General features: G+C 57.8%; 431 protein-coding genes, 9 tRNA genes and 3 pseudogenes (2 of these 443 running past the window's edge). 232 read left to right on the forward strand and 211 right to left on the reverse strand.

Annotation, left to right across the window (positions count from 1 at the left end):
• Positions 1 to 3,019, forward strand: the 3' portion of a protein-coding gene (locus ACOTTU_RS02800) for a vitamin B12-dependent ribonucleotide reductase (RefSeq protein WP_425656453.1). Its footprint begins 635 nt before the window's first position; the window shows 3,019 of its 3,654 coding nt (coding positions 636-3,654); its start codon lies off the left edge, out of view; its stop codon occupies positions 3,017 to 3,019.
• 267 nt (positions 3,020 to 3,286) lie between these two features.
• Here the strand turns inward: ACOTTU_RS02800 and ACOTTU_RS02805 are convergent, their stop codons facing one another.
• Positions 3,287 to 3,790 carry an RNA polymerase sigma factor gene (locus tag ACOTTU_RS02805; RefSeq protein WP_298912593.1) on the reverse strand — a complete coding sequence of 168 codons (504 nt, stop codon included), beginning with the start codon at positions 3,788 to 3,790 and terminating at the stop codon, positions 3,287 to 3,289.
• A gap of 31 nt (positions 3,791 to 3,821) precedes the next feature.
• On the opposite strand from ACOTTU_RS02805, the gene ACOTTU_RS02810 reads away from it, so the two are divergent.
• Positions 3,822 to 3,989 (forward strand): hypothetical protein, encoded by a 168-nt coding sequence (locus tag ACOTTU_RS02810; RefSeq protein WP_425655989.1) that lies wholly within the window; start codon positions 3,822 to 3,824, stop codon positions 3,987 to 3,989.
• Between the two features lie 64 nt (positions 3,990 to 4,053).
• The gene (locus ACOTTU_RS02815) at positions 4,054 to 4,290 is read left to right on the forward strand and encodes a hypothetical protein (protein WP_298912589.1); all 237 of its coding nucleotides are present in this window, start codon (positions 4,054 to 4,056) and stop codon (positions 4,288 to 4,290) included.
• Between the two features lie 110 nt (positions 4,291 to 4,400).
• Here the strand turns inward: ACOTTU_RS02815 and ACOTTU_RS02820 are convergent, their stop codons facing one another.
• Complete coding sequence (locus tag ACOTTU_RS02820; RefSeq protein WP_425655990.1) at positions 4,401 to 5,939, reverse strand: trimethylamine methyltransferase family protein; 1,539 nt, start codon at positions 5,937 to 5,939, stop codon at positions 4,401 to 4,403.
• A gap of 22 nt (positions 5,940 to 5,961) precedes the next feature.
• Between ACOTTU_RS02820 and ACOTTU_RS02825 the strand changes: the two genes are divergently transcribed.
• Together ACOTTU_RS02825 and ACOTTU_RS02830 are read left to right on the forward strand one after the other, a co-directional pair.
• Positions 5,962 to 6,225: a hypothetical protein gene (locus tag ACOTTU_RS02825; protein ID WP_425655991.1), complete on the forward strand. Its 264-nt coding sequence runs from the start codon at positions 5,962 to 5,964 to the stop codon at positions 6,223 to 6,225.
• Positions 6,226 to 6,346: 121 nt separating this feature from the next.
• On the forward strand, positions 6,347 to 6,958 hold the full coding sequence (locus tag ACOTTU_RS02830) for an outer membrane protein (protein ID WP_425655992.1): 612 nt from the start codon (positions 6,347 to 6,349) through the stop codon (positions 6,956 to 6,958).
• A 48-nt stretch (positions 6,959 to 7,006) separates the two neighbouring features.
• Here ACOTTU_RS02830 and ACOTTU_RS02835 read toward each other — a convergent pair whose 3' ends face one another.
• Positions 7,007 to 8,179 carry a pyridoxal phosphate-dependent aminotransferase gene (locus ACOTTU_RS02835; protein WP_425655993.1) on the reverse strand — a complete coding sequence of 391 codons (1,173 nt, stop codon included), beginning with the start codon at positions 8,177 to 8,179 and terminating at the stop codon, positions 7,007 to 7,009.
• 221 nt (positions 8,180 to 8,400) lie between these two features.
• On the opposite strand from ACOTTU_RS02835, the gene cysS reads away from it, so the two are divergent.
• Genes cysS through ACOTTU_RS02860 form a run of 5 tightly spaced genes read left to right on the forward strand, consistent with a single transcriptional unit; the run spans position 8,401 to position 13,213 of the window.
• Positions 8,401 to 9,846 carry a cysteine--tRNA ligase gene (gene cysS / locus ACOTTU_RS02840; RefSeq protein WP_425655994.1) on the forward strand — a complete coding sequence of 482 codons (1,446 nt, stop codon included), beginning with the start codon at positions 8,401 to 8,403 and terminating at the stop codon, positions 9,844 to 9,846.
• Positions 9,843 to 10,088, forward strand: coding sequence for a hypothetical protein (locus ACOTTU_RS02845; protein WP_425655995.1), 246 nt, complete (start codon positions 9,843 to 9,845; stop codon positions 10,086 to 10,088). The genes cysS and ACOTTU_RS02845 overlap by 4 nt, the downstream gene beginning before the upstream one ends.
• Complete coding sequence (cimA, locus tag ACOTTU_RS02850; RefSeq protein ID WP_425655996.1) at positions 10,085 to 11,707, forward strand: citramalate synthase; 1,623 nt, start codon at positions 10,085 to 10,087, stop codon at positions 11,705 to 11,707. The genes ACOTTU_RS02845 and cimA overlap by 4 nt, the downstream gene beginning before the upstream one ends.
• Positions 11,704 to 12,432 carry a class I SAM-dependent methyltransferase gene (locus ACOTTU_RS02855; protein ID WP_425655997.1) on the forward strand — a complete coding sequence of 243 codons (729 nt, stop codon included), beginning with the start codon at positions 11,704 to 11,706 and terminating at the stop codon, positions 12,430 to 12,432. The genes cimA and ACOTTU_RS02855 overlap by 4 nt, the downstream gene beginning before the upstream one ends.
• The gene (locus ACOTTU_RS02860) at positions 12,422 to 13,213 is read left to right on the forward strand and encodes a squalene/phytoene synthase family protein (protein WP_425655998.1); all 792 of its coding nucleotides are present in this window, start codon (positions 12,422 to 12,424) and stop codon (positions 13,211 to 13,213) included. Before ACOTTU_RS02855 ends, ACOTTU_RS02860 begins: the two co-directional genes overlap by 11 nt.
• A 19-nt stretch (positions 13,214 to 13,232) precedes the next feature.
• On the opposite strand, the gene ACOTTU_RS02865 is transcribed toward ACOTTU_RS02860, so the two are convergent.
• Positions 13,233 to 14,456 (reverse strand): MFS transporter, encoded by a 1,224-nt coding sequence (locus tag ACOTTU_RS02865; protein WP_425655999.1) that lies wholly within the window; start codon positions 14,454 to 14,456, stop codon positions 13,233 to 13,235.
• Between the two features lie 102 nt (positions 14,457 to 14,558).
• Between ACOTTU_RS02865 and ACOTTU_RS02870 the strand changes: the two genes are divergently transcribed.
• The 5 genes from ACOTTU_RS02870 to ACOTTU_RS02890 all read left to right on the forward strand — a co-directional run bounded on the left by ACOTTU_RS02870 (position 14,559) and on the right by ACOTTU_RS02890 (position 18,092).
• On the forward strand, positions 14,559 to 15,275 hold the full coding sequence (locus tag ACOTTU_RS02870) for a precorrin-6A/cobalt-precorrin-6A reductase (protein WP_425656000.1): 717 nt from the start codon (positions 14,559 to 14,561) through the stop codon (positions 15,273 to 15,275).
• Complete coding sequence (locus tag ACOTTU_RS02875; protein ID WP_425656001.1) at positions 15,272 to 15,904, forward strand: DNA-3-methyladenine glycosylase family protein; 633 nt, start codon at positions 15,272 to 15,274, stop codon at positions 15,902 to 15,904. The genes ACOTTU_RS02870 and ACOTTU_RS02875 overlap by 4 nt, the downstream gene beginning before the upstream one ends.
• A complete protein-coding gene (locus tag ACOTTU_RS02880; RefSeq protein WP_298912554.1) occupies positions 15,901 to 16,566 on the forward strand; it encodes an alpha/beta hydrolase in 666 nt (221 codons plus the stop codon). Before ACOTTU_RS02875 ends, ACOTTU_RS02880 begins: the two co-directional genes overlap by 4 nt.
• A gap of 184 nt (positions 16,567 to 16,750) precedes the next feature.
• The gene (locus ACOTTU_RS02885) at positions 16,751 to 17,251 is read left to right on the forward strand and encodes a DUF995 domain-containing protein (RefSeq protein WP_425656002.1); all 501 of its coding nucleotides are present in this window, start codon (positions 16,751 to 16,753) and stop codon (positions 17,249 to 17,251) included.
• Between the two features lie 256 nt (positions 17,252 to 17,507).
• Positions 17,508 to 18,092 (forward strand): HNH endonuclease, encoded by a 585-nt coding sequence (locus ACOTTU_RS02890; RefSeq protein WP_298912549.1) that lies wholly within the window; start codon positions 17,508 to 17,510, stop codon positions 18,090 to 18,092.
• 18 nt (positions 18,093 to 18,110) lie between these two features.
• Here ACOTTU_RS02890 and ACOTTU_RS02895 read toward each other — a convergent pair whose 3' ends face one another.
• The 3 genes from ACOTTU_RS02895 to xth form a co-directional block, all read right to left on the reverse strand.
• Positions 18,111 to 18,512: a hypothetical protein gene (locus tag ACOTTU_RS02895; protein WP_425656003.1), complete on the reverse strand. Its 402-nt coding sequence runs from the start codon at positions 18,510 to 18,512 to the stop codon at positions 18,111 to 18,113.
• A 6-nt stretch (positions 18,513 to 18,518) separates the two neighbouring features.
• Positions 18,519 to 19,412 (reverse strand): hypothetical protein, encoded by an 894-nt coding sequence (locus tag ACOTTU_RS02900; RefSeq protein WP_425656004.1) that lies wholly within the window; start codon positions 19,410 to 19,412, stop codon positions 18,519 to 18,521.
• Between the two features lie 90 nt (positions 19,413 to 19,502).
• On the reverse strand, positions 19,503 to 20,285 hold the full coding sequence (gene xth / locus ACOTTU_RS02905) for an exodeoxyribonuclease III (protein WP_425656005.1): 783 nt from the start codon (positions 20,283 to 20,285) through the stop codon (positions 19,503 to 19,505).
• A gap of 355 nt (positions 20,286 to 20,640) precedes the next feature.
• On the opposite strand from xth, the gene ACOTTU_RS02910 reads away from it, so the two are divergent.
• Entirely contained in the window at positions 20,641 to 20,922 is a 282-nt protein-coding gene (locus ACOTTU_RS02910; protein ID WP_298912539.1) for a DUF6749 domain-containing protein, read from the forward strand.
• Between the two features lie 93 nt (positions 20,923 to 21,015).
• Positions 21,016 to 22,065, forward strand: coding sequence for a DUF6902 family protein (locus tag ACOTTU_RS02915; RefSeq protein ID WP_425656006.1), 1,050 nt, complete (start codon positions 21,016 to 21,018; stop codon positions 22,063 to 22,065).
• 31 nt (positions 22,066 to 22,096) lie between these two features.
• On the opposite strand, the gene ACOTTU_RS02920 is transcribed toward ACOTTU_RS02915, so the two are convergent.
• Positions 22,097 to 22,420, reverse strand: coding sequence for a HesB/IscA family protein (locus ACOTTU_RS02920; protein WP_298912532.1), 324 nt, complete (start codon positions 22,418 to 22,420; stop codon positions 22,097 to 22,099).
• A gap of 83 nt (positions 22,421 to 22,503) precedes the next feature.
• On the opposite strand from ACOTTU_RS02920, the gene ACOTTU_RS02925 reads away from it, so the two are divergent.
• From ACOTTU_RS02925 to ACOTTU_RS02955, 7 genes are all read left to right on the forward strand, one after another.
• On the forward strand, positions 22,504 to 23,667 hold the full coding sequence (locus ACOTTU_RS02925) for a deoxyguanosinetriphosphate triphosphohydrolase (protein ID WP_425656007.1): 1,164 nt from the start codon (positions 22,504 to 22,506) through the stop codon (positions 23,665 to 23,667).
• A 111-nt stretch (positions 23,668 to 23,778) separates the two neighbouring features.
• Positions 23,779 to 25,524 (forward strand): arginine--tRNA ligase, encoded by a 1,746-nt coding sequence (gene argS, locus ACOTTU_RS02930; protein ID WP_425656008.1) that lies wholly within the window; start codon positions 23,779 to 23,781, stop codon positions 25,522 to 25,524.
• 78 nt (positions 25,525 to 25,602) lie between these two features.
• Complete coding sequence (locus tag ACOTTU_RS02935; RefSeq protein WP_425656009.1) at positions 25,603 to 26,604, forward strand: SPOR domain-containing protein; 1,002 nt, start codon at positions 25,603 to 25,605, stop codon at positions 26,602 to 26,604.
• Positions 26,601 to 27,599, forward strand: coding sequence for a beta-N-acetylhexosaminidase (gene nagZ / locus ACOTTU_RS02940; RefSeq protein WP_425656010.1), 999 nt, complete (start codon positions 26,601 to 26,603; stop codon positions 27,597 to 27,599). Before ACOTTU_RS02935 ends, nagZ begins: the two co-directional genes overlap by 4 nt.
• A gap of 13 nt (positions 27,600 to 27,612) precedes the next feature.
• The gene (locus ACOTTU_RS02945; RefSeq protein WP_298912517.1) at positions 27,613 to 28,404 is read left to right on the forward strand and encodes a segregation and condensation protein A; all 792 of its coding nucleotides are present in this window, start codon (positions 27,613 to 27,615) and stop codon (positions 28,402 to 28,404) included.
• Between the two features lie 50 nt (positions 28,405 to 28,454).
• The gene (gene scpB / locus ACOTTU_RS02950) at positions 28,455 to 29,060 is read left to right on the forward strand and encodes an SMC-Scp complex subunit ScpB (protein WP_298913538.1); all 606 of its coding nucleotides are present in this window, start codon (positions 28,455 to 28,457) and stop codon (positions 29,058 to 29,060) included.
• A gap of 72 nt (positions 29,061 to 29,132) precedes the next feature.
• Positions 29,133 to 29,330: a hypothetical protein gene (locus tag ACOTTU_RS02955; RefSeq protein ID WP_425656011.1), complete on the forward strand. Its 198-nt coding sequence runs from the start codon at positions 29,133 to 29,135 to the stop codon at positions 29,328 to 29,330.
• Between the two features lie 3 nt (positions 29,331 to 29,333).
• On the opposite strand, the gene ACOTTU_RS02960 is transcribed toward ACOTTU_RS02955, so the two are convergent.
• The 8 genes from ACOTTU_RS02960 to ACOTTU_RS02995 form a co-directional block, all read right to left on the reverse strand.
• Positions 29,334 to 30,410, reverse strand: coding sequence for a 2'-deoxycytidine 5'-triphosphate deaminase (locus ACOTTU_RS02960; RefSeq protein WP_425656012.1), 1,077 nt, complete (start codon positions 30,408 to 30,410; stop codon positions 29,334 to 29,336).
• A 66-nt stretch (positions 30,411 to 30,476) separates the two neighbouring features.
• Positions 30,477 to 30,553: transfer RNA gene (locus ACOTTU_RS02965), tRNA-Pro, on the reverse strand.
• 57 nt (positions 30,554 to 30,610) lie between these two features.
• On the reverse strand, positions 30,611 to 31,816 hold the full coding sequence (locus tag ACOTTU_RS02970; protein WP_425656013.1) for a MerR family transcriptional regulator: 1,206 nt from the start codon (positions 31,814 to 31,816) through the stop codon (positions 30,611 to 30,613).
• 4 nt (positions 31,817 to 31,820) lie between these two features.
• Positions 31,821 to 32,123, reverse strand: a complete 303-nt coding sequence (gene ihfA, locus ACOTTU_RS02975; protein WP_159979738.1) for an integration host factor subunit alpha — start codon at positions 32,121 to 32,123, stop codon at positions 31,821 to 31,823.
• Between the two features lie 95 nt (positions 32,124 to 32,218).
• Positions 32,219 to 33,190, reverse strand: a complete 972-nt coding sequence (locus tag ACOTTU_RS02980; RefSeq protein ID WP_425656014.1) for a beta-ketoacyl-ACP synthase III — start codon at positions 33,188 to 33,190, stop codon at positions 32,219 to 32,221.
• Positions 33,187 to 34,260 carry a phosphate acyltransferase PlsX gene (gene plsX / locus ACOTTU_RS02985; protein ID WP_298912504.1) on the reverse strand — a complete coding sequence of 358 codons (1,074 nt, stop codon included), beginning with the start codon at positions 34,258 to 34,260 and terminating at the stop codon, positions 33,187 to 33,189. The genes ACOTTU_RS02980 and plsX overlap by 4 nt, the downstream gene beginning before the upstream one ends.
• A gap of 46 nt (positions 34,261 to 34,306) precedes the next feature.
• Positions 34,307 to 34,513: a 50S ribosomal protein L32 gene (gene rpmF, locus ACOTTU_RS02990; protein WP_195820411.1), complete on the reverse strand. Its 207-nt coding sequence runs from the start codon at positions 34,511 to 34,513 to the stop codon at positions 34,307 to 34,309.
• 185 nt (positions 34,514 to 34,698) lie between these two features.
• Positions 34,699 to 35,262, reverse strand: a complete 564-nt coding sequence (locus ACOTTU_RS02995; RefSeq protein ID WP_425656015.1) for a YceD family protein — start codon at positions 35,260 to 35,262, stop codon at positions 34,699 to 34,701.
• A gap of 87 nt (positions 35,263 to 35,349) precedes the next feature.
• Here ACOTTU_RS02995 and ACOTTU_RS03000 point away from each other — a divergent pair, with 87 nt between their 5' ends.
• The 3 genes from ACOTTU_RS03000 to ACOTTU_RS03010 all read left to right on the forward strand — a co-directional run bounded on the left by ACOTTU_RS03000 (position 35,350) and on the right by ACOTTU_RS03010 (position 38,520).
• Positions 35,350 to 35,832, forward strand: a complete 483-nt coding sequence (locus ACOTTU_RS03000) for an outer membrane protein assembly factor BamE (protein ID WP_298912490.1) — start codon at positions 35,350 to 35,352, stop codon at positions 35,830 to 35,832.
• A 71-nt stretch (positions 35,833 to 35,903) separates the two neighbouring features.
• Positions 35,904 to 36,629 carry a GNAT family N-acetyltransferase gene (locus ACOTTU_RS03005; RefSeq protein WP_425656016.1) on the forward strand — a complete coding sequence of 242 codons (726 nt, stop codon included), beginning with the start codon at positions 35,904 to 35,906 and terminating at the stop codon, positions 36,627 to 36,629.
• Positions 36,630 to 36,711: 82 nt separating this feature from the next.
• Positions 36,712 to 38,520, forward strand: coding sequence for an ABC-F family ATP-binding cassette domain-containing protein (locus ACOTTU_RS03010; protein ID WP_425656017.1), 1,809 nt, complete (start codon positions 36,712 to 36,714; stop codon positions 38,518 to 38,520).
• A gap of 2 nt (positions 38,521 to 38,522) precedes the next feature.
• Here ACOTTU_RS03010 and ACOTTU_RS03015 read toward each other — a convergent pair whose 3' ends face one another.
• Positions 38,523 to 39,278: an SDR family NAD(P)-dependent oxidoreductase gene (locus tag ACOTTU_RS03015; RefSeq protein ID WP_425656018.1), complete on the reverse strand. Its 756-nt coding sequence runs from the start codon at positions 39,276 to 39,278 to the stop codon at positions 38,523 to 38,525.
• A 55-nt stretch (positions 39,279 to 39,333) separates the two neighbouring features.
• Positions 39,334 to 40,227, reverse strand: coding sequence for a GNAT family N-acetyltransferase (locus ACOTTU_RS03020; protein ID WP_425656019.1), 894 nt, complete (start codon positions 40,225 to 40,227; stop codon positions 39,334 to 39,336).
• A 37-nt stretch (positions 40,228 to 40,264) separates the two neighbouring features.
• Between ACOTTU_RS03020 and ACOTTU_RS03025 the strand changes: the two genes are divergently transcribed.
• The gene (locus tag ACOTTU_RS03025) at positions 40,265 to 40,396 is read left to right on the forward strand and encodes a hypothetical protein (protein ID WP_425656020.1); all 132 of its coding nucleotides are present in this window, start codon (positions 40,265 to 40,267) and stop codon (positions 40,394 to 40,396) included.
• Here the strand turns inward: ACOTTU_RS03025 and tyrS are convergent.
• Positions 40,393 to 41,643, reverse strand: a complete 1,251-nt coding sequence (tyrS, locus tag ACOTTU_RS03030) for a tyrosine--tRNA ligase (RefSeq protein ID WP_425656021.1) — start codon at positions 41,641 to 41,643, stop codon at positions 40,393 to 40,395. The two genes, ACOTTU_RS03025 and tyrS, sit on opposite strands and share 4 nt — an antisense overlap.
• Positions 41,644 to 41,707: 64 nt before the next feature.
• On the opposite strand from tyrS, the gene ACOTTU_RS03035 reads away from it, so the two are divergent.
• Positions 41,708 to 42,832: an anhydro-N-acetylmuramic acid kinase gene (locus ACOTTU_RS03035; RefSeq protein WP_425656022.1), complete on the forward strand. Its 1,125-nt coding sequence runs from the start codon at positions 41,708 to 41,710 to the stop codon at positions 42,830 to 42,832.
• Positions 42,833 to 42,841: 9 nt separating this feature from the next.
• On the opposite strand, the pseudogene ACOTTU_RS03040 reads toward ACOTTU_RS03035, so the two are convergent.
• A pseudogene (locus tag ACOTTU_RS03040) lies at positions 42,842 to 43,265 on the reverse strand (cupin domain-containing protein).
• 46 nt (positions 43,266 to 43,311) lie between these two features.
• Between ACOTTU_RS03040 and ACOTTU_RS03045 the strand changes: the two are divergent.
• On the forward strand, positions 43,312 to 44,391 hold the full coding sequence (locus ACOTTU_RS03045; protein WP_425656023.1) for an NAD(P)/FAD-dependent oxidoreductase: 1,080 nt from the start codon (positions 43,312 to 43,314) through the stop codon (positions 44,389 to 44,391).
• On the opposite strand, the gene ACOTTU_RS03050 is transcribed toward ACOTTU_RS03045, so the two are convergent.
• From ACOTTU_RS03050 to ACOTTU_RS03070, 5 genes are all read right to left on the reverse strand, one after another.
• On the reverse strand, positions 44,381 to 44,893 hold the full coding sequence (locus ACOTTU_RS03050) for a GNAT family N-acetyltransferase (RefSeq protein WP_425656024.1): 513 nt from the start codon (positions 44,891 to 44,893) through the stop codon (positions 44,381 to 44,383). The two genes, ACOTTU_RS03045 and ACOTTU_RS03050, sit on opposite strands and share 11 nt — an antisense overlap.
• A complete protein-coding gene (eno, locus tag ACOTTU_RS03055; protein ID WP_425656025.1) occupies positions 44,893 to 46,167 on the reverse strand; it encodes a phosphopyruvate hydratase in 1,275 nt (424 codons plus the stop codon). The genes ACOTTU_RS03050 and eno overlap by 1 nt, the downstream gene beginning before the upstream one ends.
• A gap of 61 nt (positions 46,168 to 46,228) precedes the next feature.
• Positions 46,229 to 47,101, reverse strand: coding sequence for a DMT family transporter (locus ACOTTU_RS03060; protein ID WP_425656026.1), 873 nt, complete (start codon positions 47,099 to 47,101; stop codon positions 46,229 to 46,231).
• Between the two features lie 61 nt (positions 47,102 to 47,162).
• Entirely contained in the window at positions 47,163 to 47,720 is a 558-nt protein-coding gene (locus tag ACOTTU_RS03065; protein WP_425656027.1) for a chloramphenicol phosphotransferase CPT family protein, read from the reverse strand.
• 2 nt (positions 47,721 to 47,722) lie between these two features.
• Positions 47,723 to 48,136, reverse strand: a complete 414-nt coding sequence (locus ACOTTU_RS03070) for a Fur family transcriptional regulator (RefSeq protein ID WP_298912455.1) — start codon at positions 48,134 to 48,136, stop codon at positions 47,723 to 47,725.
• A gap of 343 nt (positions 48,137 to 48,479) precedes the next feature.
• Between ACOTTU_RS03070 and ACOTTU_RS03075 the strand changes: the two genes are divergently transcribed.
• Complete coding sequence (locus ACOTTU_RS03075) at positions 48,480 to 49,793, forward strand: DEAD/DEAH box helicase (RefSeq protein WP_425656028.1); 1,314 nt, start codon at positions 48,480 to 48,482, stop codon at positions 49,791 to 49,793.
• A 48-nt stretch (positions 49,794 to 49,841) separates the two neighbouring features.
• On the opposite strand, the gene ACOTTU_RS03080 is transcribed toward ACOTTU_RS03075, so the two are convergent.
• Complete coding sequence (locus ACOTTU_RS03080; RefSeq protein WP_425656029.1) at positions 49,842 to 50,663, reverse strand: tellurite resistance TerB family protein; 822 nt, start codon at positions 50,661 to 50,663, stop codon at positions 49,842 to 49,844.
• 160 nt (positions 50,664 to 50,823) lie between these two features.
• On the opposite strand from ACOTTU_RS03080, the gene ACOTTU_RS03085 reads away from it, so the two are divergent.
• Positions 50,824 to 51,711, forward strand: coding sequence for a DMT family transporter (locus ACOTTU_RS03085; protein ID WP_425656030.1), 888 nt, complete (start codon positions 50,824 to 50,826; stop codon positions 51,709 to 51,711).
• A 3-nt stretch (positions 51,712 to 51,714) separates the two neighbouring features.
• Here the strand turns inward: ACOTTU_RS03085 and ACOTTU_RS03090 are convergent, their stop codons facing one another.
• From ACOTTU_RS03090 to mazG, 4 genes are all read right to left on the reverse strand, one after another.
• Positions 51,715 to 53,127: a protein adenylyltransferase SelO gene (locus ACOTTU_RS03090; protein WP_425656031.1), complete on the reverse strand. Its 1,413-nt coding sequence runs from the start codon at positions 53,125 to 53,127 to the stop codon at positions 51,715 to 51,717.
• A 76-nt stretch (positions 53,128 to 53,203) separates the two neighbouring features.
• Positions 53,204 to 53,653, reverse strand: coding sequence for a GNAT family N-acetyltransferase (locus ACOTTU_RS03095; RefSeq protein ID WP_298912437.1), 450 nt, complete (start codon positions 53,651 to 53,653; stop codon positions 53,204 to 53,206).
• Complete coding sequence (locus ACOTTU_RS03100) at positions 53,650 to 54,591, reverse strand: nucleoside hydrolase (protein WP_425656032.1); 942 nt, start codon at positions 54,589 to 54,591, stop codon at positions 53,650 to 53,652. The genes ACOTTU_RS03095 and ACOTTU_RS03100 overlap by 4 nt, the downstream gene beginning before the upstream one ends.
• 240 nt (positions 54,592 to 54,831) lie before the next feature.
• Positions 54,832 to 55,647 carry a nucleoside triphosphate pyrophosphohydrolase gene (gene mazG, locus ACOTTU_RS03105; protein ID WP_425656033.1) on the reverse strand — a complete coding sequence of 272 codons (816 nt, stop codon included), beginning with the start codon at positions 55,645 to 55,647 and terminating at the stop codon, positions 54,832 to 54,834.
• Between the two features lie 63 nt (positions 55,648 to 55,710).
• Between mazG and ACOTTU_RS03110 the strand changes: the two genes are divergently transcribed.
• From ACOTTU_RS03110 to ACOTTU_RS03125, 4 genes are read left to right on the forward strand one after another with little or no spacing between them, the layout of a single operon-like run.
• On the forward strand, positions 55,711 to 56,880 hold the full coding sequence (locus ACOTTU_RS03110; RefSeq protein ID WP_425656034.1) for a M20 aminoacylase family protein: 1,170 nt from the start codon (positions 55,711 to 55,713) through the stop codon (positions 56,878 to 56,880).
• 3 nt (positions 56,881 to 56,883) lie between these two features.
• Positions 56,884 to 57,852, forward strand: coding sequence for an agmatinase (gene speB, locus ACOTTU_RS03115; protein ID WP_425656035.1), 969 nt, complete (start codon positions 56,884 to 56,886; stop codon positions 57,850 to 57,852).
• Between the two features lie 2 nt (positions 57,853 to 57,854).
• Positions 57,855 to 58,805: an agmatinase gene (gene speB / locus ACOTTU_RS03120; RefSeq protein ID WP_425656036.1), complete on the forward strand. Its 951-nt coding sequence runs from the start codon at positions 57,855 to 57,857 to the stop codon at positions 58,803 to 58,805.
• 48 nt (positions 58,806 to 58,853) lie between these two features.
• A complete protein-coding gene (locus ACOTTU_RS03125; protein ID WP_425656037.1) occupies positions 58,854 to 59,255 on the forward strand; it encodes a DUF1499 domain-containing protein in 402 nt (133 codons plus the stop codon).
• Here ACOTTU_RS03125 and ACOTTU_RS03130 read toward each other — a convergent pair.
• On the reverse strand, positions 59,199 to 59,486 hold the full coding sequence (locus tag ACOTTU_RS03130; RefSeq protein WP_425656038.1) for a hypothetical protein: 288 nt from the start codon (positions 59,484 to 59,486) through the stop codon (positions 59,199 to 59,201). The two genes, ACOTTU_RS03125 and ACOTTU_RS03130, sit on opposite strands and share 57 nt — an antisense overlap.
• Before the next feature lie 62 nt (positions 59,487 to 59,548).
• Here ACOTTU_RS03130 and prfA point away from each other — a divergent pair, with 62 nt between their 5' ends.
• The 3 genes from prfA (at position 59,549) to ACOTTU_RS03145 (ending at position 62,232) form a co-directional block, all read left to right on the forward strand.
• Positions 59,549 to 60,604, forward strand: a complete 1,056-nt coding sequence (gene prfA, locus ACOTTU_RS03135; RefSeq protein WP_425656039.1) for a peptide chain release factor 1 — start codon at positions 59,549 to 59,551, stop codon at positions 60,602 to 60,604.
• A gap of 14 nt (positions 60,605 to 60,618) precedes the next feature.
• Positions 60,619 to 61,434, forward strand: a complete 816-nt coding sequence (gene prmC, locus ACOTTU_RS03140; protein ID WP_425656455.1) for a peptide chain release factor N(5)-glutamine methyltransferase — start codon at positions 60,619 to 60,621, stop codon at positions 61,432 to 61,434.
• 222 nt (positions 61,435 to 61,656) lie between these two features.
• Positions 61,657 to 62,232, forward strand: coding sequence for a DUF4167 domain-containing protein (locus ACOTTU_RS03145; RefSeq protein ID WP_425656040.1), 576 nt, complete (start codon positions 61,657 to 61,659; stop codon positions 62,230 to 62,232).
• 20 nt (positions 62,233 to 62,252) lie between these two features.
• Here the strand turns inward: ACOTTU_RS03145 and rsmA are convergent, their stop codons facing one another.
• From rsmA to lptF, 6 genes are read right to left on the reverse strand one after another with little or no spacing between them, the layout of a single operon-like run.
• Complete coding sequence (gene rsmA, locus ACOTTU_RS03150; protein ID WP_298912405.1) at positions 62,253 to 63,095, reverse strand: 16S rRNA (adenine(1518)-N(6)/adenine(1519)-N(6))-dimethyltransferase RsmA; 843 nt, start codon at positions 63,093 to 63,095, stop codon at positions 62,253 to 62,255.
• Positions 63,096 to 63,099: 4 nt separating this feature from the next.
• Positions 63,100 to 64,074, reverse strand: coding sequence for a 4-hydroxythreonine-4-phosphate dehydrogenase PdxA (gene pdxA, locus ACOTTU_RS03155; RefSeq protein ID WP_425656041.1), 975 nt, complete (start codon positions 64,072 to 64,074; stop codon positions 63,100 to 63,102).
• Positions 64,071 to 65,300, reverse strand: coding sequence for a peptidylprolyl isomerase (locus ACOTTU_RS03160; protein ID WP_425656042.1), 1,230 nt, complete (start codon positions 65,298 to 65,300; stop codon positions 64,071 to 64,073). Before ACOTTU_RS03160 ends, pdxA begins: the two co-directional genes overlap by 4 nt.
• Complete coding sequence (locus ACOTTU_RS03165) at positions 65,297 to 67,417, reverse strand: LPS-assembly protein LptD (RefSeq protein ID WP_298912396.1); 2,121 nt, start codon at positions 67,415 to 67,417, stop codon at positions 65,297 to 65,299. Before ACOTTU_RS03165 ends, ACOTTU_RS03160 begins: the two co-directional genes overlap by 4 nt.
• 3 nt (positions 67,418 to 67,420) lie before the next feature.
• Positions 67,421 to 68,518: an LPS export ABC transporter permease LptG gene (lptG, locus tag ACOTTU_RS03170; protein ID WP_425656043.1), complete on the reverse strand. Its 1,098-nt coding sequence runs from the start codon at positions 68,516 to 68,518 to the stop codon at positions 67,421 to 67,423.
• Positions 68,515 to 69,651 (reverse strand): LPS export ABC transporter permease LptF, encoded by a 1,137-nt coding sequence (lptF, locus tag ACOTTU_RS03175; RefSeq protein WP_425656044.1) that lies wholly within the window; start codon positions 69,649 to 69,651, stop codon positions 68,515 to 68,517. The genes lptG and lptF overlap by 4 nt, the downstream gene beginning before the upstream one ends.
• A gap of 138 nt (positions 69,652 to 69,789) precedes the next feature.
• Here lptF and ACOTTU_RS03180 point away from each other — a divergent pair, with 138 nt between their 5' ends.
• Positions 69,790 to 70,248, forward strand: coding sequence for a DNA polymerase III subunit chi (locus ACOTTU_RS03180; protein ID WP_425656045.1), 459 nt, complete (start codon positions 69,790 to 69,792; stop codon positions 70,246 to 70,248).
• 21 nt (positions 70,249 to 70,269) lie between these two features.
• On the opposite strand, the gene ACOTTU_RS03185 is transcribed toward ACOTTU_RS03180, so the two are convergent.
• The 3 genes from ACOTTU_RS03185 to ACOTTU_RS03195 all read right to left on the reverse strand — a co-directional run bounded on the left by ACOTTU_RS03185 (position 70,270) and on the right by ACOTTU_RS03195 (position 73,440).
• Positions 70,270 to 70,851 carry a retropepsin-like aspartic protease family protein gene (locus ACOTTU_RS03185; protein WP_425656046.1) on the reverse strand — a complete coding sequence of 194 codons (582 nt, stop codon included), beginning with the start codon at positions 70,849 to 70,851 and terminating at the stop codon, positions 70,270 to 70,272.
• A gap of 50 nt (positions 70,852 to 70,901) precedes the next feature.
• Positions 70,902 to 71,489 carry a MarC family protein gene (locus ACOTTU_RS03190; protein WP_425656047.1) on the reverse strand — a complete coding sequence of 196 codons (588 nt, stop codon included), beginning with the start codon at positions 71,487 to 71,489 and terminating at the stop codon, positions 70,902 to 70,904.
• Between the two features lie 88 nt (positions 71,490 to 71,577).
• On the reverse strand, positions 71,578 to 73,440 hold the full coding sequence (locus ACOTTU_RS03195) for an ABC-F family ATP-binding cassette domain-containing protein (RefSeq protein ID WP_425656048.1): 1,863 nt from the start codon (positions 73,438 to 73,440) through the stop codon (positions 71,578 to 71,580).
• Between the two features lie 220 nt (positions 73,441 to 73,660).
• Here ACOTTU_RS03195 and ndk point away from each other — a divergent pair, with 220 nt between their 5' ends.
• Entirely contained in the window at positions 73,661 to 74,083 is a 423-nt protein-coding gene (gene ndk / locus ACOTTU_RS03200) for a nucleoside-diphosphate kinase (RefSeq protein WP_298912378.1), read from the forward strand.
• A gap of 60 nt (positions 74,084 to 74,143) precedes the next feature.
• On the opposite strand, the gene ACOTTU_RS03205 is transcribed toward ndk, so the two are convergent.
• From ACOTTU_RS03205 to ACOTTU_RS03215, 3 genes are all read right to left on the reverse strand, one after another.
• Positions 74,144 to 74,473: a TfoX/Sxy family protein gene (locus ACOTTU_RS03205; RefSeq protein WP_425656049.1), complete on the reverse strand. Its 330-nt coding sequence runs from the start codon at positions 74,471 to 74,473 to the stop codon at positions 74,144 to 74,146.
• A gap of 252 nt (positions 74,474 to 74,725) precedes the next feature.
• The gene (locus ACOTTU_RS03210) at positions 74,726 to 75,679 is read right to left on the reverse strand and encodes an aldose epimerase family protein (RefSeq protein WP_425656050.1); all 954 of its coding nucleotides are present in this window, start codon (positions 75,677 to 75,679) and stop codon (positions 74,726 to 74,728) included.
• Between the two features lie 76 nt (positions 75,680 to 75,755).
• Positions 75,756 to 76,433 carry a hypothetical protein gene (locus ACOTTU_RS03215; protein WP_425656051.1) on the reverse strand — a complete coding sequence of 226 codons (678 nt, stop codon included), beginning with the start codon at positions 76,431 to 76,433 and terminating at the stop codon, positions 75,756 to 75,758.
• Positions 76,434 to 76,669: 236 nt separating this feature from the next.
• On the opposite strand from ACOTTU_RS03215, the gene ACOTTU_RS03220 reads away from it, so the two are divergent.
• From ACOTTU_RS03220 to choV, 4 genes are all read left to right on the forward strand, one after another.
• Positions 76,670 to 79,915, forward strand: coding sequence for a chemotaxis protein CheB (locus ACOTTU_RS03220; RefSeq protein ID WP_425656052.1), 3,246 nt, complete (start codon positions 76,670 to 76,672; stop codon positions 79,913 to 79,915).
• Positions 79,916 to 80,030: 115 nt separating this feature from the next.
• Positions 80,031 to 80,957 carry a choline ABC transporter substrate-binding protein gene (locus ACOTTU_RS03225; protein ID WP_425656053.1) on the forward strand — a complete coding sequence of 309 codons (927 nt, stop codon included), beginning with the start codon at positions 80,031 to 80,033 and terminating at the stop codon, positions 80,955 to 80,957.
• 65 nt (positions 80,958 to 81,022) lie between these two features.
• Positions 81,023 to 81,856 (forward strand): choline ABC transporter permease subunit, encoded by an 834-nt coding sequence (gene choW / locus ACOTTU_RS03230; RefSeq protein ID WP_298913526.1) that lies wholly within the window; start codon positions 81,023 to 81,025, stop codon positions 81,854 to 81,856.
• Entirely contained in the window at positions 81,853 to 82,884 is a 1,032-nt protein-coding gene (gene choV, locus ACOTTU_RS03235) for a choline ABC transporter ATP-binding protein (protein ID WP_425656054.1), read from the forward strand. The genes choW and choV overlap by 4 nt, the downstream gene beginning before the upstream one ends.
• A gap of 8 nt (positions 82,885 to 82,892) precedes the next feature.
• On the opposite strand, the gene ACOTTU_RS03240 is transcribed toward choV, so the two are convergent.
• Entirely contained in the window at positions 82,893 to 83,282 is a 390-nt protein-coding gene (locus tag ACOTTU_RS03240) for a c-type cytochrome (RefSeq protein ID WP_298912358.1), read from the reverse strand.
• 591 nt (positions 83,283 to 83,873) lie between these two features.
• Between ACOTTU_RS03240 and ACOTTU_RS03245 the strand changes: the two genes are divergently transcribed.
• Together ACOTTU_RS03245 and ACOTTU_RS03250 are read left to right on the forward strand one after the other, a co-directional pair.
• A complete protein-coding gene (locus ACOTTU_RS03245) occupies positions 83,874 to 84,614 on the forward strand; it encodes a choice-of-anchor K domain-containing protein (RefSeq protein WP_425656055.1) in 741 nt (246 codons plus the stop codon).
• A 209-nt stretch (positions 84,615 to 84,823) separates the two neighbouring features.
• Positions 84,824 to 85,252 carry a hypothetical protein gene (locus ACOTTU_RS03250; protein ID WP_298912353.1) on the forward strand — a complete coding sequence of 143 codons (429 nt, stop codon included), beginning with the start codon at positions 84,824 to 84,826 and terminating at the stop codon, positions 85,250 to 85,252.
• 152 nt (positions 85,253 to 85,404) lie between these two features.
• On the opposite strand, the gene ACOTTU_RS03255 is transcribed toward ACOTTU_RS03250, so the two are convergent.
• On the reverse strand, positions 85,405 to 85,983 hold the full coding sequence (locus tag ACOTTU_RS03255; protein ID WP_425656056.1) for a transglutaminase-like cysteine peptidase: 579 nt from the start codon (positions 85,981 to 85,983) through the stop codon (positions 85,405 to 85,407).
• 509 nt (positions 85,984 to 86,492) lie between these two features.
• On the opposite strand from ACOTTU_RS03255, the gene ACOTTU_RS03260 reads away from it, so the two are divergent.
• Positions 86,493 to 86,939 (forward strand): cupin domain-containing protein, encoded by a 447-nt coding sequence (locus ACOTTU_RS03260; RefSeq protein WP_298912348.1) that lies wholly within the window; start codon positions 86,493 to 86,495, stop codon positions 86,937 to 86,939.
• Between the two features lie 38 nt (positions 86,940 to 86,977).
• On the opposite strand, the gene ACOTTU_RS03265 is transcribed toward ACOTTU_RS03260, so the two are convergent.
• Genes ACOTTU_RS03265 through ACOTTU_RS03300 form a run of 8 tightly spaced genes read right to left on the reverse strand, consistent with a single transcriptional unit; the run spans position 86,978 to position 93,927 of the window.
• A complete protein-coding gene (locus ACOTTU_RS03265; RefSeq protein ID WP_298912346.1) occupies positions 86,978 to 87,916 on the reverse strand; it encodes an acetamidase/formamidase family protein in 939 nt (312 codons plus the stop codon).
• A 13-nt stretch (positions 87,917 to 87,929) separates the two neighbouring features.
• The gene (locus tag ACOTTU_RS03270) at positions 87,930 to 88,958 is read right to left on the reverse strand and encodes a branched-chain amino acid ABC transporter permease (RefSeq protein ID WP_298912344.1); all 1,029 of its coding nucleotides are present in this window, start codon (positions 88,956 to 88,958) and stop codon (positions 87,930 to 87,932) included.
• Entirely contained in the window at positions 88,955 to 89,851 is an 897-nt protein-coding gene (locus ACOTTU_RS03275; protein ID WP_298912339.1) for a branched-chain amino acid ABC transporter permease, read from the reverse strand. The genes ACOTTU_RS03270 and ACOTTU_RS03275 overlap by 4 nt, the downstream gene beginning before the upstream one ends.
• Positions 89,852 to 89,854: 3 nt before the next feature.
• Positions 89,855 to 90,559 carry an ABC transporter ATP-binding protein gene (locus ACOTTU_RS03280; RefSeq protein ID WP_425656057.1) on the reverse strand — a complete coding sequence of 235 codons (705 nt, stop codon included), beginning with the start codon at positions 90,557 to 90,559 and terminating at the stop codon, positions 89,855 to 89,857.
• A gap of 57 nt (positions 90,560 to 90,616) precedes the next feature.
• Positions 90,617 to 91,768: an ABC transporter substrate-binding protein gene (locus tag ACOTTU_RS03285; RefSeq protein ID WP_298912333.1), complete on the reverse strand. Its 1,152-nt coding sequence runs from the start codon at positions 91,766 to 91,768 to the stop codon at positions 90,617 to 90,619.
• Positions 91,769 to 91,794: 26 nt separating this feature from the next.
• A complete protein-coding gene (locus tag ACOTTU_RS03290) occupies positions 91,795 to 92,520 on the reverse strand; it encodes an ABC transporter ATP-binding protein (protein ID WP_425656058.1) in 726 nt (241 codons plus the stop codon).
• Positions 92,513 to 93,163, reverse strand: coding sequence for an isochorismatase family cysteine hydrolase (locus ACOTTU_RS03295; protein ID WP_425656059.1), 651 nt, complete (start codon positions 93,161 to 93,163; stop codon positions 92,513 to 92,515). Before ACOTTU_RS03295 ends, ACOTTU_RS03290 begins: the two co-directional genes overlap by 8 nt.
• Positions 93,163 to 93,927: an N-formylglutamate amidohydrolase gene (locus ACOTTU_RS03300; RefSeq protein ID WP_425656060.1), complete on the reverse strand. Its 765-nt coding sequence runs from the start codon at positions 93,925 to 93,927 to the stop codon at positions 93,163 to 93,165. Before ACOTTU_RS03300 ends, ACOTTU_RS03295 begins: the two co-directional genes overlap by 1 nt.
• 123 nt (positions 93,928 to 94,050) lie before the next feature.
• Here ACOTTU_RS03300 and ACOTTU_RS03305 point away from each other — a divergent pair, with 123 nt between their 5' ends.
• The 4 genes from ACOTTU_RS03305 to ACOTTU_RS03320 all read left to right on the forward strand — a co-directional run bounded on the left by ACOTTU_RS03305 (position 94,051) and on the right by ACOTTU_RS03320 (position 98,824).
• Positions 94,051 to 94,899 carry a MurR/RpiR family transcriptional regulator gene (locus ACOTTU_RS03305; protein WP_298912326.1) on the forward strand — a complete coding sequence of 283 codons (849 nt, stop codon included), beginning with the start codon at positions 94,051 to 94,053 and terminating at the stop codon, positions 94,897 to 94,899.
• Positions 94,896 to 96,206, forward strand: a complete 1,311-nt coding sequence (locus ACOTTU_RS03310) for a glutamine synthetase (RefSeq protein WP_425656061.1) — start codon at positions 94,896 to 94,898, stop codon at positions 96,204 to 96,206. Before ACOTTU_RS03305 ends, ACOTTU_RS03310 begins: the two co-directional genes overlap by 4 nt.
• Positions 96,207 to 96,779: 573 nt before the next feature.
• Positions 96,780 to 98,504, forward strand: coding sequence for an adenosylcobalamin-dependent ribonucleoside-diphosphate reductase (locus ACOTTU_RS03315; protein ID WP_425656062.1), 1,725 nt, complete (start codon positions 96,780 to 96,782; stop codon positions 98,502 to 98,504).
• A gap of 23 nt (positions 98,505 to 98,527) precedes the next feature.
• Entirely contained in the window at positions 98,528 to 98,824 is a 297-nt protein-coding gene (locus ACOTTU_RS03320) for a DUF1653 domain-containing protein (RefSeq protein WP_425656063.1), read from the forward strand.
• Between the two features lie 25 nt (positions 98,825 to 98,849).
• On the opposite strand, the gene ACOTTU_RS03325 is transcribed toward ACOTTU_RS03320, so the two are convergent.
• The 3 genes from ACOTTU_RS03325 to tmpA form a co-directional block, all read right to left on the reverse strand.
• Positions 98,850 to 100,400: an acetolactate synthase large subunit gene (locus tag ACOTTU_RS03325; protein ID WP_425656064.1), complete on the reverse strand. Its 1,551-nt coding sequence runs from the start codon at positions 100,398 to 100,400 to the stop codon at positions 98,850 to 98,852.
• A 102-nt stretch (positions 100,401 to 100,502) separates the two neighbouring features.
• On the reverse strand, positions 100,503 to 101,099 hold the full coding sequence (tmpB, locus tag ACOTTU_RS03330) for a (R)-1-hydroxy-2-trimethylaminoethylphosphonate oxygenase (protein ID WP_425656065.1): 597 nt from the start codon (positions 101,097 to 101,099) through the stop codon (positions 100,503 to 100,505).
• Positions 101,096 to 102,238, reverse strand: coding sequence for a 2-trimethylaminoethylphosphonate dioxygenase (gene tmpA, locus ACOTTU_RS03335; RefSeq protein ID WP_425656066.1), 1,143 nt, complete (start codon positions 102,236 to 102,238; stop codon positions 101,096 to 101,098). Before tmpA ends, tmpB begins: the two co-directional genes overlap by 4 nt.
• 102 nt (positions 102,239 to 102,340) lie before the next feature.
• Here tmpA and ACOTTU_RS03340 point away from each other — a divergent pair, with 102 nt between their 5' ends.
• On the forward strand, positions 102,341 to 103,213 hold the full coding sequence (locus tag ACOTTU_RS03340; RefSeq protein WP_425656067.1) for a LysR family transcriptional regulator: 873 nt from the start codon (positions 102,341 to 102,343) through the stop codon (positions 103,211 to 103,213).
• A gap of 56 nt (positions 103,214 to 103,269) precedes the next feature.
• Here the strand turns inward: ACOTTU_RS03340 and ACOTTU_RS03345 are convergent, their stop codons facing one another.
• The 5 genes from ACOTTU_RS03345 to ACOTTU_RS03365 form a co-directional block, all read right to left on the reverse strand.
• Positions 103,270 to 103,869, reverse strand: coding sequence for a hypothetical protein (locus tag ACOTTU_RS03345; protein WP_425656068.1), 600 nt, complete (start codon positions 103,867 to 103,869; stop codon positions 103,270 to 103,272).
• Positions 103,856 to 105,685, reverse strand: a complete 1,830-nt coding sequence (locus tag ACOTTU_RS03350) for a glycerophosphodiester phosphodiesterase family protein (protein ID WP_425656069.1) — start codon at positions 105,683 to 105,685, stop codon at positions 103,856 to 103,858. Before ACOTTU_RS03350 ends, ACOTTU_RS03345 begins: the two co-directional genes overlap by 14 nt.
• A 101-nt stretch (positions 105,686 to 105,786) precedes the next feature.
• Complete coding sequence (locus ACOTTU_RS03355; protein ID WP_425656070.1) at positions 105,787 to 106,488, reverse strand: sulfite exporter TauE/SafE family protein; 702 nt, start codon at positions 106,486 to 106,488, stop codon at positions 105,787 to 105,789.
• A gap of 154 nt (positions 106,489 to 106,642) precedes the next feature.
• Positions 106,643 to 107,329 carry a fumarylacetoacetate hydrolase family protein gene (locus ACOTTU_RS03360; protein WP_425656071.1) on the reverse strand — a complete coding sequence of 229 codons (687 nt, stop codon included), beginning with the start codon at positions 107,327 to 107,329 and terminating at the stop codon, positions 106,643 to 106,645.
• A gap of 50 nt (positions 107,330 to 107,379) precedes the next feature.
• Positions 107,380 to 107,619 carry a hypothetical protein gene (locus tag ACOTTU_RS03365; protein WP_425656072.1) on the reverse strand — a complete coding sequence of 80 codons (240 nt, stop codon included), beginning with the start codon at positions 107,617 to 107,619 and terminating at the stop codon, positions 107,380 to 107,382.
• 93 nt (positions 107,620 to 107,712) lie between these two features.
• Between ACOTTU_RS03365 and ACOTTU_RS03370 the strand changes: the two genes are divergently transcribed.
• Together ACOTTU_RS03370 and ACOTTU_RS03375 are read left to right on the forward strand one after the other, a co-directional pair.
• Positions 107,713 to 109,242 (forward strand): acyl--CoA ligase, encoded by a 1,530-nt coding sequence (locus ACOTTU_RS03370; protein ID WP_425656073.1) that lies wholly within the window; start codon positions 107,713 to 107,715, stop codon positions 109,240 to 109,242.
• A gap of 1 nt (position 109,243) precedes the next feature.
• Positions 109,244 to 110,221, forward strand: a complete 978-nt coding sequence (locus ACOTTU_RS03375) for a 2-dehydropantoate 2-reductase (RefSeq protein WP_425656074.1) — start codon at positions 109,244 to 109,246, stop codon at positions 110,219 to 110,221.
• Between the two features lie 37 nt (positions 110,222 to 110,258).
• Here the strand turns inward: ACOTTU_RS03375 and ACOTTU_RS03380 are convergent, their stop codons facing one another.
• From ACOTTU_RS03380 to ACOTTU_RS03390, 3 genes are all read right to left on the reverse strand, one after another.
• Positions 110,259 to 110,885, reverse strand: a complete 627-nt coding sequence (locus ACOTTU_RS03380) for an HD domain-containing protein (RefSeq protein WP_425656075.1) — start codon at positions 110,883 to 110,885, stop codon at positions 110,259 to 110,261.
• A gap of 131 nt (positions 110,886 to 111,016) precedes the next feature.
• Positions 111,017 to 111,997 carry a pyridoxamine 5'-phosphate oxidase family protein gene (locus ACOTTU_RS03385; protein ID WP_425656076.1) on the reverse strand — a complete coding sequence of 327 codons (981 nt, stop codon included), beginning with the start codon at positions 111,995 to 111,997 and terminating at the stop codon, positions 111,017 to 111,019.
• A 55-nt stretch (positions 111,998 to 112,052) separates the two neighbouring features.
• Complete coding sequence (locus ACOTTU_RS03390) at positions 112,053 to 112,673, reverse strand: glutathione S-transferase family protein (RefSeq protein WP_425656077.1); 621 nt, start codon at positions 112,671 to 112,673, stop codon at positions 112,053 to 112,055.
• A 144-nt stretch (positions 112,674 to 112,817) separates the two neighbouring features.
• Between ACOTTU_RS03390 and ACOTTU_RS03395 the strand changes: the two genes are divergently transcribed.
• The 8 genes from ACOTTU_RS03395 (at position 112,818) to ACOTTU_RS03430 (ending at position 123,265) form a co-directional block, all read left to right on the forward strand.
• Positions 112,818 to 113,708 carry a LysR family transcriptional regulator gene (locus ACOTTU_RS03395; protein WP_425656078.1) on the forward strand — a complete coding sequence of 297 codons (891 nt, stop codon included), beginning with the start codon at positions 112,818 to 112,820 and terminating at the stop codon, positions 113,706 to 113,708.
• Positions 113,709 to 113,805: 97 nt separating this feature from the next.
• Positions 113,806 to 114,486 carry an ABC transporter ATP-binding protein gene (locus ACOTTU_RS03400; RefSeq protein WP_425656079.1) on the forward strand — a complete coding sequence of 227 codons (681 nt, stop codon included), beginning with the start codon at positions 113,806 to 113,808 and terminating at the stop codon, positions 114,484 to 114,486.
• Entirely contained in the window at positions 114,483 to 116,843 is a 2,361-nt protein-coding gene (locus ACOTTU_RS03405) for an FtsX-like permease family protein (RefSeq protein WP_425656080.1), read from the forward strand. The genes ACOTTU_RS03400 and ACOTTU_RS03405 overlap by 4 nt, the downstream gene beginning before the upstream one ends.
• Positions 116,833 to 117,882, forward strand: a complete 1,050-nt coding sequence (locus tag ACOTTU_RS03410; RefSeq protein ID WP_425656081.1) for a lipocalin-like domain-containing protein — start codon at positions 116,833 to 116,835, stop codon at positions 117,880 to 117,882. The genes ACOTTU_RS03405 and ACOTTU_RS03410 overlap by 11 nt, the downstream gene beginning before the upstream one ends.
• A 103-nt stretch (positions 117,883 to 117,985) precedes the next feature.
• Entirely contained in the window at positions 117,986 to 120,226 is a 2,241-nt protein-coding gene (locus ACOTTU_RS03415) for a molybdopterin cofactor-binding domain-containing protein (protein WP_425656082.1), read from the forward strand.
• Between the two features lie 94 nt (positions 120,227 to 120,320).
• Entirely contained in the window at positions 120,321 to 121,469 is a 1,149-nt protein-coding gene (locus tag ACOTTU_RS03420; protein WP_425656083.1) for an acyl-CoA dehydrogenase family protein, read from the forward strand.
• Positions 121,470 to 121,595: 126 nt separating this feature from the next.
• The gene (cheB, locus tag ACOTTU_RS03425; protein WP_298912257.1) at positions 121,596 to 122,747 is read left to right on the forward strand and encodes a chemotaxis-specific protein-glutamate methyltransferase CheB; all 1,152 of its coding nucleotides are present in this window, start codon (positions 121,596 to 121,598) and stop codon (positions 122,745 to 122,747) included.
• A 131-nt stretch (positions 122,748 to 122,878) separates the two neighbouring features.
• Complete coding sequence (locus ACOTTU_RS03430; RefSeq protein ID WP_425656084.1) at positions 122,879 to 123,265, forward strand: chemotaxis protein CheD; 387 nt, start codon at positions 122,879 to 122,881, stop codon at positions 123,263 to 123,265.
• Between the two features lie 65 nt (positions 123,266 to 123,330).
• On the opposite strand, the gene ACOTTU_RS03435 is transcribed toward ACOTTU_RS03430, so the two are convergent.
• The 11 genes from ACOTTU_RS03435 to ACOTTU_RS03485 form a co-directional block, all read right to left on the reverse strand.
• A complete protein-coding gene (locus ACOTTU_RS03435; protein WP_425656085.1) occupies positions 123,331 to 123,546 on the reverse strand; it encodes a hypothetical protein in 216 nt (71 codons plus the stop codon).
• A 667-nt stretch (positions 123,547 to 124,213) separates the two neighbouring features.
• On the reverse strand, positions 124,214 to 124,588 hold the full coding sequence (locus ACOTTU_RS03440) for a hypothetical protein (RefSeq protein ID WP_425656086.1): 375 nt from the start codon (positions 124,586 to 124,588) through the stop codon (positions 124,214 to 124,216).
• Positions 124,589 to 124,975 (reverse strand): response regulator, encoded by a 387-nt coding sequence (locus ACOTTU_RS03445; protein ID WP_298912249.1) that lies wholly within the window; start codon positions 124,973 to 124,975, stop codon positions 124,589 to 124,591.
• 4 nt (positions 124,976 to 124,979) lie between these two features.
• A complete protein-coding gene (locus ACOTTU_RS03450) occupies positions 124,980 to 125,858 on the reverse strand; it encodes a CheR family methyltransferase (protein ID WP_425656087.1) in 879 nt (292 codons plus the stop codon).
• Positions 125,858 to 126,316 (reverse strand): chemotaxis protein CheW, encoded by a 459-nt coding sequence (locus ACOTTU_RS03455; protein WP_298912244.1) that lies wholly within the window; start codon positions 126,314 to 126,316, stop codon positions 125,858 to 125,860. The genes ACOTTU_RS03450 and ACOTTU_RS03455 overlap by 1 nt, the downstream gene beginning before the upstream one ends.
• On the reverse strand, positions 126,313 to 128,583 hold the full coding sequence (locus tag ACOTTU_RS03460; protein ID WP_425656088.1) for a chemotaxis protein CheA: 2,271 nt from the start codon (positions 128,581 to 128,583) through the stop codon (positions 126,313 to 126,315). Before ACOTTU_RS03460 ends, ACOTTU_RS03455 begins: the two co-directional genes overlap by 4 nt.
• A 9-nt stretch (positions 128,584 to 128,592) precedes the next feature.
• Positions 128,593 to 128,958 carry a response regulator gene (locus ACOTTU_RS03465; protein ID WP_298912239.1) on the reverse strand — a complete coding sequence of 122 codons (366 nt, stop codon included), beginning with the start codon at positions 128,956 to 128,958 and terminating at the stop codon, positions 128,593 to 128,595.
• Entirely contained in the window at positions 128,955 to 129,230 is a 276-nt protein-coding gene (locus ACOTTU_RS03470; RefSeq protein ID WP_298912236.1) for an STAS domain-containing protein, read from the reverse strand. Before ACOTTU_RS03470 ends, ACOTTU_RS03465 begins: the two co-directional genes overlap by 4 nt.
• 234 nt (positions 129,231 to 129,464) lie before the next feature.
• A complete protein-coding gene (locus ACOTTU_RS03475) occupies positions 129,465 to 130,547 on the reverse strand; it encodes a methyltetrahydrofolate cobalamin methyltransferase (protein ID WP_298912233.1) in 1,083 nt (360 codons plus the stop codon).
• A gap of 15 nt (positions 130,548 to 130,562) precedes the next feature.
• Positions 130,563 to 131,489 (reverse strand): methylenetetrahydrofolate reductase, encoded by a 927-nt coding sequence (locus ACOTTU_RS03480; RefSeq protein ID WP_425656089.1) that lies wholly within the window; start codon positions 131,487 to 131,489, stop codon positions 130,563 to 130,565.
• A 47-nt stretch (positions 131,490 to 131,536) separates the two neighbouring features.
• Positions 131,537 to 131,833, reverse strand: a complete 297-nt coding sequence (locus ACOTTU_RS03485) for a virulence factor (RefSeq protein WP_425656090.1) — start codon at positions 131,831 to 131,833, stop codon at positions 131,537 to 131,539.
• A 320-nt stretch (positions 131,834 to 132,153) separates the two neighbouring features.
• Here ACOTTU_RS03485 and ACOTTU_RS03490 point away from each other — a divergent pair, with 320 nt between their 5' ends.
• The 3 genes from ACOTTU_RS03490 to ACOTTU_RS03500 all read left to right on the forward strand — a co-directional run bounded on the left by ACOTTU_RS03490 (position 132,154) and on the right by ACOTTU_RS03500 (position 134,667).
• Positions 132,154 to 133,269: a Ppx/GppA phosphatase family protein gene (locus tag ACOTTU_RS03490; protein WP_298912224.1), complete on the forward strand. Its 1,116-nt coding sequence runs from the start codon at positions 132,154 to 132,156 to the stop codon at positions 133,267 to 133,269.
• On the forward strand, positions 133,269 to 133,991 hold the full coding sequence (locus tag ACOTTU_RS03495) for an RlmE family RNA methyltransferase (protein ID WP_298912222.1): 723 nt from the start codon (positions 133,269 to 133,271) through the stop codon (positions 133,989 to 133,991). The genes ACOTTU_RS03490 and ACOTTU_RS03495 overlap by 1 nt, the downstream gene beginning before the upstream one ends.
• A 103-nt stretch (positions 133,992 to 134,094) precedes the next feature.
• The gene (locus ACOTTU_RS03500) at positions 134,095 to 134,667 is read left to right on the forward strand and encodes a hypothetical protein (protein ID WP_425656091.1); all 573 of its coding nucleotides are present in this window, start codon (positions 134,095 to 134,097) and stop codon (positions 134,665 to 134,667) included.
• A gap of 20 nt (positions 134,668 to 134,687) precedes the next feature.
• Here the strand turns inward: ACOTTU_RS03500 and ACOTTU_RS03505 are convergent, their stop codons facing one another.
• The gene (locus ACOTTU_RS03505; protein WP_425656092.1) at positions 134,688 to 134,870 is read right to left on the reverse strand and encodes a hypothetical protein; all 183 of its coding nucleotides are present in this window, start codon (positions 134,868 to 134,870) and stop codon (positions 134,688 to 134,690) included.
• 289 nt (positions 134,871 to 135,159) lie between these two features.
• On the opposite strand from ACOTTU_RS03505, the gene ACOTTU_RS03510 reads away from it, so the two are divergent.
• The 3 genes from ACOTTU_RS03510 (at position 135,160) to ACOTTU_RS03520 (ending at position 142,215) form a co-directional block, all read left to right on the forward strand.
• The gene (locus ACOTTU_RS03510) at positions 135,160 to 138,186 is read left to right on the forward strand and encodes an ABC transporter transmembrane domain-containing protein (RefSeq protein ID WP_425656093.1); all 3,027 of its coding nucleotides are present in this window, start codon (positions 135,160 to 135,162) and stop codon (positions 138,184 to 138,186) included.
• Between the two features lie 210 nt (positions 138,187 to 138,396).
• Positions 138,397 to 139,629: an ABC transporter substrate-binding protein gene (locus ACOTTU_RS03515; protein WP_425656094.1), complete on the forward strand. Its 1,233-nt coding sequence runs from the start codon at positions 138,397 to 138,399 to the stop codon at positions 139,627 to 139,629.
• Positions 139,630 to 142,215 carry a putative bifunctional diguanylate cyclase/phosphodiesterase gene (locus ACOTTU_RS03520; RefSeq protein ID WP_425656095.1) on the forward strand — a complete coding sequence of 862 codons (2,586 nt, stop codon included), beginning with the start codon at positions 139,630 to 139,632 and terminating at the stop codon, positions 142,213 to 142,215.
• Positions 142,216 to 142,291: 76 nt separating this feature from the next.
• On the opposite strand, the gene ACOTTU_RS03525 is transcribed toward ACOTTU_RS03520, so the two are convergent.
• A complete protein-coding gene (locus tag ACOTTU_RS03525) occupies positions 142,292 to 143,833 on the reverse strand; it encodes an alanine/glycine:cation symporter family protein (protein WP_425656458.1) in 1,542 nt (513 codons plus the stop codon).
• Between the two features lie 23 nt (positions 143,834 to 143,856).
• Positions 143,857 to 144,294, reverse strand: a complete 438-nt coding sequence (locus ACOTTU_RS03530; RefSeq protein ID WP_298912200.1) for a universal stress protein — start codon at positions 144,292 to 144,294, stop codon at positions 143,857 to 143,859.
• A 637-nt stretch (positions 144,295 to 144,931) separates the two neighbouring features.
• Between ACOTTU_RS03530 and ACOTTU_RS03535 the strand changes: the two genes are divergently transcribed.
• The 3 genes from ACOTTU_RS03535 (at position 144,932) to ACOTTU_RS03545 (ending at position 146,577) form a co-directional block, all read left to right on the forward strand.
• A tRNA-Ser gene (locus tag ACOTTU_RS03535) sits at positions 144,932 to 145,021 on the forward strand.
• Positions 145,022 to 145,188: 167 nt separating this feature from the next.
• On the forward strand, positions 145,189 to 145,761 hold the full coding sequence (locus tag ACOTTU_RS03540) for a DUF4956 domain-containing protein (protein WP_298912198.1): 573 nt from the start codon (positions 145,189 to 145,191) through the stop codon (positions 145,759 to 145,761).
• A 42-nt stretch (positions 145,762 to 145,803) separates the two neighbouring features.
• Positions 145,804 to 146,577, forward strand: a complete 774-nt coding sequence (locus tag ACOTTU_RS03545) for a polyphosphate polymerase domain-containing protein (RefSeq protein WP_298912196.1) — start codon at positions 145,804 to 145,806, stop codon at positions 146,575 to 146,577.
• Positions 146,578 to 146,755: 178 nt separating this feature from the next.
• Here ACOTTU_RS03545 and ACOTTU_RS03550 read toward each other — a convergent pair whose 3' ends face one another.
• The 4 genes from ACOTTU_RS03550 to ACOTTU_RS03565 form a co-directional block, all read right to left on the reverse strand.
• On the reverse strand, positions 146,756 to 148,087 hold the full coding sequence (locus ACOTTU_RS03550) for an MATE family efflux transporter (RefSeq protein WP_298912194.1): 1,332 nt from the start codon (positions 148,085 to 148,087) through the stop codon (positions 146,756 to 146,758).
• Between the two features lie 436 nt (positions 148,088 to 148,523).
• Positions 148,524 to 149,273, reverse strand: coding sequence for an ATP-dependent Clp protease proteolytic subunit (locus ACOTTU_RS03555; protein WP_425656096.1), 750 nt, complete (start codon positions 149,271 to 149,273; stop codon positions 148,524 to 148,526).
• A complete protein-coding gene (locus ACOTTU_RS03560; RefSeq protein WP_298912188.1) occupies positions 149,270 to 150,544 on the reverse strand; it encodes a hypothetical protein in 1,275 nt (424 codons plus the stop codon). The genes ACOTTU_RS03555 and ACOTTU_RS03560 overlap by 4 nt, the downstream gene beginning before the upstream one ends.
• 119 nt (positions 150,545 to 150,663) lie before the next feature.
• A complete protein-coding gene (locus ACOTTU_RS03565) occupies positions 150,664 to 152,241 on the reverse strand; it encodes a sensor histidine kinase (protein ID WP_425656097.1) in 1,578 nt (525 codons plus the stop codon).
• Positions 152,242 to 152,559: 318 nt separating this feature from the next.
• Here ACOTTU_RS03565 and ACOTTU_RS03570 point away from each other — a divergent pair, with 318 nt between their 5' ends.
• Both ACOTTU_RS03570 and ACOTTU_RS03575 read left to right on the forward strand, forming a co-directional pair.
• Complete coding sequence (locus ACOTTU_RS03570; RefSeq protein WP_425656098.1) at positions 152,560 to 153,624, forward strand: hypothetical protein; 1,065 nt, start codon at positions 152,560 to 152,562, stop codon at positions 153,622 to 153,624.
• Positions 153,621 to 155,210: an ABC transporter transmembrane domain-containing protein gene (locus tag ACOTTU_RS03575; RefSeq protein ID WP_425656099.1), complete on the forward strand. Its 1,590-nt coding sequence runs from the start codon at positions 153,621 to 153,623 to the stop codon at positions 155,208 to 155,210. The genes ACOTTU_RS03570 and ACOTTU_RS03575 overlap by 4 nt, the downstream gene beginning before the upstream one ends.
• Positions 155,211 to 155,439: 229 nt before the next feature.
• Here ACOTTU_RS03575 and ACOTTU_RS03580 read toward each other — a convergent pair.
• Positions 155,440 to 155,515, reverse strand: a tRNA-Thr gene (locus tag ACOTTU_RS03580).
• Between the two features lie 176 nt (positions 155,516 to 155,691).
• On the opposite strand from ACOTTU_RS03580, the gene ACOTTU_RS03585 reads away from it, so the two are divergent.
• Positions 155,692 to 156,516 carry a hypothetical protein gene (locus ACOTTU_RS03585; RefSeq protein ID WP_425656100.1) on the forward strand — a complete coding sequence of 275 codons (825 nt, stop codon included), beginning with the start codon at positions 155,692 to 155,694 and terminating at the stop codon, positions 156,514 to 156,516.
• 5 nt (positions 156,517 to 156,521) lie between these two features.
• Here the strand turns inward: ACOTTU_RS03585 and ACOTTU_RS03590 are convergent, their stop codons facing one another.
• The 3 genes from ACOTTU_RS03590 to ACOTTU_RS03600 form a co-directional block, all read right to left on the reverse strand.
• Positions 156,522 to 157,310, reverse strand: coding sequence for a HalD/BesD family halogenase (locus ACOTTU_RS03590; protein ID WP_425656101.1), 789 nt, complete (start codon positions 157,308 to 157,310; stop codon positions 156,522 to 156,524).
• An 88-nt stretch (positions 157,311 to 157,398) separates the two neighbouring features.
• Positions 157,399 to 158,493 (reverse strand): Gfo/Idh/MocA family protein, encoded by a 1,095-nt coding sequence (locus tag ACOTTU_RS03595; protein WP_425656102.1) that lies wholly within the window; start codon positions 158,491 to 158,493, stop codon positions 157,399 to 157,401.
• A 10-nt stretch (positions 158,494 to 158,503) separates the two neighbouring features.
• Entirely contained in the window at positions 158,504 to 159,211 is a 708-nt protein-coding gene (locus ACOTTU_RS03600; protein ID WP_425656103.1) for a GntR family transcriptional regulator, read from the reverse strand.
• 101 nt (positions 159,212 to 159,312) lie between these two features.
• Between ACOTTU_RS03600 and ACOTTU_RS03605 the strand changes: the two genes are divergently transcribed.
• The 6 genes from ACOTTU_RS03605 to dctP all read left to right on the forward strand — a co-directional run bounded on the left by ACOTTU_RS03605 (position 159,313) and on the right by dctP (position 164,920).
• The gene (locus ACOTTU_RS03605; protein ID WP_425656104.1) at positions 159,313 to 160,467 is read left to right on the forward strand and encodes an LLM class flavin-dependent oxidoreductase; all 1,155 of its coding nucleotides are present in this window, start codon (positions 159,313 to 159,315) and stop codon (positions 160,465 to 160,467) included.
• Complete coding sequence (locus ACOTTU_RS03610) at positions 160,467 to 161,357, forward strand: aldo/keto reductase (RefSeq protein WP_425656105.1); 891 nt, start codon at positions 160,467 to 160,469, stop codon at positions 161,355 to 161,357. The genes ACOTTU_RS03605 and ACOTTU_RS03610 overlap by 1 nt, the downstream gene beginning before the upstream one ends.
• A gap of 20 nt (positions 161,358 to 161,377) precedes the next feature.
• A complete protein-coding gene (locus ACOTTU_RS03615; protein ID WP_425656460.1) occupies positions 161,378 to 161,881 on the forward strand; it encodes a flavin reductase family protein in 504 nt (167 codons plus the stop codon).
• A gap of 75 nt (positions 161,882 to 161,956) precedes the next feature.
• On the forward strand, positions 161,957 to 162,547 hold the full coding sequence (locus tag ACOTTU_RS03620) for a TRAP transporter small permease (protein WP_425656106.1): 591 nt from the start codon (positions 161,957 to 161,959) through the stop codon (positions 162,545 to 162,547).
• Positions 162,547 to 163,836 carry a TRAP transporter large permease gene (locus tag ACOTTU_RS03625; RefSeq protein WP_298912146.1) on the forward strand — a complete coding sequence of 430 codons (1,290 nt, stop codon included), beginning with the start codon at positions 162,547 to 162,549 and terminating at the stop codon, positions 163,834 to 163,836. Before ACOTTU_RS03620 ends, ACOTTU_RS03625 begins: the two co-directional genes overlap by 1 nt.
• 25 nt (positions 163,837 to 163,861) lie before the next feature.
• Positions 163,862 to 164,920 (forward strand): TRAP transporter substrate-binding protein DctP, encoded by a 1,059-nt coding sequence (gene dctP, locus ACOTTU_RS03630; protein WP_425656107.1) that lies wholly within the window; start codon positions 163,862 to 163,864, stop codon positions 164,918 to 164,920.
• A gap of 37 nt (positions 164,921 to 164,957) precedes the next feature.
• Here dctP and ACOTTU_RS03635 read toward each other — a convergent pair whose 3' ends face one another.
• Positions 164,958 to 165,428 (reverse strand): tetratricopeptide repeat protein, encoded by a 471-nt coding sequence (locus tag ACOTTU_RS03635; RefSeq protein ID WP_425656108.1) that lies wholly within the window; start codon positions 165,426 to 165,428, stop codon positions 164,958 to 164,960.
• An 18-nt stretch (positions 165,429 to 165,446) separates the two neighbouring features.
• Here ACOTTU_RS03635 and ACOTTU_RS03640 point away from each other — a divergent pair, with 18 nt between their 5' ends.
• Positions 165,447 to 166,715 carry a cytochrome-c peroxidase gene (locus tag ACOTTU_RS03640; RefSeq protein WP_425656109.1) on the forward strand — a complete coding sequence of 423 codons (1,269 nt, stop codon included), beginning with the start codon at positions 165,447 to 165,449 and terminating at the stop codon, positions 166,713 to 166,715.
• Here ACOTTU_RS03640 and ACOTTU_RS03645 read toward each other — a convergent pair.
• Entirely contained in the window at positions 166,712 to 168,025 is a 1,314-nt protein-coding gene (locus ACOTTU_RS03645; RefSeq protein WP_425656110.1) for a GH1 family beta-glucosidase, read from the reverse strand. The genes ACOTTU_RS03640 and ACOTTU_RS03645 overlap by 4 nt on opposite strands.
• 10 nt (positions 168,026 to 168,035) lie before the next feature.
• Positions 168,036 to 169,058 carry a substrate-binding domain-containing protein gene (locus tag ACOTTU_RS03650; RefSeq protein WP_425656111.1) on the reverse strand — a complete coding sequence of 341 codons (1,023 nt, stop codon included), beginning with the start codon at positions 169,056 to 169,058 and terminating at the stop codon, positions 168,036 to 168,038.
• A gap of 254 nt (positions 169,059 to 169,312) precedes the next feature.
• On the opposite strand from ACOTTU_RS03650, the gene ACOTTU_RS03655 reads away from it, so the two are divergent.
• From ACOTTU_RS03655 to ACOTTU_RS03695, 9 genes are all read left to right on the forward strand, one after another.
• Complete coding sequence (locus ACOTTU_RS03655) at positions 169,313 to 170,668, forward strand: ABC transporter substrate-binding protein (protein ID WP_298912128.1); 1,356 nt, start codon at positions 169,313 to 169,315, stop codon at positions 170,666 to 170,668.
• Between the two features lie 75 nt (positions 170,669 to 170,743).
• Complete coding sequence (locus tag ACOTTU_RS03660; protein WP_298912125.1) at positions 170,744 to 171,724, forward strand: carbohydrate ABC transporter permease; 981 nt, start codon at positions 170,744 to 170,746, stop codon at positions 171,722 to 171,724.
• A complete protein-coding gene (locus tag ACOTTU_RS03665; protein ID WP_425656112.1) occupies positions 171,724 to 172,848 on the forward strand; it encodes a carbohydrate ABC transporter permease in 1,125 nt (374 codons plus the stop codon). The genes ACOTTU_RS03660 and ACOTTU_RS03665 overlap by 1 nt, the downstream gene beginning before the upstream one ends.
• 24 nt (positions 172,849 to 172,872) lie before the next feature.
• Positions 172,873 to 174,525, forward strand: coding sequence for an alpha-amylase family glycosyl hydrolase (locus ACOTTU_RS03670; RefSeq protein ID WP_425656462.1), 1,653 nt, complete (start codon positions 172,873 to 172,875; stop codon positions 174,523 to 174,525).
• Between the two features lie 24 nt (positions 174,526 to 174,549).
• Positions 174,550 to 175,659: an ABC transporter ATP-binding protein gene (locus tag ACOTTU_RS03675; protein ID WP_298912119.1), complete on the forward strand. Its 1,110-nt coding sequence runs from the start codon at positions 174,550 to 174,552 to the stop codon at positions 175,657 to 175,659.
• A 170-nt stretch (positions 175,660 to 175,829) separates the two neighbouring features.
• Positions 175,830 to 176,225: a DUF3307 domain-containing protein gene (locus ACOTTU_RS03680; RefSeq protein WP_298912116.1), complete on the forward strand. Its 396-nt coding sequence runs from the start codon at positions 175,830 to 175,832 to the stop codon at positions 176,223 to 176,225.
• A 202-nt stretch (positions 176,226 to 176,427) separates the two neighbouring features.
• Complete coding sequence (locus ACOTTU_RS03685) at positions 176,428 to 177,801, forward strand: TolC family protein (protein ID WP_425656113.1); 1,374 nt, start codon at positions 176,428 to 176,430, stop codon at positions 177,799 to 177,801.
• Positions 177,798 to 180,002 carry a type I secretion system permease/ATPase gene (locus ACOTTU_RS03690; protein WP_425656114.1) on the forward strand — a complete coding sequence of 735 codons (2,205 nt, stop codon included), beginning with the start codon at positions 177,798 to 177,800 and terminating at the stop codon, positions 180,000 to 180,002. Before ACOTTU_RS03685 ends, ACOTTU_RS03690 begins: the two co-directional genes overlap by 4 nt.
• Positions 180,003 to 180,005: 3 nt before the next feature.
• Entirely contained in the window at positions 180,006 to 181,328 is a 1,323-nt protein-coding gene (locus tag ACOTTU_RS03695) for an HlyD family type I secretion periplasmic adaptor subunit (RefSeq protein ID WP_425656115.1), read from the forward strand.
• Here the strand turns inward: ACOTTU_RS03695 and ACOTTU_RS03700 are convergent, their stop codons facing one another.
• Complete coding sequence (locus ACOTTU_RS03700) at positions 181,329 to 183,593, reverse strand: CHASE2 domain-containing protein (RefSeq protein WP_425656116.1); 2,265 nt, start codon at positions 183,591 to 183,593, stop codon at positions 181,329 to 181,331.
• A gap of 278 nt (positions 183,594 to 183,871) precedes the next feature.
• On the opposite strand from ACOTTU_RS03700, the gene ACOTTU_RS03705 reads away from it, so the two are divergent.
• The 3 genes from ACOTTU_RS03705 (at position 183,872) to ACOTTU_RS03715 (ending at position 193,367) form a co-directional block, all read left to right on the forward strand.
• Entirely contained in the window at positions 183,872 to 187,687 is a 3,816-nt protein-coding gene (locus ACOTTU_RS03705) for a tandem-95 repeat protein (RefSeq protein WP_425656117.1), read from the forward strand.
• 242 nt (positions 187,688 to 187,929) lie between these two features.
• Complete coding sequence (locus ACOTTU_RS03710; RefSeq protein WP_425656118.1) at positions 187,930 to 189,744, forward strand: autotransporter assembly complex protein TamA; 1,815 nt, start codon at positions 187,930 to 187,932, stop codon at positions 189,742 to 189,744.
• Entirely contained in the window at positions 189,744 to 193,367 is a 3,624-nt protein-coding gene (locus tag ACOTTU_RS03715; protein ID WP_425656119.1) for a translocation/assembly module TamB domain-containing protein, read from the forward strand. The genes ACOTTU_RS03710 and ACOTTU_RS03715 overlap by 1 nt, the downstream gene beginning before the upstream one ends.
• A 45-nt stretch (positions 193,368 to 193,412) precedes the next feature.
• On the opposite strand, the gene ACOTTU_RS03720 is transcribed toward ACOTTU_RS03715, so the two are convergent.
• Both ACOTTU_RS03720 and acs read right to left on the reverse strand, forming a co-directional pair.
• Positions 193,413 to 193,925: a flavin reductase family protein gene (locus ACOTTU_RS03720; protein WP_425656120.1), complete on the reverse strand. Its 513-nt coding sequence runs from the start codon at positions 193,923 to 193,925 to the stop codon at positions 193,413 to 193,415.
• A 175-nt stretch (positions 193,926 to 194,100) separates the two neighbouring features.
• A complete protein-coding gene (gene acs, locus ACOTTU_RS03725; protein WP_425656121.1) occupies positions 194,101 to 196,065 on the reverse strand; it encodes an acetate--CoA ligase in 1,965 nt (654 codons plus the stop codon).
• A gap of 461 nt (positions 196,066 to 196,526) precedes the next feature.
• On the opposite strand from acs, the gene ACOTTU_RS03730 reads away from it, so the two are divergent.
• The 3 genes from ACOTTU_RS03730 (at position 196,527) to ACOTTU_RS03740 (ending at position 199,637) form a co-directional block, all read left to right on the forward strand.
• Entirely contained in the window at positions 196,527 to 197,543 is a 1,017-nt protein-coding gene (locus ACOTTU_RS03730; protein ID WP_298912086.1) for a C4-dicarboxylate TRAP transporter substrate-binding protein, read from the forward strand.
• 64 nt (positions 197,544 to 197,607) lie between these two features.
• A complete protein-coding gene (locus ACOTTU_RS03735) occupies positions 197,608 to 198,237 on the forward strand; it encodes a TRAP transporter small permease subunit (protein WP_425656122.1) in 630 nt (209 codons plus the stop codon).
• Entirely contained in the window at positions 198,237 to 199,637 is a 1,401-nt protein-coding gene (locus ACOTTU_RS03740; protein WP_298912079.1) for a TRAP transporter large permease, read from the forward strand. The genes ACOTTU_RS03735 and ACOTTU_RS03740 overlap by 1 nt, the downstream gene beginning before the upstream one ends.
• A 51-nt stretch (positions 199,638 to 199,688) precedes the next feature.
• Here ACOTTU_RS03740 and ACOTTU_RS03745 read toward each other — a convergent pair whose 3' ends face one another.
• From ACOTTU_RS03745 to ACOTTU_RS03755, 3 genes are all read right to left on the reverse strand, one after another.
• Positions 199,689 to 201,734: a putative bifunctional diguanylate cyclase/phosphodiesterase gene (locus tag ACOTTU_RS03745; RefSeq protein ID WP_425656123.1), complete on the reverse strand. Its 2,046-nt coding sequence runs from the start codon at positions 201,732 to 201,734 to the stop codon at positions 199,689 to 199,691.
• Positions 201,735 to 201,877: 143 nt separating this feature from the next.
• Positions 201,878 to 202,228: an antibiotic biosynthesis monooxygenase family protein gene (locus ACOTTU_RS03750; RefSeq protein ID WP_425656124.1), complete on the reverse strand. Its 351-nt coding sequence runs from the start codon at positions 202,226 to 202,228 to the stop codon at positions 201,878 to 201,880.
• On the reverse strand, positions 202,225 to 202,548 hold the full coding sequence (locus ACOTTU_RS03755) for an NIPSNAP family protein (protein ID WP_425656125.1): 324 nt from the start codon (positions 202,546 to 202,548) through the stop codon (positions 202,225 to 202,227). Before ACOTTU_RS03755 ends, ACOTTU_RS03750 begins: the two co-directional genes overlap by 4 nt.
• A gap of 72 nt (positions 202,549 to 202,620) precedes the next feature.
• Here ACOTTU_RS03755 and ACOTTU_RS03760 point away from each other — a divergent pair, with 72 nt between their 5' ends.
• The 5 genes from ACOTTU_RS03760 (at position 202,621) to ACOTTU_RS03780 (ending at position 206,969) form a co-directional block, all read left to right on the forward strand.
• A complete protein-coding gene (locus ACOTTU_RS03760) occupies positions 202,621 to 203,310 on the forward strand; it encodes an ArsR/SmtB family transcription factor (RefSeq protein WP_425656126.1) in 690 nt (229 codons plus the stop codon).
• Between the two features lie 120 nt (positions 203,311 to 203,430).
• Positions 203,431 to 204,420: a tRNA dihydrouridine(20/20a) synthase DusA gene (gene dusA, locus ACOTTU_RS03765; RefSeq protein ID WP_425656127.1), complete on the forward strand. Its 990-nt coding sequence runs from the start codon at positions 203,431 to 203,433 to the stop codon at positions 204,418 to 204,420.
• A gap of 25 nt (positions 204,421 to 204,445) precedes the next feature.
• Positions 204,446 to 205,270 carry a sulfite exporter TauE/SafE family protein gene (locus tag ACOTTU_RS03770; RefSeq protein WP_425656128.1) on the forward strand — a complete coding sequence of 275 codons (825 nt, stop codon included), beginning with the start codon at positions 204,446 to 204,448 and terminating at the stop codon, positions 205,268 to 205,270.
• A complete protein-coding gene (locus ACOTTU_RS03775) occupies positions 205,267 to 206,052 on the forward strand; it encodes a hypothetical protein (protein WP_425656129.1) in 786 nt (261 codons plus the stop codon). The genes ACOTTU_RS03770 and ACOTTU_RS03775 overlap by 4 nt, the downstream gene beginning before the upstream one ends.
• A gap of 131 nt (positions 206,053 to 206,183) precedes the next feature.
• On the forward strand, positions 206,184 to 206,969 hold the full coding sequence (locus tag ACOTTU_RS03780) for an inositol monophosphatase family protein (protein WP_298912061.1): 786 nt from the start codon (positions 206,184 to 206,186) through the stop codon (positions 206,967 to 206,969).
• A gap of 13 nt (positions 206,970 to 206,982) precedes the next feature.
• Here ACOTTU_RS03780 and ACOTTU_RS03785 read toward each other — a convergent pair whose 3' ends face one another.
• Together ACOTTU_RS03785 and putA are read right to left on the reverse strand one after the other, a co-directional pair.
• Positions 206,983 to 207,744, reverse strand: a complete 762-nt coding sequence (locus ACOTTU_RS03785) for a rhomboid family intramembrane serine protease (RefSeq protein WP_425656130.1) — start codon at positions 207,742 to 207,744, stop codon at positions 206,983 to 206,985.
• 71 nt (positions 207,745 to 207,815) lie between these two features.
• Entirely contained in the window at positions 207,816 to 211,241 is a 3,426-nt protein-coding gene (gene putA / locus ACOTTU_RS03790; protein WP_425656131.1) for a bifunctional proline dehydrogenase/L-glutamate gamma-semialdehyde dehydrogenase PutA, read from the reverse strand.
• A gap of 85 nt (positions 211,242 to 211,326) precedes the next feature.
• On the opposite strand from putA, the gene ACOTTU_RS03795 reads away from it, so the two are divergent.
• The 4 genes from ACOTTU_RS03795 (at position 211,327) to tig (ending at position 214,165) form a co-directional block, all read left to right on the forward strand.
• Complete coding sequence (locus ACOTTU_RS03795) at positions 211,327 to 211,827, forward strand: Lrp/AsnC ligand binding domain-containing protein (RefSeq protein ID WP_298912052.1); 501 nt, start codon at positions 211,327 to 211,329, stop codon at positions 211,825 to 211,827.
• Positions 211,828 to 211,858: 31 nt separating this feature from the next.
• Positions 211,859 to 212,413, forward strand: a complete 555-nt coding sequence (locus ACOTTU_RS03800; protein ID WP_425656132.1) for a tetratricopeptide repeat protein — start codon at positions 211,859 to 211,861, stop codon at positions 212,411 to 212,413.
• A 185-nt stretch (positions 212,414 to 212,598) separates the two neighbouring features.
• Positions 212,599 to 212,684 (forward strand) — tRNA-Leu (locus tag ACOTTU_RS03805).
• 149 nt (positions 212,685 to 212,833) lie between these two features.
• Positions 212,834 to 214,165: a trigger factor gene (tig, locus tag ACOTTU_RS03810; RefSeq protein ID WP_425656133.1), complete on the forward strand. Its 1,332-nt coding sequence runs from the start codon at positions 212,834 to 212,836 to the stop codon at positions 214,163 to 214,165.
• A gap of 68 nt (positions 214,166 to 214,233) precedes the next feature.
• On the opposite strand, the gene ACOTTU_RS03815 is transcribed toward tig, so the two are convergent.
• From ACOTTU_RS03815 to rpsF, 6 genes are all read right to left on the reverse strand, one after another.
• Positions 214,234 to 216,192, reverse strand: coding sequence for a bifunctional 2',3'-cyclic-nucleotide 2'-phosphodiesterase/3'-nucleotidase (locus ACOTTU_RS03815; protein ID WP_425656134.1), 1,959 nt, complete (start codon positions 216,190 to 216,192; stop codon positions 214,234 to 214,236).
• Between the two features lie 126 nt (positions 216,193 to 216,318).
• A complete protein-coding gene (locus ACOTTU_RS03820) occupies positions 216,319 to 216,786 on the reverse strand; it encodes a transglycosylase SLT domain-containing protein (protein WP_425656135.1) in 468 nt (155 codons plus the stop codon).
• A gap of 112 nt (positions 216,787 to 216,898) precedes the next feature.
• Positions 216,899 to 217,426 carry an AAA family ATPase gene (locus ACOTTU_RS03825; protein WP_425656136.1) on the reverse strand — a complete coding sequence of 176 codons (528 nt, stop codon included), beginning with the start codon at positions 217,424 to 217,426 and terminating at the stop codon, positions 216,899 to 216,901.
• A 108-nt stretch (positions 217,427 to 217,534) separates the two neighbouring features.
• On the reverse strand, positions 217,535 to 218,164 hold the full coding sequence (gene rplI / locus ACOTTU_RS03830; protein ID WP_298912035.1) for a 50S ribosomal protein L9: 630 nt from the start codon (positions 218,162 to 218,164) through the stop codon (positions 217,535 to 217,537).
• A 10-nt stretch (positions 218,165 to 218,174) separates the two neighbouring features.
• Complete coding sequence (gene rpsR, locus ACOTTU_RS03835) at positions 218,175 to 218,402, reverse strand: 30S ribosomal protein S18 (RefSeq protein ID WP_005982441.1); 228 nt, start codon at positions 218,400 to 218,402, stop codon at positions 218,175 to 218,177.
• A gap of 26 nt (positions 218,403 to 218,428) precedes the next feature.
• Entirely contained in the window at positions 218,429 to 218,782 is a 354-nt protein-coding gene (gene rpsF / locus ACOTTU_RS03840) for a 30S ribosomal protein S6 (protein ID WP_195822514.1), read from the reverse strand.
• 271 nt (positions 218,783 to 219,053) lie between these two features.
• On the opposite strand from rpsF, the gene ACOTTU_RS03845 reads away from it, so the two are divergent.
• Positions 219,054 to 219,542 carry a hypothetical protein gene (locus tag ACOTTU_RS03845; RefSeq protein WP_425656137.1) on the forward strand — a complete coding sequence of 163 codons (489 nt, stop codon included), beginning with the start codon at positions 219,054 to 219,056 and terminating at the stop codon, positions 219,540 to 219,542.
• Between the two features lie 129 nt (positions 219,543 to 219,671).
• Entirely contained in the window at positions 219,672 to 220,244 is a 573-nt protein-coding gene (locus tag ACOTTU_RS03850) for a YceI family protein (RefSeq protein ID WP_425656138.1), read from the forward strand.
• A gap of 69 nt (positions 220,245 to 220,313) precedes the next feature.
• Here ACOTTU_RS03850 and ACOTTU_RS03855 read toward each other — a convergent pair whose 3' ends face one another.
• Complete coding sequence (locus ACOTTU_RS03855) at positions 220,314 to 221,513, reverse strand: cytochrome b/b6 domain-containing protein (RefSeq protein ID WP_425656139.1); 1,200 nt, start codon at positions 221,511 to 221,513, stop codon at positions 220,314 to 220,316.
• A 225-nt stretch (positions 221,514 to 221,738) separates the two neighbouring features.
• On the opposite strand from ACOTTU_RS03855, the gene fabD reads away from it, so the two are divergent.
• The 23 genes from fabD to cysE all read left to right on the forward strand — a co-directional run bounded on the left by fabD (position 221,739) and on the right by cysE (position 242,576).
• Positions 221,739 to 222,674: an ACP S-malonyltransferase gene (gene fabD / locus ACOTTU_RS03860; protein ID WP_425656140.1), complete on the forward strand. Its 936-nt coding sequence runs from the start codon at positions 221,739 to 221,741 to the stop codon at positions 222,672 to 222,674.
• A gap of 88 nt (positions 222,675 to 222,762) precedes the next feature.
• Complete coding sequence (gene fabG / locus ACOTTU_RS03865) at positions 222,763 to 223,500, forward strand: 3-oxoacyl-[acyl-carrier-protein] reductase (RefSeq protein WP_298912014.1); 738 nt, start codon at positions 222,763 to 222,765, stop codon at positions 223,498 to 223,500.
• 252 nt (positions 223,501 to 223,752) lie between these two features.
• On the forward strand, positions 223,753 to 223,986 hold the full coding sequence (locus ACOTTU_RS03870) for an acyl carrier protein (RefSeq protein ID WP_298912012.1): 234 nt from the start codon (positions 223,753 to 223,755) through the stop codon (positions 223,984 to 223,986).
• Between the two features lie 165 nt (positions 223,987 to 224,151).
• Entirely contained in the window at positions 224,152 to 224,685 is a 534-nt protein-coding gene (locus ACOTTU_RS03875) for a GNAT family N-acetyltransferase (RefSeq protein ID WP_298912011.1), read from the forward strand.
• Positions 224,686 to 224,774: 89 nt separating this feature from the next.
• Positions 224,775 to 226,034, forward strand: coding sequence for a beta-ketoacyl-ACP synthase II (fabF, locus tag ACOTTU_RS03880; RefSeq protein WP_298912008.1), 1,260 nt, complete (start codon positions 224,775 to 224,777; stop codon positions 226,032 to 226,034).
• The gene (gene mltG / locus ACOTTU_RS03885) at positions 226,034 to 227,188 is read left to right on the forward strand and encodes an endolytic transglycosylase MltG (RefSeq protein ID WP_425656141.1); all 1,155 of its coding nucleotides are present in this window, start codon (positions 226,034 to 226,036) and stop codon (positions 227,186 to 227,188) included. The genes fabF and mltG overlap by 1 nt, the downstream gene beginning before the upstream one ends.
• 675 nt (positions 227,189 to 227,863) lie before the next feature.
• Positions 227,864 to 229,090 (forward strand): DNA-packaging protein, encoded by a 1,227-nt coding sequence (locus ACOTTU_RS03890; protein ID WP_425656464.1) that lies wholly within the window; start codon positions 227,864 to 227,866, stop codon positions 229,088 to 229,090.
• A 176-nt stretch (positions 229,091 to 229,266) separates the two neighbouring features.
• On the forward strand, positions 229,267 to 230,445 hold the full coding sequence (locus ACOTTU_RS03895; RefSeq protein WP_425656142.1) for a phage portal protein: 1,179 nt from the start codon (positions 229,267 to 229,269) through the stop codon (positions 230,443 to 230,445).
• A complete protein-coding gene (locus ACOTTU_RS03900) occupies positions 230,438 to 230,659 on the forward strand; it encodes a GTA head formation protein, RCAP_rcc01685 family (protein ID WP_298911999.1) in 222 nt (73 codons plus the stop codon). Before ACOTTU_RS03895 ends, ACOTTU_RS03900 begins: the two co-directional genes overlap by 8 nt.
• Positions 230,660 to 230,697: 38 nt before the next feature.
• The gene (locus ACOTTU_RS03905; RefSeq protein WP_425656143.1) at positions 230,698 to 231,249 is read left to right on the forward strand and encodes an HK97 family phage prohead protease; all 552 of its coding nucleotides are present in this window, start codon (positions 230,698 to 230,700) and stop codon (positions 231,247 to 231,249) included.
• 82 nt (positions 231,250 to 231,331) lie between these two features.
• Positions 231,332 to 232,510 (forward strand): phage major capsid protein, encoded by a 1,179-nt coding sequence (locus tag ACOTTU_RS03910; RefSeq protein ID WP_298911993.1) that lies wholly within the window; start codon positions 231,332 to 231,334, stop codon positions 232,508 to 232,510.
• Positions 232,511 to 232,671: 161 nt separating this feature from the next.
• Positions 232,672 to 233,271 (forward strand): head-tail connector protein, encoded by a 600-nt coding sequence (locus tag ACOTTU_RS03915; RefSeq protein ID WP_425656144.1) that lies wholly within the window; start codon positions 232,672 to 232,674, stop codon positions 233,269 to 233,271.
• Positions 233,268 to 233,606 carry a phage head closure protein gene (locus tag ACOTTU_RS03920; RefSeq protein WP_425656145.1) on the forward strand — a complete coding sequence of 113 codons (339 nt, stop codon included), beginning with the start codon at positions 233,268 to 233,270 and terminating at the stop codon, positions 233,604 to 233,606. The genes ACOTTU_RS03915 and ACOTTU_RS03920 overlap by 4 nt, the downstream gene beginning before the upstream one ends.
• The gene (locus ACOTTU_RS03925; RefSeq protein WP_425656146.1) at positions 233,603 to 234,013 is read left to right on the forward strand and encodes a DUF3168 domain-containing protein; all 411 of its coding nucleotides are present in this window, start codon (positions 233,603 to 233,605) and stop codon (positions 234,011 to 234,013) included. The genes ACOTTU_RS03920 and ACOTTU_RS03925 overlap by 4 nt, the downstream gene beginning before the upstream one ends.
• A gap of 27 nt (positions 234,014 to 234,040) precedes the next feature.
• Complete coding sequence (locus tag ACOTTU_RS03930; RefSeq protein ID WP_298911981.1) at positions 234,041 to 234,454, forward strand: phage major tail protein, TP901-1 family; 414 nt, start codon at positions 234,041 to 234,043, stop codon at positions 234,452 to 234,454.
• A 2-nt stretch (positions 234,455 to 234,456) separates the two neighbouring features.
• On the forward strand, positions 234,457 to 234,774 hold the full coding sequence (locus ACOTTU_RS03935) for a gene transfer agent family protein (RefSeq protein WP_425656147.1): 318 nt from the start codon (positions 234,457 to 234,459) through the stop codon (positions 234,772 to 234,774).
• Entirely contained in the window at positions 234,771 to 234,977 is a 207-nt protein-coding gene (locus tag ACOTTU_RS03940) for a rcc01693 family protein (RefSeq protein ID WP_298911976.1), read from the forward strand. The genes ACOTTU_RS03935 and ACOTTU_RS03940 overlap by 4 nt, the downstream gene beginning before the upstream one ends.
• The gene (locus ACOTTU_RS03945; protein WP_298911973.1) at positions 234,970 to 235,629 is read left to right on the forward strand and encodes a phage tail tape measure protein; all 660 of its coding nucleotides are present in this window, start codon (positions 234,970 to 234,972) and stop codon (positions 235,627 to 235,629) included. The genes ACOTTU_RS03940 and ACOTTU_RS03945 overlap by 8 nt, the downstream gene beginning before the upstream one ends.
• An 18-nt stretch (positions 235,630 to 235,647) precedes the next feature.
• The gene (locus tag ACOTTU_RS03950; protein WP_425656148.1) at positions 235,648 to 236,280 is read left to right on the forward strand and encodes a phage distal tail protein, Rcc01695 family; all 633 of its coding nucleotides are present in this window, start codon (positions 235,648 to 235,650) and stop codon (positions 236,278 to 236,280) included.
• Positions 236,280 to 237,167 carry a DUF2163 domain-containing protein gene (locus tag ACOTTU_RS03955; RefSeq protein ID WP_425656149.1) on the forward strand — a complete coding sequence of 296 codons (888 nt, stop codon included), beginning with the start codon at positions 236,280 to 236,282 and terminating at the stop codon, positions 237,165 to 237,167. The genes ACOTTU_RS03950 and ACOTTU_RS03955 overlap by 1 nt, the downstream gene beginning before the upstream one ends.
• The gene (locus ACOTTU_RS03960) at positions 237,164 to 237,610 is read left to right on the forward strand and encodes a peptidase (RefSeq protein WP_298911963.1); all 447 of its coding nucleotides are present in this window, start codon (positions 237,164 to 237,166) and stop codon (positions 237,608 to 237,610) included. Before ACOTTU_RS03955 ends, ACOTTU_RS03960 begins: the two co-directional genes overlap by 4 nt.
• A complete protein-coding gene (locus tag ACOTTU_RS03965; protein ID WP_425656150.1) occupies positions 237,610 to 241,545 on the forward strand; it encodes a baseplate multidomain protein megatron in 3,936 nt (1,311 codons plus the stop codon). The genes ACOTTU_RS03960 and ACOTTU_RS03965 overlap by 1 nt, the downstream gene beginning before the upstream one ends.
• A 221-nt stretch (positions 241,546 to 241,766) precedes the next feature.
• Complete coding sequence (cysE, locus tag ACOTTU_RS03970) at positions 241,767 to 242,576, forward strand: serine O-acetyltransferase (protein WP_298911958.1); 810 nt, start codon at positions 241,767 to 241,769, stop codon at positions 242,574 to 242,576.
• Between the two features lie 69 nt (positions 242,577 to 242,645).
• Here cysE and ACOTTU_RS03975 read toward each other — a convergent pair whose 3' ends face one another.
• From ACOTTU_RS03975 to ACOTTU_RS03995, 5 genes are all read right to left on the reverse strand, one after another.
• A complete protein-coding gene (locus ACOTTU_RS03975; RefSeq protein WP_425656151.1) occupies positions 242,646 to 243,956 on the reverse strand; it encodes a pyruvate dehydrogenase complex dihydrolipoamide acetyltransferase in 1,311 nt (436 codons plus the stop codon).
• A 12-nt stretch (positions 243,957 to 243,968) separates the two neighbouring features.
• Entirely contained in the window at positions 243,969 to 245,354 is a 1,386-nt protein-coding gene (locus tag ACOTTU_RS03980) for a pyruvate dehydrogenase complex E1 component subunit beta (protein WP_425656152.1), read from the reverse strand.
• Between the two features lie 3 nt (positions 245,355 to 245,357).
• Positions 245,358 to 246,362 (reverse strand): pyruvate dehydrogenase (acetyl-transferring) E1 component subunit alpha, encoded by a 1,005-nt coding sequence (gene pdhA, locus ACOTTU_RS03985; RefSeq protein ID WP_298911951.1) that lies wholly within the window; start codon positions 246,360 to 246,362, stop codon positions 245,358 to 245,360.
• A gap of 146 nt (positions 246,363 to 246,508) precedes the next feature.
• On the reverse strand, positions 246,509 to 246,808 hold the full coding sequence (locus ACOTTU_RS03990; RefSeq protein WP_425656153.1) for an FtsB family cell division protein: 300 nt from the start codon (positions 246,806 to 246,808) through the stop codon (positions 246,509 to 246,511).
• 127 nt (positions 246,809 to 246,935) lie between these two features.
• Complete coding sequence (locus tag ACOTTU_RS03995) at positions 246,936 to 248,123, reverse strand: phosphoglycerate kinase (protein ID WP_425656154.1); 1,188 nt, start codon at positions 248,121 to 248,123, stop codon at positions 246,936 to 246,938.
• Between the two features lie 128 nt (positions 248,124 to 248,251).
• Here ACOTTU_RS03995 and ACOTTU_RS04000 point away from each other — a divergent pair, with 128 nt between their 5' ends.
• Together ACOTTU_RS04000 and ACOTTU_RS04005 are read left to right on the forward strand one after the other, a co-directional pair.
• The gene (locus ACOTTU_RS04000) at positions 248,252 to 248,758 is read left to right on the forward strand and encodes a peptidylprolyl isomerase (protein ID WP_298911942.1); all 507 of its coding nucleotides are present in this window, start codon (positions 248,252 to 248,254) and stop codon (positions 248,756 to 248,758) included.
• Positions 248,751 to 249,296: a peptidylprolyl isomerase gene (locus tag ACOTTU_RS04005; RefSeq protein WP_425656155.1), complete on the forward strand. Its 546-nt coding sequence runs from the start codon at positions 248,751 to 248,753 to the stop codon at positions 249,294 to 249,296. Before ACOTTU_RS04000 ends, ACOTTU_RS04005 begins: the two co-directional genes overlap by 8 nt.
• 104 nt (positions 249,297 to 249,400) lie before the next feature.
• Here the strand turns inward: ACOTTU_RS04005 and aac(6') are convergent, their stop codons facing one another.
• The 8 genes and pseudogenes from aac(6') to ACOTTU_RS04045 all read right to left on the reverse strand — a co-directional run bounded on the left by aac(6') (position 249,401) and on the right by ACOTTU_RS04045 (position 255,239).
• The gene (gene aac(6') / locus ACOTTU_RS04010) at positions 249,401 to 249,847 is read right to left on the reverse strand and encodes an aminoglycoside 6'-N-acetyltransferase (RefSeq protein ID WP_425656156.1); all 447 of its coding nucleotides are present in this window, start codon (positions 249,845 to 249,847) and stop codon (positions 249,401 to 249,403) included.
• A 294-nt stretch (positions 249,848 to 250,141) separates the two neighbouring features.
• Positions 250,142 to 250,825 carry an aquaporin Z gene (gene aqpZ / locus ACOTTU_RS04015; protein ID WP_425656157.1) on the reverse strand — a complete coding sequence of 228 codons (684 nt, stop codon included), beginning with the start codon at positions 250,823 to 250,825 and terminating at the stop codon, positions 250,142 to 250,144.
• A 327-nt stretch (positions 250,826 to 251,152) separates the two neighbouring features.
• Positions 251,153 to 251,419 (reverse strand): annotated as a pseudogene (locus ACOTTU_RS04020) (transposase); the annotation flags it as partial.
• A 124-nt stretch (positions 251,420 to 251,543) separates the two neighbouring features.
• Positions 251,544 to 251,711 carry a hypothetical protein gene (locus tag ACOTTU_RS04025; protein WP_425656158.1) on the reverse strand — a complete coding sequence of 56 codons (168 nt, stop codon included), beginning with the start codon at positions 251,709 to 251,711 and terminating at the stop codon, positions 251,544 to 251,546.
• Positions 251,712 to 251,966: 255 nt separating this feature from the next.
• Positions 251,967 to 252,464, reverse strand: a complete 498-nt coding sequence (locus tag ACOTTU_RS04030; protein ID WP_298911922.1) for a bactofilin family protein — start codon at positions 252,462 to 252,464, stop codon at positions 251,967 to 251,969.
• Complete coding sequence (locus tag ACOTTU_RS04035; RefSeq protein WP_298911920.1) at positions 252,454 to 253,785, reverse strand: M23 family metallopeptidase; 1,332 nt, start codon at positions 253,783 to 253,785, stop codon at positions 252,454 to 252,456. The genes ACOTTU_RS04030 and ACOTTU_RS04035 overlap by 11 nt, the downstream gene beginning before the upstream one ends.
• 186 nt (positions 253,786 to 253,971) lie before the next feature.
• Complete coding sequence (locus ACOTTU_RS04040) at positions 253,972 to 254,781, reverse strand: ferritin-like domain-containing protein (protein ID WP_425656159.1); 810 nt, start codon at positions 254,779 to 254,781, stop codon at positions 253,972 to 253,974.
• The gene (locus ACOTTU_RS04045) at positions 254,778 to 255,239 is read right to left on the reverse strand and encodes a peroxiredoxin (protein ID WP_425656160.1); all 462 of its coding nucleotides are present in this window, start codon (positions 255,237 to 255,239) and stop codon (positions 254,778 to 254,780) included. The genes ACOTTU_RS04040 and ACOTTU_RS04045 overlap by 4 nt, the downstream gene beginning before the upstream one ends.
• A 125-nt stretch (positions 255,240 to 255,364) precedes the next feature.
• Here ACOTTU_RS04045 and ACOTTU_RS04050 point away from each other — a divergent pair, with 125 nt between their 5' ends.
• The 7 genes from ACOTTU_RS04050 to uvrA all read left to right on the forward strand — a co-directional run bounded on the left by ACOTTU_RS04050 (position 255,365) and on the right by uvrA (position 267,496).
• Positions 255,365 to 258,712, forward strand: a complete 3,348-nt coding sequence (locus ACOTTU_RS04050) for a DUF3971 domain-containing protein (RefSeq protein ID WP_425656161.1) — start codon at positions 255,365 to 255,367, stop codon at positions 258,710 to 258,712.
• Between the two features lie 10 nt (positions 258,713 to 258,722).
• Entirely contained in the window at positions 258,723 to 259,772 is a 1,050-nt protein-coding gene (gene queA, locus ACOTTU_RS04055) for a tRNA preQ1(34) S-adenosylmethionine ribosyltransferase-isomerase QueA (protein WP_425656162.1), read from the forward strand.
• Between the two features lie 110 nt (positions 259,773 to 259,882).
• A complete protein-coding gene (locus ACOTTU_RS04060) occupies positions 259,883 to 261,148 on the forward strand; it encodes an MFS transporter (protein WP_298911911.1) in 1,266 nt (421 codons plus the stop codon).
• A gap of 91 nt (positions 261,149 to 261,239) precedes the next feature.
• Positions 261,240 to 261,824, forward strand: coding sequence for a DUF924 family protein (locus ACOTTU_RS04065; RefSeq protein WP_425656163.1), 585 nt, complete (start codon positions 261,240 to 261,242; stop codon positions 261,822 to 261,824).
• Between the two features lie 123 nt (positions 261,825 to 261,947).
• Positions 261,948 to 263,342 carry a dihydrolipoyl dehydrogenase gene (lpdA, locus tag ACOTTU_RS04070; protein ID WP_425656164.1) on the forward strand — a complete coding sequence of 465 codons (1,395 nt, stop codon included), beginning with the start codon at positions 261,948 to 261,950 and terminating at the stop codon, positions 263,340 to 263,342.
• Between the two features lie 36 nt (positions 263,343 to 263,378).
• Positions 263,379 to 264,554, forward strand: a complete 1,176-nt coding sequence (locus ACOTTU_RS04075) for an MFS transporter (protein ID WP_425656165.1) — start codon at positions 263,379 to 263,381, stop codon at positions 264,552 to 264,554.
• Positions 264,555 to 264,634: 80 nt separating this feature from the next.
• Positions 264,635 to 267,496: an excinuclease ABC subunit UvrA gene (gene uvrA / locus ACOTTU_RS04080; protein WP_425656166.1), complete on the forward strand. Its 2,862-nt coding sequence runs from the start codon at positions 264,635 to 264,637 to the stop codon at positions 267,494 to 267,496.
• A 76-nt stretch (positions 267,497 to 267,572) separates the two neighbouring features.
• Here the strand turns inward: uvrA and ACOTTU_RS04085 are convergent, their stop codons facing one another.
• From ACOTTU_RS04085 to ACOTTU_RS04095, 3 genes and pseudogenes are all read right to left on the reverse strand, one after another.
• The gene (locus ACOTTU_RS04085; protein ID WP_425656167.1) at positions 267,573 to 268,928 is read right to left on the reverse strand and encodes an MmgE/PrpD family protein; all 1,356 of its coding nucleotides are present in this window, start codon (positions 268,926 to 268,928) and stop codon (positions 267,573 to 267,575) included.
• Between the two features lie 66 nt (positions 268,929 to 268,994).
• Positions 268,995 to 269,879, reverse strand: a complete 885-nt coding sequence (gene mmsB / locus ACOTTU_RS04090; RefSeq protein WP_425656466.1) for a 3-hydroxyisobutyrate dehydrogenase — start codon at positions 269,877 to 269,879, stop codon at positions 268,995 to 268,997.
• Positions 269,880 to 269,906: 27 nt separating this feature from the next.
• Positions 269,907 to 270,932: pseudogene (locus ACOTTU_RS04095) on the reverse strand (enoyl-CoA hydratase/isomerase family protein); the annotation flags it as partial.
• 258 nt (positions 270,933 to 271,190) lie between these two features.
• Here ACOTTU_RS04095 and ACOTTU_RS04100 point away from each other — a divergent pair.
• On the forward strand, positions 271,191 to 272,015 hold the full coding sequence (locus ACOTTU_RS04100; protein ID WP_425656168.1) for a VPLPA-CTERM sorting domain-containing protein: 825 nt from the start codon (positions 271,191 to 271,193) through the stop codon (positions 272,013 to 272,015).
• Between the two features lie 92 nt (positions 272,016 to 272,107).
• Here the strand turns inward: ACOTTU_RS04100 and ACOTTU_RS04105 are convergent, their stop codons facing one another.
• Positions 272,108 to 273,607 carry a CoA-acylating methylmalonate-semialdehyde dehydrogenase gene (locus ACOTTU_RS04105; protein WP_298911891.1) on the reverse strand — a complete coding sequence of 500 codons (1,500 nt, stop codon included), beginning with the start codon at positions 273,605 to 273,607 and terminating at the stop codon, positions 272,108 to 272,110.
• Positions 273,608 to 273,808: 201 nt separating this feature from the next.
• On the opposite strand from ACOTTU_RS04105, the gene ACOTTU_RS04110 reads away from it, so the two are divergent.
• From ACOTTU_RS04110 to coaD, 3 genes are all read left to right on the forward strand, one after another.
• A complete protein-coding gene (locus tag ACOTTU_RS04110) occupies positions 273,809 to 274,705 on the forward strand; it encodes a LysR family transcriptional regulator (RefSeq protein WP_425656169.1) in 897 nt (298 codons plus the stop codon).
• A gap of 60 nt (positions 274,706 to 274,765) precedes the next feature.
• Complete coding sequence (locus tag ACOTTU_RS04115) at positions 274,766 to 275,200, forward strand: CBS domain-containing protein (protein WP_298911886.1); 435 nt, start codon at positions 274,766 to 274,768, stop codon at positions 275,198 to 275,200.
• Positions 275,201 to 275,293: 93 nt separating this feature from the next.
• Positions 275,294 to 275,791, forward strand: a complete 498-nt coding sequence (gene coaD, locus ACOTTU_RS04120; RefSeq protein WP_425656170.1) for a pantetheine-phosphate adenylyltransferase — start codon at positions 275,294 to 275,296, stop codon at positions 275,789 to 275,791.
• A 3-nt stretch (positions 275,792 to 275,794) separates the two neighbouring features.
• Here coaD and gap (ACOTTU_RS04125) read toward each other — a convergent pair whose 3' ends face one another.
• From gap (ACOTTU_RS04125) to gap (ACOTTU_RS04135), 3 genes are all read right to left on the reverse strand, one after another.
• Positions 275,795 to 276,796, reverse strand: a complete 1,002-nt coding sequence (gene gap, locus ACOTTU_RS04125) for a type I glyceraldehyde-3-phosphate dehydrogenase (RefSeq protein ID WP_425656171.1) — start codon at positions 276,794 to 276,796, stop codon at positions 275,795 to 275,797.
• Positions 276,797 to 276,840: 44 nt separating this feature from the next.
• Positions 276,841 to 276,984 carry a hypothetical protein gene (locus ACOTTU_RS04130; protein ID WP_298911875.1) on the reverse strand — a complete coding sequence of 48 codons (144 nt, stop codon included), beginning with the start codon at positions 276,982 to 276,984 and terminating at the stop codon, positions 276,841 to 276,843.
• 118 nt (positions 276,985 to 277,102) lie between these two features.
• The gene (gap, locus tag ACOTTU_RS04135) at positions 277,103 to 278,104 is read right to left on the reverse strand and encodes a type I glyceraldehyde-3-phosphate dehydrogenase (protein WP_425656172.1); all 1,002 of its coding nucleotides are present in this window, start codon (positions 278,102 to 278,104) and stop codon (positions 277,103 to 277,105) included.
• A 215-nt stretch (positions 278,105 to 278,319) separates the two neighbouring features.
• Here gap (ACOTTU_RS04135) and ACOTTU_RS04140 point away from each other — a divergent pair, with 215 nt between their 5' ends.
• Entirely contained in the window at positions 278,320 to 279,297 is a 978-nt protein-coding gene (locus tag ACOTTU_RS04140) for a DUF808 domain-containing protein (protein WP_425656173.1), read from the forward strand.
• Between the two features lie 34 nt (positions 279,298 to 279,331).
• Here ACOTTU_RS04140 and ACOTTU_RS04145 read toward each other — a convergent pair whose 3' ends face one another.
• Entirely contained in the window at positions 279,332 to 279,550 is a 219-nt protein-coding gene (locus ACOTTU_RS04145) for a hypothetical protein (RefSeq protein WP_425656174.1), read from the reverse strand.
• A gap of 253 nt (positions 279,551 to 279,803) precedes the next feature.
• On the reverse strand, positions 279,804 to 281,822 hold the full coding sequence (tkt, locus tag ACOTTU_RS04150; RefSeq protein WP_425656468.1) for a transketolase: 2,019 nt from the start codon (positions 281,820 to 281,822) through the stop codon (positions 279,804 to 279,806).
• Between the two features lie 281 nt (positions 281,823 to 282,103).
• Between tkt and ACOTTU_RS04155 the strand changes: the two genes are divergently transcribed.
• Genes ACOTTU_RS04155 through ACOTTU_RS04165 form a run of 3 tightly spaced genes read left to right on the forward strand, consistent with a single transcriptional unit; the run spans position 282,104 to position 283,313 of the window.
• Positions 282,104 to 282,589, forward strand: coding sequence for a hypothetical protein (locus ACOTTU_RS04155; RefSeq protein WP_425656175.1), 486 nt, complete (start codon positions 282,104 to 282,106; stop codon positions 282,587 to 282,589).
• Positions 282,589 to 282,981 (forward strand): cell division protein ZapA, encoded by a 393-nt coding sequence (locus ACOTTU_RS04160; RefSeq protein ID WP_298911856.1) that lies wholly within the window; start codon positions 282,589 to 282,591, stop codon positions 282,979 to 282,981. Before ACOTTU_RS04155 ends, ACOTTU_RS04160 begins: the two co-directional genes overlap by 1 nt.
• A gap of 32 nt (positions 282,982 to 283,013) precedes the next feature.
• Positions 283,014 to 283,313: an MliC family protein gene (locus tag ACOTTU_RS04165; RefSeq protein WP_425656176.1), complete on the forward strand. Its 300-nt coding sequence runs from the start codon at positions 283,014 to 283,016 to the stop codon at positions 283,311 to 283,313.
• A 10-nt stretch (positions 283,314 to 283,323) separates the two neighbouring features.
• Here the strand turns inward: ACOTTU_RS04165 and grxD are convergent, their stop codons facing one another.
• Both grxD and ACOTTU_RS04175 read right to left on the reverse strand, forming a co-directional pair.
• A complete protein-coding gene (gene grxD / locus ACOTTU_RS04170; RefSeq protein ID WP_425656177.1) occupies positions 283,324 to 283,686 on the reverse strand; it encodes a Grx4 family monothiol glutaredoxin in 363 nt (120 codons plus the stop codon).
• Between the two features lie 60 nt (positions 283,687 to 283,746).
• Entirely contained in the window at positions 283,747 to 283,983 is a 237-nt protein-coding gene (locus ACOTTU_RS04175) for a BolA/IbaG family iron-sulfur metabolism protein (RefSeq protein WP_298911847.1), read from the reverse strand.
• Between the two features lie 164 nt (positions 283,984 to 284,147).
• Between ACOTTU_RS04175 and ACOTTU_RS04180 the strand changes: the two genes are divergently transcribed.
• The 5 genes from ACOTTU_RS04180 to ACOTTU_RS04200 all read left to right on the forward strand — a co-directional run bounded on the left by ACOTTU_RS04180 (position 284,148) and on the right by ACOTTU_RS04200 (position 290,052).
• Entirely contained in the window at positions 284,148 to 285,116 is a 969-nt protein-coding gene (locus ACOTTU_RS04180) for an XdhC family protein (RefSeq protein ID WP_425656178.1), read from the forward strand.
• On the forward strand, positions 285,113 to 286,129 hold the full coding sequence (locus tag ACOTTU_RS04185) for a molybdopterin-binding protein (RefSeq protein ID WP_425656179.1): 1,017 nt from the start codon (positions 285,113 to 285,115) through the stop codon (positions 286,127 to 286,129). Before ACOTTU_RS04180 ends, ACOTTU_RS04185 begins: the two co-directional genes overlap by 4 nt.
• A 99-nt stretch (positions 286,130 to 286,228) precedes the next feature.
• Positions 286,229 to 286,714 (forward strand): (2Fe-2S)-binding protein, encoded by a 486-nt coding sequence (locus ACOTTU_RS04190; RefSeq protein WP_298911837.1) that lies wholly within the window; start codon positions 286,229 to 286,231, stop codon positions 286,712 to 286,714.
• 92 nt (positions 286,715 to 286,806) lie between these two features.
• Positions 286,807 to 289,167: a xanthine dehydrogenase family protein molybdopterin-binding subunit gene (locus ACOTTU_RS04195; protein ID WP_425656180.1), complete on the forward strand. Its 2,361-nt coding sequence runs from the start codon at positions 286,807 to 286,809 to the stop codon at positions 289,165 to 289,167.
• 93 nt (positions 289,168 to 289,260) lie between these two features.
• Positions 289,261 to 290,052 (forward strand): FAD binding domain-containing protein, encoded by a 792-nt coding sequence (locus ACOTTU_RS04200; RefSeq protein WP_425656181.1) that lies wholly within the window; start codon positions 289,261 to 289,263, stop codon positions 290,050 to 290,052.
• 104 nt (positions 290,053 to 290,156) lie between these two features.
• Here ACOTTU_RS04200 and ACOTTU_RS04205 read toward each other — a convergent pair whose 3' ends face one another.
• Positions 290,157 to 290,528 (reverse strand): cupin domain-containing protein, encoded by a 372-nt coding sequence (locus ACOTTU_RS04205; RefSeq protein WP_425656182.1) that lies wholly within the window; start codon positions 290,526 to 290,528, stop codon positions 290,157 to 290,159.
• A gap of 14 nt (positions 290,529 to 290,542) precedes the next feature.
• On the reverse strand, positions 290,543 to 291,712 hold the full coding sequence (locus ACOTTU_RS04210; protein WP_425656183.1) for a M24 family metallopeptidase: 1,170 nt from the start codon (positions 291,710 to 291,712) through the stop codon (positions 290,543 to 290,545).
• A 457-nt stretch (positions 291,713 to 292,169) separates the two neighbouring features.
• On the opposite strand from ACOTTU_RS04210, the gene ACOTTU_RS04215 reads away from it, so the two are divergent.
• Positions 292,170 to 292,967, forward strand: a complete 798-nt coding sequence (locus tag ACOTTU_RS04215; protein ID WP_425656184.1) for a maleate cis-trans isomerase family protein — start codon at positions 292,170 to 292,172, stop codon at positions 292,965 to 292,967.
• Positions 292,968 to 293,229: 262 nt separating this feature from the next.
• On the opposite strand, the gene infC is transcribed toward ACOTTU_RS04215, so the two are convergent.
• Positions 293,230 to 293,778, reverse strand: a complete 549-nt coding sequence (gene infC, locus ACOTTU_RS04220; RefSeq protein WP_425656470.1) for a translation initiation factor IF-3 — start codon at positions 293,776 to 293,778, stop codon at positions 293,230 to 293,232.
• A 202-nt stretch (positions 293,779 to 293,980) separates the two neighbouring features.
• Here infC and ACOTTU_RS04225 point away from each other — a divergent pair, with 202 nt between their 5' ends.
• A complete protein-coding gene (locus ACOTTU_RS04225; RefSeq protein ID WP_425656185.1) occupies positions 293,981 to 294,718 on the forward strand; it encodes a translation initiation factor 3 in 738 nt (245 codons plus the stop codon).
• A gap of 62 nt (positions 294,719 to 294,780) precedes the next feature.
• Here the strand turns inward: ACOTTU_RS04225 and ACOTTU_RS04230 are convergent, their stop codons facing one another.
• From ACOTTU_RS04230 to cysG, 6 genes are all read right to left on the reverse strand, one after another.
• Positions 294,781 to 295,629, reverse strand: coding sequence for a ferredoxin--NADP reductase (locus tag ACOTTU_RS04230; protein WP_425656186.1), 849 nt, complete (start codon positions 295,627 to 295,629; stop codon positions 294,781 to 294,783).
• Positions 295,630 to 295,701: 72 nt separating this feature from the next.
• Positions 295,702 to 296,103, reverse strand: coding sequence for a DUF934 domain-containing protein (locus tag ACOTTU_RS04235; protein ID WP_425656187.1), 402 nt, complete (start codon positions 296,101 to 296,103; stop codon positions 295,702 to 295,704).
• The gene (locus ACOTTU_RS04240) at positions 296,100 to 296,849 is read right to left on the reverse strand and encodes a phosphoadenylyl-sulfate reductase (RefSeq protein WP_425656188.1); all 750 of its coding nucleotides are present in this window, start codon (positions 296,847 to 296,849) and stop codon (positions 296,100 to 296,102) included. The genes ACOTTU_RS04235 and ACOTTU_RS04240 overlap by 4 nt, the downstream gene beginning before the upstream one ends.
• On the reverse strand, positions 296,839 to 298,503 hold the full coding sequence (locus tag ACOTTU_RS04245) for a nitrite/sulfite reductase (protein ID WP_425656189.1): 1,665 nt from the start codon (positions 298,501 to 298,503) through the stop codon (positions 296,839 to 296,841). The genes ACOTTU_RS04240 and ACOTTU_RS04245 overlap by 11 nt, the downstream gene beginning before the upstream one ends.
• Complete coding sequence (locus tag ACOTTU_RS04250) at positions 298,496 to 298,801, reverse strand: DUF2849 domain-containing protein (RefSeq protein ID WP_298911805.1); 306 nt, start codon at positions 298,799 to 298,801, stop codon at positions 298,496 to 298,498. Before ACOTTU_RS04250 ends, ACOTTU_RS04245 begins: the two co-directional genes overlap by 8 nt.
• A complete protein-coding gene (gene cysG / locus ACOTTU_RS04255) occupies positions 298,801 to 300,231 on the reverse strand; it encodes a siroheme synthase CysG (protein ID WP_425656190.1) in 1,431 nt (476 codons plus the stop codon). The genes ACOTTU_RS04250 and cysG overlap by 1 nt, the downstream gene beginning before the upstream one ends.
• 140 nt (positions 300,232 to 300,371) lie before the next feature.
• Between cysG and ACOTTU_RS04260 the strand changes: the two genes are divergently transcribed.
• Complete coding sequence (locus tag ACOTTU_RS04260; protein WP_298911798.1) at positions 300,372 to 300,833, forward strand: Lrp/AsnC family transcriptional regulator; 462 nt, start codon at positions 300,372 to 300,374, stop codon at positions 300,831 to 300,833.
• Positions 300,834 to 300,907: 74 nt separating this feature from the next.
• Here ACOTTU_RS04260 and ACOTTU_RS04265 read toward each other — a convergent pair whose 3' ends face one another.
• Positions 300,908 to 302,089 carry a cytochrome P450 gene (locus ACOTTU_RS04265; protein WP_425656191.1) on the reverse strand — a complete coding sequence of 394 codons (1,182 nt, stop codon included), beginning with the start codon at positions 302,087 to 302,089 and terminating at the stop codon, positions 300,908 to 300,910.
• Between the two features lie 59 nt (positions 302,090 to 302,148).
• Between ACOTTU_RS04265 and ACOTTU_RS04270 the strand changes: the two genes are divergently transcribed.
• The 5 genes from ACOTTU_RS04270 to ACOTTU_RS04290 all read left to right on the forward strand — a co-directional run bounded on the left by ACOTTU_RS04270 (position 302,149) and on the right by ACOTTU_RS04290 (position 308,512).
• Positions 302,149 to 303,897 (forward strand): sensor histidine kinase, encoded by a 1,749-nt coding sequence (locus ACOTTU_RS04270; protein WP_425656192.1) that lies wholly within the window; start codon positions 302,149 to 302,151, stop codon positions 303,895 to 303,897.
• Entirely contained in the window at positions 303,894 to 305,126 is a 1,233-nt protein-coding gene (locus tag ACOTTU_RS04275) for a sigma-54-dependent transcriptional regulator (protein WP_425656193.1), read from the forward strand. The genes ACOTTU_RS04270 and ACOTTU_RS04275 overlap by 4 nt, the downstream gene beginning before the upstream one ends.
• 249 nt (positions 305,127 to 305,375) lie before the next feature.
• Positions 305,376 to 306,377 carry a DctP family TRAP transporter solute-binding subunit gene (locus tag ACOTTU_RS04280; RefSeq protein WP_425656194.1) on the forward strand — a complete coding sequence of 334 codons (1,002 nt, stop codon included), beginning with the start codon at positions 305,376 to 305,378 and terminating at the stop codon, positions 306,375 to 306,377.
• Positions 306,378 to 306,448: 71 nt separating this feature from the next.
• On the forward strand, positions 306,449 to 307,129 hold the full coding sequence (locus ACOTTU_RS04285; RefSeq protein ID WP_425656195.1) for a TRAP transporter small permease: 681 nt from the start codon (positions 306,449 to 306,451) through the stop codon (positions 307,127 to 307,129).
• A 3-nt stretch (positions 307,130 to 307,132) separates the two neighbouring features.
• A complete protein-coding gene (locus ACOTTU_RS04290) occupies positions 307,133 to 308,512 on the forward strand; it encodes a TRAP transporter large permease (RefSeq protein ID WP_298911783.1) in 1,380 nt (459 codons plus the stop codon).
• 41 nt (positions 308,513 to 308,553) lie between these two features.
• On the opposite strand, the gene tpiA is transcribed toward ACOTTU_RS04290, so the two are convergent.
• From tpiA to ACOTTU_RS04325, 7 genes are all read right to left on the reverse strand, one after another.
• Complete coding sequence (tpiA, locus tag ACOTTU_RS04295) at positions 308,554 to 309,300, reverse strand: triose-phosphate isomerase (RefSeq protein ID WP_425656196.1); 747 nt, start codon at positions 309,298 to 309,300, stop codon at positions 308,554 to 308,556.
• A 108-nt stretch (positions 309,301 to 309,408) separates the two neighbouring features.
• A complete protein-coding gene (locus ACOTTU_RS04300; protein ID WP_298911779.1) occupies positions 309,409 to 309,753 on the reverse strand; it encodes a HesB/IscA family protein in 345 nt (114 codons plus the stop codon).
• A gap of 68 nt (positions 309,754 to 309,821) precedes the next feature.
• Positions 309,822 to 310,184, reverse strand: a complete 363-nt coding sequence (locus tag ACOTTU_RS04305; RefSeq protein ID WP_298911773.1) for an SUF system Fe-S cluster assembly protein — start codon at positions 310,182 to 310,184, stop codon at positions 309,822 to 309,824.
• Between the two features lie 142 nt (positions 310,185 to 310,326).
• Positions 310,327 to 311,244, reverse strand: a complete 918-nt coding sequence (locus ACOTTU_RS04310) for a YeeE/YedE thiosulfate transporter family protein (RefSeq protein ID WP_425656197.1) — start codon at positions 311,242 to 311,244, stop codon at positions 310,327 to 310,329.
• Positions 311,245 to 311,338: 94 nt separating this feature from the next.
• Positions 311,339 to 312,718: a 30S ribosomal protein S6--L-glutamate ligase gene (gene rimK / locus ACOTTU_RS04315; RefSeq protein ID WP_425656198.1), complete on the reverse strand. Its 1,380-nt coding sequence runs from the start codon at positions 312,716 to 312,718 to the stop codon at positions 311,339 to 311,341.
• Between the two features lie 92 nt (positions 312,719 to 312,810).
• Positions 312,811 to 313,086: an NfeD family protein gene (locus ACOTTU_RS04320; protein ID WP_425656199.1), complete on the reverse strand. Its 276-nt coding sequence runs from the start codon at positions 313,084 to 313,086 to the stop codon at positions 312,811 to 312,813.
• Complete coding sequence (locus tag ACOTTU_RS04325; protein WP_298911763.1) at positions 313,083 to 313,979, reverse strand: SPFH domain-containing protein; 897 nt, start codon at positions 313,977 to 313,979, stop codon at positions 313,083 to 313,085. The genes ACOTTU_RS04320 and ACOTTU_RS04325 overlap by 4 nt, the downstream gene beginning before the upstream one ends.
• Positions 313,980 to 314,091: 112 nt before the next feature.
• Here ACOTTU_RS04325 and tgt point away from each other — a divergent pair, with 112 nt between their 5' ends.
• The 5 genes from tgt to ACOTTU_RS04350 all read left to right on the forward strand — a co-directional run bounded on the left by tgt (position 314,092) and on the right by ACOTTU_RS04350 (position 319,432).
• A complete protein-coding gene (gene tgt, locus ACOTTU_RS04330) occupies positions 314,092 to 315,219 on the forward strand; it encodes a tRNA guanosine(34) transglycosylase Tgt (protein WP_425656200.1) in 1,128 nt (375 codons plus the stop codon).
• A 101-nt stretch (positions 315,220 to 315,320) separates the two neighbouring features.
• Positions 315,321 to 316,007 (forward strand): methyl-accepting chemotaxis protein, encoded by a 687-nt coding sequence (locus tag ACOTTU_RS04335; RefSeq protein WP_425656201.1) that lies wholly within the window; start codon positions 315,321 to 315,323, stop codon positions 316,005 to 316,007.
• Positions 316,008 to 316,206: 199 nt separating this feature from the next.
• Positions 316,207 to 318,615 (forward strand): endopeptidase La, encoded by a 2,409-nt coding sequence (gene lon, locus ACOTTU_RS04340; protein WP_298911756.1) that lies wholly within the window; start codon positions 316,207 to 316,209, stop codon positions 318,613 to 318,615.
• A gap of 263 nt (positions 318,616 to 318,878) precedes the next feature.
• Positions 318,879 to 319,304 (forward strand): HU family DNA-binding protein, encoded by a 426-nt coding sequence (locus ACOTTU_RS04345; RefSeq protein WP_425656202.1) that lies wholly within the window; start codon positions 318,879 to 318,881, stop codon positions 319,302 to 319,304.
• 53 nt (positions 319,305 to 319,357) lie between these two features.
• A tRNA-Val gene (locus ACOTTU_RS04350) sits at positions 319,358 to 319,432 on the forward strand.
• Positions 319,433 to 319,527: 95 nt separating this feature from the next.
• Here the strand turns inward: ACOTTU_RS04350 and ACOTTU_RS04355 are convergent.
• Together ACOTTU_RS04355 and ACOTTU_RS04360 are read right to left on the reverse strand one after the other, a co-directional pair.
• The gene (locus ACOTTU_RS04355) at positions 319,528 to 321,705 is read right to left on the reverse strand and encodes a molybdopterin cofactor-binding domain-containing protein (RefSeq protein WP_425656203.1); all 2,178 of its coding nucleotides are present in this window, start codon (positions 321,703 to 321,705) and stop codon (positions 319,528 to 319,530) included.
• Positions 321,706 to 321,708: 3 nt separating this feature from the next.
• A complete protein-coding gene (locus ACOTTU_RS04360) occupies positions 321,709 to 322,170 on the reverse strand; it encodes a (2Fe-2S)-binding protein (protein ID WP_425656204.1) in 462 nt (153 codons plus the stop codon).
• A 219-nt stretch (positions 322,171 to 322,389) separates the two neighbouring features.
• Between ACOTTU_RS04360 and ACOTTU_RS04365 the strand changes: the two genes are divergently transcribed.
• From ACOTTU_RS04365 to ACOTTU_RS04395, 7 genes are all read left to right on the forward strand, one after another.
• Positions 322,390 to 322,968 carry a histidine phosphatase family protein gene (locus ACOTTU_RS04365; protein WP_425656205.1) on the forward strand — a complete coding sequence of 193 codons (579 nt, stop codon included), beginning with the start codon at positions 322,390 to 322,392 and terminating at the stop codon, positions 322,966 to 322,968.
• A gap of 35 nt (positions 322,969 to 323,003) precedes the next feature.
• Positions 323,004 to 323,079: transfer RNA gene (locus tag ACOTTU_RS04370), tRNA-Val, on the forward strand.
• A gap of 163 nt (positions 323,080 to 323,242) precedes the next feature.
• Positions 323,243 to 323,542, forward strand: a complete 300-nt coding sequence (locus tag ACOTTU_RS04375) for a hypothetical protein (protein ID WP_425656206.1) — start codon at positions 323,243 to 323,245, stop codon at positions 323,540 to 323,542.
• A 285-nt stretch (positions 323,543 to 323,827) separates the two neighbouring features.
• Positions 323,828 to 324,103: a hypothetical protein gene (locus ACOTTU_RS04380; RefSeq protein ID WP_298917881.1), complete on the forward strand. Its 276-nt coding sequence runs from the start codon at positions 323,828 to 323,830 to the stop codon at positions 324,101 to 324,103.
• Positions 324,104 to 324,172: 69 nt separating this feature from the next.
• On the forward strand, positions 324,173 to 325,111 hold the full coding sequence (locus ACOTTU_RS04385) for a pirin family protein (protein WP_425656207.1): 939 nt from the start codon (positions 324,173 to 324,175) through the stop codon (positions 325,109 to 325,111).
• On the forward strand, positions 325,108 to 325,845 hold the full coding sequence (locus ACOTTU_RS04390) for an SGNH/GDSL hydrolase family protein (protein ID WP_425656208.1): 738 nt from the start codon (positions 325,108 to 325,110) through the stop codon (positions 325,843 to 325,845). The genes ACOTTU_RS04385 and ACOTTU_RS04390 overlap by 4 nt, the downstream gene beginning before the upstream one ends.
• 126 nt (positions 325,846 to 325,971) lie before the next feature.
• Positions 325,972 to 326,048 (forward strand) — tRNA-Asp (locus tag ACOTTU_RS04395).
• Between the two features lie 52 nt (positions 326,049 to 326,100).
• On the opposite strand, the gene ACOTTU_RS04400 is transcribed toward ACOTTU_RS04395, so the two are convergent.
• Positions 326,101 to 326,337 carry a hypothetical protein gene (locus tag ACOTTU_RS04400; protein ID WP_425656209.1) on the reverse strand — a complete coding sequence of 79 codons (237 nt, stop codon included), beginning with the start codon at positions 326,335 to 326,337 and terminating at the stop codon, positions 326,101 to 326,103.
• A 223-nt stretch (positions 326,338 to 326,560) separates the two neighbouring features.
• Between ACOTTU_RS04400 and ACOTTU_RS04405 the strand changes: the two genes are divergently transcribed.
• Positions 326,561 to 326,637: transfer RNA gene (locus ACOTTU_RS04405), tRNA-Asp, on the forward strand.
• Between the two features lie 37 nt (positions 326,638 to 326,674).
• Here the strand turns inward: ACOTTU_RS04405 and ACOTTU_RS04410 are convergent.
• The 3 genes from ACOTTU_RS04410 to ACOTTU_RS04420 are packed head-to-tail and all read right to left on the reverse strand — an operon-like array spanning position 326,675 to position 328,986.
• Positions 326,675 to 327,190: an alpha/beta fold hydrolase gene (locus ACOTTU_RS04410; protein ID WP_425656210.1), complete on the reverse strand. Its 516-nt coding sequence runs from the start codon at positions 327,188 to 327,190 to the stop codon at positions 326,675 to 326,677.
• A complete protein-coding gene (locus ACOTTU_RS04415; protein ID WP_425656211.1) occupies positions 327,159 to 327,557 on the reverse strand; it encodes an alpha/beta fold hydrolase in 399 nt (132 codons plus the stop codon). The genes ACOTTU_RS04410 and ACOTTU_RS04415 overlap by 32 nt, the downstream gene beginning before the upstream one ends.
• 58 nt (positions 327,558 to 327,615) lie before the next feature.
• Positions 327,616 to 328,986, reverse strand: a complete 1,371-nt coding sequence (locus ACOTTU_RS04420) for a M20/M25/M40 family metallo-hydrolase (RefSeq protein ID WP_425656212.1) — start codon at positions 328,984 to 328,986, stop codon at positions 327,616 to 327,618.
• Between the two features lie 242 nt (positions 328,987 to 329,228).
• Between ACOTTU_RS04420 and hemA the strand changes: the two genes are divergently transcribed.
• The 3 genes from hemA (at position 329,229) to ispG (ending at position 333,036) form a co-directional block, all read left to right on the forward strand.
• Positions 329,229 to 330,452 carry a 5-aminolevulinate synthase gene (gene hemA, locus ACOTTU_RS04425; RefSeq protein WP_298917896.1) on the forward strand — a complete coding sequence of 408 codons (1,224 nt, stop codon included), beginning with the start codon at positions 329,229 to 329,231 and terminating at the stop codon, positions 330,450 to 330,452.
• A gap of 133 nt (positions 330,453 to 330,585) precedes the next feature.
• A complete protein-coding gene (locus tag ACOTTU_RS04430; RefSeq protein ID WP_425656213.1) occupies positions 330,586 to 331,818 on the forward strand; it encodes a helix-turn-helix domain-containing protein in 1,233 nt (410 codons plus the stop codon).
• A gap of 87 nt (positions 331,819 to 331,905) precedes the next feature.
• Positions 331,906 to 333,036 (forward strand): flavodoxin-dependent (E)-4-hydroxy-3-methylbut-2-enyl-diphosphate synthase, encoded by a 1,131-nt coding sequence (ispG, locus tag ACOTTU_RS04435; RefSeq protein ID WP_425656214.1) that lies wholly within the window; start codon positions 331,906 to 331,908, stop codon positions 333,034 to 333,036.
• Positions 333,037 to 333,057: 21 nt separating this feature from the next.
• On the opposite strand, the gene ACOTTU_RS04440 is transcribed toward ispG, so the two are convergent.
• Together ACOTTU_RS04440 and ACOTTU_RS04445 are read right to left on the reverse strand one after the other, a co-directional pair.
• Positions 333,058 to 333,810: a DsbA family protein gene (locus ACOTTU_RS04440; protein ID WP_425656215.1), complete on the reverse strand. Its 753-nt coding sequence runs from the start codon at positions 333,808 to 333,810 to the stop codon at positions 333,058 to 333,060.
• A 4-nt stretch (positions 333,811 to 333,814) separates the two neighbouring features.
• Positions 333,815 to 335,146, reverse strand: a complete 1,332-nt coding sequence (locus ACOTTU_RS04445; protein ID WP_425656216.1) for a M48 family metalloprotease — start codon at positions 335,144 to 335,146, stop codon at positions 333,815 to 333,817.
• 23 nt (positions 335,147 to 335,169) lie between these two features.
• Here ACOTTU_RS04445 and ACOTTU_RS04450 point away from each other — a divergent pair, with 23 nt between their 5' ends.
• The 6 genes from ACOTTU_RS04450 (at position 335,170) to ACOTTU_RS04475 (ending at position 343,758) form a co-directional block, all read left to right on the forward strand.
• Positions 335,170 to 336,312 carry a pyridoxal phosphate-dependent aminotransferase gene (locus ACOTTU_RS04450; RefSeq protein ID WP_425656217.1) on the forward strand — a complete coding sequence of 381 codons (1,143 nt, stop codon included), beginning with the start codon at positions 335,170 to 335,172 and terminating at the stop codon, positions 336,310 to 336,312.
• Positions 336,313 to 336,374: 62 nt separating this feature from the next.
• Positions 336,375 to 337,592, forward strand: a complete 1,218-nt coding sequence (locus ACOTTU_RS04455; protein WP_425656218.1) for an N-acetylmuramoyl-L-alanine amidase — start codon at positions 336,375 to 336,377, stop codon at positions 337,590 to 337,592.
• Positions 337,593 to 337,709: 117 nt separating this feature from the next.
• Positions 337,710 to 340,265 (forward strand): penicillin-binding protein 1A, encoded by a 2,556-nt coding sequence (locus ACOTTU_RS04460; RefSeq protein WP_425656219.1) that lies wholly within the window; start codon positions 337,710 to 337,712, stop codon positions 340,263 to 340,265.
• An 83-nt stretch (positions 340,266 to 340,348) separates the two neighbouring features.
• Positions 340,349 to 341,473 carry a peptide chain release factor 2 gene (prfB, locus tag ACOTTU_RS04465; RefSeq protein ID WP_298917916.1) on the forward strand — a complete coding sequence of 375 codons (1,125 nt, stop codon included), beginning with the start codon at positions 340,349 to 340,351 and terminating at the stop codon, positions 341,471 to 341,473.
• Positions 341,474 to 341,532: 59 nt separating this feature from the next.
• Entirely contained in the window at positions 341,533 to 342,942 is a 1,410-nt protein-coding gene (locus ACOTTU_RS04470; protein WP_425656220.1) for an amidase, read from the forward strand.
• A 30-nt stretch (positions 342,943 to 342,972) separates the two neighbouring features.
• On the forward strand, positions 342,973 to 343,758 hold the full coding sequence (locus ACOTTU_RS04475; RefSeq protein ID WP_425656221.1) for a DUF2189 domain-containing protein: 786 nt from the start codon (positions 342,973 to 342,975) through the stop codon (positions 343,756 to 343,758).
• Here the strand turns inward: ACOTTU_RS04475 and ACOTTU_RS04480 are convergent.
• The 3 genes from ACOTTU_RS04480 to ACOTTU_RS04490 all read right to left on the reverse strand — a co-directional run bounded on the left by ACOTTU_RS04480 (position 343,755) and on the right by ACOTTU_RS04490 (position 345,999).
• Complete coding sequence (locus ACOTTU_RS04480; protein WP_425656222.1) at positions 343,755 to 343,973, reverse strand: hypothetical protein; 219 nt, start codon at positions 343,971 to 343,973, stop codon at positions 343,755 to 343,757. The two genes, ACOTTU_RS04475 and ACOTTU_RS04480, sit on opposite strands and share 4 nt — an antisense overlap.
• Positions 343,970 to 345,130, reverse strand: a complete 1,161-nt coding sequence (locus ACOTTU_RS04485; RefSeq protein WP_425656223.1) for an aromatic ring-hydroxylating oxygenase subunit alpha — start codon at positions 345,128 to 345,130, stop codon at positions 343,970 to 343,972. Before ACOTTU_RS04485 ends, ACOTTU_RS04480 begins: the two co-directional genes overlap by 4 nt.
• 110 nt (positions 345,131 to 345,240) lie before the next feature.
• A complete protein-coding gene (locus tag ACOTTU_RS04490) occupies positions 345,241 to 345,999 on the reverse strand; it encodes a helix-turn-helix domain-containing protein (RefSeq protein ID WP_425656224.1) in 759 nt (252 codons plus the stop codon).
• A gap of 275 nt (positions 346,000 to 346,274) precedes the next feature.
• Here ACOTTU_RS04490 and ACOTTU_RS04495 point away from each other — a divergent pair, with 275 nt between their 5' ends.
• Positions 346,275 to 346,619, forward strand: a complete 345-nt coding sequence (locus ACOTTU_RS04495) for a hypothetical protein (protein ID WP_298917926.1) — start codon at positions 346,275 to 346,277, stop codon at positions 346,617 to 346,619.
• A 3-nt stretch (positions 346,620 to 346,622) separates the two neighbouring features.
• Here the strand turns inward: ACOTTU_RS04495 and ilvN are convergent, their stop codons facing one another.
• From ilvN to ACOTTU_RS04525, 6 genes are all read right to left on the reverse strand, one after another.
• Entirely contained in the window at positions 346,623 to 347,183 is a 561-nt protein-coding gene (gene ilvN, locus ACOTTU_RS04500; RefSeq protein ID WP_425656225.1) for an acetolactate synthase small subunit, read from the reverse strand.
• A 30-nt stretch (positions 347,184 to 347,213) separates the two neighbouring features.
• Positions 347,214 to 347,807 (reverse strand): hypothetical protein, encoded by a 594-nt coding sequence (locus tag ACOTTU_RS04505; RefSeq protein ID WP_425656226.1) that lies wholly within the window; start codon positions 347,805 to 347,807, stop codon positions 347,214 to 347,216.
• A 62-nt stretch (positions 347,808 to 347,869) separates the two neighbouring features.
• A complete protein-coding gene (locus ACOTTU_RS04510) occupies positions 347,870 to 349,621 on the reverse strand; it encodes an acetolactate synthase 3 large subunit (RefSeq protein ID WP_425656227.1) in 1,752 nt (583 codons plus the stop codon).
• 328 nt (positions 349,622 to 349,949) lie between these two features.
• Positions 349,950 to 350,672 carry a methyl-accepting chemotaxis protein gene (locus ACOTTU_RS04515; protein ID WP_425656228.1) on the reverse strand — a complete coding sequence of 241 codons (723 nt, stop codon included), beginning with the start codon at positions 350,670 to 350,672 and terminating at the stop codon, positions 349,950 to 349,952.
• Positions 350,673 to 350,796: 124 nt separating this feature from the next.
• Positions 350,797 to 351,444 (reverse strand): response regulator transcription factor, encoded by a 648-nt coding sequence (locus ACOTTU_RS04520; RefSeq protein WP_298917937.1) that lies wholly within the window; start codon positions 351,442 to 351,444, stop codon positions 350,797 to 350,799.
• On the reverse strand, positions 351,441 to 352,868 hold the full coding sequence (locus ACOTTU_RS04525) for a cache domain-containing protein (RefSeq protein ID WP_425656229.1): 1,428 nt from the start codon (positions 352,866 to 352,868) through the stop codon (positions 351,441 to 351,443). Before ACOTTU_RS04525 ends, ACOTTU_RS04520 begins: the two co-directional genes overlap by 4 nt.
• 251 nt (positions 352,869 to 353,119) lie before the next feature.
• On the opposite strand from ACOTTU_RS04525, the gene ACOTTU_RS04530 reads away from it, so the two are divergent.
• The 3 genes from ACOTTU_RS04530 (at position 353,120) to ACOTTU_RS04540 (ending at position 357,653) form a co-directional block, all read left to right on the forward strand.
• Positions 353,120 to 354,208: a TRAP transporter substrate-binding protein gene (locus ACOTTU_RS04530; RefSeq protein WP_298917941.1), complete on the forward strand. Its 1,089-nt coding sequence runs from the start codon at positions 353,120 to 353,122 to the stop codon at positions 354,206 to 354,208.
• A gap of 122 nt (positions 354,209 to 354,330) precedes the next feature.
• The gene (locus tag ACOTTU_RS04535) at positions 354,331 to 355,263 is read left to right on the forward strand and encodes a TRAP transporter small permease subunit (protein WP_425656230.1); all 933 of its coding nucleotides are present in this window, start codon (positions 354,331 to 354,333) and stop codon (positions 355,261 to 355,263) included.
• Between the two features lie 35 nt (positions 355,264 to 355,298).
• Positions 355,299 to 357,653, forward strand: coding sequence for a TRAP transporter large permease (locus ACOTTU_RS04540; protein WP_425656231.1), 2,355 nt, complete (start codon positions 355,299 to 355,301; stop codon positions 357,651 to 357,653).
• Between the two features lie 119 nt (positions 357,654 to 357,772).
• On the opposite strand, the gene ACOTTU_RS04545 is transcribed toward ACOTTU_RS04540, so the two are convergent.
• The 3 genes from ACOTTU_RS04545 to ACOTTU_RS04555 form a co-directional block, all read right to left on the reverse strand.
• Positions 357,773 to 358,591, reverse strand: coding sequence for an arginyltransferase (locus ACOTTU_RS04545; RefSeq protein WP_425656232.1), 819 nt, complete (start codon positions 358,589 to 358,591; stop codon positions 357,773 to 357,775).
• A gap of 71 nt (positions 358,592 to 358,662) precedes the next feature.
• Positions 358,663 to 359,103, reverse strand: coding sequence for an RDD family protein (locus tag ACOTTU_RS04550; RefSeq protein ID WP_298917950.1), 441 nt, complete (start codon positions 359,101 to 359,103; stop codon positions 358,663 to 358,665).
• A gap of 56 nt (positions 359,104 to 359,159) precedes the next feature.
• A complete protein-coding gene (locus tag ACOTTU_RS04555) occupies positions 359,160 to 359,576 on the reverse strand; it encodes a DUF2852 domain-containing protein (RefSeq protein WP_425656233.1) in 417 nt (138 codons plus the stop codon).
• Between the two features lie 276 nt (positions 359,577 to 359,852).
• On the opposite strand from ACOTTU_RS04555, the gene ACOTTU_RS04560 reads away from it, so the two are divergent.
• The 5 genes from ACOTTU_RS04560 (at position 359,853) to ACOTTU_RS04580 (ending at position 365,510) form a co-directional block, all read left to right on the forward strand.
• Positions 359,853 to 362,636, forward strand: a complete 2,784-nt coding sequence (locus ACOTTU_RS04560; protein ID WP_425656234.1) for a glutamine-synthetase adenylyltransferase — start codon at positions 359,853 to 359,855, stop codon at positions 362,634 to 362,636.
• The gene (locus tag ACOTTU_RS04565) at positions 362,633 to 362,905 is read left to right on the forward strand and encodes a hypothetical protein (RefSeq protein ID WP_298917956.1); all 273 of its coding nucleotides are present in this window, start codon (positions 362,633 to 362,635) and stop codon (positions 362,903 to 362,905) included. Before ACOTTU_RS04560 ends, ACOTTU_RS04565 begins: the two co-directional genes overlap by 4 nt.
• A 124-nt stretch (positions 362,906 to 363,029) precedes the next feature.
• A complete protein-coding gene (locus tag ACOTTU_RS04570; protein ID WP_425656235.1) occupies positions 363,030 to 363,704 on the forward strand; it encodes a DUF6778 family protein in 675 nt (224 codons plus the stop codon).
• 39 nt (positions 363,705 to 363,743) lie between these two features.
• The gene (locus ACOTTU_RS04575) at positions 363,744 to 364,967 is read left to right on the forward strand and encodes an RSP_2647 family RNA methyltransferase (protein ID WP_425656236.1); all 1,224 of its coding nucleotides are present in this window, start codon (positions 363,744 to 363,746) and stop codon (positions 364,965 to 364,967) included.
• A 3-nt stretch (positions 364,968 to 364,970) separates the two neighbouring features.
• On the forward strand, positions 364,971 to 365,510 hold the full coding sequence (locus ACOTTU_RS04580) for an RSP_2648 family PIN domain-containing protein (RefSeq protein WP_425656237.1): 540 nt from the start codon (positions 364,971 to 364,973) through the stop codon (positions 365,508 to 365,510).
• A 15-nt stretch (positions 365,511 to 365,525) separates the two neighbouring features.
• Here ACOTTU_RS04580 and ACOTTU_RS04585 read toward each other — a convergent pair whose 3' ends face one another.
• The 6 genes from ACOTTU_RS04585 to ACOTTU_RS04610 form a co-directional block, all read right to left on the reverse strand.
• Positions 365,526 to 366,215: a M48 family metalloprotease gene (locus ACOTTU_RS04585; RefSeq protein WP_298918452.1), complete on the reverse strand. Its 690-nt coding sequence runs from the start codon at positions 366,213 to 366,215 to the stop codon at positions 365,526 to 365,528.
• Positions 366,216 to 366,303: 88 nt separating this feature from the next.
• The gene (locus ACOTTU_RS04590; RefSeq protein ID WP_425656238.1) at positions 366,304 to 367,491 is read right to left on the reverse strand and encodes a vWA domain-containing protein; all 1,188 of its coding nucleotides are present in this window, start codon (positions 367,489 to 367,491) and stop codon (positions 366,304 to 366,306) included.
• A gap of 9 nt (positions 367,492 to 367,500) precedes the next feature.
• Positions 367,501 to 367,668 (reverse strand): apolipoprotein acyltransferase, encoded by a 168-nt coding sequence (locus ACOTTU_RS04595; protein ID WP_425656239.1) that lies wholly within the window; start codon positions 367,666 to 367,668, stop codon positions 367,501 to 367,503.
• Between the two features lie 52 nt (positions 367,669 to 367,720).
• On the reverse strand, positions 367,721 to 369,085 hold the full coding sequence (locus ACOTTU_RS04600) for a DUF2927 domain-containing protein (protein WP_425656240.1): 1,365 nt from the start codon (positions 369,083 to 369,085) through the stop codon (positions 367,721 to 367,723).
• The gene (locus ACOTTU_RS04605; protein WP_425656241.1) at positions 369,082 to 369,537 is read right to left on the reverse strand and encodes a GNAT family N-acetyltransferase; all 456 of its coding nucleotides are present in this window, start codon (positions 369,535 to 369,537) and stop codon (positions 369,082 to 369,084) included. The genes ACOTTU_RS04600 and ACOTTU_RS04605 overlap by 4 nt, the downstream gene beginning before the upstream one ends.
• Before the next feature lie 116 nt (positions 369,538 to 369,653).
• The gene (locus tag ACOTTU_RS04610) at positions 369,654 to 370,493 is read right to left on the reverse strand and encodes an AAA family ATPase (RefSeq protein ID WP_425656242.1); all 840 of its coding nucleotides are present in this window, start codon (positions 370,491 to 370,493) and stop codon (positions 369,654 to 369,656) included.
• 135 nt (positions 370,494 to 370,628) lie between these two features.
• Here ACOTTU_RS04610 and dksA point away from each other — a divergent pair, with 135 nt between their 5' ends.
• Positions 370,629 to 371,084, forward strand: a complete 456-nt coding sequence (gene dksA / locus ACOTTU_RS04615; RefSeq protein WP_298917973.1) for an RNA polymerase-binding protein DksA — start codon at positions 370,629 to 370,631, stop codon at positions 371,082 to 371,084.
• Between the two features lie 76 nt (positions 371,085 to 371,160).
• Entirely contained in the window at positions 371,161 to 372,309 is a 1,149-nt protein-coding gene (locus tag ACOTTU_RS04620; protein ID WP_425656243.1) for an FAD-dependent monooxygenase, read from the forward strand.
• A gap of 85 nt (positions 372,310 to 372,394) precedes the next feature.
• Here the strand turns inward: ACOTTU_RS04620 and ACOTTU_RS04625 are convergent, their stop codons facing one another.
• Together ACOTTU_RS04625 and rocF are read right to left on the reverse strand one after the other, a co-directional pair.
• Entirely contained in the window at positions 372,395 to 373,450 is a 1,056-nt protein-coding gene (locus ACOTTU_RS04625; RefSeq protein ID WP_425656244.1) for an ornithine cyclodeaminase, read from the reverse strand.
• A gap of 1 nt (position 373,451) precedes the next feature.
• Positions 373,452 to 374,372, reverse strand: a complete 921-nt coding sequence (rocF, locus tag ACOTTU_RS04630; RefSeq protein ID WP_425656245.1) for an arginase — start codon at positions 374,370 to 374,372, stop codon at positions 373,452 to 373,454.
• 111 nt (positions 374,373 to 374,483) lie between these two features.
• Here rocF and ACOTTU_RS04635 point away from each other — a divergent pair, with 111 nt between their 5' ends.
• Positions 374,484 to 374,909, forward strand: a complete 426-nt coding sequence (locus ACOTTU_RS04635) for an Lrp/AsnC family transcriptional regulator (RefSeq protein ID WP_298917981.1) — start codon at positions 374,484 to 374,486, stop codon at positions 374,907 to 374,909.
• Here ACOTTU_RS04635 and ACOTTU_RS04640 read toward each other — a convergent pair.
• The gene (locus tag ACOTTU_RS04640; protein ID WP_425656246.1) at positions 374,906 to 375,364 is read right to left on the reverse strand and encodes a disulfide bond formation protein B; all 459 of its coding nucleotides are present in this window, start codon (positions 375,362 to 375,364) and stop codon (positions 374,906 to 374,908) included. The genes ACOTTU_RS04635 and ACOTTU_RS04640 overlap by 4 nt on opposite strands.
• Positions 375,361 to 375,939, reverse strand: a complete 579-nt coding sequence (locus ACOTTU_RS04645) for a YqaA family protein (RefSeq protein ID WP_425656247.1) — start codon at positions 375,937 to 375,939, stop codon at positions 375,361 to 375,363. Before ACOTTU_RS04645 ends, ACOTTU_RS04640 begins: the two co-directional genes overlap by 4 nt.
• Before the next feature lie 128 nt (positions 375,940 to 376,067).
• On the opposite strand from ACOTTU_RS04645, the gene ACOTTU_RS04650 reads away from it, so the two are divergent.
• Positions 376,068 to 376,151: transfer RNA gene (locus ACOTTU_RS04650), tRNA-Leu, on the forward strand.
• 40 nt (positions 376,152 to 376,191) lie between these two features.
• Here the strand turns inward: ACOTTU_RS04650 and ACOTTU_RS04655 are convergent.
• Positions 376,192 to 376,812 (reverse strand): nucleotidyltransferase family protein, encoded by a 621-nt coding sequence (locus ACOTTU_RS04655; RefSeq protein WP_425656248.1) that lies wholly within the window; start codon positions 376,810 to 376,812, stop codon positions 376,192 to 376,194.
• 52 nt (positions 376,813 to 376,864) lie between these two features.
• A complete protein-coding gene (locus ACOTTU_RS04660) occupies positions 376,865 to 379,282 on the reverse strand; it encodes a GcvT family protein (RefSeq protein WP_425656249.1) in 2,418 nt (805 codons plus the stop codon).
• Between the two features lie 247 nt (positions 379,283 to 379,529).
• On the opposite strand from ACOTTU_RS04660, the gene ACOTTU_RS04665 reads away from it, so the two are divergent.
• A complete protein-coding gene (locus tag ACOTTU_RS04665) occupies positions 379,530 to 381,950 on the forward strand; it encodes a GcvT family protein (RefSeq protein WP_425656250.1) in 2,421 nt (806 codons plus the stop codon).
• On the opposite strand, the gene ACOTTU_RS04670 is transcribed toward ACOTTU_RS04665, so the two are convergent.
• Positions 381,939 to 383,519: an ATP-binding protein gene (locus tag ACOTTU_RS04670; RefSeq protein ID WP_425656251.1), complete on the reverse strand. Its 1,581-nt coding sequence runs from the start codon at positions 383,517 to 383,519 to the stop codon at positions 381,939 to 381,941. The genes ACOTTU_RS04665 and ACOTTU_RS04670 overlap by 12 nt on opposite strands.
• A gap of 130 nt (positions 383,520 to 383,649) precedes the next feature.
• The gene (locus ACOTTU_RS04675) at positions 383,650 to 384,957 is read right to left on the reverse strand and encodes an HlyC/CorC family transporter (protein WP_298917994.1); all 1,308 of its coding nucleotides are present in this window, start codon (positions 384,955 to 384,957) and stop codon (positions 383,650 to 383,652) included.
• Between the two features lie 74 nt (positions 384,958 to 385,031).
• On the opposite strand from ACOTTU_RS04675, the gene ACOTTU_RS04680 reads away from it, so the two are divergent.
• Complete coding sequence (locus ACOTTU_RS04680) at positions 385,032 to 385,847, forward strand: metallophosphoesterase family protein (RefSeq protein WP_425656252.1); 816 nt, start codon at positions 385,032 to 385,034, stop codon at positions 385,845 to 385,847.
• Here the strand turns inward: ACOTTU_RS04680 and ACOTTU_RS04685 are convergent.
• The 3 genes from ACOTTU_RS04685 to ACOTTU_RS04695 are packed head-to-tail and all read right to left on the reverse strand — an operon-like array spanning position 385,784 to position 388,435.
• The gene (locus ACOTTU_RS04685) at positions 385,784 to 386,755 is read right to left on the reverse strand and encodes a site-specific tyrosine recombinase XerD (RefSeq protein WP_425656253.1); all 972 of its coding nucleotides are present in this window, start codon (positions 386,753 to 386,755) and stop codon (positions 385,784 to 385,786) included. The genes ACOTTU_RS04680 and ACOTTU_RS04685 overlap by 64 nt on opposite strands.
• The gene (locus ACOTTU_RS04690) at positions 386,752 to 388,296 is read right to left on the reverse strand and encodes a hypothetical protein (protein ID WP_425656254.1); all 1,545 of its coding nucleotides are present in this window, start codon (positions 388,294 to 388,296) and stop codon (positions 386,752 to 386,754) included. Before ACOTTU_RS04690 ends, ACOTTU_RS04685 begins: the two co-directional genes overlap by 4 nt.
• Positions 388,286 to 388,435, reverse strand: coding sequence for a hypothetical protein (locus ACOTTU_RS04695; RefSeq protein ID WP_298918001.1), 150 nt, complete (start codon positions 388,433 to 388,435; stop codon positions 388,286 to 388,288). The genes ACOTTU_RS04690 and ACOTTU_RS04695 overlap by 11 nt, the downstream gene beginning before the upstream one ends.
• A gap of 83 nt (positions 388,436 to 388,518) precedes the next feature.
• Between ACOTTU_RS04695 and ACOTTU_RS04700 the strand changes: the two genes are divergently transcribed.
• Positions 388,519 to 389,112, forward strand: coding sequence for a shikimate kinase (locus ACOTTU_RS04700; protein ID WP_298918003.1), 594 nt, complete (start codon positions 388,519 to 388,521; stop codon positions 389,110 to 389,112).
• On the forward strand, positions 389,105 to 390,220 hold the full coding sequence (gene aroB / locus ACOTTU_RS04705) for a 3-dehydroquinate synthase (protein ID WP_425656255.1): 1,116 nt from the start codon (positions 389,105 to 389,107) through the stop codon (positions 390,218 to 390,220). The genes ACOTTU_RS04700 and aroB overlap by 8 nt, the downstream gene beginning before the upstream one ends.
• Here the strand turns inward: aroB and ACOTTU_RS04710 are convergent.
• Entirely contained in the window at positions 390,217 to 390,735 is a 519-nt protein-coding gene (locus ACOTTU_RS04710) for a GNAT family N-acetyltransferase (RefSeq protein ID WP_425656472.1), read from the reverse strand. The genes aroB and ACOTTU_RS04710 overlap by 4 nt on opposite strands.
• On the reverse strand, positions 390,644 to 391,138 hold the full coding sequence (gene ssb, locus ACOTTU_RS04715) for a single-stranded DNA-binding protein (protein ID WP_425656256.1): 495 nt from the start codon (positions 391,136 to 391,138) through the stop codon (positions 390,644 to 390,646). The genes ACOTTU_RS04710 and ssb overlap by 92 nt, the downstream gene beginning before the upstream one ends.
• Positions 391,139 to 391,385: 247 nt before the next feature.
• Between ssb and ACOTTU_RS04720 the strand changes: the two genes are divergently transcribed.
• The 3 genes from ACOTTU_RS04720 (at position 391,386) to ACOTTU_RS04730 (ending at position 393,240) form a co-directional block, all read left to right on the forward strand.
• A complete protein-coding gene (locus ACOTTU_RS04720) occupies positions 391,386 to 391,937 on the forward strand; it encodes a lytic transglycosylase domain-containing protein (RefSeq protein WP_425656474.1) in 552 nt (183 codons plus the stop codon).
• A 144-nt stretch (positions 391,938 to 392,081) separates the two neighbouring features.
• Positions 392,082 to 392,495, forward strand: a complete 414-nt coding sequence (locus ACOTTU_RS04725) for a hypothetical protein (RefSeq protein ID WP_298918012.1) — start codon at positions 392,082 to 392,084, stop codon at positions 392,493 to 392,495.
• Positions 392,496 to 392,754: 259 nt separating this feature from the next.
• On the forward strand, positions 392,755 to 393,240 hold the full coding sequence (locus ACOTTU_RS04730; protein ID WP_298918014.1) for a hypothetical protein: 486 nt from the start codon (positions 392,755 to 392,757) through the stop codon (positions 393,238 to 393,240).
• A gap of 95 nt (positions 393,241 to 393,335) precedes the next feature.
• Here the strand turns inward: ACOTTU_RS04730 and ACOTTU_RS04735 are convergent, their stop codons facing one another.
• From ACOTTU_RS04735 to miaA, 5 genes are all read right to left on the reverse strand, one after another.
• Complete coding sequence (locus tag ACOTTU_RS04735; protein ID WP_425656257.1) at positions 393,336 to 395,426, reverse strand: dipeptide ABC transporter ATP-binding protein; 2,091 nt, start codon at positions 395,424 to 395,426, stop codon at positions 393,336 to 393,338.
• Positions 395,427 to 395,522: 96 nt separating this feature from the next.
• Entirely contained in the window at positions 395,523 to 396,740 is a 1,218-nt protein-coding gene (locus ACOTTU_RS04740; RefSeq protein WP_298918020.1) for an ABC transporter permease, read from the reverse strand.
• A gap of 12 nt (positions 396,741 to 396,752) precedes the next feature.
• Positions 396,753 to 397,793, reverse strand: a complete 1,041-nt coding sequence (locus ACOTTU_RS04745; protein ID WP_298918022.1) for an ABC transporter permease — start codon at positions 397,791 to 397,793, stop codon at positions 396,753 to 396,755.
• Positions 397,794 to 397,998: 205 nt separating this feature from the next.
• Positions 397,999 to 398,805, reverse strand: a complete 807-nt coding sequence (locus tag ACOTTU_RS04750; protein WP_425656258.1) for a helix-turn-helix domain-containing protein — start codon at positions 398,803 to 398,805, stop codon at positions 397,999 to 398,001.
• Positions 398,806 to 398,893: 88 nt separating this feature from the next.
• Complete coding sequence (gene miaA, locus ACOTTU_RS04755) at positions 398,894 to 399,793, reverse strand: tRNA (adenosine(37)-N6)-dimethylallyltransferase MiaA (RefSeq protein ID WP_425656259.1); 900 nt, start codon at positions 399,791 to 399,793, stop codon at positions 398,894 to 398,896.
• 107 nt (positions 399,794 to 399,900) lie between these two features.
• On the opposite strand from miaA, the gene pyrH reads away from it, so the two are divergent.
• The 13 genes from pyrH (at position 399,901) to lpxB (ending at position 412,140) form a co-directional block, all read left to right on the forward strand.
• Positions 399,901 to 400,629 (forward strand): UMP kinase, encoded by a 729-nt coding sequence (gene pyrH / locus ACOTTU_RS04760; protein ID WP_298918031.1) that lies wholly within the window; start codon positions 399,901 to 399,903, stop codon positions 400,627 to 400,629.
• A gap of 126 nt (positions 400,630 to 400,755) precedes the next feature.
• Entirely contained in the window at positions 400,756 to 401,319 is a 564-nt protein-coding gene (gene frr, locus ACOTTU_RS04765) for a ribosome recycling factor (protein WP_298918034.1), read from the forward strand.
• A gap of 165 nt (positions 401,320 to 401,484) precedes the next feature.
• A complete protein-coding gene (locus ACOTTU_RS04770; RefSeq protein WP_298918037.1) occupies positions 401,485 to 402,225 on the forward strand; it encodes an isoprenyl transferase in 741 nt (246 codons plus the stop codon).
• 7 nt (positions 402,226 to 402,232) lie between these two features.
• Positions 402,233 to 403,027 (forward strand): phosphatidate cytidylyltransferase, encoded by a 795-nt coding sequence (locus ACOTTU_RS04775; RefSeq protein ID WP_298918040.1) that lies wholly within the window; start codon positions 402,233 to 402,235, stop codon positions 403,025 to 403,027.
• A 3-nt stretch (positions 403,028 to 403,030) separates the two neighbouring features.
• Positions 403,031 to 404,203 carry a 1-deoxy-D-xylulose-5-phosphate reductoisomerase gene (gene dxr, locus ACOTTU_RS04780; RefSeq protein ID WP_425656260.1) on the forward strand — a complete coding sequence of 391 codons (1,173 nt, stop codon included), beginning with the start codon at positions 403,031 to 403,033 and terminating at the stop codon, positions 404,201 to 404,203.
• 2 nt (positions 404,204 to 404,205) lie between these two features.
• Positions 404,206 to 405,558, forward strand: a complete 1,353-nt coding sequence (gene rseP, locus ACOTTU_RS04785) for an RIP metalloprotease RseP (protein ID WP_425656476.1) — start codon at positions 404,206 to 404,208, stop codon at positions 405,556 to 405,558.
• Between the two features lie 106 nt (positions 405,559 to 405,664).
• On the forward strand, positions 405,665 to 405,796 hold the full coding sequence (locus ACOTTU_RS04790; RefSeq protein WP_298918049.1) for a hypothetical protein: 132 nt from the start codon (positions 405,665 to 405,667) through the stop codon (positions 405,794 to 405,796).
• A gap of 154 nt (positions 405,797 to 405,950) precedes the next feature.
• Complete coding sequence (bamA, locus tag ACOTTU_RS04795) at positions 405,951 to 408,308, forward strand: outer membrane protein assembly factor BamA (RefSeq protein ID WP_298918050.1); 2,358 nt, start codon at positions 405,951 to 405,953, stop codon at positions 408,306 to 408,308.
• Positions 408,309 to 408,313: 5 nt separating this feature from the next.
• Entirely contained in the window at positions 408,314 to 408,874 is a 561-nt protein-coding gene (locus ACOTTU_RS04800; RefSeq protein WP_425656261.1) for an OmpH family outer membrane protein, read from the forward strand.
• 76 nt (positions 408,875 to 408,950) lie between these two features.
• Positions 408,951 to 409,409, forward strand: a complete 459-nt coding sequence (gene fabZ / locus ACOTTU_RS04805) for a 3-hydroxyacyl-ACP dehydratase FabZ (protein ID WP_298918054.1) — start codon at positions 408,951 to 408,953, stop codon at positions 409,407 to 409,409.
• A gap of 6 nt (positions 409,410 to 409,415) precedes the next feature.
• Positions 409,416 to 410,198, forward strand: coding sequence for an acyl-ACP--UDP-N-acetylglucosamine O-acyltransferase (gene lpxA / locus ACOTTU_RS04810; RefSeq protein ID WP_425656262.1), 783 nt, complete (start codon positions 409,416 to 409,418; stop codon positions 410,196 to 410,198).
• Positions 410,198 to 410,989 (forward strand): LpxI family protein, encoded by a 792-nt coding sequence (locus tag ACOTTU_RS04815; RefSeq protein WP_425656263.1) that lies wholly within the window; start codon positions 410,198 to 410,200, stop codon positions 410,987 to 410,989. Before lpxA ends, ACOTTU_RS04815 begins: the two co-directional genes overlap by 1 nt.
• Positions 410,989 to 412,140, forward strand: a complete 1,152-nt coding sequence (gene lpxB, locus ACOTTU_RS04820) for a lipid-A-disaccharide synthase (protein WP_425656264.1) — start codon at positions 410,989 to 410,991, stop codon at positions 412,138 to 412,140. The genes ACOTTU_RS04815 and lpxB overlap by 1 nt, the downstream gene beginning before the upstream one ends.
• Positions 412,141 to 412,227: 87 nt before the next feature.
• Here the strand turns inward: lpxB and mnmA are convergent, their stop codons facing one another.
• A complete protein-coding gene (gene mnmA / locus ACOTTU_RS04825) occupies positions 412,228 to 413,370 on the reverse strand; it encodes a tRNA 2-thiouridine(34) synthase MnmA (RefSeq protein ID WP_425656265.1) in 1,143 nt (380 codons plus the stop codon).
• 124 nt (positions 413,371 to 413,494) lie between these two features.
• Between mnmA and ACOTTU_RS04830 the strand changes: the two genes are divergently transcribed.
• The 5 genes from ACOTTU_RS04830 (at position 413,495) to ACOTTU_RS04850 (ending at position 419,146) form a co-directional block, all read left to right on the forward strand.
• Positions 413,495 to 413,773 (forward strand): DUF1153 domain-containing protein, encoded by a 279-nt coding sequence (locus ACOTTU_RS04830; RefSeq protein WP_298918068.1) that lies wholly within the window; start codon positions 413,495 to 413,497, stop codon positions 413,771 to 413,773.
• Positions 413,774 to 413,871: 98 nt separating this feature from the next.
• Positions 413,872 to 414,591, forward strand: a complete 720-nt coding sequence (gene ctrA, locus ACOTTU_RS04835; protein ID WP_298918071.1) for a response regulator transcription factor CtrA — start codon at positions 413,872 to 413,874, stop codon at positions 414,589 to 414,591.
• A gap of 122 nt (positions 414,592 to 414,713) precedes the next feature.
• Positions 414,714 to 416,834, forward strand: a complete 2,121-nt coding sequence (gene ligA / locus ACOTTU_RS04840; RefSeq protein WP_425656266.1) for an NAD-dependent DNA ligase LigA — start codon at positions 414,714 to 414,716, stop codon at positions 416,832 to 416,834.
• A complete protein-coding gene (recG, locus tag ACOTTU_RS04845) occupies positions 416,831 to 418,921 on the forward strand; it encodes an ATP-dependent DNA helicase RecG (RefSeq protein ID WP_425656267.1) in 2,091 nt (696 codons plus the stop codon). Before ligA ends, recG begins: the two co-directional genes overlap by 4 nt.
• A gap of 96 nt (positions 418,922 to 419,017) precedes the next feature.
• Positions 419,018 to 419,146 carry a hypothetical protein gene (locus ACOTTU_RS04850; RefSeq protein WP_298918484.1) on the forward strand — a complete coding sequence of 43 codons (129 nt, stop codon included), beginning with the start codon at positions 419,018 to 419,020 and terminating at the stop codon, positions 419,144 to 419,146.
• Between the two features lie 210 nt (positions 419,147 to 419,356).
• On the opposite strand, the gene ACOTTU_RS04855 is transcribed toward ACOTTU_RS04850, so the two are convergent.
• Together ACOTTU_RS04855 and ACOTTU_RS04860 are read right to left on the reverse strand one after the other, a co-directional pair.
• Entirely contained in the window at positions 419,357 to 420,751 is a 1,395-nt protein-coding gene (locus ACOTTU_RS04855; protein ID WP_425656268.1) for a methyl-accepting chemotaxis protein, read from the reverse strand.
• 70 nt (positions 420,752 to 420,821) lie between these two features.
• On the reverse strand, positions 420,822 to 421,274 hold the full coding sequence (locus tag ACOTTU_RS04860) for an iron-sulfur cluster assembly scaffold protein (RefSeq protein WP_425656269.1): 453 nt from the start codon (positions 421,272 to 421,274) through the stop codon (positions 420,822 to 420,824).
• 77 nt (positions 421,275 to 421,351) lie between these two features.
• Between ACOTTU_RS04860 and hisI the strand changes: the two genes are divergently transcribed.
• Positions 421,352 to 421,723: a phosphoribosyl-AMP cyclohydrolase gene (hisI, locus tag ACOTTU_RS04865; RefSeq protein ID WP_425656270.1), complete on the forward strand. Its 372-nt coding sequence runs from the start codon at positions 421,352 to 421,354 to the stop codon at positions 421,721 to 421,723.
• An 11-nt stretch (positions 421,724 to 421,734) separates the two neighbouring features.
• Here the strand turns inward: hisI and gluQRS are convergent, their stop codons facing one another.
• Genes gluQRS through trmFO form a run of 3 tightly spaced genes read right to left on the reverse strand, consistent with a single transcriptional unit; the run spans position 421,735 to position 424,638 of the window.
• Positions 421,735 to 422,649, reverse strand: a complete 915-nt coding sequence (gene gluQRS / locus ACOTTU_RS04870) for a tRNA glutamyl-Q(34) synthetase GluQRS (protein ID WP_425656271.1) — start codon at positions 422,647 to 422,649, stop codon at positions 421,735 to 421,737.
• A complete protein-coding gene (locus tag ACOTTU_RS04875; protein WP_425656478.1) occupies positions 422,646 to 423,260 on the reverse strand; it encodes a class I SAM-dependent DNA methyltransferase in 615 nt (204 codons plus the stop codon). Before ACOTTU_RS04875 ends, gluQRS begins: the two co-directional genes overlap by 4 nt.
• A gap of 22 nt (positions 423,261 to 423,282) precedes the next feature.
• Entirely contained in the window at positions 423,283 to 424,638 is a 1,356-nt protein-coding gene (trmFO, locus tag ACOTTU_RS04880) for a methylenetetrahydrofolate--tRNA-(uracil(54)-C(5))-methyltransferase (FADH(2)-oxidizing) TrmFO (protein ID WP_425656272.1), read from the reverse strand.
• A gap of 362 nt (positions 424,639 to 425,000) precedes the next feature.
• Between trmFO and ACOTTU_RS04885 the strand changes: the two genes are divergently transcribed.
• Entirely contained in the window at positions 425,001 to 425,426 is a 426-nt protein-coding gene (locus ACOTTU_RS04885) for a PaaI family thioesterase (RefSeq protein WP_425656273.1), read from the forward strand.
• Positions 425,427 to 425,447: 21 nt separating this feature from the next.
• On the opposite strand, the gene ACOTTU_RS04890 is transcribed toward ACOTTU_RS04885, so the two are convergent.
• Positions 425,448 to 425,765, reverse strand: coding sequence for a muconolactone Delta-isomerase family protein (locus ACOTTU_RS04890; RefSeq protein ID WP_425656274.1), 318 nt, complete (start codon positions 425,763 to 425,765; stop codon positions 425,448 to 425,450).
• 3 nt (positions 425,766 to 425,768) lie between these two features.
• A complete protein-coding gene (locus tag ACOTTU_RS04895; protein WP_425656275.1) occupies positions 425,769 to 426,845 on the reverse strand; it encodes an L-dopachrome tautomerase-related protein in 1,077 nt (358 codons plus the stop codon).
• Between the two features lie 103 nt (positions 426,846 to 426,948).
• Between ACOTTU_RS04895 and ACOTTU_RS04900 the strand changes: the two genes are divergently transcribed.
• Entirely contained in the window at positions 426,949 to 427,809 is an 861-nt protein-coding gene (locus tag ACOTTU_RS04900) for a LysR family transcriptional regulator (protein ID WP_425656276.1), read from the forward strand.
• Between the two features lie 86 nt (positions 427,810 to 427,895).
• On the opposite strand, the gene ACOTTU_RS04905 is transcribed toward ACOTTU_RS04900, so the two are convergent.
• Positions 427,896 to 428,129, reverse strand: a complete 234-nt coding sequence (locus tag ACOTTU_RS04905) for a DUF1127 domain-containing protein (protein WP_298918111.1) — start codon at positions 428,127 to 428,129, stop codon at positions 427,896 to 427,898.
• A gap of 93 nt (positions 428,130 to 428,222) precedes the next feature.
• Here ACOTTU_RS04905 and ACOTTU_RS04910 point away from each other — a divergent pair, with 93 nt between their 5' ends.
• From ACOTTU_RS04910 to ACOTTU_RS04925, 4 genes are all read left to right on the forward strand, one after another.
• The gene (locus tag ACOTTU_RS04910) at positions 428,223 to 429,638 is read left to right on the forward strand and encodes a PLP-dependent aminotransferase family protein (protein ID WP_298918114.1); all 1,416 of its coding nucleotides are present in this window, start codon (positions 428,223 to 428,225) and stop codon (positions 429,636 to 429,638) included.
• 223 nt (positions 429,639 to 429,861) lie between these two features.
• Entirely contained in the window at positions 429,862 to 430,323 is a 462-nt protein-coding gene (rplM, locus tag ACOTTU_RS04915; protein ID WP_298918117.1) for a 50S ribosomal protein L13, read from the forward strand.
• 2 nt (positions 430,324 to 430,325) lie between these two features.
• Positions 430,326 to 430,814 (forward strand): 30S ribosomal protein S9, encoded by a 489-nt coding sequence (gene rpsI / locus ACOTTU_RS04920; protein WP_298918119.1) that lies wholly within the window; start codon positions 430,326 to 430,328, stop codon positions 430,812 to 430,814.
• 227 nt (positions 430,815 to 431,041) lie between these two features.
• Positions 431,042 to 432,076 (forward strand): Hint domain-containing protein, encoded by a 1,035-nt coding sequence (locus ACOTTU_RS04925; RefSeq protein WP_298918122.1) that lies wholly within the window; start codon positions 431,042 to 431,044, stop codon positions 432,074 to 432,076.
• Positions 432,077 to 432,086: 10 nt separating this feature from the next.
• Here the strand turns inward: ACOTTU_RS04925 and ACOTTU_RS04930 are convergent, their stop codons facing one another.
• The 9 genes from ACOTTU_RS04930 to guaA all read right to left on the reverse strand — a co-directional run bounded on the left by ACOTTU_RS04930 (position 432,087) and on the right by guaA (position 441,258).
• The gene (locus ACOTTU_RS04930; RefSeq protein ID WP_425656277.1) at positions 432,087 to 432,704 is read right to left on the reverse strand and encodes a TetR/AcrR family transcriptional regulator; all 618 of its coding nucleotides are present in this window, start codon (positions 432,702 to 432,704) and stop codon (positions 432,087 to 432,089) included.
• Positions 432,697 to 433,566: a polyphosphate kinase 2 gene (ppk2, locus tag ACOTTU_RS04935; protein ID WP_425656278.1), complete on the reverse strand. Its 870-nt coding sequence runs from the start codon at positions 433,564 to 433,566 to the stop codon at positions 432,697 to 432,699. Before ppk2 ends, ACOTTU_RS04930 begins: the two co-directional genes overlap by 8 nt.
• Positions 433,567 to 433,616: 50 nt before the next feature.
• The gene (locus ACOTTU_RS04940) at positions 433,617 to 434,579 is read right to left on the reverse strand and encodes an alpha/beta fold hydrolase (protein WP_425656279.1); all 963 of its coding nucleotides are present in this window, start codon (positions 434,577 to 434,579) and stop codon (positions 433,617 to 433,619) included.
• 4 nt (positions 434,580 to 434,583) lie between these two features.
• Positions 434,584 to 435,501 (reverse strand): homoserine O-acetyltransferase MetA, encoded by a 918-nt coding sequence (metA, locus tag ACOTTU_RS04945; RefSeq protein ID WP_425656280.1) that lies wholly within the window; start codon positions 435,499 to 435,501, stop codon positions 434,584 to 434,586.
• A gap of 90 nt (positions 435,502 to 435,591) precedes the next feature.
• Positions 435,592 to 436,440, reverse strand: coding sequence for an ATPase (locus ACOTTU_RS04950; RefSeq protein ID WP_425656281.1), 849 nt, complete (start codon positions 436,438 to 436,440; stop codon positions 435,592 to 435,594).
• Between the two features lie 66 nt (positions 436,441 to 436,506).
• Positions 436,507 to 437,433, reverse strand: a complete 927-nt coding sequence (locus ACOTTU_RS04955) for a DMT family transporter (RefSeq protein ID WP_425656282.1) — start codon at positions 437,431 to 437,433, stop codon at positions 436,507 to 436,509.
• Positions 437,434 to 437,533: 100 nt separating this feature from the next.
• Positions 437,534 to 438,652: an OmpP1/FadL family transporter gene (locus ACOTTU_RS04960; protein WP_298918143.1), complete on the reverse strand. Its 1,119-nt coding sequence runs from the start codon at positions 438,650 to 438,652 to the stop codon at positions 437,534 to 437,536.
• 133 nt (positions 438,653 to 438,785) lie between these two features.
• Complete coding sequence (locus ACOTTU_RS04965; RefSeq protein ID WP_425656283.1) at positions 438,786 to 439,649, reverse strand: DMT family transporter; 864 nt, start codon at positions 439,647 to 439,649, stop codon at positions 438,786 to 438,788.
• A 46-nt stretch (positions 439,650 to 439,695) separates the two neighbouring features.
• Positions 439,696 to 441,258 carry a glutamine-hydrolyzing GMP synthase gene (gene guaA / locus ACOTTU_RS04970; RefSeq protein WP_425656284.1) on the reverse strand — a complete coding sequence of 521 codons (1,563 nt, stop codon included), beginning with the start codon at positions 441,256 to 441,258 and terminating at the stop codon, positions 439,696 to 439,698.
• A gap of 185 nt (positions 441,259 to 441,443) precedes the next feature.
• Between guaA and ACOTTU_RS04975 the strand changes: the two genes are divergently transcribed.
• Positions 441,444 to 442,985: a trimethylamine methyltransferase family protein gene (locus ACOTTU_RS04975; RefSeq protein ID WP_425656285.1), complete on the forward strand. Its 1,542-nt coding sequence runs from the start codon at positions 441,444 to 441,446 to the stop codon at positions 442,983 to 442,985.
• 8 nt (positions 442,986 to 442,993) lie between these two features.
• Here the strand turns inward: ACOTTU_RS04975 and ACOTTU_RS04980 are convergent, their stop codons facing one another.
• Positions 442,994 to 443,284: a DUF6477 family protein gene (locus ACOTTU_RS04980; protein ID WP_298918155.1), complete on the reverse strand. Its 291-nt coding sequence runs from the start codon at positions 443,282 to 443,284 to the stop codon at positions 442,994 to 442,996.
• 332 nt (positions 443,285 to 443,616) lie between these two features.
• Here ACOTTU_RS04980 and ACOTTU_RS04985 point away from each other — a divergent pair, with 332 nt between their 5' ends.
• The 3 genes from ACOTTU_RS04985 to ACOTTU_RS04995 all read left to right on the forward strand — a co-directional run bounded on the left by ACOTTU_RS04985 (position 443,617) and on the right by ACOTTU_RS04995 (position 446,277).
• Entirely contained in the window at positions 443,617 to 444,816 is a 1,200-nt protein-coding gene (locus ACOTTU_RS04985; RefSeq protein WP_425656286.1) for a DUF6456 domain-containing protein, read from the forward strand.
• A 205-nt stretch (positions 444,817 to 445,021) separates the two neighbouring features.
• Entirely contained in the window at positions 445,022 to 445,981 is a 960-nt protein-coding gene (gene lipA, locus ACOTTU_RS04990) for a lipoyl synthase (RefSeq protein WP_425656287.1), read from the forward strand.
• Between the two features lie 110 nt (positions 445,982 to 446,091).
• Positions 446,092 to 446,277: a hypothetical protein gene (locus tag ACOTTU_RS04995; protein ID WP_298918161.1), complete on the forward strand. Its 186-nt coding sequence runs from the start codon at positions 446,092 to 446,094 to the stop codon at positions 446,275 to 446,277.
• Positions 446,278 to 446,293: 16 nt separating this feature from the next.
• Here the strand turns inward: ACOTTU_RS04995 and ACOTTU_RS05000 are convergent, their stop codons facing one another.
• From ACOTTU_RS05000 to hpt, 3 genes are all read right to left on the reverse strand, one after another.
• On the reverse strand, positions 446,294 to 447,184 hold the full coding sequence (locus ACOTTU_RS05000) for a c-type cytochrome (protein WP_425656288.1): 891 nt from the start codon (positions 447,182 to 447,184) through the stop codon (positions 446,294 to 446,296).
• 9 nt (positions 447,185 to 447,193) lie between these two features.
• Positions 447,194 to 447,676 carry a c-type cytochrome gene (locus ACOTTU_RS05005; RefSeq protein WP_425656289.1) on the reverse strand — a complete coding sequence of 161 codons (483 nt, stop codon included), beginning with the start codon at positions 447,674 to 447,676 and terminating at the stop codon, positions 447,194 to 447,196.
• A 157-nt stretch (positions 447,677 to 447,833) separates the two neighbouring features.
• Positions 447,834 to 448,009, reverse strand: the final stretch of a protein-coding gene (gene hpt / locus ACOTTU_RS05010) for a hypoxanthine phosphoribosyltransferase (protein ID WP_425656290.1). 370 nt of this gene lie beyond the right edge of the window; only the last 176 of its 546 coding nucleotides appear in the window; the start codon falls outside the window, past its right edge; it ends in the stop codon at positions 447,834 to 447,836.

A 448,009-nucleotide genomic window follows, 5' to 3' on the forward strand; every position in this document is an offset into this window, starting at 1 on the left:
GGAAGCGCGTCTGTTCAAATACGGCTCCGGCACCGGCACCAACTTCTCCAGCCTGCGGGCTGCGGGGGAGAGCCTGTCGGGTGGTGGCAAGTCGTCCGGACTGATGGGCTTCCTGAAAATCGGTGACCGTGCGGCGGGGGCCATCAAATCGGGTGGCACCACGCGCCGGGCCGCCAAGATGGTGATTGTAGACGCGGATCACCCCGACATCGAGGATTTCATCAACTGGAAGGTCATTGAAGAGCAAAAAGTGGCGAGCATCGTCGCGGGCTCCAAGATGCACGAGCAGAAGCTGAATGGTCTCTTCGAAGCGATCAAGACGTGGGATGGCGCAGAAGCAGACGCCTATGACCCTGCCAAGAACGACGCGTTGAAACAGGCAATCCGAGAAGCGAAAAAGGTTTCGATCCCAGAGACTTACGTCAAGCGCGTGCTGGATTATGCCAAGCAGGGCCACACCTCGATCGAATTCCCCACATATGATACCGACTGGGATTCCGAGGCATATAATTCCGTCTCCGGCCAGAACTCCAACAACTCGATCCGCGTCACAAACGCCTTCCTGACGGCCGTGGAAAAGGACGCCGACTGGGAGCTGATCAACCGTGTTGACGGCAAGGTCACCAAGACCGTGAAGGCGCGAGATCTCTGGGAGCAGATCGGCCACGCCGCCTGGGCCTGTGCGGATCCCGGCATCCAGTACCACGACACCGTGAACGACTGGCACACCTGTCCCGAAGATGGCGCCATCCGCGGCTCCAACCCGTGCTCGGAATACATGTTCCTCGACGACACCGCCTGCAACCTGGCCTCGATGAACCTGCTGACCTTCCTCAAGGACGGCACCTTCCAGGTCGAAGACTACATGCATGCGGCCCGGCTCTGGACCGTGACGTTGGAAATTTCGGTGATGATGGCGCAGTTCCCCTCCAAGGAAATCGCGCAGCGCTCCTATGATTTCCGCACGCTGGGTCTGGGCTATGCAAACATCGGCGGTCTGCTGATGAACATGGGGTATAGCTACGACAGCACGGAAGGTCGCGCCCTCTGCGGAGCCCTGACCGCGATCATGACCGGCGTGTCCTACGCCACCTCCGCCGAAATGGCGGGTGAGTTGGGACCGTTCCCGGGTTATGCGAACAACGCCGACCACATGCTGCGTGTCATCCGCAACCACCGTGCCGCAGCACAGGGAAAAACCGAAGGTTATGAAGCCCTTGCGGTGAAACCGGTGGCCCTCGACCACAAAGGTTGCCCGGATGCCAAACTGATCGAAGTTGCCACCTCCGCCTGGGATGAGGCACTCGCACTCGGTGAAAAGCACGGCTACCGCAACGCGCAGGTTTCCGTCATCGCCCCCACCGGCACCATCGGTCTGGTGATGGACTGCGACACCACCGGGATCGAGCCAGACTTCGCGCTGGTCAAGTTCAAGAAACTCGCCGGGGGTGGGTATTTCAAGATCATCAACCAGTCGGTGCCGGCCGCCCTTGAAAAACTCGGCTACGGCTCCGCGCAGATCGAAGAGATCGTCTCCTACGCCGTCGGTCACGGCACCATCGGCAATGCGCCGGGGATCAACCACACCTCGCTTGCGGGCCATGGCTTTGGCGCCAACGAGTTGGCGAAAGTGGATGCGGCATTGGCCTCGGCCTTTGACATTCGGTTCGTGTTCAACCAGTGGACACTGGGGGAAGAGTTCTGCACGCAAGTACTTGGTATTCCTGCTGAAAAGCTGAACGATCCGACCTTCGATCTCTTGAAGCACCTTGGGTTTTCGAAAAAGGACATCGACGCGGCTAACGATCACGTTTGCGGGACCATGACACTGGAAGGGGCGCCGTTCCTCAAGGACGAGCACCTGCCCATCTTCGACTGCGCCAATCCCTGCGGCAAGAAGGGCAAGCGCTACCTGTCGGTCAACAGTCACATTCACATGATGGCCGCGGCGCAAAGCTTCATCTCGGGCGCGATTTCCAAGACGATCAACATGCCCAATGACGCCACCATCGAGGACTGCCAGAAGGCCTATGAACTCAGCTGGTCGCTGGGGGTTAAAGCCAACGCGCTCTACCGTGATGGCTCAAAGCTTTCGCAACCACTAGCAGCCGCTTTGGTTGAAGATGATGAGGATGCGCAGGAGACGCTCGAAAGCGGTAATGCCCACGAAAAAGCCGCCGTGCTGGCCGAGAAAGTGGTCGAAAAGGTGATCGTCAAGGAGATCGTTAAATCGCACCGCGAAAAGATGCCGCAACGGCGCAAGGGCTATACGCAAAAGGCCATCGTCGGCGGTCACAAGGTCTACCTGCGCACCGGTGAGTATGAGGACGGCAATCTCGGCGAGATCTTCATCGACATGCACAAGGAGGGTGCAGGCTTCCGGGCGATGATGAACAACTTCGCCATCGCCGTGTCGGTCGGTCTGCAATACGGGGTGCCGCTAGAGGAATTTGTCGACGCCTTCACTTTCACCAAATTCGAGCCTGCAGGCATGGTGCAAGGCAATGAGACCATCAAGAACGCCACCTCGATCCTCGACTACGTCTTCCGTGAACTCGCAGTCAGCTACCTTGATCGCACTGATCTGGCGCATGTCGCTCCAGAAGGTCATACCTTCGACGCGCTGGGCCGGGGCGAAGAGGAAGGGGTAAGCAATGTTTCGGAACTTTCCGAGAGTGCTGCAACCAAGTCCCTGGAAGTGCTGAAACAAATCAGCTCGACAGGCTATCTGCGCAACAGAATGCCGCAAGAGCTGGTGGTATTGCAGGGCGGGCAACAAGGCTTTGCCGACACTGCGGTCGCCTTCGACGGTCTTGCACCGGTTGCGGACGGAAGTGTGGCCGTTGCAATGGCCACGACCGCCATTGCCAGCGGTTCGGCCTCCATTGACGCGCGCACCAAGGCCAAAATGCAGGGCTACGAAGGCGAAGCCTGCGGCGAATGCGGAAACTACACGCTGGTGCGCAACGGCACCTGCATGAAATGCAACACCTGTGGCGGGACGTCCGGGTGTAGCTGAGCCAAACGCGTCCCTGGGGGACGTGTAGGGGTCGCGGTGCTGGCGCCACCAGCCAGCCCGCACCCCGACGAATAGGGTGGGAACGGTACTTTGTTCCTTCCCACCTTTACACGGGGCGGGTGCGCTCGCCCCCGACGACGTTCAGGCCGCAGGCAGAAAAATACCGAGCGGTTAACATAGAGAGCCTGAACGGCGAAACTCAACGGAGGGCACATGCCCTCCGTTTTTTATTTTATTCAGGTGGTTGCCGGGCGTTGTTCATTTCCTTCAGAACAGGTCGGACACGGGCGCTTTTTGCGTGATCCCCATCTCCGCGCGCAGTTTCGAACGGGCGCGCGCAAGGCGGGACATCACAGTCCCGACCGGCAGACCCGTCCGCTCCGCCAAAGCCGCGGGGCTGGTTTCTCCTCCGGCAATCATGTGGATCAGCGCGGCTTGTGTATCGGGCAGCCTTTCGACAGCGGCGGCAAGTTCCGAACAGGCGATGCGCGCCGGGGCGACGGGGGGCACCGCAGCACTTTCCTCTTCCAGCGGATCGGTGGGCCTGTCGGAGCGCCATCGCTGACGGGCCTGATTGCGCAACACGGTCATCGCGTAGCGGTCAAGGTCTTCGATTTCCGTGCCCTTTCGCAAGCTTTGCCAGAGTTTTAGGGCGGTTTCCTGAACCAGGTCGTCCGCGTCACTGGGACTGTCGGCCAACCTGCGGGCGCGTGCCAGCAATCTGGGTAAAACGGCATTCAGAGCGGGTGGGATATCGTGCAGATGTTCCATTTGAGGCTCCTTTGTGAGGCATGCATTCAACATGGCATGTCTTTCCCGCAGCACCAGATGGGGGCTTTTTGCCGATCAGGCGGAAGAGGCCTTTTTCGGCAACGGGTTGCCACCGCAGGATGGTCCGATCGGCGAGGATCGGCGCGTCGTGGACAACCCGACCGATCAGGCGGATGGAATGGCCGTTTGGTGCATCTGACAAAGTGAGGCGCAGAGCAGCGCCTTGAACACGTATGTTCAAACTTAAAAACGGGAGTACCCAAATGACACTGTTCAAAAAATCCGCCATCACGTTGATCGCAGCACTTTCAGCATCCGTTGCTGTTGCTGAACTGGCTGCGGACGCCAACGGAGACGGCGTTCTGACGATTGATGAAGTACAGGCTGTCTTTCCTGACGTCACCGCAGAGGCCTTCAGCACCATGGACCTGAATGCCGACGGCGCGCTGGACGAGGCCGAAGTGCAGTCCGCGCAAGAAGCCGGCCTGATGCCAGCCTAATCAGCCAGCAGGCCAGACAACGCCCGGGCCACGCATTAGGCTTGAGGGGCGTTGCGGCTTACGTACCCGGTTTCACCCCCAGAAACCGGGTACATCTGTTTCTACCGCCGTCAGACGGGCAGGTGGATGTTGAAACGCGCTCGCAGTTCCGCATCCAGCAAGGGATCAAACCGCGCAGCGGAGGGCCGTGACAGGATTTCCTCCTTGCGGGCGGTCGCTTTTGCAATCAGGTCGGGTTTGCCCAGTTCATCCCATTCCTTTGGCGACGTCCGGTCACCGTAGGTTGGGTAGACGTGATCCGCTTCCATGCGCCCAAGGGTCTGCTCGGTGCCCAGATAGTGCCCGGGGCCGCCAAGACAGACCTCACGCATCTGATCGAGGGCCAGGGTCTCATCGGTCACCTCGATGCCACGGACGCAGCGTAGCGCCTGCCCGATGAGATCATCGCCGAGGATCAGGGATTCGTGACAGAACCCCAGCAGCGAGGCATGCATGCCCGCAGCCTCATAGACCATGTTAAGGCCGGACAGACCGGCCATGACATTAGAACACATCTGTTCCCAACCCGCCTGCATGTCGGGCAGTTTGGAATCGGCGATACCGGCGGCGGCCCCGCCGGGCAGGCCGTAGAACTTGTGCATCTGGGCGCAGCCTGACGTCAGCAAGGCTTGCTCGCCTGAACCTCCGGTCATCGCCCCGGTGCGCAGGTCGAGGCCAAAGGGCCAAGTGCCGAAAACAGCCGGATGCCCGGGTTGAACCGCGTTGACATAGACAAGCCCCGCCAGACATTCGGCCACCGCCTGTACAATGGCGCCTGCAACCGTCGAGGGGGCGGTCGCCCCGGCCATGCCCGCAGAAAGCAGGAGGATGGGAATGCCCGCCTTGATGCAGGCCTCCATCACCTCACAGGATTCGGTGGCAAATTTCATCGGCGGCACGACGAAGCAATTGGTATTGCTGATGAAAGGCCGTTCGCGCCATTTGTCTTCACCGCCCGCGATCATATGCAGCATTTCGACGGCATGGGGCACAAACCCCGGCTCGGTGAACGATACGCCGATGTGTTTTTTCGTTCCCGAACAACAGGCGTAGATCGAGTTGAGATCCATCTCAAGGTTGTCGGTAATTTCGCGGCAGACCATGGGGCGTTGCAGGAAGTGAATGTTTTCCAGCACATCGGCGATGCGCGCGGCATCGTGCAGATCCTGCACGCCACATTCACGGTAGTTTCTGCCATCCGCTTCGACCAGATGCACGGCAGCGCCCGCGGTGCCATAGTGGACGCGGTGGCCGGTGAGTTCCAGATCATGCGCCGGGTCGCGCCCCATCAGCGTCACGGAACGGTTGGCTTTGGCCACGGTTTCCTCGACAAGCGCGCGCGGGAAGCGAATGCGCCCGTCTTCGCCCAGCGTCGCGCCCGCTTTGGTGAGGTAGGCGATGCCCGTGGGCGGCGCATCCGCCAGGCCGATATGTTCCAGCGCATCAAGCGCCGCCGTGTGAATGCGGTTCATGTCGGCTTCGGTCAACGGTTTGTAGCGTCCGCCTTCCATGCCGGGCCGGATCGGGCGCAGATGTGATGCAAGCGGTGCCGCACGGGCAGCACGGCGGGCGGAGCGTCCACCGCTGCGGGTTTGGGTTTTTGTTGTCATGGGGTCGTCCTGAGAAGAAAGGGTGTCGAAGGGAAAACGGCTACCGCTTCTGCGGACGTCCACGCGCGGCACGACCCCGCTCGGCACCGATCGTGCGGACCACGATATTGATCTTGCTCAGATCACCCTGCATGTCGGCTCCTTCATTTCCGCTTCAGCCTGCGGCGAAGCAACGGAAACGGTCAAGCTTGTTTGCGACCTTGTGTCGTTTTCCAACCTTTCCAGTGCGACATGGGAACGCAGCAGGTATTCGCTCAGGAATTCCGCATCTTTCGGGAGTTTTTAGCCCCTTTCCGCCGATCTCCGCCAACCGCGGGTGCCGACCATTGAAACAATCGTCCGGGCGATCAGTTTACATCCTGTGGGTGCTGGAAGTGGCGCTCGATAAATGAGGTAAGGATATGAAAATGAAAAATATTCTGAGTGTAGCAGCACTGACGGCAACCGCCCTGGCAACGGTCCCTGCGTTTGCCGGGTCGCTGGAGGAGCCGGTTGCGGCGCCCGTTCCGGCAGCACCACCGCCAGCCCCTGTTTACACAGGTGGCGACTGGACCGGTTTCTATGCCGGTGCGCAGCTTGGCAATCTGGACGTTGATGGTCAGGGCGGGTTGGCCGGGGTCGGGGGCGATGACACGACCTATGGTGTGCACGCCGGGTACAACTATGACTTTGGCAGCTGGGTCCTGGGCGGCGAGCTGGACTATGACGATGCCAGTGTTGATCTTGAGAACGCCGGTGGCCCGATAGGCGCATCCGTAGATTCTGTCTGGCGGGCAAAGCTGCGCGGTGGCTATGATTTTGGCAACACGCTGCTGTATGCCACGGCGGGTCTCGCGGATGTTGACACCTCCATCGGCAGCGACACCGGAGATTTTTACGGCATCGGCCTGTCCTACAAGGCGACGCAGCAGATCATCATAAGCGGTGAATATCTGAAACACAGCTTCAGCGACATCGGTGCGCCGGGTACAGATGCGGATGCGGACACCTTCACCATCCGCGCTTCCTGGCAGTTCTGATCAACCGCCAGCTTGCACGACCCCGGTGGCCTGCGCCGCCGGGGTTTTTCATGCGGCAAGCTTCTCCGCATGGGCGCAGAGTGTTTGCAATGCCGCTTCAAATGCGGTGTCTTCGATTGTCATCGCAACCCGGATGTGACCTGCAGCGGACTTGCCGAAGCTCTCGCCCGGCATGACCGCGATATGGTGAGCGTCAAGCAGGTCATAAGCAAAAGCCTCGCCCGACAGGCCCGTCGCCCGGACATCGAGCATCAGATACATCGCTCCCTGCGCCGGGACCAGGCCAACCGTGTTCTGGCGCGCCAATACCTGGCTTGCCAGCGCGCGCCTGCGTCTGAACGGCTCGGCGATTTTTGCTTCGAAATCCCGGCCCTGGTTCAGGGCGAAAGTGCTGGCGTCTTGAATGAAGCCGGGCACCCCGTAGGTCGTATGCGTTGCAAGCGTGATCAGGTCGGCCACTGCGTCTTCAGGGCCGATGATCCAGCCACAGCGGGACCCGGTCATCGCGTGGGATTTCGACATGGAGCCCACGACCAGCGTGCGTTCGGCCATCCCCGGCAAGGCACGCGGTGACAGGTGTCGGCCTTCCCAGACCTGCGTGTCATAGACTTCATCGGAAATCAGCCACAGGTCATCCTCGCAGCAGACAGATGCGATCATTTCGAGCGTCCGGTCAGAATAGACCACGCCCGTCGGGTTATTGGGGGAATTGACCAGCAGCGACCGGGCGGCACCGGAATGCGCCTTCAGGGCCTCCGCGCGCGGCTGAAACGCATCCTCAGCCCGTGTCGAAATGGCCTGCGGGATTGTACCCGCACCGCGCAGCGTGCCGGGATAGGTGGCGTAATAGGGATCAATATAAAGCGCCGTATCACCGGGATCACAGGCGGCCATATGCGCGGCAAAAAGGGCGGCCTGACCGCCCGGGGTGATCATCACATTATCGCGCGTTGTCGGCACGCCGGAGCGTTCCTGAACACGTGCGGCCACGGTTTGGCGCAACGTCTCGGTGCCGGGAACGGCGGCATAACCGGTGTGCCCGCCCAATGCCGAGGCATGCATGTCCTGCAAAATGGGGGCTGCGGTGCGAATGTCATGTTCGCCGATGGTCAGTTCGGTCACAGGGGTGCCTGTGGCGATCATCCGGCGCGCTTTCAAGAAGACATCCCACCCGTCCGAGCCGCCGCCCGTCAGGCCTGTGATGCGTGAAGATAACTGCATGACCCACTCCTTCGCTGTCTGCCGCGCAGGGGCGCAGAGGCCGCACGATTCGTCAATCTGTCTTGACCGCCGCCGGCTGGTCGCGCTAGGGAGGGGCATGACCAAGATGACGCTCATTTGCTGTATTATCTGCTGAACGCACCCTGCGGGCGGATTTAGGTCGTTTTCATCCTGAACTCAGATTGCTATGCCCGCGCTATTCTCGCGCAAGGACGCCTGTCATGACGACACTCAAGCTCTACAACACAAAAACCCGGACCAAAGAGGATTTCGCGCCCATCGATCCTGAAAACGTGCGGATGTATGTCTGTGGGCCAACCGTCTATGACCGTGCACATCTGGGCAATGCGCGGCCGGTGATCGTCTTTGATGTGCTCTACCGTCTGCTGCGGCATGTCTACGGGGCCGAACAGGTGACCTATGTGCGCAATTTCACGGATGTGGACGACCGGATCAACCAGACGGCGCAAGATCGCAAAGCCGCAGGCGAGGCCGGAACGCTCGAAGAGTTGATCCGCGCGCGCTCGGAGGAGACCATCTCCTGGTATCACGCCGATATGGACGCGCTTGGCGCACTGCGACCGGATCATGAGCCCCGCGCGACCGAGTTCATCGACCAGATGGTGGTGATGATCGAAGACCTCATTGAAAAAGGCCATGCCTACGCGGCTGAGGGTCACGTGCTTTTCGCCGTCGAGAGCTATGCGGCGTATGGAGCGCTGTCGGGCCGTTCGACAGATGACATGATCGCAGGCGCGCGGGTCGAAGTCGCCCCCTACAAGCGCAATCCGATGGATTTTGTGCTCTGGAAACCCTCAACCGACGACCTGCCCGGTTGGGACAGCCCCTGGGGGCGCGGGCGGCCCGGTTGGCACATTGAATGCTCCGCCATGGCGCATGACATTCTGGGCGCGCACTTCGACATTCACGGCGGCGGCAATGATCTGCAATTCCCGCATCATGAAAACGAGATCGCCCAGTCGACCTGCGCAGGACATGATTTCGCGAATGTCTGGATGCACAACGAAATGCTTCAGGTCGAGGGCAAGAAGATGTCCAAATCGCTGGGCAATTTCTTCACCGTGCGCGACCTGCTCGGTCAGGGCGTGCCCGGCGAGGTGATCCGCTTCGTGATGCTCAGCACCCACTACCGCAAGCCGATGGACTGGACGGAAGAGAAAAGAAAGGACGCGTCGAACACTCTTCAAGAGTGGTTCAACATTTGCAAGGGCGAGAAACCAGACCCTTACTCACTCGCGCTGCTCACTTCTTACTTGTCCGATGACTTGAACTTTCCGGAGGCCATTCCTTACCTGCATCAACTGGCAAACGATGGCTTGGGAGGCCAACTCAAGGCTTCATTGGATTTCATGGGCTTACATCCCTCGAGTGATTGGTGGGAAAAGCGGGACATGGATGGTTCACTTGGTGATCAATCCATCGGAATATCCTATTCTGGAACGGTAAATCCGAAACTGGAAGCAACTCTCTTGGAACTCGCCAGACGATGGGCAGAATTGCGAACAGCTCGAGATTATGACTCCGCTGATGAATTGCGTAGGCTCGCTTCTGAGTGTGGCGTCCAACTGCGGGCTACTAAAGATCGCGCGGTCCATGCTGCCGCGAAACTTGATGTGTCGGTTGCATCCTTGGAGGCCCTGAAATGACTCCCTTCAAATCTGAGACCAGCGCCCGGGCCGCGCGGGAAGGGCGTGAAGCGCCCGCCCCGTGGGGGGGCGCGGCGCGCGCCTTGCGCGCGCTCCGGGCTGACGTTCCCGCGAAGGTCGAAGCCTCGGCAACACGCCACGCGACGGATAGTTTCCGGCGGGTGCTGCGAGCGGTGCACAGGTGGTGCACAGGTTGTGCACGCATGTCATACGGCGATTTTGCCGGGGAGATCGCCCCATGACCCGCGAGCGCCTCTACCTCTACGACACCACTCTGCGCGACGGGCAGCAGACGCAGGGCGTGCAGTTTTCGACCGAAGAAAAGCGTCTGATCTCCGAAGCGCTGGATCAGCTTGGTGTCGATTACATCGAAGGCGGCTGGCCGGGGGCCAACCCGACGGACAGCGCGTTTTTCGACGCAGCCCCGCAGACCAGCGCATGCATGACCGCCTTCGGCATGACCAAACGCTCCGGCATGTCGGCGGAAAATGACGATGTGCTGGCGGCGGTCATGAATGCTGGCACCAAGGCCATCTGCCTTGTGGGCAAAACCCATGATTTCCATGTCGAGGCAGCACTTGGCATCCCGCTTGACGAGAACATCGACAACATCGCTCGGTCCATGGCGCATGTCACATCCGCCGGGCGCGAGGCGCTCTTTGATGCGGAGCATTTCTTTGACGGCTACCGGGCCAATCCGGATCACGCGCTGGCCGCGATCCGGGCCGCTTATGACGCAGGTGCCCGCTGGATCGTGCTCTGTGACACCAATGGCGGCACGCTGCCCGAGGAGGTCGGACGCGTCACGGCGGAGGTCATCAAGGCGGGCATTCCGGGGGATCATCTGGGCATTCACACCCACAATGACACCGAAAACGCCGTGGCCTGCACGCTGGCGGCGGTAGATGCGGGTGCCCGTCAGATACAGGGCACGCTGAATGGTCTGGGCGAACGTTGCGGCAACGCCAATCTCACAGCACTCATCCCCATTCTGCTGCTCAAGGAGCCCTACGCCGGCCAATATGAAATCGGCGTGACGCGCGCGGCGCTGAAGGGGCTGACACGGACAAGCCGCATGCTTGACGAAATCCTCAATCGCGTGCCGTTCCGGCAGGCGGCCTTCGTGGGCTCTTCGGCCTTTGCCCATAAGGCCGGGCTGCATGCTTCCGCGATCCTCAAGGACCCCAGCACCTATGAACATATCGACCCCGGTGATGTGGGCAATGCGCGGATTATCCCGATGTCAAATCAGGCGGGCCAGTCCAATCTGCGCGAGCGTCTGACGGCGGCGGGCATCACGGTGGCCAAAGGCGATCCGGCATTGGGGTTGATCCTGGACCGGATCAAATCGCGCGAGGCGGATGGCTATTCCTACGACACGGCGCAGGCGAGTTTCGAACTGCTGGCGCGGGACGCCCTGGGCCAGATGCCCACGTTCTTTGAGGTCAAACGCTACCGTGTGACGGTCGAGCGGCGCAAAAACAAATACAACAAGATGATCAGCCTGTCCGAGGCGGTTGTGGTCGTGAAAGTCGATGGTCATAAAAAGCTTTCCGTCAGCGAATCCATGGATGAAACGGGCTCGGACCGGGGGCCCGTAAACGCGCTCTCCAAGGCGCTGGCCAAGGATCTGGGGCCGTATCAGGAGATCATCGACGACATGCGGCTGGTGGATTTCAAGGTGCGCATCACCCAGGGCGGCACCGAGGCCGTGACCCGCGTGATCATCGACAGTGAAGACGGGCAGGGGGAACGCTGGTCCACTGTCGGCGTCTCGGCCAACATCGTCGATGCCTCTTTCGAGGCATTGCTGGACGCCATCCGCTGGAAGCTACTGCGCGACATCAAGAGGGCGTCATGAGCGAGGCCTATTGGGATGCGTTTTTCACCCTGCACCGCGACTTGCCGCGTGAAGGGCCGGGGCAAGCGCAGGACGTTGAATGGGCCGCTGGCATCGCAGGGCTGCCCGCTGACGCACGTATTTGCGATGCAGCCTGCGGGCCGGGAGCGGATATTCCGGCCTTGCTGAAGGCCGCCCCGCAGGGACATGTGACCGCAATGGACAAGGCGCCGCAATTTGTGGCGCAGGCGCGCAGCGTTTTCGGGGATCACCCGCAGGTGTCCCTGTCGGTCTCCGACATGGAAGACATCACCGGCCCCTTTGACATGATCTGGTGCGCCGGTGCGCTTTATTTCATGGGCATTCAGGAGGGGCTGACCACATGGCGCAAGGCACTGGCACCGGGCGGGGTGATTGTCTTTTCAGAGGTTTGCTGGTTTACCGATGCCCGTCCAAAAGCCGCCGTTGATTTTTGGCAAGAGTACCCGGCGATGACGGATGTGGCGGGCATCGCGCGCCATGTGGAGGCGGCAGGCTACAGGACGCTGGCAACCCGCAAACTGTCGGACAAGGCCTGGGAAGACTACTTCATCCCGCTGGATCGGCGCATCGCCAACCTGCGAACGGATGCCACGGCGGATATGGCGCAGGTTCTGGATGAAGCGGAAACCGAAGCTGCCTGCTGGCGCGCGCACCGCGATGCTTTCGGGTATCTGCTGAGCGTGGTGCGCCCGGATGAGCTTTGACGCGGACCTCACCGCCTGTGCCGCCCTTGTCGAAAAAGGCGATCCGGACCGCTTTGCCGCAGCCATGGCCAGCCCGGTGGCCGCGCGCCGCGTGCTCTTTCCGCTTTATGCCTTCAACGTTGAAGTGGCCCGCGCGCCCTGGGTGACGCAGGAGCCGATGATCGCAGAGATGCGGTTGCAATGGTGGCGCGATGCTTTGGAGGAAATCGCCGCCCGAAACACCATACGCCGTCATGAGGTTGTCACCCCTCTGGCTGCACTTCTGGACCCGGAGGCGGTCGTGCGTCTTGACCGGCTCGTTGCCGCGCGACGATGGGACATTTACAAAGAAGCCTTCGAGGATGAAGCGCATTTCAAGGCATATCTCGATGACACTGCCGCGGGCATCATGCTGGTTGCCGCGCGGGTTCTGGGACAGCGCAGCGATTTGGAGATTGCTCCCGGTGACGCGCTTTGGACTGCGATAGAAAAACTGGGCTATGCCACCGGATTGGCGCGGTTTTTGCAGGCGGTGCCGGCGTTGGAAGCACAGGGCCGCATCCCCCTTGTGGACGGACGCCCCGATGCCATTGCACAGATGGCGCAGGAAGCCCTTGCTGCAATTCGGCCAACCCGAAGCCTCAAAAACACGCTGCCCGCTGCCCTGCAGTCCGCGCTTGCCGAGGCCTTTCTGACCGAAAGGCTGCTGGCCCGTGTTGTGAACAATCCGCGATGCGTGGCGGATGGCACATTGGCTGTGTCACCGCTGCGCCGTTCATTTCAGCTCTGGCGCTGGTCCTGAGACCATCGGTTTATTGGGCTCAAACGGGTTGAGGTTTGGGCCGCATCATCAACCAGATCAACGCCCCCCCCGCCAGCACAAGGAAGGGGATCATTGCGATATTGACGGCGGCCCAGCCTTCTTGCGGTGTGCCACCTGAGCAATTCATCAACCCGCCCGAGGAGAGGGAGGCTAGGGTGACGCCGCCAAAAACCAGCAAGTCGTTCAAACCCTGCATACGCCCGCGTTCATGCGGCTCATGTGCGCCTGCAAGCATGGTCGTGGCACCGATGAAACCGAAATTCCATCCCAGACCCAGCAGGATCAGGGCAATGTAGAAATGACCGAGCTCCACCCCCGAGAGCGCGACCGCTCCGGCACCTCCCAGAATCAACAACCCCAGCCCCATGATCCGCTCAACGCCGAACCGCACGATGAGGTGGCCGGTGAAAAAGGAGGGTGCGAACATGGCCAACACGTGACCTGTGACCACATTTGATGCATCGGCCACTGCAAAACCGCAACCGACAACGGCAAGCGGTGTCGAGGTCATCACCAGATTCATCAACGCATATGATACCATCGCGCAAATGACCGCGACCGCGATGCGCGGGGTTTTCAAGAGCTCTGAAAGAGATCGCCCGCGCGGGGCGTCTGCGGTGCGCTTTATTGGTTTAGGAATGTCCAGAAACACGAAAAAGAACATGCCGATGAGATTGAGGGCGACCGCGGCCAGATAGACCGGAAAAAACCGCATGACCGTTGCATCCGGGCTGGTGCCGGTCAGAAACGCCACCAATTGTGGTCCGATGATGGCCGACGCCAGACCGCCCGCCATGACATAGGAAATCGCTTTGGGCCGAAAGGCATCAGAGGCTGTATCCGCCGCCGCAAATCGGAAAAAACCCTGCGAGGACATGTAGATGCCCATCAGGTAACTGCCTGCAAGGAAAATCCAGAAGTTGGAAATGGTCAGCGCATAGGCGCAGATTCCAGCTCCAACCATGCCGCCCGCGGCACCTGCGACAAATCCCGCACGCCTGCCAAACCGTTGCATCAGCCCTGACAGCCACGGTGCCGTCGTCATGGACCCGAACACAATCATCGAGATCGGCAGCGTCGCGAGGCAGACGTTGGTGGCCATTTGTTGACCGGCAAGGCCAGCCACGACGAACATCATCGGTAACTGACTGCCCAGGAACGCCTGGGCCATGACCAGAACGGCTACATTTCGAACGGCGCGGCTGTCGTCGGAGGCTTGCATGAGCCTTGCGTATTCCTGTTGCGGGAAAGGGGCAAGCCCTCTTGCCTATGACGTGATCTGAATTACAATCATCCCATGGTAAAGGGTGGCAAAGTTCTTGTGATGTCGGGTGCACGAGAAGCACATGGTGTGATCACCAGACTTGTATCCCGAGGCCGGGATGTCATTGCCAGCCTGCCGGAACCGGAGCGGTTTTTTGATGTTTTGCCGGTGCCGACGCGCATCGGGCCTTTTCACGACACCGACGCGCTGGAAGATTGGTTTACGGCGAATGAGGTCGCCTGCGTTATTGATGCAAGCCACGCTTTTGACGCAAATATTTCGCAACGTGCTGCTGTCGTCTGTGCAAAGCTCAGCCTCAGTTATCTGCGGGTCTTGCGCCCGGCGTGGCGCGCGACCGGTCAGGACCGCTGGACCAATTGCAGCTCCGTCAAGAAAGCCTCCGATGCGGTGCCGCCGGGTGCGCGTGTTTTCAGCAATACCGGTTGGGCATCGCTTCCCGAGTTCGCGGATTTCCAGGGTCAGGTGCTGTATCTGAGACAAACACATTCAGGATCTGCGCCACCGCCGTTTCCCTTTGTGAAATACAGTTTCGGCGTGCCGCCGTTCTCGCAGCGCAATGAAGAAACCCTGTTCCGCGAGCTGAGAATAAACCGGCTGATTTGTCGTAACGTCGGCGGTGCTGCGAGCATGTCCAAACTGTTGGCGGCGCGGCGCTTGGGCATTCGCGTTATGATGATCGAACGGCAGCCCCCTCCGGCTGCGATGCCGGTTGTAGAGACCGTCGCCGAAGCACTGGCCTGGGAAGCAAACGCGTGAATGCGGGCCGGATCATTGAGACCGACGCGGATGTCGCAGAAGGGACCGCCTGGCTGGCGGGCAGGGAGGCCTGCCTAGCAGAGGCGCTGCGTCTGACCGAACCCTTGCCCCTGCGTCGCAAACCGGATGGTTTTGCCCAAGTGTTGAGCGCGATCGTCAGCCAGCAGGTTTCAACCGCGTCTGCCGCGGCGTTGTGGGCCCGATTGCGCGACGCAGGCGCCGTTTCCGCTGATGCGGTGCGCGCCCTTACCGAGCAGGAATTGCGTGATCTTGGATTGAGTCGGCAAAAAGCGCGTTACGCCCATGCCTTGGCAGCCGCAAACATCGACTATGCAGCCTTGCGATCCGCATCGGACGACGAGGTCATCAAGACGCTGACCGCCGTCACAGGCATCGGCGTGTGGACAGCAGAGATATACGCGATGTTCAGTCTGGGCCGAGCGGATGTTTTTGCGCCCGGTGATCTGGCCCTTCAGGAAGCCGCGCGGCTTCTCTATGGCCTGCCCGAAAGACCAAAAGAACGCGAGTTGCGAAAAATGGCGGAAAACTGGTCTCCCTGGCGGTCGGTTGCGGCGCGACTGCTCTTTGCCTACTACAGACATGTCAAACAACGGGACGGGATCAGATGACAAGGGTTTTGAATGCAGAGCGCCGCGCGCCAGTGTCGGGTGAGACGCGTTCCGTTGTGGTTTTCCTGCATGGCTATGGCGCCAATGGCGCCGATCTTCTGGGGCTGGCTGATCCCCTGGGCGAGCACTTGCCCGATACTTTGTTTGTGGCACCCGATGCGCCGGAAGCCTGCGCAGGGGCTCCGATGGGCTATCAGTGGTTTCCGATCCCCTGGATTGATGGGTCTTCCGAAGAGGAATCCATGCGCGGCATGATGCAGGCAGTGGATGACCTGAATGCCTTTCTGGATGCGCTGATGGTCGATGAAGATGTGTTGCCGGAGCAGGTCGTGTTATTCGGGTTTTCACAAGGAACCATGATGTCGCTGCATGTTGCGCCCCGGCGCGAAGATCAGATTGCGGGGATTGTCGCGTTTTCCGGTCGCTTGCTGAGCCCCGAGACACTGACCGACGAAGTGGTCGTGCGCCCGCCTGTCCTGCTGGTCCATGGCGATCAGGACGATGTTGTCCCACCACAATCGCTGCCACAAGCCGCCGAAGCCCTGCAGGAGGCAGGGTGGCAGGATGTCTACGCTCATGTCATGAAGGGTACCGGCCATGGCATCGCGCCGGATGGGCTCTCCGTTGCCCTGGCTTTTATGCGCGATAAGCTCAGCCTGTAGGACCGGACGCCTTTGCGGCATTAGTATTGCCAAACTGCAATTGCTCCGAGGGCTTGCTCTCCAAAATCTGACTATCAGCATGCGACAGGGATGCGTCTGGGCGATGAGTTTGTCGCATAGTCCATATGGATCATGACGCCTGCTTGCCAGCGCGTTCAAATAGTGGCGCTATTCGCAAATTTTTTTGGAGATAAAAATGATTTTAAAACATATGCGTTACACTCTGGTCGCCGGTGCTTGCGCCATGCTCATGACTGCCGGCACCGCGGCGCTGGCCGAGAAAAAACCACGCGGGGCGACACCCGCAGACCCGCAGCAAATCATCGCGAAATACCTTGGCAACACGTGGAACTGGTCGCGAGGTGGCTCGTATTGGGGCAGTGGTGGTAAATTTCAGGCGGTCTGGACCAATGAAGAAAACCAGAGCAAATCCTACGCTGACGGCAAATGGTATGTCACCAACAAAGGCACGCTTTGCTACGAAGCTGTTTGGGAATGGAAAGAAAAGAACGAGCCCGATGAGGTCAGGAAAAACTGCTGGCGGCATGTTGTCGACAAGCAAGGTCGGCTTTGGCAGCGCCACCACGAAAAGGAAGACTGGTATCGGCCAAGCCCCGAGAAGTTATCGAGCGGCAATGCCATCAAGGCGACATATGATGCGCACCGTCGCATTGTAGGACAATAGACGCCAAACAGGCGAAAACAGGCCCGAGATAACCGGCTGATCAAAGAGGCGCCTCTTCTGGCGCCTCTTTTTTGAACTTTACCGATTGGAGACATTTTTGTGTTACAATAGAGCGTCAAAAGGAGCCGCGACATCTTGTGGAATTGCAGGGCTTGCGCGGTGGAAACCACGATATATAGTCCAGCTTAGGACTCGTGCGCTGGTGGCGCGGTTGGCGTGAGGCTCTGTGGATAATCGGTAGAGGGCAAGCCCAGACATGGACGGCGATTTCAGGACGGATTTTACGCGCAACCCGGCAGCCTTGAGGCACAGGCCGGCTCTGGTGTTGAATGCCGACTACAGACCGCTCAGCTATTATCCGCTATCCCTCTGGCCCTGGCAGGAGGCGGTGAAAGCGGCCTGGCTCGACAGGGTGGATATCGTGGCGGAATACGATGACATTGTCCGAAGCCCCAGTACCCAGATCAGGATCCCATCGGTCGTTGTTCTGAAAGACTATGTAAAACCTCAAAAGCGCGTGGCCTTCACGCGCTTTAATTTATTTCTGCGAGATGAATTCCGGTGCCAATACTGCGGCGCGCGTGGAGACCTGACATTTGATCACGTTGTCCCCCGCGCCTCGGGCGGGGTGACCAGCTGGCAGAACGTTGTGGCGGCCTGTAGCCCATGCAACCTGAAGAAGGGATCAAAACCGCTTCACCGCACGGGTCTTAACCTGCGTAAACCGCCCCGCCAGCCGGGCGCTGAAGAACTGCGCAATATGGGTCGCAAATTCCCTCCCAACCACCTGCACGAAAGCTGGATGGATTTTCTCTACTGGGATGCCGAACTCGAAGCCTGAATCGGGGGGCTGATGCTGTCAGAGATGTGCCTGATAGGCTGGTTCTGTCAGCTGTATCGCGGTGATCACAAAATCCTTGATCTCCTGGGTCGGCCCGGTCGACTGGCTGCCGTAGACCATTTGAAACACCTCTTCAGTCCCGTTGCGGCGCAGGATGATGCTTAGTCCCATACGGTCGCCCGTGGCGTCGGGATCGTTGTAGTGTCCGGCAGTTTCGCGAAAATCATCCGGGATAGCCTCGAAGAGACGGCGGGTAGCGTCTGGTTTAAGATGACCTTTGACCAGCACGCCGTCTGAAGTCCGCAAATCCCTGGCCCCCAAGCGTTGGAAGGCCCCGTCTTGCAGCACCTGCACAAAGAGGACCTGGGCCTCCTGGCGCATCATCTCAATCTGCACCTGTTGATCGTTTCGCGTATTCATCTGGGTCTACCCACCAAAGCAACATTTGAACAAATTTGTGAACCAATTGCCGTTTGAGCGGCCCGTTGGGGCTTCGATTCCGAGTTCGGCAAGTGTTTTCTGGTCCTCTTCGCTCAATTCGATGCCGCGCGATTCAAGCTGTTGCGGAGACAGAGGCACCGCATTCGGCACATCGTCTGACGCGTTGAAGTCATAAAATTCGGTCTTGGCGAAAAGTGTCTCGTTGTGCAGCATGTGGCTCAGTTCCCAAACCGAAATCGCCGCATTACCCTTGCTGAACCCCAGTGGCGGGTCGACATCACTCATCGCGCTCCAAAGTTCCGCCGATGTGCCCGGCATGTCCTTGAAAACCGGAACGGCGAGCTGCGCCGCCCGGGTCTCGTCTTCGTCCAACATGGGCGGGTGATTGCGCGCGTGGTCGATCTGATCCTGCGTAAATCCCGCGAGGTTTTGTTTGATTGTCAGGGATTGTTCCATGGCTTTCTTGATGCCGCCTGTGAAGATCCCCTGTATCTGCCCGCTTTGGCGTTGGCTGGCCAGCCCTTTGACAAACGCGCCGGGGCCTTCGGCGTTAACTTCGGTGCGGAACTTGTCAAGATTGCCCTTTGAACTGCTTGACTTGCCGAATGCATCTTCGCCGTATTTGTCATTCTCCAGATCGGTGAAACCCAATCCGATATTCTTTTCACGCTGTATCGGGGGACCACCGGCTGCAAGACGGGAGCGGTGGCTGTCAGCCTTGCGTTGGAGCAGCTGCAAGTGACCTACGATCTGACTTTCATCCGCCTGCCGTTGCAGCGCATCAATGCCGCTATTCGGCGCGGTTTTCTGTCGCTGTTGTCCAGATCGTGCAGATGCTGGAACGGGGATCGGGTTCGGCGGAGTATGTGATCGTATCATGCAACCTCTTGGGCGCGAGGTTAGCAGGATGCGTCCTTATGCCAAGAAAATTCTATCACCGGTTGAGGTTTGTGGGGGTCGCGAGGTTAGTCAGGCGGCAAGCTCTACCCAGACGGGAACGTGATCCGAAGGCTTGTCACGCCCGCGCACTTCTTTGTCGATCTGGCAGTCCTGCAGCATGTCGGCCACCTGCGGGCACAGCAGGAAATGATCGATGCGAATGCCGTTATTTCGGTTCCACGCGCCGGCTTGATAGTCCCAGAAACTATAGTGCCCGGGTCCGGCGGTGCGCGCCCGGAAGGCTTCTGTCAGACCGAGATTGAGCAATCTTCGAAATGCCGCACGGCTTTCCAGCCGAAATAATGCGTCCTCGCGCCAGCTATCTGGTTTTGCCGCATCCTCCACTTGCGGGATGATGTTGTAATCCCCGGCCATCAGGAACGGCGTTTCACTGGCCAGCATCGATTGCGCATGATCTAGCAGACGCGCCATCCAGGATAGTTTGTAATCGTACTTCGGGCCAGGTGCGGGATTGCCATTGGGTAGATAGAGACCACAAATACGAACAGGATGCGTATCTCCCATGACCGTGGCTTCGATCCAGCGGGCCTGTTCGTCGCTGTCATCCCCCGGCAGGCCCCGCGTGACATCCTCCAGCGGATGCTTGGATAATATGGCGACGCCATTGAAGCTCTTCTGCCCGTGGGTGGCGACATTATAGCCCCGTTCCTCGAATATCTCGGAAGGAAATCCTTCATCCACGGACTTGATTTCCTGCAAGATAGCGACGTCTGGCTGGGCTTCGTCGAGCCATGCAGGAAGCGCATCAATCCGGGCTTTGATGCCGTTGATGTTGAATGTGGCGATCTTCATGGGGGCGCTCCTTGTCACGGACCTGTTCAGCTATTGCCCAACCGCGCTGCCAAAGCAAGGGCCAAGCAGTCCTCCACGCCGGCTGAAAAGCTGAAACGGGCGAAGGTGATTCTTGTTAATGGTTAACGAAAATCGGGCTTAAAAGGTTAATATCCACAGAGTTATCCTCTGTGGATAAAAAAAAATTAACCAAGATTACTGCGTCGAACTTTCCAAAAATGTCTGGCGCTAACACGGAATGTTCGTGTGGATAAGTAATGGTTAACACATTGTTAACGCGAATAATTCTTGGAAACTCTCCTTAAACGGGCAAGCGTGAAAGAGCGAACAAAACTTCATTTGAAAGGGATATGATATGAAGACGAACGCACTTGCCGCAGCTATGGTTTCTGAAGATATCTTCGGGTCTGAAAATGACCTGCACAGTGGCGCTGGAACCGCTCTTTTCACAACAAGTATGGCACCTTCTGGTACCGATATGATGAGCGGTCATGGCACTGAGCTTTTTACCACATCAATGGGCCCATCCGCAGATACTCTGACAGGGGCAGAGACCGGTCAATTCACCACCAGTATGGTTGCTGGTAAAGATGCGTTTTCGGGTGATGCAACGGGGCTGTTCACAACCTCCATGTAACCCGACCTGATTGGTCCGGCTCAAGTCCCCAATGGACCTTGGTCCGACCAACAGCCTTGTGCGGCAGATCCTTAGGACAAAGGAAGAACCCCCATGTCTAACGTCGTCTCTTTGGGTCTGCCGCGCAGACCGGCTCTGGCTGACCGCCAGGCCCTTTTGCTACACAATTTTGCTTGTAACCGCCGATCACCCGATGACGTTTTCTGGCTGAAGGAAAACGCCGAAGTTCTCAACGTACTGGCCTCCAGCGGAGCCACTTTGTCGGAGGCGGCATTGGTACCCTATGAGCGGGTGTATCAGGGGCTCGAAGAGAGACTGCGGTTTTTCCCACAGTATTACAGGTTTTTGTTGTCCATTTGCCTTGATCTTGAGGACCTTGGAATCGACGGCGACAAGGGGGCGTCCTTATGCCAATGGGTCGCGGAAATGGGACTTGTCGAAGCAGAATTATCAGACCTTCAACGTGCCGAAGCATATCGCCTGATGGCGCGGCGTGAGGTGAAAGCTGACGAAGAAGCCTTGTGGAACCGGTTGCACGCATTCGTTGATCGGTCTGAAACTTTCGCCCTCCCGAACAAGAAGGCGACATATGAACTTACCCACATCGTGTTCTACCTCTCAGATTACGGGGTAACCAACCCTCATTTGGGGGAGCAGGCGATTGCCAGCCTCGAATATGCAGGCCTTCTGGCCTTTCTCGATCAGGACATTGACCTTCTTGCAGAGATTTGCGTTGCCATGCGGTTCGCAGGGCAGGTGCCCAGTGACATCTGGGAAAACTGGATTGCGCAGGAAATGGGTGGTTTTGTTCTGGCACCCAACGGCAACGGTGCCGGGGATTGTTACCATGAGTACCTTGTCACCAGCTGGTGGGCGCAACTCACCGGTCGATCTTCCTTTCCGGGTATTCCTTCCGCGCAGGGGTTACATGTCCGCCGTCATACGGGCCGTAAGGGACCGTTGCGCGCCATGTCCGAATACATGTTTCATCTCGGCCCCGCCCGCAGCCGCAACTGGGCTCAAATGCGCGACGGCATGGCCGAAGCGGTTGGTTCTGAGGGTGTCGAAATTCTGAGTGGTGCCGAACAATCCTCGGAAAGGTTCAGCGCATTCTTCGAGGATTTCTCGCGAGCAGAGGTCTAGTCCTGGCTAAATACGCGCAGGCGCATCGCGGCTACATCGAAAAAGAGGTCCCACAACCGCAAGAACTTGACGCATTCGGATTGTCGATCACAAATCGCGCACCGATCAATTCTTCGGTGAAATCAATTGTTGCACCACCCAGAAAGGGCAGGGACACGGCGTCAACGACAACTTTTTGACCTGACCCTTCGAGAATCAGGTCGTCTTCGCGCGGTTCATCCAGCGCAATCTCGTACTGAAAACCCGAACAGCCGCCACCCTCAACGGCCACGCGCAGGGCCTTGCCGTCAGTCGCGGCGCCTATTTCGGCCAGCCGATCAAAAGCGCGGGGCGTAACCTTGGGGGGCAGTTGCATGTGCGGGCTCCGTCAAGCGGTTTCATTAATGCTGTAGGTGCAATATAGAAACTCGCAGATCAGGCCACAAGGACAAGCCAGCAATGACGGCTCTTTATGCCTCTGATCCGGCCCGCGCCAGGGGACGGCGCGTGCGGGAGGAGGAAAGCACGTTTCGGTCATGTTTTCAGCGTGACCGGGACCGGATTATTCATGCCAGCGCCTTCCGAAGGCTCAAGCACAAAACCCAGGTCTTCATAGAACATGAAGGCGATTATTACCGTACACGGCTGACCCACTCTATCGAAGTGGCGCAGGTGGCGCGGACAATTGCGGGTGCGCTGGGGCTCAATGCCGAGCTGACAGAAGCCGTGGCTCTTGCCCATGATCTGGGTCATACGCCTTTTGGCCATACCGGGGAGGATGCGCTCTCTGCGCTCATGGCGCCCTATGGTGGTTTTGATCACAACGCCCAGGCCATACGGATCGTCACGCATCTGGAGCGTCACTACGCGGATTTTGACGGGCTGAACCTGACCTGGGAAACGCTCGAAGGATTGGCCAAGCACAATGGGCCGGTCATCGGTGAAATCCCCTGGGCGCTGCAAGTCTACAACGATCGACATGATCTTGAGTTGGGAACGTTCGCCAGTGCCGAAGCACAGGTGGCGGCGATTGCCGATGATGTGGCGTACAATCATCACGATCTTCATGATGGGCTGCGCGCCGAGCTTTTTTCCACCGACGAACTGGCTGCTTTGCCGATCCTCAACGCATGTTTCAAAGAGGTCGACAGGCTTTATCCGGGGCTGAACTACTACCGCCGCCGCCATGAGGCGTTGCGGCGTTTCTTTGGTGTTCTGGTCGAGGACGTGATCAATTTTGCGCAGGAAAGGCTCATGGAACTGGCCCCGCAATCTGTGGATGACATTCGCGGTGCAGGGCGCACCATTATCCGTTTTTCCGATGATGTGTTTACCGATCTGAAAGTCATCCGGTCTTTTCTTTTCGACCGTATGTACCGCGCGCCCAGTGTGGTGGAAATGCGGGCACAGGTTACGCAGGTTGTCGAAGAGCTGTTCCCCTACTTCATGTCCCACCCGGATCAACTGCCAAAACAATGGCGCAAGGATGTGGAGGAGGCGCGCGGGGAAACGGCGCTGGCGCGTATCGTGTCCGATTATATCTCCGGGATGACCGACAGGTTTGCCCTGCAAGAACATGAACGTTTGATCGCTGAGGGACAAACGGCGGGTTTTAGCCTCTAGGGGCACGGCGGCGTGTCTTTTCGATTTCGGGCGGACTATCTGCAGGCATGTGCGGTTGACCCGGCCCCGGGGCGTGATAAACCGCCCGAAGTTTCTGTTAGGACCAAGAAGATGAACCTATTCGCCGATATCCGCGCGCTTGTAGTCGACTGTTTGCAGGACATGGTGGCCGCCGGGCAATTGCCCGAGGGCCTGACCATGGACAATGTGACGGTGGAGCCGCCGCGCGATGCCGCGCATGGCGATATGGCAACCAATGCTGCCATGGTCCTTGCAAAACCGTCGGGTCAGAAACCGCGCGATATTGCCGGAAACCTTGCCGCACATCTGATCAAGGATGATCGGATCAGCAAAGCGGAGGTTGCCGGCCCGGGATTTTTGAACCTGCGGCTTGCGCCCGATGTCTGGCAGGGTGTTGTGTCGGGCATTTTGGCGGCAGGCACAGATTTTGGTCGTGCGAGCCTGGGGCATGGCAAGAAGGTCAACGTTGAATACGTCTCTGCAAACCCAACAGGTCCGCTGCATGTGGGCCATACGCGGGGGGCCGTCTTTGGGGATGCGCTGGCGTCCCTGCTGGATTTTGCCGGGTTCGATGTAACGCGCGAATACTACATTAATGACGGTGGTGCGCAGGTCGATGTGCTCGCGCGGTCGGTTTATCTGCGGTATCTGGAAGCGCATGGGCAGGAAGTGGCCTTTCCCGACGGCACGTATCCCGGCGACTACCTGATCGCCGTGGGCGAAGCGCTGAAAGACAAGGTGGGGGAGGCCTATCTCGACAAAGGCGAACAGTTCTGGCTGGAGGACGTGCGGGAGTTCGCGACTGAGGCGATGATGGGCCTGATCCGAGCCGACCTCAAGGCGCTTGGCGTTGAAATGGACGTCTTCTATTCGGAAAAATCGCTTTATGGAACGGGCCGGATCGAAGCGGCGATTGATGATCTGCGCGGCAAGGGTCTGATCTATGAAGGCGTGCTGGAGCCGCCAAAGGGCAAAAAACCGGAAGATTGGGAGCCCCGCGAACAGACACTTTTCGCCTCGACCGAGCACGGTGATGACGTAGACCGCCCGGTAAAGAAATCCGACGGCTCCTGGACCTATTTCGCGCCGGACATCGCGTATCATTACGATAAGGTGAGCCGGGGTTTTGACGCGCTGATCGACGTTTTTGGGGCCGATCATGGCGGCTACGTCAAACGGATGAAAGCGGCGGTGTCGGCACTGTCCGGCGGTCAGGTGCCGCTGGATATCAAGCTGACGCAGTTGGTGAAGCTCTATAAAAACGGAGAGCCGTTCAAAATGTCCAAACGGGCAGGGACATTTGTCACCCTGCGCGATGTGGTGGATCAGGTGGGTCCGGATGTGACGCGTTTCGTCATGCTGACCCGCAAGAACGACGCGACGCTCGATTTCGATTTCGACAAGGTCATGGAGCAATCGCGCGAAAACCCTGTTTTTTATGTGCAATATGCCCATGCGCGGATCGCGTCGATCCTGACAAAGGCCACAGAGGCGGGCATCGCCGTCGATGACGCGACGCTGGCTGCTGCGGATCTGGGGCAACTGGCACATGCAGCCGAGCTTTCGATGGCGGCGAAACTGGCCGAATGGCCGCGGCTGGTCGAGACGGCAGCGCGCAGCAATGAGCCGCACCGCGTGGCATTTTATCTCTATGAGGTGGCGTCGGAATTCCACAGCCTCTACCATCTCGGTCGATCTGACGACAGCCTGCGCGCGGTGCAGGAGGGCAACGTTGCCACAAGCCAGGCAAAAATCGCCCTCGCGCGTGCCACGAGCGTTGTAATTGCAGCCGGTCTTGGTATTCTTGGGGTCACACCGGCGCAGGAGATGCGGTAACAAATCGCGCCCTTCGCCAGAGCAGGCAAGCATGAATGAGACCACCGGGGCACGTATCCTGGCGGCAGTGAGGCGATGATGGCGGATATTGAATTCTCCCATGGTATGGGGGCCTACGGACGTGAATCCGAGGCCCGGGAAGGCGATGATCTCGCCCCCAGTTCCCTGGCAATGATGACAAATGTGGCGGGCGCTGTGGTCTCACTGGCGCTGATCGCGGGCATTGGCGTCTGGGGCTACAAGCTGATGGTGCGCGATGTCAGCGGCATTCCCGTTGTGCGCGCCGCAGCCGGCGAAATGCGCGTACGACCCGAAGATCCTGGCGGACAGGTTGCGCGCCATCAGGGTCTCGCTGTTAACGCCGTGGCTGCCGAAGGGTCCGCAGCCGGGCCGGTTGACCAGGTCGTCCTGGCACCACGGGCCGCTGATCTGGCGCAGGAAGACCAGCCAATTGTGCTTGCCAAGGTCGCACCGGTCGAGCAACCGCAACCTCTTGCGCCGGCCTCGGATTTTTTTGAAACGGCCAGACCGACGGCACCGCAAAGAGAGAATTCACTTGCCGAGAATCTGCAAGATGGTGCCATAGATGCGGTTGTGGCGGAGCTAACCGCTGATTTGCCTCAAGCTTCCGCAGCAAATGAGGACGAGAGTGCTATTGCTTCCGAAACAACGGTGCCAGTAGAGGACGTGGTGCCGGAAACCGACGAAAAACCGACCGGCCAGTTGGTGATGCGCCCCAAGTTGCGCCCGGCCAATGGCCCGACCTTGCAAACGGCTGCTTTCGTAGCGCAGACGCCGTCCTCCGAAGTTGACGCGGCGCAGATACCCACAGGCACCCGTCTTGCGCAGCTTGGGGCTTTTGACAGCGCCGACGTGGCCCGCAGCGAATGGCAGCGTCTGGAAAACCGTTTTGGGGATTATCTGCAAGACAAATCGCGTGTCGTGCAAAAAGCGCAGTCCGGCGGACGGACCTTCTACCGATTGCGCGCCATGGGCTTCGTTGATCTGAGTGATGCAAGGCGCTTTTGCTCAGCCTTCAAGGCCGAAGGGGTTGACTGCATTCCCGTCGCCAGCAAATGACCCGGTTCGGCGCCACCATTCTGGACGCCGACGGCTTCAGCCTATCCAAAGATGAAAAGGCTTTCTTTCGGTCATCCAATCCGTTTGGTTTCATTCTTTTTGCCCGGAATATCGACACGCCGGAACAAGTGCGCAGGCTTTGCGGGGAAATGCGCGAGGCCGTTGGCCGGGATGCGCCAATTACTATTGATCAGGAAGGCGGTCGGGTTCAGCGGTTGCGCGGACCGATCTGGACAGAATGGACACCTCCGCTTGATTTCGTTCAGGCAGCGGGCGCGCATGCGGCACAGGCCATGTACCTTCGCTACCGCCTGATCGCTTCGGAACTTCTGGACTTGGGGATCGACAGCAACTGCGCACCCATGGTTGATCTCGCGGGGCCGCAAACGCACGAATTTTTGCGCAACCGATGCTATGGGTCTGATCCGGCTATTGTTGCGAAGTTGGGCCGCGCCGTTGCCGACGGCCTGCTTGCGGGAGGCGTCTTGCCTGTGATCAAACATATGCCTGGCCATGGGCGCACCACGTTGGACAGCCATCACGACCTGCCCCATGTCGATGCGGAGATTGCAACGTTAGAGACGTCCGATTTTGCACCCTTTGCTGCGTTGAAGGATGTGCCAATGGGCATGACAGCGCATCTGGTTTTCGAGACTCTGGATCGCCAACCGGCGACGCTTTCGCCAAAGATTATGCAGGTCATTCGGCAGGACATTGGTTTTGACAATCTGATCATGACCGATGACATCAGCATGAAGGCCCTGAAAGGCGCGTATCCGGACATCACCAGATCGGCTATCGCGGCCGGGTGTGATGTGGTTCTGTTCTGCAATGCGTCCCTGTCGGACCGCGCTGCCGTCGCAGATGCTGCTGGTCAGATGACGGATGCCGCGCAGCAACGGGCGGAACGCGCGCTGGCGGCGCGTAAACCGGCAGATGATGTTGACATTGATGCCTTACGCGCGCAGCTTGAGACGCTGTTGAGCGGAGCGTAAAACGTAAGAAGGCATGGCTGAAGTCCCGTTTGAAGAAGACACGATATCGGTGGCGGACCGGCTCGCAGCCGAAGCCTTGATTGTGGATGTCGATGGGTTTGAGGGCCCGCTGGACCTGCTGTTGACGCTCAGCCGGACCCAAAAAGTTGACCTGCGAAAAATTTCCGTTCTGGCGCTGGCCAAACAGTACCTGGCCTTCGTGGAGCGCGCAAAAGCGTTGCGGCTGGAATTGGCCGCGGATTATCTTGTGATGGCGGCCTGGCTTGCGTTTCTGAAATCGCGCTTGCTGCTGCCGCCCGATCCAACCGAAGACGGCCCGACCGGGGAAGAACTCGCCGCGCATCTGGCCTTTCAGCTCGAACGCCTTCAGGCGATGCGCGATGCGGCGGCGCGTCTTATGGGCAGGGACCGCCTGGGGCGGGATTTTTTTGCGCGCGGCCAGACGCACGAAGTGACCCGCACGCGCAAAGTGCAATACACCGCAACCCTGCTTGATCTGATGCAGGGATATGCGCGCATTCGCACACGCGATGATTTTCGCCCCTTTGTCATGGATCGTGATGCGGTCTTTACCATGGAGCAGGCGCTCGACCGGATGCGCGGTCTGATCGGATTTGCCGGGGATTGGACGGATATCTCCAGCTATTTGCCCGAAGGCTGGGAGATGGACCCGGTACGGCGGCGCTCTGCAACCGCCTCTACCTTTGCGGCGTCGCTGGAGCTTGTTAAAGAAGGTCACCTGGAAATCCGCCAATCTGGAACATTCGCGCCCCTCCAGCTGCGCAAAAGAGACACGCCACAGTGAACGATGATGCTCCGATAGAGACCGAAGAAAGCCTGTTTGAAGCGCCCCCCATGGGCGAGCAGGAGCGGATGGTTGAGGCGATTCTCTTTGCGACCGCTGAACCCATCAGCCTGCGGGAACTGGCTTCTCGCATGCCGCACGGATCAGACCCCGCCGAAGCACTGCTGCATCTGCGCAAGCGCTACGAAGGACGCGGGGTGAATCTTTGCAAGATCGGTGATGCCTGGGCCATGCGCACGGCTTCCGATCTGGGGTTCCTCATGCAGCGCGAGACCGTTGAAACGCGTAAACTGTCGCGCGCGGCCATCGAGACGCTGGCGATCATCGCGTATCATCAACCGGTCACCCGGGCGGAGATTGAGGAAATTCGCGGCGTTTCCGTCAGCCGTGGCACGGTGGATCAGCTGTTGGAAATGGAGTGGATTCGTTTCGGGCGACGCAAGATGACGCCGGGCCGGCCGGTTACCTTTGTTGTCACACAGGAGTTTCTGGACCACTTTGGACTTGAGAATGCGCGCGATCTTCCGGGGCTCAAAGAGCTTCGGGCCGCGGGGCTGCTTGAAAACCGTCCTCCGCCAAGTGCTCTGATGCCGGGACCACAGGACGACGATGATGAAGAGAGCGGCGAAGGTCAGAGCGAGCTCTTTGAAGATTGATCACACTGCGCCCTGAAAATTGCCGCAATTTGCGCTATGATCTATCAGAGGCAAAGTTCTAAGGGCAGAAACATGGACAGAATTCTCAACATGATCTTGCGCCAGATAACACGGCGGCTGATTAACAAAGGTATCAACGCGGGTATCAAGAAGGCCGCGTCCAACGGGAAAAACCAGCCCCGCGAGGCGTCGCAAGACTTGCAGGCGGAGCAGATGACACGTCAGGCTCGTCAGTCCGCGAAACTGGTCAAAAGATCAACTCGGCTATAGCGGTCAACGGGTTTGGAAATGTTTGGACAGCTTCAGGCCCTGTCCCTGATAATTTGACGCGATCCCTTTGCCGTAGAGCTGCGTGGGCACGTCGCGCATCTTTTCATAAACCAGACGCCCAACGACCTGACCGTGTTCAAGCACAAACGGGGCTTCGTGGCAGCGCACCTCCAGCACGCCGCGCGATCCGGCACCGCCCGCCGAAGCATGACCAAAGCCTGGGTCAAAGAACCCAGCGTAATGCACGCGGAATTCCCCAACCATCGCCAGAAACGGCGCCATTTCGGCGGCATATTCGGGCGGGATCGTTACCGCCTCACGGCTCACGAGGATGTAGAATGCACCGGGGTCCAGAATGATCTGGCCGTTGTCGCTATGCACTTCTTCCCAATAGTCACGTGGCGCATAGTGATTGATCAGGTCGAGATCGATCACCCCGGTGTGCGGTTTGGCGCGGTAACCAACAAGTGACGTATCGGGCAGTCGCAAATCAACTGAAAAGCCAAGACCCTCGTCAATGACGGCGGGCCCGTCAACCAAAGGCGTGTGGTCGTGCAGAGCCCGCAGTTCTGTATCATTCAACACAGCCTGACCGTCGCCGAAACGGATCTGGTTGAGCCGCATGCCCGGGCGTACCAGAACGGAAAAAGAGCGCGGACAGATTTCAGCGTAAAGCGGGCCGCAGTACCCCGGCGCTATTCGGTCAAACTCGGTGCCACCATCAGTGATGGTGCGGGTCAGAAGGTCAAGGCGCCCGGTCGAGCTCTTGGCATTGGCGACGGCCTGGACATTCTCCGGCAGAGCCAGCGATTCCATCAAGGGGACAACATAGACGCAGCCCTTTTCCAGCACCGCCCCATCAGAGAGGTCGACGCGGTGCATTTCGAACTCTTTCAAACGGTCGGAAACGCGTTCCCCGTGACCGGCCAGAAACGACGCGCGCACACGGTAAGCGGTTGTTCCCAAACGCAGATCAAGGCTAGCGGGTTGAATTTGAGCGTCACTGACAGCGCGAGTCGCGGCGATCTCATTATCAGCAATCATCTGGCTGATTTGTTGGTTGGGCAGCACGCCGCTCATTTGATGCTCCTTAAAATGCAAAGGCCCGCGCGGGCTGTGCGCGGGAACTTTGCATATGTCGGATGTTGGTCGGGCTAGCAGGACTCGAACCTGCGACCTTCCGTCCCCCAGACGGACGCGCTACCAGGCTGCGCCATAGCCCGACTTGAGGGGCTACATACCCGATCTGAGGGCTGTGGCAAGAGAGAATTGCCATCGCCTCAGTCTTTGCTGATATCTTTGCGGGGATTGGTCATGCTGGCACGCAGGCGGATCAGCTGAGCCAAGAGAGGTTTGGCGGCGGTCTGCTTTTCCGGTGCCAGGGCCCGTGCCCGTGCCACGGCACTCAGCGCCCGGGGCTGTGCCGGCATATCCGCTTCGACAGGTAGCGGTGGGACGTCTATATTTCGCGGTTTTGGAGCCGCCTCCTGCGGTGCCGGAGTGTCATCTGGTGTTTTGTCTTCATGCGTATCGGGCAGGGGGGCCAGGTCGACATTAGTTGCATCCTCGGTTACGTCGTCCGCCGCAGCGGCCACTGGTTCGGCTTCGTCCTCTGCCTGATCCTCGGCTTCCGGTTCCGGTATGTGATCCGTCAAAGGACGCCTCAGGAAGCTCGGCAGCGTATCGTTTCCGTCCGGCAGCGGGGCATCGCTGCTTTCTTCCGGTTCGTCAGGAGCACTCTCAACGGAGGGGGGCGTTTCGTCGACAGCCTCGACAGAGGCGTCAGATGCAATTGGATGTGCAGCATCGTCTTTGGCGTCGACTGCCTCCGCCGATTCAGCAATCTCCGCAGTATCCTCGGCAACGTCAGTCGCGACATCCGGGGTCATATCTGGAGCGTCGCTTTCGGCCGCAGCGATCTCTTCGATCCGCTCCTCAACGGGCTCCGGTTCCGAAGTTTCGGGTTCGGGAGCCTCTTCGTCCTCCTCCTTCAAAGCGGTGACATCGGCTTGCGTTTCTGGCGTTGGGGCCTCGATCTCCTCCGAATCCTCTTCCGCCACAGCGCCTTCTTGCGGCGCATCAGCAACCGGCGTTGGTTCGGGTTCCGATGGGGGATCATCAACTGCCGCAGCGAGGTCAACGTCCTCGAATGAATCCGGTGCTGACGCCGTTTCAGAAGCCTGCCCCTCGATAACGGCCATGGTCAGATCATCAAGCGCCTGACTGTGATCAGCCACATGGCTAATCCCTTGTTCACGAAGTATTTTTTGAACACCTTTGATGGTTAGCCCATCGTCATGCAACAGCTTCTTGATACCCCCCAGCAGCAGCATATCCGCCGGGCGGTAATACCGTCGACCGCCAGCGCGTTTGATCGGTTTGACTTGGCTGAATTTGCTCTCCCAGAAGCGCAAAACATGCGCTTGCACGCCCAGCCAGTCTGCGACTTCCGAGATCGTGCGAAAAGCATCGGGCGATTTTGCCATCAGATCAGGACTTGTTCCCGTCGGCCACGCGATCTTTCATCAGGTGTGAGGGGCGGAAAGTCAGCACCCTGCGCGGATTGATGGGAACTTCCTCACCTGTCTTGGGGTTGCGACCAATACGGGCGGATTTATCACGCACCGAGAAAGTCCCGAAAGACGAAATCTTGACCTGCTCGCCACGCACCAGCGCGTCAGAGAGATGTTCCAAAACGGATTCGACCAGCTGCGCGCTTTCGTTGCGGGAAAGGCCAACCTCCCGGAACACCGCCTCGCTCAGATCCATTCGTGTCAAAGTCTTTTCGGCCATGTTGTCCCCCTGAGTTTTCAGCAACCATAGGGGAGAGGGATTTTCAGAGTCAATATCAATGACTTGGGGCTTGCGGTTTGAGCAGTTTTTCCGCGTTACCAGCGCAACACAACCGCGCCCCAGGCCAGACCACCACCAATAGCCTCGGTCACGATCAGATCGCCATCCTTGATTTGCCCCCGCGCGCGCCCCACGGAAAGCGCCAGAGGAATCGATGCAGCCGAGGTATTGCCATGATCCTGAACGGTCACCACGACATTTTCCATGGGCAGCCCCAGTTTTTTGGCCGTGCCCTGAATGATGCGGATATTGGCCTGATGCGGGACAATCCAGTCGACGTCCCCAGGGGTGATCCCTGCGCGTTCCATGGCCTTTGTCGCTGTCGAAGCAAGTTTTTCCACGGCGTGGCGGAACACCTGATTGCCCTGCATGCGCAGATAGCCGGTTGTGCCGGTGGACACGCCTCCGTCCACGTACAGCAGTTCCTTGTGGCGACCGTCGGAATTCAGGTCAGTGGCCAGGATACCGCGATCCTGCGCCGTGCCATCCTGTTCGCTGGCTTCCATCACAAGCGCTCCGGCGCCATCACCAAAGAGCACGCAGGTTGAACGATCCGTCCAATCCATGATTCGGCTGAAGGTTTCCGCGCCGATCACGAGAACGCGTTTGGCCTGTCCCGATAGGATCAGCGCATTGGCGTTGCTCAGCGCATAGATGAAACCGGCGCAGACCGCCTGAACGTCGAAGGCAAACCCATTTTCCATGCCCAGCTCGGCCTGAACCATTGTGGCGGCGGATGGGAAGGTAAGATCAGCCGTAGAGGTTGCAAGCACGATTGCGTCGATGTCCGATGGCTCCAACCCCGCATCTTTCAGCGCGGCGCGGGCTGCCGCACTCGCCATGGAAGAGGTTGTTTCGCCCTCTGCTGCAAAATGCCGACGTTCTATCCCGGAGCGGGCTTTGATCCATTCGTCATTGGTGTCGAGTGTGGCCTCGAATTCCGTATTGGGCACAACACGTTCGGGTAAATAGTGACCAACACCTTTGACAACTGCACGCAGGGTCATGTTTCGCTCTCCTCAGCGGGCAGGGCGGCCACACGGGCGGCCAACTTATCCGTAAACTTAATATCTGCCAGCTGCGCTGCAAGCTTGATCGCGGCAGAAACGCCTGTGGCGTCTGCAGATCCATGGGATTTGACGACGGTACCGTTCAATCCCAAAAACACGCCACCATTGACGCGGCGCGGGTCGATCTTCTTTTTCAAACGGTTCAGCGAGGTATAGGCCAGCAACGAGGCCAGGCGCGACAGCGGCGAGAACTTGAAGGCTTCGCGCAGGCGGTCGCCGATCAGGCTCGCGGTGCCTTCGCCGGTCTTGATGGCCACATTGCCGGTGAAACCATCGGTGACAATCACATCACAGATATCGCCGGTAATATCGCCACCTTCGACGAAGCCCGCGAATTCAAAACCTGCGACCTCCTGTTGATCCCGAATCAACTCGTAGGCTTCCTTGAGCTCGGTCCGGCCCTTGTGCTCTTCGGTACCCACATTCAGAAGGCCCACGCGGGGCCGGGGAAGATCAAGACCGTTGCGGGCATAAGACATCCCCATCAAGGCATAGCGCAGCAGGTCATCCGCATCGGCGCGCACGTCCGCGCCCACATCCAGCATGACATTGAAGCCTTGTGGGTTCGACGAGGGGTAAAGCACTGCAATTGCAGGTCTGTTGACACCTGGCAGTTTGCGCAGCCGGATCATGGACAACGCCATCAATGCACCCGTATTGCCGCAGGAAACGGCGACGGTGGCCGATCCGTCGCGGACCGCCTCGATGGCGGACCACATGGAGGTTTCCTTGCCATTGCGCACGATGTGGCTGGGTTTGTCATCCATCGTGACAACGCCTGCGGCATCGCGAATCTCGACCCGACCGGTGAGCGCGCGTTTGCGGTCAACAAGGCTGGAGAGTTCAGCTTCCGGCCCATGCAGGATGAATTGGATGTCGGGGTTCTTGCGTGCAGAAACATCACAGCCTGCAACCACAGCGGCGGGGCCTTCATCCCCGCCCATCGCATCTACCGAAATAATGATGCGTCTGGCCTTCGCGTTTACCTGATCGGTCTGCGCCGTCATAGTGCGACTGCCCCCAAACTCTGCCCTTATTGTTTAAGGGACAGGTTTAGGCCGCGTCGTCTTCCAGATCAATCTCTTCTGTGAGAGCAACGACTTCTTTGTCGTCATAATGGCCACAGGCAGCACAGACGTGATGGGGGCGTTTCAGCTCACCACAGTTGGTGCATTCGTTGGGGTTTGCCGCAACCAGAGAATCATGCGCACGGCGATTGTTGCGGCGCGATTTGGAGACTTTGTTCTGTTGAACAGCCATTGTCTTGGGCCTTTGTCGTTCGGGGCCAGGCACAATTGCGTGCGGGGCCGAGTTTCTATTCTTTTCCCACAGATCGGGTGTGACGTGCGTTTAGGCGCTGCATGCGCCCTTGTCCAACCCTAATTGGGTGAGCGGCGCAAAATACTGTTAAAATTACCTGTTGCAAGCAGTTTTTCGACTTCGGGTTACGTGTCGCTTTTGTCCGTATCATCAAGCTGCTCGCGCAGGGCGGCCAAACCGGCGAAGGGACGGGCATCCTCGTCGCGCATCGGCGTCAGCCCGGGTTTTGTGTAGACCAATTCCCCTGCGTCAGCACCGTCGCTGCGTGGATAAAGTGGCAGTGCAAGCACCAGAGCCTCCCTCATGATCTGATCGGGGTCAATCCAATGCCCCAAGGGTTCGATCGTGTCATCCTGAGACATTTCTACCTCGGGCGCGTCGTCTTCAACGTAATCCTTGATGAATATGCGTTCGACGGGCACGTCAATTCGGGTCGTGACGGGTTCGAGCGTCACACTACACGGCTGGATAACCGTGGCCCCCAAAACACCGTTCAGGCGCCAGTCGACGCTGCCCTGAGCCACCACCTCCCCGGAAAAGGAAAGTTTGCGCAATCCCAGCAGGTCCAACTCGCCCGCAAGCTTCTTTAATTCGGCGGAATCCGGGCGCATTGCAAAGCCTGTAGCGCTGTTCTGCTTCAGCTCGGCTACGCGAAGGGCGCTTGGGGAGGGTGGAATTTGCTTTGACATCTTACGCTTTCGTTTCTTGAACCGAGGCCCTTCCTTGGTGTAAGCGAGATAAAAGCCAAGATGCACAAGGGCAAGAGGGCAGTTTGTATGCACATCACCAACGCGGGTTTCAGCCCGACGCAGAAGACCGCGCGATGGGGTGTCGTTGTTCTGGTTTGTCTTGCCCTTTCGGCATGTAGCGGGCGTTTCAGGGATCACGGGTATGTTCCGCCGCCTGAGGACCTTGAGCAGATCGTGGTCGGGATCGACACGCGTGCAAGCGTCGAGGAAACATTGGGGTCCGCGGCGTCCGGTTCGGTGATCAATGACAGCAGCATGTATTTCGTGCGCAGTCGCGTCCGCACCTTTGCGATGCTGGAGCCGGAAGTTGTTGAGCGCAAAGTCGTTGCCATCACCTTCGATGATGGCGGCGTGGTCAGCAACATCGAAACATTCGGGTTAGAACGTGGTCAGGTTGTTCCGCTTGCGCGGCGCGTCACCGATTCCGGTGTGCGCGACAAGACCTTCCTGCGGCAACTCATCGGCAACATCGGACGTTTTACGCCCGGTGGCGGCGATTTGGGCCTTTAAGACTGTCACAAGGCGTTTAAGAATTGTGCGATATGAGACGGTCAGCAAAAGCTGAACCGGCGGAGGTCGCTATGATCGCTTTGACAAAGGGCCGCTATAAGGCGCGGGTCGCATCAACGCCAGAAGAACTGGCCAGGGCGCAGGCGTTTCGCGCAACCTGCTTTGGGCTGCAGGTGTCACGGGATGTTGATGCCTTTGACGGCAGGTGCGCCCATTTTTTGGTGGTTGATACAAAAGATGATGCTTTGGTCTGTACCTTTCGGATGCTGGATCTGTCCGGGGCCAAGGTATCCGGCAGCTATTCAGCCCAGTATTATGAACTCTCTGCGCTGGAGGCCTTTGAGGGGCGCATGGTGGAGATGGGGAGGTTCTGTATTCACCCGAATTACCGCGACCCGGATATCTTGCGGATCGCCTGGGCCGCGGTGACCACATATGTTGATGAAAACGATGTGCAGCTGCTCTTTGGTTGCTCCTCGTTCCCGGGGACGGAGACCGCAGAGTATCTGGATGCCTTCGCGATGCTGAAAGCCCGTCATCTGGCGCCGAAACGCTGGCTCCCGCGGGTCAAGGCGCCGGATGTCTTCCGATTTGCCGCCCGGCTGCGGCGCAAACCTGACTTCAGAAAAGCGATGGCGCATATGCCACCTTTGCTGCGGACTTACCTGATGATGGGCGGCTGGGTGAGTGACCATGCGGTTGTGGACCGGCAGATGAACACGCTGCATGTCTTCACAGGGGTTGAAATCGGGGCAATTCCAGCGACCCGAAAACGCCTGTTGCGCGCGATCGCGTAGATCGCAGTTTCTTTCGCCCGATTTGCACGCTTGGGATGTTTGATGCGTTGACCTTCCTCGCCCTGCGGCATAGCTGGCAGGCATGGCCCGTGTTCCTCTTTTGCAACTGAACGAAATATCCCTGACCTTTGGCGGCGATCCTGTCTTTGAGGACCTCAGCCTTGTGGTGCAGCCCGGTGACCGTGTGGCGCTGGTTGGTCGCAACGGCTCAGGCAAATCCACCTTGATGAAGGTGATGGCCGGGCTGGTTGAACCGGACAACGGTGACGTGATCGCCGGGCCGGGCATTTCCGTGGGCTATATGGAGCAGGACCCTGATCTATCCGGCTTCGCGACATTGGGCGAATTTGCGGCGCACGGTCTGGAAGCCTCCGAGATGTATCTGGTTGAGCGGGCGGGTGAGGGTCTTAAATTCGACCCCGTGCGCCCGGTTGAAACCGCCAGCGGTGGCGAACGACGGCGGGCCGCTCTGGCGCGGTTGATGGCGGGCAGCCCTGATCTGATGTTGCTGGATGAGCCCACAAACCATCTGGACATCGAAGCCATCGCCTGGCTTGAAAACGAACTGCGGCATAGCCGAAAGGGCTATATTCTCATCAGTCACGACCGGGCGTTTTTGCGCGCCCTGACGCGGGCAACGCTCTGGGTGGATCGCGGTGCCGTGCGGCGGCAGGAAAAGGGGTTCGCCGATTTCGAGGCATGGCGGGATCAAGTCTGGGAAGAGGAAGATACGCAGCGGCACAAGCTAAATCGCAAAATCAAGGCTGAAGCCCGCTGGGCCGTGGAAGGGATTTCCGCCAGACGCAAGCGCAATCAGGGCCGGGTGCGCGCCTTGCAGGACCTGCGTGCCGAACGCGCCGCGCAGATCAGGCGGCAAGGCACTGCGGCGATGGCGCTGGATGCAGGGCCGAAATCAGGCCGCAAGGTGATTGAAGCGACGGCCATCACCAAGGCATTTGCGCAAAACACGATCCTGAAACCGTTCTCCCTGACCGTTCAGCGCGGCGACCGCATTGCGCTGGTTGGTCCGAATGGCGTGGGGAAAACGACCCTGCTGAACATGCTGATCGGGCGGGAAACTCCGGACAGCGGTACCGTCAAGCTGGGCACAAATCTCGACATTGCGCTGTTTGATCAGGCCCGCGCGCAGATCGATCCGGACATGAGCCTTTGGGACAGTCTGACGGGTGATCCGGACATGCGCGTCTCCGGCAAGGCGGATCAGATCATGGTGCGGGGCGCGCCCAAACATGTGGTCGGATATCTCAAGGAGTTTCTCTTTGATGAGGCGCAGGCCCGCGCGCCGGTACGTGCCCTGTCTGGGGGTGAAAAAGCGCGGCTGCTGCTGGCCAAGATCATGGCGCGGCCCAGCAACCTGCTGGTGCTGGACGAGCCGACAAATGATCTTGACGTGGAAACGCTTGACCTGATGCAGGAGCTTTTGGGGACCTATGACGGGACCGTCCTGCTGGTCAGCCACGACCGCGATTTTCTGGACAGAGTGGCCGCGACAACCATCGCGATGGAGGGCGACGGCAAGGCGACGGTCTACGCAGGCGGCTGGAGCGACTATATCGACCAGCGCGGTCAGGATGATTTTGCGCAAAGCGTGGTGAAATCCAGACAGACGCAAGCGCAAGACAAACCCAAAGCGGCGGCCAAATCCGGGCTGAGCTTTACCGAAAAGCACCGTCTCGAAGCCCTGCCTGCGGAACTGGAACGGCTTGAGGCTGAAATTGCAAAACTGGAAATGCTTTTGAGCGACCCGAACCTCTTTTCCGAAAATCCGGTGAAGTTTCAGAAAGCGACGGATGCATTGGTCGAAAGACAAGCGAAATTGTCGGCGGCAGAAGAGGAATGGTTGCTGTTGGAAGAAAAAGCTTCCGCCTGATCTCAGCGCATCCTGAGCGCGCCGTCGATGCGGATGACCTCGCCGTTCAGGTATCCCGCCTGAACGATGAACCCCGCCAAAGCGGCATATTCAGACGGATTGCCCAAGCGCGGCGGGCAGGGCACATCTGCGGCCAGTTGCGCCTGTATGTCTTCACCCAGGCCCGCCAGCATCGGCGTCATGAAAATGCCCGGCGCGATGGTCATCACCCGGATGCCCAGTTTCGCCAGATCGCGCGCCATGGGCAGGCACAACCCGACGACGCCCCCCTTGGAGGCCGCATAAGCCGCCTGACCTTTTTGCCCGTCAAAGGCCGCGATGGAGGCGGTGTTTATGATCACGCCGCGTGCGCCATCGGGTTCCGGTGTATTCTGCTGCATGGCGTCGGCGGCCAGACGGGCGACGTTAAATGTGCCGACCAGATTGATGTCGATTGTGCGCTGGAAGGCGCTGAGCGGATGCGGCCCGTCCCGCCCCACGGTCTTGATGGCATCCGCGATACCGGCGCAATTCACGGCGGCAGTGATCCGGCCCATCTTTTCTTGAGCCAGTTCAATGGCCGCCTTGACGGACGCTTCATCCGTGACATCGGTTTCGGCGAAATGCCCGCCAATTTCTGCGGCGACCGATGTGCCGCGCTCCACGTCCCGATCCAGAAGCGTTACCTGAGCGCCGAGCGCTGAGAAATGGCGCGCGGTCGCCTCACCTAGACCGGAAGCGCCGCCGGTGACAATGGCCGCAGTGTTTGCAAGTTGCATGGAAACTCTCCCGATCTGAACGCTTGTTCAGATAATCACGGGACGGCGCGCCTGTCTAGCCATTCTCCATCAGTGCACGGTCCAGACGGGCAAGAGGTCGGAGCAGGCGCGTTATCGGCGGCCACCAGAGCCATGTGCCGCCCAGACGGTCAATCTGCGCCCCGGTGCCCAGCTTGAAACGCGCGAGCCCCTGTCCGTCCTCGGTGTCGATCAACCCCAGATCAAGCTGCGCAAGGCCTTTTGACTTCGCCCAGGAGATCGCCGCCCACAGCAGCAGCGTGTGCGCAGAGGCGAGCCGCCCGGCTGGTTTGCTGTGGCCCATATGATAATGTGCGGAATTTCCGTGCCGAAGGATCAGTATGGCCGCCACGGGTTCTTTCCCCCAAAAGGCAGTGAAAAGCTTGGCGTGACTGCGGTTCTCGCGCCCGTAGGCCAGGGTCAGCGCCAGCGGCCAATTGCGATACCGGCGCTTGAGTTGTTGGCGCGCCTCTGCCTGGAAAAACCAGTGATTGGGATCATCGGGCATGTTTTGACGCGTCACACGCAAGCGCTGTTTTCCCCCATGCTTCAAACGGTTACGCCATTTCTGATGCAGGTTCTTGCGTAAATCCTGCAAGTCCGGCGACAGATCAAGCGCAGCTTGGGTCGCGGGGCTCACCAAGGGCAGCGCGCCGATGTGTTGAAGCGGCATCGGTTGATCGGGCGCAATGATGACCGGGCTTTTTGTCCCAATGGCACGGACGGTTTGTCGAATGTCGTCCGGCAAATCCGCGCGCGGGCACGTCATCATATGCACCATTACCCGGCCAAAACTTCTTTGAAGGATGAGCGTTCCGTCTGCCGTGCGCAGATGCGGTGTCCGGGTTGCGGCCAGCGCACGCTCAAACTCCGGGCTCTGTTGCAAGGGGATGTCGGGGGCGATCGGGGCGGCATCAAACATGCCCGACATTAACGCCCTTGAAACCTAATTCGTGGTTAATCGCGTCATGAAAAAAACCGTCCAAGGCCTATCCGCCCCCGCTCCCCGCCTGACCAAGACCGCCGCATTTCTGATCGCCACGGGCATGTCGATCCCGGTATTCGCGGTACTGACGTTGGTTGAGTGGCTCTGGTTCTAGCCCAGTTGCACCAATGCGTGACGTTTTTTGCCTGCGCTCAATTTGATCGGGCTTGAAAGCGCGTCTGCGTCGATCATCAACCCGGCATTGGTCAGCGGCTGGTCATCCAGACGCGCACCATTTTCGGCAATCAGACGCTTGGCCTCCTTGCCGGAGCCCGCAAGCCCTGATTTCACGATCAGTTGCACAACGGATATGCCGTCGCCCAGATCACTTTCCGAAAGCGTCAGCGTGGGCAGGTCATCCCCGACGCCGCCCTTTTCAAAGACTTCGCGCGCCGTGGCCTCCGCCGCTGCCGCGGCTTCCGCACCGTGCAAAAGCGTGGTCACCTCATTGGCGAGCCGCACCTTGGCCTCGTTGATCTCAGCCCCCGCCAGCGCGCCCAGCCTGTCACATTCATCAACCGGCAATTCGGAATAGAGCTTCAGAAACCGCCCCACATCCGCATCGGTGGTATTGCGCCAGAACTGCCAGAACTCATAAGGCGACAGCATGTCACCGTTCAGCCAGACAGCACCCGACTGGGATTTGCCCATTTTCTTGCCATCAGATGTGGTCAGCAGCGGTGAGGTCAGACCGTAGACCTCACCATCAATCACCCGGCGCGTCAGGTCGATCCCGTTGACGATATTGCCCCACTGGTCCGAGCCGCCCATCTGCAGGATGCAGCCGTAGCGTCGATGCAGCTCCATGAAATCGTAGGCCTGCAAGATCATGTAGTTGAATTCCAGAAACGACAGCGATTGTTCGCGATCAAGCCGCGATTTCACACTCTCGAAACTGAGCATCCGGTTGATCGAAAAATGCCGCCCGATGTCGCGCAGGAAATCAAGGTAATTGAGATCATCCAGCCATTCGGCGTTGTTGATCATCATCGCGTCGGAGGGTCCGTCACCGTAGGTCAGATACGCCGAAAACACCCGTTTGATCCCGGCGATATTGTCGTCAATGGCCTGCGCGTCCAGCAAGGGGCGTTCATCGGCGCGAAAGGACGGATCGCCCACTTTGGTGGTGCCCCCGCCCATCAATGTGATCGGTTTGCCGCCTGTTTTCTGCAACCAGCGCAGCATCATGATTTGAATGAGCGATCCCACGTGCAGGGACTTCGCCGTTGCATCAAAACCGATATACCCCGCGCGTCCACCTTTGAGCAGCGCCTCATCCAGCCCTTGATAATCGGTGCAGTCCGCGAGAAAGCCGCGCTCCATCATCACAGCGACAAAATCTGATTTCGGGTGGTAGGTCATCTTGCTTGCTCTCGGCTTGAATTGCGCCCACTCTATAGGCGGTGAGCAGACAAAGGAAAAGGCTTTGAAAAGGGCCATTGAAAAAACCGGCATCGTGACGGCCTTGGGCGCGATGAGCGGCACCTCACTTGACGGGGTGGACGCGGCCATTCTGCGTACCGACGGGGTGGACATAGACGGATTTGGCCCATCGTCTTACCGGCCCTATTCGCCCGCAGAGCAGAACGTTCTGCGTGGGGCTCTGGGGCAATGGTCCGGCGATGCGGTCGACGCGGCAACGGATGTTGTCGAGCAGGCGCATCTGGCACTTTTCGAGCAGTTTGTTGACTATGATCTTGTGGGGTTCCACGGTCAGACCCTTGCCCATGCGCCGCGCACAAAGGGCACATTGCAGGTGGGGGATGGCGCGTGGTTGTCGCAGGCTTTGGGACGCCCGGTTGTCTGGGACTTCCGCAGCAGTGACGTTGAGCTTGGCGGCGAAGGCGCGCCACTGGCACCGTTTTTCCACTTTGCCTGCGCCCGCCATATCGGTGCCACAGACCCCCTGGTTTTTCTTAATCTCGGTGGGGTTGGCAACCTGACGTACGTGAACCCGATGTGCGCGCGTGCTGAGGATGCGGGCGCGCTCCTGGCTTTTGATACAGGCCCGGCCAACGCGCCGCTGAATGATCTGTTGCAAACCCGGCTGGGTATCGCCTTTGACGAGGATGGCCGGATCGCGCGGCGCGGCACAGTTGAACAGGGCGCTTTGGAGCTTTTTCTGGCGGAGCCTTACTTTTCCCGTATTCCGCCCAAGTCACTGGACCGGAATGATTTTTCGGAAATGATCGCCTTGGTTGCCGAGTTGCAGGACCCGGATGCGGCGGCAACTTTGACAGCCATGTGCGCCGCAGGGGTGGCGGAGGGGATTCAGCATTGCCCGAAGCCACCCGAACAGGTTCTGGTCACCGGCGGCGGGCGGCATAATCCGGTATTGATGGAAATGCTGGCCGTGTCACTTGATTGCCCGGTGCGCGCCGTTGAAGCGGTGGGTCTTGATGGCGATATGCTTGAAGCACAGGCTTTTGCCTATCTGGCCGTACGGGTAGCGCGCGGGTTGCCCACATCCTGCCCCGGTACCACTGGTGTCAGAGCAGCCGTTGGCGGGGGCATCGTGAGTTCACCATCAGCCACGGACATCGCCGTATAACCGCACCCGTCACGGGGCACGCGGAATGTCAAAACCGGGCGGTGCGAGTTCAAACCCCTCAAACTGAAACCCGGGCGAAACGGTGCAACTGACCAGCGTATAAACGCCGGTACTGCGCGCCGCTTGCCAATGATGTGCTGGAACGATGATTTGCGGCGCGCCCTTCGTCAGGTCCGGCCCAAGCAAGTGGTCTGTTGCGGGCCCCGCGTCATCCGCACTCATGGAAAGGATGAGCGGCGCGCCCGGCGTGATAGAGCCAGATTTCCGTGGCATCCACCCGATGCCAATGGCTGGTCTCACCCGCGGCGAGCAGGAAATAAATGCATGTCCCGCTTGGGCGTCCGGGCCCTTCGGCACCCCAGGTCTGACGATAGTGACCGCCCTCGGGATGGGGTGAAAGATTAAGGCGGGCGATGATCTCTTGTGCTGTCATGGGGGCAGGTTAATCTGCGTGGTGGGGCGGGCCAAGGGAGACTTGTGTGAAAATCATCGTCATTGGGGCCGGGATCATGGGCGCGCTGATGTCCTACCGGCTGGCGGAGGCAGGAGCCGACGTTACCTTGCTGGAAGCGGGCCAACCTGCATCCGCCGCTTCGGGCGCATCGTTCGGGTGGATCAATGCCAATTTTTTCCTCAACGAAGATCATTTCCGTTTGCGCTTTGCGGGCATTGACGCGCACAGACGGCTCCTGCGCGATCTGGGCACCCGCGCAATTGGCTGGCCCGGTGCGCTGGTCTGGGAAGAGCAGGGCGGTAGATTTGATGCACAATATAACACCCTGAAGGAATTGGGTTATTCTGTGCGGGTGGTCGACGCGGCAGAGTTCGCCACTCTGGAGCCCCATGTCGTCCCACCGGAACGCGCATTACTCTTTGAAGAAGAAGCCGTTGTCGATCTGGTGGCGCTGACCTGGGACGCTTTATGCGCGGCGACCGCCAGCGGTGCAAAACTGATCGCAGGTGTCCGCGCGACCAATCTGGTTGTCGGGAACGGCAAAATCGTCGGTGTCAGGACAGATGCGGGCGACCTGCAGGCAGATCAGGTTGTTGTCTCGGCAGGGGTTGGCACGCAGGCGCTGTTGCAGAACGTGGATGTCCCGGTCCCGATGTTGCACAGGCCCGGTTTGATCCTGCGCTCGGAGGTGTCACCGCCGCTTTTGCATCATGTATTGGCTGCCCCGGATCAGGAATTACGTCAGACGCCGGAGGGATATCTTCTGGCACCAACGGCCGCCAACCATCAGGCAGATGACGCGGACCGCATTGCTGAAACACCCGATGTTCTGGCAGATCGCGCCACGCTCCGTGTGCAAAAGATGCTGGATCGCCCATTCCGTTGGGAGCGCGTGAGTATGGCAGAAAGGCCCATGCCAGAGGATGGATTGCCGGTCATTGGACCCTGCGGACCACAGGGCCTTTATGCGGTGACGATGCATTCCGGTGCCACATTGGCACCGCTGGTAGCAGAACTGGCAACAGCGGAGATTATGGGCGTCGGCCTCTCAGGCGAGCGGACGCGCCTCTTGTCGCCCTACCGACCGCAGCGCTTCACAGAATGAATTCATAGAATACCAAAGACGCCTCTGTACCCGGCGGCAATTCGGAATAAGGACCGCGTTCGACAAATCCCAGTTTCTCATAGAGTTTGCGCGCACCTTCAAATTCTTTGTTTGTATCCAGCAAGATACGCGCATATCCATCGGCGCGGGCCTGGTCTATCAAGGCCTGCGAGACCATTTTCCCGGCACCCGATCCACGGGCTGCATCTGTTACGAAAACGCGCTTTATCTCGGTATCAGAGCCGTTCAGCGGGTGGCTCATGCCACATCCCACCGGCACGCCATCGCGTTCCGCCAGAAAGATAATGCCTTTGGGTCGGGCATGTTTCACGGGCAGGTCGGCCATCAGCGCCCGATAGGCGTCTTCGGGGTAAAAGACGCTCGCCAGTTTGCGCATGTTGGGGTTAAAATTGAGCAGATAGTCGCGGTAGGCCCAACACAAGGATTGCACGGCGGGTAGGTCGCGCGGCATGTCTGCCGCGCGGATCGAAATACCAGCCATTAGCGCAGAATGGTGCGCCCGGCGTATTCAGCCGTTTCGCCCAATGCTTCTTCGATGCGGATCAATTGGTTGTATTTGGCAAGCCGATCTGACCGTGCCAGTGACCCGGTTTTGATTTGCCCGCAGTTTGTTGCAACCGCCAGATCAGCGATGGTGGCATCCTCTGTCTCGCCGGAGCGGTGCGACATGACGTTCGTGAAACCCGCGCGGTGTGCCATATCCACGGCTTTGAGCGTTTCGGTCAAGCTGCCGATTTGATTGACCTTGACCAGCATTGAATTGGCCGATCCGCGTTCAATGCCCATGGCCAGCCGTGCGGGGTTGGTCACAAAAAGATCGTCACCCACAAGCTGTACGCGATCGCCGAGTGCCTGTGTCAGCGCCTTCCAGCCGTCCCAGTCGTCTTCGGACATCCCATCTTCAATGGAAATGATGGGGTAGTCGTTGACCAATGCTGTGAGGTAGTCGACGTTTTCTTCCGACGAAAGCGTTTTGCTCTCGCCCGCCAAAACATATTGGCCGTCTTTATAGTATTCGGTCGCCGCGCAATCCATGGCCAGGTAGATGTCATCGCCCGGTTTATATCCGGCTTTCTCAACGGATTTCAAAATGAAATCAAGCGCATCCCGTGTGGAGTTAATGTTGGGGGCAAAGCCGCCTTCGTCGCCGATCCCGGTGGAAAGACCCGCCGCAGAGAGCTCTTTCTTGAGTGTGTGAAACACTTCGGAGCCCATGCGAACGGCCTCGCGGATATTGTCCGCAGCGACCGGCATGATCATGAATTCCTGAATGTCGATGGGGTTGTCGGCGTGTTCACCCCCGTTGATGATGTTCATCATTGGTACCGGCAAGACCCGCGCCGAGGTGCCACCAACATAACGGTAGAGTGGCTGAGCGCAGAAATCTGCCGCTGCCTTCGCGGCGGCCATGGAAACACCGAGAATGGCGTTGGCCCCCAGTCGTCCCTTGTTGTCGGTGCCGTCGAGTTCGATCATGGTTGTGTCGATATCGACCTGTTCGGTGGCATCGATGCCCACAAGCGCTTCGGCGATCTCGCCATTCACCGCAGCGCAGGCTTCCAACACGCCTTTGCCCATGTATCGGGATTTGTCGCCGTCGCGCCTTTCTACGGCCTCATAGGCCCCTGTCGATGCGCCGGACGGCACCGCAGCGCGGCCCATGGTGCCGTCTTCTAGGATCACATCGACCTCCACCGTCGGGTTTCCCCGGCTGTCAAGGATTTCACGGGCGTGGATGTCGATAATGGTGCTCATGGCAGGCTCCTTTGATCACTGTTGATCGCGTCATAGCGGGATGCGCCGCACATGGAAACCCTTAGGCGCTGTTAGCGGGAACATACCTTTCCCGCCAAAGTGTGTAGAGGCCCGACGCAACGATGACTGACGCACCAAGAAAGGTCATCGTGTCGGGGTTTTCATCAAAGACAAATACACCCACAATGAGGGCGAAAATGATGCGTGAATAGCGAAAAGGCGTGACAAAACTGACCTCGCCGATGCGCATCGCGGCCACGATCCCGTAGTAGGCGATCATGCCGATCAGCAGGGCAATCGTGTAGTAAACCCAATTGGACGGCGACAGCGGCACCACAGTTGTCCCGTTGAACCAGATCAGCAGGGCCGCGGCTGGGATCAGCACAAGAAAAGCCAGGAAACTCAATTGCATCGTGGATGTTTCTTTGGGCACGCGCCGGGTGGCAAGATCGCGGATGCCCAGACCGATGACACCCTGCAGCGCAAAAAGAGACAGCCAGCTAAAACCCTCTGTGCCTGGACGGATGATCAGCAAGACGCCAAGGAACCCGACCAGAATAGCGGACCAGCGTCGCCAGCCGACGGCTTCTTGCAGAAAAAGGGCAGCCCCCAGGGTTACAAAGAGAGGCGTCGCTTGCAAGATGGCCGAAGCTGACGACAGAGGGGTCAGGGCAATGGCGGTCACAAAACCGATGGTGCCGATGAGTTCGCCAATAGCGCGGAGCAGGATCGCGCGCGTCATCATGCTGCGGGTAAAAAGCGGCTGGCCTTGCATGATCAGGATGCCTGCCGCGAGTATCGCACTGCCAACGCCCAACATCCCGATGATCTGACCCACGGGGAGGGCAACGGCCATGAACTTGATCAACATGTCTTCGACTGCGAAGCCGAGCATGGCGAAGACCATCAGGGCCGCGCCGCGTAAATTTTCCATGGGGTTTCCTGCCGTGCCTTTGAAGCGGGTCTAGGGCGCGGGCCGGGCGAAGTCCATGCGCCTACGGGATTTTATCCGGATGGTCGAAAAAGGCCGAGCGTCCCGAGCGTTTGTGCCAGGCTGCAATCAACTGGTTGGCCGACTGCGCGACGGGAGCTGTGGAATCCACGGTGAAATCATAGGTCATTCCGGCGTGCACGGTCTGGAAATCTGCTTTGGCCGAGCCTTTGAAGCGATCTCCGCGGGCGATTTCGCGGGCTTGCAGCACATCAAGCGGGCAGTGGAGGCCGACGAAAAACAGATCTTGGTCCACAAGCGTCTGGCGTAGTTGCGGGACATCGACATGTTGATCGAGAATATGCTCTAGAATCAGATTGTTGCCTTCCGCCATGATGACGCCAACCGAGTGCGCGAAGGCGCTTAGGAAAGCGGGGCGTAAACTTGACCAATTAAATTCGCCGGATTGAATGCGCGCCGAAGGCAGAACGCCTGCGTCTTTGATGTGGTCAATGGAGTAGTGCCAGAAGGGCGCGTCGATTGTGCTTTGCAGCGCGCGGGCCAGGGTGGATTTGCCGCTGCTGGAGGGGCCATGCAGCAAAATGATCTTGCCCGGCGGCACAGTTACTCCTTTTTGAGCGGTACGCCGTAGAGCTCAAGCCGGTGGCCGCGCAGTTCATAACCCAGTTTTTTGGCGATCCGGTCTTGCAGCGCCTCGATTTCGGCGTCGACGAATTCAATGACCTCGCCGGAGTTCATGTCAATGAGGTGGTCATGGTGATCGCGCTCGGCATCCTCGTAGCGCGCACGCCCGTCGCCGAATTCCAGCTTGTCCAGAATGCGGGCTTCCTCAAAGAGTTTTACCGTGCGGTAGACCGTTGCAATAGAGATACCAGCATCAATTGCCGAGGCTCTTGCATAAAGCTCCTCGACATCAGGATGATCCGCGCTGTCTTCGAGCACCTGAGCGATGACGCGCCGTTGCCCGGTCATGCGCAGGCCCTTGTCCTCACAGCGTTTGATGATCGAATTGTTCATGCCAAGACCCTTGAACCGTGGCTTGCAGGTTTAACGGGATTCACCAGGCGCTGCCAGACGCGATTTGCGGTGGCTGTTGACTTCTGGCCCGTAAACCCCCATGTGCCTGTCAAGCGAAGCCTTCTGCCGCGTGAGCAGTCATGAGCGCCCGGGATGATCCCCGTCAGATGCGCCAAATTCAAAGGCCCGCCGATGTTCCCAAAATCACGCGTGGGTCCAAGCGCAGCGGACAAGTGTGGGCATATGGCCTCGCTTGCGATCCGTTCTGTGTGTCCCAAGCGGTGTCCGAGCGGGCATGGCAAAGATTATTTGCGTGCCGGTCCGGTGCGCTGGAAAGAACAAAATGAGCGATTTTGATATGATGGACCTGCCTGCCAAGCTGGTGGCACGTCTGAAAGCGATGGGTCTGAACGACCCGACACCGATCCAGAAACAGGCCATTCCTTATGCGCTGAACGGGCGCGATGTGATGGGTCTGGCGCAGACGGGTACCGGTAAAACGGCGGCCTTTGGCGTGCCGCTGGTGGCACAGATGCTGGAACTGGATGGGCGGCCTGCGCCGAAATCGGTACGCGGTCTCGTGCTGGCGCCGACGCGCGAGCTGGCCACCCAGATCAGCGTGAACCTGCGTGCCTTTGCTGAAAACACGCCGATCAAGGTGGCGATGGTTGTCGGTGGCCAGTCGATTAATAACCAGATCAAGCGACTTGAGCGCGGAGTTGATCTGCTGGTTGCCACACCGGGTCGATTGCTTGACCTGATGGACAGGCGCGCCGTCCGTCTGGATGAGGCGGTGTTTCTGGTGTTGGACGAAGCCGACCAGATGCTCGACATGGGGTTCATCCACGACCTGCGCAAAATCGCGAATGTGATCCCGAAAGAGCGCCAGACGATGCTCTTCTCGGCCACCATGCCCAAACAGATGAACGAATTGGCACAAAGCTATCTGCGCAGCCCCATTCGTGTTGAAGTCTCGCCTCCGGGTAAGGCCGCCGACAAGGTTACGCAGGAAGTACACTTTATCGCGAAATCGGAAAAAGCCGGTCTGCTGATCGAGATGCTGGACAAGCACCGCGAAGAACGCGCGCTCGTCTTTGGGCGGACGAAACACGGCTCCGAAAAGCTGATGAAGACGCTGGTCAAGGCTGGCTATGCGGCCGGATCAATCCACGGCAATAAAAGCCAGGGGCAGCGGGATCGTGCGATTGCTGCCTTCAAATCCGGTGAGATCAAGGTGCTGGTGGCCACGGATGTCGCGGCACGCGGTCTCGATATTCCGGATGTGAAACACGTCTACAACTATGATCTGCCGAACGTCCCGGACAATTATGTGCACCGGATTGGCCGCACCGCACGGGCGGGCAAGGATGGCGCGGCCATTGCTTTCTGCGCGCCCGACGAGATGGGTGAATTGAAGGCCATTCAAAAGACGATGGGCATCAGCATTCCGGTGGGGTCAGGACGCCCATGGGAGGCCGTGGATATCCCCGAAGGAACCAAGCCCAAAGGGCGGGGCCGGGGCCGGGGACGCGGTGGTCGCCCGCAGGGTTCCGGCAACACCAATGCAAGCCAGCCGCCGCAGGGTAAAAAGCCGGGTGGCGGACGACGCCGTCGGCGGGGTGGTGGCAAACCCGGTGGAGGTCAGCGCGCTGCCTGACCTGTGGCAGGCGGTCAAACGGCGGGGTCAGTGCCCCGCCTTCCTGGATCAGGTGTAAAGCGAAGGGACGCCCAGTTGATCGTGGATGCCGTTCACCGATTGGGCATCCAACCCCAGACCCTTGGCCAGTTTGTGCAGGTATTCCGCCTCTGACTGATTGTCGAGGTTGATGCCGAGAACGGAGACCGCATAGACCTGTTGTTCCATTCCGCGCGGAACCTGTGCGACAAGCCCATCCACATCGACGGGCGCGCCGAGTTCTTTTTGCACAAACGCGGCTTCTTCCGCATCGACATCGTCGCCCAACTGCCCCAGCAGTTTCTCGCGTTCCGCGTCATCGAGCTTGCCATCCGACTTGGCCGCCTGGATCATCGCGCGCAACATCAAAGCTGCGGCGGCTTCCTGATCTGCGCTGGGTTCAATCTCCGGTTCGGGGGTTGCGTCAAACGACGAATTCAGCACTTCGCCGAAACTGCCCTTGCTGGTTTGCGGGCGGCGTTGTGCCTGCCCGGCCAATGCGCCGAGCAATCCACCCGCACCGGCGCCACCGGCAAGACCCGACAGCATATCCTGCAGCCCACCGCCTTTGCCACCGGCAAGCCCTTCGAGCAGCCCCCCAAGCCCACCGGGCATGCCGCCAGCGGACCGCGCTCCCGATTTTCCGCCCAGCAAACCGCCCAACATGTCTTGCAGATCGCTGCCGCCGCCATCTGAATGCTGGCCGCCAAAGGAACGTCCGCTGCCCGCACGGCCTGCGGCATCGCGTACCATGCCACCCAGACCGCCACCGCCGCCCTTCATCATGCTTTGCGCGCCTTTCGCAACGGCAACGCCGATGGCTACCTTTGCCAATGTCTTCATCAAACTCATTTCGAAAATCCCCACCTGATCAATTGATAGGGGGCAGTCTGGCATCATTTTGGGGGCGCGTAAGGGGAATTATTTTTCAACGGCACCTTTTTGCTGCGAAGGGCCTGCTGCCAGAAGGCCGCGCAATTGACAATTCCCAAGGGCCGACGCCATCTGAGATATGGAACGAAAATCACACATCGACGCTTTTGGAGCGACCGCATTGATCGCCTTCGCCTTGCATCTGGCGTTCAATCAAGTGGTCATCAAATGGACCAATGGTGGATTTGGGCCGATCTTCGCCGCTGGTCTTCGTTCTGCCGGCGCGGTCGTTATCTTGCTCATCTGGATGAAGATGCGCGGGGTCAGTTTTTCCGTACCGCGCGCGGCCATTCCCGCAGGCATTGTCAGTGGTACGCTCTTTGCGCTTGAATTCATGTGCCTTTTCACAGCGCTGGATTTCACGACCGTTAGCCGGGCATCGGTTATTTTCTATTCCATGCCTGTCTGGCTGGCGCTCATCGGGCATTTCCTGCTGCCGTCAGATCGCATGAGTGGTTTGCGCAGCATCGGGCTTGTGATGGCCATGGGCGGCGTTGCCTTGGCCTTGCTTGACCGCAGCGATGTGACAGCCAGTACAAAAGGAGATGTTCTGGCACTTACCGCCGCAATTTGCTGGGCGGGGATCGCCCTTTGCGTCAAAGCCACGCCACTCAAGGACGTGCCGCCCGCGCAGCAATTGATGTTTCAGGTCGCAATCTCTGCACCCTTGTTGCTGCTTGCATCTTTGTTTGCGGGTGATTTTCTGCGCGATCTGCAACCCGTCCATGTCGCGGGCCTGCTATTTCAGATCATCGCTGTGGCGAGCCTAGGGTTTCTGGCTTGGTTTTGGCTGCTGTCGATTTATCCGGCCTCTTCGGTCGCCTCGTTCAGCTTCCTGTCGCCGGTATTTGCGGTGATTCTGGGCTGGTTGATCCTCGGTGAAGATGTGGGTCCAAAGGTCTGGATTGCCCTGTGTCTGGTCGCCGCGGGTATCTACCTGATCAACCGAAAACCCGGAAACGGCTGAAAATCACGTTCCGCAAAAGGTTGCGGCAACCCTCTGTGCCTTGCTCGGTGCGCGCATCAGGTCGGTGTCGGTTGTGCCATAGGGGTCAGACACGGCCTGCAACAAACGGTGAAAAGGCGCGTAGTCACCGGCCACAGCCGCTGCGATCATTTCCTCAATCCGGTGGTTGCGCGGGATGATCCGGGGGGAGGCGGCCCGCATGGTCTTTTCAGTGTCGATGACACCCTTGAGGCGCGCCCGCCACCGCAGTTGCCACGCATCAAAGGCATCGCGGTCAACAAACTGGTCGCGGGCATTGCCACGCGCAAGCGCATCGAACGTGTTGGTGAAATCCGCGCCGTCCTTTTGCATGAGCGCAAGCAGATCCTCCAGCAGGCCCATGTCCTCAGGCTCAGGTTCTTTAAGCCCGATCTTGGCACCAAACCGCTTGCGCCACGCCTCTTCGATCTGGCCGGGCATGGCGTGCACGATTTCTGTCGCTTCATCGATCATGGTTGATGGATCGTCATATTGTTGCAGGAGCGATGTGGCAAATTGCGCCATGTTCCAGACGACGATACGCGGCTGATTTGAATAGGCGTAGCGCCCCATCTGATCAATCGAGCTGAACACGGTATCGGCATGATATTCATCCAGAAACGCGCAAGGACCATAGTCGATGGTTTCGCCAGAAATCGTGCAGTTATCGGTATTCATGACCCCGTGGATGAAACCAACGGACATCCATGCCGCAATCAGATCAGCCTGTGCTGCGCAAACGGCGCGCAACAACCCCATGGGACCTGTCGCATCGGGGTAGTGCCGATGGATCGCATACTCAGTCAGTTGCCTGAGTTCGGATTTCTGGCCGCGATGGGCAAAGACCTGAAAGGTGCCCACACGCAGGTGGCTGGCGGCAACGCGCGTAAAGATCGCGCCCGGCAGAACCGTCTCGCGGATTACGTCCTCGCCGGTCAGGGTGGCGGCAAGTGCGCGGGTTGTCGGAATGCCCAGAGCATGCATTGCTTCGGACACCACGTATTCGCGCAGGACCGGCCCCAGCCAGGCACGACCATCCCCCATGCGGGAATAGGGCGTCGGGCCGGATCCTTTCAATTGGACATCGCGGCGGAGGCCGTCGGTGCCAACCACTTCTCCCAGCAATATTGCTCGCCCGTCTCCAAGCTGCGGGTTAAAGCTGCCAAACTGATGGCCCGCGTATAATTGCGCCAGCGGTGTGGCACCAGGCGGCACGGTCGCGCCGGAAAAAACGGCGACGCGGTCCTCTTCGGTTGCATCGGTGATGCCAAGTAACCGCCCCAGCTCCTCATTGTAGGCGACCAGTTTGGGTGCGGGCACCTCCGTCGGGTTCAACCGTGTGTAGAAAGCCTCAGGCAGCCGGGCGTAACTGTTGTCAAAGGGCGCAGAGAAGGTCATTCACCCGATATAGGGATTTCAACGGGTGCACGCCAGTGATCGGATTTTCAATTCGAAGCGGCGTGATCCGCAAAGGCTAGAACGCGCGGCTCATCAGCATCGATTTTGGGCGCGCGGAAAAACCGGCCCGACCATAAAGACGCTGTGTTTTTTCCGCATCGCGATCCACTTCCAGATGCAACGCCTTCAGCCCGGCGGCCGCAAGAGCGCGGGGCAAGGTCTGCAAGGTTTCCGATGCGATGCCGCGTCCGCGCACACCGGGGCGGATGTAGAGCTCATCGATAAAACCATCCAGCCCGCCGAATTCAAGCGACCAGCCAAATGTGATCACCACGTAGCCGATGGGCGCGCGCGCAGGACCAATCAGATAGGCCACGCCATGCGGTGAGCCATCCAGCAACGGCGAGATACCGGCGCGACGCGCTTCTGCCCCCAACGCGATGCCGTTTTCCTCATGAAAAGCGGCCACGAGTGCATCAAGACGGTCGAGATGTTCCGGCGTTGCCAGTGTGAGTGCAGCGCTCATAGCCGGGCCAGCCGTTCTGTCAGGAGCGAGAAAAACCCATCCGCGTCAAGGTCTTTGATAAAAAGCGCATTGGGCGGGCGATCCGTGACCCCCCACCAATCTGCGACCGTCATGCCCATCGTGAGCTCCGAGCTGGTTTCGATCTCCACATTGATATGACGCCCGGAAAAGAGGTCTGGCCGTAGCAGATAAGCTGTCACGCAAGGGTCATGCAAAGGTGCCCCATCAGAGCCGTATTTTTCCTTGTCAAACCGTTCAAAGAAATCAGTCATCTGTGCCACAGCCGTACCCACAGGTGTCTTTAGATTTCTGAATGCCTCGTTGCGGTCGGGCGTTACCAGAGCCTTATGCGTAACATCGAGCGGCATCACGACAATATCAGTTCCGGATTTAAACGTAATTTCAGCAGCTTGCGGGTCGACGTAAATGTTGAACTCTGCCGTGGGTGTGATGTTGCCAACTTCGAAATAAGCACCCCCCATCAGGACGATTTCCTGAACACGCTCTGCAATGTCGGGAGCTTTGTTGAACGCGGTCGCGATATTGGTGAGCGGACCAAGCGGGCAAAGTGTCACCGTGCCGGGCGGTTCTGCGCGCAAGGTTTCGATGATGAAATCGACGGCGTGTGTTTCCTGAAGCGGCATCTGCGGGTCTGGCAGGACAGGCCCGTTCAACCCGGTTTTGCCGTGTACATGTTCGGCAGTTACCAGTTCACGCCCAAGAGGCCGGTCGCATCCGGCATAGACCGGCACTGCGGTCTTTCCCGCTAACTCGCAGATAATGCGTGCATTTTTTGACGTAAGTTTGAGAGGAACATTGCCAGCGACACATGTGATCCCGAGCACGTCGATTTCTTCCGGACTGGCCAGCGCAAGCAGGATTGCAACTGCGTCGTCTTGTCCGGGGTCCGTGTCGATGATGATTTTTCGTTGTACCATTTGGCCTGTTTGCCGCCCGCTCCAAAGATTGTCCAGCGCACTTTGTGGAGCGGCGCAGGCTTTGAGGATGTTCCGGTGCGGTCGCGGGCCGGTTCACGCCCGAGGCGCGGGCAATTTGCCTTCTGATATTCAGGAACATTCCATAAGAAATCAATGCTCAGGCCCACCCAAAAGATCCCGGCGGGAACATGAAATGACGCTTCGAAGGCTTGGCGGCATTTCGCCGGGACGTCAGCGCGTTTAAGCAGATTTTTCTTCCGATTTCACGACGTCCCAAAGTGCGTCCATTTCTGCCAGATCACTCTGGGTGGGTGATTTGCCGTTTTCGGCCAGCTTTGCTTCGATCTTTTCAAACCGGCGGGTGAATTTTGCGTTAGCAGCGCGCAGGGCCGCTTCCGGATCGAGCCCAAGGTGACGCCCCAGATTGGCCATGACGAAGAGCAGATCGCCAAACTCTTCTTCGATCTCGGCTTGGGTCAGCTGATCGCGCGCTTCCACCAGCTCGTCCGCTTCTTCCTTGATCTTGTCCAGCACCTCATGGGTCGAGGGCCAGTCAAATCCGACGCGCGCCGCCCGTTTTTGCAATTTCAACGCGCGCAGCAGGGCCGGCAAGCCGATGGCGACACCATCCAACGTGCCCTGTTGCGCCTTGCCCGCCCGTTCTGCCGCTTTGATCGCTTCCCAATCCGCGGTTTGCTGGTCGGCGGATTTATCGCGGGAAGCATCGCCAAAGACATGCGGGTGCCGGGCAACCATCTTGTCTGAAATGGCCCGCACCACGGATTGAAAGGTGAAATGACCTGCTTCTTCACCCATGGCCGTGTGATAGACCGTTTGCAACAGCAAATCCCCTAACTCGCCCTCAAGCTCTGACCAGTCGCGCCGCGCGATGGCATCGGCAACTTCGTAAGCCTCTTCAATGGTATAGGGGGCGATGCTGTCGAAATCCTGTTCAATGTCCCAGGGGCATCCTGTTTGCGGATCGCGCAGGCGGCGCATGATTTCAAGAAGGCGGTCAATTCCGGCGTTTGGGTCGTGGATCAGGTCTTCAGCCATTGCAGCGCGCCTATCTGTCGTGTCACATGCACCTGACAAAGAAACGACCAAGGAGTCCACCCCATGCCTGTCGTAAACCGGATCGCCGATATGAGCACCGAAATGACCGAATGGCGTCAGCATTTGCACACCATTCCCGAGCTTGGGCTGGAGTGCCATCAGACCGCCGCGTTTGTGGCCGAAAGGTTGCGGGAATTCGGGGTTGATGCCGTGCATGAGGGGATCGCCAAAACCGGGATCGTTGCGATCATTGAAGGGCGTGGCGCAGGACCAACCATCGGATTGCGCGCGGATATGGACGCTTTGCCGATGACAGAAGAAACCGGTGTTGAATACGCCTCCAAACATCCCGGAAAGATGCATGCCTGTGGTCACGACGGGCATACGGCGATGCTGCTGGGGGCGGCAAAATACCTGACCGAGACGCGCAATTTTGCCGGTCGGGTGGCGTTGATCTTCCAGCCCGCAGAGGAATTCGGCGGCGGTGGCGAGGTCATGGTGCGCGAAGGGATCATGGAGAAATTTGAGATCAGTCAGGTCTATGCGATCCACAACGCGCCGGGCAAGGATTTCGGTAAGTTCCATACAACGCCCGGGCCGATCATGGCGGCGGCCGATACGTTTCACATCCATGTCACGGGCAAGGGCGGGCATGCCGCACGCCCCTTCGATGCGATTGATCCGGTGGTAGCGGCCTGTTCGATTGTGCAGGCCTTGCAGACCATTGTCAGCCGCAATCACAACACCAAGGACACGCTGGTTGTCTCCACCACGCAGATACACACCGGAACGACCGACAATGTGATCCCCGAAACCGCCTATATCAACGGCACTGTGCGCACCTTTGACAAAGAAGTGCAGGCCATGGTGGTCAAACGTATGGAAGAGATCGTTGCCGGGCAGGCGGCGTCCTTTGGGCTCAAAGCAGAGCTGACGTTTGAATTCGGCTATCCGCCGACGGTCAATGACGCCGAGAAAGCCGCTTTCGCTGCTGAGGTTGCCGCAGATGTGGCGGGGGCTGCCGGTGTGGAGGACAGGGTCACGCCGGTGATGGGGGCGGAAGATTTCTCCTATATGCTGGAGGCACGGCCCGGCGCCTATCTGATGCTGGGGCAGGGGGACACGGCAGGCGTTCACCACCCGAAATATAATTTCAATGATGAGATCGCGCCGATTGGTGCCTCGTTTTTTGCGCGCATCGTCGAACGTGCCCAACCGGTGGCAGGGGCCTAAAAGATGGCTTTGGAAGACGCAAAGACGCAGATCGACCACGCTTTCACCCGCGAGGATATGAAAGGCCCGAGTTTTGAGCTGACATTCGGGGGGGCGCTGTCGTTTTTGCGGCGCAGATACACCAAGGACCTGAGCGGTGTGGACATCGCCGTGACGGGGGTGCCTTTCGATCAGGCCGTGACAAACCGTCCCGGAACCCGCCTTGGCCCGCGCGCCATTCGCGAAGCGTCGAGCCTGCAGGCCCCGGATGCGCCCTACGGCTGGCCTTTTGATGTGCTCAGCGAACGCACGATCATCGACTATGGCGATCTGGCCTTTGACTACGCGGATATTCCTTCCTTTCCGGGCAGGCTCACCGACCACATTCGCGGCATCCTGAACGCAGGCGCAGCCAGCGTTGTGCTGGGCGGCGATCACTATATCAGCTTCCCGATCCTGAAAGCCTACGCCGAAAAATTCGGACCCATCAGCCTGTTGCAGTTCGACGCACATACCGACACCTGGGTCGACGACGATTTTTCGCGCGTGGATCACGGGACGATGTTCTATAAGGCGGTGAAATCCGGCATCGTCGATCCGGCCTCATCGGTACAGGTGGGCATTCGTACGACCAACGCGGACACATTGGGTGTCAACATCATTGACGCGCGCGAGGTCCATGAAACAGGCCCCGGGGCCGCTGTGGCAAAGATCAAATCCATTTTGCAGGATCGCCCCTGCTATCTGACCTTTGACATTGATGCGCTGGACCCGGCCTATGCACCCGGCACCGGCACGCCCGTCTGGGGCGGGCTTACCTCTGCACAGGCTGCCATGATGTTGCGCGATCTGGCGGGGATCAACATCCGTGGTGGGGATATTGTTGAAGTCTCGCCCCCGTTTGATACTACGGGCGCGACGGCGATTGCCGGGGCGCATGTTGCCACCGAATTGCTGTCCCTGCTGGGGCACCGGATGCGCGAAGAGGCGTGAGAATGAAAAAAAAGAACCAGCCGATCAGCGGCAACGAACTTGCGCGCTTTTCGGGGCCGGGCAGCTTCATGCGTTTGCCGTATGTCAATGATCTCAAAGGGCTGGATGTCGCCTTTCTGGGCATACCGATGGATATTGGCACCTCATGGCGCTCCGGCACGCGGTTCGGCCCCAAGGAGGTGCGTGCGCAAAGTGCGATGATCCGGCCCTATCATATGGGCACGGGGGCCGCACCCTTTGACAGTTTGCAATGCGCCGATATCGGTGATCTCGCGATCAATACATTCTCGCTCGCTGACAGCCTCAAAATCGTCGAACAGAGCTATAACGCGATCCTGAACTATGACGCGATGCCCATGGCAATCGGCGGGGATCATTCGATCACCCTGCCGATCCTGCGGGCCATGCACAGGCGTTTCGGTCCCGTGGCGCTGATCCATGTGGACGCCCATGCGGATGTCAATGACGAGATGTTCGGGGAACGCGAAACCCATGGCACGGTTTTCAGGCGTGCCTATGAGGAAGGGCTGATCATCCCCGAAAAAACCTATCAGATCGGGCTGCGCGGGACCGGTTACACCGCCGAGGATTTCACCGAAGCGCAGAAATGGGGTTTCCAACAGTTTCCCGCGCAGGAGCTTTGGCACAGAAGTCTGGCGTCGCTGGGTGGAGAAGTGCGGCGTGACATCGGCGCTGACGTGCCGGTCTACGTGACCTATGATATTGACAGCCTCGACCCGGCTTTTGCCCCTGGAACGGGCACCCCTGAGATCGGCGGGTTGACGACATCACAGGCCATGGAACTCATCCGGGCACTCAAGGGTTTGAATATCGTGGGCTGCGATCTGGTAGAGGTCTCGCCCCCCTATGACACAACCGGCAACACGGCCCTTGTGGGTGCCAACCTGATGTTTGAACTGCTCTGTGTTCTGCCCGGTGTGGCCTATCGTTGAGGCGGCAGGTGCCTTCGACCCCTGAGGAGCCGATGAATGAGGCGCAGAATGATCACAGGTCTCCTTGTGCTGATCTTGGTGGGTGCTGCGCTGATCCTCTATGTTCGCGTGGCGCCGCTGGACGTGGCGCGCTGGCATAGGCCCATTGAGGCGGCATCGGATCAAGACCTGACCGGCGGGGCGATCCGTGTGCTCGATGGGGATGCCGCCTTGTTTGGCCGTCTGGACAAGGCGCTTGGCGCTCTGCCACGCACCGACGTGCTGGCCGGGTCCGTTGCGGAGAACCGGATTACATATGTCACACGCTCGGCGTTTTTCGGATTTCCGGATCTGACAACAATCGAATTGCGTGATGGCCAGATCAGGATGTTTGCCCGGCTGAAGTTCGGCGCGTCAGATATGGGCGTCAATCGCAAACGACTGGAGGGGCTGATCGCTGCTATCCAATGAGGAGGACAAACACCCCTGCTGCACTTCGCGCCACATCGGCACATTCAGTGACATCTGGCACTGAGCCATGAACATTCGTCCATCCACTTGCAGGCAAATGGTCTGACCCAGTTCGACCCGGTCGCCGGATTTGTCAGTGCAGTAGCATTCAACGGTTTTGCCACTTGGGCTTGTCACATCAGCGGTGCCCGGCACCGCAAGGCAGATCAGAAGGAAAGTCAGACGTCTCATAAGCTCAGAATAGCATGGTCGCAGCCCTTGACCAATGGCTTTCAATATTGGACATCATCCGCATGATCCCACGCGACAGACTAGAACAGATTACATCCCGTTTTGAATATCTCGAAGCGGCCATGGCCACTGGCGATGCCGCTGCTGACATTGCGTCTTTGGCAAAAGAATATTCCGATCTGCGCCCGGTCGTGGAACAGATCACCGCATATCAGCAATTGCAAAGCGATCTGGAAGATGCTCAGGAAATGCTCGCTGACCCGGATATGGCGGAACTGGCGCAGGAGGAAATCCCGCGGATCAAGTCGGCTTTGCCGGAGGCGGAGGCGGCATTGCAACTGGCGCTGCTGCCAAAAGACAAGGCCGATGCCAAACCGGCTATGCTGGAAATCAGACCAGGTACGGGGGGCGATGAAGCGGCCCTTTTTGCCGGTGACCTGCTGCGCATGTATCAGCGCTATGCCGAAGCGCAGAAATGGCAGTTCGACATCATCGAATTGCAGGAGACCGAGCTGGGGGGCATCAAGGAAGTTGTCGCCCACGTGAAGGGCCAGGATGTCTTTGCTCGGCTGAAGTTTGAGAGCGGCGTGCACCGTGTGCAGCGGGTACCGAGCACCGAGAGCGGCGGGCGCATCCATACATCGGCAGCCACTGTGGCGGTGCTGCCCGAAGCCGAAGATGTGGACATACAGATTGACGCAAATGATCTGCGCATTGATACGATGCGCTCTTCCGGGGCCGGCGGTCAGCATGTGAACACCACGGACTCGGCCGTTCGGATCACGCATATTCCCACGGGCATCGTCGTGACGAGCTCGGAGAAATCGCAACACCGAAACCGCGAGATCGCGATGCAGGTCCTCAAGGCGCGGCTCTATGACGCCGAACGCAACCGGGTGGACAGCGAACGATCGGCAGATCGCGCGGCGCAAGTGGGGTCGGGGGATCGCTCTGAACGCATTCGCACCTATAATTTTCCGCAAGGGCGGATGACCGACCATCGCATCAACATGACGCTCTACCGTCTGGATGCCGTCATGCAGGGTGATCTGGACGAGATCGTCGATGCGCTGACCGCCGATGCACAGGCCCGCATGATGGCGGAGATGGGGCAGTGACGGCGGCAGAGGCCATGGTGGCCGCGATGGCGCGGTTGCGCGCGGCGGGTGTGCCTGATCCTGCACGCGATGCGCGGGTGCTGTTGGCCCATGCGGCGTCGGTCGATGCGGCGCGGGTCACCCTGATTGCCCCCGAAGACATCGCGCCGGAAATTGCCGAGCGCTATGACAATCTGGTGTCGCTTCGGGCGGTGCGCGTCCCTGTCTCGCAACTGATCGGCGCGCGGGAATTTTACGGACGGGCCTTTGACATCAGCCGCGATGTGCTGGACCCGCGCCCTGAAACCGAAACGCTGGTCGAGGCCGCCTTGTCAGAACCTTTTGACACGGTGCTGGATCTGGGCGTGGGCTCGGGCTGTATTCTGGTGACATTGTTGGCTGAATGCACGGATGCATCAGGGGTTGGTATAGATATATCGGAGGCGGCTTGCCTGCACGCAAGCGCCAATGCGGCGCGACACGATGTGGCCGGGCGCGCGGTGATCCTGCAATCGGACTGGTTTGGCGCGGTGGACGGGCGCTATGATCTGATCGTGTCCAATCCGCCCTATCTCGCCGCTTCCGAGATGCAGGAGGTGCAGCCTGAATTGCGCGATCACGAGCCACGACTGGCGTTGACGGATGAACACGACGGGCTGTCGGCCTATCGGGTGATCGCTGCGGAGGCGCAGGGGTATCTGAACGCGCAGGGTCGCGTGATGGTTGAAATTGGCTGGAAGCAAGGGCCAAGTGTCCGGGATATATTCACTGCGCAAGGCTGGGGGGAGGTTTCGATTCTCCCTGATCTTGGAGGACACGACAGGGTTGTATCTGCCTCAAAACCAGGCTGATTGCGCCTGAAATCGCAGGAAAAATCAGTAAAACTGTGGAAAATTTTGTATTACCTCTTGCAGCGAAACGCATGGCGTGCTTATTCAACCATGTTGCAGCGGTGGATACCCCAACAGGTGATCCCGCGCGGCGTTATGCCCAACATATCGACACCCCGGAAGTCTAGCGGCGCAAAGCGCATCCGGTCTTACGATCCACAGCACGAAGGCTGAGCGAACTTCATGAAATCATCGAGATCCCGTTCCCGTTCCAAGGGCAACCGCAACCGGTCCCAAGGCAATCAAGGCGGCAATGTTGTTAACCGTGTGTTCGACAGTTCCGGCCCGGAAGGCAAGGTGCGTGGCACACCGCAGCAGATCATCGAAAAATACAACCAGCTTGCGCGTGATGCTCAGCTGAGCAACGACCGGGTGGCGGCAGAGAACTTTCAGCAGCACGCGGAGCACTACACCCGTTTGTTGAGTGAAGCGCAGCGCGAGATTGACGCGCGTCGCGAAGAACAGGAACGTCAGAACCGCGAGCGGCAAGCCGAGCGGGATCGTGAACGTGCGGAGCGTCAAGAACGCGAGGCGAGCCAAGCCGCAGAGCAGCATGCGCAGCCGGAGGGTGATGTGGCCCCGCAGGAAGGTGACAGCAATCTTGTTGAAACACCCGAGAGCCAGCCAAAGCCGAAACGGTCGCCGCGTCGAAAACCACGCCCAAAACCCGAGGCACAGAGTGACGCAGCACCTTCTCATGCTGCCCCGGATGGTGATGCGCCGACCGGTGGGGATGACACCCCAAAAGCCGCCGAATAAAATGAGCCTGGACCTAGTTTTCAGGTCTTGGCAATTTCTCGGGCAAGGGCGCAAAACCCTTCCAGCGGTATTTGTTCGGCGCGATCGGTGGGTTTCAAGCCGGCAGCGATAAGCCGGTCTTCGATATCCGGCGCAGTCCCCTTGAGAGCCGCGCGCAACATTTTTCGACGTTGATTGAAGGCTGCGGCAACCACCCGGCTGAGTACCTTTGCGTCGGCCGGGTAACGGGGCGCATCCAGCGCATTCAAATGGACGACGCTGCTCGACACCTTTGGCGGGGGCGTGAAGGCTTCGGGGGGCAGTTGCAAAACGATGCGGGCGTCCGCGCGCCATTGCGCCAGTATGGCAAGGCGCCCATAGGCTTTGCTGCCGGGGCGGGCCACAATGCGTTCGGCCACTTCGCGTTGAAACATCAATGTCAGGCTCTGCCAGAACGGCGGCCAAGCGCTGGGGGTCAGCCAGCGTACCAGCAATTCAGTGCCCACATTGTAAGGAAGATTGGCCGCAACCCTGATGGGCGGCGTCAGATGGGCGAGGGGATCAATCTCAAGCGCGTCGCCTTCGATGACGGTCAGGCGGTCTCCGTAAGCCTGCGCAATCTCGGCAAGAGCGGGCAGGCAGCGCGCGTCCTTCTCTATGGCCAGGACGTGACGCGCGCCTTCAGATAAAAGCCCGCGTGTCAGCCCCCCGGGGCCGGGCCCGATCTCGAGAATATCGCAACCGGTCAGATCACCGGCCTGCCGCGCGATTTTCGCCGTGAGGTTCAGGTCCAGAAGGAAATTCTGACCCATTGATTTGCGCGCGTGCAGATCGTGCGTGCGGATCACCTCGCGCAGCGGGGGAAGGGTGTCGATCTTCGCCATCCCCCTAGGGCATTCCCGCCAGTTTGGCCGCAAGCTTGATGGCCTCGATCATGCTGGTCGCATTGGCGACACCCCGACCGGCAATATCGAAAGCTGTCCCGTGATCCGGTGAGGTCCGCACAAAAGGCAACCCCAGGGTCACATTTACCCCGCGGTCAAAATCCAATGTCTTGATCGGGATCAGCGCCTGATCGTGATACATCGCAATTGCCGCGTCATAGCGGGCCCGTGCGGCGGCATGAAACATTGTGTCGGCAGGCAAAGGGCCCTGCAAATCAAACCCTTCACCCTGCATGTCAGCGACCAGATCCATGATCCAGATCTGTTCCTGACGTCCCATGGCACCGCCTTCACCGGCATGGGGGTTCAGCCCGGCAACCGCAATCCGAGGTTGGTCAATGTTGAATTGGCTACGCAGAGCTTTGGCCGTGATCTCGATGGTTTCGCGCAAGAGTTCAGGGGTCAGCGTGGATGGAACATCCTCCAGAGCAATGTGAATTGTCGCGGGCACCACACGCAATTGGTCGGAGGCCAGCATCATCACAGCCCGTGCGCCGCCCGCCAGTGCGGCCAGATATTCGGTGTGACCGGGGTACTGAAATGCCGCGCCATCAATCAGCGCTTTTTTGTGAATGGGCGCAGTGCAGATCGCCGCCGCATCGCCTGACCCTACCAATCTGACGGCCTTGGCAATCACGTCAATCACGCCTTGAGCATTCGCAGGATCAGGCTTGCCCGGGATTGCCGGTTGCGCAAACTCCTGGGTCAGAACGGGCAGGGCGCTGTGACCGACCTGCTTGGCCTGCGACGGATCATCGATGATCTGATGAGGGAAATGGTCAGGCAGATGTCTTGCGTCGCCCATCCAGACGAGGGGAACCTGCCCCTTCAGCGCAGCCCATGCTTTTGCTGCGATTTCGGGACCTATGCCCGCAGGTTCTCCGCAGGTGATGACAACGGGCGCTGCGGCACCGGTCATGGGTCTACGATACGGGCATCGGCGCGTAGTTGGTCCAGCAGGCTGTCGGCATAGGCATTGAGGCGACTTGAGCGCAGGGCATTGGCCACATCTTCGCGGGCGACTTCCTCATTCACAGCCGATGTCCGACCACAGAGCATCAGAAAAACCAATGTCTCTCCATTGGCCCGTGTCAGCGCCGTGGAGACCTCATTGGGGTCCAGTTTACTGAGTTCAATGGCGATGTCCTGCGGAATCTCGGACGGCGTCTTGGTGCCGCGCTCCAAAACTTCTTCAGGCTGACCCTGCGCGACCCCGTAGAGATCGTCGCAGACATCGACGTCTTCCCGAAGCTTCGCGGCCTTCGATAGTGCTGCGTCCGTCCGACCGCCGGGGATGTAGTAGGCCGCGTATTCAATGGCGGCATATTCGCGTGTCGGTGCGCCCGTTTCCTCGATTGCTCTCAGTTGAAAAAGCGCCACGGCCTCGGGGATGGAAATCGGGTCTGTCACCTCACCCGGTGCAAGCGCCAGGATCAAGGGCCGCAAGACGGGGGGTAGTTTGGAGAGCTCCTGCCAGGGCAGGCGGCCCCCGGCATCGCGCGACGCGGTTGCCGAGTATTCCCTGGCGAATTCGGAAAACTGTCCCTCGGATTCGGAAGCCGCAATCAGTTTTGCGATTTCTTCGACTTCATCGCGGTTTTCCGGGGGGGCCGGGATGATGATTTCTGACACCAAAACGCGAATCCCACTGGTGCCACCGGCTGAGCCAAGGGCATTGTCGATCTCGTCTTCTGATACCTGTACCCGTCCCCCAAAGCGCGCCGCGATCAGATCACGCCAGGCAATGCCCACTTCCACGAAGTCACGAAAACTTTCTTCGGAGACGCCACTGTCTTGCAGAGCGGAGATGAACTCATCCTTGTTCATATTGGCGCGGGCGGCGAATTCCTCAAGCCCGGTCTCGATGCCTTCTGGTGTTAGCTCCAGACCCGAAGCCTCAACGGCCTGCGCCCGCAACCTTTCATCAACGAGACTTTCGATGACGGCTTCGCGGTTGGCGCCGGGGGCGTTGAGCAGACGCAGGAACAGCTCGCGCTGCTCTACTTCGTATTCGGTCACAACGTCATCGTTGACCAGAATCACGGGATCAAACAGACCTTGCGCCAACGCCGGTTTGCCCAACGCCAGACCCATTACAAGGCAAATGGCCGTTCCAAATTTGCTCGATGCGCGCATTGTTCTCATTTCCCGCATGTTCTTTTGTAGCTGTCGGTGCCTTTTTGTGCCGAGAAGCCGCGTAACCCGATGGATAAGCCCAAAGTTGTCGACGGTGCAAGGCTTGACGAATTTGTATAGCGCCGGTCAACCGAAAACGCGACTGATACACATTCGTTATTATATGTGAACCCGATCCCGGCGCTGGCGGCGCGATCAAGCGTCAGATCGTACCGCCAGTCAGCATTGGCGGTCCAATGGCGGTCAACGCGGTAGGACCCATCGAGCGCGATCTCGGCAAGGTTTTCCAAGCGGTCTTCTTCGAGGTCCTGGGTCAGCCAGACATAGCTGCCGCCCAGTCGCGTACGTTGGCCCGAATAGTCGCCCCTGATTTCCGCTTTGGCAAAATTGAAGCTGTCATCGAACAGCGACCGGGCGGTGATGGCCCAGCCTTCCGGAGACTTGAATTGTCCGGCCACCAGAAAGTTCGAGGAGATGCCTTGCAATCCGGATGTCAGTGTAAAATCCTCATCCGCTTCTTCGCGCAAGACCTGACCGAGGGTCAGTGAGGTTTCATAGCCCTGCGGATCAAAGCGTGCCCAATTGACCCCGATTGCAGCCGACCGCCCCCGTTCGCGGCGATCTGTCTCGGGAAAGCGCGAAAGCGACACGAGATTGCCGCCATCAAATTCAACCCGCGTGCTTTCTTCGTTTGGCACGTTGACCCGGTCACCGCCCACCCATGCCAGCTGCACGATTGGCTCCAGAAACTGGGTGACGCCACCGGGATCGTTTCGGGTCATCGGAAAGCGAAATGCAATTGCGCCGTGGGGGCTGAGCTGTGTTTGCGTTTGCCGCACGGTGCTGTCCTGGGTGATGTTGAAAACATCGGCGGTCGCGCCAATGGTGACATCTGCGCGAATGCCTGCGGGCAAGGTCCAGCTGCGCAACCAATCTGCCTCAGCGCTGAGACGGGACACATCTCGTCCAATGATATCGACATCAGAATAGCGATAGTGGCTGTGCGCGTTCGCACCCAAACGCAACTCTCCGCCCAGGGCTTTTGGAAACAGCCGCTTCTGATAGACCGCGTCGCCTACAATCGTTGGCAGATTGGCATTGATGTCGCCATCCCGTAGCGATTTGAAGGCCGTGACCCCGAACCCGATAAATTCATCGCGCCGCGCGCGGGTAACGGATATCGCGCTGTCGAGCCTGTCTTTTCCGGAATACCCGTAGTCCACGAGGTAGGCATTGTCCGTGGTGATTTCGATGTCGAATTGCAGCCTGAAGTCATTTTGCAGATTGAAGGCGCCGCTGCCAAAGACGTAACCACGGGTCTCACCGGATCGGACATCGTCGCGGCTGATGGCTCCGTCGAACTGGATACGCCCGTTCACATAGGCCTGTCGGTAGCGCAGTTCCAGCGTGCGCGTACGTGTCGATATATAGGGCGTGACCGTGATGTCGCGATCATCTGCAAGGCGGATGAAGTAGGGAATCTTGATGCCGGTTCCCAATCGTGAGTTGGTGCGCAATGATGGTATGAGGAACCCGGTTGCGCGGTCCACGGACGGATCAGGCAGGCGCAGTTGCGGGATATAAAGCACCGGTACATCGCGGATCAGAAATTGCGCACCGTCGAAGTATAGCTGCCTTTCTTCCTTGTCATGAATGATGCGCTTTGCCCTGATTTGCCAGAGCGGTGGCCGTCCGTCGTCGCATATTTGGCAAGAGGTCACGGCGGTTTTGTAAAGCTGACTGTAGCGCTCGTTGGTGCGTTGAATCTGCACCGCTGCCAGTTGCAACTGATCATTCAGGATCATCCGGGCCCCGGTTAGCAGTCCGGTCCTGAGATTGGCGTCCAGTTCTGCGGCAGACGCCAGCACGGTGATGTTTTCGCCATCCTGCATGGTGATCGGGCCAGTGATCGTCAGAGCACCTTTGCTGCGATCATATCGAATTTCCGAAGCCGTCAGTCGCGTGGTGCCCTGAAAAGCTTCTACATTTCCGCGCGCAACCAGCACGCGTTCGGCAGTTATGAAAATCTCATTGGCGATAAGAATGGCAGGATCAGCCGGAGGATCCTGCGCCCAGACGACTCCCGGGTGCAGGAAAAGGAGGCAAATCAGGAGGGCGCGTCTCACGTCTCAGCCGTCCTCTGCGTGCAAGAGCAAACCAAGTGCCAGCAGAATTGCCGCCACGGGTGGCATCCAGGCCGCGAGGTATATCGGTATCTGCCCGTTTTCGCCGAGAATCTGCGCAAAGCTGCGAATGAAATACAAACCAAACCCCAATAGCACTGCGGCCAGCACAGCAACGCCGGTCCCCCCAAATCGGGTATGCCGCATGGTAAAGGCGCTCGCAACCAGAACCATGGACATCAAAAACAGCGGGCGCGCCAGTTCGGACTGAAACCAGACGCGATGCAAACGGGATGAAAAGCCCGCCTGGTCAAGTTGTTCGATGAAGGTGGGCAGTTTCCAGATCGAAATCGAACTGGGACGTCCGAAACTCTCGCGAATGCGTTCCAGGGTCAATGTTGTCGGAATGACATATTCATCATGGTATTCTGCGTTGGCCTCTGCGTTCACGCCGGGGCCTAGTGGCCAAAGCTTGGCTTTGCGCAGGAGCCAGCCGCCGGCTTGTAGCGATGCGCTGTTTGCCGAGACCCGCTGGATCGGCCCCTGACCGGGCGCGTAGCTCAGGAACGTGACATCATAGAGCACCGAGGCGTCGGCATTTGATCGCCAGGCGCGGATCACCGATTGCCCGTCATCACCTCCCTGACGCAGCCATAAACCTTCGCCGGAAATCGAAAGTGTGGAAGCGCCGCCAGTCCGGTAGCTCTCTGCCAATTCGCTGTATTTCTTCGAAGTTCCCGCAACGATAGGATTGAGCATCGTGACCGCAAGAATACCGATGGTCATGGCCACCACAACCGGTGCGACGAGCGCCTTCAGGGCTGACCGCCCCGCCGCGCGTGTCGCAACAAGTTCAGACGACCTTGCCAGACTGACGAAAAGCGCAATTGTCGCCAGAATGATGATCAGAGGCAGGATTTCATTTACCGTTTGGGGCGCGTTCAGAAGCGTCAGGCCGACAATCGCGCCGAAGCTGACATCCAAATCCCCAAATGTCCGTGTCTGATCGACAAGATCGACAAGTGCGACAAGCGAAAACAAAACAAGCGTCAGCAGCAGAAAGCTCATGGCGAACCGGCGGGCGAAATAGAAATGCAGGATCACGAAGGGCGCTCCTGCAACTTGCCCGGGGCCCGACGTTGCCATTTGGGGCGCGCGACATACCACAACATACCAACCGCCAGCAGCGTCCCGAAGAGCACCGGTAAATACAGGAGCGGCCAAAGCTCCGGATCATTCCTCACCGGGTTTTGCAGGGTTGACCGTGCGCCGTTGATCAGCAGCAGCAATCCAAAGGCCACGACAACTTCGCGCCAAACGCCAAACCGAGAATATCCCCCGATCAGCAGCGTTGTGAAACCGATCATGGCAGCCACGATGCAAAACATGGGCTCGGCGAAACGGGAATGAAACTCTTCTGCAATTTCACCGGGGCTTTGGTTGGTGAGCCGCGACAGGCGATCGAAAGGCGAGAGAAGCTGTGGTGTGATCATGTTGCGGACTGTCAGGTTATTTGACGCATCATTGCGGATGAGAGAACTGATATCAAAAGAGAAATCCCGGAACTCCGCAGTCGACAGACGGTTGTCATCGGTGGCGAGCCGCTGCGCCGTTCCATCCACCATGATGAGTGTGGTCAGATCCTGTTTGCGAATGAGATAGGCTTCGGAGGCCGTATAGATGACGCCTTCGTCGGCATTGCGCCTATCCGAGAGGAAGACATCATGCAGAACCCCATCCTCGCTGATCTCGCGGGCGTAAAAGGTAACCGATGGGGAAGGGTGCAGGAAGGCCCCTTCGGTCAACAGGCGTGACGTGGCATTCTGCGATATTTCGGCTTCCCGGTCGCTGAGTTGTTCCAGGGCCAGTGGTAACAGAATGTGATTCAGGATCGACGCCAGCAGAAACACGATGACGCCAAATACAAAGAAAGGTCGCGCCAGTCGAAACGGCCCCGATCCGGTCGCCTGCATCACCGTCAATTCGCTCTCGTTGTTGAGGCGGTTGGTGACATAAACCGCAGCGCAAAAGGCGGCGATGGGCAGCACTGTGGTGATCAGTTTGGGCAATCCGAGCGCTGTGAATTCCAGAAAGACCAGCGCTGACTGCCCGTCGCTGATCAGACGGTCAAAGAGCACAACCGCGCGATTGATCCAGAAAACGGCAACGAGCACCAACGAAAAGAATCCAAATAGAATCAGCAGTTGCGACAGGACGTATCTGTCGATTTTGCTCACCTCTGTCCCCTTCAGAATGGTCGTTGCCTGTAGGAGGACGATAGACCAATAAAGGGCGCTCGAAAACTGCTATCTGGTCATTGGCGGAAGCGCGCGTTAGGTCTTTTCCATCGCGAGCCAACGTAGGGAGGTCTGATCGTGGGAAGCGCGCTTTTTTACCATCTGACCCGCCGACCGATGGAAGACACCCTGGCCATGCTTCTGGGCAAGGCAACAGGTGCCGGAATGCGGGTTGTTGTGCGCGGAACCGATCTGGGGCGAATGGGCTGGCTTGACGAAAAACTGTGGCAAGGCGCGGATGACGGGTTCCTGCCGCATGGATTGGCGGGTGAGGCCCATGAAGCCATGCAGCCGGTCTTGCTGACGACCGGAACCGAGGCACCCAATGGGGCGACCTGCCTGATGACGGTCGATGGGGCGGCACTCGTCGATCAGGATTTGGAGAGCATGGATCGGGTATGTGTGCTTTTTGACGGCAATGATCCCGTCGCATTGGACCTGGCACGATCGCAGTGGAAAAACCTCAAGTCATCAGGGGCGTCGGCGCAGTATTGGTCCGAGGAATCGGGTCGTTGGGAGAAAAAGGCCGAAACCTGACACAGGTGACGTCCCGCGTGCTCAGCGCGTTAACACCAGTTCACCATTGCTGATCTCGATGCGTCCCCAGCGCTGAAGGTAGGTCATGCCCAGAAGGCTGTGGGACATCTCGGCTTCATTTACCACGGCTGTCAGGTTTTCGTCGGTAACAGGGCCAAGCGTCACGGTCGCGAGCCGGACGGGTGCTGTACGAACCTCTCCGTTGGCAGTCATTGCGCGGCCAGAGAAATTCAACCTGTCAGGGGTCAGACCGGCGGTCATCGCATCGCGGCGCGTCAGCACCATTTCAGTCGCGCCGGTGTCGAGGACAAATTGAATCGGTGCGCCGTTGACTCGGGCTGCGATGTAGTAATGGCCATCGGGGCTGCGGGGGACGATGATCTTGCCTTGTTCTTCAAAAACCGTCTGCTGAGGCCGCACCGTGTTACTGATGTCCTCCCACAGACCGAAGGCAGCGATGGCCCCGAGAAAAATGAATCCCCAGACCGCCGCGTGCTGCAGGGTCTTGTTCATCGACTGACGTGATTGCGCGAAAAACCAGCCGACCACCATCAGGCCAAGCACGATCAGGTAGATCAATCTGCCAGTGTCAAAGCTGTCCACGCGATACTCCTTCGGGCTTCGCTTTGAATATAGGCACGATGGTGTGTTTTTCAGCCCGAGGCGGGGCCAAATCCGAAAGCGCTCAGCCCATCAAGGACAAATTGCACGGAAAGCGCGGCCAGCAACATGCCCAGAAGCCGCGTCACAACCGTGACACCTGTCTTGCCGAGCGCGCGCTCGATAGGACCGCTGGCGAGGAAAAACCCAACGACGATCACCATCACGATGCCGGTGGCCCCCAATACAACGGCGGCGCCTTCCAGTCCGGGGCGCTGGCCCATCAGCAGAATGATCGAGGCAATGGCACCGGGACCGGCAATCAGCGGGATGGCAAGCGGGAAAACGGAAGGGTCATTGTGCTCCTCCTCGCTCTGATCCTCCCGCCGCTTGGTGCGCCGCTCAAAGAGCATGTCGAGCGCTGTCAGAAAAAGCAAAATACCCCCGGCCACCCGGAAGGCCGCCATTGAGATGCCGACGAATGATAGGATCGCTTCACCAAATGCAGCAAAAGCAAGCAGGATGGAGACGCCTACACCCGTGGCCCGCCATGCAATGCGCCTGCGCGCCGCATCCGTCATGCCTTGGGTCAATGCCACAAAGAGCGGGGCCAGACCGATGGGATCAATCACGACAAACATCGTTACGAAGGCTGTTATGAAAAAGGCGGTATCGATGGTTCAGTCCAATCTTTCTGGGTGGGTTCCCGGCGGGCAATCAATTCAGTGACTAGGGCGCGCTGGCGCGTTCCAGCTTTTCCAGAGCGTTCATCCAAAGTGCCTCAGCGCGGTCCAATGCGTCCATGACTTCAGCATATTTGCGGTTCCAAACTTCCAGCTCACCCACTTTGCCATCTTCGTAGAGGACTGGGTCGGCGAGTTTCTGGGCCAGTTTGTCGCGCATCTCGTTCAGTTTCTCAACACGCGCTTCGGATTTGCGGGCCTCCGATTTCAGGGCCAGCATATCCTCCCGGCTTGCGCGTCGCGGCTTGGGGGCCGCGACCGGTTTCTTGCTCGACTTGCCGGTTGGTTTTTCGGGCGTCAGCAGCATTTTGCGGTAGGCTTCGAGGTCGTCCTCATAGGGTCTGACTGTGCCGTTCGACACCAGCCACAGGCGGTCGGCAACCATGGAGAGCAGATGCATGTCGTGGCTGACCAGGATCACGGCGCCGGAATAGGCGGTGAGCGCCTCGACCAGAGCTTCGCGGCTTTCGATATCGAGGTGGTTTGTCGGCTCGTCGAGGATCAGCAGATGCGGCGCATCCAGCGTGGCCAGCAAAAGCGACAACCGCGCCTTCTGCCCGCCGGACAGCCGGCCCACTTCGGTCTCCGCCTGATCCGGTCCAAGGCCAAAGCCTGCCAGTTGTGCGCGCAGTTTCGAATGCAGCACGCCCGGGCGCGCCGAAATCATATGCTGCAACGGCGTTTCATTGATATGCAGTTCTTCGACCTGGTGCTGGGCGAAAAAGCCGATCCGCAGTTTGTTGGACCGCACGGATTTACCCGCCATCAGCGTCAACCGGTTCGACAGCAGCTTGGACAGGGTTGATTTGCCCTGACCATTCTTGCCCAGAAGAGCGATGCGGTCGTCCTGATCAATGCGCAGGTTCAGCCGGCTCAGCACAGGCGTGTCGGTATACCCCACGGAGCCACCTTCAATGGAGATGATGGGCGGCGACAATTCTTCCGGCTCCGGGAAGGTGAACACCCGTTTGGCTACCTGTTCCGGGCTGGCGATCATATCCATTTTTTCGATCATTTTCAGACGGGACTGGGCCTGTTTGGCTTTCGATGCCTTGGCCTTGAACCGATCCACAAAGGCCTGCATGTGATCGCGGCGCGCCTGCTGTTTTTTGGCCATGGCTGCCTGCACGGCGCGCTGTTCGGCCCGTTGCCGGGCGAATTGGTCATAAGGTCCCTGATAATAGGTCAGGCGACGCTCATCGAGATGCAGGATCGCGCCGACCGCCCGGTTCAGCAACCCGCGGTCGTGGCTGATGATGATCACCGTATGCGGGTACCGTGCGAGATAGGCTTCCAGCCAAAGTGCCCCTTCCAGATCGAGGTAGTTTGTGGGCTCGTCAAGCAGCAGCAGATCAGGCTGCGCAAAGAGCACGGCAGCCAGTGCCACCCGCATCCGCCAGCCGCCCGAGAAATCCGAACAGGGCATCTGCTGCTCGGCGTCATCAAAACCCAGTCCTTTTAGGATGGTCGCTGCGCGCGCCTCCGCCGACCAGGCGTCGATATCGGCCAGCCGCGTCTGAATGTCTGAAATACGCGCCGGATCATCGGCGGTTTCAGCCTCGCGCATCAGCGCGGCGCGTTCCGTGTCCGCTTCGAGCACGGTATCGATCAGCGAAGTTGACGAAGACGGCACCTCCTGTGCCACGCCGCCGATTTTTGCCCGGCTTGGCAATGAGATGGCACCGCCGTCGAGACCCAATTCGCCGCGAATGATTTTGAACAGAGTCGTCTTGCCCGCGCCGTTGCGCCCGACGAGGCCCACCTTGTGCCCGTCCGGAATGACAGCGCTCGCGCCTTCAAAAAGCGGGCGCCCTTCGACCGAATAGCTGATGTCTGAAATGCGTAACATGGCGGCTCCACTGAACCACGTATGAAGACATGTCAATGAGCGCTATGGGATATGTGGCAAAGAACCAGCGCTGGCGGTGCGCCCCGCGTTTTCGACTTCACGCGTCAAACGGTCGAAAAAACAGCATGGGAAGGCCCCGAAGCGCGCTCAACAAAGGCCTTTCCCCCTGCAAAATCCCATGATAGATGCGCCGCAAATTAACCCCTGCAGGAGACCTCTCATGGCCCTTGAACGCACATTTTCGATCATCAAGCCCGATGCAACCCGCCGCAATCTGACCGGCAAAATCAACGCGAAGTTCGAAGACGCGGGCCTGCGGATCGTGGCGCAAAAGCGCATTCACATGACCAAGGCGCAAGCGGGCGTCTTTTATGCAGTGCACGCCGAGCGCCCATTCTATGATGAATTGTGCGAATTCATGGCCTCTGCCCCGGTTGTCGTCCAAGTTCTGGAAGGCGAAAGCGCCATTACCAAGAACCGCGAAGTCATGGGCGCGACAAACCCCGCAGACGCGGCACCAGGAACCATCCGCGCTGAATTCGCCGAAAGCGTTGGCGAAAACTCCGTGCATGGCTCGGATGCACCGGAAACAGCGGCCATTGAAATCGCCTATTTCTTCTCGGGTATGGAGTTGGTCGGTTAATTCAGCGGCCACCAGATAGTACCGCCAAGGGGTCATCTGATGGGTGGCCCCTTTTTTCGTTCAAGGTGCCGCGCGCACGCCGATCCTGTCCATCATTTGCTCAAATGCGCTGAGTTCCTTGTCAAACGACTTGGCCTTGATGGCATCGAAGCGTTTTCGCAGGGCCTTTTTTTCTTCACCCTGGCAGTCGTTCCACGGTCGGTTCTGCAAGGCCATGACGAGGACATAATATCCAATGAAATGGGGTTTCGACCCTGCGCGCAGAAGTCTGGCGTAGGCTTCATCCGCGCCCAGAGCGCGCAATTCTTCGGCTGAATTTATGCCGGCCTCCGCACAGGCGGTCTCATAGGCTGGACCAAGATTGCGAATGGAGGAAACGGGCGTGCTCATAGTGGCGGAGATTGGCACCCCAATGTCGATTTGTCACCACCAAGGTTGCGTTAAAGGCTCGCGTAATCGGTGATGGGTGGTGGCGGCGGCGGCGGCTGTTTGCTGCCCTGCGCCGGGGGGGCGGCGGGCGGTTTTTGGGGCTCTTTTTGCATCGTACCTTCCTTGCGGCGCGCGGTAACCCTGCGCTGACGATGCAAATATGTGCTTGTTTTCTGCCGGTTACGGGGCGTGCCCGTGGCCAGAAAATGTCATTCAAGGTGAATTAGAAGCAAATCGGTAAGTGGTTTCCTGCCGATATCGCGCGCCTTGGGTCAGAATGACCGGTGCAAATGCGCTGCGATTTGGCGCATCTGGCCAGCCTTGGGGTTCAAGTGCGATGCCTGCGTAGGGCTTAATGGTTTGGCCTGGCAAGGCGCTGGGCGCAGAACTTGGCAGGCCGCTGCCGTTGTAGATCTGCAATCCGGGTTCGGTGGTCAGAAGGTTCATCCGGACGCCGGTAGCGCCAACCAGCGTGGCGGCAAGACGCGGCGCTGCAACCCTGTCGTGCGACAAACACAGATTGGCATCAAGGGGGTGTTCAACCGAAAGGCTGCGCGTGTGGCGGAAGTCATACCGCGTGCCCGCCACAGATGCGATCTCGCCTGTTGGCAAGCCGGTATCGTCAACGGGAAGGTAGCTGTCGGCCTGGATTTTCAACCTGTGCCCGGAGATATCGGGGAGATCATCCAGAGACCAATAGGGGTGATGCGCAACATTCACGACGGTTTCCAAGTCGGTGGCGGCCGTGATGACCAATGACAGGCTGCGATCAAGTGTCAGGGAATATCGCGCCGTAAATTCGCGATGGCCGGGCAAGCCGATAGCACCGTCGGGCAGCGATAGAGCCAATGTCACGCTCGAAGGGGTCTGATCTGTGACCTGCCAGTCCCTGGCGTGCAGGCCCTCTTCTCCACTGTGAAGACAGGTGGTGCCCTCGTTCGAGGGCATTTGGTAGACTTTGGATCCAATCCGAACACGACCGCGCGAAATGCGATTGGCAACCGGTCCCACCAAAGCGCCCGCATAGATCGGGCAAGATGAAAAAGAGTCCCTATCCGCGAATCCCAGACACAAACTATGGGTAACGCCCTTGATCCATAACCCAGCGAGCGTCGCGCCGCGTGGCAAGATATGTGCCTCCATTGTATTGGAGGTCAAAATGATCATGCGCTTCAGGCTCCGGTTGCTTTGCCTGAGACTTTTGCCAGTTGACCAGCCTGAGGCCAACCCCCCGACGCAAGACTTAAGAGCTTGGCAGCGTCAGGGGGTGCGGTCGGTACTCCTGCTCGAGATAGACCTGTGTTGGTTCTGCATGGCCGATGCCGGCATTGAAGATAAATCTTTTCAGTAACTCGGTTTGAAATTCAAACTCGCGGGCGCGGTCAGAGATTCCGGCGGGCAGGTGATCTTGCGGTTCAACCTGCGCGTATTCCAACTCGCGGCACATGTTAAGGAGAGGCAGGCAGATATCGGCCAGCACATTCGTCGCCAGCTTCTCAGCATAATTGACATATGGTTCAACGAAACCGACGTCCGGACGAAACGCGACATTCAACGCACCGAGAAATTCCTTGAAGCGGAAAATGGCATTTCGCATGCCGTCCTTCACTTCCATGATCAGCACATGGACACCGTAGAGCGAGAGGCCGGGCAACTCGACCAGAAACTCGGGCACCGACAGGACATGTGCGCCATCTGGAACGGTGGAGAGGCATTTGCGTATGGCATGGGCGAGCTTGTCGACCAAGACTTGGCTGAGATCACATTTGTCCTGAAAGGAAACCCGATTGCGCAAGCCGCGCGCAAGTACTTCGCAAGATCTCACGGAAATCGTATTGTCAGGTTTCAAAATTAGATTGATCGAAAGCGTTCTGTCCGACAAATCCGAAGCCAATTGTATGGCGTCATGTTGATTGGTCATTAATGCCACCCGTGGGTTTAAATGTTTCGCCCACAATGAACGTATTTATGAACACATTCGTAAACGGTGCGTACGGTACCCGTTGCGCAGCCCTTGGAAAGAACTTATTGCCTGCGTAGCCTGTGGTTGAAATTACCTCAAACGCATTAATATTTTGCAACTAGGGGTTGCCAAAGGCAGGTTAAAGGTGGGTATCATTGAGAGAGTGCAATCTGTGATTGCGACTGGAGCGGGGAGTGGCGCTGGTGGACGGGGCTGACAACGAAGAACTCACAATCATTGGGATCGGCTCTTCCGCCGGAGGTCTAGAGGCTATCCGCGAATTGGTTGCAACTCTGCCGACCGACCTGTTGGTGGCTTATGTGGTGGTCCAGCACATGTCGCCGCATCACAAGAGCCTGATGACCGAACTTGTCGCCCGGCAAACCAGTCTCGCCGTCCGTGACGTTGTGGACGGGGCGGTGCCGGAACCCAATGTCATCTACGTCACGCCGCCCAAGACCGACGTCGTCTATGACGAAGGCAAACTATGTCTTGTGGACCCAAGCCATGAAGTCGCCTCTCCGAAGCCGTCGGTGGACCGATTTCTGCTGAGCCTCGCCGACAAGCATGGCGAGAAATCCATGGCGATCATCCTTTCTGGGACAGGTACTGATGGTGCCTACGGGGTGCAGGCCATCCGCGAGGCTGGTGGTATTACCATTGCTCAAGATACCGAAAGCGCCAAATACGATGGTATGCCCATGGCCGCCATGCAGACCGGATGCGTCGATCTGGTCTTGCGGCCGTTCGAGATCGGCACACATCTGCAAAAAATACTGACCTCCCCAAGAGATTTCGACGCCTTTCGGCAGGAAGCGTCGGAAAAAAGCCCGTCGTCCGACCTGCTGCAAATTCTTTTGGCCCGGACACGTGTCGATTTTCGGGAGTACAAGCAAACCACGATCAACCGGCGTATCGAGCGGCGCATGATTGCACTGGGGATCGACAGTCACGAAGACTATACCCAGTTCTGCCGCGTCAACCCGAACGCCGTGGATGCGCTTTTCAAAGACCTTTTGATCTCTGTCACGCGCTTTTTCCGCGACAAGAGCGAATTCGAAGCGCTGAAAGAGCTGCTACCGGCGCTCTTGAAAAACAAAACCAACACACCCTTTCGGGTCTGGATTGCCGGCTGTGCGACGGGCGAGGAAGCCTATTCCATCGCAATTTTGCTCTGCGAGGCGCTGGGCGGCGCCAAGGTGCAGTTGAAGGATCACGTCCAGATCTTTGCGACGGATATCGACAAGGATGCCCTGGAGGTTGCGCGCAAGGGTGTGTACGGAATGGCCGCGCTGAACGATATCCCAAAGGACCTGTCCGACCGGTATTTCATCCAGCAAAATGACGGCATCCGGGTGATCGATTCCCTGCGATCCGCGATACTCTTCTCGGATCACAATGTCTGTCAGGATCCGCCTTTCCAGAAAGTTGACTTGCTCTGCTGTCGTAACCTGCTGATCTACTTTGGAAATGCGTTGCAGCATAAAGTTATGTCGCGGTTCCACTATGCCCTTACTGAAAGCTCGCTGATGTTCCTCGGCACGGCGGAATCTGTGGCGGGCTCGGATGAGCTTTTCATTCAGGACAGCCAGTCCGCCCATATCTATCGCCGCCGATCCATTCGCCGGTCAGAACAGACGCCTTTTTCCAATACCCGCAATCTGCCCAAATCCCGCAGCGTCAAACCAGCGGTCCAGGCGCCGCCAGGCTATTCCACGGATCGGCAGATGTTCGAAGCGCTGGCGCTGGCGCTGGGAAAAAACTCCGTGCTTGTGACGGATGAATACTCAATCGTGCGCATCTACGGCAATGTCAGCTCGTACATCGAGATGAACGAGACCAGCAATCTGAAGATGCATATCGACCTGTTGCGACGCCCGTTCCGAGAAGAAGCGCGGAGTCTTGTCACGCTAGCGCTCAAGAATGGTGAACATCGTTCTGGTGTGCGCCATTTGCTGGCCAAGGATGATGACGAGGAAATCAGGCTCGACGTCTATCCGATCATTGCCCGTGACATCAACGAACGCGCCGCTTTGGTGGTGTTCAGCGAGGTTCAGGTTGATCGCGCCAAGGGGTTCGAAAGTCAGGAGCAGTCGGATGGGGACGCCTTCGAGAGCGACCGCATTCGGCTTTTGGAAGACGAGGTTGCAACCACCCGCGAAGCGCTTCAGCAAACCATCGAAGAGCTGGAAACCTCGAACGAGGAGTTGCAGTCGCTCAACGAAGAGCTGCAATCCACCAACGAAGAGTTGCAGGCGACCAACGAAGAGCTGGAGACCTCGAACGAGGAATTGCAATCCACCAACGAGGAACTGATCACCGTCAACGAAGAGTTGCAGGTCACCGCCGCTGAGCTCAGCGGACGGACGGGTGAACTGATGTCGGTGCTTGAGACGGCGCCTTTGGCGATCATGGTGCTCGACACCGCTTTGCAAATCTCTCAGGCAACGAATGCCGCCGCCGAAATGTTTGGCCTGTCGCGGCCTGTCTCAAATCCCCATATCAGCCAGTGTGTTCTGCCGGAAAACTGCCCGTCACTGGCACCGATATGCAACGAGACGCTGAAACTGGGCGAGCCGATTTCTCGTGAATTCACGTCGCGGGGCGCGCGTTTCAAGCTGACCTGCTCGCCGTTTTTCGACATGCGTGGCCAGATGAAGGGCTCGACCATGGTTGTCTCGGAATTCCCGGGGCTGGCGCAAGAACTGGAACTGATCCTGGATCATGCTGAAATATTCATGCTGAACCGCACGACCGATGGGACCATTCTCCGGATCAGCCAGAAATCTGCGGCTGTTCTGGGAACCACGCGCCAAGAAGCAGAGGGAAAGAACTTCTTCAAACTGGCGAACAAGCAGACCGCCAAGGCCGTGAAAGAACGCGACAACAAGCTGATGGACAGCAAGTCCGGGCGTCTGCACTACGTCAACTCCGTCAGTTCGCAGACAGATGGGTCGACGGCCTGGATGAGCACGGAAAACTTCATTTTCGCGGACCCCTCACAAAGCTCGTCCTCCATTTATTCCGTTGGAACGGACATCACCAATGTCGTTGCGGCCCGGAACGAAGCCGAAGAGGCCGTTTCCCAACTGCACCTGTTGCAGGATCTGGCGAAGATCGGTTTCTGGTCGCTGGACACAAAAACCAAAAAAATCTACTGGTCCTCGGAAGTTTGCCGGATACATGGCGAGGATCCCAAGAACCCGCCACCTGATTTAGACGGTGGATTGGAGTATTATCATCCCGATGATCGTGATCTCGTCCGCGAGCAGGTGGAACGCGTCATGAAAGAGGGGGGGGATTTCAAGTTCCGGCACCGTATTGTGACCCGGGATGGCGAGACCGTCGAGGTTGAATCCATCGATCTGGCACGGGCGGACGGAACCGGTAAAGTCGCCAAGATTATTGGCGTTTTTAGATCTTTGAATGAAGTGACCTGATCTGGCGTTGACGTGTGATCGGCCCCGGGATGCGCGGGAAGTGGCGTTGGTTTCGCCTTGACCGCCCAATTAAACCTGCGCATCTATGGAAAAAAATCCAAACGGGAGATCTCTCATGAAACTCAAGATCACAACAAGTGCGCTGGCATTCATAGCACTGGCGGGTGCGGCAAGCGCTGAATGTACAGAAGTCACATTTTCTGATGTAGGCTGGACCGATATCACTGCCACCACGGCAGCAACCACGGTTGTGCTGGATGCATTGGGCTATGAGACAGATATCAAGGTCCTGTCCGTTCCGGTAACCTATACCTCCATGGCGCAAGGTGACGTGGATGTTTTCCTCGGCAACTGGATGCCGACCATGGAAGGCGATATCGCACCTTACCGCGAAGCAGGCACCGTCGATACCGTTCGTGAGAATCTTGAAGGCGCGAAATACACGCTGGCTGTCAACAAGGCGGCGACCGATCTTGGCATCAAGGATTTCTCTGACATTGCCAAGCATTCGGACGCGCTTGACGGGCAGATTTACGGCATCGAACCCGGCAACGATGGCAATCGTCTGATCCAATCCATGATCGACGCGGACGCCTTTGGCCTGAGCGGGTTCGAGGTAAAAGAAAGCTCCGAGCAGGGCATGTTGGCGCAGGTGGAACGACTGTCCAAGAAAGACGAACCCATCGTCTTTCTCGGTTGGGAACCGCACCCGATGAACGCCAATTTTGAAATGGGCTATCTGACGGGGGGGGACGATTTCTTTGGCCCGGACCTGGGCGGAGCAACCGTCTACACAAACACCCGCGCAGGCTATAGCGCTGAATGCCCGAATGTCGGCAAGCTGCTGGGCAATCTGAAATTCACCCTGGCCATGGAAAACGAAATCATGGGCGCGATCCTGAATGACGGCACCGAACCTTCGGATGCCGCCAAAGCATGGCTCTCGTCCAACCCCGATGCCTTCATGGCTTGGCTCGATGGTGTGACGACCGTCGATGGTGGCGACAGTGTTGCGGCTGTGAAATCCGCACTCGGCCTCTAAGGCCCAAACTCCGCTCGTAACCACGGGCGGAGTAACTGACAATCCGGGGTAGGGGGCATGAATTGCTGGACTGGCTGACCGAAACAAAGATACCTGTTGGCAAAAGTGCGGCGGCGTTCTTTGATTGGCTTCAAACCAATGGTGAGTGGTTCTTTGATGGCCTCGCCGTGGTCATGGAGTGGATGATTGACCAGATCCTCTGGCTGCTGCAGACACCGCATCCCTTTTTGATCATCGCGGTTTTCGTGGGCCTGACCTGGTTTTTGCAAAGAAGCTGGAAGGTCTGCGTCTTCGTCGTGCTGGGGTTCCTGTTCATTCTCAATCAGGACTACTGGGAAGAGATGACGGAGAGCATCACGCTGGTGCTTTCGGCCTGTGTCGTCTGCATGGCCATTGGCGTGCCCATTGGCATTGCAGCGGCGCACCGGCCACGGCTCTTCCAGGCGATGCGACCTGTCCTCGACCTGATGCAGACGCTCCCGACCTTTGTCTATCTGATCCCCGCCATCGTATTTTTCGGTATCGGCATGGTGCCGGGGCTGATTGCCACGGTGATTTTTGTGGTTCCAGCCCCCATTCGGCTGACCCACCTGGGGATCAGCACGACCCCGAAGCCACTGCTGGAGGCTGCGGATGCGTTTGGCGCGACACCCATGCAAAAACTCTGGAAGGTCGAATTGCCCTTTGCCTTGCCCCAAATCATGGCCGGCTTGAACCAGACCATCATGTTGTCGCTGTCGATGGTTGTGATCGCGGCGCTTGTGGGCGCAGATGGATTGGGCGTGCCCGTCGTGCGCGCGCTCAATCAGGTGAACACGGCTCTGGGATTTGAAAGTGGTTTCATCATTGTGGTGGTCGCCATCATGCTCGACCGCATGCTGCGGGTGGATCGCAAATGACAAATGCCGTCGAGTTCGACAATGTGTCGATTGTGTTTGGCGAGACGCCTGAAAAGGCGTTGCCTGATATGGATGCGGGCAAATCCCGCGCCGAAGTCCAACAGGCCACCGATCAGGTGCTGGGCGTTCACAACTGCTCACTCGATGTCCCCTCGGGAGAGATTCTGGTTCTGATGGGCTTGTCTGGATCAGGAAAATCGACCCTGCTCAGGGCGGTCAACGGCTTGAACCCTGTTGTCCGGGGGGCCGTGCGGGTCTTTGATGGCGCATGGTCGTGCGATGTGACCCACAGCTCTGCCGCTGATTTGCGCCGTGTCAGGCGGGAATGCGTGTCGATGGTATTTCAGCAATTCGGGCTGCTGCCATGGCGAACGGTTCGCGAGAACGTAGCACTGGGACTGGAGTTGGCCGACGTTCCCAAACAGGACCGCTATGCCCGGGCAGACAAGCAACTCGACCTTGTTGGCTTGTCCGATTGGGCTCATCGCAAGGTTGGAGAGCTTTCGGGCGGCATGCAGCAACGTGTCGGCCTCGCCCGTGCCTTTGCAACCGATGCGCCCATTCTACTGATGGATGAGCCATTCTCAGCGCTGGACCCGCTGATACGGACACGCCTGCAGGACGAATTGCTGGATTTACAGCGGGACCTTCAGCGCACGATCATATTCGTTAGCCACGATCTGGACGAAGCCTTCAAACTGGGCGACCGGATTGCCATCATGGAAGGCGGGCGTATCGTTCAATGCGGCACCCCGCAGGAGATTTTCTCCAATCCCGTGAATGACTATGTGGCCGATTTTGTTGCTCACATGAATCCCTTGGGGGTTCTGCGTGCCAGCGATGTCATGGAACCAACAGCCGCGAAAACGGCTCAATCCGTTCCCATAGATATGGACGTTGAGACAGTGATGCGCCAGCTGTTGGAGACCGATGGACCGTTGGGGGTTGAGGAGAATGGCGATCTGGTGGGGCAGGTCACCAAGAGCGGTGTCATCGCCCGCATTCTGGACCCTCGCCAATCCTCCTGAACTGCGGCTTACTCCTGAATGCTTTTGAGCCAGTTGACCAGATCGACCACGGGTTGACTGGTCATGATCGGCTGCCCGCTATCTGTTGAAATGGCGACATCGCTGCCTTCAAAGAACCAGCCATAGACGGGCATTTCACTGCCATGGCTGACTAATGGGTCACGCCCGTCGATACGTTTGACCACTCTATATGTCGGAAACGCGCCGCCAGCGGAGGCAGCAAGCTGCGTCAGGTTTGCCGGCTGGACCAGCAATACAGGTGCCATCGGACCATTGCCGACCGCTTCTGCGCCATGGCAGGCGGCGCAATGTAAGTTGTACAGTTTCTTGCCTTCGCGAAGGTCTTGTGCCGTTGCAGAAGTCGCCAAAAGCAGGCCTATGATGAGAAAAATGCGCATGTTTGTACCTCATGATCGGTTTGGTCAAACTGTAGATTTTGCGCACGTGATCTGCGTTGATTTACATCAACTGGGGCCCTCTTTAGCGGGGCAGGCCAGATTTTTCAGAGTATCAACGGCGATCAAACCCTTGTGATTTTGCATGGCATTCAATGTGAAAAGTGAACGGCTTCACGACTTTTGGGAGCATCGCAACAAAATGTGAAAATCGTTAACGCCGGGTCTGCGGGCTGGTTCGCGAGCACCTGGCGAAACGGAGTATTTGCGTGACCGATGCAGAGATACTTACTCTCTATCTGGCGGATTATTGGAAAATAAGTTTATTATTTTCAATAATTTGTGGAGTGTTCCATAACATTGTATACGGTTCTGTGCTTCGCGGATTTTCACCGATCACCGACAGCTTGACGCGCAGTTTCCGTTTCCTCTGAACACTCAATGCAACGGCACGGATCGCATAGGTGACGTAAAGGAAACGACAAACAAGGATAATGGCCGAAATGCGGCACATCCTTGTCTTGATTGTGGAGCGGTGAGTGTGTAATTGATGAAATGAAGACGCGTATTTTAATTAGTTCGAGGTTCACAATGATGAAACATATCGCATTCGCAGGCGCGGTGACAGTAGCGCTTTCAAGTCTGGCACAGGCCAGCACCGTCACAGGAGATTTCGGAGGGACGATTGGAGCACCGACTGGGGCGACCAATATCATTCGCTTCGAAGGTGCCGACACCAACCGTCTGGATTGGGGCGCGCAATCCAGTGGTGGCGTTGTCGTTCCTGAAGATTCCAGTTCCCTGACCATCAACGAAAATCCGTTTTCCTTTGATGCGACCGGGGGTGGTGAATTCCTTTTGGGTACGATCACCTGGAACAACCAATCCAATTTCAGCACCGGTGGCGACTGGTCGAGCACAGTGAGCCTGTCTCTGAGCTTTCTGAACCCGACCGCCATTGATCTGAATGAATCCTTCGAATTCAGCATCTCTAACACTCCTGACGGTCAACCGACCGCAGAACAGGCCGAGTTGCTCGGGACATTCCCGGATGAGATCAGTGGTTTTGTTCTGGGCGCATCGGCGTTCGACGCGCCGGTTGATCTTGGCGGAGACCTCATCCTGGATTCGGTCTATTTCAGCTTGTTTGACGCCGGTGCCGCCAGCGCCTACAATTCTGAAAACGGTTTTTGGACAAACCGCGAAGGTGGGACATCCACTATCGCCGTATATGGTAGTATTTCAGAAGTTCCGTTGCCTGCGGGCGCGTGGCTGCTGATCAGTGGTCTTGGTGGCCTTATTGTTATGCGCCGCCGGGAAAAGCAGGCCGCTTGAATTTCGTGCCATGTTGGCATTCGGTCTCCGGATGTCGAGCATGGCAGGCAAGCACCTGTAAGGCCCGCGCTTCCAATTTCTGGAACGGCGCGGGCGAGTTTCCTGATAAGCCTCAGCAAACTGTTTGCTGACGGTCGCAAGCATCAGGATGTAACGATAGGCCCTATGGCCTTTTGATGTAACGATTTATTTAAACACTAGGAGTTGACATGAAATACTCTGCATCGATCAAAATGACTCTCGCACTGGCAGCTTTTTCTGCCTTTGGTTCAACCCTACCAACTATTTCAGTAGCAAAAGAATTTGACGTATGTCAGTTGGAAACTGTTCCTGAATACATTCGAACGCGGATCACCCGCCGCGCTGACTACGCTGAAATTCTGGAACGGATGTTTGATTCCTGCCCTGATGCGGCATTGGCTTTGGTCGAGGCAGCGACCGCTGCTATTGACGACGACAATGATAACGAAGTTGACCGCGGTGACGACAACGGACCAGGTGGCGGCAACCCTCCCGGCGACGATGGTCCGGGCGATGACGGCCCCGGCGATGACGGGCCGGGCGATGATGGGCCCGGTGATGATGGTCCGGGCGATGACGGCCCCGGCGATGATGGCCCCGGTGATTTTCTCGGATAAACCCGGGACCGTCGGCAACCAATTGTTGCTTCGATGAACCAGCCTTCGAGGCACTCAAAAGGACCTTCCCTTGAAGGTCCTTTTTTGGTTTACGCCTCTCCGTTCTTTTTGCGTGACCGATCTTGCTCGTTGGAACTGATCATTACTCAAGACTAGCGCGAAGCGGTTGGGCGATCCTTGATGACGCCGCCAGCCAGCACTGCCTGCCATTGGTTCAGCGAATTGGGATTTTGGAGTTTCAGGAAAGTGTAGCCGGTTTGTTTCCAGGGTACGATCTTGTTCTTGAGACTGTCCAAAACCAGATCGCCGCTTGCGGTCCGAAGCACCAGTACCGCATGGCTTCTGAGCTTGTGGTCCAGAACTGTTGCTATCAGAAGGTCCTCGGATGGTACCCCGCGTTCCAGCAGCATTTTCTTTTTCAGAAGCACGAGGTCTTCGCAATCGCCACCTCGCGCTGTCGGCAACGTCCAAAGTTCTTCACGACCGTATTGGGCCTGATCGTCTATCTGACGTACCTGACGGTTTACCTGCCGATTGATCGCTTTTGCCAGGCGCAATGTTTCGTTTGCACTCAAATTGCTGCTCGCCGATTGTGCACACACCCAATTGTATTTCGCGCAGATTCCGGTGAAACCCGCTGGCGCATTGATCGACTTTTGCGGAACGAGGAATTTGCTACTGGAAGATGCCTCGGCGTGGCTCGCGGTCAGACCTGTCAGCATGGTCGCCATTGCCAGAGCCAGTATGCCGCTGGCAAATTTACCACCCTTCGCGCCGCTCGGCCAACGTCTAGCTCGGCGATACAGGGTGTAGCCATCCTGCGTCTTGCAGGGTTGGTCCGATTGAACCAAAGGTTCAGTGCGCTTTTCTATGATGGCCACTTGTGAATCTCCGAAGATAGCGTTCCCCCGACAGAGCATCTCAACAGAATCGGGCTTTGAAGTGTCAGCAATGTGGTTATCAACAGAAGATTGTTACGTTTCGGTCAGTTTGGACGAAAGATAAATAGAACCATTCGACGAAACTTTAAATTAACTATTCGGAATTGGAGCGATATTGCGCGTATTCCCGCGCATCCGTCATCAGGACGGATGCATGAAAACCAAGCGTTAAGACGGGCAAGCTGACACAAGGACTGGTGGATTATGACGTATTCGTGCCAAGATACTGATCAGCGCAATCACGACATCAATCTTGCGAAAACGGACGCGCGCATCAATTTGGTTGGGAGAGAAACACGATGGATCTGGAAAAGGGCATTACTGAGAACGGTGTGGGATTTAACGAGACAACCTGGAACATTCTCGGGCAAACCTACTTCCCAAAGGCGGTTTGCGACACAACATTTGCTTTTGAAACCAATTCCAATCCCGGCGATTTTGTGCCGGTCCACATTCATCCAACACAGGATGAATTCATTCTGGTTCAAGAGGGCGAATTGGATTTGAAACTGGATGGTGTCTGGAGCAAGGCAAAGGCGGGCGACATCGTCCGTATGCCACGTGGGGTCCCGCACGGGTATTTCAATAAGTCGGACAAGCCTTGCCGCGCGTTGTTCTGGGTTTCACCCATGGGCAAGTTGAAGGACCTTTTCGAGGCGCTGCATGATCTGTCCGACGTCGAGGAGGTCGTCAAGATTTCCGCCGCTCATGAGGTGGATTTCCTCCCACCCGAAGCCAACGAATGATGTATTTCTAATTCGAATCAGAGCTGTAGGGGCCGAGTTTAATTCAATACGACCTTGGGGAAGTAGAATGAAACCGTCCAGTTCGGCATATCGACGATCTCGCTGATCCTCAGGTCACCGCAAACCGAACACAGCATGTAGGCTTCTGTTGCACCCATACCGGTCTCCTTGGTGAGCCAATCAATCATGCCCGTCACGGCGTCTCGGGCAGCTTGCATGAGGTCTTCGCCGATCCCCGTCGTTGCCTGATATCCCTTGGTATCAAAATGGCGCGTCACCGGGCCATCTGTCTCAAACCGCGGGAAGGCAAATTGTGCATCCTTGATCAGCTCCACCTTGATGGCGACATCCATGGGACTTTCGATCGCGGTGCCACAGATTTCGCCGTCACCTTGCGCGGCATGCGTATCGCCAAGTGACAGGAGCCCACCGTCAACCTCTACGGGAAGATATAGCGTGGTCCCAACCGATGTATCGCGGATGTCGAGGTTCCCCCCAACGCGCCGGGGCGGGACAACAGAATGGTTTCCAGCTTCGGCCAACGCCAGCCCGATTGTCCCGACAAAGGGTTTGAGGGGAACTGCCCCACCGGGCCCATAGAGCGCCGGTGTCAATCTGGACGCGTCATATTTCCAGATATGCAGCGCGGGGTCGGGGAACTGGTCGGTCAAAAGGCCAAACCCGGGGATATTGGCCGTCCAGCCCCAACCCGAGGGGGCAAATTTCCGAAAGGTCACCGCAACGGCATCACCGGGTTCGGCGCCTTCGATGTAGATGGGGCCGGTCACCGGGTTTACCTTGTCGAAGCTCAGCGACATCAGATCATCCATGGTGGAGGCAGGGCCGAGCTGCCCGCCGGAGCTGTCGATGGTTTCGACCTCGATGGTCTGCCCGGGCGTTACCGACAAAACAGGCTCGATGGCATTGTCCCAGCCGAAATGGTGGGCGTGTTTGTGAATGGTGTGGTTGCAAGCCATGGCGTTCTCCCGGTTATCCGCGTTTCAAAAACAGGTCTTCGATTTCTCGGTTCCCCATAATCCCGCCCGGACGCAGGGTCATTGTCAACACGATGACCGATCCCAGGGCAATGCCGGAGAGGCCCAGAACTTCGGGCAGGTCGATCCCAAGGACCTCCGGCCCGGTTTCCAGCCAGCGCACCCATTCCAACCCGAAAGAAATTACGAAGGTGCCTAGGACCGCTCCTGTGACAGACCGCATACCGCCCAAGATCAACATGGCGAGGGTCAGGAAGACATGGTTGAAATAGAAGGGGCGTGCGCTGATTGTACCCAGAAAATACGCATAAGAAATGCCAGCGACCGCCAGAAGTACGCCGCTCAATACCCAAGCGATCAAGCGCAGGCGGTAGATGTTGACACCCATGGCCACGGCACCGACTTCGTCATCGGCACTGGCGCGCAGCTGAATGCCCCAGCGGCTTTCCCGAAACCCGCGTGCGATGAACACGACCAGAACCGATACGATGAGGATGGATGTCAGCGAAAAGATCTGCGGAATACCGAAAAAAGCCTGATTTCCCTTAAAAATGTCGGTTCGGTACAGGAATATCGAGTGCACGATGACTAGGACGGCAAGTGACAGAATGGTGGCACCGATGCCGGTCATCCGCACGATGAAGAGCCCGATCAGGAAGGCGATGATGCCGGTAATAAGCAGGGCGATGAGCGCAGAGGTGATGGGATCAAGGGTAAAGGCGCTCAGGCCCCAGGGTGCATCAGGCAATGATATCGCCTTGATGTTCGTTGGAGTCACACAGATCGCCGCAGCATAGGCACCGATTCCCATGAAGGCGCTGTGGCTGAGGTTGGTGATCCTCGCATTTCCCATGAAGACCTGAAGGCCCAGAACCACCAGCAGGTTCACGTAGGCGCTGTAGACCAGCCGCACCTGATAGCGAGAGCCGAACCATAACGTGGATAATCCAACCGCGATCAGGATCAGGGCCAGTGCTGCGGCCCCCATCAAGCCCCGTTTTTGACTGGAGGACAGGCGCATCATAGCTTGTCTCCTTTTTCGACGGGCGGGCTGAGAATACCGTCGGGACGCCAGATCAACACCATCGCGATCACCCCGAAGACCAACGCATCCTTCATGCCGCCGTATTCCTGGGGCAGAAGCACCAGCATGGCGACTTCGAGCGCGCCGAGAAGGAACCCTCCCAGAACGGCACCGGGCAGGCTGCCGAAACCGCCCACCACGCAGGCCACAAAAGCCTTGAGCACCGGATTGAAACCTAAGTGAGGATCGACCGAGCCACGGCGTGCCAGAATGAAGATGCAGGCAAGACCGGCGAGGACGCCGGAGACCAGAAAGGCCATGGCAAAGACGCGGTTGGCGCGGATGCCCGTCAGGCGCACCATCTCAAAGTCAAGTGACGCCGCCCGCATCGCCAGCCCCAGCGTCGAGCGCCGCAGAAACAGGGTCAGGGCGATGATGACAATCACTGTGGTGGCGGCCTCGAAGAGTTGCAGAGACGACAGACGTAGACCCGCTACCTCGACCGGCCAGTCGAGGAAGTAGAGCGATGTCACGGCGACCGGGCGCGGCGAGACCGCCAGCAGGAAAATGTTCTGCAAGATCATCGACACGCCAAAGGCCGTCAGCAGCCCGGTCGTGGGATCGGCGTAACGCACAGGCCGGAAAGCCACGCGTTCGAGCGTGACGGAGACCAGAGCGGCCGCCAGAATGGCCCCTATTATCACGATCAGCGGATTGCCGATGGCCAGCGCTCCGAAGGCGACCATGGTATATCCACCAACGGCGATCAACTCGCCATGCGCAAAATTTACCAACCCCATGATCGAGAAAACAATCGCGAGGCCCAGGGCAATCAGCGCATATTCGGCCCCAAAACTGAGCGCATTCATGATCTGCTGTGCAACATATTCCATGGCTCAGCCCATCCCTGTCAGTTCGGCCATCAGCGCGCTGTTGGCTCCCAGCGTTTCCGCCGTGCCTTCGGTTGCGATCAGGCCGTTATTCATCAGATAGGCGTAATCGGCGAGGCGTAGGGCCTGGGTCGCGTTTTGTTCAACCAGCAGGATGGTCATGCCCTGCGCCTTCAATTCAGCGATCATCCGAAAAATCTGCGCCACGATCTTGGGAGCCAGGCCAAGGCTGGGTTCATCGAGAAGCAGAATGCGCGGGCGTGCCATGAGCGCGCGTGCGATCGCCAGCATTTGTTGTTCTCCGCCCGAAAGCGTGCCTGCATTCTGCGTGCGCCGTTCGCCCAGAATCGGGAAGGTTTCCAGCCAATGTGCGATATCGCGCATCTTCTCCCCCGGATCGGGTTGCATCGCCCCACCCAGCCGCAGATTTTCCTCCACCGAGAGGTTGGCAAACACGCGGCGTCCTTCGGGCGATACGGAAATGCCTGCGCGAATACGGGCTTCTACTGGCAGGGCGGTGATGTCGAGGTCATCAAAACGCACGATCCCGGATGATTTAGCGACGCCGGTGATGGCAGAAATCGTCGAGGTTTTGCCCGCGCCATTGGGTCCCAGCAACGAGATGCATTTGCCCTGCGGAACGGTGAAGCTGATACCGTGCACCGCTTCGATGGGCCCGTGAAAGACCTTCAGGTTATCTACTGCCAGCATGTTTGCCTCGGAAAGGACAGCGGGGCCATCGGGTGGCCCCACCGTTTGATAGTCAGATCAGTTCCAGTCGGAAGGCACGCCTTCTGGTATCTCGTTGGAGATCAGCACCCGTTTGCCACCCTCGTAGCCGATGACGGGAATCGTCCGTTGCGCATAGGTTTTGGTGTCCTTGAAGGAGATGCTGTCGACGGTCAGAACGGGGATGCTGTCGGCGTTGCGGATGGCTTCCGCAATCGCTTCCGGGTCCGCGCTTCCAGTCTGCTCAACCGCCCAGGCAACGGCTTTCACCGTGTCCGCACCAGTGGCAGGGAAGAGGCCGGGTACGTCAATGCCCAGGGCTTTGCAGTCTGCCATGAACTGCACGACGGCACTATCTGCGTGACTGGGCGCCAAGGTGGCAAAGAATACCTTGTCCAGAAGACTCGGATCGTCACTGCCGATCGAATCCAGCGAGGGGTCATCAAAACCGTCCGATCCCACCACCCAGGCGTCGATACCGGCGCTGCGCAACTGGCGGACCAACACGCCGATGTCGGGCATGATGGAGGAGATATAGACCGCATCGACCGACTCTCCCAGCGCCTTGATTTCGGCAATCTGAGGCGACCAGTCGGATGTGCCGAAGCTGAAGTTCAGCTTGCTCAACACCTTACCGCCACCGGCTTCGATGACGTCACCGAACCACAGAGGAGTGCGCGCCGACCAGGACCCACCTTCGTCAGAGGTGAAAAGAACGACATTCTTAACTCCCTGCGCCAAAGCATGGTTGGCGGCTGCCGTGGCCGTAAACGGATCGGGTGAAACGCCGGTAAAGAAGTTGTCCACGATGCCCGCGTGCATCTCCACTTGCGTCGATTGTGGTTGGAAAATCGAGACACCATAGCCTTGCGCGACCTGTGCCACAGGGATCATCGTATCCGAAAAGGGGATCGTGCCGAGCATCACGGCCCCTTCATCGAGAAATTTCTGCGCAAGGGAAACAGCGGTCTGTGTGTCCGCGCCGCTATCTTGTGTCAGAACTTCGATCTTCTGGCCATTCACACCGCCATCTGCGTTGATCATTTCGGCCATGCAGCGCGCGCCCTGCCATTCGGAATATGGCGCGTAGTCGCCCGTCATCGGAACGCCAAGGCCGATCTTGATGGTGTCTTCTGCAAGGGCTGGTGCTGCCAGTGCCAGACATCCCAGGGCTGCTAATGTATATTTCATTTCAATCTCCTGTTGGGTTCGCTGCGCTATGCAGCATCTTCATGGTCTTCTCCCAGATATGCGTCGATCACCTGGGGGTTTTTGGTAATTTCGTCCGGGCTGCCGTCTGCGATAACGGCACCCATGTTCATCACGGTGACCTCATCGCAGAGCGACATGATGAATTTCAGATCATGATCGATCACCATGATCGCCGTATCGGATTGACCGCGTACCCAGGCGAGAGATTTGCCCAGGGCTTCGGTCTCTTTTTCGTTCATGCCCGCGGCAGGTTCATCCAGCATCAGAAGCTTTGGTCCGGTTGCCAGTGCCCGTACGATCTCCAGCCGCCGCTGGTGTCCGTAAGACAGCGATTGCGCAGGCTCAACCAGGCGCTCGGTCAGATCAAATTCGGAAATTGCAGCCTCAACCAGCGCGCGCGTATCGCGCCCCGCGCGCGCGGCCGTATAGCGACCAACATCAATATTTTGCGCAACAGATAGGTTTGGAAACACCCGCAGATTCTGGAAGGTGCGCGAAATACCCAACCCGGCGCGTTGATCTGCCTTCTTGCCGTCAAGGGACCTGCCGTCCAAAGAAAGGCTGCCAGCATTGTGCGCCAATATCCCGGAAATCAAGTTGATCAAGGTGGTCTTGCCAGCGCCGTTCGGTCCGATCAGGCCTCGTACTTCGCGCGCTGCCATGTGCAGGGTCACGTCCCGTACGGCCTGCACACCGCCAAAGGTTTTGGAGAGCCCCTTTAACTCAAGCATTTGTATTTCCACCGATTTCGGCGAGCAGCTCTGCCGTTGTGACCTGTCGGCAATACCCCTTGATGGTGCGCAAGGAATTGTCATGACGTTCCTGGCTGTAGGTGAGACAGGCATCCGTCACCTCGGTAACAAGATAGCCCAGATCACAGGCATCCCGGACCGCGCTTTCCACACATTGGTCCGTCAGGAGCCCCGACATCACCACCTGTTTCACCCCAAGATTGCGCAGGATGTAGTCAATATGGGTGGAGACAAAAACCGATGAGGAGGATTTTGGCAGGACAATCTCATCTCCCTGCGGGGCGATCTGATCAATAACCTTACCGTCCCAGGAGCCTTTGGGCACATTGAAGCCGGTAATCTTGTAGTCGAGCGAGCGGTCACGCCCGTCGAGTGTCAGGCTTTCGATGGTGGTATAAATCACCTCGATGCCCGCAGTTCGGCATGCGGTCTGAAGCGCCAGCATGTTCGGAATGACACGGGTTTCCAGTTCCGAGAAGAACCACCCGTATTTTGTGTCGAATTCAGCTTTGGAAAGCCCCTTGAATTCAGCGCCCCCCGGATGGGCCGAGAAATTCTGGACATCAATGAAGAGCAGGGCGCTCTGGTCAGCAACAAGGGGGACATCGCGGGTCAGGGTCATCACTGAAGCTCCGGCAGTTTGAGAATGGCGCGGGATAAAATACCGGCCCAATGTGCCACATCCGACGGGGTCGCCAGCAGGTCATTGCGAACTTCGATCAGCGTATGCGCCAGACCCATCGGTTCCGCGTGGGCGGGGATAAACCAATCGGTCTCATCGTCTATCTGGTAAGGTTCATTCACTGCGAGAACCAGTGCCGCATCCTGATCTGCGACCGCCTGCATCAGACGCTGCGCTGTGGTGGTGTCGCGTCGGGACAGAAAACCGCAATGCCACGGTCGTTGCGGCCCACCCACCAAACGCGGCGTAAAGGAATGAACTGAAATGGCCAGCTTTCGGGGCGAGCGGGTCAATCCTTGTTCGATGGCCGTGTCGAATGGGGTGAATATTTCTGTGATGCGGGTGTCGTCGGGCAGGCCCAGGTTGCCCGGAATGACGATACCGTCCTGTTGAGCGGGAACTGCTTCGGATGACTGTGGCGGGCGATTGCAGTCGATCACCAGACGGCTGTAGCGCTGCAATACCAGAGGGGCTTTCAAGTGCTCTGCAATCGCACGTGCCAGCGGTTCTGCTCCGATATCGGTGTACCGGTGGGGTTCCATCGCGGTACCGGTCAGCCCCAGATCTCCCAGATCATGAGGAATGGCCGACCCGGCGTGCTCGCAGACCAGAAAGAGCGGCGAACTGCTGGACGCGTTCACAAAGGTGACCGGTTCCGGGTCCTGATCTCCCAGCAACTTCTTCTGGCGCAATTCTGTTTTCATCACTCGGCAGCGACTCCCCATCCTCAAGTAAAGGGATGAAAATTTTCAAAGTCAACATTCGTATCTTGACTGAAAAATATTTTTCATAAACTCTGAACCCGACTGAGAAAGTGGAATCTGTCATTGCAGGTCAGGAAAAGGATAGAAGCGGCCGCCTCGGATATGACGGCGAGCGAGCGCAAGCTGGCAGCAACGCTCTTGGCGGATTACCCTTTTGCCGGTCTTGCGTCGATCCAGGATCTGGGGCGCAAGGCAGAGGTTTCGGCCCCCTCTATCTCTCGATTCGTGGCCAAGATCGGATTGGGCGGATATCAGGAATTCCAGCGTGACCTGATTGCCGAGCTCAAGGAAGGTCAACAATCTCCGGTCGAAGTGCACCGCGCTGATCGGGCTGTAAACGGGGGGTATCTGAATGATTTCATTGCCCGCGCGGCGGATCAGATGCAGGTTGCCGGAGACGCGATCACGCAAGCGCAATTCGACCGTATCTGCCGCCTTCTGTCAGAACCGAAGCGCAAGATTTTTGTGATCGGCGGGCGCATCAGTGACACCATTGCAAAACACCTCTCCTTTCACCTGCGACAGGCCAGAACCGGCGTTTTTCATATTCCCGACAGCACCGAGGTCTGGCCCGAATATCTGCTCAGAATGAAGCAGGGCGATATTCTGTTCATGGTCGATTTCCGTAGGTATCAGGCCAATCTGGCGGTGTTGGCTGAAACCGCTTCGGCGACGGTGGGCGCGCGCATCATCCTGATGACCGATCGCTGGCTGTCACCCATTGCCAAACACGCCTCCGAAATCCTGCCGGTACCGATCGAAAGTGGGACGCTTTGGGATACCTATTCACCCGCTTTGGCAGTCACGGAGGCCCTGGTGACCCGCATTGCCGAGGACAATTGGGACGAAACCCGCGACCGCATAAAGGCCTGGGATGCTTTGCGTCTCCCACAACAGGACATGATCAAATGATGCCAATGCCGCTTATCTTTGCCGCAACCTGTGATCTGGCCGGAAAGGTGCGCGGCAAAGCCTTTCCGAGCGATCAGCTGGAAAAACGCCTGATCCGCGGCGTGGGATGGACGCCTACCAATGTCCAGATCACCTGCTTTGACACGATCGCCGAAAGCCCGTTCGGCGCTTTGGGGGATTTGCTTTTGATCCCGGATGCTGCCGCCGAGGCCAGGGTTTCATTTGACGAGGGGGTTCAGCAGCATTTCATTCTGGGCGATATCACCGATCTCGATGGCGCCCCATGGGATTTTTGCACGCGATCCTTGTTGAAATCCGCGTTGCAAAGACTGGAGCGGGTGGCGGGTGTCCGGCTCATTGCAGCTTTCGAGCACGAATTCCAACTGAAAGGCGCGGCATCGGTCCCGAACCAGGCCTACGGGCGGGAGGGATTTGAGGTGCAGCGCCAGCTCTGCGAAAAACTGATGGCGGCCCTGGCGGAGGTCGGGCTGTCGCCTGACAGCATCATGAAAGAATATGGGCCTGCGCAATACGAGGTGGTCATCGGGCCTGAAGTGGGGGTGCGTGCGGCAGACGCTGCCGTGATCGTGCGGGAATTGACCCGGTCTGCTGCGCGGTCCTTGGGCGAAGAAGCAACCTTTACGCCGATCCGGGATGTCGCAAGCGTCGGGAACGGCGTTCATGTGCATATGAGTTTTGAAGATGCCGACGGTCAGCCCATGACATATGATCCGGCGGGCCCTTGCGGCATGTCGGAGCTGACAAGTGCATTTGCCGCTGGTGTGTTGAAATACCTGGATCGTATTATCGCGCTGACGGCCCCCTCGGTGATTTCCTATGAACGCCTGACGCCGCACCGCTGGTCGGCAGCCTACAACAACCTTGGGTTTCGAGATCGCGAAGCAAGCCTGCGGGTCTGTCCGGTGACAGCGAAGGATCCGGCATCTATCGCGCGCCAGTTCAATATCGAGTACCGCGCGGCCGATGCTGCTGCCTGTCCGCACCTGGCGCTTGCGGCCATCGTTCATGCCGGTGTGCAGGGGGTCGAGGAGGGGTTGAGCGCCCCGGAACCGACGGAGGAGGATCTGTCGCTATTGTCGCCTGCAGTTCTTGCGGAACGGGGGTTCGTCCGTTTGCCGGAGACGCTGTCAGCAGCACTCGATATCCTGTGTGGAGATAAAACGGTCGCCCGCTGGTTCCCCAAGGCGTTTCTGCCGGTGTACCGCGCGCATAAACAGGCAGAAATCGATTATTTGAGTGAGGACAACATTGCGGCCAAATGTGCGGCATATGAGCAAACCTACTAAAACTCTCTTGTGACGGCCGATCTTGTTTGCAGCCGGATCGCTGAGAAACAAACGCAAGCGGCGCTTTCGATGCTGGCAAAAAGCGGCCTGGATATTTGCCCGTTCACCTGATCAGATTGGCGATTGATCCGTACTGTCGCGTATTGGTTGTGGTAAGTGACGGCGCGGCCTGAATCCTGGGTCCGCTGGTTCCTTCGTGCCTCGAAAAAATATCTCGATCTTCCGGTATTTTGATGCGTCAAACCGTCTGGAGCGCTGAAACCAGGAACCGCGAGGGCGAATTGCAAGTCATTTCGTGGCCACTTTTTCGCCCGATACCCTAAAATTAATTTCTAAACAAAACGGCCGAGTTGATCCTTCGGCTTGTCCGCTACGTACCCTATTTTCTTGAAAAATAGGGCTTCAAGCGATTCAATCATTAGTTGAAAAGTTAACAAAAATTAACCCAAAATACTGAAAAAGTGTTAATTTTCCGTATGTTGGTAACCATACTTCCCGCTTCAGTTTGCCTCATTTTCAACGTCCCATTAATACTAAATTAAGGAAAATTTTTCGTAAAATTCGGGTGAGGTGATGTTTGACTACTCCATAACTGAAATTGCCGATGTGGATTTCGGCCAGCCAATCGCAGAGCAGATTTGGCGGACGAAGTACCAATACAAGACTGCCTCGGGCGATATTGATTTCTCCGTGCATGACACCTGGCGGCGTGTCGCACGCGGTTTGGCAAAGCTTGAAGATTCGGCGCGCCAAGAAGAGGTGGCCCGCGGCTTTTTTGAGGCCATGAAGGAGTTTAAACTCTTGCCTGCGGGGCGCATTCTGTCTGGCTGCGGCACTGCCCGAAACGTGACGCTGTCAAATACCTTTGTCATGCGTACCCTGCCGGATTCTGTTTCGGGGATCATGGACACGGTCAAAGAGGCAGCCTTGACCATGCAGATGGGCGGCGGCATTGGTTTCGATTTCTCGACAATTCGGCCAAAGGGAGCCTTGGTTCGCGGGCTGGATTGTCCGGCAGCGGGACCGTTGGCTGCGATGGATATCTGCGATGCGGTTTGCAAGATGCTCGTGACCGGCATGGGACGTGGCGCCATGATGGCGACATTGCGCTGTGATCACCCGGATATCGAGGCCTTTGTTGAGGCGAAATCAGCGCCTGAGCGACTGCGCAATTTCAACATGTCCGTGATGATCACCGATGACTTCATGAAGGCTGTCGAGACGAATGGCAGCTGGGATCTGATCTGGGACGGTGCCGTCACGCGGCGGCTTTCCGCGCGTGGCCTCTGGCAGGCCATCATGCGGCAGACCTATGCCGCGGCCGAGCCCGGCGTGCTGTTCATTGACAAGATAAACACCGAAAACCCCCTGAATTATGCCGAGGTGCTTTCAGCGACAAATTCCTGCGCCGAACAACCTTTGCCGCCCAATGGGACGTGCCCTCTGGCATCCATCAATCTCGCACGCCTTGTTGAGAACCCCTTTGAGGCTGGCGCCGAACTGAACCTGAATGAATTGCGCCGGCTGGCGGGTGTTGCTGTGCGCATGCTCGACAACGTCATCGATGTGTCACGCTATGCAACACCCGCCCAGCTGTGCGAGGCCCGCGAAAAACGCCGCATCGGGCTGGGGGTGACTGGCGTTGGGGATGCTCTGGTCATGACCGGCGCGCGCTATGGCTCCCAAAAGGCGGTTGAGCTCCTGGACAACTGGATGCGTACGATCCAGAACGCGGCCTATCTGGCTTCCGCCCATCTGGCGAAAGAACGCGGGGCGTTTCCGCTTTACGATGCGACCAAACACCTCAAGCAACCCGCATGTTTGCGGCTTGATGCGGATGTGCAGCATGAAATCGGCAAATATGGCCTGCGCAACGGCGTCCTGACGACCATCGCGCCAACCGGCACCATTTCCATGTTTGCCGGGAATGTTTCCTCAGGCATCGAACCGATGTTTGCGACCTCTTACAAACGTATGGTGACCGGCCCGGACGGCACAAAGTCGCAAGAGGAGGTGGTGGACTACGCGGCCTGGCTCTATCGGCAACTCCATGGACCGGACGCTGCATTGAGCGAGGCCTTTGTCACGGCACTGGAATTGCATCCGAGTGATCACGTGCGCATGCAGGCGGCGGCCCAAAGATGGGTTGACAGTGGGATTTCAAAAACCGTGAATTGCCCGGAAGACATTGCCTTCGAGAAATTCGAGGATGTCTATCTGGAGGCCTATAGATCGGGATGCAAGGGCTGCACGACCTATAGGCCCAACGCGGTTACGGGCTCGATTTTGGCCGCATGATCAAAAGCTGGGGGAGTTCTGGAATGCGGGGAGCGCGCCGTTTGTTGTCGTCTTTCTGGTCGGCTGGATCGGCCATCGGAAAGACGCCCTTAGCCATGGGGCCGGGTGGTGAGCGGGCGGTCTGGGTCGCAACGCATCTGCACCGCAAGGGCGGGCTTTACCGGGTGCTGGCACATGGCATCCTTGAGGCGGACCGCAGTGAGGTCGTCATCTATGATGATGTCGAAGGCACAATCTGGGTGCGTCCCAGATCGGAATTCGAAGATGGCCGGTTTAGCGAACTGGCGGAGCCTTCACCAGAAGCGGTGCGATCAATCTAATGCGCTGACCGCCGCCGTTGGTCCGTCAGGGGCACACCACCTCGATCAGTGAGGGGCCGTCGCTTCCCAGACCTGCTTGCAATGCGCGGATGAACCCCTCCATCTCACAGGTGCGGATGGCGGGAACGCCATGACCTTTGGCAAGGGACACCCAATCCAGCGTTGGATTTTCGACATCAAACATTGCCTGCGCATTCTGGCCATAAGAATCGACACCGACATTGATCAATTCGTCGCGCAGAATCTGATATCCACGGTTCGCAAAGACGATAACGGTCACATCAAGACCTTCGCGCGCCATCGTCCACAAGGATTGCAGCGTATACATGGCCGAGCCGTCCCCCGTAAGAGCGATCACCTTGCGATCGGGGCAGGCAATCGCAGCACCCGTGGCACAGGGCAAACAAAGCCCGATGGCGCCACCGGTGCCACTCAGCACGTCATGGGGTCGCGCGGTCGCCGTGGGCGGCATGACATGAAAGCCAGACGTCACGGATTCGTTGCAGATAATGGTGTTTTCCGGCATCAGCGCCGCAACCGCCTGACCAACTTTCTGCAAAGTCAGCGCACCTGAGGGTTTATCCGGCAAATCGAGCGCGACGGTTTCGGGCTGCGTCCCGGTCGTCACGCCAACCGCATCTGCAAGGGCTTCCAAGGTCGCGGCAATATCCATGACCGGCGTGCAAAGCTCTGTAACGCTGCAACCTGGCGGTTCGGGCACGCTGGGCTTGCCCGGATAGGCGAAAAAGGCCACGGGGCGATCTGTGCCAACGAGAGTAATTGACGTCGTCTCGGTCAGCTGCGCGATTTTCGGATCAACGGGATAGACCAACTGATCAATCCGTGCGGTGCCAGCACCTTTCGATATCCGGGGGATCAATGTATCGACCATCAGCCGGCACCCCGTTCTTGCGGCAATTTTTCCGGCAAGCTGACGCAATTCCCCAAAGAGCGCGCTGCCACCTATCATCAACGCGGCACCCTTGTTTCGCAACTTCGCGGCGGCGGCTTCAATCTCAGCGGCGCCGGGGGCAGGCAGCGGGGCCGGCGCGTGGCTGTCTGCGGTGCCCGAGGCTGCGTTCCACGCCGTATCAGCAGGCAGGATCAGTGTGGCGATCTGCCCGTTACACGCCCGTGCGGCGCGAATGGCATCTGCCCCGTCACCGGCCACGCATGTTGCGTCCATGGAGACCCTTGTCCAATGGCTGACCGCCTGACTGATCCCAACGATGTCGCCCTTAAGTGGGCTCTCAAAGCGCAGGTGATGCGTAGCGTGATCCCCAACGACATTGAGGACACCCGTGCTGGCCTTGCGGGCGTTATGCAGATTGGCGAAAGCATTCCCAAAGCCGGGTGCAAGGTGAAGTAACGTTCCGGCCACATCGCGTTTCATCCGAAAATACCCATCAGCGGCACCGGTGGTGCCCCCCTCAAAGAGGCACAACACGCAGTTCATTTCAGGGTGAGTGTCCAGTGCGGCAACGAAATGCATCTCGGAGGTGCCGGGATTGGCAAAAACCGTGTCCACGCCGTTCTTCAGCAGCGTTTTTACAAGGGAGTTGGCACCGTTCATCATCTCTCCGATCCTGGTGTGCGGGGGCATCGGCGCAGGATGACATTCCGGGGCGTCAGGTACAATGCCGGGTGATGATGGATTGGGTCGGTCTAAGAGCTCCCCTTATCGAGTGGGGCCGCAATGCTGATCCACCACGCGCTGCACCATGGGCGCGAAATGTGCAAAGGCGGGTGTTTCCATATCCGCGTGTTTTCCCGCGTCATCAAGATAGCGCACAGCAATGATCTCCCTCAGATTGGGGTTGGTCTCAAATGCGCTCACTTCCTGCGCTGACATCGGCCCGCCCTGCAGGTTGAGCGAGTGGACGGATGCCGCCGAGAGGCGCGCGAAGTATTCTGATCTGGTCGCACAGAGATAGCGTTTGGCGGCCACGTGAAACCGCACGCAATCGGTTACCAGAGTCGGAAAGAACGCCTGCAACACATCTGCGCCCGCATCTTCGTGGTGGCGATCTTCGGTGTCTTCCATACTGAAAGTGCCAAACTCGCTGGTGAAATGCCCGATGTCATGCAGCAGGGCCGCCACGATGATGATCTCGTCCTGACCGCTGCGCTCCGCCAATGTCGCCCCCTGCAGCATATGCTCAGCCATTGTTACGGGCTCGCCAAGGTATTCCTCGCCGCCACGCCGCTCAAAGATGTCTTCGAGAAAGGCGACGATGTTGGCGGGCGTCAGATTGGTGACCGGATGTTTGCTCATTGCGCGGCCTCCGGATGCTGCGCCCGCAGGACCGCCAGCTTCGACAACAGCGCATCCTTGTCGGCATAACACCCCTGTAACCACCTTGTGCCTGATCCTGAATATCCCTTGCGGGCGTGCAGCACCCGGGTGTTGTCGACCAGAAAACTGTCACCGGGGTTCAGGCGAAAACTCACCTCCATCGCGGGATCGTCAATGATCTCGCCCATGCGCCGATAGGCCTGGTAATAAAGCGCCATCTCATCGAACGGCACATCGGTGATTGCGGCGGCGGAACGGTTGTTGAAGCGTACTGCAATCAGTTCGCCATCGGGGGCCAGTTCGATCATCGGGCGCCGGGATTGCAGCAAAACGTCGTCTGCCCCGGCGTACTCGAACCGGGCACAGTGACGGCTCAGCACATCGAACCAGTCCGGATTTTCCTCCTGCAATCTCCGGGTGACGGCAAACCCGTCCACAACCATGTTCTCACCGCCCGCAGCCGAGCTTTCGAGGCAGTAGAGGAGTTGAAGTGTCGGCACCGGGTCACGGTAGGGATTGTCCGTATGGGCCTGCAATCCCAGACCGGTGAAGGCAAGGTTCGTCGGGTTCACTTCGGTACGCACCTCAAAGTGGCGACCATAGTTGGTTTCCCGCACATGCCCGAACCAATCCACGATGCCCATGAGCGCCTGATCGTGCACGGGCCCACCTGAGAGTTTGGCAAACCCGTAACGCGCAAACCGGGACAGCCATGCCCTGAGGGCAAGGGGGCTGGAGGCCAAATCACCATATTGCGCCGAAGGCACCGCATCCATCAGATGGTGATCCCAGGTCTCGATCCCCTCCGCGACCCAGCCGGCGCGTGCAGGCAGGGGGCGATCATAGGCGTTTTGCACCAGCCAATCGATGTCGTAAGTGATGGTTTTGTCTTCGGGCTGAAACCCTACGGTCAGCGTGTGGTCAGAGAGTGCCACCGCTCCGATACGCGTGTCCTGCGGGATGTCCTGCAGGGTAATCAGCCGTTGGCCATTTTGTGGTGACCGGGTTCCTGCGTCACTGGCGTTGTCCCTCAGCCAGATGGCATGAAACCGCAACTTTCCGGCAGTTGTTTCAACTTCGAGATGCTGGCCATCTTTGCTTACTTTGACGTCATTCATGGCGGTTGCCTTGCATTTTTACCGGTTGTTCTGCTTGCAGTATTTCATGCCTCAGCCATAATGACGATGTGGAAAAACTGACACCAAGGCTACGAAATTCTTATGAGTGAGTTTGCTCTGAACTCAGTACCCTTGGAGTGGATACGCGGTTTTGAAGCAGCCGGTCGTTTGGGCAGTTTCACAGCCGCAGCCTCAGAGCTGAAGGTGACCCAGGCTGCGGTTAGCCAGCGCATCACCAACCTTGAAGGACGCATTGGTCGGCCGTTGTTCTTGCGCGGCGCGCGCGGCATCACGCTGACTGTGGATGGTGAGGCCTGGCTGCCCTATGTCTCGGCGGCCATGCGTAATCTCAACGAGAGCTTCGAAGAGATTTTTGGCAGCCAACGCGAGAAATTGACGATCTCGGCAAGCGCGTCGGTCATCGAACTATGGCTCGCGCCACGATTGCGCAACATACCCGGAGGCGACAGGGTGCAGATCGTTTTTTCCACGCGCGTTTTGCAACCGCAGCCACAGCAGCTCGATGCGATGATCCGGGTTGAATACGGGACCGGCGATTGGGCCGCGGGTCGCAAGGAAAAGCTTTTTGCAGAGCAGCTCAGCCCGGTTGCTGCGCCAAAACTGATTGCGCAAGCCCGTGATTGGCGCAGCCTGCCGCGCATCGCGGTGTCGGGTCCTCGCGCCGGATGGCAGGAATGGGCGCGGTTTTCGGGAGATCCGACAACACCGGTGCCAAGGATGCGGTTTGACAGTTTTGCAGCAGCGCTTGCGGCTGCGCTGGCGGGGAAGGGGGTTTTGTTGGCATCCCTGCCGCTTTGCACCGGGCCGCTGGGCGCTGGAGAGTTGGTGCGCTTGTCCAAGGCGCAGTTGGAGACGCCGGAGACCTATTGGATGATCGCAGATACTGACCAGATCACGCCTTCCGCCTGGCGTCGCATGCATGCGCAGTTCACAGGTGCACCTCCGCCAACCTGAACAGAGCGACGACCTGTGCCAAGGCTTGCAACCGCAAGCCGCCAAGGTGACGTTTGCTAATTCGACGTAGGATTGCCCCGCGCCAGCCCATCAACACCGGTACCGCGCAACACCGAGCAGTTGGGGTAGCCATAGCCCCAACGCCAACTCAAGCCGGAACAGGGGCCGCCGCCCGCGCGCACAGCGTAATACATGGCTTCGGCGATGCTGGTATAGGCCAGCCGCACGGTCTCGGGGCTGCCGTCTTCAAGCTCTTGCTGGGCCTTGACCGCACGTTTGCCCCGCGCCAGAACGCAGGCTTTCAATGCCTTGTCTGCGCGCAATCGGGCTTGGTAGCTCTTCACCGCATTTCGGGCACCGCCTGCGTTATGATAGCGACGATCATGGGTGACACAGCAAGCTTCCCACGGAGGTTTTGATCCGTAGGTATTTGCCAGTTCCGGGAACTGTCGGGAAGCTGCGCGCCAGATGTCCGACATGCCACCGCTGCAGCCATCGGTGGTAAAACCCGTCACTTTCGCCTCGATGCTTTGCGCCACCAGTGCCCTGTGCGCAGGCAGTTCGGTGAACCGGCCGAAGCCGGTCACTTCCTGAGCGTGAACCGGACCGGCGATCAAAAGGATCGCAATGGCAAAAAACGCTTTACGGCCGATCATTTGCCGCCTCGTCTTCATCGAAGGTCAACCCGAAACGGTCCGCGAACAGGATGAACAAGCGCTCGGATGTCGTCAGGTCGGATCTTGCCTCCATCACCTGCCTTGCCAGGGCCGGTTCATCGGTGATGATGCCGTCCACGCCCATCGACATCAGGGCGGACATGGTCAACGGCTCATTCACGGTCCAGACATACAGCTTCTTTCCCTGATTGCGGGCGCTGCGGACCAGATGCGGCCCGGCCATGGAGGTGCTGACGGCGATGAAATCCGCGTCCAGAGCAGCCAGATTTCCAAGCGCCGTCGCGGCCAGAACACCGGCAGACCACTCCGGGCGCAACGCCTTCATTTTTTGCACGGCGGGGTATTTGAGGGACATGGTTGCCACCTGATCCGACATGCCTGCCGCTTCGACAATGGCTGCGGTGCGGGCTTCCAGGTCTTCGTCATGGCCGTAGTACTTCAGCTCGATCAGCAGCTTTGATTTGTCGCGTGTAATCTCCAGCACCTCGGCAAGTGACGGGATGCGCTCGGACGCATAGGTCGGATCAAACCAGCTACCGATATCGAGATCGGCCAGATCCTTTGCAGTGGCCTCCCAGATTTTCAGATCAACCCCGGACAGTTTCATAAAATCGCTGTCGTGCATGACAACGACCTCACCCTCCGCCGTTTCCTGGACATCAATTTCTACCCAATCGGCCCCGTCCTCGACGGCTTTGCGGATCGAGGCGAGCGTGTTTTCAGGGCGCACACCCGCAGCCCCCCGATGGGCGATGATTTCTATGGTTTCCGCACTTTGCACGCGGTTGATGAGCACACCACCGCCCACGATCCCAAACAGCGCGAGGGCGATCGCGCCCAAGAGCATCCACCGCGGTCTCAAAAAACTGGCTGTGGCGGGTACATCGAGTGGTTTGACCGGGTGGTCATCGTCATGAAGCCTGTAGAGCAGTCGGGCCAAAGCACCCAATGCGATGGCGCTCAGGATCATACCACAGACCGTCCAGGCCGCAGCAAGGCACATGGCAAAGGTCAGTTTGGTGCGCAAGGCCGCGCCGAACCCATCTGCCGCATGACGGATCAGCCACCCGAAAACCAATGCCAGAACAAAGGCCAAGACGGTGCGGATGCCCAACCAGATCAACAGGCCGCGCAGAAGACGCCAGCGTTGACCCGCCATGGTCTCGGCACTCCGCGCAAAGCAGTCGCGTGGATGGATATTGTCAAAGAGCACCAGATGAAGCGCCACGGCCCAGAGCAGCAGGCGTTGCAACAGAATCACCAGCATCACGCCCATAAGCACTGCGATCATCGCCAACCCGCTCAAAAATTCCGGCGGTCGGGCGGTCAGATAATAGTTGATGTCGTAATCACCGAAGTAGCGCCCGGCGATAAACGCGGCCGCCAGCGCAAAAGGCGCCGTGATCAGCAAGATGCGCAAAACAAATCGGACGGCAAAATTGGCAAGTAGGTAGAACCGCTCGCCCAGCAGCATCATTGTTGCGTGCAAGGCTTCGAAGCTATTTTGGCTTTGGCTTTGGAATGAAACCGTCATCGCCGCGAGGCCGATGATCGACGCCAGCAGAATGATCGCCGAAATCCCGAGGAAGATGGGAAACCCCATGGGCGAAAAGAAGAAATGGGCGATGGCCTGATCTGTGAGGGCGGCCTGACCCGATATGGAGATTGCCAGGGTGACGATCAGGGTGGTCAGGGGCAGTATCACCGCAATGCTCAGCAGGCGTACAGCGATGAAAATGGGAACGACAATCCCGCGACGGGCCCAGGTGTCTTGATAGGCTTGCAGTACGGTCATGATGTCAGGGGCTGCCCGGTTTGATACGTGTCGTGGCTGGCAAGTTATGGATGCCGTCTGGACCGACCCTAAACGCTGCGCCGATCCGCGTCATGTGTTTTTCAGGGACCCGATGCGAAGAGGCTGCTTGCTCCCCCATAGATCAGACGAAGGGCGAGAACCGTCAGGATGATGCTCAATATCCGTTTGAAAACAACTTCATTGCTGCGCAGCAGTACAAGCCGCCCCGCCATAGCGCCCAGAAACCCGCAGAGGATGAGGAGGGTAATCAGCCCCGCCCATTGAGAAAAGGCAAATCCAAGCAGTCCGAAGGTGAAGGTTTTCAGCAGATGTTGAATGGTCATGAACGTGGCCTGAGTTGCGACATGGCTGACCCGGTTCAATTCCAGTGATTTTACATAGGCGGCCACGAAAGGCCCGGTCGCTCCAAAGAACATTGTCAGAAAGCTGGAGATAACACCGGTGATGCCAGCTGATTTGCGCATCAGCGCAGGGGGCTTGAAGAGAACGGACCAGAGAATAAAGAGACCAACGGCGATTTGCAGAACGCCCGCATCGAGTTGCACGACAAAGAGGCCCCCCAGCACGATCCCGATCAAGGATCCGACAACAAAGGGCATCATCACGGCGGTGTAGATTTCGCGCCGAAAGAGGAAACAGCGCCCGGCGTTGGACCCCACCTGCACCAATCCATGAACGGGTATGACGGCCGCCGCTGGTAGTAGGGAAGCCAGCATTGCCAGCATCAACACGCCCCCGCCGATCCCGAAGCCGGCGGTGATCAACGATGCGAGAAAGCTCATTCCCATCAAAGCTAGGGCGACGGGCCAACCGAGACCTGCGTTTAACACCTCCGCGATCATAGGGCGGTTCGCTGCGGGATGTGGGAGTATTTAGTCATGGCACCGGGCCTATCATTGGATGGGGCGTCGACCGGGGGCGAGGCCCCCGGAGCGGTTAAACAACAGCCACAGAGATGCTGCCCAGACCTTCGATGAAAACCTCCATGGTTTCTCCTTTAACGACAGGGCCGACGCCTGCGGGTGTGCCGGAGAGGATCACATCTCCTGCTGCGAGCTCGAAATATTGTGAGAGATAGGCAATCATTTCGGCGGTCTTCCAGATCATCTGGTTCAGATCACCTTCCTGGCGGGTTTCGCCATTCACGGTCAGGGTGATTGCCCCATGATCCAAATGCCCGGTTTGCGAAACGGGATGCACCTGACCAACGGGGGCGGATCGTTCGAACGCCTTGCCAATCTCCCAGGGACGCCCGGCTTTCTTCATTTCTGCCTGAAGATCACGGCGCGTCATATCCAAGGCGATCGCATACCCGAATACGTGGTCGAGCGCCGACTCTATGGGAATATTGGTGCCGCCGGATGCCAACATGACTGCGAGTTCAGCTTCGTGATGGACGTCGGCTGAGTGAGGCGGGTAAGGAAAAATGCCGCTTGTATCGAGGTTGTCAGGGTTTTTCTGAAAGAAAAACGGTGCTTCACGATCCGGGTCATGCCCCATTTCGATGGCATGTGCGGCATAATTTCGACCGATACAGTAAACTCTGCGCACCGGGAAAAGCGCCTCCGATCCGACCACGGGCAAAGCGACAACCGGTGGCGTTTCAATCACGAAATCTAGCATGTGTCTCCCCGAGGAACTGGCGTTTCGTCAGGACCATAGCGCTTTGCCATTCAACCGCAATGGGTCTGACTTTCCTCAGCGTTGGTGACGCGGTTTGGGGGGTGCAGTCCTTTTGCGAGGGCGGACAAATTGCGTTGCAGTCTGAAAGGCTGATACGCCAAGCTGCTTAAATTGCCTTCAAACAAGAGCTTGTGATCAATTAGTTGATTGACAGCACCGAGCACTTGAGAGTTCATGCCGCCATGCACGACAAATCCAAAACCGGTGCTGCCCGGCAGCTTCTGCCCCACCGGATCAAGCGTTTCGTGGCATCAGCATTCAGATGAACCAGATTGCGGGTTGCACCTGGCTCGGTTGCTGGAAAATTCAAGAGGGGAAGGGTCATGCGCAAGACGGTGCACTCATTGATTTCTGATCACGACAGGACCGGGTTGGCCATCGGGGCGCCGGATCGCGCCTGGATGACCTATGGTTGCCTGCGCGATCTGTCGTCGGAAGTGGCAACATCGCTCAACGGGATGGGGATTGCTAAGGCGGACCGTGTCGCCATCGTGCTGCCCAATGGCCCGGAGATGGCCGCCGCTTTTGTCGCCGTCGCTCAGGTTGCGACAACCGCGCCGTTGAACCCGGCCTACAGAGAAGAAGAGTATGAATTCTATCTCGGTGATCTAGGCGCAAAAGCCATCATCGTAACAGAGGAGTATTCCGGTGCGGCATTGGTTGTTGCACAGAAACTGGGCATGATCATCATCCGCTTGCGGGTACCTGTTGGCGCTCCGGCTGGATACTTCAATCTGAGCTCTGAAAGCGCTGGAATAGCAGAGAAAAAAGAAATCCAGCACGATGATGTGGCGTTGATCTTGCACACGTCTGGGACAACCTCGCGGCCCAAGATCGTGCCGTTGTTGCAAGCCAATGTTGCCGCCTCTGCGGATCATGTCCGGATGTCGCTTAACCTCGCGGCGACGGATCGCTGCCTGAATGTGATGCCCTTGTTCCATATTCATGGACTGATCGCGGCGGTATTGGCCTCGCTTGCGGCGGGCGCCTCGGTCTGGTGCGCACCGGGCTTCGATGCGTTGCGATTTTTCGGTTGGATGAAATCGGCGCAACCAACCTGGTATACCGCCGTGCCCACGATGCATCAGGCAATCCTTGCGCGCGCCGGTCGGAATGAAGACGTGATCAGGCAGACAAGCTTGCGGTTTCTGCGATCCTCGTCAGCCTCCTTGCCGGCACAGGTCATGCTGGCGCTCAATGAAACTTTCAATGCGCCGGTCATCGAAGGCTACGGCATGACAGAAGCCGCCCACCAGATGGCCTCCAACCCGCTGGACCCGGGCGCCCAAAAACCCGGGGCGGTTGGTGTTGAGGCGGGACCTATGGTGCGCATCGCTCATGAGGTGGAAAACCATTTAATCGACGGCACGGGTGAGGTGGTCATTTCCGGCCCCAATGTCACACCCGGTTACGAAGGCAACCCCGAAGCCAATGAAAAGAGCTTCTTTCAAGCTGAAGGACATCGGTGGTTTCGCACTGGCGACCAGGGGGCTTTTGACGAGGATGGATATCTCGTTTTGACCGGTCGCCTGAAGGAGATCATCAATCGGGGCGGTGAAAAGATCAGCCCGCTGGAAGTGGACGGTGTGTTGTTGGATCATCCTGCCATTGCACAGGTGGTCACCTTTGCATTGCCTCACCCGAAACTGGGGGAAGATGTCGCGGCAGCCGTCGTTCTGCACGAAGGACAGACAGCCAGCGAACAGGACATCCGCAATTTTGCGGCAAAACGTATCGCGGATTTCAAGGTTCCCCGAAAGGTGATTGTCATGGAGGAAATTCCAAAAGGGGCGACCGGCAAGATGCAACGTATCGGTCTTGCGGAAAAACTGGGATTGGTGGCGCAGGCGTAAGATGAAAATTTGTATTTTCGGTGCCGGTGCGATTGGCGGCTACATGGGGGTCAAACTGGCGCAGGTCGGTGCCGATGTCAGCCTGGTTGCACGTGGACCACATCTTGAAGCGATGAAAAGCAGAGGTCTGACCCTGCTCGAAGAGAATGGGGTCGAAAGCCGCGTTCAAGTCCAGGCAAGTGCGGATCCTGAGGATCTGGGGCCGCAGGATTACGTGATTGTCACGCTAAAAGCCCATTCAGTGCCGCCGGTAGTGCCAAAAATGCGGCCCCTGATCGGCGAAAACACAACGATTGTCAGCGGTGTGAACGGCGTACCGTGGTGGTATTTTCACAAGATCGGTGGACCTCTTGAGGGCACGCGCTTGCAGTCCGTTGATCCCGGTGATGCGCAGTGGAATGGGTTTGGCCCTGACCGCGTACTGGGCTGTGTGGTCTACCCCGCGGCAGAGGTGATTGAACCCGGCACTGTCCGGCACATCGAAGGCAACCGGTTTTCTCTGGGAGAGCCGGATGGCGCAAAATCTGACCGCGCCGTCGCACTGTCCAAGGCTCTGATGGCCGCCGGTCTGAAGGCGCCTGTACGGCCGCGATTGCGCGATGAAATCTGGGTGAAGCTCTGGGGCAACCTGTCGTTCAATCCGATTTCAGCGCTGACCCATGCGACCCTGGATGTATTGTGCACAGATACCGGCACGCGGAATGTTGCGCGCGGGATGATGGTTGAGGCGCAGACCATCGCCGAAAAGCTGGGTGTCAGGTTCCCGATCGACGTCGAGCGTCGCATCGATGGCGGTGCAGCGGTGGGTGCACATCGCACGTCGATGCTGCAGGATCTGGATGCAGACCGCCCAATGGAAATCGACGCGCTGGTCGGGTCCGTTCAGGAGCTGGGCCGCATCACACAGACACCGACGCCGACCATCGACACGGTTCTGGCGCTGGTACAACTTCGTGCCCGAACTGCCGGACTCTATTGATCTGCAAGTCGCGGAGGGAGGGATCTGCCTTGGCTGGTCAGCTTTTATCAGCCTCGGCTGGGTCGGCGGAGATTTCTCTGAGCAATCCGTCCAGAAACTTTTGAATGACCGCGTGCCGGTCCTTTGCGATGTGGGCACCGGTCTCTGTCTTGAAGGACCCGGCGAGATGCAGCAGCTTGGTGTGGAAGTGATCAATCGCATATGTGCTGTCGTTCAGCGCGCGCCTTGAGGCATCGGGGTCCGCAGGATCATAGATGGACCGGTTGAGCCGTCCCGAAACGTAAAAGCATCGCGCAATGCCAATGTGACCAATCGCGTCAAGGCGATCGGCATCCTGTAGAATTCTGGCCTCCACTGTGGTTGGAATGACATTGGCAGAAAAGCTATGTGCCTCGATGGCATGGGCGACGTTGTTGATAGCGTCCTGATCCCAGCCAAGACCGCTCAGCAATTGAGATGCCCTCTCGGCCGCCATGCGAGAGGCCGAAGATCGCAACGGCGCGTTTTTGGGAACCTCGACGCAATCGTGGAGCAGGGTCGCGGCCGTCAGAATGACCATGTCCCCGCCCTCATGGGCACTCAGGGCTCGAACATTTTGCCATACACGCAAGATATGCGACAGGTCGTGCGATCCGTCATCGGTTGCCTCAGAAACAAATGGCAACAATCGGCTGGCGATATTTTCGTGCGGGGCGAAACGTGACAGGAAATCCATCTCCATCGGCTACCAAATGCACCCCATGACGACAACAGGTACAAATTCGTCTAGTCCCGCGTGATGCACGGTCGTTTATGTCAGGGTTTCGAACCATCATGCCATGACCCGGTATTTTTCAGATTTGGTGCTGCCTCCTGCTCTGTCCAGCTGACCGGCAGGGCCGCGCGCAACCGGTGCATCTTACGCACCTTAAGGCGCCAAAAGCGCTCTGCGTCGTCAAAATCCGCTACTTCGCGAGCATCCCAGACAATGGAGGTTGTGCCACTGATCATCAGCAGATCACCATTGGTGTAGTCGATGAACAGAAGACCCGCGCGTGGGGTTTCGATCATATTTCCAAGCGTGTTGAAGAAATTGTTGCCGGAAAAATCCGGGATGGTGAGAGTGTCGCTCTCAACCTTCACGAAACCGGCGTTGCCCCCTCGGTGCGACATGTCCGCGCCATGGGCAACCGTCTCCGCCGTTTCGGAGAGATTGGCCGTCGCGACAAAGAAGGTTTCCGCACCTGTGATGAGCTTGCGGGCCTCTGCATCCAGGGCGGTCAGCGTCTCGTGCGGGCGTGCCGATGTCGGTTGCTGCACCTCGGAAACGTCACGGGTTTTGATATATTGTGGACAATTGCCAAAGGATTGGTCGACCATCAGATCGAATTCTCCCTCCGCAACACGGCTGACCCGGCCATTGACCCGGTTGCGACGCCGGTTGTTGAGACCCATACCTACAAACCCCATAGCACTGCCGACGCGAAGCGAAGCGGCCAGCGGATCCCCAGCAAAGGGACGCGCCTTGATCGTCAATTTGCGGGTATCCGGCGATCTGATGAACCCTTGCCCGCCATACAAGACCGATGCCCAGGGCCAGCCTGCCGCGTCTACATGACCGGCAAAGATCATCGGAAGGCTTTCGTAAAATGCGCGGTGCTGATCAGGCATGAAATCCCTTACACCGCGACGCCCAATCATCTCTACTCTTTCACGAACGCCAACTATTTCCTGTGCTGCGCGTTCGCCTTTGTGAAACGGTGACGTCGCTTCTTGCCAGCCGGTATTCTGGGTCATTGGGACACTCCCTGGAAGGGGGCACGCGGTGACAGATCGCCGCGCGTGGCGTTTTTCAGGCAACAAGGCCCGCGTTGGTTGCCGGCATCGGAACGAAACCGGGCAGTGCTTCGATGCGGGCCAACAGGGCGCGTACCTTGGGGTAGGGATCAAGAGAGACGTTTCCCTCAGGCGCATGCGCGGTGTAGCTGTAGATTGCGACGTCCGCGATGCTGGGACGGGTGCCGACCAGCCAGTCGCGGCCCTCAAGATGCTGTTCAAGACGCCCCAAAGCAATGCTCGCAATCGTCTGGCAGCGGTCGGCGTCCAAAGGTGCACCAAAGACGGTGATCAACCGCGCCGCGGCAGGACCATTGGCGATCTCACCGGCGGCGAGGGACAAGAACCGCTGCACCTGCGCTTCGTTCAGAGGATCACTGGGCAACCAGTCGGGAGCAAATTTGCGCGCCAGATAGACAAGGATCGCGTTGGAATCCGAAATGACGCTCTGGCCATCCTCGATCACCGGCACCTGCCCGGCGGGGTTCAGTGACAAGAAGGCTTCGGATTTCTGCGCGCCGTTTGCAAGATCAACATCGATCAACTCATGATCAATGCCGATCAGACTGGCAAATAATTCGACACGGTGGCTGTGACCGGATTTTGCAAAGCGATGAATGCGAATGGGAGAAGGCATTAAGCGGGTCCTCGTCATATCTGGTGGTCTGGTGAATTCCTGACCATGACAGGGATTTACGATATGTATTAAATAAATATAATGATCTAAAATATAGAAATTTTATGAACATAATGAGGATAATTATGCGAAGCTGCAAATCCGATGGATAAGATCGAAACGATGCGTGCCTTTGTGGCGGTGGCACGGGAAGGGTCTTTTACCGCCGCGGGAAAGAGACTGGGCGTCAGCACCAAGATTGTCAGCAAATATGTGGCGCAGTTGGAGAACCGGCTGGCGGTGCAGCTCTTTAACCGTACAACGCGAAGCGTGGCATTGACAGCCTCCGGTCGCGCATATCTGGAGCGATGCACCCCTTTGCTGGATCAGTTTGATGAGCTTGAAGCGCTTGTTCAGGATCACCAGACGGCGCTATCCGGTCCCATCCGGCTGACCGCGCCGACCGGATTTGGCAGCACCAAACTCATACCGCCCTTGCAGGAATTCATGGCGCGCCATCCGGATGTAACGCTCGATTTGCGCCTGACAGATACACGTGTGGCACTGGTCGAAGAGGGGCTCGATTTGGGTATTCGCATCGGTGCCTTGCCTGATTCAACGCTGGTGGCACGCAAGCTTTCGGACATGCCGCTCATTGTCTGTGCGGCACCGGAGTATCTGGCTTTGCATGGCAAACCGGATCACCCGGCAGCGCTTTCGACCCATAACTGCCTGATTAACGATGGCCGTGACGCACCGCAAAACTGGCCCTTTTCCAAGAACGGTACCAGCCATTCTGCGCATGTATCCGGCGCTTTTCACGCGAATGCCCCAGCCGCCATTGCCGGGATCGCCATCGCGGGCGGGGGCATCGCCATGAGCCCCTATTACGCCGTTGAAACCGCGCTGAACGAGGGGCGATTGGAACGGCTTTTTGAAGACTACAAGACCGCAGACATGGGACTTTACGCGCTCTACCCGCCAAACCGTCATCTGACCGCCAGAGTGCGGGCGCTGATCGATCACTTGGTCGATTGCTATGCCGGGCGGTGGTAATCGCGATTTCTGCTGCGACAGGTCGGCGCAGACGGACTTGCGCATTCCGGCAAATGCGCCATGTCTTGAGTGAGAGCAAATACAAAGGCGTCCTGGGATGCTGAAGATCGACCATCTGTCGAAACGTTATGTCACCGGTGCCGAACCGGTTGAGGTCTTGACCGATGTTTCATTCGAAATGGCTGCGGGTGAAACGCTTGCGCTGGAGGGTGAATCAGGCAGTGGCAAGAGCACACTTTTGCATCTGGTCGGGGGGCTTGATCAGGTAAGCGGTGGCCGCATCGTTGTGGATGGCACCGACATCACCGACCTGCCTGATCACAAGACGGCTCAATTACGGCGCGAGACCATCGGGCTGATCTTTCAGCAATTCAACCTGATCCCCAGCCTGACTGTCGCAAGTAATATCGCCTTTCATGCGCGGTTGTCGGGGCGGCATGACCCCGAGTGGTCGGCCTATCTCGCTGAAAAGATTGGCTTGCAGGAACATCTGGACAAATACCCGGAAGCCATATCCGGGGGTCAGCAGCAACGTGTCGCGATCGCGCGTTCCCTGGCGGCCCGTCCGCGATTGCTACTGGCGGATGAGCCCACCGGAAATCTGGATGAGGCTACAGCCGATCAGGTTCTGGGGCTCATGCTGGAAAGTGCGACAGAAGCAGGAACCGCCATCCTCATGGTGACCCATTCGACCCGTCAGGCGGCCCGGATGCAGCGCAGGTTGACCCTGTCGCGCGGTCGGGTTCAAGGCGTGCCCGCTCAGGCGGCGGTATCATGACACGACCGGGGCTGATGGCCTTGATGTCGCACTGGCGTCGGAATCCCTGGCAATTGGCGACATTGATTGCCGGGCTCGCATTGGCGACAGCTTTGTGGTGCGGTGTCCAGGCGATCAACGCCGAAGCCCGCGCCAGCTATGATCGCGCATCTGATATTTTGGCGTCTGGCGATCTGGAGCAGATGCGCAAACGCGATGGCACCACGATCAGCACAGACGAATATGTTTCCCTCAGGCGTATGGGCTGGCAGGTCAGTCCGGTGCTGGAGGGCAACTTCACTGCCGGTGGTCAGACTGTGCGGATGATTGGGATTGAGCCCATGACCATGCCGCGCCCCGTCGGTTTCGAGAGCACGGAAACCACAATCGAAGACGCATCGCGCTTGCGGGTGCATCCCGATGACCTCGCGATCTTTGCCAATATTGATGTAGAAGTTCAGGGGGATGCCGGTCGGTCCCGGGGAACGGCGCTTGGGGATATCTCGACCGTTCAGCAGGTTTTAGAAGCGCCCGACCAGATTACGCGTCTGATTGTCGATCCCGTTCAGCCCATCGGACTGCCGCCGCTTCCGGAACAATATGTCGTAGAAGGCAGAACCGGCCAAAATGACGTTGCACGGCTGACCCGGAGTTTTCATCTGAACCTCACGGCATTCGGCCTTTTGTCTTTTGCGGTTGGCCTCTTCATCGTTTACGGCGCGGTGGGCCTCGCGTTTGAACAGCGTCGGGGTGTTTTCAGGACCTTGCGCGCCATGGGCATGCCGCTGCGACATCTGATGATCCTTCTGGCATTGGAGCTTGGCGTGTTTGCGCTCGTCGCGGGCGGGTTGGGTGTGGCGCTGGGCTATTTCATTGCAGCGGCCTTGTTACCGGATGTGGCGGCAACACTGCGCGGTCTTTATGGCGCGGATATTTCCGGACAACTCCGGCTGCGCCCATCCTGGTGGCTCTCAGGTCTGGGAATGGCGTTTGCGGGCACCGGTGTGGCGGCTGTGGCCGCTTTGATCAAGCTTGCACGTATGCCCCTCTTGTCCTTCAACCACCCTCGCGCAATGAGCATGCATGCGCTGGCCTCCGGGCGCTGGCTGGCGGGCGTGGCGATGCTGCTTCTGGCGGCGGGCGTGGTCATGAGCATCTGGGGGCAAGGGTTGATCGCAGGGTTCTCATTGCTCGCTTGCCTGCTTCTGGGGGCTGCCTTTTGCCTGCCGTTGTTTCTGGCACTGGCGCTCGAAGGCGCCGGACGGCTTAGCAAAGGCGTTTTGGCGCAATGGTTCTGGGCCGACAGCAGGCAGCAGTTGCCGGGGCTTTCCATGGCCCTGATGGCACTGCTTCTGGCCATGGCCGCGAATATCGGCGTCTCGACGATGGTGTCGAGTTTCAGATTGACCTTTACCGGCTATCTCGATCAGCGCTTGTCTTCTGAGCTTTATCTCAGGTTGGCGACACCACAGGAGGCCAATGTCATTGTTGCTGATCTTGCGGCGCGAGGGGTCACCGTTTTGCCCATCATGTCGGTTGATGCCCGCATCGCCAGGCTTCCTGCCGAAATCTACGGCTTGCGGGATGATGCGACCTACCGTGAGAATTGGCCTGTCTTGCATTCTGTACCGGATGTCTGGGACAGGCTGGCGGCGGGCGAAGGGGCCCTGATCAACGAGCAACTGGCGCGGCGCAATGATTTGCATCCCGGGGATATGCTTGCAACAGGTGACCGGGTTCTGGGCGTCTACAGTGATTACGGCAACTCCGAGGGGCAGGTGATCATTGCCGAGGCCGCATTTTCGCAACGTTACCCGCAAAAACAGGCAACGCATTTCGGCCTGCGGACCGATGATCCGGTTGGCTTGGCGGCTGATTTGAGGGCTGAATATGATCTGACTGGCGAGGCGTTGATTGATCAGAAACAACTCAAGGCCTTTTCTCTGTCCGTATTCGAACGGACGTTTTCGGTGACTTCCGCGCTCAATCTCTTGACCCTCTCGGTCGCAGGTCTGGCGATCCTGATCAGCCTGCTGACGCTCGCGACACTTCGCCTGCCGCAACTTGCACCGGTTTGGGCCTTGGGGCTCACGCGCCGACATCTGGCTTTTCTTGAGGTGCTGCGCGCATTGTGTCTGGCACTTGTCACTGGGATATTTGCCATACCACTGGGCCTGGCACTAGCCTGGGTGCTTTTAGCGGTCGTCAATGTTGAGGCATTTGGCTGGCGGCTGCCGATGTTCCTGTTTCCGGCAGAATACCTCCAGCTTGGGGCGTTAACGCTTCTCGCGGCCTTGTTGGCGGCAGTCTGGCCCGCCATCCGATTGGCCCGAACGCCACCTGACAAACTGCTTAGGGTGTTTAGCAATGAACGTTAAGCCATTTATATCGTTGTGTTTCGTCAATATTTGGTTGGGTGCGGCGGCAATGGCGCAGGGCTTTGCCGGATTGGGCGGCGATGCCGAGGGATTTGCCTTACCACAGCGCGGGTATGTCTTTGATTTCCCCAACGATCATGGCTCGCACCCGGAATTTCGGATCGAATGGTGGTATCTGACCGCAAATCTCCGCGACGCCGACGGCGTGGCCTACGGGCTGCAATGGACCCTGTTTCGCAGCGCGCTGGAGCCCGTGGAAAGGCCCGGTTGGGACAGTCCGCAGCTTTGGCTGGCGCATGCGGCTGTTACGACGCCGACAGATCATCATGTTGCAGAACGGCGCGCCCGCGGGGGGATTGGGCAAGCAGGTGTAAAGGCCGCACCTTTTGAAGCCTGGATAGATGATTGGCATATGCGGGGGCCGACCCTCGACAAGCTGGCATTGCGCGCCAGCGGGACCGATTTTTCCTACCGGATGCAGCTTGAGGCCAAAGGTCCGCTGGTCCTGCATGGGGACGGTGGGTATTCTCAGAAATCGGCATCCGGACGCGCCAGCTATTACTATTCGCAGCCATTTTTCGATATAGCCGGGACCTTGACCCTACCGCAGGGGGATATTGCCGTCACCGGTCACGCCTGGATGGACAGGGAATGGGCATCACAGCCCCTGGGGGCGTCTCAGGTCAGCTGGGATTGGTTCTCCATGGCCTTTGACGGCGGGGACCGGTTGATGGGTTTCACCCTGCGTGACACGGAAGGCGGCGAGTATACGGCCGCGACCTGGATTGATACGGAAGGGGGCGCCACAGCGTTTGCCGATGGTGCCTTCAGGGCGGAGCCCTTGGCGACCAGCACGGTCGCAGGGCGGCAAATCCCGACCCTTTGGCGGGCGCAGCTGCCGGAAAAAGGCGTGGATGTCACGGTCGAAGCGCTGAACCCTGATGCCTGGATGGCCACGTCGATCCCTTATTGGGAAGGCCCCGTCACCATCCGTGGCAGTCACGCTGGGCGCGGCTATCTGGAAATGACCGGTCACTAACCCTTCAGGTGACGCGAGGTTCTTGTGAGCCGGTGCCTGGGCGGGGTTTTCGCCTCAGGCCCGGCAAGTTAGTCTGAGGCAACCTATGCATGGGAGGAGCCCGATGTCTCAGATTGGCACGCTGACCCGCCGTGGATTGATCATGGGCGCGGTGGCCGTTGCAGGCGGCGTCGCCTTTGGCACCTACCGCGTGATGCGCCCGCATGCGAACCCCCTGACGGCGGGGCTGGGCCCGGGTGACGCCAGTTTCAACTCGTTTGTGCGGGTCACCTCGCGTGGCGTGACCCTGATCCTCCCGCATGTGGATCTGGGGCAGGGGGCGTCATCCCTGCAAGCCATGCTCATTGCCGAAGAGCTTGATCTTGAACCCGGCCAATATGATATCGAACAGGCGCAACCGGATCCTGCGTATTACAATACCGCCATGGCTGATGAGGCGGTTCCGTTTATGTCGACCGACACAAGCTGGGGTGCTGAAACCATACGCGACGCCATGGGTGTGCTGATCAAACTCGCAGGCGTGCAGGTGACAGGGGGCTCCACAACCGTGCCCGACAGCTTCGACAAGCTGCGCATGGCAGGCGCGATTGCCCGCGAGACCCTCAAGGCCGCTGCGGCGACGCAAACCGGTTTTGCCGCAACAGAGCTGAAAACGGCGCGCGGCGTGGTCATTCTGCCGGATGGCGGGGAAATCCCATATTCCGCTTTGGCGTCGGATGCTGCGCAAATACAACCTGTCACGGAGGTGACCCTGCGGCCCCCTGAAGCATGGCGGTTCATCGGGAAACCAATGCAAAGGACCGACATCCTCGCAAAATCGACGGGTGGGCTGCGCTACGGCATTGATTTGCAGGTCGAAGGGATGGTGTTGGCATCCGTGAAATGCAACCCCAACAAGGGCGGAGGGCTGGCGGGTTTTGACGCCAGTGCCGCCGAAACCATGCGCGGGGTGCAGCGCATTCTTCCCGTGAAAGGTGGCGTTGCCGTCGTTGCAGAGAACACCTGGTACGCCATGCAGGCGCTTGATGCCATTGAGTACGAGTGGCAGCCAGCCCCATATCCTGCGGAGCAGGAAGATCACTGGGCCGCTGTGGAGGGGGCTTTTTCGCCCGAGTATCTTGATAAGATCTGGCGCAAAGAGGGTGACGTCGATGCGGTCATCGGCACCGAACCGGATGTGGCGGTTGAATATAGAGCCCCCTATGTCGCGCATCAGCCGCTGGAGCCCCTGAATGCGATTGTCCGCGTCACAGACCAGCGCGCCGATGTCTGGGCCTCTCATCAAATGCCGCGTTTTGTGCAGAAGCGCGTTGCCGACCAAACGGGGCTCAGCCCGGATCAGGTTTTCTTTCATAACCAATTTGCAGGCGGCAGTTTCGGTCATCGACTTGAATTCGATAGCATAGACCGCGCAACCGAAATCGCCCTGCATATCAAAGGCACGCCAGTCAAGCTGACCTTCAGCCGCGAAGAGGATTTCGCACAGGACTATCCGCGTCAGATTGGAATGGCCCGTGCCCGGGGCAAGGTTCACAATGGTCAGGTTGCGGCCCTCGATCTGGAAATTGCGACGCCCTCTGCCGTACGTAGTCAAATGGGCCGCGTCGGAATGCCGGTGCCGGGCCCCGACACGCAAATCGCGGCCGGCGCATGGAATGCCCCCTATGAAATTCCAAATTTTCGGGTTGCGGCCTTCGCGGCACCGGAACTTGCGCCGACAAGCTCCTGGCGATCGGTGGGGGCGTCTACGGCGGGGTTTTTCGCAGAATCGGCCTTTGATGAATTGATTGTGGCAGCAGGGGCCGATCCGATTGCCGAACGCTTGCGGCTGGTCACTGATCCCGTGGCACGGGCCGTGATCGAGGCCGTGGCGGAGATGTCAGACTGGGGAAGGCCAGTCCCTGAAGGCAGCGGTCGGGGCGTTGCCTTTGTGAATTCCTTTGGTGTGCCGGTGGCCGAGGTCATTGATGTCACGCAGACCCCGGAGGGAATCCGAATAAACGAGGTTTTTGTGGCTGCCGATGTCGGGCGTGTGGTGGACCCGGTGAATTTCGAAAACCAGGTTCAGGGGGGCGTGGTCTGGGCTTTGGGCCATGCCATTAATTCTGAGATCACTTTCTCTGAGGGCCGGGTGACACAGGCCAATTATTATGACGCAGAAGGCATGCGATTTCATCAGACCCCGGACATCAAGGTGGTGGGGTTGGAAAATGCGACAAAAATCCGGGGCATCGGCGAACCACCGGTGCCGCCTGCCGCACCGGCGCTCGCCAATGCGATCTTTGCTGCAACGGGCGTGCGTTTGCGTGAAATGCCGTTTTACAGACACATCGACTTCGTTTGAAACCCTGTTGCAGCGCTGCCGTTTGATGGTATCTCAAAACCGACAAACCGATCAGTGCGCCTGGCCGGTGCCATAGCAGGGGAGGGGCGGTCTCTTGGATTTTGCCGCATCAGAGGAACAAACCGCAATTTTTGATATGGCCTTTGCATTTGGGCAAGAGCATATCGCTCCGTTTGCGCGTGAGTGGGAAACCCTGGGCACAATACCCAAGGAGCTTTGGCCACAGGTGGCCCAGCTTGGGCTTGGCGGCATCTACGTGTCGGACGCCTACGGTGGCTCGGGATTGAGCAGGCTGGACGCCACGCTCGTGTTCGAGGCGCTGTCGATGTCTTGCCCGGCCGTGGCCTCTTTTTTGTCGATACACAATATGTGCGGGGGCATGATCGACAAATTTGGCTCGGAAGAAAGCAAGGAAAAATGGCTGCCCGGAATGTGCCGGATGGACACGATCTTTTCCTACTGCCTGACCGAACCGGGCTCCGGGTCCGATGCGGCGGCTTTGAGAACCCGTGCAGCCCGCACCAATGAAGGATACGTGCTCAACGGATCGAAGGCCTTCATCTCGGGCGGTGGATATTCCGATGCTTATCTGAGCATGGTGCGAACCGGAGAGGATGGGCCCAAAGGCATTTCGGCCATCGTCGTTGAAGCCGGCAGTGACGGGTTGTCCTACGGCGGGCTGGAAAGCAAGATGGGCTGGCGCGCGCAACCCACGGCACAGGTTCAGTTCGATGATTGCGCGGTGCCTGCAGAAAACCTTATCGGCGACGAAGGTCGCGGGTTTTCCTATGCAATGGCCGGGCTCGACGGTGGTCGCCTCAATATTGCGGCTTCTGCTTTGGGCGGCGCGCAATCGGCGTTAAATGCGGCCCTTGCATATGCAGCTGAACGCAAGGCCTTTGGCAAATCCATCGATCAGTTTCAGGCGTTGCAGTTCAAACTGGCGGATATGGAGGTCAAATTGCAGGCTGCCCGTATCTTCTTGCGACAAGCGGCCTGGAAGCTCGACAGCCAGGCGGCGGATGCAACGAAATTTTGTGCAATGGCCAAGGTATTTGTGACAGATGTCGCCTTTGACGTCGCCAATGATGCGCTGCAGATACATGGCGGTTACGGTTATCTTGCGGACTATGGCGTCGAAAAAATTGTGCGTGACCTGCGCGTTCACCAAATCCTTGAAGGGACCAATGAAATCATGCGGTTGATCGTGTCGCGCCAGTTGATCGCAGAGCATGCCGCTTAAATCTTTGCTACGCTGCACGATCCAATTGATGGTTGCGTCCTCATCGCGTGAAACTCTTCGCGTATTAATTTTCGCTTCATGAGTCTTTGCCATACCTGAGTTTCAAGCGGGGTGACCCGCTTTTGCTTGGCACAGGATTTTGACGTGACAGGGCTCCACACAGAAACTGCTTTGTTTGGCACGGCAGCGCCGAAAAAAGTACTGATAGTTGACGATTCTCGCGTGATGCGGGCGTGGCTGCGGACGGTGCTCGCGTCTGATGCGAGACTTGAGGTTGTCGCCGAAGCCGCCAATGCCGTCGAAGCGCGCGATTTTTTGCGTTCAAATAGCGCGGACGTCCTGACTTTGGACATAGAAATGCCCGGCATGAGCGGGCTGGAATTCCTGACCAGGCTGATGCGGGCGCGGCCGATGCCGGTTGTCATGATGTCCAGCCTGACCGCAGCCGGAAGTGAGGCCGCTATTCAGGCTCTTTCTCGCGGCGCGATCGATTGCATGGTCAAACCTTCCAAACGTTTTGGCGAAGAATTGACTCAGGACATTTGTGAACGCGTATATCACGCGGCCTGCACGCGGCCAGGGCAGCTATCGAGCCGCGCTTCTTCTGCGCGCACGGCGCAGGATATTGATCAAAAAAACCTTGCGAGAAGTTCAAATCCTCCCTGTAGGCGAGGCGCCATTATTCTTATTGGTGCTTCGACCGGCGGGGTTGCTGCGCTTGAGACCGTATTACCCAACCTGGCTGCAAATGGTCCCCCGGTCGTCGTGGTTCAGCATATGCCCGGTAATTTTCTTCAAAGCTTTTCTGAGCGTTTGAACAGGCATCTTCCGCAGAATGTGTTTCTCGCCCGGGAGAATGTCGCCCTGCAACGCGGGGACATTGTGCTGGCTCCGGGAAACGGTCAGCATACGGAGATACGAAGGGTAAATGGCAGTTGGCATTGCTTTCATGTTCCTAATGATCCGCCAGCGCTACACTGTCCGTCTGTTGACGTTCTGTTTGCTTCCGCTGAAACCGAGGCGAAGCATGTTTCTGCGGCGCTTCTGACGGGGCTCGGTAAAGATGGCGCTGACGGCCTTCTTAAGCTTGCCAAAGCGGGTGCTGTAACATTCGGGCAGGACGAGGACACCTGCGTTGTCTACGGAATGCCGCGTGCCGCCAAAGCAATCGGTGCAGTGCAACAGGAAGTGCCGGTGGACAAAATCGGTCAAGCCATTGCCGAAAGTCATTCCGCCAAGCGGCGGTCGCCCCGACAAAGTCAAAGTACCCTGAGCTAATGTCGCTTCAAAATGTCCACATAACGCAAGGCGAGCAGGCGATAGGAAATAACCCGGATATGGTCATTAGTACATTGTTGGGGTCTTGCGTTTCTTGTTGCCTTTGGGATCCCCAAGCCGGGGTGGGCGGGATGAACCATATGCTCTTGACTTCGAGCACGTCAAAGGCGGGAGTTTGCAACCTCGCGGGCATCAATGCGATGGAACTGTTGATTAACGGGATTTTGAAATACGGCGGTCAACGGGACCGCCTCAGGGCAAAGGCTTTTGGTGGCGCTCGAATGGTTTCGGGATTGAGCGATATAGGTCAACAAAACAGTGAGTTTATTCTTCACTTTCTTGAGCAGGAGAACATCATTTGCGAGGGCCATTCACTGGGTGGGGAGACCGCCCGTCAGTTGAAATTCTGGCCGTCTAGCGGGAAGGTGATGCAAAAAGTTCGTGGAGATGCTGCAATAGAAACTTTGACAACGATTGATGTTGCGCCAGATATCGGCAACGAAATTGAGCTGTTTTAGTAACTTAGACGTCTTTTCTAGTTGCACCCCAAGTCGCTGATTCAAAATGCGTATTTCTGGTTCGTTCAATTTGTCGAAACTGTGAATCCAAAAGCGCGAAACTGACCCGGTGAACGTTTGACGTTTTCATAGATGTCGTGCGCTTTATCTGACCGGAGCCGCTTGCGATATCTGTTGATAACGGCCTGGAGTATGTCGGTAGCAGTTTCCAGAGCTGGGCCGAAAACGCTGGATTCGGGTTGATCTAAGCCCGGTTGAGTGAACCGCAGCAGAGAGCACATGCCGAAACTAAAAGCGAACCGTCTTTACTGAATGGCTTGGGCGGTAATCACTCCAACGGCATCGAGGAGGTCAAGATCACACCACGCGATGGCTCTGGGCTTGCAATAACGAAAGACGAAACAGGAGGATCGATGGCGTGACACCATATAGAAATTGAAAGCAGATTGCGTTTTACTAATGTACCTCCTTAATAACTAAGGGGATTGCCGCGTGGAAGCATTTTGCGTTCTGTACTTCGCGATGCGGCGCCCCGTTGAAGCACTAGTTGAAGCTGTTTTGACCACGACGCACAACGCTTTCTGGGTATATTCGCCGAGCATCGGCGGTATTTTGTATGCGCGTCCGTTGCTCAGCTTGCTGTGAACAAGGTCGATGCTCCAGATGGAGTTAGGGTGTTGCGGTTGCAGCCGGATGATCGAACTGTCCTTCTGGTATCTTCACCCGAATACCATTTCCGGACTATCAATTTCGTCTCGAAAGCCAAATCAACTTTGGCAGAGTGCTAGGGGACTAAGACAGCGTTAACGGAAAGGGTCAATCGAAAGACAGGCTAATCGCGGAGCTTGGATCACAGAAAATTCGCTGCATTGTAGAATGATCCGGCCGGGTCGAATTCTCTACTAGCTTAAGCCACATTCGGTTCTAAAGAATCTGACGACGCAAACGTTAGAATAGATCCAAATCACCCAAAGATTCTTGATCGTGACCGAACTGATTGGGCTCTTGACCATCGAGCAATAGGCGCGTTGTTCGTAGCTTTAGTTTGTCACCAATTGCTCCCAGCATACTCGCCGAAACGCTACATTTGCCGCAATCGCTTAGAAGCAACGTCATCAAGGCGAGATCTTCAAGTGATTGCCTTAGAAAGTCCAACGCCTGTAAATCTGTAATAGCGTTTTTGTTTGAAACCGAATTGTTCGACAGTGTTTGCCCAATTGCTTCTTCAATATCAAATACTTGACCTGCCAATTTATCCAAGTAACTGGAAAGCCTCCCAACGATTAAGCTTATGTGATCCGCTTGGGGTGTTTCGTTATGCATCTACAAGCGACCTACTACGGCTTCAATACAGTTTCGCAAGTTTGATTGCTCGAAAGGTTTTTTTAGATAGTTGTTCATTCCTAGTTTCTTGCCATGATCAACAATCTGCTGCTCTGCTCGGCCAGTAATTAATATGAAACCCACTCCCTTTGTTTTTGGAGAAGATCTAAGCTGATGCAACAATTGCAATCCATCCATTTGAGGCATGTTGTAGTCTGAAATCACAAGATGCACGGGGTGTGTTGCCAACGACTTCAACGCATCGACTCCGTTTTCTGCGGTCGAAACATTTCGAATCCCAAATGCGTCTAGAGCTTGCGTGATTAAACCGCGGCTTGTCGACATATCATCTACAACCATTATTCTTATTTGGTCACGCAGTGACATGATACTAATCCTTTAGACTGTTGGAGGAGCCGGCACCGAGAACGCTGGCGCGATATGTAGTTGGACCATCTGAAGCAAAGCCAAAAGATTCGGGGTTTGAAATCCTCTCGGAATGTCCAAGAAATAGAATTCCGGCAGGTCCGAGAACCTCTTTGAAGCGCGGCCAAAGAAGGTTTTGCGTAGGGACATCAAAGTAGATCACGACGTTTCGGCAGAAAACCACATCTATTCTTTGCGTAATAGGCCAATCTGACAAGAGGTTGAGTTCTCTATATCTAACCAGCTGCAATATTTTTTCGCTCGCCACATAGAAGCTGTCACCTTCACTTTCTGAACGTGTAAAGTATTTCTGCAGCAAGTCTTCCGGTATGTTTTCAACCAGGCGCTTCTGGTAGCTGGCTTTCTTCGCGAATTGGATAACGGACGGATCAATGTCGGTTGCCAGAATTCGCAAATCTAGCTCAGCAACTTCTATGGCAAGCTCTAGGAAAGTCATTGCGATGGAAAGAGCTTCTTGACCATTTGAGCAACCGGCGGACCAAACGCGAACGCGTCCACCTGAACGAAGTCTTGGCAGTAGTTCTGATTGAATGTGCCTTTTTAATATTTCAAAGTGGTGTTTCTCCCTGAAAAAATGCGAAACATTCGTGGTCAAGGCAGAAATCATGTGTCGGCGCTCGGTTTTGCCCTCCTCAGAACAAACGAAAGCGCTATAATTTGCGAAATCTTGCAAACCGAGTGCACTCAAGCGATGGCGCAAGCGCGACTGCAGCATCGAAGTCTTTTCAATAGCCAGTTGCAAACCGCTTTCTCGGTATGCAAGCTCCGCAAGAGCATTGAAACTATCGGTGTCAATTACGGTTTCAGAGGATGGCTTGTGCATTAGGCTGCTGTGCTTTGAACTGACATCACAATCGAACTCAAATCCAAAACCCGGATCATCCTTTCATCGATCAACGTTAGCGCACTTACGACATTTGTACTTCCGCTCGATTGCATCTCGGGGGGAGGTTGGAGATCTTCCGAAGTCAACGCAATGATATCAGAAACGGCGTCTACAAGCAGTCCTGTCATTACATCTTCGTGATTCACAACGATAATCACGTTTCGGTCTGTTTGTTTCTGGGGTTTAAGCCCCAGTCGTTCGGACAGATCCATGACCGGAAGGACAGTCCCGCGCAGGTTGATCACTCCCTTCATGTAACTTGGAGCGTGCGGAAGCGGCGTCGTACGTGTCCACCCTCGGATTTCTCGCACGGACATTATGTCGAGGGAATATTCTTGGTCTGCCAATTGAAAAGTGAGCAGCTCGATTGAATCTGACATATCTTTCTCGCTCATGCTGACGTTCCTGTTAGTGATTGCGCGGGTGGTGATCCGGTGGCGCAAATTGCGTTGGATATGATATCTGAGGCGTCGAGAATAAGGGCGATTTGACCATCGCCGAGGATGGTTGCCGCCGCAATTCCCGGTGCCCGATAGAAACTATCGTCCAACCCTTTGATGACAACTTGCCGTTGATCTTGAATGCTATCAATTATGAGTGCTGCACGTGATCCATCTTCATGCGCAATCAGTAGCACTACAGAACCCTCATAATCTGAGATTGGATCGCGATATCCAAGTTCCTTACCCAGATCGAACAGTGGAACGAACCCGCTGCGAACGCGAACAACGTGCGCGCCGGGGCGAACCATTTCGACATCGTCATTGGCCAGGGTTAAAGTTTCAATAACCACATTCAAGGGGAGTACGAGCGTTTCCTCGGCCACTTGAACCACCATGCCATCCAGTACAGCCAGGGTTAAAGGGAGAGAGATGGAGAAGGTCGTGCCAACGCCTGGTGTCGATGTAATCGTGATGCGCCCGCCCAATGATTGGATCGATGTCCGGACGACGTCCATACCAACCCCGCGGCCCGATAGATCTGAAACAACTGCTGCGGTAGAAAATCCTGGCAAAAATAGAAGGTTGTCAATTTCTGAATCGGACAGATTGGCGTCTTCAGGTATCAGACCCTTATCTATTGCGATTTGCAGCACCTTGGGGCGATTGATGCCCCCACCATCGTCCGAAACTTCAATGACGACGCGGCCTGAGCGATGGGCAGCGCTCAAATTCACACGACCCTGTTCGGATTTGCCTGCGGCCAAGCGATCTTCGGAGCTTTCCAAACCATGATCTACAGCATTTCGGATCATGTGGGTCAATGGGTCAGCAAGTCTTTCGATGACAGTCTTGTCGACTTCCGTTCCTTCGCCTTGAGTATGCAGCCGGACGTCTTTTCCGACCGCCGCTGATGCTTCTCTAACGATGCGAGACATTCGCTGGAAAAGCGATTTGACTGGCTGCGCGCGGATCATCATAACGCTGTCTTGAATGTCGCGGGTCAGACGTTGGAACTCTTCGAGACCATTCATTGCGTCGGAATGCGGCGAGAGACCTGAACTTTCGAGACTTTGTGACAGCATTGCCTGGTTGATTACCAATTCGCCAACAAGATTTACGAGGCGTTCGATGCGATCAAGATCCACTCTGACGACCGATTTTGCTGCTGCAGCAGGTGACGACTGTCTAGTGGTCGACGAGGCGGGTTTGGTATCCGGGAGCGTGGGTTTTTCGACTTCAGCAGTTCGCGGCAAGTCTTCGGTGCTGACTTCTGCTGAAGGGACAGGTTTTAGCGACACTGCGCTCGGTGCGGGCGTTGCATCTGCTTTTGTGCCTTCCAATGCAAGCTCGCCGGGCGTCTCGTCAATTGGCTCGTCACTTTCCAATACGATCGGATTCGTTTCTTCGGCCACTTGAGATATTTCTAAAACGCAAAGGCCCTCAACAAATTCGAAAGCGGCGTCAATTTCTGCTTCCTCAACGTCAGATTCCAACTCGACGGTCCAATAGAGGTAGGATTGCTCAGGAACCAAAACATCAAATTCGACCAGCTTGTCGGTGTGGCAAGTGACAATGCAATCGCCCATTTCATCCAATGAACGCAACATGTGAAACGGTTCATTACCCGTTTCAAAGAGCTCGTTCTCAGGGCGGAAGCTGATCTGATATTTATTGCGAGGTGCCGCAGGTAGATCTTCGAGGGGAGGCAATTCAGGCAGGTCGCTGTCTTCCACATCTCCACCCAGATCAAGATCCAGCGACAAAACGGCCGGTTGGAAGTCAATCTCTTCCTCTTCTGCTTCCTCATCTTCCGGTGCCCCGTCTTCGCCCAAGAGCCCGTTGAGGAGTGTCAGCAAGTTGGCGGTTTCGTCCTCGGGCAGGTCGCCATCATCCCGGCTGATACGTACAAGGTCAGAAAGATGGTCGGCGCATTGGAAAAAAATCTTCAATGCTTCGGCGTCGGGTGTCATGCGACCGGCGCGTACCTCGTCCAGGACGGTCTCGAAGCGGTGCGCAAATCTGACAAGCGCTTCGAGCCCAAATGCACCAGCACCTCCCTTTATCGAGTGGACAGCCCGAAAGACGATGTTGATTGTTTCAGGATCATCGTCGCCGTCATCCAGAGACTGGAGTCCGTCTTGCAAGGCCTCCAGCAGCTCTTCGCATTCAATGAAGAATGAGGCTCGAATCTCGGCCATTGGGTCATTTGGATCGGACATTGCTACCTCTTAACCAGCGACCATTTGCAGAGCTTTGATAAGCTTTGAAGGATCAAAGGGTTTGACGATCCAGCCTGTTGCTCCAGCGCTTCTGGCGCGAGCCTTGAGTTCCGGTGCCGCTTCGGTTGTCAGAACAAGGATGGGTGTAGCGCGGTGTTTGTCCTGACCTCGAACGGCATCAATGAAGCCGAAACCATCCATCCGCGGCATGTTGATATCCGTGATAATTGCATCGGGTTCTATGCCATCCAGAACTTCGATCCCGTGCACGCCATCGTCAGCGGTATGGACGTTAAACCCTGCTGGCAGTAAGGCCAGTCTGATCATATCGCGCATCGTACGGCTGTCATCGACAGCAAGTATTTCTAAGGTCATTGGCGTCCCCGGGTGATAATTTCAGGTGTCATGCCCATGACACGTAATTGATCAACAACGCGGTCGGAGGCGTTGATGAGCGAGACAGAGCGCCCAGCCGCTACAGCCTTGTCAGACGCGGAGATCAAGACTTGCAAACACAAGGCACCAAGATGCTTGACCTCGGAGAGATCCATGACGAGATCGCCATCCGTGTGCTCCTTGAGGGTCGTCATCAGCGCGGATGCAGCGGATAGATCAAGTCGGGCGGGTAGAGTGACGGGAGTGCTCATGACGTCCTCCCCAAGTCGCTAGAAAATTGTGGGTGCATCACTCTCTCCACATCGGCTGCTTTACTGGATGTCAGCGGTTGTAGATGGCAGTGCGTTAAAACTCGGTTACCCGCGAAAATCTTTTCCAAGAAAATCGGGCAACCAGCTTGTCAGGGTGATCCTTAACGACATCAAAAACGAAAAAAGCTCCGATGAATTTTCATCGAAGCTTCCTGTCGTGTGATTTCTGCGATCTTATGCGCGACGGCGCCGACCACCGGTGCGTCCGGCACGCCCTCTGCCTTCCTGGCCGGGTTTGGGCGCTTCTTTGTTGAAGGCAATCCAGGCCCCGCCGTGCGGGTCGTTATTGGTCAGGAAGTTGGCCGCACGAATGGCTTCCATTTCTTTACCCGGGCGTGGTTTGGTGGATCCCAGCCCGGTGAGCTGGCAGAAGAGTTCAAGATCCATGTCGTCAGGGAAAACCACGCCGGCCGCGATCAACTCAAGTTTCTTCGCCTCAATTTTCGCAGCCGGAACGGGCAGGGCAACCGGGTTCATGATCGCAGAGGTCATTCCTGCACCCATGGCCATCGGCAAAAACGCATTGTTGATCCCGTGACGATTCGGCAGACCAAAGGAGATGTTGGACGCCCCGCATGTGGTGTTGACGCCAAGCTCTTCGCGTAAGCGCCGCACCAGCGTGAACACCTGATGACCCGCCGTGGCCATCGCACCGATGGGCATCACCAGCGGATCAACAACGATGTCATGCGCGGGAATGCCGAAATCAGCTGCGCGTTCCACAATTTTCTTGGCGACGGCGAAACGCACATCCGGGTCTTCGGAAATACCGGTGTCGTCGTTGGAGATCGCCACAACCGGTACATTGTATTTCTTCACCAGCGGCAACACCAGTTCCAGGCGTTCTTCTTCACCGGTTACGGAATTGAGGAGCGGGCGGCCTTCGCAGGCTTCAAGCCCCGATTCCAAGGCACCCGGCACCGAACTGTCGATGCAAAGCGGTGCATCCACAATGGCCTGTACGCGCTCTACCAGTTCCTTCATCAGGGGCGGTTCGACGAAGTTGTTGTCCGCATAGCGGGTATCTTCGGCCATTTTATTGGTGAAAACCGCCCCGGAATTGATGTCCAGCACCGTAGCGCCTGCGGCAACCTGCGCGATCGCATCGGCCTCGACGGTTGAGAAATCCCCCGCTTCGAGCTCAAGCGCCAGTTTCTTGCGGCCTGTGGGGTTGATCCGTTCGCCGATCACGCAGAACGGCTGGTCAAAGCCGATGATGGCGGTCTTGCTTTTGGATTCGACAATAGTGCGGGTCATGAAGCTGTCCTTGGATCAGGCGTTTGCAGGGGTGGCAGCATCGCCACCATGTTGGATCGCCCAGGCGGCGTTGGTCTTGATGCCGCCCAAGGGGAAGAAGTGCACATTGGAAATGTTGAAGTCCGGGTGGGCGGCCTTGTGCGCGGCCAGTTCAGCGACCACCTCTGTGGGCTCATAAGGAAGCAACAGTTTGGTCACATCCATCGCGCGTTTTTGCAGCACCTTGAGTGACGGGCCGACACCGCAGGCAATGGCGAATTTGATCAGTGTCTGCAGCTTGGCAGGGCCCGCGATACCGATGTGAACGGGCAGGGTGATGCCCTCTGCCGCGAGATCATCTGCCCATTTGATGATGGGCTTGGCGTCAAAGGCGAACTGCGTGGCCAGCGCCATCTTGGCGTCCGTGCGGCTCTGGAAGTCGTTTTTCCATTTCAGGGCAGCGGTCACATTGGACATGGAGCCATCCGTATCAATGTCACGGTTGCCTTCGGGGTGGCCTGCAACATGCAGCCGCTCAAACCTTGCGGCATCAAAGAGGCCGGTTTCCATCAATTGCATGGAACTGTCAAAGTCGCCGTGCGGGCTGGCAACACCCCCCGCAAGCAGCAGCGCCTGTTTGACATCCGCTTCGCCCTGATACCGGGCGATCCAATCCGCAAGGGTTGCCTTGTCTTTGATGATACGTGCGGGGAAATGCGGCATCACCGGGAAACCATTGGCATTCAGGCGTTTGGCGGTTGCGATCATGTCCTCGATGGGGGTGCCTTCGATGTGGGCGACATAGACGCGTGTCCCTTTCGGCAACAGGTCGCGAAAGTTCTCCACTTTCTCGGCGGTGCGGGGCATCACCTCGATGGAATAGTCCTGCAAGAAGGCTTCGACCTGCGGATTGGCAGCATCGCCAACGGGAGCCTCTTTCTTTTTGAAGTTCAACAATGCCATCAGGCGTTCCTTTCGCGGAAGAAGGGTGTCGAAGATACTGGGCAGGGTCAGGCCCATCCGTCGTTGTTGATCAGCGCTTTGATGCGCTCCTTGTCGTATTCAGCGTCCAGTCTGGCGGCCTCAGCATCTGCCACGGCGTCAGGATCGCCCGCAACTTCGAACGGGGTCGCCTTGCGCCACTCAGCCAGATAAGCATCCGTGTCCTCTGCGCCAACCTTCATGGCCGCCCGGTCAATGGCCTGCTCGAAACGCTCTGGCAGTTGTCGCTTGGACCCGCGACGCCCTTTACCCACAATCACCTGGGCCGGAATATCGCGCCAATAAACAATCGTGACGTCAGGCATTCGCTGATTCCTCTCGAACTCTTTCCGCCTGTCTAATGGTACATAGGTCCGTACCAATGCCGGTTTTCGACAGAACAACCTCTTTCCGCGACGTGACAGGGTCTATCGTAATCCGATGAAAACCGCGAGATCGGCTGATGCTCAAAATCTTGATAATGATGCTGAGGTTCGGTCGTGTTCAAAGTGACACGCTGAATTCGCGCGGGACACGAGAGAACGGTCTGACAGACACTGGAAATGCGCGCGATGTCTCACGACAACTTGCGCGCAAAGACCATAGCCGCTAGCCTGATCCCAACTCGAAATGAAAGGCGCGTAAGATGGCGCCACAGCGTCCCAAAGGTGCGGGCGCGCTCGAACAAAAGACGGCTCTGAGCCCCGCGCCAGTTCCGCCCCGGTCAGGAGAGCTTTATGCCGCCTTGGATCTGGGCACAAATAGCTGCCGCATGTTGATCGCCCAACCGAAGGGCAATGGTTTTCATGTGGTTGATAGCTTCTCCAAATCCGTCCAATTGGGGGCGGGGCTGGAGAAAACCGGGCGTTTGTCGCGCGGTTCCATGACGCGTACCATACAGGCTTTGCGGATTTGCCAGCAGAAACTGCGGCGCAACAAGGTGCGGCGCATGCGGCTGGTAGCGACCGAGGCCTGCAGACGGGCCTTGAACGCTGATGAATTCATCAAGCGCGCGCATCGCGAAACCGGGCTGCGTCTGGATATCATCGAACCGCAGGAAGAAGCGCAACTGGCCGTGATCTCCTGCGCGCCACTTGTGGGGCGTTCTACCGAAAACCTGTTGGTTGTCGATATTGGGGGGGGATCAACAGAACTGGTCTGGATTGACCTGACGGATGTGCCCAGAAATGACCGGCCCCAGTCGATCATGCGTTTGCACAGTGGTTTCAAGCAGGTCGTGTCGGAGTTGCCGGCCGCCCGTGTGGTTGACTGGATCTCAGTCCCGCTTGGGGTGGCCACCCTACGCGACCAGTTCAACGATGTCGAAGACGATGCGGCGCGGTTTGCCCTGATGAGCTGGTTCTTTGAGGAAAATCTTGCGGATTTCACCCCCTATCATGACACCCAGCCACATGAGAAATTCCAGATCGTCGGCACCTCCGGAACGGTCACGACTGTGGCGGCAAGCCATCTGGGCCTCAAGCGCTATGACCGCACCAAGGTCGACGGGCTGCATATGACAACCGAGCAGATTGACCGTGTGATCCGGTCGTATCTGGCGCTGGGTCCTGCCGGGCGGCGTGCTGATCCGCGCATTGGTCAGGACCGACAGGCCCTGATCATGTCGGGGGCTGCGATCCTTCAGGCGCTGATGAGGTGCTGGCCCACGGACAGGCTGTCAGTTGCGGATCGTGGTTTGCGCGAGGGCCTGCTATACGCGCAGATGAGTGCGGATGGCGTGCTGGAAGACGGAGATTTCTGATGGCCAAAACACCCAGTGGCAAAAACACCTCCGGTCGCGGGCAACGTGAGCTTAAGGTCAAGGTGAAATCCGCGCGGGGTCGCAAGCTGAGCTCGACACGGTGGTTACAACGGCAATTGAACGATCCTTATGTCAAACGTGCCAAGGCGGAAGGCTACCGGGGCAGGGCAGCCTTCAAGATCATGGAACTTGACGACAAATATCGCTTTCTGGTGCCGGGCGCGCGCGTGGTCGATCTGGGTGCGGCCCCCGGCGGCTGGTGTCAGGTGGCTGTCAAACGCGTGAATGCGTTGGGGGAGAAATCGGGCAAGGCCGTGGGGACGATTCTGGGCATTGATCTTCAGGAAATGGAACCGATTGCGGGGTGCGATCTTTATCAGCTCGATTTCATGTCTGACGATGCGGACCTACAGGTCAAGGAGTGGCTGGGCGGGCGTGCTGATGTCGTCATGTCGGACATGGCGGCCAGCAGTTCGGGGCACAAACAGACCGACCATTTGCGGATCATCGCCTTGTGCGAGGCCGCCGCCTATTTCGCTTTTGACGTCCTGGATGAAGGCGGCACCTTCGTGGCGAAGGTCCTGGCCGGGGGGGCAGAGGGTGAATTGCAGAAGCTTTTGAAGCAGCGATTCTCCAAGGTTGCCAATATCAAACCGCCGTCCTCCCGTGCGGATAGTTCGGAAAAATTCGTTGTGGCGACAGGCTTTCGGGCCGAAGCGTAAACGCCGCTCTCAATCCTTTACCTGCCGTTAAATGTGTTCTGCTTAGCGTATGGGCATTGGCCGCACCAATGTGGTGAGCCTTCGCTATTAAGGAACCCGAACTATGATCCGCACATTCTTACTTTCAGCGCCGCTGGTCGCAGCGGCTGGCCTGGCATATGCCGTGGACGCCCCGCCGGCGATGAAAGCCTTTGTTGAAACCGACATAATGGACTGGGCGCAATCTGCTCAGGTAACCGATGCGATTGCCGCGCAGAATATCGAAACGAATGGTGCGTCGATCACTCAGATCGAAGAGTGGGACACAGCTTGGCGTGCGCAGGTTGGGCAAGACCAACAACCTCTCATTGACGAAGTCATGGGCCGCGAACTTTCCGTCACTCTGGGGGAGCGTGTTGCCGCCTCCGGTGGGCGCATCACCGAAATTTTCATCATGGATGCCCTGGGATTGAACGTTGCAGCAAGCGGCGTCACCTCGGATTACTGGCAGGGCGATGAGGATAAACATGCAAAAACTTACGGTATGGGTGCTGGTTCCGTCTTTGTGGACGAAGTCGAGTTCGACGAAAGTTCACAGACTTATCAGGGGCAGGTATCCTTCGCGATCACCGATCCCGACAGCGGCGATGTGATCGGCGCGATGACCGTAGGCCTGAATGCAGAAGCCTTCTTTTGAAATACTATTGGCAGGCGCGTTCAGACCCGCGCCTGCAATGACCGCGTGGCCGCTTGCTGAAGCTGGGCGACTTGCTCGGTTGTAATCTCGCTAAAATCAGCTTCCCTCAGACGTGCAACCGCAGTATCAGCCTGATTTTTTTGCCGGATCAGCTCGAATAATTTCATGTGGCGCGGATCACGATCATCGTAGGTTTGGGACATCATTTCATCCAACAGGGTTATTTTGGATCACTTCTAGACGGTGACTGCGGCTGCGATTGGGCGGGATCTGGGCGCTAGGACGTCAAATTGCGATTCCATGAGACGTGCGCCAAAACCCGCTCTGATCTGTAACCCAAGGTAGAGCGCACCCCGTCAGGGCGCTGCCTGAGGCAAATGGGCAGCACCAAAGTACAAGATTTGGTTAAAGTTCGGATTTCCCGATGCATCTTTATTGGGTTATGGTGCCGTAATTTCATAAGGCGCGGACGCAAAGAATCCGCTGGCTCGCATGGGGGTGCGGCACATCGAAAAGTCGATCTTTCAATTTATTTGGAAGCACTCAAAGCGCGACCAATTGATCCTGTTGATCTTTACCTGCGCGTTGTTTCCTTTCTTGTACCTGACGCTGGAATTGCCCAAGCGCATCATCAACGATGCGATCGGTTCGGTGAGCAATCAGATTGAAGTCTTCGGTATCGTCATCAGCCAGGTTGGATTTCTGGCGCTGCTATGTGCCGCATTCCTGGGGTCCGTGCTGATGCATGGGTTGTTGAAAATGCGGATCAACACCATGAAGGGCATCCTGTCCGAACGGTTGTTGCGACGCCTGCGCTATACTTTGATCTCGCGGATGCTGCGGTTTCCCAAACCTTACTTCCGCAGAACTTCGCAAGGTGAACTTGTGGCGATGATCACCGGCGAGACGGAACCGATGGGCGGGCTTATGGGGGACGCGTTGACCCAACCCGTCCTGCAGGCGGGCCAAATGATCACCATCCTTGTCTTCCTGTTTTTGCAAAGCGTCTGGTTCGGGCTTGCCGCCGTTGCCCTGATCCCGCTGCAGGCCTGGCTGATCCCGAAACTGCAGCGCCAGATCAATCTGATGAACAAACAGCGCATCAAGGAGGTCCGGCAACTCGCGGCTCTGATCGGCGAAAGTGCGCAGGGTGCCTCCGATCTGCGCATCCACGGCGGCTGGAGATACCGGCTCGCCCTGATCAGCGAGCGCCTGGGGATCGTTTTCAATATCCGGCTGAAGATCTACAAGAAGAAGTTTTTCATGAAGTTCATCAACAACTTCATCACTCAACTGACGCCTTTCCTCTTTTTCTCAGTTGGCGGCTATCTTGTCATTCAAGGGGCCGTGTCGCTCGGCGCTCTGGTTGCCGCATTGGCAGCCTACAAGGATTTAAGTTCGCCGTGGAAGGAATTGCTGACCTATTACAATCAGTCTCAAGATATGGGTCTGCGCTGGGAAACCGTCACCGAAAAATTTTCGCCAGCCACGGTAGTTGACGAGAAACTGATGCAGGGTGGGCCGGAGGAAATTCCCGGATTGGCAGGAACGATCGAGCTTCGGGATGTGACCGTCACGGATATGGACGGGAACCCGGTGCTTGAACATATCACCGCTGCCTTTGGAAAAGGGACCTTAGTGGCCATAGAGGCACCAAGCGACGAAGACCGTCAGGCGCTGGCAGGTGTTTTGACCAGAGAGGTGCTGCCAGCAACAGGCGAGGTCGTGATGGCGGGGCATGACTTGACGCAATTGCATCAGACCGTCGTTGCCAACCGGATAGGGCATGCCAACACTCGCCCTGTGCTTTTTCGGGGCTCCTTTGGGGACAACACAATGATGTCGCTGAAGCAAGAACCCCAATCGGACAGCATGACCGTGCCCCATGCGACTGCAATGGAAGCGCAGGCGGCGGGTAACAGCGCTGACGCAACGGAGGCGGAATGGCTTGATCCCTCGCTTGCAAATCTCTCGACCCGGGCCGAGGTTCAGAGCTGGTGGCTGACATTGCTGGATACCATGGGCTCAGGCGGGGCGTTTTTCCGGCGTTCACTGGATCAGAAAACCGATCTGTCGGAACATACCGAACTTGCGCGCGGACTTGTCGCAGTCCGTCCGAAGGTCTGGGAGGCGATTGTCGAGGCCGATCTGGCGCGGCATGTGCATCGCTTTGACCCGACGACATACAATCCCGCGCTTCCGGTGATCAACAACCTCCTCTTTGCGACCATGAGGCGACCGGTGACGCAACAGGAGCTTGTCAGCCAGGCCGATCTGCGTGATCTGATGCGGAAACTGGGGCTCGAAGCGGGGCTGGTTGAATTCTCTGCGGATGTTGTCGAGCTGTTGAACCAGATTTTTGGCACGGACGGCACAGAACATCCTCTTTTCCGCAAATTGGGCCTCGATCCGGCTCTGTTTGAAGACTCGGTCCAGTCGTTGCGAAAACGCGCACAGACCCCGAGCGGAGAGATTGATGCCGCCGCAAGGGCCAGGTTGATGTCCGTGCTTGCGCAAATCACGGCGGAGCAGATCGGTCCGGCCTTTTCGGACGCGATGAAAGAGAAGGTTCTCGAACTTCGTGCGGACTACGGGCTGAGCATCCGCGAAGGCCTGGGCGATCTCTATGCCCCTCTCAACGCCGCCACCGTGGCACCCGGTCTTTCCGTTTTGGAGAACGCCATCTTTGGCAAGGTTTCCGACAGCGCCGGTGCGCGCGCCGATGATCTGAGAAAAATTGTGTCGGATGTTTTGCAGGCTGAAGGGTTGAAGGCTGAAGTAATGGCGCTGATGTATGATTTCGAACTGTCTCTTGGCGGCGAAAATCTCCCGACGGCTTTCGTCGAGCCCTTGGCCATCAGCCGCGCTGTTGTCAAACGACCGGATGTGTTGGTGCTCGAACAGGTCTTGTCTGGTTATGATACCAAGCTTCGCGACGAGGTGATTACGAAGCTGCGCACGCTGCTGCCAGACACGACCATCATCCTGCTGGGAGAAGCCTTCGACGATCCGGATCAATACGATGTTTTCCTTGAAATCAAGCAGGGCCGCATGGTGTCTGCGAGCCAGGTTGATGAGGATACGGAGGACGGTGCCGCAGGCGCAGATTTATTGCGTAAGGTCAGGGCCCTGGAGGCTACGACCCTGTTTTCCGGAATGAGTCGCAAGCAGTTGCGATTGCTTGCTTTCGGCGCGAAATGGTACACGGCAGCAGCAGGAGACGTCATCTTCAACAAGGACGACGATCCCCGAGATGGCGCCTACATGATCCTGTCCGGGGCGGCGGAGCTTCTCAACCCTGAAAATGGCGCGCGGGAAACCCATGTCGCCATGGTGGGACCGGGGACGCTTGTGGGAGAGCTGGGTCTGATCCGGAATGTACCACGTGCATTGACGATGCGCGCCGAAACCGACGTTGAAGCCTTGCGTCTCGGGGCAGAAGAATTCCTCGCAGTTGTGGAAAACGATGCCGCGACGTCCTTCAAGCTATTGCAGGTCGTTGCAGGTTACACCGCCTGAACTGCTGTCGTTGTATCTTGACGTACTACGAACGGGCGCTTTTCAACTTGCTGATCCGGACAGAGACACCGAAAAATTGAAGCAAACGATCAGGAGAATTTTGCCATCTCCTTAAAAGTTTCAATCCATGTTTTAACGATTTGATGAGCGTCCCTTGGGTATGCTTCCGAGGGGGTTCGGGATGATCTTTTGAATGCGATGGTTGGTCTTATGCGTGTAATCTGGTTTCTTTTGGTTTGTTGTTTTTCGGGGCAGTCCGTTGCGGGTGAGAAGCTGCGTATCTACATTGATGCCGACTACTCCATGGCACGCCCGGCGGCTGAAGCCATCGAATTGGGGGTCCGGACGGCGATGTCCGAAGTGGCAAACCGGGTTGGCAACTTTGAGATAGAGATTGTTCCAAAAGATCACCGCGCGAATTCAAAGCGATCTTATTCCAATTTGAGGGCCTTTACGCAGGACCCAACCGGGATCGCGGTGATCGGCGGGGTCCATTCACCTCCCTATCTGACGCACCGCCAGGACATCAACGAAAGCGGTATTCCACTTCTATTGCCCTGGTCTGCGGCGGGACCAATCACCAGACCAGACGACGATCAGCTAAACTGGATTTTCCGGTTGTCTGTCGACGACACAAAAGCGGGCCCGTTTCTTGTGGGACATGCGCTTAACAACATCGAGTGTGAGCAAACCGTCTTGCTGTTGGTTGACACCGGATGGGGACGCGCCAACCGCGTTACCATGGGTGACGCATTCCAAGCAGCTGGTGTGCCTGCGCCGGTTGTTTTCATGTTTTCTTCCTCGCTTGGGCCTGCCAGCGCACGGACAATTGCTGAAAAAATCAAAATGACGAATGCGGATTGCGCGATCATGCTATCGAGGGCCCGCGAAGGAGCGCTTCTGGTCAACGAGCTTCATCAGCAATCTGCTGACATCCGGATCATCAGCCACTGGGGGATATTGTCCGGCGATTTCGTAGCGCAGGTGCCCCACAGCGTGCGCTCGGATTTGCAGATCGAAGTTCTGCAAACTTGCGGCCTTGAGGTCGAGGGCAAGGGCCGGGCGGAACTGGTTCAAGCACTCAAAAACGCCAGTACCGAAGTCCGGCCCTTCAAACGCTTGTCGGACGTTCCTGCGGCTACTGGCTTCGTGCATGGTTACGATCTGACAAGACTGCTCATTGCCGCCCTAAACAATGCGATGGAAATGGACGGTTGGGCAGATGGATCAATCGTTGATCGTCGCAATCTGTTTCGCAGCTCTCTGGAAAATCTGTCCGAACCGGTCGAAGGCATACTGAAAACCTACAACAGACCATTTGCGCCCTATAGCGATGCGTCTCAGGATGCACATGAAGCACTGGGACTACAGGATCTTTGCGTGGTGTCATTCTCCGAGTCCGGTCAGCTGGTTTTGTCCGAAACGGTGGAGCCTCATCAATAGATGCGAAAAGCCGTGTCCATAAACAAGGTCTTCTGGATTTTGTTGGCGTGCAGCTTTGCCTTTGCCTTGGCGACGGCTGCGGTTGCTGTCTGGGTCACGGCAAAGCCGTTTTTGGCCGAAACGCACAAGCGCGCTGTGATCAGCCAGGCCAAGCAGGAAGCGTCAAGGATCTATTCTGTTCTCGATCCCAGCGCATCATTGACTGTTTATCTGGCATCCGAACCATCGCTTTTGTCCTTTGTCATCGGCGATGTTACACGCGACGACGCATTTGTTGATCGTCTGCAAGATACCGTCGTCCCCGAAAACGTCTCCGAGTTTTTCGTCTTCGATTTTGAGGGAAGTGCGTTGAGCTTTCACATGGTATCGACAAGGTCACATTCTCTTGAGACAACCTCGGCTGCGGGTGAACTGGCCAGGGAGGTTCTGGAGACACAGACCCTTGCGATCAGAACAGTTGATACCTATCGGGCCGTGAACACCAGCTTTCAGGAGATACTGATTGCGGCACCGATCATGAATCAAGGCTTTGTCGAGGGCGTGCTGACATCTGTCTTGGAAGTGGATTTACGCCAGGATGAAGTCGGCCCCGGGCAAATCGCCATGCAGGCGCGCATTGTGGATGCGGATGATCCTTGGTCAGCTGATCTTGAGCGCCAGGATGCCATTGTCGTCCCGGTCGGGAAAACCGGGATGCAACTGGTATTGAACTCTCAGGGAACTTTATTCGCAACCATCGGTCAGGAATTGGTTCTCAAGGCAATTGTTGCAATATCCGCGGCACTGCTGTTGCCCTTCAGCATCTTTGGCTGGCTGGGGCGTCAAACGATTCTGCGCCCTCATGCGGAAGTCGAAAGGTCGCGCAATAAGCTTCGAGAGCAGCAAAAGGAGTTGAGTGAACTTGCATCAATTGCCCGAAAGGCAGAAGAAGCGATCCTGATCACTGACCTGGAAACGCGGATTATCTGGCATAATCCTGCATTTGAACGAAGATCTGGGTACAAAGCCAAGGATATCATCGGGAAAAAACCGACGAGCTTGTTGCAGGGTCCGGAAACCGATCCGGCAACCCGCGCCGAAATTCGCAAGGCTCTAGACGCGCGCGAACCAATCACGGTTGAACTGCTTAATTATCGGTTTGGAAGCGAAGAATATTGGATCAGACTGAGCATTTCCACTCTGTTTGATGACGAAGGTCAGGCTTATGGGTTTATGGCTATTTCAAGCGATATTACGGACCAAAAGAAATATGAGAAAAACCTGATTTCGACAACATCAGCCATGGAATGGCAGGCCCTGCATGACGAACTGACGGGATTGCCGAACCGAAGGTGTTTCAATGTCACGTTTGAAAAGTTATGCGCCGAAAAATCGGACGAGGCATCGATCGCGATTATTCGGATTGACTTGGATCATTTCAAGAATGTCAACGATACGATGGGGCATGAGGCCGGAGACGAGGTTTTATGCCGTGTCGCTCAGATTCTCAGGGAAGAGATCACGGAACACGACATTCCGGTGCGTATTGGCGGGGATGAGTTTATCGTTTTGTTGGGCAAAGACGGCTCCTTGGTGAATGCGCAAAGACTTGCGAACAACATGCTTTCGAGAATTTCGGAGCCCATGGATTACGAGGGTAAATCACTAAGTGTTGGCGCAAGTTTTGGTGTTGCAACCGAAGAATGCGAGCTCGTTGAAAAAGAGGATCTGGTTCGTGCGGCAGATGCGGCGCTCTATATCGCAAAGGAGCGCGGACGCAGCCAAGTTATCACTTACGGGCCCGCGGAACACGACAAAGTAGTCGAAGTCCGCGACGTCGCAGAGCAGATACGCCTTGGTCTCCAACGCGGTGAATTCGTGCCTTTCTACCAACCACAAATCGACGCTCAGACCCTGGAGGTGGTTGGCGTCGAAGTGCTGGCCCGTTGGGCTCAGCCAAATGGGAACGTTGTCTCTCCGGCCGGGTTTTTGGAAGTCGCCGAACAATTGTCCATGCTGACGACCCTTGATGCCATGGTCATGAACAAGGCACTTGAAGACGTGGCCGAACTGGAGCGGGAGCAGATTGCGCTGCCCAAGGTGTCATTCAATGTCACAGCCAGCAGGCTTTCCGACCCTGAGCTTCTGGTTGCCATAGATGCCCGCGAGTTCAAGGATACAAAAGTGTCTTTTGAAATCCTGGAATCCGTGTTTCTGGATGATCAGCCGGAGTACCTCGATTTCACCCTCGACCTACTTCGGGAAAAGGGGCTTTCGATTGAGATTGACGACTTTGGCTCGGGACATGCATCGATGATCAGCTTGATGCGCGTGCGTCCCGATGTGCTGAAGATCGACCAACGCCTGGTCTACGGTGCGCCACAAACAGAGGTCTGTCAAAACATGGTTCGGTCCATTATCGGGATAGCCGAATCCTTGCAGATTTCCGTTACGGCAGAAGGTGTGGAAACCTATATGCATGCTGAAATGATGCAATCAATGGGTTGTCAGACACTGCAAGGATTTCATTTTGCAGAGCCCATGTCGTTTGAGCATTTGAAAGATTTTCTCTCACCGACCGAAGAGCCTCAGCGAAAGCTCGGGTAGTCTCAAATTCCGAAGACCAGTTCTTTGGGCGAGAGGAGGGTATCCCGGGATGACGCAGGCCATCCCGGGAATTGGTTCAATGCGCGAATTTCCGGATTTCACCGGAGGCCAGCCGGGCTGAGTAAGACCGGAGTTCTTCGCGGACAATCGACATCAGGAAATACAACGCCGTGATGTTGACCACCGCCATTGCGAAGATCGCGGCATCCGAGAAGTCGATTACCGGCCCCAGGCTTGCCGCCGCACCGATCACGATGAAGACGCAGAAAATGATCTTGAATATCAGCTCTGCTGTCTTGCCTTCTCCGAAGAGATAGGTCCAGGCTTTCAGGCCGTAGTAGGACCATGAGATCATCGTCGAGAAGGCGAAGAGTACCACCGCAATCGCCAGCAGATAAGGGAACCAGCTGATCGAGGCGCCAAATGCAGCGGATGTCAGCGCAACACCGCCAACGCCACCTTCCGTTGCAATCGCATTACCTGCTTCGTTCAACACGTATTGGCCGGTTTCTGCATCAAAGATCAGTTGCCCGGAAATAGTGATGACGAGAGCCGTCATTGTGCAGATGACAACCGTGTCAATGAGTGGTTCCAGCAGCGAGACGAACCCTTCGGTGATTGGCTCTTTGGTTCGGACGGCGGAGTGCGCAATGGCTGCGGACCCAACACCCGCTTCGTTGGAGAAGGCGGCGCGCTTGAAACCCTGGATAAGAGCTCCCACAAATCCGCCGGCAACGCCAAGTCCCGTGAAGGCCCCTGCGAAGATTTGACCAAAGGCCCACCCGATCTTGTCGTAGTTCACAATCAGGATGATCAGCGCGGCACCGACGTAAAGAATACCCATGAAAGGCACAACTTTTTCTGTGACATTGGCGATGGATTTGATCCCGCCGACGATCACTGCAAACACAACGGCTGCAAAGACAAGGCCCGTGATCCAACCAGGGTAGTCCCCCACGATGCCCGCAATTTGAGCATGTGCCTGATTGGCCTGGAACATATTACCGCCACCCAGAGCACCTAGGATACAGAAGACCGAGAAGAGGATGGCAAGGGCACCTCCACCTGGCAAACCGCGTTCCTTGAAACCCTTGGAGATGTAGTACATCGGACCGCCTGACACGGTGCCATCGGGATATTCATTGCGATATTTCACGCCCAGCGTACATTCGGTGAACTTCGATGCCATGCCCAGTAATCCGGCAAGGATCATCCAGAAGGTTGCACCCGGCCCACCGATACCAACGGCGACCGCAACACCAGCGATGTTACCCAAACCCACGGTGCCCGAGAGTGCTGTCGCGAGAGCCTGAAAGTGACTGACTTCGCCTGCATCATTGGGATCAGAATAATCTCCTTTGACCAAAGAAATGGAATGGCCAAAATACCGCAGCTGCACAAAGGAAAAGTAGATGGTAAAGACTGATGCCGCGACCACCAACCACAACACGATCCAAGGGAAACTGGTTCCGGGCAGGGGGGCAAAAATCAGACTGACAAAAGGGCCGGTGAATTGCGCGAAAACACTGTTGACCTTTTCATCCAGTGACATCGCTTCCTGTGCATGGGCTGGCAATGCCGCACCCAATGCCGCTGCCGCAAGCAGCGCTCTATTCATAATTTTCATTGTTATTGTCCTTCTCATCCAATGACCGTCACTGGCACCGTCGCGCTCATGACGAGGTTCGCCGTTGAACTTCCAAAAATGCGTTTCGTAATGCCGCCCTCTGAAGATCGGCAAACGATGATCTGATGGCCACCTTCTGTCTCACAAATGTTGTTGAGCGTGTTGGCCACGTCCCCATGGCGCACCACGCCGGATGCTGCGAGGCCTGCCTCCTTGAGCGCGGCAACGGCCGGGCTCACGACCCGCTCCATTGCCGTTGAAATCTCTTCTTCACGGCGCTTGTGCCGCTGTGCATTCTCTTCGGCAGTCTGGAAAGAATACGGTGACCATTCGATCACGTAGGCGACCAATAGCTCGCAGTCGCCAATCCTCTTCGCCAGATCCGTGGCAAATGACAGAGCACGGTCTCCCGACCCTTCTCCGTCTGTGCCAATCACCAGTTTTGTGGTCATTTTTTGTCCCTTTGTTCCCAAGTTGGTTGGTTTGTTTTGTGTAACCCAGTTTCAACGCATACGTGTTGAACGGCAATCCCCAATTACTTAGAGGCAGGTGGTCGCTCGCACGTTACGTGATCTCCCATACTAGGCAATCTGACCGGAATTTGGAGCTTAATTCGCCAGTATTTCGGACGATCGCCCTTATTTGAGGCATTCTACAGGAAATATGACTAGAGCCCGTACAAAGCGGTTGCTGAGCTGAGATAGTAATTTTTGCAATATATTGCGTATGGCGAGCTAGGAATGAGGCACCCGATCCTGGGTTCTATTTCGGGGCAGAACGATCATTGGTTGCGTAAAAGAGCGCCTGGAACGGTCCCATTGGTAGCAACAAACGGGTCGGAATAGGCTGGGTTTCTACCGGTCATTTGTTTGTTGTTTCGAGGCAGCAGCAGTATTCAAATGCGCATATTCCTCGTAAAGTTCTAAAAGTTCATAGCACTGTCGGTATGCTAAACGGAGTGAGTGCTTCGCTTGTGCTTGGCCGGCCTCAGAAATAGCGATCTTTGATCAGATAAAAATGGACGGAGAAGGGTACGGCTGCGCTTTTTTTGGGTTGTTTCCTGTGATTGGTGTCGATAGGACGGTCGACGGAGACGTGGCCGAGTGGTCGAAGGCGCTCCCCTGCTAAGGGAGTAGGCCCGGAAGGGTCTCGAGGGTTCGAATCCCTTCGTCTCCGCCACCAAACACAAGCGTCTTTTCGGGGTAATCAAGTTCCCCGCTGTCATGGATTGTTCATAAAAGTGTTACGAGCGGTTAATTCGCCGATCAGGATGAATTCACAGCATCTCAGCAATCATTGATCCACCGGTTGCCCCTGACGGGCAGTCAATTGTCAAGGATCATACAATGCCCGAACACGTTGTCGCCCCCGAAACCTTCATTCGATTTGCAATTAACATCGGTGCCATGGTTTGCTTGATTTTCGGCCTGTTTTATCGTCGTTACCGCGACAAGGAACTGGTCACGGCGGCCTCGCTATTCAATGTCTTTGCGTTTGGTGTGCTGACGGTGCTGTCCTCGGTGGAGTTCAGTCTGGCTGCGGGCTTTGGCCTCTTTGCGATCCTTGCGCTTTTCACGTTGCGATCCGAGCAGATTTCAAAAGTCGAAATCACCTATTTTTTTGGCTCGATTGCAATTGCCGTGATCTGTTCCATTCAGGGAACCGGTCTTGCCTTTGTGGCCGCTGTCGTATCGCTCGTCCTTTTGGGCGCATGGTTGTTGGATCACCCGCGGATGCTGCAATCCTCTGATGGTGTGAAAATTACATTGGACAAGATCGACGCGCACGCGCTGTCCGATCCCGACGCGATGCGAAAAGACCTGTCTTCGAGACTGGGTGTCGATGTGATGTCCTATCAGATCACCGCGCTTGATTACATAAACGACATGGCGCGCATCAACGTCTTTTACCGCAACTGATCCGCCTGAGATAAACGGATACTCCACTGAGAGGACAATGCGATGGACCGCATAATTGCCCGAACGCTTGCAGGTTTCGACGTTATCAATCTGGACGATCTCAATGGCAAAGCTGCCATGCTGGAACGTCTCGACAACAAGTACATTCTCACGGCCAGCGCCCTGGGGCCTGCCCTGATGCAATTTTCCGAATACTTCGAAGTGTTGGAAATTGAGGGCAAGCGGGCCTTTACCTACGCCACCAGATACTATGACGATCCGGCCAGACGCAGCTATTACGATCACCTTCAAGGTCGCCGCAAACGTTGCAAGGTTCGGATTCGAGAGTATGTGGATGCCGGTTTCAGCTTTCTTGAAGTAAAGCTGAAGGACAAGCGCAAGGTCACGGTGAAGAAGCGCCTGAAGATTGCCAATCGGGCAAATGACCTCAACGAAAGCGCGTTGAGCTTTATCGAAGATCAGTATTTTGGTCTCTATGGAGAGTGTTTCAACAAGACGCTGCACCCCGTCATTGCCATGCAATACGAGCGCATAACACTGGTGGCCAAGGCGGGCGGTGAGCGTATGACCATCGATACCGGTCTGCAATTCGAAGCCAATGGGATATTCCGCAAAGTTCAACCCGAGATGTTCATCGTGGAAACGAAATCCGCGCGCGGGAATGGTCTTGCCGATAAAATCCTGCGCGGGTTTCACCATCATCCGACCAAGCGTTGCTCGAAGTACTGCATTGGGATGGCCTCGACCGGCGCCGTAACGCGCCACAATGGGTTTTTACCCGCGCTTAGAAAGCTGCAGCTGGCAAATTCGCGATAGTATGGAGGGATCAAAGCGCGGATGTCAGGCGACATTTCGGATGGCCCTGAAACGGCCATCCGCTTCAGGGCCATCAGTGGTTGATACATCTGCTCGACCGGTGACCGTGTAAGAGGGTGTTTGCGAAACCGCGCAACGCCTCCAAGCCGGTCCTCTCTTTTGGTTAACTGCAAAAGGTTTAGTCGTCAGTTGTCAGCCACCAGAAACGCCAGGGCAGGGCAATCGCAGCGACCACCAGCCCCAGAGTATACCCTGACCAAAGCCCGACGGCCCCGAAGTCGAATACAAACGCCCACAGATAGCTCGCCGGGAGTGCCAGCGGCCAATAGGCCACGAGTGTGATCACCGTGGGCAAGGTCATATCAGACATGCCTCTCAGCGCGCCGAGTGCTGTGCCCTGTACGCCATCTGCGATCTGAAGGAGTGCTATCAGGATGAACAGCGCGACGGCCAGATCGATCACAGCGGGATCTGTCGACATGGTTTCGGCCATTGCGCGGCCCGCCGCGATAAAGAACACGGCGGCCAGACCCTGCCAGAGCGTGACCATGGCAAGGGAAGCTTTCAGGATGGGGCGAAGCCGGGCTTGGCGACCGGCGCCGACGGCTTGACCGACCCTTATGGAGACAGCGCCCGCCATCCCGAGGGGTATCATGTAGGCCAGCCCTGCCATCGCGTTGACAATCTGGTGCGCTGCAAGAGCTTCGGCCCCCAACCAACCCATCATCAGCCCGACGGCGGCGTAGGCCCCGCCTTCTCCGGCATAGCCAAGGCAAAGCGGTAGAGCTTCCTTCAATTGCGCCCAGACATCACTGCCTGCAACCCTGACTCTCTGGCGGAACATTGCGAGCCCGCTCGATTGCGATAGAACCATCCAGGCCGCGACCAATGAAACGCATTGTGACAGGATGCTGGCCAGTCCCGCCCCGAGAATCCCGAGTTCCAGAATATGGATCAGTGTGTAGTTGGCGGGCACGTTGAAAAGGACGCCCAGATAGGACAAGCCCACCGCAGTCCATGGGCGGTCCACGGCGTCAAAGAGCGCTTTGAGCCCGAAGAAGAGTGTGAAGGGGACAATCCAGATTGCCATTGAAATCCAGTAGGGCAGGAGGATCGACAGCACTTCCTGGGGCTGGCCCAGGGGGCCCAAAAGCGGGTAGAGCGCGATCATCAAGAGGGCTGCACCCACGCCACCAACGAGGCAAAGCAGCAAACCGCTGCGCAAAGCAAATGCAACGCGGGCTGGATCACCAGCACCTTCCGCCTGGCTGATCTGCACTGAAATAACGGTGATGACACCCCAAAGTGCTGAAATCAGAATGATCAGCACCGCCGTTGTCACACCTGCGGCGGCCAGCGGCACCGTCCCAAGAGGGGAGATCATGGCCGTGTCGACGACGCCGATCAACAGGGCGGCTGCCAACCCGACCATGAGTGGGACGGCCAACCGGATAAGGGGCCAGAATTCGGCGCGCGTAGACGCCTGATGGATAAGGGATGAATGTGTCATGGGTCACCTGCCGGGGTGATGCCCGGCGTATAAGTCGCTCGGCGAAGCCTGTGCTTCGATTTATGCTGGGGCACTTAGGCCGGCGACGGGAAATCCATGAGTTCGGTCCTTTGAGGATCAATTGTTCGGGTCGTTTACGGTATTTGACATGCGACGTCCAGATCGTACGACGCATTCTTTCCGGTCGCCCGTAAAATGCGGGCCGTTGCGCATCCGTTTTTGCCGCTGGCATCGCGGTGGTTTTTTTTGGGGCAAGTATTTTGCGGTGTTCGATGAAAGCTTCATGCCAGGGCAAAGGTCTTGCTCCATCCTTCAACAGATAAGGAGGGGGCATCTGAGGGTCGAGATGGCGTTGCGTTGCCTCGTGAGACCCAAAATGTCGAAAACGGCACGAACCGGGGCAGGGCCCTTCAGCGAGGCTATTGCACGTTCCGCCCTAATCCGACGTTACATTCCATGTGACAAGCTCATCCGACGTCAGAATGTAAATCTCATCGGCAGGTGTCGCCATGGCCGGGCCCATGATCCTGAGATCGATGCCCATGGTATCAAGGTGCATTAGGACTTCAGCCTGCCCGCGCTGGATATCCTCCACGGCAAGAAATGCCGGAAGTATCGTGGATTCGCCAAAGGCGTGCTGGTGGACCCCAATGCGTGCGTTTTCCGCGATACTTCGCTTGACGCCGCCAACAAATATGTAGGGGCAGGCCGACAAACAAACTGTATTGTCCAAAAGCCGGGTCTCCGCTCCGATCTCGCGAACAGCACGCCCGATCTCGAGCGCATCCGATACACTTCCGCCCGGGCTATCGAGAAGCAATGTTGCCGGAGCAGTGCTCCGAAGCTCGTCGACAATTCGGCTTGCGTCGCCCGGCGCAATGGCACCGCGTAGTTGTAACGCCGTCGTTCCGTCGATTTCGACCTCTTCCGCGCGTAAACGGCTGGGCATGTCGGGATCAATCCCCGGTCCGGGGTTCGAAGGATCGCGCGTTCTGTACCGCCGCGTCTGATCGCCTGGGCTTGTCCGCAAATCCAGTTCTGGCTGGCTTGACGGTGACAGGAAACGCGGCACGGCGGGTCCGATGTCGATAATGATCAACCCCAGGGCCAGAGCGATTTGCCCGGTCAGCAGCCACCGCAAGGCCCGCTTTGTAGCGTTCGCATCGTGGTCTTGGGCTGCGCTCATTCAGCGGCCTCGCGCGGAGATTTGGTCTCCGGTCGATGTTCTTGAATAAGAGGCGCGCTGACCCCGCTTACTTCCGCGGCCTCGATGTCACGCAGAGCCAGCACGGCGGCCCGCAAATCGGCTACGGTCATTGCATCTTCTGGTGGCGCAGGTTCGCGGCCAGCGCGGATGGCGGACTGGGCAACCGCGAGAATGAGCACAAGGACTGCGGGCAACAAGTCTATCGCGATCGCACCTGCCCAGGAGGGCGCAAAGTTGTGGGCATAGCGGATCACCGCGTCGGCGGTTGAAATAGGTGTGTAGATGACCTCGGCAGCGGGTTCGAGTGCGCGCACTTCGGCTGCCGCCGCCTGAAGTGTTTCGGCCCGTTTGGCGAGAACTTCCAGCAAGGAGGTGATTGTGGCTTGCTGGGCAGCCACCCCGCCTGCATTGCCCGCGTCAAGGCGCGGCAGCACCACCGATTGGGCCAGATCGCGCGCGGCGCGGTCGACAAGCGGGGCGACAGAAAGCTGGCGCAACTCGGTGATGACCCCGGCCAGCCGAACAGATTCCTCCGAAAACTCCACGGCGCGTGCGTCAACCGGTCCCGGTGCTACAATCAGGGCCCGCATTCGGCTGAGGGTTGCGTTGCCCTCGGCGAAAGCGGCCGCAACAGGCGCGTCCTGCGCGGCGATGAGTTCTTCAAGCGCTGCAAGTTCGTCCGACTTTTGGGTCAAGACGCGGAAGACAGCGCCGCGTCCTGCGAGGCCCGACAGTCCGCCCCCCGCTTCTTGCTGGGACAGGTCCTCAAAACCCTGTCGGCTCCGACCAACGTCAAGGCCGAGTGCTTGACCCTGCAGCGTAATCTCATGCGCGCGTTCCAGAGACGACTGGTAATCCTGAACTGTGCGCGCAAGATGCTGTTCGACCGCCGCTGAACCGGCCAAAGCGGCGGCGTTGAGCCAGGAAGACATCGCGATGATCGCGGCCGACCCAATGGCCATCGCGATGACCAGCCACAGCCGCGTCGCCGCCGTTTGCATGGTTGGCAACAACCGCATCAGGTAGGACCAGAAAACAAAAATACCGGTTGATACTGCGGCGCTATATGCGACGGCTGCAAAAAGTGCCAGCGCGCCACCATCATCGAGCAAGCCCCGCACACCAAGATATGTGTATATGCCGGAAGCCACAGCGAGAACGCCAAGAGCTGCGGAACTGAAACTGTTCAGCCAGGTCAGATGGCCTTCAACTTCGCGGGCATGGCGTAAACCACGTGTACTGTCACTCATCACGATACCTCCGCAACTTAGGATGGGCACCGAGAGGTCGGAAAGCAAGGTTTCAAATCCGTGATGTTGCGGGGAACCTCGCCGACGTCACATGCAACTTTGCGATATGCGTCTCGTCTTCAGGCAGATGGATTTTCATGATCCTCGTTCGGATCTTCTGATATTCGGGGCAGGGTCAGTTCGACCGTTGTCCCTTTGGGCTCGCGATCAAAAATTTGCGCAGATCCGCCGTGCGCTTCAGCGATCGACAGCACGATTGGCAGACCCAGACCCAAACCGTCGATGTATTGCCCGGCTGCATTGGAACCACGGAAAAATCGTTCAAAGGCGAGTTCCTTGTCCTCATCCTTCATGCCCGGTCCGTCATCAGCGACGGAAATCTGGATGACGTCGGAACCTGAAACCAAGGCGACCTCAATCGTATTTCCGCCATGGCGCCGCGCGTTTTCCAGCAAGGCCAGGACCGCTTGCTTGATCCGCTTGCCGTCGAGCGAGATTGTTGTCGCATGGGTTGGCAAGGTCAATTTCGCGTCCAGTCCGGACAAAGTGACAGCATCGCGTATCAACCTTGAAGGGTCGACGGTTTCGCGTGAGAGGCGCAGTGAGCCGGATTCCTTGCGAGAAATGAACAGCAAATCACTGATCAGATTGGCCGTGTGATTCGCCGCCAGACGCGCGCGTCCCAACGCCTGTTTATATTCTTCTATTGTTTTGTCTGATCCGCGCAGCGCGACATCGCTCTCTCCCTGGATAATTGTCAGCGGCGTGCGAAGTTCGTGGCTGACATCGGCAAGAAGCAGACGGCGGTTTTCTTCGGATTTTCGGGCCTCGGTCAGCAACTCCTCCAGCTTTTCGGTGCGTTGCTGGACCGCTTGTTCGAGCTCAAGATTTTGCGTGGTCAGGCTTCTTGTCCGTGCAGCAACGACCTCTGACATTTCATCCAGAACCGCTGCAATCTCCGAAAGCTCGCTGCGCCCCCTGAGGTCAATTCTTGTGGAAAAGTCACCCGCTGCGAACTTTCGCACACCATCCAGCAGATGTTTGAACGGATGCGTGAACTCGCGGCGGAAAATCATGAGTGTACTGATCGTGATCAGCAGAAACACTGCGGCCAGCCCGTAGGAAATCAGCCGCACAAGCGCCATCTGCGCGCTGGCCTCGGCTTCGGTCTCGGCGACCTCTTCCTCTTCTTCCTCCAGAGCGACGGAGATTAGCTCACGAAAATCGCTTTTGATGTTGTCATTGAGAACCAGTGAGAGATCGCGCCAATTTGATCTCACATCGCCGATATCTTCGTGTGCCAATGTCCGGTCGAACAGTGACGTCAACTCTTCGATGACAGCCTCAACTTCAATCAGGTGCTCAAGGTCTTCGATCTCTTCGTCCCCAACCAGCTGAATTTCCTTTTCGATTGTCTCCCGGATATTGGAGATGTGAACGCTGAGCCGTTTGGATATCTCGTTTACATCCTGCACACGGTCGGAATCGCCTACCAGGAGCAGATCTCCGAACCTCTTGAAAAGCAGGTAGGTATCTGTCGCCAACTGCAGATGTTGTTCGTAAGAGGTGTGGGCAAGCGAAATCCGATAGTTGTGAAAATCGCTCTGTTTGGCGGCCCAGATTGCAACCGACACGCTGGCCGATGCGACCAGCAGCACGACAAATGCAAATATGCTGACGATGTGAGCAATCTTCATTTTGTTCGCGCTTCCTGTGTGAGGGGTGGAGTGGAATGTCGGTGTGTTAGCAGTTCGGTACAGTCTTGGGGGCAGTAAAACGTACCGCACATGATAACATCCGGGCCGCCTGTCAGACTGATACCCCGATCCATCTGAACACGCCCTGACCGGAAGATGAACAATTGATGAACGAAGGCACGGGCTTTGAAAAGCCGTTACGCGATCTTCAGGATTTGTTCATGTGGGCGTTCTGAGACGTTAATCGGGCTGACAAGCTGAATTTATCAACAAGGGTCAAATTGAGGGAACCGAAACCAAACAATCGAGAGACCTATCATGACCTTCCAATCCAATCCGACTACTCAACTCGTTTCGGCCGCGAAATGGGCCTTCACGACACGCCGTGTCAGCAAAGGGGATGCGGTGGCGCTGACCAAAGATTATGCGCGCGCGGTGGCTGGTGACTTGGTGCTGTGCCAGATTCTGGAAGTCGGGCAGCACAAGAATATTCAGCTGTCTGACCGCCGCAATTCAACGAGCTATCCGGGTGATCTGGTTGTGCTTTGCTTGGGTGATCGCTACGCACCTGATCAATTCTTGTGCCGCGCCGAAATCCATGATGGCCCCATGCAACTCGCCGCAGGCGGCGGGATCGTCGGCATCGTCGAACAATCACACGCGCGTATGCGGCCCCCAACAGCGGTTATGCCTCTGGGATTGCTGACCAACGCCAGCGGTAAGGTCATGAATGTTTCCGACTACGCATTGCCCGCGAAAGCCCCAAATAGAGACGTGACAGTTTTCGGTGTTTTCGGAGCGTCGATGAATTCGGGTAAAACCACTGCCGCCGCGAGCCTGGCACATGGGTTACGACGGGCAGGGTATCGTGTCGCCGGGATCAAAGCGACCGGTACAGGGGCGTTTGGCGATTTCAATGCTTTCGAAGACGCGGGCGTGCCAGTGACAGATTTCACTGATGCAGGCATGGCCACCACTTACAAAATGCCGCTGGAGCGCATCGAGCGTGGCTTTGATACCTTGGTTGCAACCGCAGCGGCGAACGGTGCCAACATGGTCATCGTTGAGATTGCGGATGGGGTTTTCCAGCGGGAAACGCGCGCCATTCTCAACAAGTCCCGAATTCGCGAGCGGCTTGATGGCATCTTGTTCGCAGCCCCCGACGCACTTGGGGCCTTTGGTGGCGTAACCGTTCTTGAACGTTACGGTCTCAGTCCTTTTGCCATCTCAGGCATGGTCAGCTGCTCGCCGCTCGCGACAGCAGAAGCTGCCGAAATCACCGGGCTGCCCATTCTCACAAGAGAGCAGCTTTGGGACCGTTCGATGGTCACACAACTGGTCCGCCCCTATGTGCGTCAGCCAGAACTCTGTGCGGCCTCATGAACAAGCTACCAAAAATCTTGGCAAGCGACCGCATTCTTGATGCGGTCGCCCTCCCGTTACTCAGCGTAGGTCAGGCGGTTTTTCTTGGGATTGGCGTCTTTGCAACCCGCGAAGCATTCGGCGCTCTGCATGAAGGCGTGCAATTGCAAAACACGACGCTCTGCAAGCTTGCGGGCTCAGGCATTCTGGCTGTCGGGCTGGAATTTCTCCGTCGTATTTGCGCCGAACGGCTGGGCCAGAGCTACGCGAGCAGCCTGCGCGTTGGTCTCTATCGGCATCTCGCCGGTATGCAGAAAAGCGAGTTGGACGCGCGAAGACTAGGTGCACTATCCCTCCGCTTTGTCGGGGATCTTTCTGCTGCGCGTAACTGGTTCGGATGGGGTTTACCAAGGGTCGTCTCCGCAGCCATCGTGCTGCCCGGCGCATTACTGGTGTTTTGGCTTCTGGATCCCGGCATCGCGTTGACCAGCAGCGTTGTGCTGGGTCTTGCTCTTTTGTTCATGGCGGCGGTGGCAATCGGGTTTGAAAGGCTCCACCTGAGACTGCGAAGCCGACGTGCCCGCATTGCAATCGCCATGATGGAGCGTATTTCCATAGCGCCGCTCCTTGATCTGATGGGAAGAACCGAACAGGAGTTGAAGGCTCTGGAAGAAAGCGGGCAACAACTCCGCGAGGAGGCAACGGCGCGCGCGCGAAGGGCCGGCGCATTGAGCGCGATCCCGCAGCTGGGGTTGACCACTGCCGGCGCGTTGGCGCTGTGGCAGGCAGCCCAGTCCAGCACGGCGCCGGGCACCGTTGCGGCGATATTGTCAATGTTGGGGGTACTGGCGCTGCCGCTGCGTGATCTGGCAATGTCGTGGGATCAGTATAACGGCTGGCGTATTGCCAAAGGCAAGGCTTTGAGACTTTTCGACAAACCCAGCCGGTTGCGCGAACAAGCTTCTGCCATCGGGCCTGTGGGGGTCACGGTCTCGGGCATTCTTGGCGGCAAGTGCGTTTCGCTTTCGGTTCCCGCAGGCTCAATCGGCCAGTTGCAAGGGGGCAATGCCCGAAGCCGATCGATACTGGCGATGCTGATTGCCGGGTTGGATACCGATGCCGACCTGAAAGTCGACTACGGAACAGGAACTGCGGTATTGCCGCGGATACATTTCATTGGCGATACGCCGGTGGCGTTACAGGGTAGTCTGAGGAGAACGCTGACACTGGGCATTTCCCCACGGCCGGCGGGTAAGAGCATTGCCAGAATCGCGCGCGCGTTCGGCCTTGGTGAGCTGCTGCCGCGGGGTCGCAAATCATTGAGGGGGCGGGTCGCCGAAGCGGCGCGAAATCTCAGCACCGCTGACAGTTTGCGGATTGATCTCGCTCGCATAGCCTTGGCCAAACCTGACCTGGTGATTATTGATACTTCGCGGTTTGCAGCGGACCCGGAATGTGAAAAACTGCTCAAACTTTTGTCGGATCACGTTGAAAGCACGATTGTCGTTGTCGATCGCCGGGGCTCTGATGATCAGTCTTTCAGTTTCCGGGCCAATCCAACGCGTCCCGCCGCAGGCCAAGACCTCAGTTCCGATCAGGCGTTCTGACGGCGAGCCTACTTTAGAGAATATCGACGGCGGATCGAATATCACATATCCGACCTTTTCTCGAAACCGATTGAAACGATCAAGCTGCCGATGGCGGAGGACGCTGTAAAGTCAAACGGGCGCCAAAATCAGATCGATGTGGTGCGATTCCGCACCGAGCTCGAATTGCAGAATATCCGCTTTCGAACGAGCCCAATAATATCTTATCTTATTAATTGCTTGGACTTTATGGTGCCCCCACACGGACTCGAACCGCGGACCTACTGATTACAAATCAGTTGCTCTACCAGCTGAGCTATAGGGGCTCTAGGCGGTCGTTTAGTCAGTTTGATCGCACCGTGCAAGAGGGGAAATCATCTTTGTTTCGGTTTGAATACCACGCTCTCCCAAGCTAGCGTGTCGTGAGGTAATTTCCTGGGCTTGACGCATTATGCAACTGGTTTTCCACACTGGCGCTCATTTTACAGAAGAAGAGCGGCTCATGAAATGCCTGTTGCGCAACAAGGAGGCCTTCAAGGCGCGAGGTGTGGCAGTTCCTGGTCCTGGAAAGTACCGTCGTCTGTTGCGTGAGACCATGAATGCGATGGCAAGCTCTGATGCGTCCGAGAATGCGCGAGAGGTTTTGCTGGACGCTATTCTGGATGACGAAAACGCGGACCGCGTCTTGCTATCGAACGCGCATTTCTTTGGCGCGCCCAGAGCAGCGGTGCGCAGAGGCATGCTTTATCCCAATGCGCCTGAGCGGATGGTCTACATGTCTGAAATTTTTGGCGAGGATCAGATCGAACTGTTCATGGCTCTGCGCAATCCCGCCAGTTTTCTGCCCGCCGCATTTGCAAAGTCACCGCGCGACGGGCTGGGGAGTTTCATGGGCGGCGTAGACCCCCTGGCAGTCAGATGGTCAGACACCTTGCTGCGTATTCGCGAAGCAGCCCCGGAGGTATCCATTACGGTTTGGTGCAACGAGGATGCCCCCCTCATTTGGTCCGGGATCATTCGCGACATGGCCGGGCTCGAACAGGGCGAAGAGGTCATCGGCGGATTCGATCTGCTGACGGAGATCATGGTGCCCGAAGGAATGGTCAGGTTTCGTCATTACCTGGAGACACATGCCGACATGACCGAAACCCAGAAACAGCATGTCGCGGTTGCGTTTCTCGACAAGTTCGCCAGGGAAGATGCGATCGAAGAAGAGCTCGATATGCCCGGCTGGACAGACGAGTTGGTGTCTGAGCTGACCGAGATTTACGACGAGGACGTTCTGGATATTGCGCGAATTTCGGGCGTGAAACTGCTGTCACCCTGACAGGTTCAGGCCTCTCTTCCATAAAAGCCCATGCGTTCCTCTTTGGTGAACATCACCCCGGGCCGGTCGTAATAGGTGAAAACGGTGACAATTCGCGGCACCTGCCCAATGACGGGGGCGACACGATGCGCGGTATTTTTTCCCTTGAAGACATTCAGGGTACCGGCCTCCGCCCTGAATGACTTTACCTCCGGATCGTCGCCGTTCAAAAGTTTTGCGACACCGTCGTAGTTTGGATCGTCATCAGTGCGCAGCTCAGAGCGATAGATGAATTCGCCCCCTTCCAATGGGGCCTGCAGCAGCAATGTGGTGGTGAATTGCGATCTGTCGAAGTGCCAGTTCAACCCCCACCCTTCAGGATACCCCATGACGTTGAAGCGGGCGAGGGGGTCAGGCATGGGATAAAGGGCGTCGTGATCCATGGTGCAGGCGAGAAAGTCAGCCAAAGGTTGCCAGGAATAGATGTCGTCCACTGGCGTGCCTTCGCACTGGTCCGCGCATAGCGTGTAGTTACGGGTTTCAACTTCCTTCAATGCAGGATGCCCCGCAGGCAAATCCGGCATCGGCTTGAAGTAGATGTTATGACGGCGCGCATGTGTAAATGCCTGCCGCGCGTTGAGCCGCGGTGATGTTTCAGCGACGGTTCTGGCGATCGCTTCCGGCAGCATGAAACCTTCGAGGTTGAACATCCCATCACGGGCGAGGTCTGCCTTGCACTGTGCGACCAGCGCCTTGCAGGCAGTACTTTCGGGCAGATGCAGCGGGTAACGATCCAGATCAATGGGCGGCAACATGGCACTTCCTTTTCAAGCTGATGAAAAGGGACCTGAGCCGGCGCGCGCGGTCAACCACCATTTCGCCGCGCGATGTCGTTTTTTTAGACTAAAGCGCCACGGCCTGACCTGTGGCTGCCGATTGCTGAGCGGCCATGCCCATTCTCACCGCCCAGAGCCCGTCCTCAAAAGATACGTCAGGTTGAGAGCGCGCACCGCGCAACAAGGCCAGAAAACCCTGGTGTTGGTAAAAGGTCGATCCGTTATGATCACCGGCTTTGAGCAACGTCGGATCGACAGGGATTTCGCGGATTTCTGGGCGTTTCGGTGCGCGGGGGCTGATTTCAAGAATTGGCGTCGGTGAAGGCCCGAGATCGGCAGGCCAGAACCGGGTGGGGCCGGGAACATGGGCCTCGATCTTTCCGGTGGCACCCACTGCGGAAATGACCTCCTGATAGCGTGCGCCTTCAGCAAACATGCAAAGCTCCAGCAGCGCCCGTGCACCGCCCTCGAAATCGACAATGACGTAGCCGTTGTCCAGAATGTCGGGCACGGCACCGTCATAAGCTTCGTCCAGATGGTTCACATCCTGCCCGGCACTGGCCATGACGCGGATCGGATCGGTGCCGATAATCAGGCGCATGAGATCGAAGAAATGGCAGCATTTCTCGACAAATGTGCCGCCGGTCTGCTGGCTGAACCGGTTCCAGTGGCCAACCTTTGGCAAAAAGGGAAATCGGTGTTCGCGGATCGTCAGCAGTCTGGTGCCGCCGGTCACAGCGTCTGCGTCCTGCAGCAGAGCGGCGATGGGCGGCATGTAACGGTATTCCATCGCCACCCAGATCGGCGCGGGATAGGAGGCTGCAATCTGCGTCAGAGTGGGAATGTCATTGGGATCGGTGAGCAGGGGCTTTTCCACCAGCAAAGGCAGTGGCCGTTTGGCGGCAATTTCGGTGATTTGTGCTGCGTGACAGAAATTCGGGCTGGTGATCACCACACAATCCAGTTCAGCCATGGCCAGCAGATCGCCCAGGCTCTCCACGAATTTCGCATCCGGCGCAAGCTGCGCCGTGATTGCGCGCATCCCGGCATCGGGTTCGAAAATCGCGGTTACAGCGGTGTCCGGCAGCAGGGCGATGTTCTTGATGTGCTCCTGGCCCATCATGCCGCAGCCAATCAGGCCGTATCGCGTGGTCTTGGTCATTGGGGTGTCCTTATTTCAGCCGCTGTACGTAGACGGCTTTGGTGGTGTCAAACCATGTGCGTGAGAATTCGATCGAATGGGGCTGGTCGGACCAGCTGAACCGTTCAATATATCCGCTGGGCTCGCCCAACGCCCCGAAAAGGGACGGGGTCCAGTCGGGCAGGGTGCCAATGCTAACCCGGTCTTCTGCGCGTGTGATCCAGAAATGCAGGCGTTTCAGATAGGTGTGATAGAGAGAATCGGACAGCAGATCCGCGCTCAACTCTCCGACGCTGGCATCCAGCCAGATTTCTTCCACCGCAATTGCTACATCATTGAGGTAGCGCTGCCGCCGGATGCGGGTCGCGCGATTGCTGGTGCCAAAGGGCGGCAGATCGGAGGGTTTGATCTGACTTTCGACTGACAGGATATCGGCTGTGGGCAGGCCGCCGCCAGACAGCAATTCAAGCCGGAACATGGCATAGACACCGGCAGCCTTGGCCGATTTGCGGATGTAGTTGCCCGACCCCTGCACCCGGCGCAGCAGGCCTTTGCTTTCAAGATCTGCCAGCGCCTTGCGTAATGTCCCGATGGAGGTGCCAAGCGCCTGCGCCATCTCGCGCTCTGGCGGCAAACGCTCACCATCCAGCAAGCGACCGGCATCAATGTCCCGGATGAGCAGTTCGCTCAACTGGATATATTTGGGCAGGGCGTTTGTATTTTGCTGGGACAGGGCCATCGAACAGTGCCGTGGAAATTGAGAATTGATACACCATTGATCTACCAGTTTGCGAATGCTATTCAAGAGGAAATCAACGCAATCCGCGCAAAGGGACATTTATGACGATCGTGCCGGTAACCTCAGCTGATCTGGATGCGGCAGAAGTGTCGTGGTTTTCTGCGCTTTGCTCGGATGACTATCAGTTTCTGGGCGTGCCGGATGGTGATTTGCGCTCAAGCTGGGCGCATTGTTCTGACATCGTGAAAACCGCAGAAGCACAGGGGTTCCGCAACATCCTGTGTCCGTCTTCCTATCAGGTGGGGCAGGACACGCTGAGCTTTGTCGCAGGATGCGCGCCGATTACGTCGAAAATCAACCTGCTGGCGGCGGTGCGTTGCGGCGAAATGCAACCCATCATGCTGGCGCGCACCATCGCAACACTCGATCACATGCTTGAAGGGCGTCTGACGGTCAATATCATCAGTTCCGATTTTCCCGGTGAAAAGGCAGACAGCAGTTTCCGGTATCAACGGTCGCGCGAGGTCGTCGAGATTCTCAAACAGGCCTGGACACAGGACGAGATCAACCATCAGGGCGAGGTCTATCAATTCTCCAGCGTGACATCGGACCCGGCAAAACCCTATCAGACCGGAGGGCCGCTGCTCTATTTCGGGGGGTATTCTCCGGCCGCACTCGATCTGTGTGCGGAACATTGTGACGTCTACCTGATGTGGCCCGAGCCCAAGGAACAGATAGCAGGCCGGATGCAGGCGGTGCACGCCCGCACGGCAGAAAAAGGCCGGACGCTGGATTACGGTTTACGCGTGCATATGATCGTACGCGACACCGAAGCCGAGGCCAAGGAATACGCGGATTACATCGTCTCCAAGCTGGATGACGATTACGGTCGCAAAATCCGTGAGCGCGCTCTGGATGCGACTTCTCTGGGTGTGTCGCATCAATCTAAGAACCGCGATATTGCCGATGAATTTGGCTATGTAGAACCGCATCTGTGGACAGGTGTGGGGCGCGCGCGGTCCGGCTGTGGTGCGGCGCTGGTGGGGTCTGCCGATCAGGTCATGTCAGAGATCGAAGCCTATCAGAAAATGGGCATTCGCGCGTTTATCTTTTCCGGCTATCCCCATATTGATGAAGCCGAACATTTTGGTCGTTTGGTGATGCCGCATCTGAAAACCTGTTCACTGCCAGAGGCTTACGGACGTGTGCCGACCGCGGCACCCATGACACCGCTTGCCGCAGGAGATCGCCGCTGATGGACCGTGTAGCCCTTTCCGACACGCTTGAATTCAGCCGCATTGTCTATGGCATGTGGCGGCTTGCCGATGATGAAAACACATCGCCCGAACATGTGCGCGCCAAGATCGAAGCCTGTTTAGCCCAGGGCATCACGACCATGGATCAGGCCGATATCTACGGCGGCTATGTCGCCGAAGAAGTGCTGGGCGCCTGTCTGAAACAAAGCCCGGGGCTGCGCGACAAGCTCGAAATCGTCACCAAATGCGACATCGTCGCGCCGATTGGCAAGTACAGTGACCGGCGGGTGAAATATTACGACACTTCAGCTGCGCATATTCAGGCCTCCGTCGAGGCGTCGCTGAGCTATATGGGGATTGAGCAGATCGACTTGCTGCTCATTCACCGGCCCGACCCGATGATGGATGCCGCCGAGACCGGTGCAGCCCTCGACGCGCTGATCCAAAGCGGCAAGATCCGGGCCGCAGGCGTATCGAATTTTCGCCCCTGGGACTGGGATTTGCTGCAATCGGTGATGAGCAACCCTCTGGTGACCAATCAGATCGAAGTGTCGCTTGCCGCGCGCGACAGTTTCACAAATGGCGATCTGGCGCATCTGCAACAGCATCGGATCAGCCCGATGGCCTGGTCGCCGCTGGGCGGGGGCAGTTTAATGACGGACAGCAGTGATCTGACCGCAAAAATGGACCATGTGGCAGAGGCGCAAGGTGTGGATCGTGCCGCCGTCGCCGTGGCCTGGCTGCTGGCGCATCCGGCGGGCATCTTGCCGGTCATGGGCACCAATACATTGTCGCGGATCGCCAGTTTCAGCGATGCGCTGCGTGTGGAAATGGACCGCCAGACATGGTTCGAGCTTTATGAGGCCGCAAACGGTCAGGAGGTGCCATAATGGCAGATGGTTCACGTCAGATGACGCAATTGCGCCCTTTCATGCCCGCCGCAGCTACCGCGCGCCAGTTTCGTGACGCACTTGGCCAATTCTCAACCGGTGTGACCGTTGTGACGGCGCAGACACCGACGGGTCCGATCGGCATGACGGCAAATTCGTTTTCCAGTATTTCGATGGATCCGCCGCTAGTGATGTGGAGCCCGGCCAAATCATCAAGCCGGTTTCAGCACTTCGAGGCTGCGAAACATTTTGCGATCCACGTCATGGCCTCCGAACACGAAGATATCGCCATGGGCTTTGCCCGTTCCGGTCAGGCTTTCGATGGGTTGGACGTGGAATTGAACGCCCAAGGCGTGCCGTTGCTGGGCGACTGTCTGGCGCGATTTGAATGCAGCACATACCAGATACACGACGCAGGCGATCATGCGATCGTACTGGGGCGTGTCCTGTCAGCTGCTTCCCGGGAGGGGGAGGCGCTGATTTTCTGCCAAGGCCGTTTCAGACGGTTTGACAACCGGCCCTAAACACGGGCCAATAACACGAACGGCGCAGACCGTTTGAAAGCTCGCAAAAGCGGGCAACAGGGAGGAGGCTCCGATATGGGAGCACTGCTGGCGGTGATGACACCGCTCCGGCTGGTGAATGAGGCGTTGCTCACCTTGGGCAGGGCCATTGGCGTGTTCGCTGTGGCGGCCATGGTGGTGGCGATCCTCATTCAGGTGTTTTACCGCTATGCGCTGAACAATGCGCTGCCCTGGCCCGATGAGGCCGCACGGTTTTGTATGTTGTGGATGACGGGCCTGATGGCGCCGACTGCCTTTCGGCGCGGCGGTTTCGTGGCCATCGACACGCTGATCCGCCTTTTGCCGGTGCGGCTGGGTGCGCTGATCAGCCTGTTTCTGCTTTTTGTCAGCCTGGGTGTGCTGATTGTCGCGGTGCAAATCGGTTGGTCGGAAGTCACTGGATTTGCCGGGAAATTCGCAACCGCCTCGCTTTATGTTCCTATGGATTTGAGTTTCGAGACCTGGCTGCGCGTCCCGCGTAGCTGGATGATGGCTTCGCTGCTTTTGGGAATCATCCTGCTGATTTCGGTCAATGTGGAACTGATCCTGCGGGCCATCGTGAAAATGATGGGTGGCGAAGCCCACTTGCCCGCCATATCGCTCGAAGAACAAGTGGGAGCTGAATGATGCTGGTCTGGTTCCTTCCGCTTTTCCTTGTCTTCCTGATGATCGGCTTGCCCGTGTTTTTCGGCCTGCTCGCAGCACCGGGTATTCTGCTTTGGCTGAACGGGCAGGAGCGCGACATCACCCTGCTTTATCGCAACCTTTACAATGGGATGGACAGCTTTCCTCTCATGGCGATCCCCTTCTTTATGCTGGCCGGAGAGTTGATGAACCGGGGCGGGATCACCATGCGGCTGGTGGAATTCTCCCAGGCCATGATGGGGCATTTTCGCGGTGGTCTGGCGCATGTGAATATCCTGTCGTCGATGCTTTTTGCGGGTCTGTCGGGCTCAGCCGTGGCCGATACCTCCGCGCTGGGGTCGATGCTGATCCCCGCCATGGAAAAACAGGGCTATACCCGTAAATTTGCCGCCGCGATCACTGCGGCAAGCTCGGTGATCGGCCCGATCATTCCGCCCTCAGGCATCATGATCATTTATGCCTATGTGATGGGGGAAAGCGTTGCGGCGCTGTTTCTGGCAGGCATCGTGCCCGGCGTTCTGGTGGGCGTCGGACTGATGCTGATGGTCAAATACCAGGCCGACAAATACGATTTCCCGGTGGCCACAAAAAAGCATACATGGGGGGAACGCGGGCAGGCGAGCCTGAAGGCTTTCTTTCCGCTGCTGACGCCGGTGATCATTCTGGGCGGTATCCTTGCGGGTGTCTTTACCCCCACCGAAGCCGCCGCCGTGGCCGTGGCCTACGCGCTTTTCATCGGTATCTTCGTCATGCGGACGTTGAAGATCAGCGATTTGCCGGATGTTCTGAACCGCGCCGGGATCACATCCGCCGTTGTTCTGCTGCTGGTCGGTGCGGCGATGGCGTTCAAAACCGTTGTCAGCCTCAGCCACGCACCCGAGGCCATGGCGGAATTCGTGCTGGGTCTGACCAGCAATCCGCTGATCCTGCTTTTCCTGATCAACCTGCTCTTGTTCGTGGTGGGGATGTTTCTCGATGCCGGTCCGGCGATCATCATCCTTGGCCCCATCCTTGGCCCCATCTTTGTCAGCCTCGGGGTTGACCCGATCCACTTTGCGATCATCATGAGCGTCAACCTGACCGTGGGTCTGGCCACGCCGCCCATGGGGCTGGTGCTTTTTGTCGCCTCATCGGTATCGGGTGAAAGGGTGGAAACGATCTCCAAGGCGATCCTGCCATTTCTGGCAGTTGAAATTCTGGTGATATTCCTGATCACCTATGTGCCGGCAATATCCATGACAATCCCGCGTCTGACGGGCTTTGCGAATTAATGAAAAACCAACGGGAGAAAGCTTAATGCTGAAAAACACTCTGAAATCACTGACTGTGGCGGCCTTGCTGGCCGGGTCGACCATCGCTGCATCCGCAGCCGATTACACGCTGCGGGCCACGGCCAACTCCAACGAAAACGACGAAGACTACGATGGTCTGGTGGTTTTCAAGAACTATGTTGAGGCCGCGTCCAACGGGGCCATCGAGGTGGAGCTTTTCATCGGCACGCAGCTTTGCGGCAATGGGGCGGAATGTCTGCAGGGCGTGGCGGATGGCTCCATCGACGTCTACATCTCCACATCCGGTGGGGCGTCGGGCATTTTCCCTTACGTGCAGGTGCTGGATCTGCCCTATCTGATGGCCGATGACCGGATCGCAGAGGCCGTTCTGACGGGCGATTTCACCCGCAAGCTGCGCAGCATGGCGTTGGAGGATTCCGGCGATTCCATTCGTCTGATGACCATCGGCAACACCGGCGGCTGGCGCAATTTCGCCAATACCAAGCGCCGCGTGGCGGCCCCGGCAGACATGGAAGGGCTGAAAATCCGCACTGTGGTTGCCGATCTGCCGCAGGAGCTTGTCAAGGCACTTGGCGCGGCACCGACACCGATCCCGTGGCCCGAGCTTTTCACCTCCTTCCAGACCGGCGTGGTTGAAGGCTCCAAAAACGGCATCACCGACATCATGGGCATGAAATTCCCCGATGCTGGTCTGAAATACGTGACCCTCGACGGTCACGCCTACATGGGCGCGCTGTGGTGGATGAGCAATGCGCGCTTCATGGAGATGCCCGAAGACATGCGCCGCGTGGTTGTGGATGGTTTTAGCGCCTTGCAACAAGCGACATTCGCCTCACCCAAGCGCAAATCCATTGCCGCCTATGAACAGTTTGTCGCCGAAGGTGGTGATCTTTATGTGCCGACACCTGACGAAAAGGCGGCGTTCAAGGAAGCTGCTGCACCGGTTTATGACTGGTTCAAAGGCAATGTCGGTCGTGGCGAAGAAGTCTTTGACGCGCTGACTTCAGCGGTTGCGGAAGCCGAAGCCGAGGTCAATGCGGCGCGCGCGGCTGACCTGAACTGAACAGGACGTGGGGCGGTCTTATTGGGCCGCCCCATTGTTACCGGAACGGATACATCCAGACCTTGTAATCTGCGACCAGAACATGCGCCTTTTCGATCTCTTCCCGGGTCATCTTCTTGACGATCTCTTCCAGACTGATCGCCGCATCCGGGTCACCGCCGATGGCCGACAACGTGTACCACATATAGGCGCGCACCAGATCGACAGCGGGCAGGCCCCGGCCCACCTCATAGTACCAGCCAACACCAGATTGCGCACCGGGATGACCCTTCATCGCCGAGCGCAGATACCATTCGAACGCGCGGGTATCATCGCGCGGCACACCCAGCCCCATGGCGTACATCACGCCGATCAGTTCCTCCGCATCGGCATTGCCCGACCGTGCCGCAGGCCAGAGCGCGTCATACGCCGCTTCAAAGCGGCCTTCCTCCATCATGTCGCGCGCCTCTTCAATCTCGGCAAAGGCCGGAGTGGCAAGCAGCAGGGTGGCAAGAAGTATGGCGCGCATGGTCTGGTTTTCTCCTGTTTGGCCACCGTTGCCGGGGCAGGGGATCTGCCGCCGCCGCTGACTGCCGCAGATTTTCTGGAATTCGACAAGGCGCAGGCGGCGCTGGGTCACTCCTTGTTCTACGATACCATCCTGTCGGGCAACCGGAATATTGCCTGCGCCCATTGTCACCACCCTGATTTCGGCACCGGCGACGGGCTGTCGCTGGGCATCGGCGAAGGGGGTGTGGGGCTGGGCCCGAAACGCACCACCGGCACAGGGCTGTCGCGGATCGCCAAACGCATCCCCCGGAACGCACCTGGCCTGTGGAACCTGGGCGCGCGCGATCTTGACGTGATGTTTCAGGACGGTCGGCTGAGCCGGTCGGACATCTTTGGCAACGGGTTCAATTCACCGGCTGAGGAATGGCTGCCCAAGGGTCTGAATTCGTTACTGGCGGCACAGGCGGTATTTCCGCTGGTTGCGCAGTTTGAAATGGCGGGTAATCCCGGTGAAAACGAGATTATCGGGGCAGTGCATGACCGGATTGACGCCGCCTGGCCGATCATCTCCAAACGGGTGCGTATTGACGAAAAATACGGCCCCTGGTTTGTCGCGGCCTTTGATCATATCGACGCGTCCGAAGAGGTGAGCATCGTCGAGATTGCTAATGCCCTTGCCGCTTTCATGGCGCAGGAATGGACCAGCATCGACAGCCCCTTTGATCTCTATCTTGCCGGTGACACATCCGCGCTCTCGTCGGATCAGCGGGCGGGCATGGCGCTGTTTTATGGCAAGGCAGAATGTGACAGCTGCCATTCCGGGCCGCTGATGACCGATCAGGCGTTCCATGCCTTGGGTTTGCCAGCCTTCGGGCCGGGGCGCACGCGCGGCTTTGACCCCTACGCGCGCGATGTGGGCCGCATGGGCGAAAGCAATCGCCTTGAGGACGCCTATGCGTTCCGCACGCCCATGCTGCGCAATGTGGCACTGACAGCGCCTTATGGTCATAACGGTGCGCATGCGACGTTGGAGGCCATGGTGCGCCACCATCTGGATCCGGTGGCGGCGCGTGCGATCTGGACGCCAGGGGATGCGCATCTGCCTGACGCCCCCTGGCTTGCCGCTACGGATTTTGTCATTCAGTCCGACCGGCTGGAAATGGTGCGGCAACGCCGTGCGATCACGCAAAAGCCCCGTCATCTGGAGGATGCCGAGATCAAACAGATTGTGGCCTTTCTGGAGAGCCTGACCGGGACGACGGTTGATGATCCGCCTTTTGGTGTGCCCAAGTGGTTTGAGCCTTAACGCGCAAGGGCTTTGGCCAGCGCGTGGTAGGAGGCTTTGGGCGTGCGTTGCAGAGTGTCGAAATCCACGTGGATCAACCCGAACTGTTTTTCATATCCCAGCGCCCATTCGTAGTTGTCCATCAGGGACCAGAAGGTGTAACCCGCCAGCGGCACGCCGTCTTCTATAGCTTTCCGGGCGGCATTTACGTGCTGGTTCAGGTAGTCGATACGTGCCTGATCCGGCACATCGACCGCGTCCGGGTTTGCCATGCCGTTCTCGGTGACGTAAAGCGGCAGGCCTTTGGTGTAGGTTTCATGCACCCAGTTCAAGAAGTGGTGCAGCCCCTCGGGATAGATTTCCCAGCCCATCTGGGTCTTGGGCAGGGGGCCCGGCACTTCTGTGTGCGCGGGCCAGGCACCGTCAACGGGGGCGATGCGTTTGCAGGTGTAGTAGTTCAGCCCGCACCAATCCAGTGGCTGGCCGATCAGGTCGAAATCATCCTGCCAGCCTTTCGGCATATGGGGTGCAAGGCCTTCCATCACGTCCTCGGGATATGCGCCTTTGAACAGACCGCCCAGAAAGAAGCGATTGTAATAGCCGTCATAAAGCCGCGCCGCCTCAGCCGCCTGCGCGCTGTCATCCGCCGGGTGCGCGTATTCGAAATTGCACACGGCGCCGAGATTTTTCACTCCCAGCGCCCGCATGGCCTGAATGGCACGCCCGTGACCGGTCAGCACGTGGTGCATCGCATGAGCGGTCGCGCGAATGTCGCGCAGCCCCGGGGCGTGATGGCCCATGAAATGCGACAGCCACCCCACACACCAGGGTTCATTGATGGGGGCCGCACTGAAAACGCGATCGCCGATGCGTTTCATGATCACCGTGGTGTAATCAGCCAGCCAGTGCGAGATGTCGGGGTTGCGCCAGCCGCCCAAATCCGCAAGTGCTACCGGTAATTCCCAGTGATAAAGCGTGACCATGGGGTTCAGCCCGCGCGCCAATAACCCGTCAACCAGCCGGTCGTAGAAATCCAGACCTTCGGCATTGGGCTGACCCCGCCCGTCCGGCAGCACGCGTGCCCAGCTTGTGGAAAACCGGTAGGCATCCAGCCCAAGCGCCTGCATCAGGTCGAGGTCTTCGTCCATGCGGTGATAGTGATCGCAGGCGACATCCCCGTTTTCGGCGCGCACCACATTGCCGGGTGTCGCGGCGAACGTGTCCCAGTGGGTTTTGCCCGCACCCCCGAACTTGTGGCCTTCGATCTGATAGCTGGAGGTAGCTGCGGCAAACTGGAAGCCTTCGGGAAAATCCGACCTGTTGAACTTCATGATATCCCTCTTACCCTACCGGCCCGGTTGACATGCCAATGACAAGTTCTGCGTCCCAAAGCTCCGTTTTGATTTGAGGCGTGGGGGCCATTATCTGCTCCATCAGCATTTCGGCACAACGCCGCCCCGCATCGCGCACGGAAGAGCGCATGGCGGTAAAGATCGGGGTCTCGGTCCCATTGGGCAGGTAGGAGATTTCATCGTCATAACAGAGCACCGAGACATCGCGCCCTATCTTCAGCCCGCGCTCTTCCAAGGCACGTCTGATGCCCAAAGCCGGCACAATCGACGATGTCACAAAAGCGGTCGGTGGGTCCGCACTGGCCAGCAACTCAAGCGTCGACTGGTAGCCGTGGGGTTCATTCATCTCTCCCGAGCGCATGATGGTTTCATCCGCTGCCAGGCCTGCCGCTCTCAGTGCTGAAAGATAACCGTCTCTGCGCCGTTGGGCGAAATCCATACGCTCCTGACCGTTGATCAGCCCGATCCGGCGATGTCCAAGATCCAGAAGATATTGGGTTCCCGTCTCGATTGCCCGGGTATTGTTCACGTCCATCCATGAATAGGGCAGGGTCACTTCCGAGGCGCGGCCGTGCACCAGAAACGGAATGTCCAGATCCGCCAGAAACGCAATCCGCGGATCATTACGGGCAGGTGAATGCACGATGATCCCGTCCACAGCCCCTTTTTCCGCAACCCCCCGGTAGGCGCTTAATTCGTCCTCATCGCGCACCACGGTCAGGGTCATGTTATAGCCGTGCGTTGAATAGACCTCTCCAGCGCCTGCAATGAAATCCGCGAAAACGATGTTGACCATTTCGCTTTGCTTGGAAAAGGGGATGATATGCCCGATGGACATCGACCGCCCCGTGGCAAGCGTTTGTGCGCGCACATTGGGACGGTAATTGTAGAGCTGCGCGGCTTCCGCGACGCGCTTTCGGGTGGCTTCATTAACTTCCGGATAGCCGTTCAGGGCTCGGCTTACGGTCGTCTGAGACAGGTTCAGCCGCTTTGATAGTTCTCGTAAATTCATGACACCTGATTGTCTCTGAGCGCAATTTATCCGGCTTAGCCTATGCACCGTTGGGCTGTAGGTCAAAGCGGAAACACGCTTAAATCTGCGCAATATCCCTATCGCTTTGAATCCTATTGCGAAACCCAACCTTAAGTTGACAGAATTGTCTGCGTAGGTCACTTTTCCGCTATCCAAAGCGCTTTGAAGTGATTCTTAACGCTCAAATTTTGGGACAATCAGTGGCGGATCAAACGCCACACCGGGAGGAAATGATGAAAGCACGATTTTATGCTGGCGCCGCGGCGCTGGCTCTTTTCGCAGGTACGGCCCACGGCGATGGCCACCAGCCATTTGCGGTTGGTGAGGGCGATTTCAACTGGGACAGCTACAATGCAATCGCGGATGCCTATGACCTGAGCGGTCAAACCGTCGAAATCACCGGACCCTGGACCGGCAATGAGAAAGAGAAAGTCGACAAGGTCTTTTCCTATTTCACAACGGCGACCGGCGCGACCGTCAATTATTCCGGTTCCGACAGCTTCGAACAGGACATCGTGATTTCGACACGATCCGGCTCAGCGCCCAATCTTGCAGTTTTCCCGCAGCCCGGTTTGGCGGCTGATCTTGCAAGCCAGGGATTACTGACCCCATTGCCGGAAGGATCGGCAGACTGGATCAAGGAGAACTATGCGGCTGGCCAGTCCTGGGTTGATTTGGGCACCTATGCGAATGCCGATGGCGAGAATGCCACATACGGGCTTTTCTACCGCGTCGATGTAAAGTCTCTGGTCTGGTATTCCCCGGAAGCTTTTGACGAAGCGGGCTATGACATTCCCGAAACCATGGAAGAGCTCAAGGAGCTGACCGACACGATCGTGGAAGAGGGGGGCACACCATGGTGTATCGGCCTGGGGTCCGGTGCCGCCACGGGATGGCCGGCAACCGATTGGGTTGAAGAAATGATGCTGCGCACGCAGTCACCGGCAGACTACGACGCCTGGGTGTCCAACGACATGAAGTTTGACGATCCCAAAGTGGTCGCGGCGATGGAAGAGTTTGGCTATTTCGCGCGAAACGATGCGTATGTGGATGGGGGCGCCTCTGCGGTAGCGAATACCGATTTCCGCGACAGCCCGGCGGGCCTCTTTTCGATCCCGCCCAAATGCTACATGCATCGGCAGGCGTCTTTCATTCCGGCTTTCTTCCCCGAAGGAACGGTTGTGGGTGAGGATGTCGACTTCTTCTATTTCCCGGCCTATGCGGAAAAAGATTTGGGTAAACCTGTGCTGGGTGCGGGAACGCTCTTTGCCATCACAAATCCATCGGAGGCCACAAACGCCTTCGTTGAATTCCTCAAAACACCCATCGCGCACGAGCTTTGGATGGCGCAGGGCGGCTTCCTGACACCGCATGCCGGTGTCAACACCGCCACCTATGCCGAAGACAGCCTGCGTGCTCAGGGGGACATTCTGCTGAATGCAACGACATTCCGGTTCGATGCCTCCGACCTGATGCCCGGTGAAATCGGGGCCGGGGCCTTCTGGACCGGGATGGTTGATTACACGACAGGTGCCGATGCCGAGGCCGTGGCCAAAGGCATTCAGGAACGCTGGGACGCCATCCAGTAAATCTACAGGCGCAGACCGGTCCGGAGCGGTCGGTCTGCGCGTAACGCCATCTGAAGTATTGGGGGAGGAACGACCATGTCGCCACTGGTTCAAGGCATTGTAACCGTCATCATCGGCGTCGGTGGTTGTGTGGGGTATTTTTTCCTGTCCAACCTGATCCTCGACAAGGTGATCTTTCCGGCCCGTGGGGATAATCCCGGCGTGAACATCAACCGTGCCAATCTGGTACGTCCGTGGCTGTTTCTGCTGCCGGCCATGGGCGCTTTGGGGCTATATCTGGTCTACCCGGTGGTCGGTTCTTTCTGGCGCTCGCTCTACAACCGGGCAGGCGATGAATTCATCGGTTTTGGCAATTATGCGACGATGTTTTCCGATGATGGGTTTCAGACCGCGCTCTTCAACAACTTCCTGTGGGTGCTCGTGGTGCCGGCCTCGGCCACCTTCTTTGGCCTGCTGGTGGCCCAGCTTACGGACCGGCTCAGGTGGGGCAATATCGCCAAATCGCTGATCTTCATGCCCATGGCGATCTCCTTTGTGGGGGCCTCGCTGATCTGGAAATTCGTCTATGCCAATAACGCTGATATCGGCCTGATCAACGCGCTGCGGGATTTTTTTGGCGCGCAGGAGCCACTGGATGTGCTTCAGGTCCGGTTCTGGAACAACTTCTTCTTGATGTTCATTCTGGTCTGGATTCAGACCGGTTTCGCCATGGTCATTCTCTCGGCGGCCTTGCGGGGCATTCCCGAAGAAACCATCGAGGCGGCGATTATTGACGGGGCCAACCCGTTTCAGGTCTTTTTCAAGATCAAGGTGCCGCAGATCATGGGCACAATTGTGGTGGTCTGGACAACGATCACGATCCTGGTCCTGAAGGTTTTCGACATCGTCTACACCATGACCGGGGGTAATTTCGGCACCGAAATCCTGCCCAGTTACATGATGTCCTACATGTTCCGCGATGATGGGCGTGCGACCGCGGTGGCCTTTGTCATCATGATCATCGTGCTGCCGGTGATGATCTGGAATATCCGGCAAGCCAGAGCGGAGATGAGATAATGGACAATATCGCAGGTACAAAATCCTCTCTGAGCTGGGCCGTAAATATCTCGGTTATTCTACTGGTGGTGATCTGGCTGATCCCGACGGTTGGTCTGCTGGTGTCGTCATTCCGCGACCGGGATCAGATATCGGCATCTGGCTGGTGGTTGTCGCCCTTTGCAGTTGAGCAGAATTTTCAGGCGAAAATTCCGGCTGGCGAAGTGAAACAGGATGGTGATTTCTTTGTCATCGAGGGCAATATCTTTTCGGGGGGCGAAGGCGAAGTGATCCGCTTTGGCGGCGCGCGCTCCAACCCGACGGCCAGTGCGGCGGGCGAGACGGCTGAACTGACCCGCGACCGCAGCCTGACCGTTCAGACCAACGGAGATTTCGTCTACCGCTCGCCCAAGGAAATCAAACGCGATCCGAGTGTTTATTATTCCACCGCGACCCCGCCGGAATTTTCCCTGGATAACTATCGCACCATCCTGTTCTCCAACAATATGGACATCGCGTTTATCAATACGCTGACGGTGACCATTCCGGCCACGATCATCCCTATCCTGATCGCGGCGTTTGCGGCTTATGCGCTGGCGTGGATGGATTTCGCGGGCAGGGGGCTGTTGATCGCGATTGTGGTCGGGCTTTTGGTGGTACCGTTGCAACTGGCACTGGTGCCGCTCCTGCAATTCCACAACAAGATCGGGATCGGGCAGAGCTTTCTGGGCATCTGGATGGCGCACACCGGTTTTGGGTTACCGCTCGCGATCTATCTCTTGCGTAACTACATGGTCGGATTGCCGCGCGACATTATCGAAAGTGCCAAGGTGGACGGGGCCACGGATTTCCAGGTCTTCACCAAGATCGTGCTGCCGCTGAGCTTTCCCGCATTGGCCTCTTTTGCGATCTTCCAGTTCCTGTGGACGTGGAATGACCTGCTGGTCGCCAAGGTGTTCCTGCCGTCGAATTCTGAAAGCTGGGTCATGACCGTGAAAATCGCCGATGACCTGCTGGGGTCGCGCGGCGGTGACTGGGGTATTCTGGCCGGGGCGGCCTTTATCTCCATTGCCGTGCCGCTGATCGTTTTCTTCACAATGCAACGTTATCTGGTGCGCGGTCTGTTGGCCGGGTCCGTTAAATAGAGAAAGCTCTGTTCCATGACAAAAATGGACACTATCGACATGCATAATTCCTATGACACCACGGATAAGGACTGGTGGCGTGGCGCTGTCATCTACCAGATCTACCCGCGCAGCTTTCAGGATAGCAACGGGGATGGTATCGGCGATCTGATCGGCATCTCGCAACGCATGAGCTACATCGCCTCGCTGGGCGTGGATGCGATCTGGATTTCGCCGTTCTTCACCTCGCCGATGAAGGATTTCGGCTATGACGTCAGCGACTACTGCGATGTTGATCCGATGTTTGGCACGTTGGCCGATTTCGATGTGGTCGTGGAGGCGGCGCATCAGCACGGGCTGAAAGTGATGATCGATCTGGTGCTCAGCCATACCTCCGATCAGCACCCGTGGTTTCAGGAAAGCAAGAAGGATCGCAGCAATCCGAAATCCGACTGGTATGTCTGGGCGGACCCCAAACCCGATGGCACGCCGCCCAATAACTGGCTGTCGATCTTTGGCGGTCCGGCCTGGCAATGGGATGCGGGCCGCGAGCAATATTACCTGCATAATTTTCTGGTCGAGCAGCCAGATCTCAACTTCCATAATGAGGACGTCCAGGACGCCATTCTCGCCACAACGCGTTTCTGGCTGGACCGGGGCGTGGATGGGTTCCGGCTGGATACGATCAACTTCTACTACGCGGACAAGGAATTGCGCGACAATCCGGCGCTGCCGCCTGAACGGCGCAATGCCAACATCGCACCCTCCGTGAACCCCTATAATCATCAGGAACACCTTTATTCCAAGAACCAGCCCGAAAACATCGGGTTCCTCAAACGGTTCCGGGCGTTGCTGGATGAATATCCCGCCGCGTCCTGCGTCGGTGAAGTGGGCGATGCGCAGCGCGGTCTGGAGCTTTTGGGACAATACACCAGCGGCCCCGAAATGGTGCATATGTGCTATGCCTTTGAGTTTCTGGCGAAAACCAAGCTTGATGCGGCGCGGGTGGCTCAGGTCTTCGAAGAACTTGAGCATGTGGCCAAAGACGGCTGGCCCTGCTGGGCTTTCTCCAATCACGACGTGGAACGCCACGCCTCGCGCTGGAACCTGTCCCCGCAGGCGCAACGTCTTTTTGCCACGATGATCATGTGTTTGCGCGGGTCGGTCTGCCTTTATCAGGGCGAGGAACTGGGCCTGCCGGAAGCTGACGTGGCTTTTGAAGATTTGCAGGATCCCTATGGCATTGCTTTCTGGCCGGAGTTCAAGGGCCGCGACGGGTGCAGAACGCCCATGGTCTGGGAGCCCTCGAACCAGAACGGCGGATTTTCCGAAGGGTTTCCGTGGTTGCCTGTTAGTCATGACCACCTGAACCGGTCAGTCAGCGCGCAGGAGGAAGAGCCGAGCGCCATCCTGCACCATTATCGCCGCGCCATCGCTTTTCGCAAAGAACATCCGGCCTTGATCAAAGGCGATCATGGCGGCGTCACTGCTGACGGGGATGTCTTGCATTTTACGCGCTCGCACGAAGGCCAAACCCTGTACTGCGCCTTCAATCTTTCTGACACACCGTCCTTGCATGACATGCCGTCCGGCAACTGGATGACCATCGGGCATGAACTCGGGGGGGCCACGCCCTCCCCGGATTTCAAGCTGCATCTCGGACCCTGGCAGGCTTGCCTGGCACTGAAACTGACTTAACCCACGTCTTGGGAGGGACACTATATGGCCAATTTGAATCTGACCGATGTGGGTAAAGCCTATGGCGGCAGCGTCGAGGTTCTCAAAAACATCAATCTGGACATCGACACAGGTGAGCTCATCGTCTTTGTGGGTCCGTCGGGTTGCGGAAAATCGACGCTATTGCGAATGATTGCCGGTCTGGAAAAGATCACCAGTGGCGAGTTGCAGATCGATGGGCAGCGGATGAATGATGTGCCGCCTGCGCAACGTGGCATCGCGATGGTGTTTCAGTCCTATGCGCTCTACCCGCATATGACGGTGCGCGACAATATGGCCTTTGCGCTGAAGCTCGCCAAGAAAACGCCCGCTGAAATTGACGAAGCGGTCAGCCGTGCCGCCAAGGTGTTGCAGCTGGACGAATACCTTGATCGTTTGCCCAAGGCGCTTTCCGGTGGGCAGCGTCAGCGGGTGGCCATTGGCCGGTCGATTGTGCGTGATCCCAAGGTCTATCTTTTCGACGAACCGCTCTCCAACCTTGATGCGTCCTTGCGGGTGGCAACCCGGATCGAGATCGCGCAGCTCAAGGAAAGCATGCCCAATTCCACCATGATCTACGTGACCCATGATCAGGTGGAAGCCATGACGCTTGCCAGCCGGATTGTGGTTCTGGCCAACAAGGGCATTGCCCAGGTTGGCACACCGCTGGAGCTTTACGAGCGACCGGAAAACGAGTTCGTGGCCCAATTCATTGGATCCCCTGCCATGAACCTGCTGGCCGGCGAAATCGTCGAGACGGGACAGGTGACGCGCGTCAAGGTGGATGACGGCGCCGGAACCATTGCCGCGAACATTCCCACGAATGAGGATGATAAGGGACGCAAGGTGAACGTGGGTATTCGTCCCGAAGACATGGTTGCCACGGATGGTGAGAACTATGCTTTCTCCGACAAGGTGACGATTGTCGAGGCGTTGGGAGAGGTGACCCAACTCTATTTTGAGGCCCCGAGTTCCGGTCAGCAGACAGATACGGTGATCGCGAAACTAGCGGGCATTCATACGGATATGCGGGGCCAGACGCTTCATCTGACCGCCGATCCGTCCAAAGTGCATCTGTTTGCCGACGGACATTCGCTTTTATATCGCGGCAGTTGATGTATGTTGACCCGCACAACCTGACCGTTAGTGCGTTCGTGATCAGAATTTTCCCCTGCGATGACCGGCGGGAATTTGAGTATGAGGAGTATGAGGGCCAAAACCTGCATTTACAGGCCCATATTTGTAGCATTAATCTTTAACCCACGGTCGGGGTGAAAGGAAAAACCTTGTTTGCGAGTTACAGCACGTTGCTGATCTTATTATGCTTATTGCAATTGAAACATATGCTGGCGGATTACTTCCTGCAAACCGGCATTATGCTGGATGGGCGCCATCAATATCTGCATCTGGGGCGATTTCTGCATGCTGGCGTTCATGCGTTGGGGTCTTTGCTCGCGTTTTTGCTGGTGGGGTCCGCGATTACTTTTATTTTGCCGGTGATATTGGTGGAATGGGTTGTTCATTTTCACATTGACTGGTGGAAAGGGCGACACACAGCAGACCAGCAGCTGACGCCCTCTGATGCCGCGTATTGGCGCGCATCGGGCGTTGATCAGGCCCTGCACCAATTGACTTATGTGGGTATGATCTGGCTCTGGCTCGTTTCGATGAACATGGTCTGATTTGACGGCAAACCAATCTGTCTGGCGGGTCTGTTCAGGAGCGCTTTAGCACCTGAATGACGCGGCAAAGGCGGTCCAGGCGTCGCCCATCTCCTGATCTCTCGGCAGGGGCCGAGACCCCTCACGTTTGATTTTTTGTTAAATTTGGTTAACGTAAGGCCATTGATTTTGAGTATTTTGTGAATGAGTTTCGGGGGAACACTTGAATATATTGCCCAAATTGCCGGTTTATGTGGCGGCCATACTTATGCTCGCCAATACAGCTTTGGCGGAAAGTCTTTCCGAAGCCGTACGTTTTGCCGTTACCACCAACCCGGTGGTGAAATCCTCGCAAGCGGAGATGCGGGCTTCTGCTTTTGAGTTGCTGCAATTGCGTGGAGAGTTCGAACCCGAAGTGACCTTGTCGGGTGAAACAGGTTGGCAAAGGGTCGATGATCCGAACTCACTCTCCGTCGCTGACAACGACAGCACCAAGCCCCGCAATCAGTTGGGGGTGCGTGCGCAACTTGTCCTGTTTGACGGGTATCGACGCTCCAACCTCGTCTATGCCAATGCGGCCCGCGTGGATGGCAGTATCTACCGGTTGCTTGATGCGTCAGAAACCATGGCTCTGAACGCGACGGAGGCCTACATCGACGTCTACCGGCATCGGACTTTGCTGACCGTGGCCAAAAGCAACGTTGAAAAGCACGAAGACATCGGACGCCGGGTGCGCGAGCTTGTGCAGGGCGGAAGGCTGCCCTACAGCGATGAGCTCACCATTGACGATCGCATCAGATCGGCGCGGCTCGCGCAACTCGAGGTCGAGCGGGCTTTGCGTGATGCCAATGCACGCTACGAACGGGTCGTCGGGCGGCCGCCCTCGGGCGGCATGCGCATACCTTTGGCGCCCGCGCCTCAATCGCTGGATGGGTTGATCCAAAACGCGGTGAACAACAGTTACCGCGTTCAGTTCGCCCGTACCCAGATTGACCAGACGCGTTTCCAGTCAGGGGTGACCTTGTCAGACAGATACCCTCAGGTGACGCTGAATGCCGGAGTTGTGCGGGACATCAATCGCAATGGTGTGTCTGGCACGCGCACGGACGAAACCATCGGCCTCGGATTGCGCTGGACCTTGTACCAGGGGGGACGGCAGGCAGAAAGGCGCGCTTTGGCCGAGCAAAACAGCCGCGCTTTGTCACAACAGGCGGTGGCCGTTCGCGAGGTGCGCGAATTGGCAACCCGCACATGGAACACATACCGCACCAATTCTGAAAGATCCGCGCAGCTTAACGATCAACTGCGCATCAATCGCTTGATCGTCGAAGTTTACGGCGATGAATTCGAAGCGGCCAAACGCACGTTGCTGGACTTGCTCGAAGTGGAACGGGCGCGCTTCAACGTGGAATTCGAAGCCGTGGGCGCGCGGGCGGGACTGGCCTTCAGCACCTACCGCTCCTTGGCCGCCCAAAGCCTGCTGGCTGCGCATTTCGGTCTTGCCAAAAGCGATCTCGCGCTGCAACCGCAGTTTCAGGAAAGGGTCAAAGAGAACCCGACTGCGATTTTCAATGTGAACATTGAGCCGCTGAAATGAGCGTGCACGACGGCGCAGCCACTGCGGCCGTGTCATCCATGCTGCCAGCGTCATCAGATCATCACTCCGAGTTCAAAGGGGCGAGATGGGCGGTTATCCGTTGGATGGCCGACCATTTTGGACGTCCCTTTTCGACGGAGGCTGTTTCGGCACGGCTGCCGCAGGATCTGGATCTGTCTCGCCCGGATCACGTGTCGCGCGCGCTGGCTGCGATAGGTCTGAAAACACGGCTTGTGCTGCGTGATCCGGCCGCTGTGGATGCCATCGTCTTGCCCTTTGTGGCTTTTCGAAAGTCCGGCGGGCCACTGATCATTCGCACGCTTGATGAAGCCAGCAAAACGGCGGCCTTGATCGATCCGGACCTGACACCCCATGAGCAGGAAGTGTCTTTGCGCCAGTTGCGCCGGGATATTCGGCCAGAACTGTTGCTGATCACCCGTGCCGATGATCAGGCACATGCGATGCTGGCACCCGAAGTCGTCGCTGCGGATACCCAGATAGGACATTGGTTCTGGGCGCCGGTCCGGGCCAATTGGGGCAACTGGCTGCAAGTGCTCGTGGCGGCTCTGCTTTTGAACCTGATGACGCTTGCGCTGCCGCTCTTTGTCATGAACGTCTACGACAAGGTTATTCCTAATCTCGCCTATGTGACCCTTTGGACGCTGGCGATAGGGGTGGGAATTGCGCTTTTCCTTGATCTGGTTTTGCGGACGATCCGCGCAAATATTCTGGAAAACATTGGCCGCAGGGTGGATGTGAAAGTCGCGGCATCGCTTTTCGGCCAGGCGATGAATGCCCGCTTCTCGAACCGACCGGGCGGGGCTGCGGGCATCGCCAGTACGATCCGGGATTTCGAGGTCGTCCGGGAGTTCTTTGCCTCCGCGTCTTTTGTTGCGGTCATCGATGTCATGTTTATCGGTATTTTTGTGGCGGCGCTGTTCTTCATTGTCGGACCCATTGCCCTAGTACCTCTTGGCGCTGTGCCCGTCGTTTTGCTGATCGCACTCCTGGCCCAATGGCCAATCAGCCGCAGTGCCGGCCGCGCACAGCAGATGGCGACCAAACGCCATGTCGTTCTGATCGAGGCGCTGTCCGGTATTGAGACGATCAAAAGCCTGAACGCAGAACCGGTCATGCAGCGTGAATGGGAAAACGCCGTGGCCGCCTCGTCCCAGATCAACGGCCGCACCAAGTTCTGGTCGAATATGGCGTCCAACGGCACCATGATGGTGCAGCAGGTTGTGTCGGTGCTGATCATCGTCTGGGGTGTTTTTCTGGTCTCTGACGGGGCCATCACCATCGGTGGTCTGATCGCGGCAAACATTCTTGCGGGTCGTGTGCTGGCCCCCTTGGGAACGATTGCTCAGACGATCTTCAGGGCACATTATGCCATGAAGTCGTTGGGCGCGTTGAACCGTTTCATGGATTTGCCAGTCGAACATGCAGCGGCGGTCGGAAGTGATGCGTCGATTGCCCGGGGCGCTGTTCGCGTCGAGGGTGTGACGCTGCACTACACCGAAAGCCCGCAACCCGCGCTTAAAGAACTAAGCTTTGAACTCGCGCCGGGCGAATGCGTCGCGCTGTTGGGCCGCGTTGGGTCGGGCAAAACGACAACCGGCAAGATGCTGGCGGGCCTGCTGACACCAGACAGCGGGACGATCCTGATCGATGGGATTGCGCTTTCGCAATATGAACCGGCCGAGCTGCGGCGCGGCATTGGATACTTGCCGCAGACCCCTGAACTTTTCACCGGAACGCTGCGTGAAAACCTGATGATCGGCAATCAACAGGCATGCGATGCCGAGATTTCCAATGCGCTTTATTTCGCTGCGATGGATACCTTCATGGCCGAGGCGCAGGAAGGTCTGGATATGTTCATCGGGGAACAGGGCAAGCGACTGTCAGGTGGTCAGCGTCAGGGTGTGGCATTGGCGCGCTTGTTGCTGCGGCGCCCCAGATTGCTGTTTCTGGATGAGCCCACAAATGCCATGGATCAACGGATGCAAACGCAGGTTGTCGCGCGATTGGCGGAGCTCAACCAGACGGGTGTCGGCCTCATGGTTTGCACGCACAGGCAGTCTCTGGCGGCGATGGCGACGCGGTTGATCGTGATGGATCAGGGCAGGGTGGTGCTGGATGGCCCGCGCGAAGATGTTCTGACCCAGTTGCGGACCATGGGTGCCGCGCGGGCGCAGGAGTAGGCAATGTTCGGAAACCGCATTGAAGATGAATTTGCCAATAACATCAGCGGGGCGCGACCGGCTGTGCGTGATGCGGGACCCTGGCGGCTCCTGCTGGTGATCGCGCTTGGCCTTGCAGCTTTCGGCGGCTGGGCGGCGACCTACAAGATCGAAGAAACAGCACGCGCAATCGGCCGCGTGATCCCCTCGCAACAGGTACAGATCGTACAAAGCCTTGAGGGCGGGATCGTGCGCAGCATCGCGGTGCAGGAGGGGGATATCGTTGAGCCGGGCGATGCGCTCATGCAGATCGACGACACACGTTTTGATGCGGAACGCGGCGAATTGCTGGAACGCGAAGCTGCCATTCTCGCAGAAGCCGCCCGGCTAGAGGCGGAGGCCCGATTTGCGCAGGAGCTTGTCTATGAAGAAGCGTTGGCGGCACGTGCAGCTCTGGCCGTCGCTGCCGAAAGTGAGGTCTTCTTTTCAAGGCGTGAGCAGCTCAAACGGGAACTTCAGGTTTTGGAAGCGCAGCTATTGCAGCGACGCAGTGAACTTGACGAAGTCAAGGCGCTGCGCGCTCGTACAATGGCGATCATTGCGCCGCTGCGCGAAGAAATTGCGCTGACCCAAGATATGTTTGATCGCGGCCTCGTTCCGCAAATCGAATTGTTGCGCCTGCAATCCAGATTTGCCGAGCTAACAGGGGATATTGCCGTTAGCCGTGCCAGCGAACCACGCTTGCAGGCTGCGATCATCGAAGCCGAAAACCAGATTGATGCGGCCCGCTCTGCCTACGTTCTGACTGCGCGGCAACGGCTGGCGAAACTTCAGCTTGAGTTGGCGGTTGTGCAGGAGACCTTGCGCAGCGCCAATGACCGGGTAACGCGTGCCCAGTTGCGCGCCCCGGTGCGGGGCACGATCAACCGGGTCAATGCCACGACCATCGGCGCGGTCGTGCAGCCGGGCGCGCCACTGGTCGAAATTGTCCCCATCGACGACCGCTTGTTGATCGAGGCGGATCTGGGCCCCAGGGATATCGCTTTTGTTACCACCGGCGAGCGCGCGTCGGTCAAGATATCGGCCTATGACTATGTGATCTATGGGGATTTGGAGGGCGAAGTTATTCGCATCGGCGCGGATACGATCGCCAAGGAAGATGGAACGGAATTTTTCCGCGTCGTGGTGCGTACCGAAAAATCATACCTGGGAGCCGCCGAGAAGCCTTTGCCGATCACACCAGGCATGATCGCATCGGTCGATATTCAGACCGGTGAGAAAACGGTGTTATCGTACTTGGCCAAACCGATTCTGAGGGCCCAGTCGGAAGCGCTGCGCGAGCGGTAACTATTTGCTGGTTGAAGCGAAAACCCCGTCCCAGTCGCCCGGTGGCGGGGCAATGCGCAGATCAGCAATGCGCCCGCTGTACATTTCGACATAATCGGCCATGTTCAGTTTGAGCTTATCCAGCAGCGCTGAGACTTCCGCCAACTGGCTTTCAGCCTGATCCCATTGCCGATCCCGGTAGGCCTGAAGCATGGCAGAGTTGGTTGCGCAAAGGGCTGCGAACAGGGGCGCCCGGGCCAGGGTTTCATCGCCGAAAAGGGCAAATATCGTTTCGGGAACGGCCTTGCCCACCACACGCACAACATCCAGCTCCATGATCGCGAACGTCTCGGCAAGCGCGCGCGCGGTCGCTTCCCCCAAAATGATGGATGCCCCATAGTAGCGCGATTGCCCCTCCAAGCGCGACGCCACGTTCACCGGGTCACCGAGAGCGGTATAGTCAAAACGCATGTCACTGCCCATGTTGCCCACCACGCATTGGCCGGTGTTGATGCCAATGCCCACTTTGATCCGGTGGATTTTGCGCCGTGCTGGTGCGCTTTTCCTTTTCTGACCCGCGCGTGCTTTGCGACGGCGGGCGGCCTCACGCCGTCGTTTGGCATTGAAGGCGTGCACGTCTTCGATCATTTTCAACGCGGCGCGGCAGGCGGCCCGTGCATGATCGGGGTTGTCCAAAGGGGCGTTCCAAAACGCCATGACCGCATCGCCCATGAATTTGTCGATGGTTCCTTTCTGATCCATGATTGCGCGTGACAGGATTGTAAGGAACTCATTCATCAGCATGGTCAATGCCTCGGGATCATCACGAAATTCCTCCGCAATTGCGGTGAAGCCCCGGACATCACTGAACAGTAATGTAAGCTCGCGGGATTCTCCGCCCAGACTCAATGTGCCTCGGTCCTGGGTTAACTGGTCCACCAGATCGGGGGAGACGTATTGCCCGAATGCGCTGCGAATTTCGCGTCTCTGCCGCTCTTCGCGCAGATAATTGACCGTGGAGATCAGGATGATTGCCGTGGCTGTTGCCAGAACCGGGAATGAGGGGTCCAGCAACACCCGCTTGCCAACGAAGAGGTAATAGGAGGTGCCCACATAGCCAGCCAGCAGCACCACAGACAGGGAAATGAGCAATCGCGCCGACAGACTGGGGGCAAAGATGATGACCAGCGTACAAAGAATGAAGGTTGTGACGAGCTCAATCGCGATGGTGTAATTGGGTCGCACCAGCAGAGTTTTGGCCATGATGTTTTCGAGCACCTGCGCGTGCACCTCGACCCCGGCCATGGCGACCCCCAACGGGGTGGCGCGGAAGTCCTCCAGACCAATGGCGGATGTCCCCACAAGCACCAGGTGTCCAGCGAGGCGACCTTGTGGAACCCGGCCTTTGAGCAGATCGGCGGCGGAGACATAGCGACTGCGCGAGGAGGGTGTCAGATAGGGCCAAACCGTGCCGTCATGGGCGGTCGGGATGAGCTGGCGCGCCAAAACAATTCCCTCAAGCCCGGCCTCATTCGTGCGCACGGCAAAAGGATCACCGCCTGTTGCGACACGAAGAAGCTCCGGGGTCAGCCCGAGCCTGATCTGCCCCTGCACGCTCATCACCAGTGGCAGGCGCCGATAGACGCCGTCGGGATCGGGGAGCGCATTGAAAATACCGCGTCCTGCCGCATTCGCTTCCAGGGCCGGAAGATTTTGAACGATGTCGGGAAACGCCAGCAGATACGGCAAGGGGCTGGGACCAATCAGCGCATGCGCGACCTTGGCCATCTCGCGCTTCTCTTCGCGATTGCCAGCAATCGTGCGCACCGTCGTCTGGCCAACGATCACCCGGGATTTGGCAAAGGCGTCGGCGAGTACCTGATCGTTGTCAGGCAGGGCCGTCAATTTGCTCAGCAGCGTGGGGGGGATATCCGGATTGTCTTGCGCGATTTGCGCCGGCGACAGGCGATCAGGTTCGGAAAAGACAATGTCAAAGGCAATGGCCACCGCACCTTGCGCCGTGGCCAGTTGAACCATGTCGGCAACCCGCGTGCGTGGCCAGGGCCATTGCCCGATTTCCTCAATGCTTGTGTCATCGACATCTATGATCGCAACAGGCAACTGGGTCAGTTCGCGCGGCTTGGACTGGTGGTAAAAATCAAAGGAAGCATTGCGCAGCGTTTCAAGCGGTTGCGGATCGCCAATCCGGATGATCAGGCCGAACAAAAGGCCAAAGAATGCGATGACCCGCACCCATCCGATCCACTTGGTAAACCACTGCGCCATTTCGATCTTTGCCCGACTGCCGCCATATCATTGCACGCATGGCACCGCTGCAACCGGAGCTGCCGATTGCAGCTTCCATACTGAACGAATCGTCCTTCAGATCAAGTCACAGCCCGGGTGACTGTTTCCGATCACGGGTCAATCAAGATGAATTTTCAACGTGTGCGGGAATATGGCGTTTCTGTGGCCACATTTCGGCAGAATGTGTCGTCGATCACATACCCGGACTCAATATTTGGTTAATTTTCAGTTAAGTTTCGGTTTTTAGGTAGTCTCAGGTGTCACGGCAAATTTCAGCACATAACGCCCCGCCAGAAGAGCTCATCGACCTTGCCGTGGATGACGCTGGCGTTATCGTCATGCCGGACAGCGCTGCGTTGTTCAATGGGTCATTCCGGCGTGAAGGCCCCGATCTCTATATCGAAAACGACGGAAAGCCGGATTTTCGCATTGCGGACTATTTCACGAACACATCACCAATTGATCTGTTTGATCCCGCAGGTGCCGTTCTGCGGGGCAATATTGTCGAGACGCTGGCAGGACCTTTGGCGCCCGGTCAATATGCGCAGGCAGGCGACATAGCGGCGGGTCCGGGGCCGATCGGGCAGGTGGAAACGGTCGAGGGCACGACAACCGTGCAGCGCGCCGACGGCACCGTGGACACCCTGCAAGTTGGCATGAAGATCTTTCAGAACGATGTGATTGCAACACAGGATGATGGCTCGGTTGCGGTCACTTTTGTAGATGGCACAATCTTCACGCTCGCGGCGGCCTCGCGGATGGTGATCGATGAGCTGATATATGATCCGAATGCGACGGATAACTCCGGCAGTTTCAGCCTCATTCAGGGCAGTTTTGTCTTTATCGCGGGCCAGGTCGCCAAGACCGGAGGGATGGACGTCAACACGCCGTCTTCCACCATGGGGATCAGGGGGACCACGGTGATCGTGCAGGTGGGCACCGTCAACGGTGTGGATACCACCGAAGTGACCCTGACCACAGACCCTGATGGCACCAGAGGCGGTTTCGAGCTTCGTGATCTGGATGATAATCTGATCGCCTATATTGATGAAACCGACACCAAATGGATTGTGCGGGGTGCCAATAACGAAAGCCGCGAGGTCGAGCGCACTTTGCAAGATGACGCCGAAGACAACCTGCTGATTGCAGAGGCTTTCGCGGCGTATCGGGCGGCGGTATCACGGGTCGATGCAGGTGACACCTATGTGTCTCTGTCGGACCCGGCAAATCCTTCCCCGGAGATTGATTTTGGCACCGAGGCCCCGACGGATCTGGATGTAGATGGCATTGATGAGCTCGATGTTATCGAAACGCCACCCGATGTGCCCAACGAGCCCGTCATCGACGACAGCAACAGTTTTGATGAAGGGTTGATCATTGATAACACCCAGGAAACGCCGGTCGTGGTGGTTACCGGGTTCGAGGATGCAACCGAAGAAGACGCCATCATGGGGTCGATCACCGCGGGGCAGAATCTGCCCGATGGTCTGGTCTACGTGCTTCAGGACGGCCCATCGAATGGGATGGTCACGGTCGAGCAGAACGGTGAATTCGACTACGTTCCTGCGCCTGATTTCAACGGCACGGATAATTTCACCTTTCTGGCGACGGATGCGACGGGTCAATCATTCAGCGGGACTGTGGTGGTCGAGGTGTTGCCCGTAAACGATGCCCCCGCAATCCAGGACGCGGCAGTGACCGTGAGCGAAGACAACATCGTTGTCGGGCAGATTGATGCCTCCGACGTTGATGGGGATGAATTGACCTTTACCTTGATCGCGGTGCCGGAGAACGGAGAGGTCGTGCTGTTACAGGACGGCAGCTATGCCTACACGCCTGACGCCGATTTCAACGGAACGGATGATTTCGGTGTCCGCGTTACCGACCCTTCGGGAGAGACCGCGGATGCCACGATAACCGTTACCGTGACAGCATCGAATGATCCTCCCGTGATCACGACGGCTGCCGGAGCAAATACCGGCGAGGTGACAGAAGGGGCAGAGGATGCAGATGCTTCCGGGCAGCTCACGGCATCGGATGCGGATTCCGGTGCTGTGATTACCTGGTCTGGTGTTTCTGCCGCCGCGTTTGGGGCATTTGCCATTACCGCAGGTGGCGCCTGGAGCTATGTGCTGGACAACACCATTGCAGACGGAATTGCCGAAGGTGAAGTGGTCGTCGAAACCTTCACAGCTGTCGCGCGAGATGAGTTCGGGGCCGAAGCCACCCAGGTGGTCGAGGTAACGTTGACCGGTACCAATGATGCGCCCACGGTTGTCCGCAATGCCGTTTTTTCGCTGGATCAGAATGATGCCCTGAACGGCCAGCTGACGGCAACTGACGTGGACAGTTCTGGTGCATTGGCCTTTGCAGTCGGCGCCGATGGCCCGGATAATGGAACCGTTGTGGTCAATAATGACGGCAGCTTTGTTTACACACCCAATGCCGATTTTGCGGGGTTGGATCGCTTTGAATACACGGTGACAGACGGTCAGGGCGGGGTCTCTACCGGTCGCGTGACCGCTGCGGTTGAAGCAGCATCGGGCGGCTCGGGTTCTCAGGCTGTTACGATATCGTTGAACACAACCGCCACGGAGGCTGCTGCCGCGGGTTCCTTGGTGGTGGATGCCCAGGCGGTGACCTCCCAATCGGTGAACCTCGTGATCGCGATGGACAGCTCTGGCAGCATTGGTTTCAGCGATTGGAGCGACCTGCGGGCATCAGTGAATGACGCGGTCAGCCTGCTTGCAGATCAGTTCGCGGGATCGACCACCAGCGTGGATGTCCAGATCATCACCTATTCGGGCGGTGCGTCGAGTGTAGGACCGCTCGATCTACAGGATCCGGCGCTCTCTTCGACCATCCTGAACCTGCCCTATCTGGGTGGTGCGACCCGATGGGATCTTGCCTTCAACGAAGCGGCGGATTTTCTCAACGATCAGCCCAGCAACGAAGCCAATTTTCTGCTGTTTATCACTGATGGCGTTCCTTCGAACGGCATGTGGCGCGACGCTCTGGCAACCCTGACCAACCCGATTGGAAACGACTACACAGTGGATATTCAGGCCTTTGGCATTGGCGATGGATATGATCCCAGCCTGCTTGAGGAATTTGATCCCAGCCCGACGTTTCTGGTGTCCCCAAATGAGCTTGCGGCCGCCCTGACACAAACGCCGGTCTTTGCGCCGACATTGATTGACCTGCAGATCACGCTTGATGCGGATGGTCTGGACAAAGGCATCATTGCGGATGAAACGAGCCCCGCTTTGCAGGCCGATGGCATCGACTTTGCATTACCACTGGCGAGCATTGAGAATATCGCATTGATGCTGGGCGAGGACAATCTGGTCGGTGTGACGGCGCGCTTTGATCTCGATGGGGATGACAGTACCGCCGAGATCAACCTTTTCACCAGCGATGTGATCGGCAAGTCCGACACAGCGCAGACTTTGAGCGGGCTTGACCAAGCTGACCTGTTGTTTGGCAGCGACGCGGCAGATCAGATCAGCGGTGCCGCTGGTGGCGACGTCATTCTGGGCTATGCAGGTGATGACACGATCAGAGGCGGCACCGGGGCAGATACCATCCTGGCAGGCGATGGCGACGATCGGATCATCGTTTCCGAAGCTCCGGACGCGGGAATTGATCTGGTAGATGGCGGCACCGGTCGAGACGTCCTGGAGTTTGATGTCGGCGGGGATTTGAACGATGAATTGCTGCCCACTTTGGATATCCGCGACATCGAGGCCATTGATATGGATAACGCGCTGGGCAATGCGCTGGAATTGAGCCTTGCGGATGTCGTGGACCTGTCCAGCACAAGCGATGATGTTCTGGAAACGCTTCTGGACGAAGCCCTGCCGGAAAGCGCGGTGATCTATGGTGACACGGCGGATACGTTGACGCTGTTGCAGGACGGCGCGGCCGGTTTTCAAAAAATATCCGACACCCCGGTAGATGATGGAAACGGCAACAGTTTGGACATCTATGCCTATATTGATGGCGGCAATGTGCTTGCGACGCTGGGTGTCGATACTGAGGTGGACGTGCTGGGCGCGTTGCCCATGCCGTGAGCCCGGTTTCAAACGGGTTATTCCTACTTTGACGATGTATTTGGCTGCTGAATATTACGGTTTCGCTGACGCGTGATCTGAATTTTGGCCCAGAGCCTTGCAACTCTTCCATGCGCGCTAGCTAGACTGATTGCAGGTAATTGGCGAAATCCGTTACAACGATGGAGATTGGTGAGTCTCGCAAGCTTTGAGCACGTAGTTCAATCGCATTGGGATATCTGTCGCTTGGGGGAGTGTGGGTAATGATGTCGAAGAGTTGGTTGTCAGGGCGAAGTCGAAAAGCGATTGCTGCTGCGTTGGCTATCTTTCTGGCTCAAGCGGCTGTGGCCTTGGATGTCACCATAGAAGGTGCCCTGGACGAAAACCTCCGCACCGAGCTGGAAGGCGGCTCGCTTCTTGTCGAACAATCGCAATCTGAAACCGAGGTCTCGTCGCAGGAACTGGTGTCTATTGCGCAGGCAGATTACAAACGTCTGCTCGCGGTTTTGTACGATTCCGGTTACTATGGTGCGATCATACGCATCGCACTTGATGGGCGCGAAGCGGCCTCCATCAAATCCGTTTCCCCGCCGCGCAGCGTCTCGCGGGCGGTGATTTCGATCACGCCCGGCTCTCAGTTTCGGTTCGGAAAGGCGGAAATCGCGCCGCTGGCCAAAGGTACCAAGGTGCCCGAAGGGTTCCGCCTGGGAGAGACCGCACAGCTCAGCGTCTTGCGCGACGCGGTGAGCGCAGGTGTCGGCGCGTGGCGGGATCAGGGGCATGCCAAGGCCAAACTGCAAAGCCAAAAGGTCACAGCGCGCCACGGCGACAAGACCATCAACGCCACGTTGCGCCTTGATCCTGGCCCGCGACTTCGCTTTGGAGACCTGAAGGTCGCGGGCAACACGGCGGTCAGAACGGAGCGTATTCTCGAGATAGCAGGCCTGCCGGTCGGCACGGTCTATTCACCCAAAGAGCTCGAAGACGCGGCGGCACGATTGCGCCGGACCGGCACTTTCAGTTCCGTTGCGATGATTGAAGCTGATGAGATCGGGCCGGGCGATACATTGGCAGTCACCGCGCGCGTCGCGGAGGACAAACCGCGCCGGTTCGGCTTTGGCGGCGAGATTTCCACCTTCGAGGGTCTTTCACTCAGCGCGTTCTGGATGCATCGAAACCTGTTTGGCGGCGCAGAGCGTCTGCGTGTGGAAGCAGAGATCGAAGGTATCGGTGGTGAAACCGGCGGGACCGACTTCCTGCTGCGGGGGCGCTATCAGCGTCCGTCGACCTTTAACGAAGATACCGACCTCTATGTTCTGGGCGAAATCGAGCAGCTGGACGAGGTGAACTTCTTCTCTCGTCAGGCAACGGTTGGCGCGGGGATCGAAAGGATTGCGTCGGATCAGAGAAGGTATCGCGCAGGCCTCGCATTTCGCCGCGCCAATACCCGCGATGCATTTGGCGAGAACAACTACACGCTGATGCTATTTCCGTTGGGTGCCACCTTCGACTATCGCGACAAGACGCTGGATGCGCGGCGCGGATTTTTTGCCAACGCTGAATTCACCCCCTTTTTGGCGATCGACGGGGCGGACAACGGGCTGCTGACCTCATTGGACGTACGGCACTACAAAACCTTTGGTGATCTGCGCCCCACCACCATTGCGCTGCGCGGGCAATTGGGATCGTTGATTGGCCCCGGATTATCCGTGGCACCTGCGGATTTTCTGTTCTACTCCGGGGGCGGCGACACTGTCCGGGGGCATGAATACCAGTCTCTGGGCGTTGATCTGGGTGGCGGTCAAACCGTGGGCGGACGATCCTTCATTGGTCTTTCTGCGGAAATCCGCATGCGTACAACCGGGAACCTGGGGTATGTGGGCTTTTTCGATGCAGGCTACATCGGCCGAGAAGCATTTCCCGACGGATCGGGAGAATGGCAAACCGGGGCGGGCGTGGGGTTGCGTTATGACACACCCATTGGACCAATCCGGCTTGATGTCGCGGTGCCGACCTCCGGAGATGACGACGACGAGACCTCCTTTCAGGTCTACATCGGGATAGGACAGGCTTTCTGATGCGCAACATTTGGGTCACTCTTCTGCCGGTTGCGGCAATTCTGATCATGCCCTGGGCGGTGGTGGCTCAGGACAAGGAGGAAGAGGACGATGGCGGGTTCCTGACGCGCACCATCGAAGACGCGCTTTCAGGAGCGGGCCGCGAGGTCAACATCGTTGGATTTGCCGGGGCGCTCAGCTCTGAAGCTTCCTTTGAACGGATGACCATTGCCGATGATCAGGGCATTTGGCTTACCCTTGAGGACGTAAAACTGAATTGGAGCAGGTTGGCGCTTTTGCGCGGCAATCTGGAAGTTGATCGTTTGAGCGCTGCCTCCCTAGACTTGCCGCGCTTGCCGGAAGCGGAGGAGACAACCGAAATCCCTTCGGCGGAGGCCACCGAATTCGCGCTACCTGACCTCCCGGTCTCGATTAATATCGAGGCCTTCGAGGTTGCGCGTATTAATCTTGGCGAGCCTATTGTCGGCGTGGCGGCCGAACTCAGCTTGAAAGCAAACGCGCGTCTTGATGATGAAGGCGCTTTTATCGACCTCAATGCAGAGCGTGTTGACGGCACCGAGGGCACCTATCTGATCAAGGGGGGATTTGCCCGCGAAACGGAACAGATCGATGTGCAGATGGAGCTGGACGAGGGGCCTCAAGGTCTGGCCGTCAGATTGATGAACCTGCCGGGGCAACCCTCGATGGATTTGACCGTTGCTGGTTCCGGTCCCCTTGATGACTTTACCGCCGACATTACCCTTGCCACGAACGGGCAGGAGCGTGTGGCCGGTCAGGTGATCCTCAAGGCTTTGCCAGCGGCCACGGAAGGCGCGCTGCCTGACCGTCGCATCCAGGCCAACCTGGGCGGTGATATCACGTCTCTGGTCGCGCCGGAGACCCATGAATTTTTCGGCGACAATGTGGGCCTCAAAGTCGATGTCTTGCGTTCCGCTGACGGTGCCATCGACGTGAGCGATTTTCGACTGAATGCAAAATCAGCGCAACTGGCGGGGGCGGTTCGGCTCAACAGCGATCTGTGGCCCACCTTCGTGGATGTTGATGGCCGGATCGGCACATTGGACGACACCGCCGTGGCGCTGCCGGGCCCCGATTTCAACACAACTGTCAGTTCGGTTGATCTGAGCGTGGATTATGATGCGGAAAACGGGGATGCCTTTGTGGGCGATTTCACCGTGTCCGAGTTGCAGCGGGCGGACCTGCGTTTCTCTGAGGCCAAATTGCTGCTCGACGGCGCCTTGAAAGGCGAAGTCGGATCAGTCGGCAGCTTTCTGGGTGATCTGACATTCAATGCGCGCGGTCTGGAGCTGGTGAATGCGGAGGCGGCCGAAGCATTGGGGCAGCAGGTCCGTGGCAAGGCCAACATCAACTATGTCGAGGATCAACCGATTGAGATCACGGGCCTTGAGCTGAAGGGCGATGACTATGGGCTGGCGGGGGATATCATCATCCAGGGTTTGGAAGGTGGTTTCCCATCGGACCTTAACCTTTCCGTACAAGCAGATGATATTGCACGTTTTGCCGGTGTCGCAGGGCAGCCCATTGCCGGTGCTGCACGGCTGGATGTTGCAGGGATGATCACGCCGCTCAGCAGCATGTTTGATCTCAGGATCAAGGGCACAACACGGGATCTGACCGTGGATGTCCCGCAGGCAGATGCCCTGCTGGAGGGGCTGACTGCATTGACGCTGCAAGCGCGCCGGGACGTGAGCGGTACCTTCATTGATGATCTGGAGCTGACCAATGAATCTCTCAACGTGGCGGGCGATGTGCAGTTGCGCAGCAATGACAGCGCGGTGAACGTGATTGCAAGGTTGAACGATATCGCAAAGGTGCTGCCGCAGTATCAAGGGCCGGTCAATCTGGACGCGCAGGCCACGCAGGATGCTCTGGGGTGGCGCGTCGACCTGCTGACCAATGCCCCATACGACAGCAGGCTTGCCGTCAATGGTCGGGTGACCGGGCCCGAGACGGATGTGAAATTTGACCTCTCGGTGCCCGAAGTCCGACCTCTGGCCCCTTCGGTACAGGGGCCGCTGATGGCCGAGGGGAGGCTTTGGCAATCCGGGCAGGGCTATAGCGTCGATGTGGATGCGAACGGGCCTTACCGATCGCAGGTCTCTGTCGAGGGGCTGGCCACCGGTCCGGATGCTGCGATGAGATTTACTGCCGGATTGCCAGATATTGGCGTTTTTGTACCCAAGATTTCGGGCCCTTTTTCCATAGAGGGCGACGCCAACCGTGATGGCACCGGGTGGCGCATTGATACCATGGCCCAGGGGCCTGCGGGCACCAATGCGGATATCGCCGGTCTGGTGAGCGAGAGCGGTGATCTGGATTTGACCGTGGCCGGTGCGGTGCCGCTTGGCCTGTCGGAGCCATTCCTCACCCCGCGCAGCTTGCAAGGGCAGGCACAGTTTGATCTGGCGATTAAGGGCCCGCCTGCGCTGGAATCTGTATCCGGCCGTATCACCACAAATGATGCAAGCTTTACCGCGCCCAATCTGCGCGCGGCGTTGGTCAACATTGTCAGCGCAATTGATCTGTCTGCGGGTCGTGTGCAACTGGACGTCAAAAGCGATGTTCAGGGGGGCGGCCAGGTTCTTGCGGGCGGCACGATCAACCTGATCAGTCTGATTTCCGATCTGACCGTGGGCTTGCGCAACGTGGTGCTGGTTGATCCGCGCATATTCTCAACAACGGTAAATGGCGACATTTCAGTTGTCGGCGCATTGACCGGAGGCGCGCGTATCGCCGGGAATATCGACGTGGGAGAAACGCTCATTACGGTCCCGTCGTCAGGGCTGACAAGCATCGGCGAAATTCCCGATATCAACCACGTTGGTGCCCCCTCCGCCGTGACCCGAACCCGTGCGCGCGCCGGTGTGATACCTGAACCGGAAGCAAGCAGTGGTGGTGGCTCGGGCAGCGTGTATGGGCTGGGCATCAACGTGAATGCGCCCAGCAGGATTTTTGTCCGGGGACGAGGCATTGACGCCGAACTTGGCGGTGCGCTGGAGATCAGCGGCAACACCGGTCGGGTCATTTCCGCAGGGCAATTCGATCTGGTGCGCGGACGTCTCGATATCCTGGGCAAGCGGTTTGACCTGGATGTGGGGTCCATTCAGTTCCAGGGCGACCTGGTGCCTTACGTGCTTTTTGTGACCACATCCGATACGGAAACCGGAACCGCCAGCATCGTGCTTGAAGGACCGGTGGACCGCCCCGAAGTGTCTTTCCGGTCATCGCCCGACGGGCCGCAAGACGAAGTGCTGTCTCAGCTTCTGTTCGGACGCAACCTGAGCGAAATTTCCGCCTTTCAGGCTGTCCAACTCGCAAACGCGGTTGCGGTTTTGGCCGGGCGCAGCGGTGTCGGTCTCATTGGCAACCTGCGCGAAGGGTTCGGGCTGGATGATTTTGATGTGACCACCACCGACGATGGCGAAGCCGCAGTCCGGGCAGGCAAGTACATTACCGATAACATCTATACCGACGTTCTGACCGGCGGCGGGGAGACGGAATTGTCGATCAACCTCGATATCAACGACTCCCTCACGGCGCGCGGCACGTTGGAAGATGATGGGAACACCGGAATCGGGTTGTTTTTTGAGCGAGACTACTGACGGGTTGGCATAACAATTTGCGCGGCTGGTCAGATGCCGGGCGCGTCATTCCTGCGCGACAAACCGGCCAAAGGCACCACGCTCGAACAGTAATCCGGGTTCGGTCGCGCCGTGTTGCACAACCTGCCGCACTTCACCGATGATGACCGAATGATCTCCGGCCGGATGCACTGCATGCGTGTCGCAATGAAACTCGGCCAAGCAGCCCGACAAGCAGGGTGCTCCGGAGGGGCCGTGCGACCAGTCAAATGCATCAAAATCTTCGCCTTCTGTGGAAAAATGGCGCGCCAGATCAAGTTGATGCGCGCCCAGAACATGCACGCAAAAGCTTTTCGCGGTCGCGAAGGCATCATGACGGCGTGACGAGATGGCCGGTGACCACAAGATCAGGGCTGGATCAAGCGATACCGATGAAAAGGAATTTGCCGTGATGCCCAAAGGCCCGCGCGACGTATTTGTGGTGATCACGGTGACCCCGGTTCCATAGCACCCAAAAGCGCGCCGGAGATCGTTCAAACGGTCCGCTGTGGGAGAGAACTGATATGTCTCAGCAGGCATTGGCCAACCCCGTGAACTTCACATTGTTTTCTCGCGTCACAAGGCTGCCCCGTATTCTTGCGCCTCTAGGTATATCAGCACAGCGGAAGGGCAAGCCTTTTCAGAAATGAGCGGTAAATAGGGGACCGACCGCAAATCTGAGCATCGGTCCCCATAAACGGCGATCAACGCCCGATCAACTCTTGTTCATACGGTTCTCGATCAGATCTTCCACGACAGACGGATCGGCAAGCGTAGATGTGTCCCCCAAGGCCCCAAAATCATCTTCGGCAATCTTGCGCAGGATGCGCCGCATGATCTTGCCGGAGCGGGTCTTGGGCAATCCGGGCGCCCATTGAATCAGATCCGGGCTGGCAATGGGACCGATCTCGGTCCGCACCCAGTTTCGCAACTCCTTGCGCAATTCTTCAGAAGGTTGCTCACCGCTCATCAAGGTAACGTAGCAATAAATGCCCTGACCCTTGATGTTGTGCGGGTAACCGACAACCGCCGCCTCGGCCACTTTGGCGTGAGCGACAAGCGCGCTTTCCACTTCGGCGGTCCCCATTCGGTGCCCGGAGACATTGATGACGTCATCCACGCGCCCGGTGATCCAGTAGTCTCCATCCGCGTCACGTTTGCAGCCGTCACCGGTGAAGTAATAGCCCTTGTAGTCCGCGAAATAGGTTTTCTGGAAGCGTTCGTGGTCGCCCCATACGGTGCGCATCTGGCCTGGCCAGCTGTCGGCAATGCACAATACCCCATCGACATCATTTCCCTCGATCACCTCACCGGATGTGGGTTCCAGCACCAGCGGCTTGATGCCAAAGAAGGGTTTCATCGCTGATCCCGGTTTCATGGCATGGGCGCCGGGCAGGGGGGTCATCAAATGCCCGCCCGTTTCGGTTTGCCACCAGGTGTCGACAATCGGACATCTCCCTTTGCCAACGACGTTGTTGTACCAGTTCCAGGCCTCGGGGTTGATCGGTTCCCCCACGGTACCCAGAATTTTCAGATCGCTCAGATCGCATTTCTCAACGTATTCGTTGCCCTGACCCATAAGCGCCCGAATGGCGGTGGGGGCCGTGTAGAACTGGTTCACCTTGTGCTTTTGGCAGACCTGCCAGAACCGGCTGGCATCAGGGTAGGTTGGCACACCCTCAAACATCAGCGTGGTCGCCCCGTTGGCGAGTGGGCCATATACGATATAGCTGTGACCGGTGACCCAGCCGACATCCGCAGTACACCAGAAAATATCCCCATCCTGATAGTCAAAGGTGATCTGATGGGTCATCGCCGCATAGACGAGGTAGCCACCTGTCGTATGGACGACACCCTTGGGCTGGCCGGTAGATCCTGAAGTATACAGAATGAACAGGGGGTCTTCTGCGCCCATCTCTTCGGGCGGACACTCTGCCGAGGCATCTGCCGCAAGCGCGTTGTAATCATGATCGCGGCCCTCAACCCAGGTGGTCTGACCGCCCGTGCGTTTGACAACAAGGCATTTCACCTTGTCCGAACAATGCAGCAGCGCCTGATCCGCGTTGGACTTCAAAGGTGTCGCTTTGCCGCCGCGCGGTGCCTGATCCGCCGTGATCACGACCTTCGCGTCGCAGCCATTGACCCTTGCAGCCAGTGCATCCGGTGAAAACCCGGCAAAAACAATGGAATGAATGGCGCCGATCCGTGTGCAGGCCAACATGGCGTAGGCCGCCTCGGGAATCATCGGCATATAGATGATCACCCGGTCACCCCTGCCAACACCCATATCCTTGAGCACATTGGCCATCTTGCTGACCGATTGATGCAACTGATTGTAAGTGATGTGCAGTGCGTCTTCATCGGGACTGTCCGGCTCCCAGATGATCGCAGTCTGATCGCCGCGTGTCGCCAGATGCCGGTCGACGCAGTTGGCTGATACATTCAACGTGCCATCGGCAAACCAGTTGATCGAAACATTCCCAAACGAATAATCAACGTTTTTGACTTCCGTAAAGGGTTTGATCCAGTCGACGCGCGCCGCTTCCTTGCGCCAGAATTCTTCTGGATCAGAGATGGACGCCTGATACATGGCATCGTATTTCGCCGCATCCACATGTGCATTGGCGGCCATTTCTGACGAAGGTGGGTATGTTTTTGTGGGCGTGGCAGTATCGGCCATGACGGCGTCTCCCTTTGGTCTTGATATTGCTGAATCGTGGTGCCGTTGCTGGCCTTGCGCCAGATCACCCGATCTTCCTCCGGAGCAGATCATAGCGGGAACTGAAAAGAAGGGAATAACCTACCGAGAACTGTGAGTTTCGCCTCGAATATTTTTCCCGGAAGCTGTGCGCGGCCCTAGACCCGTGAACATTCGGTGACGCCATTGGTCTGGTTTGTGACGACCGGAGGCAATGTCCCGGCACCTGCGTTCGGCTAGTTGTTTGTGGTCGAATGAGCTGGAAGGGCACTTCCCCCGGCAGAGATCGCACTTGATGCCAGTTTGGACCCCTGCATCAGAATAGCGGTTTCAAATCGCCTCTTGCGCAGTGCTTCTGCTTTCGGGCTTGGCACTGCCGGTTTGCTTGAGTAGCTTTGCGCCAAGCGTACCCCGTAAAAGGTGCGTAAAAAGGGAGAATATACATGAAGAAATATCTTTCCGGCGCAGCCGTCGCCGCCATCAGCTTTGCCTTTGTTTCTCAAGCCGCCGCCACCGAGTGGAATGTTTCGGTCTGGGGCAAACGTCGCGCGTTCACTGAGCACGTTGAAAAGCTGGCAGAACTGGTTTCCGAGAAAACCAACGGCGAATTCACCATGAACATCAGCTATGGCGGTTTGTCGAAAAACCGCGAGAACCTTGACGGTATCTCCATTGGTGCTTTCGAGATGGCGCAGTTTTGCGCAGGCTACCATCGCGACAAAAACCGGGTGATCACCGTGCTCGAGCTGCCATTCCTTGGGGTCGAAAACCTTGAGCAGGAAGTTGCAGTGTCTTCCGCGGTCTATGCGCACCCGGCTGCGGCAGAAGAAATGGCGCAATGGAACGCCAGGCTGCTGATGACATCGCCGATGCCGCAGTACAACCTGGTTGGTACGGGCGAGCCCCGCGATGAACTGGCGGACTTCGATGGCATGCGCGTGCGCGCGACCGGCGGTCTGGGCAAAGCCTTTGAAGCTGTTGGCGGCGTGCCCACCTCGGTGACCGCCACAGAAGCCTATCAGGCGATGGAAGGCGGTGTGGTCGACACGGTTGCATTTGCCCAACACGCTCATTTGAGCTTTGGCACGATCAATCAAGCCGATTGGTGGACAGCAAATCTCAACCCCGGGACTGTAAACTGCCCTGTGGTGGTCAACATTGATGCCTACGACTCTCTCAGCGACGCTGAGCGTGAAGCACTCGACAGTTCAGTCTCCGAAGCGCTCGACCACTACCTGGCGAACTACGGTGAACTGCTGCAGCGCTGGGATGCGGTGCTCGAAGAGAAGGGCGTTCAGAAAGTCGAAATCGACGCTGCGGTGATCGACGAGTTCCGGGCGAAAGCGGCCGATCCAATCCGGGATGCATGGATTGCGGATATGGAAGCCCAGGGGCTCCCCGGCCAGGAACTTTATGACCTCGTTGTAGAGACGCTCGCCGACGCCAAGGGCGGCAGCTAAATCAGATCAGGGCCGTCCCTCGCGGGGCGGCCTCACGATAACATACCGGGGGAGGGGCAGTTCGATGGCAGGATCCGCTGCAGTCTTGGAGGATTCCAGTCTGCTCAGCAAACTGGACCGCGCATTATTACCGATTGAACGATTTTGCGCATTGCTCAGCGGGCTGGCAATCTTTTCACTGATGTTTCTGGCCGCTTACTCCGTCACGGGTCGAAAGTTCTTTGCCTCTCCTCTGGCAGGTTATGTCGACTACATAGAAGCGGCCATGCCGATCATTGCGATCATGGGCGTCTCCTATGTCCAACGCGATGGCACCCACGTGCGCATGGATATGTTGGTCAGTGCCCTCAAGGGGCGGCTTTTGTGGTTCTTCGAACTGATCTCAGTTCTCTTGATCCTGCTTTTGATCGCCGCGTTGACCTGGGGCGCCTGGGATCATTTTGACCGGTCCTTCGATTGTGCAAGGCCCCTGTGCAGCCGCGACAGCTCAATCGATATCGGGCTACCGATCTGGCCATCGAAACTGGTGGTTCCCCTGGCCTTCGCGGTGCTGTGCCTGCGGTTGATCCTGCAGGCGTGGGGATATGGTCGCGCGCTTGTCTTGGGGCTGGAAAATCCAGTTGCGGTGCCGCTTAACCTGTCTGTGGCCGAACAGGCCCGGCTTGAGGCTGAAGCGCTGGAAGGGTCGGATTGATGGAACCCATTCAAATTGGCTTGTGGGTCAGTGCCGGCCTGCTTGTGTTCGTCGTGTTGGGCATGCGCGTCGCCTTTGCCGCCGGTCTGGCAGGGTTCGTGGGATTGGTCTGGCTGCGCTGGAACGGGTTCGACTATGATCCGGAACGCTTTTGGAAGGCGTTTCAGATCAGTGTCAAGATCGCCGGTCTGACACCGCATTCAAAGGTTTCCGCACAGGTGCTCAGCCTGATCCCGGTTTTCATCCTGATCGGCTATCTGGCGTATTACGCGAAGCTGACGACAGCGCTTTTCACAGCAGCCAAGCGCTGGATTGCCTGGGTGCCGGGGGGGCTTGCCGTCTCTACCGTCTTTGCAACGGCGGGATTTGCTGCGGTGTCGGGCGCATCCGTCGCAACCGCTGCCGTCTTCGCCCGCATCGCCATTCCAGAGATGTTGAAGATCGGGTACAACAAGCAGTTCGCGGCAGGCGTGGTGGCCGCTGGCGGTACGCTGGCATCGTTGATACCACCATCGGCCATTCTGGTGATTTATGCGATCATCGTGGAGCAGGACGTGGGCAAGCTGCTGCTCGCGGGTTTTCTCCCGGGCGCCTTTTCAGCCGTTGTTTACGCCGCCCTGATCATCGGAATTGCATTGATTTTCAAAACAGTAGGGCCGCCGGTAGGTGGGTTTTCGTGGCGCGAGAGATTTGAGTCCCTTCCGCCTGCGCTGCCAATTCTTGCGGTCGTCGTGATCATCATTTTCTTTGTCTACAATCCCTTCGGCGATGCATGGGGCACGCCGACAGAAGGGGGAGCCATCGGCGCTTTCATCATTTTTCTGATGGCCCTTTATCGGGGCATGCGCTGGTCACAGCTCAAGGACGCGTTGCTGGATACTGCCAAGCTGACGGTGATGATATTTTCGATCATTTGGGGGGTTCTGATCTACGTGCGTTTTCTTGGCTTTGCCGAACTTCCCGAGGCCTTTGCCGATTGGATCACCAGCCTGGAAATGTCACCTATGCTGATCCTCATCTGCATCCTGTTGGCCTATGCGGTTTTGGGGATGTTCATGGATGCCATCGGTATGCTGCTCCTGACGCTTCCCGTGGTCTATCCGGCGGTCATGGCTCTGAATGGCGGCGAGCTTGTCAGTGCGGCCGACAGCGCCTTTGGCATGTCAGGCCCCATGTGCGCGATCTGGTTCGGCATATTGGTGGTGAAAATGGCAGAGTTCTGCCTGATTACACCGCCGATTGGTCTCAACTGTTTCGTGGTGGCGGGTGTCCGGGATGACTTGACGGTTCAGGATGTGTTCAAAGGGGTGACACCCTTTTTCATAGCCGATGGCATTACCATCGCATTGCTGGTGGCGTTTCCGGGCATTGTCCTGTTCTTGCCTTCGCTGGCGGGTTGAACGCAGTTTCGCGCGATTAGCCGCTTGCGTTGAGCAGGCGCATCTCGGGTATCACGAACCGGTTTTTGGAAACGGTTTCTTGAACGTCTGATGCACCTGATCCCGGCTCATTGGCTTGCCAAAATAAAAACCCTGGACGGCGTTGCAGTTTTCGGACCTGAGGAAAGTCAGCTCGTCCTCCATCTCGACCCCTTCGGCGAGAACGGGAATGTCCAAAGCTGCGCCCAACAGAAGCGTTGATCGAACGATCGCGGCGCGTTGTTGGTCTTTGTGCACGTCCTGAATGAAGCTGCGATCGATCTTGATCTTGTCGAAAGGGAAGGTCTGCAAGGTCGCTAGGGATGAGTATCCGGTCCCAAAATCATCCATGGCAATACGAATGCCCATCTTTTTCAGTTTGTGCATCACTGTGAGCGTATGGGCCTGATCATCAATGATGCTCGCCTCCGTGACCTCCAGTTCCAGCCGTTCCGGCGGTAGCCGCGTCTCAATCAGAATGTCTGAGACATGCTCCAGAAAAGAGGGTTGAACCAGTTGCTGGGGCGCCACGTTCACCGCGATGCTATAGGGTTCCGGCCAGGACATGGCCTCCTTGCAGGCGGTTCGCAGCACCCAAAGGCCAATGTCGCGGATCAGGCCGGTTTCTTCTGCAATTGGGATGAACGTGGCCGGTGATACCCCGCCGCGGGTCGGATGGTTCCAGCGCAACAGCACTTCGAAACCCACCGGATCCAGAGTTTGCAGATCATTTTGCAGCTGATAGACGAGCTCAAATTCATCGTTGTCACACGCCTGACGCAGATCGTGAATCATCAGCAGCTTTTCGCGGCTTTGCTGGTCCATCTCCACGTTGAAAAGGCAAATGTGGCGTTCTGGCTCGGCTTTGGCGCGGTACATGGCGAGATCAGAGTTATGCAGCAGGACACGCAACTCGCGGCCATCATCTATGCTGGTCGAAATACCGATGGATGCGCCAACCGATACGGAGACATCTCCGGCGACAATGGGATCAATGATGAGGGCGTGCAGGCGTTCAGCAAATGCCATGACCTGGTCCACCCGGCGAAAATTGCTCTTGAGCGCTACGAATTCGTCTCCGCCCGCGCGGGCAACAAACTCGTGTTTCTCAAGCGAAGCAGACAAGCGGGTGGCAACCGATTGCAACACGATGTCACCCGTCGCATGGCCATAAAGGTCGTTGACCTCCTTGAAGAGATTGAGATCAATCGTCAGAACAGCCACGCGCTCTGTCTCGTCTCTTTCCATCCTCGCGGCCAATTCCGTCATCCGCTGATTGAGATGCATGCGGTTTGGCAGGTTGGTCAGCGGGTCACGCAGGGCTGCGCGGTGCAGCTGGTCGCGCGCCTGATGTTCCAGATTGGTTTCAATGCTGAAAGATGCAAAGCCAACCAAAAGGATCAAAAATGTGACGCTCAGAATTATGACACCAAGGGTCTGATCTGAAATCACCTGTGGTGGCACCTGAACCAAGGGGCTGAATTCGATTGTAAAGGCACTCATGGCTGTGAAATGCATCGAGCAGATGGCTACAACCATAAATATGGCGCCGCCGATCCAGCAATAGCGCGTGACCGGCACAGCAATGCGGTGATGTGCCAGCGCGCCAAGAGCCGCGCCCATCAGCACTGAGGCGTGAACCCGTGCTGGGTCCCATACCAGCTGTCCGGGAAGCAGATACGCCGACATGCCCGTATAGTGCATGGCAGATACCGTCAGGCCGAAAACCGACCCGCTGAGCAGCGCGAAATACCAGTTCTTTGAATAGGCCAGGATCGCGTTGGCGACGATGAGGCCGAAAACGGCGATTGCAAGTGACATGCCAGTCGTGAAGGGTTCATAGCCATGGGCAAAACCGGGTTCATACGCGAGCATTGCAATGAAGTGGGTGGACCAGATAGTGGCACCCGCGATCAGGCTTGTCAGGCACAGCTGCACGAGCTTTCGAGAGCCATGGGATTTGATCAATCGAAGCGACATCAGGGCCGTCAGGGATGATCCGATGATGCAGACCAATGCCGCAACCGCGACCAGACCGTAGTCGTGCTCCTGTGTAAGACATTCGATTACGCGGTACATTGAGAACCCTGCAGATCACCAAAAAAATATGGGTCTGGGTGTCATGAAACCAGTAAAGATTTTGATACAAACGCTCACAATTAGCTGCGGCATTTGAATAGGATTAATCCTAAATTTCGGGCATTTGATATCAGCGGCTGCGGTCACTCAGAGCGGTGTGCCACATTGCTGTCATCGGGGGCCTCGGCGCGCTCGAACATGCCGTAGTCCCGGATCACACTGGTCACGCGCAGCCGGTATCCCGCGAACACACCGCCGCGTCCGGCCTTTTGCGCCCCTCGGTGAGCGCTGAGATTGCGCCATCTCGCCACGGCTTCTTCGTCTTCGAAAAAGGACAACGACAGTATTTTTTTCGGATCCGTGAGGCTTTGGAACCGCTCAACGGAGATGAACCCCTCGACTTCGCTCAGCATGGGGCGCATCTTTGCGGCGATATCGAGATATTCTTCTTTACGTCCCTCGGCAGGCTCAACTTCAAAAATTACGGCAATCATTCAGGGCTCCCATGTGGCGCAGAGGCCAATTTCAAAAAGGTTCGATCTTCGCGCAGCAGGAATTTCTGTGCTTGCGCAAAAGCGTAATTCTCGCGGCCCATTGGATCGCTGGCCAGTTTCTGGCGGTAAGTCTCATAGGCCGCAAGATTGGGAATATTGTAAATCCCATAGGCGAGGGTACTTGATCCTTCATGCGGTGCGAAATACCCGATCAGGTCAGCACCGCAGCGCGGGATCGCCTGTCCCCAGTTACGGGCATATTGCGCAAAGTTCTCCTTTTGGGTCGGGTCAATCTGATAGCGGATAATGCAGGTCAGCATAGTAAACTCCTCGTGTTGCTGTGATCCTTCTACAGGATTGATCGCCGCGGATGCTTCGGCTATGGTCGAAGTATGAAAGAAGGACCGGACATCGCCCGCATTGCTGCTCTGATCGGCGACCCGGCACGCGCCAACATGCTGACCGCGTTGATGACGGGAAAGGCTCTGACCGCGACCGAACTCGCAGCCGAAGCGGGAATCACCGGGCAGACAGCCAGTTCTCACTTGAGCAAGATGGATGACGGCGGCCTCTTGAGGGTGCGCAAGCAGGGGCGCCACAAGTATTTTTCATTGGCCAACGATGACGTCGCAACTGTTCTGGAGGGGCTCATGGGCCTGGCCGCAAAGACGGGACATTTGCGGACACGGACCGGTCCAAAAGATGCGCCTCTGCGCAAGGCCCGGGTTTGTTACAATCACCTTGCCGGTGATATGGGCACAAGGATGTTCGACGCCTTTATCGCGCAGGGGTATCTCCAGACAACAGGCGAGGCGCTGGACCTGACACCTTTGGGGGAAGATTTCATGCGTCGTTTCGGCGTTGACCTGGATGGGTTGCGGCGCGCCAAAGCGCCTTTGTGCAGGGAGTGTCTAGATTGGAGCGCGCGGCGCTCGCATCTGGCGGGCAGCGTCGGGCGGGCCTTGCTGACACGATTGGAGGATCTGGGCTGGGCAAGGCGCACCGCTGGCAGCCGCGTGGTCACTTTCACCAGGCAGGGAGAGCGCCAGTTTCTTACCGAAGTGATCGGTGCCCTGCGATGACACTGATATTACGATGGCCGAGTTGCCTTAGCTACGATAAGAGAGCGCGAATCCATCGCCTGACAAAGGCGACACAGTTGATTTTCAGTCACCGTATGAGCCCCTTGCAAGAAACCACTCGTGAATAGTTTTCCCGCGCATAGGCTCTCCGTCGCCCCGATGATGGATTGGACGGACCGGCACTGTCGGTACCTGCACCGATTGTTGAGCAAACGGACCCTGCTATATACCGAGATGGTCACATCGGCAGCTCTGATCCGGGGAGGGGCATCGCACCTGCTGGAGCATTCTGACGCCGAGTATCCGGTTGCGCTACAATTGGGCGGTTCGGAGCCCGCGGAACTGGCACAGGCCGCGAAACTGGGAGAGGCGGCGGGGTATTGTGAGGTCAACCTGAATGTGGGGTGTCCGTCCGACCGTGTGCAATCGGGTTCATTCGGCGCGATACTGATGGAGCAACCGGCACTGGTGGCAGACTGCGTGTCCGAGATGCAGGCGCATGTCTCCGTTCCCGTGACGGTCAAATGCCGCATCGGTGTGGACGATCAGGACCCCGAAGAAATCTTGCCCGAATTTCTGGCGCGTATTGTGGGCGCAGGATGTGAACGGATTTCGATTCACGCGCGCAAAGCCTGGTTGCAGGGGCTGAGCCCCAAGGAAAACCGTGATATCCCGCCGCTGGATTATGATCTGGTGATGCGGATGAAGGGACTGTTTCCGAACCTGGACATATCCATCAATGGCGGGATCACGTCATTGACGCAGGCGCGGGCGTTTCTGGAAGCGGGGCTTGACGGTGTGATGATCGGGCGCGCGGCATATCATGACCCGGCGGCCATCCTGTGCATGGCCGATCAGGTCATTTTTGGCTGTGAAGGCCAATCTGTCCCGGAAGAGGCGGTGTTGCAGATGCTTCCCTACATCGAAAGCCACCTGAAACAGGGGGGTAAGTTGGGGCAGGTCACCCGGCACATGCTGGGTCTCTTTACGGGGCGCCCGGGCGCGCGCGCGTGGCGACGTGTTCTGTCAGAAGGGGCGCATCGTGCAAATGCCGGGCCGGAACTTGTGGAGCAGGCCTTGACCCATATTCTGCAGCGCGACGCTGCTTGAGTGCCCGTGATGCCGAGTAACCTGCATGTCTGATCCCGTTCTGCTGATGCAAATGTTGGGAGTGCTGCTGGTTATCGGCGCTTTTGCGGGTGTGCTGGCGGGCCTTTTGGGCGTCGGCGGTGGCATCGTTCTGGTGCCTGCGTATTTCTACGCATTTCAAACCCTCGGATTTCACAGCTCTCAGCTCATGCAGATATGCGTGGCCACCTCTCTGGCGACAATCATCGTCACATCCGCGCGATCGGTACACAGTCATCACAAAAAGGGAGCGGTGGACTGGAGCATCCTGCGCAAATGGGCCCCGGGGATCATGCTCGGCGCGTTAGCGGGCATGCTGGTTGTGGCGCAATTGCGAACCGTGATCCTTCAATTTATTTTTGGGGGATTGGCCATGAGCGTGGGGCTTTATATGGCGTTCGGGCGCAGCACATGGCGTCTGGGCGCTGACATGCCCCGCGGCGTAACGCGTGGTATTTTGTCTCCGACAGTGGGTTTTCTGTCCGTTCTGATGGGGGTCGGCGGTGGCAGCTTTGGCGTGCCTTTGATGAGCCTTTTCGGCGTTGCCATTCATCGCGCCGTGGCAACCGCGGCGGGTTTTGGCCTGTTGATCGCGGTGCCTGCGGTGCTGGGTTTCCTGTTTTCGCCTGTCTCGGATGACCTGCGCCCTCCGGCGACGGTGGGATCCGTCAACCTCATTGCCTTCGGGCTGACCATCTCCATGACGCTTTTCACAACGCCCCTGGGCGCGCGTCTGGCGCATGCACTTGACCCCAAACCGCTCAGGCGGGTGTTCGCAGTATTCCTGCTGTTGGTTGCTGGCAACATGATCCGAAAGGCTGCGGGGTGGTGACGCGTTTTTTTGACAGGGGCTGGGGGGTCTTTCCGCCGGAACCCGTGGTCAGGGAATGGGCGCTGCATGCTCTGAAATATGCACGACGCGCCGTTGCGGCACCGGAAAACAGCCATCTTCTGCAATGTGACGGGACATGGTTCGTGGGGCTTGATGCATTGGAAAACGACGCGGTGGGGCGCGTGGGAGATAGCCCGCCGCTCGCGGGGCGCGCCGTGGATTTTGTGACGCGGCATTACGGGGGATGGCCGGCCCTGCACCGGGCGCAGATTTCGGTCACCTATCCCGGGTACCCACGGGCGCGCGAAGGGGAAAGTGCCGCTGCGTTTCGCTACCGTGTTGATCGGGATGCAGCGCATGTCGACGGGATCATCGGTCTGGGCACGCCGAAAAGGCGGTTTGTGAAGGAACCACATGCGTTTGTTCTGGGCTTGCCGCTGTCACAAGCGGATGTTGGAGCCGCGCCGCTGGTTGTCTGGGAAGGCAGCCACAAGATCATTCAGGCGGCCATGCAGCGCGCCTTTGAGGGATACGCAGAGGCCGACCCGTCCGACGTGGACGTGACCGAAATCTACCAGAATGCGCGGCGTGAGGCCTTCGAGCGCTGCGCCCGCGTGCAGGTGCATGGCGAACCCGGCAGTGCCTATCTGATCCACCGCCTGGCGTTACACGGGGTGGCGCCATGGGCCGCAGGGGCGGCGGCCTCCGCAGATGGCCGCATGATCGCCTATTTCCGGCCTGAGCTTGCGGGCGGCGTCGCTCAGTGGGCTCATTTGCCGTAGTTTATCCGAACCTTTGCGCGAAGCGCATCGCTGCCATGCGGCGGCACGGTTGTCTTTGCACATCCTCCCCCTTGGCAAGCCGCTCGCCAGCACTTATACGCGCAGCCTGATCCCTCATCGGAGCCCGGAAAATGGTCGGCAGCGCAAACCTAAATATCATGATCAAAGCTGCACGCCGTGCGGGTCGATCACTCGTCAAGGACTTCCGCGAAGTCGAAAACCTTCAGGTCTCGATGAAAGGGGCGGGCGATTTTGTCAGCCGCGCGGATATCAATGCCGAAAAGATCATCAAGGAAGACCTGATGGCCGCGCGCCCCACCTATGGTTGGCTGGGTGAAGAGGGTGGCGGAGAAGAGGGTCAGGACCCCACGCGGCGCTGGATCGTGGACCCGCTTGATGGGACAACCAACTTCTTGCACGGGTTGCCTCATTGGGCGGTCTCCATTGCGTTGCAACACAAAGGGCAGATTGTAGCAGGGGTGGTTTTTGATCCGGCAAAGGACGAGATGTTCTTTGCAGAAAAAGGCACCGGCGCCTGGATGAACGAAAGCCGTTTGCGCGTTTCGGGTCGGACCAAGATGATCGAAAGTCTGTTTTCGACAGGATTGCCCTTTGGCGGGCGTTCCGACCTGCCGGACACATTGAAGGAAATGGCGCGCGTGGCGCCTGCCTGTTCGGGTATCCGTCGCTGGGGCGCTGCTGCGCTCGACATCGCTTATGTCGCGGCGGGCCGGTATGATGGTTTCTGGGAGCGTCGCCTCAACGCCTGGGATCTGGCCGCGGGATTGATCATCGTGCGCGAAGCCGGTGGGCTGGCGGAACCGATGGACCCGGCGGGAAATATTGTCGACGACGGGACGATCATCTGTGCCAATGAGCCGCTTTTTTCGCCGCTGGCCAAACTGGTGCGCGGCTGAGAAAACCTGACCGTCAGTTCCAGGGCCCACGCCTGCGTCTGGATATCTTCGGGATGCGGCTTGCAGCCAGCTTGTAATGTGCTTCAGGGTGCGGTGGGTGGCCTTCTGTCCGCTGCCAATAGCCGGGGCCACCGCGTTTCAGCCAGACAGGGATCGCCAATATCAGCCCGGCCACAAACCCGCCCGCATGGGCCCAATAGGCCACGCCGCCTGCATCAGGGTCGGAGCCCACACCGCCTGCAAACTGCATCGCGAACCACACCGCCAGGATGATCCAGGCGGGAATGGGAAAGATGCGGAAGAAGACGATAAAGATGATCAGGATGTCGACCTTGGCTTTGGGATAGAGCAGCAGGTAGGCGCCCATCACACCGGCAATGGCACCTGACGCACCAACGGTCGGAACGGTCGAGAGTGGCGCGGAAAGATATTGCGTCCAGCCCGCTGCGACCCCGGCCACAAGATAGAACAGAGCATAGCCCAGCGGTCCCATTTCATCTTCGATATTGTCGCCAAAAATGTACAAAAACAGCATGTTGCCCGCCAGATGCCACCACCCGCCGTGCAGGAACATCGACGACACCAGCGTATAGCTGCCTTGCCCGTCATCGAGCCGGGCAGGGATCAGCGCCCAATCCAGCCAGAACGCATTGATCTGGCGCGCGTCTTCCATGATGCCAAAATAGCTGAGGAAAATCCCGATGTTTGCCGCCATCAGAAAGTAGGTCACATAGGGTGTTCTGCCGGACGGGTTGTGGTCGCGAATAGGAAACATGGCGGCAGGCTGGGCGATTGACCCGGTGGCGTCAAGCCGCCCCGACGCAAGATTTGCCGGGGCGGGCTGTTTTACGTAGCGGCACCCAGCAGGGCTGCATTGCCGCCCGAAGCCGTGGTGTCAACGCAGACGTGGCGCTCAGCCCTGACGCGCGCCGTGTCCGGCAGGCCGGGGATCAGCGGAATGATCGGTCCGCTGCGTTGGGCGAGGGCCTGTTCGACGGCGCGGCCTGTCGCGTCATCCCCCCACCACAGAACGCCGCCGTATCCGGGGCCGTCCGTCAGGGCTGCGGGGTCAATGGTCCCGGTGGCCAGCACGGCGATACCGCCCAGAGCTTCCACCGCGCGGGCCTGCGCTCTTGCGGTCTCGGCACCCGGTCCCATGCACAGCAGGGCAGCCCGTGGCAGGGTGCTGAGACGGTTGGATTCGCCCGTAGGCCCCGGCAGGCTTTGCGTCGACAACGGCTGAGCGGGGGGTGTAGTCACCTGGGGCAGGGCGGTCATTTCAGTGTCCCAACTGCCTTCGCGGATTTTGCGGTCAGCTTCGGCAAAGCGCGGCAGATAATTCGGTCCACCCGCCTTTGGTCCGGTGCCGGACAGCCCTTCGCCGCCAAAAGGCTGGCTGCCCACGATTGCGCCGATCTGGTTGCGGTTGATATAGATGTTCCCGGCCTCGATGCGTTCCGAGATATGCTGTACGCGGTCGTCGATCCGCGTATGCAATCCGAATGTCAGCCCGTAACCTGTTGCATTGATCGCATCGATCACCCGGTCCAGATCGCTGGATTTGAAGCGCGCCAGATGCAGCACCGGTCCGAAAATCTCGCGTTCGAGATCGTGAATGCCGTCGATTTTGATCAGGGTGGGCGCGATGAAGGTGCCCGTCTCCGGCGCTTTCAACTCCGCGATAATCCGACCGTCGGCGCGCGCTCTGGCGATGTGATCCGCAATGCCCTTGCGCGCGGCCTCGTCGATGACGGGGCCCACATCGGTGGCAAGGTGCCAGGGCGCGCCCAGACGCAACGCCTGCATCGCACCGATCAGCATCTTGGTGAAGTCTTCGGCGATGTCTTCCTGCACATAGAGGCAACGCAGGGCAGAACATCTTTGGCCCGCCGACTGGAAGGCACTTTCGATGACCGCCTGAACGGCCTGTTCGGGCAGGGCGGTGCTGTCCACGATCATGGCGTTCAAGCCGCCGGTTTCCGCAATCAGCGGTGTGCCGGGTGAGCAATGCTCGGCCATGGCCGCGCGGATACGCTGCGCCGTTGCGGTGGAGCCGGTGAAGGCCACGCCGCCCACGCGCGCGTCCGATGTCACCAGCGCACCGATGTCACCGCCACCGGGCAGGAGTTGCAGCGCCGTACGTGGCACACCCGCCTCATGCAGGATTGACACGGCCAGAAAGGCTGCCAGCGGCGTCTGTTCGGCCGGTTTTGCCAGAACCGCGTTGCCTGCCGCAAGGGCTGCCGTCACCTGACCGCAAAAGATCGCGAAGGGGAAGTTCCACGGGGAAATACAGGTGAAAATACCGGCTGCGGGCGTGTTTGTGGCCTGAGCCGCATAGTAGCGCAGAAAATCCACCCCTTCGCGCAGTTCCGCGACGCAATCGGGCAGACCTTTGCCGGCCTCCCGCGCCAGCAGCGCAAAAATCTCGCCGTAACGGTCCTCCATCAGATCAGCCGCGCGCAGGAGAACGGTTCGACGTTCGGTCAGGGGTGCAGACCATGGGGCGGCTGCATCAAAGGCTGTCGCGACATCCTTAGCGGTGGCATTTTGCACCGTGCCGGGACTGTCGTCCGGATCTGCGGGGTTGGCCACATCGACCGCACCGCCCGCGTCATCGAGCGGCCCGGCCAACAGTGGTGTCGCGGCCCATGCATGTTTGGCAAAAGGCGCGCGCGCGGCATCAATGGCGTCCAGCGTCTGTGCGTGCGCCAGGTCAAAGCCCTTGGCATTTGCCCGCACCGGCAGGAAAATTTCCGGACCCGTTGGAATGTTTGCACCCGTCGCGGCCCGGAGCGTGTCGAACGGATCGGCGGCAACCACTTCGGGTGGGACGTCCTCATCCACAATCTGGTTGACGAAGCTTGAGTTTGCGCCGTTTTCCAGCAAACGCCGCACCAGATAGGCCAGCAGGTCGCGATGCGCGCCGACGGGGGCGTAAATCCGGCAGCGCGTTTTGTTCTGACCCATGACCAGACCGTGCAACGTCTCGCCCATGCCGTGCAGGCGCTGGAACTCAAAAAGTTCCGGGTCGTTCGCCATATGCAGAATAGCCGCCACGGTGTGGGCGTTATGCGTTGCGAATTGCGGATAAATGCGGTCGGTCATGCCCAACAGGGTCCGAGCATTGCAGATATAGGACACATCGGTCGCGGCCTTTTGCGAGAAAACCGGAAAGCCGTCGATGCCTTCGACTTGGGCGCGTTTGATTTCCGTATCCCAATAAGCGCCCTTGACCAGCCGCACCATGATCTTGCGATCATGCCGCACGGCCATGTCGTAAAGCGTCTGGGTAACGGTGCCCGCGCGCGGGCCGTAAGCCTGAACCACGATGCCAAAGCCGTCCCAGCCCGCAAGCGCAGGTTCGGACATGACGCGGTCGATCACCTCCAGAGACAGGGCCAGCCGGTCCGCTTCTTCGGCATCCACGTTCAGCCCCATCCCTGCGGATTTGGCCAGCAGCGCCAGCGCCCGCAGACGCGGCACCAGATCGGTCATCACCGCCTCTTCCTGTGCGACCTCATAGCGTGGATGTAGCGCCGAAAGTTTGACGGAAATACCGGGGTTGCGCCGAATGTCGTCTGAGATGCTGGCCGTCGCAATAGCCGAAATTGCCCGCGAATAGCTCAGGTGATACCGCTTGGCGTCAGCTTCGGTGCGCGCCGCTTCGCCCAACATGTCATAGGAATATGTATATCCTTTTTTCTCCATGTTTGCAGCGCGTTGCATCGCAGAATTAATGTCTTCTCCGAGGACGAACTGACGCCCCATTTCCTTCATCGCGCGGCTGACGGCGGTTCTGATCACCGGCTCGCCAAGGCGTTTGATGGCGGCGCGCAGATGCCGGACGGGTCCGGGCTGTTCATCATCCAGAACGCGGCCCGTCAGCATCAAGGCCCAAGTCGATGCGTTCACCAGGCTGGAGGTGGAATGGCCTAGATGGCGCCCCCAATCCGACGGCGCAATCTTGTCTTCGATCAGGGCGTCGATGGTGTCGGCATCCGGCACGCGCAGCAGAGCCTCGGCCAGACACATCAAGGCGACACCTTCATCGGTTGACAGGCCGTATTCAGCCAGAAAAACCTCCATCATGCCGGGGGCGGTGGCGCCGCGAATATCCCGCACCAGTTGGGCCGCGTTGTTGCTGATCTCCTGGCGCGCGTCAGCGCTGAGCGCGGCGGAGGCCATCAACTTCTGTAAAACGGTATTTTGATCAGCGTATGTGCCAGAATCGACCTGATGGCGCAGAGAGAGCGAGATATCGCGAGCCATTTCACAAACTCCATTGGAAACTTGTTATAGTCTATATGATGTTTCGAAGTCATAATGACCAAATAGGGGATGTTTGGGAGGCAGAATGATAAAATATTCAAGTAAAGACGAACAGAATGCGCAACTGGATCTGGACCGGTTCGATCGGGCGATTCTATCGGTACTTGCAGAAGACGGGCGCATTAGCATCACCGATCTCGCAAAACGCATTGGTTTGTCCAAATCTCCGACGCAGGCGCGGCTCAGACGGCTGGAACAAACTGGGGTGATCATCGGTTACCGCGCCTTGTTGGACCCGATTCAGCTGGGGTTGGATCACGTTGCTTTTGTCGAGGTGCGCCTGAGTGACACGCGCGAGAAAGCCTTGACCGCGTTCAATGCCGCAGTTGTGCGGGTGCCGGAAATTGAACAGGCCCATATGATCGCGGGCAGTTTTGACTACCTCCTGAAGGTGCGGACGAGTGATATGTCACAATACCGGCAGTTTCTGGGGGACACGATATCGACATTGCCCCATGTTGCCGGCACATCCACCTATGTGGCAATGGAAGCTGTCAAGGAAACGATGTTGGCGGACACGTCTTGACCGCCGCGATTTTGAATCCAGTATAGAGGCTATGAAAAAACTCCTATTCGCAGCCGCTTTTGTTGCCAGTCCTGTTATTGCCGATTGCCCCGCACCCGAGGATCATTCGATGGAATTGGAGGGCTTGTTTGACGCGGCGCGCGCGGCAACCAATGATCGTGCGGGCCGGGAGATATCTGGCAAGATGTGGCAGGTATGGTTGCGTGCGCCGAATGAGGCTGCTCAAGAGGTTTTGAATAACGGCCTGAAACGGCGAGACAGTTACGATTTTGCGGGCGCTCTCAAGGAATTCGACCGGCTTGCAAGCTACTGCCCGACTTATGCGGAAGGGTTCAACCAACGGGCCTACATTCATTTTTTGCGCGAGGACTATGCCAAGGCTCTGGTTGATCTGGATAAAGCGCTGATGTTGTCGCCGACCCATGTGCCCGCCCAGTCCGGACGTGCGCTTACCTTGATGAACCTGGGGCGGATAGACGAGGCGCGGGCGCAATTGCTCGAAGCGCTGAAAAATAATCCCTGGCTTTCGGAGCGTTTCCTGTTGGCTGATGGCGGTCCCTTGGCATTGCCCGGAAAAGATATCTGACCCGTTTACACTGGCAATTGCTGCGCTATGGTGCGCGGCGTGCCGCAAGCGATTTCGGTTGGATGAACGGGTCGGACGACCGCTGATCCAGGGCCAAAGGCTGCTTGCGATACGATGCGTTTTGCCTGACCTGCGTTTCCGCCGGAACATTCGAGAGGTCGAGCCCGATGCATTGGCGCCATGTTGCGGGCGTGATGGAATGGTAGACATACCAGACTTAAAATCTGGAGGCCGTATGGCCGTGTGGGTTCGAGTCCCACCGCCCGCACCAGTAAACCCAAGACGGGTTGATCCTGACGCCACGCCAGAACCGGTCGCTTTGACGTGATCGCCCTCTTGCACCTTGCTCTCTGGCCACTTAGAAGGGCGGAAATTTATGCCCCGCGCCTGTTCGGCGCGCCTTTTTTACATGGAGCACACATGCAGGTCACCGAGACGCTTAACGAAGGTCTGAAACGCGGCTACGCCATCACGGTCACTGCGACTGAACTGGAGGCCAAGGTTAACGAAAAACTGGCCGAAGCCCAGCCGGACGTTGAAATGAAAGGCTTCCGCAAAGGCAAGGTGCCCATGGCTCTGCTGAAAAAGCAGTTTGGTCAGCGCGTGATGGGCGAAGCGATGCAGGAGAGCATCGACGGTGCCATGAGTGATCATTTCGAGAAATCCGGCGACCGCCCGGCGTTGCAGCCGGAAGTCAAAATGACCAATGAAGACTGGAAAGAGGGCGATGACGTCGAAGTGTCGATGTCATATGAGGCGCTGCCGGAAATTCCGGAAATCGACTATGCCAAGATCGAGCTCGAAAAGCTGGTTGTGAAAGCGGAAGATGAGGCCATTGACGAAGCCTTGGCCAACTTGGCCGAAACGGCTCAGGACTTTAAGGCCCGCAAAAAAGGGTCGAAGGCCAAGGACGGCGATCAGGTGGTCATGGACTTTGTCGGAAAAGTGGACGGCGAAGCCTTTGATGGCGGCTCCGCCGAGGATTACCCGCTGGTGCTGGGCTCCAATTCATTCATCCCTGGCTTCGAAGAGCAGCTGGTCGGTGTGAAAGTGGGTGAAGAGAAACTGGTGAATGTTTCGTTCCCTGAAGACTATCAGGCCGAAAACCTGAAGGGGAAGGAAGCGACCTTTGATTGCACGATCAAGGAAGTCAAAGAGCCGGTCGCCGCAGAAATCAACGATGAGCTGGCCACCAAATTCGGTGCCGAAGACCTGGCTGCACTGAAGACGCAGATCGCTGAACGTCTTGAGGCGGAATACGCGGGCGCGGCCCGTGCGGTCATGAAGCGGGGTCTTCTGGACGCGCTGGACGGATTGGTTGATTTTGACCTGCCACCTTCATTGGTCGAAGCCGAAGCCAAACAGATTGCACACCAGTTGTGGCACGAAGAAAACCCCGAAGTTGAAGGCCACGATCATCCGGAAATCGAGACCACGGATGAGCACAGCGCTCTGGCGACACGCCGCGTGCGTCTGGGTTTGTTGCTGGCCGAGATCGGTCAGAAGGCGGAAGTGGAAGTGACGGACGCTGAAATGACACAGGCAATCATGGCGCAGGCGCGACAGTATCCCGGTCAGGAACGTCAGTTCTTTGAATTTGTTCAGCAAAACCAGCAGATGCAGCAACAGATGCGCGCGCCCCTGTTTGAAGACAAGGTTGTCGATCACGTGTTTGAACAAGCGTCTGTCACGGAAAAAGAAATTTCCAAGGACGACCTGCAAAAGGCTGTCGAGGCCCTGGAAGACGAATAAACCTGTCTTCGATCCGTTAAGGGAGGGCCGCGCAACTCTGCTGCGGCCCTTTTTATTTGGGCCGGTTCCTAGAGCTGGATGCGGAACCGTGCAAAACCATCCGCGCCTTCGCCAGCAGGCGCTACGGTCATGCCTTTGACGTCATCCACATAATCCTCCGCCTTGGGGCCGGTGTCGAACAGAACCGACGCACCGTCGAGCGGTTTGAAGGTCCAGTTTGCATCCGCCTTGGGGCTCACGGTGCCGTTTTGCACAATGTAGCGCACGATCACATCCCGGTTGGTGTCTGGTCCTTCAAAGACAATGCTGTCACCCTTGGCACCGGGAAAATCGCCGCCGCCGCCCGCGCGGTAATTATTCGTTGCAATGATGAATTTCTGTTCGAGATCAAGCGGTTCACCGTTGTACTTCAGATCAACGATCCGGTTTGCCTCCGCATTGATCAACACCCCCTTGGGGTCGAATTTCGACGGCTGGCTGAGGTCGATCTGGTAGGTCACCCCGTCCATGACATCGAAATTGTAGGACGGGAAATCCTCATTGATCAGCGGTTGATCCGCCTGGCCGGGCGTGACCCGATTGAAGATACCTGCAGAACGTTCTAGCCAGTCCTTGACCTCGGCACCTGTGACCAGAACGGCGCGGGCGGTATTGGGGTAGAGGTAGAGATCAGAGACATTCTTGATCGCCACATCGCCCTTTGGCACGTCGGTATAGTACTCCGGCCCGCCACGCCCGCCGGCCTTGAACGGGGCGGCGGCTGATAGAACGGGAAGACCTTCATATTCAGTGCCTTGCAGCATTTCCTTGATGTACCATGTCTGCGCGTTGGACACGATCTGCACCGAAGGATCATCGGCGACCAGCGCAAAATAGCTGTGCAGGTTCGCGTCCGTTTTGCCAACCGCCCGGCGCACATAGGCCAGCGTTTCGTCATGCTGTTGCTGGACACTGGCGAGCACGGTTTCATCGCTGTCCACCAGCGCGGTGATGGAGCGGTCTTCGTTACGTTTGGAAATGGGGCGTGCTTCGGAGGCATGACCGGCGATGCGCCAGCCGCTGCCATCGCGTTCCAGCATCAGGTCAATCAGCCCGAGGTGACTGCCCCAGAACCCGCCCATGGTGGCCGGTTTGCCGTGGATCGTACCCGCATCGGCATCTACGGCGGCGTAGTCCTGATAAGTGCCAGAGGGGAAGACCAGATGGCTGTGACCGGTCAGGATCGCGTCGATCCCCGGCACTGCTGCAAGTGGGACAGAAGCATTTTCCATCATCTCGCTTTCGTCAGCGGAGCCGATGCCGGAATGCGATAGCGCGATGATGATGTCCGCGCCTTCTTCCTTCATTTGCGGCACGTAGGCGCGGGCGGCTTGCAGGATGTCGCGGGCCTGCACTTTGCCTTCGAGGTGGCGCCGGTCCCAATTCATGATCTGCGGCGGTACAAACCCGATCAGACCGATCTTAATGGGATGCGTTTCACCAGCGCCATCCGTCAGGCCGCGCTCAATGATCGTATAGGGTTTGATCAGCGTGGTATCGGCGGTGGGCGTGGCCCCCATTTCTTTGACCACATTCGCGGAGACCACCGGGAAGTCTGCGCCAGCCAGAGATTTCATCAGAAAATCAAGACCGTAGTTGAACTCGTGATTGCCCAGGGTCGAGGCGTCAAACCCCACCGCATTCATTGCCGCGATGACCGGATGCATATCGCCGTCTTTCATACCGCGCTCATAGGCGATGTAATCGCCCATCGGATTGCCTTGCAGGAAATCGCCGTTGTCGAGCAACAGCGAATTTGTCGCCTCGGTCCGGATGTCGTTGACGATGGCAGCCGTGCGCGCCAGCCCGACCGTGTCGCGCGGTTTGTCCGCGTAATAGTCGTAAGGGAAGACGTGCACGTGCAGATCGGTGGTTTCCATCAAGCGCAAATGCGCTTGCCCCGCTGCTGCATGCACCGAAAAAGGATGCACGGCCAGAAGACCGGCGCTACCGGCAATAAAAGAACGGCGGGAGAGGCGAAGGGTCATGGTGGGGATCCTTTTGGTTTTGGGTTGGGTAGGGGCATGCCGCAGGCAGATCACAGCATCATGACTGTCAGGATTATCTGCCGTCGGATTTCCGTCAAGCGCAAGTTTCGCGCACAGGTGGTACGCTCAGCCGGGGCGCAGACCTGTTTCGACCAGTAATCCGCGCCGTTTGGCCTCATAGTAATAGCCGCGTGCGTACCACATTATTGCCGTGTCGTGATTGCCATCCGACAACAGCCAGGCCCCGCGCAGATATTTGCCAGCGTATTTCAGATTGGTTTCGGCATCGAGCAGGTCGTCAGGCTGTCCGCGAAACCCCATGGTGCGGGCGGTTTCCGGCAGTATCTGGAGCAATCCGTAATAAGGCCCGTTGCGCGCCCAGGGACGGTGCGTGCTTTCGCGAATGGCCAGTTTGTGCACCAGCGGGCGGGGCAGTTCGTAAAAATCGGCGTATTGATTGATCAGGCGGCGCAATTCGGGCGTTTCATTGGGATAAAGCGGCGGCTCGGAGGGCGCTGGCGGTGATCCGGCGCAGGCCGATAGCAAGGACGCGCCGGACAGGGCGAGAAACAAGCGGCGGGATTGTAATGTCATGACAGCGCTTTCGGCTCATTGAACGATCTGGCGAGTGTGACGCAGGCCAAGGCCAGCGCAAGCAGTTTTCAACGAGATGCGCGGCAGGCCGCTGACATGTGGTACCGGTTTGTCAGGCCAATTGATCCAGAATGAAATCAGCGCGCTCAGCGATGGTCATCTTTGGAACACTCACAACCCGGTATCGCATTTCCGCCAAAACCTTTGAAAGCCGGTCGTGTTCGGCGATGGCGTCTTTCAGGTCATGACGCCTTGCGGCGTCGGTGCGGTAAATTTCCGGCCACGGCGGTACGAGAAAAACGGTGTGGTGGTAAACCTGCGTGGTCAGCAACCTCTGATCAATGGGGCGATTCAGGAAATGTGCCTGTGCTGACACCGCATCAATCACGCCCCGGTCGAAAAAAACCCAATCCGCCGTTTCCTGAAGTGTGGTCAGATCCTGCCAGGCCATCTGCAATGCCTTGTCCAGAAAGGCGGGCATGTCGGCCCAGGGAAAGGCTGAGCCGCCTTGCGCCTCTTCGCTTGCAATCACACGACGACCGGGTTCCGCAACCACCGGGTAACCACGGTCGTGCAATGCGTCAATCAAACTCGATTTGCCGCCGCCGGAACATCCGGAGATCAGGACGCGGTTGTTCATGAGATTCCATGGTGTGCCATGACCGTGGCCTAACACATCAGAGTTGAAAATGAAAAAGCCGGGTCCCTTTGCGGTACCCGGCTTTCTCTTTGGGGCGAAGAACGCGGATCAGGCTTTGCTTGCGTCGTCCTGATCGTCCTCGGAAGGCTCGGCAACCGCTTCGGCCAGATCTTCATCCTCAGACGTGGCGGCTCCGATGTCTTCAAAAAGTTCCGCGATTTCGAATTCAGCCGCGGCTTCTTCTTCGGCAGCCAGTTCCTGAATGGATTTACCGGCAGCTTGAAGCTCGGCTTCTTCAGCGGAGCGTGCCACGTTCAGTTCGATTGTCGCGTCAACCTCGGGGTGCAGAACGATTTGCACCTCGTGCAGACCCAGCTCCTTGATCGGTGCCAGAACAACCTGTTTGCGATCAACTGAGAAACCGGCTTCGGTTGCAGCTTCGGCTGCGTCACGTGTTGTGACGGAACCATAAAGCGCGCCAGCATCGGAGGCGGAGCGAATCACGATGAACTGCTGTCCGTCGAGTTTCTCTGCCAGCGATTCTGCTTCTTTCTTGGTTTCCAGATTGCGGGCCTCAAGCTGCGCTTTTTGCTGCTCGAAGGCCTCGATGTTGGATTTCGACGCGGAAAGTGCCTTGCCCTGCGGCAGCAGGAAGTTGCGCGCATAGCCGGGTTTCACATCGACGACTTCGCCCATCTGACCCAGTTTTGCGACGCGTTCGAGAAGGATAACTTGCATGGTGTTCTCCTTACTTCACAGCGTAGGGCAGCAGCGCGAGGAAGCGGGCGCGTTTGATGGCACGGGCCAGTTCGCGTTGCTTCTTGGCAGAGACTGCGGTGATACGGGACGGCACGATCTTGCCACGCTCAGAGATGTAGCGCTGTAGCAGACGGGTGTCTTTGTAGTCGATTTTGGGTGCGTTGTCGCCCGAGAAGGGGCAGACCTTGCGGCGGCGGAAAAATGGTTTTGCGGCCATGGGTTATGTCCTTGTCCTAAAGTTGATCAACGGCGCTCGCGACGGCCTTCACGCTCGTCACGTTTCTGCATCTGTACCGACGGCAGTTCGGCATGTTCATCGACCTTGATGGTCAGAACGCGCATCACGTCGTCATGCAGGCGCATCAGGCGTTCCATTTCCTGAACGGCCGGTGCCGGAGCGTCCGAGCGCAGGAAGGCGTAGTGGCCCTTGCGGTTCTTGTTGATCTTGTAGGCCATCGTTTTGACGCCCCAGTACTCGTGATCCACGAGTGCGCCGCCGTTGTCGGACAGGACGGCGCCAAAATGTTCGATCAGCCCTTCGGCTTGCGTGTTGGACAGGTCCTGACGCGCGATCATAACATGCTCATATTTAGGCATGTAGCTTCCTCATTTATATCAAGGCGCATTTCAAAGGTGAGGCCGTTACTCCTTTTGCGGCCCCGCCACGAGAGACTGCGCGGTTAAATCGTTTTGCAAAAGGAAGCGTCGATATACACGCTTTGACTGAGCACGCAAGCCTGCATGGCCGGGATGATATTAGCGGCATTCGCGCGATGCTCCACGAAATGGCCCTGACGGTGCCCGAAAGCTGTCTTATTTGCGTCTTGATTGCGCGTTTCTCTGCTCGTTAACCAAGAGAGGAAAGCGCATGTCCAGCACAGTCGATCCAGTCAGCTTTGAGTCCATTGCACCGCAACCGGTGCGAACCACTGACGGTAGCCGGATGCTGATGCGCGGCGCGCAGGGTGTGATCGGTGCTGCGTTGATCCTCACAGCGCTGGGTTTGTGGTTTGCGCCAGGCGCGAGTTGGGATCACGAATTGATGCTTTTCAAACTCTTGGCCTCTGCCGTAGGCGGCATGGCCGGGATAGCATTGTTGCAAGGGTTCGTGCGCCCGGCGGCTCCCAGGGTCGAGGTGGATACAATCCGTCATGAGGTGCGGCTGGTGCGAACACGGGGCAAGGACCGATTCGTCCTGGACAGATGTGCCTTCAAGGATCTGACCAACGTCGAAAACTCCGGCACTTACGTGAAGCTCTGGGGCAAGAACGATGCGTTACTGGCCGAGGTAGCCGCAAGTGACCGCGTGGCGCACCGCAGTCTTGTGACCGCCTTGCGGGTTGCTGGCAAACTCTGATCATCCCTTAAGATCGGCGAAAAAGCGCGCTGTTCGCCAGCGCGCAATTTCTGTTGAGGTCTGCGCAATTGCTTTATGGGCCGACAGTGCCACATAACCCCCATGGATTTATCTTCAGGAGGTTCCCCAATGAAATCACTTATTCTCGCCGCCGCATTGGCCGCAACGGCAGGCATGGCGTCAGCCGCCGCTGAAAAATATGTACTTGATGCCAGCCATAGTCAGGTGCTGTTCAGCTACAATCACCTGGGATTTTCGACCACCTACGGGATGTTCTCCGGGTTTGAAGGCGAGATCATGTTTGATCAGGCCGATCCCGCGGCCTCATCGGTGAGCGTATCGATGCCGGTGATGAGCATGTTCACCGGGTGGGAGAAGCGCGACGGGCATTTCATGTCCGGCGATTTCTTTGGTGCGGAAGAAGGCGACATGATCACCTTTTCATCCACGGCCATTGAGTTGACGGGCGATGATACTGCAAAGATCACCGGCGATCTGACAATGAACGATGTGACAAAATCGGTTGTGCTGGATGCCAAGCTGAACCAGACCGGCGATCACCCCCAAGCGGGCAAGCCTTGGGCGGGGTTTGATGCGTCCACAACTGTCTTGCGATCCGATTTCAATCTCGGGGCCTTCGCGCCTTATGTGAGTGATGAAGTTGAGATCAAAATCTCGATTGAAGCGATGAAGGCGGAATAAGCCTTTTCGTCAAAGCTGTGAACAAGCCGCGCCGATCAGGGCGCGGCTTTTTCTGTTCTGGGGATGGCGTTATTCCGCGCGTGCAGCCGTCAGTGAAATCTGCACGGCGACGGTGAACCCCAGCGACGCTTCATCTTTCTGATTATCTCCAATCCCGTAGTTGCGACGGTCGAGGGTTGTGCTGCCCGACATGGTCGCAATCCCCTCTGTGATTTCGAGCGTGAAGGGCAGGGTGACCGGCATGGCCGCCTCTTTCAGCGTCAATGTGCCCTGGGCCTCGTAGTCCTCCTCCAGTTTTACGATGTCTGCGGCGAACACGGCTGTCGGGAAGGCTTCCGCATTGAAGAAATCCGCCCCCAAAGCCTGGCTCGTCACCGATCCCAGTGTCAGTGATCCGATTGAGATGGTTGTTTCGACCGATCCCGCTTTGCCCTCGGTGACGCTTTCATCAAACGAGATCGCTGACGTCCATTCCGCGAAACTACCCTCAACGTCGGACCCCAGTTGGCGCACGGCGATGGTGATCTCGCCCTCCTGCACCTGCCAGTCCGATTGCACATCTTCCAAGGCGGCAGCCGTGATTGTCGGCCCGTGGGCCGCGTAAAGACCAAGGGTATTTCCGATGGCAAGCGCACCGACCCAGACTGTGACCGCAACCAGCAAGGGGGTGACAAGGCGGTGACCACCACCTGCCTTTGCCACCTCCGGACGACCGGGCAGCATACGCCGCAGAGTGGCGTCTTTGTCGATCAGGTGATGTTTGAGGGCACCCGCGATATGCAAGAAGATCGAAGCGGCCAGCACGCGTTCAAAGACGATGTGAAGTCCTGCGGACACGGAGGCCACGGCCTCGGATTTAGGCACAAGCGGCAGGGATTGACCCAAGGGCCACCAAATCGGTGCAAAGCCATCGGTGGCGGCGTGGTGGATCCAGCCAGAAAGTGGTACCAGCATCAACGATCCATAGAGCAGCCAGTGCACGGTCTCGGCGGCAAGGCTTTCGATCTTACGATCCGGGTGAAGCAGCCCCGGCTTTTCTTGACTGAATGCCCAGCAAATGCGTGCCAGCGCGACGAAAAAAACGGTCACGCCGAGCGTTTTGTGCAGTGAGAACATCCACGCCTTTTGGGCCAGCTGTTCCGAAGTCTCATAAGGCAGGCCATTGGCGTAGATGCCCAAGGGGATCAGCGTGAGGATCAGCAGGGCTGTCAGCCAATGAAAAACCTTGGTGATCGCGCCGTAATGCGTTGCGGTATTGGTAAGGGACATCATAAACCTCAGGGCTTTGCCACGATGGACAACATGTAACGGGTAAGAAGAGGGACGCAATGGTCGCGGCCGCACAAGGCTTGCGCGTCAGCGAGCAATTTGCAAAATCCGCGACGGGCTGATCGCTGAAGCCGACAATCCGGATGCGCGATGGTTCTGCCGTTGCCTCAACCGCTTGTGCAGGCTAAGCCGGTTCCAAGGAACATAGAAAGAGGGGCCGTTTTCATGAGCAACGCATTTGTCTTTCCCGGTCAGGGTGCGCAAACCATCGGCATGGGTAAAGCACTGGCAGAAGCCTATCCGGCAGCGCGGGCGGTTTTTGATGAGGTGGACGAGGCCTTGGGCGAAAAGCTTAGCGCTCTGATCTGGGACGGCGATATTGAGACGCTGACACTGACGGAAAACGCACAGCCGGCGTTGATGGCGACGTCCCTCGCCGCGATGCGCGCGCTTCAAGCCGAAGGTATCGGTTTGGACCAGGCGACCTTTGTTGCCGGCCATTCGCTTGGGGAGTATTCGGCGCTCGCTGCGGCGGGAACCTTCACGATCGCGGACACGGCCCGGTTGCTGCGAACCCGCGGGAAGGCTATGCAACAGGCCGTTCCGGTGGGTGAGGGCGCAATGGCCGCGGTACTGGGGCTTGATTTTGACGCTGCTGTGAAGGTGGCCGAAGAGGCTGCACAGGGCGACGTCTGTCAGGTTGCCAATGAAAATGATCCCGCCCAGAACGTATTGTCGGGCAGCAAGTCGGCGGTTGAACGTGCGATTGATCTGGCGAAAGCGGCGGGTGCCAAGCGGGCCTTGCTGCTGCCGGTCTCCGCCCCTTTCCACTGTTCATTGATGGCACCCGCTGCCGCCGAAATGGCACGCGCACTGGATGACGTTGATATGCAACGTCCTCAGGTACCTCTTGTGTCGAATGTGCTGGCGGCTTCGGTTTCGGACACATCCGCGATCCGTTCTTTGCTGGTGGATCAGGTGACGGGCCAGGTGCGGTGGAAAACATCCGTTGAATGGATGGCCGAGCAGGGGGTGACGGCGTTTTGGGAGATTGGGGCGGGCAAGGCGCTCAGCGGCATGATCCGCCGGATTGCCAAGGAGAGCACGCAGCGCAATATCGGGGCACCTGATGATATCCGGGCCGTGCTGGACGCCGCCTAGGCTTTGGCCTTTCGCTGCCAACGTTCGGTTGAACTTGGTCAGCGGTCGTGGCACTTCGGCGCAAAACTTTGACTTTGGGAGAGCTTGAATGTTCGATTTGACAGGGAAATCCGCGCTGGTAACGGGCGCATCGGGCGGCATTGGCGCGGAGATTGCGCGCACATTGCATGCTGCGGGCGCAACGGTTGGTCTCTCGGGGACGCGGGTTGAACCGTTGGAGGCGCTTGCCGCTGAACTGGCGGAACGCGCCCATGTTCTGCCGTGCAACCTGAGTGATTTCGACGCCGTGGAAGCGTTGCCCAAACAGGCAATCGAGGCGATGGGTGCCGTCGATATCCTGATCAACAACGCGGGCATCACCCGCGATAATCTTTTCATGCGCATGTCTGACGATGAATGGCAGTCCGTATTGAACGTGAACCTCACGGCAACGTTCAAGCTTTGCAAAGGGGTCATGCGCGGCATGATGAAGGCGCGCTGGGGCCGGATCGTGAATATTTCAAGCGTCGTGGGTGCCACCGGCAACCCCGGCCAGGCCAATTACGCCGCGTCCAAGGCGGGCATGGTCGGCATGTCGAAAAGCCTAGCCTATGAAGTCGCGAGCCGCGGAATCACGGTGAACGCTGTGGCCCCCGGATTTATCGAAACGGCGATGACCGACAAGCTGACAGATGATCAAAAAGCGGGAATCATGGGGCAAATTCCCGCCGGACGTATGGGAACACCGGCAGATATCAGCAACGCCGTCCTTTATCTTTCCAGCGAGGAAGGGGGGTATGTGACCGGTACCACCTTGCATGTAAACGGCGGCATGGCCATGTTGTAGGTCAGATTTGCGCCTCGCTCAAAGAGTGTGCACAATGCGTTTGCCATCTGGGCCGCTTGTGCTAAAGGGGGCGCAGTTTTGACCCGGCATGTGACATGAAGCATGTTGATCGAACCGATTGAGGCGGGGCGGACGCTACGCTGAACCGGATAGAGCCGCCCCTTTGGGGCAAACGTTCGACCTGGCCGGAATCACCGGTTTGAGCGGACAACCGAAAGGGGCCAGTATGGCCCGAACGAATGAGGGACTATTATGAGCGACATCGCAGATCGCGTTAAGAAAATCGTTGTTGAGCACCTTGGTGTTGAAGAAGACAAAGTGGCGGAAAATGCCTCTTTCATCGACGATCTTGGTGCAGACAGCCTCGACACTGTTGAGTTGGTGATGGCATTCGAAGAAGAGTTTGGCATCGAAATCCCCGATGACGCCGCCGAAACCATTCAAACATTTGGCGACGCGGTGAAGTTCATTAGCGAAGCCTCCTGATGGCGCGCCGGGGGTGCCCGGCGATGTAATTTAAAAGGGCGTCTTTCCGCGAGGAGGGGCGCCTTTTGCTATGATATTTCGCGGAGGGGTTGAATTTAGGGCGGCTCTTGCGCAAATCTGGCCAAAGAGGGCGCCAAACCCCGCAAACAGAGCAGAGGCTGCGAAATGTCGCGCACGATACCCACAATCAACACGTCGCGGCTGACCTTGCGGGGTATGCGCGCCGAAGACTTCAGCCGCTATGCCGAAATATGGTCGACACCAGAAGTGGTGGAACACATAAATGGGGAACCCTGGTCCCGCAGTAAGGCTTGGGACGGCTTTTTGCGCAATGCCGGGCATTGGCAGATCACCGGATTTGGCCAATGGGCGATCCAGCGGCACCGGGAACCAGAAATTTCCGGACAGGTCGGGTTCTTCTACGCAAAACGTAATCTGGGCGAGGATTTTGATGATTTCCCGGAAGCGGGTTGGGTGTTGTCACCGGAAGCACACGGGCAGGGTTTGGGTATCGAGGCTGTGCGCGCCGCCCATGACTGGTTTGACCGGGTCGTTACCGGACGGCTGGTCTGCATGATCGCCCCGGAGCACAGCGCATCGCTGAAAATTGCCGAGGCATTGGGATATGAAGCCCTTCGCGACGCTGAATATGAAGAAAGTGCCGTTAAGTTACTGGCACGCAAAGGTCCGCCGCAATAGAATCCGGTCAGACCGCAGTGCCGTCTGCGCACTTGCACAAAAACCTCTCCGCACTGTATGGGGGGGACGAAATTGAGAGGGGCATTACGATGCGGAGAGTAGTTGTCACAGGCCTGGGCCTGGTCACACCACTGGCGGATGGCGTTGAGGCAAGTTGGTCTCGTATTCTCGACGGCCAATCCGGGGCGGGGCCGATCACGGGTTTTGATCCCAGTAAACTGGTTACACAATACGCCTGCGAAGTGCCTTTGGGTGATGGGTCGGACGGCACCTTCAATGCCGACACCTACATGGAGCCAAAAGACCAACGCAAAGTGGATACTTTCATCCTGTTTGGATTGGCCGCTGCCCAACAGGCGGTGCAGGACGCAGGTTGGCAGCCGGAAGACCGCGAAAGCCTTGAGCGTACCGGCGTGCTGATCGGGTCAGGCATCGGTGGGCTGAATTCCATCGCCAATACTGCGATCATGATGAATGAGAAAGGCCCGCGTCGCGTCTCCCCGTTCTTTGTGCCGGGTGCGCTGATCAACCTGATCTCGGGTCAGGTTTCGATCAAATACGGGTTTCGCGGCCCGAACCATTCGGTGGTCACGGCCTGCTCCACCGGTGCGCATGCCATTGGCGATGCCAGCCGCCTGATCCAGCACGGGGACGCGGATGTGATGATCGCGGGTGGTGCAGAGGCGGCGATCTGTGAGATCGGTATCGCCGGTTTCAACGCCTGCAAGGCGCTCAGCACTAAGCGCGGGGATGAGCCGCAGAAAGCCAGCCGCCCCTATGACGCGGACCGCGACGGGTTTGTCATGGGCGAAGGCGCGGGCATTGTGGTGCTTGAGGAATACGAGCACGCCAAGGCGCGCGGTGCCAAGATATACGCCGAAGTGCTGGGTTACGGTCTTTCCGGAGATGCCTATCACATTACCGCCCCGGCGGAAGATGGCGACGGTGCAGAGCGGGCCATGCGTGCCGCACTCAACAATGCCGGGCTGGAGCCGAAAGACATCGACTATATCAACGCGCATGGCACATCGACCATGGCGGACACAATCGAGCTGGGTGCCGTCGAGCGGATGCTGGGGGATCACGCGGGTAACGTGACCATGTCCTCGACCAAATCGTCGACCGGCCATCTGCTGGGGGCTGCGGGCGCGATTGAGGCGATTTTCTCCATCCTTGCGATCCGCGATCAGGTGGCACCTCCGACGATCAATCTCGATAACCCTGCCGTAGAAACAAAGCTGGACCTTGCTCCTAATGCCAAGCGTGAACGCAAAGTGGATGTGGCGCTGTCGAATTCCTTTGGCTTCGGTGGCACCAATGCCAGCGTGATCTTTGGGAAAACCAGCTGATGTGGCGACATATCGCGTCTAACGCGGTGACCATGCTGATTGTGCTGCTGTTTCTGATGGGCGGCGTGATCCTCTGGGGTAAGGGGCAGTATGATGCCGCCGGGCCGCTGGATCAGGCGATCTGTCTCCAAGTCGAACGTGGCACCAACATGCGGCGGGTCAGCCGGTCGCTGGAGGATCAGGGCGCGGTGAGTTCCGCGACCATTTTCCGGGTGGGCGCGGACTATGCGGAAAAAACATCGCAACTCAAGGCTGGCAGCTATCTTGTCAGCCCCGGTGCTTCGATGGCCGAAATCGTCGATATCGTGACCCGCGGCGGGGCGAGCACATGCGGCACCGAAGTCGTCTACCGGATTGGTGTAAACCGTCTGGGCGTGCAGGTGCGCGAGCTTGATCCGGAGACGAACCGGTTCGAAGAACGGGTGGCGTTCACGCCCGCTGAAGAAGAAACGCCCGAAATCTACACTGAAAAGAAAGCACAGGCTGACACGCGGTTCCGCGTCGCTCTGGCCGAAGGTGTGACCTCCTGGCAGGTTGTTGAAAGCCTGAAATCAATGGATGTGTTGGAGGGCAGCGTAGCTGAACTGCCGCCAGAAGGGTCATTGGCACCCGACAGCTATGAGCTACGCCCTGGTGATGATCGCAACGACATTATCCAACAGATGCAGGCGGCCCAGGAATTGCGCGTCGCCCAGGCCTGGCAAAACCGCTCGGATGACCTGCCGGTTGAGACGCCTGAAGAACTGTTGGTACTGGCATCCATCGTTGAAAAAGAAACCGGTGTTGCAGAAGAGCGCGGTCAGGTCGCCAGCGTCTTTGTGAACCGACTTAACCGCGGTATGCGACTTCAGACGGACCCGACGGTCATCTACGGCGTGACCAAGGGGCAGGGTGTCCTGGGCAGGGGCTTGCGCCAGAGCGAGTTGCGCGCCGCCACGCCCTGGAACACCTATGTGATCGAAGGTTTGCCGCCCACGCCTATCGCCAATCCCGGTGCCGCAAGTTTACAGGCAGCGGCGCGACCATTGGAGACAGATTTCGTTTTCTTTGTAGCGGATGGCACCGGCGGCCACGCCTTTGCCAAGACGCTTGAGGAGCACAATCGCAATGTTGCCAAGTGGCGTGAGATTGAAGCAGAGCGCGCAAATCAATAGGCCCGGAACCGCTTGAAAGCTGCGGATTTCCCTGAATTATCGGTATTGGCAAGTCAGCCTCGAATACCTCTATGCGTGTGTTGTGTTAAGAAATTTATTAATGGCACCGTACGGTTAGCGGATTACGACAATTTGATTTTCCTTGACTTTGCGAACGGCTACACGTATAATTTGTGACATGCTAGAAGAAGTGGGCAAACGACCCCGGGAGTGATCCCGAAGGGTCGTTTTTTCGTTTCTCTCGTGCGGAGACTACGCGCATGAGAGGTAGAACCTGAATGACTTTAATCACCCCAGAGCTCGTAGAGTCGCAAACCGAAGATCTTCTGAATTCGGTCATCGGATCCATCCAGGATTTGCGCAATGAACTTGAAGACCTGAGAGAACGGGTCCGCGCAACAGATGGAGAGCAGACTGTGCAGGGCAACAAGACAGTGACGCAAGCCGTGTCGCTGCTTGAAACATGCCAGAAAGTGGAGAACCGCCTTGTCGAATGCCGCAGCAAACACGCAGGTATTGCCCGTGGGGGCTACGCCCTCGATCTCGAAAGAGCACGGGCTGAGATTGGGTGCAAGCTGGCTCGGCTCCGCTGCACGCGACCTACAGGAACAATTTCTGAATGAACTGAACGAGGGAGAGCTTCTGGCTCTCCCTTACCTGTTCGAATTTTGGGCCATGGAACACCAATTGCCGCCAGAGGGAGACTGGCGCGCATGGGTGATCATGGGAGGCCGGGGGGCCGGAAAGACGCGGGCAGGTGCCGAATGGGTGCGTGCTCAGGTAGAAGGGCCAAGACCAACAGACGAGGGGCGCGCCAAACGTGTGGCCCTCGTGGGAGAAACGATTGATCAGGTCCGTGAGGTCATGATCTTTGGCGACAGCGGCATTCTGGCCTGTTCGCCGCCTGACAGGCGACCGGATTGGGAGGCCGGTCGCAAGAGACTTGTCTGGCCAAACGGGGCCGTCGCATCAATCCATTCGGCTTTCGATCCCGAAGGGCTGCGTGGACCGCAATTCGATGCGGCCTGGGTGGATGAGATGGCCAAATGGAAAAAGGCCGAAGAGACGTGGGACATGCTGCAATTCGCCTTGCGGCTGGGGGATAAACCCCAGGTCTGTGTGACCACGACCCCGCGCAACGTCGGTGTCTTGAAGGCGTTGCTGAAATCGCCGTCAACGGTGCTGACACAGGCGCCCACCGAGGCAAACGCGGCAAATCTGGCGGCGTCCTTTCTGGAAGAGGTCCGCGCGCGCTACAAAGGCACGCGTCTGGGGCGTCAGGAACTGGATGGCGTTTTGCTGGAAGACGCGGAAGGAGCACTTTGGACCTCGACCGGGATAGAGGCGCACCGCATCCGCAAAACCCCCGATCTGGACCGCATTGTGGTGGCGGTCGATCCCGCGACCACAGGAGGGTCTGCGTCGGATGAATGCGGGATCGTCGTAGCAGGTGTCAAAATGACGGGGCCACCGCAGGATTGGCGCGCCGTGGTTTTGGCGGATTGCACGGTCACAGCGGCATCACCCGCTGCCTGGGCGAAGGCCGCCATTGCCGCGATGGAGCAATTTGGGGCGGATCGGCTGGTAGCCGAAGTCAATCAGGGGGGGCAGATGGTTGCGGAGGTAATCCGTCAGGTCGACCCGCTGGTGCCCTACAAGGGCGTTCACGCGAGCCGAGGCAAGGTGGCACGCGCAGAGCCGGTTGCAGCGCTTTATGAACAGGGCCGGGTGAAGCACATGCCGGGTCTCGACGACCTTGAGGACCAGATGTGCAGAATGACCCTTCAGGGATTTGAGGGCAAGGGATCTCCGGACCGGGTGGATGCGCTCGTCTGGGCCCTGCATGAATTGATGATTGAACCCGCCGCCAAGTGGCGCGCGCCCCGGGTCCGCTCTTTGTAAATCGCTGATTCACCAACAAAATATAGCGGTTTTACCAGACCGAAAGCAGCGCACGGTGCTTTCAGACCTTTGTAAATAAAATTCGACACAAATGAGGCAACAAGATCGGGACCCAGGCACCGTTCAAGAGGTGCGGGCGATTTGGCATGCCAGCGATCACATGAGGAGCAAACGACATGGTTTTTGAGTTTCTAAAGCGCGACGTGCCAACGGAGGCGCCAGAGCAGAAGGCCAGCGCTACCGGGCCGGTTGTGGCATATCAAAGCTCCGGTCGCGTGGCCTGGAGCCCGCGAGACGCGGTGTCTCTGACCCGCACCGGCTTTTCCGGCAACCCGGTCGGGTTTCGGCCGGTAAAATTGATTGCCGAAGCCGCCGCCGCATTACCTTTGGTTCTGCAGGACGCCGAACAGCGTTATCAGACCCATCCGCTGCTGGAGCTGGTGTCGCGCCCCAACCCGATGCAGGGCCGGGCGGAGCTGCTGGAAGCACTTTACGCGCAGCTGCTGCTGACCGGAAACGGCTACGTCGAAGCCGTGGCGGATGATGCCGCAACGCCTGTCGAGCTACATGTCTTGCGATCTGATCGCATGAGCGTTGTGCCGGGTGGCGACGGTTGGCCGATCGCTTATGAATACGCCGTGGGCGGACGCAAGCATCGTTTTGACGCAAGTGGTGCGGTCACGCCGATTTGCCACATCAAGAGTTTCCACCCCCAGGACGATCACTACGGATTCAGCCCAATGCAGGCGGCAGCCATGGCGGTGGATGTTCATAATTCTGCCAGCCGGTGGTCAAAGGCTCTGCTCGACAACGCTGCCCGCCCGTCTGGTGCCATTGTCTACCGCGGGGCCGAAGGCCAGGGAACCATGGCAACGGATCAATATGAGCGCTTGGTGAGCGAAATGGAAAGCCACCATCAGGGCGCGCGTAACGCAGGTCGTCCGATGCTGCTGGAAGGTGGGTTGGATTGGAAACCGATGGGCTTTTCGCCCTCTGACATGGAGTTCCAGAAGACCAAGGAGGCTGCAGCGCGGGAGATTGCGCTCGCCTTTGGTGTCCCGCCAATGCTTCTGGGGATTCAGGGTGACGCCACTTACGCGAACTATCAAGAAGCGCACCGCGCCTTTTATCGGTTGACTGTGCTGCCATTGGCGACCCGGGTGACAGCGGCGCTGGCCAATTGGTTGGAGGGCTATACCGGCGAGCCGCTGGCACTGAAACCCGATCTCGATCAGGTGCCTGCACTGGCCGCTGAACGGGACGCACAATGGAACAGGGTCGCGCAGGCCGATTTCCTCAGTCAGGCGGAAAAACGGGCACTGCTGGGACTACCAGCATTGAGTGCGGATGAGTGAGGCCATTGTGGAACGCTTTGAATGCGCACCGGGTTTGCGATTGCAAGCCCATGAAAAGATTGCCGAAATCCAACACGCCAATCTTATGCGCAGGCTCGACCGCGTCGAAGAGATGATGGAGCGGCTGGAGAAGCGGCTTTGGCTGACGGTCTACGGGATCGTTGCCATGATCCTGGCAGAGGCGTTGCAATCGGTCCTGGTGGCCGTGCCATGAACGAGCAGAACACTATTGAGAGTATGAGGAGAGAAGCCATGGGCATCGATACAGGACCGGAAACCGGGCTGGAACGCAAGTTCGCCCGTTTCGGCGAGGCGCTGGAGGTCGAGGACGGTCATGTGATCAGCGGCTACGCCAGCCTTTTCGGAGATGTGGATCAGGGCAATGATGTGGTCGAGGCCGGAGCCTATGCCAACTCGCTGAAGGCCCTGTCTGCCAAGGGCACCAAGGTCAAGATGCTTTGGCAGCACGATCCGACCCAGCCCATTGGCATTTGGGATGAGGTGCGCGAGGACGCCAAAGGCCTGTGGGTCAAGGGGCGCCTCTTGGACAATGTCGCCAAGGGACGTGAAGCGGCTGTCCTGATCGAAGCGGGCGCGATTGATGGACTGTCAATCGGGTATCGCACAACGAAGGCCACCAAGAATTCAAAGGGCCAACGGCTCTTGAAAGAACTGGAGCTTTGGGAAGTGTCTTTGGTGACGTTTCCAATGTTGCCCAGTGCGCGGGTTGCGGGAAAGTCGGAGGAATCCGACCTGGACCGCTCCTTGCGTGACATGGCCGCCGTCTTTGCAGGCGCGCGCTGATCTGGCGCGCCGCTAACGCGCACCTGTCGTCACAGCTGCATTCCATATGCGGCTTCAACACCACCACATTGAGGAACTGCCCATGAGCAAGACCGAACGCAAGACGGCGGGCGGGGAAGGTTTGTCCCCCGCTGAGGACGTCAGACAGGCCGTGACCGGCTTTGTCACTGATTTCAAAAGCTTCCAAACCGATATTGAATCAAAACTGCAACAAACAGAAGAGCGACTGACCATGCTGGACCGAAAGACACACATCCCACAACGTACCCCGCTTGGCGGAGCCACCGATGCAGGCGCACCGCATCAGAAAGCCTTCAACGCGTATCTGCGTTCGGGCGATGACGATGGGTTGCGTGGGCTGGAACTGGATGCAAAATCCCTTTCCACCGCGGTAAATTCGGATGGTGGGTATCTGGTTGATCCGCAGACGTCTGATTCTGTCAATTCCGTTTTGAACGCAACGGCGTCCATCCGTTCCATTGCAGCCGTGGTCAATGTTGAAGCTACGTCCTTTGATGTGCTTGTTGACCACACCGATGTGGGCGCAGGTTGGGCCACCGAAACGGCATCGACGGTAGAGACTGACACACCTCAGCTTGACCGCATCACCATTCCGCTGCATGAGCTGAGCGCTTTGCCCAAGGCCTCGCAGCGCCTGCTGGATGACAGTGCATTCGATATCGAAAACTGGCTGGCGGGTCGTATTGCCGACAAGTTTGCGCGGGCCGAAGCCTCTGCATTTGTCAACGGTGACGGTACTGACAAGCCACGCGGCTTCTTGAACCACGCCATGGTCGACAATGATGTCTGGGCCTGGGGAAACCTTGGCTATGTGCCAACAGGACAAAACGGCGATGTCACAGCAGATTCGATCATTGACCTGGTCTATGCGCTGGGAGCGGAATACCGCGCCAACGCAACATTTGTGCTGAACTCGAAGACAGCTGGCCTTGTTCGCAAGTTGAAAGACAATGACGGTCGTTTCCTTTGGTCCGACGGCTTGGCCGCTGCTGAACCGGCACGCCTGATGGGTTACCCAGTCCTGATCGCTGAAGACATGCCCGATGCGGCAACCGACGCGACTGCGATTGCCTTTGGTGATTTCGCCACGGGTTATACCATCGCCGAACGTCCTGATCTGCGCGTCCTGCGTGACCCGTTCAGCGCCAAGCCACACGTCCTGTTCTATGCGACCAAGCGCGTGGGCGGTGATGTGAGCGACTTTGCAGCGATCAAACTGCTGAAATTCGGCACTTCCTAAACAGGAGTGACGAAACCGGTGCGAGGGTTCCGCCCTCGCATCGGGGCCGGGTGCGCGCCGGCATCATTTGCGTTGTCTAGCTGCTCCCCTCCGACCGAGCAATGCGGATGGGTGCGCGCCCGGCTCCTGAAAAGACGGGAGCGAGTAATTGGAGACATTCCATGATGTTGATCGAAGAGACGACAGTGCCTGATGCGGCATTACCCGTCGAAGAATTCAAAGCGCATCTGCGGCTGGGCACCAGCTTTGGTCAAGATAGCGCACAGGATGAAGTGTTAAGTGGGTTTTTGCGTGCCGCGATGGCTGCCATCGAAGCGCGCACCGGGAAAGTCTTGATGACACGCCCTTTCAGCTGGTCGTTGACGTTCTGGCGAGATCGCGATGCTCAGGTGCTGCCGGTGGCCCCGGTGTCGGCAATAAGCCATGTCTGGACCGTCGCGAGAGACGGCTCTCAGGAGGAGGTGGATGCCGGTCAATACTGGTTGGAGCGTGATGGCCAGCGCCCGAGATTGAGGTCCACCGGAGCCTGCTTGCCTGTCATCCCGCAAGGGGGGTCCGCTTTGGTTGAATTCGAAGCCGGGTACGGGACCGCTTGGGCGGATATGCCGGCCGATCTGCGTCAGGCTGTCATGCTATTGGCTTCACACTATTACGAATACCGGCATGAAACGTCGCTGAGCGATGGTTGCATGCCCTTCGGCGTGACCAGCCTGATCGAGCGTTACAAAGTGCTGCGACTGGGCCCAGGAGCAATCCGATGAAGACGCCGCGACTGAACCGGAAACTCGTGCTCGAGAGCCCGATGAGGGATTCGGATGGGGCAGGCGGCTACGTTGAAACCTGGCACCCCTTGGGAACCCTCTGGGCGCAGGTCACCGCACGTACTGGAAAAGAGGCAGCCCAATCCGGCGCGCCGATTTCGGCGACGAGTTACCGTATCGTGGTTCGGGGCGCCCCATTTGGAGCACTGGACCGACCGAAACCAGAACAGCGATTTCGGGAAGGTGCACGGTATTATCTCGTTCAGGCGGTCGCAGATGAAGATCCTGACGGGCGCTACATCACCTGCTTTGCCACAGAGGAGGTCGTTGTATGAGCTATGCCATATCGGGCGCACTTCAGGCCGCCATCTACGAGGCTCTCACCACTAATGCCGCGCTGACAGCGCTGGTGGGGAGTGACATCTACGATGCCGTGCCAGGCGGTAATCTGCCTGAAACCTACGTGAGTTTGGGTCGTGAGCAGGTGAAAGATGCCTCCGATCAGACGGGTGATGGCGCTCTGCACACCATCGATATTTCGGTGATCACGACGCAACCGGGTTTTGCTGGGGCAAAACAGGTCGCCACCGCCGTTTCCGATGCATTGCAAAACGCGGATCTGACGTTGACGCGTGGTCGTCTCGTTTACCTGCGTTTCTCGCGCGCTGACGCCAGACGCATTGACAAGAATGCGGGTCGGGAAATCCGGCTGCGTTTCCGCGCAAGGGTCGAAGACCAATAACTTTTGAATTCAAACAGGAGATTACCGATGGGTGCTCAAAACGGAAAAGACCTTCTGATCAAGGTCGATATGGCGGCCGACGGCCAGTTTACCACTTTGGCAGGCTTGCGCGCGACACGCGTCAGTTTCAATGCTGAAACCATTGATGTCACAAGTCTCGAAAGCCAGGGTGGCTGGCGCGAACTGCTTTCTGGTGCCGGCGTACGATCCGTGTCGATCAGCGGTTCCGGTGTCTTCCGCGACGCAGCGACGGACGAGCGCGCGCGCCAGTTGTTTTTCGATGGTGAGGCGCCGAATTTCCAGGTGGTTATCCCTGATTTCGGCATTGTTGAAGGTCCGTTTCAGGTCACCGCAATCGAATACGGCGGCAGCCATAACGGTGAGGCAACCTACGAGTTGTCTTTGGCCAGTGCCGGTTCCCTGAGCTTCACGGCAATCTGATCATGGCAAATCCCTGGAGGGGCGATGTGGCCTTGGAAATCGACGGGCAGACCCATGTCATGCGTTTGACGCTGGGAGCATTGGCCGAGTTGGAGGCCTCATTGGAGGAGCCTTCTCTGATGGCGCTGGTTGAACGCTTTGAAACCAACAAGTTCACCAGCCAGGATGTTCTGGATCTGCTCCAGGCGGGGCTGCGTGGCGGCAAATGCGACATCGAGGATGACGCGCTTTACCACGGCACTATTGCCGGCGGCCCGATTGCCGCTGCAAGAGCAGCTGCCGAATTGCTGGCAAGGGCGTTCACGGTAGCGGGGACATGAGTGGTCTGGACTGGCCCTCCCTGATGCGGGTGGCCTATCGCGGATGCGGATTGTCACCAGAGGCCTTCTGGAATCTGACGCCTGCGGAATTGCAGATCATGGTGGGCGACCCGTCGAAATCCGGGCCCTTGCTGGGCAGTGGTCTGGAAGCCTTGATGGCAGCCTATCCGGACAAAACGAATAAGGATGAGCGCGATGACTGATGATAGCAGTTTCGACGATTTTGAAGACCGCGCGGAAGGGCTGAACGACACGCTCGCCCAGACCAGCGTTCTGGTCACCGGCTTCGACAGTGAGTTACGCCGGATGAAGACCTCTCTAGAGGCAACGGGCAGAGATATCGCCGTGTTAGAGCGTGGTCTGAGCCGCGGGCTAAAGCGCGCCTTTGATGGGGTGATCTTTGACGGTCTGAACCTGTCTGATGCATTGGAGACGCTCGCTGAGAGCATGATCAACACGTCATACAACGCGGCGATCAGTCCGGTGACAAAGCATGTTGGCGGTTTGCTGGCACAGGGCGTTGATGGACTGGTGGGTAGCATTCTGCCTTTTGCAGATGGCGCGCCTTTCAGTCAGGGCCGCGTAATGCCCTTTGCCACCGGCGGAATTGTCAGCGGTGCGACGCCCTTTGGTATGCGTGGCGGCATGGGCATCATGGGTGAAGCCGGGCCCGAAGCAATCATGCCGTTGGCAAGGGGGCCGGACGGGAAGCTCGGCGTCAGAGGTGCTGGCGGGGGCGGTCAGACCGTGGTCATGAACATCACCACGCCAGACGTTCAGGGGTTTCAACGCAGCCAGGGCCAGATCGCCGCACAGATGTCACGCGCTTTGGGGCGCGGACAACGCAATCGGTAACATTGAGGGAAGCAAGTGATGCAGTTTCACGAAGTCAGATTTCCGGCAACGCTGAGTTTTGGATCCGTAGGCGGCCCTGAGCGGCGCACGGATGTGGTTACAATCAGCAACGGTTTCGAAGAGCGCAATTCACCCTGGGCGCATTCCCGCAGACGCTATGATGCAGGCATGGGGATGCGATCTCTTGACGATGTCGAGACCATGATTGCCTTTTTTGAAGCCCGGTACGGCCAACTCTTTGCATTTCGCTGGAAGGACTGGTCCGATTACCGATCCAGCAAGCCCTCCTTGGACGTTACTGCATTTGATCAGGAAATCGGTACGGGAGACGGGGTTCAAACTGAATTTCAGTTGCTCAAGACCTATACTTCTGGGGCCTATAGCTATGTGAGGCCGATCAATAAGCCGGTTGTCGATACCATCCGTATAGGCGTTGCGGGTAGCGAAATGCAGGACACGGTAGATTATACCGCTGACGCGGCAACCGGTGTCATTACATTCAATGTGGCTCCGGTCGCAGGTGCCATTGTCACCGCCGGTTTCGAGTTCGATGTTCCAGTCCGTTTTGATACTGATCGCATCCAGACCAGCATCGCCAGCTTTCAGGCGGGTGAAGTTCCGAATGTGCCAATTGTCGAGGTGCGGATCTGATGGCTGGTATGAACGATGACCTAAAGGCGCATCTTGAAAGCGGACTTACGACCGTCGCGCACGCTTGGGCGATCACGCGAAAAGATGGCGTAGTGATGGGATTTACCGATCATGATCGGGAATTGAGTTTCGATGGGATCACCTTTCGGGCTGATACCGGGTTGAGCGCACTCGCATTGTCACAAAGCACAGGCCTCTCGGTGGATAACACTGAAGCTCTGGGGGCGCTCAGTGATATTTCCATCCGTGAGGATGAAATCGAGCAAGGTCGATTTGATGAAGCGCAAGTCCGTGCCTGGTTGGTCAATTGGACGGATACATCTCAGCGATGGTTGCAGTTCCGCGGCATGATCGGAGAGCTTCGGCGGGCGGATGGTGGGTTTCAGGCCGAGTTGCGAGGGTTGACTGAGGCATTGAATCGACCGTTAGGGCGGGTTTTTCAAAAACCCTGCACGGCGGTTCTGGGAGACAAAAGTTGCGGCGTGGATTTGACTGCGCCCGGGAATTTCATTGACCTGCCCGTGGAGCAGAGCCAGCAATCGCGTATCCTGAGTTGGTCCGATTTCACTGGATTTGATGCAGGGTGGTTTGCCCGAGGGCGGCTGGAGATACTCTCCGGCGATGCTGCTGGATTGTGGGGCATGATCAAACACGACCGTTTCGAAGGTGCCAGGCGGGTCATCGAGTTATGGGAGCCGATACGCGCAGAAATCGTACCAGGTGCGACCGTGAGGTTGATCGCGGGTTGTGACAAGCGCAGCGAAACCTGCCGTCTCAAATTCGCAAACTTTGCCAATTTTCAAGGATTTCCAGATGTTCCGGGCGAAGACTGGATGCTCGCCGTGCCCAAATCAACCGGCGCGAATACCGGTGGCAGTCGAAGATGACCGATTTACAAGATCGAGTGGTTCAAACCGCGCGCTCCTGGATTGGGACACCTTATGTCCATCAGTCTTCGCTACGAGGCGCTGGAAGTGATTGCCTGGGCCTGTTGCGTGGCATTTGGCGCGAACTACACGGGGCGGAACCCGAAGAGGTACCCGCATATTCGTTTGATTGGTCGGAGGTTCAGGGCGATGAACAGCTTTGGCAGGCAGCTTTGCGTCACTTGCACAGGAAGCACTTGGATGATGAGGCGCCGGGCGATGTTTTGCTCTTTCGGATGCGCGCGGGCGCTGTCGCCAAACATCTCGGGGTTGCCGGTCGCGTCGGTGCTCGTGCCAGTTTCATTCATGCGTATTCGGGGCATTGCGTCACCGAGAGCCCGTTAAGTCTGCCTTGGCGGCGGAGAATTGTGGCTCGTTTTAAATTCCCTGAGGAGGTCAGCTGATGGCAACGATAGTTCTTTCGGCGGTTGGTGCCGCAGTTGGTGGTTCCATTGGAGGGTCCGTGGCCGGGCTTTCCACAGCCGTTATTGGTCGCGCGGTTGGGGCAACCCTTGGCAAGGTGATCGACCAAAAGCTGCTCGGGCAGGGGTCTGAAGCGGTGTCAACAGGGCGTGTTGACCGCTTTCGATTGTCCGGCGTTGGCGAGGGGGAAGCAATTTCGCAGGTCTATGGGCGGATGCGGCTTGGCGGGCAGGTGATATGGGCCTCGGATTTTGCCGAAACGGTGACCGTCACAGGCGGTGGTGGCGGCGGCGGGAAAGGGGCCCCGAGCCAGCCACAAACGCGCAGCTATTCCTACTCAGTCAATCTGGCGCTGGCGATTTGCGAAGGTGAGATCACCCGGATTGGCCGAATTTGGGCAAATGGCGAAGAAATCGCGCCTGATGACCTGAATTTGCGCATCTACAAGGGGAATGCTGATCAGCTCCCTGATCCCTTGATGGAGGCAATTGAAGGTGCCGGAATGGTGCCCGCATATCGTGGCACGGCCTACGTGGTGATCGAAAATCTCAATCTTGATCGCTTTGGTAACCGCGTTCCGCAGTTCTCGTTTGAAGTCTCCCGCCCGGAACAGGTGGAAGAGGCTGATGCGGATCAATCGCTCACCTACGGTGTCCGAAGCGTCGCCTTGATCCCCGGCACCGGGGAATATTCTCTCGCAACCACGCCGGTTCACTATACAAACGGGCCAGGAAGCCGGTGGAGTGCGAACGTGAACACCCCGGCAGAAAAACCGGATTTTTGTGTCTCTCTGGATGCGTTGGTTGAAGAGTTGCCAAATTGTCAGGCGGCCTCTTTGGTGGTGTCATGGTTCGGAAATGACCTGCGCTGCGGAAATTGCAGCCTTCAGCCAAAGGTCGAAAAGAAGCAGTTCGAGGGCGAGAATATGCCCTGGTCGGTCGCGGGGCTCAGCCGAGCGACGGCGGGAGCAATGGCGCAAGAGGACGGACGTCCGATTTACGGCGGCACCCCAACAGATCAATCCGTTATTCAGGCTATTCAGGCCATGCATGCCGCTGGCAAGGAAGTGATGTTTTATCCGTTCATCTTGATGGATCAGCTGTCTGACAACACCTTGCAGAACCCGTACGACCCGGAGGCGACACAGCCACGGCTGCCGTGGCGCGGCAGGATCACTCTTTCAATGGCACCCGGCGTTGAGGGTTCACCGGACAGTACGGCAAGCGCTGAAGCCGAAGTGAATGCGTTCTTTGGCTCGGCAGTTGCAGCGCATTACTCAATTGCCGGTGGGCAGGTTAGCTACTCCGGCCCGCAGGAATGGACCTTGTCGCGCTTTGTGTTGCACTACGCGGCGCTATGTAAGCTCGCAGGCGGTGTCGAAGCGTTTTGCATCAGTTCTGAAATGCGGGGCCTTACACAGATCAGAGGGCCTGGAAATACGTTCGTGGCGGTTGAACGGTTGCGGGCACTGGCAGCGCAAGTCCGCAGCATACTGGGACCGGACACGAAGATCAGCTACGCGGCGGACTGGAGCGAGTATTTCGGCTACCAACCGCAAGACGGCTCCAACGACCGGTTTTTTCATCTGGACCCGCTCTGGGCGGATCCCAATATCGATTTCATCGGGATCGACAATTACATGCCGTTGTCGGATTGGCGAGACGGAGAGGACCACCTTGATGCTGATGTAGGCTCGATCTACGACATAGAATATTTGCAAGGAAACGTCGCTGGCGGCGAGGGGTATGACTGGTACTACGCTTCGCAGGAGGATCAGGACAACCAGATCCGCACGCCCATTGAGGACATAGCGCACGGTGAGCCGTGGATTTATCGTTACAAGGACATTCGAAACTGGTGGTCAAACCCCCATCACGAACGGGTTGACGGTCAACGGTCTTTATCCCCGACGGCCTGGGTTCCTGGATCCAAACCAATCTGGTTCACTGAAATGGGCTGTGCTGCCATCGACAAGGGCACCAATGAGCCCAACAAGTTCGTGGACGCCAAATCGTCCGAAAGTAGCTTGCCGAAATATTCCAATGGCGCGCGCGATGACTTCATGCAGGCTCAATACCTGAAAGCGATGGTAACCTACTGGGGTGCCTCTGAGAACAATCCCTCGTCCGGCCTTTATGGGGGGCCAATGATTGATATGGACCGGGCGTTTGTCTGGGCATGGGATGCGCGTCCCTATCCATATTTCCCAAACACATCCTCGTTGTGGAGCGATTCAGAAAACTATGGCCGGGGTCATTGGCTGAACGGGCGAACATCTGCGCGTTCGCTTGCATCTGTGGTCGCCGAGGTTTGCACAAAGGCGGGGTTGACCGATTTTGATGCCAGTAAGCTCTATGGGACTGTTCGCGGATATCTGGTGGACGATGTAAACGATGCACGCGCCTCTCTCCAGCCTTTGATGTTGCGCTACTCATTTGATGCGGTGGAGCGAGATGGAACGCTCACATTTAAGATGCGGGACGGGCGGGGTGCCGTTGCTCTGGATCACAACATGTTGGCGCTGAGCAATGAAATGGACGGTGCCGTCGAACAATCGCGCGCTGCGCAGGCTGAAATGGCCGGTCGTGTCCGACTGAGGTTTGTTCAGGCTGACGCTGAATTTGATGTGTTGGCAGAGGAAGCTGTGCTGGCCGATGAGCAAACCCACTCAGTTTCGACGTCAGAGATGCCTATTGCCCTGACCCGGGTCGAGGGACGTCAAGTCGCAGAGCGGTGGTTGACCGAAGCGCGCATTGCGCGGGACGCCATTCGGTTCGCGCTGCCGCCTTCGTGTTTGACTGTGGGTGCAGGTGATATTGTTGAGTTGGGTGGTGAACAGACCGGCGGAAAAGCACTCTACCGAATTGATCGGGTCGAACAGGGCATGTTGCAGATTGTCGAGGCGGTGCGAATTGAGCCGGATGTCTACACACCCTCAACGATGACGGACGAGGCGCCAAGCGCGCGTCCCGTGGTCCCGCCTGTTCCGGTTGATTCATTGTTCCTGGATTTACCACTTATCACGGGGGATGAAAATCCTTATGCCCCTCATATTGCAGTCACGGCACAACCTTGGCCCGGATCGGTGGCGGTCTATCAGTCGTCCACCGATAGTGATTTCAAGCTGTTGAGTCAGGTGTCCGCACGGTCAATCGTGGGGACGACGCAAACCGAGTTACGCGCAGCGTCGGCGGGACGATTGGACCGTGGGGCGCCATTGGAAGTGACACTGGCCAGCGGGTCGCTCAGTTCGGTCGACCTTCATGCGGCATTGAGTGGGGCAAATCTGGCGGCGATTGGTGACGGACACCCCAACAATTGGGAAGTGTTCCAATTCAGGCATGCCGAATTGATCGGGGAAAAAACCTATCGGCTCAGCGAAAGGTTGAGGGGCCAGTTGGGTACGGATGGCAACATGCCCGAAAGTTGGCCGGCTGGCTCATCATTTGTTCTCTTAAATGGTTTGCCATCGCAAATTGACCTGAGCCGGAATCTGCGACGTGTTGAACAAACCTACCGTATTGGACCTGCACGTAGACCTGTTGATGATGCATCTTTTATCCAAGAAAAACAGAGTTTCGATGGGAATGGGTTGCGCCCTTATGCGCCTGTGCATTTGCATGCGAAACGACAAAGCGATGGCTCACTGTTGGTTGACTGGATTCGCCGAACACGGGTTGACGGGGACAGCTGGGACATCCCCGAAGTCCCGCTTGGGGAAGAAAAAGAGGCCTATCTCGTCCGAGTGATCAAAAATGATCTGGTTGTACGGGAGGAAACAACCGCGCAACCACAGTGGCAATACGCCTTGCAGCAGCAGATCGAGGATGACATCGTAAACCCATTCACGGTGCAGGTCGGGCAGATTTCAGCCGTCTACGGCGTTGGTTCAACACGTGATCTGACCGTTTATTGACGGCTCACTTGTCGGTATCAGGGGCCTTGCTTTGGTTCATACCGTGATGATCTCTTTTCGATGTTGTATGGGAAATCAATCGTGCAAGCCCATCCGATGCGGACAAATGTCCTGAAATCTCAAACCGACAGCCATTTCATTCCTGAATGGAGGTCATCACGGGTTTGCGTTTGTGAATTGGTTCTTACATAGGGTAAGAATCGAAAAAAAGGACATTCGCCATGGCCGAACCAAGACCAAACATCGCGAAATTGGATCCAGTTTGGGATCAAATTTGCACAGAGGCACGGCAAGCTGCGCTGGATGAGCCGTTAATGGGCGGGTTCCTGCACGCCTGTATTCTGCACCATAAGAGCATCGAAAAGGCTTTGTCTTACCGAATTGCCGCAAAATTGGCGTCCAACGAGATGTCGATGGTGGTGGTGCGCGAAATGGTCGAAGAGGCCTACGCCCAAAACCCGTCCCTGGTTCAGGCTGCCCGGGCAGATCTGGCTGCGATTTACGAGCGTGATCCTGCTTGCCACCGTTTATTGCAGCCGATTTTGTACTTTAAAGGGTACCAGGCCATGCAGGCCTACCGTGTAGGCCATCATCTATGGACCAAAGGCCATCGCGATCTGGCCTATTTCGTGCAAATGCGCGTTTCAGAGATTTTTGGCGTTGATATTCACCCGGCCGCTCAAATTGGCCAGGGGATCATGATTGATCATGCGCATTCAATCGTTATCGGTGAAACAGCGGTCGTTGGAGATAACGTCTCGATGTTGCATTCGGTAACGCTTGGCGGGACGGGCAAGGAAGAAGAAGATCGCCATCCCAAGATCGGCAACGGGGTTCTGATCGGTGCCGGCGCGAAAGTGCTTGGAAACATCAAGGTTGGGCATTGCAGCCGAATTGCGGCGGGCTCAGTGGTACTGGAAGAAGTGCCCGAGTGCAAAACCGTGGCTGGGATACCGGCCCGGATCGTTGGTGAAGCCGGATGCGATCAACCTTCGATCTCGATGAACCATATGTTTGGGCCCGAGAGCTAAGTCCAACTTGATATGAATGCAAAGGCCGGGATGATGGTCCCGGCCTTATTGATTCCAACGCCAAGTGTGTCAGGCGAGCATCGTCATTGGATTTTCAAGGTTTTCCTTGATTGCCTGAAGGAGTTGCGCTCCTAGAGCGCCATCGATAACGCGGTGATCCACCGAGAGCGTGGCAGACATAACCGTTGCAATACCCAATTCACCATCTTTGCCAACAACCGGCTTCTTCACCCCGGCACCCACCGCAAGGATCGCACCATGCGGCGGGTTGATGACTGCGTCGAAATTGTCGATGCCGAACATTCCCAGATTTGAGATTGCGAAGCTGCCGCCCTGGTATTCGTGCGGTGCCAGTTTTCGGTCGCGAGCGCGGCTTGCGAGGTCTTTCATCTCTGCTGAAAGGGCCGAGAGTGACTTCATCTCTGCGTCTTTCAGAACTGGCGTGAAGAGCCCGCCCTCGATGGCGACGGCGACGGCTACGTCAGAGGGTTTCAATTTCAGCATGCGGTCACCGGCCCAAACGGCATTGGCATCCGGGACGGATTGCAGCGCCAGCGCGCAGGCCTTGATGATGAAATCATTGACCGACAGTTTCACGCCTCGGGATTCGAGCTGCTTGTTCAACTCGCCTCTGAATTTCAGCAGGGCGTCCAGCTCGATGTCCCGGCGCAGATAGAAGTGCGGGATCGACTGTTTGGCTTCCGTCAGGCGCGCGGCGATGGTTTTGCGCATGCCGTTGAGGCTGATTTCCTCATATTCGCGACCTTCGTACATGGCCATGACAGCGTCGGCAGCGGGGCCAGCGGCGGGAGCTTTAGCGGGGGCAGGTGCTGCGGCGGGAGCCGCGGGCGCCGCTTGAGGTGCGGCAGCGGCACTGAGCCCTTCCACATCTGCCTTGACGATGCGGCCATGCGGGCCTGAACCTTTGATCGTTGCAAGATCGACGCCCTTGTCTGCCGCGATGCGACGGGCGAGAGGCGAGGCAAAGATGCGGTTGCCGTCAGCACCCTTTGGAGCAGCGGGGGCAGGAGCGGCCTTTTCGGGGCTCTCTGCCGGAGCCGCCTCAGCGGCCGCGTCAGCCGCCGGTGCGGCCTCCGGCGCAGGTGCGGATGTGTCTCCGATATCATCCGCGCTCTCACCATCTTCGAGCAGGATCGCAATAGCGGTGTTAACCTTAACACCTTCGGTGCCTTCGGCGATCAGAATCTTGCCGATGGTGCCTTCGTCAACGGCCTCGAATTCCATCGTGGCCTTGTCGGTTTCGATCTCGGCCATGATGTCGCCGGAAGCGACCGTGTCGCCCTCCTTGACGTGCCATTTGGCCAATGTGCCTTCTTCCATGGTCGGGCTCAGGGCGGGCATGAGAATTTCTGTAGGCATCTTGCGCGCTCCTTATTTGTAGGTGACTTGTTTAACGGCGGCGACAACCTCGTCCGTCGTGACCAACGCCAGCTTCTCGAGATTTGCTGCATAGGGCATCGGTACATCCTTGCCGGTACAGTTGATCACCGGCGCGTCGAGGTAATCGAACGCCTCCCGCATGATCACTGACGAGATGTAGTTGCCGACCGAACCTTGTGGCCAGCCTTCCTCAACCGTGACACAGCGGTTGGTCTTCATCACCGATTTGATGATGCTGCCTGTATCCATGGGGCGTAAGGTGCGCAGGTCGATAACCTCGGCGGAAATGCCCTCTTCGGCCAGTTGATCTGCTGCCGCGAGAGCGTAGCTCATGCCAATGCCGAAGCTGACGATGGTCACGTCAGATCCTTCGCGCCAGATACGCGCCTTCCCAAACGGTACCGTATAGTCATCAAGGTCAGGGACATCGAAACTGCGACCGTAAAGAATTTCGTTTTCGAGGAAAATCACCGGATTGGGGTCGCGGATTGCGGTTTTCATCAGGCCTTTGTAATCGGAGGCGGAGTAGGGCATGGCGACCTTGAGCCCCGGCACTTGCATGTACCAGGCGGCGTAGTCCTGTGAGTGTTGCGCACCGACGCGGGCAGCAGCCCCGTTGGGGCCGCGGAAGACCATGGGCGCGCCCATCTGCCCGCCGGACATGTAGAGGGTTTTGGCCGCGGAATTGATGATCTGGTCAATGGCCTGCATGGCGAAATTGAAGGTCATGAATTCCACGATGGGGCGCAGGCCGCCGAAGGCCGCACCGGTAGCGATCCCGGCAAAGCCGTGTTCGGTGATCGGCGTGTCGATCACGCGTTTGGCGCCGAATTCATCCAGCATGCCCTGGGAAATCTTGTAGGCGCCTTGATATTCGGCGACTTCTTCGCCCATCAGAAAAACGCTGTCATCGCGGCGCATTTCCTCTGCCATGCCATCGCGCAATGCTTCGCGCACGGTCTGCTCCTTGAGAGCAGTGCCCTCTGGCCAATCCGGTGAGGTATCGGTTTGAGGCGCTGCCGGGGGGGCGGAGGCGGGCGCCTCGGTGGCCGCAGGGGCCGCCTCGTTGCCCGCGTCGGCAGCGGGCGCTGCCTCCGGCGTCGCGGCTGAGGTATCGATATCGTCGACGCTTTCACCATCTTCCAGCAGGATCGCAATAGCGGTGTTGACCTTGACGCCCTCGGAGCCTTCGGCGATCAGAATCTTGCCGATGGTGCCTTCGTCAACGGCCTCGAATTCCATCGTGGCTTTGTCGGTTTCAATCTCGGCCATGATGTCGCCGGAAGCGACCGTGTCGCCCTCCTTGACCAGCCATTTGGCCAATGTGCCTTCTTCCATGGTCGGGCTCAGCGCGGGCATGAGAATTTCAGTTGCCATGGATCAAGCCTCCTCGACTTCTGCGTAGATATCGGTCCAGAGCTCCTCAAGAGCGGGCTCAGGAGATGTTTTGGCGAACTCGGCGCTTTCGTTCACGATGGTCTTGATTTCCTTGTCGATCGCCTTGAGGTCGTCTTCGGTGGCATGTTTGCCTGTCAGCAGCATTGAGCGCACATTCTCGATCGGGTCGCGCTCGTCACGCATCTTCTGCACTTCTTCGCGGGTCCGGTATTTCGCCGGATCGGACATCGAATGACCGCGATACCGGTAGGTCTTGATTTCGAGAATATAGGGGCCCTTGCCCGCGCGACAGGTTTCAACCGCCTTCTGACCTGCTGCTTTAACAGCCAAGACATCCATGCCGTCGACTTCTTCACCCTTGATGCCGTAGGCCGCCCCGCGCTCCCAGTAGCTTGGAGAGTGGGTGGACCGCTTGGTCGATGTGCCCATGGCGTACTGGTTGTTTTCGATCACAAATACTACCGGAAGATTCCAGATTTCGGCCATGTTATAGGCCTCATAGACCTGACCCTGGTTTGCCGCACCGTCCCCGAAATAGGTGAATGTCACGCGGTCGTTGCCCTTGTATTTATCGGAAAAGGCAAGACCTGCGCCCAGGGGAACCTGTGCTGCGACAATGCCGTGACCCCCATAGAAATGTTTCTCTTTCGAGAACATGTGCATGGAGCCACCCTTGCCCTTGGAATAACCACCCTCGCGTCCGGTCAGTTCGGCCATAACACCGTTGGGGTCCATACCACAGGCCAGCATATGCCCGTGATCTCGATAGGAGGTGATGCGTTTGTCGCCTTCTTCAGCAGCAGCCTCAAGACCGACTACAACTGCCTCCTGACCGATATATAGGTGGCAAAACCCGCCAATAAGACCCATGCCATAGAGCTGGCCCGCTTTTTCCTCGAACCGTCGGATCAATAACATATCGCGGTAATAGGCCTTCAGCTCCTCCGCAGACACATTAGGTTTTTTGGCAGATTTACGCGGTGCCATTCTGGCAATCCTCCCTCATCGGGCCCGGCTTCGGGCAGATAGTTTAGCGTTAAACTATTCTTTATCGGATTCGTTAGGGCAATGCGAGAGGCAATATGACGCGCGGTCAATCGGCAAGCCAGATGGGTTGGTTTCAGGGTTTTGGATCAGCGAATAACGATCTCGTCAGCCCTGATCATTCCCAGAACCGAGCGTGCCTGTTCATCAAGAAGATCGAGGTCTAGGTAGTCGTCAGACAGCCTCTGCGTAAGGTTCTCCATGCGCACAACAGCGCTCTGAACGTCTTCCAGCTGCACCTGCAACGCGTCTGCCTCAGCAACGATCTCGGCGCGCCGAAACAACCCGAAATCCCCCTGAACCGCCGCGAAGGTAAAATAGGTCGCCAATCCCAAAGACAGGGCAAAGAAGATAAATGTTCCCAGAGCGGGGCGTGAACTGCGGGTCATGGTCGTGCCTCTTGGTCGCCTCTTGGCGGGCGTGATCAGACTATGACACACTTGGCGCTATCTGGGAATCCCCTCTGATTGCAAAACACTGAAAAGCGGGCATTTTTGCCAAAGAAAGGCGATATGATCAATGTTCGAGAGCCGCGACCCCGGGAAGTTCCTTGCCTTCCATCCATTCCAGAAAGGCACCCCCAGCCGTCGAGATATAGGTGAAATCATCCGACGCGCCGGCCTGATTGAGGGCCGCGACGGTGTCGCCGCCTCCGGCAACAGAAATCAGACTTCCCGCTTTGGAGAGACCTGCGGCCGCGGCGGCGGCAACATTTGTGGCCCGATCAAAGGGGCTGATTTCAAAAGCACCCAGGGGGCCGTTCCAGATCAGCGTTTTTAGGTCATTGAAGGCATCGGCAACGGCCTGCGCGCTCTCCGGCCCGGCATCCAGCACCATCTGATCGTCCGCGAGGATCGTCTCTGGTCCAAGAGCAATGACGTCATGGTCTGCACCGGATTTGAATTCGCGCGCCACCAACCCATCGACAGGCAGCAGGATGCGGCATCCCTTTTTTTCGGCGCGTGCCATGATTGTTTTGGCCGTGTCGATAAAATCCGGTTCCCGAAGCGATGCGCCAAGCTGCGCGCCCTGGGCGGCGAGAAACGTATTCGCCATTCCGCCACCGATGACCAAAAGGTCCAGCCGCACGACGAGGTTTTCCAGCAGGGCGATCTTGGTTGAAACCTTGGCGCCGCCGACAACGGCACCTACGGGGCGTGTTGGATGAGACAGTGCTGCTTCCAGCGCGGAGAGCTCCGCCTGCATCAACCGCCCCGCGCAAGAGGGCAGGAGTTCTGCAACACCGGTTGTGGAGGCATGGGCCCGGTGAGCGGCGGAAAATGCGTCGTTGCAGAAGATGTCGCCAAGGCTGGCGAGAAACCGCGCCATGCCGGGATCATTGGCTTCCTCACCCGCGGCAAAGCGGGTGTTTTCGACCAGCACGACGCTACCAGCGGGCAGTGCCGCCAGCATGTCCGGATCGGGGCGTTCGACAAAGGTCACGGCCTGACCTAGTGCTGCCTCCAGGGCGGGCAGGGTCACGCGCAACGACATCTCGGGGACATATTGCCCCTTTGGACGCCCGAAATGGGCCAGCAGGATGGGCATACCGCCGCCCTTCAGAATGTCCCTGACCGTGGGCACGATACGGTCGATCCGCGTGGTATCGGTGACGCGGCCATCTTCGACGGGAACATTGATGTCGACACGCACAAGTATACGTTTTCCTGCCAAATCCATGTCATCGAGTGTTTTCCAGCCCATCGCCTTTTCCTTTCAGCTCCCACTGGCCCTGTGTGTTGCGCTTATCTGCTCAGACGTCAATGGACTTGCTTGGCATTCTGCCCGTCACGGCTTAGGTAATCGGCAACCAATTTGTGAAGGAGTGCCAGATGGCTGAAATCAAAGACCCTGAAAACACGATCCTGATGGAACTCAAGGGGGGGACTGTCACCATCGAATTGCTGCCCGATGTTGCCCCGAAACACGTTGAACGCATGAAGGAACTTGCCCGTTCCGGGCAGTATGACAACGTGGCCTTTCATCGTGTGATTGACGGTTTCATGGCGCAAACCGGTGACGTGCAGCACGGCGATATGGAAGACGGTTTCAATCTGTCCATGGCGGGAACCGGTGGTTCTGATCTGCCGAATGTGCCTGCCGAGTTCTCCAAGATCCCGCACGCCCGGGGCTCCATCGGGGCCGCGCGGTCGCAAAACCCCGACAGCGCCAACAGCCAGTTTTTCATCAATTTCAAGGACAATGATTTCCTGAACGGTCAATACACCGTCTACGGACAGGTGACGTCCGGTATGGAACATGTGGATGCCATCACCCGGGGCGAGCCACCAGCGGAACCGGACCGGATGATCTCGGTCAAGGTGGCTGCCGATGCATAAGGCGCTTATTGCATCGCTTATGCTGGCTGGCCCGGCAATGGCCACCGGTATCGAGATCGAAGTCGCGGGCGAGGCCAGCGGCACCATCAAGATCGACCTGCTCGAAGATGTAGCGCCCGGTCACGTGGAACGCATCACGGCGCTGGCTGAAAGTGGGGCCTATGATGGTGTGGTCTTTCACCGCGTGATCGAAGGCTTCATGGCGCAAACGGGTGACGTGCAGTTCGGCAAGCTGGGCGAAGACATGCGGCGCGCGGGCACTGGTGGCTCCGAAGGACCGGACCTTGCGGCGGAGTTCTCTGATGTGCCCTTTGACCGAGGCGTGGTAGGCATGGCGCGTGCGCAGAGCCCCGACAGTGCCAACAGCCAGTTCTTCATCATGTTTCAGGAAGGTTATTTTCTGAACGGCCAATATACGGTTGTCGGACGCGTGACTGAAGGGCTGGAGGTGCTGGATGCGATCAAACTCGGCGCTGGTCCCAATGGTGCGGTGATCGGCGCGCCGGATGTGATGCAAACGGTCACCGTTACCGACTGAAGCATTGACCTGAGCGACCCGTGGCTAACGCCTGTCACGGGTTGCGTTTTCTCTGCTCAGAGCGCCGCGCGAGTCACCAATGCGTGCAGCTTGAAAAACGCGACCTATAGCGGTTTTCGAAAGTAAACGACGCGGCTTGTCTCTTCGAAGCCCAAGGCGCGGTGAAACGCGTGGCTTGCCTCATTGTCGAGATGCGCGTCGGATGCAAGCTCTGAGCAGCCCCGTTCTTGCGCCCATGATTGAACCGACCTCCATAATTGTCTGCCAATGCCTGAACCCTGGTCGTCGGGGTGTACGAAGATACCCTCAAGGAACGCAACCGGCGAAGTCTCACATCCGTTTACATGATCATTTCGCAAGGCCGCTTCCGCGAACGCCCGGATGTCGGCATCATTGACGACATCCAAGAAGGCGATACCTTCTTCAGGCGATTTGGCGAGCATCGCCGCTGCTTCGTTTCTGTGCTGGTCTAGCGAAGTGTCGCGCCAAAGCTGAGCACGCAGTGCAACCCAACCTTCGACATCCGCCGGAGTAGCGATCCGTATCGACATATCTTGATATTGGCGTGTTTCCGGAATGTCCGCAATATTCGCTACGCGGATGTTATCTCTGTGGCTACGACGGGCAGCACGCCCCCGCTGCCACGCCCTGTGAGACCCAAACCGAATCTCTGGTTTTGACTGCGGCCCATCACTTTCAAAATTCAGATGCCTGAAGGAAGCATATTGCGACGGGGCAGCAATATGCTCAAAGTGATAGGCACTCATCGGCCCGAGCGCTATCGGCGGCTCTGAAGAAAGCGCCCGCCAAAAGACAGGCGCTTTCCGGCGCTCCTCGATTGGCGATCAATTGGCAGCGTCGAGCGTGCCGGTCTTGAACAACAATCCTGCTGCGACCGCCCCGATGATCGGGGCAACGATGAACAACCAAAGCTGTGCAATTGCCGTCCCACCAGCGAACAGCGCAGGGCCTATTGACCGCGCTGGATTTACCGAAACGCCCGTGACGTTAATGCCAACCAAATGGATCACCACGAGCGCAAGGCCTATCGCAAGGCCCGCCATCGCCGCTGGCGCGCCTTTGCCCGTTGCTCCCAAGATCACTGTCATGAATAAAAACGTTGCCACGACCTCAAACACAAATGCGGAGACCAGGCTATATTCGCCAAGGTATCCCACGCCCCAACCATTCTGGCCCAGACCGTTTTCCGCCACTGAGTAGTCTGCCTTACCCGACATGATCAACATCAATACAAGTGCGGCAGCAATGGCCCCCGCAACCTGCGCAATTATGTATTTGGTCGCTTCGGCAAGCGTCATTCGGCCCGCGGCCACAGCTCCCAAAGACACGGCCGGGTTGATGTGACAGCCGGATACGGGGCCAATAGCGTAGGCCATCCCGACGAGCGCCAATCCGAAGGCAAAGCTGATCCCCGTAAGGCCAATGTCTGAGCCGGCGATTACCGCCGATCCACAGCCGAATAGTACCAACGTGAATGTACCAATAAATTCCGCAACTTGTTTATTCATGGCCCTGTCCATTTTATAGTTGTGTGACCATCACTAAAGATCAGCCGTATCGGCAAATAAAGGGGAACTTTATAGTCAGCGCATCAGCCGTCAGCGAATTCTGTCAGCCAGACGGCATAAATGCGTATATTGTTTTGCTTTGCCGACGGATGGCAGCCTCGTCTATGTTTTTTGGTTGTTATGAGCGTGAGCTGGAGCGGCGACAAATCTGACAAGGGGGAAGCCGGGCGGCCTTCGGTGCTTGGGGGTTGCGGCTGCGGTGATCGATGTGCAAGGCCAGCGATTGTGTGACGGCAGGCAGTGCAAATGTATAGAAGACCCAGTCGGTTTGCGCAGGGGTGCGAGATCGGCGGCAAAGGTATCCGGGTCTGCAAACCCCGGCAGATTGCTGAAGAAGCGCAGCTTGCCTGTCTTGTGCAATCGCAGCCACCCTTCAAGGACCAAGCGTCTGAACAACCATGACAGCACCTGCACTGGCAGGAAGAACCCCGCGCGGCAGGCGATCCAACATGCCCCATCGGGCGACACCCCTCTCGGCGCGATGACGTGTACCTGGGGATGGCCCATCATCGCCGAGCCCGCCGTCTCGAAGACGCGCCTCCGGCATGCTGATAGCGCATGTGCCGCTTCATTTCCGGGCGTGGGTAGGTCATGGCATAAAAGAAGCCCAACACCGTCAACCGGTTGTTGAGGATCAGCGCACCAACGCCCCGTTCCTTCATATCGAGATGGAACGCCCGTAGCTCGCATCCAGCGAATGCCCCAGGAACCGCCTGAAATCGCGCATCGCCCGCAGATACATTCTCTGTGTCTTCGGTTGCAGCCCCTTGGTCCGCATATCTTCATGCAAACGGCGGCGCAGGGCCGGAACATATTGATCTGACATCAAACCTCCCGTCATGAGATCGAGAAGGTCCCAATCGTCAGGCAGGTTCGTTAGTTCAAAATCCACTCCGCTCGCATCTGAGCATGTCGCCTGCCGCAAGCGCCAATACCGCGAGAACGGTTTCGTCCGTTGTCCGCATACGAAACATCAATAGATGCGGTATTTGGAACAGTATTTCGGGGATTGGGGAGAGGTATGAAAAACAAAAAAAGGCGCCACCTCGTGACGCCTTTTTGTCTGTCAGGTCGCGCTTTTTCAGGACGCCGGGTTTGGCTTCGCCGCAGGTGTCGATTTTGCACCGGGGTTCAGCGGGTCGTCCTGGCGTTGTACCGATCCTTCGAAGTGAGCCCCGGATTCGATGGCGATTGTTTTGTGAATGATGTCGCCCTCAACCCGTGCCGTCGATGTCAGACGCACCTTGAGGCCCCGGACACGACCAACGATGCGACCGTTGACAACCACGTCATCGGCGACGACTTCGCCCTTGATGGTGGCAGTCTCCCCGATGGTCAGCAAATGGGCGCGAATGTCGCCTTCGACTGTACCTTCTACCTGGATATCGCCGGTTGTCTTCATGTTGCCCGTCACGTGCAGATCGGAGGACAAGACAGAGGCAGGAGGCTTCGCTTTTGGCGGTGTGCTGGCCTTGTATTCGGTCTGCTTAGGAGTCGCCGGCGCAGAGGACGCCGATGCTGGTGTGTCAGATTCGGCCTGTTTGGCACCTGGTTCGTTGATTTTGCTCTTAGAAAACATCTTTTGCAGCCTTGATATAGATCATTGGGTTTACAGCTTTCCCACCGACACGCACTTCATAGTGCAGGTGCACGCCGGTCACCCGTCCGGAGGCACCCATATCACCGATGTGATCGCCGCGCGAGACCCTTTGCCCAACTTTGACGCGAATTTTTGACAGATGAGCGAAACGTGTCTCAATCCCGAAGTCATGCTTGATTTTGACAAGACGGCCATAGCCCGATTGCCATCCTGCGTGGATCACGACGCCATCCGCCGTTGCAAAAAGATCGGTGCCGGACGGCGCGGCGAAATCGACCCCTTTATGCATGCGGCGACCGCCGGTTTTGGGGTCACGCCGAAAACCGTAACTGCTGGTGAAACGGAAGGCATTCTTCACTGGCATCGCGAAAGGCGCCTTTTCAGCAGCGATCCGGTAGAGGTTCAGCGTATCCATCTGTTCAAGGATGCGGTTGGCGCGCAGAAAATCCGGTGACAGCTCTTCGCCACGGCTGGAAAAGGAGAGGGGCGTCAAGGGCCCGCCCTGACCGGAATAGCCGCGCCGCACCTGATCAAGGATGCGCTGGGGGGGCATGCCCGCCGCCTTGAACATCTTGTCGAGCGGCTCAACCGATACCGTCATCGCTTCTTCGAGTTGGCGGAAAATCTGGTCGTTGTTCTCTTTCATCAGCGCAATTTCAAGCGCCAGCTCATCGGCATGGTCCAGCGCCTGCTGAGCGTCCGCAACGACCTGATCCCGTTCGGCGGCTGTGCGGGCGAGGGCATCAGCCAGGAAATCAACCGGGGCACCGGCGTCCTTGGCCGCGAAAAGGGTGTCTGCCGGGTCCTGGGTTGCCTCACTTTGCAAAGAGGCAAGTGCCAAACGGGCCGCTTCGCGCTCTTTCATCGTTGATCGCAGTGTGGTCTGGATCACGTCGATACCGGTCTCAAGCTCATGGCGACGGGTCTCGGAGGCCAGAAGCTGCGATTGCATCTGAGAAATCTGATCAAGCGCCGCGTTAAAACGTTCCTGTGCGGCCAGCGCCTCGCTGGCGCGCCTATCGCGCTGCCCCGACAATTCATTGAGACGCGCCTGATAGGTCATCTGATCGCGTTTTGCTTGTTCGCGGAAATTCCCCGCGCCAATGCTGTCCATCAAGAGAATTGCGGTGGCAACAATGGTCCAGGCGACAAGCACGGCGCCACTTGCAAAGGCGATCAGCTGCGTTTCAGGGCGCAGGCGGATAAAGCGCGTATCGGTGTCGGACTTGAGAAAGACCCGGCGTTCAGGGAACTGCTGCTCCAGCAATCCGTGAATTTTGATGGCCAGTCTTGTCCGCACAAAAGTGCCTCTCTGCTCGTTCCGCATGAGAGAGCGCAGGTTGTCGATTGCCTGAATTCCTCTCCCCCCGGAGTGCTTAATGAGGCCGTGTGTGGGGGGCAACCCTGTTTGCTTGTCCCGGTACTACTTCGCGTTGAATTGTTGCAAATCGGCAAAATATCGCTTGTTTCCCAAGGCGAAAGCGGGTCAGAGGGCCTCTGCCAGTGGCCAGTAGAAGTCCGGGGGAATGCCAGCTTCGGCGCGTTTCTCCTCATTGAAGGGCGGTTTCAACGCCCCGTGGAAATACTGACGCACGAGCGCATGGAATCGCACTTTGGGATCTTCGTCGTGACGTCCGCATAAAAAATGGAACCATTTTGACCCATAGGCAACATGAGACACCTCTTCGGCATAAATCGTTTCCAGCGCGGCAACAGCGGAGGCAGCATTCGCCTTGCGAAACACTTCGATCATACCCGGTGTGACATCCAGCCCGCGCGCTTCAAGAACCATCGGAACAACCGCAAGACGCCCCATGAAATCTTCAACGGTATCTTCGGCGGCCCGCCACATTCCGGCATGCGCGGGCAGCGCGCCGTAATGGCTGCCCAGTTCTTCGAGGCAATCGCACATCAGGTTGAAGTGCTTTGATTCCTCATCCGCCGCTTTCACCCAATCGTCGTAAAATCCTAAGGGCATCGGAACATCCGTGAATCGCGCAATGATATCCCAATGCAGGTCCACGGCGTTCAGTTCTATATGGGCCACCGCGTGCAACAGGGCGATGCGTCCGTGCGGTGTCCCCGGTCTGCGGCGAGGAACGTCGCGCGGGCTTAAAAGCTCCGGCGTCTCCGGGCGCGCCGGGTGCAGGGGCGGGTTAGCCGTGCCGACTTCAGGTATTGCACCCTCCTGTCGCGCGGCCTGCCAATCTGCCGCAAACCCACGTGACAGAGCCGTCTTTTCGCGCCCGTCCGCTGTCCGCAACACCGCCTCGGCCATCTCAGCCAGTGGCTTCATAAGGCGCGCACCGCTTCAAGTACCGCATCCACATGGCCCGGGACTTTCACTTTGGGCCAGATCTGAGCGATCGTGCCGTCGGCTGCAATGAGGACGGTTGTGCGTTCAATGCCGAGGAACTTTTTGCCGTACATGTTCTTTTCTTTCCAGACCCCATAGTCTTCGCACACCGACCCATGCTCATCTGACAAAAGCGGGACGGTCAGGTCATGTTTGGCGATGAATTTTTCGTGACTGCTCAGGCTGTCCTTGGAGATTCCGAAAACCATAGCACCCGCCGCCACAAAAGCGTCGCGGTGTTCGGAAAAGCCGATACTTTCCTTTGTGCAGCCGGGTGTGTTGTCTCGCGGGTAGAAAAACAGAACAACGGGATTACCTTTTAAGGCAGACAGTGTCACCTCTGAACCGTCACTGCTGGGAAGGGTGAAATCGGGAGCCGACTTTGAAATCTCTGGCATGATACTCTCTTGGCTTTTATGGTTTGTACTGCAGTGCCATAAGTGAGCAGCGCAGGCCAGAGGGAAGGCTTGCATCCTGAATTGAGCCAACCGAATTCTTCAAGCGTCGGAAGCCGCAGCCCGTTTTGCAAACAGATACATCAGCCCCTGAAAAGCCACGTCGAAAGCGCCGCCGTCTCGCGTGGGGCTTGGTCGCATTCCTGTTGCTAATCGCGGGTGCCCTGACAGCGGGTGCTTTCTGGATCAAGGATCGCACGATCATCGTGCCGGAATGGGCGCGTGAAATAGTGGACACACGGATCGCCGGGGCCATTCCGGACGCCCGGATCACCTATGGCGAAATGCTGCTAATCCTGGATGAGGGGTGGCGGCCCAGAATGCAGGTGAAAGATGTTCGCGCAACGACACTGGATGGCGTCGAAGTCATCAGTTTTTCGCAGATGCGCGCCAGCCTGTCCTTGAATGGTCTGCTGGAGCGAAAGCTGCAACTGACCTCGCTCGATCTGAACGGTGTTTTCCTGACACTCAAACGTAGCGCCGAAGGGCGAATAGCGCTGCAAGGCGGGATCGGTACGGCTTCGGTGGCGCGTGAAGCACCGAACCTTGCGCAATTGGTCTCTGACTTGGATGATTTTCTGCTGCGCCCGTTCATGGAACGTTTGTCGCGCGCCACCTTGCAGGGGTTGACGCTTAGATATGAAGACGCCCGCGCCAGCCGCGGATGGACCATTGACGGTGGAAGAATTTCTTTGGTGCGCGAAGAGGACGATCTTCGCTTTGCAGTTGATCTGGCGGTCTTGGGAGGCGGGGCGCAGGTTGCAACGGTTGCGGCCAACTACGCAGGCCGCATCGGGGAGCAAGCTTCGGAATTCGGCGTGACATTTGCAAATGTGGCTGCCGGAGACATTGCCGCTCAGGGCCCTGCCTTTGCTTGGCTCGGCGTGCTGGACGCGCCAATCTCTGGATCGCTGCGTGGCGGTGTGAATGAGGACAGCAGCATCAATCCGCTGAACGCGACCCTGCAGATCGGCGCTGGTGTGATCCAGCCGACCGCGCAATCTCTGCCAATTCCCATCGACGGTGCGCGCAGCTATTTCAGCTATCAGCCGGCAGAGAGGGTGCTGCGCTTTGACGAGCTTTCGGTTCAGAGCAAATGGGTCAGCGGCCGACTTGAAGGCAGTGCTGCGCTGAATGCGGATGAGACCCAGCGCCTGGAGGATCTGGTGGGCCAATTCAGGCTGACAGATCTCAAGATCGACCCTGCGGATTTCTACAAGGAACCGGTGTCGATTGCCGAGGCAGAGCTGGATTTTCGACTATCCTTGAGGCCATTTTCGCTGAAGGTGGGTCGTTTTGACATCCTTGATCAGGGAAACAGGCTGACGGCCAAAGGGACGTTGGGGGCGGATGCCAACGGTTGGGATATCGCGCTTGATGCGGAAATGAACAGGTTGGACACCGGGCGTCTGATGGAGCTTTGGCCGGAAGCGGTGAAGCCCAAAACCCGAACGTGGTTGTCGGAAAACGTCTTCGCAGGAAAATTGCACGATGCCACTGCCGCTTTGCGGTGGTCTGCCGGTCAGGCACCGGAGACTTACCTCGGTTTTGATTTTGCCGAGGCCGATGTGCGATTTCTGAAAGAAATGCCCCTGATCAAGGGTGGCAAGGGACATGCATCTTTGCTGCGTGATCGTTTCGTGCTGGTCATAGATGACGGCGAGGTAATCGCGCCCGAAGGAGGGCCCGTTACGATCACAGGTTCGTCGTTCATCATCCCGGACGTAAAGGCAAAGGAGGAAACGCCGGCGGTCGTGCGGCTGCTTACGAATTCCACCGTCACGGCCGTTTTGTCGATGCTCGATCAGCCGCCGCTGAATGTCATGCAGAAGGCGGCTTTGCCTGTTGCATTGGCGGAAGGCCGCGCCTTGCTGTCGGGCACTCTTGCTTTGCCGCTTAAAAAGAAAACCAAAGTGGATGAGGTCGAATTCGATGTCTCTGGTCGCATTGAGAGTGTGCGCAGCGATATTCTGGTCAAGAACTATATCTTGAGCGCGCCCGCTCTGGCGCTGACAGCCTCGGAAGCAGAAGTGCAGCTGCAAGGGCAGGGCGATCTCAGCGGCGTGCCGTTTGACGTTGTCTGGGCGCAACCGCTGGGCGCCCCGGGAACACCGGGAAAAGTCACCGGTCAGGTGGAAATAACGCCGCAAGCGCTCGACACATTCAAAATCTCGCTGCCTGACAGGTATGTTACTGGAAAGGGTCGTGCTGACATCAATGTTGCACTTGTCAAAGGCACCCCGCCGGACCTTCAACTGCGCTCCGATCTTCGTGGCATTGGTCTGGCCATCCCGCCGCTTGGGTGGTCCAAGGCCCCCGCAACCCCGGCGACCCTGCTTGTTTCCGCGCAGCTGGGCGATGTGCCGGATGTCGAGGGCATCTCTTTGGAGGCCCCCGGACTTGCCGCCAAAGGCACCGTGCTGCTGGACGAAGATGGCAAGCTTGATCGTGTAAGCCTGACAAAGGTGCAAATTTCGAACTGGCTGGACGCGCCGGTTGATCTGGTCGGGCGCGGCGCCGGGCAGCCGGTGGGCATTGTCGTGCGGGGCGGGCGGGTCGATCTCAGCCGAGCCAATCTGCCCGGCAGCACTAGCAGCGCCACCGCTTCCGCGCCGCTGACTGTGGCGCTGGACACGCTCAAGGTAACAGACAGCATATCAATAAACGATATGCGGGGCGACTTCACGACGGGGGCAGGGCTCGACGGAACATTCCGGGGCCGCGTCAACGGCGGCGCACCCGTGACGGGCCGGGTCATTCCACAAGGCGGGCGCAGCGCCATTCGTCTGACGGCCAATGATGCGGGGGCGGTTTTCGCATCCGCAGGCGTGATGAAACAAGGGCGCGGCGGCAAGCTTGAGCTGGTACTGCTGCCGGTGGGCACAGGCGGCGCCTTTGATGGAACCCTGCGCGTGCTGGACACGAGCGTCTTGGATGCTCCGGCGATGGCCGCGTTGCTGAATGCCGTCAGCATCGTGGGTCTCTTCAACGTGGAGGGGGGTGGCAGCCTATATTTCTCCGAAGTGAACGCCGATTTCCGCCTGTCCCCTTCACGGATTACCCTGCGTGAAGGCAGTGCCGTCGGATCGTCGATGGGGATTTCAATGGACGGCGTGCTGGCCACAGACACGGGGCGGCTACAAATGCAGGGCGTCATCACGCCGGTTTATCTGCTCAACGGTATTGGCAGTATTTTCACCCGAAAGGGCGAGGGGTTGTTTGCGTTCAACTATTCGATCACCGGGACGGCCAAAAATCCCGATGTGTTTGTGAACCCGCTGACCGCCTTGACGCCGGGAGGTATCCGGGACCTGTTCCGGGCACCAAAACCCGACGTGCCTCTGGCTGAGGGGGAAACACGTGCGCCGCCACCCAAACGCCGCGCGCCGCTTGATATCGAGGGGCAGGAGCGCTAGGGGCAGCGCCATGAAACTCAGTGACTTCGATTTCGATCTGCCCGATCATCTGATTGCGACCCGCCCGGCGGTACCGCGCACCTCTGCGCGCCTGCTTGTGGCACGAGGGGACGAGATCACCGATGCCCGCGTGTCAGAGCTTGCGCAATTCCTGCGCCGCGGCGACCGGTTGGTGCTGAATGACACCAAGGTCATTCCGGCGCGACTGACCGGCCAGCGACATCGCACGGGTGCGCAGGGTCAGACCAGTGCGCGGATCGAGGTCACATTGCTGGAACCCCGTGGCGATGGCGTTTGGACCGCTCTGATCAAGCCGTTGAAAAAGCTGAAACGCGGCGAAGACGTCGTGTTCAACGCAGATCTATCCGCAACTTTGCAGGATGTGGTGGAGGGGCAGGGACTCCTGGCCTTCAATCTGACGGGGCACGATTTCGATCTGGCGCTGAATGCCGCGGGTGCGATGCCCCTGCCACCCTACATCGCGGCCAAACGACCGGCAGATGCGCAGGACAAGCAGGATTACCAAACCGTCTTTGCGCGAAAAAAAGGGGCCGTGGCGGCGCCAACCGCCTCGTTGCATTTTGATGCGGCACTGCTGGCGCAGCTGGCTGACATGGGCGTCGATTTCACGCATGTAACGCTGCATGTCGGGGCCGGAACATTTCTGCCCGTGAAGGTGGATGACGTGACCACGCACAAGATGCATTCAGAATGGGGGCAGGTGAGTGATCGCGCGGCCTCTGAGATTGCAGCGACCAAGGCGTCCGGCGGGCGGGTCATCCCGGTTGGTACAACAGCTTTGCGCCTCATTGAGACGGCGGCGCAACGCGGCGAATTCGGGGTGTGGCAGGGGGACACGGATATTTTCATCTACCCCGGCTTTGATTTTCAGGTCGCGGACGGGCTGATGACCAATTTCCATTTGCCCAAATCCACGCTGATGATGCTGGTCTCGGCACTGATGGGCCAGCAGACCGTGCGCGGCATTTACGATCACGCCATCGCTGCGCAGTATCGTTTCTTTTCATATGGAGACGCGTCGCTTCTCTTTCCAAAATAACGCTTCAAGTGCGCAAAGCGACCTGCAAAGTCGCACTTGAGCCGGACCGGGCAATTTGTCTGAGTCTATGTGGGGTTGTCGTCCCTCCCAACGACCGAATGGAGATCCAGATGCTGCAGGTTTTATCAAGCGCTTGGGCGCTCTTGCTGGGCATGTCCCTGCTGATGGTTGGCAATGGCATGCAGGGGACCCTGCTGGGCATTCGCGGTGAAATCGAAGGGTTCTCCACATTGGAGATGTCGATTGTCATGTCCGCCTATTTCGTGGGATTCCTGGGTGGCTCGCGCATGGCACCCGGAATGATCCGGCGCGTGGGGCACGTGCGGGTTTTCGCGGCCCTTGCGTCGTTGATCTCCGCCGTCATGATCATTTACCCGACCCTGACAGAGGTCTGGGTCTGGACCTTGGGTCGCGTGCTGATCGGGTTTTGTTTTTCCGCCGTTTACGTGACTGCCGAAAGCTGGCTGAACAATGCCGCGACAAATGAAAACCGCGGACAGGCCCTGTCGCTTTACATGATCGTTCAGACGGCAGGCATCGTGCTCAGCCAGGCGCTGTTGTTGACGGCGGACCCCTCCGGCTACGTGCTTTTTGTCATCCCATCAGTGCTGGTTTCCATCGCGGTGACGCCGATTTTGCTGTCGATCAGTCCGACACCTGCCTTTGAGGCCACCAAACCCATGAGCCTGAGAGAGCTGGCTGGCTATTCTCCGATGGGATGCGTGGGCATGTTCTTGCTGGGCGGTATCTTTTCCGCCCAGTTCGGCATGGCCTCGGTTTTTGGCGCTAAGGCGGGTCTGAGCGTCGCCCAGATTTCAACTTTCGTGGCGATGTTCTTTGTGGGCGCGGTCCTGTTGCAATACCCGATTGGATGGATATCGGACCGGATGGACAGACGTTTTCTGATCCTGATCGTCTCGGCGGTTGGTGTCGCGGGATCCGTGCTCGGACTGTTGCTGGGCGGCGAGTTCACGTTGCTGCTGGCGTCCGCCTTCGTCGTAGGCGGGATGTCAAATCCGCTTTATTCGCTGCTAATTGCGCATACCAACGACTTCCTGGAGCACGAGGACATGGCTGCCGCTTCGGGCGGGCTGATCTTTATCAATGGTCTCGGGGCGATCCTCGGGCCGATCATCACAGGTTACATGATGGACTTTGTCGGGCCGGGCGGGTTCTACCTCTTCACAGGCGCGCTCTTTGCCTTGCTGGTCGCATACGCGGGATATCGCTCAACGGTGCGGAAATCTATTCCCGTCGACGAGACGGGCGCTTATGTGGCAGTGGCACCGTCCTACACGTCGGTTGCACTGGAATATGCACAGGAATATGCCATCGAAACGGAGCTCAGCGACGAAAACACCTCAACCACAAATTGAATGTGTCGTAATGATGCAAAAAGTGACTAGGAAATTAACGTGAACAGACCTTAACCTATGAATGTGGTTTGTTTATTTGGAGACTGTAGTAATGGTTGATCCGCAAGAAATTTTAAGCTTTTGGCTGGATGAAATAGGCCCCGAAGGTTGGTACAAGCAGTCCGATGCGCTCGATGCAGCGATCCGGACGAAATTTGAAGAGACCTGGCATGGCGCCTGTGAGGGGCGGTTTTCGCTTTGGCTCACATATCCGTCGGGCGCCTTGGCCTACACAATTCTGATGGATCAGTTCTCTCGCAATATGTTCCGTGATACAGGGCAGGCGTTTGCGAGTGACCGCGCCGCTTTGGCGGCGGCGAAATCAGCCATCGACAAGGGTTGGGATATTCGGATTAATGAGCCCGCGCGGCAGTTTTTCTACCTCCCGCTCATGCATTCTGAAAATCTTTGTGATCAGGACCGCTGTGTGCGGCTGATGTGCGAGCGGATGCCTGCGGGTGGTGCTGAGCACCTTCTGCATGCGCAGGCCCATCGCGCTGTTATTCGCCAGTTTGGGCGCTTCCCGACCCGCAATGAAGCGCTGGACCGGCCTCATACGAAAGCCGAGCAGGAATTTCTCGCTCGCGGAGGTTACGGAGAGATGATCCGGAGCCTGCAGGCGGCAAAAGCCGCCTGAAAGAAACGCTGACGTTTCGAGACCACGGCGCGCAAATGTCGCGCCGTGCAGCATGTTGCCGCTGGGTTCAATATAGTTTAACGGTAAACTATATTTTCCTTATCCCTTCTGCGAGGACGTGACATGGCTGCAAAATCCTTCGATCTTATTGTGATTGGTGCGGGCCCGGGGGGCTACGTTGCGGCCATCCGTGGTGCGCAATTGGGGATGTCTGTTGCCATTGTCGAGCGGGAACATCTGGGGGGCATTTGCCTCAACTGGGGATGTATTCCGACCAAGGCGATGCTGCGGTCTTCCGAGGTTTTCCACCTGATGCACCGCGCCAAGGAGTTTGGGCTGAAGGCTGACAATGTCGGCTACGATCTTGATGCGGTTGTAAAACGGTCGCGAAAAGTCGCAGGGCAACTCTCGGGCGGCATCGGTCATCTGATGAAGAAAAACAAAGTCACTGTGTTCATGGGAGAGGCCACGATCCCGGCCAAGGGCAAAGTGACCGTGAAAACCGAAAAAGGCAGTGAAGAACTGACAGCCAAGAACATCGTTCTGGCCACGGGTGCACGGGCGCGCGAACTGCCGGGCCTGGAGGCGGACGGCGATCTGGTCTGGACCTACAAACACGCGCTGGAACCCAAACGCATGCCCAAAAAATTGTTGGTCATTGGCTCCGGTGCCATCGGGATCGAATTTGCCAGTTTCTACAACACGCTTGGCGCGGATACGACAGTGGTTGAGGTCATGGACCGCGTGCTGCCGGTTGAGGATGCCGAAATCTCCGCCTTTGCCAAGAAATCCTTCGAAAAGCAGGGCATGAAGATCATGCAGAAAGCCATGGTCAAGCAGCTTGATCGCGCCAAAGGCAAGGTGACCGCGCATATCGACGTGGGTGGCAAGGTTGAAAAGCACGACTTTGACGCGGTGATCTCGGCAGTGGGCATTGTCGGCAACACCGAAGGGTTGGGACTCGAAGCGCTGGGCGTGAAAGTCGACCGTACCCATGTGGTCACGGATGAATTCTGCCGCACCGGCGTCGATGGTCTTTATGCCATCGGTGACATCGCGGGCGCACCCTGGCTGGCGCATAAGGCGTCCCACGAGGGAGTCATGGTCGCCGATCTAATCGCGGGCAAACACACGCATCCCGTCAAACCCGAAACCATCGCGGGCTGCACCTATTGTCATCCGCAAGTGGCCAGTGTGGGCTTTACCGAAGCCAAGGCCAAGGAGCTTGGCCACGACATCAAGGTCGGGCGTTTCCCCTTTATCGGCAACGGCAAGGCGATTGCACTGGGCGAGCCCGAAGGCATGATCAAGACCATTTTCGATGCCAAGACCGGCGAATTGCTGGGCGCGCATATGGTGGGTGCCGAAGTGACAGAACTGATCCAGGGTTATGTGGTCGGGCGTCAGTTGGAGACAACCGAGGAAGACTTGATGAACACCGTCTTCCCGCACCCGACGCTGTCGGAAATGATGCACGAATCCGTGCTAGACGCCTACGGCCGCGTCATTCATATGTAGCGCGGCGGGGGACCTTCCCCGCGGAGGTCCCCGCAGATGCATCCCACCGAAACCGAACAGAAAACCCCTTGGGGTCTGGTGCTGGCACTGTGGGGTGCGGGGCTGGGCGCGGCGGCGCAATACGGCAAGTTCAGCGCGATTTTCGACCAGTTACCAGAGGTTTACCCGGACGTTGGGGCGTCACTGGGGTTCGTGGTGTCGATTGTCGGCCTTCTGGGCATCTTCTTCGGTGTGGCCGCAGGGTTGATGGTCGCCCGCATCCGGTATCGCCGGGCGCTTTTATGGGCGCTTTGGACGGGCGCGGCCATTTCCGCCTTTCAGGCGCTGCTGCCGCCGCTTCCCTGGATGCTTGCCAGCCGCGCTGTTGAAGGGTTGTCTCATCTGGCCATGGTGGTTGCGGCACCAACCCTGATCGCCCAGCTCTGCGCGCCCAGGGATCGCGGGCTTGCCCTGACGCTTTGGGGGACGTTTTTCGGGGTTTCCTTCACCATTCTGGCCTGGGCCGGGCTGCCGCTTGTTGCGTGGCAGGGCATCCCGGCGCTGCTGATCGCACATGCGGTCTATCTTGCGATTTTTGCACTGTTCCTCGGTGCCAGGTTGCGCGCCCTCAGCATTGATACGCCGGTCCCGCCGCTGTCCCTGTCGAAAATTGTCAAAGACCACGCGACGATCTACCGGTCGCCGTCAATCTCGGCACCTGCCATCGGATGGCTGTTCTACACGTTCTGTTTCGTCTCGATCCTGACCGTGATGCCGCCCTACATCGCGGAAGAGAGCCGCGCCTTTGTCATGGGGGCCATGCCACTGTCGAGCATCGCGTCGTCCATGATCATCGGGGTGGCCCTGCTGCGCATCATGTCAGCCGTCACGGTCATCGGGATTGGCTTTGCCGCAAGTGCGCTGGTCATGATCTGGCTCTGGCAGGTTCCGGGCGATCCCATAGGCTGTTTGCTGTTGGCGGCAGCCATGGGGCTGGTACAGGGCGCAAGCTTTGCCGCCGTGCCGCAACTGAACGGATCGCCCGCCACGCAGGCGCAGGCCAATGGGGCGCTGGCGCAAATGGGCAATGTCGGCAACACGCTGGGAACGCCGGTTATGGCTGTAACAATTGGCGCCATCGGGTACGCTGGCCTGCCGCTTCTTGCCGGATGTGCCTTTGCGCTGGGAGGGTGCGCGCATTTGGCGCTGGCGCGACGGCGAGCCCGCGCTTAAAGTTTACCTTTTGTTCTCATTTTTTCATTGGCTAATTGCCGGAATACGCCTATGTCTATCGGGTTACACGGGGGTGCCTGATGGCCGAGCTAAAACATATCGAAGTACGCGGCGCGCGCGAACATAATCTCAAAAGCATCGACGTGGATATTCCGCGCGACCAACTGGTTGTGATTACAGGGCTTTCGGGATCGGGCAAGTCGTCTCTGGCGTTTGACACGATCTACGCCGAAGGGCAGCGCCGTTACGTGGAATCACTTTCCGCCTACGCCCGGCAGTTCCTCGATATGATGCAGAAACCGGATGTGGATCATATTGCCGGTCTCTCTCCGGCGATTTCCATCGAACAGAAAACCACATCGAAAAATCCACGCTCGACCGTTGGCACGGTGACCGAAATCTACGACTACATGCGGCTGCTTTTTGCGCGGGTGGGCACCCCTTATTCGCCTGCGACCGGCAAGCCCATCGAAGCGCAGCAGGTTCAGGACATGGTTGACCGTGTCATGACCATGGAGGAAGGCACGCGCGCCTACTTGCTGGCCCCGATCATCCGTGATCGGAAAGGCGAATACCGCAAGGAATTTCTGGAACTGCGCAAGCAGGGGTTCCAGCGGGTCAAGGTCGATGGGCAGTTTTATGAGCTGGACGAACCGCCGACGCTCGACAAGAAATTCCGCCATGATATCGACGTTGTGGTCGACCGAATTGTGGTGCGCGAAGGGCTGGAGACGCGGTTGGCAGATTCCTTGCGCACCGCATTGGATCTGGCCGATGGCATCGCCATTCTCGAAACCGCCCCGACCGAAGGCGATCCGGAACGCACGACGTTCTCGGAAAAATTCGCCTGTCCGGTCTCGGGGTTTACGATCCCGGAGATCGAACCGCGGTTGTTTTCCTTCAACGCGCCTTTTGGTGCCTGCCCGGAATGCGACGGGCTAGGGGTCGAGCTTTTCTTTGACGAACGTCTCGTGGTGCCTGACCAGAACCTGAAAATCGCTGATGGCGCGCTGGCTCCGTGGCGCAAGGGGAAATCCCCGTATTTCCTGCAAACCATTGAAGCGATTGCCAAACATTACAAGTTCAAACAGTCGGACAAATGGAAAGACCTGCCCGAAAAGGTCCAGCAGGTGTTTCTCTATGGATCGGGCGAAGAAGAGATTGCCTTCCGCTACGATGAAGGCGGTCGCGTCTATCAGGTGACCCGCGTCTTTGAGGGTGTGATCCCGAATATGGAGCGGCGCTATCGCGAGACCGACAGCAACTGGATTCGCGAGGAGTTCGAGCGCTATCAGAACAATCGCCCCTGTGGATCCTGCGGCGGTTTTCGTCTGCGCGAAGAAGCGCTTGCCGTGAAAATCGCCGGTCTGCATGTGGGCGAAGTCGTACAGATGTCGATCCGCGAGGCTTTTGACTGGTGCGAAACCGTCCCGGATCATTTGACCAAGCAGAAAAACGAAATCGCCCGCGCGATCCTCAAGGAAATCCGCGAAAGGCTTGGCTTTCTCAACAACGTGGGTCTTGAATACCTGACGCTCAGCCGGAATGCAGGCACGCTATCGGGGGGCGAAAGCCAGCGCATCCGGTTGGCCTCGCAAATCGGATCAGGTCTCACGGGCGTGCTTTATGTGCTGGATGAGCCGTCCATAGGTTTGCATCAACGCGACAATGACCGCTTGCTCCTGACCCTGAAAAACCTGCGGGATCAGGGCAATACGGTGATCGTTGTCGAGCATGACGAAGAGGCGATCCGCGAAGCGGATTACGTATTCGATATCGGCCCCGGCGCAGGGGTGCATGGCGGCCAGGTGGTCAGTCACGGCCCGCCTGCGACAATAGCACATGACAAGAATTCGATCACTGGCCAGTACCTAACCGGCGCGCGCGAGATTCCGGTGCCTGCCACGCGACGCAAAGGCAACAAGAAGAAAGTACAGGTTGTCAAAGCCACCGGCAACAATCTGCAAAATGTGACGGTCGACTATCCCCTGGGCAAATTCGTTTGCGTGACCGGTGTGTCGGGTGGGGGCAAATCCACCCTGACTATTGAGACGCTGTTCAAGACCGCCTCGATGCGCCTGAATGGCGCGCGCCAGACGCCCGCGCCCTGCGAGACGATCAAGGGTCTCGAATATCTCGACAAGGTCATCGACATAGACCAGCGCCCGATCGGCCGGACGCCGCGGTCAAACCCCGCGACCTACACAGGCGCTTTTACCCCGATCCGCGACTGGTTTTCCGGGCTGCCCGAAGCAAAGGCGCGTGGCTACAAACCGGGGCGTTTTTCGTTCAACGTCAAGGGCGGGCGGTGCGAGGCTTGTCAGGGCGACGGTGTCATCAAGATCGAGATGCATTTTCTGCCCGATGTCTATGTGGAATGCGAGACCTGCAAGGGTGCGCGCTACAACCGCGAGACACTGGAAATCAAGTTCAAGGGTAAGAGCATTGCCGATGTGCTGAACATGACCGTGGAAGACGCGCAGACGTTTTTCTCGGCCGTTCCGTCCATCCGCGAAAAGATGGACGCGTTGATGCGGGTCGGGCTTGGCTATATTAAGGTCGGCCAGCAAGCCACCACGCTGTCGGGGGGGGAGGCGCAGCGCGTTAAACTCTCCAAGGAACTCAGCAAACGCTCAACGGGTCGTACGCTTTACATTCTGGATGAGCCGACCACGGGCTTGCATTTCGAAGACGTGCGCAAGCTGCTGGAAGTGCTGCATGAACTGGTGGATCAGGGTAACTCGGTGATTGTGATCGAGCATAACTTGGATGTTGTGAAAACCGCGGACCATATCATTGATATCGGACCAGAAGGTGGCGACGGTGGGGGCCGTATCGTGGCAACCGGAACGCCTGAAAAAGTGGCGGAGGTGCCGGAAAGCTACACCGGTAAGTACCTGAAACCGATGTTGCACGCGCGGGGCAAGGTCGCTGCTGAGTAGCTTCGGAGCCCTTTGATGGGCGTGCTGAAATGCGCCTTGATGACGCCTGTTGTAATGTGATCGGCGCGTCCTGCAATCAGACCGCTGGACCGAGATTATAGGTTGGGCTCAGGCAGAGATCGAGAAGCCGTTTGAAATCTGCGGCGGCTAATTTATCGAACTCGCGACAGAGCGCTTCGATCTCGCAGGCGCGGTGGCTGCCCAGAACCGGATCCGCAAACAGGTGGAATTTGTCAGAGATTTCTGCATCACTGAGCGGCAAATCAGCATCGCCCCGAGGGGTACGTGGTGTGGACTCGTATTGCGATCCGTCTGTGAGCGTCAGAGTGACCTGTGCCCATCTCTTGCCTTCGCTGATCTTCGTGAAATGCGGATCATCAATGAGATGCGTGGCCTTGCTAATGCGCAGGATTTCAGCGTCCTGAAGCGTCGAAGGTGCCAGTTCGGGCAGACCGAGCTGCCCGCGCACAATCATGGCGGCAACCGGGAATGCGATGGCGTAGGCAAATTCATCCGGTGTTGCGGGTGCGTGCCCTGCAAGGCGGGTGGCGTTATGGAAGGTTCGAATGTCGACCCGGGCAATCTGCGCATGATGCAGGTGATGCTCCTGCATCAGGTCGTGGGCCGCATCCAGCGCGGGATGCGCCCAGCGGCAACAGGGGTAGGGCTTGTAATGGGTATCTTGCGCGACACGCCAGGATGATCCGAGATCAGCCCAGAATTCGCCAGCGTTTTCACAGGTCAGCGCCGGGGCACCGGTGAATCCCATTTGGGCCAGATAGCCTGCGGTGACGCCGGTTGGCGCGCCCCAGCCGACACCGTCCCGCACCATGGTCGGATGATCAATGCAGCGCATCATCTGGCTCCGGGGACCATGGTATTCGCCAATCCCGGCAGCATGGCGGATTTGATCTGGCGAACATCCAAGGGCACGCGCGGTGGCAATGGCGACGCCAACGGCTGTCCAGGACCCTGAGGTGTGATAGTCCGCGCAGGTTGCGTGCTGAGCCAAACCCGCCCGGTAGCTGGTTTCGTAAGAAAGAGCCAAAAGTGTTGCGAAATCAGCGCCTTTCACATTATTTTTAACGTCGACCATGGCCAGCATAGCGGGAAAAACTGCTGATCCGGCATGCCCTTTGCACGGGGACGAGCCGTCATGGGCGTCTATGCTGTCGACCGTGAAGGCACCGGCCATGGCGGCTCCGGCGGGGCTGGTGATTGTGCCATTCATCAAAATACGCGCGCCACCGGCTGATCCGACCCCATAAAGTGCGACTGCGTTCTGACGCGCGATCCCGGCCATGCCTGTCGATGATGCCGCCGCTGCAACGCCCATCGTGTCGAGAAAAGATCTGCGCAACACGGACAAAACCTCGGGCGGCAGGTCCGTGTAACTCAAATCTGCGGCAAACTCGTGAAAGGCTGGGGGCATCGGAACCTCTTGGTGGCTTGGCATCACCTTAGGGGAGCGTCGTTCCGCAACTTGCCTGTTTGCGACTTACGTTTGCCTTCCGCGCGCTGAAAACCGGGGCAGCATCGCGGAAAAATCCTTGCCCAGACCATCCTCATTCTCGACGAAATGCGCATATAGCTGATGCGCCAATGCGCCTATGGGCGTATCGGCATCCACGGCTTCGGCGGCTTGTTGGGATAACCCGAGGTCCTTGAGCATCAATTCGGCGGCAAACCCGGGTTGATACCCATTGTCGGCAGGGCTGGTGGGGCCAACGCCCGGGGCCGGGCAATAGGCATTCATGCTCCAACTGTATCCGGAGGAGGTGCTGACCACATCAAACATTTTCTGGCGGTCCAATCCGAGTTTGTCGGCCAGTGCGAAGGCTTCGCAGGTCGCGATCATGGTCGCCCCGAGGATCATGTTGTTGCATATTTTGGCGGCCTGTCCGGCACCTGCTTCCCCGCAATGGACGGCTTTTTGTCCCATGATGTCAAAAAGGGGCTGTGCTTTGGCGAAGGCCTCCGCCGTACCTCCGGCCATGAATGTCAGCGTGCCACCCGCCGCCCCGCCGATCCCACCAGAGACGGGTGCATCGACAAAGCCCAAAGCTCTTTCGGTGGCTTGATCGGCAACATCACGGGCCGCTTCTACGTCCACGGTCGAGCAATCGAGCAATAGGGCGCCAGCTTGCATGGCTGGCAGAACCTCAGATGCGACCGCACGTAGAATATCGCCATTGGGGAGCATCGTGATCACCACATCCGCCCCTGCTGCGGCGTCAACTGCGGATTGGGTTGCGGAGACGCCCTCGGGGGGCTGTGCCGCGGTGTCAAAACCCCGCACCTCATGCCCCGCCTTGGCAAGATTAACGGCCATAGGCGCGCCCATATTGCCCAATCCGACAAAGCCGATTTTGAGTTTTGTCATCTGTGCATCTCCCAGCTTCAGTTTGTTTTGACCCAGCGGCATGAGCATCTTGCTGACTTCGGCAGCTGGCACCTGGCCATCGGTAAATCGCCACTTGGGGTTTCGATCCTTGTCGATGATGGTGGCCCTGATACCTTCCAGAAAATCGCCGTGTTCCATAGCCCTGTATGTAAAACGATATTCAAGATCGAGCGCCTTGGCCATGGTGATGGAAGGTCCGCGCAGCCTGTGAATGAGTTCCACACAGCATGCCATTGATAGCGGGCTGTTTCTGTTCAATCTGTCCTGCGCCGCTACCGCAAATTCACGGTTATCGTGCCGCAGCGAACTCAGAATGTCGCCAAGCGTTTCCCCGCCAAAATGCTGATCGATTTCGCCCAGATTTTTCGCCAATTGCCCTTCAGGCGCGGTTTGAGCGGCGTCTGACAGGATATCGGGGCTGGCACCTGCCTCAAGGGCTTCAATCAGGCGCGGCCACTCGGCTTGGGGAATAAAGTGATCGGCAAATCCGGCAAGAATGGCGTCTGCCGCTGACATGCGTGCGCCCGTCGTCCCGAGATATTCGCCGACCCGGCCCGGTGCCAGGGCAAGCAGCAGGGAGCCACCTACGTCAGGGATCAATCCGATGCCGCACTCTGGCATCGCAATCTGGCTGCTCTCTCCGACGATACGGTGCGACCCGTGGCAGCCGATCCCGACACCGCCGCCCATGGTGAACCCCTGAAGGAACGAAATCACCGGTTTGGGATAGTCGAATATCTTGCCATTCAGGCGGTATTCGTCTGCCCAGAATTTCTGGCCAAAGGCATAGTTCGCCTCAATGCCGGTTTCATAGAGTTCAGCGATATCGCCACCGGCGCAAAAGGCCTTGTCGCCGGATGCATCAATCACAATTTGAGTAACATTCGGATCGGTGAGCCAGCGATCAAATGCCGCTTCGATCGCGAGGCACATTTCATAAGTGATCGCGTTCAGGGCGGTGGGCCTGTTCAGGGTGATACGGCCCGTGGGGCCAACGGCGCGAATTGAGATGTCTTTCATACTGGTTTTCATAGGCCAGCAAGGCCCGCACAGCAACCGAATCGGCGGTGATCGAAACGCCGATTTTCAATCCAAAATTCAACCACCGGATAGCTTTTGGAACGTCGCGAAGCAGATCCCAAAAAGCGTTTTCTACCATGCGGTGAATTTTGCGCGGTATTTCGCCTGTATATTTCGCGGATCGGTAGAATACAATCCGTACCTGTAATCACGTATTGTTGATAAGCATATGATAAATAACATTATATATCTGTAAAATTAACCGAAAATTTGCAAATCAGATTGCGGCAAAAATGCGCCCATGGTAGTTTGCGCGTGGTAAGTGGTGGTTCCGAGTTAGGCACCGTAAACCGACAAAGCTTTGTAACGAATATAATGAGGAATATCGGAATGAGTGTTAAATATTTAGCGGCCGGCATGACCGCTGCAGCTCTGACAATTTTCGCAAGTTCAGCATCCGCTGCGACAATGTCCGCGACGTTTGACCTGACAGGCAATGACTCGCTGCGCTACAACAATCTTTCAAATGCGCTGGATCCAATGACCCAGGGTGGTTTGACCGCAACTTTCAAAGCGGGCTCAACCATTGGTAACATCACAGGTGTTTCCAACGGAACGACCGGATTCACCAATATCGGCGTGACTTTGGCCAACGATCCACACATCGGTCGCTACGGCGGCGGTGCAGGTGTTGTCAATTCGACAGGTGACAACGATCACCAAGTCGACGGCAGCGGCTATAGAGACTTCATCGAGGTCGTTTTCTCGCAAGCCGTTCGCTTGACATCGGTTGATTTCAGCTTCTTCGGTGGCAATGACAACATGCGTTGGCTCTATGACGCAAATGAAGATGGCAAGATTGATGATGGTGATTTCATCAGCTTCAGCCAGTCCAGCGATCCCTTCACCAACTTTGGTGGCGTTTCCAGCAAAGTCTGGGGCATTATGGCGTTTGATTCCAATGATGAGTGGAAACTGCGTGCAGTGACCGCAGAATACGACGTACCAGGGGTTCCCTTGCCTGCGGCGGGTTGGATGTTGATCGGTGCACTTGGTGGCATGGGCGCGCTGCGCCGTCGCCAGAAAAAGGCCTGATCGCCTTCTATCGAAACCACTAAAAGCGGCTCTTTTCAGAGCCGCTTTTTTTGTTTGGGCAGGCCTGTCCTACAAGCCAGAGCAATGAGTTTCTATTCCATCACCGGAATGGAAAATTCGCCGCCTTCCTTGATGCCTGACGGCCAGCGGGAGGTAACCGTTTTTGTCCGCGTGTAGAACTTGAACGCATCGGGGCCGTGCTGGTTCAGATCGCCAAACACCGACTTTTTCCATCCGCCGAAGGTGTGGTAGGCCAATGGCACCGGGATTGGCACATTCACACCGACCATGCCGACGTTGACCCGATTGGCGAAATCGCGCGCCGCATCCCCGTCACGCGTAAAAATCGCGGTGCCGTTGCCGTATTCATGATCCATCGCCAGCCCGAGCGCCTCTTCGTAGCTTTGGGCGCGCACGGTCGACAGGACGGGCCCAAAAATCTCGTGCTTGTAGATGTCCATGTCCTTGGTGACATTATCAAAGAGATGCGCGCCGACGAAAAAGCCGTCTTCGTAGCCCTGAAGGCTGAAGTTCCGCCCGTCGACGACCAGTTTTGCGCCCTGATCAATGCCGGTTTGTACCAGCCGTTCGATGTTGGCTTTGGCAGCGGCCGTGACGACGGGGCCGTAATCCACATCCGTGCCAGCCGTGTAGGGGCCGACCTTCAGCTTTTCGATCCGGGGCACCAGCTTTTCGATCAGACGGTCGGCGGTCTCATCCCCCACAGGGACCGCGACGGAGATCGCCATGCAGCGCTCGCCCGCAGCGCCGTAACCCGCCCCGACAAGCGCATCAGCTGCCTGATCCATATCCGCATCCGGCATGACGATCATATGGTTCTTGGCACCGCCAAAACATTGCACGCGCTTGCCGTTCGCGCAGCCCGTAGCATAGATGTATTCGGCAATGGGGGTGGACCCGACAAATCCAATGGACTGGATAACGTCATTGTGCAGGATCGCATCGACGGCAGTTTTGTCGCCGTTGACAACCTGCAAAATACCCTTGGGCAGCCCTGCTTCTTCGATCAGTTCCGCAAGCATCAACGGCACCGAAGGGTCCCGCTCGGACGGCTTGAGGATGAAGGCGTTGCCGCAGGCGATGGCCGGGGCGAACATCCACATTGGGATCATTGCAGGAAAGTTAAAAGGCGTAATACCAGCGGTCACACCCAGCGCCTGACGCATGGAGTACATGTCAATGCCCGGGCCCGCGCTATCGGTGTATTCGCCTTTCAGCAATTGCGGCGCGCCGATGCAATATTCGACAACCTCCAGCCCGCGCTGCACATCGCCCGCGGCGTCTGGCAGGGTCTTGCCATGTTCTCGGCTCAGGGCTTCGGCGAGCTTGTCCATGTCGCGGTTCAGCAGATCGACGAACTTCATCAACACGCGCGCGCGGCGCTGCGGATTGGTTGCAGCCCATGCCGGCTGTGCGGCTTGTGCGAAAGCAACCGCTTGCGCCAGTTCCTCTTCGGAGGCCAGAGGGCATTGCGCCTGGACCTCACCCGTGGCCGGGTTCATCACATCCGCAAATCGGCCTGACGTGCCTTTGACATGCGCGCCGTTGAGGTAGTGGGTAAGTTCTTGCATTTGTTTCTCCGAGTTGGGGGTGGTTCCCGCGGGGCTTGGTCATGCACTTCATGTGCCGATAGCTTGCTTGTCTCGCACCATAGTCTTGCAAAAACAAACGGGAAAGGGGCAAGGTGACAAAGCGGCTTTGCAATTGTGCAAAACGGCCTGCCGGGTTTCTGGTAGCGTTGGACGGTTCCTGAAGACGGCGGAGGGCTCGGGATGCAAACGAATTGGGACGACCTGCGTCTGTTTCTCGCTGTCGCCCGCGAGGAGAGCCTTTCGGGTGCCGGCAAGGTGCTGCGGCTTGATCCGGCGACTCTGGGACGCCGGATGCAGCGGTTGGAGGCATCACTCCAGGCCAGTCTCTTTGTAAAATCACCCCAAGGATACGCGCTGACCGAGGCGGGCACGACCTTGCTGGCGCGTTCTGAGGCGGCTGAACGCGCCATGCGGGGTGCCGTTGCGGATTTGCCGGTTCAATCAGACCAGCTCAGCGGCCAAATCCGTATTGGGGCTCCGGACGGCAGCGCCAACTATCTGCTCCCGCAGGTCTGCGCCGCAATTTCAGATGAAAACCCGGAACTCGACATTCAGATTGTTGCTTTGCCTCGGGTATTCAACCTCTCCCGGCGCGAAGCGGATATGGCCATTGCCGTGAGCGCCCCGACGGCCGGGCGTCTGGTGGTGCAGAAAATAACGGATTACCACCTGCATCTCGCAGCTTCAGAAAGCTATCTCGAAACACAAGGTGACATCAGCGATATTGCCGATCTCGGCAAGCATCGGATCGTTGGCTACATTCCGGACATGATCTTTGATCGGGAACTGGATTATCTCAACGACCTTGGTATATCCCGTGTTTCTTTGGCCTCAAATTCCGTTTCGGTGCAAATCAACTGGATCAGACAGGGTGGCGGCATCGGCATCGCGCATGATTTTTCGGTTCCGGCCATGCCCGGAGTTCGGCGTATATTGACCGATCAGATCAGCCTGACCCGGGCTTTCTACCTGATCCGGCATCTTGATGATCAACGCAATCCGCGTCTCAGCCGCTTTGCAGAAGCCTTGAGTCAGGGGCTGCGCGCAGAAGTTGCAAGACTTGAAGCGCTGGCTTGACTTGAAATCGCTTTGCGGTGACGCTGAGGCAGGTTTCGACACGTTTCAAGGAGGTCCGACATGTTGGTGTCCCAAATTCTAAAAACCAAGGCGTTGCAGGATGTTGTGACGGTTACGCCATCCTTGTCGGTGGCGGAGGCCGCAAAGATGCTGTCTGAAAAACGCATTGGTACGGTTGTTGTCTCGCGAGACGGGAATTCCGCTGATGGGATTTTATCAGAACGTGACATTGTACGTGACATCGGCGCGCGCGGTGCAGGATGCCTGGCCAATCCGGTCGAAACGCTGATGACCACGAAACTGGTGACGTGCAGCCCTGAAGATCCCGCAGATTCGGTTTTGCAAAAAATGACCGATGGACGTTTTCGCCATATGCCAGTGCTGAGCGACGGCGTTCTTGTGGGCGTGATCTCGCTTGGCGATGTGGTGAAAGCCAAACTGATGGAATTGGCGATGGAGAAAGATGCCCTTGAGGGCATGATCATGGGGCACTGAAGGACCCCTGGCGGGCAGAAAGGTCCTTACCCGCTTGCAATTCCGCCCCTGAAGTGGTCGGGTCACAAAAATACTCACGACAGGAGAGACCACATGCGCGTTGGCCTCTATCCCGGCACCTTTGATCCCATCACCCTGGGCCATATCGACATCATCCGCCGTGCTGCTGTGCTGTTGGATCGCCTCGTGATCGGTGTGGCGATCAATAGAGACAAGGGGCCGCTGTTTTCACTGGAAGAACGCGTGGCTCTGATCGAGGCCGAATGTGTTGAACTGGCCGCTCAGACCGGCATTGAAATTATCGTGCATCCTTTTGAAAATCTGCTGATTGATTGTGCACGGGATGTTGGCGCCCAGATTATCGTGCGGGGTCTTCGCGCGGTTGCGGATTTTGAATATGAATATCAAATGGTTGGTATGAACCGGCAGTTGGACAATGGGATAGAGACTGTGTTCCTGATGGCCGAGGCGCAGCATCAGGCGATTGCCAGCAAGCTCGTCAAGGAAATCGCGCGTCTCAACGGCGATGTCAGCAAATTCGTGACCCCCCGTGTCAGAGCAGAGCTGGTGCAACGTTTCGGCGCACGCTGAGGATCAGATCAGCGCGCCCATGCGTGCTGCGGTATCCAACATACGGTTGGAAAAACCCCATTCATTGTCATACCAGGCCAGAACACGCACCAGGGTGCCATCCTGAACACGCGTCTGATCTTCGGCGAAAATGGCGCTGTGCGGGTCCTGTCTGAAATCGGAAGACACGAGTTTTCGCGCGGTGGTGCTGATGATGCCTTTAAAAGCATTTGCTGCCGCATCCTGAAAAAAGCGGTTTATCTCTTCGGGGGTCGTCGCGCTGTGTGTTTCGACCGTCAGGTCAATACAGGAGACATTCGGCGCTGGCACGCGGATGGCTTGCCCGGTGATCCGCCCCGCCAAATCGGGGAGGACCTGACCCAGAGTGAGAGCGGCCCCGGTTGAGGTCGGGATCATCGACAATGCGGCGGCCCGTGCGCGATAGAGGTCCGCGTGCGGTGCGTCATGGGTTGGCTGCGTACTGGTGTAGCTATGCACGGTTGTCATCATGCCGCGTTTGATCCCGAGTGTTTCGTGCAAAACATGCGCGACGGGAACAAGGCAATTGGTTGTGCAGGAGCCATTCGACAAAACAGTATCGTCGGGCGTGATCAGATGATCGTTCACCCCGTAGACGATTGTTTTCAGGTCTCCCTTGGCGGGCGCAGAAAGCAGAACACGCTGCGACCCGTTTTGCAGATGCCGCCCGGCTGCTGAAGCCTCGATAAATTTGCCGCTGCATTCCAGCGCGATATCCACGTCTTGCCAGGGCAGGGCGGCCGGGTCCGTATCAGAAGTCATGTTGATGGGCCGATTGGCCAGCAGAAGACCTGTGTCTGTCGGCTCAACCGCGTGTCTCAACCGACCGTGGATGCTGTCAAATTCAAACAGATGGGCCAGCGCGTCCTTAGGGGCAGGGTCATTGATCGCCACCACCTGCAAATCTGTTCTGCCGCTGTCCAGCAGCGCCCGCAATATCGTGCGTCCGATCCGGCCAAAGCCGTTGATGCCCAATCTGACTGTCATTGTCTGTTCTTTCCGTGGATGCGCGCCGAAGCGTCACAATGGACTCAGCGCCAAAAAGCGAGCCATTCAGTCAGTTCAAACATTTTTTTGCCCAGAAAGACAACATGTTCCGTGCCATAGAAAAAAATGTCGGCAGATATCAGGACCACAATGGTCAGCCCAAGCACAAATGCGATGCCATTGGTCATTTACTGCCTTTCCCAACCGAAAAGCACCACGGTGCAGTTCCGGAAACCCCGCGCTCGAATGATGCGCGGGTCATGCAGGGTATGCCAGCCTCAATGAACGCCCGCAAGCAGCCTTGGTTCAGCCCAGGTGGCCCATGCTGACCGCGACATCGGCCATTCGGGCAGAAAATGCCCATTCATTGTCGTACCAGGCCAGAACGCGCACTGTACGACCGGCAACAACCTTGGTCTGATCCGGCGCGACGATGCAGCTTTGTTCGGTGTGGTTGAAATCTATGGAGACCTTCGCTTCGGCATCATAACCCATGACGCGCGACATGGACCCCATGGCTGCCGCTTGCAATGCCGCATTCACTTCTTCGACGGTCACATCGCGGGGGGCTTCGAAGGTCAGATCAACAGCGGAGACATTGGGCGTGGGCACCCGCATCGCGGTCCCGTCGAGTTTGCCCGCCAGGTTCGGCAAAACCTCACCCAGAGCCTTGGCAGCACCGGTCGATGTCGGAATGATCGCCATGGCGGCAGCGCGCGCGCGGTAAAGGTCATCATGCCGCCGGTCGAGGGTGGGCTGGTCGCCAGTGTAGGAATGGATCGTGGTCATGATCCCACGCTCGATCCCGATCGCCTCGTCCATCACCTTTGCCAGAGGGGCCAGGCAGTTGGTTGTGCAAGATCCGTTCGAAATGACGGTGTCGGAGGGCAACAGATCGCGGTGATTCACGCCGTAGACGATGGTGCGGTCAACCCGCTTTGCGGGGGCTGAAATCAGCACACGTTTTGCGCCGCGTTCGATATGTGTCTTCGCCTTGTCGCCATCGTTGAATTTACCGGTGCATTCCAGCACGACGTCAACGCCGGTCCAATCCAGTTCATTCATGTTGTAGGAAGACATCATGCGGATCGGGCCGCGCCCCAGATCGAGCGAGTTGGCGCCGACCACCACACTCCCGGGAAAGCGCCCGTGTACTGAATCGTATTTGATCAGATGTGCGGAGGTTTCCAAAGGGCCGGTTGCATTGATCGCCACCACATCAATGTCGTTACGACCGGAAGTTGCGATATGGGACAATGTGCATCTGCCGATGCGACCGAAACCGTTGATACCGACTTTGATAGTCATGAATACTCTCCACACGGATCATTTGCGCGCTCTATAACCGCATCCGGCCTTTGGCGGAATGCCAAAAGCGACGTGTTTTCCAAGTGTTAGCGTTAAACTTTGGCAACAGTCTGTTGCCTGCCCGCGAGAGTTGTATTCTGTGTACGCATTGCCAAGACCTCTGCATCGTTCTAGGTCTTTTTGTTAACTATAAATGCTGAACAGAGGATGGCAGGATGAGCGGATTGCTGGCGCTTTTGGACGATGTTGCAAGTATTGCGAAGGTCGCGGCCGCCTCAGTGGATGATGTCATTGGTCAAGCGGCGAAGGCAGGCGCAAAGGCCGCAGGGGCGGTGATTGACGATGCCGCCGTAACCCCCAAATACGTTCAGGGGTTCTCCGCCGACCGTGAACTGCCGATCATCTGGCGTATCGCCAAGGGGTCCATGATCAACAAGCTGGTCTATTTGTTGCCGGTTGGTCTTTTGTTGTCCAATTTTGCGCCCTGGCTGATTACACCGCTGCTGATGCTGGGGGGCTGCTACCTCTGTTTTGAGGGGGCCGAGAAGGTCGCCCATGCCCTCGGATTTGGCGGGCACCATCACGCCGCCCATGTTGAAGGAGACCCGGAACCGCAGGATCCCGCGCATTTGGAAGAGCAAAAAGCCGCCGGGGCCATCAAAACCGATTTCATCCTTTCCGCTGAGATCATGACAATCGCACTTGCAGCTATTCCGCCCAGTAATTTTTGGATGGAAACAGCAACGCTTGCAGCGGTGGCCGTAATGATCACGGTGGCCGTTTACGGATCAGTGGCGCTGATCGTGAAGGCGGATGACGCAGGACTGGCGCTGGCAAAGAACGGACGGCTTGGGATCACGCGATCTCTCGGCCGGGGTCTGGTCAAGGCCATGCCGGGTGTCATGTGGACACTCACAGTGGTTGGCACGGCAGCCATGTTGTGGGTTGGTGGCAGTATCGTCATCCACGGTATGGAAGTGCTTGGTGCAGGCTGGCTTGGACACAGCATTCACGATCTGTCCTACGCCATCGGCCACGCGCTGCCACAGGCATTGGTGGGCTTCGGTGAATGGGTCGCCAAGGCTGTCATGGACGGTGTTTTTGGCGTTTTCCTCGGCCTGCTGCTGATCCCGGTTGGTGAAAAGCTGGTCGCCCCCTTATGGCAAAGAGCGTTCGGCGCAGGTCATCACTGACGCTCTGGCACCACGCGTTCGTCTGGCGAGCGCTTCAGGCAAGTGGCGAATAGGAAACCTTGTTGGCCGCTTTCGGGCGTGATGCAACAACCAGCGATTTGATGGTTTTGAGCCCGACCAGCACCAGACATGCAAGGATGCCGTAAACCCAATAGTTGATGGCGGCCTGCACAAACCCGTCCCCAACTGCCAGGGTGATCAATGCCGCAAACGTCCCTACCGATCCTGCCAAAAGGCTCAAGACGACTGCCATTTGATGTCTCCGGTTGCCTGCTACATTCATCCCGCGGTGCACAAGACCGCGCTTTGATAAGAAATGTATCTGCCAAACAAAGCCATTGATCCAGCAAGGAGTGCCTGCGGGAGATTGATCGGCATGTTTCCACCGAAGGTTGAGTGCTCTCTTTTTTCTGTAGCAGCAAAAATTAGAGCGCGGCTGACAGAAGTACCAAGCCGCGCTCATCATTTCACGATCAACCACCACGTCAGTGTGATCCGTTATTTTCTTACTTGATCAGAGACTTGGCCTTTTCGGCAACAGCTTCGGCGGTAATACCAAACTCCTTGTAAAGCGTGGCCGCTGGCGCCGATGCGCCGAAATCATGCATGCCGATAAAACCGGCTTTTTCCCGCCGACCGCGCTCCCCAAAGAGCCAGCGATCCCACCCAAAGCGGATGCCGGCCTCGACAGCCACGCGAACGGGGCCGCCGGGAAGCACACGTTTGCGGTACGATTCGTCCTGCGCCTCGAAAAGCTCCCAACAGGGCATGGAGACGACACGGGTGCCGATGCCTTCTGCCTGCAGGATGTCACGGGCCGCCATGGCGATCTCGACCTCTGAACCGGTCGCCAGCAGAATAGCCTGACGTTTGCCCTCTGCATCCGCCAGAACATAGGCGCCCTGTGCCGTCAGGTTCTTGGTCTTGTGCTCGGTGCGCACGGTGGGCAAGCCCTGCCGCGTCAGGGACAAGACCGAAGGGGTCTCCTTCGAAGACAGCGCCAATTCCCAGGCCTCGGCGGTCTCAATGGTGTCGGCGGGGCGGAATACATGTGTGTTCGGGGTCGCGCGGCTGATCGCCAGATGCTCAACCGGCTGGTGGGTTGGGCCGTCCTCGCCCAGACCGATACTGTCATGCGTCATCACGAAAACCGTGGGGATTTTCATCAAGGCTGCGAGCCGCATGGAGGGCCGTGCGTAATCGGTGAAACACATGAAGGTGCCGCCGTAAGGACGAATGCCGCCATGCAGCGCCATGCCGTTCATTGCGGCGGCCATGCCATGCTCGCGAATACCCCAGTAGACATAGCGGCCCGCCCGGCTGTCCACGTCGAACACACCAAGATCGCCGGTCTTGGTATTGTTGGAGCCGGTCAAATCCGCCGACCCGCCCACGGTTTCAGGCATCACTGGGTTGACGACTTCGAGCACTTTTTCCGAACTGGCCCGCGTGGCGAGTTTCGGTGCGCTTTCCGACATCTGTTTTTTGAACGCCTTGATGGTTGCGCTCAGTTTCTTGGGTGTCTCAAGCGCATAGGCACGGTTGAAGGTTTCGCGTTTTGAACGGGGCAGGGTGTCAAAACGCTCTTCCCAGGCCCGCCGTGTGTCGGCGCCGCGCGCGCCGATGGCCTCCCAGGCGGCTTTGACATCTGCGGGGATCTCGAACGGTCCGGTTTTCCAGCCATAGGCCTCTTTTGCAGCAGCAAGTTGTTCCGGGTCTGTCAGCGCCCCGTGCCCCTTGGAGGTGTCTTGCGCTGCGTGGCCCAGAGCGATGTGGGTTTTACACGCCACCATTGTGGGTTTGTTGCCCTTTTTGGCTTGCGTCAGGGCGGCGTCGATGGCCTCCGGATCATGGCCGTCTACTTCCAGAACGGCCCAGCCTGCGGATTTGAAACGACCGATCTGGTCCGTCTGATCCGACAGGGAAACCGGCCCGTCGATGGTAATGTTGTTATTGTCCCACAAGACAATCAGCTTGCTGAGTTTGTGACGCCCGGCGAGCGTAATCGCCTCCTGGCTCACACCTTCCATCAGGCAACCGTCCCCGGCGATCACATAGGTATAGTGATCTACGACCTTTTTGCCGTATTGCGCGCGCTGAATTTCTTCGGCCATGGCGAAACCCACGGAATTTGCGATGCCCTGACCCAGCGGGCCTGTCGTGGTCTCAATACCTGTTGCATGGCCATATTCCGGATGGCCCGCGGTGATTGCCCCCCATTGGCGGAAATTCTTGATCTGCTCCAGCGTCATGTCCGCATAGCCCGTCAGGTGCAGCAGGGAATAGAGCAGCATCGAACCATGACCGGCCGACAGGATGAACCGGTCGCGATCCGGCCAATTGGGCTGGGAAGGATCAAAATTCAGGTGTTTCTCAAACAATACCGTGGCCACATCCGCCATACCCATCGGCATGCCTGAATGCCCCGAATTTGCGGCAGCGACCGCATCCAGCGTCAACGTGCGGATGGCAGTGGCTTTCGACCAGTGATCGGGGTTGGCGGCAGCGAGGGCTTTGAGATCCACGGGCAAGGTATCCTTTGTCGGTTTCGAGCGGCCCGAAAGAGGGCTGTGCAGCCTGACGGCTGAACTTGCAGCGCTCAATAACAGCCACCCCGCAAAGATCAAGAGCGGGCGGACGGCTTTGCACGCTCCGAACTTCAATAGCGCCGGTCAAACGCTTGATCGCAAAGCAAGGCGCATTTGTTGCACCTGTTGAATAGAGTTACTTTAAAAGAACGGGGTGGCGATTCGGGTCCAAGGCAGTTGGGCAGCCGATCCCGGTAAATGGGACGCATGAGGTGGGCATGAGTGAAATAGAAGAATTGCACAGTCGCATAATGGCGGCCATGGATCGCGTGGCACAGGGTCTTGATGGCCTTGGGCCGGCGGGAGGTGATGACGTCGACGCGCTGAAACAGGCGCTTGAAGAAGAGAAGACGGTCAATGCGCAACTGACCGAACGGGTGCGTGTGCTTGGTGAGCGGCAAGAGCAGGCCCTCGAAGCTCTTGAAGCGAAGGCCAACGCAACAGCCGAACGTATGGAAAAGCTCGATACCGATCTGCAAAAGCTCAGACGGGCAAATGCGCAGTTGTCGGAGGCCTGTGAGGCTTTGCGCAATGCCAATGCCGAAGGCGTTGGTGAGCCCCATCTGATCAACAAGGCCATGATGGCCGAGCTGGAAGCGTTACGCGCTGCACGTGCGGCAGAAATTGCCGAGGCAGACGAGATCATCGCTGCCCTGACACCGCTGCTCGAAGCGGATGGGGCGCAGCCAGAGGGGGCAAGCTGATGCCGGAAATTACAATCTCGATCGGTGGCCGTAAGTTTGACGTGGCCTGCCAGGCGGGCGAAGAACATTATTTGCAGACCGCTGCCAAAATGCTGGATGACGAAGCGCAGGTGCTATCCGATCAGGTCGGGCGTATGCCAGAGGCACGGATGCTTCTGATGGCGGGTCTGATGCTGGCCGACAAGACCGCCAACATCGAAGACCGCGTCGCAGAGGTTCAGGCGAAGCTGACCGAAAGGGAGGCCGAATTGGCTGGTGTTCGGGACGCAAAGGTCGAACCGGAGCGGGTAGAGGTGCCTGTCGTACCGCAATCGGTCACGGACACACTGGCGGAATTGGCGGCGCGGGCCGAGGCGCTGGCCGCCTCTGTTGACGAAAAGACAAACGGATAGGTTGCGTAAAGGCCAGTATCGGCGTTTGCGCGGTGCTGGCGACGCCTCTGGTGGCGCAGGGAACCGAACAGACCTATCTGTGTGACCGGCAGGTGGAAGTGCCCGTTATCTACGTTGCCGGGCCACCTGCCGCTGTGGTCTTGTCGGTTGAAGGTCGGCTGGTCTACCTCGAATCCACACCCAGCGCCTCCGGTGCCCGATATGCGGGGACCGGGCACAAGAGTTCCTATGTGTGGTGGAGCAAAGGTGATGCGGCGATGCTTGCATGGTTCGACGCCCCCTCCGAAGAAGAGACGCCCCTTTACAAGCAATGCACAACAAACGGCAGATAGCGCGACGGGCTTAGCCGTTGGCTTCGCGAATCTTGTCGGCGGCGTCCTTGTCGAAGGTCACACCATTCTCCTCGAGCAGCGTGTCCAGCTCACCCGAAAGCGTCATTTCCGTAATGATGTCGCATCCGCCGACGAATTCGCCTTTCACATAAAGCTGTGGAATGGTCGGCCAGTTGGAAAAATCCTTGATGCCTTGACGAATGCCTTCATCGGACAAAACATTTACATCCGAAAAATCAACACCCATGTAATTCAACACACCAGCAACCCGGCTGGAAAATCCGCATTGCGGCATTTCCTTGGTGCCTTTCATGAACAAGACAACGTCGTTGCTGGTGATGGTCTCTTTGATCTGTGTGTTTGCGTCGGTCATGTGATTTCCCCTCTGGGTCTATACGTGTCGCGCCACTGAAAGGCGCGGATAAATCTGCGGTCAGTCGGGCGCTTTCGTCGTCAGCGCCAGTGCATGAAGCTCGCCGTTAGAGCCGTCCATCTTTCCTTTGAGGGCCGCATAGACTGCGCGTTGCTGCTGCACTCTGTTCTTGCCGCGAAAACTCTCATCAATGACCATGGCTGCCATGTGGACGCCATCCTCGCCTTCCACCTTGATCTCGGCATCAGGGAAGCTGGCACGCAGGAGGTCTTCGATTTCGCGGGCTTGCATTGGCATATGGAGGCTCCATGTTGGTCTTGAGCTAGATGTAGTGGGCAGCGCCGTCAGGGACAAGGTGTCAATTTGTGCACTGCCGCGCAGGTCCACTACTCCCCTTTGGGGGCGTTTTCGGGCAGACATTTCGCGTAACATGGGAAATAGTCGAGGCGAGGAGAAATGCGATGGATGTTTTCGAAAATGCACCTGAACAGGCGTTGGCCTGGCATGAAGCCGGACAGGGGGCGGTTCTGGCCACGGTGATCGAAACCTGGGGATCCGCGCCGCGCCGTGTGGGGGCGCAGCTGGTGATCGCCGGGACCGGCGACATGCAGGGCTCGGTCTCGGGCGGTTGCGTGGAAGGTGCGGTGGTTCTTGAAGCAACGGATGCGCTTGAGAAGGGCGAACAGCGCGTGTTGGAATACGGTGTCAGTGATGGCGACGCATTCGCCGTTGGACTGGCCTGTGGCGGGACAATTCGCATATTGGTCGAACCGGTCGGATCGGTGTTGCCGGTCGAGTTGTTGCGAGGCTTGATGGAAGCGCGCGCCGCCCGCAAACCCGCTGCCTATGTGGTGGATTTGAGTTCGGGCAAACGCGAACTGGCGTTCGGCGGCTATCCGGATCGTTTTGCTATGGACCGGTCGGGCTTTGAAGAAGACGGCAATATCTTTGTCGCGATTCACAATCCTCCCCTGCGTCTGGCAATTGTGGGTGCTGTACATATCGCGCAGGCGCTGGTGCCGATGGCGCGGGTGGCAGGCTATGATCCCTTCATCATAGACCCCAGGGCGGCCTTCGGATCTGAGGCGCGGTTTCCCGGCGAACGCATTTTGTCCGACTGGCCGGATGACGCACTTGATGAGGTGGGTGTGGACAGCCGAACAGCGGTTGTGCTGCTGACACATGATCCGAAACTGGATGATCCTGCCCTGCATGTGGCCCTGAAATCCGACACTTTCTATATCGGTGCGCTGGGGTCAAAACGGACCCATGCCAAACGTGTAGAGCGTCTTGAAGAAGCAGGGGTGAACCCAACGCAAATTGCCCGGATCAGCGGACCCATCGGGCTTGATATCGGTGCTGCCAGCCCGCCCGAGATTGCCGTATCGATCCTGGCGGAAATGACAAAGATATTGAGACGCGGCGCATGAAATTTGGCGCGGTCGACATCGGGCTGGCAGAGGGGGCGGTGCTCGCGCATTCGGTTTCACTGGGCGGGCGGCGCCGGCTGCGCAAGGGCCGCATACTGGGGGCCAGCGACATTGCCACCCTGGCCGGAGCAGGCGTTGACACGGTGACGGTCGCGCGCCTTGCGGCGGATGATGTATTTGAAAACGACGCGGCGGCGGCGCTTGCGGCGGCCATTGTGCCCCGGCCCGATGCCCAGAATATACAAGTAACCGAGGCCTTCACCGGGCGTGTCAACCTGCTGGCAACGGGCCCGGGCGTTGCGATGCTGGATGTTGCGGCGATCGAGGCCATCAATCGCGTGCATCCGATGATCACGATAGCGACCGTGCCGCCCTATCAACAGATGGCGGAAGGCGGGATGTTGGCCACCATCAAGATCATTTCCTATGCGGTGCCAGAGGCCGCATTGGCCAAAGCCTGCGCTGTCGCATCGGAGGCGATCCATCTCGCAAGACCGGTAATAGACAGTGTCGCTTTGGTGATCACCGAGATTGACGGGGGCGCTGGCAGCAAGGGGCAAAAGGCCATTGCAGACAGGGTTGCCGCCTTTGGTCTGACCTTGTCAGAGCCGGTGGTTGTGCCGCATGAGGAGGCCGCGCTGGCGCAGGCGCTGACCGACAGTCGCCGCGCCTTGACGCTGATCCTGACGGGCTCTGCCACCTCGGACACAGAGGATGTCGCACCGGCGGCATTGCGCCGGGCAGGCGGGCGGGTGGCCCGCTTCGGCATGCCGGTTGATCCCGGGAACCTGCTGTTCATCGGTGATCTGGCGCAGCGACCGGTGATTGGTCTGCCCGGCTGTGCCCGATCTCCGGCCCTGAACGGAGCAGATTGGGTTCTGGCCCGCGTCATCTGCGGCATCGAGGTGACAGACAGTGACATTGCCGCGATGGGCGTGGGCGGGTTGCTGAAAGAGATTCCGACCCGGCCACAGCCCCGGGCGGGCAAGCAAAAGACTGACGGCATAGACTAAAGCACTATTGCCCTTCACCAAGATGTTGAAGTTTTGGGTTCTCAACCGGGAAGGGTCGTGCTTAACTCCCGGCAACAACAAAGCTTAAGGGAGGAAACCATGGCTCAGGTCTCAATGACCGTGAACGGGAAAGCCGCGTCCGGGGATGTGGAGGGGCGGACATTGTTGTCGACGTTCCTGCGGGAAAACCTGGAACTGACCGGTACCCACGTGGGATGCGACACCAGTCAATGCGGCGCCTGCGTGGTGCATGTCAACGGCGAAGCGGTGAAATCCTGCACGATGCTTGCGGCAGAAGCCGAAGGTGCGGACGTCACGACCATCGAAGCGATGGCCAATGCGGATGGCTCTCTGAGTACTATCCAGCAGGCGTTTCAGGATCATCACGGGCTACAGTGCGGCTTTTGCACGCCGGGTATGGTGATGAGCGCGTCTGCTCTGCTGAAAGACAACCCGACCCCGTCGGAGGCGGAAATCCGGGAGTACCTTGAGGGCAATATCTGCCGGTGCACAGGGTATCATAATATCGTCAAGGCGATCATGGCCGCTTCGGGTCAGGACGTCAGCAGCATCGCAGCGGAATAATACCTGGCCCAGGCGGGGCCGGTCTCCAACCGATCTCCCGCGACGCCAGCCGCTCGTACAAGGATTACCCACCGAATTTCAGGGAGGAAAACATGCCAAAAGACGGAGGCATTGGCGCAAGCTCAAAGCGCCGCGAAGACGTCCGGTTTCTCACCGGCGCAGGGAATTACACCGATGATATCAATATCCGGGGGCAGGCGCATGTTTTCTTCCTGCGATCAGACATTGCACATGGGACAATAACATCCATCAACACATCTGCAGCCGAGGCCATGCCCGGTGTGGTCAAGGTGTTCACAGGCACGGATTTTGAGGCGGTTGGTGGCATGCCCTGCGGCTGGCAGGTCACGGACAAGCATGGCCAACCTATGCAGGAGCCGCGCCATCCTATTCTGGCCCATGGCAAGGTGCGCCATGTAGGGGAACCGGTTGCCGCAGTGGTTGCCGAGACGCTGGAGCAGGCGCGTGACGCGGCCGAGGCGATCGAGCTGGACATCGCCGAGTTGCCAGCGGTCGTGGACATGAAAGCCGCCGTGGCAGGTGATGCGCCGAAAGTGCATGATGATCTGACGTCAAACCTTTGTTACGATTGGGGTTTTGTGGAGGAGAACAAGGCTGCGACAGATGAGGCCTTCGCGAATGCGGCCCATGTGACGACCCTTGAGCTTGTCAATAACCGCCTTGTGGCCAACCCCATGGAACCGCGTGTCGCAGTGGGGGATTACGCGCGCGGCACGGGTGATTCCACGCTCTACACGACGTCGCAGAACCCGCATGTGATCCGGCTGTTGATGGGGGCCTTTGTTCTGGGCATTCCCGAACACAAGCTGCGGGTTGTGGCCCCGGATGTGGGCGGTGGTTTTGGGACCAAGATTTTCCACTATCAGGAAGAAGCCTTTTGCACCTTCGCGGCCAAGGCGTGTAACCGCCCGGTCAAATGGACGTCGAGCCGCTCAGAAGCCTTCATGTCCGATGCTCATGGCCGGGATCACGTGACCAAGATCGAATTGGCGCTGGACGGTGACAACAACTTTGCGGCCATTCGTACGGAAACCTTCGCGAATATGGGGGCTTACCTCAGCACCTTCGCACCTTCGGTTCCGACCTGGCTGCATGGCACATTGATGGCGGGCAACTATCGCACACCGCTGATCTATGTGAACGTGAAGGCGGTCTTTACCAACACCGTGCCGGTTGATGCCTATCGCGGGGCCGGTCGTCCGGAAGCCACGTTCCAGCTGGAGCGGGTCATCGACAAGGCCGCACGCGAGTTGGGTGTCGATCCCATTGCCCTGCGGCGGCAGAACTTCATCACCGAATTCCCTTACGCCACCCCGGTGGCCGTGGAATACGACACCGGCAACTATGTCGCCACGATGGATAAGCTGGAGGAAATGGGCGACTTGTCCGGCTTCTCAGAAAGACGCGCGGCATCGGAAGCCAAGGGCAAATGGCGGGGGCTTGGCGTCAACTGCTATATCGAAGCCTGCGGTATTGCGCCCTCAAATCTGGTGGGCCAGCTTGGCGCGCGCGCCGGACTTTATGAAAGCGCCACGGTACGGGTGAATGCGACGGGCGGTCTGGTCGTGATGACCGGCAGCCATAGCCACGGGCAGGGTCATGAAACCTCCTTCGCCCAGGTGGTGGCGGATATGATCGGGATCGACGAAAACATGGTCGAGATAGTGCATGGCGACACTGCCAATACGCCGATGGGTATGGGCACCTATGGGTCGCGCTCACTGGCTGTGGGCGGCTCCGCGATGGTGCGGGCAACTGAGAAGATCATCGCCAAGGCCAAGAAGATCGCCAGTCATCTGTTGGAAGCCTCCGAAAGTGACATCGAGCTCAAGGATGGCGCGTTCAGCGTGGCGGGTACGGATAAATCCGTGGCCTGGGGGGATGTGACGCTCGCCGCCTATGTGCCACACAACTATCCGCTGGAAGAGATCGAACCGGGTCTCGAAGAGACGGCCTTTTATGATCCGAGCAATTTCACCTACCCCTCGGGCGCCTATGCCTGCGAGGTTGAGGTGGATCCGGACACCGGCAAGGTCACCATTGAACGTTTCACGGCGGTGGATGATTTCGGCAATGTGGTGAACCCGATGATCGTGACCGGGCAGGTGCATGGCGGATTGGCTCAGGGCATTGGTCAGGCGCTGCTTGAAAACTGCGCCTATGACGAGAATGGCCAGTTGCTGAGTGCCTCCTACATGGACTATGCGATGCCGCGTGCCGATGATCTGCCCATGTTCAGTGTCGATCATTCCTGCCAGACACCCTGCACGCACAACCCTCTGGGCGTGAAAGGCTGCGGTGAGGCCGGGGCCATCGGTTCGCCACCTTCCGTGGTCAATGCGGTTGTGGATGCTCTGCAATCGGGCGGCAAGGACGTCACCCATATCGACATGCCTCTGTCGCCCGCGCGCGTCTGGGCGGCGATGCAGTGATCTGAACCGGGGGTGCGGCCTGTATCCGACCCTCCGGAGATATTTCTGATCCTGATGAGCATGGCTTTGAGGGATCAAAGGAAAGGATGAACGATGTATAATTTTGATGTGGAAACCCCGGGCACTGTGGCGGATGCCGTCGCGGCACTTGGGCGCGATGAAGCACAGGCTTTGGGCGGCGGTCAGACGCTGATCCCGACACTCAAGCAGCGGCTGGCGAGCCCCTCGGTTCTGGTCAGTCTGACCGGCGTGGCGGAAATGAAAGGCGTTTGTGTGGGGGATGATGGCCAGCTTTGCATAGGCGGTGCCACAACTCATGCCGCCGTTGCCAACGAGGCGCGCGCCCATTACGCTGGCCTTGCTGAGCTGGCGAGCCATATCGGTGATCCGGCGGTGCGCAATCGCGGCACCATTGGCGGATCACTGGCCAATAACGACCCTTCCGCATGCTATCCGGCGGCGGCGCTGGGCTCTGGCGCTACAATCGTCACAAACGCGCGCTCGATTGCGGCGGATGACTATTTCGAGGGCATGTTCAGCACCGCGCTGGACGAAGGCGAGATCATTACCGAAGTGCGCTTCCCGATCCCGCAGGCCGCCAACTATCAAAAGTTCCTGCAACCGGCATCGCGTTTCGCACTGGTAGGTGTATTCGTCGCGAAGTATGCCGAAGGCGTTCGCGTCGCCGTAACGGGGGCGTCGAACGATGGTGTCTTCCGCTGGACCGAGGCAGAGACAGCGCTTACCTCGAATTTCTCGGCAGATGCGGTCAGCGGTCTGGCTCTTTCGGGGGATGACATGATCAGCGATCTTCATGGCACGGGTGACTACCGTGCCCATTTGGTCGGCGTTATGACGAAACGGGCCGTGGCAGCTGCCGCCTGATTTAACTATTTCTGCCAGCGGCTTGATTTCATGATGAAAAGCTGCTGGCAGGTCACGCTTTAAACGTGCGCCAATCGTCGATTAGGAATATAGCGTGTCGCAGATCAATACCCGTCAGGCTTGTATCCAAAGAAAACTTTCGTGATATCCTCGCTCACTTCCCAGGTGACTCTGCTGCCATCTTGCACAAAGAGCGTATCGCCAGGCCCTAGGTCACAGGTTTCGCCATCCTCGTGCCGGATGAGCCGACATCGCCCCGACAGGACAGTCATCAATTCATCGCCCTGTTCGGTGCATTCGAAGGCGCCAACCGTGCACCGCCAGATGCCAACGCGGGTAGGGTGACCGGGGCCACCCTTGTCGATGCGCCCATAGGTTCGTGGTGCGCCTTCAAGGATTCGGTAGTCGCTTGCCGGATTGTCGAAGGGCCAGAATTCCAGCGGGCCGACGTCGTCTCCCGGTACAATTTTATGCATGGTCGCCCCCCTTTTCAGATCACGGTCAGTTCCGAGGGCGCGCGTGTGGTCAGCAAGTGACCGCCCTCGGGCCGCACAACGATGTTTTCTTCATGCACCATCATCAGCCCATGACCGTATGACAAGGAAGGTTCCAACGTTAGCACCATGTTCTCCTTTAGCTCGGTGGTATCGAATTCTGCGTGGGAGGGTTGTTCCGTGAGCTGCATGCCCAGCCCGTGGCCAAGCCGCCCGATGTCTCCGCCGCTGGCGTCCATTTCCGAGATCACCTCTGCCATGGCACGGAAAAGATCCTGACAGGTATTGCCGGGGCGGGCGGCCGCAATCCCGGCCTCGGTTGCGCGCCACAAAACGTCATAGGCGCGGCGCGCCGTATCATCGGCCCGCTCAATCGCCCAGTTCCGGTCGAAGTCGCAGAAATACCCATCCCAGCTGCAGCCCGTGTCGATCATCAAAATGTCGCCTGAGCGCAATGGGCGACGGGACGGTGGCGAGATCACATCGGCATACCCGCCCTGATCCGATCCTCCCACCACGTAAGGCGCGTCATCTGCCCCCTGCGCCAGCGCTTCGCGGCGAAAGCTGCGAAAAACCTCATCGAGCGGCATTCCATTGGCAACAATCTCCGGGACGCGATCAAAGGTCGCTGATCCAATGGCGCAGATGTGCGCCAGCTTTTCGATCTCTGCGGGCGATTTGACCATCCGCAGGCCTTGGATCAGGTCGGTAACATCGGTGATTTTCAAGCCGGGCAAGCGGTTGATCAAACGTTCCCAATCCCCCAAGGGCATCCGCAAGGAGGTCTCATGGCCTTTCATGACGCCAATTTTTGCCCGCTTATCCGCAAACGGGCTCAAGAGATCGGACAGCAGACTGATCCCGTCGTCGTCTGGCGCAGGCGCGGCCCAGGTGTGTATGTCCTCCAGCCATGTCTGCCGCATGAGCGCCGCGCCGATTTCGGGGATGATGGCAATTGGTTTCCCGGTGGCCGGGACAAAAAGGAACCATGGTCGCGTCGGGCTTTGCCAGAACAGCGTGTGAAATCCGCTGAAATACCGAACCTCGGGTTCCGTCATCAAGAGCAATCCCGACAGGTCTCTTTCCGCCATCAGGGCCTGCGCTCTGGCGGTGCGCGCTTCGAATTCAGCAGGCGCAAATCCGCGCTCGGGCGTTGTAGATTTCATCCTGTTACCCTTGGTTGGTGTTGAAATAGGGAAGACCATAATCGGCTGCCTTTTCGCTGATCAATATACCGTTCCGCAGCTATTGGAAAACCGAGCCGACAGGATTGAAGATTGCGGTTCTGTCACAGGATCAGGCGGGCGATTTATGGCCCGGCGGTTTACTGTTGCATGAAGAAGCGGTTGCTGCGGATCGACTTACATCACTGTGCAACAGATATGTCGACTGGGTCGGCACTTGGCCTTTCGCCTTTCCCCTCTGCCTGATTACCAATTCTGCCGCAGCGGCGGTGGCGTCAAGCTTCAACCGCCTTGCCAACTCCGTCAGATATGAAATGGTGCGCATTGAGTTATCCGGTCGCCTTAGGGGGTCATTGTCCGACGTGCCGAAAGACACGTCATTTAATATGCCCGACGAGAAACCGCGAATATCGGCTGAACATTTTTTAGGATGGTACCAATGGAAATGGACGTTCCGCAACGGCAGGCCCGGATTGAACGCCTCAGCTTTTCAACCGATGCAGGTGCCGGAGAGCGGGCGCGCATCGGCCTGCTGGTTTTGGAATCCGATCAGACGATTGAGTGGGAATTCCGGTCGCTGACAGATTTTCCTGGTGTTTCCGTTTACCACGCGCGCCTTGCCAATGATGTTCAGGTCACGCCGGAGACGTTGGCGAATATGGCCCATGAATTGCCTGTGGCAGCCGGATTGTTACCTAGCTATCTGGGCCTCAAGGCTATCGGGTACGGATGCACTTCAGCCTCGACGATCATCGGAGAGGCACGGGTGGCGGATATCATCGGACAGGTGCATCCTGGCGTGCCCTCGACCAACCCTCTGACCGCAGCCAAGGCGGCGCTTGCCACGATGGGGGTCAAACGTCTTGGCCTTGTGACGCCCTATTCACCGGAAGTGACCGAAGCGATGCAGGCGAAATTTGACGAGGCCGGAATCGCCGTAACGGCCGTAGGGTCTTTCTATGAAGAAAGCGACCTTGTTGTCGGCAAGATTGACCATCAGTCAATGTTGCAAGGGGCTCTGTCCATTGGCGGTTCCCACGATGTGGATGGGGTTTTCATATCCTGCACGAACCTGAGGGGTGCCGCAGTTGTGGAGGCCGCCGAGCGCGCTTTGAACAAGCCGGTAACGGCCAGCAATCACGCGCTGGCCTGGCATCTTTTGCGGCTGGCGGGCATTCCGGACACCATGGCGGATCAGGGCAGATTGTTTCGCGCGCAATTGGCCCCCAACGCCTAGGCAACACGGTTTCGGGGCAGAGCCGCACGGCATGCAACTCGCACCCCCGCTCGCGCTTTCGAAAATGCGCTGATGGGGAATAGCGCCGACGCGGGATGGCCAGAAAGATCCCGTCAACAACGCATGATCCCGCGAACCCCGGCGTGTACAGCCGAAGTTACCGCATTTCTACGGGTGGGCACATGAAACAGACGCCGTTGTCGAAAGAAAAACGCCCTGTCCGATCCGACAGGGCGCTTTAGAAACCGTAATTCCGGCTGCCTTACTTTGGAAGCGGGCCAATCAACATGACCATCTGGCGGCCTTCCATCTTGGGGAAGTTCTCGACACGTCCTGCCTCTTTGGTGTCTTCTGCCACACGCTCAAGTAACTCGCGGCCAAGATTCTGGTGAGCCATCTCGCGACCCCGGAAACGCAGGGTAATTTTCACCTTATCCCCGTTTTCAAGGAATTTGAACACGTTGCGCATTTTCACATCGTAATCATTGGTGTCGGTGTTCGGGCGGAACTTGACCTCTTTGATCTCAATGATCTTTTGCTTTTTGCGTGCTTCGCTCTCGCGCTTTTGCTGTTCGTATTTGAACTTGCCGAAATCCATGATCTTGCACACGGGTGGGTTGGCATTGGGCGAAATTTCCACAAGATCGAGGCCGGCTTCGTCAGCCATATCCATGGCGCGGTCGGGAGTAACGACACCGACGTTCTCACCATCTGCGCCAATCAGGCGGATTTCTGGGCTACGGATCTTTTCGTTGACGCGCGGGCCGGTCTCTCTTTGGGGCGGCGCGTTATGGGGTCTGCGAGCGATGATGGTCGTCCTTGAATTGTTGCTAAATCTGGAAGTGCAAAGTAACCGCGTGCCTGCGCCACTTCAAGCCGCAAATTAGGCTGGAATGGGCCGATTGGAACAGTTTTCCCCCTTGAAGGTTTTATCTGTGAGGCGCAACTGCCATCACACGGTCAATATGGCTCGGGACACTGAGTCCCGGGCGGCTATAGAGGGAACATTCGTAATGAAAAATCTGGTTTGGATCTTACTCGCAGCGGTGATCATCGGGGGCGGCTACATGCTTTACTCTGGTCAAACCCCGGGTGACGTAGCGCAGGATGCCACTGAAGCCGTCACGGAAGCGGAACCTCTCGAAACCGCAGAAGAGGCTGCGGATGCAGCGGCGGATACTGCCACTGAGGCGGCCGAGGCGGTAGCAGAAACGGCCAATGAAGCGGCAGAGACCATCGCGGAAAACGCAACGGAAGCTGCCGATGAGACTGCGGAGGCTGTTGAAGAGACCGCTGCTGCGGCAAGTGAAGCGGCCTCCGAGGCCGCGGATGCTGTGAGCGATACGGTCGAGCAGGCAACAGATGCAGCCAGCGGCATTGCTGACGCGGTGGCGGAAACGGCAAGCGATGCAGCGGACGCCGTTACCGAAACAGCGCAAGAGGCTCTGAGCGAAGAGTCTTCTACGGTCGATGTAGGCACGGATGCTGTTGAAGACAGTGTGGACACGGCAACCGCAGCAGCGGAATCAGCAACTGAGGACGCGGCAGAAACGGTCGATGCTGCGAAACAGGCAGACGCTCTGACGGTCGACGGCTTTGACTTCGGCAAGGTCGCGGAAATGATCGAGAATTCGGACCTTGAAACGTCCCAAAAGCTGGTGCTGACAAACGCCGTCAAACAGGCGCAGGACAACCCTGAGCTACTCAAGACGGCACTGACCCAGCTGCGTGACGCGCTTGGCGTTCAATAGAAAAAACAAAAGGCGCCTGATCTGGTGATCGGGCGCCTCTCTACAAATGTGTCGGTTATCCGTTAACCGACAAACGCTTTTTCGACCACATAGTGTTTGGGGTCGGAATTGGCCCCTTCTTCCAGCCCGAAACCTTCCAGAATTTCCTTCAGGTCGGTATTCAGACCCAGCGATCCGCAAACCATGGCGCGATCCGTGTCAGCTGAGATACCATCAATGCCCAAATCCGCAAAAACGGTTCCGTCTTTCAGCAGCGTCGTAATACGGCCCATTTTAGGTGAGGTCTCGCGAGTCGTGGTCGGGTAATAGGTCAGCTTGTTCAGGTTCTCTTCCCCCAGAAGCTCCAGCATCAGTTCATCGGTGCGCAGGTTGTCGATCAGCTGGCGACCGTATTCCAGTTCCGCCACGTCGCGGCAGGTGTGGGTGACGATGACTTGGTCGTAATCCTCATAGGTTTGCGGATCGCGCAGCAGCGAGGCAAAAGGCGCAAACCCGGTGCCGGTCGCAAAGAACCACAGACGTTTGCCCGGCAGTAACGCGTCATGCACCAGCGTGCCGACGGGTTTGGGCCGCAGGATGATCTCGTCACCTGGCTGGATGTGTTGTAGCCTGGAGGTCAGCGGGCCGTCCTGCACCTTGATGGAGTAGAATTCCAACTCTTCATCCCAGGACGGGGAGGCGATGGAATAGGCACGCAAAAGCGGTTTCTGCCGCCCGGTTTTCGGGTCCGGGTCGCCCATCAGTCCGATCATCACAAACTCGCCGGAACGGAAGCGCAGTGAGGCGGGGCGTGTCACGCGGAAGGAAAACAGGCGGTCCGTCCAATGTTGAACGGATGTCACGGTCTGCGCATCGGGCAGCGTGGGCACTTTGACGGCGGATGCTTCGGTCACTGGTGTTTGCTCGGTCATAATTATATCAACGCAGGCTTAGCACCTGCGCGTCCCTTTTAGAAAGAAGAGTGAATGGGGGAAAGGTGTCAATCAGCCGCGCAAGCGGGCCTGATAGTTGTTGTCCTGCCAGTTGGCGCGGAATTTCCATTGATCCTCGGGCTGGCGTTGGGCCAGCTCATCGGAGATTTCCACTTCGTCGAAACCCGATCTGCGCGCCATGGCGTATTGATCCGCCAGCACGTGGCCTTTTGCGCGCAAACGACCGCTGAACCCGCGCAACCGCAGCTGTCTGGCAATCGTGAAGCCGCGACCATCCGCAGAAGACGGGAAATCCACCCGGATCATCCGCAATCCTTCGCAAAGCGGAACGGTCGCGGGGTCAACATCCGAGGGCAGGTCCAGTGCGCTGGCGTCATTCGCCGCGTCCAGAGAGATAAAGGGTTCCTGCCAGTCATCGCTGGCAAAACCGCTGTCGGTAACGAGTGTATTCATGAGAGGGCTCCTGTGCGGACCATTTTTCCATTGACGAAGTGGATGCCACATTCGTCTTTTTCACTGTTGCGCCAGCGGCCCGCGCGGGGGTCCTCGCCAGCGGCGACGGGGGAGGTGCAGGGCGCACATCCGATTGACGGGTAGCCTCGGGCGACCAGCGGGTGACGTGGCAGGCGGTTTTCGGCAATGTATTCTGCCACGTCGCCCGGCTGCCAATAGGCCAGTGGGTTGACCTTGATGCGATCTTCACCGGCCTCAACCTCAAAGAAATCAAGGGTGGCCCGCTGACCGGACTGGAAGCGTTTACGACCGGTGATCCAACCGCTGTGACTGGCAAGGGCTGTTTGCAAAGGCGCGGTCTTGCGGAGCGCACAACAGGCGTCCTGATCTGTCAGATGCAATATGCCCTTCGGATCCCGTTGAGACGTCTCCGGGTTGCGAATGATCCGCAGGTTGCGCAGACCGAGACGCTCTGCCACCTCCTGCTGATAAACCAGCGTTTCGGCAAAGAGCATCTCTGTGTCGATAAAGAGCACAGGCACATCGCGGTCGATCATGGCAACCAGATGCAGAAGCGCCACGGATTCAGCACCGAAACTGGAAACCATCGCGAGGTCAGGCACAGCCTGCAATGCTGCTCTCAACACGTCCGTCGCACTATGGTGGCGCAGTTGAGCATTCAACTGATCCACCTTAGTGCTTAGGGCCGGGTTGATCGCCTGGGGGGCAGAGTGATCAAGCGGCATTCGCCTGTGCCTCGGGGTAGAGGGCTGCCTTGAAAGGCGCGAGGCCCAGACGACGGTAGGTTTGCAGGAAGGTTTCCGCAGGCTCGGCGCGCAGATCGAGATAGGCCAGCACCAGCCGTTCGATGGCCGGAATGATTTCATCCGCCGAAAACCCGGGCCCCGCACGTTCGCCGATGCTTGCCGCTTCGGTGCCATCACCGCCCAGCGTGATCTGGTAATTCTCCACACCCGCCCGGTCGAGACCGAGAATGCCGATATGACCCACATGGTGGTGCCCACAGGCGTTGATGCAGCCGGAAATCTTGATCTTCAGAGGGCCGACATCATGCTCCAGCTTCAATTCGTCAAAACGGGTGGCGATTTCCTGTGCAATCGGGATCGACCGGGCCGTGGCCAGCGCACAGTAATCCATACCGGGGCAGGCAATGATGTCCGAGATCAGGCCAATGTTCGCCGTGCCAAGCCCGGCCGCACGCAAAGCGGAATAGACGGAGGGCAGATCGTTTTTGTGCACATGCGGCAGGATCACATTTTGTTCGTGACTGATGCGCAATTCATCATGCCCATAGCGCTTGGCAAGATCCGCCATCAGACGCATCTGGCCCGATGTCGCATCCCCCGGCGTGGCTCCATGCGCCTTGAGGCTGATGGTGACAATCGCATAATCAGGTTCGCGGTGCTCGGCGAGGTTGGTGTCGGACCAACTGCGGAACGCGGGATAATGCTGGCGCGCTTCGTGGTAGGCGCGCACTTCCTCACGGCGGAATTCCGGCAACGCGAAATCACTCTCGATGGCGGCCAGCATTTGCTGGTCCACACCGGTGAACTGCGGGCGGATCAGCGCGTAACGCTCTTCGACGCGCGCGCGGAAATCGTCGAGCCCGTTTTCATGCACGGTGATCTTGATGCGGGCCTTGTATTTATTGTCCCGGCGTCCCAGCAGGTTGTAGACGCTGACGATGGCCTCAAGATAGGGCAGCAGGTCCTCGCGCGGCAGGAAGTCGCGCAGCACCTTGCCGATCATTGGTGTCCGGCCCAGACCACCACCCACGATGACCTCGAAACCGGCCACGCCGTCGCGTTCGACCATGCGCAACCCGATGTCATGCGCCTTGGTGACCGCGCGGTCATTGGGGGAGCCGGTCACGGCCACCTTGAACTTGCGCGGCAGGAACTGGAATTCCGGGTGATCCGTGGACCATTGCCGAATAAGTTCGGCCACCGGGCGCGGATCGGCGATTTCATCCGCCGCAGCCCCGGCAAAATGGTCTGCCGTCACGTTGCGGATGGTGTTGCCGGAGGTCTGGATCGCATGCATCTGCACTTCGGCCAGCGCGTCCAGCATATCGGGCACATCGCGCAGTTGCGGCCAGTTATACTGGATGTTCTGGCGCGTGGTGAAATGGCCGTAGCCTTTGTCCCACTTATCGGCAATGTCGGCCAGCACATGCATCTGGCGGCTGTTGAGCGTGCCGTAGGGGATCGCCACGCGCAGCATATAAGCGTGCAGTTGCAGATAGAGCCCGTTCATCAGGCGCAAAGGTTTGAATTCATCCTCGGTCAGGGAGCCGTCGATGCGGCGTTCCACCTGTGCGCGAAACTGCGCGTTGCGTTCCTTGATGAAGGCGGTGTCGAAATCGGTGTAATTATACATGGCGCGATGCCTCTTGTTTACCGTGTGCGTAGTTGGAAGGTCCGCGTGCGCGGAAGTCTTCACGAAAATGGGTGGGTTTCGGTGCCGCCTCGGTCGTGTCAACGTCTGCGAGATAAGCGCCCACGACAGCATCTGTCTGTTGGGAGGCTTCAATCAGGCGCAAATCTGCATCAGCTTCATCGGTCAGGACTTCCGCTTCGGATAAGTTACGTGTCCATCCGGATGCTGTCTGATAGATTACATCGCCCTCAAGCAAGGCGTTTGCGGTGACAACTTTTGGCGTAAATGCACGTGCCATCAGAGGGCCTCCTGCGCTGGGATTGGATAGGTGTAAAGGGCGTGTTCGGTATCAGCACGGCGCAACCTGGCTGCGGCGGCTTCGCGGGGTGCCAGACCGTAGAAGGTCAGGGCCGGGCCGCTCATCTCCGCCGCCGCAAGTGCCTGTGGCAGGGCATCCAGTGTCGTTTCCAGTATGCGCTGATCGGGTCGCGACGCATTTTCGATCACCGTGACAGGCGTGTGGCGGTCCGCCCCATGCATGATCAGGCGCCCCTGAATGAACCGCGCCGATTTCTTGCCCATGTAAATGGCCGCAACCTCACCGGGACGGGCAAGGGCGGACCAGTCGTGATCGGCAAAGCCGCGCGTGTCATGGCCGGTCAGGAACCGCACAGAGGAATTGCGCCCGCGTTTTGTGAGGCTCTGGCCGATCTCGGCCACGGCGGCGGAGGCCGAGGTGATGCCCGGTACAATGGACCAGGCGATTTCGTGAGCATCTATCGCGTCAATCTCTTCGTCCAGCCGTCCGAAAACGGTGGCATCGCCGGATTTGAGCCGCACCACCTGAGCACCACCCTTGGCATGCGCGACAATCAGGTCGTTGATCTCTTCCTGCTTCATGGAGGGCCCGAAACCTTCCTTGCCCGCGTCGATCATGATCGCTTCGCGACGGGCCAGTTCCAGAATGGGTTTGCTGATCAGACGATCGTAAATCACAACATCCGCTTCATCGAGAACGCGCCGCGCTTTCATTGTCAAAAGGTCAGGATCACCGGGGCCACCACCGACGAAATGCACATGGCCGGGGCGGGCTTTGCGGGCCAGATGATCTTCCAGCAATGTGTCCAGCGCGCGATTGACCCGACCTTCCCCTGCGGTGATGGCCGAAGGACCGGCCTTGAAGTAGTATTCGCGCCAGAAATCGCGCCGCGCGCGACCGAAGGGGAGAGCTTCGGCCGCCTTGCGGAACCGCTTGCCGATGCGGGCAAGGGGGCCCAGGGCGGCTGGCAGGCGTTCTTCGAGATCGGCTTTGAGGGCGCGCGCCAGAACCGGTGCTGCACCTTCGGTGCCAATGGCGATGGTGACGGGATCGCGGTCTACAATCGCAGGCGTGATGAACTGGCTGTGGTGCAGATTGTCCACCACATTGACCAAAGCGCCGTCCGCGCGCGCGATGGCCGCCGTGCGGGCGTCTTCTGCCGCATCCTCGTCTGCGGCGTAAAAGAGCGCCGCACAGAGCGTGTCACCCGGTTGCATCGCGCGGCGCACCAACGTCAGTTTGCCGTCCTCAGCCCATGCGTCGATTTCTGCGGCGGGTGTTTTCGCAAATACGGTGATGTGCCCTGCGGTCTTCATCAGCAAACGCAGTTTGGCCAGCGCGGCTTCACCGCCGCCAGACAGCACAATGCGGCGACCGTGTACGCGCAAGAAGATCGGGAAATGGTCCATGAGGCATCGCCTTTTGAGAATTCGTGCGCTCAATATAGGAAATTATTCCACATATTCGCTAGGTTTGCGTGTTGAAAAGGACGTTTGTTCTGTTTTAGCTGGTGGCGAGAACAGTGACCCAGTTTGAGAGAAAACGCAGAATGAATGTTCGCATTGACGATACAGATCGGAAAATCCTTGCAGAGCTGCAACGCGACGCCAGCCAGTCACTCGATGAAATTGCCGCCCGCGTGGGCTCCTCAAAGACGCCTGTGTGGAACCGGATTCGCAAATTGCGCGAAGCTCAGGTGATCGGGCAGCAGACCGTCATACTGGATGCGGAAGCCCTGGGGTTTGAGGCCTGCTTTTTTGTGCTCATCCGCACGTCGGAACACGAAGCGGACTGGCAGGCGGCCTTTCTGAAAGCGTTGCGGGACAGGCCGGAAGTGCAGGAAGCGCATCGGTTGGCCGGAGATATCGATTACATTCTTAAAGTTCGTGTAAAGAACGCGCGCGCCTATGATGAGTTTTATCAGGCCCTGATTTCCGAAGTTCGGGTGCACAATGTGACAGCGCTTTTGTCCATGGAGGAGATTAAATCCACAACGATGTTGCCGCTTTGAGCGTGATCCAAAGGCGCGGCTGACGCCGCATTACATTCTTGGGAAGGCTCTGAGGTGAGCCCGGTATTCAGGTCTCAGAGACGCACGAGAAGTTCTGTCAGGCCATGGAAGTGGTAAGTGTTGCCATAGGCAGGCGGGGTGGTCAGCGCCAGTTTGGGCGCGTGGCGAAAGAGTTTTTGCAGCCCGATTTGCAATTCAAGCCGGGCCAAGGGAGCGCCGACGCAGAAATGCAGACCACCACCAAAGGCCACATGGGGCGCGGGCGTGCGGTGCGGATCAAAGACATCCGGCTGGTCGAACCGCGCAGGGTCGCGACCGGCGGACCCCAACATCAAGGCGATCTGCGCGCCGGCTTTGAGAGTATGTTGTCCGATGACGACGTCTTCATAGGCGTAGCGGGTGAACATGTGCAAAGGCGGATCGTAGCGCAGCACTTCCTCTACCGTGGTGGCGATCTGATCATCGCCCAGAAAGTCTGGCGTAAATTCGTTCTGCAGCAGGGCTTTAACCGCATTTCCCATCGTGTGCACAGTCGCCTCGTGTCCGGCGTTCAGCAGCAGGATGCAGGTGCCGATCATTTCGTCGCGGGTCAGTTTTTCGCCATCTTCTTCGGCGGCGATCAGATGGGTGATCAGGTCGTCACGCGGGTCTTGCCGTCGCTTTTCAATGTAGCCCGACAGAAATTCGGCAAATTCACGCGCGGCCTGGTTTGCCGCGTCCTCAGCCGCCCGGTTGCGGCTGGCCTGATACATCGCGACCATGGTATTGGACCATCTGAGCAGCTCGCCTGACATCTCTTCAGGCACGCCCAGAAGCCGCGCGATGATGCGCACGGGCAGGGCGGTGCAATAGGCGGGGATCAGATCAAAGGGCCCGTCCGGAAACGCGTGGAGCAGGTCGTCGCATATGGCATTGATGTCAGGGGTGAGCGCCCTGATCCGTCGCGAGGTGAAGGCACGCAGAACAAGGCCGCGCAACCGCGTATGGGTGGGCGGTTCCATGTCCAGCATTGAATAACGTTCCACCGCATCGAAGGCGCGAAGATGATCCGGAATCGGTTTTTGCTGATCTGCAGGCACGGCGCGCCCCAGCCGGCGGTCGCGCAACAGGGCATGAACCGTCGCGGCATCGAAGGCGGCGACCATATCGTACTCCTGCCAGAATTGCACCGGATCCTCTGCCAGCACCTTGGCGTAAAGGGCATAGGGGTTCTGAACAAAGGCGGGGTCTAGCGGCGACTGGCGGAGCATTTTCATGCAGCCCTTTAACCTTCTGTGCACTGGTCAAGGCAAGGGGTCGTTTGTAGACTTCGGCCATGTCCACATCTGTGATGCAACGCGCAGCGATCATTTTTGTCTTTTTGGGCGCGGTGGCGGCTGCCTCGGCCGGGGTGTGGCGATACGCATATTTGCAGGCCCTTGACCAGTTGGAACGTCAGGGGCGCAGCGATCTGGCTTTGGCCAGTGACAGGCTTGTGGGGCAGCTCAAACGGTTTGGCGAACTGGCGGTTTTTCTGGCCGACCACCCCCTGAGTGCGGAATTGGCGCAAGGAAATGGCGCACAGGCCGCTGAGGCCCTGTTTCTGGATGTTGCGGACAAATCCGATGCACTGGATGTGTTGTTTGTGGACAAAAACGGGCGCGTCGTTGCCGCCGCACGGGGGCCGGCAGGAACTGACCTTAGCCAGACGGATTATGTCAAACGCGCCGGGCAGGGAGCTTTGGGGTGGGGGCATGGGATTGCCAAGCCATTGACGCAACGTGCTTTTTACTACGCAGCACCGTCCTTTGGGGCGGATCGCAAGGTCAATGGGGCCGTTGTGGTCGCTGCGGGTATGGACGGTATTGAGGATGCCTGGCGGGGCGGCTTGCGGACTGTGTTCTTCACCGATGCGCGCGGACAGGTTTTTGTGACCAACCGATCTGAACTGGTGCTATGGCAACGCCCGCCCGAAGGTCCGGGCCTGGTGCCGCCGCAGGGTGCCGCCCCTGCCTTTGACAGCTACGAAACCGGGGGCCATGAAATCTGGCAGTTGGGCTGGGGGCCTTATCTGCCGCAAGATGCGCTGCATCTGGTGCAGGATTTGCCGATCATCGGGTTGACCGGCGAGGTTCTGGTGGACGTGGCTCCGGCACGGCAGCTCGCGCAGCTTCAGGCGACAGTTGTTGCGGCCCTTTGTCTGGCCTTTGGGGCGCTGCTGTTTCTGGCCACCGAAAGGCGTCGCACACTTGCGCGCGCCAATGCGCAGCTTGAAGACCGTGTGGCACGGCGTACGACGGCACTGTCAGAGATCAATGAGGCGTTGCGTCAGGAGGTGACCGACCGGAAAGAGGCCCAGACGGCGTTGGCGCAGGCACAGGCAGAACTGGTCCAGGCCAGTAAATTAAGCGCTCTGGGCAAGATGAGCGCGGGGATCAGCCACGAGCTGAACCAACCTCTGATGGCGATCCGCTCCTTTGCCGAAAATGCGGCACTCTTTCTGGAACGTGGCAAGCCTGATCGCGCAACAGAGAATCTGGGCCGGATCTCGGATATGTCACGCCGTATGGGGCGCATCATCAAGAACCTGCGCGCCTTTTCAACGCAACAATCCGAACCCATATCACGCGTCGATCTGAACGCTGTTCTGGTGAGCGCTGTGGAAATGATTGCGGATCGGGCTGCAAAAATGGGCGCATCAATTGAATTTGACCCTTTGGGCCACCCGGTCTGGGTGCGGGGCGGCGAGGTGCGTCTGGGACAGGTTTTCGTCAATCTCATGACCAATGCGCTGGATGCCATGACCGATGCGCCCACCAGAATTTTGCGCGTGCGGGTTGTCGAAGGGGAGAGCGTCAAGGTCGCGATCGCGGATACCGGCCCGGGCGTGTCTGACCCGGATAAAGTGTTTGACCCGTTCTATTCAACCAAGGAGGTGGGTGCGTCAGAAGGCATGGGGCTTGGCCTGTCGATTTCCTACGGCATCATGCAAAGTTTCGGGGGTGAAATCCGGGTGCGTAACGATCCGACGGGGGCGGTTTTCACAGTTGAAATCCGTCCTTGGGTCGCGCAGGAAGCCGCATGAGCAAAAAGGTTCTTCTGGTTGATGATGACGCTGCGGTGCGTGACGCTTTGGCGCAAACGGTGGAACTGGCGGATCTGGAACCGATCACCGCGAATTCCTTTGTTGCGGCCAAGGACCTGATCACGCCGGAATTTGACGGGGTGATCCTGTCCGATCTTCGCATGCCGGGGCGCGATGGCTTTCATTTGCTCTCCTATGCGCGCGCTCAGGACGCGGATTTGCCGGTCATCCTGTTAACCGGTGAAGGCGATATCCCCGCAGCGATGAAGGCCGTCGGGCAGGGGGCATTTGATTTTCTGGAAAAACCCTGCGCGCCGACGGACCTGCTGGCCGTTCTGGAACGCGCTTTGAAAACCCGCGCGCTGGTGCTGGAAAACCGGCGTCTGAAATCGCTGATTGCCACGGGCGATCCGGCAGCGCGCATGCTTTTTGGTACGTCTCAACTGGCCGACGGGTTGCGTGCAAGGGTCCGGCGCGTGGCTTTGGCTGATACCGAAGTTCTGGTGACCGGCGCGCCCGGAACGGGTATTTCCAAGGTGGCAGAGGTGATCCATCTGTGCTCGCCACGCTCCAAAGCGCCTTTTGTCAAACGTGCGGCCGCCGGGCTGGAGGTGGGGACGTTAAATGAGGCGCTGGACACCGCACGTACAGGCAGTCTCTTTCTCGACGAAATCACCCAGATGCCGGCGCAGGCTCAACTTGTTTTGATGGAAGCGCTGGAGACCGGAACGCAAACGCGCATCATCGCAGGGTCAAACCGCGATCTGGCCGCCTGTGTTGCGGCCGGGCATTTGAATTCCGAACTTTATTACCGGTTGGAAGTGTCGCCGGTACGCATTCCGTCGTTGTCAGAAAGGCCCGAAGATATTCCCACGCTTTTCCAACATTACGTCGCTCAGGCGAGCGAGCAGGCGGGCCTGAGCGCGCCGGAGATTACACCTCAGGTGGTGGCCGGGCTTATGGCCCGTGACTGGCCGGGCAATGCACGTGCCCTGATGTCCGAAGCCATGCGGTTTGCGCTGGGACTGGCCGAAGACACGCCGGAGGATGGCGCTTTGGGTCTGGCCGAACAGATGGCGCAGGTGGAAAAGAGTTTGCTGGAGCAGGCATTGACGCGCGCGGAAGGTCGGGCGGTTGTTGCCGCCGAAGCGCTGAAACTGCCGCGAAAGACCTTTTACGACAAGCTGAGCCGATACGGGATTCGGGCGGAAAAATACCGCACGGAGTAATGTGCGGATTTTCGCACAACCTGGCGCGACAAAGTGTGGGTTTTCGCACACCCGCGTGAGACGGTCCCGTGTGCATGCCGCTTGTAAGCCTTCATAACAGACTGATTCTAAATAACTATACGAGCAAAGCAGTACGGTAATTAATAGCTCTTGCCCTGCGATCAGACAGGCTATTTGATATGGTACAGCGCATCGCTTTGCGGTGCCCGATGTGTAAACCGAAAATAAAAATCTCTGGGAGGAAACCATATGAGAATTTTCACAGCTGCTTTGACAGCTTTGACCCTGTCTGTCAGCGCGTCCGCCGTCGCAGCGGCCTGCGATGATGGCGAAGTTGTCATCAAGTTCAGCCACGTCACAAATACCGACCGTCACCCCAAGGGCATTGCCGCATCCTTGCTGCAAACCCGCGTGAATGAGGAAATGAATGGCAAAGCCTGTATGGAGGTTTTCCCAAATTCCACGCTCTACAACGATGACCAGGTGCTGGAAGCGCTGTTGCAGGGCGATGTTCAACTGGCAGCACCATCACTGTCCAAATTCGAACAGTTCACCAAGGTCTTCCGCATTTTTGACCTGCCGTTCATGTTCAAGAACATCGATGCGGTTGATGCCTTCCAGAACTCCGAAACCGGTCAGGCGATGAAGGAATCGATGACGCGGCGTGGTCTGATTGGACTGGCTTTCTGGCACAATGGCATGAAGCAGATGTCCGCCAACAAGGCGCTCAACAGCCCGTCTGATGCCAGTGGTCTGAAATTCCGGGTGCAGAACTCTGACGTACTCAAGGCGCAGATGGCGGCACTTGGTGGCTCGCCCCAGCCGATGGCGTTTTCCGAAGTTTACGGTGCGCTTCAAACCGGCGTTGTGGACGGACAGGAAAATACCTGGTCCAATATCTACGGCCAGAAGTTCTTTGAAGTGCAGGACGGCATTACTGAGACCAACCACGGCATCATCGACTATATGGTTGTGGCCTCCACCGACTGGTGGGATGCGCTGGACGCGGATGTGCGCGATCAACTGGCAACGATCATCGCTGAGGTGACTGAGACCCGGAACGCCGAATCGACTGCGGTGAACGAGCAGGCCAAGGCCGCGATCATCGAAGCGGGCGGCGTTGTGCGCCAGCTTGACGATGCCACACGCGCCGAATGGGTTGCCACCATGAAGCCCGTTTGGGAGCAGTTCAAAGATGACGTCGGTCAGGACAACATCGACGCGGCACAAGCCATTAACGCAGGCTTCTAAAACCAACACAATCGGACCGTCCGGCCCCGGTTTTGCGGGCCGGACGGAACATTTAGGGGGAGGGGGCGCAGATGTCGCATTCCTACGAGGCCGAAACGATTCTGGGCCGGATCGTCAATGAAATCGAGGAAACGGCCATTGCCCTGATCCTCGGGTTGATGACCATCCTGACCTTCATCAACGTGGTTTTGCGCTACGGGTTCAACACCGGCATCATCTGGGGGCTTGAAGCGGTGACGTTTCTTTTTGCCTGGCTGGTGCTCTTTGGCGTGAGTTACTGCGTTAAGGTCACGGCCCATCTTGGTGTGGACGCGGTGATCAATCTCTTTTCTCCCCCGGTGCGACGCGCTTTGGCACTGGTGGCCGCCGCTGTGTGTCTGATCTATGCAGCACTTGTGTTCAAAGGCGCGTGGGATTACTGGGCACCCTTTGCCGGATTTGATGCCACCAGCGGGCGCTGGTTCCCGACCGGGTTTGAGAACAGTCGCGATCAGGCCTGGTACGAGGTTGTGGACATGCCGATGCCCGAGTGGCTGCGCTGGATAGAACCGATCTTCAACGAAAATGAAGCCTATGAGAAAATCCCGCGGTTCATTCCCTATGCGATGCTGCCCTTTGGCATGGCGCTGCTGCTCTTTCGCTTCATCCAGGCGACGCTTCGGTTGCTGAATGGACAAGCGACCAGCCTCATTGTCAGCCACGAGGCCGAAGACGAGGTTGAAGCCGTCAAACACATGAACGCGGGGGACTAACCCATGGAAGTCGCTATCCTTTTTGCCATGGTCGTTGGCCTGATGCTGATCGGCGTGCCGATCGCGATCAGCCTGGGCATGTCCTCTATCGTGTTTCTGCTGGTGCTGTCGGACACCTCACTTGCCTCCATCGCGCAGACGCTGTTCCAGGCGATGGCGGGCCATTATACCCTGCTGGCCATTCCCTTCTTCATTCTGGCCTCAAGTTTCATGTCGACGGGCGGTGTGGCCAAGCGGATCATCCGCTTTTCCATCGCGCTTGTGGGGCATTTACCGGGCGGTCTGGCGATCGCCGGCGTCTTTGCCTGTATGCTTTTTGCGGCCCTTTCGGGCTCCTCTCCCGCAACCGTTGTGGCCATCGGCTCCATTGTCATCGCGGGCATGCGGCAGGTGGGCTACACCAAGGATTTCGCCGCTGGTGTCATCGCCAATGCGGGCACGCTGGGCATCCTGATCCCGCCGTCCATCGTGATGGTCGTCTATGCCTCGGCCACCGATGTTTCCGTCGGGCGCATGTTTCTGGCGGGGGTCATTCCGGGCCTGATGGCGGGCACCATGTTGATGGTGACGATCTACATCATCGCCAAGATGCGCGACCTGCCCAAGGGCGAGTGGCGTGGCTGGGGAGAGGTCTTTGCCTCCGGTCGAGAAGCCGGATGGGGTCTGTTCCTGATCGTGATCATTCTGGGCGGCATCTACGGGGGCATCTTCACACCGACGGAGGCGGCTGCTGTGGCGGCGGTCTACGCCTTTTTCATTGCCAGTTTTGTCTACCGGGACATGGGGCCGTTGCACGTCAAGGGCGATGATGCCCGCAACCTGAGCCTGATCCAGAAACCGCTCGCTCTGGTGACCGCGTTTTTCCATCGCGACACCAAGAACACACTCTTTGAGGCTGGCAAACTGACCGTCACCCTGATGTTCATCATCGCCAACGCGCTGATCCTGAAACATGTTCTGACGGACGAACAGATCCCGCAGCAGATTGCGGCGGCCATGCTGGACGCAGGTTTTGGCCCCATCGTCTTCTTGGTGATCGTGAACGTGATCCTGCTGATCGGCGGGCAATTCATGGAACCTTCCGGGCTCCTGGTGATCGTGGCGCCGCTTGTGTTTCCGATTGCCATCGAACTTGGCATCGACCCCATTCACCTCGGCATCATCATGGTGGTGAATATGGAGATCGGGATGATCACGCCGCCGGTGGGTCTCAACCTCTTCGTGACCTCGGGCGTGGCCAACATGCCGATGTGGGCTGTGGTCAAGGCGGCACTGCCCTTCACGGCTGTGCTCTTTGTCTTTCTGATCATGGTGACCTACATCCCGATCATCAGCACATGGCTACCAACCCTCGTGATGGGGCCTGAAATCATCGTGAAATAGGTAAGATGGCCGGGGTCTCCTCCGGCCATTTTTCAGTCTGGTCAGCTTGCCGCGAGTGCCGAGATGATGGGAGAGAAATCTTCTACCTTGAGGCTCGCCCCGCCGACCAGCGCACCATCCACATCCGCGGTGGCAAAGATTTCGGCGGCATTGCCCGGTTTGACCGATCCGCCATAGAGCAGGCGAATGGCGTTCCCATCATCGCCAAAGCGTGCAACCAGATCGGCGCGCAGGGCGGCATGCACTTCTGCGATCTCGTCTAATGTGGGGATTTTGCCGGTACCAATGGCCCAGATCGGTTCATAGGCCACAACAAGGTTTGCACCAGTGCTGCCATCGGGAACCGAGTTTTCAAGCTGTGCGCGGATAACCGGCAGGGCGTTACCACTTTCGCGTTGTTGCAGGCTTTCCCCAATGCAGACGATGGCGATCAACCCCTCGGCCTGAGCCGCGGCGGCCTTGTCGCAGACCTGTGCATCCGTCTCGTTGTAGGTTTCGCGCCGTTCCGAGTGGCCGACAATCACGCAGGACGCACCGGCATCCACGATCATATTGGCGGCGATATCGCCGGTGTGGGCACCTTTCGGTTCGGCATGGCAGTCCTGTGCGCCGACGCCGACCGGTCCACCGGCGGCGCGCGTCGCTGCGGGGATCAACAGGGGCGCAGGGACGCAGATGGCAATGTCGCAGGGGCTCTGCGCATGCTCAGTGCCGAGCGCGTCCAGCATTGCAAGGCTCTCCTGTGAGCCGTTCATTTTCCAGTTACCTGCCGCCAGTTTGCGCCGCATGATTGCCTCCCTCATTCGCTTTGGCATGTTGGTAACAGCCCCTGACTGCGGCGGCAATCGCCGAGGGCGGACCGGGTTCAGAATGCAGCAATCAGAGAAACGCCGGGGTCAGCCGAATTTGATGGATTCGCCACAACCACAGGCTTCGGTCACATTGGGATTGCGGAACTTGAACCCGCTCTCCAGCAGAGAGGTTTCATAGTCGATCTCGGTGCCAAAGAGGAACATCTGCGCCATCGGAGCGATCATTACACGGGCCCCATCCTGTTCGACAACCTCGTCGTTGGGATTGGTTTCGGTGACATATTCCATGGTGTATTCCATGCCCGCACAGCCGCCTTTCTTGACGCCGATGCGCAGGCCTGCGTGTCCTGCGCTTTGCATCAACTTGGATACTTGTGCCGCCGCTTTCGGCGTCAATGTGACAGCTTGCTTGCCCGGAATGCCAAACATGAAACCTCTCTTTCGGAGCTAACTTAGGCAGTCCGAGCCTGCCAGACAACTGCTGGCAAATTGTTGGTTTACATAAAGCCTAATTCGAGGCGCGCCTCATCAGACATCATATCCATACCCCAGGGCGGCTCCCAGACCAATTCAACGCTGACTTGTTTGACACCGGCCAGAGGTTCGACTGCATCCGCCACCCATCCGGGCATTTCCCCGGCCACAGGGCAGCCTGGGGCGGTCAGCGACATTTTAATGTCTACTTCGTTTTCCGCATTTATATCAACGGTATAGATGAGGCCAAGCTCGTATATATTGACCGGAATTTCCGGGTCATAAACCGTCCGGCAAGCCTCGACAACCTGCTCATAGAGCGGGTGGTCGGTGGACGAAGGGGCAATAAGCGGCGCCCCCTCAAGCGGTTCTGGTGCGTTGGTCATACGGGCCTCGGGGTTAATCCTGAGTGTTTTATATAGGGATTGTCCGGCGGGGCGTAAAGAGTGTGACGCGCAATCAAAAACAGTGGGACGCGCACAACAGCGGTCGAGGCGGGCCCACAGAATAGGGCCACATGGAAGGCGTTCAGCGGTTCTTGCGATGAAAAAGCAGGATCATCATGGCGACGACGGCAACCATGGTCAGATAGGCGGCAAATCCGTGAAACGCCAGACCGGGCATGACCCACAACAACTGCGTATCATTGCCGCCCGGAACATAAAGCGCACCCAATCCCATCAAGGTGCCGCCTAGAAAACACCATATCGTGGTTCGCAATCCGGCGTGCGACAGGCGAAACCGGCTGTTGAGTGCTGAAGACAGGATGGCCCCGGCAAAAAGTGCCGCAACCGCCAATTCTATCGTCAAGTCCTGTGACACCGGTTGCCCTTGTACGAAGCGACCAATCAAAGCTTCGTAGCTCCAGTCGGGACGGTGGGCAAAAAGCAGCGCTGCGGCGACACCCATGACGCCGAGGGCGATGACGGCCTGTTGCCGACGGCGGTAGATGCGCCAGATGCTCCAAATCACCAAGGCGGTAAAGCTACCAACGATGATCCAGTAAAGCAGCCCTGTATCCGGGGACATGCGCGGCACGGGACGCAGATCCAGCGCCTGGGTCACCGGCGGCCATTGCCCGATCAGCCGCGACAGGGCGAGGCCCAGAAAGGTCGCGATATAGGACAGGTTGCCGCTGCTGATATGGCCAATGGTGCCAATGAAACATCCGCCGTTCATCCAGGCACCGAGCCCCATGACGGCCGAGGCAGCGAACAAGGTGGCGTTCATGGCGTAGCTGTCGGGCCGTGCGGCACTGCCGGGCAGCAGGCTATGCAGAACAAACAGCGTCAGTGCGGACCAGCTGACGGCCACCATGATCCCTAAAAACCAATCGATCCTGCGCTGAAGCACCAGCCGTTTTGTCGCCGCCACGGTGCAGGTGCTGGCGCGAGAAAGTGCAAAGCCCAGAATGAAGGCAAAAAGGATGATGGCACTGCTGAACATGAACACTCCGCGACGTCCTGGCCTCTCATTAGGGGCAAAACATGCAGCCGAACAATGGCCTGCGCGATTTTGTGATGTTCCGGGACCGGACCGGTCAACCTTTGCGTTTGCGCGCGGGTTGCGGTTTCACACGGGCTTCGATCTCGTCGTAGAGCTTGCCGACGATGTCCTTGCCGGTTGCCTTTTCGATGCCCTCAAAACCGGGAGAGGAATTGACTTCAAGGACCTTGGGGCCGGATTCCGACCGCAAAAGATCGACACCCGCCTTGCCCAGCCCAAAGGCGCGCGCCGCGCGTACGGCTGTGTCGCGTTCCTCCCTGGTGATGCGAACAACCTTGGCCGACCCCCCTCGGTGCAGGTTGGATCGAAAATCCCCTTCGGCACCCGTGCGTTTCATTGACGCGACCACCTTGCCCGCAATGACAAGGCATCTGATGTCTTCCCCTGCCGCCTCTTTGACGAAATCCTGAACCAGGAAATTCGCTTTGAGGCCGCGGAAGGCATCAATGACGGATTCGGCCGCCTTTTTCGTTTCCGCAAGCACGACGCCTTTGCCTTGTGTGGATTCCAGCAGCTTCACGATCAGCGGGGCGGTTCCGACAAGCCCCATCAGGTTCGAGGTATCTTTTGGGGAGGCGGCAAAGGCGGTAACGGGCATGCCGATTTTCTTCGACGCCAGAACCTGATGCGCGTGCAGTTTGTCGCGCGACGCCGTGATCCCGGCAGAGCCGTTGACGCAATAGGTGCCGATGGTCTCGAACTGTCTGATCACGGCCGTGCCGTAGGGGGTGATCGAGGCCCCAATACGGGGGATAACCGCATCATATCTGGGCAGGCGTTTGCCGTCATAGTGCACTTCGGGCGCCATGGTATTGATCGCCATGTAACACCGGGTGGTATTGATGACCTCGACGGTGTGCCCCTTGGCTTCACCCAGCTCCACAAGGCGGCGCGTGGAATAATTGTCTTCACGGCTGAGCACGGCAATGCGCAGCGCGCGTTTGGGGGCGCGGCGTTTGAGGGCTGCGGTGTGGTAGACGTCGTAGCTCAGATCGGGTTGCAGGCGCTTCTCGGTTGGCGAGATCGAGATGTGATCGCTAAGGGCCTGCCGCCCCAGCAGCATGCGCGACGACATGGCACCGCGATTGGTCAGGGTGATCTCGATTGGCCAATGCTGATCGCCGACGCTGAGCGTGGAGGAAATCACAAACCGCTGTTCGGTCTCGCCGTTCGATGAGGTGACTTCACGTCGGTCCACAAGTGGCGCAGAACAGGTGATCGCAACATCCTGACGCCCGGCAATCGGGTGGACGTTGAAGCGCACCTTGGGCTTTGCAGCGGGGCCAAACACCTCAATGTCATGGGCGTGCAATGCGGAGGTGCGCGCGCCCGTATCTACCTTGGCTTTGAGCGCGGGCAACCCGAGGTCGGGCAGAGAGACCCATTCTTCCCACCCAAAAGTCAGTTTTTCCATGTCATCCCCCGATTATGCGTTCCAACCGGGGTAACAGGTGCATCCTGTGATCTCAACCATGGCAAAAGACTGGCGCCTGGCGAAGGCCGCGTTCAGTTGTCGTTGATATCGTCGCGCACGATCCGTGCCGCCGTGGATTGCTTCTTGAAGGCCATCCGCAGGCCGATCCAGGCCAGCAGGGAGAGGCCTGCAAAAATAGCCAGCAACGCTGGCGCGCTGAAACCCGGAGAGGCAAGCACAACAGCCACCATGATCAATGCGCCAATCGCGAAACCAAGGAAAATGAACCCCGGGACCAGAACTTCGATCACTGCCAGCGCAAGCGCCGCAGCCATCCACACCCACCACAATTCGAGCAGTCCGGTCATGCACCACGCCCTTTGAGCAGCTTGAATGCGTCGCCGAAGGCTTCAATCGCCTGAGCGGGTACAACGATGGTCTGTTTGCCGTCACCCGCACCAAGCGCGTTGAGCGCATCAACCTGTTTGAGGGCGATCTGATATTGCGCGGCTTCCAGACCATTTTCGTTGATCGCTTTCGCGACAACCTGAGTTGCGTAGGCTTCCGCATCGGCCAGGATGCGGCGGGCCTTTGCCGTTTGCTCAGAGGCGTAGAGTTCGGCGTCCGCCGCCAGTTCAACCGCGCGTTTCGACCCTTCGGCCTCTGTGACCTGGGCGCGGCGGGCGCGTTCTGCGTTGAGCTGCTGCAACATGGCATCCCGCGTGGCCTGATCGAGATTGACGTCGAGGATTTCGGCGCGGGTCACCTCGATGCCCCAATCGTCCACCTGATCCTCGACCAGTGACTTGATGGTTGTAATCAGCTGCGAGCGGTTGGACTGCACTTCATCCAGATCCATCTTGCCGATCTCCGCCCGGACGATGCCCGCGACGGTGGTTGCAATGGCTGCATCGACATCACGAATTCTGTAGACAGTCTTTTCCGGTTCGGTGATGCGATAGAAAACAGATGTTTCAACCTGAACCAGCACGTTGTCCTTGGTGATCGCGTCCTGGCTGGCGTTGGGCAATTGTCGTTCCAAAATGGATATTTCATGTGCCACACGGTCAATGAAAGGCACGATCAGGTTGATGCCCGGCCCCAGTACCGCGCGTAGACGGCCAAAGCGTTCGATCACGTATTTCTCTGACTGCGGAACGATCTTGACGGCCTTGATGACCAATACGATGAACAACGCCGCCAGAAGCAGAAAAACCAGGCTGCTTTCGATCAGCGACACGACTAACTCTTCAATGTTCAAATCACGCGTCCTTATGAGTGTTCCGCAGGATTAAAGTGGCGCTTTGCACCCAATATTGCAAGTTGGCTGCATTCCGTTTATCGCGCGAAAGGTTAGCAAAAAGGAAATATCGATGCAGCGGTTCAGCTTTGCCAGGACAGCCACGGATGGCAAGGCGCGCGCGGGCCTCATCAGCACGCCGCGAGGGGACATTCGTACCCCGGCGTTCATGCCTGTTGGTACCGCCGCCACCGTCAAGGCCATGATGCCCGGTTCGGTGCGAGAAACCGGTGCAGATATCTTGCTGGGAAACACCTATCACCTGATGCTGCGGCCAACGGCGGAACGCATCGACCGGCTGGGAGGGCTGCACAAGTTCATGAATTGGGAGCGGCCGATCCTGACCGATTCAGGTGGTTTTCAGGTCATGAGCCTCGCGGCTTTGCGCAAACTGACCGAAAATGGGGTCACCTTTAAGAGCCATATTGACGGCTCCAAACACGAAATCACGCCCGAGCGGTCCATGGAAATACAGAGGCTTCTGGGGTCTGACATCGTAATGTGTTTCGACGAATGCCCGGCCTTGCCTGCGGAGAAGGCAACGATCGCTCAGAGCATGCAGTTGTCGATGCGGTGGGCGGCCCGGTCGCGCGATGCCTTTGGGGACCGACCGGGGCATGCGCTTTTCGGCATTCAGCAGGGGGGGCTGGAGCCTGATTTGCGGGCGGAGAGTGCAGCGGCGCTGACTGACATCGGCTTTGACGGCTATGCCGTCGGAGGTCTGGCGGTGGGCGAAGGTCAGGAGGCGATGTTTGGCTGTCTTGATTTCGCGCCCGACCAGCTACCTCAGGACAAACCTCGGTATCTTATGGGGGTCGGCAAACCGGATGACATCGTAGGGGCGGTCGCGCGTGGGATCGACATGATGGACTGTGTGCTGCCAAGCCGCTCGGGGCGCACGGGGCAGGTGTTCACCCGTCGCGGGGTCGTCAACATCAAGAACGCACGGCACGCAGATGACCCGCGTCCGTTGGATGAAGCCTGTCGATGTCCGGCCTGCCGGAACTACAGCAGAGCCTATCTGCACCATGTCTTCCGCAGTCAGGAGATTATCTCCTCCATGCTGCTGACCTGGCACAATCTGACCTATTATCAGGACTTGATGGAGGAGATGCGCACCGCCATCGCAGAAGGTGTCTTTGGTGCCTGGCAAGATAATTTTCACAGCGCGCGCGCGGATGGCGACATCGCGCCGATCTGACACGCCCAAGAGGCCAGTTTCATCCGTTTCTAGGGACGGCTTAACGCAAGCTTAACCCGCCGCCGCATAAGTTTGATCCACGTAATTGTGGAGGTGCCGAGATGAGCAGTAAACGCAGACATGCAAGGGATAAGGAAGAACGTTCGCTGGACCGGACGTTGCATGATGTCCTCAGCAAGATCGCTCCAACGCGTGTCGCGGCGCTGCAAGTGCTCATCCATCACATGGAAGCCGATAACGAGGGTGCTCAGAACGTCTCCCCGGCGGAATTCGCCGAGGCCGCATCACGCCTGCGCGACGGATTCGTGGCTGCGCGGGATCTTGAAGGAACATATCTTGCGCCGCATGAGGTTGTGCTGCCGGAAGGTTTGTCCAAATCTCTGGTCGAAATTACGTCAGCTCTGGCCGATTTGGTTGGCATCACAGATCGGTGCTCCGTCAGCGAGGATGCCGTTAAAGGCTTCAGACCATCAGGAAACATGTATGATCTTTGTTGCACGCGCGTTGCCAAAGGTGTCAGCGCCTTCAGCGCGGAACTGGGCGCCTTCTTCCTCGAACTGACGGACAAGGGCAAGGCGGATGAAATGGATCACACCAGTTCCATCGCGATGGAGATCGGTAAAATCGGCCGCGTGATCAATATGGTTGCCACAAATGCATCAATCGAGGCAGCGAGAGCAGGGGATGCCGGCAAGGGGTTTACCGTCATTGCGGATGAGGTGAAGGTTCTGTCTTCGCGTGTCTCGTCTTTATCAGTGTCGCTGACGGACCGGTCAAATGTGAATTAGGTGCATCTTTGTTGGGGATAGATGCGATTTGACGGCTTGTGATTTCCGTGGTCAGTGGTCATTCTGACCGGAGCAAAAAAGAGCGGTAAGGTTGATTTTGGTTGGGGTGCGCCCCACCTTTAGCTTCCAAGCCTGGAGATGGCCAAGCGTTGCTGCATATGCGGGACCAGTGCCGTCTTGCCAAAAACAAGGAAAGAGCATGCAAGAGCCTCTGAACGCCTCATACCCTGTATTGCCGTTGCGCGATATTGTGGTGTTTCCCCATATGATCGTGCCGCTGTTTGTCGGTCGGGACAAATCGGTCCGTGCCCTGGAAGAGGTCATGGCCGATGACAAGCAAATTCTGCTGTCCAGTCAGATCGACCCCGGCGTTGACGATCCCGATAGTGATGGAATTTACAAGGCCGGTGTTCTTGCCAATGTCCTGCAGTTGCTGAAATTGCCCGATGGCACGGTCAAAGTGCTGGTCGAAGGTCAGGCACGTGTGCGCATCACCGAGTATCTTGACAACGACAGTTTCTTTGAGGCCCGCGCCGAATACCTGACCGAGATGCCCGGCGACCTTGCAACAACCGAAGCATTGTTGCGCACGGTGTCGGATGAATTCGAGCGCTACGCAAAGGTCAAGAAAAATGTTCCGGAGGAGGCGCTGGCAGCGGTTGGCGAGTCCACGGAACCAGCCAAGCTGGCCGATCTCGTTGCCGGGCATCTGGGCATCGAAGTGCATCAGAAACAGGATCTTTTGGAAACACTCAGCGTTTCTGAACGTCTGGAAAAAGTATACGGCCTGATGCAGGGCGAAATGTCCGTGCTGCAGGTGGAGAAAAAGATCAAGACACGCGTGAAATCGCAGATGGAGCGGACGCAGCGCGAGTACTACCTGAACGAACAGATGAAGGCGATCCAGCAGGAGCTGGGAGACGGCGAGGACGGCAAGAACGAGGTGGCCGAGCTTGAGGCCAAGATTGCCGACACCAAGCTCAGCAAGGAAGCACGCGAAAAAGCCGATGCGGAGATCAAGAAGCTCAAGAACATGAGCCCGATGTCTGCCGAGGCGACTGTTGTACGCAACTATCTCGACTGGATGCTGTCGATCCCGTGGGGCGTGAAATCCCGCGTCAAAAAGGATCTTGGCCGGGCGCAGAAGGTGCTGGACGACGACCATTACGGTCTCGACAAGGTCAAGGAACGGATCGTCGAGTATCTGGCGGTGCAACAACGCTCAAGCAAACTGAAAGGCCCGATCATGTGCCTCGTCGGTCCTCCGGGCGTGGGCAAAACCAGTCTTGGCAAGTCCGTTGCGCGGGCAACCGGGCGGGAATTCATTCGGATCAGTCTTGGCGGTGTGCGTGACGAGAGCGAAATCCGGGGCCATCGTCGTACCTACATCGGCTCGATGCCGGGCAAGATCATTCAGGCGCTGAAGAAAGCGAAAACCACGAACCCACTGATCTTATTGGATGAAATCGATAAGATGGGGCAAGATTTCCGTGGTGATCCTGCGTCGGCGATGCTTGAGGTGCTTGATCCAGAACAAAACTCGACGTTTGTAGACCACTATCTGGAGGTCGAATACGACCTGTCCAATGTGATGTTCCTGACCACATCGAATAGCTACAATATGCCGGGCCCGTTGCTGGACCGGATGGAGATTATTCCGCTGGCTGGCTACACCGAGGACGAGAAACGCGAGATCGCGAAACAGCATCTGGTGCCTAAGCAAATCAAGAACCATGGTTTGAAATCCAAGGAATTCAGCCTAGAGGATTCCGCGCTGACCGAGATGATCCGGACCTACACGCGCGAAGCGGGTGTGCGGAATCTGGAACGCGAAATCGCAAAGGTTGCTCGGAAATCGCTCACTAAAATCATCAAGAAAGAGGCCGATGCGGTGACCGTCACCGACGAAAACCTGGATGATTTCCTCGGCGTGAAAAAGTTCCGGTACGGTCTGGCTGAGAAAGAGGACCAGATCGGCGTGGTTACAGGGCTGGCATATACATCAGTCGGAGGTGAACTGCTGAGCATCGAAGCGCTGCGTCTGCCGGGCAAAGGTCGGATGAAGACCACGGGCAAGTTGGGCGATGTGATGAAAGAATCGATTGACGCGGCCTCCAGCTATGTGCGGTCAATCAGCCCGAAAATCGGTGTCAAACCCCCGCAATTCGACAAAATCGACATCCACGTGCACGTGCCCGATGGCGCCACGCCTAAAGATGGCCCCAGCGCGGGTCTGGCCATGGTGACTTCGATTGTGTCGGTTCTGACGCAGATTCCGGTTCGCAAGGATATCGCGATGACCGGCGAGGTGTCTTTGCGCGGGAATGCCATGCCCATCGGTGGCCTGAAGGAAAAACTTCTCGCGGCGCTGCGCGGTGGCATCACCAAGGTTCTGATCCCGGAGGAGAACGCCAAGGATTTGCCGGAAATTCCGGACAATGTGAAAGATGGATTGGAGATCATTCCGGTCAGCCACGTATCGGAAGTCCTGAAACACGCACTCGCACACGCGCCAGAAGCGATTGAATGGGATCAGGAGGCAGAGGAGGCCGCGGCTGCCGCGATTTCCTCCAAATCAGATAATTCGGATGCTGCCACGGCGCATTGATCGCAAAATCGAAAGTAGAATGGAAAAGCAGCTCGTAAGGGCTGCTTTTTTCTTGAGCAGACGCGAAGCCGAAAGAGGGCGATAAAATAGATGTCAGTGGCAGGGTGTCCGCTGTGCCTTGGCTCGGTGGCACAGCGCAGCCTTAACAAGCTTACCGGTTTTGGATCGAATGTGTGGATTTTATTCGCCGATATCCTTAGGCTTTGGTCAATAACGCTTTCACGTGACTGATCTCGATAAACCAAAGCGGCCAGAGGGGCATTATGAGCACAGCAAAAGACACGAGCCGTAAAGGTGCACCGCGCGCAAAAGCCCGATCGGGCAAAGCGGCGCCGAAGCCTAAATCGACGACCAAAACACTCAAAGCGCCCGCGACCGACAACATCTCGAAAGTAGCATTGGGAACCGGGAATGCTAACGAGCAGTCCACAACACTGCGCAAGAAAGAACTGATAGAGAGTGTCGTTGCGCGTACGGGGCTCAAAAAGAGAGACGCCAAACCGGTTGTTGAGGCGATGTTGGCTGAATTGGGTGAAAGCCTTGCGGCGGGCCGGTCTTTGAATTTGCCACCCCTCGGTCGGGTGCGCATCAACAGGGAAAAAACGCTTGCCAATGGGCGGGTCATGATCGTCAAGGTGCGCCAGACAAACCCACCGCTAAAGGCAAAGACACCGGCGGATGAGGTGTGAAGCACTTGATTTGCTCTTGTAGCGGCCGATGCATTTGGATAACCGAGTATCGCGGGTGATTAGCTCAGTGGTAGAGCGCTTCGTTCACATCGAAGATGTCAGGAGTTCAAATCTCTTATCACCCACCATTTTTGACTGCGTGAACTAACTCCCCAAGAAAAAACCCGCCACGATCTATGCGCAGCGGATTCCTGTTGATCTGGGCGTCGCTGTGATCCAATCCCTAAACGAATTCAACGCCTTCGTTGATCATCGGCAGCGAAGTGATCCGGGGCCCATCGGCGGCAATCGCGTTTGCAAGCGCCGGTCCGGCAGGGGGCGTTCCCGGCTCGCCAATGCCTGTCGGGGCTTCGGCGGAGGGGATGATGTGCGTCTCAATCGCGGCGATGTCGTGAATGCGCAACGGCTCATAGTCAGGGAAATTGACCTGATCCGCAGCGCCCTCGGTCAGGGTAATTTCGTTGCGCATGGCGTGTCCGATGCCATAGCCGATCCCACCTTCGATCTGGGCCTTGATCACATCAGGATTGATGGCCAATCCGCAATCGACGGCGGCCGTGATCTTCTCGATCTTGATCGCGCCATCCTCGTCTCGTGAAATCTCGGCAACTTCTGCAACAAAGGAGCCAAATGATTTGTGCACGGCAACGCCCTGGCTCCGACCGTCGGCTGCCTTGCCCCAACCGGCTTTTTCCGCGGCACGCTCAAGGACCGCAGCTTTGCGCTGTTGGTCGGGAGTGTCGCCCGCGAGGTATTCAAGCCGGAAGGCCACCGCATCCTTGCCTGCTGCCTTGGCCGCAATATCCATCATGCTTTCCATGACATAAGCGGTATGGCTGTGCCCGACGGATCGCCACCAAAGCAGCGTGGTTGCAGGTTTGTTATCCGTCAGACCAAAATGCATGCCCGGGATCGCGTAAGGCGTATCCGCAGCGCCCTCGACCGATGAGTGATCAATCCCGTCATGCACGATCACGCTCTCAAAGAAGGTACCTTTGAAAATGGATTGACCTGCAATGCGATGATCCCAGCCCACGATTTTCCCATCGCTGTCCAGCCCCACTCGGACCTTGTGAGCGAACGCCGGGCGATAGTAACCGGCAGTGATATCGTCCTCGCGCGACCAGACCAGTTTTACCGGGCGCGTGCGATCCGTCATGGCAAAAGCCAGCGCGATTTCCACCTGATAGTCGGCCGTCGGTGTTGCGCGGCGACCGAAGGAGCCACCGGCCAGGATAGTATTCACCTTCACCTTTTCCATCGGCAATTCGAGAATGCTGGAGAGCACCGAATGGTCATTGGTGGGAAACTGCGCACCGTCGTGAATCACCACACTGCCATCTGCAAGCGGTTCGATTGTGGCTCCTAATGGCTCCATGGGAGCATGCGCCAGCAGTGGGAAGTAAAACGTCTCCTCAACAACCTTCTCGGCACCCTCGATGGCGGCAAGCGTGTCAGACAGTTCAGCCTCCGATGACGCGTCAAATTCCGATGTATCGTCAAGCGCTGCAAAGAGCTCGCGTTTGATATCTTCCGAACTGCGGCTTTCCGCGGACGAGAAATCCCATTCAACTTCAACCGCTTCGCGTGCCTGAAAAGCTGCCCAGGTCTTGTCGGCATAGATCGCGACCCCCGCTCCGTTGGGCAGCGCCAGCGCCTGGATGAAGCCTTTGACGCTCTGCGCGCCCACAGCATCAAACGATGCGACGGTACCCCCCATGCGCGGTGACCTCTTGATCACCACCACCATCTGGTTTTCGAGTTGGATATCCATCGCGTAAACGGCGGTTCCGTTGATTTTGGCGTCCTGATCCTTTCGATGAACCGACGCATCCCCGATGACCCGGAAGGCGGATGGATCTTTGAGCGTGGGCTCTGAGGGCACGTCGAGCGTTGCTGCCTCAGCCACGAACTCTCCGATCATGCCCTCTTTTCCGGCACCTGAAATAACGCCATCGAGCAAGGTCAGATCAGCCGGGTCGGCATTCCAACGCCGCGCGGCGGCTGTGATCAGCATTTCGCGCGCAGCAGCGCCAGCCATCCGGTACTGCATGTATGAATTGGCGATGGCGGTGGAACCCCCTGTGCCCTGGAACGGACCAAACGCCAGGTTGTTATAGACATCGGGGTTTGAAGGCGCGAATTCGAACTCGATCGCATCCAGGCTCATGTTCATTTCTTCTGCGATCAGCGTCGAAAGCCCGGTCGCAGTACCTTGCCCCTTTTCGAAATGTTTGAGGATCGCTGTGACAGTGCCATCAGAGGAGACTGTCACAAATGGGTTCAGCGCATTCCCACCTGCCTTGGCCAGAGCACCCTTGGGGGTCACGCCGATGGCTAGCAGGCCACCGGCTGCGGCGGCGGATGCGAGAAAGCTTCTACGGGTTGTGTTGAGTGTCATGGATCAGGCCTCCATCAGTTCTGAGGCGCGCTGGATGGCGGCTCGAATGCGTTGGTAGGTGGCGCAGCGGCAGGCATTGCCGTTCATGTAGTCGTCGATTTCAGCGACGCTTGGGGATTTGTTTTCAGTCAGCAGGCCGACAGCGGACATGATCTGCCCTGATTGGCAATACCCGCACTGAACCACATCCAGCTCGGCCCAGGCGGTCTGGACGGCTTTTGCGGCGTCTGAACCGAGACCTTCGATCGTGGTAATCTCGGAGCCTTCAACATCTTCGATGTAGGTTTGGCATGATCTGACGGGTTCGCCATCAACATGTACCGTGCAGGCCCCGCAGGCAGCGACACCACATCCGAACTTTGTACCGGTCATCTTGAGGTCATCGCGGATCACCCAAAGCAGCGGTGTTCCCGGTTCTGCATCGACGTGATGCGTCGTCCCGTTGAGTTTCAATTCGATCGTCATCGTCTGGCTCCCTGGTCGTTGTGGTGGCTTTATTCCCGTTAAGATAGTGGGGGTGGAGAGAATTGGTACTTGCGAAATGCGCCAATCTGCATTCCGCTTGCGCCTGCCAGTCGAACCCCCGCTGTTCAAAAACGCCGCATCTACGGAACCCGCTGCTTGCCATCCAGAAGCAACTGCGTCAGGGACAGGTTTGTCGGCCTGATCAAGAGAGCTCAAAAGATGATACCGCCAGTCTACATCCTGCGCCACGGCCAGACTGAATGGAATGCCCAGCACCGGATTCAGGGACGCCTTGATTCCCCGTTGACCGAACAGGGACGCGCGCAGGCCCGCGCCCAACGCCAGATATTGGGAAGCTGCGATCTTACTGGTTTTCAAGCGTTGTGCAGCCCGCAGGGCCGGGCATTTCATACGGCCTCCATCGCATTGGATGGTCTGGTGGCTGCCATCAACACAGATCAATGCTTGTCGGAAATCGCGGTTGGAGAATGGGAAGGCATGCGGCGCGATGAACTGATCATTGATCGCCCCATGGATGAGAGTGAAGAAAGCGCGTTGGACCTATACGAAAGAGCCCCGGGCGGAGAAGGATTTGTCGCTCTTCACGCGCGTTGCCGGGCGTTTCTTGAAAGGCTCTCCCAGCCATCGGTGCTGGTGACACATGGAATCACCTCACGCATGTTGCGCCTGATCATTCTGGAGATGGATATATCCGAAATCGGCCGGTTACCGGGCGGGCAGGGGGTTGTCTACCATCTTGAGAACAAAGAAATGAAACGCTTGTCGATAGGGGCTTGAAGCCATGCGCGACTTTGACTAAACCACGCGTCATCGGGTCGTTAGCTCAGTTGGTAGAGCGCTTCGTTTACACCGAAGATGTCGGGAGTTCGAGCCTCTCACGACCCACCATCTCCCTCTGCTTTGTATCTATTTTATGCAACCGGCATAATTTCGCCGATGCAGCAATTTGATACAAAAGAGTATTTCACTCTTTGAGTGGCACATGCGACCTGTGCCTCTTCTTGAAAGGGCGGGATATAAGTCCGTACGATGAGTAATGAGGGGACGCCAGATGGGCAACTTCAAGGGATCTATGGCGGAGCTGCAAGAGATCGACGCGAGAGCGCGGGAAACTGGCGACGTGCCATTTGCGGATCATTTGGAGAAGTTTCCTGAGCCGGAGCGCGCTGGTCAGGCCCTTCGCCTTGCTGCGCAGCTGGTTGAATTCTCTGCCTATGAGATCGCCGGGAAACACACCGCATCCTACGTTGCCGAGCTGATCAATTGCGCGGCCAAAATCGAGCGGTCGTCGTCAGAGGTTCTGGAGATATTCAGCGGACCTGAAAATCTTCCCTTGCGCCGGGTGCAATAGTCTAAACTGGATCATTTTTACCGCTATGCGTGTTAAAATGTCTCAGGTGAACTACCATAAGTTGACAATTGTCACATTATTGAGAAAAAGTTAATTTGCATAAATATCTATGCAAAAGACGTCTTCTGCTCGAAGTCGAATAGGTAAACAATGGGTTTATAGCAGCGTGGCATGTGCATGCTTTCCGATCGAAAGGTCAGAAAGCGATTGTAGAACCGTCCAGGGCTTGAAGGCTGGTAATTGACCGGTCGAAGACGGACGCATTTGGGTTAAGGCGGACACGGTATGACCGCTCCGACGGACGATGACTTCATCGAGGTTGTGGACCTTTCATCGGCCTTGGCCGCGCTTGACGTGTTGCCTAATGGGGAGCGTGTGCGCAAAGCCATGCAGCTTGCAGCGCAATTCCTTGAATATGCCGCCTACGAGATGGCGCTTGAGCAATCCGCAGGCGATGTGTCGGAGATCATTCATATGGCGGCACGGTTGGATCAGGCGGCCCGACGCATAGACGATACCACGGTGCCCAACCGGCCGGGTCGCGGGCAGCGCAAAATCTAGTCTTTGCTGATTTGACCGGTGTCCGGGTTGCGCTAGGCTCTCTGTGGACAACAGTGGAGGTGCCGCAAGATGAGTTGGAACCCGTCCCTTGATCCCGATTGCCCGGTGGGCGACGCGGTGGACGCAATTGAAACCGTGATTGTGCCCCGCGCCCGCGATCTGGGTGGTTTTGAAGTGCGCCGTGCTTTGCCTGCGCCCAAGCGGCAGATGGTGGGCCCGTTCATATTCTTTGACCAGATGGGTCCTGCGGAATTTCTTACCGGCAAGGGCATCGATGTCCGCCCGCATCCGCATATTGGTCTGGCGACGGTAACCTATCTGTACAAGGGCAAGATCCATCATCGCGACAGCCTCGGAACGGACCAATGGATTGAACCGGGGGCGGTAAACTGGATGGTTGCCGGGCATGGCATTACCCATTCAGAGCGAACGGATGGAGAGATCCGTAAAAAACCACATAATCTGTTTGGATTGCAGACATGGGTTGCCCTGCCGGAAGAGGCAGAGGACGATACGGCGGCCTTTGAGCACGCGCCCAAGGACATGCTGCCGATGTTGGAGGGGGAGGGTAAGCAGCTGCGCCTGATCCTCGGTACGGCCTACGGTGAGACGGCGCCCGTAAAGACGTATTCCGAAACCTTCTATGCCGACGCTCTTTTGGAGGCACATGCACGGTTGCCCTTGCCCGATGACCATGAGGATCGCGGCGTATATCTGATCTCGGGGTCGATTATTGTCGCGGGCGATGTTTTCGATGCGGGGCAAATGCTGGTCTTCCGACCCGGCGATCAGATCTCGGTGCAGGCGGGCGAGGAAGGTGCGCGTCTGATGCTGCTGGGTGGCGCGACGCTGAATGGCCCCAGACATATCTGGTGGAACTTTGTTGCGTCGTCCAAGGATCGCATTGACGCCGCCAAGGAGGCGTGGCGGGCCGGTGATTGGGCGCATGGACGGTTCCAGCTACCTCCCGGTGATGATGCGGAATACATTCCCCTGCCAGACCGTTGAACGCGTTTTGGGGAACCTCCAGCAGGGCGCTGGTTCCGGTGCTGATCGGGCAAGCCATTTATGTTATTTTGCGGACGCCCAGGCTTCCGGAACCACCGGGCGAACGTCAGGGGGGTGCCGGAAGGGGTCCGGCGCTGCGGCTATTGATTGTCGGGGATTCCTCGGCCGCAGGTGTCGGCGTGGACCGGCAGGAAGACGCGCTTTCAGGGCACCTCGTCGGAAGCTTGGCTCGGAACTACACTGTGACATGGCGGCTGATTGCGCAAACCGGTCTGACGACGCGTAAATTGACGAAAGTTCTGGAAACTGCACCCGCAGATGCGTTTGATGTTGCGGTGACGGCATTGGGCGTCAACGATGTGACCCGATTGCGCCCCGCCGAGAAATGGGTCGATGAAACCACGGCGTTGCATGCGATTCTTACCAAGCGATTTTCCGTGCGCCGGATCTATGCCACGTCGGTGCCGCCTCTGGGATCCTTCCCGGCGTTACCCGGCTCTCTGGCCCGCTTTCTGGGACACAAAGCTGAGGTTTTGGCGCGCGCGCTGGAGCAGACAACGCGCACTGGAAGTACGGTTCAGATCGTTCAACCGGATTGGGGGCTCGACCCCGAAACGATGGCGTCTGATGGATTCCATCCCGGTGCGGCGCTATATGCGCGCTGGGGTGCAGAATTGGCGGGTCATATTCGCGCAGATTTGACCGATCAGACAGGTAAAGCCAGCACCCTCTAGCGAGAATTTGCGCGTGAAGGTGATGTGACGTCAAAAAAATCCCTGACAAATGCGCAACCCGCTTGACGTGCTCCGAGCCGCGCCATAAGACGTCCCAACGCGCAACATGGTTTGCACGTGCAGTGGGCGGTTGTAGCTCAGATGGTTAGAGTACCGGCCTGTCACGCCGGGGGTCGCGGGTTCGAGCCCCGTCAACCGCGCCACCGCTGCTTGAAAAGGGACCTTCCGGTCCCTTTTTGCTTTTTCGGGGTTCTCTCAGTTGCGCCAGTTGGCCAGCAGGTCATACCCTTTTGCCGTTGGTGGAGCCACAAGGTGGTCCTGGAAGTTGGCCCAGAGTGCCGCAACAGCGCTGGCGTTGCTGTCTGAAATCTCCTGATTTTCAACGATGGAGATCACACATCCGCTGCCATCTTCATTGATTGTGTTGATGAACTGCTGCAATCCCGGCAGCGCCATAACCTGCTCTTTGAGATCGTTCAGTATTCCGGTCATTGCGGAAACTGATTCAGGTTTCATCTGGTAATGCGTCACACGCACAAACATCTTCTTTCCCCTTCAGGACGTGGCGTCGTAGTTGCGCCTTTGAAAGGTTAACACGATTTAACGGGTGAAGTGGTGAACTATGATCCGCCGGGTTTCGGAGAGAATATGAACGCAATCTGGCCGCCAGCCTATTGACGCCTGAAACCTCTTGGCCTATTCCGCCGGTCATCGCGCGGTTGTAGCTCAGATGGTTAGAGTACCGGCCTGTCACGCCGGGGGTCGCGGGTTCGAGCCCCGTCAACCGCGCCACTTCCTTCAGCTTGAACACCGGGACAGTTTTGATCCGTCAGTGGTTTGAAGCAGATACGCGTCTGAGGAAACTGGAAAGAACCTGAAAACTCGGTTCCGGCGATTGGTCGATGAAGAAATGCCCGCCCGGAACAGCCGCCTGCGCCATATTGTCGAGGCGATCCCGCCAGGTTTGTGGCACATCGAAAGCCCGTGCCATCGCGCCTTCAGCACCATAGAGGACCAACGAAGGGCAGGTGACCCTGCGGTGGAGATCAGCCGCATCGAGGTCGAAATCTATGTGCAGGGCAGCGCGGTAATCGGCACACATCCCGCGGATCGCATCGGGATCGCGCCAGGCATTTCTGTAAGCTTCCAAGGCGTCGGGCGCAAAATCGGATAGTTTGGCCGCCCCCCAGCCCAACAGACAGCTCTCAAAATAGGTGTCTGGGTCTTTTGCGATCATGTTTTCAGGAAACAGCGCGGGTTGGGCCAGAAAAAACCAATGGTAATAAGCGGTTGCGACCTGTCTTGTGAGTTGATCAAGAAGCAGGTGGGTCGGGACGATATCCATGACAGTCAGGCTGAGGGGTCCGCTCCGGCGCGTCAAGCGCCAGCCGATGGGCCACACGCCCCCCCCGATCATGCCCGGCAATATGGAAGGCGGAATGCCCCAGGTGATCCATCAGGGCCAGCTGATCCTGCGCCATGTGCCGAAAGGAATAGTTGTCTGTGCCTTCCGGTTTCGAGCTGGCTCCGTATCCACGCAGGTCAGGGGCAATCACCGTGAAATTTTCGCTCAGGCGCGGTGCGATCTGCTGCCACATCGCATGGGTCTGGGGGAAACCATGCAACAACAGGAGCGCAGGCCCAGATCCACATCTGGCGAAATGGATATGTTGCCCATTGACCTCAGCGGTGTTCTTTTCAAAGCCTTGCATATCAGGGACCCTCCGCTGCCGGTCTCAGTCCGGGTCCGGGACCGGCAACCGATGCATGTCAGGTGAGCGCTTCCAGAATGCGGGCCCAGCTGCGGATGCCTTTGTGAAAGCTTTCCACATCGTATTTTTCGTTCGGAGAATGAATGGCGTCATCATCTTTGCCAAACCCGACGAGCATAGGCGTCGTTCCCAGAATATTCTGGAAAAATCCGGCGATGGGGATCGACCCGCCGCAGCCCACATAAGCGGCAGGCACCTGCCATTCATCGCTGAGCGCTTTGCGGGCTGCGTCAAATGCAGGGTTTTCCGTCTCGGTCATGGAAGCCTTGCTGGCACCGTGACCGCCAAAGCTGACCTCGCAGTCTTCCGGCAACATATCCCGTACCATTTTGCGGAAGTTTTCGCGGATGGCGAGCGGATCCTGATCGCCCACTAGCCTGAAACTGACTTTGGCCTGCGCTTTTGAAGGCAAAACGGTCTTGAAGCCATCGCCGGTATAGCCGCCCCAGATGCCGTTGATCTCGCAGGTTGGGCGCGACCAGATCATCTCAAGCGGTGTGCGGTCCTGCTCGCCTGCGGGCCGCGACAGGCCGACATCCCCCAGAAACGTGTTATGGTCAAAGGCCAGCCCCTGCCATTGGGCTTCCAACTCGTCGGAAAGTTCCGGCACGCCGTCGTAAAACGCCGGGATGGTGATCCGCCCCTCATCGTCATGCAGCGATGCCAGAATGCGCGACATGACCCGAATGGGATTGATGGCGACGCCCCCATACATGCCGGAATGCAAATCCATGTCCGGGCCGGTGATGGTGATTTCCTCACCCAAGAGGCCCCGCAGCATGGTGACAATGGCCGGGGTTTTGCTTTCAAAGAGCCCGGTGTCACAGATCAAGGCGATGTCAGATTTCAACTCCTCGGCGTTTTCTTCCATAAATGGCACAAGCGAAGGCGAGCCACTTTCCTCTTCGCCTTCGAGGAAAAACGTCAATTTGCAGGGCAGGCTGCCATGCACGGCTTTCCAGGCGCGGCAGGCTTCGATGAACGTCATCAACTGGCCCTTGTCATCCGATGATCCGCGTCCCCGGATCACCTGACCTTTGACCGTTTGTTCGATCTGCGGATCAAAAGGATCACGGTCCCACAATTCCAGCGGGTCCACCGGCTGCACATCGTAATGCCCGTAGAAAAGAAGATGCGGCCCGTCGCCGTCCAGATGACCGACGACCATCGGGTGCCCCGGGGTGGTACGCTTCTCCGTTTTGACGCCAAGACCGTTGAGATCGGCTACCAGCCAATCCGCCGCCCTGTCGCAATCCTGCTTGAAGGCCGGATCGGTTGAGATCGATGGAATGCGCAGCAAATCCAAAAGGCGATCCATGGCTTCGGGCAGATCGGAATCAATGCGGGACAGAACGGCATCTAGCGACATCAGGGGGCTCCTTCTTGTTGCGCCAGACCGTAGCAGCGGTTTCGACGGTGTCCAGAGGTGGAACGGGCGTGTTGGGGGTGTTGGTGCCGAGAAAAAAATGCGGATGCCTGACTTGATTCATGTCAAGGCTGCGACATGGTGCGCAGGCTAAGCATATTGATCATAAACGATTGGGCATATATTCAACTTGTTAGAAAGATTCCAAAGGTGCTCTGTACCGGGAACGAATGAGGAGACACCGGGTGACTTACAACGACCAGCTTGATCAGGCGATTGCGCGCCTGCACGAAGAAGGCCGCTATCGAACCTTCATCGATATTGAGCGCCACAACGGTCAGTTTCCTCACGCCACACGGACGCGCGCGGATGGCACGACACAGGATATCACGGTGTGGTGTGGCAATGATTACTTGGGTATGGGCCAGCATCCAGTGGTTTTGGAGGCCATGCATGAAGCCATAGACGCCACAGGCGCGGGCTCTGGTGGTACGCGGAATATTTCCGGAACAACGGTCTATCACAAGCGACTGGAAGCGGAGCTGGCGGATTTACATGGCAAGGAATCGGCACTGCTCTTTACCTCCGCTTATATCGCCAATGATGCGACGCTTTCGACACTGCCAAAGCTTTTCCCGGGGCTGATCATTTATTCTGACGCGCTGAATCATGCGTCAATGATCGAGGGTGTGCGTCGAAATGGCGGTGCGAAACGCATTTTTCGCCATAACGATCTCGCACATTTGCGTGAACTTCTGGAGGCAGATGACCCGGCTGCGCCCAAGCTGATTGCCTTTGAATCGATCTATTCGATGGATGGTGATTTTGGTCCGATCGAAGCGATTTGTGATCTGGCGGATGAGTTCGGCGCGCTGACCTATATCGACGAGGTGCACGCCGTTGGCATGTATGGTCCACGCGGTGCGGGTGTGGCGGAGCAGCAGCGCCTGATGCACCGTCTGGATATTATCAATGGCACCCTCGCCAAAGCCTTTGGCGTCATGGGCGGATATATCGCCGCATCAGACAAAATGTGCGACGCTATAAGGTCTTATGCGCCGGGTTTCATCTTCACCACTTCCCTGCCACCCGCGGTCGCCGCAGGGGCCGCCGCATCTGTGGCTTTTCTAAAACGTGCTCCTGAACTGCGCGAAGCCCACCAGACCCAGGCCAGGATTTTGAAACTGCGACTCAAAGGTCTTGGATTGCCGATCATCGATCATGGCAGCCACATTGTTCCTGTAATGGTCGGCAACCCCGTACATACCAAGCTCCTTAGCGATATGCTGCTGGATGAGCATGGAATTTATGTGCAGCCCATCAATTTCCCGACCGTGCCACGTGGCACCGAGCGCTTGCGCTTTACGCCTTCGCCTGTACACGGCCCGGATGAAATGAATGCCCTTGTGCACGCAATGGACGGATTATGGTCACATTGTGCGCTAAATCGTGCCGAAGATGTAGGTTAGTATACACCTAGATGAAATTAGAGTTGTCTTGTGTTAACCTAACATAAACAAGAGGTCAGCTACGAATCGTGGGGACGATTCTAAGGCCTGACCACGACGCTAGGCAGGCACGGGAAGACGGGGCAGAGGCATTATGATCGGTCGTAAACACTCACAGAGTGTTGAGGAGAAAGTCGAACGCAAGGCGTTCGATGATTTCGAATTGCGACTTGGCGATGTGATGCGCGGCGAACGCGCAACGATGGGTAAATCTCTTCTTGATGTTCAGCGCGAATTGCGCATCAAAGCTGCCTATATTGCTGCCATTGAAAATTGTGATCCCGACGCATTTGACACGCCCGGCTTTATCGCTGGCTACGTGCGATCTTATGCGCGCTACCTCGGCATGGATCCGGATGAAGCTTTCGAGGCTTTTTGCGAAGAGAGCGGCTTTGCTGTTGCCCATGGGATGTCTGCAAAGGCGTCCGTCGTTAAAAAATCAGGTCGGCCAGAGCGTGTTGGACTGCCGGGTGACGGCGACTTGTTCAAACGTCCCAATACGCCATTCATCCCGGCACGAGATGGCTTTTTCTCGGGTATCGAACCCTCGGCGATCGGATCTTCTTTGGTGCTGATCGCGCTGATCTCCGCGATCGGTTTTGGTGGCTATTCGGTGTTGCAGGAAGTCCAGCGCGTGCAGGTGGCACCGGTTGAACAGACGCCGATTGTGCTCTCTGACCTTGATCCGCTGGATGGGGTGCTTGCAGCAGCGCCGGATACAACGTCATCCGAACCAGGCGTTGCAGATGCACCTCGCGCGGCCGCCCTAGAGCGCCTTTATCGGCCTCAAGCGCTTGATGTGCCTGTGCTTGTCGCACGCGATGCACCCATCTCTACAATTGACCCCAGCACCATCGGCAATTTTGCAAGTGTTGTTGACGCACCGTTGACGGCGCCGGTTTCTTTTGCGGGTGCAATTGACTCGACGGTTACCGCCGGTCTGGCGGCAACGCCACAGGTTCCTCAGGTCGTGGTTGCGCCGGGCCCTGCGTTGCGGATGGTCGCGGTGCGCCCCTCTTGGGTGCGCGTCAGCGCAGCCGATGGCACCGTTATCTACGAGACGATCATGGAGCCAGGCGAGACCTGGGATGCCCCGACCAGTGAAGAACCCCCTGTCTTGCGGACGGGCGAAAGCGGCGCAATCTATTTTGCGCTGAATGGGGAATATTACGGGCCCGTCGGAAAGACCGGCGTCGTGACGTCAAATCTGCCGCTTGAGGTTGAAGCTCTGAAGTCGCGTTATACCGTAGCCGATCTGTCAGCGGATGAAGCCCTGGCGACCACGGTTGTGGAATTGCAGCTCCCGCTTGTTCCGGCGACCGAATAGTTCTTTTTCGAATTTCAATGCGGCCATTGCAGGCTGGGGCATGACGCTCTATTTTGACAGGTAACTTTCCTGTGCAAAGGACAGCAGATGTCGCTGAACCACGTACGTCCCTGGCGGAATATTTATCGGCGAACATCACGTCAGATCATGGTTGGCAACGTACCGGTTGGCGGCGATGCCCCGATCACGGTCCAGACAATGACAAACACGCTCACGACGGACATCAAGGCAACCATTGCCCAGGTTCAGGCTGCGGCCGACGCCGGCGCCGATATCGTCAGGATTTCGGTGCCTGATGAGGCGTCCTCAAAAGCGCTGCGTCACATCGTGCCCGAAGTTTCAGTGCCCATCGTTGCGGACATTCATTTTCACTACAAACGCGGCATTGAAGCGGCCGAGGCGGGGGCTGCCTGCTTGCGGATCAATCCCGGCAACATTGGTAACGAATCCAGGGTCAAAGATGTCATCAAGGCGGCGCGGGATCATAATTGTTCGATCAGGATCGGCGTCAATGCCGGGAGCCTGGAGAAACATCTGCTCGACAAATACGGAGAGCCTTGCCCCGATGCGATGGTGGAATCCGGCCTCGATCATATCAAAATTTTGCAAGACAATGACTTTCATGAATTCAAGATCAGCTGCAAAGCCTCCGATGTCTTTATGGCGGCGGCGGCGTATCAGCAATTGGCTGAAGCCACTGATGCGCCGATCCATCTCGGCATAACAGAAGCAGGTGGCCTGACGTCCGGGACCATTAAATCGGCGATTGGCCTTGGCAACCTGCTTTGGATGGGCATCGGTGATACGATCCGGGTCAGTTTGTCCGCTGATCCGGTTGAAGAGGTTAAAGTTGGCTACGAGATTCTCAAATCACTGGGGTTGCGCCACCGCGGGGTGAATATCATCAGCTGCCCCAGTTGCGCACGCCAGGGCTTTGACGTGATCAAGACAGTGGAGAAGCTGGAAAAACGGCTTGAACATATCAAAACGCCGATGAGCCTCAGCATCATTGGTTGTGTGGTGAACGGCCCCGGCGAGGCGCTGATGACGGATGTGGGCTTCACCGGTGGTGGCGCGGGTTCGGGAATGGTCTATCTGGCGGGTAAACAAAGCCACAAGATGGACAATGAAAAGATGATCGACCACATCGTCGAACAGGTTGAAGAGCGCGCAGCGATCCTGGATGCGGAAAACAGCGTGCCCAGTGCCGCGGAGTAGGAAGTCAGCTCGTGGCGCGCTTCAGAGGTCGCGTTTTTCCTCAAGGATTGCACGCATCTGATCAAAGGGCAGATAGCCGCGTAACATCTCATCGTGCATGACGAACGTGGGCGTTCCGGTGATTTGGAGTTTCTGGGCGAGAGCGCGCGTCGCGGCGATCTCCTCCGTGATGGCGTCGTCATTCATGCGGTCTTCAATTGCTGCTGAATCGAGCCCATAGGTTGCGGCAAGCCGATGCAATGTGGGAAGTGTGATATCGCCGTTGAACGCCATCAGAGCGTCATGAAGTGCTTTGTAAGCCTCGTCCCCCGCGAGCTGCTTGGCGGCGATGACATAGCGCGACGCCAGGACGGATTGCTCTCCGAGGATCGGGAATTCTTTGACCACGAACCTGATATTTCCGTCTGCTTCAAGCAGCTTTTCAACCTCACCATAAGCGCGTTTGCAGTAGCCGCAGCGATAATCCATGAATTCCACCAGGGTAATATCGCCATCAGGGTTGCCGCCCACGAAAGAGAACCCGTCGTCAAAAAGCGCATCGGCATTGTCAGAAACCAAAGCCAGATCCGCCTCTTCCTGCGCTTCGGCCTGACGCTGTTCCAATGACCTTACCGCCTCCATGATCACTTCAGGATTTTCCAGAAGATAGGATCGGACCTCTGCTCGAAAAAGGGCGCGCTCCTCGGCTGACATGGTCTCCAGATCAAGCGCTACTGAAGGGCCGGCAAATGCAGTGGCCATCACGATTGCGGCCGGGGCCAGACGTTTGAGCATTGGATTATCTCCTTTTTTCAGCGCGTTCAGATGCAATCAACACATCCTGCGCTCTTTGCCAAGGGCCGGAGCCAGTGGGCAACAAATCTACGGCCCGTTTGGCGTGAATGCCCGCATCTTTCAAGCGGCCCGAAAGCGCATAGCGCTCGGCGGTCACCAATGCCGCCATGCCGGTTTGTCCGGACTTTGCGTAGGCCACGGACAAATCCCGCAACATGGACCCATCCCTGAAATCAATTGAACGCGCTTTTTCAAGCGTTTGCTTGGCTTTCTTGATGTTTCCATTGGCCAGCAAGGCACGGCCATAGCCCGATAGCAACAAGGCGTCATTGGGTGCCAGTTGAACGCCGCGGCCATAGGCAGCTGCGGCTGCGCTAAAATTCCGGGTTTCGATCAGAATTTGCCCGCGCTGGTCGTGATAAAACGGATCACTTGGCCGCGCTGCGATGGCGGCGTCAATCGCGCGCAGGGCCTGTTTTGTGCGGGACTGTCGATGCTCCGCAACGGCTTCGCGCAGCAGACGGACATCCTTGTAGGGGCTCTCTTTCAATCGTCGCAAGGTCCATTTGGGATTGCGGGTATAGGCGCTGAGCTTTCCTTTGACCCGTTCAAACCAATAGCCGGCTGTGGGATCTTCCGCGCCGGTATTGCCATATGCGGCCACAAACCCTTCAACGGCACGCAGACGATCCCGTGAAAGCGGATGGCTGCGCAAATAGGGGTCCTGACGCGATTCAGCCAGAATTTCCTGACCCCGGAACAGGTTCAAAATGTCGGACATGCCCTTGGGGTCAATGCCGGCAGATTTGAGAAACCGAATACCCGCCTGATCGGCAGAGGCTTCTTCAGCGCGGGTATGCTTGAAAAACCGCGCTTGAGCGGAGCTTTGAGTGCCGATGGCCAAACCGCCCGCAGCGCGTCCGTTGCCAGTGGCCGCTGCGACCGCCGATAGAGCCAGACCGAGGCCCGCAGCCGTGCGCGCTGCTTTCAAGTTGGTTAATCGGCGGGTGAGGTGACCGTTCACGATATGTGCGGCCTCATGCGCCAAGACAGCCTGAAGCATGCCGGCCGACTCCATGCGATTGATCAGGCCGTAATGTACGAAAATCGCATCGTTGCTGACGACAAAGGCATTCAAAGAGCTGTCATTCACGACCAGTATCTTTACCCGCGACGGGCTGAGGCCAGCCGCGCTGAGGACGGGGGCCGCAATTTGTTTGAGCCCATATTCGATATCGGCGTCGCGCAACAGGCTCTGGGCCTGCAGCGGTGTGACCACCAGCCACAGCATCATCACCGGGATTGACGTCAACCGAAAGAAGAGGTGAAAGAGCATGACCCTGAGAGTGGAATGAATTCATGCGCAGTTCAAGAAGATCGTCTGTTGATCCCTTCATTGTGATGGATGTGATGGAGGCGGCACGACGTCTGGAAGACACCGGGCGCAGGGTTATTCACATGGAAGTTGGTCAACCTGGGACGGGCGCGCCGCAGGGGGCGTCAAGAGCGCTCAGTCAGGCGATGGAGGCCGCCCCACTTGGCTATACCGTGGCATTGGGCTTGCCTGCGCTGCGTGCCAGGATCGCCAGAATGTACGGTGAATGGTACGGCGTTGATCTTAATCCTGAGAGGGTGGTGATCACGCCGGGATCGTCGGGCGGATTTTTGCTGGCCTTTACCGCGCTTTTTGATACCGGCGATCGGGTCGGCATAGGCGCACCCGGTTATCCCAGCTATCGGCAGATTCTCAGCGCCCTCGACCTCGTTCCAGTTGATTTGCCCACCGCGCTTGAAAACCGTTATCAGCCGGTACCCGATGACTTTGCCCATCTGGATCTGGCGGGCCTTATGGTGGCTTCGCCTGCAAACCCGACCGGAACGATGCTGGATGAACCCGCAATGCGGGCATTGATCGACGCGGCACAAGGGCAGGGTGCCTCCTTCATCTCGGATGAGATTTACCACGGCATTGAGTATGAAGCGAAAGCGGTGACTGCGTTACAGATCACCGATGAAACCTACGTCATCAATTCGTTTTCGAAGTATTTTTCGATGACAGGATGGCGTGTCGGCTGGATGGTCGTGCCCGAGAATCACGTCCGCGTGGTTGAGCGCATTGCGCAAAACATGTTCATTTGTGCGCCGCATGCCAGTCAGATTGCGGCACTCGCGGCGATGGATGAAGAGGGCGAGTTGCAAGCCAATCTCGACGTTTACCGCGCCAACCGCGCCTTGATGCTGGAGGGGCTTCCCGACGCCGGGTTTACCCGCATTGCGCCGCCTGACGGTGCGTTCTACGTCTATGCCGATGTGTCGGATCTGACACAGGACAGCCGGGCATTTGCCGCGGACATTTTGCAGGAGGCTGGCGTTGCCGTGACCCCGGGACTGGATTTCGATCCGCTGCGAGGGCACAGCACTTTGCGGTTCTCATACGCCCGCAGCACGGCGGACATCATCGAAGGCCTGGCCCGCCTCAAGGAATTCATGCATCGGCGTTGATCGGGGATTCCCTCCGGGCCGAGGCTGAGGTACGGTGCGCAAAACAACCGGCAGAGCAGTTGATGACCCGGACAAGAACCTTTCTCGCATGTCTTGCGCTGATTTTGACGCCCCCTGTGGCGTCTCAGGATTTAACCGCGATCGCGCGCGTCGACGTGGATGCAAGCGGCATCGAAGAGGGATGGTTCGGCGGTGCAAAGTTCACATTGCAGCTCAGTCAGGGCGTTCCCTACCGTGTTTTTACGCTGAGTGATCCGCCGCGCCTGGTCATTGATTTCAGAGAGGTCGACTGGACGGGCGTCCGGTCAGGCGATTTCCTGCAGGACGACGGCATGATCAGTGATCTGCGTTTCGGCAGTTTCCAGCCCGGGTGGTCGCGACTGGTGGCGGATATGATTGATCCGCTGCTGCCCGAAAGTATTGGCATGATTATTGATCCTGCCACCGGGCGCGCGACGTTGGAGATTGCGCTGGGTCAGACCTCGCCAGAGGAGTTTTCCGCAAAGTCAGGCGCTCCTCAGGATGCGCTTTGGCCTGCTCCCCCACGGCCGGACATTGTGGCACCGGTCGCGGATGAGCGCTTTGTGGTGGCGATTGATCCGGGGCACGGCGGTGTTGATCCGGGTGCCGAACGCGAAGAGGTCGCCGAGAAAGACCTGATGCTGAAAATCGCATTTGAATTGCGCGAAGAATTGCTGCGGTCCGGTCAGGCAGACGTCGTTCTGACCCGGGAAGCAGACACATTTGTCTCGCTGGAGGGGCGCGTGGCCATCGCACATCGGGCGGGCGCGGATGTGTTTTTATCACTCCACGCCGATGCGCTCAGTCAGGGCGGCGCGCAGGGGGCTACGGTCTACACGTTGTCCGATGAGGCGAGTGACACCGCTACAGCACATCTGGCAGCGCGACATAACCGGGCGGATATCATCGCAGGGACCGATCTGACTGGATCAGATGATCAGATTGCCAGTGTTCTGCTTGATCTGGCGCGTCAGGAAACCGAACCCCGCTCAGCCGCTTTGGCGCACCAACTGGCACAGGGCATGGCGGATGCCGGGGGGCCGATGAACCGCAGACCCCTGCGTAAGGCAGGGTTTTCGGTTCTGAAATCTGCGGATATTCCTTCTGTTCTGGTGGAGGTCGGATTTCTGTCCAGCGAGCGGGATTTGACCAATTTGCTTGATCCGGTTTGGCGCGCGGGGATTGTCGACGGCATGGTTCAGGCGATTTTGACGTGGCGTGACGCAGATGCGGCAAAACGACCGCTGGTTCGACAATAGCATCAAAGCGCCTGAAACAGGCAGTTTCCAGCCGTTTGTGTCAGCTATCGTGTTTTGACCATTGGACCGGCAATCCCTATATGTACGGGGCATCACAAGCACAAAGCGAGTATCCTCTTGTTGCGATTCATCCTGTCCTTTTTTGGCGGCATCTTTACGACGATCACCATGGCCATCGGGATGGTCGCGCTCACCGTGGGCGCGATCTTCTGGATGTATGGCCGGGATTTGCCCAGCCACGAATCGCTGGCGCAATATTCGCCTCCCACGATCAGCAGAATCTATTCCGGTCAGGGGCAGATCATTGATGAATTTGCCAAGGAGCGTCGTCTTTTCGCACCGGCGGACACGATCCCCGATCTGGTCAAACAGGCGTTCATCTCCGCTGAGGACAAGAACTTCTACACCCACGATGGCTATGATCTGCGCGGCATTGGCGCCGCAGCCGTGGATGCGGTGCGGTCGCGTGGCAAAGACGTGCGAGGGGCCTCCACGATCACTCAGCAGGTCATGAAAAACTTCCTGCTGTCGGGGGACAGGCAGGCGGAACGCAAGATCAAGGAGATCATTCTGGCCGCCCGACTGGAGGAAACGCTGAGCAAAGAGCAAATTCTTGAACTTTACCTCAACGAGATTTTCCTCGGACAGAACTCCTACGGCGTGGCCGCAGCGTCGCAAACCTATTTTAATAAGCCCTTGAGCGATCTTGAGCCGCATGAAGCGGCATTTCTGGCCTCTCTGCCCAAGGCACCCAGTGATTACCACCCAGTACGCCAGAAGGATCGGCTGGAGGCGCGGCGGAATTTCGTGCTCAAGGAAATGATGGAGAACGGCTATATCGACACCGCGACCTATGAGGTCGAAGTGGCAAGCCCGGTCAGATCTGTCCAGAACGGCGATTTCGATAGTTTCAAGGCGGAACTGCCGCCACGTGATTACTTTACCGATGAAATCCGTCGCCAGTTGACCGAAGATTTTGGCGAAGGCGAGTTTTTCACTGGCGGTCTGACGGTGCGCGCCACGATTGACCAGGAACTGCAGCCGGTCGCGGCCATGTCCTTGCGGCGGGCGCTGGAAGATTACGACCGGTCGCAGGGCATTTGGCGGGAAGCCCGGATCAAGATTGATCCTGAGCGCTTGCAGGATGAGGAAAGCTGGCGCACAGCGCTCTCTGAGACCAAGATCGCCCGAGATATCGAGCTTGACGGCCCCTGGTATCCGGCAGTGGTTTTATCCGTAGGTGACAATGATGCCCGCATCGGCATTGAAGGCGTGACCGAGGACGAAGACGGCCATTTCATCACGGCCAAAGATGTGGGTTGGGCGCGCAAGAAGCCCATTGAGGGCAAGCTGCGATCCAAAGCGAAGGTTGCAGGGGACTTGCTGGAGGTCGGTGATGTGGTGCATGTGCGCGCCATCACCAAGGACGAGGACGGCACCTTCGTGCGCTGGTCGCTGCGTCAGGTACCGCGCGTTCAGGGCGGCTTTGTCGCTATGGACGTCAATACCGGCCGTGTTCTGGCGATGCAGGGTGGGTTTTCCTACCAGTCCAGCGTGTTCAATCGCGCAACGCAAGCCAAACGCCAGCCGGGTTCCAGCTTCAAACCCTTTGTCTATGCCTCGGCGCTGGACAGCGGTTATTCACCGGCCACGATCGTGGTGGACGCGCCGATCGAGATCAACACGCCGCAAGGGCTCTGGCGGCCACGCAATGCGTCCAATGAATTTTACGGCCCCACGCCCCTGCGCACCGGGATCGAACGCTCGCGGAACCTGATGACCATTCGCCTCGCACAAGAGGTCGGCATGGATGTGGTTGCCGATTATGCGGAGCGTTTTGGTGTTTATGACAACATGGGCACGTTTCTCGCCAATGCATTGGGCTCGGAAGAAACCACGCTTTACCGGATGGTGGCGGCCTATGCGATGTTTGCCAATGGCGGCGAGCGTGTGCAGCCCACACTTGTTGACCGGGTTCAGGACCGCTACGGCAAGACGATCTACCGTCACGACGATCGGCTATGCTATGACTGCGAATTGGCAAGCCTTGATGCGGGCATTCCACCCAATATCATCTCCAACCGCGAACAGGTGATGGACCCGGTGACGGCCTATCAGTTGACCTCGATGATGCGCGGTGTGGTCGAGCGCGGCACCGCAAGCCGGACAGTCAACCTGCCGGTGCCGACAGCGGGCAAGACAGGCACCACCAATGAGGCCAAGGATGTCTGGTTCGTGGGCTTCACCAGCAATATCGTTGCAGGCTGCTACATTGGCTATGACCAGCCGCGCGGTCTCGGGCGCGGCGCATCAGGCGGCGGTATGTGCGGCCCGGTGTTCCAGCGCTTCATGGAGGAGGCCACACAGAAATATGGTGGTGGCCCGTTCGAAGTGCCGCCCGGGGGGCATTTCATCAAGATCGACCGCTATACTGGTGCGCGTCTGCCCGATGACGCCAGCGGTGAGACCGTTGTGTCAGAATATTTCCGGGATGGCGAACAGCCGATCTTCGGACTGCTCTATGATGGCGGATTTGCCATGGGGGCAGATCTGCCGCTGTTCAAAGAGGTGGGCAGTGGCCAGACAACCCAAGTGACCACGTCTACCGGTGAAAAGACAACCGTGGGTCCAAAGGCGAATTTCGGCACCTTGAGCTCGGGGGGGCTTTATTAGCGCAGCGGACCCATTGCCTCCCTTGCCGCTGGCTGGGCGCTGGTCTATCACGGCCCTCAGACGTAACGCCCGAGGCACATTCCATGCGTGCAGACGCTCAAAACACCGCTGATCAGATCGAAAAATCCCTGGAACTTCTGGGGCAGCGGCTGGACGTCGAAACCGCGCCGTTTCGACTTGAGGAATTCAATGCGCGGGTGGAGGATCCGAACCTCTGGGACAACCCGGACGCCGCGCAAAAGCTGATGCGCGACCGTCAGAACCTCGTTGATGCGATGGCGACCTACGACAGTATCAAGCAGGATCTCACCGACAATATCGAGCTTATCGAGCTGGGTGAGATGGAAGAAGACGCGGAGGTCATCGCCGACGCTGAGGCGGCATTGAAAGCTCTGGCCGAAAAAGCGGCGCAAAAAGAGCTTGAAGCGCTGCTTGATGGCGAAGCGGACGGCAATGACACCTTTCTGGAGGTCAATGCAGGGGCCGGGGGCACGGAAAGCTGCGACTGGGCCTCAATGCTGGCGCGCATGTACGTCCGTTGGGCGGAAAAGAAGGGCTACAAGGTTGAGTTGCAATCCGAGAGCGCCGGAGAAGAGGCCGGGATCAAATCGGCAACCTACAAGATCAGCGGGCAAAACGCCTACGGCTGGTTGAAATCAGAATCCGGTGTGCACCGTCTGGTGCGGATCTCCCCCTTTGATTCCGCCGCCAAACGCCACACGTCTTTCACGTCCGTTTGGGTCTACCCGGTGGTGGATGACAATATCGACATAGACGTGAATCCATCAGATATTCGAATTGATACCTATCGGTCCTCCGGGGCGGGCGGGCAGCACGTCAACACCACGGATTCTGCTGTGCGCATCACGCACCATCCGACCGGTATTGTCGTGACCAGCTCGGAAAAATCGCAGCACCAGAACCGTGACATCGCCATGAAAGCGCTGAAGTCACGCCTTTACCAGCTGGAACTCGACCGCCGCAACGCGGCGATCAACGAAGCGCATGAAAACAAGGGCGATGCGGGATGGGGCAATCAGATTCGCTCGTATGTTCTGCAGCCCTATCAGATGGTCAAAGATTTGCGAACGAACTATGAAACCTCCGATACCAAGGGCGTCCTGGATGGCGATCTTGATGGTTTGATGGCCGCGACTCTCGCGCTTGACGTCTCTGGCAAAAGCCGCGCCGAAGCGCAGGGCGGGTAGGCGCTGATCCGGAGTTGACTTCCGTTTTATGGCGTTCATTCTCCGCATAAGGGGGTGCCATGAAACTGTCGAATTCCACTGCCTTGGGCATATCCGCATCCTTGTCTGAACGACAACTCAGCGCCGTTGAGCTAATGCAGGCGACGTTGCAACGCATTGATGCGGTCAATGGTGCCGTGAATGCGATTGTCTCCTTGAGGGAGCGGGACACGCTGTTCGCAGAGGCCGCCCAAGCCGACAATCAACCGCGCAAGGGCTGGCTGCACGGCATCCCGATTGCCATCAAGGATCTGGCAAATGCCGCCGGGTTGCCCACCTCGCATGGTTCACCCATTTTTGCCGGCCAAATCGCTGGCGAAGATGATCTGCTAGTTGCGCGCCTCCGGGCCGCCGGGGCCATTATCATCGGCAAGACCAATACACCGGAATTTGGTTTGGGCAGCCATACATTCAACCCCGTTCATGGGCCAACACGAAACCCATATGATACGACCCGGTCAGCGGGCGGGTCTTCTGGTGGTGCAGCGGTCGCTCTGGCCACGGGCATGCTGAGCATCGCCGACGGGTCTGACATGATGGGCTCCCTGCGCAACCCTGCCGGCTGGAACAACGTGTACGGCATGCGCCCGACCTGGGGCGTTGTGCCTGGTCATCCCGCAGGAGAAGGGTTCTTTGAACAATTTGCAACCGAAGGGCCGATGGCGCGCACCCCGCGTGACCTGGCCGCCCTGCTGGATACGATGGCGGGGCCTGAGCCGTCGGTCCCTCTGGCACTACCTGTCGATCCTGCGTTGCCGGATATCGAGACGCTGCCCTTCGTTCCGCGAATCGGTTGGCTGCGAGATTGGGACGGTGCGCTGCCAATGGCGTCCGGGGTTCTGGAACTGTGTGAGAAAGGGCTGGCTGAAATGCAGGCGCTCGGATGGGCGGTTGAGATTGCTTCAGCGCCGTTTTCCGCTGATGCGATGTGGCGCAGTTGGGTCGATCTGCGATCCTATTCCATCGCCATGAGGCGCCGTTCAGAATACGAAGACCCTGACAAATGCCCGTTGCTCAAACCGGCGATGATCTGGGAAATCGAACGTGGCAGGAAGCTGTCGGGGCATGGTCTCTATGACGCGTTGGAGATCAGAAGCGATTGGTACCGCGCTACGGCAGCTCTTTTCAGGAATATCGATATTCTGGCTTTGCCCTCCGCCCAGCTCTGGCCCTTTGACGGGAAGCTCGAACATCCCAAAGAGATTTCCGCTGTGGCGATGGATACATATCACCGGTGGATGCAAGTGGTCGTGCCTGCAAGCCTGATTGGTCTGCCCGTGGTGAATGTGCCCCTGGGTTTCAGCGACGCCGGGCTGCCGATGGGTCTGCAATTGATCGGGAAACCCGGCAGCGATGCTTACTTGTTGCAAGTTGCACAAAAGTGGCATGAAGCGACGCAATGGCCGCAAGAAGCACCGGCTTTGGTGTAGTTTGATCGTGTAAACGGAAGGGGGAGCACCATGACGACGTCTGCAACTGGGGAAATTGTAATGGGCGCACCAGAGCTGCGCGCTGCGGAATTCGCTGATTTGCGTCAGGCCCTTGTGCGCGGGGCCGCTGATTTCAAGGCAAGGCCGTTCTACGGGCTGACTTTTGCGCTGTTCTACGTGCTGGCGGGGTGGTTCATGGCCGGTGTTACTTTTGTCACCGGGCATAGTTTCTGGCTGATCCTTGCCGCCATTGGCTTCCCCCTTCTCGGACCTTTTGCTGCGGTTGGTCTCTACGAGGTTTCCCGCAGGCTTGACGCCAATCTGGATATATCGGCTGGTGACGTGTTCGGGGTGATCTGGCACCAGAGGCTGCGGCAACTGCCATCGCTTTGCACGATGATGGTGGTCATCTTCCTTTTCTGGTTTTTCCTTGGCCACATGATATTTGCCTTATTCCTTGGTCTGTCGACAATGACTAATATATCAAGCTCCTACGAGGTGTTCCTCACCCTGAATGGCGTAACGATGCTGGCCTTTGGCACGCTTGTGGGCGGCGCATTTGCCATGTTGATCTACGGCATGTCCGTCATTGGGCTGCCGATGCTGCTGGACCGAGAGGTTGATTTCATCACGGCGATGATCACCAGCATTGGCGCAGTTCGTAAATCACCCGTCGTCTTGTTGACCTGGGCCCTGATCATCGCGGCACTGAGTTTTGCTGCATTATTGCCCGGTTTTTTGGGTTTATTGATTGTTCTGCCGTGGTTGGGTCATGCGTCCTGGCATCTTTACAAGCTTCTGCTGAGTGATACCTAATCCGGCGTTTCCCGATTTAATTCAACAAGCTGCTCGCGCAACTTCAGTGCCGAAGATGCCCCCGCTTCTAACGCAAAGACATAAGCTTGCGTCAGGTAAAAACCCTTGGCGTCGATGTCTGCGGCAAGGGCGGCAGCTTCGGAGTAAAGAGCGATCAATGCCTGCCGGTCATCTGCGGCATGTGCCGCGAGCAGGCGGTCGTTGAGTGCGTTCATTCAGCCGCTTGCGCGCTCGCGCGTCGGGCGTTCAGCCGTTCAGCGACCCAATCATGGAACAGGTGGGTCGGCCCGTCCATCGCCGGAGAAAAGCGCCCGCCATCAAATGAGACCGCGTGGCGACCACGTTGCATGCCTTCGACCACAAAGATGTCCTCGACGAAAACCTCTTTCCACTGGGTCGCATTCAGTTTGCGCAGGGTGTCATCAGTATCCGCCACCGGATAGAACAGATGTACGTGTTCGCGGGTCTTTTCGGGTCCGAGCGGCTCCAGAATGATGGCGAACGCATGATCGCGGTGCACGCCCAAGAGCACGTTGGGGAAGGCGGTGATATACTCTGCGGCAGTATCCCACTTGTCGCAAAGCCCGTCGAAATCCGGGAAGACCTGACCTTTGGGGCCGGTGACCTGGCGATAGACAAGCGTGCCTTGGCCAGAATATAGTCCTTTTTCTTCAATGTGGTAGTGATCTTCAAGACGGGAGTAGCTGTTAAGGCCGGGATGCACCCAGGGCAGATGGTAGCTCTCGCAATAGTTTTCGACCGCGAGTTTCCAGTTGCACGCCACGTCCAGCGTGAACGTACTGTCACCGCCGCCATGAAACAGCGGTTTGTCAAATTCCGCCCAGCGTTCCAGCAGCTTGGCATTGGCATCTTCGAACTTGGGCGCATCGCCTGACACATTGATCCAGACAACGCCCATCCAGATGTGACTACGGACCTCGACTAGCCCCAGCAATGCGCGGTCAATACCATCATGTTTGTTCTGGCCTGGCCCCCCCACATGCGGCGTGCTGACAAGCTTGCCATCCGTCGCGTAACACCAGCTGTGGTAGGGACAGCGTATGGCGCCTTCGATCTTGCGTGGCTGATCGACAAGGATCATCCCACGATGTCGGCAAATATTCTGAAAGACGCGCACAGTGTTTTGACGGTCCCGGATCAACAACAGGGGCATGCCGAGAAAACTCAGGGGGATGGCGTCACCGATCTCCGCAACATCCGCAGTCACCGCAAGCCCGGCCCAGCCATCAAAGAGCAATGCGTGTTTTTCTTCTTCAAAGACAGCAGGATCGGTGTAATGCGCATTCGGCAGGCCGTGTGCCTCTGTGATCGGGCGACGGACATTTGACAGATCTGTAGGTGCGCTGGCCATGGCAACTCTCCTGCGGTGCTATGCACAAATCATAAGAGGAGCGGACAAAGCTGCATTTCTCAAAGCGACCCGAGTTTGCTTGGGGCGACACGGCATCAATTGTTGTGCGTTCAGCGAAAAGGATCGTTTGGTTGCAACAATCTTTGATGGAATGGCATCAGATCGGCGAATTCACAGAACCCCGCCTGACGTGCAAAGGGTAGAACCTTTGAAATTGCTGGCCCGAGAAATTCGTAAACCATTCTGGTCATGCGCGTACTGGATGAGGTTTCCCTGACCGTCCGGGCAACGTACCCGACCCAGAAATTGTTCTGAAACGATGTCACGCGGCTGAGATAGTTAAAGGACGCGGTCATGCCGTTGCGTCGGGCGACAGTTGCTGCCACGCCATCTTCGATCCGCATGACGAAACCGCGGTATTCGCGCGCGGGACCGCCGGTTGGAATTCCTTGCATGGCCATGGCGGTTTTCGGCTCGAAGCCCCGCAAATAGGTATTTTCGCCTTCGCGTTTGATCATCACGACACCACGGACAAACTGGTCATCCCGCACGAAGCTGCGACGTGCGAACTGGTAGAAACCGCTGGGTAGATTTTCTTCCGGGACTGTTTGTATTGCGGTGCCCATGAAATCACGAAGATAGGCACTCGATATGGGTCCTGATTCGCGACTGACCTGTCCGACGGGTTCCAGCAGTATCCGGGCGTCGACGCCGAAAAAGTCACATATACGGGCAAGTACGTCGGGGCGCGGGAAGCTTTCGCCGCTCAAATAACGATTGAACTGAGTGCGATTGATCCGCAGGTCCCGTGACAGCGCGGAAATTGAGGGGTGATCGGCGGCTAGCGTACGCAGGTTCGATCCAAACATATTGCGCAGCTGCGCAGGTGTTCTTGCGGAGAAAGGCATGTTGATCCTCGTGCCTAGTCGCTGCCATACAGCATTACGTGCTATGCTGCTTTTGCGCCAATGGTTTAACCTTCAATCACCTATTTGATGCTAAATAGCGTCAACTGTAGATCGTATTTGTGTCAACATTAGAGGAGGGCGACACAAATTCCAAGCGTACGGTGCTGATTTTATCATGTGCCGTTCTGTTAACTTCTTGGTACCTTCAGGTTGCAGGCTAAAGATTGGATTGAACTATGATTGGCGTTGTTCTTTGGAGCGACGCATCGGATCGCAAAGCGGTCATTTGGTGCGAAGATCAAGGTGATTTGGCGTTTTTGAACTCGGCGGGGGAGACACTGCACTCGGGGGCGTTTTTTGACGCTGGAGATGTGGTTCAGTTTGACATGGAAGTGCGCGCTTCGATGCGCCGGGCCCATAACCCGAGGCTGGTTCTGGAGCGTGCAGGCGCGGAATTGCCAGACGCGCTGCTTCGGGGGGCGAGCGAGGAAAGCGCGCATCCGCAGACGGCACAGATCATCCAGTTTTGCCCTCGGGAAAGAAGCGGCGGCCCCGAATTCCCGAGAGTTCACGAAGCGTAACGGTTATTCGCCGCGTGACAACGCCGCGACACCCGTACGCGCGACGTCTGTCAGACCGAGCGGTCGCATCAGTTCGGCAAAGGCGTCGATCTTGTCAGGCGCACCGGTAATCTCAAAAATGAAACTTTCCAGCGTACTGTCGACCACACTGGCGCGAAAGATATCTGCAAGCCTCAAGGCTTCGACCCGCTTTTCGCCTGTGCCAGAGACCTTGAACATGGCCAATTCCCGCTCGACGCTTGCGCCTTCAACAGTCAGATCGTGCACATCGTGAACGGAGACGATCCGGCCAAGCTGGGCCTTTATCTGCTCAATGACCTGAGGTGTGCCGGATGTCACGATGGTGATGCGGCTCAGATGCCCGGTGTGATCCACTTCCGCGACAGTCAGGCTGTCGATGTTGTAGCCCCGCCCGGAAAAGAGCCCGATGACGCGGGCCAGAACCCCCGGTTCGTTCTCGACCAGAACCGCAAGCGTGTGCCGCTCGATCACATCCGAAAAAGTGGGCCGCAGATTATATGCGGAATGGCTGGTGGCGCCTTTTTTGATTTTTAGGGGGGACATCTCACCGCTCCTGAAGTGAAGGTTGGTTTTCTACTGATAAACACCGAAAAGTTCGCATTCGAAATAGCCTTTTCTTTCAAGGAAATACGCAACAGATATGTTTTCTGCTTGATATTCCCTTACGTTGTTTTCGCACTGGACAATCGCATCCCTTACGGCATCTTGAATATTGTCGTAATTGAAAGAAGTCCCAACCCGGCCTGAGACGTTGGTGGAAATAGCTATAAAGTTGCCTGACTGAGTTTTCTCGACTGCATCTTTCACGATGCCCGTGACGGCTTGAGGCAGAGAGTGGCGATTGGCAACCTCTTCAGGGACCAGCGTTGCGTATAGAACACATCTCTTGCCATGCATTCCGTCGCAAAACGCACTGGTTGTTTTTTTTGCATCGTCTTCGGAGATCATTCCAAAATTGGAGGTCCAGCCGCTGCCTCCCGGCGTCACATAAAATGCGGCAAAACCATCATCCAGTCTAGAACGAAACTCTTCAAATCCCTTTCTTTGAGGCGCGGCCAGTTTTTTGTTGGAGTGAACGACGAGCTTTGATCGACCGACAATGTTAAGTTGCGACTTATCAAAAATCTCGTTTGGCACCTCTGTAGAAAATGTAGCGATGTCATTCACAGAGCTTTCATTACACCCAACGGCGGCGGACATTAGAAGCAAGAGCCCTATTCTAGCACGCATCACACCAACACACTCCCCTTGCTGTCGATCACACCCTGAGTGCTGGCTTCGCCCAGCAGCATCTCGTTGTGAGCCTTGCCAGACGGGATCATCGGGAAGCAGTTTTCGTGTTTTTCCACCAGACAGTCGAAGATAACAGGGCCTTCGTGGGTGATCATCTCCATGATCGCATCGTCAAGGTCATCGGGGTCAGAACAGATGATGCCCTTCGCCCCGAAGGCCTCGGCCAGTTTAACGAAATCGGGCAGGGCTTCGGACCAGCTTTGCGAATAACGCTCGCCATGCAGCAGTTCTTGCCACTGGCGCACCATGCCGAGGCGTTCGTTGTTCAGAATGAACTGTTTCACGGGCAGACGGTATTGAACGGCGGTGCCCATTTCCTGCATGTTCATCAGCCAGCTTGCCTCACCCGCCACATTGATGACCAGCGCGTCGGGATGCGCCATCTGCACGCCAATGGAGGCCGGAAAACCATAACCCATTGTGCCCAAGCCCCCGGAGGTCATCCAGCGATTGGGGTCTTCAAACCCCAGATATTGTGCGGCCCACATCTGGTGCTGACCCACTTCGGTGCAGATGTAGCGGTCGTATTTCTTGGTCAGTTCTTCAAGGCGCACCAATGCGTGCTGCGGCTTGATGATCTTGCCCTTCTGGGTGAACTTCAGGCAATCGACCTTTTTCCATTCCTCGATCTGCGCCCACCATTTGGCCAACGCTTCGGAATTGGTTTTACGCCCGCGTGATTTCCAGACTTTGAGAATGTCTTCGAGCACGTGACCAACATCACCCACAATCGGGATATCCGTCTTGATAACCTTGTTGATCGAGGAGGGGTCAATGTCGATATGCGCCTTGGTCGATTTCGGGCTGAAGGCGTCGATGCGCCCGGTGATCCGGTCATCAAAACGCGCGCCGATGTTGATCAGCAGGTCGCAATCGTGCATCGCCATATTGGCCTGATAAAGCCCGTGCATGCCCAGCATGCCCAACCAGTTTTCACCCGACGCAGGATAACAGCCCAGCCCCATCAGCGTGGAGGTGATCGGAAACCCGGTGGATTTCACCAGTTCGCGCAGCAACTGGCTGGCCGCCGGGCCGGAATTGATGACACCGCCGCCCGTATAGAAAACCGGTTTCTTGGCCTTTTCGATCGCGGCAACAAGTTCGGTGATCTCTTCCATGTCGCCTTTGACCTTGGGTTGGTAATGCGACACGGAAGGTTTCGGCGGCGTATAGGTGCCGGTGGCAAACTGAACGTCCTTGGGAATGTCGACCAGCACCGGACCGGGGCGGCCATGCGTGGCGACATGGAACGCCTCGTGCAGAACGCCGGAAAGCGCGTCGGTTTCTTTCACCAACCAATTGTGTTTCGTGCAAGGTCGGGTAATGCCGACCGTATCTGCCTCCTGAAAGGCATCCGAGCCGATCATGAAGGTCGGCACCTGACCGGTCAGAACGATAATCGGGATCGAATCCATCAACGCGTCCGTCAGGCCGGTAACCGCATTTGTCGCGCCTGGGCCGGACGTAACGAGAACGACGCCGGGTTTGCCGGTTGCACGGGCGTAACCTTCGGCGGCATGCACAGCACCCTGTTCGTGACGCACCAGAATATGCCGGATGGCGTTCTGTTGAAACACCTCGTCGTAAATCGGTAGAACGGCGCCACCGGGGTAGCCAAAGACGGTGTCCACACCCTGATCAATCAAGGCTTGGACAATCATTTTTGCACCGGACATTTGCCGTGTCATATCGTTTTACTCCGTATCGGCCGTGTGTTGGCCTGTTCCAACGTTAGCGCATAAAAAAGCCCCCGTTCTTGGCGGGGGCGCATGGGTCAGACTATGGTCTACCGTTACCGGCCCATGCGCGTATTTCCTACGATGACGACTAGAGATGTCATTGCCGTGAGGCTCCTTGATGCTGGCGGGACATTATGACTGTGACTCTGGGGCGTCAAGCACCAAAGACGCAAAATTTATGTCGCTGAATGAAGTTTTTTGGTTCTTTCATTGCGCGACGTGAGTGATTTGCGACATTTTGCGAAACCGCGTGACGATTTCTATGCCGATTCCGGGTTTAATGGGCGTCGAGTTTCTCAATATCTTCGCGGGCAGACAGCGTGAGTTGCTGAACTTCTTCGGCAAGGACCTTGAATTCCTGCGCAATGATGGCCAATCCCTTGCCGGCCTCTCCGGCTCTGGAGGCCTCTACAGAGGCATTGATGGACATGGCGCGAACGTATCTGCCAATGCGCTCCAGTCTGTTGAGACTTTGGTCCAGCCGTGCGGCCGACTGCATTGCGCGCTCTAACTGTTCAGCGCGGCCGCTTTCAATGCCGGTCCAGAAACCCTCGACCAGCGCGCTCACGGCTTCGAAAAATTCCTTTTGGCCAAAGGCAATATAATCAAGAAGTTGTTTTTCCGGGATGCCGGTTTCCGTCGCGCTATCCTCAACCAGTTTTTCGGTGAGGTCAGCCATGCGGGCGATCACCTTCATTTCTGTTTTGTGATTCACGGAGATGGCAGCAAGCCAGACGCTCAACACATCCGGTAGGGTTTCAAATACGGCGACACCTTCGACAACGCGCAGCGTATGACGGATGGTGCGCGCATGGGCCGCGAGTTCTTTGCCAAGAGCGTCACGTTCCTCCGCCGTCTTTTCGCCCGACAGCAGACTGACCGTCAAAGCCACACGCACAACCCGCGCCCGCAGTGTCGCCACGCGGTCAATCGCGTCACGATAGGGCAGGGTGTCGAGCAGTGCTGCGTCTGGCACCGCGATTTGGCTTTGAACATTCATGCAAATGTCTTAGGGCGCGGTATTTAAGAAACCTTCAACAGCGCAGGCCCGGATGCTGAAACTGCGCCCCACAGCACAATTCTTTTGATGCCTGGAAACACGCGCCGCCACAGCTGTTCACGTTTCAGAAACTGACGCCGGTACCTTGTAAAACCCCATGCTCTAAGGCGTATCGCGTCAGGCCTGCCGTGCTTGAGATTCCGAGTTTGCGTTTGATGTTCTTGCGGTGGGTTTCGACCGTCCTGACGGATATATCCAGGGCCATTGCCACCTCCTTGTTGGATTTTCCCTGGGCCAGTTGCAGCAGGATGGTTTGTTCGCGCCCGGTCAGCGCCTCGCGTGCGTCCCCGTCCTTGGGCTCCAGCGATCCCTTTGCCCCGGTGCAAAGATACCGTTGACCGGCCATCACGGCGTCAATCGCGTGTTTGATTTCATCTGTCGGGACGTCCTTGAGCACGTAGCCCATCGCGCCATGGCTGAGGGCGGACGAAATGTATTCAGGGCTATCGTGCATCGACAGCACCAGAATGCGGGTGCTTGGGCGTTTTTCCAGCAGGATCTCGGTGGCCGTAAGCCCGCCCATCTCCGGCATGTTGAGATCCATCAGGATGACATCGGGGTTGAACGCCTCGACCCGGTCGATGGCCTCGCGGGCAGTGTTACAGGTCCCGACGACAGAGATATCGTCATAGCTTTCAAGGATGGATTGAATACCCTCCGCAACCATCGGGTGGTCATCCACGATCAGTACTCTGATGGGTTTTGGGGTCATGCTGGCACCTTCTGCGTAGAGGCTTTTTCGGATTCAGGGGACAGGAGATGGGACAAGGGGACGCTGACTTCAATGATCGTGCCAGTCCCTGCTCTGGGAGAATCGACGCGAAACTCACCTTCGAGCTGCTCAACGCGTTCCTGCATGTTGCGCAGGCCCAACCCCATCATCGGCCCGGAATGGCTATCCGGCAAACCCCGGCCATTGTCCTCTATGCGCAAGGTGGCCCCTTTTTTATGCCCACGCAGATCAATTTTAACATGGCTGGCATTGGCGTGCCTCTCGATATTGGTCAGCGCTTCCTGCGCAATTCTGTAAAGTGCGATCTTGGCCTCGCCATCCAGGCGGTTGCGAAACACGACGGTCTGGAAATCGGTGGTCATGCCGGTACGCAGGCGAAAATCTTCGGTCAACGCTTTCAGGGCAGGGCCAAGACCAAGGTCGTCCAGAACCCCGGGGCGCAGGTCGCGGCTGATCCTGCGGACTTCCGAGATTGCCTCGCCCAGCGTTTCGATGCCTTTGCCAAGCGGATCGGCGGCAGTGGGGTCTTGCCGATCAAGTTTGCGGCGGGCCGTATCAAGTGCGTAACGCACACCGACCAGCAATTGACTGATCCCGTCGTGAAGTTCGCGGGCCACGCGGCCGCGTTCCTCTTCCTGGGCGTCGAGGACCCGCTGCGTTAGCTTCTTGAGTTTGGCATCCGCAAGACGTCTTTCGCGAATATTCAGCGCCATTCCGGTTGTGAAAACGATCAGGAGGGCGGCAAAAGTGATGAGACCGATATAGAGGAACGTTTGCTGTACGCGGGCTTCGACATCGGCACGGGCGGATGCGACCGTGGCCAACACGTCATCAATAAAGACCCCGGTCCCGACCGCCCATCGCCAACTGGGAAAGCTGGTCACATAGGTGATCATCCGCGCCTCTTCCCCGGTCGAGGGCTTGGGCCAGAGATAGCTGTGATATCCGGCCCCTGATCGGGCAATGCGGATAATCTCGTCGACAATTGGCGTGCCTTCGCTATCCCTGAGGCCCGTCCAATTCTGGTTGATCCGATCTGTCTGACGCGGGCTGACAAGGTTGGTGCCGTCATAATCATAGACAAAGAAGAACCCTTCGGAGCCGTAGATCATCGCCGATAGAATCTGGGCAACCTGATCGCGCGCTTCCTGATCATCCGGTGCCGCGTTGCCATAGATAAAGTAGAACCCGTTGCGCGCCTGGGTCACGTAGTTGCGCAACTCGGCCTTCTTGGCTTCGATCAATTGCGTCTCAAGTGCCTTGATCTCCCGCTCTGCAAGAGCACGCGACTGGATTGCCACCAAAACCGCAATGGCAGCGACAGCCGCAATCAGCGGCACGGTCGCCACCAGCGACAGTTTCTGGGCATAGCTGGGCCGGAACAAAGCGCCAAGTCGTCTCATGGCACACTGGTTACGTCGAAATTGAGTCGAATCAAAGCGATCGGATTGCCGATTTCACATCAAAATCACCGGTCAAGCTGGGGAGACGGCGCAAAACTGGCCAAAAAAAATGACCAAAGTGGTCATTTCACCGCCGATCTACGCAGTAGTAGGTATTTTAATTGGCGACCGCCTCGCTAGTGTGGCGACACTCGAAACGACCTGCGCGCGAGATCGGCTGCGTGGGCGTCATAATTGGGAGGAGTATCTAAATGGATCGTCGTTCATTTCTGAAGACATCTGCACTTGGCGGCACCGCTGCCGCAGCCGGCACTCTGGCCGCACCCGCTTACGCTCAAGGTAACCGCTCGCTGACCATGGTTACATCCTGGCCCCGTGGTTTCGCGGTGCTGGACGACGCCGCGACCTATTTCGAAAACATGGTTGGTGCCATGTCAGACGGAACGCTGACCATCGACAAGAAAGCCCCCGGAGAACTGGTAGGCGCATTCGAGGTCTTCGATGCGGTGTCTTCCGGTCAGGCGGATATGTACCACTCGGCGGATTACTATTTCATCGGCCAACACCCGGGGTATGCCTATTTCACCGCCGTGCCCTTCGGCGGCACAGCGCAGGAACTGACAAACTGGTATCACCATGGTGGCGGGCATGATCTGCACAGCGAACTGGGCGAAATCTTCAACTTGAAATCCTTCCTGGCAGGCAACTCCGGATCACAATCCGGCGGCTGGTTCCGCAACGAGATCAACTCGGCGGGCGATTTCAACGGTCTGAAGTTCCGCATGCCCGGTCTGGGCGGCAAGGTGCTGGGCAAGCTGGGCGCCTCCGTGCAGAACATCCCCGGTGGCGAACTTTATCAGGCGCTGTCTTCCGGTGCTCTGGACGGTCTGGAATGGGTTGGTCCCTTCGCGGACGAACGCGCCGGCTTCCAGGAAGTTGCGAAGGTTTACTACACTGCCGGTTTCCACGAGCCGGGTTCCGGTCTTGCCTGTGGCGTCAACCTCGATGTCTACAACGACCTCAGCCCCGCGCATCAGGCGATCATCGCCAATGCGGCGATGGCAACGACGCACATCCAGCTGGCCGAAACACTGGCCAACAATGGTGCGGCCCTTGCGCGTCTTCAGGCGCAGGGCGTGAAAACGCTGCAATTCCCGGATGATGTCTGGGATGCCTTTGGTGCTGCGTCCAAGGAAGTCATGGACGAGAACATGAACGACGAGCTTTTTGCGAAAATCCGCACAAGCTTCGAGGAATCAGTGGCCACAAGCTCTGACTGGCTATTGAAATCCGATGGCTTCTATGTCGAACAGCGTAACCGCGTTCTGGCAAACGGCTGATACCGGCCAATCACCGGCGAGGGGCCATTGGTTGTGGCCCCTCGTTGACCTAAGATCCGATCAAACCAGGATCACGCGACACCTTGAGCCGCATATGCGCGGGCATCAAGGGAGGGGGAACTATGGAAAATGAAGTAGACGCAGCAGGCGGGTCGCTCTCTGTCATCTTTGACGGCGTCCTGTGGTTTTTCACCAACATCGGCCTCGCCGTTTACAACTTTTTCTATGCGATCTCTCATCCGTCGCTCTGGCTGGACTGGACCGACAAACAGGCGATCATGCGGTTTGTCTACTACGGCGGATCGGTCGAGTTTTTCTTTGTTGTCCTGACCGGCTTCCTGATCATGTTCGCCATCGGTTTGTGGCGCAATGACATCATGTGGGGCTATGTCCGGGTGCTGGAAGGGTTCGCCAATACAGTCGGACGCTTCTTTGCCTGGGCGGGACTGTTGATGGTCCTGCAACAGATCATCATCGTTTTCATGCAGCGGATATTCACACGGCCGGATATCTCCGTCGGCTTCGGTATCCCGTTGCAGTTTGACATCAGCTGGTTCGCCGAAGAGTTGAAACTTTACAACGCCTTGGTCGTTTGCCTTTGCATGGCCTACACCTTTGTGCAGGGCGGGCACGTGCGGGTCGATCTGGTTTATTCGGCGGTCAAATTCCGCACCAAGAAGGTCATCGACATGTTTGGTGCAATCTTCTTTATGATGCCGGTCGCCGTCCTGATCTGGATGTATGGCTGGTATTTCATGTGGCGTCATCTGATCGTGCCGAAACCCTCTGCGTCGGATACACTCGACCGGCTGATCAACAAATCGCGCGCGCTGCGCTGGAACGTCGAAACCATCGGCTTCAGTCCCAATGGGTTCAACGGCTATTTCCTCTTCAAGGTGCTGCTCTGTGCCTTCACCGCCATGCTTTTCCTTCAGGCGATGGCGATGTTCTACCGCTCCTATCTGGAGTGGAAAGAAGGCCCGGAGAGCGAAGGCAAGTACCTCGACCGTGACACCCTGGGTGACGGTGAAGAAGCCTACGAAGGCACACACTAAAAAAGATGCTGCGGCACATTAAGGGACACTGACACATGTTTTTCGGTCTAGACGGCGTCGAAGTTGGCCTCATCATCGTTTTCATTTGCCTGTTCGGAGGTATCCTGTCCGGGTTCCCGGTGGCTTTCGCCATTGCCGGGGCAGGGATCATCTCCTTCGGGATCATCGCCGCGCTGGACAGCGCGGGACTGCTGATCCATCAGGCGATTGACACCAGTTCCCAGGTCTACCGCGATCTGGTCAATTCCGGCGTCAAGGCGGATACGATATCGGTTTTCCGATACCCCGAATTACCGCGGATTGAAGAGGCCGTTTTCCCGAAAGGCTGGGAGGTTGCGCTGGACCGTAACGTCTCCTTCGTCGTGAACCGGATGAACGAGCGGGTGCTTGCCGGGCAATCCATCGAAACCCTGCTGGCCGTTTTGATGTTCGTCCTGATGGGCATCACGCTGGAGCGTTCCAAGATCGCCAATGACCTGCTGACCACCATGGCGCGCGTCTTTGGCCCTCTGCCGGGCGGTCTGGCCGTTTCCATCGTGGTTGTGGGCGCGTTTCTGGCGGCCTCCACCGGTATCGTTGGCGCGACCGTGGTGACCATGGGGCTCTTGGCGCTGCCCACGATGTTGCGCAATGGGTATTCGCCGGAGCTTTCCACCGGCGTCATCGCTGCTTCCGGCACGCTGGGGCAGATCATCCCGCCTTCTATTGTGATTGTTCTGCTGGGCACCCTTGCGGGAGATCTCTATTCCGCAGCGCAGGAAAAGCGCGCTGTTGTTGCGGGATGTACGGACGCTTTGACCTATCTGGGTCAACCCGCCGTGCTCTCCGTGGGAACGTTGTTCCAGGCGGCCTTGCTGCCGGGCATCATGCTGGCGCTTCTTTATGCGCTCTACGCCTTTGGTTATGCGCTCTTGAACCCTGACAAGGCACCTGCCGTGCCGATGGGCAGCACCAATGCGGAACCGGTGACGCGCTCGGAGGCCTTCACATGGTTCCTGGGCGCGCCTGTTGCGCTGATCGTTGGTGTGGTGCTTCTGGGCAACCTCGGCATTGTCGGTGATCAATCCACCGATGTGTCGCGGTATTCGGACATTGGCGAAGGCGCGTCCTTGCGCACCAATGTCGGCCCTGACTGTCAGGCGTCGATGATCGAACTGCATGGGCAGGAAGCCTGGGATGCCGCCGTTGCGCAACAGACGGCAATCAACGATGCGGGTGGTGTTCAGCAATCCGAAAGACTGTCCGAAGAAGCGCTCGCCGAGGCACGTGCGAATAAAATCGCCAATGCAGCCCCCATTGGCACCGGTGTTGCGATCATCGTGCTGTTGACGTCGCTCTTTTTGACGACAGCACGGGGTGTTTCACCCTCGAGCCCGGTGCAGCCTTTGCTGATTGGCGGCCTCGGTGCCGTGTTGATGATCCTCGTCGACATCCTGTTTCTATCGCCAGCCTCCTCCTCTGGCGCGCTGGTTGTTATGTTGGCCATACCCTTTGCGGCGCTGATGTACGGGGTCGTTCATGCGACAAAGATATGTGCTCAAAACGAGCTGATCCGCGTGGTTTTCCCGCCGCTGGTTCTTATCGTGGCCGTTCTGGGGTCGATCCTTGGTGGCATTACCAATCCGACGCCGGCTGCGGCCTTGGGTGCCGGTGGCGCGATCATGCTGGCGGCTTACCGGAAATTGAAGGATCAGGACCGGTCGCCCAAACTGATTATCTGGTCAACGCTGGCCATCATCGCCTGTATCCTTGTCGGCATCAATTTCGATCTGCGGATCAACCAGGATGAGGTTGGTTTCCAGAGCTGGTTTGCGTTCTTCGTGGCCTATGTCGCCTATCTCTATGCGCTGTTCGGGCTGCTGTTCTCCTGCTGGATCCTCTACACCTCCGGCGTTCTGAGTCCAGTGGTGCGCGAGACCGCCAAGGTCACCAGCATGGTTTTCACCATTCTGATCGGGTCGCAACTGCTGAACCTTGTGGTGATCTCCTTTGGCGGAGAGCACTATATTCAGCAGTTCCTGAAATCCTTCGACAATGAATTCACTGTCTTTCTGATCGTCATGCTGGTCCTGTTCGTTCTGGGCTTTGTGCTGGATTTCCTCGAAATCATCTACATCGTGATCCCGATCGTCGGGCCTGTTATCTATGGCGGTACGTTTGACCCCAAATGGGTGACGATCATGATCGCGGTGAACCTGCAAACCTCCTTCCTGACGCCGCCTTTCGGGTTTGCGCTGTTCTATCTGCGCGGCGTGGCGCCGAAGGAAGTCACCACGGGTCATATCTACCGCGGGATCATACCGTTCGTGCTGATACAGGTGGCCGGCCTCGCGCTGCTCTGGACCTTCCCGAGCATTGTGACAATCGTGCCTGATCTGATCCCAAATTGATCGCCACGTCAGCGTGATCCAAAGGAGAGGGGGCCACCGGCCCCCTCATGACATTTTTTGATTGGGATGCGGATTTACATGGGCAGGGATATGCCCGGGCCTTGGCAGAGCAGATAGGGTCAGGTCGTGGGACGGGTGTCCGGAAGATGGATGTTGGCCACCTGTTCCGCAATCGGATCCGTTGAAAGCGGATGTGTATCGGCGTTGAAGGTGGACGGATCTTTCATCTTCTGCCACTTGCCGCCGATATAGACCTCAAGCCCTGAAAACTTGGATTTATACCCCATCTTTTGGCTGCCCGGCACCCAATATCCGAGGTAGACATAAGGCAAATCCGCTTCTTGTGCGATCTTGATATGGTCAAGGATCATGTAGGTTCCCATGGACCGCTTGGGGCAATCAGGCGCGTAAAACGAATAGACCATGCTCAAACCATCAGCGAGTACATCCGTCAGGCTCACGCCGACAAGCGCATTGCTGTCACGATTGGTGTATTCGACGACGCGACTGCGGATCGGGGTTTCCTCGATCATCGCCGCAAATTCGAAGACATCCATATCCGCCATACCTCCTTCGGCGTGGCGGCTGTCCAGATAGGTGCGGAACAACTCATATTGTTCCTCTGATGCCCAAGGAGAGGTGGCACGGCGTTCAAGGTCTTCGTTGCGGTTCATGGTCCGGCGTTGGCTGCGAGAGGCCGTAAACGCGCTGACGTCGATTCGAGCGCTCAGGCAGGCTGAGCATTCCGCACAGGAAGGGCGGTAGAGCACGTTCTGGGACCGGCGAAACCCCTGTTGCGACAGGCTATCATTGAGCTTGTCAGCATTGTCGCCCTGCAACGCCGTGAACAGCTTACGTTCCATCCGGCCCTCAAGATAGGGGCACGGCTGCGGCGCAGTCACGTAGAACTGAGGAGCAATGGGCAGTGTGTGGCGCATAAGTTCCCGACGGTTAACTCGCCTTAAGATAGCAAGCCAAGTGCCCGTCGCCAAGGCGAAGTTTCAGGCCATCAGCGGCGTGTCGCGCGTCGGTTGATCATCACCGTGCCAAGCGCGTGGTCGGAAAGCCCCTGGCCACGTGCCGTGGTCGCCATCAGAACCATGGAAATCAGTTGCAGCGGGGCAATGGCCCAGCTGATCGTATAGCCCAATGTATGCGCAAAGGCGGCTCCCAGATCAAACCTTGATCCATCCGCGCGGCGCAATTCGATTGCGAAGAGACGCATGCCCCAGGTGGCCGATCCATTGGCAAGCGTGATTGTTCTGTAGATGAAGCCGACCAGCAAGAACAGAAGCGGGAAAAAGAACAGGCCGGTGAATGCGGTAAATGGCAGGATCACGAGGCAGCCAACAAAGGTCAGAACCGCATCCACCGCCCATGCAAGAAGGCGTTTGAGGGGCACGTCCTTGTAAAAATCTGATTGGGCATATGGATCAGGTGTGGCGGTCATGGGGTGTCTCTAGATGAAGGTGGGGTGCCGGCGCAATGCCCCGGCACATTTTGATATCAGGCCTGGTCAGCGCCGTCGCCGGCCTTGTCCGCGCGTTCGTCCATAAACTGGTCGAATTCAGCTTTGTCCTTTGCATCACGCAGGCGGTCTAGGAAGGCCTCGAACTGCTGTTGCTCGTCTTCGAGCCGGCGCAGGGTGTCAGCTTTGTAGGCATCAAAGGCGCTGTTGCCGCTGGGGCGCATGGCGTGCATGCCACGGCGCATGGAAGAGGATTTTCGGCTGCAGGAAGTGAACATGCGTTTGCTCCAGATCATGTAGAAGAGAAGGGCGAGGCCGATTGGCCAGAAGAAGACAAACCCAAGGACCATCGCGGCGATCCACGCGCCCTTGCCCTTGGAATCAAGCCAGCTTTCAGCGCGGGAGAACCATCCGGGTTGGCTGGTTAACGGGGGAGTTTGGGTCACGGATGTCATCGGGGTGCCTTTCGTTGCGGGTTATGGGTGTCTCGGAGAATTCCGGGATGTGAATGTCTTTCACATTACCAAGATGGGGTTTCGAAATCGGGTTGCAAGACTTTATGTGAATGTTTTTTACATTAGTGTAATTAATGACTTAAAATCAGATAGTAACGATGCGAAAATACTCGAAACACCTGATTCTCGGGTACTATAATTCCCTCTGTAAACGCCGAATTGCCGCTATAAATTCGGCCATTGACGCGCTCGTGCTCTCGCGCGAATGCTGGCATCATGAGTTTTACCAGCCAGATGACCCGGTGCCCGCGCGCCCATGATGCCCAACGCGGTCAGGATGCGGTGCAGCATGTACCGGAACTGGATGCGGCGTTGGCCAGCCTCGTCAAAGGGGCCGCCGGATCAAGCCCCTATCTGGCCGGGCTGGTCGCGAAAGAAGCCGCATGGTTGTCGGCGGCGCTGGACGATCCCCTGAAAGCGGTTCAAATGGAAATCCAAGGGGCATCCGAGGCACCGTCAGAAGGGTTGAACACCGCACTTCGACAAGGAAAGCGGCGCATTGCACTCCTGACGGCACTGGCGGATTTGTCCGGTGCCTGGCCCCTGGCGCAAGTGACCGCCGCCTTGACCGGATTTGCCGATGCAGCGTGCCAGGCGGCTTTGAGGGCGGGTGTTGCACAACAAATCAAGCGCGGGAAGCTGCCGGGAAAGACCGAAGAGGACATCCCGGATGCCGCGGGCATGTGCGTTCTGGCCATGGGCAAGATGGGGGCGGGTGAACTCAACTATTCATCCGACATCGACCTGATCTGTCTGTTTGATGAAACCCGGTTTGATCCGAGCGATTTTCACGATGCGCGGGCTGGCTTTGTTCGGGCCACGCGAAGCATGACGGGAACCCTCAGCGAGATGACGGGGCAGGGATATGTTTTCCGAACCGACCTGCGCTTACGCCCCGATCCTGCGGTGACGCCGGTCTGTATCGCTATGGAAGCGGCGGAGCGCTACTACGAGAGCCTTGGCCGAACCTGGGAACGTGCGGCCTACATCAAAGCGCGTGTGGCTGCGGGCGATTTCGCAGCCGGTCAGCGATTTCTGAAAGACCTCAGCCCCTTTGTCTGGCGCAGGCATCTGGATTTTGCCGCCATTCAGGATGCCCACGACATGCGTTTGGCCATTCGCGAACACAAGGGGTTGGGAGGCGCCATCACATTGCCCGGGCACAACATGAAACTGGGCCGCGGCGGGATTCGGGAGATCGAGTTCTTCACGCAAACCCAGCAGTTGATTGCGGGCGGGCGCGATCCCGACCTGCGTACGCGCGGTACCGTGGAAAGCCTGCGGGGGTTGGCGGAAAAAGGCTGGGTGCCCGATCACATGGCAACCGCGCTCATCGAGCATTATACAGCGCATCGAACCGTTGAGCACCGCTTGCAGATGGTGCAGGACGCACAGACCCACAGTTTGCCGCAAAGTGACGAGGGTTTTGACCGGCTGGCCTGTCTGATGGATGTCGACCGGGCGGAGCTGGAGCAAGAGTTACACCATCGCCTGAGCATTGTGCATGAAATGACGGAGGGCTTTTTTGCGCCCTCGCAGCGCGCGGAGGAAAAACAGACCCTGCTGGATAGTGAGATGCTGACGCGGTGGCTGACCTACCCGGCTTTGCGCAGTGAACGCAGTCGAGAGCTTTTTCGCCGGGTCCGGCCCGATTTGCTGTCACGGCTGGCACAATCATCGAAACCGCAGGAGGCGTTGCTGGCGTTTGACGGATTTCTGGCGCGGTTGCCTGCGGGCGTGCAGCTTTTTTCGCTGCTGGACGCCAATCCCCAGCTGACGGATTTGCTGATCGACATCACCGGCACGTCAACCGAACTGGCGCAATATCTGTCACGCAACGCGGGTGTCTTCGATGCGGTGATCGGCGGTGACTTTTTCACCGATTGGCCGGGGCAGGAAGGGCTTGCCGCGCTATTGATGCAACGTCTGAAGGTGGAGACCGACTACGAGACCCAGCTCGACGCAACCCGGCGGTGGACAAAAGAATGGCATTTCCGCATCGGCGTCCACCATTTGCGCGGGTTGATCACAGCGCAGGACGCTGCCGTGCAATATGCCGATCTGGCGCGCGCCGTGCTCAACGTGATCTGGCCCCTGGTGATCGCGCAATTCTCCAAGCGCCATGGACCGCCTCCCGGCCGGGGGGCGGTGGTATTGGGTATGGGGTCCTTGGGTGCGGGGCGGCTGAATGCTGGCTCGGACCTCGACCTGATCGTTGTCTACGACCCACTGGATGCAGAGGCGTCTGAAGGGAAAAAGCCCCTGTCGACCCGTCCTTACTACGCCCGTTTGACGCAGGCTTTGATCACGGCATTGACCGCGCCTATGGCTCAGGGACGGCTCTACGAAGTGGATATGCGTCTCAGGCCGTCGGGCAACCAGGGTCCGGTGGCGACCAGTTGGGCGTCATTTCAAAGCTATCAGAAACAGGAAGCCTGGGTCTGGGAGCATTTGGCATTGACGCGGGCGCAAGTGATCACCGGTCCTAAAGCCCTGAAAGCGGATGTCTCGAACTTTGTCGCGGAACTATTGGGGCAAGAGCGTGCCTTAGCCGAAATTGCCGCAGAAGTTGCACAGATGCGGGAACGTATCCGCGCGGCAAAAGCACCGACGAGCCTGTGGGAGGCGAAAATCGGGCCGGGACGTTTGCAAGAGATCGAATTGATGGCGCAGGCAGGTAGCCTGTTGGGCGGAAAACAGGAACCGCATGCCGATGATGGCCTGCGGACCGCCGTCGCAGTTGGACTGCTGGACGCCGCATCGGGGAATGAACTGGCTGGATTCCATGCGTTTTACTCAAAACTGCATCTCGCGGCGCGGCTCTTGTCCGATAAACCGCTTGATGCATCCAGTCTGGGGCCTGCCGGGCGGTCGTTTCTGCTGCGCGCAATGGAGGAGAGCTCTATGGAGGCTCTACAAGAACGGTTAACATCCAGCTACACCCGGTCGGACACCCTCATCAGTGATGCCCTGGCGGGATACGAGAAGGCGGCCTCATGATCAAAGGTGACGAAAACGACCCCAAGGGGCTTATCTTTGAGGCTTACCGCATTGATGGCATTACCAAAAGTGAATGTCGGACGATCTTTCTGGATTGGGCGCTGAGCATACCTGTCGAACGCGAAACCGGGCAGGCGCTGACCGCATTATTGAAAACTTATGGCAAGGATCATCCCGATCACCCGATGACCGAGGTCATCACCGAAGGGCTGGCTGGCATGTCTGCGCCGCGCAGACGCGGCGGATGGCGTTCGCGGCCAAGAAACTGAGACTTTTTGCAGCATTGATAAAAGTTTTATCTAAAATTCGTCACAATTCAGCCCCAGTTGCTCAGTAGGTATCCTCGCAAATGATTTGAGGCGTGCAGAAGTCGCCCCCTATGCGGAGAGCAACATGAGACCTTACAAACTAATCGCCGTCCTGACCCTTTCGGTATTTGCTGCCGGGTGCAGCACAACCGATATCGCCAGCCGAAACGCACCGTTTTCAAACCCCGCCCTTGAGGGTGCCGTTGGTCAGAAAAACCTTCTGGATACAACGTTCGAGGCAGCGGTACCAATCTACGACGTTACCGACGTTGTGGTGAATGTGCCCGAAAACCTGATCGTATCGGAGGCAAACAGCTATTATCCCTCAGGCGATATTGTCTGGCGCGGAGACCCCGCGGGCAATCGTCACGAGCAGGTCAAGGCCATCTTTGAGACAGCGATGGCGCGTGGCACGGCGGGTATGACTGAAGGGACACCGGTTATCCTCGATATCGAGGTAAAACGTTTCCATGCGTTGACCGAAAAGACCCGCTATACAATCGGCGGCATTCACGCCATCACCTTCAAGATGTCGGTACGCAGTGCCGAGACCGGGCTTATGCTGAGCGAACCACGTGTCATCAAAGCCAACCTGAAGGGATTTGGTGGTGAACGGGCTATTGCCGCTGAGCGTCAGGGACAAACTCAGAAAGTGCGCATTACCGACCATCTCGCCGGTGTGATTTTCACCGAACTGGGCCAACCGGACGGATATAGCGGTCAACGTGTCAGCGTGCTGGCACCGCAAGACAACATCTAGTCTTTCACCCACCATCAGAACAGACTAGAGGAGGGCGCTATGACAGCGCCCTTTTCCAATTCCGCCCCTGCGACCGGTGATATGCCGGTTGTGCGCCTGAAACCCAAAGCAAACGCCCGTGCTGTCCGGCACGGATTTCCCTGGGTTTATGCCAATGAGCTGGTTACCGACCGTCGCACTAAGGCCATCGTGCCGGGCACCTTGGCGCAATTGCTGGATGACGCGCGCAATCCTATGGGGCTGGTGGCGGTGAACCCCAAATCAAAGATCATTGCGCGGATGATTGATCCCAACCCTGACGCCGTGATTGATGAAGCGTGGTTTGAGGGGCGGCTGACCAAGGCCCTGGCGCTTCGGTCGCGTCTCTTTCCCGATCCTTTCTACCGCCTTGTGCATGCGGAAGCAGATGGCTTGCCCGGCGTGGTGATTGATCGTTTTGACGACATCTTTGTCATTCAGCCCAATGCCGCCTGGGCCGAACACCTGCTGGAGCCCCTGAGTGCAGCACTTCGATCGGTCACCGGGGCCAGGACAATTCTCAAGAACGCCACCGGACGGACCCGCGCGCTTGAAGGGCTGGACGATACCTCCGATGTGTTGCACGGCGCTCTGCCCGATGCGCCGGTTGTCGTTCCGATGAATGGGGCCAGATATCTGGCGGATCTGACCGGGGGGCAGAAAACCGGCCTTTTTTACGATCAACGCCCCAACCACACCTTTGCAGCCAACCTGGCGCGTGATGCGCGGGTGCTGGATGTTTTCTGTCATGTTGGCGGTTTTTCTTTGGCCTGTCTTGCCCATGGCGCGACATCAGCCGTCGGCGTTGACGGATCAGCGCCAGCCTTGGCACTGGCAGAACAGGGCGCTGCCGCGATGGGGGTTGAAGATCGGTTTGCCACGCGAAAGGGCGATGCCTTCGAGGTTCTGGCGGATTTACGAGCCGAAGGGGCAGAGTTTGACCTTGTGATCTGTGATCCGCCTGCCTTCGCACCGGGCAAACCTGCTTTGGAGGCGGGTCTTCGGGCCTATGAGCGCGTTGCCCGGATGGCAGCACCGCTGGTTGCTGAAAACGGGATTCTGGGCCTGTGTTCGTGCTCTCACGCGGCGGATCTTTCCGCCTTCCGCACCGCGTCGGTCCGGGGCATCGGCAGGGCCGGTCGGCGGGCATCGCTCATCTACACGGGCTTTGCCGGGCCCGATCATCCACAGCTGCCGCAACTGGCCGAAAGCGGGTACCTGAAATCCATCTTTTTCCGGCTGTGATCCATGCGGATTGTCGTTGATACCTGCGTTCTTTACCCAACGGTCATGCGGGAAATGGTGCTGGGGGTTGCAGCCCAAGGAGCGTTTGAGCCTGTGTGGTCGGCGCGCATTCTGGAAGAATGGGCGCGGGCTGCAATCAAACTGGGCGCTGCCGGCGAAGCGCAAGCACGTGCGGAGATTGCCTTGCTGCGCGCCAAATGGCCCAAAGCCGAAGCCAAACCCGCGCCGCATCTCGACATGTCGCTGTGGCTGCCGGATGCCGATGACATTCATGTTCTGGCAACAGCGGTTTCAACGTCAAGTGATGCCATCATGACCTTGAATAATAAAGACTTTCCAAAAGGTATCTTGGCCGAGGAAGGGCTGCAAAGGGTGAACCCCGACGGTTTTCTGTATATGGACTGGCAGGCCAACCCCGCGCGGGTTGAGACGGTTGCACAGGCGGTGCTGCGCGAAGCGCGGCGGCTTTCCGGACGTCCATGGGACATGCGGCCTCTGTTGAAAAAGGCAAGGTTACCTCGGCTCGCCAAGGCGCTGCAATAGAACGAAAATTCGACCCTACCGTGGCGCAATCCATTTTGCTTCGAGCGCTTTGAGGGCGGCGATACGATCTTGCGTTTTGGGGTGGCTCAGCAGCCAGGCGGGTGCTGTTCCGGCATTTTGCTGGGTCAGTCGTTCAAGCTTTTCAAAGAGGCTGATTTGCGGCTCAACACCGATGCCAGCCTTTGTCAGCAATGCTGCCGCATAGGCATCGGCCTCATATTCATCTGAACGGGACAGGCGGGCGGCCAGCAGCGTCGTCAGCATCCCGGCAAGCCATACGCCGACCCCCGGAATGAACCGGCCGAGCACCATCGCAAGCGCAGTGCGCAGCGCATTCTGACCCGAGAAATCAATCATCCTGCGGCGCGAATGGCCCAGGGCGACATGCCCCATCTCATGTGCGATGACACTGGCCATCTCCGTGTCCGTCACTTCGCCTGCGCGGAATTTATTGTAGAACCCGCGGGTAATGAAAATGCGCCCGTCCGGGGCGGCCAGCCCGTTCACCGGGTCGACCTCGTAGATATAGACGCGAATACGGGGCAGCTCCAACGCGGCAGCCATCTGGTCCATCAAGATCTTCAGCTTGCCATCTGCCAGTTCCGTCGATTTGGCATCCAGCTCCTTTGCGGTACGCCAGGCGGAAAATCGGTACATCGCCAGCCCGTAGAGAATGGCGAGAAGAATGGGCATGAACTTGATCATGCTCATGATATGGGCGGGCAGGGCGCTTCGGACAAGCGCCAAAGGGCCAGTTTGCAAGGATTTGAGGGTGTCTTAATGCTCGCTCCTGCTAGCGCGTGAGGGTTTTCATACCTCTTGAAAGACCTTCAAGGGTCATGGGCACCATCGCGTCAGGGCCGATGATCTCCTGAATCATTGAAATGGATTGTGTGTAACCCCAGTATTTTTCGGGCACCGGATTGATCCAGAGCGTCGCTGCCCATTGATCGCGCGCGCGCGTCAACCATGTCGCGCCACTTTCCTCGTTCCAATGCTCGGAGGCGCCACCGGGGTAGGCGACCTCATAGGGCGACATCGACGCATCTCCTACGAAGATGCATTTGTAGTCAGGCCCATAGGTGCGCAGAACTTCATGGGTGGGAATTTGTGCGTTCCATCGACGCCGGTTGTCGCGCCAGACCCCTTCGTAAAGGCAATTGTGGAAGTAATAGTATTCCATGTGTTTAAATTCCGCCCGGGCGGCAGAGAAGAGCTCTTCGACCACTTTTACGTGCGGGTCCATGGAGCCGCCAACATCGAGAAAAAGCAGAACCTTGACCGCGTTGCGGCGTTCGGGGCGGGTCTTGACGTCGAGATACCCATGTTCAGCCGTGGCGCGGATGGTCCCGTTGAGGTCCAGCTCGTCATCCGCACCATCACGTGCCCATCGCCGCAGACGTTTCAACGCAACCTTGATGTTGCGGGTGCCAAGCTCGACCGTATCGTCGAGATTCCTGAACTCGCGTTTGTCCCAGACCTTGATGGCGCGCTGATGGCGCGAGCTGTCCTGACCGATGCGGATGCCTTCGGGATTGTATCCGTAGGCCCCAAAAGGTGAGGTGCCTGCGGTGCCGATCCATTTGTTGCCGCCCTGATGCCGGCCCTTTTGCTCTTCAAGACGTTTTTTGAGCGTTTCCATGAGCTTGTCGAAGCCTCCCAGGGCCTCGATCTCTGCTTTCTCCTCGGGCGTCAGGTGCTTTTCAGCCATTTTCTCCAGCCAGTCGCCGGGAATTTCAACGGCTTCCATCACATCCTGCACAGAGATATTTTCCAAACCTGAAAAGGCGGTTGCAAAAGCCCGGTCAAACTTGTCGATGTTGCGCTCGTCTTTGACCAGCGTCACCCGGGCCAGATAGTAAAACGCTTCGACATCATAGGTGGCGAGCCCCGCCTGCATGCCTTCCAGAAAGGCCAAAAATTCGCGCAAGGAAACAGGAACTGCATTTTTGCGCAGGGCGTCGAAGAACGGCAGAAACATCGCTCAGCCCTAGACGATCATCCGGTGTAAGATCACCGTCACAATCATGCCAACCACAACAAAAGCCATCGCATAGCCTGCCGCATATTGGGCGATGTCCTTGCGGTTTCCGTTACGGCGCGCCGCGGTTACGCCGCCGAAGATTGCGCCAAGAATGGCAGCGATAATGACGATCATCTGATCCCTCTTAAGTCGTCGGGCCGGTCTTTGCCCTCGTGGGAAAGTGACGCTAGACCGGTGAGTTTCCAGGGGTCAGAGCGGAGATTTCACGTATCTTTGCCCGTACTGCCCAGTCAGCGCCAAAGCCGTAACGTGCCCATCCCAGACTGTCCAGCCTGACAGCGCTTGCCTCGGTGGTGCGCCCGATCAAATCCAGCGCTTCGGCCCGCAAGAGCTGAAGGGTTGCCAAAAGGGCCGCGTTTTGCGCAGTTCGGGCGGTTTCGATGTTGGGCTCGATGATCCGCAAGGCGCGCACGGCATTGCCATTGGCAATCTCATAGGCGGCCAGTTGCGTGGCGACATAGGCACGGTGTAGCTGGGTTTGCGTCGATTTGGCATAGAACCGGTCGGCAATGACGTATTGCTGACGGGCCGCCACTGGGTCGGACCCTTGCAGCAAGCGCGCCTTCGCGTAATGGGCAAAAGCCCGGCGGTTGTCGGTCCAGTTGCGTTCAGTGGCGATGCGTACGGCTGTCTCGGTTGCAGCACGCCGGGCGGTGCGTCCCGCGCCGGGGCCAAGTGCCGTCTGGATGGCTTCTTTCCATGTCTGTGGGGTTGGGTCCGCCGGTGTTCTTGCGCCGGACTGGCCGCGCGGATTGATCCTTGCGAAGATCGCCGGCAAGCGTCGGGCAACCGCTTCGCGGCTCATGCCGGATTGCAGTTCAGGTGCATAGGTCGCCCGCAGGATCAGCATGTCGAAACTGGTCAGAACGGTGTGCACATTGTCGTCGTTGAAAACCGAATTCGGCAGGCGGTAAAGATCATTGAGCGGCCCCAGAGCTTGTGCGAGCTCCTCATGCAGGCAATCGCGAACCTCCTGAGGGCTGACATCATTGGGAACAAAGATCGCCAGTCTTTCGCGTGTCTTGAGCAGGGTCCAGTTGGTCTGGGCTTTGCGCCGCGCCGCGCGGTATTCACGGATTGACGAGACATTTGGTGCCACAAAACAGGCGGCCTGTGGCAGAACCTTGCGGATTTCTGACCTGGAAACGGACTGCACCGTGATGTTCGCAGTAGCGGAGGTGGTTGTTGTGATCCGGATGCCCGCTTCATTGCGCAACCGGCCCAGCAAGTTGCGCAGATCGCCTGTCAGGGTGGGCGGCGGAGCGCCGGTTAGCCGCAGGGTGATCGGCCCCTCGAAACGTGTCAGCACCGGTAACTTGCGCCCGCTTTCCATTTGGAAAGACAAATCCACGAAATCCTGCACCAGATTGGCGTTGGAAACGGCGGGGCGGCTGATCGCGGCCCGTCCGAAGGTTTTCATCGGTGGCAACGTGCTTTCGGCAATCACCGCGCGGGAAGGGGTTCCACCCTGCGTGACCGGGACGCAGGCGTTTAGCACCATGATGACAGGTAGGATCAGCCGCCGTCTCATGCGCGTGCATACTTGATGAAGGGAGTTTTGACGCCAATCCGATCATAGAGCCTGCGCGCCTCGGCATTGAAATCCTGCGTCAGCCAATAGACAGTGGCGATCCCGGCGGCGTCGGACGCCTCATAGACCGCTTCAATCAGCGCGCGCCCGATGCCTTTCCCCCGAACATCCGGGTTTGCATAGAGATCCTGTAAATAGCAGGTGTTCGCCTCTGACCAGCCATGCCGGTGGAACAGATAGTGGGTGAGCCCGACAAGCTCCCCATTAACTTCAGCGACCAACCCATTGAAATCCTGCGCATCATTGCCCAACAACCTTTCGAAATAGAGGTCGAAGATTTCCGTCGGACGCGATGTTTCGTAGAATGCGAGATATGCTGTCCAGAGGGCAGCCCATTGCTCTTTGTCCGTCCTGCGCAGGGGGCGCACGACGACAGATGCCGTATTTGTCATTTATTAGCCTGCCTTCAGCCTCTGTCCGCAGTCTTGTCGCCGCAGATCGCTTTCAGTTTAGTCGCGAAAAACGCATCAAGGCAAGCTTTTGATATCTGTCGTGTTTTCCCTGTGACTCAACGACCACTACGGGCGAGAAAAGCCAACCGTTCAAACAGATGCACATCCTGCTCGTTCTTCAGCAGCGCCCCGTGCAGTTTCGGCAGGGAATTGGCGCCGGATGACTTGAGGTCTTCGGCACTCATGTCCTCTGCCAGCAGCAGTTTCAGCCAATCAAGAACTTCTGACGTAGACGGCTTCTTCTTCAGACCAGCCTGATCCCTGATCTCATAGAACTGGGTAAGCGCGGTGGTGAGCAGGGCGTCCTTGATGCCCGGAAAATGAACCTCGACGATCTCACGCAGCGTCTCGATTTCGGGAAACCGGATGTAGTGAAAAAAACAGCGGCGCAGAAAGGCATCGGGCAGTTCTTTTTCGTTGTTGGAGGTGATGATGACCACCGGGCGGTGGCGGGCACGTATGGTTTCGCCTGTCTCATAGACGAAGAACTCCATCTTATCGAGTTCCTGCAGCAGGTCGTTGGGAAATTCGATGTCGGCCTTATCGATCTCGTCGATCAGCAACACGACCTTTTGATCGGCCTCGAAGGCCTCCCAAAGCTTGCCTTTGCGGATGTAGTTCTTCACGTCGTGAACGCGCGCCTCCCCCAATTGGCTATCGCGCAACCGGCTCACGGCGTCGTATTCATAAAGACCCTGCTGAGCGCGGGTTGTGGATTTGATGTTCCATTCAATCAGCGAAAGACCCAAGGAAGCAGAGACCTGCCGGGCCAGTTCGGTCTTGCCTGTGCCGGGTTCGCCTTTAACGAGCAGGGGCCTTTCCAGTGTGACAGCCGCGTTCACGGCAATGGTCAGGTCGTCTGTGGCGATGTATTCGGCCGTTCCCTGGAATTTCATTCTTCTGTCAACCCTTTGCACGATGAATTCTTGTTTCGCTTTTAGCCAGAATTCTTCTGCATTGTGTAGTGACAATTGTCAGGACGTGGGATAGATCGTGCCGCATGGGGGCACTTGCCTGAGGACAAGTCGTGTATGAATGACGTAAGCCACGTTAAGGGGAAGCAAATGAAACAGGAAGTGTTTCTGCCGGATGATTATCGCCCGGCTGAAGACGAACCGTTCATGAACGAACGACAGGTGGAGTATTTTCGGCGCAAATTGCTGAACTGGCGGTCAGAGCTGCTTGCAGGCAGCCGGGACACAATCGAGGGATTGCAGGACGGGACACGCAACATACCGGACGTTGCGGACCGCGCCTCGGAGGAGACGGATCGCGCGCTTGAGCTGCGGACCCGGGATCGTCAGCGCAAGCTGGTCAGCAAGATTGACGGGGCGCTGCGCCGTATCGACGAAGGTGAATTTGGCTATTGCTCGGTGACAGGCGAGCCGATCTCTCTGAAGCGGTTGGATGCTCGCCCGATCGCAACCATGAGCCTCGAAGCTCAGGAGCGCCACGAGCGCCGCGAGAAAGTGCACCGCGACGATTGATCAGGCTCCCACCGAGCCGGAAAAAGTTTAGAAGCGTCGGAGCATTTTGCTTCGGCGTTTTTTGTTTGAGGATCCCATGATCAAAAATGCGATTGTTGTCGGAGGTGGTATCGGAGGGTTGGCCTGTGCGACGGCTATGGCCCGCAATGGCGTTGCGGTGACGCTCCTTGAGCAAGCCCCTGAGATCGCGGAAGTTGGCGCGGGCTTGCAGATTAGCCCCAACGGGCTTGCAGTGTTGCGCGCCCTGGGGCTGGAGGATGCGCTGCTGCGGGCAGGGGCGGTAGAGGCGCAAGCCGTGGTGCTGGCCGATTACAAACGTGGCTCGGAAGTGGCGCGGCTGAATCTTCGCCGCCTGAAAGACCAGCGATATCTCTTTGTGCACCGTGCTGATCTGATCAGCCTGCTGATACGTGCGGCGCGACAGGCGAATGTGACCCTCCAGCTTGGCACGCAGATTGAAGATGTCATCCCCGGCGATTTGCCGGAGGTGCGATGTGTCGACGGGTCTTCGGCAAGGGCGGAGGTCGTGGTCTGCGCCGATGGCATCCATTCGGTGGCGCGCGCGCGGGTATCGCCCGGCGAGAAAGCGCAGTTCACCGGTCAGGTCGCCTGGCGCGCTCTGGTTCCCGCCACCAGCGCCGCATCTGAAGCCCGGGTAACCATGGGGCCGGGACGGCATCTGGTGAGTTACCCAATCCGCGGTGGCGCCTTTACCAATATCGTAGCTGTTCAGGAAAGGGACACCTGGGCCGATGAGGGCTGGCATCACGAGGATGATCCGAAAAATCTGCGGGCAGCTTTTGCGGATTTTGGAGGGATCGCGGCGCAGGCGCTGGCAGATGTCCGGGATGTTCGGCTCTGGGGATTGTTCCGACATCCCGTCGCCGAGACATGGATGCGCGGGAATGTTGCCCTTTTGGGCGATGCGGCGCATCCCACTTTGCCGTTTCTCGCCCAGGGTGCCAACCTTGCGTTGGAAGATGCATGGGTTCTGGCGCGATGTCTGAATGAGGGTACGGCCCAAACAGCCTATCAGAGCTTGCGAAAAGCGCGGGTCAGCCGCGTCATCGAAGCGGCCAGCGGAAATGCGTGGAAATATCACCTGAGCGAAGGTATCACGCGCCGTTTTGCGCATCTTGGATTACGGCTGGGCAGTCAGCTGGCTCCGGGCGCGATGATCCGGCAGTTCGACTGGATCTACGGACATGATGTGACCAAGGGATAATTCCTGTTGTCAAGCGGAGCGCGGGCTGTGCCCGCGCGCGCCATTATCGAGTTTTGGGCGTGCCCAAAACCGCGCCTTTCATGCGTCAGCCCTGTGTCGACCTTTGCAACATGCCAAAGAGGTCCCGCGGGTCATCAGGATCGGCCAGCAAATCGAGCGGATGGAAAAGCCGGGTTGTTTCGATCTGGTCGCGCACATAGCGCAAGGCGCTGAAATCCTCGATGGCAAAACCCACCGAATCGAAGAGTGTTATCTGTTTATCCGAAACGCGACCGGCGGCCTGACCGGTCAACACCTGCCAGATTTCGGTCACAGGGTGATCGTCATCCAGTTGTTGAATCTCGCCTTCAATGCGGGTTTGTTCGGGGTATTCGACGAAAATATCTGAGCGATGCAGAATCGCTGGCGCCAATTCGGTCTTGCCCGGGCAATCCCCACCGATTGCGTTGATGTGAACGCCGGCTCCGACCATATTATCTGTCAGAATGGTCGCATATTGCTTGTCGGCGGTGCAGGTCGTGATGATCTGAGCGCCCATCATCGCGTCTTCGGCGGTGGTGCAGGGTGTCACAGTCAAACCAAGACCGGACAGGTTCGCCACGCATTTTTCGGTGGCCTGCGCATCAATGTCATAGAGCCGTATCTCCTGAACACCACAAATGGCCTTCATCGCGAGGCTCTGAAATTCCGACTGCGCGCCATTGCCGATCATCGCCATTGTGGTGGCACGTTTGGGGGCGAGCAGGCGGGCGACGAGGGCAGACGTGGCGGCGGTGCGCATTGCTGTCAGCATTGTCATCTCCGACAACAGCACCGGATAGCCGCTGGCCACATCGGCGAGCAGACCGAATGCGGTGACCGTCTGTAACCCCTCTGCCGTGTTCTTGGGATGCCCGTTGACGTATTTGAATCCGTAGACTTCGCCGTCGGAGGTCGGCATCAATTCGATCACACCCTCGGCAGAATGGCTGGCGACGCGCGGTGTCTTGTCGAACAGCTGCCAGCGCTTGAAATCTGTTTCAATGTAGTTCGCTAGGCCGCGCAGCATTTCCTCTATGCCAATATGATGAATCAACTGCATCATGTGATCCACGGAAACGAAGGGGACAAGTGCTTTGTCGGATGGGGTCAGTGTTGTCATGTCAGTACGCTCGCGTTGGTCGGTCAAAGACACGGCGGCCAAGTGCAGATGCCGCAAGATCGACCATCACCTGCGCAGTTCGGCCGCGTTCGTCCAGAAAGGGATTGAGTTCTACAAGATCAAGTGAGGTCATCAATCCGCTGTCGTGCAGCATTTCCATGACCAGATGCCCTTCGCGAATGGTCGCGCCGCCGGGGACGGTTGTGCCAACGGCGGGAGCGACCGCGGGGTCGAGAAAATCCACGTCCAAAGAGACATGCAACATGCCGTTCACCGCCGCGACACGCTCAAGGAAGGCCGAGAGCGGTTTGGCAATGCCACTCTCGTCTATTTCGCGCATGTCGACGTGCTGTATCGACGTTTGCTGAAGGGCGGCGCGTTCGGCGGAATCGACTGATCGCAGGCCGATGATTGCAATGTTGTCCTGTGGCAGCGGGTTTGCAATTTCGGGAAACCCGTCGAAATCGGACCGGCCTGTCACAAAGCCAAGCGGTGTGCCATGCAGATTGCCGCTGTCCGTGGTTGCGGGTGTATGAAAATCGCTATGGGCATCGAGCCAGAGTACAAAGAGTGGGCGGTTGATGTCATCGGCATGACGCATGGCCCCCAAAACCGTTCCGAGAGACAGCGAGTGATCGCCCCCCAGAAAGATCGGCAGCCCGTCCTTCAAGCTCGCCTGTGCGGCGTCGGCGAGCGCTTTGGTCCATCCGATGGTTTCTTCGAGCGCGTGAATTTTGGTATGCGGCCCGGGTGTGAAAGGGGCAGGTGTGACGTTGCCGCGATCTTCAACCTGATGCCCAAGATCTGCTAAGGCCTCTGCCAGACCCGCCGTGCGATAGGCATCCGGACCCATTAAACAGCCACGCCGACGTTTGCCGCTGTCGACGGGGGCACCAACAAGTATACAGGTGTGATGGGTCATCGCTCTCTCCAAGATATCAGATTTGGGTAAAAGATATCGACCGTTCCGGGATATCGACAAGCGTCCATATTGAGCCTAATGTCGATACATTTATCAATATGGACACTAAAGATGGACGAAATGGATAAGAAGCTGGTGGGCGCGCTCAGACATAATGCCCGGGCATCACTGTCAGAGCTCGCTGCAGTCCTTGGGCTGACCCGTGCGACCGTGCGAACCCGGATGGCCAGGTTACAGGAACGGGGTGATATCCTGGGTTTCTCCGTCGTGATGAAAGAAGATGGACAGACCGATGCCGTCCGCGGATTAATGATGATTGCCATCGAGGGGCGCGGGACTGACCGGATCATTCGGCACCTTGGCGGTTTGCCGGAAATACGGAAGGTCTATTCCACGAATGGACGCTGGGACGTGATCGTTGAGATCGGTGCAGAGACCCTCGAAAAATTCGACAACGTGTTGACATACATCCGACGGCTTGAAGGGGTGACGGCGAGCGAGACGAGCCTGCTGCTCAGCACCCGAAAATCCTCTTAGGCGCGGCGCAGCGCCATCAGCCAGAGGATCACGAGGGCAAAGGAGATCAACGCATTCCATCCGGCCATGCTGATCCCCAGCATCTCCCAGGCGATCTCATCGCAGCGCACAAGCGGCGCGGTGAGAATCTGATCCAGCAGTTCGTCGGCTGTTTTGCCGCCAATTGGCCCGGAACTGCAGGTCGTCGGGCCCTGCCACCATTCTTGTTCCACGCCGACGTGAAAGACACCAACGGCACCGGTGGCAAAGACCGATAGCGCCCCGAGCAGGATCAGAAGGCGGCTCTGCAATTTCAGCGCCACCAGCCCGATCAGCAGCGCGATCACATGAGGATACCGCTGCCAGATGCACATCTTGCAGGGCGCCATGCCACCGACGTGCTGAAACGCAAAAGCGCCCAGAAGAAGGGCTGCGGAACCGGCGGTCGCCAGCATGACGAGGTGCAGTCGGGTCATAGGAATTTCAGGAGGGAGACGCCCCCAACCAGCAAGATAACAAAGAGGGTGAACATCAGGCCAAGGCGCTTTTCGATGAATTCACGGATCGGCGCGCCAAATTTCCACAACAGGAAAGCGACAATGAAAAACCGCAAACCACGCGCCAAAATCGAGGTGGCGACGAAGGTGGTCAGGTTCATGCCTGTAGCCCCGGACATAATGGTGATGACCTTGTAGGGGAACGGGGTCATGCCCGCGATCAGAACAGCCCAGAAGCCCTTGTCATTGAAGCGTTCGTCAAAAATCACCTTCGCTTCGGTTTTGCCAAGGGAGGCCAGAATCGGGTCGCCGATGGTGTCCATCGCAAAAGCACCAATGGCGTATCCCAGCAAACCGCCCAGCACCGAGGCAACAAGTGCCACAGCGGCGATACGCCACGCGCGCGAGGGGCGCGCAATGATCATCGGAATCATCAGAACATCGGGCGGGATAGGGAAAACCGAACTTTCGATGAAACTGACAAAAGCCAGCACCCACAGCGCCTGCGGGTGATCAGCCTTGCTGAGCGTCCAATCGTAGATCTTGCGAAGCATCTGCTGTCGCTCCTGCGCTATTTCGGCTGTGGAAAACATGGCAAAGACGCAGGGTCAAGGCGGCGGATGATGATTTGGTGTAAAATCCTCTTGCCGGACGGGCAGTGACGCGGTAGATCGCTCTCGTTGCCCAAGTGGCGGAATGGTAGACGCAGGGGATTCAAAATCCCCCGCCGCGAGGCGTGCCGGTTCGAGTCCGGCCTTGGGTACCAAACTGTTCTGAACAGTTCTCCGCATCTGGATCGCCCGACGTCAAACGGGCGCTGCGGATCGCCATTTTGCCCATTCTTCGGGCGTATCAAGATCCATTCTGGCGCGGCTTCCCGGCAACGTGACGCGTTCAACCTGATCCTCAAATTCTGACACAACAGCGCGTGCGCCGTCATCTCCGGTCAAGGTGGCGATTTCGGGGAAGAGCTTCGCGGAAAAAACGATGGGGTGGCCGGGTTTTCCATCTTCGGTAGCGCCACGCCAGATCAGATTATCACTATTCAAATCAACGGCCTGAAGAACGAGATTCAAGTCATCTGGTGTCAGCTCGGGAAGGTCGGCCAGAACGAGCATCGCTGCATCGGTTTTTTCAGGAAGCGCGGCAAAGGCGGTTCTGAGACTGGCGTTCATACCTTCCGCTGCGTTCCGTACGGCGACGCGGTTGACGCCCAATCCATCAAGGCATTGGTAGCGCGGATGCGGTGGTGGTGGCAAGGCTACCAGAATCGGGCCGCAAGTAACCATACAGGCCATATTCGCCTGCCGTCGCAGCAGCGGCATACCATCGACTTCTTCCAGAAGCTTGTCGGCACCACGCATACGGCGCGATTGCCCGGCCGCGAGCAGAATTATTGGTAAATCGCTGAGGGCCTGCTCGGTCATGATCTGACGTTACTCTAAACAGCCGTTCAGCAAAAGTGGGGCATTGTCGTGCTTAACTATCTGCACCTGCCGAGCCTGGTTCGAAAAGGGGTCTCGTGATCACCTTTGCGGGGCGCATTTGGCCCAGAATCTCGATCATGACATCCGGCGCCTTCTCGACCTGATCTGCCGGAAGAAATCCGAAGGCGATAGATTTTTCGGCGTGGTGCGAATAGCCGCCGGATGTGCAGAAACCGACGACTGAACCATCGAGCCAAATGGGTTCGTACCCCTGGACATCCGCATCTTCGGCGTCAACCTCGAAACTGACCAATCGGCGCGCGGGGCCTTCAGATTTTTCTTTTTCAGCGGCGGCGCGACCAATGAAATCTTCGTTTTTGCGGAAGCTGATGAACCGGTCCAATCCGGTTTCCGCCGCCGTGTAGTCCGGCGAGAATTCTGCCATCCAGCTGCCAAAGAACCGATCCAGTCGCAGGGACATCATCGCGCGCATGCCAAAAGGCGTGATGCCATGTGGCTGCCCGACCTGCCAAAGCGTGTTCCAGAGGGCGCGCTGATCCATGGGATCGCAGTAAATCTCGTAACCCAGATCGCCTGTATAGCTGACCTGTTGCACGATACAGTTGGTCATTCCCACGACCAGCTGCCTTACGTCGAGAAACCGCATATCGCTGACGTCCGCGCGGGTGGACGCCGCCAGAACGTCGCCTGCGCGGGGCCCGGCAATCTGGAACCCGGTGCGCTTGTCGGAGATATTGTCGATATGCACGCCGTCATCGAGATTTTGCAGGAACCATCGCCAGTGATAGGCTTGGGCCCCGTAGGAGGCCGTGAGCTGGAATTCCGTATCGTGGATGCAGGAGATGGTGAAATCGCCGATGAGTTTGCCCTTGTGCGACAGCATGGGCGTCAGGCTGAGACGCCCGGGGGATGGCACGCGCCCGGCCATGATGCGGTTCAGCCAGTCGCGGGATTTCGGTCCGGTAACGCGGTATTTGCCGAAATTCTGCACTTCATTGATGCCGATACCTGACCGAACGGCTTTGACTTCGCGCGCGGTGGCTGCAAAGGCGTCTGAGCGGCGGAAAGAGGGTGTTTCATAGCGGGGCTCATCTGCTTGTGCAAAATAATTGGCTACTTCCAGCCCGTATTGCTGCCCCCAGACGGCCCCGAGGCCGGTGAAGATATCATACATTGGTGTCGTCCGGTTGGGCCGTGCGGCAGGCAATTCTTCGTTGGGATAAGAGACCGAAAACCGTTTTTGGTAATTCTCGATCACTTTCGGCAAAGTATAGCCCGGCGTGATCCAGTCGCCGAAACGCGCCACATCCATGGCCATGGTGTCGCGTTCGGGTTCACCTTCGATCATCCATTGCGCCAGCATCAGGCCAACCCCGCCGCCCTGGCTGAAGCCCGCCATGACGCCGCAGGCCGACCAGTAATTGCGCATGCCCGGCACCGGACCCACCAGCGGATTGCCATCCGGTGCAAAGGTGAAGGGGCCGTGGATCACGTTCTTGACGCCCGCGCGTTCCAGATCGGGGAAGCGTTTATAGGCAAAATCAATGCTGTCCTCGATCTTGTCGAAATCATTGGGCAGCAGGTCCTGACCAAATTCCCAGCTTGTTCCATCTACGGCCCAGGGGCGGCAGGGCTGCTCATAAAATCCGATGCAAAGGCCGCGGCCTTCCTGACGCAGATAGTTTTCACCAGCGGGGTCCATCACATGGGGGTGCTCGAGACCATCTGCCATCATCTCAACGATGAGCGGGACATCCTCGGTCACCAGATACTGATGCTCCATCGGATGCAGGGGAAAGTAGATGCCCGCCATCGCCCCCACTTCGCGCGCCCAGAGACCCGCCGCATTGACCACATGTTCGGCATGAATACTGCCCTTGTCGGTGACCACATCCCAACTGCCATCGCTGCGCTGGTTGGTTTCGCGCACCATGCAATGGGTTTCGATCGTCGCCCCACCCATACGCGCGGCCTTGGCATAGGCATGTGTCGTTCCGGACGGATCAAGGTGCCCGTCCAGCGGGTCGTAAAGCGCCCCGATGATGCCATCCACATTTGTGACAGGCGCGATCTTTCTGATTTCCCCGGGCCCGACAATCTCCGTTTCCAGCCCCATGAAGCGATGTTTGGCGCGCTCGGCGAGCAACATATCAAACCGGTCGCGATTATCCGCAAGGGTCACACCGCCCACGTGGTGCAGCCCGCAGGACATGCCCGTGATCTCCTCCAGCTCTTTGTAGAGCCGGATGGTATAGCCCTGAAGGGCGGCCATATTGGTGTCGCCATTGAGCGTGTGAAACCCGCCCGCTGCGTGCCAGGTGGAGCCAGAAGTCAGTTCCGAACGTTCCAACAGCATCACATCCGACCACCCCAGCTTTGTGAGGTGATAGAGAACGGAAGCGCCGACAACGCCCCCGCCAATAATGGCAACACGGGTGGTGGTTTGCATATCTGACAGCCTTATCTTGGGTGTTCTGGCCGCAGGTTAGAGCGTCTTTGTACATGAGATATCGTGAAACCGACATTTATTGTCGCTGGCTGTTGCCGCCGCCCGGCCCGACCAAGCGGGCGCCACCACGCGCAATTTCAGAACAGATTTGTACCCGCGCGACCGGATATGTCGTGAAAATGCAATCAACAACGATTTGCAGGGCGCAAGTTCGCCCAAGACACAACACATCTCAAGGACCGCATTCATGCGCACCCATGCTCAGGCCGTTGTCATCGGAGGCGGCGTCATCGGCTGCTCCATTCTTTACCATCTGACCAAATTGGGGTGGCGCGACGTGGTGCTATTGGAGCGCGATGAACTGACCTCTGGCTCCACATGGCATGCGGCGGCGAATATTCACGGGCTGCACGACAGCACCAACATCAGCCGCATCCAGCATTACACCATGAACCTCTACAACGGGCTGGAGGAAGAGACCGGGCAAAGCTGCGGTGTGTTTCAACCGGGGTCGCTCTATCTGGCGCAAACGGTTGAACGCGAGCATCAGTTACGTCTGCAGGCCGCCAAGGCCAAGCTATACAATATGAATTTCCATGAGGTCAGCCGGGATGAAGCCGAACGGCTGCATCCGCTGGTCAATTTCGACGGCATCCGCTGTATCATGTGGGAACCCGATGGCGGAAACGTCGATCCCTCCGGCGTGACCAATGCCTATGCTACCGGCGCACGGCAAAACGGGGCCGAAATCATCCGGTTTTGCCCGGTGACTGGCACAGAGCAGCAGCCTGATGGCACATGGATCGTGCGCACGCCCAAAGGCGATATCGTAACGGAATGGGTGGTCAATGCGGCGGGGCTCTGGGGGCGGGAGGTTGCGGCACTTGCGGGGATTGAACTGCCCCTGCAACCGACAGAACACCAGTATTTCGTGACCGAAACAATTGCGGAAATTGACGCATTGGACCGGCGTTTGCCCTCTGTGGCGGATAGGGACGGCGAATATTATCTGCGACAGGAAGGCAAGGGCCTGCTGGTCGGCGCTTATGAAAAGGACCTGCGGTTCTGGGCCGAGGACGGTACGCCGCAGGGCTTTGGTCACGAGCTTTTCGCCGATGATCTGGAGCGTATCGAAGACAATATGATGCGTGCGATAGACCGCGTTCCGGTTGTTGGTGAGGCCGGGATCAAGCGGGTCATCAACGGGCCGATGATCTGGTCGCCTGACAGCAATGTGCTTTTTGGTCCGGTGCCGGAGCTGTCCAATTACTTCTGCTGCAATGGCATCATTCCGGGGTTTTCCCAATCGGGGGGCATGGGGCTGCTGGCCGCTGACTGGATTGTCACGGGCGAGACCCGTTATGACATGTTTGCCTGGGATATGGCGCGTTTTGGGGACTGGGCCGACAAGGCTTTCACCAAGGCCCGCGTCGGCGACCAATACGCCAACCGCTTCAAGATACACTTCCCGAATGAAGAGCGTGATGCGGGCCGTCCGATGCGCAAGCGTCCCGCCTATGACCGCCAGCAAGAACTGGGGGCAGTTTTTGGTCTGAATTACGGCTGGGAGCATCCCTTGTGGTATGCGGACACACCCGGCATGCGCGATACCGACGGATTCACCCGCCAGAACTGGTGGGAACCGGTCGGGCGTGAATGTCGGATGCTGCGTGACAAGGCAGGCATCATCGACATTTCGAACTTTGCCAAATACCGCTGCAAAGGGCCGGGGGCCGAAGACTGGTTGAATGCGGTCTTCGCCAACAGGATGCCCCGGGTGGTCGGACGTTCATGTCTGACGCCTCTTATTGGGAAACGCGGCGGCATTGCCGGCGATTTCACCGTGACTCGTCTGGATGAAGATGATTTCTGGGTCATCGGATCGGGCATGGCCGAGCGCTATCACAAGCGGTTTTTCAAGGCGGTGCCGCTGCCGGCGGGCACAACATTTGAAAGTCACACAGATGTCATGTGCGGGTTTAACGTCGCCGGTCCGAAGTCGCGTGACATGCTGCAACGCCTGACCAACACCTCGCTTGCGACCGAGGATTTCCCCTTCATGACCTGCCGCTGGATTGACCTCTCCGGGGTTCGCGTGCTGGCCTTGCGCGTATCCTTCACCGGCGATCTTGGCTGGGAGTTGCATTGCGCGGTAGAAGATCAGGCGCGGCTTTTTGATCTGTTGATTGAAGAAGGCAGGCGCTTTGGTGCCGGTCCGGTTGGCTCACGTGCGCTGATGAGCCTGCGTGTGGAAAAAGGCTACGGCTCCTGGAGCCGTGAGTATTCTCCGGAATACTGGCCGCAAGAAGTGGGACTCGACCGGTTGTGCAAGCTGGATAAGGATTTCCTGAACAAGCAGGCTGTTCTGGAAACCCTGGCCAAACCTGCCCGCGAAAACCTGGTGTTGTTGGCGCTCGACGCGGCGGAGACGAAGGCGTCCAACGCAGACGCCACGGGCGGTGAGCCGATCTTCAAGGACGGGCAGGGGATCGGGCGGGTAACGTCCGGTGCCTATGGTTTCAGCGTCGGCATGAGCCTTGCGCTGGCATATGTGAAGGGCGCACACCCCGGCGATGTCGTGGACGTCATGGTGCTGGGTCGACCCCACAAGGCTACCATTCTGCATGAACCACCCTTTGATCCCAAAGGCGCGCGGTTACGTGCCTGAACCGGCCTGTGCATCAATCAACTTGATCATCTTTCCCACCGCGTTTGTCAGCGTTTTGGTGTCGACGGGTTTAACCAGCTGTACGTCATTCTGGTTCACACCATTGCCGTGAATGGCCGCCTCGTTGGGGTAGCCGGACACGTAGATCACCCGCAGACCGTCGATGACAGCGCGTGCCTCTGCGGCCAGTGCGGGGCCCTGTAGGGTGCCGGGCATGACAATATCGGTCAGCAGAATGTCAGGCCGATGTCCGTTTTCGATCATCTTGAAAGCGTCGTCGCCCGATTCTGCCTGCGAAATCCGCAGTCCCATGCCGCGCAATTGGCGCACCAGCACCTTGCGGACATCCGGCTCGTCTTCGACCACCAGAATCTTGATGTCATTGCCGTCATCTTCGAAATCAAAATACTCTGGTTTATCTGCCGGGGGTGTGTCAGGCGCTCCAACGGCGGGAAAATACATCTTTACCGTGGTTCCATGCCCGGGCTCGCTATAGATGCGGATGGCACCCGAGGATTGCTTGATGAACCCGAATACCATCGACAGGCCAAGACCAGATCCCTTGCCAACCGGTTTCGTCGTGAAGAAGGGTTCAAAAACCTGTTCCGCGACATCGCGTGTCATGCCGCTGCCGTTGTCAGAAATGGCCAGCATCACATAGCGCCCTGGCTGAATATCCTCGTGGCGGGCCGAGATATATTCATCCGAAATTCGGACATTGCAGGTCTCAACGGTCAGCGTGGCCCCGTTTTCGGGCATGGAATATTGCGCGTTGTTGACGATGTTGATGATCGCGGTGTCGAGCAGGTGACGGTCGATCTCCACCAGCCAAAGGCCCGCGGCCACAACGGTTTCAATGCTTGTGGTCGAAGGCAGAACGCGCCTGAGCATTGAATCCATCTCGCGGATGGCGCGATTGATATTGGTCAGTTTCGGGTTGAGGTTCGCCTTGCGCCCGTAGGTCAGAAGTTGTTGCGTCAGGGCGGCGCCGCGTTCCACCGCGTTCATGGCGTCGGCGAGAAAAATCTCGCGTTCCTCTGAATCGAAATCCAGCTTAATGAATTCGAGGTTTCCCTGCACGACTGTCAGCAGATTGTTGAAATCATGTGCAACGCCTCCCACAAGGCGACCGATGGCATCTGTGCGCTGGCTTTGAACCAGTTCTGCCTGCGCGCGCTTGGCTTCGGTGTTGTCGAACATGACGGCAAGGGACCGTTCGAAATTCCCCTCAGCATCGTATTCTGCGATCGCGGATAGAAGCACCGGCAACGGAGAGCCGTCTTTTCGCACAAAGACATATTCAACATTGGCCATACTGCCTTTGCGATAGAACTCGGGCAACACCGTTTGCAGCGCATATTTTCTGGACTTTTCTGTCAGAAAATCGGTCGATGGCCTGCCCACCATTTCCTCTGTCTTATAGCCAAGTTTACTGCTCCAGAAGCGGCTCACTTTCAGGAGGATGCCCTTGTCGTCTATAGAGTGCATCAGGATCGGTGCTGCTTCAAAAAGCGGCTCAAATGGATCGTCCCCGGCGTTTTGCCAGAACTGTAAAATATTGTTTGTCATAGCCCCCCGCCGGACGCGACATTGAGCAAATGCTCAAATTGCAGGCAATTAATACCCCAAAAACAGGCTGTTGGCGACAATTTTGCGCATCGCATTCAAACTGCGGCTGTGCCATGCGGTTTTCCGCAGATCAGAGGGGGCGAATTTTCAACTCGGTGATCCGGTTGCCATCTCTTGCAACCACTTCAAATCGAAATCCGTGGAAAGAGAACACCTGTCCCGATGTCGGGATCATCTGAGCCTCATGAATAACCAAGCCGGCAACCGTATTCGCCTCGTCATCGGGCAGGTTCCAGTCGGTGGCGCGGTTGAGGTCGCGAATGGTCATCGCACCATCCACGGCAAATTGCCCGTCATCCCCGCTGGTCACCGATTGCTCCGCATCAGGGTCGAATTCATCGGTAATTTCCCCAACAATTTCTTCAAGGATATCTTCAAGGGTGATCAACCCCTGAAGGGAGCCATATTCATCAACCACCAGGGCAAAATGCGTCCGACGGCGCAGGAACTGGCGCATCTGTTCGTCCAGTGTCGAGGTTTCGGGCACAAAATAGGGCTTCATCGCTACATCGGTGATTTTGAAGCTCTTGAGCTTGGCCGCATCCCCGTCAGGACCGCCAATGAGCTTATACATTGCGCGCAGCAGGTCCTTGGCATGGATGACCCCGATCAGGTTTTCAGGATCGTCCCGAAAAACCGGCAAACGCGTATAGTTGGATTTCAAACACTGATCGAGGATATCCTGCGGGCTGTCATCGGCATTGATCATCTCAATGCCCGAGCGGTGCAGCATGATTTCTTCTACGGTTCGGTCGTTGAGATCCAGCGCACCAAGAATACGGTCACGATCCTCCTTTTCAACCACACCTTCGGAGTGGCCAAGTTGCAGGGCACCGGCAATTTCCTCGCGTACGGCCAGAATGTTGCTGTCGGGATCAGTTGTAATGCCGAAAATCCGTAGGACACCGCGCACCAGCAGGCGCACGGCGGCCACGACCGGCGAAAACACCGTCACCACAAGCGAAATAGGGCGGGAGACCAGAGCGGCGGCGGTTTCTGAGTTGGTAATTGCATATGTCTTGGGCAGGACTTCGGCAAAGATCAAGACCAGCAGGGTCATGACAAGCGTCGCCAATGCCACGCCGCTTTCACCAAAAGCGCGGGTGAATATGGCGGTGGCAAGGGATGCCGCCAGAATGTTTACAAGGTTGTTTCCCAAAAGCACGGAGCCAATCAGCCGCTCATTGTCCTCGGTAATCTTCAAGGCCCGTTCCGCGCCGCGCGACCCTTTGTCGGCCTGCGCTCTCAACTTGCCACGCGATGCGGCGGTCAATGCTGTTTCGGACCCTGAGAAAAACCCCGACAGCACCAGCAGAAACAGGATCACGCCACAGGTGAGCCAGAAAGATTGATCAAGCGTTGCAGTCGCCGTTTCCATTTGGAATGATACCTTTGAAAGAGTTTGCCTATGTATGGGCATCGGACCTGCGTCAATCAAGGGAGGAGCGGCAGATGCACCGTGATCTGGGCATAATCAATGGTCCGGTGTTGCTGTTTGGCGGGCCCTATTCCAATCTGCACGCCTTGCAGGCGCTCATCGCGGATGCTGATCGCTTTCAGATCGGGGGCCATCACATGATCTGTACCGGGGATGTAGTAGCCTATTGCAGCGCGCCTGCGCAAACCGTGGATACCATTCGGCAGATGGGGGCTTCGGTTGTTGCCGGAAACTGCGAAAAACAGCTGGCAGAGAACGCACCTGACTGCGGTTGCGGTTTCGACGCGGGCAGCGCTTGTGATCTATTGAGCCAAGGGTGGTATCCGTTTGCGAATGCACGCGTGGACCCCAAGGCGCGGCGCTGGATGGGGCATTGCCCGGATATTCTGAGTTTTCGGCATCAGGGCGCGCGGTATGCGGTGATCCATGGCGGTTGGACGGAGATCGCCCGTTTTATCTGGCCGAATAGTTCAAATGCCGTATTCGAAATGGAATGGTGCGCCATCGAAAGCAGCATCGGCGCTGTTGACCACGTGATTGCCGGCCATTGCGGGCTGGCCTTCGTGAAAGAGACACCGCAAGGACGTTGGATCAACCCCGGTGTGATCGGAATGCCGCCCAATGACGGGCGCCAACAAACCCGATATGGCATTCTTGACGGCGGCGAGGTGCAAATCCATCGCCTCAGCTACAACGCCGAAGCCGCAGCTGCCGCGATGCGCGCGGCGGGGCTTACAGGCGGCTATGAGGCGGCGCTGCTCAGCGGTTACTGGCCGTCCGAAGATATCCTGCCGGTATCTTTGCGGGGACCGTCCTTGGCCAATGGATGATGGTTGAGGACCAGATCGCTCAGCCGTGCTTCCAGCACATGTGTGTAGATTTCAGTCGTGGCAACATCTGCATGCCCCAAAAGGGTCTGGATTGATCGTAAATCAGCGCCATTGGCCAACAGATGTGTGGCGAAGGCATGGCGCAGCGTATGCGGTGTCACCTTCTCCGGCGAGACACCGGCGGAAACGGCGATCTCCTTGATCAGCAGATAGAACCTGTTACGGGTCAGATGGCCCGCCGCGCTGTGGGACACAAAGAGGTATTTGGAGGCTGGTTTGTTGTCGGAGCGCCGCTCGTCCTCCATCTCGTCTCGGATGCGCAGCCAGTCCCCCAGCGCTTCGCGGGCAGGCGGGGAGAGCGGCACCATGCGTTCTTTGCCCCCCTTGCCGAGGATCAGCAGCATGCGTGGATCGCCGCGCGCAGCACTGGCGGGCAGGCTGACAAGCTCGGAAACGCGCATCCCGGTTGCATAAAGCACTTCCATCAAGCAGGTGTTGCGCGCCCGGTCACGCGGCGAGCGGCCATAGTTGCGTGACGCCTCCAGCAAGCGGTCCACTTCAGCCTCAGAGAGCGTTTTGGGCAACCGCTTGTCGCGCCCCGGTCCCGATATCTGGATGGCCGGATTGTCTTTGCGCCACCCTTCTTCAAAGGCAAAGCGATAGAGCTGTTTAATGGCTGACAAGCGACGCGCCCGCGTTGCCCGGGACAGACCCTGCGCATCACAATCAACCAGATAGTTTTCAACGTCGGCCTTTTCGACACCGTCAAAACCCTGCTCGCGCCGGGTGAGCCACGCGTCAAAGTCCTGCAGATCACGCCCGTAAGCCAGAAGCGTGTTCCTTGCGGCCCCCAATTCTGCGGCCTGGGCTTCCAGAAACGCGGATATCCAGTGATCCTGTGCCATCATCCAAACCGATCCAGCAGCAATATTTGCAATGCCGCTCTGCGCATGGTGTCCTCCAGGCCGAGCGCGCGCAGCGTACCGAGCGCTTCGGTGAGCGCGAGAGGATCGCCTGACGCGCCGTCCTCCAACAGCACCAAAGACCGTAAGATCGCTTCACCCAGCCGGTCAGCACGTGCCATCTGAACAAGATCGGAGCGGGCGGCGCCAACCGCAAACCCGTCGATAACGGCCTGATGGAGGGGATTGCTGGCCTCAAGCCCGGCCGGATCACCAGTCGCCACGTCGCGCAGAAGTTTCGACGGGGATCGATCGGCCAGATCACCATAGTTTGGGGACAACAACATGAGGGTCGTCGCGATGTCTGCACTGCGTCCCGTCAACGGCACCTGTGAAAGCGCCTCGGCAAACAATCCTGCAAAGGCCACTTCAAGTTCCGCCTCCTGCATGGCAGCCCATGCGCGGGGCAGCGTTTTGTTGACAGCGCCAGCTGACCGGGTGCGCAAGGCGGTGTCAAATTGCTGTACGGCTTCGACGCGATCCCAGATGCCGCCCGATGCGGCAGGATCCCGGTCGGAATATAGGCCAAGCAATCGGTTATCGGGTAGGGCGCCGGTTTTGGCGAGCCGTTCTGCCGCTTCCAGCTGCGCTTTCCATCCGGCAAGATCGCGCAGGTCCGCAACCGCAAAGGCGCGGGGCAGCAGGCGGGTTGGCAGGGGTTCGCCAATCGCTTCGTGCAAGCGAAATAACAGGGGTGTTATCCTGCGCGGGGGCTGCAAGGGGGGAAGCCCGTCGAAGAACTCGGGATGCAGGAAGCGATCCAGCGCGGCAACCTCTGGTTTGCTCATGAAGGACAGGGCCTTGCCGGTGTCATAGAGCAGCGTTGCCGTGGTCCAGTCACCCTGTCGGGCGCTGCAAAAAATCTGATAGCTCATACCGGGAGATAGATGTGGTTGGGCGTCCAGCGTTCCGCAGGCTGGACCTTCCTGTCCTGAAAGCAAAGCAAGGTCCATATAGGCGGCAAAATGGGCTGCGTCCCGCGTGACGTCGGCCTGCTCGATCAGGGCCAGGGCCGGATCAAGCGCCCCGAACCGTTGCAATGCGGACACCCGGGCCAATGTGAAGACATCTTCCTGTGCGGCGTCCTGACCGGGACCTTGGGCCTCGGTCAGCAAGGCCGTGAACAGCAGGGCCTGTGCTGCTGGCAGGCGAAGCTCGGGCAAGCTGTTCAATTGTCGGCTCAGTGCTTGGGGATCGCTTCGCCGCCACAGCGTCTGAGGCAACCCGGTCACGCTGGCAGGGACCAGCCCGATGATCCTGACAGCCTCTTCGTCGAGCGGCATCACCGCCACATCCGGCGCCAGCCCGGACCGGGCAATGGGCGCAATACCGCCGTCGGGCATCGCGACCGAGGTAAGTGCGGGCTGATCCGGGTTTTGCTGCACCCAGTCAATGACCGAAAGCGGTTGATCCTGCGCTGCGGCCTGTGTGATCCCAAAGCCGCAGAACATCACCGCGCCCCAATATGCACCGCGTTTAATTGGCATCAAGCGTCACAGGTACGCGGACTTCTGTTTGCGGCGCGGAAAAATCAGCGCCAAAAAAGGGTCCGACATAGGCATATCCCACCAGGCCAATACCACCCAGAATAATGAGAAAGAACAGAAGCTTAAAGATGCGCGACATGGGATTTACTGCCTTGATTGCCTGTCGATTTTTTCCAAACTTATATATGGCCTTTTCAGCAATATCACGTCATTCAGGGAAATATGAGCGAAATTCAGCAATCCGTGGCCGAAGACTCACACAAACAGCGTTACGCCTTGCGAAAAACCGTTGTGATGGTGGGGATGATGGGGGCTGGCAAGACAGCTGTGGGTCGGGCTCTGGCGCAATTGCTGGGAGCGCCCTTTCTCGATTCGGATCAGGAAATCGAGGCGGCTGCCAATATGAGCATCCCCGAGATTTTCGCGCGCGATGGCGAGGCGTTCTTCCGGGCCCGCGAAAGTCAGGTTATTTCGAGGTTGATGCGGGGCAAACCGGGTGTTTTATCGACCGGCGGTGGCGCGTTTCTGTCTGATGTCAATCGCGACACGATCTCCAGGCGGGGGGTGGCGGTCTGGCTCGATGCTGATCTGGAACTCTTGTGGTCGCGGGTGGCGCACCGTGACACGCGACCGCTGCTGCGTACGGCTGACCCCAAGGCCACGCTGGCAGAACTTTTTGCAAAACGTGTACCGGAATACAGCAAGGCGGATCTGCGGGTGCCCTGCGCGCCGCCGGTTTCTATCGAGCTGATGTCAAAACGGGTGGCGGACGTGTTGCTTACAAGGCCCGATGTGCTGGAGCGGGTTGATGCGTGAAACCGTCACCGTTGATCTGCCGGGGCGCGCCTATGAGGTGCGGATCGGGACCGGATTGCTGGCGCAAGCCGGGGTCGAGATTGAACCGCTGCTGTCACGGCCAAAAGTGGCCATTCTGACAGATGAGACGGTCGCGGCCCTGCATCTGGCCACGCTGGAGGCCGGACTGGCGCTTCAGGGGATCGAGGCGGATGCCCTTGCGTTACCGGCAGGCGAGGTGACCAAATCCTGGGGCCCGCTGGAGCGAAGCGTTGGCTGGCTACTGGAACAGAAAGTCGAGCGCGGCGATATCGTTGTGGCCTTGGGCGGCGGTGTGATTGGTGATCTGGCCGGATTTGCCGCCGCGATCCTGCGGCGTGGTGTGCGTTTTGTGCAGATACCCACATCTCTTCTGGCGCAGGTTGACAGTTCCGTTGGCGGCAAGACCGGCATCAACGCGGCACAGGGTAAAAACCTGATCGGCGCCTTTCATCAACCCTCGCTGGTTCTTGCGGATACCGATGTTCTGGACACGCTCGTGCCGCGCGATTTCCTCGCCGGATATGGCGAAGTTGTGAAATATGGCCTTCTGGGGGACGCCAGTTTTTTTGAATGGCTGGAAACACAGGGACCCGCGCTTGCGGCAGGTGACGTGCGTGCGCGGATTGAAGCGGTGCGTCGATCGGTCCAGATGAAAGCCGATATTGTCATGCGGGATGAGACGGAGCAGGGGGATAGGGCGCTTCTGAACCTCGGTCACACCTTTGGCCATGCGCTGGAAGCCGCTACCGGGTATTCGAACCGCCTTTTGCACGGGGAGGGTGTTGCCATCGGTTGCGCGCTTGCTTTCGAGCTTTCGTCGCGAATGGGTCTGTGCTCTCAGGAAGAACCCAGTCGGGTCCGCGCGCATCTAAAGGCCATGGGCATGAAAACGGATATGGCTGACATCCCGGGCGATCTGCCTGATGCGGATGGGCTGCTGGGGCTGATGTCTCAGGACAAAAAGGTCGTACAAGGCACTTTAAGGTTCATTCTTGCGCGCGGGATCGGGCGATCATTCATCACCTCGGATGTGCCGCGCGAGGCGGTGCGGGGTGTCCTGCGGGATGCGCTCGCGAACCGGCTTTAAGAACGGCGCATCACCATGCCGAATTTGTCTTCGCAGCTGAAACCAAGGCTTTCGTAAAACCCGCGCGCGCCGCGTTTTCGTCCGGTCAGCAGCATGATCTTGTAAGCATCCTGCCGCCAGGCCTCATCCACAGCGGCCTGCATCACCTGGCGTCCGAAGCCGCGCATGCGGTGGTCTTGTGTTGTCGCAACGTTTTCGATCAAGGCATAGGGCCGCGCGTCGAAGGTCACATTTGGCAAGATGTGCAAAGTGGCCATGCTGATAATCCCGGCGTTTTCCTCGGCCCCGAAAATGGTGGTCCCGGGATGGGCCATGGCCGCCGCAATCCGGTCTGTCCGGGCCGTTTTCGGCCCGGAAGTCAGCTCATTGTACAAAGCCACCAACGCAGAAGAATCTTCTGGCGTCAGGGCGCGTATCGTGAGCTCAGAACGGGATTTCATCATCCAGATCACGCGATGGCGCCGGGCTGGAACTGCCGCCGCTGCCGCCATAGCTGTCGCCGCCACGGTCATCATAGCCCGCAGACCCGCCACCGCCGCCGCCGAAATTGCCACCGCCGCCGCCATCGCGGCCGTCAAGCATGGTCAGTTCCGAACGGTAGGGGCGCAGAACGACTTCGGTGGAATAGCGGTCCTGCCCAGATTGGTCCTGCCACTTGCGCGTTTCCAACTGGCCTTCGATGTAGACTTTGGAACCCTTGCGCAGATATTGCTCGGCGACACGGGCGAGCGGCTCGGAGAAAATCGCAACGGAATGCCACTCGGTCCGCTCTTTGCGCTCACCGGTGTTGCGGTCTTTCCAGGTCTCGGACGTTGCGATACGCAAGTTGCAGACTTTGCCGCCGTTCTGGAACGAGCGCACTTCGGGATCACGCCCCAGATTGCCGATGAGAATTACCTTGTTTACTGAGCCGGCCATCGCGTCCCCCCGTTGGTTTTTTCCATTTGCTCCGATTCTGCTGATGCCGAATCCAATTGAGCGCAATTTGACTAAACCTATACCGATAGTAGCCGGGTTATAAAATCGTTAAGCGCTCAAAATTGTCATTTGCCCGGGGGCGCTAAAGGCTGGAAAGCAGGTTCAAAATCGGTATAGTCCGCCTCAGATGGGTACGAGAGTTATGATAATGGCCCGGCTGTTGAGCCGAGGCTGTGCATTGGCGGCCATGGTAGCTGTCAGTACACCTGCCATTGGGCAGACTGTTTCCAGCAAGAGCCGTACCAAGCTTTTTGCCTCGCAGACCCGCATTCTGGATTCGCGCGCAGCGGGTCAATACAACAACTCGGTGCGCTTGAAACCGCCAACCGTGGTCACGCCCAGCAAATGGGCGACGCCCGGTTATACAGGTAAATACAAAGGAAAATTCCTCGATCTCGCACGCGATGCCGCACGCAAACACGGGGTGCCTGAGAACCTGTTTTTGCGTCTGGTGCAGCAGGAATCCAATTGGAATCCTGTTGCAAAGTCTCACAAAGGCGCGCTTGGTCTGGCCCAATTGATGCCGGCGACCGCGCGCAAGCTGCGGGTTGATCCCTTGAATCCGGCCGAGAACCTTGAAGGTGGCGCACGTTACCTCAAAGAGCAGTATCGGACATTCGGGTCCTGGCGTCTGGCACTGGCGGCCTATAACGCGGGGCCGGGGGCCGTTAAAAAATACGGTGGGGTGCCGCCGTACCGCGAGACGCAGAACTACGTGAAGATCATTGGTGGCCAGTAACATCGCTACCAAAAATCGCTGCCCTGACCGATGCCCAAAGCGCATGACCCTCTAACGAGTTTCACAAACCCTCCCAATGACGGCCATAGTGCCGCCCGATTTGGATAGGATTTTGGTCACACCAGTAAAGATGGGGATGTTTTGATGGCCACTGCAAATTTTCAAGCGCGTCTTGACCGTATTAACAAAGCACACCGTGGGTTCGCGCCCGCGCGCGACAAACTTCCCATTCGCTCCCTGCGATCCCAACCGATTCCGCGCTCCGTCAAAACGGCGGGCCGCAAGCGCTTTGCGCTTTTCGACCACAGCTTGGCGATGGCGATGGGGTCCATGCTGGGCTGTCTGGCGGCGGTGCTGCTGACCGGATTAACTTCTGAGAATTCACCCTGGGGGCCGGGAACGGAATGGAACGAACTGGTATTTCTGCCAGCCCTTGGTGGCTTGGCGCTGGCACCGGTGCTGATGCTGGCCTCATTGTTTTTGGCCAGCCGCAAGCCGGGTCTGGCGCTCTTTTCGTTGAGTTACCTTACCGGTTTGGTCGTCGCCTTCTCGCTGTGATCCTCATTTCATCTGACAGGGTAGCATGGCACTCGGCGGGAATGCGCCGGGTGCGTAGGTGAGCTATGAACGCTCATAAGCTCTTGTGTTTAAATAACTAAAATAAAATCTGTAAGTGACGATACTCTGCTTACCGCTGGGTTGGGCGCGCGAAACCTCAAAAAAGATCGGAACCGAAAGCGCGCCGCCTCTGTTGGGGCGGCAATGGTGATGCGCAATCTGCACATCGCCGGGTTAGTAAACGAAAGGAGCATGTCACATGTTCAACTCAGTTCGAAAAACCGCCCTTGTTGCTTCCGTCAGCCTGGCCGCCCTTATAGGCGCCCCGGCATATGCCAAAGAAGCTGTGAGCGAAATTGATGTACAGGCCGAGATCGAGGCCCCGCAGGACAGCAATGCGCTTGAGCTATATCCGACAATTGCCGACGATCTGGCGCGTGAAATCCTCGAGAGAGTTAAGACCGACACCGACCCTGCCGGGCCGCTACTGACCGTGAAAATCAAACGCGTGAGCCTTGACGGCGATACCATCCTGCCTGACAGCGCTGAATTCAACGAGCTGGAAGGGTTTGTCAGCTATCAGCGGGGTAGCAAGGAAATCACCGAGGTGATCAAGCTCTCCGCATACTCGGATGAGGCCAGTGTCCCAGAGGGTTTCATTGCCGTCGCCCCAAGCGATGAAGATTTTTACAATGTCCTCATCACATCCTTCGCGGATAAAGTTGTGGACCTGCTGCCGGAATAAATTACCGGTATGTCGAAAGGCGTTCATCGCGACGCCCTTTGACCTGTTAACAAGTGACACAGGCCCCCCGGGGGCCTGTGTTTACATTGTGAAACCTATTCTGCCGCGACGCCGATTTCGATCACCGGTTCCATTTCCGCCAGTTTGTCATCGCTCAGATGACATTTGATCTGGTGATTGCCGCCCAAGGAGCGGACAGGCGGTACTTCGGTTTCGCATAAGCCACCGGGCACCTGTGACTTCCACCTGCACCGGGTCTGGAATGGGCATCCGGATGGTGGGTTCATCGCCGAGGGAATGTCGCCTTCGAGGACAATATGTTTCTTTTTCACGGATGTATCGGCAATCGGAACCGCCGAGAGCAGCGCTTCGGTATAGGGGTGATAGGGCGGTGAAAATACCTGATCGGTTGTCCCTAGTTCAACCACATGACCGAGATACATCACCATCACCCGGTCGCTGAGGTAGCGCACAATTGACAGATCATGGCTGATGAAAAGCAGGGTCGTCTTGTGCTCGCGCTGGATTTCCATCAGCAGATCGGTCACAGCCGCCTGGACAGAGACATCGAGTGCCGAGACCGGTTCATCCGCCACAACGATCCGCGCGTCGCCTGCAAAGGCACGCGCAATCCCGACCCGCTGTTTTTGACCACCGGATAGCTGGCGCGGCATGCGATCCGCAAATTCACGTGGCAGTTTCACCAGATCCAGCAGCCTCAGCATCCGTTGCGTGCGGTCGCGGTCAGAGTCCCCGATCCCGAATATCTCCAGCGCCCGGACAATTTGGCGCCCGACGGTCATTGACGGGTTGAGCGTGTCAAAGGGGTTCTGGAAGACCATTTGCACTTCGGAGACGGTTTTTGTGTCCCGTTCTTCGATGGGCACGTCCTGAATTTCCTTGTTGCCCAGAATGATCTTGCCTTCGGTGGCGGTCTCAAGCCCCATCAAAACCTTGGCAAAAGTGGATTTGCCGCATCCGGATTCACCGACGATGGCGAGCGTCTCGGATTCGCGCGCCTCAAAACTGAGCGTCTCGTTGGCCTTGACGACCCTCTTGTTGCCGCCGCCGAATATCGCGTTTGCTGCAACCTCATAGTATTTCTTGAGGTTATCCATCTTCAAAACAACGTCGCCGACCTCTCCCTTGGTCTTTGTGTCCGCCAGTTCCAGCGGCGCATCCCAGTCGATCTCCTGAAATTTCACACAACGGCTTTCGTGGCGCGCACCTTCGTCGACCTGATGCATCGGGATAAAGCCCTGATCACAACGGCCCTCTTCGAAATAGTCGCATCTGGGGCCGAAGTTGCACCCTTTGGGTCGCTCATGGGGCAGAGGAAAATTACCCGGAATGGCCACCAGCGGGCGGGCGTTCTTATCCGCGCCTGGCAGGGGGATCGATCGGAAAAGCGCCTGCGTATAGGGGTGCTGCATCTTGTCGAACACGTCTTCGATGGAGCCGCGCTCCACCGCTTCTCCGGAATACATCACGCAGATGCGGTCGCAGGTTTCCAGCACCAGCCCGAGGTTGTGGGAAATGAACAGCATCGACGTGCCGTATTTCTTGCCCAGATCCTTCACCAGTTCGACAACGGCTGCCTCGACGGTTACATCGAGCGCGGTTGTGGGTTCATCAAGGATCAGCAGCGAAGGTTCCGACATCAGCGCCATGGCGATCACGATGCGCTGCTGCTGACCGCCAGAGAGCTGGTGTGGATAGGCGCTGAGGATGCGCTTGGGATCGGGCAGTTTTACGTCCGTCACCACCTGCAGCGCACGGTCGTAGGCGTCTTTTTCGCTCATCCCCTGATGGATCATCGGAACTTCCATCAATTGCTTGCCGATCTTCATGGCGGGGTTCAGGGAGGCCATCGGCTCCTGATAGATCATCGCGATCTCGGAGCCGCGAATGTCGCGCAGCTCTTCAGCGCTCATCTCTCCCAGATCGCGGCCTTTGAACTTGATCGACCCGCCGACGACGCGACCGTTCTTGCCCAAATCCTGCATCACGCCCAATGCAACGGTGGACTTGCCGCAACCGGATTCGCCCACAAGCCCCACGGCCTCTCCGGGTTTCACATGAACCGAGAAGTCCATGACGGCAGGTATTTCGCGCAGGCGGGTGAAGAACGAAATCGAGAGCTTGTCGATTTCAAGGATTGGACCATCGTAATCCGTCTTAGGCATTCTGTTCTCCTTCAGGAGGGCCGATCAGTCGCGGAAGCTTCTTTTGGCCAAAAATTCGAAGGAAAGCCCGGAGCAGCGCCCCGGGCTTTCCTGTCATCAGTCGCGCAGTGATTCCTCGCGCAGCCCGTCCGCCAGAAGGTTCAGTCCCAGAACCATTGTCAAAAGAGCGACAGCAGGGACAACAGCCGGATGGACAAAGGCGCGCAAAAGCTGCCTGCCCGAGTTGATCGTTGTTCCCCAGTCCGGACTTTCCGACGCCAGCCCCAATCCGAAGAAACCCAAGGTTCCCAGAAGGATGGTCGTGTAGCCGATGCGCAGGCAGAAATCGACGATCAGCGGACCGCGCGCGTTGGGCAGGATTTCCCACAGCATGATGTACCATGGTCCTTCGCCGCGGGTCTGCGCGGCAGCCACGTAATCCCGTGTCTTGATGTCCAATGCCAACCCGCGCACGATCCGGAACACGGTGGGCGAGTTCACGAAGACCACCGAGACAAAGACCACAAGAATGCCGGGATCAATGTCAAAGAGATCGACAAATCCAGGCAGCCCGTAGATCTTGTAGGTCGGCGTTGCAACAACGGCCCCGTTGGTCGACACCAGTGACAGGTAGAGCCATCCCAATCCGCCCACGACCCCGATCAGCAGCGGTGTGCGCATCTTCGGCTGGGTATGGTAGCGCGAATTCAGCAGGATCGTCGCAAAGACCAGCGGGAAGACAAAGAGAAACAGCGCCATGTAGTTGGGAATGCCGGTCAGGACGATTTCCGGTGTGACGAGCAGATAGAACAGCAAGATCACCGGGAAAGCCAAAATAAGGTTCGCCAGGAACGACAGAAGCGTGTCCAGGCGGCCTCCATAATATCCGGCGGGCAGGCCCAAAGTGATGCCAACCATGAAGGCAAAGAGGGTGGCCAGTGGCGCGATCTGCACGACGATCCATGCGCCTTTTATCACGCGGCTGAAGACATCGCGCGCCAGGTTATCCCCGCCCAGCAGGAAATAGGCATATTGGCCTTCATCGGGGCTGCGCAGCGCGGTTCCGGGAGGTTTGTTCTTCATCCCGGAAATCTGGCTGAGCGGATCATGGGTGACGATCATGTCGAGCGGCCCGCCCAGCACCCCGGCAAAGACCCAGAACATGACAAGCCCAAAGCCGATCATGCCGATGGTGCTGTCAAAGAGCTTGCCGTAAAGCCCCAGTTTGCGTTTGAAGGTGATCGACAGGGTGAAGACGACGATCAATGCGATCCAGACGGGCATCAACTGCATAAAGATGCGGAAGAAGATGGCGCCCCAGGTAAGTGGTTCCATGGTCTTGCTCCTTTACGCGATGCGAATGCGTGGGTTGAGGTAAACGTAGCCGATGTCGGATATCAGCTGTGTCACCAGCACCACGATGACCGAGACGACCGAGACCGCCAGCAGCAGTTCGATGTCATTGTTCCCGGCGGCCTGAACCAGCACCCACCCGAAACCCTTGTAGTTGAAGAGCGTCTCCACGATCACGACGCCGTTCAGCAACCAGGGGAATTGCAGCATGATCACCGTGAAAGGCGCGATCAGCGCATTTCGGAGCGCATGTTTCAGCACGATATTGCTGAAGGACACGCCTTTCAGTCTGGCCGTCCTGATGTACTGCGCGGTCATCACCTCGGTCATGGAGGCCCGCGTCATGCGCGCGATATAGCCCATGCCATAGAGCGCGATGGTCACTACGGGCAGTGTAAAATTCGCGAAAGTTGCGTCGTCCATGGCGGAGGTGGCCGAGCCGTTGAATATTTTCCAACCGGCCGAGGACGCAAAGACCGCGATGAAGATAACGCCAGAGACATATTCCGGTGTTGCCGTCGAGGCGATGGAGAAGGTCGAAAGCGACCTGTCGAGCTTTGAGCCTTCGCGCATGCCCGCCAGAACACCGATCAGCAGCGCCATGGGCACCATCAGCAACATCACAAAGAACATGAGCTTGCCGGTCAGCCCCAATCTTTCGGCGACAATGCCGCCCACCTCGTTCTTGAACACCGTCGAGAACCCCCAGTCGCCTTGCAGCACGCCGCAAAAGCTCGGACGCTCTTCCTGAGGGGTATCAATGGCAAAGCATTTGCCAGTCACAACCCCGTCTTCTTCGAACGTCCAGCCGGGCAAAACCCCCAGCCATTGTCCGAATTTCACCGGCATCGGCTGCAGATACCCGTTTTTGCCCAGATAGCTTTCCACAGCCTCGTCAGACATGCGGAAATTGCCCTGGGTCTTGGCGAGTTTTTCCAGGTTTGGATAGAGGTTCGTCAGCCAGAAGACGACGAACGTCAGGCAAAGCGCCGTCAATATCATGACGCCCAGACGTCTGAGTATGAATAGTCCCATTGGTGCCCCTGTTGTCAGGCTATGGCGCGTTTTTCGCGCCGTTTTCAACGCCCGCTAAGGCGTTCAGGTTATTTTGTGGTCCCATGAGGCATGACTTTGGGGGCCGCGTCAATGTAATCCAGCGCCTAAAAATTGCACGTTTGCGACATCGTGTTGGTCGCAAAACGACCTATGGGTGAAGATGTGGGGATGTCGGCAGAATTGGTCAGGCGACTTGGGATAAACTTGCCGAGGCTTTGCGCAAGGCCGTCGGTGTGGCGTTTGTGTGATGTTGCATGAAACGGGTGAAATAGGCTGCACTGCCAAAGCCGAGGTGGCGGGCGATGTCCTGAGCGGGCACCTTGGTTGTCACCAGCAAACTGCGTGCTTCGTAAAGAATACGCTCGGTCAAGAGATCCGCTGCCGTCTTGCCGGTTGCGGCTTTGCAAGCGCGGGTAAGATGTGTGGCGGTCACTCCCAGAGCCTGGGCATGATCCGCCATGGTCATTGTATCTGCGAAATGCGCCGTGACACGGGCGCAATAGGCGGCGCTTAATCTGGCCGCGGCGTTGCGACGGGCAGGCGCGTGTTCTTCGCGCCCCAACTGCCGCTGCACCCAGACAGAAATCAATGTGCCGTAGGCATCCATGGATCGCGCCACCAGAGCGCGCGCGGCCGATTGTTCGCGACCCGCCGCCTCCAGCAAGGTTGTCAGTTCGTTCATCGCCGCGGCATCGCGTATTCTCAAAAGCCGCGGCATCTCCGGCATGGTCACATCCGTTCCATCAGGAATGACAAGGGCTTGCCCGATCCCTTGTTTGCCCAGATCCAGCGCGAAAAGCTCCCGAGCCGGCACAATAATCGCGTTGTGCGTGCCGATCCCGTGGCGTTTGCCATGCAGCAGCAGGCGTCCCTGGCCTCTGGTGATCCAGATGATCAAATGTTCCGGCCGGTCGTGTGCGAGCGTCAAACGCCATTCCTGACCTTGCGATAACTGTGCCAGAGTCAGAATTTTCAGAGTGTTTTGCACCATGTAACTTCTCCGCGAAGTATCATCGTCAAGCTCGCCTCAGGGTATTTTATTGGGATTTCAGCAAGATGTCAGGGCGCATTAAAGGGTGTCAGCGTGCTTTCGCCGAGGAGAGTTTCTGCCAGTCGCCCATCTTGGACCGAAACCAGGTGCGTTGTCTTTTAGCGAATTGGCGGGTGGCAATCACCGCGCGGTCACGGGCTTCTTCCAGCGTGGTCCGGCCTGCCAGATGGTCGATCAATTCAGGCACGCCGATGGCCCGGTGTGCAGGGCGTGAAGGATCATAGGTGGGCAGCACTTTACTCACTTCTTCTAATGCACCTTCCGCGATCATGAGATCGAACCGTTTCTCGATACGCGCATTCAACCAGTCTTTTGATACATCAAAAACAATCGCCTGGGCCTGATCCAGCGGCAGGGCGGGCGGTTTTGTCGTTGCCTGCCAATCCGCCAGACCCCGACCGGTCGCGCGCAGAACCTCCCAGGCTCTTTGAACCCGCGCGCGATTGGCTGTGTCGATGGTGCCCTTCGTGGCGGCATCGAGATCGGCCAACAGATGTGGGAGGGGCAGGGCATCCGCCTCTGTGCGCACGTGATGCGGAGTTGCGGGAATATCCGCCAACCCGCGCGTCAGAGCAGAGAAATAAAGACCGGTGCCGCCCACGACTATGGGTCGGGTATCGCCTTTGAGCAGCGGTATGATCTCGCGCAGCCAATGCCCGGTGGAATATGACTGTTCCGCATCAATGTGCCCGTAAAGCGCATGCGGGGCCAGGGCCACTTCGGCGGCGGAAGGCCGGGCAGAGATTACACGCCAGCAGCGATAGACCTGGCTGGCATCGGCGTTCACGATCACGCCACCCTGTTGCGCGGCGATTTCCAAGGCCAGCGCCGATTTCCCCGATGCAGTAGGCCCGGCGATCAGTACCGGGCGTTCCGGTGACAGCCCTGCGATCAGCGATTTTGAGGAGGTGATGACAGCTTGCGCCATTTTCTGAATGATCGCCTCTGGGGTGCATTGAACTTTGGATGCTTTTCCGACATTTTGCGCGCAAACAAAACCCGCAAACAAACCCCCGGGTCTCAGGAGCATTCGCCATGACATCAATCGAGCCTCAGGCCACCTTCAAACGGGTCATGCTGAAAATCTCCGGCGAGGCGCTGATGGGCGATCAGGGATTTGGCCTTAACCCGCCCACGGTGGAGCGGATTGCCCGCGAGGTCCAATCGGTTCATGAGCTTGGGGTGGAGATTTGCATGGTGATCGGCGGTGGCAATATTTTCCGTGGATTGCAGGGCTCTGCACAGGGGATGGAACGCACGACGGCGGACTACATGGGGATGCTCGCTACGGTCATGAACGCGCTGGCGATGCAATCCGCGCTGGAAGGGTTGGGCATTCATACCCGGGTTATATCCGCGATCACCATGAACGAAGTGGCTGAACCCTACATCCGCCGCCGCGCCGTGCGCCACCTTGAAAAGAAACGGGTCTGCATTTTTGCCGCCGGTACGGGAAATCCATATTTCACGACCGATACCGCGGCGACCCTGCGTGCCAATGAAATGTCGTGCGAGGCGATCTTCAAAGGCACCAAGGTTGATGGGGTTTATGACAAAGATCCTGCAAAACACGCGGATGCAAAGCGGTACGAAACAGTCAGCTATGACGATGTGCTGGCAAAGCGGCTCGGAGTGATGGATGCCTCCGCCATCGCGCTGGCACGCGACAACAACCTGCCGATCATCGTCTTCTCGCTAGACGAGCCCGGTGGTTTTCGCGGCATTCTGGCGGGCGAGGGCACCTATACGCGGGTGCAGGGTTAGCGCCAAAACGGTTGTTTCGTTGCCAATGCAACTCCTTCTGGCCTTTCGCCGCAAACCTGATTTATACACGACATCAACAACAACGCGCAGAACTCTGCGCCCGTAAACTTGTGGCAGGACGATACTATGTCTGATGATTTTATGCTCGATACCGATGACCTTGAGCGGCGAATGGACGGGGCAATGGCCAATCTGCGGACCGAATTCGCGTCCTTGCGGACGGGCCGGGCGTCGGCGTCGATGCTGGAGCCGGTGATGGTTGATGCCTATGGATCGATGACCCCGATTAATCAGGTCGGTACCGTGAATGTTCCGGAATCGCGGATGGTCACGATCAACGTGTGGGACAAAGGTCTGGTCAGCAAAGTTGAAAAGGCCATTCGAGAAAGTGGGCTGGGGATCAATCCTCAGCTCAACGGCACCATTATCATGTTGCCTATTCCTGAATTGAACGAGGAGCGTCGGCGCGAATTGACCAAGGTGGCCGGGCAATACGCCGAGCACGCCCGTGTTTCCATCCGCAATGTGCGCCGCGATGGTATGGATCAGATCAAGAAAGCCAAGGCTGACGGGATGTCCGAGGACGACCAGAAGCTTTGGGAGAGCGAGGTTCAGGATATTACGGACCGTCATATCAAGTCGATCGACGATTTGCTCGAAACGAAACAAGGCGAGATCATGCAGGTTTGACCCTGTGGATGACCGGATTGCCAGAGATTTGGGCGCTTTGGTCACCCTATGGTAACGGCTCTGCCAATATTGATTGCCCAAGGCGTCAGGACCGGCGCAGGAATTGACCTTTGAAAGCCCGAAATGGCAGAGGCCCGGGCCCGTCATCGGTATAAGGAGAACGATATGGCGGGAGCGCCGCAGCCCCAAATGAACATGGTGCCGGGATGCCCTCGCCACGTGGCCATCATCATGGATGGGAACGGCCGTTGGGCAACGCAAAGAGGCCGACCGCGGCTTTTTGGTCACCATGCCGGGGCGCGGCGCGTGCGCGAAATCGTCGAAAGCTGCCCGGAAATCGGCGTCGATTACCTGACGATTTTCGCATTTTCGACGGAAAACTGGAAACGCACGCAGGTAGAAGTTGCAGGGCTGATGAACCTCTTTCGCAGGTACATCATCAAGGAAACCAAAGTGTTGCGGGAATCAGGTGTGAGGGTGCGTTTCATCGGGGACCGGGTGCGTCTTGATGACAAACTGATCCATCTGATGAACGAGTTGGAAGCGGCCACCGAGCACAACAACCAGGTACACCTGACCATTGCGCTGAATTACGGCGGGCGCGATGAAGTGGCGCGTGCCACCAAGCGATTGGCTGCAGATGTCGCAGCGGGACGGTTGCGTCCCGAAGATGTCGATGAAGAAACGCTGCCGCGATATCTCGATACACATGTTTTGCCGGATCCCGATCTGGTGATCCGCACCAGCGGAGAGGCACGTATTTCGAACTTCCTTTTGTGGCAGTCGGCCTATTCGGAATATGAATTCATCGATACGCTCTGGCCCGATTTTACCCGTGAGGAATTCACCCGGCTTTGCACGGCCTACGGTGGGCGCGAACGTCGGTTTGGCGGCGTTTTGCGGTGACGCGCTCATGAGCATCAACAGCGAAAAATGGTCTGATCTCGCGACCCGGATGGGGTCGGGGGCGGCTATGGTCGTTTTGGGTCTGTGGGGTGTTTGGGTCGGAGGTCATGTTTTCCACGTCATGGTGGCCGCGATTTGCGGCCTGATGGTTTGGGAACTTGCGGCGATGATCCGTGCGCCGCGAAATGTTGCGTTGCAACTGGGCGGGCTGGCTGGCGCGGCGGCACTTTTGGCGATCTACCTGCCACCCGGCTTTGCATTGCCGATTCTGCTGGCATCAGCCTTGGTGGGCTTCGGTCAGCTCAAAGCGTTTCGCACGATCTACATGGTATTCACCGTGATGGTGCTGCTGGCAGGCTACGGCATGATGTCGGTTCGCGATGATATGGGTTTCAACTGGATGCTCTGGCTGGTGTTGGTTGTCGTCGCGACCGACGTGGTTGGATATTTCGCCGGACGTCTGATCGGGGGCCCTAAGTTCTGGCCTCGTGTCAGCCCAAAGAAGACCTGGGCCGGGACGGGATTTGGTTGGATTGGCGCCGCAGCGGTGGGCGCTGCTTTCATGGCCAACACCGGCACCGGCGCGCAACTGATCGGGGTTTCCATTGCCGTCTCCATGGCCAGCCAGATGGGCGATATCGCCGAAAGCGCGATCAAGAGGCGGGTCGGGGTCAAGGACAGCTCCAACCTCATTCCCGGTCACGGCGGATTGCTGGACCGATTTGATGGCATGCTGGGCGCGTCGGTGTTCCTGCTGATCATTGGCGGGCCGATTTTCGGGTCGCCTCTGGCGCTGAGGTAGAGGATGCGCCGGGTCAACATCTTCGGGGCCACGGGGTCGGTCGGCCAGAACACCATTGATCTGATTTCACGCGCCCCTGAGGATTATGATGTGGTGGCGCTGACCGGTGCCAGCAACATCCGTCAGCTTGCAGCGGATGCGAAACACCTCCGGGCCGATGTCGCGATCACCGCCTTGGATCATTTATTGCCCGACCTGCGGGAAGCTTTGCAGGGATCAGACGTGGTCGCGGCTGCGGGTGCGAATGCCATTCAGGAGGCGGCAACACGACCTGTTGATTGGACGATGTCCGCAATCGTTGGTGCCGCGGGATTGGCACCCGGCCTTGCCGCGCTGCAACAGGGCGGTACCCTGGCGCTTGCCAACAAGGAATCGCTGGTTTGTGCAGGTGCACTGATGTTGGAAACCGCGAAGGCGCATCAAGCCCGGTTGCTGCCGGTGGACAGTGAGCATTCGGCGGTTTTTCAGGCGCTTGTGGGCGAAGATATTGCGACTGTCGAGCGCATCATCATTACCGCCAGCGGCGGGGCTTTTCGGGACTGGCCCATTGAAGATTTGCCCATGGCGACGTTGGATCAGGCGTCCAGCCATCCCAATTGGGATATGGGTCAGCGGATCACGATTGATTCGGCATCTATGTTTAACAAAGCGATGGAACTCATTGAAACAAAGGAATACTTTGGTGCTTCATCTGAGCAGATCGAGGTTCTGATCCATCCGGAATCGCTGATTCATGCGATGGTGGGATTCACCGACGGTGCCTTGATGGCCCATGTCGGGCCACCCGATATGCGCCATGCGATCGGCTACGCGTTGCATTGGCCGGAACGGCGTCATCTTCCCGTGGACCGGCTGGATCTTGCCAGAATAGCGCAGCTGAGCTTTCGCGCCCCTTGTGAGACGCGCTGGCCCGCCCTGCGCCTGGCCCGGGAGGTCATGGAAACCGGTAAATTGGCAGGTGCGGTGTTCAATGCGGCCAAGGAGACAGCGCTCGACGCCTTCATTGCGGGGCAGATCGGATTTACCCAGATGGCCGAGGTCGTCGAGGACGTTCTGGACACGATGACGGCGGCCTCTGGTCATATTGATGCCACCATGACCCTTGATAACGTCGCAGAAGTGGACCATGTGGCACGTCAGACGGCCACACGGGCCCTTCAGAAAAGAGCAGGTTGACCTTGGATATATTCGCGTTGATCCCGCAGTTTGGCGGGCTGATCTGGACAATCGCCGCTTTTGTGCTGGCGCTTTCCGTGATTGTCGCGATCCATGAGTATGGCCATTACATTGTCGGGCGCTGGTCCGGCATCCATGCGGATGTGTTTTCGTTGGGGTTTGGTCCGGTTTTGTGGTCGCGCATGGACAAGCGCGGCACACGCTGGCAAGTGGCGGCTTTGCCCTTCGGCGGCTTTGTGAAGTTTGCCGGTGACGCGAACGCGGCGTCTGGCAAAGACGAGGCTGCGATGGCCGAAGCCGAGGCCGATCCGGAGAGATTGCGCGCAACGATGCATGGCGCACCGCTTTGGGCCCGTGCGGCCACCGTCGCTGCGGGGCCAGTGTTCAATTTCGTGCTGTCCATCATTGTGTTCGCCCTCGTTTTGATGTCGAGCGGCGTGTCACGCGATCCACTGACGGTCGGTGAACTGCGGCCTTTGCCGGTAACCGACCGTGGATTGAAGATCGGTGATGAACTGCTGGCCATTGAAGGCGCGCGCATTCCCAGCACCGAAGATTCGGTGGCCTATGCGGATTTCATCGACGCGGTTCCTGAAAAAGCCCGGCTTGATTACACCGTGCGCCGGAATGGCGATGAAAGAACTGTCTCCGGGGTCTATTTGTTGCCACCCTATGTTTCAGCCGTCAGCCCGCAGAGTGCGGCCATGGGGGCCGGGTTGGAAGCAGGCGATGTGATTGTCGCCGTCGACGGCGCGCCGATATTTGCGTTTAATCAGCTAAAAACCGCTGTTGAAGGCGGCGAGGGTGCGACACTGGCTTTGCGTATTTGGCGGGATGGGGAAGAGTTGGACGTTTCGCTGACGCCCAAACGCGTGGATGAACCCAGGCCGGAAGGCGGCTTCGCGACACAATGGCGTATCGGCATTGCCGGTGGGCTTGCTTTTGACGCAGCGACCGAGACCCCGGGCTTCGGAGAAGCGGTTTGGGGAGGCGTGCGCCAGACGGGGCGGATCATTGAAGGGTCGCTGTCCGGACTGGGTCACATGATCACTGGCGCGATCAGCACCTGTAATCTGAGCGGGCCCATCGGGATTGCGCAAACTTCGGGGGCCATGGCAAGTCAGGGCGCGCAATCCTTTATCTGGTTCATCGCTGTTCTGAGCACCGCTGTCGGGCTGCTTAATCTTTTTCCGGTGCCCGCCTTGGATGGGGGCCATCTGGTTTTCTACGCATATGAGGCCGTATCCGGTAAACCGCCGAGCGACAGGGCCTTGCGCGTATTGATGACCGCGGGGTTGGCAATGGTGTTGACCCTGATGGTTTTCGCCCTGGGCAATGATCTCTTTTGCCCCTGAAGCAGGCACACTGCTTCCGCGTGAATTGCCCTGATTGTGACACAATTGGACAAATTGGTGCCTCATTCCCTTTGTAGACGTACCTTTGTAAAGACGGAGAAACGCAATGCAAGCGATACATAACGGATACCGTGGCCTTAGCCTGCTGATGGATCTCAACTGGGATCGCGGGCTCTATTTTGCGACAATTGCTCTGGCGCTTGGTGCTGGTGCTTGGATTGGCACCGTTTACGGCTGATCGGGGCCCCTGATGGCCGGTTTCCCAAACCCCGGCAAAACCCTGGCGTTTGCGCTCATATAGTTGTCTTGCAGATTTGGCACACATGGTTTTGACAACACCTGCCAATATCGGTACTCAGTTAAGCATAATTTTCTGAGGATCGGGGCAGGTGATGAATCGGGGCATTTCGGGCGTTCGCTCGTCAAAGCGCGAGCTTTCCACAATAATCAAAACAGGTCTGCGGGCAGCTGGATTTTGTCTGGTTTTATCAGCGGCTTGGGTCGCGCCGACACATCCGGTCATGGCGCAGCAGTTCACGCTTTCCACGATCAATATCGAGGGCAATGCGCGAGTTGGGGATGCCGCCATTCTGACCCGTGCAGGAATCGCGCGGGGTCAGACCCTCAGCGCGGGTGAGTTGAACGCAGCGTTCCAGCGATTGATTGACTCCGGTTTGTTCGAGACCGTGAATTTCGATCCGCAGGGAAATACGTTGCGGATCACGGTTGTCGAATTTCCGACGATCAACCGGATCAGTTTTGAAGGCAATCAAAGGCTTGATGATGACGCGCTTGCTGCTGCGATCAATTCCAACGAACGCCGTGTCTTTAATCCCGCCGAGGCTGAGCGGGATGCGGGTGCGATTGCCGATGCCTATGCCAACGAAGGTCGTCTGGCGGCCAAGGTCACCCCAACGATCATTCGGCGTTCTGACAACCGTGTCGATCTGGTTTTCGAGATTTTCGAAGGCGACAATATCGAGATCGAACGCATCAGCTTTGTCGGTAACCGCGCTTATTCTGACCGCCGTCTGCGCCGGGTGCTGGAGAGCAAGCAGGCCGGGCTGTTCCGTGCGCTGGTGCGCAGGGACACGCTGGTGGCCGACCGCGTTGAATTCGACAAACAGGTTCTGCGGGATTTTTACCTTTCCCGCGGCTATATCGATTTCCGCACCAATTCGACCAACGCGCAGCTGACCGAAGAACGCGATGGTTATTTTCTGGTTTTCAATGTCCAGGAAGGGCAGCGGTTCAAGTTTGGTGAAATTACGGTGTCCAGTGATGTGCCGGGTGTTGAGGCCGAGCGCTATCAGGAAATTGCGAAGATCAGACCGGGTGTGGTTTATTCGCCGACACTGGTTGAAAACGATATTGCACGGATGGAACGCCAGGCGCTGCGCGATGGCGTCGACTTTCTGCGCGTTGAGCCCCGGGTTACGCGGGACGACCGCAACCTGGCTTTGAACATAGAATACGTGCTGTCCCGGGGGCCGCGGGTCTTCGTGGAACGCATCGACATCGAGGGCAACACAACCACGCTGGATCAGGTGATCCGCAGGCAGTTCACAAGCGTTGAGGGCGATCCGTTCAACCCACGCGAAATCCGGGAATCGGCAGAGCGCATTCGGGCTTTGGGGTATTTTGAAACGGCCGAGGTCAATGCACGTGAAGGCTCGTCGCCCGATCAGGTGGTGATTGACGTGGATGTCGAAGAGGCCCCAACGGGGTCGTTCAGTTTCGGGGCGTCTTTCTCCAACAATGATGGTATCGGTTTTGCGATCCGTTTTGCCGAGGAGAATTTCCTTGGACGGGGGCAACAGCTGGCCCTGAGCGTGCAAACGGCGGAAGAATCGCGTCGCTATGGCATCAATTTCGTGGAACCGGCTTTCCTGGGGCGCGATCTGGCTTTCGGTTTGCGTCTTGATATCGCGCAGACAGATAGTTCGTTCACAACCTACGACACGGATCGCTTCCTGTTGCAGCCCTCGTTGACCTTCCCGGTCGGCGACAATTCCCGGCTGCAAATCCGCTACACGGCTGAGAATTCGGAAATGCAGGCGCGTGAAACGCCCGCCAATGGTGTTGTGATCGGCAATGAGATTGCGGTGGGTGAACAGTTCAGCAGCGCCATCGGATATGAATTCACCTATGACACCCGGTTCAGCGGATTGGACCCCAATTCCGGCATTCTGTTCCAGTTTTCCCAGGATCTCGCGGGGCTGGGCGGGGACAGCGAATATCTCAAGACAACCGCAAGGCTGGCTGGTGAGACAAAGGTCTTCGGCGAAGAAATCACCCTGCGCGCTTCGCTGGAAGGTGGGGCACTGGCCTGGCAGGGCGGTACCAACCGTGCGGTCGACCGGTTCCTTCTGGATACCAATATCATCCGTGGGTTTGAGCCGGGTGGGATCGGGCCGCGTGATCTGTCGGTCAGCAATGAGGACCCGCTTGGGGGTAACCTCTATGTGGCCGCGCGTTTCGAAGCGGAGTTCCCACTGGGATTGCCGGAAGAATACGGCATCACCGGGGGCATCTTCTATGATGTCGGTAACCTCTGGGACCTCAGCGACGTAAATACTGCCGGTGGCACGATTGTCGGCGAAGGCGGGTCATTCCGTCATGTCATCGGATTTGCCATCCTCTGGAACACCCCGGTTGGCCCTTTGCGCTTCAACTTCACCGACGCGATCAAGAAAGAGGAATTTGACCGTGATCAGACCTTTGAATTGACGCTGAGCACGACGTTCTGAAGCTCATGCAGCGCCTTGCCTCTCTCTTGATGGTCCTGGCAGGTGCCTGGATGATACTGGGAGCAGGCCATGCGCAGGCGCAACGAATGGGGCCGGTACAAAGCCCGATCCTCACCATTGATTCTGATCGTCTGTTTACAGAAAGCGACTACGGCAAGAACACGGTGCGGGATTTCGAGGCGCGTGGCGCCGAACTGGCCGCCGAGAACCGACGTATTGAAGAAGAACTGTCCACCGAAGAAAAGGCCTTAACCGATCAGCGCCCGGCCATGGCGCCAGCGGATTTCCGTAAGCTTGCGGATGCCTTTGATGAAAAGGTGCAGACAACCCGGCGGGCACAGGACAGCAAGAACCGCGATCTCAATCAGGCGCTGGAAGAGCGCCGCGTGGTGTTTCTGAATGCAGCGGCTCCGGTGCTTGAACAGTTGATGAGAGAAGCCGGTGCGGCTGTGGTGATGGAGCGCAGGTCCGTTTTTCTCAGTTCGAATGCAATTGATATCACTCAGGAAGCCATTGAGCGGCTCAATGAGGTTCTGGGGAATGGCGCGGATGCCCCGCGCGAGTGAATTTGCGGCGCTTGCCCCTGAGAGGGTGAATTGCTAGGCATGAGGTCAAGCCCTTGAGGACAAAAGGACACCTGACATGACCAGCCCGCAAACCAGCGCCGATATCCAGCTTATCCAACGTATTCTGCCGCATCGGTATCCGTTTCTGCTGGTAGATAAAGTTGTCGACATTGAGGGTACCGCCTCCGCCAGAGGCATCAAGAACGTCACCATGAATGAGCCGCATTTTCAGGGGCATTTCCCAGGTTTGCCAATCATGCCGGGTGTGACGATCATCGAAGCTATGGCGCAGACAGCAGCGGTTATGGTTGGCGTGACCATGGACATGGCTGACAAGGATATGAAGGTCTATTTCATGGCCATCGACAAAGCCAAGTTTCGTCGCAAGGTCGGCCCGGGCGATGTGCTCGAAATGAATATCAGCACCCTGCGCGGCAAACCGGGTGCCAAGGTCTGGCGTTTTGGCGGCGTGGCGTCGGTTGAAGGCGAGATGGCGGCTGAGTGCGAATTCACCGCCATGATGGATCTGGAATAGCCCCGCATGAGCAATGTTCACCCAAGTGCCGTTATAGAGGACGGGGCGCAGATTGATCCCGCTGCAACGGTTGGTCCGTTCTGCGTCGTGGGGCCGCAAGTCTCTTTGGCGGCAGGCGTTCATCTCAAGAGCCATGTCGTTGTGACCGGGCGCACGCAGGTTGGCGAAAACACGGTGATTTTTCCCTTCTCGGTGATCGGGGAAATTCCGCAGGATTTGAAATTCAAGGGCGAAGCGACGCAGCTTGTTATCGGCAAGCGGAACCGCATTCGTGAGCATGTAACGATGAATTCGGGCACCGAAGGCGGGGGTGGTGTGACGCGCATTGGCGATGACGGCCTGTTCATGGCCGGATGCCATATTGCCCATGACGCTGTTATCGGCGACCGTTGCATCATTGTAAATTCGGTCGCCATTGCCGGGCATTGTATTCTGGAGGACGACGTGATCGTCGGGGGCCTGTCGGGCGTGCACCAATTTGTGAGAATTGGTCGGGGCGCGATTATCGGTGCCGTCACCATGGTCACGAATGATGTCATTCCTTACGGGCTGGTGCAGGCGCCGCGGGGCGAATTGGACGGGCTCAATCTGGTGGGCCTGAAGCGGCGCGGTGTCTCGCGCAGCGATATTACGGCCCTCAGGGCGGCCTTTCAGATGCTCGCGCAGGGTGAGGGCACTTTTCATGATCGCGCCCGTCGGTTGCGTGATGAAACCTCCAGTGACTATGTCCGGGAGATTGTCGATTTCATCGTCGCCGACAGCGACCGCCATTTCCTGACGCCGCGCTGATGTTGGCCTTGATCACAGGGCGCGGCGGTTTGCCTGCGCGTGTTGCCGCCTCGCAAGAGATACCACCTTTGGTGTGCGTGATGGATGGGTTTGATCCCGACGATCTTGCAGCGGATTTGCGATTTCGCCTGGAGCAACTGGGGACATTGCTGGCGCAACTCTCCGAACGTGGTGTGAGCGAGGTCTGCTTTTGCGGGGCAATTGAGCGACCACATTTTGACCCGGCTGCATTGGATGCTGCCACAGCACCTTTGGTGCCTGCGTTGGTCGGGGCGATATCCTCTGGCGATGACGGCGCTTTGCGGGCGGTTATGGGGATATTCGAAACCAGCGGCTTCCAGGTTCGGGCGGCCCATGAGTTGGCACCGGATATCCTGATAGATGAAGGCCTGCACAGTGCTGCCGCGCCAGATGAACAGATGCAGTCCGATGCTGATCGGGGGACCAGTGTTCTGGCCGCACTGGCGCCGCTTGATGTGGGGCAAAGTTGCGTCGTGGGTGCTGGGCAGGTTTGGGGAATCGAAACAATCGGTGGCACTGATCACATGCTGCGCGGCCTGCCTGAAAAGGCTGCACACGCGCAGGCGATCATGATCAAGACGCGCAAAGCGGGTCAGGATCAGCGTGTAGACATGCCTACTGTCGGCCCCACGACGATAACCGCCCTTGCCGAAGCCGGACTGGCTGGCCTGGTGGTAGAAGCGGGGGGTGTCATCTTGTTGGAACCCGAAGCCACACGGGCCGCGGCAGATGCCGCTGGCTTGGTGTTTTGGGCCCGCCCGGCGGTCTGATGCGGATTTTCATCATTGCCGGAGAACCCTCCGGCGACAAGTTGGGCGGCGCTTTGATGGCGGGCCTGAAATCGCTTCGGGATGACATTACCTTTGACGGAATTGGCGGGCCGGACATGCGGGCCGAGGGGCTGATCAGCAGGTTTCCCATGTCAGAGTTGAGCGTGATGGGGATTGCCGAGATCTTGCCCAAGTATCGCGCTTTGATGGCGCGGATCAACGAGACCGCCGCCGCCGTGGTCGAGACGCAACCCGATCTTCTTGTCACCATTGATAGTCCGGATTTCTCGTTACGTGTCGCGCGCCGCGTCAAAGCGTCAAGCTCTGTGCGCACCGTGCATTATGTTGCCCCCACCGTCTGGGCCTGGCGACCCCGGCGCGCGGAAAAAATGGCGAAGGTCATTGATCACGTTCTGGCGCTTTTTCCGTTTGAGCCGCCGTTGATGACCGTCGGTGGCATGACCTGTGACTTCGTGGGTCACCCGGTGGTCGCCGAACCGCTGGCCGCAGCAGAGCAAGCGCAGGGTTTTCGAGCGTCGCATGGCATTGGGACTGCTCCGGTTTTACTGGTGTTACCCGGCTCACGGCGCGGCGAAGTGGCACGGCTTGCGGAAATTTTTGGTCAGTCCATTGCGCCTGTGCTGGCCGAGGTCCCGGCGCTCAAGGTGGTTGTGCCGGCAGCGGCCCCTGTGGCGGATTTGGTGCTGGAACAGGTCGCAGGCTGGCCTGTTGTGCCGATCGTGCTTGACCCGCGCGGCATGACCCTTGAGGCTGCCGCGGAGCTGAAGCGCGCCGCGTTCAAAGCCGCTGATGTGGCGCTGGCCGCTTCCGGTACGGTGTCTCTGGAGCTTGCTGCGGCGCGGACGCCGATGGTCATCGCCTATAATATGAACTGGCTGACCTTCCGCTTGATCCGGGCGATGGCGCTTGTCGATACGGTGACCCTGGTCAATCTGGTGTCGGAGACCCGCGTTGTTCCGGAGTTTCTGGGCCCGGATTGCCAACCGCACGCCATTGGTCAGGCGCTGCTGGATGTATTGGCAGCGCCTGCAGCACAGCAGGAGGCGATGGCTTTGACGATGGAACGCCTGGGTGAAGGCGAGGAGGCGCCGGGATTGCGCGCGGCGCGTTCGGTTCTGGCGCGCGTTTAGCGGCGCTGTTGTCAAAAGGACAGGCTGCGCCTGACACGATATTTGAGACCCTTTCGGGTCGATCCCCGCGGGGATTTACGCGCCTGGCTATCCCTTGTGGATCCAGCCGCCGCCGAAAATACGGCTGCTTTGCGGATCATAAAAGACGCAGGCCTGTCCGGGAGAGACGCCTTCCTCGGGTGTGATCAGTTCCACCGTGGCTTCGGTATCGCTCAGAGGTCGAATGATCGCATCGGTTGGCGGACGGGTTGAGCGCACCTTGACCGCGACATGCCATTCGGGTTGGGACATCAGGGGCTCGTGGCCCAGCCAGTTGATCTCGCGCACCGGAACCGTCCGTGTGGCAAGCATTTCTTTCGGACCGACCACCACCGATTTGCTTTCCGGGTCGAGCCTGACCACGTAAAGAGGGTCGGCCAGCCCGCCAATACCGAGACCCCGCCGCTGACCGATGGTGTAGTTGATGACCCCGTCATGACGCCCCAGCACCCGACCATCTGCGTGGACGATGTCGCCGGGGTCTGCAGCTTCCGGGCGCAGTTTGCGGATCACTGACGCGTAGTCCCCATTCGGGACAAAGCAGATATCCTGGCTGTCGGGTTTGTCCGCGACACTCAGCCCGTATTTCGAAGCAAGCGCGCGCGTATCTGCCTTGGAGGCAAGATGGCCAAGCGGAAAGCGCAGGAAATCAAGCTGTTCTTGAGTTGTGGAAAACAGAAAATAGCTTTGATCACGCGCCGCATCCGCCGCCGAATGCAATTCCGGACCGTGTTGCCCAACCATTCGTTGAATATAGTGGCCCGTGGCCATGCAATCTGCTTCAAGATCCTTGGCGGTTTCGAGGAGGTCCTTGAATTTCACACGTTCGTTGCAGCGGATACAGGGAACCGGCGTTGCGCCGCCCAGATAACTGTCTGCGAATTCGTCGATCACCGCGTCTTTGAAGATGTTCTCATAGTCCAGCACGTAATGCGGAAACCCCATCTTTTCCGCGACGCGGCGCGCATCATGGATGTCCAGACCGGCGCAGCATGCGCCTTTTTTCGCCAATGCGGCCCCGTGATCGTAAAGTTGAAGTGTCACCCCCACGACATCGTAACCTTCTTCGGCTAACATTGCCGCAACAACGGAACTATCCACGCCGCCGGACATGGCAACAACAACCCGTGTTTCGCAAGGCGGCTTGGTAAATCCAAGCGAGTTCAGCGGGTGTGTTTGATCAAGTGGCATGGGGCTTCTCCGGGCGTTCTGAGAAAATATAGGAAAATCCTAATTACTCTCAAGAGCGGGCTTCATGGGTCTTTAATGCGATGACGTCAAGATGCCTCCAACTGAGTAAAAACGGGTATGAGTGATGTATCTAAAGAAAGTTGATGGGCCCCGATCGGTGACGTTAGCCGATGGCAGCGTGATGACGCAAGCCGATCTTCCGCCTGCGAATACAAGGCGTTGGGTGGCTTCACGCAAAGCTTCGGTGGTGCGGGGCGTGGCCTATGGGCTTATTTCGCAAAGCGATGCCCTGAAAAGATACCAGATCAGCGAAGATGAATTTCATGAATGGGTCAAGGCGGTGTCTGAGCATGGGGAAGATGCTCTGAAAGCCACAGCGCTACAAAAATATAGACAACCTTAAGTTGTTACGCTAAGTTTCTTGCAGACGGTAACGTGTGGTTAACCTTTTTTGTTCACGGTTAATTCCGAGATAAACGTTCACCCGATGCGGAGAAAATCATGCGCGTACTGCTAGTGGAAGACGACCCCACGACCTCAAAAAGCATCGAACTGATGCTGACCCATGCAAATCTGAATGTCTATGCAACTGATCTGGGCGAGGAAGGTATCGATCTTGCCAAGCTGTACGATTATGATCTCATTCTGCTGGACCTCGATTTACCGGATATGAATGGGCATGAAGTGCTACGGCAGCTGCGGTTGTCGCGGATCGAGACACCTATTCTGATCCTTTCCGGTGCGGACGATACCGAGAACAAAATCAAGGGCTTCGGCTTTGGTGCAGACGATTATCTGACAAAACCTTTCCACCGCGAAGAACTGGTCGCGCGCATCCATGCAATTATCCGCAGATCAAAAGGGCATTCTCAATCGGTCATTGATACAGGTCTGATTTCGGTCAACCTGGATGCCAAGACGGTGAGTGCCGACAATAAAGCCGTTCATTTGACGGGCAAAGAGTATCAGATGCTCGAACTTCTTTCACTGCGCAAAGGCACCACCCTGACCAAGGAGATGTTCCTGAACCACCTCTATGGCGGCATGGACGAGCCTGAGTTGAAGATCATCGACGTATTTATCTGCAAGCTGCGGAAAAAGCTGAGCAATGCAACCGGTGGCGAAAATTATATCGAGACAGTATGGGGTCGGGGTTACGTGTTGCGTGATCCGGAGCCCAATCAAGTGGATGATCCGCAGCGTCTCGCTGTCGGAGCCTGATAGTCACTCGTGGGTCTGGCGCAGGGGCTGCGCTGGACCGCTTCCGCTTAACATCTTTATCATCTGGACCTGGCCTTTCGCTAAGCATATCTAAATGATGTGTGGCATTGAAAGGTCGGGTTTTGACAGTTCTCACAGATGTTGACGGTTTGGATGAGGCGGCGGCCGCGGCAGAATTGGCCGATCTGGCAGCTGCGTTGGGGCAAGCAAATCACGCGTATCACACCAACGACAGCCCCGACATCACCGATGCTGAATATGACGCCCTCAAGAGGCGCAATGCCGCCATCGAGGCCCGGTTCCCGCATCTAAAGAGAGAAGACAGCCCGTCTGAAAAAGTTGGCGCCCCTGTTGCCGAGGGGTTCGGCAAGGTTACCCATGCGGTGGCTATGCTCTCTCTGTCAAACGCCTTTGACGATACAGATATCAACGAATTTGACGGACGTGTCCGAAAGTACCTGGGGTTGGGATCGGATGTTGCCGTTAACTATACGGCAGAGCCGAAAATCGATGGATTGTCGTTGTCGCTACGTTACGAAAAAGGGAGACTGGTACAGGCCGCCACACGCGGCGATGGGGCTGTGGGCGAGAATGTCACGGCGAATGCGCTTACCATCGCGGATGTACCTGCCAAATTGGAGCGAGCACCGGAGCTTTTGGAGGTGCGCGGCGAAGTCTATATGTCTCACGCCGATTTTGAAGCATTGAACCGCCGCCAACTTGAAGCTGGTGCAAAAACATTTGCAAATCCACGCAACGCAGCAGCGGGATCGTTGCGGCAGTTGGATTCAGACATCACAAAATCTCGCCCGCTGCGCTTTTTTGCCTATGCATGGGGAGCTTTATCCGACCCTCTGGCGGATACTCAGATGGGCGCGATCGAACGGCTGCGCGCTCTTGGATTGTCGACCAACCCCCTGACCAGCCTGTGCGCAGGCCCCGCGGAACTTGTCGCGCATTATCGCACCATAGAAGAACAGCGCGCCACCTTGGGATATGACATTGATGGCGTGGTCTACAAAGTGGACGATCTGGCATTGCAGGAACGGCTCGGTTTTCGTTCTACGACACCGAGGTGGGCCATTGCCCATAAGTTCCCGGCGGAACTGGCCTGGACACGACTGGAATCCATTGACGTTCAGGTGGGCCGGACCGGCGCACTGTCACCGGTCGCGCGCCTGATGCCCGTGACAGTTGGCGGCGTCACGGTTTCCAACGCCACGCTGCACAATGAAGACTACATTGCGGGCAGTGACAGCAAGGGCCAGACCATTCGGGACGGCAAGGACATTCGCGTAGGCGACTGGGTGCAGGTTTATCGCGCCGGCGATGTCATCCCCAAGGTTGCGGATGTTGATCTCAAAAAAAGGCCACCCGATGCGGTGCCCTACGTGTTCCCTGAAACTTGCCCTGAATGCGACAGTCTGGCCGTTCGCGAACCGGGTGACGCTGTTCGAAGGTGTACGGGCGGGCTCATTTGCCCTGCGCAGGCCGTTGAGAAATTGAAACATTTCGTCTCACGCGCGGCCTTTGATATCGAGGGGTTGGGGGCCAAGCAAGTTGAACAATTCTATGCGGACACGTGGATAAAGGAACCTGCCGATATTTTCTTCCTGCGCCAGCGGTTCGGTTCTGGTCTCCAGCAACTTAAAAACCGCGAAGGCTGGGGGGAAAAATCGGCCAACAATCTGTTTGATGCCATTGATGAAAAACGGACGATTTCGCTGTCGCGCCTGATCTTTTCGTTGGGGATTCGGCATGTGGGTGAAGCTGCCTCCAACATGATCGCGCGGCACTATGGTTCTTGGGAGCGTTTTGATGCTGCCATGCAATCGGTTGGCGAAAGCGGCAGCTCCGCATGGGAGGATCTCATCGGTATTGACGGTGTCGGTGGCGTCATGGCGCAGTCTCTTACGCAAGCATTTGCGCAGCAGGCGGAACGCGCGTCAATTGATCGCCTGGTCGCCGAGCTTTCCATTCAACCCGTTGAAAGACCGACAACGGCGGGTAGTCCGGTGGCTGGCAAGACCGTTGTCTTCACGGGGACGCTCGAAAAAATGACGCGGGCTGAGGCCAAGGCGCGCGCCGAACGTCTGGGCGCAAAGGTATCTGGATCAGTTTCGTCCAAAACTGATCTCGTGATCGCCGGGCCGGGCGCTGGATCGAAGGCAAAAAAAGCCGCAGAGCTAGGTGTCGACGTGATAGATGAGGATAGCTGGCTTGCCCTGATAGCCTCAAAATGAGCGGGCGGCCCGAAATTCTCTTTCCCTTGTTTGCCGGTTTGCAGACCCTCGAAGGGATCGGTCCAAAGACCGCGCAAAATATTCGGGCTCTGGGTGTTGAAGCGCCGCGCGACCTGCTTTTTACGCTTCCTCAATCCGGCATTGACCGGCGTCGGCGCGACAGTGTCGAGGGCGCCATTCTGCCGGGTGTAATAACCGTGTTGGTTACCATTGGCCATCATCACCCTCCCAGAACCAAGGGTGGCGCCTACCGGATTCAGGTCGCCGATCAGCAGGCAACGTTCCAATTGGTTTTTTTCCATGCACGCGGCGATTATTGGCAAAGAACATTGCCGGAAGGCAGTCGCCGTCTGGTTTCGGGAAAGATCGAAGTGTTTGATGGGATCGCACAGATGGTGCACCCGGATCACATCGTTCCCGAAGAAGATGCTGCATCGATCCCTAATTTTGAGCCGGTATATCCGCTGACCGCAGGGGTGACGCAAAAGGTGATGTATAAGGCCAGCGAGAAATCACTTGCCTTGGTGCCCGCTGTTCCGGAATGGATTGATCCGGCGCAATTGTCTCGGGCCGGATGGCCGGATTTCACACGCGCAGTAGCTGCCGCGCACAGACCCGCGCGCCAGGATGATTTGCTGATAACGGCGCCAGCCCGCGAAAGATTGGCCTATGATGAACTCATGGCCCATCAACTGACGCTCGCGCTGGCGCGGGCAAGGGCCCGTCGCAAACCGGGACGTGAGACAAGGGGTGATGCTCACTTGCAATCGCGCGTCCTCGCGGCGTTGCCATATCGTCCAACGAGCGCTCAAGAGCGGGTTATTTCGGAGATCAACGACGATATGGCCTCTGAGGCGCGTATGAACCGTCTGCTGCAGGGGGATGTTGGCGCGGGCAAAACCCTGGTCGCCTTCATGGCCATGTTGCGCGCGGTTGAGGCGGGCGGGCAGGGGGTGTTGATGGCGCCCACCGAAATACTGGCCCGACAACACCTTGAAAGCCTGCAACCGCTGGCAGAACAGGCAGGTATTGTTCTGGAGGTCCTAACGGGGCGAGATAAGGGCAAGGAGCGAGAGGTCAAGCTCAAGGCCCTGGCGCAGGGGGATGTGCAAATCCTTGTCGGCACCCATGCGGTTTTTCAGGCCGATGTTGCGTTTTGTGACCTTAGACTGGCAATCGTGGATGAACAGCACCGCTTCGGCGTACGCCAACGGTTGGAGCTGGGCCGCAAGGGACAGGCGGTGGATGTTTTGGTGATGACGGCCACCCCCATCCCACGGTCTTTGTCGCTTGCCCAATACGGCGATATGGATGTCTCGATTCTCGACGAGAAACCGCCCGGTCGGAAACCGATCCAAACCGCGCTCATCAGCACCGAACGTATGGGTGAAATCGTTGAAAGGCTCCGTGCCGCAATCTCGTCCGGGCGGCAATGCTATTGGGTTTGTCCTCTGGTTGAAGAGAGCGAGGTCGTGGATCTGACAGCGGCTGAAGCCCGTTTCAAACACCTTCGCGCGGCTTTGGGAGAGGATATCGTCAGTCTCGTGCATGGGCAGATGCCCGTTGCGGAGAAAGACGCAGCGATGGCGCGTTTTCAAACGGGCAAGAGCAAGGTCCTTGTCGCAACAACGGTCATCGAGGTCGGTGTCAACGTCCCCAATGCCACTATCATGGTCATTGAGCGCGCGGAAACATTCGGGTTGGCGCAGCTTCACCAGTTACGTGGGCGGGTGGGGCGCGGCGACGCGGCGTCTACCTGCCTTTTGGTCTATCAGCAGCCATTGTCTGAAAATGGACGACGACGTTTGGAGGTATTGCGCGAAACGGAAGATGGTTTTGCCATCTCTGAAACGGATTTGCGCATGCGCGGCGCCGGTGACTTGATCGGGACGGCGCAGTCGGGTGTGCCGCGTTTCAAAGTGGCCGATCTGGAACGTCAGGCTGGCCTCATGGCCATTGCTCAAAGTGATGCGCGCCTTTTACTGAACGAGGATCCGACGCTAGAGACGGAACGGGGCAGGGCTGCACGCTTGCTCCTGTGGTTGATGCGACAAGAAGAAGCGATCCGTTTGATTTCAGTTGGTTAGCTCCGTAATCCAATTTTGTTCGCAAATGTTCTAATTAAGTTCTTTACAGGAGGTTAAAAAAATGAGAACAAAGGGGCAACAAACGCGGAGGATCACATGTCATTGTTTCTGCAGATCAAAGCGATCGCATCTCGGTCACAACAGACGTTGCTTCAGGATGTTGCTGGTGCAATGGCCCTGTTCGTGATGCTGGTCGTCGGGCTGCACCTTCCGTCGTTTGTCTGATTTCTGCCTGCGATCTCGCGCCGGCGCTTTGCACCAGTATTCTCCCCAATCTGGTCGTTAAGACGAACTCTGCCTGTTCTGGTCTTTTCAGGGTTCAGCCCTGCCGCAAAGCCTCGGGTCCCACGTGAGAGACGCTATACCTGACGCCGCCGTTCTTTCCAGAACGTGCGGCGTTTTTTTCACGATATCAACGGTGGCTTGTGCAAAGGTTCAGAAAGTATAGGCAAGCCGCAGCCCACCCCAATGTTTGCCTTGAACAAAGATGGGTGCCGAGAGGTCCTTCATCATTTTGAAATCACCACCGCCCATATCCCGGCGATAGACCTGCAATAGGAAGGGTTCGGTACTGCGCCCCGCCTTCAAGCCGACGCGGTCGTCGAAAATGCGCCTGTTTCGACAATTGGCCATGTTCCAGGTCGGATCGCCGCTCTGTGGATGGGAAAATTTGCGGTTGTGCGTGGGCAGATATCCATTCGTATCAACAGCGGCGCAGAACACCACCTTGGAATCCATTTCCAGAACCGATTCCTGAAGCGGTGGCAATATCTTGTCAAAAGTTCTGGTGGATTCGGTCAGAAACTGTTCGGGATTGCTGCCGGGAATGGGTTGGTAAGTTTGATCAAACAGCCGCGATAGCGTGATCTCTCCCGTCTCTACGGCAATTTCAAGCTGCCGTGTCAATTCACGTGCCGTGCTCTGAACGCGCTGGATGAACGGGGTGTCGACCGAGCTGCCACCCAATAATGCGGTTGATTGGACAATGGTTTCGGAGGTGTCGATGAGACGCAGGATGCGTTGATGCGTCGTCTCGATCCCGGTTGTGGTGCTTTTGACGGCACGTTCGATCCCGACAAGCGCCGGTGTAAAATCGTCCATTGCGATCTGTACGCGTTCGGCTTGCTCGGAAATTCGCTTTGCCTGTTTATCGGCCGATGTGATCGACGCCTCCATGCGGGTCAAGGCCGTATCGGTCCCCCCGGCGTTCTCTAGAACATCCGCAGCCTGGGTCGCGATACCTGTTGCCTCTTTGCCCAGATCGGTGATCCAGGCGGTCAATCGCTCGATGTTGTTGGAAATCTCCACTGCGGCGTCGCGCGTTTTCTGCGACAACTCATTGATGGCATCAGCCACGACCGCAAAACCGCGCCCGGCGTCTCCCGCGCGAGCGGCCTCTATTTTTGCGTTGATTGCCAGTGTGTTAACTTGCGTAGCGATACCCGCAATTTGCTGATTGTTGGATTTTACGTCGCGCAACGTATCACTTACCGTTTCGGTTCGATCCGACAGATTCTGAACCCATCCGGCAACGTTGCGCGTCTTTTCTCCGGTTGTGCGCATCAATGCCGCGGAGGCTTCCACATCACGCGCCGTTTCACCGGTGTTCTGCGCCATGTTCTCCACAGCATTTCTGACGTCGGAGTTGGCCTGACCCATTTCGCTGGCGCGTTCGTCCAGAACCTTCAGGCTCTTGCGCTGCTCCCTTGCATGCTCTTCCACCAGATCAAGGAATCCTGCGATGTCCACGATCTCATACCCAAGGGCGGCCGCAGCTTTGGTTAGTCGGTCCGTATGAACATCTTCCGTCAACTGTGGCTGAACAGTCATAACGCCCCGCGAGAACAATCACCCCGACAACTGCCACGAATTTACTTAAAAATAGCTAATTTTTTGAGGATCAGGCGCAGTCCGCCTGGAGCGCCTGTGTCATGGCCTCGCAGGCCGCTTCGATGCTCAGCATGATGGACGCGTGGCGGTTCTTATAGTCGCGCGCAGGCTCCAGAACCTCAAACCCTTCGAACGGGGTGTCGGGCACAGGTCCGTTCTCCTTGAGCATGGCGCGCAGGGCATCCCGCGCAGCCTCCAGCTCTGACAGGTTCCGCCCGATAATCGCACCACCGGTTACGGCGGCGGCTGCCTGACCCAAGGCGCAGGCTTTCACATCCTGGGCAAACGCGCTGACTTTTCCGTTTTCGATGCTCAAATCGATCGTAACAGCCGACCCACAGAGTGGTGAGCGTTTCTTGACCGTCGCCATGGGCGTATCCAAACGGCCCAAATGCGGAATCTCCGCAGCCAACGCCAGAATACGGCCGGAGTAGAGTTTGATGAGGTCGTTGTCACCGGACATGAGGGGCCTTATGGGTTAGGCAAAAGTGTTAACACCTACATAATTGTTGACGCGAAATATGCAAAAGGGTTTTCGCAATGGCTCACGAGACTGTTTCCTTTGATCCGGGCACTTTGACCTACAATGAGGCGGGGCTTGTCCCTGCCATTGCGCAGGATGTGGCAAGCGGCGAGGTGCTGATGATGGCCTGGATGAACGCCGAAAGCCTTGCGCGCACGCTTGAAACCCACCGCGTGACCTATTGGAGCCGGTCCCGGCAGGCGTTTTGGGTCAAAGGCGAGACCAGCGGCAATGTGCAGGAACTTGTCTCGCTGCGGGTTGATTGTGACCGCGATTGCATATTGATGCAGGTGAAACAATCGGGGCCTGCGTGCCATACCGGTCGCCGAAGCTGTTTTTACACCGGCGTGGAAACCGGCGATGAAGTGGAACTTATGCGCCCCATGTAATGCAGGCGGGGTCAGGCAGCTGTGATCAGAGGTAAATTCACCATGCGCCTGATGTCCTGCGGCGTAGCCCCTTCAGCGCGGTATTTGGTCAGCGCGCGGGCGTCATCGCGTTTGGCGAGGCGCTTGCCTGCGTCATCGCGGATCAGTTCGTGATGATGGTAGCGCGGCGTCGGCAGCTTCAGAAGGCTCTGTAAAACCACGTGAATTTCTGTGGTCTCAAACAGATCCTGCCCGCGCACCACATCCGTTATGCCCTGTGCGGCATCATCCAGAACGACCGACAGATGGTAAGATGTGCCCATATCGCGGCGCGCCAGCACGATGTCACCGATATTCCGGGCGATTTCAGCCGCGAAAAGAGCGATTTCGCCGCCTTGCCCGGCCGGACCTGTGCCGGTCTCTGCGAAACCAAGCCGTATCTGACCGTCAGGTTGTGGCGCTGCCAACGATGACACAGCCCTATCGACCGTCAGGCGCAATGTCCGGTCGCGCGGACGTTCTATTGACGCGGAATACCGGAAACGGTTTTTCGAACGGCATGTTCCGGGGTAGATCAGCCCATCCGGTCCGGTGGGCAAGGCCCCTTCCTGCGGCGCGCTCAACGCTTCGGTGATGTCACGCCGACTGCAATCGCAGGGGTAGAGCAGCCCGCGCGCCCACAACGCGTCCAGCGCATCGGCGTAGACGTCCATCCGGTCCGACTGGCGCATCACCGGTTGCGGCCAGTGCAGCCCCAGCCACGTCAGATCGTCATGGATTTGCGCCTCCCATTCGGGGCGGGCGCGTGTGCGGTCAATATCTTCGATGCGCAGCAGGAATGTGCCGCCATGGCGCTGCGCCATATCCCAGGCCAGCAGTGCCGAATAGGCATGCCCAAGGTGGAGTGGCCCCGTCGGCGACGGGGCAAACCGGGTGGTGAATGTCACGCCTTTTCAAGCACGTAGACGTTTGAGCCAAGGTCAATGCCGGGTAGATGGGGGCCATGTTCGCGCAGCAGGAGCCGCGCCGCGCCGCAATCCAGCCATTCGTTGATGCGCGCTTCATTGGTCTTGTCTTCGAGCGCATGATCATTGAGCGACAGCACCAACAGGCCGTCTCGTTTCAGCGCATGCAACAGGGTGTCCAGCACCGATATCGGAGCGGCACCCGCACCAATAACGCCAATGGCGGCGATTGCGGCATAGGTGCCGGGTTTGAAGGCGAGAGGCGCGTCCGCATCAATCACCGTGAGATCGCGGTAGAGGCGTTTTGCCTTCGCCTGCGCCAGCATCTCTTCGGAAAGGTCCATGCCGTCAATTGTCTCAAACCCGGCCAGTTTCAATGCAAGCCCGGACAGGCCGGTACCGCAGCCGAAATCCAAAATCGGCGCAGTCTGATCCTTGGCGAATTTTGCCAGGGCTTCGGCGCATCGGGACGGGGTGATATAGCCGTTTTCGGCCACTTCAGCGTCGTAGCTGTCTGACCAGTCATCATAAAGGGCGCGGGTTTGTGCCGCATCGCGGGCGTCGTAAACTTTGTTCAGATATCCTTGTGTCATGGCGCAAGGATACCCTGATCGGTCAGGCGGCGTCCAGTGCAGCATTCCCCAGCCAGTTTTGCCAATCCAACTTGGCGCGGTCGGTATAGGCCTTGTAGCGGTCCTTGCGGCCCCGACGGCCCCCTTTGAGCCCCTCGACCGGTGGAAACAGTCCGAAATTGACATTCATGGGCTGGAAGGTCTTGGCCTCCGCCCCGCCGGAAATATGGGTGATCAGCGCGCCTGTGGCCGTGGTGTCGGGCGGGGTATCGAGATGTGTTCCCAATATCTCATGCGCCGCCAGCCTCCCGGCCAATAGCCCCATGGCAGCGGATTCGACATATCCTTCGACCCCGGTGATCTGACCGGCAAACCGGATGTTGGGCTGCGACCGCAGCCGCATCTGCCCGTCCAGCAGCGTCGGCGAATTGAGAAACGTATTGCGGTGAATGCCGCCCAAACGGGCGAAACTGGCCTGTTCCAACCCGGGAATGCGTTTGAAAACATCCGTTTGCGCGCCGTATTTCATCTTGGTCTGAAAGCCCACGATATTGTAGAGCGTGCCCAGTTTGTTGTCCCGGCGCAATTGCACAACCGCATAGGGCTTCTCGTCGGGGGCATGCGGGTTTGTCAGCCCCACGGGTTTCATCGGGCCGAACCGCAGCGTTTCGCGACCGCGCTCCGCCATCACTTCAATGGGCAGACAGCCATCAAAATAACCTGCGGTTTCGCCTTCGTGGAACTCCGTCTTGTCGGCGGCCAGCAGCGCGTCGATGAAAGCTTCATACTGGTCTTTGTCCATCGGGCAGTTGAGATACGCGGTACGTTCCTCTTCGGTGTCGCCCTTGTCATAACGCGACTGCATCCAGGCCTTGGACATGTCGATGCTGTCAAAATAGACGATGGGAGCAATGGCGTCGAAAAACGCCAATGCTTCGGCCCCGGTCTCCTGCGCGATGGCCTGACCCAGCGCGCCGGAGGTCAGTGGACCCGTGGCAATGATCCAGTGTCCGTCGCCCGGTAATGCGGTGATTTCGCCATAGTCCACGCGGATGTTCGGATGCGCCAGCAAGGCATCCGTGACCGATTGCGCGAAAGGGTCACGATCCACCGCCAAGGCCCCGCCTGCGGGCAGACGGTGCCGGTCCGCCGTTTGCATGATCAACCCGTTGGCCTGACGCATTTCCCAATGCAGCAGACCCACGGCGTTTTGCTCACTGTCGTCCGAGCGGAAGGAATTGGAACAGACCATTTCCCCCAAAAGCCCGGTCTGATGCGCGAAGGTACCGACCTCAGGGCGCATTTCGTGCAGCACCACGTTGATGCCCATGTGCGCGGCCTGCCAGGCAGCTTCCGATCCGGCCATGCCGCCGCCGACGATATGAAGTTCTTGTGTCATGGGCTGTCATCTATGCCAGCGCGCGGCATCGCACAACCAAAAGCCATGAAATTCGCGGGCAAACTGATTTTTTGGAAGAGGCGTTTTTGGGGTCGCTGCTGCGGGAATGTCGGACCAGCGAGAGACTGGCTTGGAGGGACCTTCCGCTGGCAGCGACCCAAAAATCATCAAGGCGTTTCACCCGTGCCCCGTCTTTGCCATGTTCCTGCCCAAATTGAAATACCGCAGGTAGAAACTCTTCATACCAAAATTGGAAACAATCCAGTGATGCGCATAGAAATGTTCGAACAGGGCGCGCGGTCGCTTGCTCTTGACCAGTAAATCGCCCAACTCTGTGAAAACGCAGCAAGAAGGGGCAGGGAATGGGCATCAAAATGACCGCGGCGGAGCTCAACGCCTTTCTCGATCAGGTTTTTGAGCAGGTGGCCGATGATTTCGTGGTGGACCATGTGGCCCCGGACGAATTGACCGTGCGGTTGCTGGTCAGTGACAAGCACATTCGCCCCGGGGGCACCATCTCCGGCCCGTCGATGTTCTCGCTCGCCGATGTCGGGGCCTATCTGATGACGCTGGCGGTGATCGGCCCGCAGGAACTGGCCGTGACCACCAATTGTTCCATTGATTTCATGCGCAAACCGGCCGCAGGCGTTGATCTGATTGCCCGCGTCCGGTTGCTGAAACTGGGCAGGCAGCTTTCGGTCAGCGATGTGCTGATCTATTCCGAAGGCCATGACAAACCCGTGGCCCGTGCCAGCCTGACCTATGCGATCCCGCCGCGTTCCGCATAGAACGCGGCGGCGTGCAGGGTGTCAGGCGCGGCCCAGCCGTTCCCGAACGTCTGCGGCGAAATCCTCGTAGCGGCGCAGCGATCTGACATCGACCTGTACGTGATGTCCCATCCTTTGCATGATCGGCAGATCAAACAGGATGCGGTCGAGGTCATCGGGACTGGCCACATCGACAATGGCCAGCACCTTGCGCTCCCCCACCACTTTCCACAGGTCTTTCACAACCCCGGCGGATTTGGCCCCCAAGGCGGCCTCCGCCTCTTCGGCCCAGACCCCAAGCAGGCCCTGCTGTTGCATGCTGGCGTCATATTCAACGGTGAAATCCAGACGGTAGAGCATCTGTTACCTCCCGCTGACCGCTGTTCCCAGGGCGGGAAAGCGCATGATGCTGAATTCGCCCTTGGTCGCATCCGCGCCGCCGTTCAGCACCGGAGAGCGGTGCAATTCGTTGATGGTGACATATACATAGCCGTCCACACCCATGGCGAACCCGTCCGGCCAGGACATGTTGTCCTGCTGGTAGAGGATCTTGTAGCTGCCGTCGGCCTGCGTGACCCCAACGGCGTCATCGGTGATCGAGGTGATGTAGACATTGCCCGCCGCATCCACGGTCGAGCCGTCAGAGATCGGCTTGTCGCCATAGCGTTCGACCCGCGCCGCCAGGTCCGCATCCGACAAGGAGGTGTCGAGCAGATCGGTGGTGCGCACCCGGTACATCGCGCTGGCCGTCATCGGGGCGAAATAGACCCATGTGTTGGTCGGATCGATCGTGATCGGATTTGCGCCGATCTTTGCGGGCGCGCCGCCAAGGGTCACCACATTGCCGTCAATCACCATCTCGGTGTCTTCCGGCACGGTGAAGGCGGAAGCCTCCAGCACCCGGCGGGCGCGACCCGTTTCCAGATCCAGAACGATCAGCGCCGTGGTTTCGGCATTGGCCGTGTCGGTGATGTAGATGGCGCCATGTTCGCGGTCCACGGCCAGATCGTTGAGAAAGCTCGTCTCACGCGTTGCCGGTTGACCCAGATAGTAGATACGGTGGAGCTTTTCGGTCCGCGTGTTCCAGCCGATAATGCGCCCGGTCTGCCCGGCACCCTGTCCGTCCAGCATCCACAATATGCCATCGCGGTCCGCACGCAGGCCCAGAACGCCGTTCAGCCCCGGACCGTCCTCGTCGGGTTTGTTCGCCCAATCGGCATTTGGATAGGGCGTGGTGCTGCCATCCGGCAGGACTTCGACAACGCGCAAATCATGGCCGTAAAATTCATGCACGCTCATGAACATGCGCCCATCCGGTCCAATGGCCAGATTGCCCGGCGGGGTGCCTGCGTCAAATGTGGCAAAGGTTTCAATTTCGGCAACGGCTGCGGTGCCGAGCGCCGTGCAGAGCAGGGCTGCGGCGAAAAGTGACTTGGACATATGTACCTCCCTCAAGTCGTCAAAACGGTGTGCGCCCCCTTTATCATTCGGGATTTATGCGGATAATCCGGTCAATCCTGAAACCATCGTTAGAAAAATTCGAATGTACGCCATTGAAGACCTGCAAACCTTTATTCAGATCGCCGGGCGCGGCGGCATCACCGCTGCGGCGCGCGCGCAGGGCATTTCTCCCGCCACGGTCAGTCACCGGCTGGCAAAGCTGGAAAAACATCTGGGCGTGACCCTGTTTCACCGCAGCAGCCGCACGGTGTCGCTGAGCGTTGAGGGGCGGGCCTTTCATGACCGGGTGGAACGTATTCTGGATGATCTGGCCAATGCCGAAATGGATATTGGCAGCCATGGCGGCGCGCTCAGGGGGCATTTGCGTGTGACCATGGCCCCGTGGATTTTGGCGCGTTTCATATTGCCCAATCTGCACGGCCTGCGCGCGCGGCACCCGGAACTCTCTTTCGAATTCCTCGCCGTGGACCGCTATGTGAACCTTGTGGAGGAACGACAGGATTGTGCGATCAGGGTCGGGGTGTTGTCCGACAGTAGTTTCATTTCCAAAAAGCTCACCGACAACCATCGGATCTTATGCGCGGCACCATCCTATCTTGAACATCACAGCGAGCCCACATCGGTCCATGCACTTGTCGATCATCACTGCATTTGTTTGCCCTGGCAGACCGATTGGGGGTTGGGAGGGCACATGCCGCGCAATCAGGTGATGGTTTCGAATTCTGACAGTTTGACAGATGCCGCCGCCCACGGCCTGGGCATTGTTGTGAAATCACGTCTGGCTGTCATGCGGGAGTTGGAAGCAGGAGAGCTTGTTGAAATTCTGCCCGGCAGCCTGCCTGCGGCTCACGCGCCGATTTCGTCGCTGCGCGCCCCCAACCTGAAGGATTCTCGAAAGGTGGATGCCTTTGTGGCCTTTGTATCGCAGTGTTTTGGCCGCTAGGGAGGCGTTCGCAGAGGTTTGGGAGAAAAAAAACGGCCGGGATTAACCCGGCCGTGAGGAAGAGGTCTGGAGCGTACCGGGGAACGTTACGCGCGCCAGAACACCTTGGCAGCCTCAATGCGAGCCTGCCGCGGTGTCACACCCACGTCATCCAGCTGCCAAAGCGTCAGCTGTTGCAGCGCACGTCTCGTGCGGCGCCGTGTGGCCCATTTGGACACGCAGACAGCAAACTCAACCGCGACGATGGCCAGGGTTGGCATCGACTTGACCTCATTCAGATAGGCCATTGTTTCGGGCGAAGGTGTCAGAGCGTGTGCCATGGGAATCTCCTAAATTGTATTGACACAATATAGCATGATAGCTATGCTTTATTGATACGATTGGTAGTACAAAGATGCTAGGGAAATATTGTAATGGGTACAATTTGGCATCCCGAACTGAATTCCGGTGATGGGCCTAAGTACAAAGCGGTCGTGGCTTCCATTCGTAATGGCATTGAGACTGGTACATTGAAGGTGGGAGACAAGCTGCCACCGGTCCGCGAATTGGCCTGGCAGCTCAATATCACGCCCGGAACCGTGGCGCGGGCCTATACAATTCTTACGGATGAGGGGGCGCTTCAGGCCGAGGTTGGACGGGGTACTTTTGTTGCGCGCCCATCCAAGACAGAGATTTCTGACGCGCCGCTCGAAGTCGACGTGATCCCGCATAATGCCGAGGAAGACGGCGATGTTTATAATATCAACCTGTTCTCTCCGCATCTTCCTTGCGTTGGTCAGGACAAGCTGGTGCGGCATCTCATGACCAAGGTGGCGCAGGACCCGCCTTCCGGCGTGATGCATTACCCCAGCCGCGATAGCGCCCGTGCGACCCGGCAAGCGGTTGTGAGGTGGTTGGAAGGCACGCCACTTGGTCCATTGCGGGAAAAGGACGTTGTTTTATGTCACGGCGGGCAGAACGGGATATCGCTGATCCTGCAGTCCATTCTTGAAGGCCGCAAACCCACGGTGCTGATCGAGGAACTGGCCTATCCGGGTTTTCGCCGCGCCGCAGAGATGTTGCGTGCCGATGTCGTGCCGGTGGCGATGGACGAAGACGGTATCCTACCCGACGCGCTTGAAGCCGCAGCCAAGGCGCATGACGTGCAGGTCCTGTGCACTTCGCCCGAAGTTCATAACCCGACCGGGGGTTTCACGCCCGTTGCGCGACGCGAGGAGATCGCGCGGGTGGCGCGCAGACATGATTTCCAGATCGTTGAGGATGATTGCTACCGGATGGGGGTCAACCGGGCACCGTCCTACCGGATGCTGGCACCGGGGCGGGGCTGGTATGTTTCTTCTATCGCCAAGACCATCACACCGTCGCTGCGCTTTGGCTTTGCGATCGCGCCGGAAGGGAAATCCACGGTTTTACGGCGCACTGCTGAGCACGGGTTCTTTGGTCTGGCGACGCCCCTCAGTGACATCTGCGCAGACCTATTGGTGCACCCACAGATCGACGACCTCACCGAAGAGACGCGCAAGGCCTTCAACCGCTACGTTCAAAGCGCCGTCAATATCCTTGGAGGGTATGATCTGAGGTGGCGACCGGATGTTCCGTTCTTATGGTTGCGTTTGCCTCTGGGGTGGCGGGCAGGGGCTTTTTGTCAGGCGGCAGAGGCTGAGGGGGTCAAGATCCGCTCTTCGGAGGAATTTGTATGCCGCGAGGCCCGCGCGCCCCATGCGGTGCGCATGGCCGTGAATGCAGGTGTGTCTCTGAAGAGTTTTGAAGCGGCGATGATGCGGCTGCGCGGGCTTCTCGACAGCGCGCCTGAGCAGATCAACGTTTAAGCCGCAGGTGGTCGACCTGACATGATGCAGAGCGATATGGGGGTGTGGATTCCCACCGAAGTCATTGGGGTATTATTATACCGATATTATAACGCGCTGTTTTTCAACAATTATAGGGCGCACATTCGCCTTGACGTGCCCTTTGCGTGCTTTATAACGCCCCAATCGAATTCGGGTGCGCGTGATGTTATCCGCACCCTTCACCTCAAACGGGGAACCGTCCATGAAAACCTTTTCTGCAACTCCCGCAGATATCGACAAGAAATGGATCCTGATCGACGCCGAGGGCGTTGTTCTGGGCCGTCTTGCCTCGATCATCGCGCAGCGTCTGCGCGGCAAACACAAAGCTTCTTTCACACCGCACATGGATATGGGCGACAACGTGATTGTCATCAACGCGGATAAGATCCAGCTGACCGGCAAGAAGCGCGAAGAGCATCACTATTGGCACACAGGCCATCCCGGTGGCATCAAATCCCGCACCAAAGAGCAGATCCTGACAGGTGCGCATCCGGAGCGTATTGTGACACTTGCCGTCAAGCGCATGCTGCCCGGCAACCGTCTGAGCCGTCAGATCATGACCAACCTGCGTGTCTATGCAGGCGGCGATCACCCACATGAGGCGCAAAGCCCCGAAGTTCTGGATGTCAAATCCATGAACAGCAAAAATACCCGGAGTGCATGAGCATGGCTGAAGAAATCAACACACTTGAAGATCTGGCCGAAGTTGCTGGCATCGAAGCCACTCCCGAAGTCGTCGAAACGCCGCGTGAGCCGGTACGCGACGATCTGGGGCGGTCTTATGCAACCGGCAAGCGCAAAGACGCGATTGCCCGCGTCTGGATCAAACCCGGTTCTGGCAAAGTGACCGTTAATGGCAAAGAGCAGAACATCTACTTCGCACGCCCTGTGTTGCAGATGATCCTGGCCCAGCCTTTCTCGGTTTCCGGAACAGAAGGTCAGTTTGATGTGGTTGCCACGGTCAAAGGCGGTGGATTGTCCGGTCAGGCCGGTGCGGTCAAGCACGGCATCTCCAAGGCGCTGCAACTTTACGACCCATCCCTGCGTGGTGCGCTGAAGGCTGCTGGTTTCCTGACCCGTGACAGCCGCGTTGTTGAGCGCAAGAAATACGGTAAAGCCAAAGCGCGTAAGAGCTTCCAGTTCTCCAAGCGCTAAGCTGTCACCTTACGTTTTCAAAAGGCCGTTCCTTGGGAGCGGCCTTTTTCGTGCAACAGATAGAGATAAGTTGCGGCGCGTTAACCCCTCACCTGTCTCAGAGGGGTATGCCTGCGCAAAAGGCGTGAATTTCAGCGGGAATCCGCATATCATTCGCCAAAGGGACGTAATCGGGGTCTTTTTCCCCTTTATTTTGGTACAGTTGGCAGGAATTACTCGGTAGTTATATGGTCCTCAGAACATTCATAGCCTTTGACAATGCGAGTCTGATCGTCACTTCGAGCGCCAATGGCGGGCTCGTGGGCAACGGCATAATCAACAATTCCGACACGCCCAACGGCACCGTGTTTGAGTATTCGAGCACATTCGGCACAGAAATCGAACTGGACGATACAGGTGGCGGGGCGGGCAGGTTCAATGACGACCAGCCCAACAATCACATTATTACGGACGGTGGCGGGATCGTTGCCAATGGCACCCCGGTTGAATCAGAGAGCCTGATTATCCTGAGGGCGCTGGATGGCAACGGGAATCCGACCGGTCCGAACATCCAGCTCAATGTTTTCTCTCAAAACGGGGACTTCAGCGACATTTGGGGTTTTGCGACCACCGATCTGCTCCAGGATGGCACATCTTATGTAAAAATCGGCGGCTCGAATTTCGGGACGTCCAATTACAATAATTTTGTAACCTGTTTCGCGGCCGGAACGATGATTGGCACGTCGCAAGGCGAGGTGCGCGTTGAAGACATTGTGCCGGGGCAACTGATCTGGACCCGAGACAACGGTGAAATTCCGGTGCAATGGGTCGGCAGCACCGAGGTGGCCGGGCAGGACGCTTTTGCGCCTGTGGTGTTCGAAGCGGGCGCGATCGGCAATGACCGTCCGCTGACGGTTTCACAACAGCACCGCATCTGGGTCGAAAACCCGATGGCGGAGTTGCTATTCGGCAAGTCCGAGGTCCTTGTCGCGGCAAAGCATCTATGTGGTTTGCCCGGAGTTGCCGTTCAGCCCCAGGACCAGGTGAGCTACACGCATTTCATGTTCGACAGCCATCAGATTGTTCGATCAAACGGGGCGCTGACCGAGAGCTTTTTCCTTGCTGAGAATGCGGTTCGGACATTGGAAGCGGGACCACAGGCAGAACTCCGCGCCCTGTTCGCCGCCGCCGATACCGGAGGATTTGATCGATTTGGGGATACGGCCACAATCACCCTGACGGCACGTGAGGTGGAGGCTTTGAAACCTTACCTGTCTGCCTGACGGATCCCGGTCAGTCGTCTGCCGATATCAAGCCCAACCCGCGCAGGTAAATCCCGATCCCGGTCTCCAAAAGATCATCTGCCGGGAACGGAGAGGCACGGCCAGGAGAATTCCGGGCGAAAAGCTCTACAACACCGTGGCTCAGCGCCCAGATATGGGCGGAAAACATCGAGGCAGGAGGGCGCTTGTCTTCGGGAATATGCTGGCTGAGGTCAGTTGCCGCCCGCTCCAAAACGCCACTGGCGCGGTTCGCTGCTGCCGCCAGTTCGGGCGTCCGGTTCACTGAGATACCGCTTTCAAACATCGCGATATAATGGCCGGGATATTTGCGCGCGAAGGCCAGATAGGCCCGTCCTGTTGCGGAAAACGCCGCCAAAGCAGAGGGTTGGCCTTTTTCATAGGCGTATTCCATAAGATCGGCAAAAATCTCGTAGCCTTGCAACGCCGCTTCGGCAATCAGATCTTCGCGACCTTCAAAATGCCGATAGACGGCAGCCGGGGTAACTCCGGCTTGTTTGGCCGCCTCTGACAAGGTGAACCCCATCGGACCTTTGGCTTCGATCAATTGCAAAGCCGCTTCGATCAGCGCCTGCCGCAGATTGCCATGGTGATAGCCGCGTTTAGGCATGCCAGATGTCCGGTCCACCACAAATTGACGGGTCGATCGGACCAATCGCCTTGGTATCCTTGTGCGCGTAATCGAGACCATGCAGCACCGTTCGGATCGCGTTCAGGCGCGCGCGCCGCTTGTCATCCGACCGCACGACTGTCCAGGGGGCCACGTCACTGTGGCTGCGGGTCAAGGTTTCGCCGATGGCTTCCGAATAGCGATCCCAGCGGTTGAGACCTTCAACATCAATCCAGCTCAGCTTCCATTGTTTGAGGGGGTCACTTTCGCGTTTCAGCATCCGCCGCAGCTGTTCAGCGCGTCCGACATTGAGCCAGAACTTGAAGAGATAAATGCCTTCGTCGGCGATCATACGTTCAAAAGGGAGGACCTGGGAGAAAAACTGCTCCCGCTGCTCTGGCGTGCAGAACTCGAACACGGATTCCACGACACCCCGATTGTACCAACTGCGATCAAAGAAGACCATCTCGCCAGCGGCGGGCAGATGCGACACGTAGCGCTGAAAATACCATTGTGTGGCTTCGGTTTCGGTTGGTTTGGAAAGGGCAACGATGCGGGCACCTCTTGGATTAAGATTGGTGCGGAACCGGCTGATTGTGCCCCCTTTTCCCGCACCATCGCGACCTTCGAACACAATCGCGACACGGGCGCCGCTCTCCTTGGACCAGGCTTGCAGTTTAACCAGTTCGATTTGCAGCGCATCGAGCTCTTTTTCGTAGAGCTTTCGGGACATCCGCGTCTCATGGGGATAGTCGCCCGTCAGGATGTCATCCTTATCCGCCTTTTCAATGGCTTGCCGAACGTCCGCTGGCGCTCCGGATTTGAAAAAAGTGCTAATGGCGCCGTCGAATGGCAGGTCCATGAAGGCCTCCGGGTAAGTGCTGTTGCAATCAATATGGGATGTTAAGGGGCTTAACGCAAACCGGCTTTGACGGCGGCCCGGTCGATCGCATCCGTCACTTCCCCGGGGGCGGCATGATGCGGCATGTGCCCAACGCCTTCCAATCTGATCAGGTTTGCGTCCGGCAGTAAGGCAGCCAATGGCTCGGAATGAATGTGCAGGGGCACGATGGTGTCATCTGTCCCGTGAAGGATTTCAACCGGCAGGCTAAGACCCGAATAACGTTGAGACATATCAACCACATAGGGGCGCAGACTGTTGACCTGCTGCGCATTTGCGCGCTGGGTGCTGCGGCGCAGGGTCATTTCAGGGCCGAAATGGTCCAGATATCCGTCAGGAATGGGTTGAGGCTGGAAGATGGCTTTGACAGCTGTTTCCACCGCCGCTCTGGGCGCGAAGGCCGTGATCAGCGGAATGGCCAAGGCACCTCCGGGCTTTGAGGCATTGACCTGATAGAAAAGCCCCAGATCCCCGGGCCATGGATTTGAGGCTGCCCCCAGCAAGACAAGGGCTGCGGTTTCATCCGGACGCTCCAGCGCCCAGGCGAGTGCTACCGCACCGCCGTAGGAATGCCCAACGACAATGGGCTTTGAGACGCCAACCTGATCAGCGGCAGCCTGCATCAGTTTTGCCTGCAAAGAGGGCGGCTCTGCGTAGTTATTCCAGGCCCCGCCATGCTCCGGCGCGGGCCTTTCGCTCCATCCCAATCCTGGACGGTCAAAGGATATGACGCGGTAGCGATCGCTCAGGCGTCCGACCAGATCAAAGGTGAAATCGCGCAGTGAACCGCTGGCACCATGGATCAATACCACATCCGGCCCGCTGCCTTCGATCCGCACATGTATCGACGTCCCGTCGACATCGACAACCTGGCCGGATGGCGGATAGGCGGATTCTGCTGCCGTTTCACGCGCCGTTGCCCGCCATTGAACAAGCGCCACCACTCCCAAAATCAGCGCAAGGCTCAGGACCATTCGCTTACGTCCCAATGCGATTCATCTCGAAGGGGGTGCATTGATAAATCTCGTTGATCCAGTTGCCGTAAAGCAGATGGGCGTGGCTGCGCCACCGATTGAGCGGGGTCTGCGCTGGATCGTCACCCGGATAGTAATTCATCGGTACGTTGATCGGCGTGCCTGCATCCACATCGCGATCATATTCCTGTTTCAGCGTATCGCGATCATATTCGAAGTGATTGAAGATATAGAGCGCACGATGGCTTGCGTCTTCCACCAGACAGGGGCCGACCTGATCGCTACCCAGAAGCGTTTTCAAGCTCCCAGCCTTGTTAATTTCGTCCTGGCGCATCTCTGTCCAGCGCGAAACAGGGATCACGCAATCGTCTGAAAAACCACGCAAATAGGGAGATGCGGGCGCCAGATTGCGATGCCGGAAACAGCCAAAGGCCTTGGCCTCCAGCATATGTTTATCGACGCCGTGAAAATGGTTGATCATGGCCATGCCACCCCAGCACACGCCAAATGTGGATTGCACATTGGTCTGGGTCCAATCCATGATCTGGCGGAGTTCGTCCCAATAGGTGACCTGCTCGAAGGGCAGGTGTTCGATGGGCGCACCGGTGATGATCAGTCCGTCGAATTTCTCGTCTTTGACCTCCTGAAAGGTCCGGTAAAAGCTGGCCATATGGGCGGCTGCGGTATTTTTTGTCCGGTGCTCGGACATCCGGATCAGGCTCAACTCGATCTGCAAAGGTGTCGCGCCGATCAGACGGGCAAACTGATTTTCGGTCTGTATCTTTTTCGGCATCAGATTCAGTAACCCGATGCGCAGCGGTCGAATATCCTGACGGGCCGCCTGAACCTCGTCAACCACCATCACCCCTTCGCGCGTCAGCACGTCGTAGGCCGGTAGGTCGGAAGGTATCTTGATAGGCATCAGTCTTCTTTCGATAAGGTGTCAAATGAGGGAGATAGCCTCTCGCAACGGGTGCCTCAAGGGGGACGACCTCACAGGTCAGTGTGCGGGTCACAGGCAACCGGCAATGAGGTCTTCGAAATCCTGCGGCGATTTGAGGGCGGCGACCTGATCTGCAGTGACTGTTACACCCCAGCGCGACATTGCCTCGTAGCGGGGCTGTCGATGAGCGAGCGCTCGGGCATAGGTGAAACGAATGAAATCATCCGGATCAACATCACCTTCCAGGCATTTGTTTTCCTGTAAGTATTCATCCCATACCTTGGCCAGAAACGCGGGCTGATACGCCATCGGTTTGGGCGCGCGGTCGAACCGGCGGATAAGTTCCTGCGTATGGGCCTCATCTCCCTTGATCCAGATCAGCAGACAGTTACGTGCCAGATCCTTCATCAAGGCGTCCTGATCATCAGCGGCCTCAACCCATTCGCATATGGAACCGCCTGAATCACAGATGAAATGCGGATATCCGTACAGTGCTTCGGCGCGTTCCGAGAAATGCGCGGTATCGTAGAGTGCCGAAATCTCTGCCTGCCGGAATTGCGCCTGCCTGCGTACGTATTCCGGCATGGGCAGGCCACCGCGATCTTTGGCACCGGGTTTGCCGAGGTAGGTGGCGACCGGCGCCAGATTGTCGAAGGTGATGTTGGACCCGATGTAAATACTGTCACTCATCAGCAAATCGCGCAGAAACGGGACTTTCATCGCCTCCGCCTTGGCGTTGTCGGCGATGAATTCGCCCATGTAGCGGGTGCCGATCCGGTAGTCGATGGAATAGTGAAACCAATCGCCGGAGGCGCGAAGCAGGTTTGACATATGTGTCTTGCCCAGACCCGACATACCGTAGACCAGGACGGATTTGCGGGGGGCTGCCCGCCAGTCGGCCGCAGAAGAATATAACATGGGGTCGCGTCCCTGTGAATCGAATGGCGTTCCCCTTGTCCTAGCCGTGGCCAAAGGGGGGGTCAATCAATCCGCAGCAACGGCTTTGCGTTTGCGGAACCTCTGCCACAGGCGTCCATCCAGAATGATCAGGCCGGCGGCCAGCAGCGCAAAGCCCGCGTAGGCATTCGGATTTAGCTGCTCATCAAGGACCAACGCCCCAAGGATGATCGCGACCGGCGCAATTAGGAGCGTTACCAGCATCAGGTTGCCGCTGCCTGCGAGACCCAGAATGTAATAATAAAGCAGATAGGCCCCCGCTGTCGCGATCAGGGCATAGTAGGCGACCGCAAGAATAGTGACGGGTTGCAGGTCAAACGAGATGGGGCCATCGACGATCAGGGCCAAAGGCACGGTGAAAATCGAAGAGCCGGTCAGCATGCCAGCCGCCGCAACCTGCGGCGCAAGCCCTGCGAGTGTTTTGCGCGCCCAGACACCAGCCAACGCGTAAGAGACTGTGCCCCCCAGAATGGCCAGTTGCGCAATGGACCGCAGATCGAAGTTACGTAGGTTTTCCAGACCGATCGCGGTCATCACCCCCAAGAAACCCAACCCCACACCGATCATTTTGCGCGGCGAGAGCTTTTCGTCGGCAAAAAACAGGGCCGCAACCAAAACGCCAAAGACCGCGGTTGCGGCGTTCAAAATGGATGTCAGCCCGGTTTCGATATGGAGCTGTCCCCAGGCCATCAGGCTGAAGGGCACGGCGTTGTTCAGCAGACCCATGATCACAAATGCGCCCCAGACATGAAGACCTCTGGGCAGCGGCAGTCGCAAGCTCAAGACCACGGCCCACAGAGCGATCATGGCCCAGAAAGTACGATGGGCAACGGAGGTCAAAGGCGCGATCTCATCCAACGCTACCCGGATCGACAGGAATGAAGCGCCCCAGATCAAAGCCAGCAGAATCAGTGCGGCCCATGCTTTGCCGGTCAGTGTTTTTTGCGGTGTCATGCGGGGAGCCTAGTAGGCGGTTCTCGGGTGAACCACCCGAAACATGCGCAAAGAAAAAGCGCCCGCAAAAATGCGGGCGCCAGCTAATCAGGTTCAGACATCAGAACCGGTAACCAACCTTGACGCCAATGGCGATCGCGTCGTTGTCATTGAAGTTCGCAGCTGGCGTGCCGCTGACACCGGTTGTTGTATCACCGATCCGGATATAACGGATACCGGTTGTGATCTCGTAATTGCCCTGCGAATAGATCGCGGCCAGCGAGATGCTCTCCTGTCCGTCAGCAGGTCCGAGGTTGGTAAAGAGATTGCGGGTGTTTTCCTCGTATCCGATAGACGCCGCCACGGACCAGTTGTCGTTCAGGCGCCGCCCGATCCCCAGCGTATAGGTGATCACATCTTCCTGGTAGCTGAGCAGCGACGATCCACCGGTCACGGTTTGATAGAGCGAAGGATCGAGCGCGAAATCGGACCAGTCCACCCAACGCACGCCGCCGAAAAGCAACGTATCGGCTGCCACACCGGTCTGGAATTCAAGATTGAGAGATTGCGGCGTTTCGAATTCCGTCGATGTGGAAAGCGATCCGACACCTACGACATTTTCGACCGTATCAACACTATGTGAGATTTCTGAACTATAGGTCAGCGAGACACGCAGCGCGATTTCCGGTCTTTCATAGGCGACACCGGCGACATAGCCGAGGCCGTAATGTACATCCGCTTCGGCAGTATAGAGCAGCGGTGGGCCGACCGGTCGGATGAAGTTCACGGTCGCGTTGGCTTCGACAGATTGCAGACGCAGCCCGCCAAAGACCGAAAAACCTGAATCGTCTTTATAGCGCAGCAACCCCGTCAGAGCCCGGCTGGTAAACTCTGCGTCTGATGTGGAGGCGAAGTATCCGGTTCCCGCAGGGTAGTCGACATCCGCTCCGAAAGGCTCGTCTAGGATCAGCGCGTAGGAAAATCTGTCATTGATATCAGCTTTATACGCCGCGCCAAATCGGAAGTAGCTCGGTGCGATATCGCCCGATCCCGTGCCATTTGCAAAGGGCGCACGCGCTTCACCGCTCAGATCCGGTGTCACACTGACGGCGCTGAACTCCAGATAGCGGCCTTCTTCGAAAAGCACATCAATCGACTGGCCCGACCGGTCGATACCACCTGCATGTGCGGCACCGGCCGCCAGACAAAGAGTTGTTACACTTGTTATATACGACTTCATGAAGCTCCTCCCCGGAACGTAAGCCTTGTCTGGATTTGCATTTTTGCTTTGAAAGGCTGGGGCAATTAATCACGCAAAACCCCTGCGTCAATCAATGACGCTAGGGAAGATTGCGTTGTGACCTCACGTAAAATCAAGTTTTTGTTTGGGTTTCGGACCAAATATTCAAATAGTTGCCGGTAAAAATCACCAGGGCCCCCACAAAAACCCAAAGATCCAGTGGCTCTGCGTAAAGCAGCATGCCGACAACAGCGATCACCGGCAGGCGGACAAAATCGATTGGTACGACGACAGTTGCAGGCGCAATGGCCAGCGCATTGGTCAGGCAAAAGTGAGCGACAAGACCCGCTGCACCGACAAGAATGACCAAAGGCAAGGCCGCGGCGGATGGGATCGCAATGTCACCGTCATATCCGGCTGCAATGACACCAAAAACCAGTTGCAGGGCAGTGAGGTAGAACAAGATACAGGTGATGCCCTGGGTGCGGGTCAAACGTTTGGTGAGCATGATGGTGAGGGCAAAGAATATTGCGCATGACGCGGCGGTGATGATGCCTGAATTGAGCCCGGCCATGTCGGGCCGCGCCACGATCAGGATGCCGATAAACCCCATGATCCCCGCAAGGGCGCGCATCAGTGTCAGGCGCTCGCCCAAAATGAGAGGTGACAGCAGGATGACCCAAAGCGGCGTGGTGAATTCCAGGGCGATCACCTGTGCCAGCGGGATGACGGTGACCGCATAAAACCAAAGGTTCTGCCCGGTGAAATGGGCAAGGTTACGGATGATCTGAACCCGCATGTTGCGTGTGTTGATCTCGCGCCATGTGCCAAAGGCGCCGGCCAGCGAGACCACGATCAGCACGCCAAACAGGCTGCGGTACATCATGATCTCGAATGTATCGAGTTCAGAGGACAGCTCCCGCCCGCCCACCGCCATGGAAGAGAAGGACACGATGGCCCCGATCATCCACAAGGCGGCTTTCAGCGTCGGGCTCATAGGGGTCTTCAATTCAGATCTGAGGCAAAGCGCGCGCCGGGAAAGCTCACTCCCACTCGATTGTGCCCGGTGGTTTGGAGGTAATGTCGTAGGTGACCCGGTTGATCCCCGGCACCTCATTGATGATGCGGGTGGCCGTTTCGCCGAGGAACTCATGGCTGAACGGGTAGTAATCCGCCGTCATCCCATCGACGGAGGTCACGGCACGCAGGGCGCAGGCAAAATCATAGGTGCGCCCGTCGCCCATGACCCCGACCGTGCGTACTGGCAGGATCGCAACGAAGGCCTGCCAGATGTCATCATAAAGCCCGTGTTTGCGTATCTGGTCGATGTAGACCGCGTCGGCCTCGCGCAGGATGTCGAGTTTTTCGCGGGTGATCTCGCCGGGGCAGCGAATCGCAAGTCCGGGGCCGGGGAAGGGGTGACGCCCGATAAAGCTGTCCGGCAGGCCCAATTCGCGCCCCAGCGCACGGACCTCATCCTTGAAAAGTTCGCGCAGCGGTTCGACAAGTTGCATGTTCATGCGTTCCGGCAGGCCGCCGACGTTGTGGTGTGATTTGATGGTGACCGACGGCCCGCCTGAAAAACTGACCGATTCGATGACATCGGGATAGAGCGTGCCCTGCGCCAGAAAATCCGCGCCGCCGATTTCGCGTGCGTGTTTCTCGAACACCTCGATGAACAGACCACCGATGATCTTGCGTTTGGTTTCGGGATCGCTGACGCCGTCGAGCTTGCCCAGGAACAGCTCGGATTCGTCGGCGTGGATCAGGGGCAGGTTGTAATGTTCGCGGAACATGCCCACCACCTGCGCGCTTTCATCTTTGCGCATCAGCCCGTGATCGACGTAGACACAGGTCAACTGATCGCCGATGGCTTCGTGGATCAGCACGGCTGCAACGGAAGAATCCACACCGCCGGAAAGCGCGCAGATCACGCGGCCCGTTCCCACCTGATCGCGGATGCGCTGGATCGCCTCTTCGCGGTAGGCGCCCATGGTCCAGTCGCCTTTGAATCCGGCAAGCCGCACGAAATTTTCGTAGAGTTTTGAGCCATTTGGCGTATGGTGGACTTCGGGGTGGAACTGTACCGCATAAAAGTCGCGCGCCGTGTCGCCGGTGATCGCAAAGGGCGCGTTGGGCGAGGTGCCGTAGACTTCGAAACCGGGCGCGATTTCGCTGACGTGATCGCCGTGGCTCATCCAGACCTGTTCGCGCTCCGCCTCGAACCAACCTTCCAGCAACGCCATCTTGCGCGCTTCTGGCGTGACATAAGCGCGGCCGAATTCGGCGGTGCCGTGGCCGCGTTCCACCTTGCCACCAAGACACTGCATCATGACCTGTTGGCCGTAACAGATGCCCAGAATCGGAACGCCCAGATCAAAGACACCTTTGGGCGGCATCGGAGCACCTTCGGCAAAAACCGATGATGGCCCCCCCGAGAAGATCACGGCCTTTGGTTTGAATTCCTCCAAAAACGTATCGGATACGGAATTGAACGGATGGATTTCGCAATAGACATTCAGCTCCCGCAGGCGGCGCGCGATCAACTGCGTTACCTGGCTGCCGAAGTCGATGATGAGAAGGCGGTCATGATCTTGAGTGCTCATGGGTGCTGATTAGGCTTGGGAAGGCAAAGTGGCAAGAGCCGTGGAGAGATTCCAACCAACTATGCGAGAGCAGGGTCAGGACTTTGCGGTCATGTCGCTTTTTTCCCTGCAAGGCCGCTCTGGGCCAGAGAAGCGTGGGCCGAGTAAGGTAGCACAAACGCAAGCTTTTCACTTCGGAGACAAAAATGGCGGTAGCAGAGCGTAGACGCGGGCGTGGTGGTGGCGGGGCCGCCAGACGTGCGGAGAGAAGTGCAGTCTCTTTCGAGACCGCGCGTTTCATCGAACGCAATATTCCGAATTTCGAAGTTCTGACAGAAGAAGCGTTGGAAATTATCGAAACCAATGCCGAAACGGTGCTGGAAGAGATCGGTGTCAATTTCATCGAGAATCCCGCGGCCTTGGCGCGCTGGCGTGAGGCCGGTGCGGATGTGGATGGCGAACGTGTGCGCATCCCGCGCGGGCTGGCCCGCCAGCTTTGCAAGACCGCGCCGTCGAGCTTCACCCAACATGCGCGCAATCCGGAACGCAGTGTGGTCATTGGCGGCAAGAATCTGGTGCTGGCCCCGGTTTACGGCCCACCTTTCGTGCGCGACGCCATGGGCGGACGCCGGTATGCCACGATGGAAGATTTCCGCAAATTCGTGAAGCTGGGATATATGTCGCGCTGGCTGCATCATTCGGGCGGGACCGTGTGCGAGCCCACAGATGTACCGGTCAACAAGCGCCATCTGGACATGTTGCATGCCCATATGACGCTGAGTGATAAGCCGTTCATGGGGTCGGTGACCGAGCCGAGCCGCGCTCAGGATTCCGTGGAGATGTGCGAGGTTCTCTTCGGCAAGGAGTTCGTGCAGGAAAATACCGTGATGACATCGCTCATCAACATCAACTCGCCGATGACTTTCGACGATGTGATGATGGGGGCGCTGGAGGTCTACGCCAAGAACAATCAGGCCTGCATCATCTCGCCCTTTATCGTTGGCGGGGCAATGGCGCCGGTGTCGGTGGCGGGTACGCTGACACAAGTGATGGCCGAGGTTCTGGCCGGCATCGCTTACAGCCAGTTGATCCGGCCCGGTGCCCCGGTAATCATGGGCGCCTTTGTGACGTCCATCGACATGAATTCCGGCGCACCCACATTCGGGACACCCGAAGCGGCCCATATCACCTATGGAGCCGGGCAATTGGCGCGCCGTCTTGGGCTGCCTTACCGGTCGGCGGGGTCCTTCTGCGGCTCCAAGCTGCCTGACGCGCAAGCGGCCTATGAGACGTCGAACAGCTTGAACATGGGCCTGCTCGCGGGCGTCAATTTCATGCTGCATTCATGTGGATGGCTCGAAGGGGGCCTTGTGTCTTCTTTCGAAAAATTCGTTATGGATGCCGATCAACTCGGGACTTTGCATCACCTGGCACAGGGTGTGTCAGTGGACGACAACGCCCAGGCCATGGATGCCATTCGCGAGGTTGGACCCGGCGGGCATTATCTGGGATGTGATCACACCCAGAAAAACTTCAAATCGGCATTCTGGAAGTCCGATTTGCTTGACTACAAGCCTTACGAGACCTGGGAAGATGAGGGCGCGCGGGATACGCAGGCCCTGGCATCGCTCAGGGTCGAGAAACTGCTCAGCGATTATCAACAGCCAGGCCTGGACCCGGCCATCGCAACCGCACTGGCAGAGTTCGTCGCGCGTAAGAAATCCGAAGCGCCCGATAGCTTCATGTAGGCTTCGGCTCAGGCCGCTTGTGAGGCGCGCAAGACGCGGGCCTCACCCACCATCGCGATCAGGATATCCACATGGCGGATTAGGCTGTAGCTTGCGTTCCCGCTGGTGCGCTGAACGTTCAGCTCGGCTTCAATCTCCATCAATCGCAACAACGCGGCACCGTGTTTCGGTAAGACACCGTAGCCCAACAGGCGCGGCAAATGAACAGACCGTCGGTAATCTTCCGCGCCGATGCGCGCTGCGCGCATCAGAAGTGGTGGTCGGCGCAGTGCGTGCAGCATTGATAGCAGATCTTGCATATAACGTTCCTTTTGTACGTCTTCCCCAGAGGGCACTTGGCCCCGCCGCCTGAGATATTACACAATCATAGGTGGTGTTGCGTTGGGGCCGCATTCCGCGCGCATGAGGTTTAGGGACTTATTAACACTTTGATGTCGGGGCATAATTTGGCAAGCTGCGAGACAGACCAAAAGGGGAGCCAGTGTTGCGTCAGGCGGTTTGCTGGCGCGCGGTGCCGTAAACACTGTTTATGTTTTGGAGACAATAATTGCCAAATCAAATACTGTTAACGAACGGGTAACCAATACCTCTTTAGGTTGTATTCACTTCTATTGAGACAACCCTAACAGCAATGGACATCGGTACCGACGTTATGAAAGAGCTGGAGATGCTGCCACATCGCTCCCACAACCCTTCGGAAGCCGGTTTGCCTGATTGGGTCCCGGCTGCTGCGCAGGTTTACCTGGCCCATACGGAGGCAGGATTGCCTATTCGGGCTTTGGCCCGGGCGGCAGGCTGCCATGCCTCGACGATATTGCGCCAGATTCGGCGTGTCGAGACCCGTCGGGATGATCCGCTCGTGGATGCGGCTCTTCGTACATTGGGTGCGGCGCATTTTGTTCCCCGTTCAGTAACAGGTAAAACGAACGAAAAGGACTTATCTCCAATGAGTTTCCAAGACCGCATACCTGCGCCATCGGATGATGACGAAACCACCCCGGACGAAGCAACATTGATGGCTGAAGGCACACGTGTCCTGCGCCGTTTGTGTGAAAAGGGCGCTGTTCTGGCCGTTGTGACGGAAATGGAAAAGGCCGTGATCGTTCGGGACGGGGTGAGTGGGCAAGCGACGCGCACCGGCGTCGTGCCGCGCAAGATAGCCGAAGCTCTGGCACTCAAGGAGTGGATTGCGGGCACGCCGAACGGCCGCATTACCAGATATTCGATCACACCGGCAGGCCGGGCCGCGCTGGAGGATATGCTGGACAGTTCCGGCAATGTCGCGGTCAGCGGTTTTGCCGACGCTCAGGCTGATTTTGCAGGCCAAAGGCGTGATTGGGGGGAAAAGACCCTTCCCGATGTGGATACCGGCCGCCCGCGTCGCATGCGCTACAATCTTGCGGAAAGCCCATTGACCGCGCTGGCGCGCCGTCGTGACAAGAATGGCGAGCCTTTCTTGAGCGATGACCTGGTGACAGTTGGCGAGCGTTTGCGGGAAGATTTCGAGTTGGCTCAGATGGGCCCGCGTGTCACCCAGAACTGGGACCAGTTTTTGACAGCCGGTGGACAGACAAATTTCGTGCCCGATAGCGGCGTCAGCGACGGCCCGTCAAATGCGCGCAAGCGCGTGGCGGATGCACTGCAAGATCTGGGGCCGGGGCTTTCAGATGTTGTGCTGCGGTGCTGCTGTTATCTTGAGGGTCTTGAGACTGCCGAGAAGAAACTGGGCTGGTCCGCACGTTCGGGAAAGATCGTCTTGCGGATCGCGCTGATGCGGCTCAAGCGGCACTATGATGAGACCATCGGGCCGGGTGGTCCTTTGATCGGGTAGGATCGCCGCGCGAATTCCGAAACCAAGATCAGGGAGGGTGCCGATGTGCACCCTCTTTTTTTCCTGCGGCCTTCAATGAGGCGCGTGCCCATTGCAAGGCAGCTATGCAATCGCCGCGAACGGGTGCTGTTGAACCTCCCCCAACTCATCGTCTAAACTGATCTGGATAGGGCGTGATGCGCCAAACGGATAAGGAAGACGCTTCATGGCCCCGCGCGACCTGAAAATTCCCGAGCAACGGCATCCGGAAAAAGCGCGTCGCCCTGACAATCCCCAGCCCAAGAAACCGGATTGGATTCGCGTAAAGGCCCCGGGGGGTCAGGGCTATGCTGAAACCGCCCGAATCATGCGGGAAAACAATCTGGTAACGGTTTGCGAAGAGGCAGGGTGCCCCAATGTCGGCGAGTGCTGGTCGCAGGGCCATGCCACGATGATGATCATGGGTGAGGTTTGCACCCGCGCCTGCACCTTCTGCAATATCGCCACCGGCAAACCGCCCGAAGCGCTGGATGCGTTTGAACCCGGCCGCGTAGCCCATGCGGTTGAAAAACTGGGGCTGAACCACGTGGTGGTGACTTCGGTGGACCGGGATGACGTATCAGACGGGGGTGCTGATCATTTCGCCCAGACGATTCGGGCCATTCGGCACCGCAGCCCGGACACCACAATTGAAATTCTGACGCCGGATTTCATAAAATGTGCACCTGACGCGCTTGAAGTGGTTGTCGAGGCGCGCCCGGATGTCTTCAATCATAATCTCGAAACGGTGCCGGGCCTCTATCCTGAAGTGCGTCCCGGTGCGCGGTATTTCCATTCCTTGCGCCTGTTGCAGCGGGTCAAGGAACTCGACCCTTCGATGTTTACAAAATCCGGCATCATGGTCGGGCTGGGGGAAGATCGGCAATCGGTGATTCAGGTCATGGAAGACATGCGCGCGGCTGACATCGATTTCCTGACGATCGGACAGTATCTGCAACCCACACCAAAACATCACCGGGTGGATCGATTCGTGCATCCCGATGAGTTTGCTGCCTATGAAAAAGCGGCTTACGGAAAGGGGTTCCTGATGGTCTCGGCCACCCCCCTGACACGGTCGTCTTATCATGCCGGCGATGACTTCGCGCGATTGCGCGCAGCCCGAAACCGGAAACTTGGGATCGCCTGATCCCTCGTGACGTCACGTAAGGCGGGGAAAGCAAACTTGCCATTCCCATAATTTTTTCGAAAAGAAGCGTGTAATCACACTCTCACTTCCCCTTTTCGAAAGATTTTCCCATGACGGATGTTCATTGGGCTGTTTTTGCCCTTCGCGATTTAAATCAAGCTCTGGATCAGCGTCGCTATGACGTTGCCTCGCACCATATCAATGATGCAATTTACGCAATCATTGCGCGGGATGCGCAAGACAGCCCGGTCAAGCATGGTCTCAGAGAACTTCAGGCCGACGCGCTGAAGGGCTAATCCGGGCCGCGTTGGCTCAGGGTACAGGTGTCACGCGTTTGAGATAGGCGGCGAGGGCGGCACGGTCGGCTTCGGGCAATTGCGCCAGGTTCTCGATCACCTCCACCATCTCGCCGCCAGCGCTGTCGTAATCCGGTGTGAACCCTGTCGTCAGATAGGCAACAATATCGGTTTCCGACCAGTCCAGGGCCGCCGGCGTGATGTTGGGTATCTTGCCTTTGCCAGAAGGGTTGGGCGCACCGGCCAGCCAGCGGGATCGGTCCAGACCTCCCAGCGCGTTTCGCGGAGTGTGGCATTCGGTGCAATGTCCGAGCCCTTCTGCAAGATACCGTCCGCGTTCTTCGGCTTCTGTCAACGCGCCGACAACCTGATACTCCCTGAGGAAAAACAGAATTTTCCACCCGCCAACCGCGCGTCTGATCGAAAAGGGAAAGCCCACATCATGGGCCAAGCTGGGTGTCGCGTCGGCAGGCAGCGTCTGCATGTAGGCAAAAAGATCTGCAATGTCCTGAGCGGTCATCTTGGCATAGGCGGTGTAGGGGAATGCGGGGAAGTAGTGCTTGCCATCAGGGGAGACGCCCCGGGTCAAAGCCTGTGCAAATTGCTGCCGCGTCCAGTCGCCGATGCCCGCCGAGCTGTCCGTAGAGATGTTTGGTGCGTAAAACGTGCCAAAATCACTGGGAAAACTGCGCCCGCCCGACAAGGTCAGTTTTGCGTCTCCCGTTGCGTCCGGAGCGGCGTGGCAAGACGCACATCCCCCGGCAGCAAAGACCAGGGCACCGGCCTGCGTATCGGTGATGGTGACAGCATCAAAAGCCACTTCTGAGCGGTCGGGCCGGGTCACCAATAGACCGACCAGAACGCCCAATACGGCACAGAAGATCGCGAAACGCAGAAGTGCTTTCATCCAGGCTGCTTAGTTTTTGGGGCCGCGATACGCCTTGTGGCAGGTCCCGCAACTGTCGCCAATGGCCTTCATGGATGCTTGCAAGGAGGCAAGATCGGTACCGGCTGCAGAAACCATTGCCGCCGCTGCTGTTTCCAGCCCCTGTGCCGCCTTGTCAAAGCCTGCGGCATCCGTCCAGATGTCAGGTTTTGCCCGTGTCCCATCTACGGTCCCCTGCACCGAGCCTTCCAGCCAAAGAATGCTGCGGTCGAGCTTTGCAACCGCTGCAAGGTTGGATGCTGCCGCACTGGCCGTCGCGCTGTCATATGGCACAGTCCCCTTGGCCATATCTCCCAGAAGGGCGGTGTTAAAGCTGATCAATTTCATTTGAGCCTGCCGGGCGCTAATGGCGGCCTGTAGCGCTTTGTCAGCATGTCCGTCGCCTATCGCCGATCCGGCAATCGCTGTTATTGCAAGGCTGGCTGCAAGAGGCAAAACAAACAACTTCTTCATGTCAATCTCCTGTTGTGGCTGGGATCACGCTAGCACGGGTCCTGGCCGCAACGGTATCACGAATTCGGGAACTTTGCCCGCGGGTCAATTTCCCGGTCCAAGTCATCGCTCAGATGCCGCCCTCAGCAAGTCGGGATGAACCCGTCATGCTTCCGGTCTATTCAGCTTCCGTAAAACGCACCTTGCCGATGAAGGGCAGGTTGCGGTTACGTTGCGCGAAATCAATGCCATACCCCACGACAAATTCATCGGGTATCTCGAACCCGGTCCAGCTTGCCTTGAAATCGACCTCGCGGCGGCTGGGTTTATCCAGAAGGGCGATGGATTTGAGGC

The organism is Roseobacter sp. EG26, from assembly GCF_049830555.1.
Classification (GTDB): Bacteria; Pseudomonadota; Alphaproteobacteria; order Rhodobacterales; family Rhodobacteraceae; genus Roseobacter.

What these genes read in the sequence shown, in the direction of transcription:
- ACOTTU_RS02805 (WP_298912593.1), bottom strand. Translation starts at nt 3,790, where the DNA reads ATGGAACATCTGCACGATATCCCACCCGCTCTGAATGCCGTTTTACCC.
- ACOTTU_RS02810 (WP_425655989.1), top strand. Translation starts at nt 3,822, where the DNA reads ATGGCATGTCTTTCCCGCAGCACCAGATGGGGGCTTTTTGCCGATCAG.
- ACOTTU_RS02815 (WP_298912589.1), top strand. Translation starts at nt 4,054, where the DNA reads ATGACACTGTTCAAAAAATCCGCCATCACGTTGATCGCAGCACTTTCA.
- ACOTTU_RS02820 (WP_425655990.1), bottom strand. Translation starts at nt 5,939, where the DNA reads ATGACAACAAAAACCCAAACCCGCAGCGGTGGACGCTCCGCCCGCCGT.
- ACOTTU_RS02830 (WP_425655992.1), top strand. Translation starts at nt 6,347, where the DNA reads ATGAAAAATATTCTGAGTGTAGCAGCACTGACGGCAACCGCCCTGGCA.
- ACOTTU_RS02835 (WP_425655993.1), bottom strand. Translation starts at nt 8,179, where the DNA reads ATGCAGTTATCTTCACGCATCACAGGCCTGACGGGCGGCGGCTCGGAC.
- cysS (WP_425655994.1), top strand. Translation starts at nt 8,401, where the DNA reads ATGACGACACTCAAGCTCTACAACACAAAAACCCGGACCAAAGAGGAT.
- ACOTTU_RS02845 (WP_425655995.1), top strand. Translation starts at nt 9,843, where the DNA reads ATGACTCCCTTCAAATCTGAGACCAGCGCCCGGGCCGCGCGGGAAGGG.
- cimA (WP_425655996.1), top strand. Translation starts at nt 10,085, where the DNA reads ATGACCCGCGAGCGCCTCTACCTCTACGACACCACTCTGCGCGACGGG.
- ACOTTU_RS02855 (WP_425655997.1), top strand. Translation starts at nt 11,704, where the DNA reads ATGAGCGAGGCCTATTGGGATGCGTTTTTCACCCTGCACCGCGACTTG.
- ACOTTU_RS02860 (WP_425655998.1), top strand. Translation starts at nt 12,422, where the DNA reads ATGAGCTTTGACGCGGACCTCACCGCCTGTGCCGCCCTTGTCGAAAAA.
- ACOTTU_RS02865 (WP_425655999.1), bottom strand. Translation starts at nt 14,456, where the DNA reads ATGCAAGCCTCCGACGACAGCCGCGCCGTTCGAAATGTAGCCGTTCTG.
- ACOTTU_RS02870 (WP_425656000.1), top strand. Translation starts at nt 14,559, where the DNA reads ATGTCGGGTGCACGAGAAGCACATGGTGTGATCACCAGACTTGTATCC.
- ACOTTU_RS02880 (WP_298912554.1), top strand. Translation starts at nt 15,901, where the DNA reads ATGACAAGGGTTTTGAATGCAGAGCGCCGCGCGCCAGTGTCGGGTGAG.
- ACOTTU_RS02890 (WP_298912549.1), top strand. Translation starts at nt 17,508, where the DNA reads ATGGACGGCGATTTCAGGACGGATTTTACGCGCAACCCGGCAGCCTTG.
- ACOTTU_RS02895 (WP_425656003.1), bottom strand. Translation starts at nt 18,512, where the DNA reads ATGAATACGCGAAACGATCAACAGGTGCAGATTGAGATGATGCGCCAG.
- ACOTTU_RS02900 (WP_425656004.1), bottom strand. Translation starts at nt 19,412, where the DNA reads ATGATACGATCACATACTCCGCCGAACCCGATCCCCGTTCCAGCATCT.
- xth (WP_425656005.1), bottom strand. Translation starts at nt 20,285, where the DNA reads ATGAAGATCGCCACATTCAACATCAACGGCATCAAAGCCCGGATTGAT.
- ACOTTU_RS02910 (WP_298912539.1), top strand. Translation starts at nt 20,641, where the DNA reads ATGAAGACGAACGCACTTGCCGCAGCTATGGTTTCTGAAGATATCTTC.
- ACOTTU_RS02915 (WP_425656006.1), top strand. Translation starts at nt 21,016, where the DNA reads ATGTCTAACGTCGTCTCTTTGGGTCTGCCGCGCAGACCGGCTCTGGCT.
- ACOTTU_RS02920 (WP_298912532.1), bottom strand. Translation starts at nt 22,420, where the DNA reads ATGCAACTGCCCCCCAAGGTTACGCCCCGCGCTTTTGATCGGCTGGCC.
- ACOTTU_RS02925 (WP_425656007.1), top strand. Translation starts at nt 22,504, where the DNA reads ATGACGGCTCTTTATGCCTCTGATCCGGCCCGCGCCAGGGGACGGCGC.
- argS (WP_425656008.1), top strand. Translation starts at nt 23,779, where the DNA reads ATGAACCTATTCGCCGATATCCGCGCGCTTGTAGTCGACTGTTTGCAG.
- ACOTTU_RS02935 (WP_425656009.1), top strand. Translation starts at nt 25,603, where the DNA reads ATGGCGGATATTGAATTCTCCCATGGTATGGGGGCCTACGGACGTGAA.
- nagZ (WP_425656010.1), top strand. Translation starts at nt 26,601, where the DNA reads ATGACCCGGTTCGGCGCCACCATTCTGGACGCCGACGGCTTCAGCCTA.
- ACOTTU_RS02945 (WP_298912517.1), top strand. Translation starts at nt 27,613, where the DNA reads ATGGCTGAAGTCCCGTTTGAAGAAGACACGATATCGGTGGCGGACCGG.
- scpB (WP_298913538.1), top strand. Translation starts at nt 28,455, where the DNA reads ATGGGCGAGCAGGAGCGGATGGTTGAGGCGATTCTCTTTGCGACCGCT.
- ACOTTU_RS02955 (WP_425656011.1), top strand. Translation starts at nt 29,133, where the DNA reads ATGGACAGAATTCTCAACATGATCTTGCGCCAGATAACACGGCGGCTG.
- ACOTTU_RS02960 (WP_425656012.1), bottom strand. Translation starts at nt 30,410, where the DNA reads ATGAGCGGCGTGCTGCCCAACCAACAAATCAGCCAGATGATTGCTGAT.
- ACOTTU_RS02970 (WP_425656013.1), bottom strand. Translation starts at nt 31,816, where the DNA reads ATGGCAAAATCGCCCGATGCTTTTCGCACGATCTCGGAAGTCGCAGAC.
- ihfA (WP_159979738.1), bottom strand. Translation starts at nt 32,123, where the DNA reads ATGGCCGAAAAGACTTTGACACGAATGGATCTGAGCGAGGCGGTGTTC.
- ACOTTU_RS02980 (WP_425656014.1), bottom strand. Translation starts at nt 33,190, where the DNA reads ATGACCCTGCGTGCAGTTGTCAAAGGTGTTGGTCACTATTTACCCGAA.
- plsX (WP_298912504.1), bottom strand. Translation starts at nt 34,260, where the DNA reads ATGACGGCGCAGACCGATCAGGTAAACGCGAAGGCCAGACGCATCATT.
- rpmF (WP_195820411.1), bottom strand. Translation starts at nt 34,513, where the DNA reads ATGGCTGTTCAACAGAACAAAGTCTCCAAATCGCGCCGCAACAATCGC.
- ACOTTU_RS02995 (WP_425656015.1), bottom strand. Translation starts at nt 35,262, where the DNA reads ATGTCAAAGCAAATTCCACCCTCCCCAAGCGCCCTTCGCGTAGCCGAG.
- ACOTTU_RS03000 (WP_298912490.1), top strand. Translation starts at nt 35,350, where the DNA reads ATGCACATCACCAACGCGGGTTTCAGCCCGACGCAGAAGACCGCGCGA.
- ACOTTU_RS03005 (WP_425656016.1), top strand. Translation starts at nt 35,904, where the DNA reads ATGATCGCTTTGACAAAGGGCCGCTATAAGGCGCGGGTCGCATCAACG.
- ACOTTU_RS03010 (WP_425656017.1), top strand. Translation starts at nt 36,712, where the DNA reads ATGGCCCGTGTTCCTCTTTTGCAACTGAACGAAATATCCCTGACCTTT.
- ACOTTU_RS03015 (WP_425656018.1), bottom strand. Translation starts at nt 39,278, where the DNA reads ATGCAACTTGCAAACACTGCGGCCATTGTCACCGGCGGCGCTTCCGGT.
- ACOTTU_RS03020 (WP_425656019.1), bottom strand. Translation starts at nt 40,227, where the DNA reads ATGTCGGGCATGTTTGATGCCGCCCCGATCGCCCCCGACATCCCCTTG.
- ACOTTU_RS03025 (WP_425656020.1), top strand. Translation starts at nt 40,265, where the DNA reads ATGAAAAAAACCGTCCAAGGCCTATCCGCCCCCGCTCCCCGCCTGACC.
- tyrS (WP_425656021.1), bottom strand. Translation starts at nt 41,643, where the DNA reads ATGACCTACCACCCGAAATCAGATTTTGTCGCTGTGATGATGGAGCGC.
- ACOTTU_RS03050 (WP_425656024.1), bottom strand. Translation starts at nt 44,893, where the DNA reads ATGGCTGGTATTTCGATCCGCGCGGCAGACATGCCGCGCGACCTACCC.
- eno (WP_425656025.1), bottom strand. Translation starts at nt 46,167, where the DNA reads ATGAGCACCATTATCGACATCCACGCCCGTGAAATCCTTGACAGCCGG.
- ACOTTU_RS03060 (WP_425656026.1), bottom strand. Translation starts at nt 47,101, where the DNA reads ATGGAAAATTTACGCGGCGCGGCCCTGATGGTCTTCGCCATGCTCGGC.
- ACOTTU_RS03070 (WP_298912455.1), bottom strand. Translation starts at nt 48,136, where the DNA reads ATGAACAATTCGATCATCAAACGCTGTGAGGACAAGGGCCTGCGCATG.
- ACOTTU_RS03075 (WP_425656028.1), top strand. Translation starts at nt 48,480, where the DNA reads ATGAGCGATTTTGATATGATGGACCTGCCTGCCAAGCTGGTGGCACGT.
- ACOTTU_RS03080 (WP_425656029.1), bottom strand. Translation starts at nt 50,663, where the DNA reads ATGAGTTTGATGAAGACATTGGCAAAGGTAGCCATCGGCGTTGCCGTT.
- ACOTTU_RS03085 (WP_425656030.1), top strand. Translation starts at nt 50,824, where the DNA reads ATGGAACGAAAATCACACATCGACGCTTTTGGAGCGACCGCATTGATC.
- ACOTTU_RS03090 (WP_425656031.1), bottom strand. Translation starts at nt 53,127, where the DNA reads ATGACCTTCTCTGCGCCCTTTGACAACAGTTACGCCCGGCTGCCTGAG.
- ACOTTU_RS03095 (WP_298912437.1), bottom strand. Translation starts at nt 53,653, where the DNA reads ATGAGCGCTGCACTCACACTGGCAACGCCGGAACATCTCGACCGTCTT.
- ACOTTU_RS03100 (WP_425656032.1), bottom strand. Translation starts at nt 54,591, where the DNA reads ATGGTACAACGAAAAATCATCATCGACACGGACCCCGGACAAGACGAC.
- mazG (WP_425656033.1), bottom strand. Translation starts at nt 55,647, where the DNA reads ATGGCTGAAGACCTGATCCACGACCCAAACGCCGGAATTGACCGCCTT.
- ACOTTU_RS03110 (WP_425656034.1), top strand. Translation starts at nt 55,711, where the DNA reads ATGCCTGTCGTAAACCGGATCGCCGATATGAGCACCGAAATGACCGAA.
- speB (WP_425656035.1), top strand. Translation starts at nt 56,884, where the DNA reads ATGGCTTTGGAAGACGCAAAGACGCAGATCGACCACGCTTTCACCCGC.
- speB (WP_425656036.1), top strand. Translation starts at nt 57,855, where the DNA reads ATGAAAAAAAAGAACCAGCCGATCAGCGGCAACGAACTTGCGCGCTTT.
- ACOTTU_RS03125 (WP_425656037.1), top strand. Translation starts at nt 58,854, where the DNA reads ATGATCACAGGTCTCCTTGTGCTGATCTTGGTGGGTGCTGCGCTGATC.
- ACOTTU_RS03130 (WP_425656038.1), bottom strand. Translation starts at nt 59,486, where the DNA reads ATGAGACGTCTGACTTTCCTTCTGATCTGCCTTGCGGTGCCGGGCACC.
- prfA (WP_425656039.1), top strand. Translation starts at nt 59,549, where the DNA reads ATGATCCCACGCGACAGACTAGAACAGATTACATCCCGTTTTGAATAT.
- prmC (WP_425656455.1), top strand. Translation starts at nt 60,619, where the DNA reads ATGGTGGCCGCGATGGCGCGGTTGCGCGCGGCGGGTGTGCCTGATCCT.
- ACOTTU_RS03145 (WP_425656040.1), top strand. Translation starts at nt 61,657, where the DNA reads ATGAAATCATCGAGATCCCGTTCCCGTTCCAAGGGCAACCGCAACCGG.
- rsmA (WP_298912405.1), bottom strand. Translation starts at nt 63,095, where the DNA reads ATGGCGAAGATCGACACCCTTCCCCCGCTGCGCGAGGTGATCCGCACG.
- pdxA (WP_425656041.1), bottom strand. Translation starts at nt 64,074, where the DNA reads ATGACCGGTGCCGCAGCGCCCGTTGTCATCACCTGCGGAGAACCTGCG.
- ACOTTU_RS03160 (WP_425656042.1), bottom strand. Translation starts at nt 65,300, where the DNA reads ATGAGAACAATGCGCGCATCGAGCAAATTTGGAACGGCCATTTGCCTT.
- ACOTTU_RS03190 (WP_425656047.1), bottom strand. Translation starts at nt 71,489, where the DNA reads ATGTTTGTCGTGATTGATCCCATCGGTCTGGCCCCGCTCTTTGTGGCA.
- ACOTTU_RS03195 (WP_425656048.1), bottom strand. Translation starts at nt 73,440, where the DNA reads ATGTTACGCATTTCAGACATCAGCTATTCGGTCGAAGGGCGCCCGCTT.
- ndk (WP_298912378.1), top strand. Translation starts at nt 73,661, where the DNA reads ATGGCCCTTGAACGCACATTTTCGATCATCAAGCCCGATGCAACCCGC.
- ACOTTU_RS03205 (WP_425656049.1), bottom strand. Translation starts at nt 74,473, where the DNA reads ATGAGCACGCCCGTTTCCTCCATTCGCAATCTTGGTCCAGCCTATGAG.
- ACOTTU_RS03210 (WP_425656050.1), bottom strand. Translation starts at nt 75,679, where the DNA reads ATGATCATTTTGACCTCCAATACAATGGAGGCACATATCTTGCCACGC.
- ACOTTU_RS03215 (WP_425656051.1), bottom strand. Translation starts at nt 76,433, where the DNA reads ATGACCAATCAACATGACGCCATACAATTGGCTTCGGATTTGTCGGAC.
- ACOTTU_RS03225 (WP_425656053.1), top strand. Translation starts at nt 80,031, where the DNA reads ATGAAACTCAAGATCACAACAAGTGCGCTGGCATTCATAGCACTGGCG.
- choV (WP_425656054.1), top strand. Translation starts at nt 81,853, where the DNA reads ATGACAAATGCCGTCGAGTTCGACAATGTGTCGATTGTGTTTGGCGAG.
- ACOTTU_RS03240 (WP_298912358.1), bottom strand. Translation starts at nt 83,282, where the DNA reads ATGCGCATTTTTCTCATCATAGGCCTGCTTTTGGCGACTTCTGCAACG.
- ACOTTU_RS03245 (WP_425656055.1), top strand. Translation starts at nt 83,874, where the DNA reads ATGAAACATATCGCATTCGCAGGCGCGGTGACAGTAGCGCTTTCAAGT.
- ACOTTU_RS03250 (WP_298912353.1), top strand. Translation starts at nt 84,824, where the DNA reads ATGAAATACTCTGCATCGATCAAAATGACTCTCGCACTGGCAGCTTTT.
- ACOTTU_RS03255 (WP_425656056.1), bottom strand. Translation starts at nt 85,983, where the DNA reads ATGGCGACCATGCTGACAGGTCTGACCGCGAGCCACGCCGAGGCATCT.
- ACOTTU_RS03260 (WP_298912348.1), top strand. Translation starts at nt 86,493, where the DNA reads ATGGATCTGGAAAAGGGCATTACTGAGAACGGTGTGGGATTTAACGAG.
- ACOTTU_RS03265 (WP_298912346.1), bottom strand. Translation starts at nt 87,916, where the DNA reads ATGGCTTGCAACCACACCATTCACAAACACGCCCACCATTTCGGCTGG.
- ACOTTU_RS03270 (WP_298912344.1), bottom strand. Translation starts at nt 88,958, where the DNA reads ATGATGCGCCTGTCCTCCAGTCAAAAACGGGGCTTGATGGGGGCCGCA.
- ACOTTU_RS03275 (WP_298912339.1), bottom strand. Translation starts at nt 89,851, where the DNA reads ATGGAATATGTTGCACAGCAGATCATGAATGCGCTCAGTTTTGGGGCC.
- ACOTTU_RS03280 (WP_425656057.1), bottom strand. Translation starts at nt 90,559, where the DNA reads ATGCTGGCAGTAGATAACCTGAAGGTCTTTCACGGGCCCATCGAAGCG.
- ACOTTU_RS03285 (WP_298912333.1), bottom strand. Translation starts at nt 91,768, where the DNA reads ATGAAATATACATTAGCAGCCCTGGGATGTCTGGCACTGGCAGCACCA.
- ACOTTU_RS03290 (WP_425656058.1), bottom strand. Translation starts at nt 92,520, where the DNA reads ATGCTTGAGTTAAAGGGGCTCTCCAAAACCTTTGGCGGTGTGCAGGCC.
- ACOTTU_RS03295 (WP_425656059.1), bottom strand. Translation starts at nt 93,163, where the DNA reads ATGACCCTGACCCGCGATGTCCCCCTTGTTGCTGACCAGAGCGCCCTG.
- ACOTTU_RS03300 (WP_425656060.1), bottom strand. Translation starts at nt 93,927, where the DNA reads ATGAAAACAGAATTGCGCCAGAAGAAGTTGCTGGGAGATCAGGACCCG.
- ACOTTU_RS03310 (WP_425656061.1), top strand. Translation starts at nt 94,896, where the DNA reads ATGATGCCAATGCCGCTTATCTTTGCCGCAACCTGTGATCTGGCCGGA.
- ACOTTU_RS03315 (WP_425656062.1), top strand. Translation starts at nt 96,780, where the DNA reads ATGTTTGACTACTCCATAACTGAAATTGCCGATGTGGATTTCGGCCAG.
- ACOTTU_RS03320 (WP_425656063.1), top strand. Translation starts at nt 98,528, where the DNA reads ATGCGGGGAGCGCGCCGTTTGTTGTCGTCTTTCTGGTCGGCTGGATCG.
- ACOTTU_RS03325 (WP_425656064.1), bottom strand. Translation starts at nt 100,400, where the DNA reads ATGATGAACGGTGCCAACTCCCTTGTAAAAACGCTGCTGAAGAACGGC.
- tmpB (WP_425656065.1), bottom strand. Translation starts at nt 101,099, where the DNA reads ATGAGCAAACATCCGGTCACCAATCTGACGCCCGCCAACATCGTCGCC.
- tmpA (WP_425656066.1), bottom strand. Translation starts at nt 102,238, where the DNA reads ATGAATGACGTCAAAGTAAGCAAAGATGGCCAGCATCTCGAAGTTGAA.
- ACOTTU_RS03340 (WP_425656067.1), top strand. Translation starts at nt 102,341, where the DNA reads ATGAGTGAGTTTGCTCTGAACTCAGTACCCTTGGAGTGGATACGCGGT.
- ACOTTU_RS03345 (WP_425656068.1), bottom strand. Translation starts at nt 103,869, where the DNA reads ATGATCGGCCGTAAAGCGTTTTTTGCCATTGCGATCCTTTTGATCGCC.
- ACOTTU_RS03350 (WP_425656069.1), bottom strand. Translation starts at nt 105,685, where the DNA reads ATGACCGTACTGCAAGCCTATCAAGACACCTGGGCCCGTCGCGGGATT.
- ACOTTU_RS03355 (WP_425656070.1), bottom strand. Translation starts at nt 106,488, where the DNA reads ATGAGCTTTCTCGCATCGTTGATCACCGCCGGCTTCGGGATCGGCGGG.
- ACOTTU_RS03360 (WP_425656071.1), bottom strand. Translation starts at nt 107,329, where the DNA reads ATGCTAGATTTCGTGATTGAAACGCCACCGGTTGTCGCTTTGCCCGTG.
- ACOTTU_RS03370 (WP_425656073.1), top strand. Translation starts at nt 107,713, where the DNA reads ATGCGCAAGACGGTGCACTCATTGATTTCTGATCACGACAGGACCGGG.
- ACOTTU_RS03375 (WP_425656074.1), top strand. Translation starts at nt 109,244, where the DNA reads ATGAAAATTTGTATTTTCGGTGCCGGTGCGATTGGCGGCTACATGGGG.
- ACOTTU_RS03385 (WP_425656076.1), bottom strand. Translation starts at nt 111,997, where the DNA reads ATGACCCAGAATACCGGCTGGCAAGAAGCGACGTCACCGTTTCACAAA.
- ACOTTU_RS03390 (WP_425656077.1), bottom strand. Translation starts at nt 112,673, where the DNA reads ATGCCTTCTCCCATTCGCATTCATCGCTTTGCAAAATCCGGTCACAGC.
- ACOTTU_RS03395 (WP_425656078.1), top strand. Translation starts at nt 112,818, where the DNA reads ATGGATAAGATCGAAACGATGCGTGCCTTTGTGGCGGTGGCACGGGAA.
- ACOTTU_RS03400 (WP_425656079.1), top strand. Translation starts at nt 113,806, where the DNA reads ATGCTGAAGATCGACCATCTGTCGAAACGTTATGTCACCGGTGCCGAA.
- ACOTTU_RS03405 (WP_425656080.1), top strand. Translation starts at nt 114,483, where the DNA reads ATGACACGACCGGGGCTGATGGCCTTGATGTCGCACTGGCGTCGGAAT.
- ACOTTU_RS03410 (WP_425656081.1), top strand. Translation starts at nt 116,833, where the DNA reads ATGAACGTTAAGCCATTTATATCGTTGTGTTTCGTCAATATTTGGTTG.
- ACOTTU_RS03415 (WP_425656082.1), top strand. Translation starts at nt 117,986, where the DNA reads ATGTCTCAGATTGGCACGCTGACCCGCCGTGGATTGATCATGGGCGCG.
- ACOTTU_RS03430 (WP_425656084.1), top strand. Translation starts at nt 122,879, where the DNA reads ATGAACCATATGCTCTTGACTTCGAGCACGTCAAAGGCGGGAGTTTGC.
- ACOTTU_RS03435 (WP_425656085.1), bottom strand. Translation starts at nt 123,546, where the DNA reads ATGTGCTCTCTGCTGCGGTTCACTCAACCGGGCTTAGATCAACCCGAA.
- ACOTTU_RS03440 (WP_425656086.1), bottom strand. Translation starts at nt 124,588, where the DNA reads ATGCATAACGAAACACCCCAAGCGGATCACATAAGCTTAATCGTTGGG.
- ACOTTU_RS03445 (WP_298912249.1), bottom strand. Translation starts at nt 124,975, where the DNA reads ATGTCACTGCGTGACCAAATAAGAATAATGGTTGTAGATGATATGTCG.
- ACOTTU_RS03450 (WP_425656087.1), bottom strand. Translation starts at nt 125,858, where the DNA reads ATGCACAAGCCATCCTCTGAAACCGTAATTGACACCGATAGTTTCAAT.
- ACOTTU_RS03455 (WP_298912244.1), bottom strand. Translation starts at nt 126,316, where the DNA reads ATGAGCGAGAAAGATATGTCAGATTCAATCGAGCTGCTCACTTTTCAA.
- ACOTTU_RS03460 (WP_425656088.1), bottom strand. Translation starts at nt 128,583, where the DNA reads ATGTCCGATCCAAATGACCCAATGGCCGAGATTCGAGCCTCATTCTTC.
- ACOTTU_RS03465 (WP_298912239.1), bottom strand. Translation starts at nt 128,958, where the DNA reads ATGACCTTAGAAATACTTGCTGTCGATGACAGCCGTACGATGCGCGAT.
- ACOTTU_RS03470 (WP_298912236.1), bottom strand. Translation starts at nt 129,230, where the DNA reads ATGAGCACTCCCGTCACTCTACCCGCCCGACTTGATCTATCCGCTGCA.
- ACOTTU_RS03475 (WP_298912233.1), bottom strand. Translation starts at nt 130,547, where the DNA reads ATGACCCGCACTATTGTCGAATCCAAAAGCAAGACCGCCATCATCGGC.
- ACOTTU_RS03480 (WP_425656089.1), bottom strand. Translation starts at nt 131,489, where the DNA reads ATGGCATTGTTGAACTTCAAAAAGAAAGAGGCTCCCGTTGGCGATGCT.
- ACOTTU_RS03485 (WP_425656090.1), bottom strand. Translation starts at nt 131,833, where the DNA reads ATGCCTGACGTCACGATTGTTTATTGGCGCGATATTCCGGCCCAGGTG.
- ACOTTU_RS03490 (WP_298912224.1), top strand. Translation starts at nt 132,154, where the DNA reads ATGGCGCCACAGCGTCCCAAAGGTGCGGGCGCGCTCGAACAAAAGACG.
- ACOTTU_RS03495 (WP_298912222.1), top strand. Translation starts at nt 133,269, where the DNA reads ATGGCCAAAACACCCAGTGGCAAAAACACCTCCGGTCGCGGGCAACGT.
- ACOTTU_RS03500 (WP_425656091.1), top strand. Translation starts at nt 134,095, where the DNA reads ATGATCCGCACATTCTTACTTTCAGCGCCGCTGGTCGCAGCGGCTGGC.
- ACOTTU_RS03505 (WP_425656092.1), bottom strand. Translation starts at nt 134,870, where the DNA reads ATGTCCCAAACCTACGATGATCGTGATCCGCGCCACATGAAATTATTC.
- ACOTTU_RS03510 (WP_425656093.1), top strand. Translation starts at nt 135,160, where the DNA reads ATGGGGGTGCGGCACATCGAAAAGTCGATCTTTCAATTTATTTGGAAG.
- ACOTTU_RS03515 (WP_425656094.1), top strand. Translation starts at nt 138,397, where the DNA reads ATGCGTGTAATCTGGTTTCTTTTGGTTTGTTGTTTTTCGGGGCAGTCC.
- ACOTTU_RS03520 (WP_425656095.1), top strand. Translation starts at nt 139,630, where the DNA reads ATGCGAAAAGCCGTGTCCATAAACAAGGTCTTCTGGATTTTGTTGGCG.
- ACOTTU_RS03525 (WP_425656458.1), bottom strand. Translation starts at nt 143,833, where the DNA reads ATGAATAGAGCGCTGCTTGCGGCAGCGGCATTGGGTGCGGCATTGCCA.
- ACOTTU_RS03530 (WP_298912200.1), bottom strand. Translation starts at nt 144,294, where the DNA reads ATGACCACAAAACTGGTGATTGGCACAGACGGAGAAGGGTCGGGAGAC.
- ACOTTU_RS03540 (WP_298912198.1), top strand. Translation starts at nt 145,189, where the DNA reads ATGCCCGAACACGTTGTCGCCCCCGAAACCTTCATTCGATTTGCAATT.
- ACOTTU_RS03545 (WP_298912196.1), top strand. Translation starts at nt 145,804, where the DNA reads ATGGACCGCATAATTGCCCGAACGCTTGCAGGTTTCGACGTTATCAAT.
- ACOTTU_RS03550 (WP_298912194.1), bottom strand. Translation starts at nt 148,087, where the DNA reads ATGACACATTCATCCCTTATCCATCAGGCGTCTACGCGCGCCGAATTC.
- ACOTTU_RS03555 (WP_425656096.1), bottom strand. Translation starts at nt 149,273, where the DNA reads ATGAGCGCAGCCCAAGACCACGATGCGAACGCTACAAAGCGGGCCTTG.
- ACOTTU_RS03560 (WP_298912188.1), bottom strand. Translation starts at nt 150,544, where the DNA reads ATGAGTGACAGTACACGTGGTTTACGCCATGCCCGCGAAGTTGAAGGC.
- ACOTTU_RS03565 (WP_425656097.1), bottom strand. Translation starts at nt 152,241, where the DNA reads ATGAAGATTGCTCACATCGTCAGCATATTTGCATTTGTCGTGCTGCTG.
- ACOTTU_RS03570 (WP_425656098.1), top strand. Translation starts at nt 152,560, where the DNA reads ATGACCTTCCAATCCAATCCGACTACTCAACTCGTTTCGGCCGCGAAA.
- ACOTTU_RS03575 (WP_425656099.1), top strand. Translation starts at nt 153,621, where the DNA reads ATGAACAAGCTACCAAAAATCTTGGCAAGCGACCGCATTCTTGATGCG.
- ACOTTU_RS03585 (WP_425656100.1), top strand. Translation starts at nt 155,692, where the DNA reads ATGAAATGCCTGTTGCGCAACAAGGAGGCCTTCAAGGCGCGAGGTGTG.
- ACOTTU_RS03590 (WP_425656101.1), bottom strand. Translation starts at nt 157,310, where the DNA reads ATGTTGCCGCCCATTGATCTGGATCGTTACCCGCTGCATCTGCCCGAA.
- ACOTTU_RS03595 (WP_425656102.1), bottom strand. Translation starts at nt 158,493, where the DNA reads ATGACCAAGACCACGCGATACGGCCTGATTGGCTGCGGCATGATGGGC.
- ACOTTU_RS03600 (WP_425656103.1), bottom strand. Translation starts at nt 159,211, where the DNA reads ATGGCCCTGTCCCAGCAAAATACAAACGCCCTGCCCAAATATATCCAG.
- ACOTTU_RS03605 (WP_425656104.1), top strand. Translation starts at nt 159,313, where the DNA reads ATGACGATCGTGCCGGTAACCTCAGCTGATCTGGATGCGGCAGAAGTG.
- ACOTTU_RS03610 (WP_425656105.1), top strand. Translation starts at nt 160,467, where the DNA reads ATGGACCGTGTAGCCCTTTCCGACACGCTTGAATTCAGCCGCATTGTC.
- ACOTTU_RS03615 (WP_425656460.1), top strand. Translation starts at nt 161,378, where the DNA reads ATGACGCAATTGCGCCCTTTCATGCCCGCCGCAGCTACCGCGCGCCAG.
- ACOTTU_RS03620 (WP_425656106.1), top strand. Translation starts at nt 161,957, where the DNA reads ATGGGAGCACTGCTGGCGGTGATGACACCGCTCCGGCTGGTGAATGAG.
- ACOTTU_RS03625 (WP_298912146.1), top strand. Translation starts at nt 162,547, where the DNA reads ATGCTGGTCTGGTTCCTTCCGCTTTTCCTTGTCTTCCTGATGATCGGC.
- dctP (WP_425656107.1), top strand. Translation starts at nt 163,862, where the DNA reads ATGCTGAAAAACACTCTGAAATCACTGACTGTGGCGGCCTTGCTGGCC.
- ACOTTU_RS03635 (WP_425656108.1), bottom strand. Translation starts at nt 165,428, where the DNA reads ATGCGCGCCATACTTCTTGCCACCCTGCTGCTTGCCACTCCGGCCTTT.
- ACOTTU_RS03645 (WP_425656110.1), bottom strand. Translation starts at nt 168,025, where the DNA reads ATGAAGTTCAACAGGTCGGATTTTCCCGAAGGCTTCCAGTTTGCCGCA.
- ACOTTU_RS03650 (WP_425656111.1), bottom strand. Translation starts at nt 169,058, where the DNA reads ATGAATTTACGAGAACTATCAAAGCGGCTGAACCTGTCTCAGACGACC.
- ACOTTU_RS03655 (WP_298912128.1), top strand. Translation starts at nt 169,313, where the DNA reads ATGAAAGCACGATTTTATGCTGGCGCCGCGGCGCTGGCTCTTTTCGCA.
- ACOTTU_RS03660 (WP_298912125.1), top strand. Translation starts at nt 170,744, where the DNA reads ATGTCGCCACTGGTTCAAGGCATTGTAACCGTCATCATCGGCGTCGGT.
- ACOTTU_RS03665 (WP_425656112.1), top strand. Translation starts at nt 171,724, where the DNA reads ATGGACAATATCGCAGGTACAAAATCCTCTCTGAGCTGGGCCGTAAAT.
- ACOTTU_RS03670 (WP_425656462.1), top strand. Translation starts at nt 172,873, where the DNA reads ATGGACACTATCGACATGCATAATTCCTATGACACCACGGATAAGGAC.
- ACOTTU_RS03675 (WP_298912119.1), top strand. Translation starts at nt 174,550, where the DNA reads ATGGCCAATTTGAATCTGACCGATGTGGGTAAAGCCTATGGCGGCAGC.
- ACOTTU_RS03690 (WP_425656114.1), top strand. Translation starts at nt 177,798, where the DNA reads ATGAGCGTGCACGACGGCGCAGCCACTGCGGCCGTGTCATCCATGCTG.
- ACOTTU_RS03695 (WP_425656115.1), top strand. Translation starts at nt 180,006, where the DNA reads ATGTTCGGAAACCGCATTGAAGATGAATTTGCCAATAACATCAGCGGG.
- ACOTTU_RS03700 (WP_425656116.1), bottom strand. Translation starts at nt 183,593, where the DNA reads ATGGCGCAGTGGTTTACCAAGTGGATCGGATGGGTGCGGGTCATCGCA.
- ACOTTU_RS03710 (WP_425656118.1), top strand. Translation starts at nt 187,930, where the DNA reads ATGATGTCGAAGAGTTGGTTGTCAGGGCGAAGTCGAAAAGCGATTGCT.
- ACOTTU_RS03715 (WP_425656119.1), top strand. Translation starts at nt 189,744, where the DNA reads ATGCGCAACATTTGGGTCACTCTTCTGCCGGTTGCGGCAATTCTGATC.
- ACOTTU_RS03720 (WP_425656120.1), bottom strand. Translation starts at nt 193,925, where the DNA reads ATGCCTGCTGAGACATATCAGTTCTCTCCCACAGCGGACCGTTTGAAC.
- acs (WP_425656121.1), bottom strand. Translation starts at nt 196,065, where the DNA reads ATGGCCGATACTGCCACGCCCACAAAAACATACCCACCTTCGTCAGAA.
- ACOTTU_RS03730 (WP_298912086.1), top strand. Translation starts at nt 196,527, where the DNA reads ATGAAGAAATATCTTTCCGGCGCAGCCGTCGCCGCCATCAGCTTTGCC.
- ACOTTU_RS03735 (WP_425656122.1), top strand. Translation starts at nt 197,608, where the DNA reads ATGGCAGGATCCGCTGCAGTCTTGGAGGATTCCAGTCTGCTCAGCAAA.
- ACOTTU_RS03740 (WP_298912079.1), top strand. Translation starts at nt 198,237, where the DNA reads ATGGAACCCATTCAAATTGGCTTGTGGGTCAGTGCCGGCCTGCTTGTG.
- ACOTTU_RS03745 (WP_425656123.1), bottom strand. Translation starts at nt 201,734, where the DNA reads ATGTACCGCGTAATCGAATGTCTTACACAGGAGCACGACTACGGTCTG.
- ACOTTU_RS03750 (WP_425656124.1), bottom strand. Translation starts at nt 202,228, where the DNA reads ATGATTGCCGTAATTTTTGAAGTTGAGCCTGCCGAGGGACGTAAAGAA.
- ACOTTU_RS03755 (WP_425656125.1), bottom strand. Translation starts at nt 202,548, where the DNA reads ATGCTGACCTGCATTATCCGCTATCAGATTGACCCGACCCAAAAGGAG.
- ACOTTU_RS03760 (WP_425656126.1), top strand. Translation starts at nt 202,621, where the DNA reads ATGAAAGAAGGACCGGACATCGCCCGCATTGCTGCTCTGATCGGCGAC.
- ACOTTU_RS03770 (WP_425656128.1), top strand. Translation starts at nt 204,446, where the DNA reads ATGTCTGATCCCGTTCTGCTGATGCAAATGTTGGGAGTGCTGCTGGTT.
- ACOTTU_RS03780 (WP_298912061.1), top strand. Translation starts at nt 206,184, where the DNA reads ATGGTCGGCAGCGCAAACCTAAATATCATGATCAAAGCTGCACGCCGT.
- ACOTTU_RS03785 (WP_425656130.1), bottom strand. Translation starts at nt 207,744, where the DNA reads ATGTTTCCTATTCGCGACCACAACCCGTCCGGCAGAACACCCTATGTG.
- putA (WP_425656131.1), bottom strand. Translation starts at nt 211,241, where the DNA reads ATGGCTCGCGATATCTCGCTCTCTCTGCGCCATCAGGTCGATTCTGGC.
- ACOTTU_RS03795 (WP_298912052.1), top strand. Translation starts at nt 211,327, where the DNA reads ATGATAAAATATTCAAGTAAAGACGAACAGAATGCGCAACTGGATCTG.
- ACOTTU_RS03800 (WP_425656132.1), top strand. Translation starts at nt 211,859, where the DNA reads ATGAAAAAACTCCTATTCGCAGCCGCTTTTGTTGCCAGTCCTGTTATT.
- tig (WP_425656133.1), top strand. Translation starts at nt 212,834, where the DNA reads ATGCAGGTCACCGAGACGCTTAACGAAGGTCTGAAACGCGGCTACGCC.
- ACOTTU_RS03815 (WP_425656134.1), bottom strand. Translation starts at nt 216,192, where the DNA reads ATGACCCTTCGCCTCTCCCGCCGTTCTTTTATTGCCGGTAGCGCCGGT.
- ACOTTU_RS03820 (WP_425656135.1), bottom strand. Translation starts at nt 216,786, where the DNA reads ATGACATTACAATCCCGCCGCTTGTTTCTCGCCCTGTCCGGCGCGTCC.
- ACOTTU_RS03825 (WP_425656136.1), bottom strand. Translation starts at nt 217,426, where the DNA reads ATGAACAACCGCGTCCTGATCTCCGGATGTTCCGGCGGCGGCAAATCG.
- rplI (WP_298912035.1), bottom strand. Translation starts at nt 218,164, where the DNA reads ATGCAAGTTATCCTTCTCGAACGCGTCGCAAAACTGGGTCAGATGGGC.
- rpsR (WP_005982441.1), bottom strand. Translation starts at nt 218,402, where the DNA reads ATGGCCGCAAAACCATTTTTCCGCCGCCGCAAGGTCTGCCCCTTCTCG.
- rpsF (WP_195822514.1), bottom strand. Translation starts at nt 218,782, where the DNA reads ATGCCTAAATATGAGCATGTTATGATCGCGCGTCAGGACCTGTCCAAC.
- ACOTTU_RS03845 (WP_425656137.1), top strand. Translation starts at nt 219,054, where the DNA reads ATGTCCAGCACAGTCGATCCAGTCAGCTTTGAGTCCATTGCACCGCAA.
- ACOTTU_RS03850 (WP_425656138.1), top strand. Translation starts at nt 219,672, where the DNA reads ATGAAATCACTTATTCTCGCCGCCGCATTGGCCGCAACGGCAGGCATG.
- ACOTTU_RS03855 (WP_425656139.1), bottom strand. Translation starts at nt 221,513, where the DNA reads ATGTCCCTTACCAATACCGCAACGCATTACGGCGCGATCACCAAGGTT.
- fabD (WP_425656140.1), top strand. Translation starts at nt 221,739, where the DNA reads ATGAGCAACGCATTTGTCTTTCCCGGTCAGGGTGCGCAAACCATCGGC.
- fabG (WP_298912014.1), top strand. Translation starts at nt 222,763, where the DNA reads ATGTTCGATTTGACAGGGAAATCCGCGCTGGTAACGGGCGCATCGGGC.
- ACOTTU_RS03870 (WP_298912012.1), top strand. Translation starts at nt 223,753, where the DNA reads ATGAGCGACATCGCAGATCGCGTTAAGAAAATCGTTGTTGAGCACCTT.
- ACOTTU_RS03875 (WP_298912011.1), top strand. Translation starts at nt 224,152, where the DNA reads ATGTCGCGCACGATACCCACAATCAACACGTCGCGGCTGACCTTGCGG.
- fabF (WP_298912008.1), top strand. Translation starts at nt 224,775, where the DNA reads ATGCGGAGAGTAGTTGTCACAGGCCTGGGCCTGGTCACACCACTGGCG.
- mltG (WP_425656141.1), top strand. Translation starts at nt 226,034, where the DNA reads ATGTGGCGACATATCGCGTCTAACGCGGTGACCATGCTGATTGTGCTG.
- ACOTTU_RS03890 (WP_425656464.1), top strand. Translation starts at nt 227,864, where the DNA reads ATGGAACACCAATTGCCGCCAGAGGGAGACTGGCGCGCATGGGTGATC.
- ACOTTU_RS03895 (WP_425656142.1), top strand. Translation starts at nt 229,267, where the DNA reads ATGGTTTTTGAGTTTCTAAAGCGCGACGTGCCAACGGAGGCGCCAGAG.
- ACOTTU_RS03900 (WP_298911999.1), top strand. Translation starts at nt 230,438, where the DNA reads ATGAGTGAGGCCATTGTGGAACGCTTTGAATGCGCACCGGGTTTGCGA.
- ACOTTU_RS03905 (WP_425656143.1), top strand. Translation starts at nt 230,698, where the DNA reads ATGGGCATCGATACAGGACCGGAAACCGGGCTGGAACGCAAGTTCGCC.
- ACOTTU_RS03910 (WP_298911993.1), top strand. Translation starts at nt 231,332, where the DNA reads ATGAGCAAGACCGAACGCAAGACGGCGGGCGGGGAAGGTTTGTCCCCC.
- ACOTTU_RS03915 (WP_425656144.1), top strand. Translation starts at nt 232,672, where the DNA reads ATGATGTTGATCGAAGAGACGACAGTGCCTGATGCGGCATTACCCGTC.
- ACOTTU_RS03920 (WP_425656145.1), top strand. Translation starts at nt 233,268, where the DNA reads ATGAAGACGCCGCGACTGAACCGGAAACTCGTGCTCGAGAGCCCGATG.
- ACOTTU_RS03925 (WP_425656146.1), top strand. Translation starts at nt 233,603, where the DNA reads ATGAGCTATGCCATATCGGGCGCACTTCAGGCCGCCATCTACGAGGCT.
- ACOTTU_RS03930 (WP_298911981.1), top strand. Translation starts at nt 234,041, where the DNA reads ATGGGTGCTCAAAACGGAAAAGACCTTCTGATCAAGGTCGATATGGCG.
- ACOTTU_RS03935 (WP_425656147.1), top strand. Translation starts at nt 234,457, where the DNA reads ATGGCAAATCCCTGGAGGGGCGATGTGGCCTTGGAAATCGACGGGCAG.
- ACOTTU_RS03940 (WP_298911976.1), top strand. Translation starts at nt 234,771, where the DNA reads ATGAGTGGTCTGGACTGGCCCTCCCTGATGCGGGTGGCCTATCGCGGA.
- ACOTTU_RS03945 (WP_298911973.1), top strand. Translation starts at nt 234,970, where the DNA reads ATGACTGATGATAGCAGTTTCGACGATTTTGAAGACCGCGCGGAAGGG.
- ACOTTU_RS03950 (WP_425656148.1), top strand. Translation starts at nt 235,648, where the DNA reads ATGCAGTTTCACGAAGTCAGATTTCCGGCAACGCTGAGTTTTGGATCC.
- ACOTTU_RS03955 (WP_425656149.1), top strand. Translation starts at nt 236,280, where the DNA reads ATGGCTGGTATGAACGATGACCTAAAGGCGCATCTTGAAAGCGGACTT.
- ACOTTU_RS03960 (WP_298911963.1), top strand. Translation starts at nt 237,164, where the DNA reads ATGACCGATTTACAAGATCGAGTGGTTCAAACCGCGCGCTCCTGGATT.
- ACOTTU_RS03965 (WP_425656150.1), top strand. Translation starts at nt 237,610, where the DNA reads ATGGCAACGATAGTTCTTTCGGCGGTTGGTGCCGCAGTTGGTGGTTCC.
- cysE (WP_298911958.1), top strand. Translation starts at nt 241,767, where the DNA reads ATGGCCGAACCAAGACCAAACATCGCGAAATTGGATCCAGTTTGGGAT.
- ACOTTU_RS03975 (WP_425656151.1), bottom strand. Translation starts at nt 243,956, where the DNA reads ATGCCTACAGAAATTCTCATGCCCGCCCTGAGCCCGACCATGGAAGAA.
- ACOTTU_RS03980 (WP_425656152.1), bottom strand. Translation starts at nt 245,354, where the DNA reads ATGGCAACTGAAATTCTCATGCCCGCGCTGAGCCCGACCATGGAAGAA.
- pdhA (WP_298911951.1), bottom strand. Translation starts at nt 246,362, where the DNA reads ATGGCACCGCGTAAATCTGCCAAAAAACCTAATGTGTCTGCGGAGGAG.
- ACOTTU_RS03990 (WP_425656153.1), bottom strand. Translation starts at nt 246,808, where the DNA reads ATGACCCGCAGTTCACGCCCCGCTCTGGGAACATTTATCTTCTTTGCC.
- ACOTTU_RS03995 (WP_425656154.1), bottom strand. Translation starts at nt 248,123, where the DNA reads ATGGGCTGGAAAACACTCGATGACATGGATTTGGCAGGAAAACGTATA.
- ACOTTU_RS04000 (WP_298911942.1), top strand. Translation starts at nt 248,252, where the DNA reads ATGGCTGAAATCAAAGACCCTGAAAACACGATCCTGATGGAACTCAAG.
- ACOTTU_RS04005 (WP_425656155.1), top strand. Translation starts at nt 248,751, where the DNA reads ATGCATAAGGCGCTTATTGCATCGCTTATGCTGGCTGGCCCGGCAATG.
- aqpZ (WP_425656157.1), bottom strand. Translation starts at nt 250,825, where the DNA reads ATGAATAAACAAGTTGCGGAATTTATTGGTACATTCACGTTGGTACTA.
- ACOTTU_RS04025 (WP_425656158.1), bottom strand. Translation starts at nt 251,711, where the DNA reads ATGTCAGATCAATATGTTCCGGCCCTGCGCCGCCGTTTGCATGAAGAT.
- ACOTTU_RS04030 (WP_298911922.1), bottom strand. Translation starts at nt 252,464, where the DNA reads ATGTTTTCTAAGAGCAAAATCAACGAACCAGGTGCCAAACAGGCCGAA.
- ACOTTU_RS04040 (WP_425656159.1), bottom strand. Translation starts at nt 254,781, where the DNA reads ATGAAGCCACTGGCTGAGATGGCCGAGGCGGTGTTGCGGACAGCGGAC.
- ACOTTU_RS04045 (WP_425656160.1), bottom strand. Translation starts at nt 255,239, where the DNA reads ATGCCAGAGATTTCAAAGTCGGCTCCCGATTTCACCCTTCCCAGCAGT.
- queA (WP_425656162.1), top strand. Translation starts at nt 258,723, where the DNA reads ATGAAACTCAGTGACTTCGATTTCGATCTGCCCGATCATCTGATTGCG.
- ACOTTU_RS04060 (WP_298911911.1), top strand. Translation starts at nt 259,883, where the DNA reads ATGCTGCAGGTTTTATCAAGCGCTTGGGCGCTCTTGCTGGGCATGTCC.
- ACOTTU_RS04065 (WP_425656163.1), top strand. Translation starts at nt 261,240, where the DNA reads ATGGTTGATCCGCAAGAAATTTTAAGCTTTTGGCTGGATGAAATAGGC.
- lpdA (WP_425656164.1), top strand. Translation starts at nt 261,948, where the DNA reads ATGGCTGCAAAATCCTTCGATCTTATTGTGATTGGTGCGGGCCCGGGG.
- ACOTTU_RS04075 (WP_425656165.1), top strand. Translation starts at nt 263,379, where the DNA reads ATGCATCCCACCGAAACCGAACAGAAAACCCCTTGGGGTCTGGTGCTG.
- uvrA (WP_425656166.1), top strand. Translation starts at nt 264,635, where the DNA reads ATGGCCGAGCTAAAACATATCGAAGTACGCGGCGCGCGCGAACATAAT.
- ACOTTU_RS04085 (WP_425656167.1), bottom strand. Translation starts at nt 268,928, where the DNA reads ATGCCCCCAGCCTTTCACGAGTTTGCCGCAGATTTGAGTTACACGGAC.
- mmsB (WP_425656466.1), bottom strand. Translation starts at nt 269,879, where the DNA reads ATGACAAAACTCAAAATCGGCTTTGTCGGATTGGGCAATATGGGCGCG.
- ACOTTU_RS04105 (WP_298911891.1), bottom strand. Translation starts at nt 273,607, where the DNA reads ATGCAAGAACTTACCCACTACCTCAACGGCGCGCATGTCAAAGGCACG.
- ACOTTU_RS04110 (WP_425656169.1), top strand. Translation starts at nt 273,809, where the DNA reads ATGCAAACGAATTGGGACGACCTGCGTCTGTTTCTCGCTGTCGCCCGC.
- ACOTTU_RS04115 (WP_298911886.1), top strand. Translation starts at nt 274,766, where the DNA reads ATGTTGGTGTCCCAAATTCTAAAAACCAAGGCGTTGCAGGATGTTGTG.
- coaD (WP_425656170.1), top strand. Translation starts at nt 275,294, where the DNA reads ATGCGCGTTGGCCTCTATCCCGGCACCTTTGATCCCATCACCCTGGGC.
- gap (WP_425656171.1), bottom strand. Translation starts at nt 276,796, where the DNA reads ATGACAGTCAGATTGGGCATCAACGGCTTTGGCCGGATCGGACGCACG.
- ACOTTU_RS04130 (WP_298911875.1), bottom strand. Translation starts at nt 276,984, where the DNA reads ATGACCAATGGCATCGCATTTGTGCTTGGGCTGACCATTGTGGTCCTG.
- gap (WP_425656172.1), bottom strand. Translation starts at nt 278,104, where the DNA reads ATGACTATCAAAGTCGGTATCAACGGTTTCGGTCGCATCGGCAGATGC.
- ACOTTU_RS04140 (WP_425656173.1), top strand. Translation starts at nt 278,320, where the DNA reads ATGAGCGGATTGCTGGCGCTTTTGGACGATGTTGCAAGTATTGCGAAG.
- ACOTTU_RS04145 (WP_425656174.1), bottom strand. Translation starts at nt 279,550, where the DNA reads ATGGCAGTCGTCTTGAGCCTTTTGGCAGGATCGGTAGGGACGTTTGCG.
- ACOTTU_RS04155 (WP_425656175.1), top strand. Translation starts at nt 282,104, where the DNA reads ATGAGTGAAATAGAAGAATTGCACAGTCGCATAATGGCGGCCATGGAT.
- ACOTTU_RS04160 (WP_298911856.1), top strand. Translation starts at nt 282,589, where the DNA reads ATGCCGGAAATTACAATCTCGATCGGTGGCCGTAAGTTTGACGTGGCC.
- grxD (WP_425656177.1), bottom strand. Translation starts at nt 283,686, where the DNA reads ATGACCGACGCAAACACACAGATCAAAGAGACCATCACCAGCAACGAC.
- ACOTTU_RS04175 (WP_298911847.1), bottom strand. Translation starts at nt 283,983, where the DNA reads ATGCCAATGCAAGCCCGCGAAATCGAAGACCTCCTGCGTGCCAGCTTC.
- ACOTTU_RS04180 (WP_425656178.1), top strand. Translation starts at nt 284,148, where the DNA reads ATGGATGTTTTCGAAAATGCACCTGAACAGGCGTTGGCCTGGCATGAA.
- ACOTTU_RS04185 (WP_425656179.1), top strand. Translation starts at nt 285,113, where the DNA reads ATGAAATTTGGCGCGGTCGACATCGGGCTGGCAGAGGGGGCGGTGCTC.
- ACOTTU_RS04190 (WP_298911837.1), top strand. Translation starts at nt 286,229, where the DNA reads ATGGCTCAGGTCTCAATGACCGTGAACGGGAAAGCCGCGTCCGGGGAT.
- ACOTTU_RS04195 (WP_425656180.1), top strand. Translation starts at nt 286,807, where the DNA reads ATGCCAAAAGACGGAGGCATTGGCGCAAGCTCAAAGCGCCGCGAAGAC.
- ACOTTU_RS04200 (WP_425656181.1), top strand. Translation starts at nt 289,261, where the DNA reads ATGTATAATTTTGATGTGGAAACCCCGGGCACTGTGGCGGATGCCGTC.
- ACOTTU_RS04205 (WP_425656182.1), bottom strand. Translation starts at nt 290,528, where the DNA reads ATGCATAAAATTGTACCGGGAGACGACGTCGGCCCGCTGGAATTCTGG.
- ACOTTU_RS04210 (WP_425656183.1), bottom strand. Translation starts at nt 291,712, where the DNA reads ATGAAATCTACAACGCCCGAGCGCGGATTTGCGCCTGCTGAATTCGAA.
- ACOTTU_RS04215 (WP_425656184.1), top strand. Translation starts at nt 292,170, where the DNA reads ATGGAAATGGACGTTCCGCAACGGCAGGCCCGGATTGAACGCCTCAGC.
- ACOTTU_RS04225 (WP_425656185.1), top strand. Translation starts at nt 293,981, where the DNA reads ATGAAAAATCTGGTTTGGATCTTACTCGCAGCGGTGATCATCGGGGGC.
- ACOTTU_RS04230 (WP_425656186.1), bottom strand. Translation starts at nt 295,629, where the DNA reads ATGACCGAGCAAACACCAGTGACCGAAGCATCCGCCGTCAAAGTGCCC.
- ACOTTU_RS04235 (WP_425656187.1), bottom strand. Translation starts at nt 296,103, where the DNA reads ATGAATACACTCGTTACCGACAGCGGTTTTGCCAGCGATGACTGGCAG.
- ACOTTU_RS04240 (WP_425656188.1), bottom strand. Translation starts at nt 296,849, where the DNA reads ATGCCGCTTGATCACTCTGCCCCCCAGGCGATCAACCCGGCCCTAAGC.
- ACOTTU_RS04245 (WP_425656189.1), bottom strand. Translation starts at nt 298,503, where the DNA reads ATGTATAATTACACCGATTTCGACACCGCCTTCATCAAGGAACGCAAC.
- ACOTTU_RS04250 (WP_298911805.1), bottom strand. Translation starts at nt 298,801, where the DNA reads ATGGCACGTGCATTTACGCCAAAAGTTGTCACCGCAAACGCCTTGCTT.
- cysG (WP_425656190.1), bottom strand. Translation starts at nt 300,231, where the DNA reads ATGGACCATTTCCCGATCTTCTTGCGCGTACACGGTCGCCGCATTGTG.
- ACOTTU_RS04260 (WP_298911798.1), top strand. Translation starts at nt 300,372, where the DNA reads ATGAATGTTCGCATTGACGATACAGATCGGAAAATCCTTGCAGAGCTG.
- ACOTTU_RS04265 (WP_425656191.1), bottom strand. Translation starts at nt 302,089, where the DNA reads ATGAAAATGCTCCGCCAGTCGCCGCTAGACCCCGCCTTTGTTCAGAAC.
- ACOTTU_RS04270 (WP_425656192.1), top strand. Translation starts at nt 302,149, where the DNA reads ATGTCCACATCTGTGATGCAACGCGCAGCGATCATTTTTGTCTTTTTG.
- ACOTTU_RS04275 (WP_425656193.1), top strand. Translation starts at nt 303,894, where the DNA reads ATGAGCAAAAAGGTTCTTCTGGTTGATGATGACGCTGCGGTGCGTGAC.
- ACOTTU_RS04280 (WP_425656194.1), top strand. Translation starts at nt 305,376, where the DNA reads ATGAGAATTTTCACAGCTGCTTTGACAGCTTTGACCCTGTCTGTCAGC.
- ACOTTU_RS04285 (WP_425656195.1), top strand. Translation starts at nt 306,449, where the DNA reads ATGTCGCATTCCTACGAGGCCGAAACGATTCTGGGCCGGATCGTCAAT.
- ACOTTU_RS04290 (WP_298911783.1), top strand. Translation starts at nt 307,133, where the DNA reads ATGGAAGTCGCTATCCTTTTTGCCATGGTCGTTGGCCTGATGCTGATC.
- tpiA (WP_425656196.1), bottom strand. Translation starts at nt 309,300, where the DNA reads ATGCGGCGCAAACTGGCGGCAGGTAACTGGAAAATGAACGGCTCACAG.
- ACOTTU_RS04300 (WP_298911779.1), bottom strand. Translation starts at nt 309,753, where the DNA reads ATGTTTGGCATTCCGGGCAAGCAAGCTGTCACATTGACGCCGAAAGCG.
- ACOTTU_RS04305 (WP_298911773.1), bottom strand. Translation starts at nt 310,184, where the DNA reads ATGACCAACGCACCAGAACCGCTTGAGGGGGCGCCGCTTATTGCCCCT.
- ACOTTU_RS04310 (WP_425656197.1), bottom strand. Translation starts at nt 311,244, where the DNA reads ATGTTCAGCAGTGCCATCATCCTTTTTGCCTTCATTCTGGGCTTTGCA.
- rimK (WP_425656198.1), bottom strand. Translation starts at nt 312,718, where the DNA reads ATGGAAAAACTGACTTTTGGGTGGGAAGAATGGGTCTCTCTGCCCGAC.
- ACOTTU_RS04320 (WP_425656199.1), bottom strand. Translation starts at nt 313,086, where the DNA reads ATGACCGGACTGCTCGAATTGTGGTGGGTGTGGATGGCTGCGGCGCTT.
- tgt (WP_425656200.1), top strand. Translation starts at nt 314,092, where the DNA reads ATGCAGCGGTTCAGCTTTGCCAGGACAGCCACGGATGGCAAGGCGCGC.
- ACOTTU_RS04335 (WP_425656201.1), top strand. Translation starts at nt 315,321, where the DNA reads ATGAGCAGTAAACGCAGACATGCAAGGGATAAGGAAGAACGTTCGCTG.
- lon (WP_298911756.1), top strand. Translation starts at nt 316,207, where the DNA reads ATGCAAGAGCCTCTGAACGCCTCATACCCTGTATTGCCGTTGCGCGAT.
- ACOTTU_RS04345 (WP_425656202.1), top strand. Translation starts at nt 318,879, where the DNA reads ATGAGCACAGCAAAAGACACGAGCCGTAAAGGTGCACCGCGCGCAAAA.
- ACOTTU_RS04355 (WP_425656203.1), bottom strand. Translation starts at nt 321,705, where the DNA reads ATGACACTCAACACAACCCGTAGAAGCTTTCTCGCATCCGCCGCCGCA.
- ACOTTU_RS04360 (WP_425656204.1), bottom strand. Translation starts at nt 322,170, where the DNA reads ATGACGATCGAATTGAAACTCAACGGGACGACGCATCACGTCGATGCA.
- ACOTTU_RS04365 (WP_425656205.1), top strand. Translation starts at nt 322,390, where the DNA reads ATGATACCGCCAGTCTACATCCTGCGCCACGGCCAGACTGAATGGAAT.
- ACOTTU_RS04375 (WP_425656206.1), top strand. Translation starts at nt 323,243, where the DNA reads ATGGGCAACTTCAAGGGATCTATGGCGGAGCTGCAAGAGATCGACGCG.
- ACOTTU_RS04380 (WP_298917881.1), top strand. Translation starts at nt 323,828, where the DNA reads ATGACCGCTCCGACGGACGATGACTTCATCGAGGTTGTGGACCTTTCA.
- ACOTTU_RS04385 (WP_425656207.1), top strand. Translation starts at nt 324,173, where the DNA reads ATGAGTTGGAACCCGTCCCTTGATCCCGATTGCCCGGTGGGCGACGCG.
- ACOTTU_RS04400 (WP_425656209.1), bottom strand. Translation starts at nt 326,337, where the DNA reads ATGACCGGAATACTGAACGATCTCAAAGAGCAGGTTATGGCGCTGCCG.
- ACOTTU_RS04410 (WP_425656210.1), bottom strand. Translation starts at nt 327,190, where the DNA reads ATGGATATCGTCCCGACCCACCTGCTTCTTGATCAACTCACAAGACAG.
- ACOTTU_RS04415 (WP_425656211.1), bottom strand. Translation starts at nt 327,557, where the DNA reads ATGCAAGGCTTTGAAAAGAACACCGCTGAGGTCAATGGGCAACATATC.
- ACOTTU_RS04420 (WP_425656212.1), bottom strand. Translation starts at nt 328,986, where the DNA reads ATGTCGCTAGATGCCGTTCTGTCCCGCATTGATTCCGATCTGCCCGAA.
- ACOTTU_RS04430 (WP_425656213.1), top strand. Translation starts at nt 330,586, where the DNA reads ATGATCGGTCGTAAACACTCACAGAGTGTTGAGGAGAAAGTCGAACGC.
- ispG (WP_425656214.1), top strand. Translation starts at nt 331,906, where the DNA reads ATGTCGCTGAACCACGTACGTCCCTGGCGGAATATTTATCGGCGAACA.
- ACOTTU_RS04440 (WP_425656215.1), bottom strand. Translation starts at nt 333,810, where the DNA reads ATGCTCAAACGTCTGGCCCCGGCCGCAATCGTGATGGCCACTGCATTT.
- ACOTTU_RS04445 (WP_425656216.1), bottom strand. Translation starts at nt 335,146, where the DNA reads ATGCTCTTTCACCTCTTCTTTCGGTTGACGTCAATCCCGGTGATGATG.
- ACOTTU_RS04450 (WP_425656217.1), top strand. Translation starts at nt 335,170, where the DNA reads ATGCGCAGTTCAAGAAGATCGTCTGTTGATCCCTTCATTGTGATGGAT.
- ACOTTU_RS04455 (WP_425656218.1), top strand. Translation starts at nt 336,375, where the DNA reads ATGACCCGGACAAGAACCTTTCTCGCATGTCTTGCGCTGATTTTGACG.
- prfB (WP_298917916.1), top strand. Translation starts at nt 340,349, where the DNA reads ATGCGTGCAGACGCTCAAAACACCGCTGATCAGATCGAAAAATCCCTG.
- ACOTTU_RS04470 (WP_425656220.1), top strand. Translation starts at nt 341,533, where the DNA reads ATGAAACTGTCGAATTCCACTGCCTTGGGCATATCCGCATCCTTGTCT.
- ACOTTU_RS04475 (WP_425656221.1), top strand. Translation starts at nt 342,973, where the DNA reads ATGACGACGTCTGCAACTGGGGAAATTGTAATGGGCGCACCAGAGCTG.
- ACOTTU_RS04480 (WP_425656222.1), bottom strand. Translation starts at nt 343,973, where the DNA reads ATGAACGCACTCAACGACCGCCTGCTCGCGGCACATGCCGCAGATGAC.
- ACOTTU_RS04485 (WP_425656223.1), bottom strand. Translation starts at nt 345,130, where the DNA reads ATGGCCAGCGCACCTACAGATCTGTCAAATGTCCGTCGCCCGATCACA.
- ACOTTU_RS04490 (WP_425656224.1), bottom strand. Translation starts at nt 345,999, where the DNA reads ATGTTTGGATCGAACCTGCGTACGCTAGCCGCCGATCACCCCTCAATT.
- ACOTTU_RS04495 (WP_298917926.1), top strand. Translation starts at nt 346,275, where the DNA reads ATGATTGGCGTTGTTCTTTGGAGCGACGCATCGGATCGCAAAGCGGTC.
- ilvN (WP_425656225.1), bottom strand. Translation starts at nt 347,183, where the DNA reads ATGTCCCCCCTAAAAATCAAAAAAGGCGCCACCAGCCATTCCGCATAT.
- ACOTTU_RS04510 (WP_425656227.1), bottom strand. Translation starts at nt 349,621, where the DNA reads ATGACACGGCAAATGTCCGGTGCAAAAATGATTGTCCAAGCCTTGATT.
- ACOTTU_RS04515 (WP_425656228.1), bottom strand. Translation starts at nt 350,672, where the DNA reads ATGAATGTTCAAAGCCAAATCGCGGTGCCAGACGCAGCACTGCTCGAC.
- ACOTTU_RS04520 (WP_298917937.1), bottom strand. Translation starts at nt 351,444, where the DNA reads ATGACCCCAAAACCCATCAGAGTACTGATCGTGGATGACCACCCGATG.
- ACOTTU_RS04525 (WP_425656229.1), bottom strand. Translation starts at nt 352,868, where the DNA reads ATGAGACGACTTGGCGCTTTGTTCCGGCCCAGCTATGCCCAGAAACTG.
- ACOTTU_RS04530 (WP_298917941.1), top strand. Translation starts at nt 353,120, where the DNA reads ATGGATCGTCGTTCATTTCTGAAGACATCTGCACTTGGCGGCACCGCT.
- ACOTTU_RS04535 (WP_425656230.1), top strand. Translation starts at nt 354,331, where the DNA reads ATGGAAAATGAAGTAGACGCAGCAGGCGGGTCGCTCTCTGTCATCTTT.
- ACOTTU_RS04540 (WP_425656231.1), top strand. Translation starts at nt 355,299, where the DNA reads ATGTTTTTCGGTCTAGACGGCGTCGAAGTTGGCCTCATCATCGTTTTC.
- ACOTTU_RS04545 (WP_425656232.1), bottom strand. Translation starts at nt 358,591, where the DNA reads ATGCGCCACACACTGCCCATTGCTCCTCAGTTCTACGTGACTGCGCCG.
- ACOTTU_RS04550 (WP_298917950.1), bottom strand. Translation starts at nt 359,103, where the DNA reads ATGACCGCCACACCTGATCCATATGCCCAATCAGATTTTTACAAGGAC.
- ACOTTU_RS04555 (WP_425656233.1), bottom strand. Translation starts at nt 359,576, where the DNA reads ATGACATCCGTGACCCAAACTCCCCCGTTAACCAGCCAACCCGGATGG.
- ACOTTU_RS04560 (WP_425656234.1), top strand. Translation starts at nt 359,853, where the DNA reads ATGAGTTTTACCAGCCAGATGACCCGGTGCCCGCGCGCCCATGATGCC.
- ACOTTU_RS04565 (WP_298917956.1), top strand. Translation starts at nt 362,633, where the DNA reads ATGATCAAAGGTGACGAAAACGACCCCAAGGGGCTTATCTTTGAGGCT.
- ACOTTU_RS04570 (WP_425656235.1), top strand. Translation starts at nt 363,030, where the DNA reads ATGAGACCTTACAAACTAATCGCCGTCCTGACCCTTTCGGTATTTGCT.
- ACOTTU_RS04575 (WP_425656236.1), top strand. Translation starts at nt 363,744, where the DNA reads ATGACAGCGCCCTTTTCCAATTCCGCCCCTGCGACCGGTGATATGCCG.
- ACOTTU_RS04580 (WP_425656237.1), top strand. Translation starts at nt 364,971, where the DNA reads ATGCGGATTGTCGTTGATACCTGCGTTCTTTACCCAACGGTCATGCGG.
- ACOTTU_RS04585 (WP_298918452.1), bottom strand. Translation starts at nt 366,215, where the DNA reads ATGATCAAGTTCATGCCCATTCTTCTCGCCATTCTCTACGGGCTGGCG.
- ACOTTU_RS04590 (WP_425656238.1), bottom strand. Translation starts at nt 367,491, where the DNA reads ATGTTTCTGCCGTTCTTCGACGCCCTGCGCAAAAATGCAGTTCCTGTT.
- ACOTTU_RS04595 (WP_425656239.1), bottom strand. Translation starts at nt 367,668, where the DNA reads ATGATCGTCATTATCGCTGCCATTCTTGGCGCAATCTTCGGCGGCGTA.
- ACOTTU_RS04600 (WP_425656240.1), bottom strand. Translation starts at nt 369,085, where the DNA reads ATGAGACGGCGGCTGATCCTACCTGTCATCATGGTGCTAAACGCCTGC.
- ACOTTU_RS04605 (WP_425656241.1), bottom strand. Translation starts at nt 369,537, where the DNA reads ATGACAAATACGGCATCTGTCGTCGTGCGCCCCCTGCGCAGGACGGAC.
- ACOTTU_RS04610 (WP_425656242.1), bottom strand. Translation starts at nt 370,493, where the DNA reads ATGAAATTCCAGGGAACGGCCGAATACATCGCCACAGACGACCTGACC.
- dksA (WP_298917973.1), top strand. Translation starts at nt 370,629, where the DNA reads ATGAATGACGTAAGCCACGTTAAGGGGAAGCAAATGAAACAGGAAGTG.
- ACOTTU_RS04620 (WP_425656243.1), top strand. Translation starts at nt 371,161, where the DNA reads ATGATCAAAAATGCGATTGTTGTCGGAGGTGGTATCGGAGGGTTGGCC.
- ACOTTU_RS04625 (WP_425656244.1), bottom strand. Translation starts at nt 373,450, where the DNA reads ATGACAACACTGACCCCATCCGACAAAGCACTTGTCCCCTTCGTTTCC.
- rocF (WP_425656245.1), bottom strand. Translation starts at nt 374,372, where the DNA reads ATGACCCATCACACCTGTATACTTGTTGGTGCCCCCGTCGACAGCGGC.
- ACOTTU_RS04635 (WP_298917981.1), top strand. Translation starts at nt 374,484, where the DNA reads ATGGACGAAATGGATAAGAAGCTGGTGGGCGCGCTCAGACATAATGCC.
- ACOTTU_RS04640 (WP_425656246.1), bottom strand. Translation starts at nt 375,364, where the DNA reads ATGACCCGACTGCACCTCGTCATGCTGGCGACCGCCGGTTCCGCAGCC.
- ACOTTU_RS04645 (WP_425656247.1), bottom strand. Translation starts at nt 375,939, where the DNA reads ATGCTTCGCAAGATCTACGATTGGACGCTCAGCAAGGCTGATCACCCG.
- ACOTTU_RS04655 (WP_425656248.1), bottom strand. Translation starts at nt 376,812, where the DNA reads ATGACCGAGCAGGCCCTCAGCGATTTACCAATAATTCTGCTCGCGGCC.
- ACOTTU_RS04660 (WP_425656249.1), bottom strand. Translation starts at nt 379,282, where the DNA reads ATGCAAACCACCACCCGTGTTGCCATTATTGGCGGGGGCGTTGTCGGC.
- ACOTTU_RS04665 (WP_425656250.1), top strand. Translation starts at nt 379,530, where the DNA reads ATGCGCACCCATGCTCAGGCCGTTGTCATCGGAGGCGGCGTCATCGGC.
- ACOTTU_RS04670 (WP_425656251.1), bottom strand. Translation starts at nt 383,519, where the DNA reads ATGACAAACAATATTTTACAGTTCTGGCAAAACGCCGGGGACGATCCA.
- ACOTTU_RS04675 (WP_298917994.1), bottom strand. Translation starts at nt 384,957, where the DNA reads ATGGAAACGGCGACTGCAACGCTTGATCAATCTTTCTGGCTCACCTGT.
- ACOTTU_RS04680 (WP_425656252.1), top strand. Translation starts at nt 385,032, where the DNA reads ATGCACCGTGATCTGGGCATAATCAATGGTCCGGTGTTGCTGTTTGGC.
- ACOTTU_RS04685 (WP_425656253.1), bottom strand. Translation starts at nt 386,755, where the DNA reads ATGATGGCACAGGATCACTGGATATCCGCGTTTCTGGAAGCCCAGGCC.
- ACOTTU_RS04690 (WP_425656254.1), bottom strand. Translation starts at nt 388,296, where the DNA reads ATGCCAATTAAACGCGGTGCATATTGGGGCGCGGTGATGTTCTGCGGC.
- ACOTTU_RS04695 (WP_298918001.1), bottom strand. Translation starts at nt 388,435, where the DNA reads ATGTCGCGCATCTTTAAGCTTCTGTTCTTTCTCATTATTCTGGGTGGT.
- ACOTTU_RS04700 (WP_298918003.1), top strand. Translation starts at nt 388,519, where the DNA reads ATGAGCGAAATTCAGCAATCCGTGGCCGAAGACTCACACAAACAGCGT.
- aroB (WP_425656255.1), top strand. Translation starts at nt 389,105, where the DNA reads ATGCGTGAAACCGTCACCGTTGATCTGCCGGGGCGCGCCTATGAGGTG.
- ACOTTU_RS04710 (WP_425656472.1), bottom strand. Translation starts at nt 390,735, where the DNA reads ATGATGACCGTGGCGGCGACAGCTATGGCGGCAGCGGCGGCAGTTCCA.
- ssb (WP_425656256.1), bottom strand. Translation starts at nt 391,138, where the DNA reads ATGGCCGGCTCAGTAAACAAGGTAATTCTCATCGGCAATCTGGGGCGT.
- ACOTTU_RS04720 (WP_425656474.1), top strand. Translation starts at nt 391,386, where the DNA reads ATGGTAGCTGTCAGTACACCTGCCATTGGGCAGACTGTTTCCAGCAAG.
- ACOTTU_RS04725 (WP_298918012.1), top strand. Translation starts at nt 392,082, where the DNA reads ATGGCCACTGCAAATTTTCAAGCGCGTCTTGACCGTATTAACAAAGCA.
- ACOTTU_RS04730 (WP_298918014.1), top strand. Translation starts at nt 392,755, where the DNA reads ATGTTCAACTCAGTTCGAAAAACCGCCCTTGTTGCTTCCGTCAGCCTG.
- ACOTTU_RS04735 (WP_425656257.1), bottom strand. Translation starts at nt 395,426, where the DNA reads ATGCCTAAGACGGATTACGATGGTCCAATCCTTGAAATCGACAAGCTC.
- ACOTTU_RS04740 (WP_298918020.1), bottom strand. Translation starts at nt 396,740, where the DNA reads ATGGAACCACTTACCTGGGGCGCCATCTTCTTCCGCATCTTTATGCAG.
- ACOTTU_RS04745 (WP_298918022.1), bottom strand. Translation starts at nt 397,793, where the DNA reads ATGGGACTATTCATACTCAGACGTCTGGGCGTCATGATATTGACGGCG.
- ACOTTU_RS04750 (WP_425656258.1), bottom strand. Translation starts at nt 398,805, where the DNA reads ATGGTGCAAAACACTCTGAAAATTCTGACTCTGGCACAGTTATCGCAA.
- miaA (WP_425656259.1), bottom strand. Translation starts at nt 399,793, where the DNA reads ATGGCGCAAGCTGTCATCACCTCCTCAAAATCGCTGATCGCAGGGCTG.
- pyrH (WP_298918031.1), top strand. Translation starts at nt 399,901, where the DNA reads ATGACATCAATCGAGCCTCAGGCCACCTTCAAACGGGTCATGCTGAAA.
- frr (WP_298918034.1), top strand. Translation starts at nt 400,756, where the DNA reads ATGTCTGATGATTTTATGCTCGATACCGATGACCTTGAGCGGCGAATG.
- ACOTTU_RS04770 (WP_298918037.1), top strand. Translation starts at nt 401,485, where the DNA reads ATGGCGGGAGCGCCGCAGCCCCAAATGAACATGGTGCCGGGATGCCCT.
- ACOTTU_RS04775 (WP_298918040.1), top strand. Translation starts at nt 402,233, where the DNA reads ATGAGCATCAACAGCGAAAAATGGTCTGATCTCGCGACCCGGATGGGG.
- dxr (WP_425656260.1), top strand. Translation starts at nt 403,031, where the DNA reads ATGCGCCGGGTCAACATCTTCGGGGCCACGGGGTCGGTCGGCCAGAAC.
- ACOTTU_RS04790 (WP_298918049.1), top strand. Translation starts at nt 405,665, where the DNA reads ATGCAAGCGATACATAACGGATACCGTGGCCTTAGCCTGCTGATGGAT.
- bamA (WP_298918050.1), top strand. Translation starts at nt 405,951, where the DNA reads ATGAATCGGGGCATTTCGGGCGTTCGCTCGTCAAAGCGCGAGCTTTCC.
- ACOTTU_RS04800 (WP_425656261.1), top strand. Translation starts at nt 408,314, where the DNA reads ATGCAGCGCCTTGCCTCTCTCTTGATGGTCCTGGCAGGTGCCTGGATG.
- fabZ (WP_298918054.1), top strand. Translation starts at nt 408,951, where the DNA reads ATGACCAGCCCGCAAACCAGCGCCGATATCCAGCTTATCCAACGTATT.
- lpxA (WP_425656262.1), top strand. Translation starts at nt 409,416, where the DNA reads ATGAGCAATGTTCACCCAAGTGCCGTTATAGAGGACGGGGCGCAGATT.
- ACOTTU_RS04815 (WP_425656263.1), top strand. Translation starts at nt 410,198, where the DNA reads ATGTTGGCCTTGATCACAGGGCGCGGCGGTTTGCCTGCGCGTGTTGCC.
- lpxB (WP_425656264.1), top strand. Translation starts at nt 410,989, where the DNA reads ATGCGGATTTTCATCATTGCCGGAGAACCCTCCGGCGACAAGTTGGGC.
- mnmA (WP_425656265.1), bottom strand. Translation starts at nt 413,370, where the DNA reads ATGCCACTTGATCAAACACACCCGCTGAACTCGCTTGGATTTACCAAG.
- ACOTTU_RS04830 (WP_298918068.1), top strand. Translation starts at nt 413,495, where the DNA reads ATGTATCTAAAGAAAGTTGATGGGCCCCGATCGGTGACGTTAGCCGAT.
- ctrA (WP_298918071.1), top strand. Translation starts at nt 413,872, where the DNA reads ATGCGCGTACTGCTAGTGGAAGACGACCCCACGACCTCAAAAAGCATC.
- recG (WP_425656267.1), top strand. Translation starts at nt 416,831, where the DNA reads ATGAGCGGGCGGCCCGAAATTCTCTTTCCCTTGTTTGCCGGTTTGCAG.
- ACOTTU_RS04850 (WP_298918484.1), top strand. Translation starts at nt 419,018, where the DNA reads ATGTCATTGTTTCTGCAGATCAAAGCGATCGCATCTCGGTCACAACAG.
- ACOTTU_RS04855 (WP_425656268.1), bottom strand. Translation starts at nt 420,751, where the DNA reads ATGACTGTTCAGCCACAGTTGACGGAAGATGTTCATACGGACCGACTA.
- ACOTTU_RS04860 (WP_425656269.1), bottom strand. Translation starts at nt 421,274, where the DNA reads ATGTCCGGTGACAACGACCTCATCAAACTCTACTCCGGCCGTATTCTG.
- hisI (WP_425656270.1), top strand. Translation starts at nt 421,352, where the DNA reads ATGGCTCACGAGACTGTTTCCTTTGATCCGGGCACTTTGACCTACAAT.
- ACOTTU_RS04875 (WP_425656478.1), bottom strand. Translation starts at nt 423,260, where the DNA reads ATGACACAAGGATATCTGAACAAAGTTTACGACGCCCGCGATGCGGCA.
- trmFO (WP_425656272.1), bottom strand. Translation starts at nt 424,638, where the DNA reads ATGACACAAGAACTTCATATCGTCGGCGGCGGCATGGCCGGATCGGAA.
- ACOTTU_RS04885 (WP_425656273.1), top strand. Translation starts at nt 425,001, where the DNA reads ATGGGCATCAAAATGACCGCGGCGGAGCTCAACGCCTTTCTCGATCAG.
- ACOTTU_RS04890 (WP_425656274.1), bottom strand. Translation starts at nt 425,765, where the DNA reads ATGCTCTACCGTCTGGATTTCACCGTTGAATATGACGCCAGCATGCAA.
- ACOTTU_RS04895 (WP_425656275.1), bottom strand. Translation starts at nt 426,845, where the DNA reads ATGTCCAAGTCACTTTTCGCCGCAGCCCTGCTCTGCACGGCGCTCGGC.
- ACOTTU_RS04900 (WP_425656276.1), top strand. Translation starts at nt 426,949, where the DNA reads ATGTACGCCATTGAAGACCTGCAAACCTTTATTCAGATCGCCGGGCGC.
- ACOTTU_RS04905 (WP_298918111.1), bottom strand. Translation starts at nt 428,129, where the DNA reads ATGGCACACGCTCTGACACCTTCGCCCGAAACAATGGCCTATCTGAAT.
- ACOTTU_RS04910 (WP_298918114.1), top strand. Translation starts at nt 428,223, where the DNA reads ATGGGTACAATTTGGCATCCCGAACTGAATTCCGGTGATGGGCCTAAG.
- rplM (WP_298918117.1), top strand. Translation starts at nt 429,862, where the DNA reads ATGAAAACCTTTTCTGCAACTCCCGCAGATATCGACAAGAAATGGATC.
- rpsI (WP_298918119.1), top strand. Translation starts at nt 430,326, where the DNA reads ATGGCTGAAGAAATCAACACACTTGAAGATCTGGCCGAAGTTGCTGGC.
- ACOTTU_RS04925 (WP_298918122.1), top strand. Translation starts at nt 431,042, where the DNA reads ATGGTCCTCAGAACATTCATAGCCTTTGACAATGCGAGTCTGATCGTC.
- ACOTTU_RS04930 (WP_425656277.1), bottom strand. Translation starts at nt 432,704, where the DNA reads ATGCCTAAACGCGGCTATCACCATGGCAATCTGCGGCAGGCGCTGATC.
- ppk2 (WP_425656278.1), bottom strand. Translation starts at nt 433,566, where the DNA reads ATGGACCTGCCATTCGACGGCGCCATTAGCACTTTTTTCAAATCCGGA.
- ACOTTU_RS04940 (WP_425656279.1), bottom strand. Translation starts at nt 434,579, where the DNA reads ATGGTCCTGAGCCTTGCGCTGATTTTGGGAGTGGTGGCGCTTGTTCAA.
- metA (WP_425656280.1), bottom strand. Translation starts at nt 435,501, where the DNA reads ATGCCTATCAAGATACCTTCCGACCTACCGGCCTACGACGTGCTGACG.
- ACOTTU_RS04950 (WP_425656281.1), bottom strand. Translation starts at nt 436,440, where the DNA reads ATGTTATATTCTTCTGCGGCCGACTGGCGGGCAGCCCCCCGCAAATCC.
- ACOTTU_RS04955 (WP_425656282.1), bottom strand. Translation starts at nt 437,433, where the DNA reads ATGACACCGCAAAAAACACTGACCGGCAAAGCATGGGCCGCACTGATT.
- ACOTTU_RS04960 (WP_298918143.1), bottom strand. Translation starts at nt 438,652, where the DNA reads ATGAAGTCGTATATAACAAGTGTAACAACTCTTTGTCTGGCGGCCGGT.
- ACOTTU_RS04965 (WP_425656283.1), bottom strand. Translation starts at nt 439,649, where the DNA reads ATGAGCCCGACGCTGAAAGCCGCCTTGTGGATGATCGGGGCCATCGTG.
- guaA (WP_425656284.1), bottom strand. Translation starts at nt 441,258, where the DNA reads ATGAGCACTCAAGATCATGACCGCCTTCTCATCATCGACTTCGGCAGC.
- ACOTTU_RS04975 (WP_425656285.1), top strand. Translation starts at nt 441,444, where the DNA reads ATGGCGGTAGCAGAGCGTAGACGCGGGCGTGGTGGTGGCGGGGCCGCC.
- ACOTTU_RS04980 (WP_298918155.1), bottom strand. Translation starts at nt 443,284, where the DNA reads ATGCAAGATCTGCTATCAATGCTGCACGCACTGCGCCGACCACCACTT.
- ACOTTU_RS04985 (WP_425656286.1), top strand. Translation starts at nt 443,617, where the DNA reads ATGGACATCGGTACCGACGTTATGAAAGAGCTGGAGATGCTGCCACAT.
- lipA (WP_425656287.1), top strand. Translation starts at nt 445,022, where the DNA reads ATGGCCCCGCGCGACCTGAAAATTCCCGAGCAACGGCATCCGGAAAAA.
- ACOTTU_RS04995 (WP_298918161.1), top strand. Translation starts at nt 446,092, where the DNA reads ATGACGGATGTTCATTGGGCTGTTTTTGCCCTTCGCGATTTAAATCAA.
- ACOTTU_RS05000 (WP_425656288.1), bottom strand. Translation starts at nt 447,184, where the DNA reads ATGAAAGCACTTCTGCGTTTCGCGATCTTCTGTGCCGTATTGGGCGTT.
- ACOTTU_RS05005 (WP_425656289.1), bottom strand. Translation starts at nt 447,676, where the DNA reads ATGAAGAAGTTGTTTGTTTTGCCTCTTGCAGCCAGCCTTGCAATAACA.